Source organism: Rhodococcus oxybenzonivorans (assembly GCF_003130705.1).
Lineage (GTDB): Bacteria > Actinomycetota > Actinomycetes > Mycobacteriales > Mycobacteriaceae > Rhodococcus_F > Rhodococcus_F oxybenzonivorans.
This window is the reverse complement of record NZ_CP021354.1, coordinates 1,254,695-1,712,582: the sequence shown is the minus strand read 5'-3', so window position 1 is coordinate 1,712,582 and position 457,888 is coordinate 1,254,695. Positions and strand designations below refer to the sequence as shown.

The window sequence follows — 457,888 nt, the reverse complement described above, 5'->3', positions numbered from 1 at the left end:
GAGCCGTCTTCGCGAATCCGGCGAACGTGCAGCCGAAGCTCGGCGAATACCGGCCGAGAATCTGCAGCGCCTCACGGGAATCGGCCGCGATGTTCACGATCGACTCGGCGTTGGTCTCCAGGAGGTCCGCCGTGCTCGCACCCGTCCCGGTCAGGGACACCAGCAGGGTGGAGAGCTCGTTCTGCTTCTCCACCACGGTGTTCCCTGTGGTCCGCAGGTTGTCGAGCGCGTTGACCAGGTCCGGTGCCGCCTCCGAATACGTCTGCGAGAAGTCCGCGATGCCCCGCAGGTCTTCCTGAATCGCGGGAAGTTCCGTGTTGAGTCCGGCGAAGATCTCCTCGAGCCGATCGAGCGTCAGACCGAGTTCGGCGCCGCGTCCACTGAGTCCCTGCGACAGGGCACCGAGCGTGTTCGCCAGGTCCTGCGGCGGGATCGCCTGCAGCAGCGGCAGCAAGCCGTCGAGGACCTCGCCGATCTCGACGGCGTTCCCGCTCTTGTCCTGCTCGAGAACGTCACCGGCCTGGATGTGCGGAGCCGTGTCCCCCTCCGGCACGATCAGCGACACGTACCGTTCGCCGAACAGGGTTTTGGGTAACAGTCGCGCCGTGGCGTTGGACGGAATGAGTTCGGCCTTGTCCGGCTGTATGGCCAGTTCCAAGGTGACCTCACCCTCTGTGGTGGAAGCCGAGCGCACCTCACCGACGATCAGGCCACGCACCTTGACGTCCGCGTTGGGCGGCAGCGCGTTTCCGACCGTGTCGGTAACCAACCCAATCTTGACCACCTTGGTGAACGTCTTGTTGAACATGCCGATCGTGACTGCGAGGAACAGGGCCAGGACAAGGAAGAACACCAGCCCCAACACCCGTCGACCCACAACAGACGATGTGTTGCTCATCCGGCAACCCTCACTGTGGTCGTCGTGCCCCAGATGGCGAGGCTCAGGAAGAAGTCGAGTACGGCGATCGTCACGATCGCCGTGCGGACCGCCCGGCCTACGGCCACACCCACACCGGCGGGGCCACCAGAGGCGTGGTAGCCGTAGTAGCAGTGAATCAGAATCAGCACGAAAGCGAAGATCAAGACCTTCGCGAACGAGTAGAGAACGTCTTGCGGTGGCAAGAACAAGTTGAAGTAGTGATCGTACGAACCGGTCGATTGGCCATTGAACGTCGTGCTGATGAGCCGGGACGCAAGGTACGCCGCAAGAAGACCCACGATGTAGAGCGGAATGACGGCAACGAATCCGGCAATCATGCGTGTGGTCACAAGGAACGGAACACTCGGCACCGCCATGACTTCCAGTGCGTCGATCTCCTCGGAAATACGCATGGCCCCCAGCTGCGCAGTGAAACCACAACCGACTGTTGCCGAAAGTGCGAGAGCTGCAACGATTGGCGCAATCTCACGGGTGTTGACGTAGGCGGACAGGAAGCCGGTGAGCACGGAGCTGCCCAGCTGCTCCAAGGCTGCGAAACCTTGCAATCCGACGACTACCCCGGTGAACCCGGACATCATCGCGATGACGCCGATGGTTCCGCCGATTACTGCGAGCGCCCCACTGCCGAAGGTCACTTCGGCGAGCAACCGCAGAACTTCCTTGCGGTAGTGCACGAGCGTGTGCGGCGACCACGCGATCGCCCTGGCGTAGAACGACATCTGCTCGCCGGCCCGGTCGAGCACGTTGAGTGGCGCACGCCCGACACGGCGCGCAGCCATGAGCGTCCGGTCACCGCGTCCCTTTGCGATTGTCATCGGGTCACGATCCCTTCGCCGGAACGATCTGGAGGTACACCATGGTCAAGATCAGGTTGGCAAAGAACAGCAGCAGGAACGTGATGACCACCGACTGGTTCACGGCGTCACCGACACCCTTGGGACCGCCCTTCGGATGCAAACCCTTGTACGCCGCAATGACACCGGCGATGACACCGAAGACGGCCGCCTTGAGTTCACCCACCCAGATGTCGGGGAGCTGCGCGAAGGCCGAGAACGATGCCAGGTACGCACCGGGATTGCCCCCTTGGAGAATCACATTGAAGAAGTAGCCGCCGGCGATACCGACCACGGACACCAATCCGTTGAGGAGAATCGCGACGAGAACCATCGCGAGGACCCTGGGCACCACGAGGCGCTGCACGGGGTTGATACCCAGAACCTCCATGGCATCGATCTCTTCGCGAATCGTTCGCGCACCGAGATCCGCCGTGACAGCCGAGCCCGCAGCCCCGGCCACCAGGAGTGCTGTCACCAGCGGGGAACCCTGCTGAATGACGGCGAGCACGCTGGCCGCTCCCGTGAACGACTCGGCGCCGAGCTGCTTGATCAGCGACCCCGTCTGCAGTGACACCACTGCGCCGAACGGAATCGCCACCATAGCGGTGGGCAGGATCGTCACGCTCGCGATGAACCAGGCCTGTTCGATGAACTCGCGGAACTGGAACGGTCGTTTGAACGTGTTTCGTGCGACGTCGACGAAAAGCTCGACGATGTTTCCGGCCTGCGTCAGCGCACCGTTGACCGGCCGCAAGACGGAGCTGCGGGTAACCCCCATCCGTTATGCCTACCCTTGCCCGTGAGTGGTGTTCTCGTATCCTTCGCCCCGGTATGCCGGGAGGACCTGCGTATCTTCCTGGCTGTAGGCGTAGTCGTAGTCGCCGCCGTTGCCGGATGTTTCGTCGAGGCTTTCCTGAATTGCGGCCTGCGCGCTCGGCGGCAGGGTGTGCATGATGTGGCGGACGCGTTCCTGCCGGCGGGCCACGGCCTGCCGGAACGGCATCCCCGGCGTCGCCTTCATCTGCGGGACGATGCCCTCGACGTCGTCGACACCACCGGCATGGTGACCGGCGTCGACCATCGCCTGCTCCTGCGCCATCTGCGCCTCGTCCTTCTCCTCCGACATCCCGATCGGACCGATCATCGTGCCGTTCAGGAACTGCTTGACCACCGGCTCCTCACTGGTGAGCAGCACCTCCCGCGGCCCGAACATCACCAAATGCCGACGGAACAGCATGCCGATGTTGTCCGGCACCGTCCGCGCGAGGTTGATGTTGTGCGAGACGATCAGAATGGTCGCGTCGATCTCGGCGTTGATGTCGATCAACGTCTGCGAGATGTAGGTGGTGCGCACCGGGTCCAGACCCGAGTCCGGCTCGTCCACGAGGATGATCTGCGGATCCAGCACCAGGGCGCGGGCCAAACCGGCACGTTTGCGCATACCACCGGAGATCTCACCCGGCAGCTTCTCCTCGGCCCCGAGCAGGCCGACGAGTTCCATCTTCTCCATCACGATCTTGCGGATGTCGGACTCGGACTTCTTCGTGTGCTCGCGCAGCGGGAACGCCACATTGTCGAAGAGGTTCATCGACCCGAACAGGGCACCGTCCTGGAACAGCACACCGAACAGCTTCCGGATCTCGTAGAGCTCCTTGGACGAGCACTCGAGAATGTTGGTGCCGTCGATCACGATCGAGCCCTGCTCCGGGCGGAGCAGACCGATCAACGACTTCAAGAACACCGACTTACCCGTACCCGACGGGCCCAGCAGCGCACTGACCTCACCTGCCGGAAGGGTCAACGTGACGTCCTGCCAGATCCTCTGCGAGCCGAACGACTTGGTCAGTCCCTCGACGGCTACCTCGACACCCACCATTACCTCCGCGACCGTTCGATGCATACACCCCGTGTGGGTTGGGTCACTCTATCGCATCGAAGTGTTACCTGTGACAGAGTATGCTACTCACCGGTAAGAACGCATGCCAACACGGGGTCCCACAATGCAAAACATACCCGCTGAGCTGCGATGACGAGGGCGTTTTGAGCTGGTCGCACGTTCAGTTTCTCGCTCTGAATTTCGACACTCCGGACTCGTCCGGACATGAAAAGGGCCACTCCCCACAAGTGGGAAGTGGCCCTCGTTCGTCCGCTCGGGTAGAGCAGTGCGAAACCGTCTTACTTGACGGTGATCTTCGCGCCTGCAGCCTCGAGCTTCTCCTTGGCGGCGTCGGCCGCGTCCTTGGCAACCTTCTCCAGGATGGCCTTCGGAGCACCCTCGACGAGGTCCTTGGCTTCCTTCAGGCCGAGGCCGGAGACGACCTCACGAACGACCTTGATGACCTGGATCTTCTTGTCGCCGGCCGACTCGAGGACGACGTCGAACTCGTCCTGCTCCTCGGCAGCGTCGGCGCCGGCAGCAGCCGGGGCGCCCGCAGCGGCAACGGCAACCGGAGCAGCCGCGGTGACCTCGAAGGTCTCCTCGAATGCCTTCACGAACTCCGACAGCTCGAGAAGGGTGAGCTCCTTGAACTGGTCCAACAACTCTTCGGTGCTGAGCTTCGCCATGATGGCGGTCCTTCCTGTAAGTCCCATGTCGCTGATCCGCGACCGGGCGGGGTTATAGCTGTGATGCGCGGGTGCGGATCAGCTTTCGGCGGGAGCCTCGGCCGGAGCTTCTGCTCCACCCTCGGCGGCCCTCTTCTCCTGCAGTGCGGCAGCCAGACGGGCCACCTGCGAGGCAGGAGCATTGAACAGGCCTGCGGCCTTTGCCAAGTTGCCCTTCATCGCGCCGGCAAGCTTGGCCAACAGGACCTCGCGGGACTCGAGGTCCGCAATCCGGTTGACCTGATCCACGGACAGCGCAGCGCCGTCCATGTAGCCGCCCTTGATGACGAGAGCCTTGTTGTCCTTCGCGAAGTTCTTAATAGCCTTCGCTGCATCGACCGGCTCGCCCTTGATGAATGCAATGGCGGTCGGACCGACGAAAAGGTCGTCAAGGCCTTCGACGCCCGCTTCAGCAGCGGCACGCTTGACCAGGGTGTTCTTGGCGACGGAGTAGGTGGCACCCTCTCCGAGAGCGCGTCGCAGTGTCGTGATGTTGCCCACCGTCAGACCACGGTATTCCGTGATCACAGCAGCGGTCGAACCCTTGAACTGCTCGGTGATCTCCGCAACTGCGGAAACCTTCTCAGGCTTTGCCATACTTCGCCTCCTCTCATGACAGTCGTTATCCCACTTCGGAGCCGCTGCGCACGTCCGAGAATCCGGACGGTGCACAGTCCACGACATGCAAAACGCCCCGGTGCAGGGCACACGGGGCGGAAAAGGAGGCATTCAGCCGGGTACGAAACCGCGACCGAGACGCATCCCCCTACCTCGTCCTCCTGCGTGGGCCGCCGGACATTCCCGGACTTTCAATCGCACCCTCGCGGGGACGATCACCAACGGTCTTGGGTAGAACATGATTTGGGGTGGAGTTCGAATCCTGCATGAACTCCGCAGCACAGACTACGGCATCACCGGCCGCGCCACCAAATCGGCGTCTTCACGACCAGGGTCGACGCCGCGCAAAAGCAGCTCGGCCGGTACGGAGATCTCCGTACCGGCCGAGCTGCTCACAGGTGACGAACTTACGCGTCGGCATCCTCGAGAAGGTTGCGGGTGCGGTTCGGGTCCACCGGGATGCCCGGGCCGGTGGTGGTCGAAACGGTGACCTTCTTGACGTAGCGGCCCTTCGCGGAGGACGGCTTCGCACGCAGGATCTCATCCAGCGCGGCGCCGTAGTTCTCCACCAGCTTGGCGTCGTCGAACGACGCCTTGCCGATCACGAAGTGCAGGTTGGCCTGCTTGTCGACGCGGAAGTTGATCTTTCCGCCCTTGATGTCCGCGACAGCCTTCGTGACATCTGCGGTCACGGTGCCAGTCTTGGGGTTCGGCATCAAACCACGCGGTCCGAGGACGCGGGCGATGCGGCCGACCTTGGCCATCTGGTCGGGAGTTGCGATGGCGGCGTCGAAGTCGAGCCAGCCACCCTGAATCCGCTCGATGAGGTCCTCGGCGCCGACGGCGTCGGCTCCAGCTGCCTCGGCCTCAGCGGCCTTTTCTCCGACTGCGAACACGATGACGCGGGCGGTCTTACCGGTGCCGTGCGGCAGGTTGACCGTTCCGCGGACCATCTGGTCCGCCTTGCGGGGGTCGACGCCCAGACGAACGGCAACCTCGACGGTCGCGTCCATCTTGCTCGACGACGTTTCCTTCGCCAGCTTCGCAGCCTGCAGCGGGCTGTACAGCTTGTCGAAGTCGATCTTCTCAGCGGCGGCGAGGTACGCCTTGCTGCGCTTTGCCATGTTTTCTGTCCTAACTTCTCACCACAGTGTGTGACCAACTGCAGTGGTGAATGGTTCAGTAGTGGTCGGGGCCTGGCCGGCCCTCCCACGCGTTCTCTCGACGGCCGTAGCCGTCATACGGAAACGGCTCAGCCGTCGACCGTGATGCCCATCGACCGGGCGGTGCCGGCGATGATCTTCGCGGCCTGCTCGATGTCGTTGGCGTTGAGGTCTTCCTGCTTGGTCTTCGCGATCTCGCGCACCTGGTCCATGGTCACCGAGGCAACCTTGGTCTTGTGCGGCTCGCCGGAGCCCTTCTGGACGCCTGCAGCCTTGAGCAGCAGCTTGGCAGCCGGAGGGGTCTTCAGCTTGAAATCGAAGCTGCGGTCTTCGTAGACCGAGATTTCGACCGGCACAACATTGCCGCGCTGAGACTCAGTCGCCGCGTTGTAGGCCTTGCAGAATTCCATGATGTTCACGCCGTGCTGACCAAGCGCGGGACCCACGGGCGGTGCAGGGTTAGCCTGACCGGCCTGGATCTGAAGCTTGATGAGCCCTGCGAGCTTCTTCTTCTTGGGGGGCATCTCGATTTCCTATTTGTTGCTGGGTGTGTTTCTTGCTACTGCAGTGCAAGTGTGTGTGGCGCTAGATCTTCGCGACCTGCGTGAAGGACAGCTCGACGGGCGTCTCGCGACCGAAGATCGAGACGAGAACCTTGAGCTTCTGCTGCTCCGCGTTGACCTCGCTGATACTGGCGGGAAGCGTCGCAAACGGGCCGTCCATGACGGTGACCGACTCGCCGACCTCGAAATCGACCTCGATGAGCGGCTTCGCGAAGCTCTCTCCCCCGGTGTCACCGGCGGACACTGCCGCGGCGGCAGCCTGCTTCTTCTGCTCCTGCTGCGGCAGCAGGAACTTGACGACCTCGTTCAGCGTCAGCGGCGACGGCCTGGAGGTGGCACCGACGAATCCGGTGACACCGGGCGTATTGCGCACGGCTCCCCAGGACTCGTCGTTGAGCTCCATCCGGACGAGGATGTAACCGGGCAGAACCTTCCGGTTGACCTGCTTGCGCTGGCCGTTCTTGATCTCGGTGACCTCTTCGGTAGGTACTTCCACCTGGAAGATGTAGTCACCGACATCGAGGTTCTGGACACGAGTTTCGAGGTTGGCCTTCACCTTGTTCTCGTAGCCCGCGTAGGAGTGGATGACGTACCAGTCACCAGGCGCACGGCGCAGGGCGGCCTTCAGCTCGGCGACCGGATCCTCGGGCTCCTCGGCGACGACTGCGTCGTCAGCGGGCGCCTCTTCGGCGACGGCAGCGTCGTCGTTCGACGGCTCGGCTACCTCGTCACCGGCAGTGTCCGGAGCATCGGTGCCCTCGTCGGCAGCCTCGACATCCACTTCGGCTGCCGCCTCGGCAGAAACACGCTCTTCGGCCAAGGCCTCATTCGTGTCGTTCTCGGGGGTGCTCACTGGGGCACTCGCTTCCTCTCGTCACTCACATACTTCGGATCCACCGGGGCGGACTCCGTCAACCGAACAACCAGGTGACGCCTTTGATGACCGCAAGATCGAGCACACCGATGAACGCCACCATGAACACCACGAACACGAGCACAACGCTGGTGTAGGTGATCATCTGCTTGCGGTTGGGCCAGATGACCTTGCGCAGCTCCGCGATGACCTCGCGCAGGAACCGGCGCAACCGCTTGAAGATGTTCTCCTTGTGCGGCTTGTCGGCACGGTCCTTCGTCGCGGGACGGGCCTTGGTGATCGTCTCGGCTCTCGCGCGTTCCGGCGTCTTCACGGAACTGGCTGCGACGCCGGTGCCTGCCTGCGAACGACGGCTCTGACGTTTGCCGCTCGGCCTTGCCGAGGGACTCTCGGAACGCGTGGTGGCGTCGGCCGCGGTGTCGTCGACACCGTCCGGGCGCGTCGACCCTGAAGTGTCGCCGTCGCGCTTGGCGCGCTCCTCGCTCACGTCGTTCCTCTCAGTCGCTGGCAATCCGGGGGCAGGGGCGACAGGACTTGAACCTGCAACCTGCGGTTTTGGAGACCGCTGCTCTGCCAGTTGAGCTACGCCCCTTTGGTCGGGTGACCTGGTCCCGAGTTACCTCTGGACCAATTCTTGCCCGACCTCTCTGTGATTACATGACACGCGCGCCACCCTGTGTCGGCCGAACAGCACCGTAGGGCAGCGCGCAGCGCTGAGTAATCCCAGAAATCTCAGTGTACTTCAAAGCCCCGGAACAAACCCAATCCACCCGGCGGTCAGGCCAGACGGACCGTTGCCGTGGCACGACCGAAGATCTTCTTTCCTTCGGAGCGCGCCACGATAGCGACTACTGCAGTCTTGCTTTCTTCGTCCACCGACTTGACCTTGCCGGTGTATTCGACCTCGGCGGCCTCGTCCTCGCGGACGTACACCGAGCTCGTGAAGCGTACATTGTATTCGGTGACCGCGCCGGGGTCACCGAGCCATGAGGTCACGAATCCACCGCCGAGACCCATGGTGAGCATCCCGTGGGCAATCACATTGTCGAGGCCGGCGAGCTTGACGACTTCGTCGCTCCAGTGGATCGGATTGGGGTCACCCGAGACGCCCGCGTAGTTGACCAGGTCGCCACGCGTGAGGCGCACAATGCGCTCGGGGAGTTCGTCACCCACCGAGACGTCCTCGAACTTACGAAGCGCCATGCATGATCACGTCCTTGACTGCGTGAGCGATGTTCTCGTCGACCTCGCCGCCGGTCCGCGCGACAAGCGTGGTCCAGGTGGTCTGCACGAGTTCGTCGTTCTGGTCGGTGACGATGTTCTTGGTGGTGATGATGTCGCTGCCACCCATTTGACGGAAGCCGTCCAGATAGACGTCGCAGAACAAGCGGTCCCCGACCTTGATCGGCTTGTGGAACACGAGACGCTGATCCGTCTGGAGGATCTGACTCGGGTCGTAACCGGTGACGATCTCCTTGAAGAGGCGGCTCTGAGCGATGATTCCGACAAGCGAGATGAACGTGAGCGGAGCGAGCAGGCCGTCGTAGCCGAGGCCGCGGGCGGCGTCCTCATCGTGGTGAGCGGGGTGCCAGTCCTGCACGGCCCGCGCGTACTCCCGCACCTTCTCGCGACCGACCTCGTAGAAGTCGTCGACGCGGTAGTGGTGCCCCACCATCGCCAGCGCGTGCGCAGCGGGATCCTCGGGAACGTCCGGAGACACGCTCGTCTCGATCTCTGTCACAGTGTCAGTCACGCGAAAGAACCTCTTCTACCCTGGGCGTGGGAACGCGAGGGCAGCCTCGAAGCTTCCCTCGCGAACTCAACTCCCGGCCGGAACCGTGCTACTTCGACTCGCGATGCGACTGGTGGGTTCCGCAGTTGGGGCAGAACTTCTTGATCTCCAGGCGATCGGGGTCGTTACGCCGGTTCTTCTTGGTGATGTAGTTACGGTGCTTGCATACCTCGCAGGCCAAAGTGATCTTGGGCCGAACGTCAGTCGAGGAGGCCACGGGATGCCTTCTTTCGGGTGTATCTGATTACGAGCAATCAGGGTGGATCATGCATATTGTGTAGCGGTGACCGGACTTGAACCGGCGACGCAACGATTATGAGTCGTTTGCTCTACCAACTGAGCTACACCGCCTCGGTGTCGAGTGTCGCGCACGAAGCGCTTCACCACAATCCAGCGAGCCCCCTAACGGAATCGAACCGTTGACCTTTTCCTTACCATGGAAACGCTCTGCCGACTGAGCTAAGGGGGCGTGCTTCACTCGCACATCGCTGTGCGCTGAAGCCTTGACGAGATTACACAGAGTTCACGCCGAGAACCAAATTGCCTGGTCACGGTTCTCCGAAACTCCACCCACCGGACGTTACGCGCTCCCGGGAACGATCGCGGAAAGCCCGAACCACAGGTACCCCAACGACAGAACCCCGGTGAGCTGGTGCTCACCGGGGTTCTTTGTGTGGCAGATGTAGGATTCGAACCTACGTAGGCATAAGCCGACGGATTTACAGTCCGCTCCCATTGGCCGCTCGGGCAATCTGCCGGGTTGCACGAGGAGCGCGAAATCTCTGCGAGATCGCTCTCCGCTGCGGAAAGAAGAATACAACGAACGGCCCCCCGTTTTGCAAACCGGGTGGATACGGGCGGTTGCGAACCGATAGCGTCGAATCTGCTCACTAGCATTCAGGTGAGCGCCCGTCCGGATCGCGGCGGGGGAAACAGACGGAAACCGGGAGTGTGCAGTGGCTGATTCGTCCTTCGATGTGGTGAGCAAGGTGGAGCGTCAAGAGGTGGACAACGCCCTGCATCAAGCCGGCAAGGAGCTGTCGACCCGTTTCGACTTCCGTAACACGGGCGCGTCCATCGAGTGGTCCGGTGAGGAATCCATCACGCTGACGGCCGACACCGAGGAGCGACTGCTTGCCGCCCTCGAAGTTTTCAAGGAGAAGTTGATCCGCCGGGACATCTCGCTGAAGGCCTTCGACGCCGGCGAGCCCGCGCAGTCGGGGAAGATCTACAAACTCACCGGCACGCTCGTCCAGGGCATCACCACCGAGAACGCCAAGAAGATCACGAAGAAGATCCGCGACGAGGGACCCAAGGGCGTCAAGGCGCAGATTCAGGGCGACGAGCTGCGCGTGAGCAGTAAGAAGCGCGACGACCTACAGGCAGTCATCTCCCTGCTCAAGGGAGAGGACTTCGGCATCGCGCTGCAGTTCGTGAACTACCGGTAGGCGCTCCGCGCTCGTGCGCTTTTCTGGTAGCTGGAGCAACCAGAAAGGCGCACGGGCGGCCATCCGCCTACCGGCCGGCCATCCGCTCGAGACGCTCGATGCGCTCGGCCATCGGCGGGTGGGTGGAGAACATGCGGGTCATCTTCTCGCCGGTGCGGAACGGGTTGGCGATCATCAGGTGCGACTGCGCCGCGAGCTGAGGTTCCGGGGGGAGCGGGGCCGCCTGGGTGCCCCGCTCGAGCTTGCGTAGCGCGGACGCCAGGGCGAGAGGGTCACCGGTCAGTTCTGCGCCCGACTGGTCCGCTTGGTATTCGCGGGACCTCGACACCGCCAACTTGACGATGGTGGCCGCGATGGGGCCGAGCAACGACACCAGCAGCAGCGCGAGCGGGTTGGCGCCCTGTCCCCCACCCCGTCCGCCGAACATGTTCGCGAACATCGCGAAGTTCGCCAGCCCGGACACGACAGCGGCCATCGTCCCGGCCACCGAAGAGATCAGGATGTCGCGGTTGTAGACGTGCGACAACTCGTGTCCCAGGACCGCCCGCAGTTCGCGTTCGTTGAGAATCTGCAGGATGCCGCTGGTGCAGCAGACCGCGGCATGCCGAGGGCTGCGGCCCGTGGCGAACGCGTTGGGGGCACTGGTGGGGCTGATGTAGAGCCGGGGCATCGGCTGATGAGCCGTGGTGGCCAGCTCCCGCACGATGCGGTAGATGGCAGGCGCTTCCACCTCGGTGATCGGCTGCGCATGCATGGCTTTGAGGGCCAGCTTGTCGCTGTTGAAGTAGGCGTACGCATTCATGCCGACCGCGAACACGATGGCCAGCAGAAGGATGGTCGTGTTGCGGAACAACGCGCCGATGAACACGATCAGCGCCGACATGCCGACCAGCAGAACCAGGGTCTTGGCCCCGTTTGCGTACCCGCGCACGGCTCGCCTTCCTTGTCGTCGTCACCCGATCACGATCGCCCGAATACCGGATCTTGATCATTCAACGAAGCAGGGTGGTGAGACGGTTCCCGGTGTGTACAGCGCGGAAATCGCGCGAGCAATCAAGTTCGACGATACGGCTCAGCCGACGCGTTCGACCGTGTAATCGACCAGCTTGACGAGCGCGTCGTTGGCGGGACCTTGGGGTAGCTGGGTGAGCTGCGCACGCGCCTCCACTGCGAACTCCTCCAGCTTCGCCTTGGCCTGCGCCATCCCAGGCGACCGCGCGAGGAGCTCGAGCGCCTCGGCGACGTCGTCATCGTCGGTGACGGGGCCGTCGAGAAGCACACGCAGCCGGTCGGCCTCGGGTCCCTCGTCGCGCAGCGCATACAACACCGGAAGGGTGTGCACGCCCTCACGCAGGTCGGTCCCTGGTGTCTTGCCGGACTGAGCCGACACCGAGGAGATGTCGATGATGTCGTCGGAGATCTGGAAGGCCGTGCCGACAGCGTCGCCGAGTCGTTCGAGCCGCTCCACGTCGGCGGCGTCCGCGCCGGAGAAGGTGCCGCCGAAACGTCCGCACGCAGCGATCAGTGAACCCGTCTTCTCCCACACCACCTTGAGATAGTGCTGGATCGGGTCCTGCTCGCCGCGGAGGCCGATCGTCTCGCGCATCTGCCCGGTCACCAGTTCGGCAAACGTCTCGGCGATGATCTGGACAGCAGAGGGACCCAACGTGGACACGAGGCGGGAGGCGTGCGCGAACAGGTAGTCGCCCGCCAGGATCGCGACACTGTTGCCCCACCGCGAGTTGGCACTGGGCGCGCCTCGGCGCATCGACGCCTCGTCCATCACGTCGTCGTGGTAGAGCGTGGCCAGATGGACCAGTTCGACGACGGTGGCGGCGGTGACCACCGACGGATCGGACGCTTTCGGACCCAGCTGAGCGGTGAGCACCGTGAACAGCGGGCGGAAGCGCTTGCCTCCGGCCTTCGCGAGGTGCAGCGCGGCCTCGGTGAGAAAGTCCTCACCGTCGGAGAGCTCGCTGACCAGCAGTTCCTCGACCTGTTTCAGCCTGTCGCGGACCGTGGCAGCGAGCTGAGTGTCGCCGAGATCGATCCCGGCGACCGTAGTGCCCTCTACAGCGTCGGCAGCGGTGTGTGCTGCGCCCTCGGTGCTCACGTTCTCAGTACCCATTCCTGTCGTCAGTGACGGCTCGGTTCCCGCGCCGTCGGTGACGGCTGGTACCTACGGTAGAGAACCTAGCGGTTGCAGCGGCCATCGGCCTCGCCACGGGCCCCGGGCGCGGCCTGACAGGATGTAGGTGTGGTCGTAGCAGAACAGTCGCCCGCGGGGTCCCCGCTTCCCGTCGCCGCCGATGTCTTGGTCATCGGCGCTGGTCCCGCCGGTTCCTCCGCGGCCACCTGGGCCGCGCGTGCCGGCCGCGACGTGGTACTCGTCGACGCCGCCGTGTTTCCCCGGGACAAGACGTGTGGTGACGGCCTCACCCCGCGTGCCGTCGCCGAACTCGATCACCTCGGCCTCGGTGAGTGGGTGCGGTCGAGGGGCACCAACCGCGGGCTCCGGCTCAGTGGATTCGGGCAGGAACTCGAACTCGAATGGCCCGGACGGTCGTTCCCCGCCGTGGGGAGCGCGGTGGCCAGGACCGAATTCGACGACAAGCTTCGGACGACTGCGGTCGAGGCGGGCGCCGTGATGGTACAGGGGGCCAAGGCGGTCGGCGTCGAGCGGAACGGCGACCGGGTGAGCGCGGTGACGGTGCAGACCGGCGACGGCACGCACACCATCAAGTGCCGCACCCTGATCGTGGCCGACGGGGTCCGGTCGACGTTGGGCAAGAAGCTGGGCCGGGAATGGCACCGCGCCACCGCGTACGGCGTCGCCGCGCGCGCCTACATCGCCACGGCGCGCAGTGACGATCCGTGGATCACCTCCCACTTGGAGTTGCGTGACAGCGCCGGCACTCTGCAGTCGGGGTACGGGTGGGTGTTTCCCCTCGGCACCGGCGAGGTGAACATCGGGGTCGGCACGCTCGCCACCGCCAAACGGCCGGCGCCGGGCGCGCTCCGCCCACTGCTCGACCTGTACACGGCACAGCGGCGCGCGGAGTGGGCCTGGGGCGGCGAACTGCGGGCGGTGGCGTCCGCGTTGCTACCGATGGGCGGCGCGGTGTCGCACGTCGCCGGTCGCAACTGGGCCATCATCGGCGACGCCGCGGCCTGTGTGAACCCGCTCAACGGCGAGGGGATCGACTACGGGCTCGAGGGTGGACGTCTCGTGGCCGAAGTCCTCGATGCGGACGATCTGACGGAGCTGTGGCCCACCATCCTCCGCGAGCGCTATGGGCGGGCGTTCTCGGTGGCGCGTCGGCTCGCCGGACTGCTGACCGTGCCCCGGGTTCTCCCGGCGTCGGGTCCGGTGGCGATGCGCTCGCGCGCGCTCATGACCATCGCCGTGCGCGTGATGGGCAACCTCGTCACCGAGGAGGACAACGACCTCACCGCCCGGGCATGGCGTGCGTCCGGCCTGGCGTCGCAGAAGGCGGACACCCGGCCACTGTTCGGTTGAGGCCGGTCAGCGGCTGGCGCGGTGCAGGGCGACGACCCCGCCGGTGAGGTTGCGCCACTGGACGTGCCGCCACCCTGCCGCCTCGATGCGCTGGGCGAGTTCGGACTGTGTCGGCCAGGCGCGGATGGACTCCGCGAGATACACGTACGCATCAGGGTTGCTGCTGACCGCGCGGGCGACCCGGGGCAGCGCCTTCATCAGGTACTCCATGTAGATCGTTCGGAACGGCCCGAACACCGGCGTGGAGAACTCGCTGACGACAAGGCGGCCGCCCGGCTTGGTGACACGGGCGATCTCCCGCAGCCCGGCATCGAAGTCCGAGACGTTGCGGAGGCCGAACGAGATGGTGGCCGCGTCGAACACCGCGTCGGCGTACGGCAGGTGCATCGCATCCCCCGCCACCATGGGAACCTGCCGGCCGATGCCCGCCTGCAGCATTCCCTTGGAGAAGTCGGTGGCCACGCACCACGCCCCCGATCGCCCGAGTTCGACGGTCGACACACCGGTGCCCGCGGCGAGGTCGAGAACCCGCTCCCCCGGCTTCAGATCGAGGGCCGACCGAGTCGCCTTGCGCCAACTGCGGTCCTGCCCGAAGGACAGGATGGTGTTGGTGAGGTCGTAACGCTTTGCGACGCCGTCGAACATCGACGCGACTTCGTGCGGATCTTTTTCGAGCGATGCCCGCGAACCGTGTGTAGTTGCCACACCCGGAACGCTACCAACCTCGTCGGGTGCCGGGATCGGCGCTAGTCGACGCCTGCCCGGCCGATGTCTGGGTTGGCCGCGCATGCTCGGGGAACGGTCCCCGTGCCGTCGTCAGGCAGCCCGGGACGCGCGGAAGCCCGCATTCCCGGTGACCTCGGCGTAGTGGTCGAGCAGCTCGCTGCAGATGGCAGGCCACGTGCGGTGGAGCACCGATCGCCGCGCCGCCTCACCGAAGCGCGCCCGCATCCGCCGGTCACTCAGCGCCTCGACGGCACTGGGTAACAGCTCGGCGAACCGCTCGACCGGCAACAGGTACCCGTTGCGGCAGTGCGTGACGAGGTCGCGTGGCCCTCCGGCGTCCGGGCCGATCACCGGAATGCCGCTGGCCAGCGCTTCCTGGACGGCCTGGCAGAACGTCTCGTGCTCACCCGGATGCACGAACACGTCCAGGCTCGCGTAGGCCTCCGCGAGTTCGGTGCCGCCGAGTTGGCCGGTGAAGACGGCATCAGGCATCAGCTTCTGCAAACGGCCCCGCTCCGGCCCGTCGCCGATCACCACGAGCTGGATTCCGGGGTGTCCGGCCAGCGCGGCAAGTCGCTCCACATGCTTTTCCGGAGCGAGCCTGCCCACGAACCCCACGATCAGACGGTCCGGCTCCGCCGACCAGGAGTCGCGCAGGTCCGTACTGCGGCGAGACGGCGCGAATCGGCTGGTCTCGACTCCGCGGGCCCAGCGGTGCACGCGGGGAATGCGCTGCTCGGCAAGGGCCTCGACCGCAGACGTCGACGGCGCCAGGGTGCGCGTGCATCCCTTGTGGATGCGGCGGGTCCAGGCCCACGCCGCGCGGCTGGTAATTCCCAGGCCGTAGCTTTCGGCGAAACCCGCGACGTCGGTCTGATAGATCGCCACCGTCGGCACGTCCAGGCGGTGCGCCGCGCCGAGCCCGCCCGCGCCGAGCAGGAACGGCGACGCCAGGTGAATCACGTCGGGCTCGAACGCACGCAGTTCCGCCGTGAGTCCCGGTTGCGGCAGTCCGACGGGGAGGGAGCTGACTTTCGGAACCATGACCGCGGGCACCCGATAGACGGGCACACCGTCGTGTTCCGTCGAGGCAGGGGGCTGTGAACCGACGGTGCCCGGGGCGACGACCATCGCCTGGTGTCCGTCCCGCTGCAAATGCTCGAGAACCCGGAGCACCGAATTGGTCACACCATTCATGTTGGGCAGGAACGACTCCGCGACGATCGCTACTCTCACGACGCACAGCGTGGCAGTGCCCGTGGTCAGGGCGGCGAGAACGATGTGACCGACGCGCGAAGTTCCGGCGAACTCACGATGACATTGCCGGAGAAACCGCCGCGTCCTCTCGTCTGCGTAGATACCAGATCAGCGGTCCCGCGATGAGCCAGGTGACGACGATGAGCGACCCGGCAGGGATCACGGCGACACTCGCATCCCGGCCGGACACCCGGACGAGGTCCGGGTCGGCCCGTGCGTACTCGACGTCGATCCGTTGTCCGGCCGTCAACCGCGTCGGGTACAGCACACCCAATTCCGGATTGTGCGTCACGCCGTCGGGCGTCACGAAGCTGATCGCCGACCGCAAGGAGCCGGCCGACAGCACCTCGGCCGTCGCGACACCCATGTCCGACTGGATCGTGCGGTCGTTCCGCCACGCTGCCACCACCAACAGCACGGCGAGGATCGAGATGCCGGCGGCCGTGACGACGATGCCGCGCCGCACCCGGCCCGTCACCCGTGGATTCACAGTTGCGCCCGGACCGCTGCATGCAGTTCGCGCAGGCCGGAACGCTCGGTGGTCACCTCGAGCACCCGGATTCCGCGTTCACCGGGCGTCCCGGGGTTGTGCAGTTCGGCGGACAATTCTTCGAGCCCGACGAGGTGGTGCTCCACGCGGTAGGCGGCGCACAAGGCGGCGAGGTCCATGCCGTGTGGTGTGCCGAAGACCCGTTCGAACACGCCCGCGTACTGGGGGTCGCCCTGTTCGAGCAGTTCGAAGATGCCGCCGCCGTCGTCGTTGGCCACCACGATGGTGAGATCACGGGGACGCGGTTCTCCCGGTCCGATGAGCAGCCCGGAGGCGTCGTGCAAGAACGTCAGATCGCCGAGCAGAGCCACCGTGCGGCCCTCCTCGTAGGCGAGGGCCGCCCCCACCGCGGCCGACACCGTGCCGTCGATCCCGGCGACTCCACGATTGGACAGAACCCGGATCCGCGGCGACGGGTAACTGACGAGCGCGGCATCTCGCACCGGATTGGACGCCCCGAGGAGCAGTTGGTCACCGTCGGACAATGCGTCCATCACAGTGGCGGCGACGTGCAGGCCGGTTGCCTTCGGATGGGACGCCAGCTGGGCCCGCACCGCTTTGTCCGTGTGCTCGGTGAGGGTCCGGCAACGGGCGATCCAGGCCGGGTCCGGTTCACCCGAGACCACGGCGCGGGTGCCCGTGGCGAGAACGTTGCCGGAGACGTCGGGCCAGCGCGGGCCGGTGGTGAGCGCGTACACGGCCACGACCGGATCGGCGAGAAGTTTCGACACCGGCCGGTGCAGGGTCGGGCGGCCGGTGATGATTGCCTGCCGCGGTTTGAGCTGGGGCAGCGCCATCGGATGCACCGGAATGCCGTGGAGCGGCGCTGTCGGCTCGGCGACCGTCGGGAGTCCAGCGAGCTCGGGCCGTAGAGCCGACCCGTGACCGGAGATGACGATGGTGTCGGGGGTGAGGTCGAGCTCGACCGGCACGTCGAGCGTCGCGTGCTGCGTGGTGGTCCACGCCGCCCCACCCGGCCGTCCCTGCGGGATCGGCCCCTGCGCGTGGACGTCAGGAACGAGCGGTTCCCGGAGCGGAATGTCGAAGTGCACGGGACCGGCGTTGCCCGACCTCGTGCCGCGCGCGGCGGCGAGGACCCGGCACACGGCCGAACGCCACTGGCTGTTCTGACCGGCGTCGTCCTCGGCCAGCCCCAGGCTGATGGTGGCGCGGACCTGGCTCCCGAACAGGCCGAGTTGCTCGATGGTCTGGTTGGCGCCGGTACCGAGCATTTCGTAGGGGCGGTTGGCACTGAGCACCACGAGCGGGACCCGGGCGTAGTTGGCCTCGAGAACGGCCGGGCCGAGGTTGGCCACGGCGGTACCCGAGGTCATCACGATGGGCACCGGCCGACGACCGGCGACGGCCAATCCCAGCGCGAGGAATCCCGCGGTCCGCTCGTCGATGCGCATGTGCAGGCGCAGTCGACCCTCGAGGTCGGCCTTCTGCAGCGCGAAGGCCAACGGTGCGTTGCGCGAACCCGGGCAGAGCACAACCTCGCGTACTCCCCCGCGGACCAGTTCGTCGACGACCGCGGTGGCTTGTGCAGTGGACGGATTCACACCATCCAGAGTGTCAGATCCACCGGCCGGTTCTGTCGGCGACCTCGTCAGGTGAGTTCGCGGCCACACCCCCTCCGCTGACACGATGAACAGATGCGCACAGTCTTCGACCCCGCCGAACTTCCGCCCCGCCGCATGTACCAGGTACTGACCGCGTCCGTGGTGCCGCGACCGATCGCCTGGGTGTCCACCCTCTCGGAGGACGGGATAGCCAATCTGGCCCCGTACAGCTTCTTCTCGGTGTCGAGCACCAATCCACCGGTGGTGCAGTTCACGTCCGTCACCCGCAAGGACAGCCTGCGCAACATCGAAGCCACCGGGGAGTTCGTGATCAACGTGGCGACCGAACCTCTCATGAAGGTGGTGAACGCCAGTTCGGCCACCTACGACCATGACGTCGACGAGTTCGCGGCGCTGGGGATCGAGACCGAGCCGAGCGAGCACGTGCGTCCCGTGCGGGTGGCCGCCTCGCCGGTGGCGATCGAATGCCGCCTCGCGCGAATCGTTCCGGTCGGTGATTCGTTCGTGGTGATGGGCGACGTGCTGGCGGTTGCGGTGCGGGACGAGGCGGTCGCGGAGGACGGTCTGCCCGACTTCGCGTCCCTCGCCCCGCTCAGCCGCCTGGGCCGCAACGAGTGGGGGTTGCCGCCCGAAGTCGTGTTGCTGGACCGACCGCAACGACCCGAATAGTCGATCGATTGGTTAGGCTTACCTGACAAAATCGATTCCCTAGCCGGAAAGTAACCATCCATGGCCCAACGCAGCAAGTTCGTCAAACCCGAGACTCGCCGAATTGCGTCCGCCCGGGTGGTGGCAGGCAAGCAGATCAGCCCCAACTTCATCCGCGTCACCGTGGCGGGACCCGAACTGGACTCCGTGACGCCGATGGGCTTCGACCAGTGGTTCCGGATGTTCATCCCCCAACCCGGACAGACCACTCTGCGGCTGCCGACCAGCGCGAGCAACCTCTGGTACGCGCAGTACAAGCTGATGTCGAAGGACACCCGGCCCGTCGTGCGCAACTACACGATCCGCGACTACCGCGCCGCCGGCACCGGACTGTTCGGCGAAGAGACCGAGATCGACATCGACTTCGCCTCGCACGGCGACCTGGGTCCGGCTTCGGCCTGGGCCGCGTCCGCGTCGGCGGGCGACGAGATCGCGATCCTCGACGAGGGCCGGATCTACAACCCGGCGCCCGGCGCCGAGTGGCAACTCCTGGTCGGTGACGAGAGCGCGTTGCCGGCGATCGTCGGGATTCTGCGATCGGCGCCGCGGAACCTTCGAGCCGAGGTGTTCGTCGAGATCGCGGAAGCCGCAGATGCACAAGACGTTTCGGTGGGCGACGGAGTGAACGTGCACTGGCTGGTCCGCGAAAACGCAGGTGCCCGTCCGGGGCTGCTTGCGTTGGAGACGGTGCGGCAGGCAGATCTTCCGACCGGGCCGTCGTACACGTTCGTCGCCGGGGAAAGTGACTTACCGACGGCTCTTCGACGCCATCTCGTGAACGACCGGCACGTTCCCAAGACACACATTTCGTTCACCGGCTACTGGCGCCACGGCCACGCCGCCTACTGACCACAGGAAGCGGCGAAGTACGCGGACGCGCACTTCGCCACTTCCAGAGGTTCGTTCAGTTGGCGTGCTTCTGGACGAGTGCGCCCAGACGCGGAAGTGCTTCGATCACATTCTTCTTCGCGGACGGGCGCAGCGAGTTGTACACCTTCTTGACCGCGCCACGGTCACTGTTCTCGATGCGCTCGTCGGTGACACCGAGGAGCGAGTCCGACACGTCGTCGCCGCGGGCGACGAGGTAATCGGCGAACGAATCCTGGCCGCTGGCGGTGAAATCCTGCCAGTACGGCTCGAGCTTGGTGACGAACTCGGGCAGCAAGCCCTCGATAGCATCCGGCACGATGGACGGTCCCACCTTCTTGACCGCGGCGTAACCACCCTTCAATGCCAGCCCCGAGGCCCCCGACTTGTCCGAAACCTCCGCGTCGATCAGAGCCTGCACATCGGCGATGACCGCCGGCACACGTGCCTCGTCGAGCAGGGTTTCGTTCAGAGCTGCAACCACTTTCAATGCCTCCGTATTGACTGAGCGATCAGGTCCGGCCAGACACTATACGAAAAGCTGCGGGTCGCGTTGTTCGAGCAGGCCATGACACCGGCGCACCCGCTCGATCCACCAGCGGGCACGCTCGGGCGTTGCCGCGAGGTCGGCGACCCGGGCGGGGTCGGGAGTCACGGATGCGACGCCCAGCGCACCGTCCACGGGCTCTCTGGGCTCGGCCACATCCGACTCGAAGAGTCCACCGGTTCCCAGTCCACACGCGAAATGCAGGTCGGGCAGTGCGGCCGCGGCCGCGACACCGGCGGCAATTCCCACGGCGGTGTCCAACGCACTCGACACGACCACCGGGACCCCGTACTCGGACAACTCGTCCGCAAGCGCGAGGAGGCGGCGCATTCCACCGAGGGGGGCGACCTTCACGACGGCGATGTCGGCGCCGCCTGCGCGAACCACCTTCAGCGGGTCGTCCGCACGCCGAATGCTCTCGTCGGCGGCCACGCGGACAGCGGGCACACGTCGGCGTACCTCCACCAGCTCCGGCACACTCGCGCACGGTTGTTCCGCGTACTCGAGCGGCCCGTCTGCCGTGAGTGCGTGCAGCGCCGTCACCGCCTCGTCGACCGTCCATCCACCGTTCGCGTCGACGCGCACGCAGGGAATGTGGGCGCGGACGGCGTTCACCCGTGCGACGTCGTCGGCGAGATTCTGACCGCGCTCGGCTACTTTCACTTTCGCGGTTCGGGCTCCCGGGTATCGCCCGAGGAGGGCGGGGACCTGTGCGGCGTCCACCGCGGGAACGGTCGCGTTGACAGCCACCCGGTCGCGGAGTGTGGGCGGCGGACCGATCCAGGCGGCCTCGATCGCCGACTGCAGCCAGTGCGAGGCTTCGTCGTCCGCGTATTCCGGGAAGGGAGCGAACTCGCCCCATCCCGCGGGACCACGCACGAGCATGGCTTCTCGGGTGGTGATGCCGCGGAAGCGCACCCGCATGGGCAGACTTACCACGACCGCGTCGGCCAGGACCTCGTCGAGGGTAGGCAGAGAGGACACGAGGTCAGGGCTGTCCGGGCAGAAGCTCGAGCATGAGGGCCTCGCAGTCGGCGAGCAACGTGTCGCCCTTCTTCAGCTGCGCAGTGATGAACGTCTTGCGCCCCTCTACCCGGTCGACGCTGCCCTCGACGGTGAGCGGTGTGTTGAGCGGTGTGATCGCCCGATAGTTCACATGCAGGTACGCCGTGCGACTGATGGGCCGCCCGTACGCGTGGACGATCATTCCCATCAGGTCGTCGAACAGCAGCGGCAGCGTGCCGCCGTGCGCGGCGCCGTTGCCACCGAGGTGGTAGCGACGGAACTCGCCCGCGCTGCGCACCCCGTCGGGTCCGAACTTCTCGATGTGCCACGGCGGCATCAGCAGGCTCCCCCGGCCCGGCAGCTCGATCGTCCGTCCGGCCGGCGACCGCCCCTCGGGAACCACGTACGGTGTGAGCACTGCGGCCAGCTTCTCCACCTGGTCAGCCGCCTGCGCGACAACGTCGTCGGGGGCGTCCACCGACACCGCCAGATCCTGCAGGGTGCGCATTCCTTCCACGAACCGCGCCCAATCCGGGCCGGGGGTGACCGCCTCGTACTTGGGGAACCCGCCGTGGTGCTCGTAGTCGTCGTCGCGCTTCCCGTCGACACCGGTGACGTCCGCAGCCTGCTCGCTCATACCTGCACGGTAAACCCGGGCCGAACTCCCGCGCGCGGACACCCACCGGCGGCACCCGATAATCTCGGAGCCGTGACCTTCAACCCACAGCACTGGCGACCCGTACCCGGCTTCGAGAACCTCACGGACATCACCTATCACCGGCATGTCAGCGAGGGCATCGTCCGGGTGGCGTTCGACCGTCCCGAGGTGCGCAATGCCTTCCGTCCACACACCGTCGACGAGCTCTACCAGGCACTCGACCATGCGCGGATGACGTCCGACGTGGGCGCCGTCCTCCTCACCGGCAACGGGCCGAGCCCGAAGGATCAGGGCTGGGCGTTCTGCTCGGGCGGAGATCAGCGCATCCGCGGCCGCAGCGGATACCAGTATGCGGAAGGGGAAACCGCGGACACCGTCGATCGGGCCCGCGCCGGGCGCCTGCACATCCTCGAGGTTCAGCGATTGATCCGGTTCATGCCGAAGGTCGTCATCTGTCTCGTCAACGGCTGGGCCGCAGGCGGCGGGCACAGCCTGCACGTGGTGTGCGATCTGACACTCGCCAGCCGCGAACACGCCCGGTTCAAGCAGACCGACGCCGACGTCGGCAGCTTCGACGGCGGCTACGGCAGCGCCTACCTCGCCAAGATGGTCGGGCAGAAGTTCGCCCGCGAGATCTTCTTCCTCGGCGAGACGTACACCGCCGAGGAGATGCACCGGATGGGCGCCGTCAACAAGGTCGTCGACCATGCCGAACTCGAGGACGTCGGAATCGAGTGGGGCGCCAGGATCAACGGAAAGTCCCCGCAGGCGCAGCGCATGCTGAAATACGCGTTCAACCTGCAGGACGACGGCCTGGTCGGACAGCAGTTGTTCGCGGGAGAGGCAACCCGCATGGCGTACATGACGGACGAGGCCGTCGAAGGTCGCGACTCGTTCCTCGATAAGCGCGAACCCGACTGGAAGCCGTATCCCTGGTACTTCTGAGCCGCTCCCCTTCCCGGGCATCGTGGAAATGGCCACGCGCCAGCGCGGATTCACCGATTCCGGCACACTGACCACATGAGCACCGACCGCGAGCTCCCGGCCCCGGAACACCGCCGTCCGCCCGGAACCGGCGACGACACCGTCGCCGCGCTCGGGAAGTTGTCCGAATCCCTCGAAACCGTCGAGCGGGCCCGCGGACTGCTGTACTCGTTCCACCAGCTGATCGGGCACGCCGACCTCCAGCTAGGTGACGCCGTCGACGCGTTGCGGTCGGCGGGTCACGGCGCGACGGCGGACCGCCTGGAGACCGAGTTGGTCGGCCTCAACGTGCTCGACGGACGGTGGACCTTCCAGGTCGTGGAAGAGTTCGACGACGGGTATTGGTCCACCTTCCGTGAACTCGAGCGCGCCGCCCGTGACGAACTGCTGGACGGTCGTCGCCACCTGTTCGAGGCGGAGATGAAGGAAGCGCGACGCACACACGGCCGGGCAGGTCACGAAGCCCGCCCGAGCAAAGGAGAGTGACGGGTGGAAATCCTCAGCAGCAGGACGATCCTGCGGCCACGGGACTACGCGACGACGCTGAGTTTTTACCGCGACATCCTCGGACTCGCCACCGCCCGCGAATATCCCGGGGGCACGGTGTTCTTCGCGGGGCAGGGACTCATCGAGGTGGCCGCCCACGGCGCCGCGGACACTCCGTCGACGTTCGACGGTGCCCTGTGGCTGCAGGTCCGCGACCTCACCGCAGCACAGACCGAACTGGTCCTCGCCGGGGTCAAGATCAACCGCGAGGCCCGGCAGGAACCGTGGGGACTGCACGAAATGTGGATCGCGGACCCCGACGGAGTACCGATCGTGCTGGTGCAGATTCCGGAGGATCACCCCCTTCGGCGCGACACCCGGCCGGTGAACGACCGGTGACGCGGGGCCAAACGCCGGGCCACCTCGAGGTGTCCGACCTCAGCTGTACTTTTCGAACTTCGATCCGCACAATCTGGGTGTGACCGCAGAGCTCGTAGTTCTTCTGGTGGTGGTCGTCACCGCCCTCGCTTTCGACTTCACCAACGGCTTCCACGACACCGGAAACGCAATGGCCACCTCGATCGCAACGGGAGCTCTGCGACCCAAGACCGCGGTCGTGCTCTCCGCGTCGCTGAATCTGGTCGGCGCATTCCTGTCGGTCGAGGTCGCCGCGACCGTGGCCAAAGGTGTCGTGAACCTGGGAACGGTGGGCGGTGAAGATCTCCTGCTCATCGTGTTCGCGGGACTTGTCGGCGGCATCATCTGGAACCTCGCGACCTGGCTGCTCGGTCTGCCGTCGAGCTCCTCGCACGCGCTGTTCGGTGGCTTGATCGGTGCGGCCATCGCGTCCATCGGCATGAGTGGTGTCGAGTGGGGCGGGGTCCTCGGCAAGGTCGTCATTCCGGCACTTCTCGCCCCTGTCGTCGCAGCGCTGGTCGCCACGGCAGGTACTAAACTCGTCTACCGCATCACCTCCACCGTGCCGGAGGGAACGAAGCAGCACGGGTTCCGCGTCGGCCAGATCGGTTCCGCCTCGCTGGTGTCGCTGGCGCACGGAACCAACGACGCCCAGAAGACGATGGGCGTGATCTTCCTCGCACTGGTCGCGCACGGCAGCATCACCGCCGACGACGAGATGCCGTTCTGGGTCAAGCTCAGCTGCGCCGTCGCCATTGCCCTCGGCACCTATCTCGGCGGTTGGCGGATCATCCGCACCCTCGGCAAGGGCCTCGTCGAAATCGCCGCCCCGCAAGGCATGGCCGCCGAATCCTCGTCGGCCGCGATCATCCTGACGTCGAGCCACCTCGGACTTCCGTTGTCCACCACACACGTCGCCACCGGTTCCATCCTCGGCACCGGGCTCGGCCGCAAGGGCGCCGAGGTTCGCTGGGGCATCGCCGGACGTATGGCGGTCGCGTGGCTCATCACTCTCCCCTCGGCCGCGTTCGTGGGCGCCGTGTGCTGGTTCCTCGCGCACATCATCGGCGGCCTCGCCGGCGTGCTGGTCGTGTTCGCGGCACTCATCCTCCTCGCCGGGTTCATGTACCTACGGTCCCGCAAGCAGCCGGTGCACTCCGGCAATGTCAACGCCGAGTGGGAGCCGGGCGCAGAGCATCCCGCGACCACGGCTGTACCATCCCCAGCCGGCTCGGAGATCTCCGAGTTGCCCAGACCCACCACCACCAACCACTGACGGGAGCTGCTCATGACCCTCTTGACCACCACCGTCAACTCGCTCTGGCAAGTGATCCTCGTCGGACTGCTGTTCGGTGCGGGACTCCCCGCCATCTTCGCTCTCGGACTGAAGTCGCTCAGCGCAGGAGCCGGAGGTGACACCCCGGCACCGCAGCCTTCCGTCGCAGGCCGGATTGGTGCCGTGGCCTGCTTCGCCGTCGTGCTGATCGCGATCATTACTGGGATACTGCTGTTGATGAGCGACTTCCTGGCCAGCACGTTCGGTATCCACATCTTCTGAGCGGCGACCGCGAGGTCCCCACTCCATCGACGAAAGAGGCCGAACGCGTGCCCAAATATTCACTTCGTTCCGTACTCGATTGGCTCCGCGCCGGATACCCCGAAGGGATTCCGGCGAAGGACCATTTCGCGTTGCTGGCCGTGTTGCGTCGTCGACTCACCGATGAGGAAATCGAGCAAGTGGTGGCGCTGTCGATCGAAACGGCCCACGAACACCCGAATCGCCATGTCGATTACGACAGCATCCGGCGCCTCATCAGCGAGATCACCCACGAAGAGCCGTCGGAGGAGGACATTGCGCGGGTCACCGCGAACCTCACCGCGGGAGGGTGGCCGGTCGCTGGTGACACTGCGGGCGGGTGGCCGGTCGCCGGCGACACCGACGAGGGTGCGGGTGATCCGAAAGAAACACGCGACGCGGGATAGCCGATGAGCCTTCCACCGTTCCTCACTTCCATCGTCGGGTGGCTGCGAGCCGGCTATCCCAATGGTGTGCCCGAGCAGGACTACATCCCGCTGTTCGCGTTGCTCACTCGCCGCCTGTCCGAGGACGAGGTGGATGCCGTCGCCGACGCTCTCGTCGAGGAAGGTGATCTCCCCATCGAGAAGACGGACATCCAGGTCCTGATCACCAAGGTCACCGACGAGTTGCCACTCGAATCGGATGTCGACCGGGTTCGCAGCAATCTCGCCGCGGGCGGATGGCCGTTGGCCGGGCCCGCCCAGTGAGCGAACTCCAGGTCCTTCCCGTCCCGTCGGGCGTCGGGGTTGTCGGCATTCTGCCGCTGCTGTCGGAGTTGCTCGACGGAACCGCCCCCGCTGCGCTGCCCGTCCCGGCCGCGGACGAGCGGGAGACCCGGCGACTGACCGACGCCTTGCGTCCTGGGGAGCCGATCGACGACGGTGTCGCACTCGTCGTGGCGACTTCGGGTACGACGGGCGTGCCCAAAGGTGCGATGCTCACGGCGGCTGCGCTGCGCGCGAGCGGTGAGGCGACACACGCGAGACTCGGCGGGCCTGGCTCCTGGCTCCTGGCGCTGCCCGCCCACCACATCGCGGGGATGCAGGTGCTCCTGCGCAGTGTGCTGGCGGGCACCGAACCGGTCGTGGTCGATGTGACGGAAGGTTTCGATCCCGCAGTGCTGCCCGCCGCGGTCGAGACCATGACCTCACGTCGCCGCTACACGTCACTGGTTCCGACGCAGTTCGTCAAGGCCCTCGACCACCCCGGCGCGGTGGCGGCACTGGCCTCCCTCGACGCCGTCCTGCTCGGCGGCGCAGCGACACCGGCCCCGGTGCTGCAACGCGCCCAGGAGGCTGGGATCACCGTCGTCCGCACCTACGGCATGAGCGAAACGTGCGGGGGATGCGTGTACGACGGGATCCCTCTCGACGGCGCTCGGGTCCGGATCGACGACGGCCGCGTCCTGCTCGGGGGACCCATGCTGGCGACCGGTTACCGCGGCATTCCCGACCACCCCGCGTTCGCCGAACCCGGCTGGTTCCGCACTGACGACTCCGGGTCGCTCACCGACGGAATCCTCAGCATCACCGGCCGACTGGACGAGGCCATCTCCACCGGCGGCCTCACCGTCGTACCGCAAGTAGTCGAGCGCGCACTCAACGAGCATCCGGCCGTGCGTGAATGCGCCGTCTTCGGCCTCCCCGACGAACGACTCGGCCGGCGTGTCACCGCCGCCGTCGTCGCCGAATCCGGAACCCTCCCCACGCTCGACGAACTGCGGCAGTTCGTCGAACGCACCCTCGACCCCACCGCTGCGCCCCGCGAACTGCACCTCGTCGACGCCCTCCCCCTCCGCGGTCCCGGCAAGGTCGACCGCCGCGCCCTGGAGTCCAGGTTCGGGTAGGGCGCACCTGTTTGCGCTGATTTTCGCCAGCCGCGGTCGCAATGGTCGCGCGCCTGGCCAATGTCTCCGCGGATGGAGTTGTCCACAGGCTGCGCTCTATCCCCAGGGTCGCGCTGAAGTCCTGGTGAGCACGCCAGCCCTGTCTGCCGCGTGCTGCACGATGTCCGCCATGACCGACGATCTTATCTTTCGACGCCGAGCCTTGGCTGACGGCATCACCGACGCCGAGGATCCGACGCGCGCGACGGTCCGGACAACTTGTGCGGATCGCCACGGACACGTACGTCTCGGACGCGCACTTCGCCGGACTCGACGCGTGTGCACTGCACCGAATACGCATCGCTGCGGCCCTGACGTCGGGTTCGAAGTGATCCGGTGGACGTGGAAGGACCTTTTCGACTTCGCTGTCGTCAAGGCGCGGTACGACAGGGCCTGCGCACGTGCGCGGCACCGACGGTGAAGGACACTTGCAGAGACATTGGCTACCTTCCGACGCAATTCGGAATTACCTGCGCATCCGACCACTGTCTCTGCAAGTGCAGGCGTCGCCTCCCGCCCGGGCTCCTACTTCTCCAGTTCGGGGGCGTCCGCCTGCAACTCCCCCACCTCGGTTTTGAGGATTCGCATGGATCGGCCGAGACCGCGCGCAGCGTCGGGCAATTTCTTCGACCCGAAGAGCACCACCAGAACCACCGCGACAATCGCCCAGTGTGACGGGCTCATCGCTCCCATTACTGCGGCTCCTCACCGTCGGGGTACACGGCGTCCACCTCGACCTCGACGAGCCATCCCGCTGCCGGCAAGCTCGCCACCTCGAGGGCGAATCGGCTGGGACGCGCGGAGTTCCGTTCCATCGGCGCGGCCGGTTCCGCGATGCCGAGGGGAACCAGTTCGGTGTCGCCGGTGTCGAGGTTGGTGTTCGCGAAGAACTGCCGGTAGGCGCGATTCCAGCCGGCGTAATCGGCGCGGTCCGTTCCAGGGGCGTTGTCGAGGAACACCCGCATGGTCACGACGTCCTCGAGCGTCAGCCCCTGCGCCTCGAGATTGTCGCGAATCCGCTTCAGGGCATTGATGCCCTGCGCTTCGGTGATCGTGACCCCGGCCGGGAGTGCGCCGCCCGTGAACACGTCGGTGTCGATGTACGACTCCGGGGTTCCCTCGGGCGCGGCTTTGTTGGACGCACCCGGTCCGATCCCGCTCGACTTGTAGACCGCGGTGCCACCGCCGATCGCCACCCCCTGCGCGATCATCGGATTCGCCGCGCCCGCTTCGAGAACGGATTTCGAGACGAAGGTGCTGCCGGGCGCCTCGGCTGCGGCCTCGTCGGAGGAGCACGATGTCGCCCCGGCGATCAGAGCGGATGCTGCGAGCGCGGCGGTCACGGCCTTGGTACGAAAAGACTTCACAGTTCAGAACTCCTTGTCAGAGAGGAAGGTCAGGCTTCTTGGGCCACGCGCTCGTGGATGTGGGTGACGACGTCGCGGGCGGACGTCAGAGCGCCGTGCTGCCAGGCGATCGCATTGGACAGGTGGTCGCCTGCGAAGTAGATCTTCTCGACCGGTTCGAGCAACTTCTCGTACTCGGGGGTGGCCGCCCCGCCGTGGGAGCCACCGCTTCCCGCCCAGTTGACCCACGCGCTCTCGGAGTACTTGGTGCGACGCCAGCTGCCGGAGAACGACGAGGAGATGTCGCGGGTGTACTTCTCACCGTGGATTTCGGAGCCCTCCGCGATCGCCTTGGCGAGCCGCTGCCGGTGGGTGAGCGACTCGAACGCCTCCTGCCTCTTGCCGCTGCTGTAGTAGGCGACGACCACGCCTCGATCGGAGTTGTAGTGGTCGTACGGGAACATGATCTGCGAGATGTCCTTGTCGGTGTTGGATGCGCCGCCGTAGATCCGGTCCTCCGTCTCCCACCACCGGCGCGAGTACTCGATGCCGAGCTTGCCGGACGACGACGGCTTGGCCGCCTTCAGCGCGGTGAGCACGTCGGCGGGCAGGTTGTTCTGCAGACGTCCGATCAGGTGTGGCGGGATCGTGCAGATCGCGTAGTCGGCGGTGATCGACTTCTTCGAGCCGCCGGCGGTGTATTCGACGGTGACGCCCTCGGACACGTTCTTCATCGACGTCACCTCGGCGCCGAAGACGATGTTGTCGGTGCCGATCCTGTCCTGAAAGGCGTAATAGATGCGGTCCATGCCGCCGACCGGGGTGAACATCATCATCGCCTGGTCGTAGCCGAAGTCGAAGCTGAAGTTTCGGCCGATGCCGCTGCGGATCACTTCCTGCATCGCGAACGGCTTCTTCGCGCTGCCGAAGTCCAACCCGGCGCCGGGCTCGGAATCGTAACCGCGACGCGAGGATCCGAGATATCGGCCGTCGTCGGACAGGTCACCGAAGTCACTGAGGAACTCCGACAACGCGTCTTTGTCCTCTTGGGTCAGCACCTGGTCCAACGCGCCCTGATCGGTTGCCTTCTTCAACAGTTCCGACATGTAGCCGAACGTGTCGGCCTTCGCGGCCCGGTACGTGACGGACTGGCCCGACAACGACGTGTCGCTCTGGTAGTTCACATACGTATTGGCGTTCTGGTTCCCGAAGCCCTGGATCTCGACGCCGAGTTCCCGGCAGTAGTCGAGGGTGATGTGGCTCTGCGGGATGCGGGTGGCGCCGACGTTGTAGAAGTGGCCCTCGGAGAAGGTGCACTTCTGCGTCTCACCGCCCAGGTCCGTTTCCTCGGTGCCGGCCCGCGCTGTCCAGACACGTCCACCGGGGCGGGTGCGCGCCTCGAGGACGGTCACCGTGTACCCCGCCTTCTGCAGTTCGTACGCAGAACACAGGCCGGCGGGACCGCCACCGAGTACGACCACCGAATGGCTGCCCTTCACCTTGCCGATGAGGTCACCGGCGGCGAGTGGCGTGAAGGTGCGGGCGGGCGCGGCGGTCGACGGCGCCAGCCCGAGCGTCGACATCGCGCCGTACGCAAGGCCTGCGCCTCCGGTGGCCCCCAGGCCCTTCATGAAAGATCTACGTGTGAATGCCAATTCGCGCTCCCATTCGTGCGCCCGGTGACCCGGGTATCTGTCGGGACTCATCCTGGGAGCACTACGAGTCGGGAACTTGTCGGCCGCGAAACAGTTCTGGGCATTCGAGCGAGAAGGGGCACACCGCTTTCTCACTCCCGGGGCGCAATTCGACCCTGAACCGAAACTTTCCGGCAACACGGGCGGACTAGTTTTCGGCGAATGTCAGCCCTTTCCGACGCAATCGTGCGCTCGTTCGCCACCGGCGAGCCCGAGCGTCAGGCTCTCTCTCCGTTGCGAGCCCTCGGGCGACGGCAACTGTCGGGGCTGGAGGTCCTCGCGCAGTCGGTGGCCACCACCGCCCCCGCGGTCTCGATGGTCGTCCTGCCCGTCACCATGTTCACCCATCAGATGCTTCTGAGCGGTGTGGTCACCCTCGTCGTCGCTACGGTCGTGATCACGCTGATTGCGGTGTGCGTCTCCCAGTTCACGCGGCGGATGGCAGCGGCAGGCGGCATCTACAGCTTCGTATTCCAGGGACTCGGTACCCGGGCCGCCCTCACCGCCGGCGTGGCCATGCTCACCAAGTACCTCGGTAGCGCCGTCATGACCCTGTACCACGGCGGTCAGGCCGTGATCACGACACTCGGTTTCCTCGGACTGGAGATGCGTGGTCCCGCCGACCGGGTACTGATTTATGCCGGCATCGCACTCGTCATTCTCGGATGTCTGGTGCGGGGCGTGCGGTTCGCGGCCCTCGCCATTCTCGCCATCGAAACATGTTCGCTGCTCTTCATCATCGGCCTGATGGTGGTGACGGGCGCGGGCGGGCAACACGCCGTGGTGCCGCCCCAAGACTCGTCGCACGGTCTCCTGACCATGGCGCTCGTTGCCGTGTTCGCTCTCGCCGGTTTCGAGAGCGCCACCTTCTTCGGACCCGAGGCCAAGCGCCCCCTCGCGACAGTGACCCGGACCGTCGTCCTCACCCCGATGATCTGCGGTGCCTTGTTCATCTTCGCCGGCTGGGCCGCGTGGTCCGGCCGCGCCGACACCCTCGTCAACGCCTACCTCCACGGCACGTCGACCGGTGTCGCCCCAGCGGTCGTCATCGCGCTGAATCTCGGGCTCGGGACGTCGTGGCTGGCCTCGGCGATGGCGTCGTCCAACGCCGCCTCACGCCTCGTGTATTCGATGGGCGTCGAATCAGTGGTTCCGCGGCTGTTCGCGCGCGTGCAGCGCGGCTACCGCACTCCGTATCCCGCTCTGGCCCTGATTGTCTGCACCGTATGCGTGGGCGCAGCGACCTTCGGAATAGTCGGCAGGTCGACCGCATTCGGTCACGTTCAACTGGCAGCACGCACGGCGGTGATCGCCGCCTATGTGCTGGTCGCGGTGGCGTCGGTTCGATTCCTCCTCCGAATTCAGGAGCACACCGCATTGACCTTGTGCGCCGGGGTCGCGGGCAGCGCAGCCGGTGGAACCGTCCTCACCTACCTATTGTTCACCACTGCCTCACACGGCCTCGTCATGGTGCCCGCGGTGATGCTCACGCTGCTGCTGTCCGGTTCTGCCTGGCAATTGTTCCTCCAGTGGCACCATCCCGCGGGTCTGATGTCGATCGGCGTGTTCGACAGCGCCGAAACGGAGGACGTACTGCCGGGTGCGGGCGTGTTCGTCACCGATGCGACGGGCAACCTGGCATTGACCGCGAGTGCGCGAACCCACGAGATGCGCTGATGGCGAGGAGGACCGGGGAGCTCGCGGGACACGAACCCCGCGCCGTGCAGAAAGCACTCGCACTACTCGAGGCTGTCGCCCAACTGGGCTCGGGAGCTACCGCCAAGGACGTCGCCGCCCATGCGGGTATCCCCCAGGCGACGGCCTATCGGCTTCTGAATCTGCTCACCGCAGACGGCTATCTGGTGCGAATCTCCGACCTCTCCGGATTCGCACTCGGTCGCCGCACCCGGCAACTCGCGGGCGCCGACACGCCGGACGCAGTCGATCAGCACGCGATCGTCGAGGGACTGCGGTCTCAGGTGCGGTTCGGTGTCTACCTCGCATCGTTCACGGGGGGCGCGGTCCGGCTCGTCGACAAAGACCCCGACCACGAACTCAGCGGTGAAGGCACCATCACGGCGCATCCGCATGCGTCCGCCATCGGGAAGATCCTCCTCGCGGCGCGCCCCGAACTCGTACAGCAGCAACTGCGCCGGGTCACGTCCCGCACGATCACCGACATCTCGATGCTGAACGCCGAGTTGGAGACCATTCGGCACACCGGTTCGGCCCGGGAAGTGGACGAGATTCGTATCGGCCGCAGTTCCGTCGCCGTCCCCGTGCGCGACTCCCGACACGGAGTGGTCGGCTGCCTCGCCGCGATCGGGAAGACCGGACGGCTGGCCGTCGGCGATCCGGAGTTGACCGACCTCCTGCACGCCTGCGCCCACCGCCTCGGCGCCGGTGTGTCGGCCTGAACAGATCGCAGCCGTTACCGGTTCGCCCCGCCCGGTAACACTCAGGTACTGGTCCACCGCATTCGGCGGTGGTGCGGAGTGCAAAGATCGACACATGGCAACGGCTGCTCAATGGATCGAAGGCGCTCGTCCGCGCACCCTCCCGAACGCGATCGCCCCGGTGCTGGCGGGCACAGGCGCAGCGGCGTCGCTCGGCGGCGCAGTGTGGTGGAAGGCGTTACTGGCGCTCGTCGTCTCTCTCGCGTTGATCGTCGGGGTCAATTTCGCCAACGACTACTCCGACGGCATTCGCGGCACCGACGACGAACGGGTCGGACCGCTGCGGCTCGTCGGTTCCAAGTTGGCGAAGCCGTCGGCGGTGAAAGCTGCTGCCATCGCCTGCTTCGCCGTCGCCGCTGCCGCCGGACTCGTACTCGCCGTCACCACCGCATGGTGGTTGGTTCTGATCGGCGCGCTGTGCATCGTAGGCGCCTGGTTCTACACAGGCGGCAAAAAACCTTACGGGTACAGCGGTTTCGGCGAGGTTGCCGTCTTCGTATTCTTCGGTCTCGTCGCCGTCCTCGGCACCCAATACGTGCAGGCGGAGAGGGTGGACTGGGCGGGAGTCGTGACGGCCGTTGCCGTCGGATCGTTCTCGAGCGCGGTGCTCGTGGCGAACAACCTCCGGGACATCCCCACGGACACCGAATCGGGCAAACGCACACTCGCTGTCCGTCTCGGCGATGCCCGCACCCGCATCCTGCACCTCGTCACCTTGACCGTCCCGTTCATCGCGACTCTCGTCCTCCTTGCGCGCACCCCCTGGGCGCTTCTCGGACTATTGGCCGTGCCCCTTGCGATCCGGGCGAACTCGCCGGTTCGTTCCGGTGCCACAGGCCTGGCCTTGATACCGGCGTTGCGGGATTCGGGCCTGGCCATGCTCATCTGGGGCGCAGCGACGGCCGTGGCGTTGTCGCTGGCCTGACCGAGCTCAGTCGCGGTCCGGAACGACGATGTTGACCAGGAAATTGACGACCGAGATGATCAGGCCGCCCCAGAGAGCCGTCCAGAAGCCGTCGACCGTCATGCCGTAGTCGGTCTGTGAACTCAGCCAAGCGGTGAGCATCAACATCAGCGCGTTGATCACCAGGGTGAAAAGTCCGAGCGTGAGAATCAGCAGTGGCAACGACAACAGCTTCACCAGCGGTTTGACGAAGATGTTGACCACCGTGAATACCAGCGCGATACCGAGCAGCACCACAATGTCCCACGCAGTGCCGTTGCCCGAACTCGAGATGTCTATGCCCGATACCCAGGCGGCCGCGAGCCAGATCGCGAACGCGTTGACGACGAGACGTACCAAGAAGGTCATCTGTGCATGCTGGCACATCACTGCGACACACGGGCACCGCCCCCATTCGCGGAGAGCCCGGTTCAGGCCGCCCGGTCGAGCGCGGCGTGCATCCGGCGCCGGAGTTCGTCCACAGTCACCGAAACCTCGAGTATCTCGCGGGCCGTGCCGTCCGCGGCTCGGAGCACGCCCAGCAGCACATGCTCGGGTCCGATGTGATTGTCCTTGCGGGCCAGAGCTTCCCGTAGGGACAGTTCGAGCGCTTTCTTGGCGTCCTTCGTGAACGGTATGTGGCCCGACTTGCGCCCGAACCAGCCACGCTGCCCCTTGGGCGGCTCGGGATCGAGGACGCCCTTCCCGAAGGTTCGTTCGAGACTGCGGCGGACGGCGTCGAGATCGATGCCGATCGATCCGAGTGCGTCCGCGTCCGCATCGCTGAGCGCTATACCCCGTTCTGCGACAGTGCGTCTCGCGGCCGCGAGAACGATGCCGGAATCGGCGAGGATGCCCTGGACGGGTTCGGTCGGCACGGACAGAAGTCCGAGAACGAGGTGTTCGGGACCGATCCGCGGCGATTTCAGAGCGCGAGCCTCCTTCTGGGCATCGATCACCACGGCACGGGCATCCGTCGAAAATCGTTCGAACATGGGGAGTTACCTCCCTTTCCGATTGTGCTTCTGATGGACCGCTTGCCTGCTCACCTCGAGCGAGTCGGCAATCGCCTGCCAGGACCAGCCCTGAGCGCGAGCGTTGTCGACCTGAATAGCTTCGAGCCGCTCCAGAAGACGTCGCAGGGCACGCACGGCCCGTAACCCCTCGGCGGGGTCCGGGCTTCCCGCTGCAGCTGCGAGTGTCGTTGCCTCCGTCATATATGTCAATCTAGGTTGACACCGACTCGGATGTCAACCTTCCTTGACGCTTGTCGACGGCTCAGTACGCGGCGACGGCCCCGTCGACCGCCTTCTGCAACTCGTACTGCGCGATGTGGGCGATGTCCATCGGCTTGCCGGGGAGAGCAGTGAGCGGTTGAGCGACATACACACTCGCACCCTTCACCAGCTCGGTATCGGCGCCGTGCGCGTCCGGGCCGTAGCTGATGCCGATCGAGAGCAGCGCGGGAGTGGCACCTCGATCGACAGCGCGCTTGGCGATGTGACCGATGCCGCTGTTGATGTGCTGGAGCCGGGTCGGGTCGCCCTCATTGCAGGTGCCCTCCGGGAAGATCGCGAGGTTGTCTCCGCGGCACAACCTTTCGGCCGCCACGTCCATCATGAGACGCCCCGCATCCGCCACGGCGCGCAAGCCGTAGTTCTTACTGCGGAACACCGGGATGCCGCCCATCATGTCGACCTTCTTGCGGAGATCGGAGTCGGTGAACAACTCGTCCTTGGCCAGTACGCGGGTCCTGCCGATCACTCGGCGCAGAGGCGTCTTCCATGCGGTCGCGGCAAGCGTGTACTGATCGCTGTGCGTCACATGATTGGCGGCCACGAGCAGTACCGCTCCGGACTTGACGAGCTCGGTCAGCTGCTCCTCGGCGCCGTCGGCATACCGGACCCGCGGCCGGTACTTCATGCTCAACATCGCGTACGCCAGCTTGGCCAGCACCCGGTTCTGCTGATGATCGCGGTAATAGTCGTACACCGCACGGTAGTTTTCGAGGGTTACCTCGGGCCTGTCCATACCTAGTCCCCGATCGCATCGTCCTGACCTCAGGCTACCAACCTACGGTTGCGTAGCCTACGGAGGCGTAGGTACTGGGATCGTGCTGCAAAGGTGTGTGAATTGACTCGTTTCGGGTAAAACAGACCTGTGATCCGCTCGGCCATCGTCACCGACCTGCCCACTCTCCAACAGATCGAAGTTGCCGCAGGAGCTCCGTTCCGCGACATCGGAATGGACGCGATCGCGGAGGATCCGCCGCCCTCACTCGACGAGTTGAGGGAGTTTCTGGATGCGGGGAGGATTTGGGTCGCCGCGGACGCAGACGGCGACCCGGTCGCATATGCCCTGGTTGCGCTCGTGGACGGCGCCGCGCACATCGAACAGGTCTCGGTCCATCCCAGCGCCGCCCGGCAGGGACTCGGCGCGCTCCTTCTCGACGAGATCTCGTCCTGGGCGGCGGACCGCGGCCTTCCGGCCCTCACACTGACCACCTTCGTCGACGTTCCCTGGAATGCGCCGTACTACGAGCGGCTGGGCTTTCGGCCCCTGCAGGATTGCGAACTCACCCCTGGGCTGTCGCAGATCCGCGCGGACGAGGCACGCAACGGACTGGCAGCGTGGCCGCGCGTCACCATGACGCGACCGGTGGCCACGCCCGCACGCCGGGCGCAGCCGACGAGTCAGCCGGCCTGACTCGGGCACTCCCGGCCGGACGCAGCCACTCTCAGGCGGTATGACCTGGCCAGACTCGGGTATGCGCGAACTCGTCCAGCAACGCAGTCGGCCCGGTGAGGTCGATGCCCTCCGCGCTGACCCACCGGTCGTCGTAATAGGTGTCCGCGTAGCGCTCACCGCCGTCGCAGAGGATGGTCACGACACTGCCGGAGCGGCCGGCCGCGATCATCTCCGCCACCACCGAGAACGCGCCCCACAGGTTCGTGCCGGTGGAACCGCCCACACGCCGGCCCAGTGCCGAACTGGCATGGCGCATGGTGGCGATGGAAGCGGCATCGGGTACGCGCATCATCCGGTCGATGACCTGTCCGACGAACGAAGGTTCCACGCGAGGCCTGCCGATGCCCTCGATACGGGACGGCAGCCCGGTCGCGTAGTCACAGGAATTGGTGTCGTACCCACCGAAGAACGCCGAGTTCTCGGGGTCGACCACGAGGAGTCGGGTGGCGTGCCTGCGGTACCGGATATAACGCCCCAGCGTCGCGCTGGTGCCGCCGGTACCGGCACTCATCACGATCCATTCCGGCACCGGGTGCTCCTCACGCGCCATCTGCTGGTAGATCGACTCGGCGATGTTGTTGTTGCCCCGCCAGTCGGTGGCCCGCTCGGCGTGGGTGAACTGATCCATGAAGTGGCCGTTCGTCTCCACCGCGAGCCTGCGGGCCTCGCTGTAGATCTCGGGCGGGCGGTCGATGAAGTGACAGCGCCCACCTTGCGCCTCGATCAGCGCGACCTTGGCGCCGCTCGTGCTGCGCGGCATCACCGCCACGAAGTCGAGGCCCAGCATCTTGGCGAAGTAGGCCTCACTGACCGCTGTCGAACCGGACGACGCCTCGATGACCGTGGTTCCCTCGGTGATCCACCCGTTGCAGATCGCGTACAGAAAAAGTGAACGGGCCAACCGGTGCTTCAGGCTTCCCGTGATATGCGTCGACTCGTCCTTCAGGTACAGCTGCACGCCCCACGCCGGGGGAAGCGGGTAACGGAGGAGGTGGGTGTCGGCGCTGCGCTGCGCATCGGCCTCGATCAGACGAACCGCGTTGTCCACCCAGTCTCGGGACCGGCTCCGATCGATGACGACGCAGTCGGCGTCCGTCACCGGTCCTCGCCGCGGAGTTTCGCGCGCAGGTCAGCCTGGTCTGCGCGGCGCTGCGCGTCGAACGCAGCGATCCCCTCGTTCACCCTGCGCCGAAGTGTCGCGAACAGCAGCAGAGACAGCGGAAGGGCGATCAGGACCCCGAAGATGGCGGCGACGAGCAGCGGGATCGTCACCCCGACCAGCGCCGCGACTCCGAGGATGATGCCCGCGATGACGACGACGAGGAGCAGTCGAGCGAAGGAGTAGAGCGCGACGTCGCGAGCCAGACGACCCTTGGTGACCCGTTCGGCCGGCTGCGGGGCCGCCGACCCTGCGGTCACGGGGGGCTCGGCCTGATCGGCTGGATTCGGGTTCTTCGGCTTCTCACTGGGCTCGCTCACGACCCCCAGATTACCCACCCACCGGGGCGCGCTCGAACGTCCGACTTATCCGATTTGTCTATTACCTCCCCTTTACCAACATTAGATCGTTCGAGTACCTGAGGGTTGTGATGCCACGATGACCGTATTCAGTCGCGATTGCGACCAGCTGCAGCACTGACAGAACGAAAACAGCGGAGGACCGTCGATGAGCGCACCCACCTACAACGGATCCGGTTTCAGCGGACCGAACGAAGCCCTCATGACCCCGGGCCAGGTGGCCGCCCTGTTCCACGTCGACCCCAAAACCGTCACCCGGTGGGCGCACGCGGGCAGGCTCGGCTCGCTCCGGACACCCGGTGGCCACCGCCGGTTCCGCGAGGCCGAAGTGATGCAACTGCTCCGCTCGCTCACCACGGAGGCTGCCCGACCCTGAACACACCTTGGCTGCCCGACCCTGAACACGGAGGCTGCGCGACCCTGAACATGTGGACGGGCTCGCCCCTGAGGGGGTAGGTGCCGTCGGCTTCTTACACGGCTACGCTCGAGGGATACCGGCTACCCGAGCGGTGTAAGGAGGTGCGCGGTGCTGTATTTGTTGGCGCTCATCGGGCTCGTGGTCGTGGCGTTTCTACTGTGGAAAGCGTTCGGCCCGAATACGAAGCCAGTTCTCGGCGACAGGGTTCTCGGACCCGACGACGATCCAGATTTTCTGTGGCGCATGAGTCGGGACGCCCGACGGAAGAAGTCGGACGAGCCCGACACGGGTTCGCCGGATACCACAGGGTGATTTCCCCCGCGGTTCGGTTACTGCGTCAGCGATGATCCTGGAGCGCGAACGTGGAGGCGGGAAAGTCGGACGCCACCGCTGCAGCGAGTTCGAGTAGGGCATTTCGCGTCTTGGGCCGCAGGCGATCGAGTTCGATCTCGGCGCCCTCTTCGAGGTGTGGATCGAACGGGATGAGCCGAACCAGCCGGCACCGCTGTTCGAAGTGTTCGACCACTTTCGGCAGATCAACTTTGCCGGAGCGCGGGCGGACGGCGTTGACGACGGCCACGGACCTCGCGACGAGTTCGCGGTAGCCGTGCGCATCGAGCCAGTCGAGCGTCGCCGAGGCGCTGCGGGCACCGTCGACCGACCCCGAGCTGACCACCACGAGTGCGTCGGCCTCTTCGAGAATCGTCTGCATCGCGGAATGCATCAGCCCGGTGCCGCAGTCGGTGAGGACGATGCTGTAGAACTTCTCGAGCATTGCGACCGTGCGCGCGTAGTCGTCCGCGCTGAACGCCTCCGACACCGCCGGGTCGCTGTCCGATGCGAGTACCTCGAGCCGATGCCGACTTTGTGACGTGTAACTGCGGACGTCACTGTACTTTTCGATACTGTGTTCGTCGCGGAGCAGGTTCCGCACGGTGGCGGGGGTTTCCAGGGGGATCTTCTGGCTGAGCGTGCCGCGGTCCGGGTTGGCGTCGACCGCGATCACTCGATCACCGCGCAACGATGCGAACGTCGATCCCAGTGTGGCCGTGGTGGTGGTCTTGCCGACTCCACCCTTGAGGCTCAGCAGAGCAATCTTGTAGCAGCCCTGCAACGGCTGGTTGACCTGCTTGGTGAGCTCGATGCGGCGCTGTTCCTTGGCGCTGTTCCCGAGGTTGATGTAGCGACCGGACACCTGGTACAGCATTCTGCGCCACCCCGTGGTGGGGGCAGGCTTGACCTGCTTGAGCAGAAGTGACGTGGACAGGTCTCGCGCGGATACCGCGTACTGCTGCTGCTCGGGACGCACGGTCTGCGGACGGCTCGCCGGATGCTGCTCGGGAGCCGACGTGTACGCGGCGGGCGCAGGTTGCTGCGTGTGCGACGGCAGTTGCTGCGCGGGGGCTGTGAACGTCGGAGCCGGGGCGGGCTGCGGAGATGCGGGAGCCAGTGTGGGCGGCGGTGCCTGAATCGGACCCGCGGCCGGGGCCTGCGTCTGAGGACGCGCCGGCGTCGCGGCGGGGGCCTGGTGCCCGGGCTGCGCGAAGGGGTTGGGACCCTGCGGCTGAACGTACGGCGCCTGCCGCGCGGCGTTGTGCGGTGTGGATCCCACGGTGGTGTCGGCGGGCGGGTTCGATGCCGGCCGCACCGGCTCCCACACGCCAGCGTTGTTTTCGGACATGGCCGAACATCCCCCCTAGATGAAGTCTCCGTAGTCCCCACCGCTTCACACCGCTGGGAGACGTCGCGGCGGAAGAATATCAGTCGGTGGTGACCGTCAGGTCAGGCCCGCGTACGAATGCAGTCCCGACACCACCATGTTGATGATGAACAGATTGAACAGCATCGCAACGAAGCCGGCGATGTTGATCCACGCGGCTTTGGTATCGCGCCATCCGGAGGTCGCTCGGGCGTGGAGATATGCCGCATAGATCACCCAGGCGATGAACGACATCGTCTCCTTGGGATCCCATCCCCAGAACCGCCCCCAGGCGGCTTCGGCCCAGATCGCCCCCAGGATGACACCGGCGCCGAACAGCGGGAACCCGATGATCGTGGTCTTGTACGCCAATCGGTCCAAGGTCTGCGCGTCGGGCAGGCGCTCCGCCACCCGTGCGAAGACGCCCGTTCCTTCCTCGCCACGCGGGTAGCGCATCCGCAGCAGGAACAAGAGGCTGGCGATGCCCGACACCAGGAAGACGCCCGAACCCACGCTGACGATGGTGACGTGGATGGGAAGCCAGTACGACCGCAGCGCCGGCACCACCGGTGCCGCATCCGCGTAGAGCACCGTGGCGGCGAGGAACATCAGGATGAGAATGGGGACGAGCAGGAAAACCCACATCGGCCGGTATGCGGGCTTCGACAGGAGCGCCAGCCCCACGACGAGCGCCGCCCCGCAGGCCATGGTGACGAACTCGTACATATTGCCGAGCGGGAAACGGTCGGTGGCAAATCCGCGGAGCACGATCGACGCGAAGATGAGAACAGTGCCGACCACGAGCACCGCAGACCCCATGCCGCCGAAGCGCTCGGCCATCGGCTTCTTCGGCTGCTCGACCACGCGTCCGGGAACCGCCGCGGAGCCGGCGGGCCTGGCACCCGCCGCCACGAGCTCCTTGTCCTGCACGGCGCGCGCCCTCGTCGACGCGTACTGCACGATCAGCAGCACGAGCGCGAGCGCGAGCACCGTGAACGCGGATCGGAAGGCCCAGTCGCTGTACTGCGCCAGTGTCTCGTTGGTCGTCATCGTCGCTTCTCCTGCGCGTCAGGCTTCGTGTCGTCCGTCAGCAGACGGGCGCAGAGCCGGTCGAACTCGTCACCCCAGCCGGCCTGATCGGTCCGGGCGAGTCCGCCAAGCTCTACTACAGTACGTCGTGGGTCAAGGTCGGCGGGGTCCGCGGGATAGATGCGGGCCCAGATGCGGCGGCGCTTGATCAGCAGCGACACCAGCAGTCCCGCCATCATCGTCAGAGCCGACACCAGCACCCACTGTTGCGCCGGATCGTGCGACACCTGCACATTGACGAAGTCCACGGCTCCGTCGAACCGCACCTGCGTGCCGTCGGCGAGCGTCGCGCTCTCCCCCGGCATGAGGTTGACCCGGTCCTGCTTCACCAGCCGACCCTGGTTGATCAGTTCGGTATTGAGGGAGAACAGCGACTGCGGGTTGCCGGTGTCGAGGCCGGTGTCGCCCTTGTAGATGTCGATGGCCACCGCCGGGTCCTTCATCGCCGGATGACTCGACGCGAGCAGGTTGCCGTGGAACAGCGCGGTGGGGGCGAACAAGCCCTCGATCGCGATCTGATTCTTGCGGCGTTCGTCCGTGTCGGGGTACATGCCACCAGGCGGATCGAATCGCATGGCCCCGCTGCTGAGGAAGGTCGTCGCATCGTCAGGTCGCCATTGCAGCGTTTCGGTCCGCGTCTCACCGCCAGGGAACGTGACGGTGAATGTCGGCGCGTATCCGTGTCCCTGCAGGTAGACACGGTCCCCCTCGACACGGAGAGGATGATTGACCTGCAACTGATCGTCGCGCCAGATACCGGTTTCGAGGTCGTCACCGGCCTGGTACGAAATGTTCGACGTGAACATCTCGGCCTGACCGTTGTCGAGGTAGTCGGCGGTGAAGTCCTTGACCTTGAGACACAGCGGGGTCATTCCCGTGCCGTCCTGCGTGTTTCCTGCCTTGAACGAATCGAACACGGCAGGGGACGTGGTGCAGAAGCCGGGACCGTTGTTGGCGACCACGATCACGTTGCCCTCGTACCCGAACAGTTTGCCGACGGCGATGGCCACCAGCAGACCGACGAGCGAGAGGTGGAAGACGAGGTTGCCGAGTTCGCGCGTGTAACCCTTCTCCGCAGAGAGGGTGATCTCACCGTCGCGGACCGGGCGTGCGCCGCCCGTGCGGGTCTCCACCCGCCACTTTTTCAGCGAAGTACGGATGCGGGCGGCGAGTTCCTCGGGCGTCTCCTCGACCCGGCGCTCGACGTGGTGGGGCAGACGCGCGAGGTTCCGGGGCGCTGCCACCGGACGCGTGCGCAGTGCTTTCGCGTGGTCGACGCAACGCGGAAGGATGCAGCCGACCAGCGAGATGAAGAGCAGGACGTAGACCGCGGTAAACCAGAAACTGCCGAATACATCGAAGAGTTCGAGCCGGTCCATCCAGGGACCGAGGGTCGGCCGATTCGCGATGTACTCGTCGACCTTGCCCGCATTGAGGCTGCGCTGCGGCAGCAAGGCCCCGGGTATCGCCGCGAGCGCCAGCAGGAACAGCAACACCAGCGCCGTCCGCATCGACGTGAGCCCACGCCAGGTGTTGCGGACCAGTGCGAAAGCCCGGCCCGGCAACGATTGGCGGGGTACCGGTGCGGCTTCCGGGGCCTCGGGGGTCTGGGTGTCGCTCATCGAGCAGCACCCGAGAAATCACCGGTTTCGTCCGGCCGGACGTCGCGGCGGCATGGCTGCCGATACATGTCGGTGCCTCTCGTTACGATCTGGAAATGGGGGAAGTAGTGCGCTACTCCTACCGGTTGCGCCCGGGCGCGACGGCGGAGCGTGCGCTTATCGCGGAGTGGCATCGGTGTCGGTTCCTGTGGAACGAGGCCGTCCACCAGCAGAGATCGGGGCGTAGGCCGACTTTCGGCGCGCTTTCGAGATTGCTCACCGAGGCACGCGCGCGCTGCGCGTGGCTGCGTGCTGGTTCGCAGGTGGCGCAGCAGCAAATGTTGCGCACGTACGGGCAGGCGCTGAGTTCCTCGTTTGGGGTGAGGGATCGTGGACGACCGAGGTACAAGGCACGAAACAGGAGCCTCCCGTCCCTCGAGTACACGACTCGCGGCTTCTCGATTCTCGAAGGTCAGCTGGTGCTGCCAAAAGGGGTAAGGATTCCTGTGGTGTGGTCCCGGGAGTTGCCGTCGAAGCCGACTTCTGTGCGCGTCTACCGAGATTCCTTGGGACATTGGTACGCGTCTTTTGTGGTCCGCCGCTCGGCTCCATCCGCCACGGATGCCAGGGGTGGCATCGGTATCGACTGGGGCGTGTCGACCACCGCGACGACGACGGACGAACGGTATGACTTGGTGTACCTCGGGCATCGGAAGCGCTGTTCCGCCGAACTCGCAAAGGCACAAAGAAGGATGGCAAGGCGTTGTCGAAAGAAGGGTATCGCTCCGTCGAACGGATATAAGGAAGCCCGGCGTGAGGCCGCCCGCCTGCAGAAGAAGGCGGCCCGACAGACCCAGCACGACTCCCGAATGTGGGCACGCGATGTCGTTGCAAGCCATCAACTCATAGCCGTGGAGGATTTCAGGCCGAAGTTCCTCGCTGGATCGACGATGGCCCGAAAGTCTGCAGATGCGACGATCGGCACGGTCAAACGGGAATTGATTTACCGTGCGAAGCGGGCAGGACGTCAGGTGGTCATCGTCGCGCCCGCCTACACCACAATGACGTGCTCCAGTTGCTGCGCGAGAGCCAAGCAGCAGCTGGGGCTCTCGGAACGCATCTTCCGGTGTCACACCTGCGGGAATACCGACCATAGGGACAGGAATGCTGCCAGGGTAGTCCTGGCTGTGGCAGAGCGGGGCCACACCAGCGTTGACGACGTAAGACACCTGCAGCCTCCTCCGGGTTGATTGTCGGTGCGGTCCGAGTTGAGGATCCCGTCGATTCGTCGATGGGAACCGTTAAATTGGCAAGGTCACTTCCGAGATGAAGGCGTCGCGAATCCAGCCGACGAATTGATCCCACGCGCCGGTGACGAGGGCGATGCCCACCGCCACGAGCATGATGCCGCCGAAGATTTGGATGGTTCGCGCGTTGCGGCGCAGCCAGCCCACACCCCGCAGCGCGCGGGAGGAGCCGAGGGCAAGGATGACGAAGGGCAGGCCCAGGCCGAGGCAGTAGGCGACGATCAGGGCGACGCCGCGGGCCGCGGTGGCGCCGTCGGTGCCGGCGGCAAGGGAGATGACGCCGGCCAGTGTCGGACCGAGGCACGGCGTCCACCCCAGCGCGAACACTGCACCCAGCAGCGGGGCTCCCGCCAGGCTGGAGATACGCCGCGGCTCGAGCCGGGTGTCACGCTGCAACGCCGGGATCAGGCCGATGAACACCAATCCCATGGCGATCGTCACGACACCTCCGACCCGCATCAGTACTTCGCGGTTGACGGAAAGGACCGAGATCGCGCCGAAGAACGACGCCGTGGCCAGGACGAACACGACCGTGAAACCGGCCACGAAGAGAGTTGCGGCCCCCGCGACGCGCAGGCGTCCGTCTGTCACCGTCTTCGTGCGCGTCGCGGCTTCTTCGGCGGTGACAGCCGGAGCGTCGGCTCCCACGACACCGGCCAGGTAGGACAGGTAACCGGGGACGAGGGGAACGACGCACGGCGAGGCGAACGAGACCAGACCAGCGAGAACGCAGGCTCCGAGCGCGAGGAACAGCGGTCCCGACGAGGCGGTGGACTGGAAGGCGTCGCCGACGCCGGCGGCGAGAAGGGTGGTACCGGTAGTCACGATTCCTGCGCCACCCGTTCGACTACCGGCTGCAGGTCGTCCGCCAGCAATTCCTTCAGGAACACCGCGGCGACACGGTGTTCACGATCGAGCACGACCGTGGTGGGAATGACGCTCGTCGGGTAGTTCGCTCCCAAAGCGATCATCGTCCGCATGGCGGGGTCGTAGATCGACGGATACGACACGTTGTTGTTGATCACGAAGTCCTGCGCCTTGTCTTGCTGATTGTCCCGGACGTTGATCCCGAGAAACGCGACACCTTGGTCTTTGGTCGCCTCGTAGACCTGCTCGAGGTCGTTCGCCTCGCCGCGGCACGGCCCGCACCACTGCCCCCAGACGTTGAGGACCACTACCTGGCCCTCGTAGTCGTCGAGGGAGGTGGTCTTGCCCTCCGTCATGAGGTCGGGTCCGGACACGGTGCCGATGGTGCCGCGACCGGCCGGCGGATCGTAGAAGATTTCCGTCTGACCGCCCGGGGACACGAAGTCGAACGTGCCTCCCTGGGCCACGGCGTCGTCGCCGGACGCACACGCCGACAGCGACACCGCGGCCATGCAGATCACCGCGAGAAGCCCGGCGAAGCGCCCCCGAATCATGCCCCGCTCACCCTCGGATCCGATGCGCCCGCGGGCTCCGAGTACACGATGTCGATGAGTGTGTCGCCCTCGTAGACGAGCGACGTCAGCGACGCCAGAGAGCACTGGCGGTGACGCGGGTCGTGCCACAACCGCTCCCCCTGCAGGAATCGGCGCAGCGTCCAGACGGGAAGTTGGTGGCTGACGACCACGGCCTCGTGACCGACGGCGGCCACGCGCGCGCTGTTGACGGCGGCAAGCATTCGGTGCGCGATCTGCAGGTACGGCTCACCCCAGGACGGAGTGAACGGATCTCGCAGCTTCCACCAGTGTCGGGGGCGTGCGAGCGCGCCGTCGCCCACCGAGACCTTGAGTCCCTCGAACTCGTTACCCGCCTCGATGAGGTTCTCGTCGGTTGCGATCTCGAGTCCGTGCTTCTCTGCGATCGGCGCCGCCGTTTCCTGCGCCCGTTGCAGCGGCGATGCGACGACGTGGGTGATGTCGTGGGTCGCCAGGACCGAAGCGACGGCGCGGGCCTGTGCCTCGCCCGTCACCGACAGGCGGAAACCGGGAAGCCTGCCGTAGAGAATTCCTCGCGGGTTGTGCACTTCGCCGTGCCGGAGCACGTGCACGATCGTGCGGGTCTGGGTGTGGTCGGGGTGAGCGGCATCGGTCACGGTGCGGTTCCTCGGGTCGGGGCGGGGAGTCGGGTGGCTGAATCGACGCGGCGCGTCAGGACTGGACAGACGGTCAGGGCTGGGTGGCCGCCGCGGCGGCCTTCGCTGCATGCGGCAGGGCGTCGGCGATGATGGAGAAGGCTTTGTCGTCCATGGCCGCCGAGACGAACCAGGCCTCGAACGCGCTGGGCGGTGGGTACACCCCGCGCGAGAGCAGTCCATGGAAGAAGGCCGGGAACCGCCACGTCTGCGCCGTTTTCGCCTCGGCGTAGTTGGTGACCGGATCTTCGGTGAAGAAGACGCTGAGCATCGTTCCGGCGGTCTGCACTCGATGGGGCACGCCTGCCGCGGTCAGCGATTCGGACAGCAGGTTCTGCAGGGTGACGCTGTTGCGCTCGAGGGCGTCGTAGACACTCGCATCGGCCGCGCGCAGGCTCGCGAGACCGGCGGCGACGGCGACGGGGTTTCCCGACAGCGTGCCCGCCTGGTAGACGGGACCGGCGGGCGCCAGGTGAGCCATGACGTCGGCGCGGCCACCGAAGGCGGCAGCGGGCAGGCCGCCGCTCATCACCTTGCCGAACGTGTAGAGGTCGCCTGCGACACCCTCGAGTCCGTACCAGCCGGCCGAGCTGACGCGGAATCCCGTCATCACCTCGTCCATGATCAGCAACGCGCCGTGCTCGCGCGTGAGTGTGCGCAGTCCCTCGTTGAATCCGGGCTGGGGTGCGATCGCACCCATGTTGCCTGCAGCGGCCTCGGTGATGACGCACGCGATCTGGCCCTCGTTGGCTGCGAACGCCTGCGCGACGGCCTCGAGATCGTTGTAGGGCACGACAATGGTGTCCTCCGCCTGGGCGCCGGTCACGCCGGGCGACGTCGGCAGGCCGAACGTGGCCAGGCCGGAACCGGCGTCGGCGAGCAACGCGTCGACGTGGCCGTGGTAGCAACCCGAGAACTTCACGATCTTGGTCCGGCCGGTGAATCCCCTCGCAAGTCGGACCGCGCTCATGGTGGCCTCGGTGCCGGAATTGACCAGCCGCACCTTGTCCACCGGCGCGACGCGGGCGACGATCTCCTCGGCCAGTTCGATCTCACCCTCGGTGGGTGCTCCGAAGGACAGGCCCGTGGCGGCCGCCTTCTGGACTGCCTCGACGACAGCGGGATGGGCGTGGCCGAGAATCATCGGACCCCAAGAACAGATGAGATCGACGTAGTCGTTGCCGTCGACGTCGGTGAGCGTGTAACCGGCAGCCTTCTCGATGAAGCGCGGGGTTCCGCCGACCGAACCGAAGGCCCGCACCGGCGAGTTGACGCCGCCGGGAATCACCACGTCGGCCCGGTCGAAGAGCTGAGCGGAACGGGATGCATGCACGTCGGGGCCACCGGAGGAAACAGTCACGGCCTCCAGTGTCCCAGTTCTGTCGAATTTGCCAACGACAGGGTGTAGTGGGTGGCCAGTATCACTTCGTGCGGTCACTCGGGGACGAGGGAGTCGAACATCGCCCGCATCTCCTCTGACAGCTTCATCAGCTCGACGTAGCCGCCGAGGCGGCCGCCTTCGAGGTAGGCGAATTCCATCCCGACTCCCTCGAACCGCCCCTGCTGGACGACGGGCAGCCCGCGGCGCGCCGCCTCCGCCAGCGTGGCCTCGAAGTCGTCGGGAACCCACGCCACGTGGTGCACTCCGGGACCGCTCCTCTCCAACTGCTCGACATAGAGGTTGCGGCCCGACACCGGTTCGATGAGTTCGAGCTGCTGCCCTCCGGCGTACCCGAGCGACACGTGGACGACGTAGTCGGCGGGCTCCCCGCGGTACGTGCAGTGATCGGGACCGGAATGCACATTCGGCAGTCGCAGCCATTTCGCGACTCCGAACTGGTCGGCGAAATGGCGCTCCGCCGTGGCGAGGTCCTCGACCACCCAGCAGACCTGAAATATCGGTCCGGTGACGAGACTCATGCCCCGGGCTCCATCAGGCCGCGCTTCGTGTCCATTCCTGGATGATGCCCTGTTCGCCGTTCGGGTACTCACAGATTGCCGCGCGCCGCCTGCTCCCGCTCGATGGACTCGAACAGCGCCCGGAAGTTTCCCGCTCCGAAACCGAGGGATCCGTGCCGCTCGATCAGTTCGAAGAACATGGTGGGCCGGTCGCCCAGCGGCCTTGTGAAGATCTGGAGCAGATAGCCGTCCTCGTCTCGGTCGACGAGGATTCCGCGTTTGTGCAATTCCTCCACCGGCACTCGGACCTTGCCGATCCGGGAGCGAAGCTCTGGATCGTCGTAGTACGCATCGGGGGTACTCAGAAATTCGACACCCTCCGCTCGCAGAGCGTCGACGGCCGCGAGGATGTCGCCGGTCGCCAGTGCGAGGTGCTGGCATCCCGGCCCACCGTAGAACTCGAGATACTCGTCGATCTGCGACTTCTTCTTGCCGACGGCGGGCTCGTTGAGCGGGAATTTCACGCGGTGGTTGCCGTTGGCGACCACTTTCGACATGAGCGCCGAGTACTCCGTGGCGATGTCGTCACCGACGAATTCGGCCATGTTCGTGAATCCCATGACCCGGTTGTAGAAGCGGACCCACTGGTCCATTCGGCCCATCTCGACGTTGCCGACCGCATGATCGAGCGCCTCGAACAACCGCCTCGGCCTTCCCGGCCTCGGTACGAAAGTGCTACTGCGCGAGACGTATCCCGGCAGGTACGGGCCGTCGTACCGGCTGCGGTCGACGATGGTGTGCCGAGTGTCGCCGTAGGTGGCGATCGCCGCCAGCCGGACGGTACCGAACCCGTCGGTGACGTCGTGCGGCTCTTCCAGGATCGTGGCGCCCTGCGAGCGCGCGTGGGCGATGCACCGGTCGACGTCCAGCACCTCCATCGCGAGATCGGTGACGCCGTCGCCGTGCGTCCGGTGATGATCAGCGAGAGGGCTTTTCGGGTCCACCGCACCGTGGAGCACGAATCGCGCCGATCCCGACTCGAGCACGAACGACTTGTGCGTGCGCTGACCGGTCTCGGGGCCGGCGTAGGCGACGAGCGTCATCCCCCAGGTCGACACGTAGTACTGCATGCTCTGCGTCGCATTGCCGCACACGAACACCACGGCGTCCAAGGCGACCACGGGAAAGGGATCCGCGGCGTCGTCGTGTTCGACGAGGCCGACCAGTTGCCGGAGCCCGGCGGTGTCGAGCCGGGCGGCCACTTCACGCGGAGTCAGTCGAATGTCGGCAGTAGTCATGCAAAGACTGTGATTCAGATCACTGCCATGCGCAACTGTGCGATTTTAGGATGGTCAATGTGTACACAATGCTGGACAGTATCCACATTTCATCGTACAAGGTGACCAGGGGATGACGATGGCTCTCGACCGGCTCGACGCCGCACTCCTCGATCTTCTCCATGACGAACCGAAGGTCGGGGTCCTCGAGGCCTCACGCCGACTCGGGGTGGCGCGTGGCACAGTCCAGGCGCGGCTCGACCGCCTCGAACGCTCCGGGGTGATTACCGGCTCGGCGCCGACCCTCGATCCCGAGGCCCTGGGTTTTCCGGTCATCGCATTCGCCACCCTCGAGATCGCCCAGGGCACCGGACACGCCGCCGTGGTCGAGCACCTGACCGCCATCCCCGAAGTGTTGGAAGCGCATACGATCACGGGCGCCGGTGACGTCCTGGTGCGGGTGGTGGCGCGCACGAATGCCGATCTGCAACGTGTCATCAATTCGATCGTCGACGGCCGCAACGTCTTACGCTCGTCCACCGTGATCGCCACGCAGACCCAGATCGCACTGCGCCATCAGCAACTCGTCCGGGCGGCGGCCAACGGTTCCGCCACGCGGTAGAACTCGGCCGCGTTCCCGTAGAACACCGCCTCGACGTGCTCACCCCCCACGGCGTCGGCGACGATCTCGAGGTCGGAGTCGGCGAACGGTCGCGGCGCCCGGGTGGACGGGAGGTCGGTCCCGAACATCACGGCGCGCGGGTTCACTGCCACCAGAGCCGTCAGCGCGGCGGCGACATCGAGATTTCCCCGGCCGAGGCCTGTCGCTTTGACCCGGATCCCCTTCTCGACAAGGGTCAGGAGGTGCGGCAGGCCCTCTGCGGACAGACCGAGATGATCGATGCTCGCGGCCGGAAGTGCCGCCACGAGATCACCGAGGTCGTCGAGATCGCGGGAATCGATGTACAGCTCGGCGTGCCATCCGGCGAGTTCGTGCACTCGCCGGGCGAGAGTGTCGAGGTGCGACAACGACTCGGACCCACCCCGGCGGACGTTGAACCGCAGGGCTCGTACTCCGCACGCGTCCAGATGCAAGACCTCCTCGTCCGTCACCGAGGCGGGCAGCTGCGTCACGCCGACGAAGTCGTCACCGAGCGCTCCCAGCGCGTCCAGCAAATATGTCTGATCGAATGCCTGGAACGATCCGGACACCACGGCGCCCCCGATGACACCGAGTCCGGCCACCCGTCTCGTGTAGTCGGACACGGTGAACTCCGGCGGCAGATAGCCGTCGTTCGGGACGAGTGGGAAGCGGGGATCCACGACGTGCAGATGTGCGTCGAAAACCTGTCGTCCGCCCGTGCCGTCGTTGCCGGTACTCACACCCGCAACTGTAGGGCTCCCGCTAGGGTCGACTCATGGCCACCACAGCTGACCACCTGAGAAGCACACTCGACGGGCGCTGGAGGGAAGTACGCGAGCGCGTGCGGGCGGAATTGTCCGCGACGCCGGATTTCGCTCCGCACTACACCCCCGATCTGGAAGAAGCGCGAGCCAAGACGCTCGAGCAGATGCGTCTGCTCGCGGGCAACGGCTACGCAGCCGACGGGTTCAAGAAGGACCACGGCGGAACCGGGGACGCAGGGGCCGCGGTGACGAGCATCGAGATGCTGGCGATGTCCGACCTGTCGCTGATGGTCAAGGCGGGCGTGCAGTGGGGACTTTTCGGCGGAGCCATCGAAAATCTGGGCACCGCTCGCCACCACGAGGCATACGTCAAGCCTCTGATCGACCTGGACCTGCTCGGTTGCTTCGCGATGACGGAGACCGGCCACGGCAGCGATGTCCAGGCACTCGAGACCACCGCCACCTACGACGCGGCCACCGGTGAATTCGTCGTCCACTCCCCCACCCCGTCGTCCCGCAAGGACTACATCGGCGGGGCCGCACAACACGCGACGATGGCGGCCGTCTTCGCGCAATTGGTGACGCAGGGTGAACGCCACGGCGTGCACTGTTTCCTCGTCCCGATTCGCGACGACAACGGCAACGACCTTCCGGGCGTTCACACCTCCGACTGCGGCTACAAAGGTGGGCTCCCCGGAGTTGACAACGGCCGCATCACCTTTGATCAGGTGCGCATTCCGCGAGTGAACCTGCTCAACAAGTACGCCGACGTCGCGGAGGACGGCACCTATTCCTCCCCGATCGACAACGCCAATCGCCGCTTCTTCACGATGGTGGGAACCCTCGTGCGGGGACGCGTCACCGTCGGTGGATCAGCCGGCGCCGCGGCCCGCGTCGCACTGTCGATCGCGACCCGATACGCGTTGCAGCGCCGCCAGTTCAGTGCGCCGCAGAGCGAAGACGAAGTGCTGCTCATGGACTACCTCGTGCACCAGCGAAGGCTCTTCCCGTTGATCGCACGGTCCTACGCGCTGCAGTTCGCGCAGAACGAGCTGGTATCGAAGATGCATGACATCCAGAGCATCGAGGATGCCGATCCGCAGGAGCAGCGCGAACTCGAAGGTCGGGCGGCCGGCCTCAAGGCAGCGAACACCTGGCACGCCACCCGCGCCATCCAGGAAGCCCGGGAAGCGTGCGGCGGCGCCGGATACATGGCGGAGAACCGGCTGACGGCTCTCAAGGCGGACACCGACGTGTTCACCACTTTCGAGGGCGACAACCACGTACTGACCCAGCTGGTTGCCAAGGAACTGCTCACGTCCTACGCCGACGAGGTCCGCGGGATGAGTCCCGTCGAGTGGATGCGTTTCGCCGCCACGACCGTGTCGGACGTCGTCAAGACCCGCACAGCGGCGCAGCAGATCATTCAGACCATCCTCGACACGCGTCAGGACAACGAAGAGGACGGCAGCCTCTTCAACCGCGGGACACAGCTCACCATGTTCGAGGACCGCGAGCAGTACCTGCTCTCGACCGCGGCTCGCCGGCTCCAGGGTGCGCAGAAGCGTGAGGAAAACCCGTTCGACGCGTTCAACTTCGTCCAGGATCACGTAATGCACGCCGCGCAGGCGCACATCGACCGGGTGGTGCTCGAAGCATTCATCGCCGGAATCGACGAGTGTCAGGACGAGGAAGCACGCAACCTTCTGAGCGACGTCTGCGACCTTTACGCGCTCAGCATCATCGAGGAAGACAAGGCGTGGTTCATGGAACACCGCCACCTGTCGGTCGAGCGGTCCAAAGCGGTGCAGCGGGGAATCAACGACCGTTGCCGCAAGCTGCGCCCCCACGCGGCGACGCTCGTCGAGGGACTGGGAGTGCCGGAGGCGCTACTCGGCTCCGCGATGATCGACGGGCCGGGAACCGACACGATCCGCAAGACTCAGATCTTCCGGTGATGTCGACGGCTCGGCGGGGTGACCCGCCGGGCCGGCAACCCGCCTGCGGACCGCGTCGATCACGAGCAGGCCCGCAACGGTGACGAGGGCGGCGGCGCCGGCGATCCACGAACCCGAGTACTCGGTTCCCTGGTAGGACGGCGCGCCCGGTGCGACCGGACCGAAATCGGAGGTAACTCGCGCCGAGGTCCAGCACCACACGGCCAGAATTGACAGGACGACGGCCGAGGCGATCTCCGCCGCCGACCCCATGGCGCGTCGATTCACTGTTCCGCCCCTCCGTCGGCCTTTGCGAGCAGCGACTCGAGCTGCGCCCGCAACCCCTCGTCGTCCTTCGCCCATGCCTGCACCAGTGCGCCGCCCCGCAGTCGAAGCCCGATACCCGATCGTCGCCGGGGCACCGCGGACAGCTCACCGAGCGTCCGGGCCGTCTCCCAGGGCTGGGGTGTGTACGACTCGGTGTCCGGCGGAGGCAGGATCTTCACGATCTCGCTGATCGGTAGTTCCTCGGTGCCCTGCCGCAGCACGGTAGGTGTGAGTTCCACGCTCGCGTGCCGGCGGGCGGCAACTACCTGCACGTAGAGGAACCCGCTGAGGAGGGCGGCGAACAACGGCAGGGCGAACCAGTGCACCACCGGGCCCGTTAGAAGTTCGATTACCAGCGCGACAGTGCAGAACACCGGGCCGAATGCCACCAACCGCCAGCGCGCGCCGGGCTCACTGAACAAAATCTCCTCAGCCACGGACCGCCCGGATTCTTGCGGTCGCACGGTGGTCCACGCCCGGCGGGATCACCTCAGGAAACGGCACCGGGAATGACGACGAGCAGCAGGGTCAGCAGTACGAAGGCCACGATAATGGCGAACATCAGTGCTTCCCTGCGTGACCCGTGTGCCCGATCTTCAGCGCGCATGTAGAAATGCCCTTCGGTAGAAGAAGTCTGCCGTGTGCTGTTGTGACGTACTTCACGGTACATCTTTATGTTTCACGATCAAACTCGAGCTACGACGCGGGCAGCTTCGAGAAGTAACCGTTCGAGTCTTTCCGGTGCATCAGCACGACGGCACCCACCGCCACCACAGCCTGCAGGATCTGCACACCTCCGACGGCGAGCGCGATACTACTACCGTCCGATCCGATTCCGAACAGCACCGGCACCGTCCAGACCACCATCGTGACGCTCACGACCGTCAGCAAGGTTCTCGCCCAGTTCCTGCCCTTCCGCATGAAATGGACGAAAAGGACGAACAGGCCCGTCAGGAGCAAAATGACGACTCCAGTGACGGCTATACCTACGTAGAAGAGCATCTCCACGTTCTCCCGCGTCATCGCGACCTCGCCGGATTTCACGCTGGGATTGGTCATCAGTTCGTCGACGAAGGTCGACTTCTCACGAACCACCAGGACCATCGCCGCCACCGCCTGGATCACACCGAGCACGGCCACCACCCACAGCAGTTGCGCCGCCGTGCCCACATCGACCGGCGCGGGGCGCTCGGGCTTCGGCTGCGGCACGGGCGGCGGATAGGCGCCGTACGGGTCCGGACCCTGCGGCGGTGCCTGTTGTGGCGGAATCTGGTGTTGCGGTGTCTGGTGTGGCGGGGTGTGCGGCCACTGCGAAGTCATGGCACCACCGTATCCGTCACCGGACGCCGCGCCGCATTCATCCCAGCCAGCCCGCCGCTTCGGTGGCCCAGTAGGTGAGAACGATGTCGGCGCCCGCCCGCCGGATGCTCGTCAGCGATTCGAGGATGGCGGCGTCCCGATCGATCCAGCCGTTCTGCGCAGCCGCCGTGATCATCGAGTACTCACCCGAAATCTGGTATGCCGCAACGGGAACCGGTGACCTGTCCGCCACGTCGCGGAGAATGTCCAGATACGACATCGCCGGCTTGACCATGACGAGGTCGGCGCCTTCCTCGATATCGAGATCCACTTCGCGCAGCGACTCCCGCCGATTGGCCGAGTCCTGCTGATAGGTTCTCCGGTCACCCTGCAGGGACGAGCCCACAGCCTCACGGAACGGCCCGTAGAAAGCGGAGGCGTATTTCGCGGAGTACGCCAGCTGACCGACTTCGGTGTGACCCGCGGCGTCCAGCGCCTTCCGGATGGCGGCAACCTGACCGTCCATCATCCCGCTCGGACCGAGCAGGTGGGCACCGGCATCGGCCTGCGAGACGGCCATGTCCACGTACCTGAGCAGCGTCCGGTCGTTGTCGACCGCGCCGTTGTCGTCCAGCACCCCACAGTGACCGTGCGCCGTGAACTCGTCCAGGCACGTGTCCGCCATGATGACGGTCGCGTCACCGAGTTCCTCTGCAAGGGAGCGCAACCCACGGTTCAAGATGCCTTCCGGATCGCTGGCGCCGGAACCCTCGGCGTCCTTGTCGTCGGGACGCGGCACACCGAACAACATCAGCCCACCGACACCCGCCTCCACAGCCTCGATGGCAGCCGACCTCAGCGATGCGAGCGTGTGCTGGAAGACACCGGGCATCGACGAAATCTCGCGCGGCTCGTCGATGCCGTCCGCCACGAACATCGGCAGAACCAGATGTCGTGGCTCGAGCGAAGTCTCGGCGACGAGTCTGCGCAACGCCGATGTGCGGCGCAATCGCCGCGGCCGGTGGGTCGGGAACACGGAAGGGCCCTCCTTCGTCGGGCCTGTGAGTGGTTGACGAGTGCCTGGACTCCTCAACCACTCACAGGCGCGTAGCGCCTATCGCCGGGCGCGGGACTTCTTGCGCGGCGGGGGCAGTGCACCCTCGGCGCGCAGTCGCGCGGCGTGCTCGGCAAGAGCCTCCACCAGCGGGCCGACCTGAGCGGTCTCCGGCTGTACGTCCACGCGAAGTCCGAACTCCACTGCGGTTTCCGCGGTCTTGGGACCGATGCAGGCCACGAGGGTCCGTGCATGCGGCTTTCCCGCGATACCGACGAGATTGCGGACCGTCGACGACGAGGTGAAGCAGACCGCGTCGAACCCACCGGTCTTGATCATCTCGCGGGTCTCGGCCGGCGGCGGCGCGGCCCGGACGGTGCGGTAGGCGGTGACATCGTCGATTTCCCAGCCGCGTTCACGCAAACCCTCGGCGAGTGTTTCGGTGGCAATGTCGGCGCGGGGCAACAGAACCCGGTTGACGGGGTCGAACACGTCGTCGTACGGAGCGAACTCGGCCAGCAGGCCCTCGCTCGACTGCTCACCGGACGGCACGAGTTCGGGGTTGATCCCGAATGACCGGACCTTGGCGGCCGTGGCCTCGCCGATGCAGGCGATCTTGACACCGGAGAACGCGCGGGCGTCGAGCCCGAACTCCTCGAACTTCTCCCACACCGCACGCACCGCGTTGGTGGAGGTGAACACCACCCACTGGTAGCGGCCGTCGACCAGGCCCTTGACGGAACGTTCCATCTGGGCGGGACTGCGGGGCGGCTCCACGGCGATGGTCGGCACCTCGATCGGGATGGCGCCGTGGGTGACCAGGCGGTCGCTCATCTCCCCGGCCTGATCCTTCGTGCGGGGCACGAGGACCTTCCAGCCGTACAGGGCACGCGATTCCCACCACGACATCTTGCTGCGCTGGGCCACGACCTTGCCGACCGTCACCACGAGGGAGCCGACCAGTTCGGAACCGGCCTCGTTGAGGGTGGCGAGGGTGGCCTCGACCGTGCGCTGCTGCCGGGTGGTGCCGCGAACGGTGATCGCGGCCGGGGTCTGCGGAGCAAGACCGTGTTCGACGAGCGCGCTCGCCGTCTCGGCCAGGTGCCCCGACGTGGCGTGCAGCACCAGCGGTCCGGGCGCCGCGGCCAGCGCCGCCCAGTCGACCTCACCGCGGACGTCGGCCTCGGTGTGTCCCGAGCCCAGCGCCATGCCGGCGTACGACGGCACAGCGGACGCGGCAGGGAGTCCGGGCAGGACCTCGAACTGCACCTGAGTGCGCGCCACTGCCGCGACCTCGGCGATCACCGAATCGGTAGTCAGCGGGTCACCGGACACGAGGCGGACGACGTCGTGGCCGTTGCGGGCCTCGTGCACGAGGGTCTTCGCGACCTCGGCCGGTTCACCGAGAGCCGGGCGGACCTCGGCGAGCGGCTCACCGGTTTCCGCGTCGACGCCCAGGTCGGTGCCGACCAGGACGGTGACGCCCTTGTCGACGTCGGGGTCGGTGAAGGCCAGCGTCGCTGCGGCAAGGACGTCCCGTGCGTGCACAGTGAGCAGGGCCGGATCGCCCGGTCCGGATCCCACGAACAGGATCCGTCCGGGGGTGTTCTTTCGGACTCGGCTCATCGGTAATTCTCCAGTGCGATCATGTGTCGAGATGGGTACAGGGGGCGGGCCGGCCGATCGGTCGGCCTTCGCACATCAAACATCGGCATCACCGGCCTCGGTGACGTTCATCAGCTCACGGGCCCCGAGTTCGAGGAGTTCCCGTGCGACCGAGCGGCCGAGTTCTTCGGCGTTGTCCGGGGAGCCCACTGCCCCCGTGCGTATGACGTCCGAACCGTCGATGGCTGCTGCGCAACCCCGGACGGAGAGTTCGTCGAAGCTGCGGCCGTCGTCGTCGAGTGATTCGACGACTTCCGCGATTGCTCCCACAGGTGCGGTGCATCCGGCCTCGAGTTCGGCGAGGAGGGCACGTTCCGCGGTGACGGCGGCGCGGCTGTTCGGGTCGTCGAGCTCGGCCAGGATCGACACGAGCGCGGTGTTGCCGGACAGGCATTCCACAGCCAACGCACCCTGGGCAGGTGCAGGCAGCATCTGGACGGGTTCGAGGGACTCGGTGATCAGGTCAAGTCGGCCGATACGCGCCAACCCCGCCCGCGCCAGGATGACGGCATCGAGCTCGCCCGACTCCACCTTGCCGAGCCGACGCTGCAGGTTGCCGCGCAGAGGGCGGATGTCGAGACCGAGGCCGAGTGCCCGCAGTTGCGAGGTGCGGCGCGGCGCCGACGTACCGACCTTCGACCCGACCGGAAGTTCACCGAGAACGAGTCCGTCGCGGGCGACCAGCGCATCACGCGGGTCCTCGCGCGGCGGAATCGCGGCAATGGTGAACCGTTCGTCCCGGGCGGTCGGCAGATCTTTGTACGAGTGAACAGCCACGTCGACGCGGCCGTCGACCAGCGCTTCCCGAAGTTCCGCGGTGAAGACACCGACCCCGATCTTCTCCACCGACTCCATGGACTGATCGCCCTTGGTCTTGATGATGACGAGTTCGGCTTCGTGTCCGGCGGAGATCAGTGCGTCACGCACGGTGCCGGCCTGGGTGGTGGCGAGTTCGCTTCCACGGGTACCGATCCGCAGGGTGCGGGTGCCGACGGCGCTCATGCCTGCGATTCCTTCCCTTGGTTGTCGCCCGCGACGAAACGGCGCAGACGGGGGTCCTGGCCCGCGATGAATCCGTCGGTGATGTCGATGGCACCGAGGTCGGTCGGCTTTGCCACCGCCTCGACGGATCCGGGGCTCAGCTCGAACAGTTCGCGTAGCGCGGCGGCGTACGAGTCGCCACCCGGCGCCGACGCGAGCTGTTTCACCCGCACTGTCGGAGCGTGCAGCAGCTTGTCGACCACTCGGCGGACGGTGCGTGCCACCTCGTCGCGCTCGGGGTCGTCGAGCCCGGGGAGCCGGGAATCGAGCCTCAGCAACTCGGCTTCGACGACGTCCGCGGCGCGCTGACGCAGGGCGGTGACGGTCGGCGTCACCTCTGCCAGCCGCTGGCCGGCGAGATACTGGGCGAGCTCACTCGCCACGATCGCCCGGGCGGCGTCGGCATCCGATGCGGCCGCCCCTGCGGCGGGGTCGCGCTGCAGCGACTCCATGTCAAGCACGGTGACCCCGGGCAGTCCCGAGACCGCGTGCTCGACGTCGCGGGGCAGACCGAGGTCGCAGATGACGAGTGGACGTTCGGGGTCGCGGTCGGGCTGAGCCAGCGCACGGTGCGTATCCGCGAGTGTGACGACGGCACCGACCGCGCCGGTACAGGTCACGAGCACATCCGCCTGCGCCATCGCCGTGGGCAGGTGACCGAGCTCGAACGCCTCCGCTTCGACACCGCCCGACCGGGCCGTGTCGGCCAGGTGCTCGGCCCGCTCCGCGGTGCGGTTGACGACGAGAATTCGGCCGATGCCCGCACGGGTGAGGTATGCGACCGAGAGCCCGCCCATCGAGCCGGCACCGACGACCACTGCGGTACGGCCGCTGAGCCCACCGGCGCCGATGACGCCGGCGGCGCGGTCGAGCGCCACCGAGACGACCGACGCGCCGGCCGAGTCGATTCCCGTCTCCGCGTGAACCCGCTTGCCCACGCGTAACGCCTGCTGGGCGAGCTCGTGCAACGTGCGTCCGGCGGCCTGCTGGGCGTCCGAGGACGCGTAGGCGGTCCGGATCTGACCGAGAATCTGCTGTTCGCCGATCACCATTGAATCGAGTCCGCTCGCCACCGCGAACAGGTGCTCCGCAGCCGCCTCGCTGTACCGCACATAGGCGTGACGGTGCAGGTCGGTGAGGTCGAGCCCGGAATGATCCGCCAGAAGTTCACCGACCTCGGTGAGCGCACCGTGGAACGCGTCGACGACGGCGTAGATCTCCACCCGGTTGCAGGTCGAGACGATCATCGCTTCCGAGATGTGCGTCGACGCCAGAAGCTTGTCCGTCAGCTTCGGTCGATCGGTGTCGGTGACAGCAACCCGCTCGAGAACCGGCACGGGAGCCGTCCGGTGCGAGACCCCGACAAGCAGAACACTCACGGCGCGATCACTGATCCGTTTCTTGGTGCGGTGGACGGGACAGCCGAATGTCCGATGCGCACGCGCGGAGCCGTGGGTACGACGTCCGCGGCCCGAGCGCCAGGAGCCGACTCGGTGTTGCGTGCGCTGTTGAACGAGAGGACCTGCATCTCGACCGCAAGGTCGACGCGGCGCATCTCGACGTGGTCCGGGACGTCGAGTGCGGTCGGCGAAAAGCTGAGGATGCACCGCAGCCCGGCGCCGACGAGGCGGTCGCACACGTCCTGCGCGGCCTCGTCCGGAGTCGAGATGACGCCGATGGTGGCTTCGAGTTCGGCGCAGGCCTGTTCGAGTTCGTCGACGTGGCGCACCACGAGGTCGCCTACCGGGGTGCCGACACGGTCCGGATCGCTGTCGAACAGACCCACCATCGAAAATCCGCGGCGTCCGAAACCGCCGTAACCGGCGAGGGCCTGGCCGAGGTTTCCGACACCGACGAGGACGACCTTGTGCCCGCGGTCCAGACCGAGTGCTCGTTCGATGCGTGCCCGCAGCCGCGTCACGTCGTAGCCGACCCCCCGCACCCCGTTGGGGCCGAGGAAAGACAGGTCCTTGCGGAGCTTGGCCGAACCCACACCGGAAGCGGCGGCGAGTTCCTCACTCGAGACGATGATCGTGCCGCGGTCCGCCAGCATTCCGAGGACCCGCAGGTACGTCGCCAGCCGCGTGACCGTAGCCTGGGGGATGTCCCGCGATTCGGGGAGCGGCGATCCGGGGGCTGGTGACTCGACGGCGGACGGACCGACTGCGCCCGTGACGCCATGGGCCACAGACCCATGCGTCTGGTGCGTTTCGGTCACGTCGTTGGCTCCTCGTCCGACCGGCATTCGCTGCCGTTCTCCACGATGCTCCGGGGAATTGTTCACACCACGGTAACTGCTTGTGAACCCATGCACAAAGTCGCTGCGACTACGCGACATGCACTCCTACCTGCACAGCATCCGGAGTTCGCAGTTTTAGGGTCGCCTTACTTGCGCAAATCCGATCGGAGGCGCTCTTCATCGACCTCCCAGTAACTGTGCTCACGTCCGTCGAGCAGGACGACCGGCAATCGATCACCGAATTCCGCCCGCAGTTCCGGGTCCGTGGAAGCCGCCTCGTCGACGTCTATGCACGTCAGTTCCAGCCCGAACTCCTCGCACAGAATCAGCAACTGCTCGCGCGCCGGCGTGCACGCCCCGCAGCCCGCCCGCGTGAGAAGCGTCACCACGTGTTCGCTGGTACTCATGTCGGATACTTTCCTTTCGCCACCTCTGCGGGACTCACTGTGCCGTTTCCGGGGCCGGTAACGCCACCCGGCTCGGAGATGAACGTCACACGATTCGGTGCACGCAGCCATCCGCCCGCCCAGGGTCGGAACCGAGGGATAGGCTGCGTCCAGAGGCTTCAGCGATAGGGGAGGTGCGAGTGCCTGCGCGATCACTACCGAACGGCTCGGGTTTCGGTTCAGGACTGGCGGGGATGATCCTTCCGGGCCGTCGGCAGTTCAGGAATCCGCTGGGCCCGAGCGAGGCCGAGGTACGTGCAAACGTTGCGGGCGAGGCCAGTGCCGACGCCGCGCTGGCCCTCCACGAAGCCGGCCCAGAGACCGAAGAGCCACAGGTCCCCCTGGATCTGACCGCCGCGGCCTTCTTCGACGTCGACAATACGATGGTCCAGGGTGCGTCGATCATCCACTTCGCCCGCGGACTAGCCGCCAGGAAGTACTTGAAGTCCGCCGACCTCCTGGACTTCGCGTGGAAGCAGATCAAGTTCCGCGTGACCGGCAAGGAGAGCAGCGTCGACGTCGCCTCCGGCCGGGAGAAGGCCCTCTCATTCGTGGCCGGTCGGTCCACCGCCGAACTCGCCCGGCTCGGCGAGGAGATCTACGACGAGGTAATCGCCGACAAGATCTGGGCCGGTACCCGGGCACTCGCGCAGATGCATCTCGACGCCGGACAACAGGTGTGGCTGGTGACGGCCACTCCCGTGGAACTGGCCCAGGTGATCGCGAAGCGGCTGGGCCTGACCGGGGCCCTCGGCACCGTCGCCGAAAGCGAGGACGGCGTGTTCACCGGACGTCTGGTCGGCGACATCCTGCACGGCCTCGGCAAGGCCCACGCGGTGCGTGCGCTGGCCGTCCGCGAGGGCCTCAACCTCAAACGCTGCACCGCCTACTCGGACAGCCACAACGACGTGCCCATGCTCTCGCTCGTCGGCACGGCCGTCGCCATCAACCCGGACACCGACCTGCGCGAGCTGGCCAAGAACCGGGGCTGGGAGATCCGGGACTTCCGCACCGGCCGCAAGGCCGCCAAGATCGGCGTTCCCACCGCATTGCTGCTCGGCGCGGCCGGCGGCGCGCTGGCGGCCGCGGTCGCCCGCCGCCGCGAGCACGCGGTCTGAACCCTTCACTGCGCCGCGTATCGACCCCGGCTACGACGTGTCGGTGTCAGCCCAGGAAGACGTTGCGCCTCTTCGCGAGGAGCCGATAGAGCGTCTGCTGGATGGTCTCGCGAACGTGGTCGGTGACCTCGAACAGCTCCATGGGGTCGTCGGCGGCCGACGCGTCGTAGGTATCGGTGACGATGGGCTTGCCGAACTCGATGTACCACTTGGACGGCAGCGGAACCAGCCCGAGCGGCCCGAAATGCGGAAAGAGTGGTGTCACCGGGAAATAGGGCATGCCAAGTAAGCGGGCGAGCGTTCCGAGGTCACCGATCTTCGGATAAATTTCCTCGGAACCGACGATCGAGCACGGGATGATCGGTGCCCCGGTCCGCATGGCGGCGGACACGAAACCACCGCGACCGAATCTCTGCAGCTTGTAGCGCTCACTGAACGGTTTGCCGATCCCTTTGAAGCCTTCGGGGAACACGGCCGCGACCTGACCGGTTTGCAGCAGGCGAACAGCGTCGGGGTTGCACGCCAGGGTGTGCCCGGCCTTACGGGCGAGGTCACCGACCACGGGCATCTCGAACGCAATATCGGCCGCCAACATGCGCAGCGGCCGATGAGCGGGGTGGTGGTCGTGCACGGCGACCGAGGTCATCAGGCCGTCCAGGGGAAGGACACCGGCATGATTGGCTACCACCAGGGCACCACCGGTCGACGGAATGTTCTCCAGACCACTGACCTCGACGCGGAACCACTTGTCGAACAGGGGCCGCAGTACCGGCAGCCACACATTCTCGGCGAAGTGCGGGTCGTAGCCGAAGTCGTCGACGTGATAGTCGCCCGACAGGCGGCGGCGCACGAACTCCGCGGTGTTGACGATCTGATCGGCAAGGACCCGTCGGACGGCGTCGACCGCCGACGATCCGGTGTCGGGCTGGGGCTCCGGCGGGCTGATCACGGCCGGTGGGGGCATTGCGGACGGATGTCGGCTCTCGCTCTGCTCGCGCCTCGAACGTCCCAGTGCAGCCCCGCGCGCGGTTGATGCACCGTGCAACGGAATGACCTTCGCCACTTCGTTCACCTCTCCCCTTTCGCCGTACCGGTCAGAGCGAGTAGTGCGTTCTCTGCTGCGTCGATCCATTCGTTCTTGATGATGGCGGTGACCCCCGCGGCGCGTGCGAAGTCGTCGAGCGCCTGCATCGTGGTCCACCGTGGCTCGAAGGATAGTTCGGTTCGCATGCGCGTGGTGTCCAGTCCGCAACCGAAGTGGAAGTACTCGAGCTGCTCGTTGGAATACGACCGCATGACCGGCCCCATCAGCGCACGGCCGACGTTGCGAAACAGACTGAACGGCATCGGCACCTCGACACGTCCGGCCCGGCGGATCGCCTGCGACAACATGACGACACCGTCGCCTGCCACATTGAACGTTCCGGCCGGACCCGACACGGTTGCGCGTTCCAGAGCCGCGAGGGCGTCCTCTTCGTGCAGTACCTGCAGGCGTGCGTCGCGACCCAGGATGGTCGGTACCAGCGGCGACGTCAGGTACCGCGCGACCGTCGCGTTGAGGCGGGGACCGACCAGCGGAGCGAGGCGCAGGATGGACACCGCGATGTCGGGACGCCGGCGTCCCATGCCGCGCAGGTAGCCCTCGATCTCGATGCAGTCCCGTGCGTAGGCGCCGCCGGGGCGGCGGCGCGCGCTCATCTCCTCGGTGAACTTCGCCGGGTCCTGGGCGGTGCTGCCGTAGACGACGGACGCCGAGCGCAGTACCACCTTCCGCACCGTGGGCGCCTTCTGGCAGACCGCGAACAATTGCATGGCGCCGATGACGTTCATGTCCTTCATCGCCGCCCGGCTGCCCGCTTTCGGCGGTCGGGCCAGAGTGGAGGCATGCACTACCGTGTCGACCCCGGCGTTGCGGATCACTTTGCCGATCAGCGGATTGCGGATGTCGGCGCGCACGAACTCGGCGCGGCCCATTCGCCGCAGCATGTCTTTGCTCGGCGACACCGCGTCTACCGCGATGACCCGCTCGATATCCGGGTTCTGTGCCAGCCTGGTGACGAGGTATCCCCCGAGGAACCGGCTCGCGCCGGTGACCAGCGCGACGCGCGGCGGCGCCGTACGCTCAGAGCTGCCATCGTCACTCACAACCACTAGAACCCCCGATCACGTAGCGAGTGAGGTCAACGATACGTGCAGCGGGCGGATAGCGCTTCGCACAACGACATTTGGTCGGTCGCCCAGAAGTCGACCCGTCCGAAACGACGAAATGCCCGCCACTCGAGGTGGCGGGCATCGCGTCGTGTCTCTTTACTTACCGAGTTTCCTGCGCTGCACTCGGGTGCGGCGAAGCAGCTTACGGTGCTTCTTCTTCGACATGCGCTTACGTCGCTTCTTGATCACTGAACCCATAGCGGGTGTCCCTCACGTTCTTCTCTAGCGTTCCTGCGCACGCCGGTCACGTACGCCTGCGCCTCTCTGGCGCCTGGGCCTCGTTTTAACTAGCTCAGCGCCTTACGACACCAGCTGGCTGGTACGACAGTCGCTAATCGTACCGGTGAGGTTCGCCCGGGAGAAACCGAGGTCACCCTCTTCGTGCCGATCGGTCAACCGGCATCGAAGTACGAGGTTTCGAGGTAGTCGTGCACAGCTTTCGCATGCACTCTGAACGAACGGCCCACCCGGACGGCAGGCAGTTCGCCGCTGTGCACCAACCGATACACAGTCATCTTGGACACTCTCATCAGCGTCGCTACCTCGGCGACTGTGAGAAATTGCGTTCCGGCCAGGGCCGGTTGTCCGTCTTGGGCTGAACCCTTCGACGGCTTTTTTCCAGACGTCATCAAACACTTACCTCCGGCACGTCTCGCGCCGCCGGCTTCCCCTCCGGCGGAACAGACACGCACGTGCTACTTCGAGCTTAGCGGGACGGATGGGGTTACTGCGACGGGTGTGGGCAATCGAATATCATTCGCTAGAAGTGCCGAGCTCGGCCGATCTCGATTTCGCCGCCTCCAGCGCGTCGTAGAACGCCGATCGGAGACCGTTCTTTTCCAGCTGACGGATCGCGGCAGCAGTGGTTCCACCGGGCGAGGTGACCGCCGCGCGGAGTTCCGTCGTGCTTTCCCCCGACTGGTCGAGCATGGCTGCGGCACCGACCATCGTCTGCACGACCAGCTCGGACGCCGTCGCGCGGGTCAGCCCGAGACCCACACCGGCGTCGATCATCGCCTCGGCGACGAGGAAGAAGTAGGCGGGCCCGGACCCGGAGACGGCAGTGACCGCGTCGATCTGCGACTCCGGCACCGTCACGACCTTGCCCACGGCAGACAACACCCCACGCACCAGGTCGAGGTGGTCCTTCTTCACATGGCGGCCGGGAGCGAGCACGCTGACGCCCTCCCCTACCAGCATCGGCGTGTTCGGCATGACCCGGACGACGGGGAACCCGGCAGGCAGGCGCTTCTCGTAGTACGAGGTGGGAATGCCCGCCGCCAGGGACACGAGAATCTGTTCACGCTCACCGTCGAGGTCGGCCTTCGACACCGCCGTAAGCGCGGACTCGACGTCACCGGGCTTGACGGCCACCACGATGACGTCGGCTCCCTCGGCGGCGTCCTGCGGACTGCTCACACACACGGAGTACTCGGCTGCCAGTTCGGCAGCCCGCGGTGGATGCTGCTCGGCCACCACGAGATCCTTCACCGCGTGTCCTGATTGCAGGAGGCCCGAGATGAGCGCCTCACCGATCCGGCCGCCTCCGATAACCGCAATTCTCGTCATGCCGGACAGCCTGCCACGACCCGTGGCGGCGTGTTTCTAGCGGGGGATCATGGCCAGCTGACGGCTTTGCACGACGATTGCACCGGTCGAGTCGAGGACCGTGTGGTCCTCTTCGAACCACGCACTGCCGAGCACCGTGCTGCTGGCCATCACGCGGAGCCACCCCGGTGCGGGCTGCCTGCGCAGATAGGTGGTGAGCTGCACAGTGGGTGCCCACCCGAACATTCCGCGGTTCATCGTCACGGGTGCACTGATGTCGCCCGTCATGATGGCGAACAGTGCGGCGGTGTCTGGGTCGTTCTCGTCGTCGGCACGCGGTCGGACCCACATGCGCACCTCCGGCTCGCCCTGGTTGCCGGCGAGGAAGTGGGCGGACGTGCCGTCGACGCGCATGTCGCATCCCTGAGCCACGTGCACGATTTGGCCCATCGGGTGGTCGGGCGTGAGTATTACTGCGTCGGCGGGCGGCTCCACTGGAAGCTGGGCCAACGCATGATCGACGCTGTAGTGAGGCTCACCCGCGTCGGGAACACCCAGCGTGACCGACGCATGGACGGCGACCCGGTCGCCCTGCCGGAGCTCGACGTCGACGAACGACACCTGCTTGCCCCGCTTGCGCACCGTGGTCGAGAGGGTGACCTCGCCGGGGTCGGGAGCGGCCAGGTAGTTGGCCCCCACTGCGAGTGGCTGAACCCGGGCGAGATCGCCTGCACCGCCGTCGTCGACCAGGCGGGCGCGTGCGGCCGCCGCGCACAGCGACATCATGGAGCCGCCATGCACCTTCGGGCCGATGGTCCAGATGGGGTCGATGTGCGCCTGGAACGTGCCGTCACCGCCGGGGGTGAGGGCGTTGAGGTCGCGGAAGGGTGCAGAGCTCACGAAGCGTCCTGTTCATCGGTTTTCTGAAAGAAATTCTGGGCAATGTCCTGATGGGCGAGTCGGCGCATCGCGGCGATCACCGGTTCGTAGATCGCAGTCCCGAGTACCGCACAGCGCACAGCGTCCTCTGCCGAGCCGGTGGGCATGAGCCCGATGTCCACCTCGGCGATACCGCGAATGTGCCGCCCGTAGGCGTCGAGGCGCTCCTCGGTCATCGGGATACCCGCATCTTCCAAGGCCTCGAGCGCGCGTTCGAGTTGCGCGACCGCCACGTACCTGGGGTCGTAGATTTGCCCGAGTTTCTCGAGCACGGCGCGCGCTCGCGGATAGTCACCGGGATCGGCCGGAATGTCGAGGTAGGGCGGAAGTTGACCGATCGCCTGGCCGAGCACCTCGAACAGCGAGCCGTCGGGGTGGTCGATGAGCTGGAGGACCTTCCGGATCCGAGGGATCGGGAGTCCGGCCCCGGCGAGTGCCTTCACCAGCCCGAGGCGCCGAACGTGTTCTTCGCCGTACCTGGCCTGAGTCGCACTCGTCGCCTCGCCCGGCATCAGCAGACCCTCGCGCAGGTAGTACTTCACGGTCGCCAGGGGAACGCCGGTACAGGCAACCAGTTCCGACACGCGCACGGTGCCTCCTACCGCGACTCGATCAGGGACTCCATCGTTGGATACTCCAGCTATCCAATGGTGGTGTCAGCTTACCGCAGCAGGAATGGCCTCATCGCCCGCGGTTCAGGTCAGGTGTCGTCGTGATCGCCGCCGGGGCGGCTACGTGCCGAACCGGACGTGGCACGGCCCGTCCCGAGGTGTTCCCTGGCGAAGGCCAGCGCCTGACCGAGCATCGACGCCCGCTCGCGCCGGGTCCGCGCGTTCTGAGTGTTGATCTCGATCACAGCCTGTCCCTCGAAGCCGGAGTCGACGAGGTGACGGCATACCTCTGCGCACGGCTGTCCGCCGTGCCCGGGAATGAGGTGTTCGTCCATCGAGGCTCCCCGGCCGTCGGCGAGGTGCAGATGCGCCAGCCCCGACCCCATCCGCTCCGCCAGCTTCATCGCGTCCATACCCGCAGTGGCGGTGTGCGAGAGATCGAGCGTGTAGTGGGCATGGCCGGAATCGGTGGGGTCGTAGGAAGGACTGAACGCCGACAACGCGGCACCTGGGCCGCCGCGACGACGAAGCCGCTCGGCCGAACGTTCCTTGCTTCCGAAGAAGCCGTCCGCCCGCATCGGGAACATGTTCTCCACTGCGACGATCACGTCGCTGCGCTCCTCCAGCGCGGCGACCTGGTCGCTGAACCCCTCCGCATACCGGCGTTGCCAGCGGAACGGTGGATGCACCACGACGCTCGTCGCGCCCAACGCCTCCGCGGTGCGCACCGAACGGTCGAGCTTCGCCACCGGGTCGGCGCCCCACACTCGCTGCGAGATCAGCAGACAGGGGGTGTGAATCGCCTGAACCGGCATCGCATACTTGCGAACCAGTGCGGCCACGGCACCGATGTCCTGGCTCACCGACTCCGCCCACACCATCAACTCGACGCCGTCGTACCCCAGTTCCGCCGCGTATCGGAAGGCCGCCTCAGCGTTTTCCGGATATACCGACGCCGTCGACAGCCCGACCAGAACCTTGCGCCCGCGCGGTGTCTGCCGCGCCTGTACGTACCCACTGTCCCCGACCATGAGCAACTCAGCCCGACGCAAGCATGAAGGCGAGCGGCCCCAGAGTGACGATCATTCCGACCACGACGGCGATCACGAAGCTGGTGATGTCGTCGGTGCGGCGCAGGATGCGCACCATAGCCACCAATCCGACGATGACGAGCAAGGCGAGGATCAACGCGACCCACGGGAATACGTCCCACAGCTTCTCGAAGCCCTTGAACAACAGAGCGCCGGCGATCACCGCGATCACACCCTGACCCGCCAGAACCGCCCACTCGCGGGCGGCACTACTCTCCTGCTCGGCGCCGTCGACGTCCTTCGCGGCCTTGGCAGCTCTGGCGGCTTCCGCTTTCGCCTCTTTACGCGAGCGACGGGGAGCGTCGGCCTGCTCGGTTTCCGCCTCCGGCGCCTCGTCGGTGGCGGCGGCGATCAACTCGGTGTCCTCACTGGCCTTCGCGGCATCCGCGTCGCGCGACTGCCGCATCAGGTCGCCGGCAAGCGTCGAGCCGGACAGCAGCCCGGGCTCCCGCTGTGTTCCCGACTGCTTGACCCCCGACTGCTCGGTCCCCTTGTCCTGGGGTGTGGTCTCGGGTTTCTTCGGTGTCTTGACGAGCATGCCGGCGGCGGCTGGCGCCGGCGTGCCGTTCGGGACGGCCTTGGTCTCCACCTCCGGTGCCGGCTTGGCGGTAGAAGCCTGATTCGCGGCGGGGCCAGGCTTGGCGGCGGGGGCAGGTTTAGCGGCGGGAGCCGGCTGCACGCGGGGTGCGGCGACGGTGGGTGCCGGTTCCGGCGTTTTCGTCACCGAAGCGGGTTCGGCGGCCGCCGGCGCGACAGGTGGGGCGGCCGGCTTCGGGCGCTCCTGCGTGACGGACCGACTCACCCAGGCGCCCTGATGATCACGTGATGTTCCCGTGGCGGAGGCGCCATTGCGACCGGCGGCGGGGCGACGGGCGGCAGGGCGACTGGCGATGGGCTCGTCATCGTCGTCATCGTCGAACGGCGCCTTGAATGCGGCAGTGCGCTCATCTGCCGTCACCGACCGCGGGGTGGCCCGCGTGGGCGTCGCCGCAGGTTTGGGCTCGGGCTTACGTTCGGGCTCGGGCTTACGTTCGGGCTCGGACGCAGATTCGGGCTCCGGCTCGGAATCGAGTGCCCGCGACTCGGATGAATCCCGGACGACCGGGATCTCACCGGTCAGCTCGGCAACGGAGATTCCGCCCTTGACGCCGCGACGACGTCTTCCCCCGCGGGACTCCACTTGCTGCCCATTGCGTTTGAGCAGTTCTGAAACAGAGATCTGCTGACTGTCCTCGGTCATCGAGCACCCACCATCAATTCACCGCCCATTTCCGTGTCGAGCTTTCGGAGGATCAGACCCTCCCGCAGAGCCCAGGGGCAGATTTCCAATTCTTCTACCCCGAGAGCTCTCATGCTGGCCTCCGCGACGAGTGCTCCGGCGACGATCTGCTGCGACCGGTCGGAGCTCACTCCCTCTAATTCTGCACGGTCCGACGCCGTCATCCGCGAAATGAAAGCTATGAGTTGCCTGAGACCGCTCGAGGTGAGCGTGCGCTTCACACGGGGACCGGCACCGGACGGCGCGGCGCCCGTGAGACGGGCCAGGGACCGGAAGGTTTTCGACGTGCCGACGGCACGATCCCATTCCCCTGCCGCCCGCAGCTCCTTCGACGGGACCGTGAGTTCGGCGTCGAGCCAGTCGCGCAGCACCGCGACCCTGCGCTTCCCCGGCGGATCGGCCTCGAGCCAATCACGAGTGAGGCGGCCCGCCCCGAGCTGTAACGACAGCGCGACGTCCGGGTCCTCGTCGCCCCCGCTCGTCAGTTCGAGGGATCCGCCACCGATGTCGATGTTGAGGATGCGCCCCGCGCTCCATCCGTACCAGCGGCGCACGGCGAGGAAAGTCAGCCGCGCTTCGTCGACGCCGGACAGCACTTCGAGTCTCACCCCGGTCTCGACATGTACGCGGCCGAGAACGGCATCCGAGTTTTTCGCGTCACGCACGGCCGAGGTAGCGAAAGCCATCAGCTCGCCGCAGCCCGAGGTCTTCGCGATCGCTGCGAAGTCGGCGACCGTCGCCACCAGGCGGTCTGCGCCCGCGGCTGTGATGTCACCGAGTTCGTCCGTGTTCTCCGCCAGCCGCAATGTCGACTTGGTGGAGCTCATCGGTGTGGGGTGGCCGCCCCTGTGGGCGTCCACTACGAGCAGATGGACGGTGTTGCTTCCGACGTCGAGTACCCCTAGTCGCACATTGACACGGTACTGGGTCTACCGTCGGGCTTTGTGACAGCAGGTAAAGCAGGGCGTTCCCACAAGATGACGCCCAGCCCCGAAGTTCCCCTCGATTTCGCTCGCGAGTGGGTCGAATTTCCCGATCCGGACAACGCCGAGCACATCATCGCTGCCGACATGACGTGGCTGCTCTCCCACTGGACCTGCGTGTTCGGCACGCCGGCGTGTCAGGGAATCCTCGAGGACCGGCCCGATGACGGTTGCTGTTCGCACGGGGCCTTCCTGTCCGACGATGAGGATCTCGAGAAGCTGAACGAGTCGGTGAAGCTGCTCACACCCGAGGATTGGCAGTTCATGGACAAGGGTCTCGGCAAGAAGGGCTACGTCGAAGAAGACGACCTCGAGGACGAGCCCGCACTGCGCACCCGCCGATACAAAGGCGCGTGCATCTTCCTCAACCGCCCCGGATTCGCGGGCGGCGTCGGGTGTGCCTTGCACTCGATGGCGTTGAAGCGAGGGATCGAGCCCCTCGAAGTGAAGCCGGACGTGTGCTGGCAGCTCCCGATCCGCCGCACCCAGGAATGGGTCGAACGCCCGGACGGCGAGCAGATACTCAAGACGACGATCACCGAGTACGACCGGCGCGGCTGGGGCGAGGGCGGCGAGGACCTCGCCTGGTACTGCTCCGGCTCACCCGACGCCCATGTCGGCGCCAAGGCGGTGTGGCAGTCGTATGCGCCCGAACTGGCGGAACTCCTCGGTAAGGCCGCTTACGCCGAATTGGCGAAGTTGTGTGCTCGCCGGGCAGGCCTGGGTCTCATCGCCGTCCATCCCGCCACCTCTATCGCGCAACGGAACCCGGCCCGGTAACGGATCGGACCCAGCGGTCGATTTCCCAGGCACGGCCCGCTTGCGGGCACAGCCACGGCACGGCCCGTTCGCGGGCACAGCCACGATGGGAGAGAACATGCTTGCTCGAATTCTGTCCGCTGCCCTGTTGACCGCCGCCGCCGCACTGACCCTCGCCCCGGTCGCCGCCGCGAACCCTGCCGACGATCCGTACGGCTGGAACACCTATCACGACAAGACCGCGAACTTCGTCGCACCGCTCGACCCCGGCGCATTCGGCGACAGGGGCGACAAGGCCATCGTGTTGAGCCCCTTCGGCACGTCCCGCGTCATCGAGTGCAAGGGCGACGGACATTATGTCGCCGTGTCGTGCCGTCAGTTCGACGACCAGGCGCGCGAGCACGCCATCACGCAGGTGATGTTCGCCCCGTTCCGGCCCGTCTACGTCTACAACCCGTTCTGAGGTCGGCTCAGGCCTCGAGCTTGTAGCCGAGGCCCCGCACGGTCACCAGGTGCTCAGGCTTGGCCGGGTCTGTTTCGATCTTCGAGCGGAGACGCTTGACGTGGACGTCCAGGGTTTTGGTGTCGCCGACGTAGTCGGCACCCCACACGCGGTCGATCAGCTGACCCCGCGTGAGCACCCGGCCCGAGTTCCGCAACAGGTATTCGAGCAGGTCGAATTCCTTGAGCGGCAGGGTGACCGCCTCGCCGTTGACCTGCACCACGTGACGTTCGACGTCCATGCGGACCGGGCCGGCCTCGAGGACCGCCGAGTCCTGCGCCACGTCGAGGTCGTTGTCGACGCCGCGGCGCAGGACCGCGCGGATCCGGGCGATCAGTTCCCGCGCGGAGTACGGCTTGGTCACGTAGTCGTCGGCGCCGAGTTCGAGTCCGACCACCTTGTCGATTTCGCTGTCGCGCGCCGTCACCATGATGACGGGAACACCGGATCGGCTGCGTAACTGCTTGCACACGTCCGTGCCACTCATACCCGGGAGCATGAGGTCGAGGAGGACGATGTCCGCGCCGGAACGATCGAACTCGGCCAGGGCCGAGGGTCCGTCGCCGACGACGGTCGTCTCGAACCCCTCCTTGCGTAACAGGAACGCCAACGGGTCGGCCAGGGATTCCTCGTCTTCCACGATCAGCACACTTGTCATCGCTTGGCCTCCATACCGATTTCTCTCTTTCCGACGTTTCCGCCGTCGGCGTCCCCGCCGTTCGGATCTACTGTCTCGATGTGTGCAGGTATTTGCAGGGTAAACGTCGAACCCGTTCCGGGCTTGCTCCACAATTCGATGGATCCGTTGTGGTTGGCGGCGACGTGCTTGACGATGGCGAGTCCGAGTCCCGTGCCGCCGGTCGCCCGTGCCCGGGCCTTGTCGACGCGGAAGAAGCGCTCGAACACCCGTTCCTGGTCGGCTTTGGCGATCCCTTCGCCGCGGTCGGTGACCGAGATCGCGACGTTGGCGCCCCGCATCGAGCGGCTCACCGACACCGGTGTCCGCTTCGGTGAGTAGGCAATGGCGTTCTGCACCAGGTTGGTAAGGGCGGTGACCAGCAGTGCGCGGTCACCGAGCACTTCGAAACCGCTGGGATGGTCGGTGGTGACGGAGATGCCGGCCGCCTCCGCAGAGATCTTGCACCGTTGCAGGGCCTCGTCCACAACCTCGTCGACCGACACTGCCTCGAGGTCGGGGAGCTTCTCGGCGCCCTGCAGCCGGGACAGCGCGATCAGTTCGGTGACCATTTTGCCGAGGCGGACCGATTCGTGGAGCACCCGCTCCCCGAAATGTCGCACCGACTCCGGGTCGTCCGCCGACTCCAGAAGTGCCTCGGCGAGCAGTCCCATGGCCCCGACCGGGGTTTTCAGTTCGTGGCTGACGTTGGCGACGAAGTCGCGGCGGGTCGCCTCCATCCGCACCTGTTCGGAATCGTCGTCGGCGAACAGGACCACGAATTTGTGGTCTTCCTTGCTGAGCAGCCGTGCGGTACCCCGCACAGCGATCCGGTCACGTCCCCGCTGGGGGGCCTTCGCGCTGAGATCGACTTCTACGGGCTCACCGGTCTCGAGGACGCGCAGAGCCGCCACCCAGGCGCGGTCGTCGACGAGCCGATTGCGGACCAGGCCGAGTTCCTCGGCGCGAGGGTTGAACAGGACCACGTCGTGGAACTGGTCCACCACGGCGATGCCGCTTTCCGACGCCAGAACAATGAGGTCGAGCACTTGCGACATGGTCAGCCCGGATTGCTCCGCCATCCGCTGCGAGTGCCGTGTCGACAGCATGGGAATCAGCACACCACCGATCAGGTAACCGACGAAGCCGCCCATGACGGCAAGCAGTACGCCTTGAACAACGCTCACGCCTGAATCGTACGTTCGCGGGAACCGCTGGTGATGCAGGGTTCAGCCATTTCCGTGCACGTCACACGTCGGAACCGCACTCTTCGCCCGTCGTTCACCCGTTGTTGGCCGAGTGCCCCGCGCACGGGGCACCCGGCCGGCCCACACGGACTACTTACCGCCCTGATTCGCCACCGCGGCAGCGCCCGCGGCCGCCGCTTCGGGATCGAGGTAGGTACCACCCGGGTTGAGGGGTGTCAGGTTCTCGTCCAGGTCGTAACGCAGCGGGATCCCTGTCGGAATGTTGAGCCCGGCGATGGCGTCGTCGGAGATGCCGTCGAGGTGCTTGACCAGGGCTCGGAGCGAGTTGCCGTGGGCGGTGACGAGGACGGTCTTGCCCGCCAGCAGGTCGGCGGAGATCGTGTCTTCCCAGTACGGGATGAGGCGCTTGACGACGTCGAGGAGGCACTCGGTGAGGGGTACCTCGTCGAGTCCCGCGTACCGGGCGTCGGCGTCCTGGCTGTATTCGCTACCCGCGTCGATCGGCGGCGGCGGGGTGTCGTAGCTGCGGCGCCACAGCATGAACTGCTCGTCGCCGTACTTGTCCTTCACCTGAGCCTTGTTACGCCCTTGAAGGGCGCCGTAGTGGCGTTCGTTGAGACGCCAGTCGCGCACCACCGGAATCCAGTGCCGATCGGCTGCGTCGAGCGCGATGTTGGCCGTGCTGATCGCCCGGCGCAGCAGCGACGTGTACGACACGTCGGGAAGCAGGTCGTGCTCGCGGAGCAGTTCGCCGGCGCGCTTGCCCTCGGCGATGCCCTTATCGGTCAGGTGAACGTCCACCCAGCCGGTGAACAAGTTGAGTGCATTCCATTCGCTCTCGCCGTGACGGAGCAGCACAAGGGTTCCGGTACTCATGCCGTTCATCCTGGCATGCGTCCCGGAACCCTTGCGTCCTGAACCCCTCTACCGCCCGCCCACAGGCCGGCCGGGAGTGCCTACTTCGCAGCCTCGGCGGCGCGTAGGTCCTTGCGGAGGATCTTGCCGGCGGCGGATTTCGGCACCAGGTCGATGAACTCGACCCTGCGTACCTTCTTGTGCGGGGAGACCTTCTCGGCGACGAACGCGATCACCGCGTCCTCGTCCAATTCGGCACCGGGCTGGCGGACCACGAACGCCTTGGGCACTTCCTCACCCTCCTCGTCGAGCACCCCGATCACGGCGGCGTCGGCGATCTGCGGATGCGTCAACAGCAACGCCTCCAACTCGGCGGGCGGCACCTGATAACCCTTGTACTTGATCAACTCCTTCATCCGGTCCACGATCGTCACCACCCCCTCCGAATCGACCGTCGCGATGTCCCCGGTATGCAGATACCCATCCGCATCCAGGGTTTCCGCGGTCGCCTCGTCGTTCCCGAGATACCCGGCCATGATGTTCGGGCCCTTGCACCACAATTCCCCCGCCGCGCTGACCCCCTCGGCCGGCTGCTCGATCTCCGCACCGGTCCCGGGATCGACCAGCTTGCATTCCATGTTCGCGATGGTCGGACCCACCGAGTCCAGCGCAATATCGTCCCGGTCGAACGGAATCGCATGCGAGACCGGGCTCATCTCCGACATCCCGTACCCCTGCCGCACACGGCACCCGAGCCGGTTCGCCACCGCCTTACCCAGTTCCTGATCCAGTGGGGCGGCCCCGGAGAAGATCGAATGCACACTCGACAGGTCGTACTGATCGATCAGCGGATGCTTGGCCAACGCCACCGCCACCGGCGGGGCGATGAACACATACGTGCACCTCTGCTCCGCGACGATCGTCAAGAACTCGACCAGGTCGAACTTCGGCATCGTCACCAGCGCGGCCCGCTTACGCAGGGCCGCGTTGAGCAGCACCGTCATCCCGTAAATGTGGAAGAACGGCAACACCGCGAGGAGCTTGTCCTCGGCACCGATCCCGATCGGCCGGTCGATCTGGCACACATTCGCCACCAGGTTGCGGTGGGTGAGCATCACGCCCTTCGGCCGGCCGGTGGTGCCCGACGAATACGGCAACACCGCCAACTGGGTCGCCGGGTCGAACGACACCTCCGGCGCCGGCGCCCCTTCGGCCAGCAGATCCTGCAGTGACGGGTGCCCGTCCGCGCCGTCCAACACGATCACGTGCGCGGCCGGGATCCCGACCTGTGCGGCCGCGGCCTTGGCCTGCGGCAGCAGCGGGGAGACGGTGAACAGGAACTTCGCCTTCGAGTCGGTGAGCTGCTTGGCGATGTCCTCGGCGGTGTACAACGCGTTGATCGTGGTCGCGACCCCACCGGCCCGCAGGATCCCGTGGAACACCGACGCGAACGCCGGCACATTCGGCGAATGCAACGCCGCCACCTCACCGACGGCCAGCCCGCGGGCGGCGAGCGCCCCCGCAACCGAGTTGATCTGGGCGATCAACCCCTGATAGGTGGTGACCGCACCGGAAGCGCCGTCGATCAGCGCCGGCCGATCCCCCTCGGCCGCATCGACCTGGCCGAAGAGGAAGTCGTAGACGCTGAGGTTCGGAATCTCGACGTCCGGAAACGGGCTCTTGAAGCTCACTGGGGCCTCTCCCTCGAAATGTTGCAGCAGCAGTTGTCGACACAAGTTTCTGTGAAAGTCAGAAACATGTACCTATCCTGTGATGACAGTCACAGGCTGCAGCAACTCTACCCGCGCGTAATTCGGTGCCGCGGGCAGTTGTCGGGACCTCATTCCTCCGTGTCGTCGATCAGATGCTCGAACGGTTTGAGGTTGGCGAGCGACTCCCCACGGGAGACCCGCCAGTCCCATTCCCGCTTGATCGAGCTGGCGAATCCCAGCTCCAGGAGGGTGTTGAAATCGCCGTCCGCTGCCTCGAGGACCTGCCCGAGCACGCGGTCCAGTTCGTCCTCGTTCACGGCATGGCCGGCAAGCTGCCCGACCAGATAGATGTCGCCGATCTTGTCCAGCGTGTACGCCACCGAGTACAGCCGCCGATTGCGGCGCAACAGAAACTTGTACACGCCCTCGAAGTTCTCGTCGGGTTTGCGGCACACGAACGCCTCCACCCGAACACCATGCGTGCCGACGGTCAGCAGGGTGGTGGTCTTCAACTTGCGCTCACCCGGCAACTCGACGATGAAATGCGTCGAGTCCTTCCTGGTGAACTCCATTTCACGCTCGGTAAGGGCAGACTCGATGACTTCGGCAAGATCGCTCATGCGCGCACTCCCCCGACCCGGCGCAGTTTCCACAATCCGCGTCCGCGGCGCGGGGAGAACTCGTTCGGCCCGATTCCGTAGTTGTAGTTGACTGTCGCTTTCCGGTAACTCTCGAGAAGCCCGTCCGCGGTGTGCTCCCACGAAAAATTCTCGGCATGTCGCGGTGCCTCGGCGGCCAGTGCAGCCAGCCGCCGGGGATCGGACACCAGCGAGTGCAACGCCGTCGCCCAGTCCCCGGTGCGGTGCCCGTCCACGAGCAGTCCGGTCTCGCCGTTGCGTACCGCGACACCGAGGCCGCCTACGTTCGCGGCGATCACCGGGGTGCCGCAGGCCTGCGCCTCGATGGCGACCAGACCGAATGATTCCGAATAACTGGGTACCGCAACGAGATCGGATGCGCGGTACACGTCGGCGAGTCTGTCGGGTGCCTGCGGGGGAAGGAAGGTGACGTGGGCAGCGATACCGAGAGAGGAGGCGAGTTCGATCAGTGCGTGGGGTCGGGCCAGCCCGGTACCGGACGGACCACCGACGACGAGGACCCGCAGGCTCGACTCGGGATCGCGGGCGATGAGTTCTGCGGCGGCACTCAGCAGCACATCGGGGGCCTTGAGTGGCTGGATGCGGCCGACGAAGGTCACCACGGTCTCGCTTGGGTCGATGCCGAGCGCGCGCCGTGCCGCACCCTTGTCGCCGGGCCGGTACCGCGTGAGGTCGGCGCCGGGGGCCACGACATCGATCCGGCTCGGGTCGGCGCCGTAATGCCGGACCAGTTGCTCGGATTCTTCGGCGGTATTGGCGACGAGACGGTCCGATTCGGCAACGACCTGCTGTTCGCCGATCTGGCGAGCGGCAGGCTCGGGGGTGTCGCCCTCGGCGAGCGACGCGTTCTTCACCGCGGCAAGCGTGTGCGCGGTGTGGACGAGCGGCACGCCCCACCGGTCGCGGGCGAGCCAGCCGACCTGACCGGACAGCCAGTAATGCGAGTGCACGACGTCGTAGTAGCCCGGTTCGTGGCGCGCCTCCTCGCGGAGAACACCCGCAACGAACGCGCAGAGCTGCGTGGGCAGATCCTGCTTGTCCAGTCCCTCGAACGGGCCGGCCACCACGTTGCGGACCAGCACGCCGGGTGCCGCCTCCTGCACCGCCTGATCAGCGGACGACGTGGCCCTGGTGAAAATCTCCACCTCGACCCCGCGCCGGGCCATCTGCATGGCGGTCTGCAGGACGTACACGTTCATTCCGCCCGCATCGCCGGTACCCGGCTGCGCCAACGGTGAGGTGTGGACCGAAAGCACGGCCACCCTGCGGGGGCGCGCACCCCGGCCGAGCCCGCCGAGGTCGTTGTACATGGGCGTCACGAACTCCATACTGCCCCCTCGCTCGGCGGGGCTTCTAATCGAGGTTGCCGACGAACTCGCCGATCTCTTTGACGAACCGGGCCGGATCCTCGACGAACGGTCCGTGGTCGCAGCCGTCCCAGAACGACGCCTGCGCGTTCGGCACGAGGTCGGCGGCGTGCCTGCCTGCCGCGACGTCCACGACGGAGTCCTCGGTGCCGTGGATCACCAGAACAGGGACGTCGAGCCGCCGCAGCAGGTCGTCGTGGCTCGCAGCGCGGTCGAAGAGGGCCGCACGTACCCGTGGCGGGGTGCTGAGGCTCGCGCCGAACAGCGCCTGCGACTGCGCACCCTTTCCTTCGGGCGGGCCGGTGAGGGCGGTCCCGAACGCGCCGAGCGCGCGAATGGCGACGCGCGGCTCTTCCGACATCGCGCCGGGAACCGCTTCCCGCATCGCTGGGCCGACTTTGCCGCCCTTCTCCCCCCGGCCGATGCTGGTGATCGCACCGACGAGCACCACCCCGTCGACCGCGGCGCTCCCGTGCGTGGCGAGATAATCGCAGATGACGAGCCCACCGTACGACCATCCGAGGAGGACGGCCCCGGACGTGACGTCTTCGGCGGCAAGGACCGCGCGCACGTCTCCGGCCCAGACCGCGGAGTCGTCGTAGCCGGTGGTGGGCACGCCCGAATACCCGTGCCCGCGTAGATCGGGAGCGATCACCCGGTACCGGGCCGCCAGTTCGTCCAGCACCTCGGTGCCCCAGCACTTCGAGGACTGCGCCCAGCCGTGCAGCAGGACGAGGGGGCGCGCGTCCTCGGCGCCGGTGACCGAGTAGACGAGCGGCGTTCCGTCGACGCCCAAGGTTTCACGAATAGCCATGCGGCCACCCTAGGGGGCCGCCGCCGCTGTCGGGCGCGTGCAAGTATTGCCCTCATGAGTGTCCTGGTGTGTTTCCACGCCCATCCCGACGACGAAGTGTTCACGACCGGCGGTGTGATGCGGCAGGCCGCGGACGCCGGTCATCGCGTGGTCGTCGTCACGGCCACGGACGGGGCGCTCGGCGAGGTTCCCGACGGGATCCTGAGCGAAGGCGAATCGCTCGCCGAACGGCGCAGGCGCGAGCTCGAGCACTCGACCACCCTCCTCGGCGCCGCGCGGGTCGTGATGCTCCACTACGCGGACTCGGGGATGGCCGGCACGCCGGAGAACGACAACCCGGCTGCGTTCTGCAACGCCGACGTCGAGGAGGCGGCCGCCCGGCTGGCCGCCGTACTCGTCGAGGAAGCCGCCGACGTCGTCACCATCTACGACCCCAACGGCGGGTACGGGCACCCCGACCACGTCCAGGTGCACCACGTGGGAGTCCGCGCCGCGGAGATGTCCGGTGTGCCGCACGTGTACGAGGCTGCCGTGAGCCGCGACCACATCCGGGGTCTGCTGGCCGCCAACCCCCAATGGTCCGAGGACGCGCAGCCGCCGGACCTCGACAGCTTCGGCCTACCAGAGTCGGAGATCACCACGGTCGTCGATGTCAGCGGGGTTCTCGAGGTCAAGCGGGCGGCGATGCATGCGCACGCCACCCAGATCGGCGATTTCGGGCCCTTCCTCGCCATGCCGGACGAGCAGCTCCGTGCGGTGTTCGGCCAGGAGTGGTTCCGCCGCCGCGGGGCGCCGGACGGTCTCGCGGAATCGTCGCTTCCGCTCTGAGGAACTCGAGGCCCGTGAACTGCCTGCGGGGACCGGACTACGCGCCTAGCATCCACGGGTATGGGACCCGCTGATCTCCTCACCAGCCTCAGACGGTCCTGCGACCGGCGCGCTGATCCGATGTCTTGGTTGCTGCGCGCCTACCGCGCCACGGGAGCCGACCTGCCGTTCGGCAACCTCCTCGCAACGCACGGCGTCGCAATGGAGGGTTACTTCTGGCGGTTCACCCAGCCGGCCACGGGCCAGGTGGTCATCGCGCTGGCCGGCATCAACCGCGCTACGGACGGTCAGTGGTCGACGCTCGGCCTGGCCGCCCATCCCAATCGGTTCCTGCGCACCGACGCCTACCCGGAGGGACACGCGGAGTCCGCTGGGCTGGGAGCGTTCGCAGGCAGGGCGTTCCGCGGCACCGCCGACCGCGTCCAGGTAGATCTCGGACCGGATGCGCGACTCGACGTCCGGGTGACCGATCGCGTCGGATGGCCGCATCGCCGCTTCGGCGGATCCAGCGTCTTCCAGAGCGTTCCGGCGCTCAACCAGTACTGGCATCCGTGGTTGCTCGGCGGCAGAGCCGAGGGCACCGCGGTGCTCGGCGACACCGAAATCGATCTCAGCGGCGCACAGGTGTACGCCGAGAAGAACTGGGGGAAGGGCGGTTTCCCCGACTCCTGGTGGTGGGGGCAGGCTCAGGGATTCGCCGATCGCCAGGCGTGCGTGGCGTTCGCGGGCGGCGAGATCTCCGCAGGCCCGCTGCGGACCGAGGTGACCGCCGTGGTCGCCGCCCTGCCCGACGGCACCGTGTTCCGCCTCGGCAACCCCGTCACCTCCCCGGTACGAGCACACGTGACCGAGGATCGCTGGTCGCTGCGGGGACGAAGCCGCACCTGGAGTGTCGAGATCGAGGGCACTTCCCCGCTCGGCTCCGCACACGTGCTGCCGGTACCGCTGCCCGAGGAACGTCGCAACATCGCGGGCGCCCTCGAACATCTCGCCGGGTCGATGAGTGTCACCGTCCGTCGCCGTGGTCGTCTCGTGTGGGCAGACGAATCTCCTCTGGCAGCGCTCGAACACGGGGGCATCGAGCGCGCCCGCGAGGAACTGCGGCGACGGGGAGCCGCACCGGACGCCACGTCGGCGCCACCCCTCAGCTGACCGCTGTCCGACCGCCCCGTTGCCGACGGAAAGTTCAGCAGCGCAGCCTAGTACGCACGCGGCTGACCGATCCATCCGCACCTACTGGAGAGACACACGCCGCATCGCACCGACCGGGTCCGAGTACAGAGCGCTCAATGACACCACCGTCGACGCATACTCCTGCACCCGGTTTCCGAAGCCCGTGATGCGAATGTCCTTGCGCTCCAACGACGACGATCGAGCGAACGCCTCGGCCACGTGCGGAATTCCGGCCGGATACTCGGTGAAGGCCTGACCACCGAGGATCACCCGATCCGGATTGAACAGGTCCCGCAGCATGGCCACCGCCTTGCCCAGCACCAGAGCGCGCTCGACCAGAAGATCGTGCGCAACAACCGATCCGGCCGCCGCCGCCTTGTACAGCGCACTCATCGACGGCAGCCGTGCCGACTCCGGCAGGATGCCCGCCGACACTGCGGCACCGAGAATTGCACGATCGCTGATCGTCGCTTCGAGGCATCCGCTCGAGCCGCAGGAGCACTGCGCCGAGGAACCGGTGGGGAGGTGCGCGATGGAACCCGGCCCACTCGACGGCGTGTGCACCCGGCCGTCGATGGTGATGGCAATTCCCGCGGTTTCGCGCGCGTAGAAGTACAGCCCCGTTTCACCCTGCGCCACGAAATCCTCACTGTCCGACCTCAGTAACAGTTCCGACGCGGCCATCGCTTCGACGTGGGCGGCGACGGACACCGGCAATCCGAGCCCGGCGGCGATGATGGCTCCGACCTGCGCCGATTTCCACCCCAACCGGGGATGATCGACCACACCTGTCTGCGCATCGACGCGTCCACCGAGAGCGACGCCCGCCCACAGCGGACTGCGCCGGTGCCAGCGGGACGCGAAAGCCCGTGCGCTGCGGGCGATACCGGTCAGAGCCTCGGCGGACGGACCGCGCGGCGTCGGAACTTCCACAGCCCCGAGCACCTTTCCGCGCAGATCGCTCGCGAGGATGCTGGTAACCACGGCGCCGATGTGGATTCCCACGGTGAGATACGGCTCGTGGTTCACCTCGAACGGGACGCGGGGACGACCGATCGCACCGGAGGGCGTGAGATCGCCGCGCTCGCGGAGCAACCCGAGATCGAGAAGCGTCGATACCTGACGATTGACGGTCGCAATACTGAGGCCGGTCGCCTTGGCGGCCACATCCCGCGACAGGGGGCCGCGAGCACGGGCCACGCGAAGGACACCGGCGGCGGGACCGTCGCTGATCCGCAGTTCGGGAGGAACGATGGTCAGGCGCGGACGAGACAAGGGACGCTGGAACCGGGGAGAGGCGCTCAGGTTCGAACTGGAAAGAGTGGGTGTAGACACGAAGTAGTCCTTGCGTACGGAGGCGGTGCGCACCTTCGTCCGAACACGGCGTCGTCCCTGCGGGGACGCGGACGGCTGATCAGGAGAAGACTGCGCGGGTCAGCTGGAGACGCTGAAACAGCGACAACACAGTTCCCGCGCCAACGGCAGCCGCGATCCCAGCGCGGAAGTCACATAGGTGACCCGCGGAGCGGTCGGCTGGCCTGAGGACATGCCAAGAAAAATAGCACCTTCGGTCGCTTCCACCAATCTCTGCCGATTCGACGGTCCCCGCGACTCTTGCGATCAGAGTGACGCCAAACCTTCCGGCGGTGGCGCGCCGATGGTTCGGTTGCAGGACTGCACATCGCTTCCGATACCCGAAAGGCCCATCATGTCTATCGATTTCGCGCCCGATCAGGTTGCCGACTCCCCTGCCGTTCCGGGCGCCGCCGGCGTCGTACAACTGGGCGAACACATCGGAGCCCGGATCGACGGTGTTCGGCTCGGCGGCGACCTCGACCCCGCCACGGTGTCGCTGATCCATCGGGCGCTGCTCACCCACAAAGTGATCTTCTTCCGCGGACAGCAGCACCTGACGGACGATTCCCAGTACGAGTTCGCACAGCTGCTCGGCTCCCCCACCACCGCGCACCCCACCGTCACCTCGCGGGGAACCACGGTGCTGCCCATCGACTCCGACTACGGCAAGGCCAACAGCTGGCACACGGACGTGACCTTCGTCGACCGCATCCCGAAGGCGTCGATTCTGCGTGCCGTGCAACTTCCGACCTACGGAGGCTCCACCACCTGGGCGTCCGGGGTCGCGGCTTACAACGCGCTTCCGGAGCCGCTCAAGATTCTCGCCGAGAACCTGTGGGCCACCCACACCAACGTCTACGACTACGCCGCGACGAGCGCGGAGCGGGCGCAGAACGAGAAGACGCAGGAGTACCGCGCCGAGTTCCAGTCCACCTACTTCGAGACGGTGCACCCGGTGGTGCGGGTGCACCCGGAGACCGGCGAACGCACCCTGCTGCTCGGCCATTTCGTGAAGAATCTCGTCGGCCTGAGTTCTGCACAATCACAGGCGCTGTTCCGGATTCTGCAGGATCACGCCATCTCCCTCGAGTACACGACCCGGTGGAACTGGCAGCCGGGCGATGTCGCCATCTGGGACAACCGCGCAACGCAGCACTACGCCGTCGCCGATTACGGGGATCAGTACCGCCGGCTCAATCGCATCACCCTGGCCGGGGACGTGCCCGTCGACATCCACGGCGAACGCAGCCGCAGCATCGCAGGCGACGCGAGCAGCTACTCGGTCATCGACGAGCCCGCGCCCGTTCGCGGGTAAGGCTCGAGCCCTACCATGGCCGCATGATCATCTCACCCGACACCCGCGTCGCCGTTGTCACCGGAGCGAGCTCCGGAATCGGCGAAGCCACCGCCCGCACACTGGCTGACCAGGGCTTTCATGTGGTCATCGGAGCGAGGCGGGTGGATCGACTGGAAAAGATCGCCGGGGACATCGGGGGTACGGCGCTCGAGCTCGACGTCACCGACGACGACTCGGTGGACGCCTTCACGGCAGTCCTGCCCCGGGTGGATGTGCTGGTGAACAACGCGGGTGGGGCCAAGGGGCTGGCGCCGGTCCTCGACGCCGACCTCGACGACTGGCGCTGGATGTGGGAGACGAACGTCCTGGGAACCCTGCGGGTGACCAGGGCGCTCCTGCCCAAACTCGTCGACTCGGGCAACGGACTGATCGTCACCATCACGTCGGTGGCGGCGCTCGAGGCCTACGACAACGGCGCGGGCTACACCTCGGCCAAACACGCACAGGCCGTGCTGCATCGGACGCTGCGTGGAGAGTTGCTGGGCAAGCCTGTTCGCCTCACCGAGGTTGCGCCGGGCGCCGTGGAGACGGAGTTCTCGCTGGTGCGGTTCGAGGGCGACAAGGAACGCGCCGACAAGGTGTACGAGGGGATCACTCCGCTGGTAGCCGCCGACGTCGCCGACATCATCGGTTTCGTGGCGTCGCGCCCCTCGCACGTCAACATCGACCAGATCGTCGTCAAGCCCCGAGATCAGGCTTCCTCGGGACGTTTCCACCGCACGACGTGACCTGAGACGTCGGTGACCGACAGGCCTCACTGCGGCTCGTCACCGGTCCCGTCCGTCGGCGCGGCGATCCTGATATTCGAGCAGTAGGACCACGGCCCACACCGCGGCAACGATCAACGCCACCGATCCCAACAGCATCCATCCCGCCACCGCAGCCCCCTACCCGTCGACCTGTCCCGAAAATCGGGACTCGTTCAGGTAGACGCAGCGGGGGTCGCTTCGGTTCCCCTACGCGAGCGCGGACATCGACTGCCAGGTCGGCCAATCGACGGCCCAGTCGTAGATGTCCCCGTCGGCCGCCGACAATTCGATGGAGGTGCCGGTGACCTCCACAGGATCGCCGTACATGGCCGTGCCGAAAAACTGTTGGGCGTCGCCCAGCGACAGATTGATGCAGCCGTTGGTGACGTTCGACGACCCCTGCACTCCGAGCGTCTCGGGATTCGCGTGGATGAATTCGCCGTTGTTCGAGATGCGCACCGCCCACCGCTCGCGGACGTTCTCGTAGAACGGCGGGTTGGACATGAGGAAGTCCTCGTGCTTCTCCGTCACCATGTGGATGCCGCTTCGCGTGACGTTGCGCGGTTCGTTGCCCTCGCCGTAGCTGACCGGGATGTCCATGATGGTCTGGCCGTCCCGCACCACCTGCATACGGTGGCTGGGCGCGTGGGCGATCACGATCTGACTGCGGCCGATGGTGAAGTCGAGCGACAGGTCCTCTGCTCCGTAGGCTCCGTCACCGAAGTCGAGCCCGTACAGCCTGGCGTCCAGATTCACGGTGGTGCCCGGTGCCCAGTAGTTCTGCGGTCGCCAGTGCGCACGCGACCCGTTGTCGTCCGGCAGCCAGGCCCACGACCCCGGAGTGGGCGGCGTCGTCGTCACCGTCATCGCCTTCTCCACCGCGGCCTTGTCTTCGACGGTGTCGTGAAACTGCACGATGATGGGCGCGGCGATACCGACCTCTTGACCGTCACCGATGTTCAGGTTGGCCGAGATCGTCTGCTCGGGTTGCACGGTGGTGAAGCTGCCGTCGACGGTGACCGTCTGGCCGTCGGTACCGACGGCAGTGCCCTGCCACGTGTAGGTGGATCCGTAGCCGAGAGCCTCACCGACAGTGAACGTGGTTCGGTCGGGCGACAGGACGCCCTGTACGGCACGGCCGTCCGCATTGACGAGAGCGATATCGGTGAAAGTGCCCTCGGCGGCGGTGGCCGAGACCGGCGATACCGGGTTCACGTCCTGCGAACCCGACTCCGGATTCTGGGTGACGTGAACCACCGGTTCGGGAGGGGCGACGGGCGTTCCGGACTGCGAGCCCACCGTGCAACCGGCGAGCAAGGCGACGAGAGAGATCAGCGCCGCCGCGACATTCGCGACCCGCTTCCGGCTTGTCCGAGAACCCAGTTCATGCACGACTGACACGTTACCTGCGCTACGGACCGACCTTTCAGATCGCGCAGCCCACCGTGACGGGTTCCGGTTCGAGGCGGACACCGAACGCCGACTGGACACCGTCCCGCACGTCCCGCGCAAGGGCCAGGAGATCCTCGGTCTTCGCCGCGCCGCGATTGGTGAGTGCCAGGGTGTGCTTGGTGGACAAGCGGGCTGCGGCGCCTTCGGCGGGATACCCCTTCGAGAACCCCGCCCGCTCGATCAGCCATCCGGCGGAGAGCTTGGTGCCCGTGGCGGCCGGATACTGCGGCACCGAGACGTCACCGAGTCGAGCTTCGACGGCAGCAAGAACGGCGGTCAGTTCGCTGTCGGGTACGACGGGATTGGTGAAGAAGGACCCCGCACTCCAGGTGTCGTAATCGTCGGGGTCGAGCACCATGCCCTTGCTTCTGCGCAGGTCGAGGACTGCGTCGCGGACCTCGACCGACGGTCGCCGGTCCCCTTCCTCCGCCTCCAGGGCAGAGAACAGTTCCCGGTAGCGCAACGGCTCGCTCGAGCCGTCCCGGTGCACCGTCAGTTCCACCGCGAGCACGAGGGCCGCGTCGGTGTGTTTCAGGACGCTCGTGCGGTACCCGAGTCCCAGCGCGTCGGGCTGCACCCATCGGACCTCGCCGGTGCGGCGGTCGAGGAGCCGCACGCGCCGCAACATGGTGCCGATCTCGACGCCGTACGCCCCGACGTTCTGCACCGGAGTGGCACCCGTCGAGCCGGGAATTCCGGACAGACATTCGAGCCCGCCGAGTTCGGCGGCGACCGTCTGCGCCACGACCTGATCCCACTCGGCACCGGCCTCGGCAGTGACGAATCCCTCGTCGAATTCCACGGTGGTGTTCGACACACGGACCACCACGCCGTCGAAACCGTCGTCACCGACCACCAGATTCGAGCCGCCCGCGAGGATCAGCGTCGGTATGCCACTCGCGTCGAGCAGGCGGACCACATCGACCAGCACCTCGGTGGTCGGGCACTCGGCCACGATGCGCGCCGGCCCGCCCACCCGCAGGGTGGTCATTTCCGAGAAGTCGAGATTCTCGGACACGAAGGCGCCGGAATCGACGAGTTGACTGACAATGCTCACATCCCACACATCCGCAAACGGTAGCCTGCGGACCGTGAGCCGCCGCATCGAGCATTCCTCGACCTACTCCTTCCCCGTCGAACAGGTCCACGCCGGCCTGACCACCGAGCAGTACTGGCGCGACCGGATCGCCGAGGTCGGCGGCCCGGGAGCCACGCTCGACGAGGTCACGACCGGGCCCGGGACCATCTCGGTGTCCATGTCGCAGTCGATTCCCGCCGAGCATCTGCCGAGCATCGTCGCGAAGGTCCGATCGGGGGACCTCGTGATCGCGCGCACCGAAACGTGGAACGCGCTCGACGGCGGTCGCGCGTCCGGCACCTTCACTGCTCGGGTCACCGGCGCACCCGCTGAGATCTCGGGATCGCAAACCCTCACCAGCGAGGGCTCCGGCACGAAAGTCCAGGTCACCGGCAAGGCCGAGGTCAAAATACCGTTGATCGGCGGCAAGATCGAAGGCGCCATCGGAGACGAGGTGCTGCGCCTGATCGACAAGGAGCAGGAGTTCACGCAGCGGTGGCTCGGCGCCTGACGCCCGCCGAGCGGCGTCTCGACGGTCCCCGACCTGGGGCGGGCGTCGATTGTGTTCGGTCACAGTCCGGTAACCTTGACGATCATGGCTCGCCGCATCGACTACTCAGCCCGTTACAAGTACACCCCGAAAGAGGTGTACGGCGCGTTCACCAACCGCGACTACTGGGACGCGCGCATCGAGGAGATGCGGAAGTACTCCGAGAATCACATCGAGCACTTCGAGGTCAGCGACGACGGAATCGACATCGTCCTTCACCACATCCTGCCGCGCTCCGAACTCCCGGAGATCGCGCAGACCGTGATGAAGAAGGACATGGTCATCACCCGTAAGGAGTCGTACACCCCGTTCGGTGACCCGACCACCGGAACGTACGAGGCATCGATCCCCGCCGGACCCGGCAGCCTGACGGGCACCATGAAACTGTTCGCCACCGACACCGGATGCACGTTCCGCACGTCGTCCGAGGCAAAGGTGTACCTGCCGTTCATCGGCGGGAAGCTCGAGCAGCTGATGCTCGTCAACCTCATCGACCTCTTCCGCGCCGAGGCCGAGATCACCGAGAACTGGTTGTCTCAGCAGTAGCTTCCACAGCACACAGCTCCCATGACTTCAGCGACGCTGAGGCGGCCCCGTGGTGCCCAGGCCGGCCTCACCCCCCGGGGTGTCATCACTCGGGGCACTACCGGCATCAACCGTCTGCGGCGCAGCGATCGCTGGCTCGTGAACGACGCGTTGGTGCGTCGCACGCTCGGGGACAGCGCCGACCCACTCGTCGTCGACCTGGGTTACGGCAATCGCCCGCACACCACCTTCGAACTCGCCGACCGACTCCTCTCGGTGCGGCGGGATCGACGGGTGGTGGGTCTCGAGATCGACCCCGAACGGGTGGTCGAGGGCGGCAACGGAGTGAGTTTCGCGCGGGGCGGTTTCGAATTGTCCGGCCTGCGTCCGGTCTTCGTCCGGGCATTCAATGTGCTGCGGCAGTATCCGGAGGAGTCGGTCGGGCCGGCTTGGGCGCTCATGCAGGCCGGCCTTGCGCCGGGCGGGCTGATTCTCGAGGGCACGTGTGACGAACTCGGCCGACGCTGCGCCTGGGTGTTGCTCGACGCCACCCGCCCCCTGTCGCTGACCCTGGCCTGGGATCCTTTCGACGTCGAGACTCCATCGGACATCGCCGAACGCCTGCCGAAGGCGCTGATCCACCGCAACGTTCCCGGCGAACCGATCCACGCGCTGCTCGCCGCCGTCGACCGAGCCTGGGCGATCGCCGCACCGCACGGCTCGTTCGGTCCCCGGGTGCGGTGGCGAGCGTCCCTGCAACTGCTGCGTGCGCAGGGTGTCCCGGTGCAACCGCAGCGCAGACGTATTCGCGACAACGTGCTCACCGTTCCGTGGGACCTGGTGGCGCCGGCGCAGTCGCCGAGGTAATCCCCCACTCCCCCACAGAGCCGCCCCGTCACGTTCCTCGGCGAAAGACGTTGCGCGTCGGGATTCTTCGGCGGGGCTTTCGTCAGGTGCAGGTGGCCAGCGCATGCTCGACGCGCTGAGCGACCTGCGCGGGCAGCGACCCACACTCGCCGTGCAGGGTGCGCACATCCAGGCGACCGATCGCGACCCCGTCGGAGACCACCTCGTCGAGCAGTTCCTGTGAGATGCCGCTGGCGGCGAGGTCGAGTGCGGTACACGTCGGTGTGGTGATCCGCAGTGGTCCCACCTGCTCGCAGTCCTCCGCGCGAAGCGAACGGCGGTGCAGCGCCAGTTGCTGCGTGGGCGAGGGTGGCGACAGCACGGTCGAGAGGTGGATGAACCGCGGGTACAGGTGCCCGAGACCGTGCAGTTCGGCCGCGCTCTGGTGCGAGACGGCCGCGGCGGCACCGAACCACGTGCACCACTTCGCGAACTCGTCGAGGTCGGAGTGGGGACTGCTGTTCAGTCGGAACAGATCTCGCTCGATCTTGTCCCAAGACCCTGCGCTGACGTGCGCACCGATCTCATCGGCCGTGAAACCGAGGCGCAGCACTTGCGCCGTGGTGAAATATCCGGCTTGCGCCGTAGCGAGACGTGTCAGTTCTTCGCCGACACCGTCACGCCCGGGGCCGCCGGGACGTGGAGCCAACCATCCGGACATTCCCTCACATTACGGTCTCTTGTGTCGTGAATCACACTTTCTCGCGAACTTCGCGTGCGCCCCGCGGCGGTATTCACAGAAATTGTTCAGAGTTGTCGGGAAGAATCCGTGCAATGGCAGCCCGAACGAACTCCGCATCCCGAAGTAACCGTGTGCTCGTCATCTCGCTGATCGTCATCGCCGCGCTCGTCGCCGTGCTGGTCGGCGGTGAACTCTATGTCCGCCACAGCGTGAAAAGCTGCATGGCAGATCAGTTCGAGAGCCAACTCGGGTCCAAGGTGGACGTGGGCCTGAGCTGGAAACCCGTGTTGCTGCAATCGCTGGACAAGAACGTCCCCTACATCACCATCGATAGTGACGACACGAAGTTCGGTCCCGCAGTGGGAATGCAGGTCAACGCCCAGATCAACGACATCCGCATCGAGGACACCCCCGAGAGCAGCGGCACCATCGGCAGCTCGGACGCCCACATTCACTGGTCGACCGAGGGAATCCTGGCGACGCTGCAGCAGCAGGCGTTCGGCTCCCTCGTCAGCGCCGTCAAGGCCGATGCGGACGCCGGGACCCTGACCTTCTCGGTCGGTCCTGCCGGACTCGCCGAGCTGACCGTCCGGCCCGAGGCCGGCGGCGGAACGGTTCAGGTGAAGACGGTGAACGCCGAGATCCTCGGGTTCGGTCTTCCCACCGACCTGGTCGACGGAATTGTGCAGACCCTCACCTCGAGCCTGCAGACCTACCCGCTCGGAATGCAGCCGACCTCGCTGGAGGTCACCGACGACGCCATCGAGATCACCCTCGAGGGCGGCGCGTACACGATGCCGGCAGCCGGTACCCAGCAGCAGCAGGAACAGCAGCAGAGCAGCTGCGGGCTCCTCGTCTGATCGAGCGGACGGGTCAGTCGGGCAGCCCGTCGAGCACGGCGCGGGTTCCCGACAGGCCGAGTCGCGTCGCTCCGGCGTCGATCATGTCGATCGCTGCCTGGGCGGTGCGGATGCCCCCGCTCGCCTTCACGCCGATCCGTCCCCCGACGGTCTGGGCCATCAGCCGTACGGCGGCGACCGACGCTCCGCCTGCAGGATGAAATCCGGTGGAGGTCTTGACGAAGTTGGCACCTGCGCGTTCGGCGGCGCGGCACGACTCCACGATGGCATGGTCGGTGAGGGCCGCTGTTTCGAGGATCACCTTCAGCACCGGGCCGTCGCCGATAGCCTCGCGCACGGTGAGCACGTCGGCGAGGACGGCGTTGAAGTCACCCGCCACCGCGGCGCCGATGTCGATCACCATGTCGATTTCCTGCGCCCCCTGATCGACCGCGAGCCGGGCTTCGGCACCCTTGACGAGTGAGTGGTGTTTTCCCGACGGGAACCCGACCACTGCCGCCGTGACCAGACCCGCGGCCCGGACGGGCAGCATCGACGGTGACACGCAGATCGCGAGAACGCCGAGCGAGCGAGCCTCGGTGATGAGCGCGTCGACGTCGGCCGTGGTCGCTTCGGGTTTGAGGAGTGTGTGGTCGACGAGGGCGGCCACTTGGGAACGGGTCAGTGCAACGTCCGGCATGCTCCGAGCTTCGCACAACGCCGCCGGCGACCCGCGTCCACGGCCTAGCATCGCGGTATGACCAATCCCGGAGCGATCTTCGACGAGGCCCGCCAGGAGTTCGATCGACTCACCACGGCAGTGTGGTCCCCGGCCGGGCAGTCCCTCGTCTTCCAGCTCGGACTGCACCCCGGCGATGCCGTACTCGACGTGTGTTGTGGTGCAGGAGCTTCGGCCATCCCCGCCGCTACCGCCGTAGGGCCCACCGGGCTGGTCCATGCCGTCGACCTCGCCGACGAACTGCTCGAACAGGGCCGGGTGAAAAGCGCGGAACGCGGCTTGAAGAACATCGAGTTCGTGTGTGCGGACGCCACCACCTGGGAGCCGCCGAGCACGGTGCCTTCGGCCGGTTACGACGCGCTCGCATGCTCGTACGGCGTCTTCTTCCTGCCACACATGGATGCGGCGTTCACCCGGCTCGCCGGTTTGGTCAGACCCGGTGGGAAGGTGGGGATCACCGTGTGGCGACGCGGAGCGCTGCGCGAATTCGCCGACGCGTTCCTGGCCGCAGTCGCCCGGCAGCAGGAACCCGCACCGGAGCAGAGCGCATCTCGGTTCGACGTTCTCGATCGCATCGACACCCCGGACGGTCTCCATCAGTGGCTGGCCGACCTCGGTGCGGAGTCCACGGAGGTCCGTGAGTTGTCCAATCTGATACCCGCGACACCGGAGTTCGCCTGGGATCTCGTGCTGGGTGGGGCACTGCGCGGAGCCCTCTCGCCCTTCGACGACAACACCGTCGAAGTGATTCGCCGGGACTTCCTGCAGCTCCTCACCGAGCGGGCGATCCATGACGTCGACGCCGGAACTCTGGTGGGTACCGCAGTCGTGACCGACCGGCGGGCCACCTGAAAGACTGTTGCCCATGAGCACTGCTTCTTCCGACGATCACCGGTACGTTCTGTCCCTCGGCTGCCCCGACCGCACCGGCATTGTCGCCAGGATCTCGACGTTTCTCGCCGAGGTGGGCGGGTGGATCGTGGAGGCCGCCTATCACGCCGACGCCGACACCGACTGGTTCTTCACCCGGCAGGCCGTGCGGGCGTCGTCGGTGAACATGTCGATCGACGAGCTGCGCGAACGATTCGCTGCCGTCGCGGCCGAGCTGGGCCCGGACACGGAATGGACGGTGTCCGACACGGGTGAACGCAAGCGTGTGGTGCTGCTCGTGAGCAAGGAAGCACACTGCCTGCACGACCTGTTGGGTCGGGCGGCGGGCGGGGAGCTGCCGGCAGACATTTGCGCGGTGATCGGCAACCACCGCAACCTCGAGAGCGTCACCCGACGCCACGGCATCGACTTCCACCATGTGCCCTTCCCCAAGGATCCGGCCGAACGTGGTCCGGCCTTCGAACAGGTCCGGGAACTCGTCGACGCGCACGATCCGCACGCTGTGGTCCTCGCCCGGTTCATGCAGGTGCTGCCCTCGGAACTGTGCGAGCACTGGGCGGGACGCGCCGTCAACATCCACCACAGCTTCTTGCCCTCGTTCGTCGGCGCCCGCCCGTATCACCAGGCCTTCGCACGAGGAGTGAAACTGATCGGCGCCACCTGCCACTACGTGACGGCAGAGCTGGACGCAGGCCCCATCATCGAACAGGACGTGATTCGCGTCGATCACGCCGACGAGGTCGCGGACATGGTGCGGCAGGGCCGCGACATCGAGAAGCTCGTGCTGTCCCGCGGCCTGCGCTGGCACCTCGAGGACCGCGTCCTTGTACACGGCCGGAAGACCGTGATCTTCAGTTGAAAACCGCTGCGGCTACAGGTTGCGCAGCCGGACGATCTCCTTGTCGAACTCGTCGATGTTCTCGACGGAACTCATGTGCCCGACACCGGGCAGCACGATGAGCCGGTCGAGATGTCCCGCTTCGTCCAGCACGCGAGCGAGCTTGCGCGCGTGGACCGGTGGTGTGAGCCGGTCCATGGACCCGACGAGCACGGTGGTCGGCACAGTGAGGTGGTCGAGAGCTTCGTGGATGTCGAGCCCGCTCAGCGCGGCACCCCAGCCCCCGCGGATGCGGGGCTTGCACTCCCGCACGATGTTCTCGCAGAAGCTGACCTCGGCGGGACTGGCGTTCGGCGACATCGACACGTACTGGATCGCCCGGGTCATCACCGGTGAAGACACCAGCGGCATCGGTGCGCTCAGCACCGCACGGCCGACCGGGACCGGCACTCGCGGGAAGCGATTCGGGAGGGGAATCACCGTGGTCTCGGCGATGAGCCGGTCACAGGCGGTGCTGGCGAGCAGGACCGCGGACGCATACTTCTGTACCTCGTCGGGATGACGGCCGGCCCAGGCCATGATGCTCATGCCGCCCATGCTGTGGCCGACCAGGACGGCCTTCTTGTCCTCGCGGACAGTCGCCCTCAGCACCTCCGACAGGTCGTCGGCGAGGACGTCGGGGCCGAGAGCGAGGGAGCCGACGGTGCTCCGACCGTGCCCACGCTGGTCGTAGGTGATCACGCGGTATTCGCCTGAGAGGGCGTTCACCTGCGGGTACCAGTACTCGGTCGAGCAGGTCCAGCCGTGGCTGAACACGATGGGGTCGCCGTCCACCGGACCATAGGCGCGCACATACAGGGTGGCGCCGTCGTCGGTGACGATCTCGCTGACGTCGGGTCGCAGGCTCGGGGTACGCAGCAGTTCGTTCGGTGCGACCTCGGTCGTCAGCGTCAAACCGCGAGTGGAACGCTTGTGCCGAATCGCCGCTGCTGCGACGAAGGCAGCGCCCACTCCGGCGACGCCGGCGAGTGCCCGTAGGGCGGTGCTGCGCGAACTGCTCGTCATTCTTACCCCTGTCATCTGGGTGACACCGCCGTGCGGCGACGTCCGTGAGTTGTCAACTTGCGCGGCCGTTGTCGGCCGTCCGCGCGGAACTCGGCGGATCTCCGAGTTGCTGTGCGGCTTTCTCGAGGGCGCGGGAAATCTGCTCTTCCATCGCCTGCGTGAAGAGTGTCTGGACGGCGTCGTGTGCGAGTGGCCGCATCTGCTCGACGAGCCGCACGATGTCCGAGATCTTCGCCTCGTCGAGCTCGAGTTGCTCGCCCTCGGGTGCGAGGTACCGGTCGGCGACGACCGCGACGAATCGAGCGGCGACGTCGGAAAGGTCTTTGCGCACGGCGGCGGTCTGTTCGAGCACGTCCTCGAGTGGGATACCCGCGTCGACGAGAACCTGGGCCGCCTCCACGAGTCGAGGATTGTTCACCGCGTAGTCGTCACCGGAGGGGACGAGCACGCCGAGCTCGGTTCCCCGCGCAATATTCTCGTCGGTGGTCTGCGCACCGAACATCCGCCGGAGTTCCGCCAGGGTGAGTCGCGCGGCGCGCTTGCGTTTCCTCCACCGGCTGCCGGGATCGTCGGTCTCGAGCACATCGGTGACGTGCAGTCCGTACTGGGCGGCCGTGAGCAGCTCGCTGATGGTGGCGAAGGTGTATCCGCGGTCGAGCATCCGGCCGATGAGGTGCAGCCGGGCCAGATGCGACTCGTTGTACCACCCGGTCCGCCCCTGTTTCCGCGGTGGCGGGAGGAGTCCGCGGTCCTGGTAGACGCGCACGTTGCGCACGCTCACCCGCGCCTCGCGTGCGAGGTCGTCGATCCGATATTCCTTCATCAGACGATGTGCGCCCGTTCGAGCAGAAGCCTCGACGGGCCACCGATGAGTCCCACCTCGTCGAGGAATTCGACGGTCTTGGCGCAGCCCTCGCGGATCTTGTCGTGATAGTGGCGATTCGCTTTGGCTGCCCTCTTCGCCGCGTCCACGTCGAGACCCGCCGCCGAGTAGACCTGCGGGTTCACCAGACTGGTGACGATGAAATAGGCGATGACGCCGAGCGCCAACCGCACCCGGGCCCTCGCGAACCAGGACGCCGATCGGATTCGCCGGATTGTTTCCTCGCGTGCGTACTTGATGTGCCGCGACTCCTCGAGGACGTGGATTTTGCTGACCGTGCGTGTCACCGGCTGAACTCGCTCGTCCCGCATGAAGTCGCGCTGCATCATGTCGAGGATCTCCTCGGCGAACAGCGTCCCGCCGTACGCCAGGGATCCGGTGGCGGTCGCCTTGAAGGCGCGAGCCGCCTGACGGATCCACCACTTGGGCCGGTACGACGGAATCCCGAAGCGCTGCGCCGACCTCGCGAACATCGTGGAGTGACGGCACTCGTCGGCAATCTCGGTGAGCGCGAACTGGACGTGCGGGGTGGCCGGGTCGTGGAAGTAGATGTCTCGGACGAGCATCTGCATGAGGATCAGCTCGAACCAGATTCCGGTACCGGCGATGCTCGCCGCCTCGTGCTTGGTGAGGGTGACGCGTTGTTCCTCCGTCATGGTGTCCCAGAGTTCAGTGCCATAGAGGCTGCACCACTCGGGTGTCATGCCGTACCGGTCCGCGGGAATCGGCGCATCCCAGTCGACCTCGATCAGCGGGTCGTAGGACTTGCGTGCCGCGGAGGCGAGTAGCCGCTCAGCCGTGTCCTGACGGTCACTGACGTGCATTCTCCGGGACGTCGCAGGGGCATCACTGAGGAAGTCCCGTGCACTCTCGACGGACATCACCACTCCTCGGTCGCCTTCTTCACCACAATAGCATTGTCACAATGCTCATTGTCATCGTCGGGGCGAGAATTGCCTGCGGAACGCATGATGTCGAAAATCCAGACCCGGCTCCGTCCCATCGTCGAATCGGCAAGACAGCCGATTCGGCGAGACAACACTGGAGGATGGATCCCATGGCACACGTACAACGTTTCGACCACGTCGGCATCACCGTCGCGGACCTCGACTCGGTCACGGCGTTCTTCGTCGGACTGGGTCTCGAGGTAGAGGGCACCGGATCCGTGGAGGGTGAGTTCGTGGAGACAGTCTGCGGCATCCCCGGCGCGCGCTGTGAGATTGCGATGCTGCGGCCGCCCGGCGACGGGTCCCGGCTGGAACTCGCGACCTTCGTCACGCCCGACCACGTGCCCGGATCGCCGAAGGCGATGGCCAACGAGCTCGGACTGCGCAACGTGTCCTTCGAGGTCGGCGACCTCCAGGCGGCTGTCGACGCGGTGGCTGCGGACGGGTACGGGCTCATCGGCGGCATCGGCGAGTACGAGAACAGCGTGCGGATGGCCTACGTGCGTGGACCCGAAGGGATCATCGTGTCCCTGTTCGAGCAGCTCGGCTGACGCGCCAGGCTTGACGCATTTGCGACCGCCGGACACTAGTGTGCAGATATGGACGCGCTGGAGCCTGACAACGGCGCGGTCGCCTTACGCGGCATCGCCGCGTCTCTACTGGCGAATGTGTCCAGCCTGGCTGACGACATGCTGAAGTATTTGGTCGAGCGAATTCCGGAGGTCGGCGGGGATGACGAGCTTCGCGGCCTGACCCTGGGGTCGTGCTCGTCGAATCTCGAAGCGGCACTGTCGATGGTTCGTCACGGGATCGACGTGGCGGCTGCGGAGGCGCCGGTGACGGCGCTCGAACACGCGCGCGCAATGGCATCACGAGGGCACAGCGTCGATGTGATGCTGCGGTTCTATCGGTTGGGTCATGAGTACTTCACCGAGAAGCTTTCCGACTCACTCACCGACTGGATCGAGGACCCTGCGGTCGCGCTGAGGACGTTCATCGACCTGGAGCGCTTCGGATTTCGATACATCGACCGCATCTCCAGTCTGGTGGCTGCCGAGTACGTCGCCGAGCTCGACCGACGCCAGAACCAGGCACGAGCCGAACGCGCCGATGTCGTGCGGGCACTGCTCGCCGGAGAACGAGTCGACATCGCGCGCGCCGAACGTGTGCTCAGCCACCGGCTCACCGGCCGGCAGATCGGTTTCGTGTGCTGGGTCGACGAACGCGGTGTCGACCTCGAGGGATTCGCCAGGCGGGTCGGTAGGTTCCTCGGGGCAGGTCACTCACTCGTGGTGGCGGACGGCCCACTTGCGGTGTGGGGATGGGCATCGATCACGGGGGACGCGCGGACTTCACCCAGCGGCATGGCGACGGAGTTTCCCGGCGAACGCGAGAACGTTCACATCGCGGTCGGCTCATCCCATCCGGGGGCAGCAGGCTTCCGGACCTCCCATCTCGAGGCTCTACGCACACGCCGAATCATCGAACTGTCCGGGCGTGCGGCGCCATCGATCACAGAGTTCAGCGATGTTGCCTTGGTAGACGCTATCTCGCGTGACCTGGATGCGGCGAGGGCCTTCGTTTCCGCTCAGCTCGGCGAGCTCGCACGGGACGACGCGAAAGAGCGCGGCGAGCGCGCCGCGCTCCTGGCTGTTCTCGACGCGCAAGGGAGCCTGGCGACCGCCGCGAGCACGTTGGGAATCCATCGGAACACGGTCCTGCAGAGGATGCGTCGTGCCGAGGAGCGCAGAGGCAGGCCGGTAACGAGCAACCTCGCCGAACTGCACGCGGCGCTGATCGTCTGCAATGTGCTGGCGGCCGCGGTGTTGCCCGAGCCGAAGCCTCACTGACCGGAGCCCGAGCGCGCCGGATGTGCTGACAGCACACCGGGAAGGGCTGGGATGGCCTTGTCGGCCGACACCGCCCGTATATAGGTTGTGAGCAATCTCATCCCGAAGCGCGCAGAGGAGTCCGATGTCGACCACGACTCGACACCCCCAACCCCCGGCAGCGGCCTCGCAGCACGCCCTGCCCGATCCCGGCGAGCAGGTTCCCACACTGTCCTGGCCGATCGTCGGCATCGGCATCTTCGCGCTCGCACTCTTCGGCGCATCGACCTGGGCTGCCCTCACCGACACGCTGCCTGCGATCGCTACCATCGCCGCGAGCTCGACAGCAATTTTCGTCCTGTTCACCGTGCTGCACGACGCCTCGCACTACTCGATCAGCTCACATCGCTGGGTCAACGTCGCCTTCGGTCGGGTGGCCATGTTCTTCGTCTCGCCGCTGATCTCCTTCCGATCTTTCGCGTTCATCCATATCGAGCACCACCGCCACACCAACGACGGTGAGTCCGATCCCGATCACTTCGTCAGCGCCTCACCCTGGTGGCAGCTGCCCCTCCGCTTCCCGGCAATGGACCTGCCCTACATCAGTTTCCTGGTGCGCAACCTGCGTCGCCGCCCACGCGCCGAAATTGCCGAGACGGCGGCCCTGATGACCCTGTCGGTGACGGTCATCGCCTCCGCCGCCTTCGCCGGACATCTGTGGACGCTCGCGCTGATCTATCTGATTCCCGAACGGGTCGCGATGTTCGTCCTCGCCTGGTGGTTCGACTGGCTACCCCACCACGACCTGAAAGACACCCAACGCGAGAACCGCTACCGCGCGACCCGTAACCGCGTCGGCTCGGAATGGATCCTCACTCCCCTGCTCTTGTCGCAGAACTATCACCTGGTTCACCACCTACACCCCTCCATCCCCTTCTACCGCTACGTCGCGGCCTGGCGACGCAACGAGGCCGCCTACCTCGAGCGCGACCCGGAAATCAGCACCGTCTTCGGGCAACACCTCGACGCCACCCAGTACCAGGAGTGGAAACGCCTCAACGGCACCCTCGCCGCCCTGCTCCCGGTCCGCATGCCGCGTTCCTCCGCGGCACGCCCCACCAGCACCTACCCGATCCCGGTCAGTAGCGTCGACCCCCTCACTCCCGACAGCGTCAAAGTCACCTTCGACGTTCCCGATCACCTCAGCGACCAGTTCGCCTTCCAGGCCGGCCAACACCTGACCGTGCACCACCGCATCGGCGGACAGCAGGTACGACGCAACTACTCGATCTGCACCTGCGCCACCTCGGGAGAACTGGCTATCGGCATCCGCCACATCCCCGGCGGGACGTTCTCGAGCTTCGCGGTCGACACCCTGCGAGCCGGCGACGTCCTGGAACTGATGACCCCCACGGGCAGCTTCGGCGCACCCCTCGATCCACTCGCCCGGCACCACCATGTCGCGGTAGCCGCCGGCAGCGGCATCACCCCCATCCTGTCGATTCTGCGCACCACCATGGAGATCGAGACCGAGAGCCGCTTCACCCTCTTCTACGGCAACCGCACCGCAGAGTCGACCATGTTCGCCGCCGAACTCGACGAACTCGAATCCCGGTACTCAGACCGGCTACGCATCTTCCACATCCGCTCCGCCGAGGCACACCACCCCGCAGCCCTGCGCGGCCGTATCGACCTGGCGACAATTCAACGCCTGATCGCCACCGACCTCACCACGATCGACCGGTGGTACCTGTGCGGCCCGAGCGAACTCACCACCACAATCCGCGATGACCTCGCAACCGAAAAAGTGCCGACCGACCGGATACACCTCGAACTGTTCCGCGGCACGAACCGACCCACACACCTCGACAACTTTCCCGCCTCCGAAGTGACCATCACCCTCTCCGGCGCACAGCACACCGTGGAACTCGCCCCCGGTGAGACCGTCCTCGAATCCGCGCTGAAAAACAACATCGACGCCCCCTACGCCTGCCTCGGCGGCGCATGCGGCACCTGCAAAGCCCGAGTCACCACAGGAAAAGTATCAATGGAGCAAAACTTCGCACTTCAGAAGAACGAAACCGAGGCCGGCTTCATCCTCACCTGCCAATCCCACCCCACCACCCCCACAGTCGCAGTCGACTACGACAGCTGAGCCAACACAGATTCGAGGGTGGAACGATGAGTAACGCATTACGTCGGAACAGGACCGAAGAGGACTTCGCTGGGCCGTTCGTGACGGGTGAGCATTTCCGACACGGTCTGCCGATGCGTCGACAGGCACAACAGGCTTTGGCCGACTTGGAACCGGCACAGATGCCGCTGCTGCTGGACGCTCTCGACGACGCTGCCACACCTGTCGTCGAACACCTCGAGCCATTCGCCTGGGTAGTGCCTGAGTTCGAAGAGTTCCGCGCCACCCGAACGATCGGCCCCACTCTTGCGTGGTGGTGCGAATTTCACGGTCAATCAGCTGAATCACTGCTGGTCAATACCGAGCGCTACTTCTGCTTCGGACCTGAAGGGTCCGCCATCGGCGCCATGGAAGAGCACACGATGCTGGCAATGTACGACGCATATCGGTGCACCAGCGCAGCTACCGCCGGCCGGAACGCGTACTACGCCTCCGAGGAAATGACAGCCCACATCCTCGCGGACAGGGAGACTTCTGCCGAAGTGAGCGTCACGCCCGAGAACCTGCCCTCACCTTCCGGAGTGGCGTACCTCGCCCGACCCGAAGGCGGGCTCGTCCTCCTGTGGAAAATCCAGCACGACACCCTTCTCTCCGTCCAACTCGTATCGGCATCCGAACTTGCAGAATTCCTCGGCAACGACGGTGAGCCACGTCCAGGTGGGGCATACCGATACATCAAACACGTCTACCTGCCGCTCCCCACCGCGGAAGCTGAACTCAGCCCACCCGGAAGCGACACTCCACCGAACCTGCACAACATCGACGGCCTCACCCCCGCCGGCATGGATACCGATGTCCCGCATGTCCCGCACGAAGCCCTCACGAACAACCGCGGATGGACATCCGCCGAGATACTCGAGGTGTTCGTCGCCTTCACTCACATGTGCCGGCAGAAGACCACCCAGACCGAATCCACCACTGTGTCCGCCGCGAACTCGGCGACCATCCCGCGACGCAAAAAGCCAACAGAGATCACGAACTTGGGTTCACCTTCGAGGAGGTGAACGACCCAGCGGAGCAATTCTCGGAACCGTCCGGGGTCGCTAGCATTGAAGAGTCCCCAGGAGGTTGCGGTGACATACAGTGCTGCGTCGGCTGAGACGTCCGTGCGGGTAGAGCGCTGCGACGTCTGCATCGTCGGTGCCGGCATCGCCGGAGTCAATGCCCTGTTCGTCGCCAGTCGATACTTGTCTCCCTCGCAGAAGATCGTCCTGGTCGACCGCCGCGATCGCCCCGGCGGCATGTGGGTCGACACCTATGCATATGTGCGACTGCACCAACCGCATGGCCTGTTCACCGCCGGCAACATCAAGTGGACGCTCGGCCAGGATCGCTCCTATCTGGCAACAAAGGAGGAGGTGCTTACCCACTTCGAACACTGCCTCGACGTTGTCAAGCAACGAGTGCACGTGGACGAGTACTTCGGCTGGACGCTCGAGTCGCATGACGAGTCAGGTGGGATCGTGCGCGTCATCTGCACATCGTCGGACGGCCAGGTCATGGTCGTCGAGGCGAAGCGCCTGATCAAAGCCGGCGGTTTTGGAGTCGTGCCCAACGACCCGCTCGAGATCTCCAGCGCGCGCGTCCTGTCGGTATCACCCGATTTCTGCGACATGCGAGGGGACGACATGCGGGCGAGCAACGCCCCCGTGTGGGTCGTGGGCGGCGGAAAAACCGCGATGGACACCGCTCACACGCTGGTCACGGAATACCCCGGTCGGGAAGTGAACCTAGTGGCAGGTTCGGGCACCTTCTTTTCGAACCGCGACCGGTTGTTCCCTACCGGCGGCCGACGATGGTGGGGCGGCACGCCCGTGACCCGCATCTTCACGGAACTGGGTCGGCGCTTCGACGGGACCAACGAGACCGATGTCGCGACCTGGTTCCGCACTACCTACGGCACCTGGTTGACCCCCACCGCAGGCAACTACCTGCTGGGCTTGCTGTCCGAATCGGAGAACAGGACGATTGCCGCCGGTCTGAACGAGGTGATCATGGATCACGTCGTGGATGCCGTCGACCGCAACGGCGACACCGACTTAATATTCCGCAGCGGCTCAGCGAAGACAATTCAACCGGGCAGCTGGATAGTGAACTGCACCGGATATATGCTGCGCAACGAGAACCCCTACGAGCCATACGTTTCCGACAGCGGTGCGGTCCTGTCGATTCAACCGCGTTCTGCCACATTACATCTGACGTCGTACGTGGGATACTTCCTGACCCACCTACTGTTCTTGGACAAGATCCAGGACCTCCCGCTGTATGAACTCGACGCGCCGGATCTACGGAAGAAGTCGAAGGCGGCATTTCCCTATACGCTCGGATCGCTCACCATGCACAACCTCAGTCTCATCGTCGACAGTGTGCCCAACAAGGTATTCCTCGATTGCGGACTCGATCTCGATCGCTGGTACCCGCGGCCACGCCGCATGATCGGAACAACGCGGTTCCTGCTCACCCACCGCCGCGGACGCGATCACCTCCGCCACACCCTGGACACTGTGCGTAAGCGATTCGATGTTCGCTGCGGCCCACTGAGGTAGTCGTAACCATCAGTTCCACATGCGAATTCACCGATCGAACCTCTGCAACCGACGTAGTGTCCGGCCGGGGCCGGCTGAAGTTCAGGCGCACACTGCCCGCCAGTGATGACGGAAACGAAGCGTCAGTCCGGCGTGCGCTCGGTGGACTCCGGCATGAGCAGTTGCTCGGACAGCACCTCCAGTGCCTGTCGTGCGTAGCCACGCCACATCGAGGCGATCAGCGGCATGACGAGTGTCCCAGGGCCCCTCGGGTGCAGGACCCATCGCCAGGTGATTCTGGTCCCGGTCCCGCATGGGACGAACTCCCAGGTTCCGTCGATGCTGTCAACCAGCGGCCGCAGTGGGCCGGTGATGTCGCTGAGCAGGTAACTGAACGAGTGTGGGGCATCGACATTTGTCAGCACCTCGCGCATCGTTCCGCCGTCCGTGGTGACCACTGTGCGCGACTGTCCGACCCGGCCCCAGATTCCGTCCTGTCCGCGAACCTGCTTGATGGGCGGCAGCAGGGCGTAGCGGCGGGAGAAGATCGCATCCAGTGGGATCGACAGGGTCCCGTCGAATGCTTGCGCGCATGTGATCGGGATAGCCCGCGACTGCTCGACCGTGGTGGGCGTGGCCATCACGCGAGCCTAACGCAGGCGAGCAGTTTGCCAAACTACCAGCGGGGTCCGCGTTGGACGTCGTCCACCCGCGGCCGGACATCCACGAGATAGACGCAGACTGCCACCACCGCGACGATGCCGAACAGCTGCACCGCGGGGAACAGCAGCAGCACGAGGAATGCCACGGCGAGAATGCTCAGCCAGATGGGTTTGCTCAGCTTGTCGACGGCCGTGAAGGCGTCTTTGCGCTGGCGAGCAGCGTGAAACAGGGCGAACGCCGCGCCGCCGAGGGCGACGATGCGAATCACCAACAAGATCACCGAGACGATGCCGTCAACTTGAATCACACGCTCATACTACGAGCTGAAGACGCAAACGGCCCCCGCACCGCAAAGTGCGGGGGCCGAGAGCGCGAAAAGGTCAGACCTTCTTGGCCGGAGCCGTCTTCTTGGCCGGAGCCGTCTTCTTGGTGGGCGCGGGCGGAGTTGCAGCAGCCTTGGCCGGAGCAGCCTTGGCCGGGGCCGGGGCTGGGGTCGCCTTCTTCGCCGGGGCAGCGTGCTTGGCCGGCGCTGCCTTGTCGGCGCGGGCCTGGACGTCGGCAGCCGTAGCGTTCACACGATCGGCAGCCTCCTTCGAGACCTCTTCGGCCTGGTCGCCCAGGTCGAGAACGCGAATCGCGGCCTCGTCGCCGGCGTCGGCAATCGCTTCGCCGACGCCCTCGGCGGTGTCGGAGATCCGGACGGACGCGCGGCCGGCGAGCTTCGCGGCCTGCTCGCCCACAGCGCGGGTCTGGCGTGCCACAGTGCCGAGAGCTTCCTCGGTCAGCTCGACGGCGTCACCGAAGGCCGATTCGGCGCGACCGAGACCCTCCTCGACGACCGGCTGCTTGCGGATGCGCTCGACTGCATCCTCGCCGCGCTCCGCGAGGGAGGTGTAGAGGTCGGACGCAACCTTCAGGTAAGCCTCGGCGACCTTGCGCAGTTCGTCGGCGGTGAACTTCTCGCGGAGCTCGGCGAGCTCCTCGGGCAGCTCGGACGGCAGGCCCGCGAGGCGCTCGCGGAGGTGCTCGACACCCTCGGTGACCTCTTCCTGCAGACCGGCGATGCGTTCGCGGGCGCCACCGACGCGCTCCTCGACATCATCCTGGGTGGTCTCGGCGCGCGACCGGACCTGGGCGACGACGTCGGCCACGGCCTGCACCACGACGTCACCGGCACCTACGGCTGCGTACAGCGAGGTCTTGACGCTGTCGATGGTTTTCTGGTCAGTCATCGGCTATCTCCTGTTCAACGTTGGGGGGGTCGGGTTCCGGCGTCTCGGGTCCGGACCGATGTGGTTCGTGGGTCCGAACCTCGGACATCCTGGATTCGGCGGATTCTGCCGAGTCGTTCTCACGACAGAAGGACTCGTAGATCTCGAGCAGCACTTGCTTCTGCCGCTCGGTGATGGCCGTATCCGCAAGCAGGGCGTCGCGAACAGGACCGTGGGGTCGTTGCTCGAGGTACCCCGCCTGGACGTACAGGACCTCCGAGGACACCCGGAGACCCTTCGCTATCTGCGCCAGCACTTCGGCCGAAGGCTTGCGCAACCCGCGCTCGATCTGACTCAGGTACGGATTACTGACGCCTGCGAGTTGCGCCAGTTGTCGCATCGAGACCTGCGCGGCTTCACGTTGTGCGCGAATGAAGCCACCGATGTCGTGTGCGGCGTTACTGACTACGCGAGCGGCCACATCTCCTGCACCGGCTGCCTCGCGGTCATCGCTGGCCATCAGTCCTCCCGAATTGCTGGGCAATTTCGAGTGTAAGAGACGGTGCTAGCAATTGCAAGCGCTCTGCTAGCAGTGAGCACGTAGCCCTCGCCACAGGGTGCCGGGCGGTCAGCGGAACATCAACCCGGCGGTCAGCCGAACATCAATGAGGAGACCGTGTAGATCAGTAACCCGGCGATCGAACCGACCACCGTGCCGTTGATCCTGATGAACTGGAGGTCCCGTCCCACCTGCAGTTCGATCTTCTTGCTCGCTTCCTCGGCATCCCAGCGTTCGACGGTGTCGGAGATGATCCCGGTGATCTCGTCGGTGTAGTTGTCGACGACGTATCGCGTGCCCGCCATGACCCACCCGTCGACCTTGAGTCTCAGCTCGTCGTCGTCGCGCAGTCGTTCGCCGATCTGGACGACGTTCTCGGCGACCTTGGTCCGCAGCGTGCTGCCCGGATCGTCGACGGACTCCATGATGAGGCGCTTGGCGACCTTCCAGGTGGCGGCGGCGAGCCCGGTCACCTCCTCGCGACCCATGATTTCGGCCTTGATTTTTTCGGCCTTCTCCATCGTGACGGGGTCGTTCTGCAGGTCGTCGGCGAAGTCGACGAGGAAGCGGTTGGCCGCCTGACGGACCTCGTGCTCGGGGTTCGAGCGCACCTTCCACGTGAATTCGACCAGCTCACGGTGGATCTTCTCGCCGAGCATCAGGTCGACGAACTTGGGCGACCAGGACGGCGAGTCGCGGGTGACGATCCGGTCGATCGTTTCCTGGCTTCCCAGGGCCCACTGGTGGGCGCGCTCGGCAAGCAGGTCCAGGATCGGCAGCTGACGGTTTTCGCGGATTAGTTCACCGAGTACCCGTCCGATCGGCGGCCCCCATTCCGGCTCGGCCAGCCTGCGCACGATGGTGCTGTCGATGATCTGCTGCACGTCCTCGTCGCGGAGCACCTCGACGAGTCCGCGCAGGACGGTCGCTGTCTCGGCGGCGACTCGCGCGGCATGTTTCGGCTGCGCCATCCAGGTGCCGAGCCGTAGCGGGATCTGGGCGGCCTGGACCTTGGCCGCCACCACTTCGGGAGCCAGGAAGTTCTGCCCCACGAAACTGCTCAGGCTGGCACCGAGCTGATCCTTCTTCCGTTTGATGATCGCCGTGTGCGGAATGGGCAGGCCGAGGGGATGGCGGAACAGTGCCGTGACGGCGAACCAGTCGGCGAGCGCGCCCACCATTCCGGCCTCCGACGCGGCTCGCACGTAGCCGACCCACTCCCCCGCACCGCGCGATTCCTGCCACCGGCACACGAGGTAGACCACGGTGGCGAACACGAGGAAACCCGTCGCCACGGTCTTCATCTTGCGGAGATCGCGCCGCTTCTCCCCGTCGTCGAAAGCAGAAAGACTCAATTGGTGCACAGTTGCCATTGTGCCGAAGGTCGATGACGCGGCGCTTCGCAAAGGAGTGACGAGCGAGCTGCACAGACGGCATTGTGCGAGCCGACAACACACGAGCACTAAGCTGGGAGAAGAATTGCGACACGAAACGGATGTGAACAAGCTCAGTGGCGAATGACGACCTGAAGGATGCCGAGCAGGTGACGGAGTCGATGACGAAGCTGGAAAAGGCGACCAAGCCTGACGGGCGCAAGCGCCGCTGGCGTGAGCACAAGATCGCGCGCCGGGAAGAGCTCGTCGACGGAACGATCGCCGCCATCCGCCTGCGTGGACGCGACATCGGCATGGATGAGATCGCCTCGGAAATCGGCGTCTCCAAGACCGTGCTGTACCGGTACTTCGCCGACAAGAGCGATCTCACCAATGCCACCATGGCCCGCTACGTGGAAACCACGCTGGCACCCCGGATCTACGAGGCCATCGGCGAAGATCTCGACGACTTCGAACTCACCCGCGCCACGATCACCGCCTACGTGGAGACGGTCGCATCCGATCCCGAAGTGTATCTGTACATCATGTCGAACGGTTCGGGGCCGGGCCGGGACACGGTGGCCGATTCCGAACGGATGATCGCGGAGGTCCTCTCGACGGTGCTCGGCGAGCGACTGCGTCAGATGGAGATGGATTCCGGAGGCTCGGTGCCGTGGGCGTACGGCATCGTCGGCGGTGTCCAGTTGGCTACCCACTGGTGGATCTCGAACCGATCGATGTCAGTGGAGGATCTGATCAACTACCTGACGATGATGACCTGGGGAGGCATCGCCGGCATCGCTGCCTTCAACGGTTCCCCTGCGCGATTCAACGCGGCACCGCACCCGCTGCTTCCCACGGCCGACGAGTAGACACCCACTCAATATTGTGTAACCAGAAGTAACAGGTAAACTCGGGGTCATGAACGACTCCGAGGAAGAAGAGGGTTACCGCGGGCCGGCCGAGGTCGCGGTGGGTGCACTACCCGCCGTGACGGTCCAGGTCCAGCTCGCAGGGAACTTCGAACCCATCAGCGGTCGCTACGTCTGGCACGGGCGGGTACGCACGCTGACGGACGCCCTGGGCGAGGACGCCGACCTCTCCCCCGGCACGGAGTTACGGATCACGGGACCGCAAGGTACCGCCACCGCCAGGATCACGGGTGTGGACCTGTGGGGTAGCCACCTCATCGACGGGGTCACCCCGCCACCCTTCAGCCGAGTGTGAAGCCGAGTTCGCCTGTCCGAAGCCCCCGACTGTGGCACTGTTCGTAGATGGCAGACAACGCAGCAGGGTTGTGGGAGACACCGGCCGCCGAAGCGCTGCGTTTCCGTCCCGGCATGCAGATCGCTGATCTCGACAGTCGGAGCACACCAGGATTCGTCAGCAGCAAGATCGACGGGAAGCGCGCCCTCCACGAACGGGGAACGGTCCTCTCCTCGTTGCAAGAGAAGCTCTACGCCAACGGCCGATCCGGCGACAACCGCTCGGTGCTGCTCGTCCTTCAGGGCATGGACACCGCGGGCAAGGGCGGAATGGTTCGTCACGTCATCGGGCACGTCGATCCACAGGGTGTCGATCACGTGGCATTCGGGGTGCCCACCGACGAGGAGAAGCGGCACCACTACCTGTGGCGGGTCACGAAGGCGCTGCCCCGGGGTGGGCAACTGGGCGTCTTCGACCGCTCCCATTACGAGGACGTCCTGGTGGTGCGCGTACACGGCTTCGTTCCCGAGACCGTGTGGCGCGGCCGCTACGACGAGATCAATCAGTTCGAGAAGGAACTCCTCGGCACCGGCACCACCCTGGTGAAGGTGGCCATGTTCGTCTCCCTCGACGAACAGAAGTCGCGGCTGCAGAAGAGACTGGAGCGCCCGGACAAGTACTGGAAGTACAACCCGGGCGATGTGACCGAGCGCAAGTTGTGGCCGGCGTATCAAGACGCCTACCAGGCGATGCTCGACAAGACGTCCACCGAGGACGCGCCCTGGTATGTGGTTCCGTGTGACCGGAAGTGGTATAGCAGAATTGCGGTCACCGAGCTACTGATCGACGCGTTCGAACGCCTCCGCCTCGAATGGCCGGAACCTGATTTCGACGTCGACACGGAGAAGCGCCGACTCGCGGAGTCGTAGGCGAACGCGGTCGCTTCAGAAAAGGTGCGGCGTGTCGTGATGCACCCGGTGATCGTGGCGCACTGTGCCGCCGTACAGCGCCATTGCTGCTGCGAGGGCGACGACGCACAACGAACCGGCGATCACCGCCCAGCCGCCCTCACCGGATCCGGCAGCGACGAGGAACCCGGCGATGCAGACCACCGCGAACAGGACGAGCGCGAAGCTTGTCCACGCGGCAAAGAGATTGAGTTTCATCAGTACTCACCTCACCTGGTGGAATCTGTTCCCGACGCTACGCCGCACCGCAATCGGCGACAAGATGTCTCGGTGGCATCAACGGGGGTTTCGCGCCGTCCGGCCGGGGTAATCGAGCCGAATGAACGTACCCGGTCTGTTACGCAAGACGGAGTCCGCCGACTTCCTCGACAACGTCAGCGCACTGTTGCAGCGCAGGATCGCCGGCACGCTCAGCGGCACCGGAGCCCGTGAAGTTCTGCGGGGTTCCTGGTTGGGCCACCCGCTGCATCCCGTGCTCGTCACCGTCCCGATCGGCGCCTGGTCCGGGTCCCTGGTCCTGGACACCGTGCTGCGCGACCACGTCGCCGCCAGACGGTTGATCGGATTCGGTCTCCTCTCGGCAGTACCCACCCTCACGACCGGCTGGGTGGATTGGGCCGAACGCGATGCGACGCAACGCCGCGTCGGCCTCATTCACGCGGGGGCGAATGCGCTGGGAATCGCCGCCTTCACCGCGTCGTTCCTGCGCCGCCGCCGCGGTACCGACGCGCAAGCTGTCGCGCTGAGCGTCGCCGGGTTCCTCGCGGTCGGTGTCGGTGGAACGCTGGGCGGACATCTGACCTACGCAATGGGCGCAGGAGTCGGCGACGTGGAGCGCAGTCCATCAGCGGACACGCTTCCCGCGTCGAGAGGATGAGGAAGAAACGAGGAACGTCATGATCGTGCTCGGGTTGATCTTGCTCCTGATCGGATGGCTGGCCAATCTCAACTGGCTCTGGGTTCTCGGCATCATTCTCCTGGTGATCGGCGCGGTGCTGTGGATCCTCGGTTCCACCGGACGCGCTGTCGGCGGCAGGCGCCACTGGTACTAGATCGCGACACCGACCGGTCCCGTGAACCCTGTCTTGTGACAGAGTGCGAGCCGGTCGGTTTACAAACCCACAGTTCGGGAATCCCCTGGCATGACCGCCACTCATCGCCAGCCGAGACCCGACTCCTGCGTCGGTCAGCCGATCAGAACCGCGCCTCTCGTGACCGCCCGGCGGTTACGAATATCGATGGTCTCCGGCAACGCGGGTCCGCTGACCGATTCGGACGGCGACGGAGGCGGTCAAAGCATCCATCTGGCGGAATTGTCCGCTGCCCTCACCCGCGAGGGCCACGACGTCACCGTGTACACGCGCCGCGCCGACGAGACCCTCCCGGACCGCTTCACCATGCCGGGCGGATACACGGTCGTGCAGGTGCCCCTCGGCCCGCCCCGGCCGATGCCGGAAGCCGAAATACTGCCCCTGATGGGTGGTTTCGGCAATTTCCTGAAGAACGAATGGGAGGCCGAAAGGCCCGACATCGTTCACGCCCACTATTGGATGTCGGGTATTGCGACGCAGCTCGCGGCGCGCCTCCTCGGCATCCCCACCGTGCAGACCTTCCACGCCCTCGGCGTCGTCGAGGAGCGGTTCCAGCGTCCGATGACGAGCCAGTCCAACCGAGTTCACCTCGAGCAGTTGATCGCCCGCGGAGCCACCCGGGTGGTGGCAACGTGTACCGACGAGGTTTTCGAACTCGCCCACCTCGGTCTGCCGCGGTCCCGAACATCGGTGGTTCCTTCCGGTGTCGACGTCGCGGAATTCACTCCGGACGGTCGCGCCGACGACAAGGGGATGCGTCATCGCATCGTGATGGTCGGCAGGCTGGCGCCGAGCAAGGGCTACGACACCGCCATCGCCGCGCTCACCCATCTTCCCGATACCGAACTGGTCATTGCGGGCGGACCGGCCGCCGAGCGGGTCGCCGACGATCCGGAGGCGATGCGACTGCTGGCTCTCGCGCGTGAGAGCAAGGTGAGCAACAGGGTACGGATCGTCGGCCACGTTCGGCACGACGTCGTGCCCTCCCTGCTGCGCTCCGCGGACGCTGTGGTGTGTACCCCGTGGTACGAGCCATTCGGCATGGTCCCCCTGGAGGCGATGGCCTGCGGCACACCGGTGGTGGCTTCCGCGGTCGGCGGCATGCGGGACACGGTGGTCGACGGAATCACCGGGCGGCTGATCTCACCCCGAAATCCGGTACGACTGGCCGAGGCACTACGGCAAATCTTCGACGATGATGCGCTGCGTGCGGGTTTCGGCATGGCTGGCTGCGACCGTGCCCGCGCACGGTATTCCTGGGATCGAGTCGCCACCGACACACTTCGTGCGTACGGACGTTGCGTTTCCGCTCCCCCGCGCACGAGTCGAACAGGTGCGCACTGATCTCCGCACCGGTTCTGGCCGAGGATCTGCCGTCAGGCGGTTCTTCCGTCAGGCGGTTCTTCCATGCCACGCCCCGAGCGCGCTGTCGACCGACGGGAAGCACGGGTAACTCGATTCCTGACCCGCAGCCCGTAACAACCGATAGAGCGGGCGCCCGCAGACCATTGCCCAATGGCGCCCGTCCCGAAGGTTCGATGCGTGGACGCTGTCGAGGACCGACAGTCCTGCCGTCCCGATGAAGTCGACCTTCGACATGTCGAGGATGAATTGCCCCTCAGGCGAGATCTGGGTGCAAACGTATTCGTGGAACACGGGCGCACTGAACAGATCGATGTCACCGCGCACTCCGAGAACCATCACTCCTGAACCTATTCGCTCGGAAGAGAATTTTGCACTCGCACAGCGTGTCGGAACGGTATCGACCGCTGCGAGGACTACTTTCGGTGTGTAGTCGACGCCGGTACCCGCGCCCGAACAGGCCAGTTCAGGTTCTGGGACCCCTGGAACAACAGACATGGCTCACCCCATCTCGAACTATTGCGAGGGGAAGCGGAGCACCTGCAGACAGACCCGACCTCGGACACCTCTCACCGTCTGCTACGGCAGCGCTTCCCGACATCGGCTGTGTGTTCAACCTCGGTTCGAGACTACTCCCGGCAGTGATGTGTCACAAGGAAATAACAGATCCCCCTGCCGACATCTGCGCAGGTGAGCTATTACAAAGCGTTACCTACGGGCGCGCGTCTCGCGACGGCGCGCACCACTTGCTCGGCGACCACACGCAGCTTCACGTTCTCCTGTTGCGAGCGCGCGACAAGGACGCCGAACGCGGCCCCGGCATCTACTCCCCGCAACGCCATGACGATGCCCTTGGCCTGATCGATGACAGCCCGCGAATCATTTGCTATCCGCAATTGTTCGATCAGGCTTCTCGCTTCCTCGCATCGTCGTACCTGACGCAGTGCGGCTGTCGCCGCGTCGACGTGCAACCCGAGCACCGACTGATCGAGGTCGTCGAAGGCGCGCGGGCGGCTGCCGTACAGGTTCAAGGCACCCAGCGTCTCGATATCCCCCGACCGGGAGTCTGCCCGTGTTGTCGCGTCGGTCAACGGCACCGATAGGGAGCTACCGCCAGTACCGAACACCGGGGCCTCGCGCAAGTGGAGAACCTCGTCCGAGGTTGCGGCCACGAATGCCGGGCCGGCTGCGCCCAGTAGCGTGATCCCGGCCATTTCCGCTCCGGGAAATGCCTGAACCGCCTGCCTGCACAAGTTGTTCAGGAGGGCAATGACACTGTCTTCGGTCTCGAGGAGCCGGAGTACCGCTTCGAGCGACACGGTGACGGGATCGACGTCCGTGGGGGCGTCGACGCTCGTCGCAGTCTGCCGTCGGAGATCCTTCCGCATCCCACCCGTCTCCTCTGACCACATGCCCCATCGAGAGCCTGAGGAACGCTCATCGCTTGGCGCCAACCCTACCTGCGCATACGTACCGCGCGGACTGGTTTGATCGGGGTTGTTCTGCGGTATCCCACCTGCGGTGTCCCTGGATCGCTACCCTGACTTGTCACCACCCGCGAGCCGGCACACTCCCGCCGTCAACCCGGTACGCCCGACCCGGAGGTCTCATGGCCATCGCCAAGACAATCGAACCCGACCAGGATCACACTCATCCCGTCGTCGAACTGCGCGTGCGAGCAACGCCCGATCAGCTGTCCGTACTACGCGCCCTGGCAGCCACCGTTGCCATTCACGAAGACTTCGACCTCGACTCCATCGCCGACATCAAACTGGCCATGGACGAGATCTGCACCCAATTGATCGTCCGCGCGACGCCCGATGCAGTCCTGGTGTGCCGGCTGCAGTACCTCGACGGCACACTGCGAGTGGCCGTGTCGAGCACCACCACAACCATTGATTCGCTCGGGCCGCGCTCGTTCGGCTGGCACGTACTCCATGCCCTGACCGATTCGGTCGATATGCGCCACGAGCTGGACCCGCCCTCGTCGGGATTCGTCACCACCATGGAATTCACCAGGGTGAAGAACGGCTCGATTCTGTGACGTCCGGTACTCGCGGTGGGGGGCAGACGGCACGCTGGCCGGACGAGTATCAGGATGTGGCAGCACTGTTCGAGCGGAAGGCCGCGCTCGACGACGACGATCCCGAAAGACGCATTCTCCGCGACGCGCTGGTGACGCGTTGTCTCCCCCTCGCAGAGCACATTGCCCGTCGTTTCGACGGGCGAGGCGAGGCGCACGACGACCTGGTACAGGTGGCGCGCCTCGGCCTCGTCAATTCGGTGGATCGGTTCGACGTGACCCGTGGTTCCGACTTCGTGTCCTTCGCGGTGCCCACGATCATGGGCGAGGTACGCCGGCATTTTCGAGATACCGGGTGGGCCGTGCGCGTACCGCGCCGCATGAAGGAACTGCATCTCGCGCTGAGCCTCGCGGTGGGCGAGTTGTCGCAGACCCTCGGCCACGCCCCCACGGTCAGCGAGCTGGCCGAACATCTCCACATCGACCAGGAGGACGTGGCACAGGGCCTCCTCGCAGGTAACGCCTACCAGACGGTGTCCGTGGACAACACGTCGTCCGAGCGGTCCGGCGAACTGTCCATGGTCGAGACGATCGGTGACTACGACGCCGCGATGGACGAAGTCGAGAATCACGAGACCCTGCGCCCGCTGCTCGAGTCGCTGCCCGAACGGGAGCGGACCGTCCTGATGCTCCGGTTCTTCGGCAACATGACGCAGACCCAGATCGCCGACCGCGTCGGCATCTCGCAGATGCACGTCTCGCGGCTGCTGGCGAAAACACTGGCGTCGCTGCGGGATCAGCTCGGCGAGGCGTGAGTCAGATCGTTGCCGCGTCGATCACGAACCGGTACCGCACATCGCTGGCGACGACGCGGTCGTAGGCGGTATCGATGTCGCTCGCCGGAATCACCTCGATCGCCGCGCCGATGCCGTGCTCCGCGCAGAAGTCCAACATCTCCTGAGTCTGGGCGACACCGCCCACCATCGAACCGGCGAGACTGCGCCGATTGGCGGCGAGACTGAACGCGCGTACCTCGATCGGCTTTTCGGGCAGGCCGAGTTCTACGAGGGTGCCGTTGATCGCGAGCATCGACAGGTACGCGTCGATGTCCAGGTTCACCGACACCGTGTTGACGATCAGGTCGAACCGGCTCCGCAACGATCTGAACGTCTCCGGATCGGAGGTGGCGTAGTAGTGATCGGCCCCGAACTTCAGCCCGTCCTCCTTCTTGCCGAGGGACTGGCTCAGAACCGTGACCTCCGCGCCCATCGCATGAGCGATCTTCACCCCGACGTGTCCCAGCCCGCCCATGCCGATGACGGCTACCTTCTTGCCCGGGCCCGCGCCCCAGTGCGCGAGTGGTGAGTACAACGTGATTCCGGCGCACAGCAGCGGCGCCGCGACGTCGAGTTCCAGCCCGTCCGGAATGGAGACGACGAAACGTTCCGTCACGACGATGTGCGTCGAATATCCGCCCTGCGTCCACTCGCCGTCGCGGCCGCGAGCGTTGTAGGTACCGGTGACGCGATTCGCGCAGTACTGCTCCTCACCGGCGCGGCAGGCGTCGCATTCACCGCAGGAGTCGACGAAGCACCCGACTCCGACGCGGTCACCCACGTGGTGGCGGGTCACCTCGGAACCGACGGCGGTCACCACACCGGCGATCTCGTGGCCGGGGACGACGGGATAGTGGGTTCCGCCCCACTCGTTGCGGGCGGTGTGGATGTCCGAGTGGCAGATGCCCGCGAACTTGATCTCGATGAGAATGTCGAGCGGTCCGAGTTCCCGACGTTCGATGGTGGTCTTTTCGAAGGCGCCCTCAGCGGACGTGACTGCATATGCGGCGGCGGTAACCATGCACACATGCCTACATGTTCGCGTCGCTCGGCGTCCAGGCGGGCCGTGTCCGAGGACAACGGCCCGCCCGGACGAATCGACTCAGTCCTCGAGTTCTTCTTTCTCGGCCCGGCGGCGGAGCCGCCGCGCTGCCGCCACCAGATTGCGTAGCGAGGGTTCCAACTGCCAGTAGTGACGGGTCTTGAGACCCCCGTCGGGGTTGGCCCACAGCCGCTCTAGGGAGACGGATTCGCTGGCCTCGGTGAGCAGTTCGTCCAGCTCGTCGATATCGGGGATCCGCGCCGACCTGCTCTCGTACACACCGGGGCCGACCCCGTGAGTCAGCGCCCGTTCCTTGAGAGCATCGAGCACCCAGGTAATGGACCGGGTGGCCACGATGGCAGTGACGTCCGCGTCGAGGCGCTCGATGGCATCGACGACCGACGCGCGGCTCGTGTAGGTGAGGTGGGTGTGGATCTGTGTCTCCGCTTTCGCGCCACCGGTGGCGAGGCGGAACGCATCGACAGCCCACTCGAGATACGCCTCACGACCGTCCTCGCGCAGAGGCAGCAGCTCACGGATGGCCGGCTCGTCCACCTGAATGATCGCTATACCCGCGGCCTCCAGATCGGCGATCTCGTCGCGGATCACCAACGCCAGCTGGTCCGCCGTTTCGTACAACGGCTGATCCTGGCGGACGAACGACCGCGCGATCATCGTCACCGGACCGGTGAGCATGCCTTTGACCGGCTTGTCCGTCAAGGACTGTGCGTACGAGATCCACTCGACCGTCATCGGCTTCGGCCGTGACACGTCCCCATAGAGGATCGGCGGACGCGTGCACCGCGAACCGTAGGCCTGCACCCAGCCGTTGTGGGTGTACGCGTAGCCCTCGAGCAGCTCCGCGAAATACTGGATCATGTCGTTGCGCTCGTGCTCGCCGTGCACCAGCACGTCCAGACCGATGTCTTCCTGCAACCGGATGGTGTTCTCGATTTCGGCCTGGATCCGCTTGTAGTACTCGTCCCACTCCAGGCGTCCCTCCCCCAGCTCGTAGCGAGCCTGACGGATCTCGGTCGTCTGAGGGAACGAGCCGAGCGTCGTCGCGGGAACCAGGGGCAGATTCAGCCGCTCCTGCTGCGCGACGCGCCTCTCCTCGTACGGGACCCGGACACGGTCGGACGGCGTGATGGCATTGACCCGCGCACGCACGGCGTGCTTGAGCTTGAAGTGCACCGAGGTGGGGCGCTTGCGCCACTTCTCCGACGGCCCCTCGGTGAGAGCCTTCGCGAGCGACACGACCTCGCCGACCTTCTGCTTGGCGAACGCCAGCCTGTCCGCCACGTCGCCCTGGATGTCGTACTCGGACAGCACGTCGTAGGGCACGTGCAGCAACGACGTGGACGTCGAGACCACGAGATCCGGCACGACGTCCTTGATCGTGTTCAGGTACGTCAGGGTGTTGTACCGGTCGACCCTCCACACGTTGCGGCCGTCGACCACACCGGCGTAGATGCGCTTGCGCCGAATGCCGGGGATCTTCGCCAGGTCATCGGCGCTCATCCGGTGGCTGACCAGGTCGAGACCGAGAGCCTCGACCTTGGTCGCGGCGAGGAGGGCGAGTGCTTCACCCAGGTGTCCGTACGGCCCGGTGACGAGGATGCGGGGACGCAGCGGTGCGTGCGACAGCTTCTCGTAGGCACGCGCGAGCGCGGCCAGCTCCTCGGGGGTGCGGTCTTCGGTGAACGACGGTTCGTCGAGCTGGACGCACGTGGCGCCGGCCTTCGCGAGCTGCTCGAACAACAGCTCGTACTCCGGCAGGATCTTGTCCAGCAGGTCGAGCGTCGAGAAGCCGTGCCGCCGGGACGCCGGCCCCACCTTCGACAGGAGCAACAGCGACACCGGACCGAGCACGACGGGACGCAGTTCGATTCCGCGCGCCTTCGCCCGTGCGAACTCGTCCATCAGCGTGTCCGAACGCAGGGAGAAGGTGGTGTTCTCGTCCAGCTCGGGCTGGCGGTAGTGGTAGTTGGTGCCGAAGAAGCGCACCAGCTCGAGTGGTGGGAAGTCGGGCCGGCCGCGACACATCGTGAAGTAGAAGTCCAGCGGATCCAGCTCGCTTTCGAGCGCGGCGAACCGCTCGGGCACCGCACCGAACAGCAGCGCGTTGTCGAGTACGTGGTCGTAGTACGAGAACGTGTTGCCCGGGACCTGGGTCAAACCGGTCGCGGCGAGCTCACTCCACGTCTCTTCCTGCAGGTCCCGCCCGACGGCGACGAGTTCTGCCTTCGTGCTGGTGCCATGCCAGTAGGACTCGAGGGCGCGCTTGAGTTCGCGGTGCGCTCCGATGCGGGGATACCCCAGGATGCTGGATCCGTATGTTGCGGTGCTGGACATGCGGTCGACCTTTCTGGGCTCAGTCCGGAGGCGGAAAGCGTCTCGGACTCGATGCACCTGTGCGCCTCTCACAACCGGGGTCGTGAAAGGCGCACAGGGTAGTCGCCTACCTACCTACTAGCTTGCTTTCTTGCTGGCCCGGCCGTTCTCGGCGTACTCGTAGAAGCCGGCGCCCGCCTTCTTGCCGACAAGTCCCGCCTCGACCATGCGCAGCAACAGCGGCGGTGCCGAGTACAGGGGCTCCTTGAACTCCTCGTACATGGAGTCGGCAATGGACTTGACCGTGTCCAGACCCACCAGGTCGGTCAGCGCGAGCGGACCCATCGGGTGTGCGAGGCCGAGCACCGTTGCCTTGTCGATGTCTTCCTTGGTGGCGAACCCCGACTCCACCATGCGAATGGCGGAGAGCAGATACGGCACCAGCAGGGCGTTGACGACGAAGCCGGAACGGTCCGCGGAGCGGACGACCTGCTTGCCCAGCACATCGCTCGCGAAGGCCTCGGCCCGCTCGGCCACCGCCTTGCTCGTCTTGAGCGTGGTCACGAGCTCGACGAGGGGAAGCACCGGAACGGGATTGAAGAAGTGCATCCCGATGACCCGTTCCGGGGACTTCGTGGCAATGCCCAGCTTCATGATCGGGATCGACGACGTGTTGGATGCCAGCACGGCATTCGGATCCGTCACGACCGAGTCGAGCTCGGCGAAGATGTCACTCTTCACCTTCTCGTCCTCGACGACGGCCTCCACGACGAGCTGGCGATCCGCGAAATCACCGAGATCGGAGGTGAACCGCAGCCGCCAGGCCGCCTGTTCACGTTCACGTTCGGTGATCTTGCCGCTGCTCACGCCGCGGTCGAGCGAACGCAGGATGCGTGAGCGCCCTGCAGCCGCAAGCTCACGGGTCTGCTCGAACACCAGAACATCGACGTGCGCGCGAGCGCACACCTCTGCGATTCCGGCGCCCATGATCCCGGCGCCGATAACGCCGACGCGCTGAATTTTGTCGCTGGTCACGTCGTCAGCTCCTTTTCGTCTAGTGGAGTCGTCGCCCCGGGAGTGGCCCTGGAACAGGCCCCTCCCGGGGGTCGGGATTGATCAGGTCACACCGTGATCGGTCGAATCCTTGTTGTGGACAAGGCTCAGTGGAACTGACCTTCTTCGGTGGAACCCTTCAGAGCAGCCGTCGACGTGTTGGGGTCGACCGTGGTGGCGATACTGTCGAAGTAGCCGGCACCCACCTCACGCTGGTGCTTGATGGCGGTGAAGCCACGCTCCTCGGCGGCCTTGAACTCGCGCTCCTGCAGGTCGACGAAGGCGGTCATGCCCTCGCGGGCGTAGCCGTGGGCCAGGTCGAACATGCCGTAGTTGAGCGAGTGGAAGCCGGCGAGGGTGATGAACTGGAACTTGAAGCCCATCGCGCCGAGCTCCTTCTGGAACTTCGCGATGGTCGAGTCGTCCAGGTGCGCCTTCCAGTTGAAGGAAGGCGAGCAGTTGTAGGCGAGGAGCTGGTCCGGGAACTCGCTGCGCACGGACTCGGCGAACCGCTTGGCGACCTCGAGGTCCGGCACGCCGGTCTCCATCCAGATGAGGTCGGCGTAGGGCGCGTAAGCCTTGGCGCGAGCGATGCAGGGCTCGATGCCGTTCTTGACACCGAAGAAGCCCTCGGCGGTGCGGGTGCCGTCCAGGAACGGCTGGTCGCGCTCGTCGACGTCCGACGTGATGAGGGTTGCGGCCTCGGCGTCGGTGCGTGCGATGACCACGGTGGGAACGTCCGCGACGTCGGCCGCGAGGCGAGCCGAGGTCAGGGTGCGGATGTGCTGCTGCGTGGGGATGAGCACCTTGCCACCGAGGTGGCCGCACTTCTTCTCCGACGCGAGCTGGTCCTCCCAGTGCGAACCGGCAACACCGGCCGCGATCATGGCCTTCTGCAGCTCGTAGACGTTGAGTGCACCACCGAAGCCGGCTTCACCGTCGGCGACGATCGGGGCGAGCCAGTTGTCGACGGACGTGTCGCCCTCGACCTTGGCGATCTCGTCGGCGCGCAGCAGGGCATTGTTGATGCGACGCACGACCTGCGGAACCGAGTTGGCCGGGTAGAGGCTCTGGTCCGGGTAGGTGTGTCCGGAAAGGTTCGCGTCACCGGCGACCTGCCAGCCGGAGAGGTAGATGGCCTTGAGGCCTGCACGAACCTGCTGAACTGCCTGGTTGCCGGTCAGCGCGCCCAGCGAGTTGATGTAGTCCTCGTTGTTCACGAGGTCCCAGAGGATCTCGGAACCACGGCGTGCGAGGGTCTGCTCTTCGACAACGGTGCCCTGGAGCTTGGTGACCTGCTCCGCCGTGTAGTTGCGGGTTACTCCCTTCCAGCGCGGGTTGGTGTCCCAATCCTGCTGAATCTCAGCTGCGGTCTTCGGGGTGCCGGTGGTCGACATCAAGACTCCATCTCTTCGATCTGCTGGTCCGGTACGGATGTACTGCTTCACATCCTTGCCAGGCCCTTCCTAGTTACTCATCGAGAATGACACACACAAAAAGTGCCGTCTACCTGTTGCTACTGCCAATCTTCGCTAGCTTTTCATCGAGCCTTGCAAACTTTGCGAAGAAGGAATGGGTCACGACCTACCCTGTCGGCGAGGAAAGATACCCGCCAGTAGTAAGAACGCGCAGGTCGCGAACACAATGCACGCAACCCCTCGTACACAGGTAATTGCGCCCCTGCGGCCCGCACCTCCCCGCCGCCGCGCACCCCTCGACGCGCCGGTTGTGATGGCAATCACCGATCGGGGCGGATACCGCGCTCGCGGCTGTCACCGCGCTCGCGTCGATGGCCGGCCCCGCGCGTCGAGGGGGGCGAATGTACCTTTCGGCGCGTCCACAGCGCTGGAAGGTACGTTCATCCCGGACCGCAGCACCCGCGAAGGCTGCGAAGCCCCTCTTGCGAACCCCGCGAACCGTTCGTAGGCTGGGGAAATGTCGAAGACCTTCGTCGGTACCCGGTTGCGTCAGCTCCGCACCGAACGAGGCATGAGCCAGGCAGCACTGGCCAAGACGCTGGAAATCTCCGCCAGTTACCTCAACCAGATCGAGCACGACGTCCGGCCGCTCACCGTGCCGGTCCTGCTGCGCATCAGCGAGGTGTTCGGCGTCGACACCACCTTCTTCGCCTCCCAGGACGACACTCGCCTGATCGCCGAGATGCGGGAGGTTGCCCTCGATCAGGAGATGGGAATCGACGCCGACGCTCAGGAGATCGCGGATATGGTGGCGTCGCATCCAGGCCTGGCTAAGGCCATGGTCAACATGCATCGCCGGTTTCGCAACACCACCGCGCAGCTGGCGGCCGCCACGGAGGACCGGTTCAGCGACGGCAGCGGCAGCGGTTCCATCACGATGCCGCACGAAGAGGTCCGGGACTACTTCTACCAGCGCCAGAACTACCTGCATGAGCTCGACACTGCTGCAGAAGAGCTCACCGCGCGCCTGCGTTTCCACCGCGGTGACGTGGGTGGTGAAATCGCCCGCAGACTGGAAACGGTGCACGACGTACAGATCGTTCGCCGCATCGACCTGGGCGAGAACGTGCTGCACCGGTACGACCCCGAGTCGCGGGTGCTGGAGATCTCGCCGCACCTTTCGGGCGGGCAGCAGGTGTTCAAGTTCGCCACCGAACTGGCCTACCTGGAGTACGGCGACCTCCTCGACAAGATGGTGGCGGAGGGCGGCTTCACCAGCGACGAGTCGGTGGCGCTGGCCCGGCTCGGACTCGCCAACTACTTCGCCGCCGCGACCGTGCTGCCCTATGGACAGTTCCACGACGTCGCCGAGGACTTCCGTTACGACATCGAGCGTCTGTCGGCGTTCTACTCGGTCAGCTACGAGACGGTCTGCCACCGCCTCTCCACCCTGCAGCGGCCGAAGCTGCGCGGGGTCCCGTTCATGTTTGTGCGCGTCGACCGCGCCGGGAACATGTCGAAGCGCCAATCCGCCACAGGCTTCCACTTCTCCACGAGCGGCGGCACCTGCCCACTGTGGAACGTCTACGAAACGTTCGCGTACCCGGGCAAGATCATGAACCAGATCGCGCAGATGCCCGATGGCCGCCGGTACCTCTGGGTGGCCCGCACCGTCGAGCGGCGCGCCGCCCGCTACGGGCAGCCGGCCAAGATCTTCGCGATCGGGCTCGGCTGCGAGATCAGACACGCGCACCGCCTGGTCTACGGCGACGGACTGGACCTCGACGAGTCGAATCCCGGGACGCCGATCGGAGCCGGCTGCCGGGTGTGCGAGCGGGTCAACTGCCCACAACGGGCGTTCCCGCCCCTGGGTAAGCAACTCGACATCAGCGAACACCGCAGTTCGGTGTCCCCCTACCTCATTCGGTGACGCATTGCACTTTCCGCCGCGCACCGCTGGGCCCTGTGAGCGCTTGTTCACACGTCTGTAATTCGCGACACGAACACGTCACCGACAGACATTCAGGCGCAACAACCGCGGCTTAATGTTCGCCCCACGAATACACCTCTGTATACGTGGGGCGGATACATCCGTTCCGGAATACGGGGTTCCCCACCTCCTCCGACGGAAAGGCCCGTACATGCGCACCTTCTCCAAGCGCGCCCTCGCTGCACCGACCGCGCTCGCCGCGATCGGGCTCGTGCTGACCGGTTGCGGCAGCAAGGCATCCGACACGGCCACGGAGTCCACCGCGGCATCCTGCGTGGACACCTCCGGGGACACGATCAAGGTCGGGTCGTTGAATTCGCTGTCCGGCACCATGGCCATCAGTGAGGTGACCGTCCGGGATTCGATCGCGCTCGCGGTCGACGAAATCAACAGCGCGGGCGGCGTGCTCGGCAAGAAGATTCAGATCGTGGCCGAGGACGGCGCTTCGGAACCCACCGTGTTCGCCGAGAAGGCCGAGAAGCTGATCAGCAGCGACTGTGTCGCAGCGGTTTTCGGCGGCTGGACCTCGTCGAGCCGCAAGGCGATGCTTCCGGTGTTCGAGGACAACAATTCCCTGCTCTACTACCCCGTCCAGTACGAGGGTCTCGAAGATTCGAAGAACATCTTCTACACGGGTGCCACCACCAACCAGCAGATCGTTCCTGCCCTCGACTACTTGAAGGAGAAGGGCGTCACGTCGCTGTACCTGGTGGGCAGCGACTACGTGTTCCCGCAGACCGCGAACCGCATCATCAAGGCCTACGCCGAGGCAAACGGCATCGAGATCAAGGGCGAGGACTACACGCCGCTCGGTTCCACCGACTTCTCCACAATCATCAACAAGGTTCGCTCCGCCGACGCAGATGCCGTGTTCAACACGCTCAACGGAGACTCGAACGTCGCGTTCTTCCGGGAGTACAAGAACGTGGGGCTGACCGCCCAGGACATGCCCGTCGTGTCGGTGTCGATCGCCGAGGAGGAAGTCGGCGGTATCGGGGTCCAGAACATCGAAGGCCAGCTCACGGCCTGGGACTACTACCAGACCATCGATTCGCCGGAGAACAAGACGTTCGTCGACGCGTACAAGGCGCGGTACGGCGCCGCCAAGCCGACGTCGGACCCGATGGAAGCCGCCTACACCTCCGTCTATCTGTGGAAGAACACCGTCGAGAAGGCGAATTCGTTTGCTACGGCCGACATTCAGGCCAACGCGGACGGAGTGGCGTTCGACGCCCCCGAGGGAAAGGTCACGATCGACGGTTCCAACCACCACATCAGCAAGACGGCCCGGATCGGTGAGATCCGGGGAGACGGCCTGATCTACACGGTGTGGGATTCCGGCACCCCGATCGAGCCGGACCCGTACCTGACGTCCTACCCCTGGGCCGAGTCGCTCGGTAGCTAGCACCACGTCCGACGAGTAGAGGGAGAGAGGACATGCATCCATGGATGTAGTGATCGGGCAGTTGTTCACCGGGCTGAGTATCGGATCCATCCTGTTGCTCGCAGCGCTGGGACTGTCATTGACGTTCGGTCAGATGGGCGTCATCAACATGGCCCACGGCGAGTTCATCATGGCGGGCTCGTACACCGCTTACGTGGTGCAGCAGGTGATCTCGAGCGCCACCGGATCCCTGTTCGTCTCTCTACTCGTCGGCTTCGTGGTGGGTGGTGCCATGGGCGTCCTCCTCGAGGTCACTCTGGTCAAACGCATGTACCACCGGCCGCTCGACACCCTGCTGGTGACGTTCGGTGTGGGCTTGATCCTGCAGCAGCTCGCGCGGGACATCTTCGGTGCGCCGGCAGTCAACGTCGTCGCACCGGGGTGGCTCTCGGGCGGTGTGGAGATTCTGGGAGCGGTGGTCCCCAAGACACGTCTGTTCATCCTCGTGCTCGCCGTCGCCTCGGTGGTGGCGCTGTCGCTGGCACTGAAGAGATCGTCGATGGGACGTCGTATTCGGGCGGTCGTGCAGAACCGCGATCTGGCCGAAACGAGTGGAATCTCCAGTCGCCGTACCGATGTGACGACGTTCTTCATCGGATCCGGTCTCGCCGGTGTCGCGGGTGTGGCGCTCACCCTGATCGGTTCGACCAGCCCGACCATCGGTCAGAGCTACCTCATCGACGCCTTCCTGGTGGTCGTGGTCGGCGGTCTGGGGCAGATGAAGGGTGCGGTGATCGCCGCGTTCGCGCTCGGCCTGCTGAACTCGTTCATCGAGTACTCGACCACGGCGTCGATCGCCAAGGTCATCGTGTTCGTGGTCATCGTGGTGTTCCTCCAGGTTCGGCCACAGGGCCTGTTCGCCGTCAAGACGAGGAGTCTCGTATGAGCATCCTGACGAGTGGCCGTTACCGTGCGTGGGCGGGCTTCGCGCTCGCCGCCCTTCTCCTGTTCGTTGTCGCCCCTGCCGTTCTCAGTGATTTCCGGTTGAGTCTGCTCGGGAAGTTCCTGTGCTTCGCGATCGTCGCGGTCGGTATCGGCCTCGCGTGGGGCCGCGGCGGGATGCTCACCCTCGGCCAGGGCGTGTTCTTCGGGCTCGGCGCCTACATGATGGCCATGCATCTGAAGATTTCCGACGCCGAACTCCGCGGCGACACCGTGCCGGACTTCATGCAGATTGCCGGTATCCGCGCCCTGCCCGGTTACTGGGTGCCGTTCACGTCGCCGGTCGTGACGGTGCTGGGCATTCTGCTGATCCCCGGACTCGTCGCGTTCGCGCTGGGTCTCGGGGTGTTCAAACGCCGGGTGAAGGGCGCGTATTTCGCGATCCTCAGTCAAGCACTCGCTGCCGCGTTCGCGATCCTGCTCGTCGGGCAACAGACCACCGGCGGCAGCAACGGCCTCAACCGGTTCCGCACCTTCTTCGGTTTCAACCTGAACGATCCCGCCAACAAGCAGATGCTGTTCTTCATCGCCGCCGGTGTTCTCCTCACCGTGGTGGCGATCGTGCGGCAACTGATGAACAGCCGCTACGGTGAACTGCTCGTCGCCGTCCGTGACCAGGAGGAGCGTGTCCGCTTCCTCGGGTACGACCCGGCGAACATCAAGCTCGTCGCCTACGTGACCGCCGCCTTCTTCGCCGGGATCGCGGGTGCGCTGTTCGTGCCGATCGTCGGCATCATCTCCCCCGCCGACGTCGGAATCGTTCCCTCGATCGCCTTCCTGATCGGGGTCGCCATCGGTGGCCGCGCCACCCTGCTCGGTCCGGTTCTGGGTGCGATCGGGGTCGCGTGGGCGCAGAGTGCCTTCTCCGAGTCCTTCCCCTCCGGATGGATTTACGCCCAGGGCCTGCTGTTCATCGTGGTGGTCGGATTCTTCCCGGCCGGTGTCGCCGGCCTGTTCGCACTGCTGAAACGCAGGCAGAAGGCGTCCCCAGACGAACCTTCCTCGCCCGGACCGGAGGACGACACGGAGTCGACGGAACGAATGGAGATGGCGCGATGACCACGTCCACCACGTCCAAGGAACCTGTGCTCGGCGGCAACGCCGGGATGTCCAGCGAGTACCTCGAGGTGCGCGATCTACGCGTCAGCTTCGACGGGTTCAAGGCTGTCGACGGCGTCGATCTCACTCTGTTGCAGGGTGATCTGCGGTTCCTCATCGGACCTAACGGTGCGGGCAAGACCACGCTCGTCGACGCCATCACCGGGCTCGTCCCTGCGACCGGATCGGTCACCAAGTCCGGTGTCGAGCTGATCGGTAAGAAGGTGCACCGCATCGCCCGGCTCGGGGTGGGACGCACGTTCCAGACTGCGAGTGTGTTCGAGGAGTTGACGGTTCTCCAGAACCTCGACATCGCGGCGGGTGCGGGCCGCTCGGCACTCACCCTGCTGCGCCGCCGCAAGACGGTGCTCCCCGCCATCGAGGAGGCTTTCGAGGTCACGGGTCTCGGCAGCCTCCGCGACACCCCGGCCGGGATTCTCGCGCACGGCCAGAAGCAGTGGCTCGAGATCGGCATGCTGCTGGTGCAGAATTGCTCGGTTCTCCTGCTCGACGAACCTGTTGCCGGGATGAGTTCCGAGGAGCGGGAAGAGACGGGAAACCTGTTGCGCCGCATCGGAGGTGAGCGGACCGTCGTCGTGGTCGAGCACGACATGGATTTCATGCGCGCGTTCGCCACGTCGGTGACCGTGCTGCACGCGGGGAAGGTGCTGAGCGAGGGCACCGTCGAACAGGTGCAGGCAGACCCGCGTGTGCAGGAGGTGTACCTCGGGACGGCCGCCGCCGGCGCCGCTCCCGAGTTGCAGCCCGAGGTTTCGAAGGAGGACAGCGATGCTCGAGCTTGACGACATCCGCGCCGGGTATGGCCGGACCGAAGTAATCCACGGGGTCTCGCTGACGGTGCCGTCGGACGGCGTGGCAGCGGTGATGGGTCACAACGGCGCGGGCAAGACGACGCTTCTGCGGGCTGCGGTCGGACTGATCAAGGTCGATTCCGGGCGGGTGCTGTTCGACGGCGAGGACGTCACGGCGCTGCGCCCGAGCGCCCGCGTGGCGCGCGGCCTCGCGTACGTCCCGCAGGGCCAGCAGTCGTTCGGGCAGCTGACCACCGCCGAAAACCTCCAAGCGGTTGCCGACGGCCGCAAGCGCGGAAAGGAACTCATCGGGGAGGCACTCGATCTCTTTCCCGCATTGCGTGGCCTTCTCGAACGACGTGCCGGCCTTCTCTCGGGTGGTCAGCGTCAGCAGCTGGCCATTGCCCGGGCGCTCATCACCGAGCCGAAGATGTTGATTCTCGACGAACCGACCGAGGGCATTCAGCCGTCCGTGGTCGCGGAGATCGAACGCACGATCATGGAGCTCACGCGTCGGGGCGGGCTCGGCGTCCTGCTCGTCGAGCAGCACATCGGCTTCGCGCTCGAATCGGCGGAGCGCTACTACGTGCTCGAGTCGGGGCAGGTCACGTCGTCGGGTGCCGGTGGCGCCGCACCCGAGTCCGACGTCCGTATCGCGGTGTCCGACGTCCGCGCGGCAATGGCCATCTGATGGCTCGCCGAGAATCAGCCGGTCCACTCAGCGACCAGGTGTACCTCGCGCTGCGGACCGACCTCATGAGCGGACGAATTCCGCCCGGACAGCGCCTCGGCGAGGAACGCCTCGCCGAGACGTACGGCGTGTCCCGGACGCCGGTACGGGAGGCTCTGGCTCGTCTGCTGGCGGACGGGCTCGTGCAACGCGATGTGGGTGGGCTCTTTCCGTACCGTCCGCGCATCGACGAACTCGCCGGGCTCTACGAACTCCGCATCACACTCGAACTGCAGGGCATCGCACGGGTCAGAGACGACGAGTCGAGGCAGCACGACCCCGACGTCCTGGGACCCGAACTCGACAAGTGGTACGCCCTGCGCAAGGACACTCCGGAGCCCGACGCCGGGTTCGTGGCACTCGACGAGCAGTTCCACATCGTTCTTCTGCGGGCCGCGGGCAACACAGCGTTGTCGGACGCCCTCGTCAACGTGAATGCGAAGGTACGACCGGTGCGGATGTTCGACTACCTCACCCCCGACCGCATGACTGCGACCATCGACGAGCACATCTCGGTGGCAGAACTGACGCTGGATCGCAAACTCGATGCCGCCTACGACACCCTGCTGGCGCACATTAGCGAGTCGCGAGAAGTGGTGATCGAACGTGCCGAACAGGCGCTTTCGCTGGCGCGGATGGCGTGGGCCGTCCGGGATTGAGACCGCGTTTCCCTCGCGTGGGCTCCCTTTTCTCGACCGAGAAGCCGAGCTAGTGCTAGCGTCTTGCTACCGCTCGGTAACACAGTCCCGACGGAAGGGAGTCGCATGAGCGCACGCATTCCACCAGGACGTCTGAAGGAGCTCGGACCGGTCAACTGGGTGTTGTGGCGGATCCTTTCGACCGTCGCCGGTGTCCCCGACGCGCATCTGTTCAGCACGGTCGGCCGCGCGAGGGGCCTGTTCCGGGCGTGGCTGCGCTACTCCAGCAAGTTGATGCCCGGTGGAAAGATCTCCCGGCACGAGACCGAACTGATCATTCTCCGCGTAGCTCATCTGCGGAAGTGCGGGTACGAGATGGATCACCACGTCCGTCTCGGACGCCGCGCCGGCGTCACCCCGGCCCTTCTCCAGCAGGTGCTCGACGGTCCGGACGCCGAGGGCTGGGATGTGCGCCGCCGCGCCATCCTCACGGCCGTCGACCAACTCGTCACCACCGACAATCTCGACGATGCCGCGTGGTCGGCGCTCAGCGCCCACTTCGACGACCGCCAGCTGATCGAGTTCTGTTTTCTGGTCACGCAATACGACGCGCTGGCCACGACCATCGGCACATTGCGGATCGAGCGGGACTACACGTAGACGCCAAGGTCCGGTTCACACCCCTTCGCTACGCCGGGCGGACGGGCTGCCGGAGAACCGTCCGGAGTTTCGCCGGTGCCGTCCGCCGGGGGTCGCTGAGGTAGATCTCGTGATGATCGCCGTTGAAGACCAGTCCGTGCTCGGGCATGAACTCGTCGTGTAGTCGGGCGAGGGTAGGCGCCTCGTCGTCGTAGGAGCCGAGGTGCAGGATCTGCACGCTTACGCCTTCGATGAACGTGAGCGGGCGCAGCAGATCGAGAGCGGGAAGCTCCTTTTTGGCGGCGACCGCCGACCGTGCATCCTCGATGTCGGCCGTGGTGATCCAGTCGGGTTGCACGATCATCATGGTCCAGTCCCAGCTGTCCTTGTCGCGGGTGATGAAGCTGCGTGGGTCGGCGGCACGCCACAGAGCGGACCGACGACGAAATCGCGACCGTGGGCGATTTTGCTGGCGAATTTGATCGTGTAAGCGGTGGCATACAGCGCCTCGACGGCCGCGGCGTACTCGGGTGAGGTGTTCGGGTCACCATGTCCGTCCACTGCGATATAGGTCAACTCCGGGACGTCGACCAGAGCGAACCCTCCGGTGCTCGGCGCGTAGAGCCGCTTCCGCTCCTTCTTGCAGTCGTACTTGTCCACGGTGACGCCTTTCCTGTTTCTGCATTTCTGCATTTCTGCAGTCGGTGTCTGCGTATGTCTGCCTTGTCTGCGCTGAAGTCTGCATCGATACTTCACCGATTGAGCGTGACGCACCGCGTCACAGTTGGAACGAGTGGACATCGCACAGATGGGAATCGACGAATGACGGACACCGCCCAGGAAACCAGCTCCGAAAGAGGACTGGCACGGGTCGCCCAGTCACTCGCCGCCTGGACCGAGAAGTGGTTTCCGGACGCCTACGTTTTCGCGCTGGCCGGTGTCGTCCTCGTGGCCGTCGCCGCTCTGGCCAACGGTTCCTCCCCTCACGCGGTCGTCGATGCTTTCGGTGACGGCTTCTGGGATCTCACTGCTTTCACCCTGCAGATGGCCATGGTGGTACTCACCGGATATGTCGTGGCCACCTCTCCACCGGTCGCCAGGCTGATCGACCGGCTGGCCACCGTGCCGCGCACCGCAAGCAGTGCAGTGAGTGTCGTTGCATTCCTGTCGATGTCGGTGTCCTTCCTGAACTGGGGACTCAGTCTCGTCTTCGGTGGTCTCCTGGCCCGTGCGATCGCCCGCCGGACCGATCTACGTGTGGACTATCGCGCGCTCGGCGCAGCGGCCTTCATGGGACTGGGCGCCGTGTGGGCGCTCGGCATGTCCTCTTCGGCCGCGCAACTGCAGGCCACTGCCACCTCGCTGCCTCCGGCACTGCTGAAGATCACCGGCGTCCTCGACTTCGGTGACACGATTTTCACGTGGCAGTCGCTGCTCATGTGCGCCATTATCACCGCGCTGACCGTGGCGATCGCGCATTTCTCCGCGCCGAGGGGTTCCGCCATCAAGACTGCCGAAGAACTGGATGTCGATATAGACGACCAGCCGGCCGAGGTGGCGCCGCGCTCGCGGCCGGGAGAGTGGCTCGAGTACAGCCGTATCCTGCCGGTCCTCGCCGCCCTGATGACGCTGGGATGGTTGGTCTCTCAGCTCGTCACGAAGCCGGTGCTCACCGTTGTCAGCAGTTTGAATGGATATCTGCTGGTATTCCTCATGCTGGGACTGGTGCTGCACGGGACACCCCGCAAGTTCCTGCAAGCTGTGAATCTCGCCGTGCCGGCCACGGCCGGTATTCTCGTCCAGTTTCCCCTCTATGCCGCGATGGCAGCGATTCTCACCGAGGCCGAAGGCAACGGGGGTCTCACCATCTCGGAACACCTTGCGGAGTTCTTCACGAACATCGGGGGCGGCGGGAGTTTCGCGGTCGTCATCGCCCTCTATACCGTGGTGCTGGGGGTCTTCGTCCCCTCCGGTGGCGGAAAATGGCTGGTCGAGGCCCCGTATGTCATGCAGGCGGCCACCGACGTCCAGATGAACCTGGGCTGGACGGTTCAGATCTACAACGTGGCCGAGGCACTGCCCAACCTCGTCAACCCGTTCTTCATGCTGCCGCTCCTGGCGGTGCTGAAGCTGCGCGCCCGCGACCTCGTGGGATTCACCTTCCTGCAGTTCATGTTCCACCTGCCGGTGGTTCTGCTCCTGGTGTGGCTACTCGGGATGACCTTCGACTACGTGCCGCCGGTAATACCCACGCCATGACGGCGCGCGAGAGATTCTACTAACCCACGCTTTACCGCGAGAAATCTCCGCGCAACACGACGTCCTTAGCGTATACAAGCATGTCCACAGGGATGAATACGCCGCCGGTCGAGTACTCGTTCGACACGCTCCTCGTAGCGAACCGGGGCGAGATCGCTTGTCGCATCATGCGCTCGGCGCACATTCTGGGACTCAAGACGGTGGCGGTGTATTCCGACGCCGATGCGGCGGCTGCGCACGTCGAGATGGCCGACATGGCGGTGCGACTCGGACCCGCCCCCGCAGCCGAGTCGTATCTACGCGCCGATGCCGTCGTCGAGGCTGCGCTGGCCACCGGCGCGGGCGCAATCCATCCCGGGTACGGGTTCCTCTCCGAGAACGACGCCTTCGCCACCGCAGCCGAGTCGGCGGGCATTGCCTTCGTGGGTCCCACACCGGAACAGCTCCGAATTTTCGGAAACAAGCACACCGCCCGGGAAAAGGCTCTAGCCGTGGGGGTTCCGCTCGTACCGGGCAGCGGCCTCCTCGACTCGGTGGATGCAGCGCTGTCCGCAGCCTCGGATATCGGATACCCGGTAATCATCAAGGCAGTCGGTGGTGGCGGCGGAATCGGTATGCAGGCCTGCTTCGACGCCGGCGACCTCGCGGAAGCGTACGACCGCGTCCAGCGGCTGGCCGAGGCGAACTTCTCGTCTTCGGGTGTGTTCCTCGAACGCTTCGTCGCCCGGGCGCGGCACATCGAAGTGCAGGTTTTCGGTGACGGCCTCGGACGTACCCTCAGCCTCGGCACACGCGACTGCTCGCTTCAGCGGCGCCATCAGAAAGTGGTGGAGGAGGCTCCCGCACCCGGACTGCCCGATGACGTCGTCGAGCGATTGCTGAGTTCGTCTCGCATGCTGGCGTCGTCCGTCGACTACCGATCCGCAGGGACGGTCGAGTTCGTCTACGACGTGGATCGCGGTGAGGCGTCGTTCCTCGAGATGAATACCCGCTTGCAGGTGGAACATCCGGTCACCGAGGAAGTCACCGGTATCGATCTGGTCGAGTGGATGCTGCGGCTCGCACGAGGAGATTCGTCGATGCTCGAGGGCCTCCCCGACACCGGACCGGACATCGTCGGTACCGCGGTGGAAGCCCGGATCTACGCCGAGGACCCTGGCCACGACTACCTCCCCAGCGCGGGGCGGCTCACCGGAGTCGAGTTTCCTGCCCACACGCGGGTGGAGACGTGGGTCGACACCGGCACGGAGGTGAGCCCGTACTACGACCCGATGCTCGCCAAGGTGATCACTCGCGGGCATCGGCGCACGGGTGCGTTCGCCGCGTTGGCCGAGGCCCTGTCCGACACGCACATCTACGGAATTCAGACGAACCTGCCGCAGCTGCGGCGAATCTGTTCTGCCGCAGAAGTTCTCGATGCCGTCCATACCACCGGCTTTCTCACCGACTTCCGTTCGACGGGCCGTCGTATCGACGTCCTCCGGGCAGGGACGATGACCACCGTGCAGGACTATCCAGGCCGCACCGGGCTGTGGAGCGTCGGCATTCCGCCGTCCGGACCGATGGACGACCTTTCGTTCCAGCTCGTGAACTCCGCCGTCGGCAACCCCGCCGGGGCGCCGGGCCTCGAATGCACCCTGCAGGGTCCGCGACTCGAGTTCTCCGATGCCACCCTGATCTGTGTCGGCGGCGCGGATGCACCGGTCACGATCGATGGCGACGCCGTCCCGTTGTGGGAGCCGGTCGAGGTGCCCGCCGGTTCCGTTCTCGACATCGGCAGTCCCACCGACACCGGTCTGCGCACGTACCTCGCCGTCCACGGCGGCATCGACGCACCGCTCTTTCACGGCAGCGCTTCCACTTTCCCGCTCGGTGGTTTCGGCGGCATCACCGGTAAGGCAGTTGCCACCGGGGACGTACTCGGACTCGTCGACGACACCAGCAACCTGGGCACTCCACACCCCGTTCCGAAGGAGTCGCGTCCCCACTGCACTCACCTGTGGCATCTGGCGGTCACCGAGGGTCCGCAGTCTGCGCCGTCGTACTTCACCGAATCCGATATGGCGCAGTTCTACGACACCACCTGGAAAGTGCAGGCGCACGCCAATCGCACCGGTCTCCGCCTCGACGGACCCAAACCCACCTGGTCGCGGACCGATGGCGGCGAGGCGGGACTCCACCCGTCGAACCTGCACGACAACCCGTACAGCGTGGGTGCCCTCAACGTCTCCGGTGACACGCCGATCCTCCTCGGTCCCGACGGCCCGAGTCTCGGTGGCTTCGCCTGCCCGCTCACCGTCGTCAGCGCCCACCGGTGGAAGCTGGGGCAGATCCGGCCGGGTGACCGGGTGCGCTTCGTGGCGGTGTCCGAATCCGATGCGCACGAACTTCGGCGATCCGATTCCTCTCGCGCTCTGGATGTTCCGCGAAATGTCCGGACTCCCGCCAAGGCCGACGGAGGCGTTCTGGGGCGAACCGGGCCCGTACTGGACCGCCCCGCGGTGGCATACCTTCGCGGCGGGGACGACAACATCCTCGTCGAATACGGTGAACAGCAACTCGACCTCGGACTCCGGATGCGGGTGCACGCGCTGTCGGAAGAGTTGATCCGACGCGGGGTGCGCGGCATCATCGACATCACCCCGGGGGTGCGGTCGCTGCACCTGCATTTCGACCCGGACGTCCTCCCCGGTGGCCGCCTACTCGACATCCTGCAGGACATCGAGGAACTGCTGCCCGCCACGCACGACCTGGTCGTCCCGAGCCGAACTGTCCGGTTACCGTTGTCCTTCGACGACCCCTCCATCGCGGAGGCGATCGACCGCTACCGCAGCGGCGTCCGGGACGAGGCTCCCTGGCTGCCCTCCAACACCGAATTCATCCGGCGCATGAATGGGTTGGGCAGTGTCGACGACGTGCGCGACACCGTGTTCGACGCCGAGTACCTGGTACTCGGGCTCGGTGACGTCTACCTCGGTGCGCCGCTGGCCGTGCCACTCGACCCCCGGCACCGCCTGGTCACCACCAAGTACAACCCGGCACGCACCTGGACGCCGTCCGACGCCGTCGGCATCGGCGGAAAGTACCTGTGCGTCTACGGCATGGAGTCGCCGGGCGGCTACCAGTTGATCGGCCGCACGGTACCCATCTGGTCCGGTTACCGGCAGCACCGCCCCTTCGACGAGGGCACACCCTGGATGTTCCGGTTCTTCGACCGCATCGTCTGGGAACCGGTGACCCCGGAGGAACTGCGGAAGTACCGCGAGCAGGCTGTGGCGGGGCGGTTCGATACGGAGATCTCCGAGGGCACCTTCGCACTCGCCGATCACCTGAAGTTCCTTACCGACAACGCCGAGTCGATCGCAGCGTTCAACAGCAGGCAGTCGGCGGCTTTCGACGCCGAGAAGTCTGCGTGGCGTGTGTCCGGTGAATACGACCGTGTCGAACCGCCACCTCTCCCCGAACAGCCGCCCGTCGACCTGCCGCCCGGTGCGGTCGTCGTCGAAGCTCCGCTGGTGGGCAGCGTGTGGCGAGTCGAGGTCGAGGTCGGGCAGCGGGTCCGGCTCGGCGACAACTCCGTGGTGCTCGAAGCCATGAAACTGGAGATGCCGGTTCCTGCAACCGCCTCCGGAAGGGTTCTGCAAGTGCTTGTTTCACCGGGATCGATCGTCGAGCCCGGCGCCCCCCTCTTCGTGATCGGAGCAGAGAACTGATGAGCGTGAGTGTCGATGCCAGCAAGCTGGGGCCCACCAAAATTACCCTCTCGCCCACCGAACGCGTCGACGACGCCTTCCGGCGGATCGCCGCGGTGGACCGCCCGGAAATCTGGATCACACTTCGGCCCGCCGAGGACGTCTATGCCGACGCGGCCGCCATCGAATCGAGAATCACTGCAGGCGAGGACCTCCCGCTGGCCGGGCAGATCCTGGCAGTCAAGGACAACATCGATGTCGCGGGAATGACCACCACCGCGGGGTGTCCCGAGTTCGCCTACGTGCCCGACCGCACCGCGACCGCCGTCCGCCGACTGGTCGATCAGGGTGCCATCGTCCTCGGGAAGACGAACCTCGACCAATTCGCCACCGGCCTGGTGGGCACGCGCAGTCCCTATGGGGCGGTGCGCTGCTCGTGGGACCCCGAGCGGGTGTCCGGTGGTTCGAGCTCCGGCTCGGCCGTCGCCGTGGCCCTCGGCATCGCCGACATCGGGATAGGCACGGACACCGCCGGATCAGGTCGGGTGCCTGCGGCCTTCAACGGTCTCGTCGGTATCAAGGCCACGCTGGGTGTGATCCCCGCGGACGGCGTCGTCCCCGCCTGTGTCGACTACGACTGCGTCACCGTGTTCGCCACCGAACTCGACACCGCCGCCGCCGCAGCCCGGATCATGGCCGGGCCGGCGTCGAGGGACCCGCGCAGCCGGGCTTGGCCGGCCGACGTCAGGTTGGCGGCACCCGCGCAGCCACGGGTCGCCATCCCGCGCGACGAGGACCTCACCGCGCTCGCCCCCGACTACCGGCGAGCATTCGACGACACGGTTCAGCTGCTGACGGACAAAGGCTTTCGCGTCGACACGGTAGACATCTCCCCACTGCTCGACGCTGCCCGGCTGCTCTACGACGGTGCGGTCGTCGCGGAACGGTACACCGCCGTCGGGCGGTTCCTCGACACGGCGCCCGCCGGGGCGGATCCGGTGGTGACCGCCATTGTCGGGTCCGCGAGGCGGCCGGCAGGGCACGAGTTGGCGGCCGACCTCGACACCCTCGTTCGCGTCAAGGCACAGACCCGGGATCTCCTCGCCGGATTCGACGGGCTGCTCCTGCCGACCACCACCGAGCACCCGACGATCGCCGCGGTCCAGGCCGACCCGATCGACATCAACCGGCGAATGGGTACATACACGAACTTCTGCAATTTGCTCGACATGTCGGCCGTCGCGGTACCCGGCTTGCCCACGGCGGCGGGTGAGCCGTTCGGGGTGATGTTCGTGGTGCCCGGGTTCGCCGATCAGGTGGCCGTCGACCTCGCTGCCCGACTCACCGGTGTTCCCGCGCCGGCGTTGGTCGAGGACGGTGTCGAGCTCGCCGTATTCGGCGCCCACCTGCGCGGGCAGCCTCTCCATTTCCAACTCGAGGACCTCAGTGCCCGTTTCGTGGACACCGTCACCACCACCGACGCATACCGGCTCACCGCACTTGCCACCACACCCCCCAAGCCCGGGCTGGTGCGCCGGGGCCCCGGCGCGGGCGCACCCATCGTCGGAGAGTTGTTCCGAGTCTCCCCCGCCGGATTGGGACGATTCCTGGCGACACTTCCGGCGCCGATGGCACTGACGAGTGTCGAACTTTCTGACGGCCGCGCCGTGGTCGGCTTCAGCTGCACCCACGACGCGGTCGACGGGGCCACGGACATCACCGAATTCGGTAGTTGGGTGGCCTACCTTGCCGCTTCGCGTCCCGTGAGTACTTCTTAACAGCGGGCGGTTAAGAAGTACTCACAGCGAGGACGGTGGCCACCGGGGTCGACGGGCGGCCGATCAGCTTCTGCAGATCGCCGCTCTGCGTGTCGAGGGCGCCGGTGGCTACTCCCGCATCGGAATCGGCGAGCATCTGCGCCACCGGTGCCGGCAAGCCGGCGCCTTCGAGCAGGGCGGCGTACTCGTCCTGCGGGAGGTCCTTGTACGACACCGGGCTACCGACCACCGCGGAGAAGGCCTCGGCCAGCTGTTCGTACGTCAGCCGCTCGTCGCCACCGAGCTCGTACACCGCTCCCGCCTGCCCGTCGGCGACCAGGACGGCGGCGGCCGCCTCGGCGTAGTCCTTGCGCGCGGCACCGGCGATGATGCCGTTTCCTGCGCTGCCGAACAAGGAACCCGCCTCCCGGGCCGTTGCCACAGCGCCCAGGTAGTTTTCCCAGTACCAGCCGTTCCGCAGCAAGGCGAAGTCGATCCCGGACCCGTCGAGCAGATCCTCGGTGGCGCGGTGCTCGGCAGCCAGTCCGAGCGGGCTCTTCTGCGCATCGAGGACGCTGGTGTAGGCAATGAACCCGACACCGGCTGCCTTCGCCGCGTCGATGACGTTGCCGTGCTGAATTACTCGTTGCCCGACGTCGGAACCCGACACGAGGAGCAGCTTGTCGACACCACCGAGCGCCTTGTCGAGCGCGGCGCGGTCGCTGTAGTCGGCTTGCCGGACGTCGACGCCCTTGTCGGTCAGGTCGGCGGCCTTGGCCGGTGTGCGAACGAGCGCCACGATCTCCCTGGCGGGGGTGCCCTTGTCGAGAAGAGCCTCGACAGCGAGGCGGCCGAGATGTCCTGTTGCACCGGTGACGGCGATGGTCATGGGAACTCCTAGCGTGAGGGTTGTTGTTTCAAGCGCGCATGTTCCATTATGCACTGACTATTTGTAAGTGCAAGCGCAGTGGTAAGCACTTCTCAGATGAGGGGTAGAGTGGTGAGCATGTCCGAGCTCGAACAGACACCGCGCGCCGGCGCAGACGCCACCCTGGAAGCCGACGTCTTCGCCCGCGGGTGCACCTCTCGCGAAACCCTGCAGACCGTCACCGGCCGATGGGGTGTGCTCGCGCTCGCGGCGTTGGCCGAGGGCAACTACCGCTTCAGCGCACTACGCCGACGTGTCGACGGAGTCAGTGAACGCATGCTGTCGCAGACCCTCCAGGCGCTCGAACGAGACGGACTCGTGGTCCGCGACGTACTCGAGGCGATACCCCCGAAGGTGGAATACAGCCTGACACCACTCGGTGCCGAGATCGCCGGGCGTCTCGTCGGCCTGATCGAACTGGTCGAGTCGCGAATGCCCGAAGTCTGGGCGGCGCAGCAGAAGTACGCCGAACGCCGGACCGACCAGAACTAGGCCCGCATACACGAAACGAGGCCCGCACAGTTTCTGTGCGGGCCTCGTTTCCTGTCGTGGATCAGAAGTTGATCATGTGTCCGGCGAGGCCGTGGATGGCCTCCTGCAGGGCTTCGCTCAGGGTGGGGTGGGTGTGCACGTTGCGGGCCAGCTCGTTGACGGTGAGATCCCACTTCTGCGCGAGGGTCAGCTCGGGCAGCAACTCGGAGACGTCGGGGCCGATGAGGTGGCCGCCGAGCAGCTCGCCGTACTTGGTGTCGGAGATGAGCTTGACGAAGCCGGTGGAGTCACCGAGGCCGTGCGCCTTGCCGTTGGCGGCGAACGGGAAGTTCGCCACCTTGATGTCGTAGCCCTCGTCCTTCGCCTGCTGCTCGGTGAGACCGAAGCTGGCCACCTGCGGCTGGCAGAACGTGGCGCGCGGCATCATCCGGTAGTCGTCGATCGGCAGCGTCTCGGCGCCGGCGATGGTCTCGGCCGCCACGACACCCTGCGCCTCGGCCACGTGGGCGAGCTGCAGCTTCATCGTCACGTCACCGATCGCGTAGATGTGCGGCACCGACGTCTGCATCGTGTCGGTGATCCCGATGGCACCGCGATCGGTGAGCTGGACACCGGTCTTCTCGAGGCCGAAGCCCTCCACGCGGGGGGCGAAGCCGACCGACTGCATCACCTTGTCGACCACGACGGTCTCGATCTCGCCGCTCTTGTTGTCCTTGATCGAGACGGTGACCTTGCTGCCGTCGTCGTCGATGCTCTGCACCGCCGCGCCGGTCTTGACCTTGACGCCGAGCTTTTTGTACTGCTTCTCGATTTCCTTGGAGATGTCCGCGTCTTCGTTGGGCAGCGCCCGGTCGAGGAACTCGACGATGGTGACGTCCACGCCGTAGTTCTTCAGGACGTACCCGAACTCCATGCCGATCGCCCCGGCCCCGACGATGAGGATCGATCCCGGCAGATCCCGGGTCATGATCTGCTCTTCGTAGGTGACGACGTTCTCGCTCAGCGAGGTACCCGGCAGCAACTTGGTGGTCGAACCGGTCGCGATGATGGCGTTGTCGAACGTCACCGTCTCGGTGCCACCCTTGGTCAGTGCGACCTCGATGGTGTTGGCGTCGGTGAAGGTGCCCTTGCCGTCGTACTCGGGAATCTTGTTCTTCTTCATCAAGAAGTGGATGCCCTTGACGCGCCCCTCCGCGACCTTGCGGCTGCGGTCGTAGGCGGCGCCGAAGTCGAAGGAGGCTTCACCGGTGATGCCGAACAGCTTGGCCTCTTTCGTGAAGAGATGCGCAAGCTCGGCGTTACGGAGAAGAGCCTTCGAGGGGATGCAGCCCACGTTCAGGCACACACCACCCCAATACTTCTGCTCGATGATGGCGGTACTCAATCCCAGCTGTGCCGCGCGGATAGCAGCGACGTACCCACCGGGACCGGCTCCGAGGACAACGACGTCATAGTGTGAGGTCACGGTTGTTCAGGGTAGTCCCGTCCGGATTCGGTGTCTCACCTCGGTCGTGTTACCCGCCAGTAGCCCAGACTGCCGCCGCGACACGGGCAAAATTTCCCCCGTATACGGCCTCGATGGACGTTTCGTCGAACCCCCGATTGCGCAGGACGCGATCGAGAGTCAGGACATCCTCCGGCGGTACCCACTGCAGCGGACCCCACGCCGTATACGCGTCCGAGAACGAGCCCGCATTGTTCGTGACCTCGGCGACGAAGTCTGCGGCGTCGAACGAGTAGTCCGAGCCGATGCCGACGTGCGCGGGACCCACCAGATCGACCGCCTCTTCGATGTGGTCGGCCATCGCCGACAACCGGCGAGCATGGTCGTCCGGCCCATTGACCCCCAGAAAGATGCCGACCCCGTTGATCCCGATCACGCCACCCGTGTCCGCGCAGGCGCGGGCCTGATCGTCGGTGATGTTGCGAGGGTGATTCCACAATCGCCGCAGGTTGGAGTGGCTGTAGATCATGGGGCGCTCGGTAACTGCGGCAAGGTCGAGTCCGGTACGTGTCGAACAGTGGGAGCCGTCCACGGTCATCCCCACCCGATTCATCTCCCGCACTAGGTCGCGGCCGTAGCCGGTCAGCTCGGTGTCGTCGGCGTCGAGGCAACCGCACCCGGCGGCATTCGCATAGTTATACGTGGGCAGCAACGATCGTGTGCCCAGTCGGTGGAAGTGGGCCACATTGGCGAGGTCGCCGTTGAGCGGGGCCGAATCTTCGAGGTCGAATGCGAGCGCGATACCACCGGCGCCGCGTACCGCGTCGACGTCATCCAGCCGCGTCACCAACTCGATGTCACCGCCGGCCTGGGCACGAAAGTTCTCGGCGATCGCCGTCGACGCCGCCTTGTCCTGCGGGGAGTAACCGATGTTCACCGACACGTAGCTGCCGGCCGGACGACGGTAACGGCGGAGCTCGTCGATAGTTGCCGACGGTGTCAGCGGCAGGCAGCAGTGCTGCTCCCACAACGGATAGGGCCCAGGTGTACTCACGCCGCCGAGGCTATCCGAGGTCTTCCTGCAACAATGGCCGTCATGACGGATCCCTATCTCTGGCTCGAAGATGTCACCGCTGACCGGTCTCTCGACTGGGTGCGGGAACGCAACGCGCGGACCGTCGGCGAGTACACCGAGAACTCGGAGTTCTCCACGCTCGAGGGCCGGATCCTGGACTTGCTGGATACCGACGCGCGCATTCCCTACGTCGCCCTGCGCGGTGACTATCTGTACAACTTCTGGCGCGACGGCGAGCACAAGCGCGGAATCTGGCGGCGCACATCCCTGGCGGAATACCGCTCCGAGGACCCGCAGTGGGACGTGTTGCTCGACGTCGACGAACTCGCCGAGCGCGAGGGTGAGAATTGGGTGTGGGCGGGGGCGAGCGTCCTGCGCCCAGCACAGACCCGCGCGTTGCTGTCGTTCTCGCGGGGCGGTGCCGACGCGTCCGTGGTTCGCGAATTCGACCTGGACACACGGCAATTCGTCACAGACAATCCTTTCGACGTCCCGGAAGCAAAGACCAGCATCAGCTGGATCGACGAGGACAGCGTCTACGTGGGCACCGACTTCGGTGACGGCTCGATGACCGATTCCGGCTATCCGAGGATCGCGAAGCGCTGGCATCGCGGTACCCCCTTGTCCGAGGCGGTCACCGTGTTCGAGGGCGAGAGCACCGACGTGTCGGTGGGCGCCTCCTACGACGACACTCCCGGATACGAGCGGCACTTCGTCGGCCGATCGATCGACTTCTACAACTCCGAACGGTACGAGTTATTGCCGGACGGTTCGCTGTTGCGCATCGACACGCCCGACGACGCCGGAACGTCCGTCTACCGCGACTGGCTGACCGTCCGCCCGCGCACCGACTGGGAAGTGGACGGCACCATCTATCCCGCGGGTTCGCTGCTCGTCACCGACTACGCCGACTATCTCGCCGGCTCGCGGGAATTGACGCCGCTGTTCACACCCGACGAGCACACATCCCTGGAACAGGGCACGTGGACTCGCAACCACCTGCTTCTGGTCACCCTCTCGGACGTGCAGACCAGATTGTCGGTACTCACGCCCACCGAAACCGGCTGGGACGAGAAACCGCTCGACGGCGTGCCCGAACTCACGGCCAGCGGTGTCATCAGCACGGATGCGCGCAGCGGGGACAATTTCTTCGTCAACAGCAGTGGATTCACCACTCCCGCAACTCTTTTCTACGGCACCGTCGGCGGACCGCTGGAACCTGTCAAGCAGGCGCCCTCCTTCTTCGACGCCGACGGTATCTCGGTGTCCCAGTACTTCGTCGCCTCGGACGACGGAACGGAGATCCCGTACTTCGTCGTACGCCGCGACGACGCCGACGGTCCCTGCCCCACACTCCTGTACGGATACGGCGGGTTCGAGAACTCGATGGTGCCGGGATACAGCGGGTCGGTCGGCTTCGCCTGGCTCGAACGCGGGGGTGCGTACGTCGTCGCCAACATTCGCGGTGGCGGTGAATACGGCCCGTCGTGGCACACCCAGGCCGTCCGCGAAGGCCGTCACAAAGTGTTCGAGGACTTCGCCGCAGTCGCGCGCGACCTGGTCGCGCGCGGCATCACCACCACGAAGCAACTCGCGGCTCAAGGTGGAAGCAACGGCGGTCTCCTGATGGGCGTCATGCTGACCCGCTACCCCGAACTCTTCGGGGCGATCGTGTGTCAGGTACCGCTCCTCGACATGAAGCGGTACCACCTGCTGCTGGCCGGGGCGTCGTGGATGGCCGAGTACGGCGACCCCGACGATCCCGAGGACTGGAAGTTCATCAGCGAGTACTCGCCGTACCAGAAAACCAGTGCCACCGCCGAGTACCCACCGATTCTGGTGACCACCTCCACGCGGGACGACCGGGTCCATCCGGGCCATGCCCGCAAGATGACCGCCCTCCTCGAGGAGCAGGGCCACGAAGTCTGGTACTACGAGAACATCGAAGGTGGACACGGCGGGGCCGCGGACAACGCCCAGGCCGCGTTCAAGTCGGCGCTGACGTTCATGTTCCTGTGGCGCACACTCACCCGCCCGTGAGTACTTCTTAACCACCGCTTGTTAATAAGTACTCACGGCTAGGTGTGGTCATGGATCCAGTCGACGACCCGATCGACCGTGTCGACTGGCTCCCGGATCCACCCGTTGTGACCCTGCGGTCGCGGGTTGTGCCAGATGGTGACGTCGGCATGTGGGAGTTTGGCGACGAGATTCTTCGCCGAAGGGCCCGGCGCGAGGTCGTCGCCCTCGATAGTCACCGACAGGACCGGCAGCTTCAATCTGCCGATCCGTTCCTCGTAGTCGATGTCGGCGCCGTCGGGTTCGATCTTCCCGGTGCGCGCGAATCGGGACCAGTCGGAGATCAGTACCTTCGACTGCCTGCCGAACCCGCCGATGTCGAGCCTGCCGCCCGGCCAGAAACCGGCGAGATTGGCCGTCATCGACATTGCGGCCGCGCCGACGAGCATTCGCGGCGAGTGCATTCCGGGAAATCCCCGGTGATATGGCGACCCCGACGCGACGAGCACGATTCCGCCGAGCCGGCCGCGAATCCGCGCCGCGTACATCACCCCCAGCTGACCACCCATACTGTGCCCCAACAGGAACGGCGTCGCAGCCGGGAAATGTTCGCGCACCACCTCGAAGATGGCGGGAAAGTCGACCGACACCAGCTCGTGGTAGCCGTACCTGCTGGCACTGCTCGGACGGGGGCGGCTGTCACCCTGTCCGCGTAGTTCGCCGATGGCAGCATTGAATCCGCGGGACATCAGCTCCTCGGCGAACGGCTCGTAGTAGCCGGCAGGAATTCCCAGGCCGGGAAACACCACGACCACGGGTGCCTCGTCCCGCCCGGCGAACAGGCGAACCGGAGTGGTCGTTCCGTCGGGCATCTGGATCGGTACTGTCTCCACTCCGCCAGACTAGACGGCTCGACCCCCGCGGATTCGCGATCCGCAGGGGTCGAGGCGAAGTCAGTGCGCGAGGACGGTGGTGTCCGGGCCGGTGGCTACAGGCCGATCGACGACGCCAGGAGCGGCCACGACTTGTGGAGGTCCTCCTGCCAGTACGGCCACGAGTGGGTGCCGACGGGACGGAAGTCGAAGGTGGCGGGAATCTGCAGCTCGTTCAGCTTGTCCGCCAGCGCGCGGGTGCACTGGTTGGTCGCCGCCTCGATGGCACCGCCGAGGATGATCTGGTTGGCGAACGTCTCGACGTTCCCGTTGATCCCCGGACCGTCGAGGCGATCGTTCGGACCCGGAATGCCGGAACCGTTGCTGACGTAGATGTCGAGGCCGCGCAGCTTTTCCGCATTGAGGTACGGATCGTTGGCCGTCCAGGCCGGGTCGTCCACGGGGCCCCACATGTTGCTGGTGTCGCCGCCGCCGCGGGATTCGACGACCATCCGGACATACGTGCGACCAGGGTCGGTGCTGGTCATCGCACAACCGCTGTAGGCGCCGACACTCTCGTACAGCTCGGGTGCCGACTGCGCGAGGCTCAGGACGGAACTGCCGGCCATGGAGATGCCGGCGATCGAGTTGACACCGTTGGTGCCCAGCTCGGCGTCGACGATGGGAGGGAGTTCCTGGGTGAGGAACGTCGTCCACTTGTTGTTGCCCAGTTCGGGATCTTCCTGCCGCCAGTCCGTGTAGTAACTGAAGGCGCCCTGCATCGGCGTGACGACGTTGACGTTCTTGTCGGCGAAGAAGTCGACCACGTCGGTCTTCGCCTGCCAGGTCGCGGAGTCTTCACCGCCGCCCGCGCCGTTGAGCAGGTACAGCGTGGGCCTCGGAGCGCTGGTGTCCGCGGGCGTGATCACCCGAAGCGGAATGTCGCGGTCCATCGACGCCGAGTAGACGTGCATCGTCAACTGCCGGTCGTCGATCTTCTCGGTGCGCAGGAGTCTCGAGCTGCCGTCGACGACGGTCGCGTCATCCACCGGGTCTGCGGACACGGCCTGCGCCCCCGCCCACGGAAGAGCCGCTGCGAGAGCGAGCGCGAGTGCCAGCCGAACCCCGTACCTACCCGCTGCCGTGCGGTTGCCCATTATTCTCCTTTGCTGCGAAGCCGCCTGCCCGACTCCGAAGAGACGAGAACTGGAGCCCACAGTGTGTCATGTGGGCTCCAGTTCTCAACTGGATGTTGGTGGAGACGCGCTGTCTACGCCTCGGATGACCCCGTCAGCAAGTCGAGAAGTCCGGTGAGTATATCGAGCAGGCCAAGGATTTGAGTGGACATATTTTTCTCTCCCGATCGACTGTGTTGGTTTTCGATCTGCGCCATGGGTCGGCGCTTCACTCTTTGTACCCGACCGAAGGCGAAGACCAAAGAAATTTCGCGGACATATCTCGAATAGTTACCTGGCGTTCGGAAGAAAGATCATCCGGTTATTCGCCAATTACCTGGCTGGCACGGCCCACGACCAGCGGATCTACCGTCCCCACCACTTCGAAGTCCTTGTTCCCGTAATCGAACAGCGACAGAACATACTTCATCGCATTGATGCGCGCTCTTTTCTTGTCATTGCTCTTGACTACCGTCCACGGAGCAATATCGGTGTCCGTGAAGCGAAACATATCTTCCTTGGCCGCGGTATAGGCGCCCCATTTATCCAGTGAGGCAATGTCCATCGAGGACAATTTCCACTGGCGAACCGGATCGACCTGACGGATGGCAAACCGGGTCCGCTGCTCGAGTGGCGAGACAGAAAACCACAGCTTGGTGAGGCTGACACCGTCGTCGACGAGCATGCGTTCGAAGAGCGGCGTCTGATGCAGGAACCTGTCGTATTCGTCTGCGCTGCAGAAGCCCATGACGCGTTCGACGCCGGCGCGGTTGTACCACGACCGGTCGAACAACACGATCTCACCGGCCGCAGGGAGATGCTGGACGTAACGCTGGAAGTACCACTGGGTCGACTCACGCACCGACGGCTTCTCGAGTGCCACGACACGCGCACCGCGCGGATTGAGGTGTTCCATGAACCGTTTGATGGTGCCACCCTTGCCGGCGGCGTCGCGTCCCTCGAACACGATGACGTGACGGCGTCCGCTTTCCTTCACCCAGTTCTGGAACTTCAGCAGTTCGATCTGGAGCAACCGCTTGGCAACTTCGTATTCGTCGCGGGGCATCCGCTCCTCGTACGGATAGCCCTCCCGCCAGGTATCGACGATCAGACCGTCGGTGAGCGTGACGAGCACGGGATCATCGTCGTCCTCGTCGTCGACCCTGAACGCGGAGGTGTCGCGGAGGTCGACGGCAGTAGCCAGATCCGCGTACGCGCTGAGGAAGCCGGGGCGTTCGTCGATGTCGGTCATGGGGCGGAATCTAGCGGCGTGAGGCGTCCTCGAAGTGACCCGGGCGTGAACGGGAAACGCGCTCTCAGCACGATGTCGGGGTGAAAGACCAGGGTGGAGATCGGGGTACATCCCGATGTGCACTACCAGCGGACTGAGCAGACTGGACGCATGACATTCGACAGCAATACTCCTCGCCAGTTCACCCGCTCCGACAACCAGAAAATGCTCGCCGGCGTCTGCGGCGGCATCGCCGAATACTTCGGTGCCGACGTCAACCTCGTCCGACTCCTGGCCGTCGTCGCCACACTCGTCACCGGCGGCACCGCGGCTCTCGTCTACCTGGCAGCGTGGATGCTGATGCCCGCCAAGTAGTAGCACGGGGCCGAAGGCCGAAGGCCCGGAACTCCCTTGCGGGAGTCCCGGGCCTTCGGGGTGTTCGGGTGGAACGGGGTGGTACGGACTCAGAAGTCCATGCCGCCCATGCCGCCGGTCGGGTCGCCCGCGGGCGCTCCGGCCTTCTCCGGCTTGTCGGCGACGACGGCCTCGGTGGTGAGGAACAGAGCCGCGATCGACGCTGCGTTCTGCAGCGCGGAGCGGGTGACCTTGACCGGGTCGTTGATGCCTGCTTCGAGCAGGTCGCCGTACTCGTTGTTCGCAGCGTTGAGGCCGTGACCTGCGGGCAGGTTGCGGACCTTCTCGGCGACGACGCCGGGCTCGAGGCCGGCGTTGAAGGCGATCTGCTTCAGCGGAGCTTCGAGGGCGACGCGAACGATGTTCGCACCGGTGGCCTCGTCACCTTCGAGCTTGAGGTCGTCGAGCGCGGGGGCCGACTGCAGCAGGGCCACGCCACCACCGGCAACGATGCCCTCTTCGACGGCAGCCTTGGCGTTACGCACGGCATCTTCGATGCGGTGCTTGCGCTCCTTGAGCTCGACCTCGGTGGCGGCACCGGCCTTGATGACTGCAACGCCACCGGCCAGCTTGGCCAGGCGCTCCTGCAGCTTCTCGCGGTCGTAGTCGCTGTCGCTGTTCTCGATCTCGGCGCGGATCTGGCTCACGCGACCGGCGATGGCGTCGGAATCGCCGGCACCCTCGACGATGGTGGTCTCGTCCTTGGTGATGACGACCTTGCGGGCCTGACCGAGGAGCTCGAGTCCGGCGGTCTCCAGGGAGAGGCCGACCTCTTCGCTGATGACCTCGCCACCGGTGAGGATGGCGATGTCGGCGAGCTGCGCCTTGCGGCGGTCACCGAATCCGGGGGCCTTGACGGCCACGGACTTGAAGGTGCCACGAATCTTGTTGACCACCAGGGTGGACAGGGCTTCGCCCTCGACGTCCTCCGCGATGATGACCAGCGGCTTGCCCGACTGGATGACCTTCTCCAGCAGCGGCAGCAGGTCCTTGACGGTGGAGATCTTGGAGCTCACGAGCAGGATGTACGCGTCCTCGAGGACGGCTTCCTGACGCTCTGCATCGGTGGCGAAGTACGCCGAGATGTAGCCCTTGTCGAAACGCATGCCCTCGGTGAGCTCGAGCTGCAGGCCGAAGGTGTTGGACTCCTCGACCGTGATGACGCCTTCCTTGCCGACCTTGTCCATGGCCTCGGCGATGAGCTCACCGATGGACGGGTCGCCGGCGGAGATACCAGCGGTAGCAGCGATCTGCTCCTTGGTGTCGATCTCCTTGGCGGTCTCGAGCAGACGCGCGGTGACGGCCTCGACGGCCTTCTCGATGCCGCGCTTGAGGCCGAGCGGGTTGGCGCCGGCAGCAACGTTGCGGAGGCCCTCACGCACGAGAGCCTGAGCGAGCACGGTTGCGGTGGTGGTTCCGTCGCCGGCGACGTCGTCCGTCTTCTTGGCGACCTCCTTGACCAGCTCGGCACCGATCTTCTCGTAGGGGTCCTCGAGCTCGATCTCCTTGGCGATGGAAACGCCGTCGTTGGTGATCGTGGGAGCTCCCCACTTCTTCTCGAGCACGACGTTGCGACCCTTGGGGCCCAACGTCACCTTGACTGCGTCGGCGAGGGCGTTGAGTCCTCGCTCGAGGCCGCGACGGGCCTCTTCGTCGAACGCGATGATCTTGGCCATTGCGAAGTGATCCTCCGGATTGGGGGGTGACACACAGGACGGCCGCTTGCCGGGTCGCCCCATTTACGCCTTGGGCCGGGGTCAGTGCCCGCGACGGACGACCAGGGGTGTCTAGGTTCCCGGTCTCACCATCCCGACCTGGCACTCACGTGTCGCGAGTGCCAAGTGCATTTCTAGCACTCGACCAGGGTGAGTGCAAGGTCGGGACGAGACCGCCGGGTCAGAGGATCAGCGCATGGCGCAGACCTGGCCCGTGTTGAGGTTGAACGCGAGCGACAGGGCACCGACGCAGTCGACGCCGTTCGCGTCGGAGGTCGCGCCCGACCCCCAACCGGCGATCGCCACGGTGGTGGTGCCGTCAGCCGCCCCGGACCGCGCGATGCCGCCGCCCAGCGACACGGCATACGCCTGACCCGAACCCGTCGACGCGCCCAGAGACGTTCCGAACCCGTTGGCATAGGTGGTGGTGGAGCCGTGCCCGTTGGCGACGCTCACCGCGGTCCCGCTCTCCATCGCCGTCGCCCGTGCGACACCGGCCTCGGTCGCCTTGGCACCACAGCTCGCCGTGTCCGACACCTGGATGTCGTTGACGGACGGCGGGGAGACACAGGTGACGGGGGCGGCACCGGCGACACCGGCACCGGCCACCGAGAGTCCCGCCGCGACACCCAGACCGACGACCATCGCCGCTCCCGCACGCGCCAGCCGGCGGCCGAACAAAGAGGAGATGCGGGTACTAGTGGCCGAGGCGGTGGAGGTGGCGGGCATGGAGACAGCGAGCATGGAAGCTCCTTCTGGGAACGTCTAATTGGAGGATTCGCCGCGAGACTACCCGCTCCGAGCCGGTTAGTCCCGGACCGTGTTTCAGGCGAGTCCGTCGAGCAGCTCAGGGAGCTGAGCGACCGAATCGATGACGTGGTCGGGGCGCTGCACAGCGAGGTCGAGAATCGACTGCCGGAACTTGCCGGTGCGCACCAACGCACCGGTCAGGCCTACCCGTTGTGCGGCGAGGACGTCCCCCGTCAGATCGTCACCGACCATGACGGCCGCTTCGGGGTCGGTTCCCATGAGCTCGGTTGCGGTGAGGAAGGCGGCCAGCGAGGGCTTGCCGACCGAGACGACGTTCGTTCCGGCAATTTCTTCCAGGCCCGGAAGGTAGGCGCCGGTGTCGATGCACAGTCCGTGGCGGGTTGCCCACGTCGTCCCCCGATGCATGGCCACCACGGGAACCTCGTCGAGCATCAACTCCACCACCCGGCTGAGCGCACGATGGGTGAACTCGGGGCCCGCGCCACCGAGCACGACGACCTGCGGATCGTCCTCGTCGAGTTCGATGCCGGCGAGGTCGGGCGTGATGTCACCATTGTTGAGCACCCAGGCCCGCGCACCCGGGTAGGTGGTGCGGAGGTACTCGGCGGTGAGGCGCGCGGCGGTGACGATCTCGCCGGGCTCGGTGTCGATACCCGCGTTCCGCAGCGCGCCCGCTATCTCGTCACACGTCCTCGACGTTGTATTCGTGAGATACGCACACGCGAGTCCCCGATCCCGCACCTCGCGCACGGCGTCGGCCGCGCCGTCGATGGGATGCCAAGAAGTAACCAGAACTCCGTCTATATCGAACAGGATTCCTTCGACCGCAGTCATGGGGTCGAGCCTATCCGGGCGACCGCTGAGCGTGACAGACCACAACGGGGCAGGGAGCATGGTGCACGACATTCTGGCTGACCGATCCGAGCAGGGCACCGAGCACCTTGCCCCGGCCGTGGCTGCCGACCACGAGCAATTGCGCGGCAGAGGCGTGCCGGATCAGGACATCGGCGGGTGCGCCCTCGGTGGTTGTCCCAGTCGCCTGCACGTCGGGGTAGTCCTCGGCCCAGGTGGCGAGGCAGTCGGAAACGACGGCCCGCTCCGCTTCTTCGTACGCCGCCCAGTCCACGTATTTCGACGCGTGTGCGAGCCCGTGCCGCCGCTCGCTGCTCCAGGCGTGCACGACCTCGAGTCCGACGCCGAACGCCGAGGCGAGGGCGAACGCTTGGCGGACGGCGAGTTCGCTGACGCCACTGCCGTCCACACCGACGACGATCGGGCGCAGGTCCGGTGACGGGGCTTCGCGGGCACCCCGGAACACGGCGACCGGGCACTGTGCGGAGTTGATCGTGCGCAGCACCGTCGAACCGAGCAGGTAATCCGTGATGGCACCCGCACCCTGCGCGCCGAGAACCACCATCCGGGCGGCGCGTGACAACTCGATCAGGTGGGCGGCTGCGGTCCCGGTCCGCAGGTCTGTCTCGACAGGAAATCCGGGGTGCTCGTCCAGCACGGCCGTGCGGGCGGTGTCCAGCATCGCGTTTCCGTCTTCACGAAGTTCCTGGATGAACTGCGCGTCGATCATCATTGCGGTGCCGTTGTAGAACGTCGCCCCGTCCGGGTAGGTATGCGCGAGCAGCAGCGGGGCACCGAGCCGGACTGCCGTCGCCGCGGCCCAGCGTGCCGCATCGAGAGCAGGCCGTGATCCGTCGACACCGACCACCACCGGTGGGCCCGCGTATTCGCTCATATCCCTCTCCTCTATGGTTCGAGAACTGCTGCACCGCTGAACTTTCCGTCGGCCAGATCGCGCAGCGCCCGATCTGCGTGGTCGAGCGGATAGGGATGGGTGTCGACCCTCAATCGATGGTCCGCCGCGAATCGGAGGAACGCGACTGAATCTGCCCGGGTGTTGGCGGTGACGCTGCGGACCTGCCGCTCCCGGAACAGATGCTTCTGGTAGTCGAGCCGCGGAATGTCTGTCAGATGGATGCCCGCGACGGCGAGCGTGCCACCGTCGGCGAGCGCCTCCAACGCCGTGGGCACCAAGTCTCCGGCGGGTGCGAACAGGATCGCCGAGTCGAGCGGTTCCGGTGGGGTGTCGCGCACCCCTTGCACCGACGCCGCGCCGAGTTCCTCGGCAAGTGCCCGTGCCTGCGCGCCTCGCGTCATGACGTGCACGCGGACACCGCGGGCGAGCGCAACCTGGGCGGTGAGGTGGGCGCTGCCCCCGAAGCCGTAGATGCCCAAGGCGCCGCCGTCCGGCACCTCGGCCCGTATCAGGGCCCGGTAACCGATGATCCCGGCGCACAGGAGTGGCGCGAGCTCGTCGTCCGGATACCCGTCCGGGAGTTGCAGCGCGTAGTCGGCGGGCACCGTCGTGAATTCCGCGTATCCACCGTCCGCGTCCCACCCCGTGTAGCGCGACTGCCGGCAGAGATTCTCGAGGCCGCGACCGCACGCCGGGCACCGACCACAGGTGTGGCGCAGCCAGGCGACACCGACGCGATCTCCGGCGGCACAGGCCGCGGAGACGGAGTCGCCCACTGCGACAACCTCGCCCACCACTTCGTGACCGGGAACGACCCGCGGTCGGTGCACGGGAAGATCACCCTCGGCGATATGTAGGTCGGTTCGGCACACCCCACAGGCCAGTACCTTGACCAGCAATTCACCCGGCTCGGGCTCGGGGAGCGCTTCGATGTCCCACTGCAGCGGAGTGCCCGCAATCGGTCCGGGGCTGACGGCGCGCCACGCACCCATCGTCCGGATTCCGCGTCGCGTCGCCGCCATACTCACAGGATGCCCGCGGCGCGGCGCCGACGCCACGACATCCGCAGTGTCGCGACCGCACGCCGCGCCGGGATGGTTACCTACTGCCGCATCCGACCCGGTCAGCCGGGGCTCTGCGTATGCCTGCCCCCCGCCGGCGGAGAAACGGGCGAGTCCGTGGGCGCCGGCGTGGGAGTGGGAGCCGGCGTGGGAGTGGTAGCCGTGGCTTCGACGGGCGGCGCACCGGTGGTGGGCGCGGTGGCCGTGCTGGTGTCGGTGTCGCGGTGGGTGGCCTTCTTCGCCAGCTCACCGACCTTGTGCTGCACGTGCGGGGCCTTCTCCTTCACCACCTCGGTCGCGCCGCTCACCTTCTCCTGCACAGTGGGGTTGTGCCAGACTTCGAGGGATTGATCCCTCATCTTCTCGTAGGTTTGCCTGCCGGACCGGGTGCCCAGGACGAAACCCACGGCCGCCCCCGCTGCAAAAATTAACGCTCTCTCCATGACCTCTCCTGACTGTTGTGCGACAAACGTGTACGAATCACCGTCGGAATGCCCTGCTACACAGCTATGCCCTCAGCGCCCGAGCCCAAACTTCCTCCACGACGGACGGCCTTCGGCGAGCCGGATGAAACACCTCCCGTCGGAAGCATTCGAGTCGGTCCCGGCCAACTAGGCTCCGAGCATGGACCTGCGCGGTGAAGACCTGTTCACGGTTGCGGGGTCTCTGGCCGAGCTGATCGGCGCCCCGATCACGATCGAGGACGAGAACTCGACGGTGCTCGCGTATTCGAGTGGTGAGCAGGCGGTGGACGAAGCGCGGATCGGGACCATCCTGGGCCGGCAGGTGCCGGGACGGTACCGGCAGTTGCTCACCGAGGCCGGTGTGTTCGAACGCCTACACCACGACACCGACGTCATCTATGTCGATCTACACGTTCCCGACATGCGACCGCGGGCGGCGATCGCGGTACGTGACGGCGGTCGCCCGGTGGGGTCCATCTGGGCGGCCGTCACCGCTTCTCCGACGCCGGAACAGGAAGCGATCCTCCGGTCCGCCGTACCGGTCGTGGCCGAACATATCGCCGCGCAACGCGAACGGGTCGATGTCACACGACGATTGCAGGTCGACCGGGTCCGTGCCCTCCTGACCGGCGGCGAGCCCGCCTTCCGGGCCGCCGACGACCTGCGGTGGAGCGGTCCGCTGACGGTTGCCGCGGCGGCCCCGGTCACGCTCGGGTCGTCGCTGCCGTCCGGACTCCTGGCCTCCCTCGGTCTCTACCTGGACACGCTGGCCGTCGAATCCGTCGCAGCCCAACTCGACGACACCATTTATGTGGTGATCGCCGCCGGGGAGAAGGAGGTTCGCCGTCTCGCCGAGAACTTCCTCGGACGTGCGCGCAGTGGACATGCCTTCGTCGTCGCGGTCGGGCGGGGGGTCGACACGGCAGGACAGGCGCATCTGTCGCGCGGTGACGCCGACCGGATACTCGCGGCGCTGCAACACGCCTCCCGTGGCGGTGTGGTCGGAACCATGCGCGACACGCTGGCGTCGGTCCTCGCGCTGCGCGTGGCCGACATCTTCGACGGGTTGGGCACGCTCACGCCGCTGGCCGCCCTCCTTGCGCACGACGAGCAGCACGGAACCGACCTCGTGGCCACGGCACGCGCGTTCCTGGACCATGGCGGCGACGTGGCCGACGCCGCCGCAGCCCTCCACGTCCACCCCAACACCCTGCGCAACCGGCTCCGGCGCTGCGTCGAATCGTGCGGCGTGGACCTCTCCGACGCGGACACCCGCCTCGTCCTGATGCTGCATTTGAAACTGCGCGGACTGCGCGAGCACTGAGCGGTGGACCCACCCTGGCCGATTGCACAACGTGGACGGTCCGGCACTGGCCGAACGGCTACTCCCCCCGCGTGATCGTCGATCGATGATGGACACATGAGCACAACTGCGCGCCCGGAGCATGTCGCGATCGTCGGAGCCGGCGTCGTCGGCCTGTCCACAGCCTGGTTCCTACAGGAGCGTGGGGTTCACGTCACCGTCGTCGACCGGGAAGGTGTTGCGGCCGATGCCTCCTGGGGAAATGCGGGGTGGCTCGCTCCTGCCCTCACCCTGCCGCTCCCGGAGCCCGCCGTCCTGAAGTACGGCCTCCGCGCGATGCTGAATCCCTCCTCCCCCGTGTATGTTCCGTTCACCACCGACCTCCGCCTCCTCCGTTTCCTCGTCGGTTTCGCCCGGCACTGCACTCCCGCAAGATGGGAGGAGGCGATGAAGGTCTACGCCGAAGTGAACCGGATTTCCCTGGGCGCCTACGACCAACTCGCCGAGGGCGGCGTCGCCGAACACACCCACCTCGCCGACCCCTTCCTCACTGCGTTCACCTCGGACGCGGACCGGGAAGTGCTCGTCGACGAGTTCCGCCACGTGGAGGCGATCGGCGGCGAGGTCGAGCACGACCGGCTCGATACCGGCGAGATTCACTCCCTCGAACCGAGTCTCGGGGAGGGCGTGCACTGCGGTCTCCGCCTGCGGAACCAGCGCTTCATCGATCCGCCGCGGTTTGTGCATTCTCTCGCCGACGCCGTCCGCGCGCGGGGTGGCGACATCGTCTCCGGATTCGACGTCACGGCGGTCCAGGACCGTGGCGCGTCCGACGTTCGGCTCGCCTCTGCCCGCGGAGATTCGGTGTCGGCCGATGCGGTCGTGATCGCGAACGGTGCCCGGCTGGGCACACTGGCACGCCCCTTCGGCGTCCGGGCACTGGTCCAGGCCGGCCGTGGCTACAGTTTCAGCGTCCAGCCACAGCAGATGCCCAAGAATCCCGTGTACTTCCCCACTCAGCGGGTGGCGTGCACCCCGTTGCACGACCGCTTCCGTGTCGCCGGAATGATGGAATTCCGGAGTCCCGACGCACCGCTCGATCCCCGACGGGTCCAGGCCATCATCGATGCCGCGACACCCCTGTTCACCGGTATCGACTGGAATGCCCGCCAGGAGGAATGGGTGGGTTCACGGCCGTGCACCACGGACGGGCTGCCCCTCGTCGGGGCCACCCGCTCGCCTCGCGTGCACGTTGCCGGCGGCCACGGAATGTGGGGTATCGCGCTCGGCCCCCTCACGGGCCGCCTGGTGGCCCAGTCGATGACGGGGGGCGAACCGTCCGCGGTGCTGCGTCATTTCGACCCTCTGCGCTGAGCCCGTCTTTCGTCTCAGGCCAATGCGCCGACCACCGCCTCGGCGCGGGCCAGGAGGGTGCCCGACGACGCGAGCGCCACCACTGCATCGATCTCGGGGGCCAGGTACCGGTCGGTTCCGGGTCCGGCGACGTGCTCCCGGATCGCGTCGCGTACGGCACCCGTTGCAGGCGAAGGCTCGAGCGGCGCACGGAGGTCGAGTCCCCGTGCGGCAGTCAGCGCCTCGACTGCGAGGACCCTGGTGAGCCCGTCGAGGGCGCGGCGAAGTTTGCGGGCCGCTGACCACCCCATCGACACGTGATCCTCCTGCATCGCCGACGACGGAATCGAGTCGACACTCGCAGGCGCGGCCAGGCGCTTGAGTTCGGACACGATCGCGGCTTGCGTGTACTGGGCGATCATGTGGCCGCTGTCGACGCCGGGGTCGTCGGCGAGGAACGGGGGCAGCCCGTGGTTGCGGGCGACGTCGAGAAATCGGTCGGTGCGGCGCTCGCTCATGCTCGCCACGTCCGCGACCACGATCGCCAGGAAATCCAGGACGTAGCCGAGCGGGGCTCCGTGGAAGTTGCCGTTCGACTCGACGCGGCCGTCCGCAGTCACCACGGGGTTGTCGACGGCGCTCGCGAGTTCGCGCGCCGCGACCTGCTGGGCGTGGGCGAGGGTGTCGCGCGCGGCGCCGGCGACCTGGGGGGCGCAGCGCAACGAGTAGGCGTCCTGGACCACCGTGCACCCGGGCCCCGCGTGGCTGCGCACGATGTCGGAGCCGGCCAGCAGCCGGGTCATGTTCTCGGCCGCCGCGGCCTGCCCGGGATGCGGCCGCAGCGACTGCAGGTCGGCGGCGAAGACCCTGTCCGTGCCGAGCAGGCCCTCGACGCTCATCGCTGCCGTGATGTCGGCCAGACGCAGCAGGTGACGCAGGTCTTCGCAGGCCAGCACCAGCATGCCCAGCATGCCGTCGGTGCCGTTGACGAGGGCAAGGCCCTCCTTCTCCTCCAGCGACACCGGTGCGATTCCGGCGGCCCGCAGCGCGTCGGCGGCGGGGGTAGGACAGCCCTCGGCGTTTCGCACGGTGCCCTCACCGATCACGGCGAGGGCAACATGTGCCAGCGGCGCCAGATCGCCCGAACAACCCAGGCTCCCGTACTCGTACACCACCGGAGTCAGACCCGCCGACAGCAGGTTCGCGTACACCTGCGCGACCTCCGGCCGAACGCCGGTGTGGCCCGTGGCGAGAGTCGAGAGCCGCAACAACATCAGCGCACGCACCACCTCGCGTTCCACCTCCGGCCCGTTGCCGGCGGCGTGGGAACGGATCAGGCTGCGCTGCAGCTGTGCGCGCTTGTCGACCGGAATATGACGGATCGCGAGGGCACCGAACCCCGTCGAGACGCCGTACACCGGTTTCGGATCCTCGGCGAGAGCCTCGATCCACCGACGACTTTTCGCCATGGTGGACAGAGCCTCTTCGGAGATCCGCACCGGGGCGCCGAGCCTGGCCACCCGAACCACTTCTTCGGCAGACACCGGGCCGACACCGACGACGACAGGCTCTTCGGTACCCACAGACCCAGTGTCCACCCCGGCGCGGGGTGTAGGTCGGGAATTGCGGGGTGCCAACGGCGATTACACGTCGCCGCGCAGAACTTCTTCGATTTCGCGTGGGGTCATGAGACGTTCGAGTTTTTCACTCGGCCACGAGGACGGCCGTCCTTGCAACCGGGCAGATTCGAGTAGAGGGAGAGGGCTGCGGTCCCGCCGCAGGATCGAATGAACATTCACGACGATCACTTCCGAACACCGACTCGACGACGTGCCAATGCGCTGGCACCGAACCATTGCAGTGATTTTTCTATCGCTCATCGTGCCTCGTGAGTTACACAGTTTCGGTGAGGCGCGCGGAGCGAAGCGACAAACCTGCCACGGTGAAACGACAAACACTTCCGAGCGGACGCGACGAGCCCTCGGGGTACAAAGAAGTGACCTGCCGCACATCCTCGTTCTCCGAACGCCTACGATGACGGCAAAGTAGTTGTAACTACCCGTACCACCTTCCCTGACTGGAGACAGCCGATGGCAAACACCCTCGAAGCAAGCATCGAAATCGACGCCACCCCGCAGGATGTGTGGGCGGTGGTGTCTGATCTGAAGCGGATGGGCGAGTGGAGCCCGCAGTGCCGCACGATGCGCGTCCTGGGCGGTGTGGTCGAAGAAGGGACGAAGACGATCAACATCAACCGCAAGGGCATGCTCGTGTGGCCGACCACCTCGAAGGTCGTCAAGTTCCAGCCGAACAAGTCGATCGCCTTCCGCGTCGTTGAGAACCGCACCATCTGGTCGTACGAACTCCAGTCCACCGCCGGCGGAACCAAGGTCATCGAACGCCGGGAGGCGCCGACCGGAACGACCAAGGTGTCGCAATTCCTGATCAAGACCGTGCTGGGCGGCAACGACGACTTCGAGGTCGAACTGATCGAGGGTATGAACACCACCCTGGCCCGCATCAAGGCAGCTGCCGAAGCGAAGTAACCCGCTTGACTCTCGACCTGGTCGACCCTTCACCGTGAACCGCATGGAGAATTCGGATGACGTGATGGCGCAGATCGGTCGAGGTCAAGAACTCGCGATAGCAGGCGACGCCGAGGGCGCCCGACATCTCTTCGCCGAGGTGTGGGGCGCCCTCGAGGCGTCCCCCGAGGGCACTCGCGATCCGCTTCACATCGTGACCCTCGCCCACTACATGGCCGACGTTCAGACCGACCCCGCCGAAGAACTGCGCTGGGATCTGCGTGCGCTCGAGGCCGCGGACGCGCTGACGGACGATCGCGCGCAACGGCACGACGCGTCACTGCAGGTGGCGGCGTTTTACCCTTCGCTGCACCTCAATGTCGCAGCGGCTCATCTCGCGCTCGGGCATGTCCCGGAAGCGCGCTTTCACCTCGATCGGGCCGCCGAGGAATCTCACCACCTCGCCGAAGACGGCTACGGCAACACGATCCGCGGTGCCATCGCGCGGTTGCATCACCGCATCGACGAGATCGCACCTGTCATACCCCTCGGGAACAGTGAACGCTGTGCTGAGCATCGGTGAGCTGTCGCGGGCGTCCGGCCTGTCGGTCAGTGCGCTGCGGTTCTTCGACAAGGCAGGCGTGTTGGCGCCGCACACTGTCGACCCACACACCGGCTACCGCCGGTACACCGACCAGCAGGTCGACGCGGCCGTTCTCCTCGCTGCGATGCGGCGTGTCGGGATGCCGGTGAAGGAAATGACGGCGGTGCTGTCCGGTACCGATCCGCACGCTCTGCTCGACCAGCACCTGTGCAGACTCGAGCAGGGCCTTGCCGATGCACGACGCGAGCTGACCCGGATACACCGTCTCGTGGACTGGCGCGCGGAGCGAAGAGGCACCGTCGTTGTCGATGCCGATGACCTCGCCGATGCTGTTGCATCGGTCCGGTTCGCCCTCGACCCGCAGTCCGAGTTTCCGGCGTTGCGCGGAATCCACCTCGAGACTGGTTCCCGGAACCGAAGCGACGATCTCGGCGACCGAACTGCGGGCAGTCCTTGCCGGGGCGGGCGAGCGGGTGGACCTCGGTGTCCTCGACTCCGGTTCCACGGTGGTCGGCGCGCAGCAACGTGGTTTTGCCGATCCCGGCCGAGACCGGCCGGTGCTCTTCCACGTACAGGTGAACGCGGGTTTTCTCCTCGATGCGGTCGCCGCCCTCCCCGGCGATCAGCTGACGTTCCGCTTCGGCGGCCCCATCGCACCGCTCGCCATCCGTCCGCGGTCCGTTTCCTCCTCCGCCTCGGTGAGTGCGTACTCTCTCCTGATGCCGTTACAGCCGGCCGCGCTCACGTAACCTGTGAGGGCGCCGCAACGGCAGGTAGCCGTCCCGCCCGACACAGTTAGAGGAGCCCGTGGCCCGTAAGCCCAGACCACCCGGAACCGCGCAGACCTCAGGGATCGGCCACTTCGTCGATCTCGCCCGGGGAGCCATCCCACCGCTTCATCCGGCCGGACTGCCCTTCGTTCTCGCACCGCTCGGTGTGGCCCTACTCGGCCGCAACCGCAAGTGGGTCCGGCGTGGTGCGCTGACCTCTGCCGCGGCCTGCGCCGCGTTCTTCCGGCATCCGCACCGTGTGCCCCCCAACCGGGTGGGCGTAGCGGTCGCGCCTGCCGACGGTGAAGTCGCACTCGTCGATACCGCCGTGCCGCCGGCCGAACTCGACATGGGTTCCGAGCCCCTGCCCCGGATCAGCATCTTCCTGTCCGTGCTCGACGTCCACGTCCAGCGCAGCCCCGTCGGCGGAGTCGTGCAGAAAGTCGTGCACCGGTCGGGCCAATTCCTGTCCGCCGACCTTGCCGATGCCAGCGAGGTGAACGAACGCAACAGCATGCTGCTGCACACCTCGGACGGCCATGACGTCGCAGTGGTGCAGATCGCCGGCCTACTGGCCCGGCGAATCGTGTGCGACGCCGCGGTCGGCGACACCCTCCCCATCGGTGACACCTACGGTCTGATCCGGTTCGGCTCCCGCGTCGACACCTACTTCCCTGCGGGCACCACCTTGCTGGTGGAGCGTGGCCAGCGGACGATCGGCGCCGAAACCGTCATCGCTCAACTGCCGTGATCGCCAGTACGAAGCAGCGGAGAGGGAGACCACGGCAAGCGGTGCGCTTGCTGCCGAGTGTCGTCACGATTCTCGCGTTGTGTGGTGGGCTGTCCGCGGTGAAGTTCGCGCTCGACGGCGATCTCGGGACCGCGCTGGCAATGATCGGTGCCGCCGCGGTGCTCGACTCCCTCGATGGGCGGATCGCCCGGCTCCTCGACGCCACCAGCAAAATGGGTGCGGAGCTCGATTCGCTGGCCGACTCCATCTCGTTCGGTGTCGCTCCGGCCCTCGTGCTGTACGTCACCCTGCTGGACGGGCAGAGTTTCGGTTGGATCATCGCGCTCATCTATGCAGTGAGCATCGTGCTGCGGCTCGCCCGCTTCAACACTCTGCTCGACGACGACGATATGCCCGGTTACGCCAGCGAGTACTTCGTCGGCGTCCCGGCACCCGCGGGAGCCTTGGTAGCGCTGACGCCCTTGGCGGCAGCAGCGCAGTGGGGCGACGGCTGGTGGTCGTCGTATCCGGTCGTCGTGGCGTGGACGGTGTTCTCCGCCGCCCTCATCGTCAGCCGCATTCCCACTCTGGCGCTCAAGACCGTGTCCGTTCCGCCTCGCATGGCAGCAGGTCTGCTGGTGCTGGTGGCGCTCGCAGCCGCAGCGTTGGTCACCTATCCGTTCATTCTGTTGATGGCCCTCGTCGCCGTATACCTGGCTCACATTCCGTTCGCCGTCCGCTCGCAGCGGTGGGTGGCGGCGAGGCCGGAGACCTGGGAGATCAAACCGGCCGAACGGCGAGCCATCCGGCGACAGCCCGACACCCGCGGACGGCGCTCCGCCGCGCGGCTCGGGTTGCGCCGTCCACGAGCCCGATAGTCCACTCGCGCACGTAGGCTCGACGCGTGACCTCACCGGAACTCGCGCTCACAGTCCGACTGAACACTTCGGCCGCGGACACGCGACGCGGCGTCGTACGGCTCCATCCGGAAGCGCTCGCCGCGCTCGGTCTCCGCGAGTGGGACGCGATCGCGTTGGTGGGGGCGCGCCGGACGGCAGCGGTGGCGGGCATCGCGCCGGCCGGAACGCCCACAGGCACCGCGCTGCTCGACGACGTGACGATGTCGAATGCCGGCCTCACCGAGAACGCCACCGTCGTCGTGACGCCGGTGACCGTGTACGGCGGAAGAGCGGTCACGGTCAGCGGCTCCAACCTGGCGGTCACCTCGATCTCCGATGTCACCCTGCGGCAGGCCCTCCTCGGGAAGGTCCTCAGCGTGGGTGACGCGGTGTCCCTGCTCCCCCGCGACCTCGGCCCCGGGACCAGCACAGCACCCGCCACGCAGGCACTGTCCCGGACCTTCGGCGTCGCATGGACGTCGGAACTGCTCACCGTCACCGGGGTGGACCCGGCAGGCGGCCCGGTGAGTGTGCAACCCAACACCGCGGTCGGGTGGGGTGCGGGAACGCGCACCGCGGTCTCGTCCGCACCGGCGCGCCTGTCGGCGACGGTGACCGAAACGGCGGCCGTCCCACCCCTGCCCGTCGAGGACCTCGTCGGGGCGCAGACCCAGGCCGCCAAACTGACCGAGTGGCTGGGACTCGCGCTCGACGAACCCGAACTGCTCCGCAAGCTCGGGGCGTCGCCTCACCTGGGTGTCCTCGTGACCGGGCCGGGTGGCGTCGGTAAAGCCACCTTGGCCCGCTCCGTGCTGGCGTCGCGGCGCGTCGTCGAACTCGACGGTCCCAGCGTCGGCGCTCTCGAAGCCGGTGCACGACTGCAACGGGTCACAGCAGCAGTCGACGCGATCAGCGGCGGCGGGGTGCTACTCATCACCGACATCGACACCCTGCTGCCCGCGACTCCGGAACCCGTCTCCGCCCTGATCCTCGACCAACTCCGCCGTGCCGTCGACACTGCCGGTGTCGCATTCGTGGCGACCACCGCGCATCCGGAATCGACCGACACCCGGCTGCGCGGCCAGGAACTGTGCGACCGCGAACTCGCCCTGACGTTGCCCGACGGCGCCACCCGAAGAGCCCTGCTCGAACTGCTGCTGCGGAAGGTGCCCACCGACGGGATCGCCCTCGATGCCATCGCGGCCAGGTCGCCGGGATTCGTGGTGGCCGATCTCGCAGCGCTGTGCCGGGAAGCAGCGTTGCGGGCCGCCTACCGCGCCACCAGGTCACCGGCCGACCCAGCTCTGACCCAGGAGGATCTGCTCGGGGCCCTCGACGTGATCCGCCCATTGTCGAGGTCGGGAAGCGAGGAGCTGGCCATCGGCAGCCTCACCCTCGACGACGTCGGTGACATGGTCGAAACCAAGCAGGCCCTCACCGAGGCGGTGCTGTGGCCGTTGCAGCATCCGGATTCGTTTGCACGCCTCGGTGTCGACCCTCCGCGCGGAGTCCTGCTGTACGGACCTCCGGGCTGCGGGAAGACCTATCTTGTTCGGGCCCTTGCCAGTACGGGACAGCTCAGCGTGCATGCCGTCAAGGGCGCCGAGCTGATGGACAAGTGGGTGGGCGCGTCCGAGAAGGCGGTGCGCGAGTTGTTCCAGCGGGCCCGCGACTCTGCGCCGTCCCTCATCTTCCTCGACGAGATCGATGCGCTGGCCCCGCGCCGCGGTCAGAGTTCCGACTCCGGTGTCTCCGACCGCGTGGTGGCCTCGCTGCTGACCGAACTCGACGGCGTCGAGCCTCTGCGCGATGTGGTGGTGCTCGGCGCCACGAACCGACCCGACCTGATCGACCCCGCGTTACTGCGGCCCGGACGCCTCGAACGACTGGTGTTCGTGCCGCCGCCCGACGCGGAGGCGCGCAAGGCGATCCTGCGGACCGCCGGTAGTTCGGTCCCGCTCGCCGACGACGTCGACCTCGACGACCTGGCCGACAACCTCGACGGCTACTCGGCCGCCGACTGCTCGGCGCTCCTCCGCGAAGCCGCGCTTGCCGCGATGCGCCGGAGCATCGACGCCGCCGACGTCACCGCCGCCGACGTGGCCGCAGCACGCGAGAAGGTGCGCCCCTCGCTCGACCCCGAGCAAGTGGCGCACCTCGAGGCGTATGCGCTGTCGCGCCCGTGAGTACTTCTTAACCGCCCGCGGTTAACAAGTACTCACAGGTCAGGACCAGCGGCCGAGCAACGTCGCGGCGTGCGACGCGAGGGCAGCTTGGAAGAACGGACCGAAGCTCACGCGTGCGACGCCGAGCGGTCCGAAGGATGCCGGGTCGTCCTGGTCGGGCAGGCCGATCGCGTTGACGGGCAGCGGCAGCTCCGATGTGAGACGTTTCTGGGTGGCGTCGTCGTGGCGGCCCACCGGGTACAGGACGTCGGCGCCGGCGTCGGCTGCGAGCTTCAGCCGGGAGATGGCACGGTCGACGCGATCGGCATCTTCTCCGACCTTCTTGACGAACAGGTCGGTCCGCGCATTGACGACGACGTGCACGCCTGCGGCGTCGGCGGCCTGGCGTAGTTTCCCCACGAAGTCGGCGTGCTCCTGCGGCTCACGCAGCCGGCCGCCTTCACTGTGGACGGTGTCCTCGATATTCAGCCCCACGGCGCCGGCGCCGATCAAGCCGTCGATGAGGCGAGCAGGTTCCTCCCCATAGCCGGATTCGATGTCGACCGAGATGGGCAGGTCGACGGCGGAGGTGATCTGGGCGATCCGATGCAGCAGCTCGTCGAAGGTGATTCCCTCGTTGTCGGGCTTGCCGATCGAGTCCGACACCGGATGGCTACCGACCGTGAGTGCTCGGAAACCCGCGGAGACAGCCAGATTCGCGGACCACGCATCCCATACCGTCGGCAGGATGACCGGGTTACCGGGCTGATGCAGCTGCAGCAGCGTTGTGGCCTTCTCGTGGATCGACGTCATGGGTGGGCTCCTCGCCTCGGAAAGTGTTGGACGGAGTCGTTCTCGGTACGCCTTCGTTGGCAACGCGAGGTGGGTGCCGTCCATTCCTCGCTGCTCGAGTACCGTGAGTGGATGGACTTCCGCGAACCCCTGTCGGCGGCGGCGGCCCTCGCCTCCGGCGCACTGGCCGGGTTCGTTCTCACCAATCCCCGCAATCGCGCGTGGGCAATCTATGCGTCGGATCGCGAGATCGACCGGTGGCTCAGCAGCCAGCCGACCGGTGTCGTGGTTGCCCTCGTCCTCGCCGTGATCGCTGTGGCCGGACTGCAGCGGTCGGGCTCACGCCGCGCCTCGTGGATCGTCGCCGCGGCGTGTGCACTCGTCCTGATCGCAACCCGCTCGGCGGTGGCCGGGGCAAGTGGTGTCGACACGCTGATCGCGTTGCACTTCGCGAAGACCGCAACCGCGGGGATTCTTCTCGGAGCCGCGGTCGCCGCAGTGTGGGGACGGTGGGGTCCGCAGCTGACGCTGACGCTCGGCGTGGCGGGAGCGTTCGTTCTCGCGAGCGTCGCGCGACTACCACGCGGTGACACCGAGTATCTCGAACCGGCAAGCCGGAGTACGTCCGCGATCGGGGAACCACCGATGTGGTTGCTGATCGGGACGCTGGTACTGGCGCTCGTTTGCACTGCCCTCGCCCAGAAGCAGTTCCGGGTGCAGCGTCCCGAACGTCGAACCCTTCAGACGGCACTGGCCGCGGCACTGGCTCTCGCTCTCCTCAACCGGCTACTCGGTGCGTGGATCGACGATCACGAATTCGGTGAACCGCTGACGGTGTGGCTGATCATCGGCTTCTGCCTCGTGGTGGTGCTGGTGTGCACCGAGGTGTCGGCACGCTTGCTGCCCCGTACCGACGGGCATTTCCTGTTGGCCGCCACGGCAGTCACCGCCGCGGCCATGCCCGTCCTCGACGACCTCCGGACCCCGCGCGTGACAACCCCCGCCTCCGCCGTCCTGATCGTCGGTGTCACAGCGTTGGCACTGGGCATCGCGGTCGCGGTCCGGGTTCCTCCGACGTTGCGACAACCGTACTGGGGGCTCGGGCTCGCCGCCCTCGTTCCTCTGAGCACCGCCATACAACCCGACTTCGGCAGTGACGGCGTCCTCCTTCTCGCCCGGCTCCTCGTCCTGTGCACCGGGATGGGTTTTGCGCTGGCCGCCGCGCTCCCCGCGTCGGCCCCGGTCGCCGTTCTGGGCCTGGCGTTGCCGTTCGCCTCGCTCGTCTTCGTGGCGGCAACCACCATCCCGGGCAGCCGGGTCGTGTACGCCGGCGCGTATGAACCGCTCAGCGCTGTGGCGGCGTTCACCCCCGACGGTCCCTCGCCCGCCTCGGCGGCATCGGACCATCTCGCCGGGATCGCGATGCTGGCCGTCGTGGCGTACTGCGCCTACTCGATACGGTCGCGTCGCCTACCGCTGGAAACGACCGCACCGCTCACCTAGTCGAGCAGACCCAGCGACTGCAGCCGGCGAAACACCAGCATCGAACCGGGCGCGACGTCGGGCATCGCCGCGTACTCGTCGACCGTGAAGTACCGCAGTTCCGCGATCTCGCTTGTGGGCCGCGGCTCAGCGCTCAGTTCTGCAAGAAAGCACGTCATGTGCAGGGCGGTGCCTTCGGGATGCCCGTACGCCGGCGCTTCGAAGACTCCCAGTTGCTCGAGGGTGCCGTCCACGATCGCGGCGTCGAGTTCTTCCCGAATTTCCCGGTGCAACGCCTCTTCGACGTTCTCGCCGGGATCAATCTTGCCGCCGGCCATGTAGAACGCCGACTTTCCGACCGATCTCGTCTGCAGAAGCCGCCTCTGGCGGATGTGAGCGAGGGCTGCGGTTCGGATCTCGGCGGGCACGCCTCACAAGATAGAACAGCCCGCCGCGGCCATGAAATGACGCAGTGTGACAGGCCCGCCGTTTCGTCCGGTTTGCCGGCACTCGAGGCGGAAACCTGGAACCAGTAAGATGTACGTCGTAGACCAACTCGCTAGCTTCGCGAACGGTCTACACCGACTCGGTTCGTTGCGTTCCGACACCCCGCCGCCCGCTGACCAACGACGGAGTGCCTTTTGCTCGCTGTTCTGCTCGCCCATGCTGTCGCCGCCGTTCTGGCTCCGCTGGTGGTGCGCATGTTCGGCCGCAACGCTTTCTATCCGCTCGCGCTCGTCCCGCTGGTATCACTCGGTTGGGTGATCGCGCACTGGGGAACGGTACAGACCGTCTCACTCGAGTGGATCCCCGGCCTGTCGATGAACATCGACTTCTGGTTCGATCCCCTGGCCGCCATCATGTCGCTGCTCGTCCTCGGGATCGGCGCCCTGATCTTGATGTACTGCGCGCGGTATTTCACCGACGACGAGCCTCGGCTGGGTATTTTCGCCGCGCAGATGGTGGCGTTCGCCGGCGCCATGTTCGGGCTTGTCGCCAGCGACAACATGTTGTTGCTGTACACCTTCTGGGAGCTGACGACGGTCCTGTCGTTCCTGCTGGTCGGCCATTATGCCGAGCGCGCCTCGAGTCGCCGGGCCGCGACGCAGGCGCTGCTCGTCACCACCGCGGGTGGACTGGCCATGCTCGTCGGGATCATCATCCTCGGCCAGGTCGGTGGCACGTACAACCTGTCGGAACTGATCGAGGTCGCACCTCGCGGCTGGCTCGCCGGTGTCGGCGTTGTGCTGGTCCTCATCGGTGCGCTGTCGAAATCCGCGATCGTCCCGTTGCATTTCTGGCTGCCCGGAGCGATGGCCGCCCCCACTCCGGTCAGCGGCTATCTGCACGCCGCCGCCATGGTGAAGGCCGGCATCTATCTCGTGGCCCGGCTGTCCCCCGGCTTCGCCGACGCCGCCCCGTGGCGATTCACCATCGTCACGCTGGGGCTGCTGACGATGGTGCTGGCGGGGTGGCGTGCGCTGCGGGCCTTCGACCTCAAACTCGTCCTCGCGTTCGGCACCGTCAGTCAGCTCGGCTTTCTCATGGTGCTCGTGGGTCTGGGTACGCGGGACGCCATGTTGGCGGGGCTGACCATGGTGGTCGCCCACGCGATGTTCAAGGCGGCGCTGTTCATGGTGGTCGGCATCATCGACCACTCCACCGGCACCCGGGACATCCGGAAATTGGGCCACCTGGGCGCCCGCGCACCGGCGCTGACGGTGTTTGCGGCCCTTGCCGCGGCCAGCATGGCCGGACTGCCGCCGTTCCTGGGTTTCGTCGGCAAGGAAGCAGCCTTCGACTCGTTGCTGAGCACCACGGCGCTCGCGGACCCCGCTCGCCTCGTGGCCGTGGCCGTGGTGGTGGTCGGATCGATCCTGACCTTCGCCTACAGCGTGCGGTTCATGTGGGGCGCATTCGGGCGCAAGCGGCTCGAGAATCCCACCGTTGCCGTGCAGAAGATGCACGCCCCCGGCCCGATGTTCCTGGCCGCGCCCGCGGTGCTCTCGATGCTCGGTCTGGCCGCGGGTGTGGCGTCACCCCAACTCGAGAAGTTGCTGGTTCCGTACTCGCAGACTCTGCCTGCCGAGGGCGCTTCCGACTACCACCTCGCGCTCTGGCACGGCGTCAACACCGCACTGCTGTTGACGGTGCTCGTGTTCGCCGTCGGCACCGCCCTGTTCGTGGCGCAGCGGTGGGTCATCCGGTTGCGGTTCGAACATCCACCGCTCGGCAACGCCGACCGCATCTACGACGCGACACTCCGCTTCATGGACGCCCTGTCGATGCGGCTGACCGGTGCCACTCAGCGCGGTTCGCTCCCCCGGACCCAGGCGATCATTCTCGCCACGCTCGTCGTGCTGCCGCTCGTTCTGCTGTTCACCGGCAGCCGCACCGACGCCGATCTCCGACTGTGGGACTCGCCGGTGCAGTTCGTGATCGGGCTGATGATGGTGGCCGCCGCGCTCGCGGCGACGGTGATGCGCAACCGGCTGGCCAGCGTCATCCTCGTCGGCCTCAGTGGATATGGCTGCGGTGTCCTGTTCGCGCTGCACGGCGCCCCGGACCTGGCGCTCACCCAGTTCCTCGTCGAAACGCTGACTCTGGTGATCTTCGTGCTGGTGTTCCGCAAGCTTCCCGCAGAGGTCGACGAGAGCAGGGCGATCGGTTTCAAGCTGCCCAGGGCACTGCTCGCCGTCGCGGTCGGCGCCACCATCACCACGATCGGTGCCTACGCGATCAACGCCCGCAACACGGTGCCCATTCATGGGTTGCTTCCCGACGCCGCGTACTACATCGGAAACGGCAAGAATGTCGTGAACGTCCTACTCGTCGACATCCGCGCCTGGGACACGCTCGGCGAAATCTCGGTTCTACTCGTCGCCGCGACGGGTGTCGCGAGTCTGGTGTTCCGCAATCGCCGCTTCGGTAGCGCGCCCCGCGTGTCGGACGCCCCTGCAGTCACCGTCGAACAGGCGTCCGCGCAGTCGGAGACGACCTGGCTGCTCGGTGGAGATCTCATCGATCCCCGACACCGTTCGCTGGTTCTCGAGGTGACCACCCGGCTGATCTTCCCGACGATCATGGTGCTGTCGGTCTACTTCTTCTTCTCCGGGCACAACACACCCGGTGGCGGATTCGCCGGCGGTCTCACCGCGGGGCTCGCCCTTGTGTTGCGCTATCTCGCGGGCGGCCGGTACGAGCTGGGAGAAACGGTCCCCATCGACGCCGGAAAAATTCTCGGTCTGGGCCTCACACTCGCCGCCGGAACGGCCCTGGTGTCGCTGTTCCTCGGCGCACCCGTGCTGTCGTCCGCAGTGTTCGAGGTGACGGTCCCGCTGCTGGGACACATCAAGCTGGTCACCGCACTGTTCTTCGATCTGGGTGTGTACCTCATCGTGGTCGGTCTCGTCCTCGACGTGCTCCGCAGTCTCGGCGCACGTCTCGATGCACAGATCGAGGTGAACCAGAAATGAGCGCAAACATCGGATTCCTCGTCATCATCGGCGTCCTGGTGTCGGCAGGCGTCTACCTGCTCATCGAGCGCAGCATCACGCGCATGCTCCTGGGACTGCTGCTGTTCGGGAACGGGATCAATCTTCTGATCCTCACGTCGGGTGGCTCGGACGGCAATCCACCGATCGTGGGCCGTGACTCCATCCACGAGTCGATGGCCGATCCCCTCGCGCAGGCCATGGTGCTCACCGCGATCGTCATCACCATGGGCATTGCGGCCTTCGTCCTGGCTCTCGCGTACCGGTCGTTCAAGATCACCACCGCCGACCTCGTCGAGAACGATCCCGAGGACACCCGGGTCCTGCTGCGGCGATCGCCCTCGGAAGCTCCCGACCGCGACCGCTCCGACGACCCCGTCACCGGCGAGCCCAGTTTCACCGGTGACGCCTTCGACCGGAACGGTAATCCCATCCCCTTGGAAGAACTACGGAACCTCGAAGACCTCGAGGGTTACGAAGAGCTGCACACCGGCGATTTCGATGACGACGAAGACGATAAGGCCACGATCGGAAAGAAGCCGTGACCCTGTCCCCGCACCTCGTCACCACACTCGCGCCGCTGCCGGTTCTCGTGCCCATGCTCGCCGCCGCCGCGACCCTGGTACTCGGCCGGCGTCCCCGGGCCCAGCGGGTGATCACCCTGACCGCACTGATCGCCGTGCTGGTCGTGTCCGCACTGCTCCTGTACCTCGCGGACCGCGACGGCACGACGGCAATTCAAGTGGGCGGCTGGGACTCCCCCATCGGCATCACCCTCGTCGTCGACCGTTTGTCCGCGATGATGCTCGTCGTCTCTTCGATCGTGCTGCTGGCCGTCATGGCATACGCGGTCGGTCAGGGCATCCGCGACGGAAGTGAAGACCAGCCCGTCTCGATCTTCCTGCCCACGTACCTAGCCCTCACCGCAGGAATATCCAACGCCTTCCTCGCCGGCGACCTGTTCAACCTGTATGTCGGTTTCGAGGTGTTGCTCGCGGCCAGCTTCGTCCTACTGACTTTGGGAGCGAGCGCCGAGCGGGTCCGCGCCGGCGTGTCCTACGTGATGGTGTCGATGGTGTCGTCGCTGATCTTCCTGGCCGGCATTTCCTTCGCCTACGCGGCCACCGGCACCCTCAACCTCGCCGACATGGCCACCCGGCTCGACGGCATCCCGTCGGGCACGCGCACCGCCATCTTCGGTGTCCTGCTCGTGGCGTTCGGGATCAAGGCCGCGGTCTTCCCTCTATCGACGTGGCTCCCCGACTCCTACCCGACGGCGCCGGCACCGGTCACAGCCGTCTTCGCGGGTCTGCTCACCAAGGTGGGCGTGTACGCGATCATCCGCGCGCACACGCTGCTGTTCCCGGAGGGCGAACTCGACAACGTTCTGATGGTGTGCGGCCTGCTGACGATGCTCGTCGGCATCTTCGGTGCGATCGCGCAGAGCGACATCAAACGCCTGCTGTCCTTCACCCTGGTCAGTCACATCGGCTACATGGTGTTCGGTATCGCGCTGTCCACGCAGTCGGGGCTTTCGGGTGCCATCTACTACGTGGCGCACCACATTCTCGTGCAGACCACGCTGTTCCTCGTCGTCGGTCTCATCGAACGACAGGCCGGGTCGTCGTCGCTGCGCCGGCTCGGCGGGCTCGCCGCCGCCAGCCCCGTCCTGGCCATCGTCTTCCTCGTCCCTGCGTTGAACCTCGGGGGCATCCCGCCGTTCTCCGGGTTCATCGGCAAAGTAGCCCTGCTGCAAGCGGGTTCCGCAGACGCCGGGGTGCTGGCCTGGGTCCTCGTCGGCGGCGGTACCCTCACCAGCCTGCTCACCCTGTACGTGGTGGCCCGCGTCTGGACCAAGGCGTTCTGGCGGGCCCGCGCCGACGCCCCGGAAGGTGACCTCGCCGACGTCAGCCCGTCGGCACTGATCGACGAGTCCGAGGCCGACATCCCGTTCGACGATCGCGCCGACGTGGGGCGCATACCCGCGATGATGTTGCTACCCACGGTCGCGCTCGTCGGGGTCGGCCTGGCCATGACGGTCTTCGCCGGGCAGATCATCTCGATCAGCGACCGTGCTGCCACCGACCTGCAGGACCGCTCGATCTACATCACCGCCGTCCTGGGCGATCGCAGCGGGGCCGAAGCGCAGGAGGCGCCGCGATGAAACGCGAGAGATTTCTCCAACTCAGCGCACTGGTCTGGTTGACGGCCGTATGGATTCTCCTGTGGGGAAACCTCAGCATCGCCAATGTGGTCGGAGGAGTCGCGGTCGGTGTGCTGATCATGGTCCTCATGCCCCTGCCGGGGGTGCCGGTCCAGGGGCGCGTGCACGTCCTGTCGCTCCTCCGGCTGGCATGGAAATTCGTGTACTACTCGCTCGAATCGAGCCTGCAGATCGCCTGGCTGGCGGTACGCCCCGGTCCACCACCGGTCACCGGCGTTCTGCGGTACCAACTCGGAATCAAATCGGATCTGGTCCTCACCCTGTTCATCGACGTCCTGAATCTCATCCCGGGAACCATGGTGCTCGAGATCGATCAGGTTCGACGAATCGTGTACGTCCATGTACTCGACATGGGTTCGGCGAAGGCGGTCGGCCAGTTCTACCGCACGGTCGCGCAACTGGAACGCTTGTTCATCGCCGCCTTCGAGCGCGACTCCGAATGGAAGCCGAGTGCCTGGCACTTCGGCGACGAGCAGTACGAGGACCCCACTCAGAAGGGCACCACATGACAGTCGTCTCCGTCATATCCGGGATCGTTCTGGTGATCGCCGGCGTGCTGACCACCTTTCGGCTCCTCGACGGGCCCAACTCACTGGACCGCCTCGTCGCCCTCGACACCCTGATCGCCCTCGCCATGTGTGGTCTCGCGGTGTGGGCCGCCTACACCGGCGACACCACGATCGTCCCTGCCATCGTCGCCCTGTCGCTGGTCGGCTTCATCGGTTCCGTGTCGGTGGCCCGCTTCCGAGTGAGTGACAAGTAATGACCAGTGTCCTGAACTACATCGGCGCTGGTCTCATGCTGGCGGGCTCACTCCTCGCGCTCACCGCGGCCATCGCCATCGTGCGTTTCCCCGACACTCTGCGGCGCATGCACGCCGCCACCAAACCGCAGGTGGTCGGACTGAACATGGTGCTGGTGGGCGCCGTGATCGAACTGCGGGGCAACGTCGACATCTGGATGTTGATCCTCGTCGGCGTCTTCACTCTCTTCACCGCTCCCGTCATCGCGCACAGCGTCGGCCGCGTCGCGTACCGGGAGCAACGCGATCAGGACGGGCTGATGATGATCAACGAGCTGGAGCCTCCAGAGCGGCCGTGACCGCAGGCCGGGAACCGACGGTGCCCCAGCGGTGCAGCGCGCTGTCCTCCCGGGCGAAGAAGGTCGCGTAGAACCCGAGAATCACAGCGGCGAGGACACCGATCACGATCGGTCCCGAGACCTCGGGGAAGCGGCCCATCGGCACGGCGAGATAGCGGTAACTGAGCAGCAGTACGACGAGTGCGATCGTCCCGCCGCCGACGAGCCGAATCCGGAACCAGCCCCACCCGCGTTCGGGGTCCCGCAAGGCCGACTCGATGGTCAGGCAGAGCACGGCTCCCGCCACCAGGTCGACTCCGTAGTGATAGCCGAAGCCGAGCGTCGCGGTGAGAGTGCATACCAGCCAGAACGTGCCGCCGAGCCGAAGCCACCAGGTGCCGCCGCGCGAGTGGATGAACAGCGCGAGCGCCCACGCGGTGTGCAGACTGGGCATGCAGTTGCGGGGTGTCACCTCATCGAACGCCATCGGCGCAGGGGTGAAGTCGGGCGTCGGAACAAGATTCGGCCAGTAATTGCCTGCTTGGAAGCCCTCCCCGTCGGTGCCGAATGCGAAGATCGGCCCCACCACGGGGAAGAGAAGGTAGAAGATGGGCCCGACGAGGCCGATCATCAGGAACGTGCGGACGAGATAGTGCGTGGGCCAGCCGTGTCGCAGCTGATAGATCGCCACCGCGATCGCGGCGACCGGTAGTTCGATGTAGACCCAGTGCAGAACCCCGTATCCGACCGAACCGAGAGCATCGACCAGCTGTCCCATGTGCCACGACGGATTTCCCAGGGCATGGTCGGCGAGCTGCGCGTATTCGTCGAGAACCATCGGGCCGGCCATGATCGTGATCTGCAACCACGCATCGCCGAACTTGGTCGCAAGAATGAGCAGGGCACCGAGGGCCACCCCCTTCAGCGCGCTGCGCCGCTGCTCGCCGGTCCACCGGACTGCGGCGTAGACACCGACCGCGGTGAGAACCCACGTCGCACCGTTTCCCACGGTGAGAGGGCCCCCCGCCGCGTACCGCACGGCGGCAACGGACACATCGATGCCGGCCGCGGCCGACAGGGCCACGATCCGCTGTCGTGAAGTGAGCCCGACCATCGCGAGCGCGAGCCCCGCCCAGGGGACGGACGCCGACTTCGGTGTCAGAACATAATCACGGACAAGGCTTTCGAGCGGCCCCTGGAATCCCTGCGCCGACGCGAGCAACTGCACCGTCACCAGCGCAGCCACGACCCCCAGCACGCCACCGGCAACGAGTGTGGGCGACCGGTCGACCGACCTCCCCGGCCGTGCAACGGCTACTTCGTCGATCGACACCCGCCAAGTGTAAACAACACATGAACGGCAGGTGGACAAGCGTCCGATCTGGTACCGCGGTGTCAGGTGCCCAGTTCCTTCACGAGAGCATCGACCACCGCCACCAGATCGCCCCCGGTGGCCTCCGCGACTTGGCGTTGGCGCTGATAGGAGGCCCCGCGGCGCGGAATATCGGCCACAGCCGCCAGCTCGTTCGCACACCCGAGACGCGCAGCGGTGGGTGCGAGCTTCTCGAGCAGATCGTTCAGGTCGTCGGTGACGAGCCTCTCGTTGCTGTCCGAATCGAGGATGATCTCGGCGTCGAGCCCGTACCTCGCCGCCCGCCACTTGTTTTCCTTGACATGCCAGGGCTGCAGGTTCGGCAGGTTCTCGCCGGCCTCGAAACGCCGGTCCAGATCGACGATCAGGCAATGCACGAGTGCCACGAGCGCCCCGAGTTCGGCCCGGGTCGAAATGCCGTCGAAAACCCGCACCTCGATGGTGCCCCAGCGCGGAGCCGGGCGGATGTCCCAGTGCATGCCGCCGATCTTGGTGATCACCCCGGTTTTCATCTGATCACTGATGAAGTCTTCGTACTGCGCCCAATTCGCGAACTGGTAGGGCAACCCGGCCGTGGGCAGCTGCTGAAACATCAGCGCACGGTTACTGGCGTACCCGGTGTTGACGCCCGCCCACATCGGTGACGACGCCGACAACGCCAGTAGATGCGGATACCGCTGCAGCAGAGCATTGAGAATCGGGAACACCTTCTGCGGTGACGACACACCGACGTGAACGTGCACACCCCAGATCAGCATCTGCCGCCCCCACCACTGCGTGCGTTCGATCAGCTCGTCGTAGTCGGGTGTGCGGGTGACCAACTGGGTGGACCACTGCGCGAACGGGTGGGTGCCGGCGCAGATCAAGTCGACACCCAGCGGGTTGGCAGCCCGCCGCAGCAGATCGAGCGACTCATCGAGATCGCTCATCGCCTCGCCGACGGTGGAGTGGATGCCGGTCACCAGTTCGACGGTGTTGCGCAGCAACTCCTTGGTGATGCGCGGATCCTCGGGGCCCGCCAGATTCGCCACCGCATCGAATACCTCGGCGGCCGTGTTGGAGAGATCCCGCGTGACCCTGTCGACCAGCGCGATCTCCCACTCGACACCCAGTGTCGGCCGCGGCGAACCGGGAAAGGGAACTACCACGATTCCGATCCAACCACAGGCCGCACAGCGCGGCAGTACACCGACATCCCGGCGTCAACCGGGATGTCGGACATCTCAGCTTTCGCCCAGGACACCGCAGGCCACACGTGAGCCTGCGTCCCCGGTGCTCAGGGTTTCCTGATCGGGAGCGGGTGCGTACCGGGTGGGGATGTTCGCGAAGTTGTCGGCGCCGGAGTGGATCATGACCGCGGTCCCGGCATCGCTGTTCTTCAACTCCTCCACCGTGAACGCGTCAGTGGTGGTAACCAATTCACCGGTACCGTCTTCGAGGATCTGCAGCGAGGTGAGGTCGCCGCTGGCCGGATGGCCGGAGTGCCCCTCGACCTGGAAGTGCCCACCCGCGGAGAGGAAGTTGCCGGGTGCACCACCGGTGGGGGCGACGGAGTTCGTCTCACATTTGCCTACCGAATGCACGTGGAAGCCGTGGAACCCGGGAGTCTGGTCCTTGACCGACACGGTGACCTCGACGTGCTCGCCGGACTGCGTGAAGGTAGCGGTCCCGACGTCGTTACCTTCGGCATTCTTGAACGTCGCAGTGAGGGTTTCGCTTCCGCTCGCGCTGTGCCCGCCGGCCGAACCGTGGCCTGCGTCGCCGGGAACGTCTGCGGCACTGGGATCGGCGGCTCCGGTCCACACGGGGGGCGTGGTGCCCGAGACGTCGGACGGCTCCTCGTTGTTACTGCAGGCGGTCAGCCCCAACGCAGCGATGGCCACCACGGGGGTGACAATGCGCCAGGACATCCGACGGGTAGTACTCGAGGCCATCAAAACCGCTCCTTTGAGGTGGCGAAGAAGTGCAACTGATCATAACCACGACGCCCCTGGACCGGCCTTCCGGTCCAGCCTGCCCCGGCGCTCGCGCTACCCGGCGGCGGTGACGATGACGATGACGCCTGCGGAAGAGTTCGCGATACCGGCGAATCGGGGTTTGGCCGTAGCCCCCAGTTCGGCGGCGATCTGCGTCGCCGCTTCCTTCTCGGCAGGCGAATTGCCGTAGTAGACGGTGGTTTCGGAGATCGTGCCGTCGCTGTAGTTTCCCGTTTCGGCCACCGTCCAGCCGGCCTCGGTGAGCTCGGTGGCCGTCTGTCCGGCGAGTCCGGTGACGTTGCTGTTGTTGAACACCCGCACGGGCACCGACGACGCGTCGGCGGACGCGGATGTACCCGAGGCGCCGGACGTGGTGCTCGCCGACGCGGACGTCGAGGTGGCACCCGACGCCGACGCCGACGCGGTCGCAGTCGTCGTGCGCGCCGCGGCCGAAGCCGGCGGGGCCGCGGAGGCGATCGTGACGGTGGCCGCAGTGTTCTCCGAGTCCGAATCGCCGAGTGAGGCGAACCCGAGACCTGCGAAGAGGATCGCGAGAGAAATCAGCACCATGGCGAGGGCACGTAACGGCGGGCCGGACGATTGCGGATTCTGATTGCTCACGGTGTCGACCTTAGCGACCGGGCTACTAGGTGACGTCGAACCCGAGGCGACGAGCGGCGCGAGCCTTCTGCCTGCTGGCGCGCAGACGCCGCAGCCGCTTTACGAGCATCGGATCTGCCGCGAGTGCCTCCTGGCGGTCGACCAGGGCGTTGAGCACCTGGTAGTACCGGGTGGCCGACATGTCGAAGAGCTCCTTGATTGCCTCTTCCTTGGCCCCGGCATACTTCCACCACTGGCGCTCGAAGGACAGAATGTCGTGTTCCCGACGGCTCAGTCCGTCGGTCCCGACCTCGTCGACCCCTGCGGAGTTGTCGTTGTCGGTGCGCTCGGACTGGTTCCGACTACGCGCTGTTGCGCCGTCCATGTCACTCCTCGACTACTAGCTCTCGCTCGAATTCAGCGAAACCACGTTCCCCCGGCTCCTCGATCGCGTGGGCCGACCGAGCAACGAATTACACAGCTGTACTTCAGCGACTATTCAACCATGAGGAAGGCCGCAGGCAGTGCCGGCGACGCGGGCGCGCCGCACTATCCTTGACAACCATGGCCATCCTCCCCATCCGGATCGTGGGCGACCCGGTACTGCACAAGCCGACCGAGCCGGTGTCCCAGTCACCCGCAGAGCTCGCCGAACTCATCGCGGACATGTACGACACGATGGACGCCGCCAACGGTGTCGGGCTCGCCGCCAACCAGGTCGGCGAGTCGCTGCGCGTGTTCGTCTACGACTGCCCCGACGTCGACGACAGCGGCAAAGCCTTCCGCCGTCGCGGCTGCGTCGTCAATCCGGTGCTCGAAACGTCCGAGGTTCCCGAGACCATGCCCGACCCGGACGACGACGTCGAAGGCTGCCTCTCCGTGCCGGGCGAGCAGTTCCCCACCGGCCGCGCCGACTGGGCCAGAGTCACCGGCACGGACGCCGACGGCAATCCCGTCGACATCGAGGGGCGCGGATTCTTCGCCCGGATGCTGCAGCACGAGGTGGGGCACCTCGACGGCTTTCTGTACGTCGACATGCTCATCGGCCGCAACGCGCGGGCCGCGAAGAAGACGATCAAACGCGCCGGCTGGGGCGTCCCGGGCCTGAGCTGGGTGCCGGGAACGGTCGAAGACCCCTTCGGGCATGACGACTGACATCCCTGTCGGTAGCCGGGTGGTGCTGCGTTACGCATTGCCTCCCGGCCGCAGCCACCCGATGACCGACGTCGTCGGGATTCTGGAGGGCGTCGCGCCGTTCGTCACCGTGCGTGCGGCGGACGGTACGGTCGTCGAGGTGGAACCGGACCGGGTGATCGCCCTCAAGGCCGTCCCCGCGCGGCCGGTCCGCACCAGCGAGATCCGGGCGCTCGAACTCGCTTCCGCCGACGGTTGGCCGGGAGTCGAACACGCCTGGATCGACGGGTGGCTGGCCCGGTACGGTCACGGATTCACCGGGCGCGCGAACTCGGCGGCCCCCCTCGGTGACCCGGGCACGGTCGGCGACCTGGCAGACAGCTCCCCCGGCAGCACGCTCGATCGGCTGCGCGACTGGTACGCCGAGCGCGAGCGTCCGTTGCGGCTTCTGCTTCCCGATCGGCTGGGCGCGGTTCCACCAGGATGGAATCTCAGCGACGAGGTCGTCGTAATGGGCGCCGATATCGCGAATCTCACTCTTCCCCGGGGCCCTCGCACGACCACGATCACCGATCGTCCCGATTCTGACTGGCTCGCGCTCTACCGGTACCGCGGGTCCGCGCTCCCCGACTTCGCGGTCGACGTGCTCGACGCCGTCCGCGGCGGCACGCTCGGCTTCGGCCGGATCGGCGCCGCCGACTCCACCCTCCTCGCAGTCGCACGCGGTTCGGTGACCTCGGCCCCGGACGGCCGCCTGTGGGTGGGACTCACCGCGGTCGAGGTGGCGCAGGCCCACCGCAGGCGCGGTATCGGCAGCCTGATCTGCGGCGAGATGATCGCGTGGGGTCGCGAGCAGGGAGCGACCCATGCCTGCCTGCAGGTGGCCGCGGAGAACGAGGGTGCTCAGGCGATGTATCGCGGCCTCGGCTTCGTTGCGCACCATCGCTACCGGTACGCGACGGAACCTGTCGGCGGCGGGCACTAGGCTGGCGGCGTGCGCATCGCTACCTGGAACGTGAATTCTGTTCGTGCCCGTACCGACCGGATCCTCGACTGGCTTCAGCGGACCGACACCGACGTGTTGGCCATGCAGGAGACCAAGTGCAAGGACGAGCAGTTTCCGTACGAGCGTTTCCGCGAGTTCGGTTACGAGGTGGCGCACGTCGGTATCAGTCAGTGGAACGGGGTGGCCATCGCGTCCCGCGTGGGGCTGACGGACGTTCGGATCGGTTTCGACGATCAGCCCGGGTTCCACAAGGATCCAGAGGTTGCCCCCGTCGAGGAAGCCCGCGCGATCGGTGCCACGTGCAACGGTGTCCGCGTGTGGAGCCTGTACGTTCCGAACGGACGCGAGCTGGCGGATCCGCACTACACCTACAAGCTCGAGTGGCTGTCGAAGCTGCGTGCGGATGCGGTCCGGTGGCTGGAGAAGAATCCCGAGGAGCAGATCGCCTTGGTCGGCGACTGGAACATCGCGCCCACCGACGACGACGTGTGGGATCCTGCCCTCTTCGAAGGCAAGACGCACACATCCGCACCCGAGCGGGAGGCCTTCCAGTCGTTTCTCGAGTCAGGTTTCACCGATGTTGTGCGGCCGCACACACCGGGTCCGGGCGTGTACACCTACTGGGACTACACGCAGCTGCGATTCCCGAAGAAACAGGGAATGCGGATCGACTTCATCCTCGGCTCGCCCGCTTTCGCCGGCCGGGTCGACAAGGCGGAGATCGACCGCAACGAACGTAAGGGAAAGGGCGCGAGCGATCACGCGCCGGTCATCGTCGACCTCGGAGACTGACGCAACTGCACGAACGCGGAGGCGTAGAGACATTCAGTCCTCGACGAGGATGTCGAGGGACTCCGGGTGCCGCGAGAGATAGCGCTGGACGTAGGTGCAGATCGGGCGTACTTTCCACCCGCGAGCGCGTGCCTCGTCGAAGGCTGCGCGGACTAGTGTTTCGGCCAATCCTCGTCCGCCGAATTCCTCTTTCACCACCGTGTGCATGAACGCCACCACCTCACCCGGTTTCGCCGTGAAGCCGGGAATGTCGTCCTCGTCGCGATAGCCGAGAATCCCGACGAGTTCGTCACCGAGCCACAAGTCGAAGCGTTCGTGAGCCGGATCGTCGAGTACGCGAACATCGGCGGCCGAGACATTGCCCGACGCCGAGGCACTGCCCGCCGGGGAAGACTTCGAAATGTGATCCATGCCACCATGGAACCAGTAAGTCGCAGACGGGGGGAGCACAAACGCCGTAACCGGGATCGATTCGTTGCCGGGTTTTTCGCGCAGCGGTCAGCGTTCGATCGGTACCACAAGATCGCGGTACTCCGGATGGGCCGACAGGAAGCGCTGGACGTAGGTACACACCGGTCGCACCTTCCAGCCGTATTCCCTGGCCAGGTCGAGGGAGCGCCCCACCATCATCGACGCGAGTCCGCGATGCCCGAAGTCCTCGACGATCACCGTGTGCATGAACGAGACGATCGGAGCCGGGACGCCGGGCGGGCGCCGACCGGCCGTCACCCCGACCCCGGCGCCGGCGCCGGTCGGCGGCCCCGAGAGGTCGTAGTATCCGAGGATTCCGACCAGGTCCCCACTCAGTCGCAGCTCGAAGCGGTTCTGACCGGCATTGTCGATCACGTCCACAACCTGCGAGTCCGTCAGCATTGCGACCTCCTGGTGTTTGCTCCGTGATCAAAACGTGATGTACGTCACCATTTATACCGACTCTCCGGGCCGCTGTCCAAGGTTCCCCGGAATGATTTCTCACAGACATGTCGGTTACAGTCTGTGCGACAACTACACATCCACGGGGGCTCGCACCAGCGGGCTGAGAGGACGGCTAGGGCCGTCGACCGTCGAACCTGTCCGGGTAATGCCGGCGTAGGGAGCATCTCGATGAGCAGAACTGTATCTACGGCCACGTCCGTCACGACGGGGCCTATCGCGGGCAGCACCAAGGAATACGTGCAGTGGAGCGACGACATTCGCGTACCGGTCCGGCGCGTCCACCTGACCAACGGTGAGCATCTCGACCTGTACGACACGTCCGGCCCGTACACCGATTCCAACGCCCAGATCGACGTTTCCGCCGGGCTGCCCCGCATCCGCGAGCAGTGGTCCGGGGATCGCGGGCAGACCCAACTGGACGCCGCCCGGGCGGGCGTCCTCACCCCGGAAATGCGTTACTGCGCTGCGCGCGAGGGTGTCTCACCGGACACCGTGCTCGCCGAGGTCGCTGCGGGACGGGCCGTGATCCCGGCCAACCGCAAGCATGCAGAACTCGAGCCGATGATCATCGGCAAGGCGTTTGCGGTGAAGATCAATGCGAACATCGGCAACAGCGCGGTCACGTCCTCGATCGCCGAAGAAGTGGAGAAGATGGTGTGGGCCACCCGTTGGGGCGCCGACACCATCATGGACCTCTCGACCGGCAAGAACATTCACGAGACACGCGAGTGGATCCTGCGTAACTCACCGGTCCCGGTGGGTACCGTGCCGATCTATCAGGCACTCGAGAAGGTGAACGGCGATCCGACCGCCCTCACCTGGGAGATCTACCGGGACACCGTGCTCGAACAATGCGAGCAGGGCGTCGACTACATGACGGTCCATGCCGGAGTGCTGCTCCGATACATTCCGCTGACCGCGCGTCGCGTCACCGGCATCGTCTCGCGCGGCGGCTCCATCATGGCGGCCTGGTGCCTGGCACATCACCGGGAGTCGTTCCTGTACACGCACTTCGAGGAGTTGTGCGAGATCCTGCACCGCTACGACGTCACGTTTTCGCTCGGCGACGGGCTCCGGCCGGGGTCGATCGCGGATGCCAACGACGAGGCGCAGTTCGCGGAGCTTCGCACCCTGGGTGAGCTCACGAAGATCGCGAAATCCCATGGCGTGCAGGTGATGATCGAAGGCCCCGGACACGTGCCGATGCACAAGATCGTCGAGAACGTACGCCTGGAGGAGGAACTGTGCGAAGAGGCGCCGTTCTATACCCTGGGCCCATTGGCCACCGATATCGCCCCAGCCTACGACCACATCACGTCTGCCATCGGTGCGGCGATGATCGCGCAGGCGGGCACCGCCATGCTCTGCTACGTGACGCCCAAGGAGCACCTCGGGCTGCCGAACCGCGACGACGTCAAAACCGGCGTGATCACGTACAAGATCGCCGCGCACGCCGCCGACCTCGCCAAGCAGCACCCTCGGGCGCAGGAACGAGACGATGCCTTGTCCAAGGCGCGCTTCGAATTCCGCTGGCACGACCAGTTCGCGTTGTCCCTCGACCCGGACACCGCCCGTGAGTTCCACGACGAGACCCTGCCTGCGGAGCCCGCGAAGACGGCCCACTTCTGCTCGATGTGTGGCCCGAAGTTCTGCTCGATGCGGATCTCCGCCGATGTCCGGGAGTACGCCGAGAAGAACGGCCTCGATTCGGTGGAGGCCATCGAGGCGGGCATGGCCGAGAAGTCGGACGAGTTCGTCGGCGCAGGTGGCCGCGTATATCTGCCCGTCGAATCCGTCACCTCAGAGAATCGGTAAGGTCCCCTCCGTGAAGCTGCTGCCCCTGGCCCCCGACGGCCAGACCCCCGTCCGAGTCCTCACCATCGCCGGCACCGATTCCGGCGGTGGCGCCGGAATTCAGGCCGACTCACGGACGATGGCTCTGTGCGGTGTCCACGCATGCGTCGCGGTGGCCGCCGTGACCGTGCAGAACTCCGTCGGTGTGAGCGGGTTCCACGAAATTCCACCCGAGACGGTGGCGGCGCAGGTGCGCTCCGTCGTCGGCGACATCGGCGTGGGAGCGGCGAAAACGGGCATGCTGGCGTCCACCGCCATCATCGAGGCGGTCGCGGGTGTCTGCACAGAAGTGGGGATCGGGCGCGAGCATCCGGTCCCGCTCGTCGTCGACCCGGTCTGCGCGTCGATGCACGGCGATCCGCTGCTCCACGCCGAAGCGCTCGATGCCGTACGGAATACGTTGATCCCGATCGCGACGGTGGTGACACCGAACCTCGACGAGGTCCGGCTCATCACGGGGATCGAGGTGGTGGACGACGCCACCGCGCGCCGCGCAGCCGAGGCTCTGCACGCGCTCGGGGCCCAGTGGTCGATCGTCAAGGGTGGGCACCTGCGTACGTCGGAGATCAGTACCGACCTGCTCTTCGACGGGGACACCTTCCGGGAGTTCAGCAGCCCCCGGATCGACACCGGCAACGACCACGGAGGCGGCGACACCCTCGCGGCGGCCATCGCCAGCGCCCTCGCCCACGGGTGGTCTGTGCCCGACGCCGTCGCGTTCGGCAAGGAATGGGTCACCAAGTGCCTCGAGTCGTCGTACGACCTGGGAGCCGGTCATGGCCCCGTCTCCCCGCTCTGGCGACTTCGTCACCCGTGAGTACTTATTAACCTGCGGCGGTTAAGAAGTACTCACGGGCGGCGGAGCCGCAGCCGCCAGATGCCGAGGTCGGACGGCACCCCGCTGGGGGCGGGGGCGAAGAAGGCGCGGCGCCACGGTTTGACGCTGATACCGAGTTCCTCCAGTGTTCCCGGCTGGAGCGCTGAGAGGGTGGCGGACGACGCCATGACGTTGCCGTCCCCGCCGAGTTCCATCATGCGGGCCGCGATGGTGACGTCGACGCCGAGCCAATCGCTGCCGATCTGCCGGGGAACCCCCGTGTGGATTCCGACCCGCATCCGCGGACGGTAGCCGTCGACCTCGACATCCCGGAGCGCGTCCTGCGCGGCGAAGACGGCGTCGACGGCGCGATCGGGGCTGGGGAAGACGGCCATCACGCCGTCGCCCATCCGCTTCACGACGTGCCCGCCGCGGTCGACCATGGGTGTCTCGATTGCTTTGGCGACGTCTCGTAGCAGCGCGAGGGTGGCGGTATCGCCGGCGGGGAGGGACCAGCTCGAGAAGCCGACGAGGTCGGTGAACACGATGGTCACTTCCCGGGTTCCCCGGCCGCGGCCGGTGCGCTCGAGCAGCGCCTGCCACACCTGCAGGGCGCCGAGGCTCATCTCCCGGGACGCTCCCGGCTCATGGTCGAGGAAGCGGTCGGCCACGCGTGCCACGGCGCGTGCGGTGCCGGGGCCTGCAGTGGACAGCGGGTCGCCGAATGCCGGATCTCCCGGCAACGCGCGGCGGACCCTGCGCAGTCCATCGATCAGCTGGGGCCGACGGTTCAGTGCCCCCACCCAGCCCAGAACCTTGTCCTGTCTACTCTGCTCGGACGCAGCGTCGAGTTCGGCAGCGCTGTCGTCGGCCGGGTCTTCGCTCACGAGCGCAAGGGTAACCCAGCGTCACAGGCAGAAGCCCGTGACGAATCGGACATCACTGCGCTGCCCGAGCCTTCTCGCGATCGGCACCGGTGGGGACACCGTTGGGACCGGCCAGTGACTCCGCGTAGACCCCGACGGCGTAGGCCACCGCGGACGCGTTCTTCGCAAGAGCTGCCCGGTCGATGTTCGCGAGGGTGTCGGTCGGGCTGTGGTAATGCTTGTCGAACACGGCGTCGGGTGTGCCACCCCATTTCTGGGCCTCCTCGGCGGTCTTCTTGTCGTCGGCACCACTGAACACCCCGCCCGACGGAATCTTCTGCTCGATGAACGGACCGTAGTCGGAGCGGCCGTCGAAATCGGTGCCGTTCGCGGCAATGCCGTTCTTACCGAGGTACTCGACGAAGGTGCGCTCGATTCCCGCCGAACCTTCGGGGCCGGGCCCTTCGCCGACGTTGTCGGAGTTGTCGCCGTCGTAGGTCAGGTAGCCGGCGTTCTCCGAGCCGAGCATGTCGAAGTTCAGGTAGAGCGCAATGTCGTTGCGTTCATCCTCGCTCAGGCCCGTGACGTAGGCCTCGGAGCCGAGAAGACCCAGTTCCTCGGCGCCCCAGAAGGCGAACCGCACCGCGTTGTCGGCGTCCGGGGAACCGCCGAGCTGGACCGCCGTTTCGAGGATCGCGGCCACGCCTGTGCCGTTGTCGTTGATGCCGGGACCCTCGGGAACGCTGTCGAGATGAGCGCCGACCATGACGACATCGTCGGTGGAGCCCGTCGTGGTCTGGGCGATGACGTTACGGGACGTGCTGGTCTCGGTGCTGGTGTCGAGCGTCAGCGTGACGTCTCCGTCGCCCTGCCGGAGCGCGTCGCCGTCGGCCCTGCTCACCCCACCGGTGGGAATTTTGCCAACCGACGGATCGCCGAGAGTGCCGCCGCTCATCGGCCCGTCCTCGTTGTTGACCACGATCACGGCCGAAGCGCCGCGCTCGGCCGCTATCTGCTGTTTGGCCGAGAACGGGCAGATACCCCGGTCGACCAGCACGATCGCTCCGTTGACGTCGAGACCGTCGTAATCCGTTGCCTCACACCCCGGGGTCTCGTCCTGGCGAGCCGGCACCAATCGCGCCGTCAGTCCCTCGGGTCCGGTGGACGGGCTGTAGGACAGAGCTCGCACCTCGACGTCACGATCTCGCGACATCAGTTTTTCGGCGGCGACATCGAAATTGTGGAACTCGAATTCCGGGGTCTGGACGTCGAAGCCGTTGTCTGTCAGAACTTGTGCCACGTAGTCGACGCTGGCTTCGTATCCGGGGGTGCCTGCGGCCCGGTTGCCGTCGTTGTCGTCGGCGATGGTTTGCAGTTCCTCGAGATGCGCCACAACAGCGTTCTCGGTGACCGATCCGGCGAGTGCGCTCGCGTCGACCGGTGGCGACTCCGGTTCGCTCGTGGACGAGCATCCGGCCAGCACCAGCGCACCGGTCACTCCGACGGTGAAAAGTCCCCGTAGTCGCATGTCGGGAGCCTAACGCAGAACCACCTGTGGGCCGGTGCGAATGGATGTCGCACCGGCCCACAGGCTCCCCGCCCTGCCTACGATCCCAGCCAGGTCTCCCGACGTTCACCTGGCGGAGGGGCAGGGCGAAAGTACTCTATCGGTTTCACGCGTCGCGCTTGTTCACCACCACCAGGCTGGCCCCGAAGATCACCAGGACGAACACCGCGAAGTACACGAGACTGCCCCACGGTCCCCAGTGGAAGTCCACGCCCTGCGGTGCCCCGAGGAAGTGATTGGCATTGAGGAACGGCAGGAACGGCATGATTTTCTCACCGAATGATCCGAACAGGTTGAACAGGCTTTCGATCAGTAGCGGCCAGAGCAGCAGCAGCGCGATCGCTCCCGCCGACTGGCGCAGCAACGCACCGATCCCGACGGCGAGCACGACACAGAGGAACGCGTAGATCGGCACTCCGTAGATCGACCGCCACGCATCCCCACCGGAGAGTGTGAGGGCAGCACCTGCCTCGTTGCCCGCGGTCGCCTTCGCGATGGCGTACGCCCCGAAGGTGAGGACGAACGTCAGCACGGCACCGAACGCGCCGATCAGGCCGGCCTTGGCGACGAGGACGGAAGCGCGGTTCGGAATTGCCTGGAACGTGGTGCGAATGACCCCGAAGCGGTATTCACTGGTCACGGCCAGGGTCGCGAGGATCATCAGGACCAGGACACCGAATCCGGAGACGCCGCCGACGGCATCGGCCATCTGCGGCAGGAAGGGTTCGAAATCGGGTTCCTTCCCGTCCGCCAACTGGTCGTTGAAAGAGTTGATGCTGGCCTTCGCGCTCAACCCGATGACCGCGGCCAGGCCGAGACCCAGCACGACGATGATGACGGTGCACCACCACGGCGACCGGGTGGAGGTGATCTTGATGCGTTCCGCATTGAGAACAGCCATTACAGTGCACCCTTCATCACGTCGTCGACGCTTTCTGCGTGGTACTGCACGTCGTCTCCTGTCAGTTTCATGAAGGCGTCCTCGAGCGAACCGCGCTGAGAGGCCAACTCGTGGAGGGTGATTCCCTGCGATCCGGCGATCGCGCCGATCACGTCGGTGGACGAATCGACCACGACGAGCGCCTGCTGCCCGTCGGATCCGTCCTCGCGGACCGTGAGCCCATTCGACGTCAGCGCGCTCCGCAGCGCATCCAGTTGCGGACTGCGCACCCGCACCGTCGATTCCGAGGACTTGCTCACGAATTCCGACACCGTCGTGTCTGCGATCAGGCGCCCACGGCCGATGACCACCAGATGCTCTGCGGTGAGTGCCATCTCGGAGAGCAGGTGGCTCGACACCAGCACGGTGCGTCCCTCGGCCGCGAGGCGCTGCATGAATTTGCGGATCCACACGATGCCCTCGGGGTCGAGACCGTTCACCGGCTCGTCGAACAGCAGCACCTTCGGGTCACCGAGAAGGGTGGCGGCCAGGCCGAGTCGCTGGGACATGCCGAGCGAGAACCCACCGGCCTTCTTGCCTGCCACCTCCGTGAGGCCCACGAGGTGCAGCACCTCGTCCACCCGGCTCTTCGGCAGCGAGTTCGAGGCCGCCATCCACTGCAGGTGGGCGCGGGCGGAGCGGTTGGGATGCACCCACTTGGCGTCCAGGAGTGCGCCCACGGTCCGGAGCGGCTGCACCAGCTCACGGTACGGTTTGCCGTCGATCAGCGCCGTGCCCGCGGTGGGACGGTCCAGCCCGAGGATCATCCGCATCGTCGTCGATTTGCCTGCACCGTTCGGCCCGAGGAAGCCGGTGACCATACCCGGCTGGACGGTGAACGTCAGGTTGTCCACCGCCTTCGTCGCACCGAAGGTCTTTGTCAGTCCCCTCACTTCAATCATGGTGACGAGGATGCCCGAACCTGCGGCCGGCGCGCATCGGCCGCAGGTCTACACCTGACTCGTCCCCTGGTACCGGTCGGACCCTGAGCGAGACCCCGACGCGACCCCGAGAACTACGACGACGCCTGCGCCCAGAATCGTTTGGGTATCCGGCCCGCGTGACGTGCCTCGTATCCCGCCACGACAGCGCCACGCATCGCCGACGCCATCAGCGCCGGGTCCTTGGCCCGGGTGACGGCGGTGGCGAGGAGGACGGCGTCACAGCCCAACTCCATCGCCAGGGTGGCGTCGCTCGCGGTTCCGATGCCGGCGTCGAGGATCACCGGCACCCCAGCCCCGTCGACGATCATTTCGATGTTGTGCGGGTTGGCGATGCCCAATCCGGTTCCGATCGGTGACCCCAAGGGCATCACGGCAACACACCCGATGTCCTCGAGCCGGCGGGCCAGCACCGGGTCATCCGTGGTGTACGGCAGGACGACGAAGCCGTCGTCGACCAATTGCTCTGCCGCACTGACGAGCTCGATCGCGTCGGGCATCAGGGTGCGTTCGTCGGCGATCACCTCGAGCTTCACCCAGTCGGTTTCCAGCGCCTCTCGGGCGAGCTGCGCGGTGAGCACCGCCTCGGCCGCGCCCCGGCAACCCGCGGTGTTCGGGAGCGGCGCGATGTCGAGCCGCCGCAGCAGGTCGAGCACGCCGGTGCCGCCGGCCGCGTCGACCCGGCGCATCGCGACGGTCGTCAACTCGGTGCCGGATGCCACCAGCGCCTCTTCCAGCACGGTGAGGTTGGCGGCGCCGCCGGTGCCCATGATCAACCGCGAGTCGAAGGTGCGGCCGGCGATCGTCAGGCCCTTCTGCGCCACCGGTGTCACGTCAGCCACCCTGCACCGCCGTGAGGATTTCGATGTCCCAGCCGCGGTCCACGACTTCGTCCCAGCGGGCCTTCGGGAACACGGCACCATTGACCGCTACCGCAATGCCTTTCGTGGGCAGGTTCAGCGTCTCCAGCAGGTGGGCGACGGTGGGCGCTACCGCGAACTCGTGGTCCTCGCCGTTGACGGTGATGCCGACGGGCACCACCACTTGCTGCTCACTCATCTCTACCTCGCTACTTTCTCGAAACGTCCGGGGTCGGCAGCCTTCGCCTCGGCGAGAGCCGATCCCTCCAACAGTGCCACCGTCGCGTCGGCGGTGACGGGGGTGAGCAGGACGCCGTTGCGACCGTGTCCCGTCGCCACCACGACCCGATCCGACACTCGCCCGATCAGGGGCAGATTGTCGGGAGTCATCGGCCGCAGACCGGCCGAGGCCTCGCGCAGTTCGTACTCGCCGATCGCAGGCATCAGGGCTTCGGCGTCGGCGATGAGGTCGCGCACCCCGGCGACGGTGACCTGGGTGTCGTGGCCGGATTCGTGCTGGGTGGCGCCCACGACGATTCCGTCGGCCCGCGGCACGATGTACGCGGGCCGGCCGTGCACACTGCCGCGAATGGTCCGCCCCGGCGCCGGCGTCACCCCGGGACGGGCTCGCAGTCGCAGGATCTCCCCCTTCACCGGGCGAACCGGAAGCCCCGGCCACAGCGACGGAGACGCCACGCCTGCGGTGAGGACGATCTGGTCGGTGTCGAGCAGGCCGAGGTCGGACACACTCTCCTCGATCAACTCCACTCCGGTGTCGACTGCGCACGTTCGCAGTGCCGCCAGCAGCAACCGGTTGTCGACGGCGAGTTCCGCGACCGCGAGCAGTCCGAGCCGAACCCCACGCCCGAGCATCGGCTCGAGTTCGCGTACCTCGCTTCGGCTCAGGATCTGCAGATCGCGTCCCTGCGCACCGACCCATTCGGCGATGGTGCGCAGATCTTCGGCATCGGCGGCGTCGAGCGCGACGGTGAGTGAACTGGCCGACGTGAACAGCTCGACACCGGCGGCGGCCTCGAGCTCCTTGCCGAAGTCGGGCCACCGGTCCAGTGACGCACTGCCCAGCTCGAGGACACTCTCCTCGCCGGGCCAGCCCTCGGACAGCGGTGCCAGCATTCCCCCCGCCACCCACGAAGCACCCGAGCCGATCGCCGGGTCGTACAGGCGGACCGACCATCCGGCGTGGGCGGCGCGCCACGCAATCGAAAGCCCGATCACACCGCCGCCGACAACGGACACCGACCGTGGTCTCAGAACCGTTGACATCGAACACCACCTCACTTCCTGCGCCGGCATGATCCGGGTCAGGTATGACGGTCGGGCTCGGCGTGAGCCCCTCTCAGCCCCACGATCCCGGGACTCCCGTGTTGCACTTTCACCGTAGAGGCTACCGTCATGCCGTGACCACCTCGCATCACACCAGCCATGCAGAACGTCGGCGTCGCCTCGGAGCTGCGCGTTTGTACCTGTGTACCGACGCTCGACGCGAGAAAGGTGACCTGGCACAGTTCGCGGAAGCCGCGCTGTCCGGTGGTGTCGACATCATCCAGCTCCGCGACAAGGGCTCGGCCGGCGAGCGCGAGCTGGGTCCGATGGACGCACGCGACGAACTTGCGGCACTGTCCGTGCTCGCCGCCGTCGCACGGAGGCACGGCGCCCTGCTCGCCGTCAACGACCGCGCGGACATGGCGCTCGCAGCCGGAGCCGATGTCCTTCACCTCGGCCAGGGCGACCTTCCGGTGCCGTACGCCCGGAACGTCGTAGGGCCGGATGTCCTGATCGGCCGGTCCACCCACAGCCGGGCGCAGGCCAGTCTCGCGGCGATCGAGGACGACGTCGACTACTTCTGCACCGGGCCCGTGTGGGCCACCCCCACCAAGCCGGGACGCACGGCGGCGGGTATTGAACTGGTGCGGTCCACCGCCGATGCACAGCCCACCCGACCCTGGTTTGCGATCGGTGGCATCGACGAGTCGCGGGTACCGGAAATTCTGGCTGCGGGAGCCACCCGCATCGTCGTGGTGCGGGCGATCACGGAGGCCCGGGACCCTCAGGCGGCGGCGCGCTCACTTGCCGGAATGCTCCGCGTCAACAGCTGAGTCAGGGCTGATCCAGCCAGCCCAGGACGGTCGACGGCTCCAGGGTGAGGACGGTGCCCGCGAGTTGGTCGACGAGTTCGGGGTCCGCGGTCACCACGGCGGTCACCGTTCCGACGGTGGTGCCATGGCCTGCCGGCTCTGCGGTGCCACCGATCACCTCGAGCGAGTCGAGCACCTCGACGCGCGGGAGCCAGCCGTAGGTTCCGTCGGGCATGTGGATCGTGCGGGGCAACGCCTTCGACAAGTGTGTCAGCGAGGCGTGCTCCCCCAGAACGTCGTGCCCGGCGAGGACCAGCCGAACCTCCGTGGTGCGCAGCATCTGCCAGCCCGCCTGGAACCCCGGATGGAGCGGCAGCCCTGCGACGTCGGATTCACGAACCCAGCGCAGCTCCGTGCTCTCACCGTTGGCAACGGTGGGGAGCGGGCGCTCGGCGTCGGCGATCACTGTGGTGTAGCTCCAGCCGCTGGCGGCTTCCATCGTCACGACCTCGGTGCGCACCCGGATGGCCGCGCTCTCGATGCCGGTCTCCTCTCTGGCTTCCCGGACCGCAGCATGGGTCGTCGTCTCGTGGCTGTCCCGGGCGCCGCCGGGCAACGCCCACGTCCCACCTTGATGGCTCCAGACCGCACGATGTTGGAGCAGCACCGCCGGCGTCTCGTCCGCGAGCGGAGCACGCAACAACAATCCGGCCGCACCGTGCTTGCCCCAATGACGACTGCCGTCCGGACCGGTTGCCCAGCCGTCCCCGTCACCACGCATCGACTACCCCTGTCCGACCTGATGGGTCACCTGCAGTTCCCTCACACTAACGGTTTCTCCCGGCCTCGCCAGCTCACGGCCCCGTTCGGTCTCCGTTCGGCCGGGGCACGATCCCGCACTCCGTCCGGTTGACCGCCTCCCGGCGCGGCAGCTTATATGCTCCCCACACAGTGCGGCCGGTTTCAGAAGGGGTGCGACGTGGTTCTGCGTGAGGCACCGTCGATCGAACCCCACGGTAGCCGAGCTTTGTCGGCCCTCGCGGACGACGAGGTCGATCCGGCGGTGGCTCGCCGCAGGGAGTTGCGCGCCTTCCTCCACTCGACCCCGGCCAGACTGACCGGTCTCGGCATTCTGCTCATGCTCCTGTGCGTGGCCGCCGGCCTGGTGGCCACCTCCACGGTGAACGGCAGGGCGGCCACGCTCGACGCCGTCCTCGTGGATGCCGAACCGTTGTCGTACTCGGCGCAGAATCTGTATATCGCGTTGTCGGTGGCCGACGCCGCAGCCACGACGGCGTTCATCTCGGGGGGCCTCGAGCCGGGCGACCTTCGGGACAGGTACGCGCAGGCGATCGGCACGGCGTCGGCGGATCTCGTTCACGCCTCCGGCGGGCTGGCAGCGAGCGAAGAGGACAGCCGCCGGCTCCTCGCCTCCATCTCCACCGACCTCACGGTGTACACCGGGCTCGTGGAGACCGCGCGGGCGAACAACCGGGTGGGCAACCCCGTCGGGGCGGCCTACCTCGGCGAGGCCTCGACGCTGATGCAGACGAGCCTGCTTCCGATGGCGCAGCAGTTGCACGCCGGGCACGAGACCCGCGTCGCGTCGACGCAGAGTAACTACTCACGGCCTCCGTGGTTCGCTCTCGCGCTCCTGCTGACGGCCGCGGTGGGACTTGTCCTCACCCAGGTAGTGCTGGCCCGGCTCACCAGGCGCACGTTCAATCTCGGTTTGATCCTGGCATCGTCGGCGACCGCCATTCTGCTGGCATGGATGCTGATAGCAGGGCTGATCTCGGCTCTCGACACCCATCGCGCACTCACCGAGGGTGCCCGGCCGCTGCACGAATTGACCACCGGTCGCATCCTCGCCCAGCAGGCGCGCACCGAGGAGACACTCAGGTTGGTGCGACGCGATTCGAACGGCGACTACGACGCGGTGTTCGACGACAAGTCCGCTCAACTCGGTGCGGTGCTGTCGAACTATCCGCGCGAGGACGACAACCCGGTCGGTGACGCCGAGGTGACCCGGGCCGAGGAAGCATGGAACCGCTGGTCGACGGCGCACGAACGGATGAACACCGTTCTCGCCGAAGGCGATTTCCTCACCGGCGCGGCCATCGCCATCGGTCCCGGTGACGAGAATTCGGCCGCCCAGTTCACCGCTCTCGACGAAGCGCTCACCGAAGGCATCGACTCTGCCCGCGATCATCTGCGCTCCCATGTGGCGTCCGCATCCGGGGTGCTGACGGCGTTGGGCCCGGGGGCCTTCGCCCTGACGCTGATCGCCGTGATCGGAATTATCATCGGACTGTGGCCGCGGTTGAGGGAGTATCAGTGAGGCGGCACCGGATCGCACCCGTGGTGCTAGCGCTGGCGATGCTCCTCTGCGGTTGCACCCAGTCGACGTCGGGGCACGTCGGTTCGCCGAGCATCTCGTACACCGAACCGCCGTTACCGGCCGGCGTCGCCCCGGCACCGACGGACCGTTCGACACCGGCTCCCGCGCCGGGCGGCGACTGCGGCGATCCCACAGCCAGTCTGCGCCCCGTTTCCGACGCAGGCACACCACCGAGTCCGACCGTTGACGCCATCCGCGCGCGGGGCCGGCTGATCGTCGGGTTGGACACCGGCAGTAACCTCATGAGTTTCCGCGACCCGGCCACCGGCATGATCGAGGGCTTCGATGTCGACATCGCCCGTGAGATTGCACGGGATCTGTTCGGTGACCCGGAGCGCCTGGAGTACCGAATTCTCACGTCCGCCGATCGTGAACGGGCGCTGCAGGAGTCGCTGGTCGATGTCGTCGCCAAGACGATGACGATCACCTGCGACCGGCGAGAGAGGGTGGCGTTCTCGAGCCAGTACTTCGAGGCGCGACAACGGGTCCTCGTCGTCAAGGGCTCGCCCATCCGCGGTCCGGCGGAGCTGGCCGGACAACGGGTATGTGTGGTGCGCGGCACCACCTCCTTGGAGCGGCTGCAGCAGGTGGCGCCGACGGCCGAGATCCTCACCGTGCCGATGTGGTCCGACTGCCTGGTGGTGTTGCAGCAACGGCAGGTCGATGCGGTGACGTCCGACGACACGATTCTGGCCGGACTGGCATCTCAGGACCCGTACCTCGAGATCGTCGGGGACAGCATGGGCGCCGAACCGTACGGGATCGGCATCACCAAATCGAACGAGGACCTCGTGCGGTTCGTCAACGCAACCCTCGAGCGGATCCGCCGCGACGGAACCTGGACCGACTCCTACAACCGCTGGTTGTCGATGCTGGGACCGTCGCCCGTCCCTCCGGCCGCCGTGTACCAGGACTGAGGCCGATGTCCCAGGAGAATTCGGGGTCGCCGGATCCCGACGTCGCCACTCAGGCTGCGTCCCGCGAACCGGAACAGGCCACGCAGGCTGCACCCCGCGAACCGGAACAGGCCACGCAGGCTTCGCGTCCATCGGGAGCCTCGACGACAGGTCGCTCGACGCGGTCACCGCGCAGTCGCTCCGGCGGCCGCCTGCGCCTGGGTGGTGGGCTCGTCGAAGTGCCGGTGGTGAAGACGGTCGACCCGGCTTCGGCCGTCATGTCGGACCCGACGGTTCCCGAGAACAAGCGGTTCTGCTGGAAGTGCGGCAATCCGGTCGGCCGGAAGTGCGCCACTGCGGAAGAGTGCGAGTTCGGCACATGTCCCTCGTGCGCCGCCACCTTCGACTTCCGGCCGCTTCTGCGGCCTGGCGAGCTGGTGAGCGGCCAGTACGAGGTGCAGGGATGCATCGCGCACGGCGGTCTCGGGTGGATTTATCTCGCAATCGACCGCAACGTGAGCGATCGATGGGTGGTTCTCAAGGGTCTGTTGCATTTCGGTGATGCCGAGGCGCAGGCGGTCGCCGTGGCCGAACGCCAGTTTCTCGCCGAGGTGGCGCACCCGAGCATCGTGAAGATCTACAACTTCGTCGAGCAACCCCGATCCGACGGGACTCCGATGGGGTACATCGTCATGGAGTACGTAGGCGGGCACTCACTGAGGGACGTTCTCTCGACGCACCACCGCCCTGAGCGGATGCCCATCGAGCAAGCCATCGCCTATGTGCTGGAGATACTTCCGGCACTCGACTATTTGCACTCCACGGGCCTGGTCTACAACGACCTCAAGCCCGACAACGTGATGGTGACCGAGGATTCGCTCAAGCTGATCGACCTCGGCGCGGTCGCGGGCATCGAGGACTACGGCTATCTCTACGGCACACCGGGTTTCCAGGCACCGGAGATCGTGAAGACGGGCCCGACCGTCGCCTCCGACATCTACACGGTGGGCCGCACGCTGGCGGTGCTGACGCTCGACATGCCCTCCGACAAGGGCCGGTACCTCGACGGGATACCGACGCCGGACAACGCGCCGCTGCTGGCCGAATACGAGTTCTTCCATCGACTCCTGCTGCGTGCCACCGATCCCGACCCCGCGAAGCGTTTCCGCTCGGCGCACGAGATGGCCGGTCAGCTCACCGGCGTGCTCCGTGAGGTACTCGCGCAGCAGACCGGCGAGGAGCACCCCGGACTCTCCACGGTGTTCAGCAGGCAGCGAACAACTTTCGGCACCAACGAGGCCGTCGAACAGACCGACGTCTACGTCGACGGTGTGCAACGAGACCAGAAACTCGATGCGCGCTCGGTGGCGCAGGCCCTGGCGGTGCCGCTGATCGATCCCACCGACCCCAACGCTCCCCTGCTGGCCGCCGCCGTTCACAGCGAACCGCAGCAGACGCTCGACTCCCTGCGACATGCCCGGGACAACGGCATCGAACGCCTCGCCGGAAATCCCGATGTGTCGTTTTCCCGCGAACTCACGCTCGCCGAGATCAAGGCCCACCTCGATCTCGGCGACGCGGCCACGGCACTCACCCTGCTCGGGGAAGTGGAGGGAGACGTCGGCGACAACTGGCGGATCGACTGGTATGCAGGAATCGCCGCACTGCTCTCCGGCGACTACGAGGCGGCCTTCTCCCACTTCGAAGGCGTGCTGCAAGCGATGCCCGGTGAGACGGCACCCAAGCTCGCCCTGGCCGCGACCGCCGAGTTGATCCTGCAGCACTGGGATACCTCGGACCCGGCCCCGTGGCGGTCGTTCGCGGAGAAGTACTACCGGTCGGTGTGGCGCACCGACCACAACGCTGTGAGTGCGGCATTCGGGCTGGCACGGCAACTCACCGAGCGCGGAGATCTTTCCGGTGCCCTCGCGGCGCTCGACGAGGTTCCCCCCACCTCCCGGCACTTCACCGTGGCCCGGATGACCGGTGTGCTGGTGCTGCTGTCCGGGCGGCCGATCGACAAGATCGAGGAGTCCGAGCTGCGCGAGGCGGCGCTTCGTGTCGCCGCGCTGCCGCACGAAGAGAGCCGGGCACTCCAGATGCGCACCCTCGTGCTGGGTACCGCACTCGACTGGATACGCAGCGGCCACACGTCGACCACCGAACAAAGACCTTTCCTCGATGTGCCGTTCACCGAACACGGGTTACGCACGGGCACCGAGGCGGCGCTGCGCGCACTGGCCCGCAAAGCCCCCGAACGCACCCACCGCTATGCACTGGTCGACCGGGCCAACACCATTCGCCCGAAAAGCCTGTTCTAGCAGTCGGTCACCGGCTCAGCTACCCACCAAGTCGACTGCCGCCCGGGCAATCGCCAACTCCTCGTTGGTGGGGACGACAAGAATTTTGACCTCGGAGTCGTCCGAGGAGATGCGCCGGGGCGACCGGGATTCCGAGCTGTTGCGCGTGTCGTCGACAATGATGCCGAGACGTTCGAGCCCCGCCAGGCTGTCGCGCCGGACATCGACGTTGTTCTCGCCCACTCCCCCGGTGAACGTGATGACATCGGCACCGCCCAGCTCCACGAGGTAGGCGCCGATGTACTTCCGGAGCCGGTGCACATACACGTCATAGGCGAGCGCGGCGTCCGCGTTTCCCTCACCGACGAGGGTCCGGAGCGAGCGGAAGTCGTTGACGCCGGACAGCCCTCGCAGACCCGACTGCCGGTTGAGCAGGTCGTCGATCCGGTCGACCGTCAGTCCCTGCCGATACAGATGAAGGAGGACTCCCGGGTCGATGTCACCACTGCGCGTACCCATGACGAGGCCCTCGAGTGGCGTGAATCCCATGCTGGTGTCGACGGCTCGGCCGCCGTGTATGGCGGACGCCGAGGCGCCGTTGCCCAGATGCAGAACTATCTGGTCGAGCTCGGAGGTATCCCTGCCGAGGAACTGGGCGGCACAGGACGACACGTACTGGTGCGACGTCCCGTGGAAGCCGTACCGCCGAATGTCGTACTGCTGCGCGATGCTCCGATCGATGGCATAGGTGGACGCCGCCGCGGGCAGGGTGTGGAAGAACGCAGTGTCGAATACTCCGACGTGCGGGACGTCGGGAAGCACTTCCCGGGCCACCTCGATGCCGATCACGTTCGCCGGATTGTGCAGCGGCGCCAGGCTCGACAGATCGGAGATGGCCCGCACTACGTCGTCGTCGATGATCGTGGGCTCGTAGAACACCTTGCCACCATGAACGAGGCGGTGCCCCACGGCGACGATCCCCGCCTCACCGAGCGGCCGGCCGACCTCGGCGACCACCTCGAGGACCGTCTTCAAACCCGCGCGATGGTCGGCGATGACACCGTGTCGTTCCTCCACGCCGGTGCGGTGCCGATACACGATGTGCCCGTCCGGTTCGCCGATCCGCTCGATGAGCCCGGAGGCGATCGACTCGCCGGTGTCCGGCTGGATGAGCTGGAACTTGATCGACGAAGAACCGGAGTTGAGTACCAGTACCGATCCTGCGGTGTCGTCGCTCACGTGTCTGCCCCCCGAGGTTCGAGCGCCGCGGCCTGTATGGCCGTGATGGCCACCGTATTGACGATATCCTCGACCAGCGCGCCCCGGGAAAGGTCGTTGACCGGCTTGTTCAGACCCTGCAACACCGGGCCGACGGCGATGGCACCAGCACTGCGCTGCACCGCCTTGTAGGTGTTGTTGCCGGTGTTGAGATCGGGGAAGATGAACACCGTTGCCTTACCCGCAACCTGCGAGTCGGGCATCTTCTTGTCGGCCACACTCTGCTCGATGGCGGCGTCATACTGAATCGGTCCTTCCACCAACAGATCCGGTCGTCGCTCGCGGACGACGGCGGTGGCGGAGCGCACCTTGTCGACATCTGCGCCGGTCCCCGAATCGCCGGTGGAGTACGACAGCATCGCGATGCGCGGGGCGATGCCGAACTGCGCGGCCGTCTCAGCGGACGAGATCGCGATGTCGGCCAGTTGCTCGGCGGTGGGATCGGGCACGACCGCGCAGTCGCCGTAGGCGAGGACGCGGTCGGACAGACACATCAGGAACACGCTCGACACCGTGTTCACACCCGGCCGAGTCTTGATGATCTCGAACGACGGCCGAATCGTGTGCGCGGTGGTGTGCGCGGCGCCGGACACCATTCCGTCCGCTATTCCCCTGTGCACCATCATGGTTCCGAAGTACGAGATGTCGCCCATCACCTCCCGTGCACGCTCGAGGGTCATACCCTTGTGCGCGCGCAGCCGGGCGTACTCCTCGGCGAACGAAGTGGTGTACTCCGAGGTTCGCGGATCGAGAACCTGCGCCTCGGACAGGTCCACACCGAGTTCGGCGGCACGCCTGCGCACCTGCCCCTCGTCTCCGAGGAGTGTCAGCTCCGCCACCTGGCGTTGGAGCAATCGGCCCGCGGCCCGGAGGATACGGTCGTCGTCACCCTCCGGAAGGACGATGTGCCTGCGACCGCGCCGGGCCCGGTCGATCAGCTGGTACTCGAACATCTGCGGTGTGACCACCGAGGGAATCGGAAGTTTCAGCCGTTCGACGAGAACAGCGGGATCGACGTGCTGCTCCATGACGCTCAACGCGGTGTCGACCTTGCGTTGCGAGCCGACGGCCACCCGGCCCCGCGTCTGAGCGGCAACACTTGCCGTGTCGAACGTACCCAGCGAGGTGGTGAGGATCGGAAGACGCGGTTTCAAACCTGCCATCAGGTCGGCGATCGCGGGATGCGGGAGCAGACCACCGTTCATGATGATTCCGGCGAGCGACGGAAACCCTTCCGCGTCGTGGGCGTTCACCATCGCCAGCAGTACGTCGGAACGGTCGGCGGGCGCGATCACCACCACCCCGTCACTCAGACGCTCGAGGATGTGCTCGGCCGTCATGCCGCCGACCATCACCCGCAACGCTTCACGATGCAGAAGCTCTGGATCACCACTGAACAACGTGCCGTCGACGGCGTCGAGCAGTTCTGCCATGGTCGGCGCCGTCAACAGCGGAATCTCCGGCAAGCTCCACGCAGGCACGCCGGTGGCGGACAGCGCGGACGTGACGGCGCCGAGTTCGTCCGGGTCGCACCGATTGGCGATCACCGCGATCAGATGAGCGTGATGTGCCTTCAACTCACCGATGCACAGCGCAGCGAGCTGGGCCACCTCGTCAGGACTGCGGCGCGCTCCCCGCAATGCGAGGAGCACCGGCGCACCCAGGTTGACGGCGATCCTCGCGTTGTACCCGAGCTCACTTGGGCTGGCCACGTCGGTGTAGTCGCTACCGATGACCACGACGGCATCACACTGCTCGGCCATCGTGTGATACCGCGCGACGATCTCACCGAGCGCGCCGTCGGGGTCGGCGTGGACGTGCTCATAGGTGACACCCAGGGACTGCTCGTAACCGACGTCGGCGGTCGTGTGCTCGAGCAGCAACTCCAGGATGTAGTCGGTCTCCTCCGTCGATCGCGCTATCGGCCGGAAAACACCCACCCGTGCCGCCGAGGCACACAGCATCTGCAAGACACCCAAGGCGATGGTGGACTTACCGGTGTCCCCCTCCGGCGAGGCGATATAGATGCTCGACGGGGCCGAAGGGCCCGGCGGACTCACTGGTGCGGAGGTTCCAGGTGCAGCCATGGCCACAGCGTATCCGGCGGTCCGCGCCGGCGCCGTCGCCGTCGGCACCTCCGGCCACCACGATTGACAGGGGTCCTGCGAAGCGGTCAGATGACATATGGCCGAATCACCCTTCCCCGACGTGCGGTGGGGCAGCGAAAACAGCTTCCTCCGTGAGCCTGCCGCGGCCTTCGCCGCTACCCGGCCGGGGTCGTGGGTGATTCGGAAGCTCGCCGGAGTGGACCGGCGTCTACTCCAGAAGAGCGGTGGACGTTTCACTGTTCTCGGCCCGATCGCCGCGCCGGTGGTGCTTCTCACCACGACGGGCCGCAAGTCCGGGAAGCCGAGGACCAGTCCACTGCTGCACCACCGCGAGGGTGACCGAATCTACGTGGTGGGCAGCAACTTCGGACAAGAGAAACACCCCGCCTGGTCCGCGAACCTCATCGCGGAGCCGCACGCGACGGTGACCATCGGGGGAAAGGCGATCCCGGTGACCGCCACTCTCCTCACCGAACCGGAACGAACCCGCATCTATCGCGAATTCGATGCGATGGTCCGGGTCTACGGCGTCTACGAGACCCGCACCGATCGCAACATGCGGGTGTTCGCACTGACTGCCACCTGACCAACGTCATTGCGTCATCAGCGCGACCCGCTCACCAGCGCTACCCGGGATATCTGTTCCCGACCGTACCATCTACGTGGGGACAATCACAGCGCCGCAAGTTGCCAGACGTTTGCTCGTGGTGTGTGGTGGAACCAGGAGATGGGGCGGACAGCCGCCGGGAAAGGGGGAAACATGCTTGCAGCCAGACAATTACGCCCGTATGTGGTGGCGCCTGTGCCGCTGAAGCCGAACCCGCCCGACCCTGATCAGTGCCCCCCGCGTCGACTCGAGGACAGGTAGACATATGAACCAGAAGTCCCGACCAGGCCACGAGCCTGCAGATACGGACCCCGAATCAGGAGCCTTGTCCGCCGACGATCTGGCCGCGGCCATCGAGGGGTTGACCGGCATCCGCACCATCGCGCGGTCTCCAGATGCCAGGCCGACCCCCCGCACCGTTCGCCGCGAACCGCCTCGATAGGGCCCCGATCAGCACACTCCATCAGTGGACCAGAACTGGCCCCGCATCGGCGTCCTGCTGCGGAATCTCGTTGCGATACAGTGTCATCGACACCAACGCGCCTACAGCGAAAAATGCTGCGGCCACCCAGAACGCGGAGTGATAGCTGGCCAGCGCCGCACCCTCGGCGAGCTGCTGCGCCACGACGGCCGGATCCCCGGACACGGCGTGCTCGGCGCTGGAGTTGTCTGCTGCCGAGGAGATGAGTCCCCAGACAACCGTGCTCTCCGCAGCGACGTGCGGGCAAACCTCGAACGCATCCTGCAGTCGCCCCGCGCGAGGTGTTCACATCCCGGGGTCTCGATGGCCAGGCTCGCCGAGGTCGCGGAGGATGCCGGTGTCGGAGTCGGGACCGTCTACCGCCGATTTGCGAGCAAGGATCAACTAATCGAGCACCTGTTCGCTGCGCGCCTCCAGGACGTCGTCGAGATCTCGACCGCAGCCGAAGCGATGCCGGATCCGCGGAAAGGTCTCGTCTACTTCTTCACCGAGAGCACCCGCACAAGGCGTTACGGGTAGCCGTGAAGTACTTACATCTCCGACATCGGCCATGTCAGTGGCAGGTAGTAAGAGATTCAAGTAGACGCTGTCGCCGACTTCGCCAGCGCAGAATCACCCGAGTTATGGATGCGCGTCCTCGGCTTCGCGCTCGATGGTCTCCGCGCAAACGGGACGGCCACAGCACCTTGGGCGGACCGGCGCTCAGCGAAGACCAACTGCACCGGACGATGAACCGCCTCGACGGCGTCGACTGACGACGGTCACTGTCCGCTCGACGCGGTGTCGACGTCGAGTTCGCCGTCGTGGGCGAACACGAGACGTCCGTCGTCGAGAGCGACCGCCCACCGGTGCACCGGAGCCCAGTCGCGGCCGAGCGACTGCCCCGACGTGGTCAGTTCCGCGAAATCCTCGATCACCACACCCTGCGCCGTCGTTTCCGTCTCGCGCCGAACACGGACACGGGCTCCGACGACGATGTCGGGTTTCACAGGGTTCTGCTCGGGCATTGCTCATCCAACTTTCTTCGAAGGAGGGCCGCAGGCGGCCTGGTTGTTCCCACACCCGCTGGGGTGAGCGGGTGTGGGAACAGCCGACGACCCCGAGTCGGGGGAGGGACCGCCGGCCGATCCCGAACCCTGCGCGTTGCGGTTCGGGAGCTTGTTGCCGACTGCAGGCACACCCACTACAGACCATCAGCAAACATTCAGCAAGCTAACTCCGGACGTGTGTGGGAATCATCACCCACCGGTTCGAAGGGCGACGTATCCGTCAGGGAGTCCAGCATTTGTACACGAGACGCCTTGACGTAAAGCAATCTAAGGTCCATATTACATGTTACGTCTCGTCACACTGATATGGAGGACGCTCATGACCCGTTCTACGCTCGAGCTTCGCAACCCGAGGATCACCGACCGCCAGGACACGGGTACACGGCTCCTCGAATCCTCCGCGAGGATGTCGTACGACCCCATGGTCGAGGTCGACTGGGATGCACCGGTCCCTGACGACCTCTACGGCCTGACGCCGGAATGGTCCACGCTGTACGGAACCCCCCTGTGGAACGAAATGACGTTCGAGCAGCAGATCACGCTGACCAAGCACGAAGTGTCCTCGATCATGGGCACCGGCATCTGGTTCGAGATGATCCTGCAGCAGATGGTCATCCGGGACATGTATGCCAAGGATGCCTCGCAGGCGCACTTCCAGTTCGCGCTCACCGAGGTCGCCGACGAATGCCGGCACTCCGTGATGTTCGCTCGTACCGCCGAGAAGTTCGGCTGCCCGTCGTACGTGCCGCGCCGTGCCGTCGTCAACCTGGGTCGCGGATTCAAAGCTCTCGCGTCGGGAGAGGTCGCCTACGCCGGCATTCTGGTCGCCGAAGAAATCCTCGACGTCATGCAGCGCGACTGGATGAAGGACACCCGTGTTCAGCCGATCGTTCGGGTGACCAGCAAGATTCACGTGGTCGAGGAAGCCCGGCACATGCGTTTCGCTCGTGAGGAGACACTGCGCCGTGCGGCGGGTACCAGCAAGGCTCGCCGGGCGGCCAGCCGCGGCGCCATCGCGATTGCGGCGAACCTCATCGTGTCGAGCATGATCAATCCCGCGGTCTACGCCGCCGCCGGACTCGACACCGAGCGAGCGCTACGCGAGGCGAAGAACAACTCGTTCCGCGCCGCGAAAGTACGCGAAAGCTCGCAGCCACTGATGCGCTTCCTCGCCGACGCGGACCTGCTGGGCGGGCCGTCCAAGCGCCTGTACAAGCGGGTGCACATGCTCTGAGGCGCTCCGCGCCTGTGAGTGGTTAAGGAGTCTCTGCACTCGTTAACCACTCACAGGCGGCGAAGCCGCCTAGCCGCGGAGCCGGGGTGCGAGGTCGCGCTCGAAGAGCTCCAGGAACCGCTTCTGGTCGTGTCCGGGCGCGTGGAACACCAGATGATTCAACCCGGCGTCGAGGTACGGCTTGATCTGCGCCACCGCCTCATCCGGATCCGACGCCACGATCCACCGCTTCGCGACCTGCTCGATCGGCAACGCATCCGCCGCCCTCTCCATCTCGATCGGATCATCGATCGAATGCTTCTGCTCCGCCGTCAACGACAACGGCGCCCAGAACCGGGTGTTCTCCAACGCCAACTCCGGATCGGTGTCATACGAAATCTTGATCTCGATCATCTTGTCGATCTCCGCGACATCGCGCTCCGCCTTCGCCGCCCCCTCCGCCACCGCCGGCAGCAACTTCTCCGTATACAACTCCATACCCTTACCCGACGTACAAATGAACCCGTCCCCACTGCGCCCGGCATACCGGGCCACCACCGGACCACCCGCCGCGATATACACCGGGATCCCGTCCTCGGGCACGTCGTAAATCGACGCCCCCTTCGTGGAGAAAAACTCGCCCTCGAAATCGACCCGATCCCCGAGCCACAGCTCCCGCATCAACCGCACCGACTCCCGCAAGCGCGCGAACCGCTCCTTGAACTCGGGCCACTGCCCCGCAAAACCCGTCGCGATCTCGTTGAGCGCCTCACCGGTACCCACCCCGAGCATCACCCGACCCGGATACAGACACCCCATCGTCGCGAACGCCTGCGCCACCACCGCCGGGTTGTACCGAAACGTCGGCGTCATCACCGACGTCCCCAACTGCAACCGCTCCGTCCGCTCCCCCACCGCCGTCATCCACGCAATCGAGAACGGAGCATGCCCACCCTCGTGCCGCCACGGCTGGAAATGATCCGACACCGTCGCCGAATCCATCCCGTGCGCCTCCGCCAGCACACCCAGCTCCACCAACTCCCGCGGACCGAACTGCTCCGCCGACGCCTTGTATCCCAGCTTGAGCTCGTGGGCCACCGTGTACTCCTTAGTCGTCACGTCCGGTTCGCGTTATGCAAACCTCTTCTGCAGGTTAGAGAACGGCGACGACGCTGGCGAGCCCCGCTCCCAGCGCCACCACCGTCAGAGTTACGGCAAACAGCCTCAACTCGTGGGGCGGGGGCATCGGCGCGCCGTCGCGCAGGGCCTTCTCGACCTGAGACCACCGTCGCAGTCCGACGAGGGCCGCTGCCGCGGCGAGACCGATCAGAATCAGGCCGAGGGTCGTCCGCACCCATCCGGTGCTGAATTCGGGGACCAGGTGGATCATCGCGAGACCACCCGCGAGCAAGGCCAGCGAACTCCGCATCCATGCCAGAAACGTCCGCTCACTGGCGAGTGTGAATCGCTCGTCGGGCCGGTCGTTGTCCGTCATCGATCCATCTATACACCGGTTCCGTGGAACCGCGACAAGCAGGTAGCCCGGCGTCTTAGATTGGACGAGCAGGCCAGGCAGGGGGCAATATGCGACCGTTCGACGATCTGCGACGCTCGGCCCCTCTGCGTGGACTGTTGGTGACGGTCCTGCTGTTGTCGGCGTGGCTGGCGCTCGGACCGCCGCCCGCCTCGGCGGAGCCGCGGATCACCCGGGTCGACGTCTACTCGGAGGCGATGGGCCGCTGGGTTTCCAACGACGTCATCTCCCCCGCTTCCGGTGCGCCCGCGCCCACCTTCTACCTGCTCACCGGGATCGGCGGCGGGTCGGACGGCATCTCGTGGTTCAACAACACGCGGGTCCGGGACTTCTTCGCCGACAAGCATGTGAACGTCGTGATGCCGATCGGCGGCCAGTACAGCATGTACACCGACTGGGCCGCGGACGATCCGGTGCTCGGGCGTAACAAGTGGCAGACGTACCTCACCCAAGAGCTTCCCGCCGCAATCGACAGCCGGTTTTCGACAACAGGCTCGAAAGCCATCGGCGGAGTCTCGATGGCGGGCAGCGCGGTGCTCGACCTGGCGGCGCAGGTACCGGGGTTCTACCGTGCGGTGGGCTCGTACAGCGGGTGCGCACAGACCAGTGGCGTGCTCGGGCAGGCGATGGTGCGGTCGATGGTCGAACTGCGGGGCGGCGGTAACGCCGCCAACATGTGGGGTTCGCCCGGGGATCCCGCGTGGGCGCGGCACGATCCGATGCTGAGCGCCGAGCGCCTGCGCGGCACAACGTTGTTCGTGTCGACCGGCAACGGGATGCCGGGGCCCGTCGACAACCACGACCCACTACTGGCTGTGCCGCAGACGATCGGCGGCAGTGTCGTCGAGATGGTCACCCATGTGTGCGCCGGGGCCTTCGAATCACGGCTTCGACAGCTCGGAATCCCGGCCACGTTCGCCTACCTACCGCAGGGCACCCACTCCTGGGGCCTGTTCGAAACCGAGCTACGCGACTCCTGGCCCGTCATCGGCAGCGCTATCGGGGCATGAGCGGCGACCATCACCGCGTACGCCCCAGTTCGCGTTCCAGGATCGGCCCGATCACCGCGAAAGCCTCCGGTGTGGTCATCCGCACGTGATCGCACTCCACCTCGTTCGCGGTGATCACGCCGGTCACTACGGGCTGCCACACGCTCGGCGAGGGTCGTTCACCCTCGTCGTCGGTGCTCTGCGCGGCGGTGAAGAACAGCAAGTCGCCGTCGAACACGCGGGGCCGATGTTCGGCCGAGATCCGCTTCGAGTTCTCGAGGCCCGCGCTGATGCGGCCCAGGAGGGTCGACGCGAACGCCGGGTCGCGGCCGAACGATCGGCCGAGCATCTCGACCAACTGCTCTCGGTACGACTTGTCGTCGTCACCGCTGCCCTCGAAGTCGACGCCCAGTCCGTGCAGCCATTGCTCGGCGTCGACCTCGAGGTCACCGAAGTCGCCCTCCTCTGCGAGGTAGCTGTCCATCATCGCCAGCGTGCCGACGTCCGCCCCGGACTCCCGCAATTCGACGGCGATCGCGTGTGCGATCACGCCACCGAGTGACCATCCCAGCAGGTGGTACGGGCCTCGGGGCTGCACCGCCCGCATCTCGACGACGTAGCGGTGTGCCAGTTCTTCCATCGACTCGAACGTCGCGCCTCCACTCACGATGGGCAGCTGCAGCCCGTACACCGGCCTGTCCGGCGCGAGGTGCTGGATCAGTCCGGCGTATCCGAGGGCGAGTCCGCCCGCGGGGTGCACGCAGAACACCGCGGGACGTGTTCCCCTGGACCGGAGCGGGACCACGACACTCAACACGTCGTCGGTCACCGCGGCGCCGGGTGTGGACGGGTCGACGATGCGGCGCGCCAGCCCTTCGGGAGTGGGGTTGCGGAAGATCCACTGCAGTGCGACGTCCGTGCCGAGCCGGTCCCGCAGCGCGGACGCCACCCTGGTCGCGACCAGGGAGTTCCCACCCAGTGCGAAGAAGTCGTCGTCGACTCCGACGCGTTCTACCCCGAGTACGTCGGCGAACACCTCCGCGACCGCGTGCTCGAGCGGAGTGGCGGGTGCCTTGAACGGCCTGGGCGAAACCATCGGCGCGGGAAGTGCCCGCCGGTCCAGTTTGCCTGTGCGCCCGACCGGCAGCTCGTCGAGCACCACCAACTGAGCGGGCACCATGTACGGTGCGAGATGAGAGGCGGCGTAGCGCAGCACTTCCGCCGGATCGATGCTCGCATTACCCTCCGGGACAACGTAACCCACCAGTCGATCGATCGCACCGGCGTGTGTGGTCACCGCCGCCCGACCCACCCCGTCGCAGCGGGCCAGGACCGACTCGATCTCGCCGAGCTCCACCCGCTGTCCTCGAATCTTCACCTGGAAGTCGTTGCGGCCTATGTATTCCAGTCGGCCCATCTCGGTCCAACGCACGAGGTCACCGGTGCGGTACATGCGGGAGCCCGGACCTCCGAAGGGGTGCGCCACGAACGACGCTGCTGTCATACCTGGGCGCCGATGGTATCCGCGGGCCAGTCCCGGTCCCGCCGCATACAATTCGCCCACCACACCCACCGGGACCGGCTGCAACCACGGATCGAGGACTACTACCTCGACGCCGCGGCCGGGACCCCCGACGGTGACCGGCTCGTCCGGCGACAGCGCCTCGCTGGCGGTGGTCTGAATCGTCGCCTCAGTGGGACCGTATCCGTTGAAGACAAACCGGCCCGGTGTCCAGCGGTTCGCAAGCTCGGGGGCGAACCGTTCACCTGCCACCGCCAGAACTCGCACGGACGGGAGCTCTTGGGGGCTCACCGTTTCCAGGATGGTGGGGGTGAAGAACGCGTGTGTGACCTGTTCGGCCTCGAGGAGTTCGGCCAGCTCACGGCCACCGAGCACGGTCGGGGGCACGATGACCAGCGTCGCCCCGACCGTGAACGCCATCAGCAGCTCGAAGACGGACGCGTCGAAACTCGGGGACGCCAGGTGTGACACCCGTGCCCCGTGCGTCGCTGCGAAGCGTTCTCGCTCCTCGACTACCAGGTTTGCCAGACCGCTGTGCGAGACGACGACACCCTTCGGTGTGCCGGTCGAGCCGGAGGTGTAGAGCAGGAAGGCGGCGTGCTCGGTATGCAGCGGTCGCACGCGGTCGTCGTCGGTGACCCGGTCCCCGGGGTACGCGCTGTCGACCTCCGGGTCGTCGACCAGCAGCCACTGCACCGCGCCGGGCAGATGCTCGCGGTGCGCCGATACGGTCAGTCCGAGGATTGCACCGGAATCCTCGAGCATCGCCGTGATGCGGGCGGCCGGGAGCGCGGGATCGATCGGCACGTACGCCGCACCCGACTTCGCGACCGCCCACACCGACAGCACCGATTCGATCGACCGCGGCACCCCGACGGCGACGAAGGAGTCGGGACCGGCGCCCCGGTCGACGAGCGCTCTGGCCAACCGGTTGGACCGTTCGTCGAGCAACCGGTACGAAACGTCGATGCCATTGCTCGACAGTGCGATTGCCTCCGGATCCACGGCGGCGCCGGCGACGAGCACGTCCGACAGCGTCCGTTCCGGAACCGCGGGCGCACCCCGGACCGGCGCGAGTTCGTCCCGTTCGAAGGCGTCCAGTATGTCGAGGTTCCCCAGCCGCACCGAGGGGTCGTCCACCACGGCGTCGAGCATGCGAACGAAACGGTCGGCCAGCTCGGCCACGGTGTCGGCATCGAAAAGGTCGGTGGCGTAACTGAATGCGGCCCTGATACCCGACGGTGACCCCTCGTCGTCGTACTCTTCGGACACGGTGAGCTGCAAGTCGAATCGTGCGATCGTCGCACCGAGGTCGATCCCGGTCACCTCGACGCCCGGCAGCGACAGGTCGGATTGCTTCACATTCTGGAATTCGAGTAGTACCTGGAACAGCGGTGAATGCGCCGTCGAGCGAGGTGGGTCGAGCGCTTCGACGACCTTCTCGAACGGCACCTCGGCGTGGGCGTATGCCCCGAGGTCGACGACGCGCACCTGCTCGAGCAGTTCGGCGAATGTGCTCGCGGACCGGATGACGGTGCGTAGCACCACGGTATTGACGAACATTCCGACCATGTCGTCGAGTGCGGCCTCACCCCGTCCGGCGACGGGGGTTCCGATGGCGATGTCCTCGGAACCGGACATCCGGGCCAGGAAAGTGACCAGGGCGGCATGCGCGACCATGAACAGCGTCGACTGGTGCGCCGACGCCAGCGCCGTCAGCCGACGATGCAGATCGGCGTCGATTTCGAATCCCACTCGGCTCCCACCCGGTGACCGTTGCATCGGACGCGGACGGTCCGCCGGTAGATCCAGTGCGGCAGGAAGACCGGCCAGCGCGTTCCGCCAGTAGTCCAGCTGCGCCGAAACCAGCGACTGCGGATCCTGGTCCGAACCGAGGAGTTGCCGCTGCCAGAGCGCGAAGTCGGCGTACTGCACAGCCAGGGGTTCCCATTCCGGGGCGCCCCCGTGGGTGCGGGCCGTGTAGGCCACCAGCACGTCCCGGGCGAGCGGGACCATCGATGCTCCGTCCGCGACGATGTGGTGCACCACCACCAGGAGCACTCGCTCGGCATCGGAGGTCTCGAACAACGCGGCTCGTACCGGCACCTGCTTCGTGACCTCGAAGCCTTCCGACACCGACGCCGAGAGCCGCTCGCGCAACTCCATTTCGCTGGTCACCCTCACCTCTGGCAGGTCCGGTGCCGCGTCCGGGAGGATCACCTGCACCGGCGCACCGTCGCGCATCGGAAAGCGGGTCCGGAGCGATTCGTGCCGCGCCACCACATCGGCCACCGCAGCGCGCAACGCGTCGGCATCGAGTGCGCCGGTGAGCCGGAACGCCATCGCGATGTTGTAGGCGGGCGAGGAGGTGTCGAACTGGTTGAGGAACCACATGCGAGTCTGCGCCAGCGACAACGGGATTCGTTCCGGGCGCGGCCCGGCGTGCAACACCGGCCGGTCGATACGCACGGTGGCTTTCGCGGCACGGGCCGCAAACGCTGTGACGGTCGGCGCCTCGAAGAGGGCGTGCAGTCCGACATCGACGTCGAGTGCCGCGTCGACCCGGGCAACCACGCGGGTGGCGGACAGTGAGTCGCCGCCCAAGCGGAAGAAGTCGTCGTCGGCGCCGACCTGTTCGATTCCGAGGACGTCGCCGAACACACCGGCCACGACGGCTTCGAGGGGGGTGGCGGGAGCCCGGAAACGACGCGTCCCGGCGCCGGGTTCGGGTAGTGCTGTGCGGTCGAGCTTCCCACTCACCGTCACCGGCAACTCCCCCACAACCACCACCACCGACGGCACCACCCACCCCGGCACCACCCCCGCCACCCACTCCACCACTACATCCGGATCCACCCGCACCCCCACCTCCGGCACCACATACCCCACCAACCGACCCCCCTCCCGCACCACCGCCGCCGCCCGAGCCACCCCCGGACACCGCACCAACACCGCCTCCACCTCCCCCAACTCCACCCGCTGACCCCGCACCTTCACCTGCCCATCACCCCGCCCACAAACTCCAACACCCCCACCTCAACCCACCGCACCACATCCCCGTCCGATACACCCGCGACCCCACACCCGAAAACGGATTCGCCACAAACGACACCGCCGTCAAACCCGCCCGACCCCGATACCCCGCGCCACACCCGACCCCGCCACATACAACTCACCCACCACCCCACCGGCACCGGACGCAACCACCCGTCCAACACCACCACCTCCACCCCCACCCCGGACCACCCACCGACACCACACCCCCGCCACCAACGGCCCACCCACCGTCGCCTGCACCGTCACCTCCGTCGGCCCATACGCATTGAAAAACTCCCGACCCGGCGCCCACCGCGCCACCAACTCCGGCGCACACACCTCCCCCGCCACCACCAACACCCGCACCGACCCCAACCCCACACCCGACCCCAACGTCGCCAACACCGACGGCGTCACAAAACAATGCGACACCCCCTCCCGTCCAACAACTCCACCAACCCACACCCCGAACACCCCCGGCGGCGCCACCACCAACCGCGCCCCCACCGAAAACGCCATCAACCACTCGTACACCACCGCATCAAAACTCGGCGACGACACCTGCGACACCCGCGAACCCGACGACACCCCGAACCGAACCCGCTCCTCCACAGCCAAATTCGCCAAACCCTCATGCGTCACCACCACCCCCTTCGGCCGCCCCGTCGACCCCGACGTATACATCACATACGCCGCACACCCCGCCCTCAACGGCCGCACCCGATCCCCATCCGACACCACACCCCCGACACCCCCTCCACCACACCCACATCATCGAGCCACAACCACTCCACCCCCTCCGGCACCACACACCCCGACACCGACAACCCCACCACCACACCCGAATCCACCAACATCTCCCGCACCCGCACCAACGGCAACACCGGATCCACCGGCAAAAACGCCCCACCCGCCTTCGCCACCGCCCACACCCCACCACCAACTCCACCGAACGCCCACCACCACCGCCACCACCGACTCCGGCCCACACCCCGACCGATCAACACCCGCGCCCACCGCGACGACAACTCATCCAACTCCCCATACGACACCTCCACCCCACCACACGACACCGCCACCGCCCCCGATCCACCCCACCCACCAGCCAAAATCTCCGGCAACACCCGAACACCCACACCCCGCCCACCCCGCACCGGAACCAACACCCCACGCTCCTCCGGTCCCAACACCTCCACCCCCGCCAACAACCCATCCGGCGACGTGGCCATCACCTCGAATATCCGGGTGACCCGTGCCGCGATCGTCTCGACCGTGGCCGCCTCGATCAGGTCCGGTAGGTAGTGAAAGGTCATACGCAGCTGCGTGTCCATCGAGAAGGCCACGCTGAGTGGGTAATGCGTGGCATCGACACCGCTGACGTCCACCACCCGGATTCCGGCCAGGTCGGTGTCCTCGGTCAGCCCACCTCGATCGATCGGGTACGACTCGAAGACGGTTGCCGTGTCGAATCCGAGCTGTGGGCCGGCCGCGCGCGCAATGTCGGCGAGACCCAGGTGGTGGTGGTCGAACAACGCCGCCTGCTCCGACTGCGTTCGTTCGAGCAACTCGCCCACCGTTTCCCGCGGATCGAGCGTGATACGGACGGGGACGGTGTTGACGAGCAATCCGATCATTGACTCTGCGCCGGCGAGTTGCGGTGATCGCCCGGACACCGTGCCGCCGAACGTGACATCGGACGAGGACGTCGCCCCGTTCAACAGGAGTGCCCACGCCACCTGGGTCACCGTATTCACAGTGACGTTGCGCTCGCGTGCCAGAGTCGCGAGTTCCGCGGTAAGGCTTTCGGAGAGCGAAAACTGTACCTGGGTGGGTGGGACCGACGACTGTTTACCCCACGCATCCGGCAGCAGCAGCGTCGGCCCCTCGATACCGGCGAGCGCGTTCGCCCACACCCCCCGCGACTCCTCCGGATCTCGGTGGTGCAGCCAGATCAGAAAGTCGCGGTAGGGCCGGGGACTCGGCAGCATCCCCACCCCATCTGCTACATACAGAGCGAGGAGATCCCGGATCGCGAGTGGCATCGACCACCCGTCGAGGAGGGTGTGGTGGTTGGTCCACACCAGACGGAATTCGTCGTGTCCGATGGACAGCAGAAGGAATCGCATCAGCGGTGCGTGGGAGGTGTCGAATGCCGCAGAGCGATCGGCGGCCAGAATCCGCTCTAGTTCGGCGCCGCGCGCCTCCTCGGGAATACCCGTCAGGTCAACCTGGCGGAACGGCACGCCTACGGTCGCCGGCACCACCTGGACGAACGTGCCGTCGGCGGACGGCACGAACGCCACCCGCAGGTTCGCATGCCGATCCAGCAGTGCCTGAGCCGCGCGGCGCATCCGCGCCGGATCGACGACGCCCTTCAAATGCAGCGACACCTGGACCGTGTAGGCGTCGATCGCGGGTTTCGCCATGAGGGCGTGAAACAGCAACCCGGCCTGCAGAGGTGCGAGTGGCCACACATCGGTGAGCGGCCCGAAGCGCTCCTCCCACGCGTCGAGGTCGCTCTGAGTCACGGTGACGAGCGGAACATCGGAAGGGGTGAGCCCCCCGGCCTCAGAGTCGTGAGAGTGAGTTGTCAATGCGGACAACGCCTCCCGTAGCCGAATCGCGAACCGCTCGGCATCGTCGCGGGCCACCAGGGTGTCCGGGTAGCCCACGCTCACCCGGAGTTTTCCGCCGACCACGATGGAGTTGACCTCGAGCGCGGCCGAAGCAGGCATGTCGGGATCCGGAACGTACTGCAGGTCGCCGAATCCGTCGGCGGGTGCCCATGCCACCGCGCTGCCGGCGGGTGCGTCGGGGACCTGGCCGAGATAGTTGTAACTGATGTGCCCCGGTTCGGTCTTCGGCAGCGTGTCGGCAGTGTCGGGGTTCAGGTAGCGGAGGAGGCCGTAGCCGATGCCCATGTCGGGTACAGCGCGCAGCTGCTCCTTCACCACCTTGATCGCCCGGCCCATCGCGGGGCCGCCGGCGAGCGCGTCGTCGAGGTCGACGCCGGCGAGGTCGAGGCGGACGGGAAAGATTGTGGTGAACCAGCCGACGGTGCGGGACAGGTCGGCGCCCGGCACCACATACTGCTCGCGTCCGTGCCCCTCCATGCGGATCAGCGTGGACGACACCGAGATTCCCCGATCGCGTCGCCATCTGGACGATGCCACTGCCAGGGCGGTGACGAGCACGTCGTGGGCACCCCCGTGGTAAAGCCTCGGGAGGGTTGTCAGCAGTACGGAGGTGTCTTCGGTCGACATCTCGACGCCGACGTCACGAATTGCCGTCGCCACGTCCACCGCGGGATCCAGAGGGCGGTCGGTGATCGGGGGGTCCGGCCCGTCCACGACGCTCCGCCACCACGCCAGCTCGGCGACCCGCTCGCCGCGCTGTGCATCCTCCGCCAGTGCATGCGCCCACCGGCGCATGGACGTTCCCGGCGCCGGCAGCTCCGCCGCGTGTCCGGCGGAGATCTGAGACCAGGCGGTCGCGAAGTCGGGCAACAGAATCCGCCACGACACTCCGTCGACGGCAAGGTGGTGAGCCACGACGATCAATCGGCCCGAGGTTGCGGGGACGCTCGACGTTCCCGGATCGAGCCACACGAACTGGACGACGACACCATCGGAGGGACGCAGTCTCTCGACGGCCGCCTGGTGCTCGGCCGCGACGAGTGTCGCCGGCGGGTCGACCGCGATGGTGGGGTCGAACCTGACGCGACGGATCAGTGACGCGGCATCCACGTCGGTATCCGGGCGGGTCTCCATCTGCCACTGTCCGCTCGCATCCCGGCAGAGCCGGGACCGCAGCATGTCGTGCCGTGCGATCACAGCGGCGACGACAGCGACAAGTCCTTGTTCGTCGATCCCGGCGGGGAGCGTGAGCAGCAGGCTCTGACTGAACCGCTCGAAGTGGCCGCCGCGCTCCAGCAGGTACCGCACCACAGGTGTGGGCGGGAAGGTGCCGATACCGCCGCCGGCGAGTTCGGTGAGAGGGCCGGGCGTCGTGCGGTCCGGGATGTCCGATTGTGCTGCCAGCGCAGCCACCGTTCGGTGCTCGAACACCTGTTGCGGGGTGAACACCAGTCCTCGGGCCTTGGCCCGCGACACCAGCCGGATCGACAGGATGCTGTCGCCGCCCAACGCGAAGAACGAGTCGTCGTACCCCACCCGTTCGATTCCGAGTACTTCCGCGAAGACCGATGCCAACGTCTCTTCGGCTGCGGTGCGCGCGGGCCGCTGGGGTCGGTGCACAAGTTCCGGTTCGGGTAGTGCTGTGCGGTCGAGCTTCCCACTCACCGTCACCGGCAACTCCCCCACAACCACCACCACCGACGGCACCACCCACCCCGGCACCACCCCCGCCACCCACTCCACCACCACATCCGGATCCACCCGCACCCCCACCTCCGGCACCACATACCCCACCAACCGACCCCCCTCCCGCACCACCGCCGCCGCCCGAGCCACCCCCGGACACCGCACCAACACCGCCTCCACCTCCCCAACTCCACCCGCTGACCCCGCACCTTCACCTGCCCATCACCCGCCCACAAACTCCAACACCCCACCTCAACCCACCGCACCACATCCCCGTCCGATACACCCGCGACCCCACACCCGAAAACGGATTCGCCACAAACGACACCGCCGTCAAACCCGCCCGACCCGATACCCCGCGCCACACCCGACCCCGCACATACAACTCACCCCCACCCCCACCGGCACCGGACGCAACCACCCGTCCAACACCACCACCTCCACCCCACCCCCGGACCACCCACCGACACCACACCCCCGCCACCAACGGCCCACCCACCGTCGCCTGCACCGTCACCTCCGTCGGCCCATACGCATTGAAAAACTCCCGACCCGGCGCCCACCGCGCCACCAACTCCGGCGCACACACCTCCCCGCCACCACCAACACCCGCACCGACCCCAACCCACACCCGACCCCAACGTCGCCAACACCGACGGCGTCACAAAACAATGCGACACCCCCTCCCCGTCCAACAACTCCACCAACCCACACCCCGAACACCCCGGCGGCGCCACCACCAACCGCGCCCCACCGAAAACGCCATCAACCACTCGTACACCACCGCATCAAAACTCGGCGACGACACCTGCGACACCCGCGAACCCGACGACACCCCGAACCGAACCCGCTCCTCCACAGCCAAATTCGCCAAACCCTCATGCGTCACCACCACCCCCTTCGGCCGCCCCGTCGACCCCGACGTATACATCACATACGCCGCACACCCCGCCCTCAACGGCCGCACCCGATCCCATCCGACACCACACCCCCGACACCCCTCCACCACACCCACATCATCGAGCCACAACCACTCCACCCCTCCGGCACCACACACCCGACACCGACAACCCACCACCACACCCGAATCCACCAACATCTCCCGCACCCGCACCAACGGCAACACCGGATCCACCGGCAAAAACGCCCACCCGCCTTCGCCACCGCCCACACCCCACCACCAACTCCACCGAACGCCCCACCACCACCGCCACCACCGACTCCGGCCCCACACCCCGACCGATCAACACCCGCGCCCACCGCGACGACAACTCATCCAACTCCCCATACGACACCTCCACCCCACCACACGACACCGCCACCGCCCCCGATCCACCCCCACCCCACCAGCCAAAATCTCCGGCAACACCCGAACACCCACACCCCGCCCACCCCGCACCGGAACCAACACCCCACGCTCCTCCGGTCCCAACACCTCCACCCCCGCCAACAACCCATCCGGCGATTCCAGTGCGGCCGTAAGCATTCGGACGAAGTGCTGCAGATCGGCCGGACCGTGTGCTTCGACGGACCACGTCCCGTCCCGGTCGTCCACGGCGAAAGATGCACGCTCGCCCATTGCGCCCCAACGTTTCACCACTGTGACGGCGGAGTTCCCGATCCGCTCGACGCCGAGCGGTTCCCGCACTTCACCCGCCAGCGGGCACCACTCCTGCCCGAATACCGCAGCATCGGTTGTGGAGAGGAAGCGCCGTCGACGGGATCTCCGCAGTTGCAGGCCCACCTGCCGCGTCACCGCGTCGAACGTGAAATGAGGGGCGAGGGCGACCCTGACCGGGATGGTCGTCCCGTGTTCCCGGTACCCGAGCAGTACGTCGTCGACGCCCGTAAGGCTCTGCCGGTACAGGGCGAGAGCCGCGAGTAGGACGGCTGCCGTACCGCCGCCGCTGCGGCGTGCGAGTCGCGCCGCTACACCGCCGACCGATACATTTTCGTAGCGTGAATCCTTCTGTTCGGGAACCTGATCGAACAGTTCTTCCGCATTCGGGACCCCGGCGAGGAGTTCCTCCCAGTAGCGGCGGTCGTCGAGCCACGCGGCGCTCTCCCGGTAGCGGGCATCGGAGGTGAGCAGTGCCGACGGGGACGTGAACGGCCAGTTCGCTCTCCGAGGCGGCGCGGTGCGGGCGGCCTCGTAGGTTTCGGCGGTGGCCCGGACGATCGCCGCCATGCCCGGTTCGTCGTTGACCAGGCGGTGGTAGCGCTGGAACCAGCCGAACCGTCCGTGCGGCAACCGGAAAAGGATGTGGACGTACAGCGGGCCGGTGGTGACGTCCATGGTTCGGTCCAGTTCGCGGCCGATCCACGCCGCGACGAGGGTGTCGGCGTCGGCCGAGGTGCTCGCGTCGATCACCTCCGGTCCGGACACGTGCCCGGTCCCGGTGCTCTGGCGTAGTTCTTGCCCGTTGCCGCCGAAGGCGACACGTAGACAACCACATTCGGTCAGCGTCTGCCGCAGTGCGGTAGAAAATGCGTCCTCGACGAGTGGGCCGTCGAGTTCGAGATACAACGCGAAAGTGGGGTTGTCGTGTCCGGTCTCGAGCAGGGCGAGTTGGTCGTACGTCAGGGGCAATTCCACACTGCCGGTGAGCTCTTCATCGGTAGGCGGTCGTTCATCGGTAGTCATGGAAGCCCCGCCCGGTCTTACGCCCCAGGTGGCCGGCGTCGACCAATGCGGTGAGCGACTCGGGCGGGCGGTAATGGTCGTCGCCTGTCAGCGCGCGGAGGGTGGTCATCGTGTCGTGGACGTTGTCGAGGCCGATCAGGTCCGCGGTGCGCAGCGGCCCCATGGGATGGCCGAGGCAGCCCTCGAACAGTGCGTCGACGGTTTCCGGGTCGGCGATACCGGCGTCGACGGAGGCGGCCGCCTCCGCGATGCACAGCATGAGCACGCGATTCAACACGAAGCCGGGTCCGTCACCCACGATGATGCCGGTTTTGTTCAGGGAGGTGAGGAACTCCTGCGCGCGGTCCAGGGTGCGCTGGGACGTTCGCGGTCCGGCCACTACCTCTACGGTGTCCTTGAGCGGCGCCGGGTTCATGAAGTGCAGCCCGACAACCTGTTCCGGCCTCGAGGTGCACGCGGCGATGAGATGGACCGGAATCCCAGAGGTGCACGATGCGAGGACGGCATCGGCGGCGCAGCAGCGGTCCAGTTCCGCGAAGATCTTCTCTTTGAGGTCGATCCGTTCGGGAACACACTCGACGACGACGGTGGCGTCGTGCAGCTCGGACATCTGATCGGTCCATCGCACACGCGCCGCCACCTCGGCGGGTTTCGGGCCCGCGCTGCGCCCGAGGAGTATCGCGAGCCGCAGCGAGTCGCTCATGCGCTTGCGCGCGACTTCGACGGCCTGCGGATCCGACTCGACGACGATCACGTCGTGGCCCGAGTGCGCACAGCACTCGGCGACTCCGGCCCCCATGGTGCCGGCGCCCACCACACCGATGCTCATCGCGCCGCCTCCGAGGAGAAATCGGTGTCGTCTTGATGCACGTACTCCATCGCCACCTCCTGAGCCGGCAGGTCGGGATGCGTCACCAGCGCCCGGATGAGCTGACGGAGGTCGGCGAGCATCGCGGTTGCCGTGCTTCGGTCGAACAGTTCCACCGCGTAGTCGAGTTCGAGGGTGAGATTCGGGCCCTGCCCTCGGGACCACGCCAGCGCCAGTTCGGCGGACGATACCTCGGCACGGTCGTCGCTCGGGGCGCGTTCTCCGTCGCACCGAACCGCGAAGTGAACTGCTGCGAAATCCCGCACGCTGCTGTCGGAGGACAGTTCCCGGCGGACCGTCGACACCAGTTCGGAGAACGAGGGTTCACCCGACAGGTCGACACCGACGAGCCGCGGCGAACCCCCGGGGACCGTGGCGGTGCCGACGACCACCTCGTCCTGAGCGGTGTACCACGCGAGGAGGGCGATCCACGCGGCGAGCATCTCGGCGAAACCCGGCGCGTCGTCGAGCATCGCGGTCACCCGAGCGACCGAGTACCGAAGCGGTTCCGCGCCGTTCGATGTCGGCCGCGGCCGGTCGGCCGGTACCACCGGAGGTGCGATCGGCAGTTCGCGCGACGCGATCTCGTCGGACGAGTCGGCAAGGAACGCTGAGATCGGCTGCACCGCCGCAGAATCGACGATGTCTGCCAGGATGGCAACGTACTCCCCGCACAGCGCGGCGGCGGTCTGCTCGGTGAAGAGTTCCGTGCTGAACTCGAGCCCCGCGGCCATGTCGTCTTCGCCGCCGCGCTCCGTGGTGACGAGGGTGAGGTCGAACTTCGCTGTACCGGAGGGCACCCCGCCGAAGGCGATGGCCGAGGGATCCTCCTGGTCGAACAGCGTCTCGGTGAGCCCCTGTTGCGACTGCAACGCGGGCAGTTCCTGGTGCACATGGCAGACGTCGAAGAGCGGGGTACGGCTCGTGTCTCGGTCACCGGTGAGTGCAGTCACGACCCGGTCGAACGGAATCTCCTGATGTTCGAGGGCCCCCAGCACGACGTCGCGCACCCGGCCGAACAGTTCCGTGAGGCTCGGTTCGCCGGACAGGTCGGCGCGCAACGCCACAGTGCTGTTGAAGTACCCGATCATGCCGGCGAGTTCCGGCCGGTTGCGCCCCGTCGTCGGGGTCCCGACGACGATGTCCCGCTGGCGACTACGGCTTGCCATGAGTAGGAAGAACGCGGAGAGGAGTACCACGAACAGTGACACCGACTCACGCCGGGCCACGGCGCGTAGGCGTGCTGTCTGTTCGGCCGAAATGGTGAAGGTGTGGAATGCGCCGGTGAAGTTCTTCCGTTCCGGTCGAGGAAAGTCGGTGGGAAGCCGTAGCAGCGGGACATCGGCGAGTACCTGTCGCCAGTAGTCGAGTTCCGGCTCGAGTGCGGCGCTCTCAATGAGTTCCCGCTGCCACAGCGCGTAGTCCCAGTACTGGATGGGCAGTGGCGGGAGATCCGCAGGGCGTCCGGTCCGGCGTGCGGCGTACAGGGCGGGGAGTTCGCGTTCGAATATTCGCGGCGAACCACCGTCGTTGACGGAATGGTGGGTGGTCACCTGCAGGACGTGTTCGTCCGGGCCGATCCGGACGAGGAGAGCACGCACCAGCGGGTCGTTGGCCAAGTCGAACGGTGCAACCGCCGCTTCGTGCACGAGTGCCCGCGCCGCAGCCACAGGGTCCGGCTCGTTCGACACGTCGGCGGTCCGGAAGAAGTCGCCCAGCGATGGGCGAATGCGCAGTTGCGGCTCGCCGTCGACGTTGACGTAGTTGGACAGCAGTACCTGGTGCCGTGCGGCGAGGTCGTCCCACATTCCGCGGACCGCCGATTCATCGATCGGTCCGTGCAGGTCGCTGACCATCGGCAGGTTGTAGATCGTCGTGGTGGCGTCGAGTTGGTGGTGGAACCACATGCGCACCTGGCCGAACGACATCACATGCCGTCCGCGTGGTGTGATCGGAGGGAGCCCACCGGCTGCGGACGTGCCCGCCGCGAGCAGCTCCGCGAAATCTGCGACCTTCGGCCGCTCGTAGAGGTCGATCAACTTGGGTCGGACCCCGTACTGCTCGGCCACCTTGTCGACGAGCTGCATCGCGATCAGCGAGTTGCCGCCGAGTTCGAAGTAGTCGTCGTCAGCGGCAACCGCCGTCTCGCTGTGCAGCAGACCACGCAGTGTCGTCTGCAGCCAGTCGAGGCTGTCCGCCGGGACGACGCGCGCCGGTTCCGGCTTCGGTTCCGGCGCGACGACTTCGGGGGTTCGACCCCACTCCGGCCGGCCGGGCAGGTCGTACCAGCACCGGGATCCCAGCATGGGGTGCCCGGGCAACCGCACCCGCCGAGCGGTCTCGTCAGCCGCACCGACGGCAACCCAGTCGAGGTCGACTCCGCGCTCGTACAATCCCGCGAGCAGATGGGTGACGGCCCCGGGCGTGTCCGGTACGCGCAGGATCTCTGCATCCGCTCGGTCACCGAGCGCGTCCGCGAGCAACCGTCCGAGCCGCCCGTCCGGGCTCGGCTCGACGAACACGACGGGTCCGTCGGCGAGCATTCCTTTCGCGACGGCGACGAACCGTCCCGTGTCGATCGCAGGGTCGGCGGCGGCTGCCGCGATCTCGGCGGCGGTGACCTCCGACAACGTGCCGAGCAGATACCTCGCCGCATAGCGCGACACACCACCGCTGAGGACGGCGTCCACGGATATCCCAGCGTTCCGCAATTCCCGGTGAACGGCGATCTGGCCGGCGAGAAGGTCCGCCTCGTCACCCGTGGCCGGCAGTGCCGGCGGTAGGGAACGGCCACGGAGTGCGGCGGGCATCGGGTCCGGTGACAGCAGCAGTGCCACGGACGGTGCCCGCCGGGTTGGAGCACTCTCGTTCCGACCCTCGGGGTCGGCGGCCCGCGCCGCGAGTGCCTTTGCCAGTTCGTCGACAGTGCGCGCCTGCACCGCCACCCGATACTCGTGATGCGGCCTCCCCTGGTTGAGGGTGAAGACGATGTCGGCGAGGTAATACCCGCGCACCGCCGACGCCAGATCGTCACACAGAGCGGCGAGCGCCGCTGCGCTTTTCGCCGACACACCCACGAGCCGAATGGTGTCCTCGGCGTGCGGCGCGGTGTGCTGCAGGGGTGGCTGCTCCACCACGCAGTGCGCGTTGATACCGCCCAGACTGAACGAGCTGACTCCGGCCCGTCGAGGACTGCCCTCCTCGCTCCAGGTCCTGGCCTCGGTGACCACCTCGATCCCGCTGCCGGCGAAATCTACTCCGCCGGTGGGCCTGTCGAAATGCAGCGACGGGTACAGCTCACCGTGCTCGACGGCAAGGATCGCCTTCACCAGGCCCGACACTCCCGCGGCGTGGTCGAGATGGCCGATGTTGGTCTTCACCGAACCGATCGGCAGAACACCCGACCTGCCCTCGAATGCGGTGGCGATTCCTTCCAGTTCCACGGCATCGCCCAGCGGTGTTCCCGAACCGTGCGCTTCGAGATACCCGGCATCGCTCGGTGCGAGCCCCGCGTTGCGCCAGGCCCGCTCGATCACGGCCACCTGCGCCCGAGCGCTCGGTGAACTGATGGTCGCGGACGAATGGCCGCTCGACACCGTTGCGGTGCCGCGTATCACCGCGTGCACTGGCACACGGTCGGCACGCGCGCGCCCCATCGTGGTGAGGAGCAGCGCCGCACCACCCTCGCCGACGGCAGTACCGTCCGCGCTCGCATCGAATGCCCGGCATCGTCCGCCGGGCGACATCAGCTCGGCCGAGCCCTCGGCCAGATCGGCGCGAATACCGTTCACCCGCAGACTGACACCACCCGCGAGCACGAATTCGGCGTCTCCCGAGCGCAGCTCCCGGCAGGCGTGGTGCACCGCGATCAGCGAACCGTTGCAGCCCGAGTCGACGGCGTAACAGGGCCCGGTGAGCCCGAGTTGGTACGCAATGCGGGCGGGCACCGCGAACGGAACGTTGCCCAGGGTGCTCAGGACGCCCGGTTCCGCCCACATCGCCGGGTACGTGGACGTCGCGGCGCTGAAGATCACCGCTGTCGCACTGTCCCGGAAGTCGGTCGCCGAGTAGCCGGCCTCCTCGATCGCTCGATACGCCAGGACCAGCGCCAGACGTTGCTGCGGGTCGATCAGCGACGCCTCCCGCTTCGACAGCGTGAAGAACGAGTAGTCGAACGTGGCGATGTCCTCGACGAACCCCATCGGCTGGTAGTCCGAGGGCGGACCCAGTCCGGTGGCCTCGGCCCGCGACCGGGACAGCGGGCGCACCGAATCCCGGCCGGCCGCGAGGTTCGCGCGGAACTCTGCCAGGTCGTCGGCCTCGGGGTAGCGCGCGGCGATGCCCACCACGACGACGGCGTCGTCGCCCGGTTGTCGCTGGGTCACTGTTGCCTCCCGGAGTTGGTCAGAAGTTCGGTCAGAATTCGTGGGTAGCGGGCGCGCGGACCTGCGTTGCCTCGGCAGAGTGCGAGATCACCTCGGCCTGCGCGGCGACCGTGACGACGTCGAAAAGCCGGCCCACCCGGAGAGCGCCCGGCCACCGGTCCTCGAACCGCCGCGCAAGTTCCACGACACGGACAGAGTTGCCGCCGACGTCGAAGAACCCGTCCTCGCGCGAGAAGTCGTCATGCCCTAGCACGGCCGCCCACTCCTCGGCGACGGCGCGTTGCACCTCGGTCCACCGTTGTCGTGACGTGCGGTCGGGTGCCTGCGCCTCCGGAATCAGTGCACGCAGTGCATCCTCGTCGACCTTGCCGTCGGGGGTGCGCGGCACCGCACCGAGCGCGAAGAACTGCGCGGGCACGAGTCGGGATTCGAGTCGCTGGGCACCGAATGCGCGCAGATCCTCGGGCATCGGCAGGACGGCCGCAGTTGCCGCCGGAACCCAGAACAGCGTGATACCCGCCGCCGTCGTCAGCGCGACCGCCTCGCGGATTGCGGGGTGAGTCATCATGGTGTCCGGAATCGAGTGAAGCGGGGAGCCGTCGACGCCGACGAGGCATCCCGACCGTGTCCACCGAGCGAGCCGGCCGGTGCAGACCATGCGGGATCCGGGGGCACCGAACGGATTGGCGACGACAGTGGTGGCCGCCGCCCGCGGTGACAGGTCGTCCGCCGCGGACTCGGCCACGTATACCGCTCCCGTCGCCCCCTCGGGCACCAGATTCAGCCGGGAATCGAGAACGAAAGTGCCTGCGGCCAAGCTGTGTTCGCGGAGCTGCCGCCGGTCGGCGGGAGCGAGGAGATCGATCTCGTCGACGGCGATATTCGGCTCCGCGACTGCGGCCGAGAGGATTCTGGTGAATCGGTCGGCGAGGGTGTGGATGGTCTGCTCGTCGAAGAGGTCGGTGGCGTAGGTGAAGGCAGCGGTCATCCCGGTCGGCGACCCGGACTCGTCGTGGCGCTCACGAAGGGTCAGTTGCAGGTCGAACAGGGACACCGTGACTTCGGGTTCGAGCACCTCGACATCGAGGTGTGGGAGCGCAAGCGCGGGGTACTCGGTGTTCCGGAATTCGAGCAGCACCTGGAACAGCGGCGAATGCGACTGCGAGCGCGGCGGATTCAATGCCTCCACCACTCTCTCGAACGGCACATCGGCGTGGGTGTATGCAGCGAGGTCGGTGTCGCGGACCCGCCCCAGGAGATCGGCGAACGTTCCCGAGACCTCGGTCCGGAGGACGAGGGTGTTGACGAACATCCCGACGACGTCGTCGAGGTCCGCCTCTCCGCGTCCGGCGACGGGCGATCCGATCACGATGTCGCGGGTGCCCCCCGACCTGGACAGAAGTAGCGCGAACGCCGCGTGCACCACCATGAAAACGGTGCAGTGCCGCGACCGTGCAAGCGCTACGACATCCCTGTGCATGTCCTCGTCGATGGTGAACGTCCACCGGTCGCCGGCACCGGATCGATGCGGCGGCCGTTCCCGATCCGCAGGTAGCTCGGTTACCACCGGCGCATCGGCGAGGACGGCTCGCCAGTAGACCAGTTGCCGGGACATCAGGGAGTCGGCGTCGTCCTCCGAACCCAGCAGTTGCCGCTGCCACACGGTGTAGTCGGCGTACTGGACCGGCAGCGGGTCCCACCCCGGCGCGCGGCCCGCGGCTCGGGCGGTGTACGCCGTGAGAACATCCCGCGCCAACGGGACCATCGAGAATCCGTCCGCAGCAATGTGGTGCACCACGACGACGAGCAGGTGGTCGCGCTCGCTGTACTCGAACAGTCGCGCTCGCATCGGGACTTCGGCGGCCACGTCGAACCCTGTCGACACCAACTCCGACAGGGGTGCCTCTCCCGTGGTCACCACCGTGAGCCCCGCGACGTCGTGCGCGTCGGTGATCACCTGGATGGGCCCCGCGACCCCGTGGGGATACCGCGTGCGCAGCGTCTCGTGCCGGACCACCACATCCGAGAGTGCGGCGGCGAGCGCGTCCACGTCGAGTGTTCCCGAGAGCCGCACCATCATCGCGATGTTGTAGGCGGGCGAGGAGGTGTCGATTTGGTTGAGTAGCCACATCCGGTGTTGCGCCCACGACAGCGGGAGCGGGTCCGGCCGTTGCACCGCCGTCAATCTGGGCCGGTCGTCAGCGCCTCTGCCCTCGATCCGCGCAGCCAGGGCCCGCACTGTGGGGGCCTCGAACACGTCGCGCACCCCGATGCTTGCGCCCAGTGCGGCGTTGATCCGCGCGACGACCTGTGTGGCTGTCAGGGAGTTGCCACCCGACGCGAAGAAGTCGTCGTCGGCGCCCACGGCACCGCTTCGAAGCACTTCCGCGAAGATGCCGGCAACCATCGACTCGAACGGCGTGGTGGGCGCCCGGAATACACGCGGTGCGAGCTCGGGATCCGGGAGTGCCCGCCTGTCGACCTTTCCGTTGGGGCCGAGCGGCATTCGATCCAGGACGGTCACCGTGGCCGGCACCATGAATGGCGCAAGGACGGATCCGGCGAAGAGCAGGACTTCTGCGCTGTCGAGATCCGCATGCTCGTTCGCCGTGACGTAGCCGGCGAGCACAGCCTGGCCGGCCGGGGTGCGGCGAACCGTGACCACCGCCTGCGCGACCCCGGGGCAGCGGGTGAGCACCGCCTCGACTTCTCCCGGCTCCACCCGCTGTCCACGCAACTTCACCTGAAAGTCGTTGCGGCCCAAGTACTCGAGTAGTCCCTCGGGTGTCCACCGCATGAGGTCGCCGGTGCGGTACATTCGCGAGCCCGCGCGGTCGAACGGGTTGGCCACGAACGACGCGGCGGTCGAACCGGGCTTCCGGTGATAACCGCGGGCCAACCCGTCCCCCAGCATGTACAGCTCACCGACCACTCCGACGGGAACCGGGCGCAGCCACCCGTCGAGGAGGAGTTCGCGGATACCGCGGATCGGGCGCCCGATCCGCACGGGGTCGCCGGGCGCCATCGGGGCCCCGATGTTGGACACCACCGTCGTCTCCGTGGGCCCGTAGGCGACGAGCAGGGTGCGCCCGGATGCCCAGCGGTCGAGCAACTCCGGTGGACAGCGTTCCCCGCCGACGACAAGGGTGCGGAGGAGGTGGAGGCCGCGCGGATCGACCGTGGCGAGCACGGCGGGGGTCACGAAGGCATGCGTGATGCGCTCGGAGGCGAGCAGATCCGTCAGCGCGTCGCCGCCGTACACGTGGGGTGCCGCGATCACCAGTCGGGCGCCCGCACCGAAGGCCATGAGGTACTCCAACATCGACGCATCGAATCCGGGCGCCGCAAGATTGAGAACCCGGGAGGCGGCGGTCGTGGCATACCGGATGTGCTGCTCGACGGTGAGATTCTGCAGCCCCGTGTGGGTGATCACCACACCTTTCGGCGTTCCGGTCGACCCGGACGTGTACATCAGATAGGCGGGATGTTCCGGTCGCAGCGCGGCGACCCGGTCGCCGTCCGTGATGGGATGGGACCGCCACCGCCGCGACGGACCCGGGTAGTCGAGGTGTAGCCACTCCACACCGTCGGGCATCCGGTCGCGCTGTTCGGCGACCGTCAAACCGACGACCGCGCCGGAATCGGCGAGGATGTCGGCGATCCTCGCCTGCGGCAGACTCGGATCGACCGGTACGAAGGATGCCCCCGACTTCGCCACCGCCCACACCGACACCACCAACTCCACCGACCGGACGAGGCCGATCGCCACCTGGTCTTCCGGGCCGATTCCGCGATCGATCAGCACCCAGGCCAGCCGGTTCGACCAGTCGTCGAGTTCGCGATACGACATCACCGCGTTGCCGTAGGACAACGCGATGGCATGCGGATCGCGTTGCGCCGCGGCAGAGAGAATGTCCGGCAGCAACCGGGGCGCTTCGGCAGGGTGTCCGCCGACCGGAACCAGTGCCCCCCGCTCGTCGGGCGTGAGCACATCGATGCGCGCCAGTGGAACGTCGGGCGATGCCACGATCGTGTCGAGCAGACGCACGAACCGTTCGGCGAACGCGTGTACGGTCCCAGCGTCGAAGATATCCGTGGCGTAGGTGAAGCCACCACTCATTCCCGCCGGGGAGCGGTCCTCGGCGAACTGTTCGATCAACGTCAGTTGCAGGTCGAAGGTCGACACGGACACGCCGAGATCGACCTCTTCCACCGTGAGACCCGGCAGGGCCGGCGTCGGCCGTTCGACGTCCTGGAACTCGAACAACACTTGGAACAACGGCGCGTGTGACGTGGTACGCGGGAGGTCGAGCGCCTCCACCACCCGCTCGAAGGGCGCGTCGGCGTGCGCGAACGCCTCCAGATCACGGTCCCGGACGGTGTGGAGCAGGTCCGCGAAGGAGGCGGAGCCGGGAACCGGGGTCCGCAGCGCGAGAGTGTTGACGAACATCCCGACCAGGTCGTCGAGGACTGTTTCGCTGCGACCGGCGACCGGCGACCCGATCACCACGTCACTCGTGCCGGTCAGGTTCCCGAGTAGTACTGCGAACACCGCGTGCGACACCATGAACACTGTCACCTCGTGTTCTCGCGCGAGGTCCCGCAGCCGCTCGTGCAGGCGTGCGTCGACGGTGAACGACACGCCCGCCCCGGCGAGTGACCGCACTTCCGGACGAGGACGATCGAGCGGTAGATCCGCCACGATCGGCGCATCGGCGAGCGTGGAACGCCAGTATGCGAGTTGCCGGGACATCATGGAGTCGGGGTCGTCCTCCGATCCGAGCAGCGCCCGCTGCCACCTGCTGTAGTCGCCGTAATGCACGGGCAGCGGTTCCCACCGCGGCGCGTGGCCGGCCACCCGAGCCGCGTAGGCGGCTGTCACATCCCGGGCGAGTGGGCCCAGGGACAGCGCGTCCGCCGCGATGTGGTGCATTACGAGAGCGAAGACGTGCTCGCTCGGCCCGACTTCGAACAGTTCCGCCCGCAAGGGCACCTGCGTCGTGAGATCGAAGCCTGTCGCCAAGGCCGACGAGATTCGTTGGCGCAGTTCGCTTTCTCCTGTCACCGCCACCGCGCGGAGGCCCGGCATGGCGTCCCTCACCGGGAGTACCGACTGCACGGGGGTGTCTCCGGCCAGCGGGACACGGTCCGCAGAATCTCGTGACGGTCCACCACATCGGTCAATGCGGCCTCCAGCGCGGCGGCGTCGAGAGGCCCGCGCAATCGGAAGGCCGCTGCAATGTTGTAGGCGGGCGACGTCGTGTCGAACTGGTCGAGAAACCACATCCGCGTTTGCGCGAGGGACACCGGCACCGGTGAGGAGCGATCCGTCGGGACCAGCGGTGGCCGCGTCGTCGTCGCAGCCCTACCCACGCGAGTCGCCAGCAACCGGATCGTCGGGGCCTCGAAGAGGTCGCGCACGCCCACACCCGCGCCGAGTTCGGTCTGGATTCGGGCCGCGGCCCTGGCGGCGACCAGCGAGTTGCCGCCCAGTCCGAAGAAGTCGTCGTCGATACCGACGGACGGCACGTTCAGCAACTCCGCGAAGACAGCCGCCAGCACCTCCTCGACGGCAGAGCCGGGTGCGACGAAGTCGGCACGGGCCTGCACTACCGGAGACGGGAGCGCCGCCCGGTCGATCTTGCCGTTGACGGTGAGCGGCAGCTGGTTGAGAACGGTCACCGACCCGGGAACCATGTACGAGGGAAGAGCGGATTCCGCTGCCTCGAGGACGGCCCCCGGGTCGATGAGCGCCCCCGGTTCGGGTACCACGTAGGCGGCAAGGGCCGGGCCGGTCACCTCGTTCCGGTGCAGCGTCACCACCGCCCGCGCCACCCCGTCGCAGCGGCCCAGCACCGATTCCACCTCGCCGAGCTCCACGCGGAATCCGCGGATCTCGACCTGCTGGTCATCGCGCCCCAGGTACTCGAGATGTCCGTCCCGGCGCCACCGCACCACGTCACCGGTCCGGTACATGCGCGACCCGGACATGTCCGCGACGAAACGGGATGCCGTGAGCCCGGCGCGGCCCAGATAGCCGCGCGCCACTTGCGGTCCCGAAACGTACAGTTCACCGGCCACGCCCACCGGCACAGGATGGAGTCGCGGGTCGAGCACCGATACGCGGAAACCCGGAATGGCCCGCCCGATCACACTCGTCCATGCGGCGGCTGCGAACTCCGGGTCGAGGGGAAGGTGACTGACGTGCACCGTCGTCTCCGTGATGCCGTACATGTTGACGAGTACGGGCGCGTTGTCGTCGTGCCGCGAGTACCAGCGTGCGAGCTGCCCGAGGTCGAGCGCCTCACCGCCGAGCACGACGTATCGCAGCGGGAGTGGTTCGGCGCCTTCATTCGTGGCTTCCGCCTCGATCAGCTGGGCGAACGCCGTGGGCGTCTGGCTCAGCACCGTCACCCGTTCGCGGCGCAGCACTTCGAGGAACTGTGCCGGCGAACGGGTGGTGTCGAAGTCGGCGACCACGAGCGTCGCCCCGTGGAGCAGAGCGCCCCACAGCTCCCAGACGGAGAAGTCGAACGCCGGTGAGTGGAACATCGTCCAGACGTCGGTGCCGTCGAACCGGAACAGCTGCTCGGCGCTCGCGAAGAGGGCCACCACGTTGCCATGCGACACTGCCACGCCCTTCGGCCTGCCCGTCGATCCCGACGTGTAGACCACGTACGCCAGCGAATCCGGGTTGATCGGCGCCCGCTCGGCGTCCGTCACCGGCAGCGCTGAAACGGTATCGAGCTCGGCTTCCCCCGAATCGAGCAGGACGACAGGGATATTCGACGGTGCCAGTGCCGCTGCGGTGTCCTGCGTGGCGAGAAGACACACCGGTCGGGCGTCGTCGAGCACGAGCGCCGACCGCTCACCGGGGTGATCGACGTCGATCGGGAGATACGCCGCACCGGCCTTGACGACGGCGACCAGCGCGACCACCAGCGCGGCCGACCGCGGTGCCGCGACCGCGACCAGGGATTGCGGACCCACCCCCGTCGACAGAAGCTGCCGGGCAAGGCGATTGGACCGGGCGTCCAACCGGCCGTACGAGAGCCGTTCGCCGCCCGCCACGACCGCGGTGGCATCAGGTGTGCCCGCCGCCCGCACTGCGAACAGCTCGGTCAACGTCCGACGTGGGGGCGACGTGGGGAGCGTCGACCACTCGAGGAGAAGCGTGTACTCGGCCGGCGCGAGCAGATCGATGTCGCCGACCGGGACGGACGGGTCATCGAGGGCGGCATCCGCGAGTCGGAGCAGCCGATGACCGAAGCCCGAGACTGTATCGGCGTCGAACAGGTCTGCGGCATAGGTGAATCGGACCTGATCATGACGCTCGTCCACGGTCACCAGCAGGTCGAGATCGCCGAGGTCCCAGCCTCGGTCTCGGTAGTCGAGCAGCACTTGGAACAGTGGCGCATGTGATCGGGACCGCGGCGGGTCGAGCGCGTCCACGATCTGCTCCCATGACACGCCGCGGTGAGCGGCCGCCTCTCGTGCCGAGTCCCGCACCCTCTCGACCAACTCGGTGAACGGTTCGCTGCCGCGCACCCGGGTCCGCGACACCTGCACCTCCGTGCCCACCGCGGTTCCGACGACCACGTCCGCGGTACGCGCTACCCGCGACAGCAGCAGAGCGAGTGCAGCGTGGACCACCGTGAACACGTCGGTGCGGTACTCGGCCGCGAACGTCGTCAGCCCATGCCGCAGAGCTGCGCCGATCGCCACCTCCACGGCGGCGCTGCGCCCGGACGGCCGGGGTGGCCGGGGCCGGTCGGCAGGCAGCTCGATCAGCGGCGGCGCGTCCGCCAGCGTCCGTGTCCAGAAATCCAATCTGGCGGTGTCGTGGTGGACGGTGCTGATCGCGGCGTCCGCGTCCGCCCGGAGGAACTCGTCGAGCAGTTCCACGAACCGGCAGTGGTGGGCACCGACCTCCTCGGCGTCGTACCGGTTCGGATTCGCCAGGAAGTGGACAAAGGTCTTCACCGGCGCACCGCTCTGGTACACGTCGATGAGCAGATCTTCCACCGGCCCGGACGTGACGATGTGGTACTCGCCCACGAGGGTGCCGAGCCTCAGCTCTTGATGGAAGAGCATCACGTTGACCATCGGCCCGGACAGCGTGTCGGCGGCGCCCGCCCCTGCGTCGCGGCGAATGTCCCCGAGCCCGAAACGCTGGTGTCGCAGGGCACCCAGGAGGTCGAGCCGGACTCGTTCGACCAACTCGCCCACCGTGTCTTCGGGCCGGATTTCCACCGGCAGCGGCACGATACCGGCCACCATGCCGCCCGAACGTCGCAGAACCGCCGTCGTTCGCGCCGACACCGGGATAGTGACCAGCACGTTCCGGCGTCCCGTCATGCGTGCGAGGTAGCAGGCGAACCCGGCGATGACTGTCGCCGTGCCGTGCTGCCCGGCCTCGCGCAGCGCACGCTCGGCCGCCTCGGGCAGCGGTCCCGCGATGTCGGTGCTGTCGGCCACCGCGGGTGCGGCCCTGCGAGCCAGGCTCGGTGCAGGACCGAGTCCGGCGATCCGCTCGGCCCAGAACTGGCGGTCCGCGGCGAAGCGGCTCGACGATCGGTACTGCTCGTCCACGTCGAGGAGGTACCGGGGATCGACAGCCCCATTCGGTGGCGGCTCCCGGTCCGCAATCGCGGCACTGTATCGGGCCGCGATCCGGTTGAGCATCGTCATTGCGCCGTAGCCGTCCAGCGCCACGTGATGAATCTTGCTGTACCACAGGTAGTGCTCGTCATCGACCCGCAGAATCGAGGATTCGACGAGGCGGTCGTGGGTCAGGTCGATCGGCGTGGCGCAGTCCGCCCGCATCCACCGGCGAGCCGCGTCTTCCGGGTCGACCTCTCCGCGGAAGTCGACCAGCCCGATGGATCGGTCCGTCGAAGGGTCGACCAGCTGGAACGGGCGGCCCTCGATTTCGATCAGACGCAAGAACGGCGACCCGAACTCGTCGGCGGCGGCCACCGTGGCAGACCTGAGGAGATCGACGTCCAGGTTTCCGTGCAACTCCACATACTGCGCGATACACAACGGCACGTCCGGTGCGAGCTGCTGCGCCAACCAGGCCTCGTACTGCGCGGCGGACAGTGGAAACGGTGAGGCTGGTGAAGCGGGGAAACGGGCGGGAGTGTCGGCGACACAGGCGGGTTCGCCGACCGACCCCCTCGCTGCTCGTCGCTCCATCGCAATCGCATCCCAGCCAAGGCCCCCATCGCCTTCGCATCCGGGAGCAATCAACCACGGTGACGGACTACCTGCCCTCACCCTGACCACGCAACGAAATCCCCGAGAAGATCGAGACTGCCTCCAATCCAGCACACTGTCAACCGCCGCCACCGCCGTTCATCTCGGACTTTTCCAGCAATGTCCGCAGCGCCGCTTCGTCGACCTTGCTGCTCGCCGCTAGGGGAAGGGCGCCGAGCGCCATGAAATGGGCGGGCACCGCCTGCGCGACCAGACGCTCGGCGCAATGCGCGATCAGGTCGCGGGTGGTGGGCAGGAGGGTCGCCGCCTGGGCGGGAACCCAGAACGCGGTGAGGGCGGTGTCGCCGTACTCGTCCACGGTCGCGAGCACCACCGCCTGACGGATCGCCGGGTGACTCTCGAGCACCGACTCCACCGCGTGCCGCTCCACCCTCGCTCCCCGCACCTTCACCTGACCGTCGACCCGTCCGCAGAACTCGATGTCGCCGCGGACATCGACGCGTGCGAGGTCACCCGCGTGGTACATCCGGGCACCGGGATCGGTGGCGAACGGGTCGGCCACGAAGCGGGCTGCGGTGCCCGCGGGGCGATGGGCGTATCCCGCCGCGATCTGGGGACCACCGAGGTAAAGATCCCCCACCGTTCCCGGCGGCACGGGAACCAGCTTCGCGTCGAGGATGTGCGCCGTCGTCGCACCCAGCGGCCTGCCGATCGGGGCGATCGACGCGGGCAGTTCACGCACCCGGTGCGCAACGCAGCTGACGGTGGTCTCGGTGGGCCCGTACTCGTTGCCCAGCGGCACGCCCGGCAGCACGGCGCGGTGCCGTTCGACGAGCGTCGCGGGAAGCGCCTCGCCGGCCAGGGTCACCCACTGCAGGTGCGAGCGGAGCGGAGCGAGGTGCGGCAGCAGCAGGCGGTAGAACGACGGTGTCGCGGCCAGATGGGTTGCCCGCCACTTCCCTGCGAGCGCTGCGACGGCCTCGGCATTGCGCATACCGCCCGCATCGGGGAGCACGCTGGTGCCGCCGGTGCAGAGCGCCCAGATCGTCTTCAGGAGGGCGCCGTCCCACGTCAGACGAAACGCGGAGAAGGTGACTAGATCGGACTCCTCGTAGTCGTAGTTCCGCCCCGCGACCATGCTCGCCAGATTGGCGCGGGTGACCACGACGGCTTTGGGAACTCCGGTCGTTCCCGAGGTGGTGATCACATAGGCGGGAGCGCCTGCGGGGACGCGTTCGGGAAGGCCGATCGCACGTGACCGCGGCGGTGATTCCCGGTGCCGGTCGATCAATGCAGGCACGCCGGCACCGGCTTCACCGGCGAGGGCACCGACACCCTCCGTGGAGGTGGCCGGATCCGAGGAATCGAACACGATGGCCCCGCAGTCGACGTCCGACAGCAGGGCGCGTAGTTGCATCGCCGGGTGGCCAGGTTCTATGACGCACCAGGCGGCGCCCGCCCGCAGGGCGGCGATCATCGCCACCATCGTGTCGGTGCTCTGCTTCCGATAGATCAGAACCACCAGGCCCGGCCGCACGCCGGTCGACACCAGCTCGGCGGCGAGTTCCGCACTCGCCGAATCGAGCTCGGCATAGGTCAGGGCTCGATCCCCCACCGCTATCGCGATCCGCCCGGGAACCCGTGAGCATTGCTCGAGAATCCCCGCGATCACCTCGTCACCCGGACACCAGGCGCTCATGGCACCGCGCTCACGATGCGGACGTGATCGGTGTTCGGTCCACCGTGAGCAATGCCATTGTGCCGCAGCAGTAACCGATCGTGGTCCGTCGCGGCGACCTCGAACCCACCGAAACGCAGGGTCACGAGCATCACGCGGTTGACCTCGGTGGCCACGAATTCCGCACAGGGCTGCTGTCCCCGCGCCCGCGCCCGGTCGACGACATGCTGGATCAGGGCCGCGCCCACTCCGCGGGACATCACTCGGCACGACATCAACAGCAACTGGAGCACCGAGTCGTCTCCACGGAACTCCGACACGGCGAGTCCTATGGTTCCGTATCCACCGAAACGGTCCTCCAGGGCAGCCACGAGCACCTCGTGGCGATCCGAACGGCACAGTCTGCGGAGTTCGTCGATGCCGAAGGTGCGACCGGTGGTGTTGAGTTGATGTGAACGCACGGTGAGTTCGTGTGCCCGCGCCAGGTCCTCGTCCTCTGCCCTGCGCACGGTCATCACCAAGCCCAGCGAGGCGAGGAACTCGGCGCTCGATCCCGCGAACACCTCCTCACTGCTCTGCCGGATCCGCTCGGCGCGGTACAGCGCGCGGCGCCCCGCTGCCTCGGCCGTGATCGACTCCGGAGTCAGCTCGGGCAGATCGGGGAAGGAAGCGATACTCTCGGCCGGATAACACCGCACCGACGGCAACGCCCCGGCGACCTCGGCGCGCTCGACCGGATCGTTGTCGACGAAGGCCACCGTGTCGAGACCGATGTGCAGCGTCTCCGCTATCCGCCGCACTGCACCGGATTTGGGCCCCCATCCGACGTCGACGGCGCAGAACAGTTCCTCGAGGCCATGGGCGCGCAGATGAGCGACAGCGGGTTCGAACTCTCCGCGGCTCGCGATGGCGTGCAGAATGCCGCGGCGGTCGAGCACGTCGAGCGTGCGCAGCACTTCGACCTTCGGCACCGGGACATCCTGCTCGAGCACCACCCCGTCCCAGATGGTGTCGTCGAGGTCCCAGACCACGCACTTGACGGTCTGCTCCATCGCAATTACTTCCCGTTGCCGGTCGGATCCGGCAGTCGCCGCAGGAGTGCGCTACTCCACGCCGCGACAGGACTGCTGTTCATGAGTACGGCATAGTCCCCCGGCCGCTGCGACGCAGCCGCGGCTTCCAGGTTGAGCGCGACGTCGACGGATCCGAGGTGGCCGAACCGGGCCAGGTTCGCGCGGCACACCGGGTCGATGGGCACATCGAGGGCTTCCTGCCAGAACGCGAACGCACCGGCCGAAAGGTTCTGCATCAGGAAGGTCCCCACCCTGTCGTGTTCCACACCGTTGCGTCCGAGAAGCGCAGCATTGATGTCGGTGAAGCGTTTCCGGCTCTCGACGGCCAGCCGGAACGAGTACGTCGGCTCGTCCGTGCATTCCTCGGTCCAGTCGACCTCGCGCACGTCCCGGTAGTCGATTCGGAACAGGTCGGAGTACTTTCCGTCGCTGCGGACGATCTGGTCGACGAGTTCGTATCGCCCGGTCCCCGACGTCGTCAGCAGCACCGCGGCCGCACCGTCCCCGAGCAGTGTCATCGGTGAGCGGTAGCGGGCTCGCGTGGGCGTCTTCGCCGCAGCGACGACCAGAACATTGTGGCAGTGGGGGTCTCCCCGAAGTAGCGCGGACGCCAGTGCGAATCCCGCGGAGATGGAAACGCAGCCCAGGTCACCGACGCCGGTAGTGAAGGCCTGAGTCGCGCCGAGCCGGTGTTGCAGCCGGGTGGCCTCGGAGGCGAGCAGATACTGCGGGACCCTCCCTTGCACGAGCAGGAGGGCATCGAGCTGGGTCGGGTCGATGTCCGCTGCGCGCAGCAACGCGGTGGCGGCGGCGTGAGCCATGTCCGACTCGTACTGACCGATGCCGATCCGAACGGTGTCGATGCCGAGGGACAGGGCGTGCTCGCGCTGCGCCACAGGAAGCTGATCGAGTTCCGGCAGACCCGCCACGGTGACCTCGTCGTCCGGGAACCACAGCGCGATCGAGTGCAGGGCGACGGGGGCAATCATCGAACACCGCCGGCCAGCACGTACTCACCGATCTGCAATTCGGCGACCTCGGTGGCGCCCTCGATGATCTGCATGACCTTCGCGTCCCGGAAGAATCGGCCGACCCTGCTGTCTCCGGCGCATCCGGTGGCGCCGAGGATCTGGACTCCCTGCTGGCTCAGCGTCACGGCTGCGCGCGCAGCGGCGTACTTGGCGGCAACGGTGGTGAAGAGGGCGGTGTGCTCGCGTGCGTCGCGTTCCTGCGCGGCGCGTTCACAGAGGGCGCGCGCACCGGCGACCTCGACCCAACCGCGGCCGATCATCGACCGCACCGCGTCCTGCTCGGACAACACGGCAGTGCCCTGCACCCGGGTCGCGGCATGAGCCACCGCATCGGCGAGGCACGCCCGGGCCATCCCCGCGCACCCCCACGCGATGGTGTACCGGCCGTGGTCGAGGGCTGTGCCGGTGACGTGGGACAGACCGAATCCCGGCGGCGCTATGACGTGGGTCGCGGGTATGGACACGTTGTCGAGTTCGATGTGCGCCACCCGTGTACCGCGCATGCCGAGCTGCCCGTGTACCGGTTCCACGGTGACCCCCGGCGAACTCGTTTCGACGAGTGCGGTCGTGAGGCCGCCGGACGTCTGTCCGAGGACCAGGAGTACGTCCGCGACCTGGCCGTAGGTGACCCACAGCTTCCTGCCCGACACCCGGTAATCGGAACCGGCGGGGTCGAAGGTGGTGGCCACGCAGGAGAGTTCGGTTCCGGCGCCGGCCTCGGTCGCCGCGAACCCGGCGAGGAGCTCACCGGTGGTCAGCACCGGCAGCCACTGCTCCCGTTGTTCGGCGCTTCCCCATCGGTCGAGCGCGGCATTCACCATTCCCTGCACCGTGAGGAGCGACCGCAGCGACGTGCAGACAGCTCCGAGTCGTTCTGCCACCGAGCCCAGTTCGGCTGCGCTCAGGCCGAGGCCTTTGCAGGCGGGGGCCCGGTCCAGACCCAGGACACCGGCCCGGGCGGCAGCGTCGATCACCTCGGTGGGAAGCCCCGACTCGTCCCATGCGACCGCATCCGTCTCCGCTGCCGCGACGAGAGTGTCGATCCCGATCACGGCGACGCCCCGTCCGTGGCCCGAACCTGCTCGCCCCGCTTCCTTCGGATGAACTCGGCGACACGGGCAGCGGTGCGGAAGTTGTCGAGGTCGAGGTCCTCCACCTCGACCACGACGTCGTGGGAGCCCTCGATGTAGGTGACGATCTCCAGGGCCCGCAGAGAACTCACCAGGCCCAGCGTGAAGTAGTCGTCGTCGGGTCCGAGATCCGTCGACGTGATCGAACTGAGGTACTGCCGTAGCTGCTCGACCAACCCGTCAGAAGGCTCGGGCACAGAGGCGTGTGCTGTGTCCATGAGCGGGGGATGCCCACTTGGACCAGCGTTCAACCATCGCGGTGTCAGGCAGAGAGTAGTCGGGGTAAGTCCCATTCCCGGCCCGCCGCGTCGTCGTCCGTCCGCGCGGGCTCATCCACGACCACGACCGCGCGGCCGCATAGGTGCGCACACGGCTGGCCTCGGCGATGCAAAGCACGTAGATTCCCCTGCCACACAGGAAAACCCGAAAACCCACGCAATCGGATCAGGCTGCGTGCAAATGCTGACACCGGCCGCGCCATGAGGTTGGATGGGGTGGGCACCTCTCCACGGCGCGCGTCTCCGGAACCCGGGCGCAGGGTGCCAGGCGTCCCTTGTAACGTCGCCCCGGTGACTCCACTCGAAGCCATTGCGATCCTCGTTGCCGGCATCGGCGCAGGTGCGATCAACGCGGTCGTCGGCAGCGGCACGCTCATCACCTTCCCGACCCTGGTGGCGTTCGGGTTTCCACCCGTGACCGCCACGATGTCGAATGCGGTGGGATTGGTCGCCGGCGGCGTCTCCGGCACCTGGGGTTACCGGCGAGAGCTGGCCGGGCAGGGGTCCCGGCTGCGCTGGCAGATCCCGGCGTCACTGTGCGGTGCGATTCTCGGCGCATGGTTGTTGCTGCACCTGCCCGAATCGGTGTTCGAGTTGATCGTCCCTGTGTTGTTGGTCCTCGCGCTCGTGCTGGTGGTGTTGCAGCCGCGGATCCAGGCGTGGGCGAAGGAGCGCGGTAGTCACGAAGCCGGCCTCAGCCGGCCGCGTCTGCTGTTGCTGACGGCCGGCACGTTCGCGGTCGGGGTGTACGGCGGGTACTTCACCGCAGCGCAGGGCATCCTTCTGATGGGTGTGATGGGGGCGATCCTCCCCGAGAGCCTGCAGCGGATGAACGGCGCGAAGAACCTGCTCTCCCTGCTCGTCAACATCGTCGCCGCGCTCGCGTACACGCTCGTCGCCTTCGACCGGATCAGCTGGGCCGCCGCGGGCCTCATCGCGGTCGGTTCGCTCCTCGGCGGAGTGCTCGGGGCCCGCTATGGCCGTCGCCTGTCCCCCGCCGCACTCCGGGTGACCATCGTGGTGGTCGGCCTGATCGGGCTGGGCCGGCTCCTGGCGTAGTCGCGCATGCCGCCTGGTGCTGCCTCATACTGGGTCGGTGAGCACAACAGATGTAGAGAACCCCGGCTGGACGTACCTGATGGACATGGACGGAGTTCTCGTCCACGAAGAACACCTGGTCCCGGGGGCAGACCTCTTCCTGGCCGAGCTCCGCGAAGCCGAAATCCCGTTCATCGTGCTCACCAACAACTCCATCAGGACACCCCGCGACCTCCGCGCCCGGCTTCTCCGCACGGGACTCGACATTCCCGAGGAATCCATCTGGACGTCTGCTTTGGCGACCGCCACGTTCCTGGCGAGCCAGCGGCCGAACGGCAGCGCCTATGTGGTGGGCGAGTCCGGTCTCACCACCGCACTGCACGACATCGGTTACGTCCTCACCGAGAACGATCCCGACTACGTGGTGCTCGGTGAGACCCGCACGTACTCCTTCGAGGCGATCACCACCGCAATCCGCTTGGTGGAGAGAGGTGCTCGCTTCATCGCCACCAACCCCGATCCCACCGGACCGTCCCGGGAGGGATCGTTACCTGCCACCGGATCCGTTGCCGCATTGATCAGCAAGGCCACCGGCCGCGACCCCTACTACGTGGGCAAGCCGAACGCCCTGATGATGCGCTCCGCGCTCCGTGCCATCGGGGCGCACTCCGCGAACACCCTGATGATCGGCGATCGCATGGACACCGACATCGTGTGCGGGCTCGAAGCCGGGCTGCAGACCATTCTGGTGCTGACCGGTATCTCGACGCGCGATTCGGTCGAGCTCTTCCCGTACCGCCCCACGGCAGTCCTCAAGTCCGTGGCCGATCTCGTCGGGCGCACCTCGGATCCGTTCGATCGGGCCGAAACCTCGGTCTGACTTCGGGCCGGGTGCGAGGTGTAGTCAGCTCAGCGCGTGCTCGAGATCGGACAGTAGGTCCTCGGTGTCTTCGAGTCCGACGGAGAGCCGGACGACGCCGTCCGTAATTCCCACTGCCGCACGCCCTTCGGGTCCCATTGCCCGGTGGGTCGTGGTGGCGGGGTGGGTGATGAGCGACTTGGAGTCACCGAGATTGTTCGAAATGTTGACCAGCCGCAGCGCGTCGAGCACTTCGAACGCACGCTTCTTGGCCTCGTTCTCGGCGGCAGCGAGCGCGAAGGTGACCACCGTGCCGCCGCCGCTCATCTGGCGCTTGGCGAGCTCGTGCTGGGGATGGGACTCGAGGTACGGGTACTTGACCCATTCGACCGCGGCATTCGATTCGAGGAACCGCGCGATCTGCAAAGCGGAACCGACCGAGTGCCGCACGCGGATCGGCATCGTCTCCAGGCCCTTGAGTAGCGTCCAGGCGTTGAACGGACTGAGTGCCGGACCTGTGTGACGCATCAAGTTCTGGACCGGACCGTCGATGTACTCCTGTGATCCGAGGATCGCACCGCCGAGCACGCGCCCCTGACCGTCGATGTGCTTGGTCCCGGAGTAGACGACGACGTCAGCTCCCAGATCGAGGCTGCGTTGCAGCAGCGGTGTAGCAAACACGTTGTCCAGCACGACCTTGGCACCTGCTGCATGCGCCAGCTCCACCACGCGCGGCACGTCCACGAGCGTTTGCATCGGATTGGAAGGCGTCTCGAAGAACACTGCCGTGGTCGGCGTCGAGAGGGCCTCCTCCCACTGGTCGAGGTCTTCGCCGTCGACGAACACCGTCTCGACACCCCAGCGCGGCAGGATCTCGTTGCACACCACGAAGCAGGACCCGAACAGGCTGCGCGCCGCCACCAGGCGGTCGCCGGCCTTCAGCAGGGCGCCCAGGGCGGTGAACACCGCAGACATCCCGCTCGCGGTGGCGAAGCACGCTTCCGCACCCTCGATGAGACGGAGCCGCTCCTCGAACATCTTCACGGTCGGGTTGCCGTAACGCGAGTAGACAAAGTGGTCGATATCGCCGGTGAACGACGCCTCGGCCGCTCCCGCGCTCTCGAACACGAAGCCCGAATTCAGGAAGATCGCTTCGGACGTTTCCTCGAAGCCTGATCGGAGGGTTCCGCCGCGCACACTGATCGTGCCCTGACCGATGCCGTCCGGCAGCGCCTTCTGAAACGCGCCGCCCTGGGGAATTGCACTCACCACTGCCTCCACGGCAGGCCCAGCGCCCGCCAGCCGACCGCCCCACGATGACCGTCGGCGTCCAAGGCGCCTTCGAAACCGTCGAGCACGTTGTACGACGGGCCGATGCCCGCCGCTGTCGCGGCCTCCGCCGCACCGATGGAACGCTGACCGGATCGACACAGGAAGATGACGGGTGCGTCCTCGCCCCCGGTGATCCCGGCTTCCTTCAACTGATCCACAAAATTGTCGTTGCGCGCACCGTGGGGATAGCTCACCCACTCGATCAGCACCGGCTGCTTGCCCAGTGAGGACGTATCGGGAACACCGACGTATTTCCATTCGGCATCTGTTCGTACGTCGACCAGCACAGCGTCGGGATTGTCGCGAAGCAGCTCCCAGGCATGCTCCGGCGTTATGTCGCCTGCGTAACTCACCATGTCAGCTTTTCACAACCCTCTTTTCGATGCCCTGCCGGGCAAGCGGCCCTCTTCTGGGCACGCATCAATTGCACACGACCCACTTGTCGCCGGAGCGGGTCAGCTGCCAGGTATCCGTCGCCTCACCACGACCGTCCTCGGCCGTGATCCGCACCTCCGCCCGGGCGCGGTCGCCGTTCACCTCGGAGGAGTCGACACCCTGCAGGGTGATCTCCCCTTCGCGCCCTGCGAGCGGTGACCGGTCGTCCGACCAGGTAGAACACACCAACGACTTCTGCAGGTCGGCGTCGTCATGATTGCGGGCCTGGATGTAATCGGCCACCGAGCGGTTGATGCGGTCAGCCTCGGTGACGTTCTCGTCGGCGGGCGAGAGAATACTGCCGACGACGATCGCGACCAGGATGATTACGACGAGGGCGACGGCGGCGATGAACGGTGTGGCAGTGGTACGCCGGGGATCCTCCGGGTCGTCCCCCGCGGCGTTGTGCGGCGATTCGCTCGGATCGGACATGACTTCCCTTCGTTTCGGCGTGGTCAGCAGTGTATAGAGCAGCTGGTACAAATCTGGTTTGTGACCCCCCAAGCGGGAGACGACTACCCACGACATTCGCAAGCCCAGACAATGGGAGCCGCCCAGCTCTCTCGGCGCCACCGAGTGCGGGCCCCGCCGGGCAGGGGCGTGACGCCACACCTCGGCCACCCGATTAGGCTGGGCTTAACTTAAGCTGAAAATCCGTTGTCCGCCCATCAGAAGGTAGTTCGCTCCAGATGACTGATCAGACACGTCCGTTGCGCGTAGCGATCGTCGGTGCCGGCCCCGCCGGTATCTACGCTGCCGATGCACTCATGAAATCTGATGCCGCCTCGGACGGCGGGATCAGCATCGACCTGTTCGAGCGGATGCCGGCACCGTTCGGTCTGATCCGCTACGGCGTCGCCCCCGACCACCCGCGCATCAAGGGCATCATCACCGCCCTGCACAAGGTGCTCGACAAGCCGTCGGTGCGCCTGCTCGGCAACATCGACTACGGCACCGACATCACCCTCGAAGACCTGCACAACTTCTACGACGCGGTGATCTTCTCCACCGGCGCCAACGCCGACCGCGACCTGAACATCCCGGGCATCGACCTCGACGGCAGCTACGGCGCCGCCGACTTCGTCTCCTGGTACGACGGTCACCCCGATGTGCCGCGCACCTGGCCGCTCGACGCGGAGAAGGTCGCCGTCCTCGGCGTCGGCAACGTCGCCCTCGACATCGCCCGTGTCCTCGCGAAGACCGGCGACGAGCTGCTCCCGACCGAAATCCCCGCCAACGTCTATGAGGGGCTCAAGGCCAACAAGGCCGTCGAGGTCCACGTCTTCGGCCGCCGCGGACCGGCGCAGGCCAAGTTCACGCCCCTCGAGCTGCGCGAACTCGATCACTCCCCGACCATCGAGGTCATCGTCGACCCCGAGGACATCGACTACGACGAGGGCTCGGAGCAGGCGCGCCGCAACTCCAAGCAGGTCGACATGGTGGCCAACACCCTGCAGGACTGGGCCATCCGCGACGTCGGTAACCGGCCGCACCGGCTGTACCTGCACTTCTTCGAATCACCCACCGAGGTCCTCGGCGAGGACGGCAAGGTCGTCGGTCTGCGCACCGAGCGCACCCAGCTCGACGGCACCGGCAACGTCAAGGGCACCGGCAAGTTCAACGACTGGGACGTCCAAGCCGTGTACCGCGCGGTGGGCTACCTGTCGCAGAACATCGCGAAGCTGCCGTTCGACGAGCAGGCCGGCACCGTCCCCAACGAGGCCGGACGCGTCATCGCCGACGACTCGGCCGAGGGTGCCGCCCGGTTCATGCCGGCCACCTATGTCACCGGCTGGATCAAGCGCGGCCCCGTCGGCCTGATCGGGCACACCAAGGGTGACGCCAACGAGACCGTGGCAAACCTGCTCGAGGACCGGCCCACCTTCGCCGAACCGGCCAACCCGTCCGAGGACGCGATCATCGAGTACCTCGAGGGCAAGCAGATTCCGTACACCACCTGGCAGGGCTGGTACCGCCTCGACGCGCACGAGCGCAGCCTCGGTGAGCCCGAGGGCCGCGAGCGCATCAAGGTCGTCGAACGCGAAGACATGCTCAAGGCCAGCGAGCCCGACAAGGCCTGATCGTCAAGCATCAGCGAAGGGAGCCTCCCACGGGAGGCTCCCTTCGCACTCCCTCCACGCGTGGTAGACCGGCGACAAGGCAAGATTGAACCGTGTTTGATGCCCACGTGCATATCATCGATCCCCGGTTCCCGGTGTTCGAGAATCACGGCTACCTGCCTGACCCCTTCACCATTGCCGATTACCGTGCACGGACCGAAGGTTTCGGCGTGGACGGTGGCGCCGTGGTCACTGCGTCGTACCAGGGCACCGACCAGAGCTATCTGATTGCCGCGCTGGAAGAACTCGGCCCCAGCTGGGTCGGCGTCACACACCTCGAGCCCGACGCCACCGATGATGACATTCTGCGACTCGACTCTGCCGGCGTGCGGGCAGTCCGGTTCAACCTCCGCCGCAGCGCGACCGATCTGAAGCTCCTCACCAAGCAGGCACTGCGCGCGTACGAACTCGCCGGCTGGCACGCCGAGTTCTACGTTGACGCCACCCTCCTGTTGTCGCTCGAGCCGGTGTTCGCCAAGCTGCCCGCCGTCAGTATCGATCACCTCGGCATGTCGACCCGCGGGCTGCCCTACCTACTGGATCTCGTCGACCGCGGCGCACGCGTGAAAGCAACCGGGTTCGGTAGAACCACCATCGACGACGTGTGTGAAGTCCTCCGCAAAATTCACGCCGTCAACCCCCGGGCACTGATGTTCGGCACCGACCTCCCCGGCAGCCGTTCACGAAGAGTGTTCCAGGACAGCGACATCGACATAGTCGCGGAGGCGGTGGGAGACGATTTCGATGCCGTCATGGGCGACAACGCACGCGAGTGGTACCGCTGCAGCTCCGAACAGGGCCCCTGCTAGAACACGGACCCTGCTAGCAGCCTTCCATCTGCATGCTGTTCATCGACATCATCTCGCTGACCGGCGGTGTCTGCGGTTGTGAGGCCAGCCAGTCGTTGTATCCGCCCATCTGCTCGCATGCGGTCTGATCGTTGTCCCTGCGCTCCTGCCGCCGCTCCCGATTGCGTTCGTCCATGTCGTCGTCGTTCCGGTCGACGGCGATGCCACCCGTGGTCGATCCGCCGGCCTGCCGTTCGAGCCCCCGAACCCCGTCACTGCGCATGATCCAACCGAGGGTGTAGTCGGCACCGTCGCGGTTGGTGGTGGCGCGGTAGAGGCCTTCATCGGCCGCCGCGGGTGCGGCCTCGAACGCCTTGTCGGTCATGCCCGCACCGGTGACCGTCCCCGACACCTTTCCGTCGCTCATCGTGCCGGTGAGCGACGACCCGTCCGGCGCGGTCAATGCCAACCGGTCACCGTCCATCGTTCCGGACATCCACATCCACATGTCGTCGCCGTCGCACAGGAATGCGACAGCGTCGCTACCCGACGTGACGACAGCAACATAGGCGTCCGAATCGTCCACCGCGCCGAGGAAGGTTCTCTCGAGCTGGGGTTCTTCTACGAACGGGGAGGGGATCTGCTCCATCAGGGCGGCCGCTGCCGCGGTGGTGCTCGCGGTGGTGGTCGCCGAGGCGGCGGCGCTGGTGTCGCTCGCCGCCGAAGAGCCTGACGAGTCGTCCCCACAGCCGCTCATGGCCAGGACGATGACCGTGAGGGGACCGAGTATCCAGGTCGTCTTGGTATGCACGGGCGTTCCTCCGCTAGATGGGAGATCTCGTTCCGCATTCCATACTTGCAGGTGACGACTGCGTCTGGATACCCCTAAGTCGCGACCACTGCCGCCAGCCAGACACCGGAGGCGATCAGGGCGCCGAGCAGTTCGATCAGCATCGACAGCCCGACCGCCTTGCACGCGTGCCAGGTCGACGCCCACGCGCGGTTGTGCGCCCGCAGCCGGTAGAGCTCGGCCACATACGTTCCCGCGATGAAGCCGAGGAACAGGCCCACCACCGGGATGACGAAGAACCCGACGATCCCCGTCAGTCCACCGGCGACGAGCGACATGTTGGGCACGCCGGCACTGCGCATCCGTCTACCGGGCCAGGTGTACTTCACGACGCCGCTCACCACGAGAAACAGCGTGGCAGCGGCGAACACGGCCCACCCGGTAGCGGTGCCGGACATGATGGCCCACACCAGGATTGCGGCGAAGATCAGTATCGTTCCGGGAAGTACCGGAATGACGATACCGATCAACCCGATCACGATAACGAGGCCGACGAGCGCCTCTGCTCCCGTGCTCATTCGACCGGACGAACGCGGGACGCGGCCTCGCGCGCCCTGCTGCGCGCCGTCTCGACGTCGGGTCCCGTGGACACGGCCACTCCCATGCGCCGACGGACGTAGCTTTCGGGTTTCCCGAACAGCCGTAGGTCGGTTTCCGGTACGGCCAACGCCTCGGCGACACCCTCGAAACCGATGCCGACTGCGTCCCTGCCGCCGTAGATCACCGCGGACGCGCCGGGCGCGGTGAGCGTGGTGTCGACGGGAAGCCCGAGTACTGCGCGGGCGTGGAGCTCGAACTCCGAGAAGCGTTGGGTGCGTAGAGTTACCAAGCCGGTGTCGTGCGGACGGGGACTGACCTCCGAGAAATAGACGTCGTCACCCTTGACGAACAGTTCGACCCCGAACACTCCCCTGCCGCCCAGCGCCGTGGTCACCGTTCCCGCTATCTCCCGCGCACGGGCGAGCGCTACCGGGCTCATCGCCTGCGGCTGCCACGACTCCACGTAATCACCGGCGTCCTGCAGATGACCGATGGGCTCGCAGTAGGCGGTGTGCACCTCACCGTCCACGCCGACGGCCCGAACGGTGAGTTGGGTAATCTCGTAGTCGAAGTCGACGAACCCCTCGACGATGACGCGTCCGTGATTGATCCGGCCGCCGGAAAGTGCATATTCCCAGGCTTTGTCAACGTCCGCGAGATCGCGGACGGTCGACTGCCCCTTCCCTGACGAGGACATCACCGGCTTGATCACACACGGCACACCGATGCGTTCGACAGCGGAACGCACTGCGTCCAGCGAGTCGGCGAATTCGTACGGCGACGTCGGGAGTCCCAGTTCCTCGGCTGCGAGACGGCGTATCCCCTCCCGGTTCATGGTGAGCGCGGTGGCGCGCGCCGTCGGGATCACCACGGCGGCACCGGACTCCTCTACGGTGGCCAGCGCGTCGGTGGCAATGGCCTCGATCTCGGGAACAACGAAGTGCGGCTTTTCGGCGTCGACGAGACGCAACAGCGCATCCGGATCGCTCATGTCGACGGTGTGCGCGCGGTGCGCGACCTGATGCCCGGGCGCATTGTCGTACCGGTCGACCGCGATCACCTCGACACCGAGTCTCTGCAGGGCGATGATGACTTCTTTGCCCAGCTCACCCGACCCGAGCAGCATCACGCGTATCGCGCCCGCCGTCAGAGGTGTACCGAACCGCTCGGGTGCCTGTTTCCGCATGGCGACAACTATATGCGTGCGTGGAGCTACTTCAGCAGCCTGGACATCCGCCGATCCGCGAGCACCTTGCCGCCGGTCTGACAGGTGGCACAGTACTGAAAAGACTTCTCCGCGAACGACACTTCCCGGACCGTGTCGCCGCACACCGGGCAGGGCAGACCTGTGCGCGCGTGCACCCGCATACCGGATCTCTTCTCCCCCTTGAGCCGCGCGGCATCCTGACCGAGTGACCGTTCGACGGCATCGGTCAGCACCGTGCGCATCGTGTCGTACAGAATGTGGACGGAATCCTCCGGCAGTGTCTTCGCCGTCGCGAACGGTGAGATCTTCGCCGTGTGGAGTATTTCGTCCGAGTACGCATTGCCCACGCCGGCCAGCAGAGACTGATCGACCAGGGCGTTCTTTATCCGCGCTGAGGAGGTCTCGAGCAGCGCGGCGAACTCCGGTTCGGTAACCTCCAGGGCGTCGGGGCCGAGTCGCGCGATCCCCTCCACTTCCTGCGGGTCGTGCACCACCCACACCGCGAGCCGCTTCTTCGTTCCCGCCTCGGTGAGGTCGAACGCCGGTGTCGCCCCCTCCGGAGTGAAGAAGTGGAGCCGCAACGCGAGCGGACCCTTCCCCGGCTTCGGCGGGGCGGCCGACGGGTTGTCGGTCCAGCGCAACCATCCTCCGCGGGAGAGATGCGTGACCAACCACACCCCGTCGCCGTCGAGGGCCAGGTGCTTACCGAAACGCGCAGCACCCGTCACATCCCGGCCCTGCAACGCCGTGATCGGCGGGTCGAACGTCTTCAGAACACTCAGCGCGGCCACGTCCACCCGTCCGACGACCGCTCCCACGGCGTGTTTCCGCAGGAACTCGGCTAACGCCTCCACCTCCGGCAGCTCGGGCATGGCACCAGGCTAGCTGACCTACCGCCGCAGCAGGTACGTGTCCATGATCCAGCCCTTGCGCTCGCGAAGTTCGGTCCGCACCCGCTGGATCTCGCTTTCGACGTCGCGGAGGCGACCGGAGATGAGGACCTCGTCGGGGGTGCCCAGGTAGGCGCCCCACCAGATCTGCACGTCCTCGCCGGGCACTTGGGTGAACGTCGTGTTCGCGTCGAGCATCACCACCGCGTTGTCGACGCCCTCGGGGAGTCCCTCGGCAAGCCGGCGACCGGTGGTGATGTGAATGGGTTCACCGATCCGGTTGAGCACCATCCGGTGTCCCGCCGCCAGCGACTGCACACTGGTCACGCCAGGGATCACCGAGTAGTCGAACGACACATTTCCGCGGGCGAGTACTCGCTCGACGATCCGCAACGTGCTGTCGTAGAGCGACGGGTCACCCCACACGAGGATCGCCCCGACTCCCGGTTCGGCCGCAAACTTCTCCTCGAACACTGCCGCGCGACGCTCATGCCAGTCGTCTACAACGCCCTCGTAGTCGTCGGGCGTGCGGTTCCGCGGCGGGTCGGCGATGTCGACCACCCGATACGGACCAGTGACGTGTTCCTCGAGAATGGTGGTGCGGAGGTCGACGAGGTCCTGCTTCTCGTCTCCCTTGCCGATGACGAAGAAGGCATCAGCCTTGTTCATCGCCTTGATCGCCTGGATGGTCACCTGGTCGGGGTCGCCGGCGCCGATGCCGATCACGAGAAGTTCACGCATGGGCGAAGGCTATCGCTCGTGAGTGGTCGAGGAGTCCAGGGACCCGCAGACCACTCACGGGCGGCGGAGCCGCCTAAACTGAACGCCGTGACTGTGCCGACCCCGTACGAAGACCTCCTCCGACTCGTGCTGGACACCGGCACGCCGAAGGCCGACCGCACCGGAACCGGCACGAGAAGTGTCTTCGGTCATCAGATGCGGTGGAATCTGGCGGACGGGTTTCCGCTGGTCACGACCAAAAAGGTGCATCTCAAGTCGATCGTCTACGAGCTGCTGTGGTTCCTGCGCGGCGACTCGAACGTGAAATGGCTTCAGGACAACGGCGTGACCATCTGGGACGAGTGGGCCGACGCGGACGGTGAACTCGGCCCGGTCTACGGCGTGCAGTGGCGCAGCTGGCCCACCCCCTCGGGTGAGAACATCGATCAGATCACCCAGACCATCGAGACGCTGAAGTCCAATCCGGATTCGCGGCGCATCATCGTGTCGGCGTGGAACGTCGGCGACATCCCGCAGATGGCGTTGGCGCCGTGCCATGCGTTCTTCCAGTTCTACGTGGCGGACGGCCGGTTGTCGTGCCAGCTGTATCAGCGCAGCGCCGACATGTTCCTGGGTGTTCCGTTCAACATCGCCAGCTACGCGCTGCTCACCCATATGGTGGCGCAGCAAGCCGGACTCCAACCGGGTGACTTCATCTGGACGGGCGGCGACTGCCACATCTACGACAATCACGTGGACCAGGTCACGGAGCAGCTGAGCCGGGAAGCGTTTCCGTATCCGACGTTGAAGCTGAACAAGCGGGATTCGATCTTCGACTACACCTTCGAGGACGTGGAGATCGTCGACTACCGCCATCACCCGGCCATCAAGGCTCCGGTGGCCGTCTAGTGCGCGCACGGCAGGTCAGCCTGGTCTGGGCGCAGGCGAACGGTGGCGTCATCGGCCGCGACAACACCATTCCGTGGCATGTGCCCGAGGACATGGCGTACTTCAAGAAGGTCACGCAGGGACACCCCGTGGTGATGGGCCGCAAGACCTGGGACTCGTTGCCGGCAAAGTTCCGGCCACTACCGGGGCGGCGCAACATCGTGGTCACCAGGCAGCCGGGCTGGATGGCGGGGGGCGCGGAGACCGCGTCCGGGCTCGCATCGGCGCTGGCACTGGCGAACGAGGACGTCTGCATCATGGGTGGCGGCGAGATCTACAGGGCAGCAATGCCTTTCGCCACACGGTTGTTCGTCACCGAAGTCGACGTCACGGTCGACGGCGATGCCTGGGCGCCGCCGATCGACGACTCCTGGTACGCCGAGGACACCGGTGAGTGGCTCGAATCGGCGAAGAACGGCACCCGGTATCGGTGGATTACCTACACCCGGGCATTACCTGCGAGGTAATTGAGACCATTCGGTTTCGGCGCGAGTCTGAGTGACGTACCCGTTCACTCGTCTCACGTGAGGATCGCCGACATGATCGCCGCACTCGAAGCCCGAACCGCCCTCTCCCCGCTGCGCCTAGTATTGCGCCTCGACGCCGTCGTCACGGGCGCCAACGGGCTTGCCTATCTCGTTGCCGCCGGCCTACTCGACGGCCTTCTCGGTCCGACGACGGGTTTTCTGCGGGTCATCGGGGTGTTCCTCCTCGCCTTCGCCGTGGGCGTGTGGTCGGTGAGTGCGCCCGACCGCCCGCGAACCGCGGCCGTCGAGGCCGTCATCGTCGCGAATGCCGCGTGGGTGGTCGCCAGCCTGGCACTCGTACTCGCGGGATGGCAGCATCTCACCACTGCCGGAGCTGCCTGGGCTGTATTGCAGGCCGCTGTGGTCGGGGCCTTCGCGGCGCTGCAGGGGTGGACACTCGCCCGTCGCTGACACAGCACCACGACCGCACCGTTACCCCATTCACCGGGTGACGGTGCGCGCGTTGGGTCATACTCGACTCATGGACAAGAAGTCACTGACCGCCCTTGCCCGTCAGCAACTGAAGTTGGCAGGCGGGACGTCCAGCGGTCGCAGTTCGCAGACCGTGTACGGCGGCCACCGGCGCAGTCTCCGTCAGACCGTCGTCGCGCTCACCGCAGGTCAGAAGATGGCGGAGCACGAGAGCCCGGGTGAAGGCACTCTGTTCATTCTCAGCGGCAAGCTGAACCTGGTGTCGGGCGAGGATTCGTGGAAAGGCTCCTCGGGCGATTTCCTGGTTCTCCCGAGTGACCGGCACAGCGTCGAAGCGCTGGAGGACGTGGCTTTCCTGCTCACCGTCGCCATGTGACATGACCGACACGCAACCGGTGATCGAGGTGTCCGTGGCTGCGGCGCCGTCCGTGGTGTGGCCCGCGCTGCGGGATCCGGAACTGATCCGGCGCTGGCACGGATGGGATTATGACGGCCTCGACGCGGAGATCCAGGAAATCTATTTCCGCGACGTGACCGAGAACCCTGCCGAGTACAGCCTGGCCTTGGCCGGGGGTGACCTCTTCACACTCCACGAACACGAGGGCACTACCCTCGTGCGGATCACCCGGCCGTCCCGCGACAGCAGCCCGGACGCGGCCGAGTGGTATGACGACGTCACCGAGGGCTGGACCACGTTTCTGCAGTTCCTGAAATTCGGCATCGAGCGGCACGGATTGGCGGAGCGGCGCACGCTGTTTCTCGAAGGCCCGGTCGCGCAGGGAGATTCGGCGCAGCATCTGCTGGGCCTCGACAAGATCACCGGGTCGAGGCCGGGCGCTCACTTCAGCGCCGTCTCTGCGACGGGCGACCTGCTGTCCGGCGTGGTGTGCTTCGTCGGCGAGCACCAGACCGCGGTCAGCGTCGACGATCTCGGCCCCGGACTGCTGCAGTTCGGCGAGCAGCCGGTCAACTCTGCGCGCCCGCACGGTGGTGCTCAGATACTGCTGGCCGTGTACGGCCTGGACGAGGAAGAGTTCCGCGAGCTCGAGCAGCGCTGGACGGAGTGGTGGCGGGTCCGGCCGCCGGCCGGACCCGCCACCTAGTTGCTCGACTGTCAGGCGAGCACCGACCCCAGACTGGGCCACCAGATTGTGCTCTTGACGATGTTCGGACCGACCTGATGATTCAGCGACCCGTACACGGCCGCCACGACCAGGCCGCCCCCGAGACCCGCGACCGGCGGGGTGGAGATGACGGTGGGAACGGCTACGTTGTTCTGGTCCAGCTTGACGACGCCACTGGCACCGGTGGCGAAGCTGTAATACACGACTTCGAGCTGGGCACCGGCCTGGTCGGCAGCGATGGTCCCAGGTCCCCCGAAGAACCCGAAGCGGAACTGGTTGCTCATGTTGGTTGCCACTCCGGCGCCGTACAGCTGGCCGAGGACGGGTCCGCCCTGACCGGTGTCGGAGTACGCGGGAACCTGGAAGATCTGGCCCGGCAGGGCGATGTCCATCGCGGCCGCATCGGTCGGTGAGAGTGCCAGCCGTTCGATGGCGGCCTCGGCGTCCGGATTACCTGCTGCAGCGGTCCGCAGCTTGGCGATCGCCGTGGTGGGGTCGACAGCCGGAACTGAATCTGTGGGCTGCGCCGAAGCCGCCCCGGTAAACATCATCGTCGCTGCCACTGCAGCGGTCAGGCCTGCCGCGATCCGTCGTCCGAAGTACCGTCGATTCATTCTTCTTCTCCTCGTCCTTCATGGATAAGCGTTACTTCGAATGAGTAAACACTCTCGCGCCTCTATCGACACCCCAGTTCCCGGCGTTACCTCCCTCTCGCACCTATGCTGCTGACATGGGACGGGACGACCAGCACGGGATGAGGATGAGACTGCCTCGCGGAGGCCTCAGCGAGGTCGTACCCACCCGTCAGAGTTTGCAGCGTCTGTTCGAGGCGGTGCTCGTGGTGGGGTCAGGTCTCGAACTCGATTCGACCCTGCAGCGCATCGTCGATTCGGCCACCTCGCTGCTCGACGCCCGCTACGGCGCATTGGGTGTGCGTGCCCCCGATGGCGGTCTGGCCGAGTTCGTGTTTCGGGGCATCACCCCGGACGAGCGCGCCGGGATGGGTCATTTCCCGGAAGGTCGCGGGCTGCTCGGCCTACTGATCAACGACCCGCGCCCGGTCCGTCTGCCGAACCTCTCCCGCCATCCCGCATCTGTAGGCCTTCCGCCCGGCCACCCACCGATGAGTAGCTTCCTCGGCGCGCCCATCATGATGCGCGGGACCGTGTTCGGCAGCATTTACCTCACCGAGAAACGCAGCGGTCCCGAGTTCACGGAAGAGGACGAGGTGATCCTGCTCGCTCTCGCCACGTCGGCCGGGGTGGCCGTGGACAACGCCCGGTTGTTCGAGGAGTCGCGAACGCGCGAGCGATGGCTGACGGCGGTCGCCTCCATCACGTCGCGCTTGATGGTCGGTGGCTCACTCGACGAGACCCTACGCACCCTCGCCGGGCAGGTACGCGAATTGTCGAGCGGCGAGGAGGTATTCATCGTCGTCACGCAGGGCGACGGCGCCGTGGTGGGAGCGGATACCGCCGCACGTCCCCTTCCCGACGCCTATCGGATCGCTGCGCAAGCCGAGCCGCTGGCCGAGGTCCAGCATTCCCGGACTCCCGCTCTGCTGACGGGATTGGCCGGTCTGGCACCGTTCTCGCCGGATGCCGGTCGCGCCGCCGTTCTTCCGTTGTCGACGGCATCTGGGGTCGGCGGCGTCCTGGTGGTCACCGCCCGCGGGAACATACCCTGGGACCCCGACGAGGTTTCTCGCCTCGAGTCGGTGGCCGACCTCGCCGCTGTGGCAGTCGAGTTCGCGGACCAGCAACGCAAACAGCGACTGTTGTCGGTACTCGCCGATCGCGACCGGATAGCCCGAGACCTGCACGACAACGTGATTCAGCGTCTCTTCGCCACGGGCATGAGCCTGCAGAGCACCGACGCCGACGAAAATATGCCGGATGCGGTGCGTTCCATCGTGGCCACCGCAGTCGAGCAACTCGATCGGACAGTGCGCGAAATCCGAACCACCATCTTCGATCTTCAGGCCACCGATGCCGCGTCCGCGACGAGCCTGCGCAGACGTCTCCTCGACGTTGTCAGTGATCTCACGGCGCAGTCACCGATCGCTCCCAACGTTCAATTCGCCGGCGCCATCGACACACTCGTACCGAACCGGATCCACCAGCACGCCGAGGCAGTCCTGCGTGAAGCCCTGAGTAATGCACTACGGCATGCACGCGCGACCACGATCGACATCTGCATCGCGGCCGAAGACGAACTCACCATCACGGTAGAGGACGACGGGATCGGCATCACGCCAGGAGACCGTAGCGGCCTGGCCAATCTCGATCACCGGGCAGAGTTGTGCGGCGGCACCTGCACCGTCGAGACGGGCCCCTCGGGGACACTCGTCACATGGCGAGTACCCATCTCCTAGGTCCGGCGCCGCAGCTCGGTCGCCAATACCGCTGCCTGAGTGCGCCTTTGCATTCCCAGCTTGGCCAACAGCCGCGAGACGTAGTTCTTGATCGTCTTCTCGGCGAGGAACAGTCGCTCGGCGATCTCCCGGTTGGTGAGCCCCTCCCCGATCAGCTCGAACACCGCCCGTTCCTGTTCCGACAGTTGCGCGAGCGGATCCTCCCTCCGCTCGGACCGTATGCGCTGCATCAGCGCCGACGTGGCACGGCTGTCGAGTAGCGAACCCCCCTGTCCCACCGTACGGACCGCGGATACCAGGTCGGTGCCGAGAATCTGCTTGAGGACGAAACCGGACGCACCCGCCATGATCGCGTCGAACAACGCCTCGTCGTCCGAATACGATGTGAGCATGAGGCAGCGGAGCGCAGGCAGGGCGGCTCGAAGGTCCCGGCACAGCTCCACCCCATTGCCGTCCGGCAGCCGGACGTCCAGGACGGCGACATCCGCACCACTTGCGGGCAACCGGGCCAACGCCTCCGCTACCGAACCCGCCTCCCCGACCACTTCCAGATCCGGCACGCTGCCGAAGAGGTCGAGAAGGCCCCGGCGAACGATCTCGTGGTCGTCGACGAGAAACACTCGCGTGGTCATGCTTGCTACTGTTCCCGCACGATCATCACCGGACAGTCGGCGGTATGCATCAGGGCATTACTGGTGGAACCGAGCAGCATGCCCGTGAAGCCGCCGCGCCCACGGCTGCCGACCACGACGAGCTGCGCCTTCTCGGCGAATTCACTGAGGACACGCACCGGACGATCCCGCGCGACGACGCGTTCGACCGTGACGTCGGGATACCGCTCCTGGAAGCCGGCGAGCCGCTCGGAAAGTACTACCTCTTCCCCGGTTTGGATACCCCCCCACAAGGGGTCGTCCGGGCTTGCACCGAGCGAAGGCTGAACGCTGACGTCACTCCACACGTTGACCGCGACCAACGTCGACGACGTCGCCGACGCCTGCGCGAAGGCGACGTCCACTGCCGCCTTGCTACTTTCCGAACCGTCGACGCCGACCACGATCGGACCTTCGGTGGGCGGCCGCCCGTCGAGTGTGCGGCCACGCACCACCACCAGCGGGCACTGCGCGTGGGCCGCCACCGAGGATGTGGTGGAACCGACGAGCAACCCGGTGAACTCACCGTGCCCGCGCGAGCCGAGAACCACCATGTGCGCGTCGGCAGACAGGGCGATCAGCGTCTGACTCACCTTGCCCTCGTGCTGCTCGGTGGTGATGTCGAGGCTGCCGTCCACTGTCTGCTTGGCCAGTACGCGGGCACTGCCGAGGCGGGCCTTGGCCGTGTCGGCCAGCTCTTCCTTGAAGCTCTCGGCCAGATAGGGCTCGGTGTAGTAGAAGGCGGGGATATGCACCACCGTCACGATGTGCAATGGCAGGGACAGCGCAGCTGCAGTCCTGGCCGCCCACACGACGGCAGCGGACGCCGACTCGGATCCGTCGACACCCACGATGATCGGCTTATGTCCGGTCATGATCGCCTTCCCCTCCTTCACACCTGCTTCCAGGCACGGCAATTCGGTGGTTCGGTTACCCGCAGATCTTGCGCAGCTTCTCGACCAACTCGACGCGGCCGGCTCGGTCGGCGGCCAGCGGCGACACGGTGAGGGTGGTGACGCCGGACTCGGCGAACGCCGCGACGCGCTCCGCCACGTAACTCTCCGGTCCGATCAGCGAGACGGCCCGGACGAGTTCGTCGGGCACCGCCGCGGTGGCCTCGTCCTTCTTGCCTGCAAGATAGAGATCCTGGATCGTCTCGGCTTCTTTCTCGTAGCCGTACCGGACCGCGAGGTCGTTATAGAAGTTCTTGCCCTTGGCACCCATGCCGCCGATGTACAGCGCGAGACTCGGGCGAACCCAGTCGAGCATGTGCTCCACGTCTTCACCGATAGCGAGCGCCGGCGACGCATAAACCTGCAGCTCACCGAGGCTGGGGTCGCGCTTTGCCTTGCCCTTGGCCAGTGGCTCGCCCCACACACTTGCCGCCTTCTCCGGGTAGTAGAAGATCGGCTCCCAGCCCTCCGCGATCTCGGCCGTCAGCTCGACGTTCTTGGGGCCGAGCGAGGCGATGATGATCGGAATGCGCTCACGCACAGGGTGGTTGATGATCTTGAGTGGCTTCCCGAGGCCTGTGCCCTTATCCGCAGGAAGCGGCACCTGGTAGTACTTGCCCTGGAACTGAACCTTCTCACGACGCCACACCTGACGACAGATCTCGACGACCTCGCGAGTGCGGCCGAGCGGCGCGTCGTACTTGACGCCGTGGAAGCCCTCGATCACCTGTGGGCCCGACGCGCCTAGACCCATCACGAAGCGTCCGTTGGACACGAAGTCGAGACCGGCGGCCGTCATGGCGGTCAGGCTCGGCGTACGGGTGTAGATCTGGAAAATTCCCGAGGCCAGTTCGAGCGTGGACGTCTTGGCGGCCAAATAGCCGAGCTGGCTCACCGCGTCGAACGAGTAGGCCTCGGGCACGAACGCGATGTCGAGGCCCGCCCTCTCCAGGTCTGCGACCTCTTCCACCGTTTCGGCGAATCCGCCGCTGTAGTTCAAGCCCATACCGATGCGCACGTCGCTCCCCAATCCTGGCGTTCTTCTCTAACTCAGCACACTACTGCCGCCGATGGCGTCAGGGGCGTTCAGGCCTCACGACGACGACGGGACAATGGGCGCCGCACACCAGACTGTTACTGGTCGAGCCGAGCAGCATCCCGGTGAACCCGCCCCGGCCGCGGCTGCCGACCACCACGAGCTGCGCCTTCTTCGACCATCCCAGCAGACGGGCACGCGGGTTGTCGACGTAGACCTTTCGGGAAACCTGCACGTCAGGATACTTTTCCTGCCAGCCGGCGAGTCGCTCGGCGAGCACTGCCCGCTCGTCCTCCTCGAGGCCGGCGGGCACCAGCGCGGCGTTGCGGGGGTCGTCGAAGGTCATCGGGCCGAGGTCGCTCCAGACGTGGACGGCCACCAGCGCCGCGTTCCGCAACGAGGCCTCGTGAAAGCCCACGGCGATGGCGCGTTCGCTGGTGCGACTCCCGTCGACCCCGACCACGACCGGGCCGCCGGAGTGCGCGTCACCGCGTACCACCACGACCGGGCAATGCGCGTGACTGGTGACGTTGATCGCGGTATTGCCGAGCAGGGCCGTCGCCGCCGCTCCCGACCCCGATGCTCCGACCACCACCATCCGCGCGGTCTCGGATAGGTCGACGAGCCACTGAGCGCTGCTGCCGATGGACAGCTCGGTGCAGACATCGATGATGGGGTTGACCACGTACGCCTGTTCCTGGGCTTCGGCGAGGATCGTTTTCCCGCTCGCCTCGACCCACTCGTACACACCGCCCGAGTCCATGTAGGGCCCACCGAAACCGTACGGGGCGAAATCGAGCGCGTGGATGATTTTCAGATTCAGTCCGCGTTCGGTGGCCAGTTCAGCCGCCATTCGCACCGCAGCCTTGGAACTGTCCGACCCGTCGACCCCGACGACGACGCTGTTGCGGTCCCGTGCGCTCATGCCTCCACACTATCCCCGGTCGCCAATTCGGGTCTGCCGCCCTTCATCTTTCAGCAACGGGCCGGCATCACCACGCACCAGAGACTCCAGCCCTTTCGCGGGTCGGGCGCTCTGCGGATAGTCCCGTGTGTATATTCCAAAGGGGTTGTTGGACAAATGCATTGGTCGAGTACATCACGACTGCGCGACCCGCCACCGACGGACGGTTGATCGACACCGCTGTCACCGACATCACATCTCTGTTCGACGGCGGGGTGGTGCACCTTTTCCGAGTTCAGCTTTCGGTGATGAGCAGGTCGGCGAGGTTGTCCAGACTCGCACGCACCGTGCGGGAGTACGCCTTGTTGACGATGGGGTCCGCCAACTTGCCGAAGATGCCTCCGAGATCACTTTCGCTGTCGACGCGATAGGTGAACAGGGTGCCGCCGTCGACCTCTTCGAGTCTCGTTGACGCTGTGAACCCGATCTGGCCCTCCACCGACTTGGATACACCGGCCTTCGCCGGCTGATATTCGACGAACTCGCTGACCCGCTCGAATCGCTTACCCAGGATCCGCGTTGCTCCGCGCCACCGGGTGCCTACCCCGGGGTCCCCATCGGTGAGCTGCTCGCATTCGACGATCGACGCTTCCCACGAGGGCCAGTTCTCCGCGACGGTCAGATAATTCCAGACTTCCGAGGGAGGGCGGGCGATGACGACGGACTGCTCGGTAACCGGCATGGCAATCATTCCTTGTACGGATGGCAGATGAATGGACCCGATGAAATAAGACCGGTCCGTTTTTATCGTCCTCCCGAGCCGCGCGTCCGGGGTTCACACTCGCCACGTGTGGACAGGGCTCCCGTCACGCATGTTCTCGACGTACTGACGCATCATGGCGGCGAGCGCGTCCCGCCGGTTCATCCCGGCGTCCTCGTGACGAACTACCTGCGCGCGCTGCCACGCCGCCCCTGTCTGCCGGGTGAGGCATCGGCCCTCGATGACGCTGAGGTAGCGGTCCCGCGCTTTCTGCGACAGGCCGAAGGCCGTCAGTCCCTGGTCGGCGATCGGCAATAACCTCCGCAGAACCAACTCGTCCGCTCCCAGCGTGCCGACACCCGGCCAGTACATCTCGGCATCCATGCCGTGCTGGGCCCCGGCGCGTAGGTTTTCCTCCGCCGCGTTGAACGACATCCGCGTCCATACGGGTTGATCGGCTTCGACCAGTCCTCGTAATGCGCCGTAGTAGAAGGCCGCGTTGGCCATGATGTCGAGCACGGTGGGGCCGGCGGGCAACACCCGGTTCTCGATCCGCAGGTGCGGTTTGCCGTCGGCACAGTCGTAGACGGGACGATTCCAGCGATAGATGGTGCCGTTGTGCATTTGCAGTTCACTCAGGTCGGGAATGCGGCCGGCGTCCAGTTCGGCCGCGGGGTCGACATCAGTCACCTCCGGCAGAAGCGCCGGAAAGTACCGGGAGTTCTCCTCGAACAGGTCGAAGACCGACGAGATCCACCGTTCCCCGAACCACACCCGTGGCCGGACGCCCTGATTCTCGAGCTCGAGGGGTCGGGTATCGGTGGCCTGCTCGAAGATCGGTATGCGCGATTCGTGCCACAGCGCCTTCCCCGCGAGAAACGGCGAGTTGGCTGCCAGCGCGACCTGTGCACCCGCGAGGCACTGCGCAGCATTCCAGTGTGCAGCGAACTCTTCGGGTGCCACTCGCAGATGCAGTTGCAGTGACGTGCATGCTGCCTCGGGGACCACGGAATTGCTGTCGGCACGTAGTTGCTCCTGCGGACGGCCTTCGAGAGCGACGCCCTCGAGGTCGAGTTCGATGTCCTCCCCGCGTGCCGCGAAGATCTGCTCGTTGAGCAGTTCGTACCGAGGGTTGGCCGAGATCCACTCGCGATCCAGGTGCTCGAGCTCGAGGGTCGGCAGCATCCCGATCATGACCAGTTGTGCGTCGTGGCGGTGGATCCGGGCATCGACGACGGACAGTGATGCCCGCAGCGTGCGCTCGAGGTCGAACGTCCCGTCACCGACAAGCGGCCCCGGTTTGACGTTCATCTCCACGTTGAACTGACCCAGCTCGGTCTGGAACACCGCGTCGTCGCCGATCGACTCGAGCACGGCATTGTTGGACATGGCCGGCATCATGTCTGCGTGCACGAGATTGAACTCGATCTCCATGCCCAGCATCGGTCGTGGGGGGTCGATGTCGTCCCGGAAAGCGCCTTCCTTCAGCATGCGTTCGAGCGCGTCGGCGCACATCAGTACCTTCTGGCGGAACAAACGTCGATCTGCTCGGCTGAATGTCCGAGAGGTGACCTCGCGGCCCATGCCACTCCTCTGCTCTGCGACTTCGGTTCCGCGAGCATATCCGTTCGGTCGGCACGAGACCGGGGTGGCGGGATAACCTCGAACCAGACGCTGGTGAGCGGAAGGATCCAAGATGACACCTCACACCGACTCGAGGAATAAACCAGAGTTCAGCGTGGGAACGCGGGTGAAGACCCGCCATTCGGTCGATCCCGAGCTTCCCGAGAAGGAGTGGCCACTCGAGACGGGCGTCATCGTCGACGAGTTCGGCGGCGTCCAGGACATCACCGACGAGTCCTACGGCCGCAACTGGGCCGTGTCGCGCCGATGGGCGATAGCCCTCGACGGTGGGCCCCTCGTCTTCCGTAACGACCCGGATCTCGAGCCGGAATGAGACTCAGGCGTTGGCGCCGGCGTCGCCCCACGTGACAGCCACGCCGTTTTTCTTCAACCAGTGGGCGGGATCGACCTTGTTTCCGGCGGCGTCATGGACCTCGAAATGCAGGTGCGGGCCGGTGGACTGACCACGGTTGCCCACGTGAGCGATCTGCTGTCCGGCGGAGACACGCTGCCCGACGGCGACGGTGTAGTCGTTGACGTGCCCGTACACCGTCACGGTGCCGTCGTCATGAAGCAACCGCACCCACAGGCCGAAACCGGACGCAGCGCCGGCGTCGATGACCTGACCATCGGCGGCCGCAAGGACGGGCGTACCGATGGGAGCGGCGATGTCGATGCCGCCGTGGTGCGCCCCCCAGCGCGAGCCGAAGTTGGAGGTCAGGGTGCCCGAGACCGGCTGTACCGCGTGCGGCTTGACGGGGTTGACCGAGCTCAGCCACTGCTGTGCCTGTGCCCCCAGGTCGGGTCCGCCGAAGTTCTGGACGGCGGCCCCCAAATCTGTGGGCAATTCGAAGCCGGCAGGGAGGACGCCCGCCGGAATCTCGAAGGGAAGGCCGGGAGCGGTGTGCGGGGCTGCCGGCTCGACAGCGTGCGAGTCGGCCGGGGCAGCGGCCGCGCTGCCCGCTCCGAGCTGGGCTGCACCGACGACGAGGGCGCCGGTGGCCGCCGCAACCGTGGCTGCCTTCATGCCCACTCCCGCTCCGGTCTGCGCAGTGCGATGGCGCCCGCGCGCCGCGTCCGGATCGATCTCGAATCGGAGCGAATTGCCGTTCGAGCGGTGGTGGGAACCCACAGTTGATACCTCGTCAGTCGTCGGATTGCAGCACGCCCCGTGTGGGGTGGGCTCCTCTGTCTGGCGACGAATGTAACAAAACGATATAGGTCAGCGCCACCGTGACCGAATCTTTATGCTTTGCGCCGCCCGAGTTCGGCGCGGAATTCGGCATAGCGTGCCTTGTGTGGGGCGCGCGTCCGCACCACCGCCCAGGCGATACCCAGCACGACGAACCAGATGGGCGTGACGAGCAGCGCCTCGAGCGTGTCCTCTTCCTGCGTCAGAGCCCAGAGCAGGAACACAAAGAAGGCCAGCACCACCCAGCACATCACCACACCGCCGGGCATCTTGAAGGCCGACGCCTCGTGCAATTCCGGCCGACGTTTCCGGTAGACCAGGTAACTGGCCAGAATCATCGTCCACACGAACATGAAGAGCACGGACGAGATCGTCGTCACCGTCGTGAAGGCTTCGATCACGGAATCGCCGGAGAAGAGAAGCGCGATGGCCGACAGCAGGAACGTGCACGAGAACATCAAGGCGTTGGCCGGCACCCGGCGCGAGCTGAGCGTGCCCAATCGGGCGGGTGCGTCACCCTCGCGGGCGAGACCGTAAACCATCCGTGACGTCGAGTAGATACCCGAATTGGCCGACGACGCGGCAGAGGTCAACACCACGAACTGAATCACTCCCGCCGCGATCGCGAGACCGGCGAGCGAGAACATCGCCGTGAAGGGACTCTCACCGGGAACCACCCCACGCCACGGCGTGACCGAGATGATCACTGTCAGCGACACCACGTAGAACAGCAGAATTCGGATGGGGATGGAGTTGATCGCCTTCGGAAGGTTCTTCTCCGGATCTTTCGCTTCGGCCGCGGTGGTGCCGACCAGTTCTATGCCCACGAACGCGAACACTGCGATCTGGAATCCGGCGACGAAACCCATTGCGCCAGTGGGGAACATGCCACCGTCGTTCCACAGATTGTCGAAGCCGGCCTGAGCACCGTTCGGAGCCGTGAAGTGGGCGAACACCATGACGAGACCCACCACAATCAGACTGACGATCGCGATGATCTTGACCAGAGCGAACCAGAACTCGGTCTCGCCGAACGCCCGCACGGTGGGGAGGTTCAGCAGAAGCAACGCTGCAATGGCGACGACCGCTGGAATCCACAATTGCAGGTCCGGCCACCAGTACTGCACGTAGCCCGAGATAGCGATGATGTCGGCGATTCCGGTGACGATCCAGCAGAACCAGTACGTCCAGCCGGTGAAGAATCCGGCCCACGGGCCGAGAAGGTCTGCCGCGAAGTCGGAGAAGGACTTGTACTGCAGATTCGAGAGCAGAAGTTCACCCATCGCCCGCATGACGAAGAACAGCATGAAGCCGACGATCATGTACACGAAGATCACCGACGGCCCTGCCAGCGAGATCGTCTTGCCGGAGCCCATGAAGAGGCCCGTGCCGATGGCTCCACCGATCGCAATCAGCTGGATATGACGGTTGGCCAGCTGCCGCGACAGATGCGGTGCTTCCGCTGATCCGGTGGACGGAGTTTCGCCCGATTCCGATCCGATCGCGCCCGTCGAGGAAGTTCGGTCAGCCATGGAAACCCGCAACCCTTTCGTCGTACGTGCCGCGCCCTCGGGGTCTGGCGCCCGAGAAGCGCACCCCACAAAAGCGTGGGTCACGTTACGCGCGATTTCCCCGAGGCCCGCGTTCGAGGGCAGTGTCTTCCGACGCAGGGGTTGACAGGCCACACCCAGCTAAGGCTAACCTTCCTAAATCTTACCGAGGCAGGAGCTGAGTTCATGATCGACGACCTCATCGAGATCGCGTACGCACAGGGCGCCGTGCGGACCGCCGCCCGTGCGAGCAACGGTGTGGACGAGTACGAACTCGCCCGCATCGACTGCGACCGCTCCACCGTGACCGTCGCCGTGCGCGCGGACGGCAAGTTCGCGAAGGCCACGACCATGGACGGGTACCTCACGCTCGGTCAGGTCATGCGGGTCTGCGGCCTCGACTACCGGAACGCCACCTCCTGCGCTCGGCACGCCGTCTCCTGACTGCCAGGCATGGCTTCACCAGGACATCTGTTGCCGACTCTGCACTCCGGATCGCGAGCTCACCACAATTCCCGCTACACTCACCACGGCGTACGCCACGGGTGTACACGCGCCCTCGTAGCTCAGGGGATAGAGCAACCCTCTCCTAAAGGGTAGGTCGCAGGTTCGAATCCTGCCGAGGGCACTGTCAGCCCAGTCTCAGCTCGCAATGGACGCGTGATGCCGTCTCGGTTGTGACTCGATCTGTCGCGACTCCTCGGTTGTGCCGCAGTGCGGCGTCGACCAGCGAGCGGAGGTCCTCCCCGCCCTGCTCGGAGCTGGTGCCGACCAGAATGCAGGACGTCACTTCGTGCAGCAGCGGGCGGGGAATGGTGAACATTCCGGCAACTGCAGCACGCAGGATGATCTCGACAGCGATGCGTCCTTCACCCATGTCCAGGAATTCATCGACCCGACTTCGGGCACCGGCGTCGAGGAAGGGCTCGGCGATCTGCGACAAGTCGTGGGCAACGTCGATCGCATTTCTCATCCGCTGAGTGTAGTGCGACGGCCGTCACCGGGGACCGAAGCGCGAAATCCGACCCCCAACGAGCGGTGAGTGAAACTAGTTGTGACGCACAGTTACTCACATCTCAGAGTGCCGCGCATGCGATGCCGATGACCGCCAACCCGAGCACCGCGTCGAGGACACCGCAGAACTCCGCGAGGGAGCGGTCGACCACCGTATTCGCTCGGTAGTGGTGAAGGTCCCACGCCGCATGAGCGAGCAAACCGGAGCCGACGACGACGGCCCCCACCGTGGGCGCGACCACGACGGCCGTGGCCGCCACTGCACCGTAGGCGGCCATCGCCAGGACCGCAGGCTGCACCCGAAACGTGTGCCCCACGACCGCTCGGCCCACCGCGTAGCCGATTCCGATGACGCCGAACCCCAACAGCACCCATGTGACGTCGACGCCGACGTCCGTGGCGCGCTCCGCCAGTTTTCCCGCGGTGATCACTACGACCGTCCCGAAGAACAGCGGCCACGCGGAGCTTCTGCGCCCCAGCAGTGCGGCACCGAGATACACGAGAGCGGCGGCGGCGAGGACTGGCTCGAGATCGGTGCCACCATCGAACATGACGAACATCGCGAATACGACGGCAGCCAGGGTCGGCCAGCGTTGCAGGACCGAATGGGCCGGGTGGTGAGCGTGCCGTGTGACTGTGGTGCTCATATCGACTTCCCCTCGTGTCAGCGACCGGGTCCTCAAGTCGAACATGCGTGTTCAACTTACTGGCAGCGTAACCTGTACACAACTGTTCGACAAGAGGAAGAGGAGCCACGAGCACCAGCGAGGTACCCAGGAAGTCCGGCCGACGCCGCGCGGACGCGGAACGCAACATCGAAGCGATCCTCGACGCAGCTCACGCATGCCTGAGCTCCGACCCGGACGCCAGCATCGGCGACATCGCGAAAGCCGCCGGAGTCGGGCGGGTCACGCTCTACGGACACTTCCCGACTCGCGCGGAGCTCGTCGACGCAGTCGTCACGCGCGCACTCACCGCCGCCGAACACGCCCTTGCTGTCATCGACCTCTCCGGTGATCCACGGGAGGCCATACACCGGCTCGTCGCCGGTTCCTGGTCACTCACTGCCGATGCCGGTGCACTGGTGGCCGCCGCCGAACGCAGCCTGCCCGCCGCCCAGATACGTGCCGCCCACGACGGGATGCTGGTTCCCGTCGGGAACTTCCTCGAGCGCGGGCGGAGCGAAGGCGTGTTCCGAACCGACCTGCCCACGTCGTGGTTGGCCGCCGTTCTCCACAGTGTCGTGCACTGCGCCGCAACCGAAGTCGATGCCGGACGGCTCGATCCGGGCGACGCCGCGTCCTACATCACCAAGACAGTGCTGGCGTCCTTCGCCCCAAGCTGACAGGACCTGTCGGAGGGTGGAGGTAGTATCGACGTACATTCAACCGGGGGGTGAGTGATGTTGATACAGAACGAGTTAGATGCGACGCCACCAGGCATCGTGGCGCTCGACGCCTTACGAGGGCAGAAGGCCGAACTCGCGCAGGCGCAGTACGCACAGGTTTACGCCATCACCGACTACTACTACCTGTGCTCGAACGAAGACGAGCGACGTGGGATCAATCCCGCGCATTCCGGCATGCACGCCGCAGTCGAACTGTCCGCTGCACTGGGGATGAATGAAGGAACGGTCACCGCGTCGATCGAGTTGGGACTGGAATTACGACACCGTCTCCACCGAACGCGCGAGGCTTTCGCGACCGGCCGGATCGACCTCGCCCAGGCCCGCGTCATCTCCGCCATGCTGACCGGAGTGAGCGATGCCGCCCTCGACATTCTCGAATCCGCAGTGCTGGAGGGCGGTAACGTGCCACCCACCACGCTCCGAGTCCGCTGCCGCCGGCTGATCGCCAAGCACGATCCCGGCAGTCTCCGTCGCCGGGCGAAGCTTGCCGCCGCCGACCGCGATGTCCGGGTGCGGCCCGCCGAGAACGGCATGTCCTTCGTCGACGGACATCTCCCCGCGGCCGACGCCCACGCCATTGGGATGCGGCTACGGGAGATGGCCATTCACGACGTCTGCACCGGCGACCCCCGAACCCTCGCCCAACGCCGTGCCGACGCCCTGACCGCACTCGCAGACGGCAGCGGCAGACTCCTCTGCCGCTGCCTGGACGTCGGCTGCCACACCCGCACCAGGCCCGCTCCTACCCGTCGGGCACCGCTGATCCAGGTGGTAATCAACGCCGAAACACTGCTCGGGTTGGACGAAACCCCGGCCCACCTCGACGGGTACGGTCCCATCGACGCCGACACCGCCCGCCTTCTCGCCGCAGACGGAGTCTTCCAACGCGTCCACGCCCTCACCGAGAACGACGTATCCGGCGACGGCAGCCACATCCTCGGCATCAGTGCCATCGTGAAACACCCTGGCGTACCGAAGGATCTGATCCGTAACGACACCTGCGCCACCACCTACACACCCGGCACCGCGCAGTCCCGCCGCATCCGTACCCGCGACGGACAGTGCCGCTTCCCGAACTGCCAGGTGCCCGCCCGACACTGCGACCTCGACCATACGACTCCGTTCGACCACGACGATCCCAAAAATGGTGATCTCACCGTCGACTCGAATCTCGCCTGCCTTTGCCGACGACACCACCGCCTCAAAACTCGAGGATTGTGGACCGTGAAACAGAGCAGCGCCGGACATCTCGAATGGACGACACCACACGGCGAAACCATGTACACCGAACCCGAAGGTGCCGCAGTCCATCTCGCCCGTACCGCTCACACATCGCGGCACGACCGGACGCTGGCGTTGATGACCCGACGCTCCCACGCCGAGCATGACCTCGACTACCTCATAGAACTTCACCGAACACGACGATCCGCACCAATTGTCCCCGGCATCACCCAGATTCCGGTGTCAGATCCGGCACGCGACGATCCGCCGTTCTAGCGATCTACGACGCGACCCGATCACAGCGCCCGACAGGGTGAGCGGCCAACAGATCGCGGGCCCTGTTCCGCGCCGCGTTGTACTCGTACCACTCGGCTCCTTCATCAACCTCGTGTTGGAGCCGATACAGGGCACACGAGCGTTCCGGCTCCGGCAGTCGATCCAGAGCGGGAACCGCATCGACCGACAACGACCTCAGGTAGCTCACATCGATGCGTCCGGTCTCCTCGAAGCGTTCCACGTTCTTCTGCGCGATATAGGCGTCCGGATCGACCACAGCGAGGAGGAGCACCCCACACACTGCCGAGCCCAGAACTGCACACGGCAGCCACCGCCCCGACAACCGCAGCCCCGCAATGAGCAACAGTACGAACACCAATCCCAGCCATACTTCGGTCACCAGAACGAGCAGGCGCAGCTGCGTGTACCCGTAGTGACTCTCGTACAGCGACATCCGGGCGACCGCCGATGCGACGATGACGAGCGTCAGAACACAGAGCAGGCCGAGCAGCACTCGCACCAGCGTGCGGTCGATCGCCTCCCTCCGCGCCGCCTTGCGGAGAGCAACAGCGATCACCAGCAGCGTCAGCCCCGTCACGGCCAGCAACTGCCAGAAGCCCTGCCGGGCGTACTCGGCGTACGTGAGATCGTCCGTCGTCAACACGTGCCGGTCCCCACCGAACAGCACTCTCAGCTGCACGGCGACGAAACCGAGGAACAGCAAGTTCAGCAGCGCGAGCGGAAAGGCCCACTCCCAGCGGGCAACGGGTCGACCAGGACCGGGGGCGAGTGCGTCCACCCGAGGGGTGCGTCTCAGCAGATAGGCAGCACCCAGCGTCCCACCGCACACGAGCATGCCGAGCACCAGCCTGCCGACCGAATTGGACACCTCCACCGAGGGTGTCGCCTGTTCGAGGAGCTCGGCGAACTTCGCATCGGCACTGGCGAACAGCGATCCGAAGACCAGCAGGAGGACCGCGCTGACGGCGGCCACGCCGAAAACACGAAGCAGCGAGACTCTTTCGGCGGAACTCCAGCGGGAGGCTCCGCGTCGTGTCCAGCGGATCACCCGCAGTGGGGTGAACCACAGCGCGAACGAACCGGCGGCCAGACCCGTCCAGGTTCTGCCTCCGACCACGGCGAAGGACCCGACCACCCAGCTGAGGGCTACACACACGGTGGCCAGCCAGCCGGCGCCCCGAACACTGAGCACAGCGAGCAGGGCGAGTGCAGTGACTACTGCAACTGCCTGCGCAGCTGTGGGTCTCACCGTGCGCGTCGCGAAGACCGCCAGTGCGATCGCGGTACCAGTCAGCAGGTAACCCATCCCGACCACCGTGATGTGGAGAGTGAGAGCAGCGACCACGCCGGCTCCGACGGCGGCGAGGACGATCGCGCGGGGAGCGATCGACGTGCGGTCGCGCCGCCACACTCCCCCCGGCCACGATCGTGTCCGCCGTGTCCGAACTGGTTGGGCAGGTGCGATTGTCATGTGTCCTCCCTGGTTGCATCACCCGGATTCGGGCAGGCGTCATCGCGGGACCGGTGGGTCCCGTGTCTGGTGTGTTCGTGTCAACCGGCGGGCAGGGTCACCCGGATGCAGCAGCCGCGCACCGTGTCGACGACCTCGATGCTGCCGTCGTGCAATTCGACCGCCCAGCGTGCGATCGCGAGTCCGAGCCCGGTTCCCCCATCCGTCGAACCCCCGCGTGTGAAACGCTCGAATACCCGCGAGCGCTCGCCGGGGCTGATGCCGGGGCCGTCGTCCTCCACCTCGATGATCACACCACCCTTTTCCGGAGCGGGGCGGCCGCGCACTACGACCTGGGTGCGGGCGGAGCCGTGCCGAAGAGCGTTGTCGACGAGGTTCGTCACCGCCTGGTGGAGTCGCGCGACGTCGGCATCGACGCAGAGGCCGGACGGCTGCACGTTCACTTGTACCCGCCGTGGTCCTGCCGGTCCCACCGCCTGACGAACCACATCCTCGAGGAAGTCCCGGACCGGGAACCGCTCGCGGTCGAGTTGCACCGCACCCTCTTCCAGGCGCGACAGGTCGAGAAGTTCGGCGACCAACCGGCCCAGCCGCTCGGTCTGATCGAGTGCCACCTGCATCCGGGCCGGATCGGGTTCTTCTACACCGTCGACCACGTTCTCGAGCAGTGCCGACAGTGCGGAAATCGGTGTGCGGAGCTCGTGCGAGACGTTGCCGATCAGTTCGCGGCGATAGCGGTCGGCTGCCTCGAGATCCTCGGCCATGGAGTTGAATGCGCGGGCCAGTTCACCGATTTCGTCTCTCGACGTCGACCGCACCCGGCGGGAGTAGTCGCCCGTCGCCATCGCGCGGGCCGCAGCCGTCATCTCTCGCAGGGGCGAGGTCATCCCGTGCGCGAGGATCTGGGTCACTGCTAACGACACCAGCATCGCCAGGGCGAGCGCGTATCGGAAGGGCCAGCGCGCCGTCACCCAGAACATGAGGGAGGCGAGGAACAGTGCCGCGACCACGAGTAACCCGGTCTTGACCTTGAACGACCTGAAGGGATCGAGCGGTCGGGGCAACCTGTCGACGATCCGTCCGCCACCGACCCGGTCACCGGCGCTCACTTCTGCACGTCCAGCGCGTAGCCGACGCCATGGACCGTGCGGATGAGGTCGCCGCCGAGTTTGCGGCGCAGGGCCTTGACGTGGCTGTCGACGGTCCTGCTGCCGGCCACGTCACCCCATCCCCAGACCTCCGCGAGCAGCGACTCCCGGGAGATGGCTGCCCGTGGGCGAGATGCGAAATGCGCGAGAAGGTCGAACTCCGTTCTCGTGAGGTGTATTTCATCGTCACCGCGCCGGACCCGTCGCTCGACGAGATCCACCTCGAGATCACCCACCGACATCCCCGCCTGTCCGCTGGAGGCGGCCTCGGTTGCCCGTTCGGCGCGGCGCACGAGCGCGTGCACCCTGGCCACGAGCACCCGCATGCTGAATGGCTTGCTCAGGTAGTCGTCCGCACCCACCCCGAGCCCGATGAGCATGTCTGTTTCGTCCGCTCGGGCGGTGAGCATCAACACCGGTACCGGCCGTGCGGCCTGCACCCTCCTGCAGACCTCGAGCCCGTCGAATCCGGGCAGCATCACATCCAGGACGAGCAGGTCTGGTTCGGAGGCCTCGCATTCCGCAACGGCACCCGGACCGTCGGACGCCGTGACGACATCGAAGCCCTCGGCCCGCAACCTGGCGGCGACCGACTCGCAGATCGTCGCCTCGTCGTCGACGACGAGCACTCTTCGCTGGCTCATGCCCCGACTGTATTGCCCGCGCGTGCGGATCCCCGTCAGAGCCTGTGAAGATTCTGTGCAGGTTTGCCCGCGCACGGGGTGGTGGATCGTCACCCTGGGGTCGCTGTCGCGGCGTTCGTCTTCAGCGCACGCTTGAGTCATCAGCCCGGCACACCCCCTACCCCACCGGAGGCCTACACCGTGACCACCACCGCAACCCGCATCGCACTCGGCACCACCGCCGCCATTGCCTTCTCGTTCGTGGGGACGGCAGTCGTCCTCCTCGCCGGCGGGCACATCGACGGCGCACCCTCACCGACGTCCGACAGGAGCAACTCGCAGCAGCGAGTTCTTCCCGGTATCGCTGCTGTGCCCGGTGCCGTCGCGGTGGATCCGGGTACTGCGGCGGCCGATATCGAGGTCGCGGCTCCCGGACCGGAGGTCGTCCCACCGATCGTCTTCGCGCCCGCACCCCAGGTCGCAGCACCCCAGGTCGTTGCGCCGCCGGTCGGGGTACCCCAGGTCGCAGCGCCCCCAGTCGTGATTCCCCCGATCGCACAGCCGCCCGTCGCCAAACCGCCGGTCGTCGAACCGCCGGTCGTCGAACCGCCAGTCGTCGAACCGCCAGTCGTCGAACCGCCGGTCGTGGTGGATCCGGTCAAGCCGCCGAAGCGCCCGTTCCCCTTCCCCGGGAAGATCGACGACGAAGTCCTCTCGCCCGCGACCGATCCCTTCCCGGCCGGTGGCGGACCGAAGCCCCGGCCGCCGAGCGTTCCGCAGGCCCCCGGTGGAGTGGGCGGGTCCGTGGGAGGAACGACTGTCGGCGAGTAAGTGGATCGGAGCGCTACGATTCGTCCACCACATCCGCCGGCCGCTTGTCTTCCCGCAACCCACGCCAGCTCGGGTGTCGTAGTCGTCCGGCGCCGGTCCATTCCATGAATCGCACCTCCCCCACCAGAGTGGGTTCCACCCACACCGCACCTTTACGGTCGGCGGTCGGGAGGTCGTCGACGAAGGGGCTGGTTTCGGTCTCGAGCGGGCCGAGGGTGGATGCGAGTTCCTCCAGGTCGCGCTGGGTGAATCCGGTACCTACCCGGCCCACGTAGCGCAGTCCGCCGTCCTGGGGGATTCCGAGAAGAATAGAACCGATCCCCCGGGAACGGCCGCCCTGCCCGCGCCGCCAACCTCCTATCACCGCTTCCTGAGTCCGCCAGTTCTTCACCTTGATCCAGCTCGACCCACGCTTTCCCGGCAAGTACACGGACTCACGACGTTTGGCCACCACACCTTCCCAACCGCGGCGGCCACTCTCCTCCAGCGCCTCCTCCGCCGTACCGTGTAGCTGCGGCGGCACCACGAGGTCGTCGACCTTCGCGGCGAGGGCTTCGAGCACCCGACGGCGGTCGGTGTACTTCTTCCGCAGCAACGACACACCGTCCAGGTACAGCACGTCGAACGCCAGGAAGTGGGGGTCGTTTCCTTGTTGGAGCAGGCCGAAACTGGTGATTCCGTGCCGATCGAAGGCGACCACCTCACCGTCGAGGACGACGTCGTGGTCGGCGAGAGCGTCTGCAAGCCAGCCCAATCCAAGATAGTCGCGGGTCTTGTCGTTACCTGCCCGGCTGCGCAGACGCAGTTCTCCCCCACCGATCTCGGCGATCACTCTGATGCCGTCCCATTTTCCTTCGAAAGCCCACTCGTCGGGATCGAGCCCGTCGAGGGTGCCCGGCGTCGCCAGCATCGGTGAAAGATCCCGTGGCAGTTCGGCGGATGTCGATTCCCCGGTCGACTGGTCTTTCATCAGATGCATCAACCACTGGTCACCTTTGGTGCGGATCAGCGCGAAACGACCCTCCACCTGCTCGCCGTGCAACTGCACGATCACTTCGTCGTCGCGCCACTTCTCGACGTCGTACGTGCCGGTGTCCCAGATCGTCATGGTTCCGCCGCCGTACTCCCCCTTGGGGATGGTGCCCGAGAAGGTCAGGTATTCGAGCGGGTGGTCCTCGGTGTGGACGGCCAACCGGTTCTCACCGGTGGAGGTGGGCACATTCTTCGGCACCGCCCACGACACCAGCACTCCTTCGCGCTCCAGCCGGAGGTCGTAGTGCAGGCGCCGGGCATGATGTTCCTGAATGACGAAACTGTTGCCCGCACCGGGTTTGACCTTGTCCGGCATCGGTTCCGGGGTTCGGCTCGGGTCGCGTTTGCGGCGATAGTCAGCCAGCGTCGCGTCGTTCTCCCACGGCGGGTCGAGATCGGCCAGCAGGTCACCGTCGGTCTCCCACCGCTCGAGCACTTCCGTGAAGCTCAACTGCCGTAACTCCGGATCGTCGAGTTCGTCCCAGCTGCGCGGCGCCGCGACCAACGGCTGCGGTCGTCCCCGCAACGAGTACGGCGCGATGGTCGTCTTCGACGGATTGTTCTGACTCCAGTCGACGAACACCTTCCCGGCGCGAACCGCTTTGGCCATCGTGGCGGTGACCAGGTCGGGCATCAGCTTCTCCAGGCCCGTCGCCACCTGCTTCGCGACGGTCGACGCCCCCGACCCCTCCAACTTCCGGTCGAGGGGCACATAGAGGTGAATGCCCTTGCTGCCGCTCGTCACCGGGAAGGCGGTCCAGCCGAGCTCGGCTACGAGGTCCCGGACGGCGCGGGCAACCTCGGCGCATTCCGGCAGACCCACGCCCGGTCCCGGGTCGAGGTCGAAGACGATCCGGGTGGCCGGTCCGCGCCGCGACCCGTCGAATCGCCACTGCGGCACGTGGATTTCGAGCGCGGCCTGCTGACCCGCCCAGGCGAGCGCCGCCACAGAGTTGAGAATCGGATAGTGCACGGAACGGTCGGAGTGTTCCAGGGCCCGTCGTTCCAGCCAGGCAGGGGCCGAAGCGGCCAGGTTCTTCTCGAAGAACGGGTCGCTCTCCACGCCGTTCGGCCAACGTTTACGGGTGGCGGCCCGATCGAGGATGTGGGGAATCATCGCGGGCGCGATGTGCGTGTAGTACTCGATCACCTCACGCTTGGTGGTGCCCGACTCGGGGTAGAGGACCTTGTCCAGGTTGGTCAGCGACAGCCGATGTCCGTCGACCGTCACCTGCCGGGTTCCCGTGCTCGCCATCGACACCCTTCCGCCGTCAATACATACATATTGTGCGCTGCGGAAGGATTTTCCTCGCTCCGATTCCGGGTCCGGCAGGTGTGTCGATCAGCCGTACAGCTCCACGAACGTCTGCAGCGACTTCTCGATGTCGCCCTTCAATGCCTTCGCGACACCGGAGCCGATGGGCCCGAACAGCGGCGCGCCGCCCAGCTCGATGGTGAACACGACCTCGGAGCCGCCACCCTTCGCCTTCACTTCCAGCGTGAGGCCGAGCTTCACGCCACCCTTGCCGTCACCCTTCAGTACAAGTCGCCGCGGAGCGTCGTACTCCTTGATGGTCCACTTCACCCGGTTCCGCAGCCCCTTGACAGTGACGACGGAGCTGAGAACCGTACCAGTGGTGAGCGTTTCGGGAAGCTCGCTGCGCCAGCCGTCGTGCACCACGAACCACTTGTCGAACTCCTGCAGATTCGATGCCTTGTCCCAGGTGTCCTGGGGAGTCAGCGGGACGTCCGTCTCGACCGTAAGTTTCGCCATCGCTGCAGCCTAGCCGCCTGTGAGTACTTATTAACCGCGGGCGGTTAATAAGTACTCACAGGGGGATCAGTGCGAGACCGCCTTCTCCACTCCGACACCGGTGAGTGAACGGACCTCCATCTCCGCCTGCTTGGCGTGATCCTCCGCCTTGCTGCGACCGATGTAGGTGCCGACGGCGCCCAGCAGGAACGCGAGCGGGATGGACACGATGCCGGGGTTGGCCAGCGGGAAGAAGTCGAAGTCGGCGGACGGGAACATCGACGACTTCTTGCCGGACACCGCCGGGGAGAAGATGATCAACACGAGGCAGCTGACGAGGCCGCCGTAGATGCTGAACAGCGCACCGGTGGTGTTGAACTTCTTCCAGAACAGGGAGTACAGCAGCGTCGGCAGGTTGGCCGAAGCGGCGACGGCGAATGCGAGCGCCACCAGGAACGCGATGTTCTGCCCCATCGCGAGTATGCCCAGGATGATCGACACGACGCCGATCACGACGACGGTGATGCGCGATACCCGTACCTGCGACTCCTCGGAGGCGTTACCGCGCTTGATGACACTGGCGTAGATGTCGTGGGCGAACGATGCCGAGGCTGTGATCGCCAGGCCCGCGACCACTGCGAGGATGGTCGCGAACGCGACCGCGGAGATGATTGCGAGGAAGATGGTGCCGCCCAGTTCGAATGCGAGCAGCGGCGCGGCCGCGTTCTCACCGCCGGGTGCGGCGAGGATGGCGTCCGGTCCGACCATTTTGGCGGCGCCGTAACCAAGGACCAGCGTGAACAGGTAGAACGCGCCGATCAGTCCGATTGCCCAGGTGACCGAGCGGCGAGCTTCCTTGGCGGTGGGGACCGTGTAGAACCGCATCAAGACGTGCGGAAGGCCGGCGGTTCCCAGAACCAGCGCGATACCGAGCGAGATGAAGTCGAGCTTGCTCATCGAGCTGATGCCGTACTTGGCACCGGGACTGAGCATGTCACGGCCCGCGATTGCCTCGTTCGTGGAACCGGCGGCCGTGGCCTGCGCGTCGGCGAGCAGCTGCGAGAAGTTGCCGCGCACCGCGAACAGGACGAGGAAGAACATGACACCGGCACCGAGGACGAGCAGCACCGCCTTGACCATCTGCACGTAGGTGGTGCCCTTCATGCCACCGACGAGCACGTAGACGATCATCAGCGCACCGACCACGGCGACAACGATGGCCTGGCCTACCTTGCCGTCGATGTTGAGCAGTAGCGCGACGAGTCCGCCGGCGCCCGCCATCTGCGCGAGCAGGTAGAACAGCGACACGACGAGCGTGGAGAGCGCCGCGGCCATGCGCACCGGGCGCTGTTTCAGCCGGAAGCTCAGCACATCCGCCATCGTGAACCGGCCGGTGTTGCGGAGGAGTTCGGCAACCAGGAGCAGAGCCACCAGCCAGGCGACGAGGAAGCCCACCGAGTACAGGAATCCGTCGTACCCGTACACCGCGATGGCTCCGGCGATACCGAGGAACGACGCCGCTGACAGGTAGTCGCCGGCGATGGCGAAACCGTTCTGCGGCCCGGAGAACTGACCGCCACCGGTGTAGAAGTCCGAGGCCTTCTTGGTGGTGCGGCTCGCACGGATCACGATGGTCATCGTGATCACGACGAAGGCCGCGAAGATCGCGATGTTGAGGAGCGGGTTGCCGACGTCGGTACCGGCCGCGAGGGTGGTGATCACTTGACGGGTCCTTCCAGCTCTTCACGGATGGCGGCGGATCGGGGATCGAGTTCCCGGTTGGCGAACCGCACGTACAGGGCGGTGATCGCGAAGGTGGTCACGAACTGCCCGAGACCGAGGATGATGCCGAGGTTGATGTTGCCGAGCACCTTGGTAGCCATGAAGTCGGACGCGTAGGTGGCCAGGAGCACATACGCCGCATACCAGGCGAGGAAGAACGCCGTCATGGGGAAGACGAACCTACGGAGGCGGCGCCGCAACTCCTGGAACTCGGGACTCGCCTGCATATCGAGGAAAGCTTGCGCATCAGGGGTGCGCCGCTTTTGCGACGCTCCCTCGCTGATATCGGCTGTGGTCACTGCTGGCTCCTTGGTCGCACGCATGAAGTGAACTGAAGATTGACGGTACTGAGAGGTGAGTCACAACAACACAGTGTGGCGGCAGTCACACGCCGAACTGTCGGAGTGTGCGCCGAACGGTTACCCGACCGCGACGAGCGGCCTCACCCTCGTGCGTGCCCGAGGGGCGCAGAGACTCGTCAACCACTCACGGGGAGCGGAGCTCCCTCTCGCGGTCGGAGCCGACACCGAGGCGCTCGGGGGCGTGCATGCGGGTGAAGATCCGGCTGAGGTCGGCGGGGATCTGACGCTTCGTCATCTTGCTCACCAGCACCATCGTGGCGAAGGCCAGCGGCACACTGACCGCAGCAGGGTAGGCGACCATCGCGGCGGGCCAGCCGGCGGCGATGTCGTCGGGGACGCCGCCCACCACGACGACAGCTGCGGCAGTACCGGCGACGAGTCCCCCGGCCGTCATCCCGGCGCCCGCCCCGGCCGCAGTGAGTCCGCGCCACCAGATGCCGAGGACCAGCAAGGGGCACAGCGTCGACGCTGCGACCGCGAAGACCAGGCCGACAGTTCGGGACAGGTCGAGCGACGTCACCGCCAACGACAGCGCCAGTGGCACCACCCCGGCGAGGGTCGCGGCAATCCGGAAGTCGCGGACCCGTCCGCGCAGCACATCGGTGCTGAGGACCCCCGCGATGCTCACGAGCAGTCCGGACGACGTGGACAGGAAGGCGGCGATCGCACCGGCGGCGACGAGCGCGGCCAGCAGCTGACCCCCCCAACCGGAGAACACCGAGCCGGGCAGCAGGAGCACCGCGGCGTCGGAGGTGCCGGTGATCAGCAGTTGTGGCACGTACAACCGCGCGAACACGCCGAGCAGCGTCGGGAACAGGTAGAACACCCCGAGCAGTCCGACGACGGCGAGGGACGTCAACCGCGCCGCCCGTCCGTCGGGATTGGTGTAGAACCGGACCAGGACGTGCGGAAGCCCGAGCGTGCCGAGGAATGTGGCAATGATCAGCGAATACACCTGATATGTCGGGTGCCCGCCCCCGAAACCCCATCCGGGCGTGATCCAGTCGGAGTTGTCGGCCGGTGCGCCCGCGACGACGGGTACGGGCGACCCCGCTTCGAGGATCATCGACGTGCCCTCGCCGAGATGGTGTTCACCGGGTGCGAGCGTGACATCTTCCGAGTTCTCCACTCCGTCGATCGTTCCCGACCCCCCGACCGTGACGGGAGCCGAAACCTGCACGACGACGTCGGTGGTGATGTCGACGGTGGTCTGCTCGTCGACGGTGGGCGGTGCGAGTGCACCCAACTCGTGGGAGTCGGCCAAGAAGTACACCGACAACACCAGCCCCGGTATCGCGACCGCGGTCAGTTTGAGCCAGTACTGGAACGCCTGCACGAAGGTGACGGACCGCATGCCGCCGCCCACCACGTTGGCGATGACGATGACCCCGACCACCGCCGCTCCGACCCAGCTCGGGACGCCGAGGAGGATGTTCAGGGTGAGGCCGGCCCCCTGGAACTGCGGGACGAGGTACAGCGCGCAGACGACGGCGACGACGATCATGGCGAGGGTACGAACCCGAGCCGAGCCGAGCCGGAACTCGGCGAAGTCGGGCACCGTGTAGGCCCCCGACCTCCTCAGCGGCGCCGCGACGAACAGCAGCAGGCCCAGGTATCCGGCCGTGAACCCGATCGGGTACCACAGGGCGTCGGCACCGTACTTGGCGATGAGCCCGGCGACTCCGAGAAAGGATGCGGCCGAGAGGTATTCACCGGAGATCGCGGCGGCGTTCCAGCGCGGGCCGACGCTACGCGAGGCGACCAGGAAGTCGGAGGTGGTGCGGGCCAACCGCACGCCGTAGATGCCGATGGCCACGGTGGCGACGGCCGCCGCCGCCAGACCGGCCAACGTGAGCCAGGGAATCGGCTGGTCGGTGGTCACGGCGTGCTCAGTCGTCCACGAGTTCGGTGAATTCCTGCTCGTTGCGCTCGGCCTGCCGAATGTAGACCCACCCGGTCGTCAGGAGCACCGGATACACCAGGGCGCCGAGCACCACCCACGGCAGGCGAATTCCCAGCACGGTGGCCTCCGACACCGCAGGGAACGACAGCAGGACAACCGGTACCGCGCACAGGAGACCCGCGGCGAAGACGGCGAGCCGGACAGCGAGCCACAGCTGGGCGCGGACGAGCCCGCGGATCATGGCGTCCCCGACCTCGGTCTGTTCCTGGACCTCGACACGGGTACGCACGATGCGGGCCCCACGCCGCTGCGCCAGCACCACTCGAACCCGTTCGGGCGAGCTCATCGCGCGGTCCATGACTGTTTCGGTGCCCGGACCAGGCGATCCTTGAGAATTCGCGTGTGCCGTCGACTGACCGGCAATTCGACGGGCGGCAGATCACCGTGCGGGCGTAGACAGACGACGAGGCCGTTGCCGACGGTGCGAATTCCCGTGACCAGCGGCAGGGACACCAGGTAGGAACGGTGCACGCGGAGGAAACCGGCATCGGCCCAGCGTGCCTCCAGCGCGGAGATCGGGATGCGCACGAGATGTGAACGGTCGGCGGTGTGCAGTCGCGCGTAGTCACCGTCGGCTTCCACCCACTCCACCGACGAACGGTGTACCAGAGTGGTGACGCCGCCGAGCTCGACCGGGATCACCTCGTCGGACACCGCCCCCGGTGCGGCGGGTTCCTGTCGCCGCCGCCGACCTTCGACGATCCGCCGCACGGACTCGGCGAGACGTTCCTCGCGCAACGGTTTGAGCAAATAGTCGACGGCACCGAGGTCGAACGCGTCCACAGCCCGGTCGTCGTGTGCGGTGACGAACACGACCGGTGGGGGCGACGCGAAGTTCGACAGGATGCCGGCCAGTTCGAGGCCGTCGAGTCCCGGCATGTTGATGTCGAGGAACACGGCGTCGATGTTCCCGTCCCGGAGGATGCGCAACGCCGTCGTGGCCTCCCCTGCAGTGCGGATTTCCCCGACGGCATCCTGCGCGCGCAGCAGGAACGCCAACTCGTCGAGGGCGGGTTTCTCGTCGTCGACGGCCAGCACGGTGAGCGGCGCATCGCTTCCGGACGCTCGGGGGGCCATGTCGTCAGTGTCATTCACAACGGAATCGATTTTCGCACGGACCCCGCCGGGTCACGGGCGGATCCCCTGCCGGAACTTGGGAACGCGCATGCTCACCTTGGTGCCCGCCCCGGGCGCGGTCTCCACGACCAGCCCGTAGTCGTTGCCGAAGGCGGCGCGCAGCCGGTCGTCGACGTTGGCGAGCCCGACGTGCGCCGCCTCCTTCATGCCGGACGACTCGGCGACCGCGTCGAGCGACCCCGACCGCAGCAGTTCCGGGTCCATCCCGATTCCGTCGTCCTCCACGCTGATCACGCAGTCCGTACCCTCGTCGGCTGCGACAATGGTGACGGTGCCGCCCTCGGGTTTGCCGGAGATGCCGTGCCGCACCGCGTTCTCCACCAGCGGTTGCAGCGCGAGAAACGGCAGCACCACATTGAGCACCTCGGGGGCCACTTGCAGGGTGACGGCCAGGGTGTCACCGAATCGGGCGCGTTCGAGGGTGAGGTAACGGTCGATGTTGCGGAGTTCGTCCGCCAGCAGGGTGTACTCCCCCGCCGACCGGAACGAATACCGGGTGAAATCGGCGAACTCGAGGATCAGTTCCCTGGCCCGGTCGGGATCGGTGCGCACGAACGACGCCACCGTGTTCAACGCGTTGTAGATGAAGTGCGGGCTGATCTGTGCGCGCAGCGCCCGCACCTCGGCGCGGTCGAGTCGCGCGCGAGACGCATCCAGGTCGGCCAGTTCGATCTGACTGCACGCGTATCGGGCCACCTCCGTGACGGCGCCCAGCATGCCGGGCCCCGGGTCCTCCGTGGTGACCACCCCGAGCACTCCCACCACGCCGGTGGCCTCGATGAGCAGGGGCTGGGCGATCAGCGCCCGCACCCCGTGGTCACCGGCGCTGCGAACCAGTCCGCCGTAGGCAACGAGCACCCGGCGCTCACCGTCGACCGCCCGGCTCGCCGCGTCGTGGAGTTGTTCCGCCAACGCCTCATGGGGGCCGTTCCAGGCGAGGAGGTGTCCGGCGGCATCGAAGATCGCGAGGGCCTGGGCGCCCGTAAGCAGGCGCAGATGCGGCGCCGCCTCCTGGGCCGAAGTCTCGTCGAGTCCCCGCCGCAACGATCCGGCCGCCAGCGACGCCGTGTGCAGGGTGGTGTGGACCGCTCGTTCGGTGGGTGTGGTCAGCTCCTGCCTCGCCCGCAACCACTGCAGCAGCCCGCGACGGCTCATTCTCCGGCGTCCAGTCGAGCGATCAGCGTTTTCGGGGCCACGGTGCGGTAGGCCTCCTCCACGATGTCGGCGAGGTCGCGCCAATCCTGCGGCACGTCGAGGTACACGCCTACCCACCCGCGCCCGCCGACGTACGGCGGTACGAAGAAGCGTTCCTCGTCGCGCCGAACCCAGTCCTGCTGCGCGCCTGCGGGAGCGGCGGCCCAGAAGGACAAGCGGTCGTCGTGGTGATGGTCTGCGAGAGTTGCGAATTGGGGTGCCCGGCGGACGAACCACGCGGGTTCGCCGTGACTGACGCGTTCGGTCGCCTCGGGCAACGCCAGGCACAACGCCCGCAGTCGGTCGATCACCGATTCGCTCACCGTGCGCCGCCGTCACAGGTGTTCGGCGCCTGCTCACCGGCGAAGCGGTCGGCAATCCATTGCACGGCACCGGGCACGGCCCGTCCGTCGGCGTGACCCTCCCCGGGTCGGGATTCGAACTCGATGACGTCGCCCTGCGCACACGCCTTGTCTACGGCTTCCGAAGTCCACTGCGGCAGAATGAGATTGTCTCGCTCACCGACCACGACGAGCATCGGGCCTTCGGCACGCTCCCGTGGCAGCGCGATCTCCTCGAGCCAGCCATTCATCCGTTCGGCGGCGGCCTCCGTACGCGGTCCGGTGTCCTCCGGAGTGAGCTGGGTTGCCACAGTCCACTTCTCGGAGAGTCTCGCCGTGACGCACGACAGTGTGATCTCCTGATTGTCGGCGAGCGCGCCGCGCATGTAGTCCGCCGGATCGAGGTCCGGATGGAGCACCGAAAGTCCCTCGAGCAGATACGGCAGGATCATCTTCTGAGGCAACGACAACGGGGCTGCGGTTCCCTCCGCCATGATGCCCGACAGATCAGCTGCGGGCGACAGGTTGGCCGAACCCACGAATTCGAGCCCGTCCCCGTAGTCGTCCGCGTGTTCGGCCGCCGCCCACGACGCCTGACCGCCCTGGGAAACCCCGAGGGCCGCCCAGCGCGTCGATGCCTCGGGCACCACATTGCGGGCCGCGCGGACGGCGTCGATGAGGTTGTATGCCGCGGTGACGGGTTCGAGGTAGGGGTGCGGGCCGTCGGTACCGAGGCCCTGGTAATCACTGACGGTCACCACATACCCCCTCTGCAGGAGCGGCACGACGAGTCCGGTGGTGCCCGACAGCGTCGGTGAGGCCGACGGCGCGCAGTCGTCGGTGACTCCGGTGGTGCCGTGCCCCACCGTGACCACCGGCCAACCGCCCTCGGGAGCGGGTCCTGCCGGTGTGAACACGGTGCCCACCACTTCGGTACCGGCCCCGTCGACCCCCGACGTCGACCGATAGACGACGCGGGTTGCCGTAGCGCCGAGATTCGTGATCGCCGGGTCGATGTCGGCCACGGGGGTCTGCGCGGTCAGCGCGCCGCGGTCGTCCCCGGTGGGGGCCGGCGGCAACGCGGGGGTGGAGGTCGCTGCGGGAGCGGAGGGCGGCGGGACGGTCGCCCCGTCTGCGCCGCACGCTGCGAGCACCACGACCGCGGTGAGGGCGAAGATCACGGGCCATCCCGCACGCCGCCTCGACAGACCTGTCATCGCGCACCCCATTCTCGACGCCGTCGGACCCGCTCTTCTGCTGCAGCCTCTTCCACGTCGAGGCTTTCCAATACGGTACGCATCACCTCGTCGTCGAGACTGCCCGCATCACGGGCATCGATCAACGCCTGCCGCTGCGCACGCAGCGCTGCCCGGCGGATGTCGTCGAACACCACGCCGGCCCGAACCTTTTCGCCGGGCTCTTCCGCTTCTTCGGCCCGCAGTCGCGCCCGCATCGACCGGCGTACCCGCGACAGAATGTCGGTCACCTCTGCGGAGTCGATTCCCGAGGGCGGATGCTCGGCGCAGTCGTCGAGAAACCGTTCGCCCGCCTCGCGTGAAATGGTGCGCGCGTGCTTCACCTGTTCCTCTTCCCGTTGACGTTCGAGGGGATCTGCCAGATCTAGCATTCGAATCAGCAACGGCATGGTGGCGCCCTGGATGAGCAGTGTTCCCACCGCGACGACGAAGGCGATGGCCTGGATGACTTCCCGGCCCGGGAAAGGCGCTCCGCTCGCAACCGTCATCGGAATCCCCGACGCTGCCGCGATCGTGACGACTCCGCGCATGCCGGCCCACGACACGACAAGGCTTTCGCGCCAGCCGAGTTCCACCGTGTCGCCCGGTGTACGCACCACCAGACCGATGTGGCGGCGAAACCGGTGCAGCAGTATCCACGCCGGCCGCACCGCCATCACCACGACGAGGACCGCGAACCCGTAGAAGAAGATGTGGTGCACCGGCAATCCGTTGTCGCGGACGTCGACGATGACGAACTTGAGTTGCAACCCCATGTAGGCGAACACGAACATCTCGAGCACGAGATCGACGCTCTCCCAGAGGGACCGCTCCTGGATACGGGTGGAGACCGAGGCGTCGGTTGCCTTGTGGCCCATCAAGAAGCCGGCCGTGACCACCGCAAGAACGCCGGAGGCGTGCAACTGCCCGGCGGCGAGGTACGCCGCGAAGGGAAGCATCAGCCCCAGGACCGTTTCCAGTGGCGAGTCGTACATGCGGCGTCGCACCCACTCGACGATCTTGGCGAGAACCAGCCCGACGAGCACTCCACCGATCACCTCGTAGGCGAAGAACAACACCGGGTGAACCGGTACATCCGTTCCGACCACGGCCGAGACGGCCACGGCGAACAGTGTCAGAGCGGTGGCATCGTTCACCAAGCCCTCACCGGTGAGAATGGCGATCACCCGATTCGGCAGCCCCAGCCGGCGGCCGACGGCGACAGCGCTGACCGCGTCCGTCGGCGCCACCACCGCCCCGAGTACCAGTGCGGCGCCCAACGTCAGCTCGGGCGACAACCACGAGGCGAAGAACGCGACGGCAAATGCCGTGGCCAGCACGGTGAAGATGCCGAGCCGCAGAATCGGCCCGAGGTGGCGACGGAAGGTGGCCACCGAGAATTTGAGGGCCGCCGAGTACAACAGCGGCGGCAGCACTACTCCGAGGATGGCCTCGGGGTCGAGTTCGAGGCGCGGAAGGCCGGGAATGAAGGAGGCGATCGCGCCGATCGTGACCAGAACGAGGGGCGGCTGCAGATCGCGGCGCTTGGCGAGACTCGTCACCGCGATGGCCGCGATGATGACGAGAAGTACGAGGACGCCGTTCACAGTTCGATTGTGCCGTGCCCGCCCCGAGATCGCGGCTCATCACCGCGGACGCGTCCGGGCCCCGGTTCGAGAACCGGGGCCCGGACAGTTCTGGCGGGAAGGGCGGTCACTCCTTCGGAGGAACTGCCTTCTTCGCCGCGTCGGCAGCCTTGTCGATCTTGTCGCTGTACTTGCGACCGGTCTTGCTGTTCGCGATGTCGGCAGCCTTGTCGATGGCGCCGTGAACCTTGTCCGCGTTCTGCGAGGCCGCAGCCTTCCCCTTGCCCAGCAGGCCCTTCAGTGTGTCGGCAAAACTCATCGTTCTTCCTCCTCTGTGCTTGCGCACATAGCGTCTGCGCGAGATCGAACACTCGCAGCGCACCCAGTCTCACAGCATCGAGCCGGGGACGCCAACGGTCCCGTTATCAGGGCGCGAGCCACCGCCCTCAGCGGCGGCCCGGCAGATCCGCCGGTGGCGCGAAGAGTCGTCGATGCTCTCCGTGGAGGCGGCCGGTCACCCACCACGCCAACTCCACGAGAACCACCCCGACGAGACCGCAGGTGAGCGCCGACGTGGTGGCAGCCACGTTGGTCGGGTCGAGCTCGAAGAACGTCCGCGTGAACGGGAGGGCGAACAGGACGAGGTACGCCGCGACGGACCCGAAGATCAGGACCAGCTTCCACCACACGTACGGGCGCGCGACGACGGCGAGCACCCACAGCGCGATCATGATGAGTGTGATCAGTGCCGACGTACCCGCCTGCACTTTCTGTGTCTGGGTCTGCTCGGGCCCGGCGTAGACCAGGAGGTACGAAATGAACGTGGTGACACCGATGATGACGCCCGACGGCACCGCCAGCCGCATCACCCGTGGGACGAAGCCGGAGCGCGCACGTTCGTTGTTGGGAGCCAGCGAGAGGATGAATGCGGGGATACCGATGGTGAACCAAGCCGCGATGGTCACATGCCTCGGCAGGAAGGGGTATGGGACCGGTTCGAAATCGAAAATCTGCGACAGCGCACCCGTCAGGCCGATCAGGAACGCCAGCAACACCGAGTAGACGGTCTTGGTGAGGAAGAGGTTGGAGACGCGTTCGATGTTGCCGATCACCCGGCGACCCTCACCGACCACGTACGGCAAGGTGGCGAACTTGTTGTCCAGCAACACGATCTGCGCCACCGCCCGCGTCGCGGGGCTTCCCGATCCCATCGACACGCCGATGTCGGCGTCCTTGAGCGCGAGAACATCGTTGACACCGTCACCCGTCATCGCCACCGTGTGGCCGCGAGATTGCAAAGCTGCCACCATTTCCCGCTTCTGATCCGGCCGCACCCGGCCGAACGTGGTGGATTCCTCGAGAGCATCGGCGAGGGCCTCGGATTCCGACGGCAGCGTGCGGGCGTCCACGGGCCGGTTCCCACCCGGAAGGCCGAGCGATCCGGCCACCGCACCGACCGACACGGCGTTGTCCCCGGAAATCACCTTCACAGTGACGTTCTGACCCGCGAAGTACTCGAGGGTGCCGCGCGCATCGGGTCGCACCCGCTGCTCGAGGATCACGAGGGCGCGAGGCGTGACAACTCCCGGTGCCGCCGGATGGTCGACCGGAACGTCTCCGCTGCCGAGTAGCAGCACCCGGAGTCCCGACGCACCCGCACGCTCCGCCTCCCGTGCCATGGCACTGCCCGGGTCCAGGAGAACGTCCGGTGCGCCGAGCACCCAGTTCCCGTGGGAACCGTACGACTGTCCGCTCCATTTCTTCGCCGAGGAGAACGGCGCCTCCGCCGTGGCGTCGCCCCAGCCGGGAACGTCCGGAAACGCCTCCTTGATCGCCTGGACACTGGCGTTGGGGCGTGGATCGTCGGCGGCCAGGGCGGCGAGTGCGGCCCCGGCCGGCCCGGCATCTTCGGCCAGGGCGCAACGCAATTCGGACAGGCGCATCCCGTTCTCGGTGAGCGTGCCCGTCTTGTCGGCGCACACCACGTCGACCCGGGCGAGCCCTTCGATGGCGGGCAACTCCTGCACCAGACACTGACGCCGGCCGAGCCGGACCACGCCGACGGCGAACGCGATCGACGTCATCAGCACGAGCCCCTCGGGCACCATCGGCACCAGCGCGGCCACCATGCCGTTCAACGCCGGTCGCAACGACTGTCCGCTCGAGAACAGTTGGTTGTAGATGATGAGCAGCCCCGCCGGAATCATCAGGTACGTGATGAACTTCAGAATCGTGTCGATGCCGCTGCGTAACTCCGAATGTACGAGTGTGAACTTGCTGGCCTCCTCCGCCAGTTTCGCGGCATAGGCGTCACTGCCGACCTTCGTCGCCCGGTAGCAGCCGCTGCCGGCGGCAACGAAACTCCCCGACAGAACCGGATCACCCACCGCCTTGTGCACCGGGTCGGCCTCGCCGGTGAGCAGCGATTCGTCGATGTCGAGCGCGCTCGCCTCCACCACGACACCGTCGACGACGATCTGGTCGCCCGACCCCAGCTCGATGAGGTCGTCGAGCACCACTTCCCTAGGCGCCATCGCGACGGCCGATCCGTTACGGCGCACCACCGGTTTGGTCTGGCTGACGATGGCAAGTTCGTCCAGAGTCCGCTTGGCGCGGATCTCCTGAATGATGCCGATGCCACTGTTCGCGATGATGAGCAGGCCGAACATCCCGTCGATGATCGAACCCGTCGCCAGAACTATGGCGAACAGTATGCCGAGGATCGCGTTGATCCGGGTGAAGACGTTGGCGCGCACGATGTCGCGGATCGACCGGCTGGCGCGGTCCGGCACGTCGTTGGTTTTGCCTGCGGCCACCCGCTCGGCGACCTGGTCGGCGGTCAAGCCGTGCGCAGCGAGGACGGCAACGCCGTCCGTACCGGTCTCGTCGTACGCCATGGTCCACAGGCTACGCAACGGGGCGACGACAGGCGGTCATCCCGCCTCGAGAACCATCCCGGCCCGCTCCGGCAGCGTGAACGCCGCACCGGCGGCCACGAGGAATGCTGCCGCGAACACGGCGAACACCAGTGCGTTTCCCCCGCCGATCAGCAGCCAGGGAACCATCAACGGCGCAAGGATCGACGCTATCCGGCCGAAGGCCGCCGCCGCACCCGTCCCTGCCGCTCGCACCGACGTTGGATACAGCTCCGGACCGATCGCATACAGCGCACCCCACGCGCCGAGGTTGAAGAACGACAACATCATTCCGGCGGCCACGATGGTGGCGGGCGTATCCGCGAGCCCGAACAGCCCTGCTGCCACCGCAGAGCCGAGGAGGAACGTCGCGAGTGTGCTGCGGCGGCCCCACACCTCGATCAGCCAGGCGGCGACCGCATAGCCGGGCAGTTGGGCGAGCGTGATGAACAGCGTGTACTGAAACGACTTCACAAGGTCGAATCCCTGGTTGACGAGCAGGCTCGGCAGCCAGATGAAGGCGCCGTAGTAGGAGAGGTTGATACAGAACCACACCGTCCACAGCGCGGCCGTCCGGGACTGCAGCCGCGGCGACCAGATCGACTCTGCCGGTGGCTGCGGGGTGGCGCTGTCGGGACAGGCGGCGTTGTCGGCGTTGCCACCATCGACCGCGGCCGTCATGCCCGCCGATTCCTCGAACGAGCGGACCGCGGCTTCCGCTTCCTCGTATCGGCCCTGTCGTTCGAGGAACCGCACCGACTCGGGCAGTCCGATCCGGACCACCACCGCGTACAGGGTGGGGACGAGTCCCACGGCCAGGGCCCATCGCCATCCGTTGTCACCGAGTGGGATGACGAAGTATCCGATGAGCGCGGCCAGAATCCAGCCGAGTGCCCAGAACGCCTCGAGCGCCACCACGGCGCGCCCCCGTACCTTGCGCGGCGCGTACTCGCTGACCAGCGTCGACGCCACCGGAAGTTCCGCGCCCAGACCGAGGCCGACGACGAATCGCAGGACAAGCAGCAGAGCTACCGAACCGACGAGCGCGGTAGCGCCGGTCGCGAGGCCGTAGACGAGCAGCGTGACCGCGAATACCTGACGTCGTCCGATCCGGTCGGCGAGTAGCCCGCCGAGGGCGGCACCCACGGCCATGCCCACGAAGCCGATCGACCCGATCCACGACAGCTCCGTCGAACTCAGTTTCCACTGCACGGCCAGCGCCGCCATCACGAAGGAGATGAGCCCCACGTCCATCGCGTCGAGCGCCCACCCCACGCCGGAGCCGAGCAGCAGCTTTCCGTGCTTCCGGGTGAAGGGAAGTTCGTCCAGCCGCTGGGTTCGTGTGTTCATGGACCGGAAGTTAGCACCCGGCACTGCGTTCCACAGATCAGCCGAGGGCGGTCCACCACGGCGTCTGCGCCGTCGGCTTCGTCACGTCGACGCGCTGGCCCGGCATCGGCACGGCCACCGTCGTGCCGCTGTCTTCCGCGGCCTCGACGAGCCGGACGATCGGTTCGGACCATGCATGGAAGGCGAGATTGAAGGTTGCCCAGTGCACGGGAACCAGGAGTCCGTGGGTGGCGTCCCCCTGTTGGAGGTCGGTGTGTGTCTGCACCGCCTCTTCCGGGTTCATGTGAATATCGGCCCACCGGGGGTCGTAGGCACCGACCGGCAGCAGAGTGAGATCGAACGGCCCGTAGCGGCGGCCGAGATCCGCGAACCTCGGGGTGTATCCGCTGTCACCACCGAAGAACACGGTGCGTTCGGGGCCGGCGAGAACCCACGACGCCCACTGCGTGGTGTTGCGGACGAACCCGCGACCGGAGAAGTGCCGCGCCTCCGTGCAGGTCAGCGTGAGCGCACCGACGGTGGTCGACTCGTCCCAGTCGAGTTCCACGATCCGCTCCTCCGGCACCCGCCACCGGCGCAGGTGCGCGCCGAGCCCGACCGGGACGACGAACGGCGCCTTCTGGCTGGAGACGAGTTGCCGCACCGTCGCCATGTCGAGGTGGTCGTAGTGATCGTGGGAGATGACGATGGCGTCGACGGCAGGCAGGTCCGAGAGTGGCACCGGTGTGGGATGCATGCGGGACGGACCGAGGAACGTCGACGGAGACACCCGGCGACTCCACACCGGATCGGCCAGGACCCGGTACCCCTCGACCTCGACGAGCACACTCGAATGGCCGTACCAGGTGACCGCGACGTCGGCTGCCTCGACCGGTGCGAGGGGCGTGGCCAGGGGAATCGGCCTGCGCGGTCGTCCCGCGGTACCCCGGGTGACGAGCGCCTTCAGGATTCCGGTTTCCGATCCCGGCAACATCGTGCTGCCGGGGTCGGAGTTGTGGAACTGCTGGTTGCGGTATCTCGGCGACGCCGCGGCGTAGGGACGCACCTGCGCGCGGGACGCACCGATCTGCGCGGGCAGTCCCCACGCAGCCCTCGTCAGCCACCCGAGTGTGGCAGTTGCCAGGACTGTGGTCACAGCGCGTTTCGCGTTCATCCCGACAACTGTAACCACGAGTGCGCCGTACGTGGCGCGGCCGGCTAGCGGCCCCGGAACACCGGGGGCCGCTTCTCCGCGCGTGCCACCCGCGCTTCGTGGGCGTCGTAACTCTTCCACGCGGCATGGAGTGCGGCGAGCTGCTCGGGCGGCGGCGGGCTCTGGGTTCCGTCGTCGTTGAGAACCATCTTCAGGTGCTGCAACGACAGCGGGGCGAGCCGGGCGATGGAGTGCGCCCAGCGCTGTGCGACTGCGAGGTCGCCACGCTTGTTGGCGAGACCGTGGGCGAGGGCCTCGTCGGCACCGACCTCCTCGGCTCCGAGAAGGATGGTGCGGGCCGGTCCGCCGCCGATCAGCGACGCCAGCCGGTGCACGGTCCACCTGTCGACGGAGATACCGAGCTTGGCAGCGGGGATGGCGAAACGCGCCTCGGGGGCGACCACCCGCAGGTCCGCGGCGAGGGCCAGTTGGCTTCCTGCGCCGATGGCGGGACCGTTGATCGCGGCGATCACCGGGACGGGAACCGAGTCGATGGTGTGCAGCATCTCGAGCAGGGTGTCGGTGAACCCGTCCGCGTACACGTCGCCCGACAGATCGGCTCCCGCGCAGAAGGCGGTACCCTGTCCGGTGAGCACGATCACTCGTCCGCCGTCGGTGACGGACGTCTCCATCTCCTCGCGCAGGCGCTCGCAGAGTTCGGTGTTCAGGGCGTTCCGGCGGTCGGGGCGTTGTAATTCGAGGGTGATGACGTCGCCGTCACGACTCGTCCCGATCATGTCCACTCGCTTTCTCCGTGTTTGCTGTCCGTTGCGTTGCTGACGTGCCCACCCGACTGGACCGCTGCCAGCCAACCACACGCCGGAACGGCCGGAACACGGGAGCCGGTCGGATAGTTGTCTAGGGGGAGGTAAGGACGAACATGAGTCGGAATGTGAACGTGGTGGTGATCGGGGCCGGTCAGGCGGGGTTGTCCGCCGCCTACTTCCTGCGCAGGTTGGGGGTGGAGCCGGAGACGGAGTTCGTGGTTCTCGACCATGCGGCCGGGCCCGGGGGCGCCTGGCAGTTCCGCTGGCCGTCACTGACCCTGAGCACTGTCAACGGGGTGCACGATCTTCCCGGCCTGTCCTTCGCCGATGCGGTCGGCGTCGACGTCGATGACGTGGCGGCGGCCCGGGTGCAGGCGTCGACCGCCGTCCCTCAGTATTTCGCGACGTACGAGAAACAGTTCGAACTTCCCGTGCACCGGCCCGTCCACACGCGCGTGGTGTGTGCCCGCGAGCAGCGGCTGCGGATCGAGACCGACGCGGGCACCTTCACCGCTCGCGGACTGATCAATGCCACCGGCACCTGGGAGCGCCCGTTCATCCCCCGATATCCGGGCGCGGAGTTGTTCACCGGACAGCAGCTGCACACCAAGGATTATTCGTCGGCGGATCAGTTCGCGGGACGCCACGTGCTGGTGGTCGGCGGTGGTATCTCGGCGGTGCAACTGCTCGACGAGATCTCCCGGGTCACCACCACCACGTGGGTTACCCGGCGTCCGCCCGAGTTCCGGGACGAGCCTTTCACCCCCGAGATCGGGCGGGCCGCGGTCGCTCTCGTCGAGGATCGGGTCCGGCGCGGGCTCCCGCCGGGTTCGGTGGTGTCGGTGACCGGCCTCCCTGTCACTCCCGCTATTCGCGCCGCCCGCGAGCGCGGGGTGCTGGACCGGTTGCCCATGTTCAGCGAGATCACGGCGACCGGTGTCCGTTGGGCTGACGGGCGTGAGCAGAACGTCGATGTGATTCTGTGGTGCACGGGCTTTCGCAGTTCGCTCGACCACCTGGCGCCGCTGCGACTCCGCGGCCCGGGCGGCGGCATCGAGATGACCGGGCGGCTGGCCACCCAGGTAGCTGCCGATCCGCGGATCCATCTGGTCGGTTACGGGCCGTCGTCGTCGACCATCGGCGCCAACCGTGCGGGGCAAGCCGCCGCACGCGAACTCACCCGGTACCTCGCGTCGACTGCCTGAACAGTGCCGCCACAAACACGGCCTGCTCCGGCGCGGACTGGTACATGCTGCCGAAGTGGCCGCCCGAGTACATGCGGTAGTCGAGCGGGGTTCCCGCTCGGCGCATGTCGGCGGCAAGTTTGTCCGTCAGGGGGAACGGCACCGACGGGTCCGTGACACCTTGAACGATCAGTAGCGGGCGGTCGTAGCCGGTGACGGGTACTTCCAGATACTCGCGCAGCGCCGACTGCAGGTCTGGCGCGTCCAGTCCGCGCGACAGCATCTGCGCCACCGAGACGTTGCGCGTCAGCCTCGCGAACTCGCGGAACGGCAACTCCGGCGCCGCATCGACCAATCGCCTGCCCACCTCGGTGAGGTAACTGTCGAGGTCGAGTTCCGGATACGCGTCGCGGAACCCGGCGATCAGATAGGACATGTACACCGTCAGGCCTGCGAGCCCCTGCGGCGGAAACCAGGGACCACTCCACGGCGCCACCAGCTCGATGTTCGAGGGCACACCGCCCGCGACGGCGCCGCGGTAGTCGAGCTCCGGCGCGTAGGCGGTGGCATTGTGGGCGGCGAACACGGAAGCCTGCCCACCCTGTGACAGTCCGACCGTGACCCAGGACGAGCTCAGGGTGTCGTCGACCTCCCTCGAAGCCCGGACCGAATCGACGACACTGCGTCCGGCGACCTTGCCGTCGAGGTAGGGCGGCACCCCCGGAGTGCCCAGCCCCACGTAGTCCGTCGCCGCGACGGCGTAGCCCCTCTGCAGCCAGCTGCTGACATAGTCTCGCGACTCCGTGTCGACGCCGGTCACCGACGGAGCGTCGTAATCGGAGTTCCCCACCGTGCCGTGCGCCCAGGCGATCACCGGCCAGCCCCCGTCGGGCGGTGGGCCCGCCGGCACGAACAGCATTCCGGTACAGGGCGTGACGCCGTGCCGGTCGGTGGTGCGGTAGGTCATCCGGTACGCAGCGCCAGCACCCGGAAGTCGGAGCTCCGCCGGGAGTTCGGAGGATGCGATGACCGTTCCGGGACGCTCGTCGGAGCGCACGGGTACCGCACCGACAGTGGGTGCCCAGAGCACGCTGACCAGTGCGAGTAACGCCACGATGCGCCACGAACGCCGCACCTCTCCACGGTAGTCCGCGCAGGGATGGCAGTAGTGTGAATCGTCCGCCTTCGGGGGTAGGGCGGTCCCACCGGACGGGGAGAGCGGAAACATGAGCGACGAGAGCCCGATACTCGCACCGGGCGACACGTGCTGGCAGGTCACGCACGCCGATCGGCTGGCGTGCATCGTCGACGCCGCCGACTACTTCCGCCACGCGAAATCTGCAATGCTCCAGGCCCGGCACCGCATCATCCTGATCGGCTGGGACTTCGACACGCGGATCAAATTCGAGCCGGATGAGAAGACGCTCGAGGGCCCGAATCGGCTGGGACGATTCCTCGTCTGGCTGACCCGGAAGCGTCCCGATCTGGAGATTTATCTGCTGAAGTGGAACATCGGGGCCTTTGCGGCGATCGGGCGCGGTATGACCCCGGTGTTCATGGTGAACTGTGTGACGGATCGCCGGTTGCATTTCGAGATCGACGGAGCTCACCCGGTCGGGTCCGCTCATCACCAGAAGATTGTCGTGATCGACGACACGCTCGCGTTCTGCGGCGGTATCGACATGACCGTCGACCGCTGGGACACCTCCGATCACCGGGACGACAACCACTACCGCACGCAGCCGAACGGCAACCGCTACGGACCGTGGCACGACGCGACCACCGCGGTGGACGGTGACGCCGCCAAAGCTGTCAGCGAACAGGCCCGCGCCCGATGGAAGACCGCCACCGGTAAGGAACTTCCGGCGCTCGACGACACCGCGCACACGACACCCTGGCCGGACGGGCTGGAGCCGACGATGCATTCCGTCGACGTCGGCATCGCCCGTACTCTGCCCGAACTCGCCGATCGGGGGGAGGTTCGCGAAATCGAGGCTCTCTACCTGGCGGCGATCGCGGGCGCGGCACGGTCGCTGTACATCGAAAGTCAGTACCTGGCGTCCCGCACCATCGCGGAGGCGATCGCCACGCGACTGCGTGAACCGGACGGCCCGGAGATCATGCTGGTGCTGCCCCGCAACGCCGACGGGTGGCTCGAGCGCCTGGCCATGGACGGGGCCCGCCGACGACTGCTGCACCTGTTGTGGGACGCCGACGCCGGCGGCAAGCTCGGGGTGTACTACCCGGTCACCGCAGGCGGAAACCCCATTTACGTGCACGCCAAGATTCTGGTGATGGACGACCGCCTTCTGCGGGTCGGCTCGTCGAACCTCAACAACCGGTCGATGGGTTTCGACTCGGAGTGCGACCTGGCGGTCGAGGTGAGGGCAGACACAGCGAACGGCGACCGACTCCGCGACACCATCGTCGGAATACGGCGTCAGCTGTTGTGCGAGCACCTCGACGTCGCGTCGGACACCTTCGACGACCTTCTCACCGAGAAGGGTTCTTTGTTGGCCACCGTCGAGGCACTGCGCGGCGACGGCCGGACGCTGATGCCGTTCGAACCGGACACCGTCGAGGGTGAGGACAGCCCGCTGGCCGAGAGCGAATTGATGGACCCGGAACGGACACCGCCGAGCATCTGGGAGAGGACCAACTGGACCCGGTTCCGGCGCAGACTGGTCCGACGCAGGAAAGCGGCCGGATCGCTACAGTCGTGAGCTACAGGCTGCGCCCCGCAACCGAGTGACGCGTCTCCTGATGTCGTTGCTGAGTACCGGGATCGAGTTCCCGGTTTCCGAACATATGATGAACGGACAGGGCACAGCCGAGGAGGCCGTGATGACGGACAGCCCGCGATCGATCGCCCAACGCGACACGCCGCTTCCCGCCGGTCTGAACGAGGAGCGTTTCGCGGGGTACGGGGTGATGGGCCTGCCGTTCGCCAGCGGGCACTACCTCGCGTTCCGGCACTTCCCGGCGAGCTCGGTCGGGGAAGGTTACGACTCGGTGTGGCATCGCGACCCGGCCGGGAACTGGGTGATCTACAGCAGCGTCCCACCCAGCTCGAGTTGCGCGCGCTACTTCGGCTCGGAACTCGAAGACGCACGGGTGGAGAACATTTCAGTCCAGTGGACCGGTCCGCGCGCTTTCACCGTGGAGATACGGCACAAGATCGTGTGGGAACTCGAACTCGGTCGCTCGGTTGCCACCGCGGCGATGACCGGGATCGGCCGCCTCATGCCTGCGGCCTGGTGGCGGAGCGACAAGGTGCTGTCCGCGATGTCGAAGGTGGCGGGACCAGTGCTGCGCGCCGGAAAGGTCGGCCTTACCGGGACGGTGTCGAACGGCCAATGGTTCCGCGCCAATCCACGGATGCTGTGGACCGTCGACGACAGCCGGGCCATGGTCGACGGCGTCGACATCGGTCCGCCTGGACCGCTCGATCATCAAGCGAGACTGGGAGACTTCTGGTTGCCACAGCGCGGCATGTTCGTGGTCGGCGAGTCGTTCTTCGAGCCGTACGATCCCGAGCGCCATCGGCAGAACACAATGGGTTCATGACAGATCTTCCGGACTGGGCGCGCACGCTCGATCTCACTCCTCATCCGGAGGGCGGGTGGTATCGCGAGACGTGGCGCAGCGACATCACCGTCCCCGCCGAAAGTCTGCCCGCCGACTATCCGGGACCGCGGTCGGCGGGCACCGCGATCCTGTTCCTCCTCCTGCCCGGTCAGCAGTCGGCGTGGCACACGGTGCGCAGTGCCGAGATCTGGTTCCACCACCGGGGCAGCCCACTGCGCCTCGACCTCGGTGGTGACGGCGGCGAACCCGATGCTCCGCAACCGCACATCCTCGGACCCGACGTCGCGGCGGGCCAGCAGCCACAGCTACTGGTCCCGCCCCGACACTGGCAGCGCGCCACTCCGGCGGGCGACGAACCGACTCTCGTCAGCTGCGTCGTCGCGCCGGGTTTCGACTTCGAGGATTTTCGGCTGGTCTAGCCGGCGAACGTGTCCGGGTCGCCGCCGAGACGGCCGTCCGGGCGGCTGAGGGAGCCGATCGTGTTGATCTCGTCGGGGGTCAATTCGAAGTCGAAAACGTCGATGTTGGCGGCGATGCGCTCAGGGGTCACCGACTTCGGGATCACTACGTTCCCGATCTGAATATGCCAGCGGAGAATCACCTGCGCTGTCGACTTACCGTGTGCCGCCGCGATTGTGGTGATCGACTCGTCCTCGAGGATCGTTCCCTGTCCGAGAGGGCTCCACGCTTCGGTCGCGATTCCCTTCCCGGTGTGGAAAGCCCGCAACTCGGCTTGGTTGAATCGAGGGTGAAGTTCCACCTGGTTGAGAACCGGCACCTCACCGGTTTCGGCGATCAGGCGCTCGAGGGTGGCCGGGGTGAAGTTGGAGACGCCGATCGAACGGGCGCGCCCTTCGGCCTTGATCTTCTGGAAAGCCTTGAAGGTCTCGACGTATCGATCCGCCGACGGCACCGGCCAGTGGATGAGGTAGAGGTCCACATAGTCGAGGCCCAGCCGGCCGAGGCTCGCGTCGAAAGCGCGGAGCGTGGAGTCGTAGCCCTGATCGTCGTTCCACAGCTTGGTGGTGACGAACAGTTCGTCCCGAGCAATGCCCGAGTCGGCCAGCGCACGGCCCACCCCGGCCTCATTCTCGTAGATGCGCGCCGTGTCGATGCTGCGGTATCCCGCCTTCAGCGCCTCGGTGACCGCGCCGTAGCTCTCGTCGTCGGGCACCTGCCAGACACCGAAGCCCAGCGCAGGAATGCTGTTCCCGTCGCTCAGCGTGACCGTAGGTACAGGTACAGGACTCTGTGCAGTGTTGAAACCCATAGGTGAATCCAACCGGACACCCGACGAGGATGTTCCTCAGTCTCAGGATGTGGACGTTGCGTGTCGTCCGGTGGCGAGCGGGTAATCGGTCGCAAGTGGTGTGTTCAGGTGGGGACGCACCCATCGGAAGGGGCGAGCATGGGCCTCGGGTACGAACTGGCCTATCGGTTCAAGATCACGCCCTGGGTAAAAGCGGGCCGAATCTTCGGCGATCAGATCGAAGGACTGCTCGATCCGTGCGACACCCCACCGGGCAAAGTCCTCGACGTCGGCTGCGGGACGGGCGACCATGCCATCGAAATGGCCAGACGAGGCTGGGACGTGACCGGAATCGACACCGTCCAGCTGGCGCTGGACAAGGCACGCTCCAAAGCACGGAAGGCGGGCGTCGACGCGCGATTTCTCCGTGCGGACGCCACCGATCTCGAGCACACCGTCGGCCGCGGCTACCACCTCGTCCTCGACGTCGGGTGCTACCACGGCATGAGCGACGCCGACCGCATCGCGTACGCAGAAAACGTCACCACCGTCACCGAGCCGGGAGCCACTCTCCTGATGTTCGCGTTCGGCCCGGGTCACCGGGGACCCCTCCCCCGCGGTGCCTCCCGTTCCAACGTCGAGCGCACCTTCGAGGCGTGGAAGCTGACTTCCGACGTGGACGCCGACACCACGGGCATGCCCGGGCCCCTGAAGAAGGCCGACCCCCGCTGGTTCCGCCTCGTCAAGCGCTGACCCCTGTGCGCACTTGTCCACCGCCCGCGGTGCACAAGTGCGCACAGGGGATAATGCCCAGGTGACTGCAACACTGCGCATCAGCGGACTGTCGGCTTCGCGGGGTGAGCGGACACTGTTCTCCGACCTCGACCTGACCGTCGCCCCCGGCGACGTCACCGGCCTGGTCGGCGCCAACGGCGCAGGCAAATCCACCCTCCTCACCGCTCTTGCCGGCGTCGGATCTGCCGACGTCGAGGGCAGCATCATCCTCAGCCCACCCGACGCCGCGGTCGGCTACCTCGCTCAGGAGCCCGAGCGTGTGCCGGGTGAGACCGTTCTCGATTTCCTGGGACGGCGCACCGGCGTCACCGTGGCCGAGGACGCGATGAACGCCGCAGCCGAAACCCTGGGTGAGTCGGAGGAGGATCTCTACTCCCCCGCTCTCGAACGGTGGCTGGCGCTGGGCGGAGCCGATCTCGCCGAACGTGCCGAGAAGGTGATCGCCGAGCTGGGGCTCGGGGTGCCGCTGACCGCCCCGATGACGGCCCTGTCGGGTGGGCAGGCCGCGAGGGCAGGGCTGGCGTCCCTGCTGCTGTCCCGCTACGACGTCCTTCTCCTGGACGAGCCGACCAACGACCTCGATCTCCTCGGGCTCGAACAGCTCGAGCGTTTCGTCGCGGACAGCAGGGCAGCGATGGTGGTGGTCAGCCACGATCGCGAGTTCCTTGCACGCACGGTGACCGGCATCGTCGAGCTCGACCTGGTTCAGCAGCAGATCGCCGTGTACGACGGCGGCTACGAGTCGTATCTCGCGGAGCGCGAGATCGCCAGACGGCATGCCCGCGAGGCCTACGAAGAGTACGCGGGCACCCGTTCGGAGCTGGAAGACCGCGCGCAGATGCAGCGCAATTGGATGGAGCACGGCGTCCGCAACGCGCGGCGGAAAGCGAAGGACAACGACAAGATCGGAAAGGGCCTGCGTACCGAGTCGACCGAGAAGCAGGCCGCGAAGGCCCGACAGACCCAGCGCCGAATCGAGCGACTCGACGTGGTCGAGGAACCTCGCAAGGAGTGGGAACTGCGCATGGAGATCGCCGCTGCCCCGCGCAGCGGGTCCGTGGTCGCGACGGCGAACGGTGCAACGATCACCCAGGGCGTCGGCGACTTCGAGTTCGGGCCCGTGACCACCCAGGTCGACTGGGGCGACCGCATCCTCATCACCGGCGCCAACGGTTCCGGCAAGACGACCCTATTGAAGGTACTGCTGGGCAAACTCGTTCCGGATGCGGGTAGCGCCTCGCTCGGCTCGGGTGTGGCGATCGGCGAGATCGACCAGGCGCGCGGCCTGTTCGAGGGCGCGGAGAAGGTGTCCGACGCCTTCGCCGCCCAGGTGCCGGACTGGGCGGACGCCGACGTGCGAACACTGCTCGCGAAATTCGGATTGAAGGGCCACCACGTATTGCGTCCCGCATCGTCGCTGTCCCCCGGCGAGCGCACCCGGGCGGCGCTCGCGTTGTTGCAGGCCCGCGGAGTCAATCTCCTGGTGCTCGACGAGCCGACCAACCACCTCGACCTTCCGGCGATCGAGCAACTCGAGCAGGCGATGGAGAACTTCGACGGCACCCTGCTGCTCGTCACCCACGACCGCCGGATGCTGGAGACGACCCGCAGCACCCGCCGGTGGCGGATGGATGCGGGCCGGCTGTTCGAGGAGTAGGTCAGTCGCCTTCGGCCATGGGCGGCAGGGCTTTGACGAACGGCGGGTCGTAGTCGACCTTGCCGAGTTTCGCCGCACCTCCCGGCGACCCCAGGTCGTCGAAGAAGTCGGCGTTCGCCTTCGTGTATTCCACCCACTGATCGGGGACATCGTCCTCGTAGAAGATGGCTTCGACGGGGCACACGGGCTCACAGGCTCCGCAGTCGACGCATTCGTCGGGGTGGATGTAGAGCATCCGACCACCCTCGTAGATGCAGTCGACCGGGCACTCTTCGATGCATGCCTTGTCCAGAACGTCGACACAGGGCTCGGCGATGGTATACGTCACGTCACTAATCCTGGCCTTTCCTGCCGTCCGGCGCGAATCGCCTCCACTCTGCCACTCAATTGCCCGTGGTCAACCGAAGTCGACTTCGGCGCGCGGATCGTTGCCCCCAATTGACAAATCGTTGGGTTTTCACAACACTTCTTTGCGTGAGTCCAGTTCGCCGGGGGGAGTCTCTTCCCATCTACAACCGCATCGGGGTGCTTCGCGCCGAGCGAGGGATGAGCCGGGCACAGCTGGCGGGCCTCATCGACGTCAATCCGCAAACCGTCGGCGCGCTGGAACGGGGCGACCACTACCCCAGCCTGGACCTCGCCTTCCGCATCGCGTGGGTGTTCGAGCTACCCGTGGAGGCGATCTTCTCCCGGACCGAATTCGGTCCACTGTCCACCGAGCTCTACCGCAACACCCGTCCGGCGCGCGAAACAGGAAGCGAGAGGAGTTCCGATGCCTGACACGACTCTGCCTGACACGACTCTGCTGGAGCGGTACCAGGGTTTCCGCACCCGAAGATTTCTGCAGAACGAAGCCCGTTATCGGACGTGGCTGCCGGGGTGGCGGACACAGCGCCGCCGGCGGCTACTCGTCGTGCTCCTTGCGCTCACATTCGTGTTCATGGTCGCCGTGGGGGTCGTGTGCCACTTCGACATGGTGGTGGGACCACTGCTGTGGCTTCCCGCCTGCCTCTTCTTCTTCCCACTGTGGACGACGTTGCAGATAGTCTCCGGACGGCGGGGTGACGCACCCCGTGATGCACTCGACGAGTGGGAGATCCAGCAGCGGAACAGCGCCCGGTCGATCGGACTCACGGTGACGCAACTGCTGACGCTCGTTCCCGGGTTGTATTTGATCTTCGTCGGCGCGCAGGACGGCGATCACAGCAACGTGCCGTACGCCGCCGGCCTCCTCGTGGTCACCGCGCTGATGGTCGGCGGATGCACCCCGGCCATGATTCTGGGCTGGACACAACCCGATCCGGAACCGGAAGACCTGACGCCATGACAACTTCTCGCCCTCCGAAATGGGAAGGACCCATGTCTCACACCCTCACGATCGACGGCATCTCCAAACGGTACGGCGACGTCGTCGCACTCGACGACCTCTCGTTCGACGTGCGGCCCGGCGAGATCTTCGGGTTCGTCGGCAGCAACGGCGCCGGAAAGACCACCACGATGCGTATCGCCCTCGGCGTTCTGTCCGCCGACTCGGGTGAGGTGCGGCTCGGGAACAAGCCCGTGGACCTCGAGGTGCGACGGACCATCGGCTACATGCCCGAGGAGCGCGGGCTGTACCCGAAGATGAAAGTGGGCGCGCAACTCGCGTATCTCGCGGAGCTGCACGGTCTCACCCGCGCGGCTGCCCGCGAGTCGGTAGGCCGGTGGACCGAACGCCTCGGCATCTCGGACCGCACCGGTGACACCGTGGATGCACTCTCGCTGGGTAATCAGCAACGGGTCCAGCTCGCGGCAGCGCTGGTCCACGATCCGGCGGTCCTGGTGCTCGACGAACCGTTCTCCGGGCTCGATCCCGTCGCCGTGGACGTCATGAGCGAGGTGTTGTTGGAGAAGGCGAGAACCGGTGTGCCGGTAATCTTCTCGAGCCATCAGCTCGAACTGGTTCAGCGCCTGTGCCACCGGGTGGGCATCATCGCGTCCGGGAAAATGCGTGCGGTCGGGACCGTCGAGGAGTTACGCGGCACCGGCAACGTCCAACTCGACGTCTCTGCACCGGAAGCTCCCGTCGGGTGGGCACATCACCTCGACGGTGTGACCACGATCAGCCACGTCGACGGCCGGACGCTGCTGTCGCTCGAACCACATGTGGACGATCAGCTGATACTCCACACCGCGTTGAAAACCGGCCCGGTGCACGAATTCTCGTTACACCGGCCGTCCCTCACCGAAATGTTCCGAGAGGTCGTGACGGCATGAGCGCCCCACTGAGTCCTGTCCGTGCCATCGGCTTGGTAGCCCGCCGCGAGTTCCTGACACAGGTCGGCAAGAAGAGTTTCGTCATCAGCAACGTGATCATTCTCCTCGCGATCGTCGGCGGTATCGTCGCCTACTCGCTGTTTTCGGGCGGCGGCGACGACCGGGCGAAGATCGGCGTCGTCGGCGACCAGGCGCTCGCACCGGTTCTCGTCGCGGCCGGGGACGCCGTGGGCACCCCGGTGGAGGTGACGGCGATCGACAGCGAACAGGCCGGCCGCGAACGCGTCGAGAACGGTGATCTGGACGTGGTCCTCATCCCGGGCGCCGACGGCTCTGCCACCGCGGTCACCGAATCGGAGATCGGCTCCGGCCTACGTGCCGTGATCGACGGCGCCGTGATGCAACGAGCACAGACCGAAGCACTGACGGCGCAAGGTGTCGATCCCGCACGACTCGCAGAGGAAGCCGGCAAGGCCGTGGTGACGGTCGACGCCCTGGATCCGCCCGACCCGGAGAAGGGTCAGCGGGTGGCATTGTCGGTTGCCGTGGTGGTGCTGCTCTACATGCAAATCATGATGTTCGGGATGTACGTCGCGATGGGCGTCGTCGAGGAGAAGTCGAGCCGCGTCGTGGAACTGCTGCTGTCGACGCTGCGGCCACTGCAGTTGTTGTGGGGCAAGGTCATCGGTATCGGCGCCGTCGGTCTGCTGCAACTGGCCGCGTACGGGGTGGCCGGCGTGGGCGCAGGCCTCGCCACCGGCACCCTCACCGTGACCGGTACCGCACTCGGGGTCCTGGTGGGCACACTCGGCTGGTTCGTCCTCGGTTTCGCGTTCTTCGCCGTGCTCTACGCCGCCGCAGGCTCGATGGTGTCTCGGCAGGAGGACGTCAACGCCACGGCGTCACCGCTGATGGTCTTGATCGTCATCATGTTCTTCAGCGCGTTCTCCTCGGTGAGCGACCCCGACGGCACGGTGAGCAACGTACTCAGCTGGATCCCGCCCTTCTCCGCGATCCTGATGCCGTTGCGGATCGCGGCCGGCGTGGCATCACCCACGCAGGTCGTGGGAACCGTGGCACTGATGCTCGCCGTGACGGCAGCGCTGAGTGTGCTGGCCGCCAAGATCTACCAGCGCTCGATCCTGCGTATCGGCAAGGTCGTGTCGTGGAAGGAGGCACTGGGCCGTTAGCCCAGCCCTGCACTCCGCTGCCGGCCTCGGCTTCGACGAACACCGGACCGGTGTCAGTGTCAGATTGCGCCCGTCGTGTGCGGGCCCCCTGTCCCGGTCAGGCGTTCGAGCTCAGGTTCGGATGGACGGCGCCGAGGTCCGGGTCCGCCGTCGACCCGGCACCCCGAAAGCCGTGCCGGCGAATTGTCAGCAGTGGACCTGCGCTGTGGGACAGGATGGAGAAAGCGCACCGCTGTGTGAGCAGGGGCCGGCCGCGACGCACCAGACCGCCACGGGAGATGACACTGCGGAGTTGATGGACTTGTTCACCGCACAACGAGAGTTCGCGGCCTACGGCCCGTCGTACTGGGTCGTGATCGCGGTATTCGCCACGGTCGCCGTCCTGCTGGTCTGGCTCGGACGCCGGCAGAGCGAAGCGCAGGCGCGACGCCTCGGCCGCGCTCTGGCGGTGCTGACCGCCGTGATCTACGGTGCGGCGCTGATCTATTCGCTGTTCCCGCCCAGCATCGGCGGGTCGGTGCCGCTGCGCCTGACCGATCTCGCGACGGTGGCGGCGGCCTACGCGCTGTGGTCGCAGGCACATTGGGCGTTCGCGCTCACCTACTACTGGGGTCTGGTGCTGAGCACACAGGCGTTGATCTCACCGGTGCTGGCCAGCCCGGACTTTCCCCATCACGAGTTCCTCGCGTTCTGGGGAATCCACCTGCTCGTCGTCTGGGCGGCGATCTACCTCACCTGGGGCCGGCAGATGCGGCCGCGGTGGCGCAGCTACCGGATCGCAGTCCTGGTCACGGCGCTGTGGGCGGCGGCCACCGTCACCTTCAACACCATCGCCGGCACCAACTACGGGTTCCTCAACCGAAAACCCACCACCGCGACCCTGCTGGACGTGCTGGGCCCGTGGCCGCTGTATCTGCTGACCGCGACCACACTGATCCTCATCGTATGGGCGATGATGACGTGGCCGTGGGAGCGGACCCGTCACCACCCCGAAGGCGGACAACGGGTCTGAATCCCGGCACCGGATCCACACTACGACCAGCGCCCACCTCGGTTCAGTGTGCCGGTGATGTGAAATTCAGGTCGACAGGCAAACCGCCGGTTTCCTCCGGCCCGGCACGCACGATCTCAGCCGGTCGGTAGCACGCGGCGAATCCTCCGACCGACCCACCAACACAATCCATGACGGGCAACCTCAGGGGTCGAGAAATTCCCTGTCGCACGCCTTGGTCAGGACCTGTACCGAGTGGCCCGGGTCCGCTCTCAACGGCCGCACCCACATCCTCGATGTAGTGGGCCATGGCGAAGCTGTGCGCGCTGTCTGTTGGTGCGGGCCCGGAGCCGCATTGTTACCGATCGGATCCTGAAGCCGGGTCGAGGAACTGGTCGAGCACGCGGAAGAACAATTCCGGTTCGTCGAGTTGAGGGAAGTGGCCTGCGCGGGGAAAAATCTCGACGCGACTGTGGGGGACGACGCGGCGCAGGTTCTCGGCGTGTGAGGCGGGAATCATTCTGTCTCTGCCACCCCACACCAGCAGCGACGGAAGCGATTCGAACTTCGAGAAGTGTTGCTTGGCGCTGACGGTCTGTCCACGCAGTCCCACGACGGCACGGGTGGAGGCGAGGAACGCGGCTCGCGAGGAGCGGTCGGACACGGTCTCGAGGGATCGCCAGGTTTCCGCGGCGCTGCGGCTGGGCTGCACGGGCAGCCCGAGCCGGCCCAGTTGTTTGAGGATGTTCTCGGTAGTGCGCCGAAGCCGGTCGGAGGCCAGAACGGGCAGGACCAGTTCGCTGCCAGGCAGGGTGGCGGCCTTGAGGAACAGGCTCACCTCGGGCCCGAGGCCGCCGCTGCTCACCAGGCACAGACGGTCGACTCGCTCAGGAAAGAGGTACGACAGCTGCATGACGATGCCGCCGCCGAGGGAATGCCCCACGAACGCGGCGGAGGAAATCCCGAGATTGTCCATCAGGTCGCGGAGGGTGGCGGCATGGGCACTCAAGGAGTAGTCACCGGAGGGTTTGTCGGACTGCCCGTGCCCGAAGAGGTCGGGTGCCACCACTCGATGCTTTTTTGCCAGTCTTCTGAGCTGCGGCGCCCAGGACTGGTGCGAGCCGAGCAGCCCGTGCACAAGCACCACCGGCGGTCCCTCGCCGACGTCGACGAACTTGAGGACGTCATTGTGCAGGACCAGGGATTCGAGCTTGCGTGGCGACACTGTGCCCTTCCGTCTCGTGGTTCAACCAGCAGAGCGCCCTGACCGCCGACCGCTCGGGGTCGGACTCGGGCACCTGGAATATGGGCCGGCTCCACTGCCGGCTTCGGCTGTGAAGTGGAGAAACGATGTCGGGGCGCCCGCGTCTGTCCGCGGACGCCTGCCTGATCTTGCCACGTGCGGCCGGAGCCGGCGCGGCGTAAGTCCGCCGCGTCGGTAGATGCTGCAGTTTGGCAGGTTGGAGAGTGCCGGCACGACGGTTCGTCCGTTGGATTCAGCTCACCGCAGGGGCTGGGCTGTCGGGATGGGGCAGTGTGGCGGTGAGTCCCGTGATCAGGATGTCGAGGCCGCGTTCGAGTTCGGCGGCGCCGTCGTACGACGCCAGCACGGGTGCGAGACCGCGCAGCAGCGGGAATTCGCCGATCGGTAACCGGTGCAGTCCCAGGCGCAGCAGATCGTCGTGCTCGTCGGGGCGTTCGACGATTTCCTGGAGTTCGTTGAGGACGTGACCGTGGAGGAAGCCGAACAATGCCCGGTAGATGTGCAGGGCATCAGTCCCGGTGAAGCCGGCCCGGGTGAGCAAGCTCAGGATCTTCTCGAGCGGGCGCAGAGTTCCCAGGGGTCGCAGCCCCAGGGGCGTCGACAGGGGCCGGGTGACCAGCAGCGGGACCACGTGGGGATGATCGAGCGCCAACCGGCGGAAGCCCCGGGCGACCTCCCGGAGTTGGGTTGCCCAATCGCCGTCGTCGGTGTCGACTTCGAGTTGGTCGAGGACGCTCTCGGCGACGGCGTCGAGGAGCGCGGCCTTGTTCGGAGCGTGACGATAGAGGGTCATCGGGTCGCGGCCCAGGGCCTTGCCGAGGCGTCGCATGGACAGTGCGTCGATTCCGTCGCCGTCGATGATCGCGAGTGCTGCCGTCAGGATTCGCTCTCGGGTGATCGGGCCGCCGTCCGGAACGGAACCGTTACCGGAGCGGATCGGGCGATCAGCGGGGACCTTGACCATCACAAACACTTCCTTCAATGCGTCCACTGTAGGCCTTTACCGTAGGTCTCGACAGTAGACCTACAGTGTTGACACACCGTGTAATGCGGCGTTGACTGGGTACTACAACGTAGGCCCGGGAGGCCGCCATGATCATCATCTTCGGACTCGTCATTCTGCTCGCCGCCGTGATCATCGGGCTCGCGGGCGTGTTGACCAACAGCGGCGACGGGCACGCCCTCACCGATGATTTCGCCGTATTCGGTTATCACGTCACCGGCTCCACCGGCACGCTGTTTCTGTACGGCATCGTCGTCGGCGCGGTCGGCCTGCTCGGGCTGAGCCTGCTACTGGCCGGTGCCCGGCGGACTTCCCGTCGCGGCCGCCTTGCCCGCCACGACCTGAAGGATTCTCGCCAGCAGACAGCGGACGCGTACCAGGACCGGGATCGCCTCGCCGGGCAGCGCGACATGGTCGCCGCGGACCCGAACACCGTCGACAGGACCGCGCACGGGACAACTCCCCGTGACCAGCGAGACGGGCGACGTGACTGGCGGCACCCGTTCGGCCACCGAACAACCAGGGCCGCCACCACCCACGACGTCGCGCGCTGAGGAAACCCGCGCTGAGGAAATCCACCGACATCGGGCCCGCAGCCACGCCGTCCGATCACCAAAGAGAGAAGTACCGCCATGAGCATCGGGAAGAGGCTTCGACACAAGGCCGAAACCGCGGAGGGCGCCACCAAGAAGACGGTCGGCAAGGCCCTTGGAAACGAACGTATGGAAGCGGAGGGGAGTGTAGGCCAGGCCAAGGGCAACACCAAGCAAACCGGAGACAAGCTCAAGCAGGCAGGGCAGAAGATCAAGCACACCTTCAAACACTGACCCGCTCACACCGTTCGATACCCAATCCCACTCTCTGTCCCGAAATCAGGTCGCTCTCATGATCATTCTCGGAATCATCCTCGCCATCCTCGGCGTGGTCATCAGCCTGCCCATCCTGTTGTACGTGGGGGTCGCGCTCATCGTCATTGGAGTGGTCCTGGTGATCATGGGGTCGATGGGCCACGCGGTGGCAGGGCGCCGCCACTACTACTGACCCGGCCCTGAGGCCGCACCGGACGGGGCAGCACCCAGGTTCCGGAGGGGGCTCGTCCGGAACCTGGAGCACACCATGGCCATCTCCGATATCAAGGAATACGCACACCTCACCGACGCGGACGTCGAGGCACTCAGCGACGAACTCACCAGCATTCGCCGGGAGGTCACCGAGTCCCTCGGGGAGGCCGACGCCGCCTACATCCGCCGCACCATCGGCCTCCAGCGGCTACTCGATGCCGCTGCACGACTGGTGATCTACGACAGCAGGAAACCGGCGGGCTGGGCCCTCGGGACGACAGCGCTCGCGGTGGCCAAAAGCGTGGAAAACATGGAGATCGGCCACAACGTCTCCCATGGCCAATGGGACTGGATGAACGACCCTGAAATCCATTCCAGCAACTGGGAATGGGACATGGCCGGCCTGTCATCGCAGTGGCGGTATTCCCACAACTACCGCCACCACGTGTTCAGCAATGTCGTCGGGATGGACGAGGACCTCGGCTACGGTGTTCTCCGGGTTACCCGCGACCAGCCGTGGAAGCCTGAACATCTACTGCAACCACTGCGAAACCTGCTGTTGGCGGCGATGTTCGAATGGGGGATCGCCCTCCACGACCTGTACTCCGAGCAGGTTCGGGCCCGCACTGCCACCGAGAAGTCCGCCCACACCCGAGCACTGATCGGGAAGATCGCCCGCCAGACGGGCAAGGACTACCTGCTCTTTCCCGCCCTCAGCGGACGCCGCTGGCGGCGAACGCTGACGGCGAACCTGACCGCGAACCTGCTGCGGAACGTATGGGCGTACGTGGTGATCTTCTGCGGGCACTTCCCGGACGGCGCCGAGAAGTTCACCCTCACCGAACTCGAGAACGAGACACAGCCGGAGTGGTATCTGCGGCAGATGCTCGGCGCAGCCAACTTCCGGGCCGGCCCCGTGATGGCGTTCCTCAGCGGCAACCTGTGCTACCAGATTGAGCACCACCTGTTCCCCGACCTCCCCAGCAACCGCTACGCGGACATCGCCACCAAGGTGCACGCACTGTGCGAGAAATACGACCTGCCCTACACCACCGGCTCCCTCGCCCGGCAGTACCTGCTGACGCTGCGCACCATCCACAAACTCGCACTCCCCGACCGGTTTCTGCGCGCGACCGCCGACGATGCCCCAGAAACGGCCTCGGAGATGAAATTCCGCACACCGTTGCCTCAGTCTGGCGGGACGGCCCCAGGTCGTCGAGTAGGACTCCGGACGGCGCTGACGGCTCGAGCCAACCCTCGCACCCGCCGGCGAAGGACTTCACCACCGATAAGGGGCGATCACCATGCCTGACACCAACCGTTCCCAGGCGTCCTCCGCCAATTCTTCGTCGGCGTCGCAGGACAACTCGTCCTCCACCGCAGGACGGGTGGCGCAGAACAGCTTCTTCGAACACTTTGCCCGCGCAGGGTTCGTGGTGAGCGGGATCGTGCACCTGATCATCGGCTACATCGCCATCCGGCTCGCCCTCGGCGGCGCAGCCGGCACCGCTGACCAATCCGGTGCCATGACGGAACTGGCCGCCAAACCGGGCGGCATCGCCGCACTATGGGTGGGCGTGGTCGCGTTCGCCATCATGGGACTGTGGCGACTCGCCGAAGCGGCACTCGGCAGTTCATCCCGACCTGGCGCCGACAGCAAGAAATCGGAAATCGTCGACCGGCTCAAGGCCTTCGCCCTGGCGGTCGTCTACTTCGCTTTCGCCTTCTCCGCATTCGGATTCGCCCGCGGCAGCGGAAAGTCCAGCAGCGGCCAGAGTGCGGGCATCACCGCCCGCCTGATGCAGACCACCGCCGGCACGATCGCCCTCATCGCCGCGGCGCTGGTCATCATCGCGGTCGGCGGATACCACGTCTACAAGGGGATCAGTCGCAAATTCCTCGACGACCTCGAAGGAACCACCAGCCCACTCGTGCGGCGACTGGGCATGGTCGGCTACATCGCGAAAGGTCTGGCCATCGCCGCCATCGGGTTGCTGGTGATCCTCGCCGTCAATCAATCCGAGCCCGACAAGGCCTCAGGACTCGACGGCGCCTTCAAAACCGTCGGCGCCCAACCCTACGGAGTAGCCCTCCTCATCGCCGCCGGTGCCGGCATCATCGCCTACGGCCTCTACAGCTTCGCCATGGCCCGCTACGCCAAGATGTAGTCGGCGGGTCGTAGCCGTACGCCAGCGGCTCCGTCCGAGCAACGAAGTTCGTGGCGTGAGCGGCGGGATGTTTGTAGTCCCAGCGCGGGGGAAAGTGGAGGAAATGAGTGACGAACTGAACCCAGCTCGTCCCGACGACGATCAGACGGTGTCCCTGCTCACCCGCACTCGTACCCTGTGCGGGCAATGCTCGAACGACGTCGGTGTCGACGGCGCGGCCATCGCGGTATTCGCCTCCGACACCAGCCGGGACCTGGTGTACGCCACCGACATCACCGCCAAACGGATCGACGAACTCGAATTCACCCTAGGTGAGGGCCGCGGCCGGCTACGTCGCTGCCCTCGGCTCGATCGTGGTCGAGGCACTCGATCCCTCGCGCCACCCGACAGTGATCGACCCCGCCCTGTCTCCGCGCGGCACAGTGCACGTGGCCGCCGGAATGGCGGCCGTCCAGCTTCGGGTCTCCGCTCTTTCCTGAACCGACCTGGCCTGGACACGACCGGTACTCCGGAATATCGGGCACGCCTGAGAACGTGATACCCCAGCGGGCGCGTCCGGCACTGCCCGGGAGGAACCGATCCACGTTGAGGGTAGGTGCGATCAATCATGGACTCGATCCCGAGGGCGAACCGAGTCCTCGAGGTCCACGACGCGAGAACGTGGCGCAGCAAGCGCAGGACGAGCACAGTGACAGCGAAGGCAGCGACAAGACCGGGCTGTGGGGGCTCCTGGGCCTCGCGGGCCTGCTGGGTCTCGCCGGACTCGAGCGTCGAAACGACCCGACCGTGCGAACCAACGTCGGCACCGACCCCACACGCCGCCCCTGAAATTGGGACTGTGACGGATGCCCCGGCCTCACGGCCGGGGCATCGCGTCAGCCAAGTGAATACCCCGCGAGAAGGGTTGTGACACTCGCGTCACAAGTACCGCTTCCGATTAGTTGATGCCGACGACTTCTTGGGCGAGGGCGGCGAGGCGGGTCTGCGCGGCCGATATCACTCCGTGGCGGTTCTTATTCGCTTCTTCGTGGGCGATGATGGTGCGAAGGTCGGCGGGTGCGGTGATTTCTTTCACCGCGGCAACCGCGCCGGAGACATTGAGTTCGGTGTAGTCGGAGATCGGGAGTTCCTCGTCATCGAGAGAACCGTTGGCGGTTCGGGCGTTGCGGATGGCATCGGCGACGCCGGATGCGCCCTCTCGGCGGGTCACCGCTTCGGCCGATTCGAGTGCCGCGTCGCGGCTGGCGACCAGCGTCTTCGTGGCCACGTCACCGGCGTAGGCGCCGCGGCGCACGAGCGCACCGATCCGGTCCGGGGTGGCCTGGACGGTGTCGATGGCGCGGTCGAGTCCGCGCGCCGACCACGTTGCCGGGACAGTGATCAACCGGATCGCGGTCCCGGTCGCGGCCTGCATCGGGGTGCGCCGCAAAGCCGCGGGGCCGCCGAGTGCGTCCTCGGCCAGCACCGTCGTCAACCATTCGACCGTGGCGGTGTGGGCGGCGATCAGGCGTCCGGCCAGGGCAACGATGCCGGTGCGGCGCGACGTGGTCGCCAATGCCCGCAGGTAACGAGCCCGGTCGAGCAGTTGATGTTCGAGGACCAGATCGCCGAGCAGGGCCTCGTCGAACGGCTGGGCTTGTTCGGCCATGGCCTTGACCATCGCAACCGCGCGGCCGAGCAGCGGGCCTACGACGTCGGGAAGTCCACCGAGGTCACGGATCGCTTCCTCGATCGCGGCCGCGCGGTCACGGGCGTTGTCGGCGTTCTGTGACAGTTCCCGGCGGACGGCTTCTGTTCGCGCTTGCCCGATCCGGGTCTCGGCGACCTGAATTTCGGTGTGCGTCAGTTCCAAGACCACGCGCAGCTGGGTGATCAGTGTAGCGGTGTTGTCGGTCATACGTTGCTCCTGAAGTCGGATGGTCGGTGTGCGCGGGCAGGACGGTGGGCGGTGTCCTCGGTACCGGCCCGGCGCCGGGCGAAACGCGAGATTCCGAGGAGTCCGCGTGATGCGGTGGTCGGCTTGCCGGCGCGGCGTTCGAGGTGGCTACCGAGCCTGGACAGTACGGCCGCCACGACGGGGAGAGCGAGAACGAGCATCTTCCATCGGCGTAGCAGACGGCTGACGAGAATCCACATGAATCGACCTTTCTTATCGGTCAGTCAAGTTGCGGCACAGCGTAACCCGGGAACTCATCACGGTGAGTAGCGCGATGGTCGCAACAGAGAGCGAGGTCGCCGCGGGTTCGAGGAACAACCGGACGCTTGCAGTTCGACCAGGGACGGGTGCACCGTGCGGTCGGCGAGCGGGGTATCGAGATGCGGTGATGCTTCACCGTCAAAGATCAAGGGAGAAAACACTTCCGACAATACTTCGAACCAATTGGCTTGGGGGAACGATCTTCCTGAGACCGGGAAGCGGTGTCACGGGAACGATCGACAACACCCGGAGCGCGGGGCCCGGCGAGACGAGCCGCCGGAACCCCCGCTACGAAGATAGCGAATCAGACGCCGGAATGCCGATCGGTGTCCGTGTAGTGCTCGCGGCTGCCGGACTTGGCAATGCCCCGGCTGACGATGTAGGCGATCGTCAGAATGACGACGTAGAACCATGCGCGGTCCGCCCGGAAATAGTCTTCGTGGGCGTCGGTGGTTTGCACCAGATACGAGGCGAGCAGGACGCCGATGACAGCGGCGATGTAGACGAAAAACTCGGTGGTCTTGTACGCGGCCTTCGTCTCGGTGCTGCGGCGCGCTTCGAGGTGAGTCCGCGGGCCGGCCGCTACGGCACTGGTGTGGGCGACGGGATTAGTGGAGGTCATGAATGACTCCTTCAATGGGGTGCCCGGCATTGCAGTGCAGATCCGGGTCACCGCGAACGTCTCCTCGACTGAGGTGGACGTGGTGGTGAGCGCGACCCTCTGCTGGAGCGAACCCATACCCCACAAGTATACGCACAAGTAACTACAGTGCAAGCGTACGGTGTAAGGAAGGGCTGGATAAGACGTGATCCGTCGGGGACGCGTTCTTCTGCTCGTCTCAGATCAAGGAGGCAGCGATGGTTGCGCGCACGGACCCGGCCGAGTCCGGGTCGACCACTCCCCGGGGCCGTTCCCGGGTTCGGACCCGTCTGACCCGGCTGAGCACCGAGCAGGTGCTGGCCGCCGCCCTCGAGATCGTCGACCACGAGGGCGTCGATGCCCTCTCGATGCGTCGATTGGCGCAGGCTCTCGACCGGGACGCGATGAGCCTGTACCGCTACGCACAGAACAAGGCGGCTCTCCTCGACGGTGTCGTCGAGCTGGTGCTCCGCGAGCTCGTCCTCGATCCCGGCGCGCAGGACTGGACACAGGAACTGCGACTATTTGCCCACCGCTACCGAGACCTCGCACTCGAGCACCCCCATGTCGTTCCGCTGCTGGTGACGCGCCCCCTCGCGACACCTCTAGGATTACGGCCCCCGGGCACACTGCGCCCACTCGAGGACTTCCTCGAACTCCTCGTCCGGGCCGGCTTCTCCCCGCCGAATGCGTTGCACTCCTACCGACTCTTCTTCGGATTCCTGCAAGGGCACATTCTCGACGAACTCCAGGAACTGGTCGAGGATCCCGAAGAGTCGGAGGATGTCCTCCGCCTCGGACTGCATCGCCTGCCGCGCAGCAAGTTCCCCCCGGTTACGGTCCCTCGCTTCCGATCTCGCCGACTACGACGGTGCACACCGTCTCGACACAGGACTCGACATCATCATCGACGGCCTCGAATCCCACTTCCGCGACACGGCCGCCGCCACCGGTGAATGATCGCAACGACGCAGGGCTTCGGCGCTCGCCCGTTGGCTCCTGCGCCGGTCGGTGACCGCATGCCGCGCGGTCTTCGTACGAGATGAACACTGCGACCTCACCATGCGGGCGGGAGAACTTCGCCGATGCCTTCGGCTCGTCACGTCGGGGTGCCGGTCAACCCCGTTCCCCCGGCTGGGTATCGGGATGCTGGTGTGCAGTCAGGAGTAGGTGGTCGAACCGGGCGCGAAATGACTCGGGGAAAGCCGTCTCGGTGAGAGCGGCGACAAAGCGTTCGGCAAGGGTGCGGAGTTTGGTGTTGGTCTGCTGTGAGCGCCAGGTAAGAATGCCGAACGCGCGTTCGGAAGAGATGCCGTACACGAGCATGAGTGCACCCTTGGCCTGCTCGATCACCGCCCGCGATTTCCCGAATTCGGCGACTGCCTCGGTGAGCGCCTCGTTGAATTCGCGGGGGTCGGTCTCCAACGATTCGGTGACGTCGATGTAATACCCATACGTGCCGATGACCTTGTCGTTCTCGTCGAGCAGGCGATCGCCGACCACGATAACGTGGTGGATTCGGCGGTCGGTGTCGATGATGCGGTGCTTGCTGCTGAACGGCTCACCGGCGTGGATCATCTTGTCGAAGAGCGCAGCGATCTGCGCTTTGTCGTCTGGATGTTTGTGGGAAAGCAGGAGTTCGGTGGTGGGAGTGATCTCGCCCGGCTGGTAGCCGTGCATCCGGGCGACGGGGTCGGACCATTCCCAGCGTTCGCCGTCGAGGTAAAACCGGAAACTCCCGCCCTGTGGGGGTGCATTCGAGACAAGGAGCTCGTCACTGTCCACAGCTACCCCACTGCCCTCCGCGTTCAAACCACCCTCACCTCGGAATGCCACCGCCACAGTATGCCGAACACAGCGGCGTGCGCGGAAATTACGTCCACCGTTGCACGAAGTGCAGGTTTTCTTCCTCGCTCGGCGGACTGGGCACGAAGCGCGGCGCGTGGGTTCGTGATGACCCCCGCAACCGATCCTCTTGAAGAATGGAACCTCAGGGGTCCTGGCATCGGGCACGGACCGTGAACGCGACCGGAGTCTCGCGTCGGAGGTTCGTGGCGTGAGCGGCGGGATGTTTGCAGTCGCCCAGTTTGGGCAAGTGGGGGAAATGAGCGCCGAACAAAACCCAACTCGTCCCGACGACGATCACACGGTGTCCGTGCTCACCCGGACTCGTACCCTGTGCGGGCAATGCTCGGACGTCGTCGGTGTCGACGGCGCGGCCGTCGCGGTGTTCGCCAGCGACACCAGTCGGGACCTGGTGTACGCAACCGACATCACCGCCGAACGGATCGACGAACTCGAATTCACCCTTGGCGAGGGCCCCGGCCTCGCCGCGTATCGCTCATCGGTGCGCGAACTACACCCTGATCTCACGGACCCCGCCACAACGACACGGTGGCCGATGTTCGCCCCCGAGATACTCGACCTCGGCGTTCGCGCCGTCTTCGCCTTCCCTCTCCGTATGTTCAACGGCGCCCGCATCGGTGTCCTCGAGCTCTACCACACCCAGCCCGGCCGGCTCGATGCCCAGCACTATCGGGCCGCGGCCAACTACGCCGCTGCCCTCGGCCCGATCGTGGTCGAGGAACTCGATCCCTCGCGCCACCCGACGGTGATCGACCCCACCCTGTCTCCGCGCGGCAAGGTGCACGTGGCCGCCGGAATGGCGGCCGTCCAGCTTCGGGTCTCTCCTACCGATGCCCTCGCCCGGCTACGAGCGATGGCGTTCGCGCAACACCGCAGGATCACGGTGATCGCCCAGGACATCATCACCGCCCGACTCAGGTTCCGCCCCGAGGAGCCCGGCGGCAACTGATCTGCGCCGACGGCAGTGCAGTTCCATGCACCCTTGTCGGGACTGATCGGAACAACCCCTTTATGTGGACGCATCCAGCGTTGTCCCGAGTGACTCGAGATTAAGAAGTGACATAGGTTCGCGGAACCTACAAACGAACGACTCGCGGACCCTTCTCCCCGGTACCGCACCGTGTCACTCATGGTTTGTGAGTACCGGGCTGCGATGACTACAGTTCTGCAGCTATCGCCCGAAATTGCGAACCTTGCCGGCATCCGATGGTGTTGGCGGAGTACCTGATTGACGCCTCGACACGTACACCGAGGCCGGCAACCGCGCCTGCGCGCCGGCCACGCTCTCGCGCTGGGTTGCGGGGATTGAGCATAACCACCGTCGCGGCGGGCTACCCCGCACCCCGGTGGCAGCGAGGTCGTCGCGACCACGCCGTCCGGATCCGCCGCGACGATCGGGCTCAGCGTTGGGCGGCAGCCAGCGTGGTGTTCAAAGTCTTGCTCGGACGCATCACGGCGACGGTCTTCTCGCTGTCCGGCTTGTAGTAGCCGCCGATGTCAACCGGCGCGCCCTGCACCTCGATCAGCTCCCGCACGATCGTGTCCTCGTCCCTGGCCAGCGCCTCGGCAAGCGGGGCGAACTGCTCCGCGAGTTCCTGGTCCTCGGTCTGCGCGGCAAGTTCCTGCGCCCAGTACATCGCAAGGTAGAACTGACTGCCCCGGTTGTCGAGCTCGCCGGTCTTGCGCGACGGGCTCTTGTTCGTCTCCAGCAGCTTGCCGGTCGCTGCATCGAGCGTCTTTGCCAGTATCTTGGCGCGTTCGTTGCCGGCCTTGATGCCGAGGTCCTCCAGGCTGACGGCCAACGCCAGGAACTCACCGAGCGAATCCCAGCGCAGGTGGTTCTCCTCCACCAACTGCTTGACGTGCTTGGGCGCAGACCCGCCTGCGCCCGTCTCGTACAGGCCACCGCCCGCCATCAGCGGCACGATCGACAGCATCTTGGCGCTCGTGCCGAGTTCGAGGATCGGGAACAGATCGGTGAGATAGTCGCGCAAGATGTTGCCGGTCGCGGCGATGGTGTCCATCCCGCGGATCAGTCGCTCCAGCGTGTACCGCATCGAGCGCACCTGCGACATGATGTGAATGTCGAGGCCCTCGGTGTCATGATCCTGCAAGTACAACTCGACCTTCTTGATCAGCTCGTTCTCGTGAGGACGGTACGGGTCGAGCCAGAACAGGACCGGCATGCCGGAGTTGCGTGCCCGGGTGACCGCTAGCTTGACCCAGTCGCGGATCGGCGCGTCCTTGACGGTGCACATGCGCCAGATGTCGCCCGCCTCGACGTGCTGGGTGAGCAGCACCTCACCGGTGTCGACATCGACGAAGTTGGCGTCGCCCTCCTCCGGAATCTCGAAAGTCTTGTCGTGCGAGCCGTACTCCTCCGCCTTCTGCGCCATGAGCCCGACATTGGGGACGGTACCCATGGTCGTCGGGTCGAACGCGCCGTTGGTCTTACAGAAGTTGATGATTTCCTGGTAGATGCGCGCGAAAGTGGACTCCGGCATCACCGCTTTGACGTCCTTGGGTCTTCCGTCGGCGCCGTACATCTTCCCGCCCGAGCGGATCATCGCGGGCATCGAGGCGTCCACGATGACGTCGCTGGGTGAATGGAAGTTCGAGATGCCGCGGGCGGAATCGACCATGGCCAACTCGGGACGGTGCTCATGGCAGTTGTGTAGGTCCTGATTGATTTCGTCGCGCTGCGTGCTGGGCAGCGTCTCGATCTTGTCGTACAGGTCGCCGAGACCATTGTTGACGTTCACGCCCAGCTCGTCGAACAGCTTCTGGTGCTTCGCGAAGGCGTCCTTGTAGAACGTCTTCACCGCGTGACCGAAGACGATGGGGTGCGAGACCTTCATCATCGTCGCCTTGACGTGGAGGGAGAACATCACGCCCGTCTTGCGCGCATCCTCCATCTGTTCCTCGTAGAAGTCGAGCAACGCCGTCTTGCTCATGAACATGCTGTCCATGATGTCGCCCTCGCCCAGGTCCACCTCGGGCTTGAGGACGATCGTCTCGCCGCCTTTGGTCACCAGCTCCATCCGGACCTTGCGCGGCCGGTCCAGCGTCATCGACTTTTCGCCGTGGTAGAAGTCGCCGTGCCGCATGTGCGCGACGTGGCTGCGCGAGGCCATCGACCACTCACCCATGCTGTGCGGGTGCTTGCGGACGTACTCCTTCACCGCCTTGGGTGCGCGGCGATCGGAGTTGCCCTCACGCAGGACCGGGTTGACCGCGCTGCCGAGGATCCTGCCGTAGCGCTGCCGGATCTCACGTTCCTCGTCGGTCTTCGGGGGGTCCGGGAAGTCCGGAATCTGGTAGCCCTTGCCCTGGAGCTCCTTGATGGCGGCCAGGAGCTGCGGCACAGACGCGCTGATGTTGGGCAGCTTGATGATGTTGGTCTCGGGCAGTTGTGTCAGACGACCCAGCTCGGCGAGGTTGTCCGGGACACGCTGCTCTTCGGTCAGACAGTCGGGGAACTCGGCCAGGATGCGGGCGGGCAGCGAGATATCGCTGGACTCGACCTCGATGCCCGCGGCGCCGGCGAAGGTGCGCACGATTGGCAAGAAGGCGTAGGTCGCGAGCAACGGCGCCTCGTCGGTCAGCGTGTAGAGGATGGTCGACTGTTTGTCGGCGCTCATGGTTGATCTCCCGCGTTAGTTCGGTCCGCTTACGAAGAGCTATGCGTGCGGCTACGGTATCGCGTCGGGTAACAGGCTACGTGCGACACCACCACGACCATATACAAGCGCCGGTACTCGAACTCCACTTGTCCACGGCTGGTTTCGTCGACCGCTCGAACACTCCAGTGGGCAGTCGCGTCGAGCAACTGGGCAAGTCTCCGAGGGCCCGCCGAATCTCTACCTTGAACGTCGGGCGCTCGACGACCGCCCCGCGCTGGGCCGCGAGTGGGTGAAGGCGCGAATCCCCTGATTGCGGCCGTGCGTGCCGTGTACCGTTCGATATGTCGATCGGCGCTGCTCACGTGCGGTCGTGGAACGGGGAACGTCATGGTCGTCCGTCGCAGAAGGCCGGTCGTCCTGGTCGCTGTCACGATGGTCATGTCGCTCACTCTGATGTTCGCCGGCTGCGCATCCGACACGACCACCGCGGGTGGTGGCAATTCCGGGCCGGACGGCACACCCGTCGCGTACCAGGAGCCGGTGAAGCTGACGAGCGACGGCGGGGTCCTCGAAGTGCGGCTCTCGGCCCATCAGGGCACCGTCGACCTCGACACCGCCTCGGCGCCGGTATCGAATTTTCTGCTCTTCGGGTACGAGGTTCTCCGAGGCACGGCCTCCGACGGTTCGACGGAGGCCGACGGCGTCTACCCGGCCCCGACGCTGCGGGTCGATCCGGGTGAGCGTCTGATCATCCATTACGACAACGACCTGCAGAACCTGACGATCGAGGATTTCTACGATCCCGCCTTCACACCCGCAGGTGGGGACGTACCGATCTACCCGCCGCCTCTGACGTCGTCACCGCTCAATCTCCACACCCACGGACTGCATGTCAGTCCGGACGGCAACGCCGACAACGTCCTACTCGACATCCCGGCGGGCAAAGGCAACGTCTACGACTACGCGGTGCCGAAGGACATGCCGAACGGCCTGTACTGGTATCACAGCCACCGCCACACGGTCACGGCGCAGCAGACGTATCTCGGACTCGCGGGACTCCTCGAGATCGGGCGTCCCGACGGCAACCTGCCGCTGGTGACCGAGCACGACATCCCGATCCGGGACATGGCGTTGCAGTACAACTTCGTGTTCGACCGCAAGGGCGGCGGGCATCAGCTGAACGACCCGAACTGGCCGCAGTACGTGAGCACGCTGACGCCCCCCGAAGGCGACCAGCTCGCCGACGGCACGTACTCGCCGAGCCTGGCCCCGGTGAACTTCTCGGAAACGTCGGAGGGCGCCCAGTACTTCACCAACTGGTACAGCGGACCGCTGTCGCCCGCCAACCACCGGGGACAGAACCAGTTCGTGCCCGGCAACCTGCAGAGTTTCAGCAGCGACACGACAAACATCCCCGCGGATCCGTCCCTGCCGGACAATCAGCGCGATGTGCAGTACACGGTGAACGGCCAGTTCCAGCCGGAACTGAAGCTGAAGCCGGGACAGACCGAAATCTGGGTGCTCGCGAACATCAGCGACTTCGCCTACATGCCGCTGCGCCTCACCGAGACGGCGACGGGCAACCACCCGAAATTCGCGGTAGTCGGCCAGGACGGAAATCCCTTCCCCCAGGTCGAGAGGCCCGTCGGCGGTGACGGGACCCGGCTCGTCATCCCGCCGGCGTCGCGGTACGCGATTGCGGTAACGATGCCGCAGACCGGCGACCTGGTGCTGGACATGCCGCCCTTGGACAACGCGCAGCCGGTCAGCAATCCCGGTGTGCTGTACACGAACGACGGCACCGAGAACCCGCCCGCTGTTCTGGGCACCGTCACCGTCGACCCGTCGGTCATCAGCTACGCCGACGGCTTCTTCACCTTTCCCACGCAGAAACTCGTCCACGCTACCCCGGACGACGGGCAGGGACGGACCACACCGTTCGAACCCGGGCAGAAACTCGACGCCTACACGTCTTTCGTCGACACGTCGGCGATGACGCCCGACGTCAAACGCACCCTCACCGTCTCGGGCGGTTTCGGCAACGAGAAAGCCAGCAACAGCGACCCCAAGGCATTCACCTACGAGTTCGACGACAACACCTTCCCCAATATTCCCTTGATCCAGCCGCGGCTGAACTCCGTCGAGGAGTGGCTGATCACCAATCTCAACAATGACGAACACCCGATGCACATCCACGTCAACGACTTTCAGGTTACCGAGATCGTGGACCCGGTCGCCGGCACGAGGACAGGGGTGCAGATGTGGGGTGAGGACAACGTCAACGTGCCGGCGCCGGTGACCGACGCGAACGAGAACCCGCTCGTACCGGCCTCGGTGACGCTGCGCACGAAGTTCACCGAGTACATCGGCACCTTCGTCATCCACTGCCATCGACTCAACCACGAGGACAACGGGCTGATGGCCACCGTCAACGTGATCCCCGAGGTGTCGACGTACGCGGTCGCGGTACCTGGATCACCGGGAGGGGCGGCGACCGTGCAGGTCTACGACGGCAACGGTGACAGGCTCGTCTCGACCGCCACGCCCTTTCCCTCGTTCGAGGGAACGCCGACCGTCGCCATGGCCGACGTCGACGGCGACATGGTGCTCGACCTCGTGGCCGGCACGGGTGCGGGGGTGGCACCCGAGGTGGTGGCCTACGACGGAGCAGACGGGTTCCTCTCCGAGCTCACCCGTTTCGCGCCCTTCGACGCGGAATTCCGCGGTGGTGTCACTGTCGCAGGCGCGGACATCGACGGCAACGCCCTGGCCGACAACATCATCGTCGGCTCCGGTCCCGGAATCGAGTCGGAAGTGAAGATTTTCGGTCTTCCCGGCAAGAAGGGCACGGCCCCCGGGTTGTTCGGGAGCTTCACGCCGTACCCAGGTTCGACGTCGGGTGTCACGGTTGCCACCGGCATGGTCGACGCCGTCTCGGGCCGGGACAGCATCGTTACCGCGCCCGGTCCGGGTGAAGCACCCCGCGTGAAGACATTTCGCTACGACCTGTACACCCAGACCGCTGCGGCCGAGGCGAGCGGTTCGACGGACGAGCATGCCGGCCACGCTGCCGGGCCCGTGACCACCACGGACTTCCTGGCCTTCGACGAGAGCTATACCGGTGGCGTCTCCCTGTCGACCGGGTGGGTCGCGGGCGCCGAGGGCGGCGCTCAGAGCATCGTCGCCGGCCAGCTCGGCGGCGACGGCACGGTTCGCGTCTGGTCGAGCGGTTCACGACTCGACGGCGAACCGGCGATGTATCTCGAGAGCCCCAACCATCATTCAGGGCCCGTCACCTTCACGCAGATCGCCGCCTTCGTGCCGTTCCCGGGCAGTGGCGTGCAGGTGGCCACGACGAGCACCACCACGGGCGCAGATCTACTCGTCAGTGGTGCCGGACCGGGCGGCGCCGAGATCCGCAAGTTCGAACTCGGCAGGGCCGACCCGCAGGCCGGCACCCTGGTGCCGTCCCCGCTGGGCGTTCTCCCCCCGCTGCCTGCACCGAGCGGACCGGTGCCGCTCGGTGGGCGGTAGATCGTCCGTCAGTTGTCGGGTACCACCACGCCGGTGGCGGCATCGACGTTCACGTCGTAGTCCCAGCCCCTGCCGTCGCGAATATGCACGTGCCACACCGTTTTACCGTCCCGCTGCTGTTCCTCCGAGGAGACCACCGTGCCCCCGGGCACCGTCGCCAGGGCAGTCTGCTCGGCCTGCTGCTGGGTAACCGCCTGCGACGCGGCCGGCACGGAGGGGGTGGTCGCAGCCTCGTCGTCGTCCCGGTCCTGGTCCTCGGATACGACTGTGCCGTTGGCAGCGTCGACGTTCACGTCGTAGTCCCAGCCCCTGCCGTCGCGAATATGCACGTGCCAGACGGTCTTACCGTCCCGCTTCACCTCTTCGGACGAGACGACCGTGCCTCCGGGCACCGTCGCCAGAGCGATCTGTTCGGCCTGTTGCTTGCCCACCGCCGTCGAGGCCGCCGTCCCACTGGGCGAGGTGCCGGCGCCAGTCGTGGTTGTCGAATCCGTCGTGGTTGCCGAATCCGTCGTGTTGACGGCTGCCGTGGCACTGGTCTGCGAACCGGAGTCGTCGGCGCTGTCCGAGCCACAACCTCCCAGGAGCAGTGCCGATGCCATGGCAAGGGCGGTCAGGCTCGTACCTCGCACGGTTTTCGCGGTCATCATCGATCCTTCCGTTGACGGTGTCGGGGGCGCTGCTGTCAGGGCAGCGTCCAGAACTGGGTGGTCACCAGAAAGAAGACGAGCACCCAGAACACATTGGCGGCTGCGACGAGCGCGATCCCTCTGACGTTGGACTTCACCTTCGACGCACCCGCTGGGGGCCGCAGCCACCGCCCCAGGAGCGGGTTCACGTAGTGGGGCATCGTCAGGAAACTCATGGTGAAGCTGGACAGCAGATTGCCGACGAGCATTCCGAGCCACAGCGGCATCCGCAACGGCGACAGCGCAAGTGTGAGCAGCACGACGGTGGGATACAGGCCGACCCAGACAGCGATGGAGGTTTTGGTCTCCGACGGCGGCGGGGCCTCCTTGCCGTTCTCGTCGAACGCGAACCAACTGCCGAAGGAGTTGTCGACGGTGCGTAACTCGAAGTCGGAGAACTCTTCACCCTCCGCCAGCAGCTCCTGCCGCTTCTTCGAGGTGAGCCAGGTGTCGAGGTGCGCCGCGGTGTCGTAGCGGTACAGCGCGGTCCACTCGTCCTGCACGCCCTCGACGGGACGGAAGAGTTCACTGCCCCGGAACCCCTCGAACCTGCTCTCTTCCAGGCGCAGTCGCTCCTGCCAGTCGAGGAAGGCGGTGACGTTGCCGGACGCGACGCGATGTGACACGACGACGGTGACGAGCGGGTCGTGGGGTCGGGTGTCCCCGCCGAGGACCTGCTGGGTGGCGGGACCGTCGACGTACCGCTGCCCCACGTCGAGGTGCTCCTGCCGGGTGGCGCTGTTGATCCAGGCCTGCACGTGAGCGATGGAATCGAAGCGGTAGACCACCACCCAGTCGGGCTGCACGTCGGTCGGTGCGGTGATCTCCGCGCCCATGAACCCGGCGTAATCCGAGGCGGCGGCATTCATGTCCTCTTGCCACGTCTCGAAGGCCTGCTCGCAACCGGCGCGGACCTTCTGGCCGATGATCACCGTCGCGGCGCCGCTGTCGATCCGTTCCGCGCGCATCGCCGCCGCCCTACGCCTGCGCCGTCACAACGCTCGTCGACTCCCCGAGCCGTCGGTAGATGCGCTCGGGTGTCAGCGGCAACTCCCGGTAGCGCACACCGGTCGCGTCGTGCAGGGCATTGGCCAACGCCGGCGCCACCGGGTTGATACAGCACTCCGCCATGCCTTTGGACCGCATCGGGCCGACAGAATCCGACGAGTCGACCAGCAACACCTCCGTGCGCGGGACGTCGGCGTACGTGGGGATACAATAGTTCCGCAGGCTCGGGTTGATCATCGTGCCGGTGTGGTCGACGTGGTAGTTCTCGGTCAGCGCGAACCCGATGCCCTGGGCCACGCCGCCCTCGATCTGGCCGCGCACCTGAGCCGGGTTGATGACAACGCCGGCGTCGGTGGCATGAACGCTGTAGAGGATGCGGACCTCGCCCGTGATCCGGTGAACGGCGATACGGAAGCCGTGGGTATTCGACACCACGCTGCGCGGCGAGCCGTACGCCTTGCGCGCCGCGGTGAACCGGATACCGCGTCGGTGTGCCGCATCGAGGAGTTCGCCGAGCGAGACGCGGACGCCACCACAGACAACGCCGTCGTCGTCCATCGAGCAGTCGGACAAATCGGACCGGGTGTGTGCGGCAGCGAAGGCCAGGATGCGGTCGCGGAGGGCGTCGGATGCCCGCAGCACGGCGTTGCCGGCGACGAACAGGCCCGCGCTCGCGAACGCTCCTGTGTCGAAACCGGTCCGGTCGGTGTCGGACTGCACGAGCCGCACCCGCGCGGGTGTGGTGCCGAGCTGGTTGGCGGCGATCTGCACATGCGCGGTGGACGTTCCCTCCCCGAATTCGACCGTGCCGACTGCTAATTCGTAGACACAGTCGTCACCGAGTGTCAGCCACGCCTCCGAGATGTGCTCCGTGGGCGGGGCGGTCTCGTGCACAGAACTGGCGGTACCCGTGCCGATCAGCCAGTGGCCACCGAGCGCCTTCCCGTCCGCACTGCGCGAGAGGGCAGCGTCGACGAGGTCGATGCACTGGCCGAGGCCGTCCTCGTTGAAGGCGACGTCGTCCGGCCGGTCGTCGATTGCCACGAGGGAATCCCCGGGGCGCACGATGTTGCGTCTGCGCAGTTCCAGCGGATCGATGTCGAGGGCGACCGCGAGTTCGTGCATCGCGGACTCCACCGCGAACGCCGGCTGAGTCATGCCGTACCCGCGCAGCGCACCACTCGGCACCGTGTTCGTGTAGACGGAGTACGCGTCGAACTTCTTGTTGCGGCACCGGTACATCGAGATGGCGGCTCCGGCCGCGAACAGGGTCTCGCCCCCGTGATTGCCGTAGGCGCCCGTGTTCGACACGTTGCGCACCCCGAACGCGGTGAGCGTGCCGTCGGCCCGCGCTCCCAAGGTGATCGTCAACGTCATCGGGTGCCGCGGCGATGCCGTCGTGAACTCCTCCTCCCGGGTGTACTCGAAGCAGACCGGACGCCCGGTGTCGAGGGCGGCGAGCGCCACCAGATCCTCGGTGATCACCTCCTGCTTGCCACCGAAACCGCCACCGACACGCTTGCAGAACACACGCAGCTGATCGGGACGCAGGTCGAAGAGATGGGCCAGCTTGACCTTGGCGATGGAAGGCGACTGCGAGCTGGTGCGCACGTGCAGCCTGCCGTCCTCCATCCACGCGATCGACCCGTGCGTCTCGAGATGCGCGTGCTGTACGCGCGGGGAGAAGTAGGTGCCCTCGTGGATCACGTCGGCCTCGGCCAGCCCCGCCTCGAGGTCACCGATGTTCCCGTGGAGTTCGAGGAGGATGTTGTGGTCGGGGTCCCGTACGAAGGGGTCGTCCGAGCCGTGCAGCCGAGGCGCCCCGTCCGCCATCGCTTCCTCCGGGTCGAACACCGCAGGCAGCATGTCGTATTCGACCACCACCTTCCGGCATCCCTCCTCGGCGGCGGCGACGGTGTCGGCGAGTACCGCGACCACCCGCTGCCCGGCGAACCGCACGGTGTCGTCGAGGATGTAGGTGTCGTCGGGGTCGACGAGGTGATCGGTGTGGATTGCCGTGGTGAACCTCTTGCGGGGCACGTCCTGCCACGTGTACACCCGCAGCACCCCGGGAACGGCGAGCGCCGCGGTCTTGTCGATGGAGACGATGCGCGCATGGGCGTGCGGGGAGTGCAGCACCTTCAGCTGCAGCATGCCCTCGATCTCGGTGTCCATGGTGAACTCGGCGCGGCCCGTGACCACTTCGGTGGCTGCGGGCGCTCCCACACTGGTGCCGACGGCCTTGCCCGGCAGCGCTTCCTCGATCTCGGTGACACCGTTGATCGCGTCTTCGATCGCCCGGTACCCGGTGCAACGGCACAAGTTACCCTTCAGCGCGCGAGGCAGATCCGCCTTCTGCGCGTCCGTGAACGTCGCCGAAGTCATGATCATGCCGGCAGTGCAGAAACCGCACTGAAAGCCCGGCGCATCGCGGAAGCAGCGCTGCACCGGGTGCAGATTTTCGGGTGAGCCCAGCCCCTCGATGGTCGTCACCTCGTGGCCGTCGGCCCGGAAAGCAGGGGTGATGCAGCTGTGCACAGGGACGCCGTCGAGCCACACCGTGCACGCGCCGCAATCGCCCGCGTCGCATCCCTTCTTCACACCGTGATGGCCCAGTGCGCGCACGAAGGTGCGCAGGCACTGGCCCGGCTCGGGTTGTTCGTCGAACGTCTTGCCGTTCACGGTGTACGTCATGACAGTTCTCCCGGTGCCAGTTCACTGCGAATCTCTTCGGCGAAGTGTTTCGCCAGGTGACGGCGGTGGTCGGGAGTGCCGTTCGGATCGTCGAACCACACGTCGGCGGGTAGGTCGTCGATGCTGTGGCGCAACGCGTCGGCATCGGGCATGGAGTCGAACGACAGGCGCACCGGACGGGTGGTGCCCGCAGTCAGGGTGAGCAGAAAGTCGTCGGTTCCGGGCGACTGCGTGGCGATCAGGAAGATCGTGGAACGACCCAACTGCGTAAGCGTGAAACGACGGTGGGTGTGACGCTTACGCAAGGCACTCACCGGAATGTCGATGCGCCGCAGGATGTCACCCGGCGCGAGGATGTTGCGGTGATCTCCCGTCACGAAGTCGACGGCATCGACGGTGCGTTCGGATCCGTCGGCATTCCAGAGCGTGTACGTCGCCTCCAGCGCGACGGTCAGCGTGATCATCGGGCCGGCAGGCAGTGACATGCAGATGTTGCCGCCGACTGTCGCCGAATTCCATACCTTGAACGACGCCAGAAACGCCTCGCAACTCGTGGCCAGCAACGGGCCGGCGAGCCAGTCGCCCGGCGGCTCCAGCGCATACAGCTCCCGGATCGTGCACGTGGCACCGATCTCCAGGCCGGCGTCACCGGCCACCAGCGCATCCCAGCCGAGGGTGGTGATGTCGACGAGGCGGCGGACGTCGGGCTGCGGGACGGAGAACAACCACGTGCCCCCGGCCAGCCAGGCGTCGCCGTCACACCACGCCTCCCCCGGCCTGTCGGATGGTCGTCGAACGACGTCCGTGACAGTGTGGAGATCCATGGGACTGCTCCCCTCGGGGGAAGGTGTCGTTCTCATGCCCAACCTGCATCGACGTCTTCGACTCTAGACACCGGCGACGGTGTGTCGGCGCCGTTTGCGCTGTTCCCGCCGAATGGACTGCCGTCACCCGCCGTAGCAGGCATCGCTCCCTGCGGACGTACCGCTACTCTCAGGGCCATGGCCGCCAAGATCTCCGCCCACGACGTCCTCGAATTGGTGTTGGATCAGGGCAGTTACGTCTCCTGGGACACCACCCCGGTGGACGTGCGGCCCGACGACAAGTACGGAACGGACCTGATGAAGGCCGCCGAGAAGTCGGGCGTCGACGAATCGGTGCTCACCGGAGTCGGCACGGTTCGTGGTCGCCGGGTAGCTGTGATCGCCTGCGAGTTCGCGTTCCTCGCGGGTTCGATCGGGGTGGCGGCGGCCGAACGCATCGTCAGCGCCATCGAGCGGGCAACCCGCGAGGGGCTGCCCCTGCTCGCCTCCCCCACGTCCGGGGGCACGCGGATGCAGGAGGGCACCGTCGCCTTCGTGCAGATGGTCAAGATCGCCGCGGCCGTGGCGACCCACAAGGCGGCGCACCTGCCGTATCTGGTGTATTTGCGCAATCCCACCACCGGCGGAGTTTTCGCGTCCTGGGGTTCACTCGGGCACATCACCGTGGCCGAACCCGGTGCGCTGGTCGGGTTCCTCGGTCCCCGCGTCTACGCGGCGCTCTACGGCGAGAAGTTCCCCGACGGCGTGCAGACGTCGGAAAACCTGTACCGCAACGGTGTCATCGACGGCGTGGTCCCTGCCAGTCGGCTACGGCTCCTAGTGCATCGCGCCCTGCGCGTGCTGATCGACCCTCCTGCCACACCGACGGTCACCGCCGAGATCCCGGACGTCGAAATTCCCGACGTCCCTGCCTGGCAATCGGTGATGCTCTCGCGGCGCGCCGACCGTCCCGGTATCCGTCACCTCCTCCGGCACGCGGCCACGGAGCAGGTCCCGCTCAGCGGAACGGGGCAGGGGGAAACCGAGGGCACCGTGTTGTTGTCGCTGGCGCGGTTCCGCGGTGCCCCCTGTGTTCTCCTGGGCCAGGACCGCGCCGGACAGTCGGCGCTCAATACCATGGGACCGGCCGCCCTGCGCGAGGCCCGTCGGGGCATGCGTCTCGCGGAGGAGTTGCAGATACCACTGGTCCTCGTCATCGACACCCTCGGCGCGGCGCTGTCGAAGGAGGCGGAGGAACGCGGACTGGCCCCGGAAATCGCACGCTGCATCTCCGATCTGGTGACGCTGAAGACTCCGACCGTGTCGGTTCTGCTGGGACAAGGCACCGGCGGCGGGGCGCTGGCCTTCCTTCCCGCGGACCGCGTCCTCGCCGCACAGAACGGCTGGCTGGCGCCGCTGCCGCCGGAAGGTGCCAGTGCCATCGTCCACCGCGACACCACGCACGCCCCGGAGATGGCGGCCGCACAGGGCATCCGTTCCCTCGACCTGCTGCGCGACGGCGTCATCGACGCGATCATTCCCGAGCGACCCGACGCCGCCGACGAACCCGTCGACTTCTCGAAGCGAGTCGGCGAGGCCATTTCCCGCGAACTGCGCACGCTCATCGCTGCGCCCGACGCCGAGCGATTCGCCGCGCGGCTGGCCCGCTACCGGAACCTCGGCCTGCCGAACGGCTAGGTTTCGTCGCCGGCGAACATCGGGTCTTCCGTTTCAGCCGCCGAGAGGAATGTTTCCCCGTTACCGTGAGAGGGAATCAGGATCCAACGGTAGTCGGGCAGTGCAGTCGAGCACGAGGAGCGGCCATGAGCGCGATCGGACACCGTCGGGCGCACCCGATCATCGGACGCTGTCGGGCGCTCCTGATTGTCGCTGTCGTCGCCTCGTCGAGCCTGTTCGGTCAGGTGGCCGTAGCGTCGGCCGACGAGTGGCGAACTCTTCCCACCGACACGCCGGCCTCGGCGGACGGATCGGTTCTCGACCGCATCGAGGAGATCGACGGCCGTCAATTGAACATGTACGTCTACTCGGCGGCGATGGAGAAAGTGATTCTTCTCGAGGTGATTCGTCCGGCAGACGCCAGCGTGCCTCGCCCTACCTTGTACCTACTCAACGGTGCCGGTGGCGGGCAGGACTCGGCAACCTGGAAGGCCAAGACTGACGTGGTCAGCTTCTTCGCCGACAAGAACGTCAATGTGGTCACCCCTGTCGGCGGCGCGTTCAGTTACTACACCGACTGGCAGAAGCCCGATCCCACTCTCGGCCTCAACAAATGGACCACCTTCCTCACCGAGGAACTTCCCCCGATCGTCGACGCCACACTGGGAACGACCGGCGAGAATGCCATTGCGGGACTGTCGATGTCGGGCACTTCGGTGCTGAGTCTCGCCCAGTCCGCCCCCTCGCTGTATCGGGCGGTCGGCTCCTACAGCGGGTGCGCCGAGACGAGCACCCAGCCCGGCCGAGATTACGTCACCTTCGTGGTCAGCGCCCGCGGCGGAGACGTCGAGAACATGTGGGGACCCCCGGGCGATCCGGACTGGGTGGCCAACGACCCCGTCGTCAACGCCGAAAAATTGCGGGGCATCGACCTCTACATCAGCAACGGTACCGGCCTGCCCGGCCACCACGACACGCTGAACGGTCCGGACGTCAACGGGGACGTAGGCGTCCTGGCCAACCAGGTGATCGTAGGCGGAATCATCGAAGCGGGGACGAACCAGTGCACCTACCGGCTGGCCGACCGGCTGAACTCACTGGGAATCCCCGCCACGTTCGACTTCCATCCCACCGGCACCCACTCGTGGGGCTACTGGCAGGACGACCTGCACAACTCCTGGCCGATGATCGCGTCGTCGCTCGGCATCTAGCGCCGGATCCGGCGGAACTCCCGTTTCGCCTCTCGCCCCGTCGGGTATCCGGCGCGGACCGAGAGGAAGGACGAGCACATGGAACGCGCGAGCGCCAAACACGGACCTCGGCAGGACGACGAAATGAAGCACGAGACAGAAGGAATGATCCGCGGCAACAAACCCACGCGCGCGGAAGAATGGCGCGATCCCGAACCTCCAGCCGACGACGACCCCGATGTCGTGGGTTGGCGCGGTATGGACTGACCCCGCGCCGCGCCGTCCACCGACGTCCACCCGCCATCGCATAGGGTGTTTCAGGTCACAAGGTGAACGGCGAGAGGACGAACATCGATGAGCTCCCCGACAGCGAGCGCCGGACGTACGTACGCAGACGTCTACCGCGAGAGCGTCGAACGTCCCGAGGAGTTCTGGCTGGCGGCCGCAACGGCAGTCGAGTGGGTCGAGCAACCGACGCGCGCCCTCGACGATTCGTCCGCCCCGATGTATCGCTGGTTCCCGGACGCACGGCTGAACACCTGCTTCAACGCTCTCGACCGGCACGTGCGGGACGGGCGAGGTGATCAGGACGCCCTGATCTACGACTCGGCAATGGCACCCGAGGCTTCCCGCACATACACGTACGCACAGCTGCTCGACGAAGTGTCCCGGTTCGCCGGCGTCCTCGCCGCACAGGGCGTGGTGGCCGGCGACCGGGTGATCGTCTACATGCCGATGATTCCCGAGGCCGCCGTCGCAATGCTCGCCTGCGCCCGCATCGGCGCCGTCCACTCGGTGGTGTTCGGGGGTTTCGCGGCGAAGGAGCTGGCGACACGGATCGACGACGCCGGACCGGTTGTGCTGGTCACGGCATCGGGCGGGCTCGAGCCGGGGCGCACCGTCGAGTACCTGCCGATGGTGGCGAAGGCGCTCGAATTGTCGAGCACTCCACCGCATACGGTGATCGTCAAGAATCGCGAGCAGGTACCGGGATCGGCCGCCGACTACCGCAACGACGGAGCCTCCTGGTTCGACTGGGACGCCCTCGCCGCCGATGCCTCGCCCGTTCAGCCGGTTCCCGTCGCTGCCACGGATCCGCTGTACATCCTCTATACGTCCGGAACCACGGGTAAGCCGAAGGGCGTGGTCCGGGACAACGGCGGGCATGCGGTGGCCCTGACCTGGTCGATGACCAACGTCTACGACATCGGCCCGGGTGATGTGTGGTGGACCGCCTCCGACGTGGGCTGGGTGGTCGGTCATTCGTACATCGTCTACGGCCCGTTGCTGGCCGGTGCCACTTCAGTGCTGTACGAGGGCAAACCGGTGGGCACTCCCGACGCCGGGGCGTTCTGGCGGGTGATCTCCGACCACGGGGTAGCCGCACTGTTCACCGCCCCGACCGCGATCCGGGCAGTCCGCAAGGCCGACCCCGAAGCGAAAGAGATTGCCAAATACGATATCTCGTCGTTGAAGACGCTGTTCGCCGCCGGCGAGCGCCTCGACCCCGACACCTATGCGTGGGCCACCCGGGTTCTCGGCCTCCCGGTGGTCGACCACTGGTGGCAGACGGAAACGGGCTGGGCCATCTGCGCCAATCTGCGCGGGCTCGAACCCATGCCCGTCAAAGCCGGCTCCCCCACCGTGCCCGTGCCTGGTTATCGCGTCGAGGTGGTCGACGGTGAGGGTCACGTCGTTCCGGCAGGCACCGAAGGCAATATCGTGATCGGGCTTCCCCTCCCGCCCGGAACCTTGACCGGACTGTGGCGCGACCCGGACCGGTTCGTGAAGTCCTACCTCGCCACCTTCGACGGCTACTACCTCACCGGCGACTCCGGGTACATCGACGAGGACGGGTACGTGTTCGTCCTCGGCCGCAGCGACGACGTCATCAACGTGGCCGGCCATCGGCTCTCGACCGGCAGCATGGAAGCCGTGGTCGCGGGACATCCGGCCGTGGCCGAGTGCGCGGTGGTCGGGATCCGCGACGAGCTGAAGGGACAGCGGCCCAGCGGCTACGTGGTCCTCAAGGCCGGTGTCGACATCGACCCGGAAACGTTGCGCGCCGAATTGGTTGCGATGGTGCGCGAGCAGATCGGCGCGGTCGCAACGTTCCGGGACGTCACCGTCGTGGGAGCCCTGCCGAAGACGCGCTCGGGCAAGATACTGCGTAAGACGATGCGTCAGATCGCCGACCACGAGCCGTATACCGTGCCCTCCACCATCGAGGATGTCGCCGTGCTCGAGGCGCTCGAGAAGCAGCTCCGGGACTGACGTCTCCAGGTAAGGCGCGCGTCAGGCGTGAACGACCGTATCGAGGGCGGAATCGACCAGCGCCCCGATGCGGTCCTCCGCGAGCGGATCCTGATCGAACAGAATGCGATAGACGATCGGCGCGACGACGTGGTCGATCACGCCCTCGACGGCACCCGGCGCCCCTGAAAACTGTGCGTCCCGTTCCAGGATGGTGTTGATCTGACTCCGGCAGAACGCCGCGCACTTGTACTGATTGGTGCCGTTGTCGGGGCGGCCCATGTCACCACTCATCACGATGTCGCGCAGCGCGGCCCGGCACACCGGCGAGGACATCTCCTCCAGATACTCCTGAGCCCACGCCACGAGGTCACCGCGCACACTGCCGGTCTCCCGCGGGGGCGTCTCGGGCCGCAGTCTCTCGATCGCCACGTCGGCGAATACCTCGGTGATGTCGCCCCAGCGCCGGTAGATGGTGGACGGGGTGACGCCGGCGTCAGCCGCGATCATCGGGACGGTGATGTCCGCTCGCTCGCGCTCGGCGAGCAGCTTGCGCGTGGACGCATGCACCGCTTGCTGGATGCGGGCGCTGCGTCCACCGGGGCGTGGACCTGTGACCGGGCTCATGAATCCATACTAACGCGAAATCTTTGCATTAAGAATGACGGCGGCGTACGTTCATAAATGCAAACGCTTTGCTTTAAAGCTGGGAGTACCGCATGACGACCCTTGCCGCACCCGTTGCTCCACCGAAGTCGCGACCCACACTCGGCCGCGGCGCAGCGTTCACGCTCGTCGCCGTGGTGATCGCCACCCTGCTCGGAGCGTCTGCGGCACCGACACCCCTCTACGAGCTCTACCAGAGCCACTGGGGCTTCTCGTCCCTGCAATCCACCCTGGTCTTCGGGATCTATGCCGTAAGTCTGCTCTTGGCCCTGCTCACCGTCGGTTCTCTCTCGGACTACATCGGCCGACGCCCCGTCCTCGTCACCGCGCTGGCCTTCGAGGCGGTCGCGATGGCCATGTTCGCCTCAGCCGAGAGCCTCGGGCTTCTCCTGGCAGCCCGGGTCGTGCAGGGTTTTGCGACCGGCGCCGCGATCAGCGCGCTCGGATCGACCCTCATCGACCTCGAGCGCAGACCCGGCCGCGGTTCCACCGTCAACAGCATCGCGCCCACGGTGGGTCTCGCGGTCGGCGCCATCGGATCGAGTCTGATCAGCGAGCACCTTCCGCGTCCGACCAGCACCGTGTTCCTCGTCTTCCTCGCGCTCTTCGTCCTCGAGCTCCTGGGTATCTGGGCAGCACCGGAAACGGCCGTGCGGCAGCAGGGCGCGCTGGCCTCGATACGCCCGAGGCTCGCGGTACCGTCCCCCGCTCTCGGCATGCTCATGCTCACCGGGCCGTGCCTGATCGCCGTATGGGCACTCGGCGGTTTCTACCTGTCGCTCGGCCCCTCACTCGCCCGCAGCGCCTTGGACGTCCACACCTCGTTGATCGGCGCCATCATGGTGGCGACCCTGACGGGAACCGGGGCGATCGCCGTCTTCGTACTACGCAACGTGGCGGCGCGGCGAGTGCTGCTCGTCGGCACCTCTGCCCTGATCGCCGGTGTGGCCGTCACACTCGTCGGCGCCGAAACATCCTCGGCAGCAATAGTCCTGGCAGGAACAGCCATCGCGGGAGTCGGCTTCGGCGCCGGCTTCCAGGGCACAATCCATACCGTGATGCCTCTGGCCGCGCCCCACGAGCGGGCGGGTCTGCTCTCGACCATCTACGTGATCGCCTACCTGGCCAACAGTGTCCCGGCGCTCCTCGCCGGCTACCTGGTCGGCGAGGTCGGATTGGTCGACACCACCCGCCTCTACGGCGGACTCGTCATCCTGCTCGCCGGGGCCGCCTTCCTCGGCCTCCTTGTGCGCCCAGCGCCTGTGAGTACTTCTTAACCGCCCGCTGTTAACAAGTACTCACGGGGCCTTGATTTCGCCGTAGCGGGCGAGGGACTCCTGCCGCTCGAGGCCGTGGTCGACGATGGGCTCCGGGTACCCCTCGGGCCGAAGGGCTTTCAGCGAATGGACGGCGCGGCCCGGGATGCCGCGAAGCTCCGGCACCCACTTGCGCACGTAGGAGCCGTCGGGATCGAACTTCTCGCCCTGGGTGATCGGGTTGAACACCCGGAAGTACGGGGAGGGATCGGTGCCTGTTCCCGCCGTCCACTGCCAGCCGTGCTGATTGTTGGCCAGATCGCCGTCGACCAGGCGGTCCATGAAGTAGCGCGCTCCACGCCACCACGGCAGGTGCAGGTCTTTCACCAGGAACGACGCGACGATCATGCGCACCCGGTTGTGCATCCACGCCTCGGCTCGGAGCTGACGCATTCCCGCATCGACGATCGGGAACCCGGTTCTTCCCTCGCACCACGCGGCGAACGCCTCGTCGGCGTCGGGGCCGGAATCGAGTCGGATCGCGTCGAACTTGCGGTCGTAATTGCCGCGCGCACTGTCTGGGCGTTGAAAAAGGATGTCGGCGTAGAAGTCTCGCCAAGCCAACTGACGCCGGTACGCTTCGACCCCCTTACCGGGGCGGCGTGAAAGATCGCGGAGCATGGTGCGGGGATGGATGTTGCCGTACTTCAGGTACACCGACATCCGGCTCGTCGCGTCGAGGTCGGGACGGTTGCGGGCATCGTCGTAGGAGTCGAGTTCGTCCTCCAGGAACTCTGCCCACCTTCGCAAAGCCTCCGACTCCCCCGCGGCCACGCCCTCGGACTCCGGCTGGGGAATTGCTGCCCGTCGGACGGGGACGTCGTCCGGTTCGATCCAGTCGACCGTCGCGGCACCGGTGTCGATCGGCGCACGCCACCCGTGGTCGAGCCATTGCCTGAAGTACGGAGTGAACACGCGATACGGTTCGCCGTCGGCCTTGCTGACCCTCCCCGGTGCCACGGCATAGGGCGATCCGGTGGCCACCAGTTCGGTGCGCTCGGCAACCGCTGCATCACGCTCGCGGCCGTAGGGACCGAAGTCGGCGCTCACGTGAACCTCACCCGCCGACACCGCCTCGGCAACCGCTGGGACCACGTCGGCAGGAGCGCCGTGCACTACCAGCAGCCGCCCCCCGAGTTGGTCGTCGAGCGCAGTCAGGCTGCGGTAGAGAAAATCCCGGCGCGGGCCGCCCGCGGGGTGGAGCAGCTTCTCGTCGAGCACGAACAGGCCGAGCGCGCGAGCCCCCGCCTCGGCGACGGTGTGCAAGGTCGGAAGATCGCCGAGCCTGAGGTCGCGCCGGAACCAGACCAGTGCCGTGTCCATGCCTGCCACGGTACTGAAACGCAACGCCGTCAGGCGTCCATGCGGGCCGCCGACACGATCGACAGGTACGGCGCATCGATGTCGTACTTCTCGAACGCCGCGAGAGCCGCCCGCGCGAACGTGCGCTGCACCGCCCACTGCCGTCCCGGCTTGGTGCGGGCGGTGATGCGGAGCGTCACCGATTCGGCGGTCACGGCATTGACACCCAGCATCTCGGGCGTTTCCAGCACGTCCGCCTCGATCGCGTCACTTCGCGACGCCTCCAGGATGGCGTCGAGGGCCACCTCACATGCCCGCTGAACGTTGGCCGCATGCGCGATCGGCAGATCCACCACCGCCACCGCGTATCCCTGACTCATGTTGCCGACCCGGACGATTTCACCGTTGCGGCAGTACCACAGGGTGCCGTTGACGTCGCGGATCGTGGTGACCCGCAAGCCCACCGTCTCCACGGTTCCCACGGCCTCACCGAGATCGACCACGTCGCCCACGCCGTACTGATCCTCGAGCAGCATGAACATGCCCGACAGAAAGTCGCGGACGAGGTTCTGCGCACCGAATCCCAGTGCGAGACCGATCACACCGGCGGACGCGATGAACGGGGCGACATTCACCCCCAGAATGCCCAGGATCTGCAACACGCCCCAGATGAGAACGACGATCGACACCGCGGATTTGAGTACCGACCCGATCGTCGTGGCACGCTGCGCTCGGCGTTCGTTCGCCATCACTTCCTTGATGCCTCTCGGCGCTCGCTCACGCAGAGGGCGAAGCATCGCCGGTTTGTCGGTGGCAGTCCGCTGCCGGGTCATCCGGTCGATGAGCCGGTGCAGGGTGAACCGCAGGGCCAGCGCGAGAACGACGTAGATCGCGATCTCGGCCGGGCGGTGAATCAGCCAGTCACGGTTGGTTTCGGTCAGTTCGAATGCCAGTAGCGAAGAAAACATCGCACCCGAGTGTACGGACGGACACGACCGGACCACCGCCATCCACCTCCTCCTCACGGCACAATGCAGGAGTGACCGCCACCGACTCAGCCAGTGTTCTCGTCGTCGACGACGACGAGGACGTGCGGACTTCGCTCGAACGTGGTCTGCGCCTGTCCGGATTCACCGTTCTCACCGCAGTCGACGGAGCCGACGCCCTCCGAGTGGTCAGCGAGCGACGCCCCGACGCGATGGTCCTCGACATGAACATGCCCGTCATCGACGGAACCGGTGTCGTGACCGCGCTCCGCGCAATGAACAACGACATCCCGATCTGTGTACTCAGTGCCCGCGACACCGTCGACGACCGCATCTCCGGGCTGGAGTCGGGAGCGGACGACTACCTGGTCAAACCGTTCGTCCTGGCGGAGTTGATCGCCCGGATCCGGGCAATGCTCCGGCGGCGCGGTGCGACCACGCCCCCCGCAGCCGATACCCCCGCGGCTCCGCCGATCCGCGTCGGTGCCCTCGAGATCTTCGTCTCGGCGCGCCGAGTCTTCCTCGCGGGCCACGAAATAACCCTGACCAAGCGGGAGTTCGAACTGCTCGAGGTCCTCGCCCGCAACGTCGGCATCGTCCTGAGCCGCGAACGACTACTGGAACTGGTGTGGGGATACGACTTCGTGGCCGACACCAATGTCGTGGACGTCTTCGTCGGGTATCTGCGGCGCAAGTTCGAAACCGAGGGCCAACCGCGCATCCTGCACACCGTGCGTGGCGTCGGGTTCGTGTTGCGGGAACCGTCGTGAAGCGCTCGTTCTCGCTCCGGACCCGTGTCGCGGCGGCCACGGCGCTCGGGGCGACCATAATCGTCGTGGCGTTGGGCATCCTGGTGGCGCTCGCGATCAACAGGAACAACTTGTCCCAACTCGACCGACGGCTCGAAACGGCGTCCGACGTGCTGGTTCCCAACGCGGCGACAGCAGGACTGTTCCTCGGCGCGCTGGGCGACAAGGGCGCCTTCGCGATCACCATCCGGTCCGCGGGCGGCGACACCGTTCTGGTGAGCACCCCCACCCGGCTGCCACCGCTCGAACCGGGGTGGGAGTCCGTCGACGTCAACGGCACGAAGTATCGGGCGTTCACGGCGACGACACCCTTCCTGGGGACCCGGATCTCACTCGCCGTCCCGTACTCGGAGGCCCAGGACGTCACCACCGAACAGCAACGCCAGGTGGCCCTCGTCGGTGTCCTGGCCGTGGCCGCAGCCAGTGGCCTCGGCTGGTTGTTCGGTGGCCGGGCGGTTCGTCCCCTGGTCGACCTCACCGGCCGCATCGTTCGCCGCGACCCCGAGTTGACGCCCGCGTCCTCAGGGGTGCGCGAGGCAGACGAACTGGCCTCCGCGGCGGAGTCGATGTTGCGCGATGTCGCCGAGGCACAGGACGCCACCACCGCCGCCCTGGCCACCGCGCGTGACTTCGCCGCCGTATCCGCCCACGAACTGCGCACGCCGCTCACCGCGATGCGCACCGACCTCGAGGTGCTCACCACGCATCAGCTGACGGCCGCGCAGCAGCACGAAATTTTTCGCGATCTGATTCGCGCCCAGGGCCGGGTGGAATCGACCCTGTCGGACCTGGAGCGGCTGGCCCGCGGAGAATTGTCCACCGACCAGGACTTCGTGGACTGCGACCTCGTCGACATCTGCGATCTGGCGGCCGACGATGCGATGCGACACCATCCCGGACTGCAGGTCACCGTCGACGCAGTTCCGCTGACCGTCCGCGGGATGCCCGGCGGACTGCGGCTGACACTGGACAATGCGATCACCAACGCCGTCCGGCACGGGGGTGCGACTGCGGTCCGGATCACACTGAGAGCCGTGGACGACGCCACCGTCATCACGGTCGACGACAACGGTTCCGGCGTACCGGACGCGGAGCGGACTCAGGTGTTCGAGCGGTTCCACCGCGGCACCAATGCCACCAGCAGCGGATCGGGACTCGGCCTCGCGCTCGTTGCTCAACAGGCAGCGCTGCACGGCGGGCGGGCGCACTTCGAGGACAGCCCGCTCGGTGGTGCCCGGTTGGTCGTGGAGCTGCACTCGGCCGACGCACATCCGATGCCGCACCTTCCGGCGCAGAATGCGACAAGTCCCGCCTCACCGAGGTGAAGCGGGACTTGTGCCGTTAAGCGGAAAACTATTCCTTGGCGTCCAGCAGATCGATCACGAACACCAGGGTCTTGCCGGACAGCTGGTGTCCGGCGCCGGCCGGGCCGTAGGCCAGCTCCGGCGGGATGGTGAGCTGACGACGTCCGCCGACCTTCATGCCGGGGATGCCGTCCTGCCAGCCTTTGATGAGACCGCGCAGCGGGAACTGGATGGACTCCCCGCGACTCCACGAAGAGTCGAACTCCTCGCCGGACTCGAACTCGACGCCGACATAGTGCACGTCGACGGTGCCCCCCGGAACGGCCTCGGCGCCTTCGCCGACCACCAGATCCTTGATGACCAGGTCGGTCGGGGCGGGTCCCTCCTGGAACTCGATCTCGGGCTTAGTCATGTGTCCTCCTCGGTGAGGGCTGTCTGTTCGGCACAGGTCGCAGATCAGCGGCTTGTGACGTCCTTGTAGTCGCGCTCGGTGTAGCCGGTGTAGATCTGGCGCGGACGGCCGATCTTCGTAGCGGGATCCTCGTGCATCTCCCGCCAGTGTGCAATCCACCCGGGCAACCGGCCCATGGCGAACAAGACGGTGAACATGCGCGTGGGGAAGCCCATGGCGCGGTAGATGAGGCCGGTGTAGAAGTCGACGTTGGGGTACAGCTTGCGCTCGACGAAGTAGTCGTCGGTGAGCGCCGCCTCTTCCAGTGCCATCGCGATGTCGAGCAGTTCGTCGTCGCCACCGAGTTTGTCGAGAATGGTGTGCGCGGTCTGCTTCACGATGGCCGCACGCGGATCGTAATTGCGGTAGACGCGGTGCCCGAAGCCCATGAGCTTCACGCCGTCTTCCTTGTTCTTGACCTTGCGGACGAAATCGCCTGCGTTGCTGCCGCTGGCCTTGATCTCGTCGAGCATCTCGAGGACCGCCTGGTTTGCGCCGCCGTGCAGCGGGCCCCAGAGTGCGTTGATGCCGCCGGAGATGGAGGTGAAGAGGTTCGCGTCCGACGATCCGACGAGGCGCACCGTCGACGTCGAGCAGTTTTGCTCGTGGTCGGCGTGCAGGATCAGCAGCATGTCGAGTGCCTTGGCGATCTCCGGGTCGATCTCGTACGGCTCCGCGGGGAATCCGAACGTCATCCGAAGGAAGTTCTCGACAAGGTTCAGCGAGTTGTCCGGGTACAGGAACGGCTGTCCGACGGACTTCTTGTACGCATATGCCGCGATGGTGGGCAGCTTCGCCAGAAGGCGGATGGTCGACAGTTCGACCTGCTCGGGATCGGCCGGATCCAGGGAGTCCTGGTAGTAGGCCGAGAGCGCGTTCACAGCACTGGAGAGAACAGGCATCGGGTGCGCGTTGCGGGGGAACCCGTCGAAGAACCTCTTGAGGTCTTCGTGCAGCAACGTGTGCCGGCGAATCCGGTCGGTGAACGACTCGAGCTGCGTTGCGGTCGGCAGCTCACCGTAGATCAGCAGGTAGCTGACCTCGATGAACGTGGACTTTCCGGCCAGCTGCTCGATCGGGTAACCGCGGTAGCGGAGAATCCCGTGCTCACCGTCGATGTAGGTGATCGCGGAGCTGGTGGAGGCGGTATTGACGAAACCCGGGTCCAGGGTGGTGTACCCGGTGCTGGCCAGCAGCTTGCCCAGTTCGATACCGTCATTGCCCTCGGTTGCCCTGGCAATGGACATCGTGTGCTCACCACCAGGGTAGGTAAGCGTGGGCTTTGTGTCATTGTCAGGCACGAAGCATCCCTCTCAAGCTCAAACCAATGAGTAACAACTTCATTCAGGTAGAAACTAGTCCCACTCCAGCCCGCATGCTGCAGGAGGGTCCACGGAAAGGCCGCAACCCGCCCCCGCCGCCGAATGCGGCGAGACGATGGTGGCGACGAGCGGAGTACCGCCGCGAGGATGAGACATTTCGTGCGGTGCGAGCTGCCGAGATGAACGGCCGGTGGCCGCCGGAGGAAGAAGAGGCTGCGTTACCTGCATCGATGGCGTCGACAATGAGCAAACGCACAATCATGCCGGGAAAGCGGTGAGGAGACCTGCCGTAGTAATACGGCCCTCGACCGGACCCGGACACGGCAACAGAAGAACCCCCGCGGAACTTATCGAGCGATGCGCTGCCGGTGTTACACCGTCTCACTCTGTGGACGCTTGTCGTCGCGGACCGGACCGTCAGGAACCCACTGCGGTCATGCCCCACCGGCCGGACCAACGCTGCCCGGGGGCGAGCACCAATTGGTCGATGCCGGAGTTGAACGAATCCGGTGGACAGGTCATCGGTTCGAGAGCCAGCGCCCGTCCGCGGCCCGGATAGGGCTTGCCGTCCGCCGGATCGGCGATGAAGGCCTGCAGCCAACCGAACTCGCGGCTAGCCCACAGCATGGTTCCGGTGCCGTCCGGGGCACGCAGTTCGTGCCGGGACCTACCGTCCGGGTCGACGTCCAGCGCGCTGAACGGCGTGTCGAGCGACACCCCGGCGAGGGGCCGGGGACTGGTGAAGTCGTAGTCGCTGCCCGCAACAGCCTGCGAACCACCGTTCGGCAACCGGCGGTCGTCGAGCGGCAACCGGGTGCCTGCGGACAGGCGGAGCGTGCAGTCGTCGAGCGGAACGTCACCGACGCGGACGTACGAGTGCATTCCCAAGCCGAACGGCGCCGGAATCGCCCCGGTATTGGTGGCGGTGTGTGTGACCGTCAGGCCCGAAGCCTCGAGAGCATATTCGACGGTCACCCGCAGCGGATACGGCCAGCCCTTGTGAAGTCCCACATCGATCGACATCTCCACACGGTTCTCGGCGCGGCTGACGACACGCCAGTCCCGGCGACGGACGAAGCCGTGACTGGCGTTGCCGAACTCCGTGTCCGTAATCTCGAGTTGATGTTCGATACCGTCGAAGACGAAATGACCGTCACGGATCCGGTTGGGCCACGGGGCGAGGATCAACCCCGCAGACAACGGCGGTCTGGACCCGAGTTCCCAGGTTTCGGTCAGCGCCCGCGGACCGTCCGGGCCGTGCCATTCGAGGCGTCGCAGCCCAGCCCCCGTGACTGCGATCTCGGCCCGGTAGCCGCCTCCTCGGATCTCCACTCCGCCCGCTGTGGACCTCTTCGATTCCGACGACTGCGGTTCACCCATGCACCACAGTGTGCCCGAAATCTGTGACAGGGCACAGGAACCTAACGAGCGACCTTGTATCGCACCAGCGCCGGGAATGCCACTGCGGCGATTACCACACCGACGACGACGAGGACGCCACCACCGGCCGCGGCGACGCTCGTTCCGACTGCAGCGGCGGCAGCGCCGTGCAGGACGTCACCGATGCGGGGTCCGCCGGCGACGACGACGATGAACACACCCTGCAACCGTCCGCGCATCTCGTCGGTGGCCACCTGCTGGAGCATCGTGCTGCGGAACGCCGCGGACACCATGTCGACGGCACCACCGAACGCGAGGAAGGCGAGAGCCGCCCACAACAGGACCGGACTCGAGCCCGGGGACGCAACCCCCACCACGAGACCGAAGCCCAGCATCGCCAGCCCCCACAGCGCGATGCACACGATCACGGCGAGTCCCTGTCGGCGCACCCGCGGCAACCAGCCGGAGAACACACCACCGGCGACCGCCCCCACGGACATCGCCGCGAACAGCAGACCGAGGGCGACACCGCCGGTTGCAGGGTCACCGAAGGTGTCGTGGGCGATCTGCGGGAACAGCGCCCTGGGCATCCCGAAGACCATGGCAATGATGTCGACCACGAACGACGCGAGCAGCACCTTCTGGGTGGCCAGGTAGGCGAAGCCGTCGAACACTTCCCGGAATCCCGCGCGCCGCGACTCCCCCACCGGCGGGATGGCGGGCAGCCGGAGTACCGCCCACAGGGTGGCTAGCAGTGCGATCGAATCGACGAGATACAGCGTCGACAGGCCGACGGCAGGAATCATGACCCCGGCGAGCAGGGGTCCGGCGATCGCGCCGAACTGCATCACCGTCATGTTCAGCGAGTTGGCCGCCGCCAGCTGCCCCATCGGTATCAGCCGCGGGATGATCGCGCTGCGGGTGGGCTGATTAACCGCGAAGAACGCCTGTTGCAGAGCCAGGAGTCCGAGTACCAGCCACACGTTGTTCAGGCCGAGCGCCGCCTGTACCCAGAAGAGGACCGAGGTCACCCCGAGTCCCACCGTGGTGATCGTCAGCAGGGTGCGCCGATCCATGACGTCGGCGAGGGCCCGCCCCACAAGCCGAAGACGATCAGCGGTACCAGGGCGAACGCTCCGGTCAGGCCCACGTACGCGGAGCTGCGCGTGATCTCGTAGACCTGCTGGGGAACCGCGACCACGCTGAGCTGTCCCCCGATGACGGTGACAATTCCGGCAGTCCACAGGCGCCGGTAGTCCTTGTTCTCGAGTGGCGTCGTATCTGCGAGGAACCTTCGGGGCCGACGATCCCGGGTCACCTGTCCGGTCATGGCTGCAGCCGTTCGACGGTCCACCGGTCCCCGTGCCTCGAAGTCCGGATTCGGTTGTGCATCCGGTTGGCCCGGCCCTGCCAGAATTCGACCACCTCGGGGCGGATGAGGATCCCACCCCAGTTCGGCCGCACCGGGATGTCGACGTCGACGCCGAAGCGTTCGGCGACGTGCAAGAGCGCTGCATCGAGTTCGGCCCGCGAGCGGATCGGCCGCGACTGCTCCGACGCCCACGCACCGAGCCGCGACCCCCGCGGCCTGCTGTGCCAGTACTCGTCGGTGACCTCGGCGCTGACCCGTTCGGCGGGACCGCGAACGGTGATCTGCTTGGCGATCGGCACCCAGGTGAAGGTCACCGACGCGTACGGAACGGCGGCGAGCTGCCTCCCCTTGTCCGACTCGTAGTTGGTGAAGAACAGCACTCCGGCCGGGCTCAGGCCCTTGCAGAGAACGGTGCGCGTGCAGGGATGGCCGTGTTCGTCGACGGTGCCCAGCGTCATCGCATTGGGCTCGGGAATTCCCGCCTCCACGGCGTCCTCGAGCCAGCGACGCATCAACGGCAGCCAGCCGTCTTTCAGCTGCTCGGCGTCCAGATCGGACTCTTCGGACGGTCCGGCGATGCCCTGATGTCCGTAACCGACGCGCATCGTCGCGAGGTCGGGGTTCGCCGGACCCGGCTGTTCTGCATCTGATGACACAGCGGAGAACGCTACTCCCGGGTATGCACTGACTGCCCTTCCGGTGACACCGGCTAAAGTTTTGGGGACCGAACCCGCCTTTGCTGAACCGTCGCCTCCACCGCGCGACACCAGGAGGGTGGGAGGCCGATTGCGCGGACGAACGAGTGCCTGCCCATCCCGCACGCACGATCAGCGCAGTTGTCGAAACGCCGAGGCAGTGCCGCTCTGACCGGGGGCACTCGAACGAGGAGAGTCCACGAGCTATGTCAGCGAGCGCGGCAATACCGGAGGATTTCGTCAGCGGACTGGAGGGCGTGGTCGCCTTCACCAGCGACATCGCTGAACCCGACAAGGACGGCGGCGCCCTGCGCTACCGCGGCGTCGACATCGAAGACCTCGTCGGCAAGCACGTCACCTTCGGCAACGTGTGGGCCCTGCTCGTCGACGGCCGCTTCGGCCCCGGCCTGCCCCCGGCCGAACCCTTCCCCCTGCCCGTGCACACCGGCGACGTCCGCGTCGACGTCCAGGCCGGCCTCGCGATGCTCGCCCCCATCTGGGGATACCAGCCCCTCCTCGACATCGACGACGACACCGCCCGCGAACAACTCGCCCGCGCCTCCGTGATGGCCCTGTCCTACGTCGCCCAGTCCGCCCGCGGCATCTACCAGCCCGCCGTCCCGCAGAAACGGATCGACGAAGCCAAGACCGTCACCGAACGGTTCATGGTCCGCTGGAAGGGCGAACCCGACCCCGCCCACGTCGAAGCGATCGACGCCTACTGGGTCTCCGCCGCCGAACACGGCATGAACGCCTCCACCTTCACCGCCCGCGTCATCGCCTCCACCGGCGCCGACGTCGCCGCCTCCCTCTCCGGGGCAATCGGCGCCATGTCCGGCCCCCTGCACGGCGGCGCCCCCGCCCGCGTCCTGCCGATGATCGAGGACACCGAGAAGTCCGGCGACGCCCGCGCCCTGGTCAAGGGCATCCTCGACCGCAAAGACAAGCTGATGGGCTTCGGTCACCGCGTCTACCGCGCCGAAGACCCCCGCGCCCGCGTGCTGCGCGCCACCGCGAAACGCCTGAACGCCCCTCGCTACGAAGCGGCCGCCGCTCTCGAGCAGGCCGCCCTCGCCGAACTCCGCGAGCGCCGCCCCGACCGGGCCATCGAAACCAACGTCGAATTCTGGGCCGCGGTCATCCTCGACTTCGCCGAGGTTCCCGCACACATGATGCCCGCGATGTTCACCTGCGGCCGCACCGCCGGCTGGTGCGCCCACATCCTCGAGCAGAAACGTCTCGGCAAGCTCGTCCGCCCCGCCGCCATCTACACCGGCCCCGCACCCCGCACCCCCGAGTCCGTCGAGGGCTGGGACCAGATCGCCCACACCAGCTGAACACCCTCACCGGAAACATCAGTAAGGAACAGAAAGTAGCGATGACCTCCACACCGATCATCCCCGCAGACCTCCTGCCCGCCGACGGACGTTTCGGCTGCGGACCCTCCAAGGTTCGCCCCGAACAACTTCAGTCGCTGGTGGAGGTGGGCTCCTCGGTGTTCGGCACCAGCCACCGACAGAAGCCCGTCAAGGACGTCGTCGCCAGCGTGCGCTCCGGGCTCGCCGACCTGTTCTCCCTGCCCGAGGGATACGAGGTGGTTCTCGGCAACGGCGGCACCACCGCGTTCTGGGATGCCGCGGCGTTCGGCCTCATCCGGGAGAAGTCGCTGCACCTGACGAACGGCGAGTTCAGCTCCAAGTTCGCGTCGGTCGCGAAGAACAACCCGTTCATCGGTGATCCGATCGTCGTGTCGGCCGAGCCGGGCAGCGCCCCCGAGCCGGTGTCCGACCCGTCCGTCGACCTCATCGGCTGGGCACACAACGAAACGTCCACCGGTGTCGCGATCCCCGTGTCCCGTCCCGCCGGATCGGAGAACGCCCTCATCGCCATCGACGCCACCTCCGGTGCCGGCGGACTGCCGGTCGATGTCTCCGATGCCGACGTCTACTACTTCGCGCCGCAGAAGAACTTCGCGGCCGACGGTGGTTTGTGGATCGCGCTGATGAGCCCGAAGGCCCTCGAACGGGTGGCGGAGATCAAGGACTCGGGTCGCTGGACCCCCGACTTCCTCTCGCTGCCCATCGCCGTGGACAACAGCTCGAAGGATCAGACGTACAACACACCGGCCGTGGCGACACTCCTGCTGCTGGCCAACCAGATCGAGTGGCTGAACAAGCAGGGCGGTCTCGACTGGGCCACCTCGCGCACCGCGGATTCGTCCTCGCGTCTGTACCAGTGGGCCGAGGCGACCGAGTACACCACCCCGTTCGTCAGCGATCCCGCGCACCGCTCGCAGGTGGTCGGCACCATCGACTTCGACGACAAGATCGACGCCGCCCAGGTGGCGAAGATCCTGCGCGCCAACGGTGTGGTCGACACCGAGCCCTACCGCAAGCTCGGCCGTAACCAGCTCCGCGTCGGCATGTTCCCGGCCGTCGACCCCGAGGACGTCACGCAGCTCACCAAGTGCGTCGACTGGGTCGTCTCTCAGCTCGGCTAGTGAACTGAATCGACGTAGCCCCCGGCATGTGCTGCCGGGGGCTGACGTCGTTTTCAGTCGGTGGCGTTCAGTCGGTGCGGTTCAGTCGGTGGCGAGGAAACGGTGGAACGGAGCCAGAGCCTCGTCCCCGAGGTGAGGGCCGCTGACCTCGATCGCGACGTCGGCAGAGTCCACTATGTCGGAGCAGCGCAGGCCGAAACGCGGCCCGTCCGGGAGGATTCGGCCGAAGTCGTCGGACGACGCGGCGAAGACGACCCGTCTGATCCCTGCCAATATCATCGCGGCGCTGCACATCGGGCAAGGCTCACCGCTGGCGTACATGGTGGCGCCGACGAGCTGCTCTGTCCGTCCCTCGGCGCAGGCCGTGGTGATCGCGTCGAGTTCGGCGTGCTCGGTGACGTCGCCGGACGTGGCGACGGAATTGGCGCCCTCGCTGATGACGTGTCCATCGGAGCCGACGGCCACCGCACCGAAGGGTCTGTTGCCCGCGTCTCCGGTCTCGTCGGCCAGTTCGATTGTGCGCCGCAGATGGGCGAGGTCGGTGTCGTCGACATCGGTATGGCTCATCGTCGGGGATCCACTTCTGTTCCGACTTCCCGGTTCCCGGGCTCTGCCGATCAGTATGCGCGCCACGACCACGTCCAGGGAGCCGATCCCGACGGATGGTGGACGGTGTCCGGGATGAATCGCGACTCCGAAACGTCGAAGCGTAACGCGGACATGATCCTCTGTGCCGCCACCACGGCCGCGCGTGTCCTCCCGCATCGGCTGTCACGAATGAATTACAGTTGGCGCGGTACATCGTCGCGAGCCGGCGCGATAAGGAGGTCAACGTGCGAGAGCTTCGAGTGATCGGTCTCGAGCCAGATGGTTCGCACGTCGTGTGCGCTGATGCTGCTACCGGCGAAAAATTCCGGCTTCCCGCCGATGACAAGCTCCGCGCAGCATCCCGCGGGGACATCGCTCGACTCGGCCAGATTGAGATCGAAATGGACAGTCAGCTCAGACCCCGTGAGATCCAGGCCCGCATTCGCGCCGGCGCTTCCGTAGAGCAGGTGGCTGACGAGGCCGGCATTCCGCTGTCGAAGGTGGAACGCTTCGCCTACCCGGTTCTACTCGAACGCTCCCGTGCCGCCGAGATGGCGCAGGGTGGACATCCGGTCCGCGACAACGGCCCTGCCGTTCCGACGCTGGCCGAGATCGTCACCCAGGCTTTCCGGGCGCGCGGACACAACATCGACGACGCCACGTGGGACGCCTGGCGTGACGAGGACAACCACTGGGTCGCCCAGCTGCAGTGGCAGGCGGGCCGCACCACCAACGCCGCGCACTGGCGGTACCAGCCGGATGCCCACGGCGGCACCATCGTCGCGCTCGACGACACCGCGTTCGACCTGATAGATCCCGACTTCGGCCGTCCTCTGCGCGGATTGGCTCCCGTGGCGTCCGACGAGCCCGAGCAACTCGAATTCGTCGACTACCCGGCGGAATCCCCATCGCCTGCGGCGGAGCCGGAGCGCATCGTCGAAGCCGAAACCGACGTGCCCGAGCCGGTCGACGAAGACACCGAGCCCGAGCCCTCCGCACCGAAGGTCGCTCCGCACCAGACCTCCAACAGGGACAAGCGCGGGAAGCCGTCGCTTCCGTCGTGGGACGACGTTTTGCTCGGCGTTCGCAGCAGCGGACGCTGATTACCGGCGCGGTGAACGGGCCGGGAACACGGTCGTGGTCGTACTCTTTCAGGTAAGCACCGAAAGAGAGGGATGACCGTGGGGGCGAAGGTATCAACGATCTGGTACGTCGACACCCCCGATCCGGTCACCGTCCTACGTGGACACCCACAATCCGATCCTGATGCCGCCCAGGCACTCGCCAGCCGGCTCTATCCCGATCTGGTGGCCACGCCGACCGGTTCGGCGTCGCTGTCCGAGGCGTCCGCCGTCGACCAGGACGGCACCGTGTATATCGGTTGCTACCCCGGTGTCACCGTAGTGTGCAGTGCCGATCTCGCGATTCCCCGCCCGTCGACACTGCCCGAAAGCCGGTTGCCGGTCTCGGAATTCGAGCGAATCTATTATGTGGCGTCCAAGCCCGACCTCGCGTGGGGTTCGTTCGCGACGTGGGAGAACGGCAAAATGGCCCGATCCTTCAGTGCGACACCAGTGCACATCCATGAAGACCTCGGCCTGCCCCTGGTGTGGGAAAGACCTTACTGGGCGGGCGAGTTCCCGCTGCGCTATCCGGCGGGGGTTCTTCCCGATCCACAGTCGCTGCCGTTCCACCCACAACAGTTCGCCGAAGGCGCCAACCGGAACTGGCTGGGATTCCGCTACACCGGACCCCGCGAGGACTCCGAGCTCGACCCGAAGTCCCTCCCGGTAGTCGCCTTCACCGTGCATCGCCCGGGCGAAGGGCCCGCCGCGGACGTGGAGGAGCCGGAAACGCCGAAACCTGAACCGGTATCAGCACCGGCACTGGAACCGGTGCCGGTTGCCGTCGAACCACCCTCCGCCACCCGCAGGCCCGGACGCCTGCGCAGGTATTTCGGTTTCTGAACGGTCAGCCGGCGCCCGCGATAGCCGCGATCCATCCCACGAGAACTCCCACGCCCATTCCGTATACCACCCAGCGCCACACCGGTGTCCGGCGGAACCGCCACGCAGTCGGCGCGACACCCGCCACCACCACCAGCTCCAGGAAGACCGCGAGCACCGCGTTGATGCGGGCCAATTGGGTGCCGAAGGCGATGACCGCGGTCGCCACGACGACCGCCGTGAATCCGGTGACGAGTAGCCCGGTGAACCACGGGACCCCGGCGCCGGACACCGGTCGTGGTGCAGGCGGCACCGTCACCGACCCGTCCGGACGCGTTCGTAGAACGCCATCGCGGCGGCGGTGGCCACATTCAGCGAATCCGTCCCCGGGGCCATCGGGATGCGGGCACGGACGTCCGTGGCGCGCATGGCATGTTCGGTGAGGCCTGGGCCTTCCGCGCCGAGCAGGACGGCGACCTTCTCCCCCGTCATGGCCTCGGCCAAGGTGATCGCTTCGGGGTTCGGCGTCAGCGAGATCAATTGGAACCCGCGCTCGCGCAACACGTCGAGGTCGCGGGGCCAGGCCGACACGTGTGCGAACGGAACGCGCAGAACGTGGCCCATGGACACTCGCACCGCCCGGCGGTAGAGCGGGTCCGCACAACCCTTGCCGAAGACGACGGCGTCCACTCCCAGCCCGGCAGCGTTGCGGAACATGGAACCGAGGTTCTCGTGATCGTTCACTCCCTCGAGGACAGCGACCGTTCGCGCGCTGTCGAGCACCTCCGGCAAGTCGAGCGGCACCGGCCGACGTGCCGCGGCCAGTACGCCGCGATTGAGGTGGAATCCCACGACCTCGGCCATGACATCCGCCGTCGTTCGGTAGAACGGGACGTCCACCCGGGCCAGGTCGTCCGCGAGTTCCCCGAGCCGGCGATCGACGCCCAGCAGCGCGATCGGGTCGAAACGAGAGGCGAGCAGGCGCTGAGCCACCAGCACGCCTTCCGCAATCACCAGGCCCTTACCTTCGGGAAGATCCGGGCGGCGATCCGAGGAGTTGAGATCGCGGAAGTTGTCCAGCCGCGAATCGGCCGGATCTGCTATGTCGATGACGGAAACCACCGGTCCATCGTGCCGTATGTGCGGAGTCACCCCGTTGACTCCCCACCACCGAACGCGAAAGCTCGAAGGGATGAAGCAACTGCACGGGCGCACGGCTCTTGTGACGGGTGCCTCCGGCGGCCTCGGCCGCGTCATCGCACGGGCGCTGGCGCGTGAAGGCGTCACCGTCGCGGTGTCCGGCCGACGCGAGGATCGACTCGCGGAAGTCGTCGGTGAACTGCGTGCTCTCGGTGTGCGCGCCGAGGCCGTGCCCGGGGACCTGAACCGACTGGAACAGCTCGATTCGCTCATCGAACGCACCGAGGCGGCAGTCGGTCCCCTCGACCTACTCGTGAACAACGCCGGTGTGGAGAACGTCTCGGCCTTCACCCGACTCGACCCCGGCGAGCTCACCGCAATGGTCGACGTCAATCTCACCGCACCACTGCTTCTCACACGCCGAGTGGTTCCCGGGATGCTCGACCGCGGTTGGGGACACGTGGTGTTCATCTCGTCGCTGGCAGCGAAGATCGGTCCGGCATACTGCGCGCCGTACGCCACGACGAAGGCGGGCCTGATCGGTCTCACCCAGTCGCTGCGGGCGGAGTACGCGGGCTCGCCCGTCGGCTTTTCCGTCGTGTGCCCCGGATTCATCGCCGGCGACGGCATGTACCAGCGCATGACGGAACGCGGCATCAGGGCCGGCCGGATCACGGGCGAGACCACCACCGACAAGGTCGCCGCCGCCGTGATCCGGGCAATCCGGCGTGACCGGCCCGAGATCGTCGAGAGCGGAGCCCCGATCCGCCCGCTGCTCGCTCTGGGGCAGATCGCGCCGGGACTGGTCGAACGGGTGGCCGCGCGGTTCGGCGCCACCGCGATGTTCCGGCGGTTGAGCGAGGACCGCGGCAGGGTGGAGCCGGACGCTTGACGGCAGCAAGCTCCTCCGAGTCGCGTGTCCGGGGGCGGGCACTCACCTAGGCTCGCGTGGGTGAGGGATTCCACACCGACGGTCGGTTCGCCTGCGGAACTGGCGCGGGCGCTCGACGCCACGGGCTACCTCGCCGACGACGGCGTCGCGATGGCCGCGTTCCTCGCCATACGTATGGGACGGCCGCTGTTCTGCGAGGGTGAACCCGGCACCGGCAAGACGTCGCTCGCGACCGCGTTGTCGGAGGCGTTCGACCTGCCGCTGATCCGCCTGCAGTGTCATGAGGGCATTGACGCCGCGCAGGCGCTCTACGACTGGGACTTCCCGCGGCAGCTGCTGCACCTGCGGACGCTCGAGGCGGCGAGCACCGGCCTGCTCGAGGCCGACACCGTCGAACGCTCGCTGTACACCGAGCGGTTCCTTCTGGCCCGACCCTTGCTGCGGGCGCTCACCGAAGCCCCCTGCGTGCTGCTCGTCGACGAGATCGACCGCGCCGACGACGAATTCGAGGCGTTCCTGCTGCAGGTATTGGACGAGAACGCGGTCACCATCCCAGAACTCGGCGAGGTGCGGGCGGCGACACCGCCGCTGGTGGTGCTCACCTCCAACCGCACCCGCGAAGTGCACGACGCACTCAAACGCCGCTGCCTGTACCACTGGCTCGAGCACCCCGACCTGGCCCGGGAGGTCGCGATCCTGCGACGCCGCATCCCCGGCATCGGCCCCGACCTCGCCGCGCAGGTCGCCCACGCCGTCCACTCCCTGCGGGAGATGGAACTGCTCAAGCCGCCGGGGGTGGCCGAGGCGCTGGACTGGGCACGCGCACTGCGCGAACTCGACCGGGACGTGCTGGACGCGGAGACAGCCGCCGCGACGCTCGGTGCCGTCCTCAAGTACCGCGAGGACCTCGAACGGGTCGCCCGTGCCGGACTGGACCGGCTCCTGGCCGGGTGAGAAGCATGCCCGCAGCACAGGGCGCCGGCGATCCTCTGGTGGGGTTGGCCGGGTTCGCCCACGCCCTCGCAGCCGCGGGACTGCCGGTCGCGTCGGACGCCGTCGCCGCCTTCACCCGGGCACTCCGCGAGGTGGAAGTGGGCAATCCCGAACAGGTGTACTGGGCAGGTCGCGCGACACTGTGCCGCGGTCCCGACGACATCCCCCGGTACGACTCGGCGTTCGCAGCCTGGTTCGGCGGTACCGTCCCGGCGCGCACGCCGCGGTCCGGGGAACTGCCTCGCCGGGCCCGAACCGCCGCCATGACCACGACGAACGGCGGCGACATCGGTGGCGACGCGCCGCAACTGCGGGTCGCCGCGGACGACACCGAGGTATTGCGCCACCGCAACATCGCCGACCTCACCGCGGCCGAACGCGCGCACCTCGCCGAGTTGATCGCCGCCCTGCGTCCGCGGCCCCCAGCCCGCCCGGCCATCCGGATGCGCCCGGCCCGCCGGGGGACGGTGGACCCGCGGCGCACCGTACGGGGCATGCTCGCGGCGGGCGGCGAACCGGTGCGGCCGAGCCTCCACCGCAAGGCCACCCGGCCACGCCGGATGGTGCTGCTCATCGACGTGTCCGGATCGATGAGCCCGTACGCCGACGCACTTCTGCGTTTTGCGCACGTCGTCGCCCGCGGCAACCCGGGCGGCACCGAGGTGTTCTCTCTGGGCACCCGCCTGACGCGGCTCTCCCGGGCGCTGCGGGTCCGCGACCCGGAAGTGGCGCTCGCCGCGGCAGGCCGGGCCGTGCCCGACTGGGCGGGCGGCACCCGTCTCGGTGAGACGCTGCGCGCGTTCCTGGACCGCTGGGGCAGGCGGGGCGTTGCCCGCGGCGCCGTCGTAGTGATTTTCTCCGACGGCTGGGAGCGCGGTGACCCCACGCTGCTCGCAGAGCAGATGGCACAGTTGCGCCGACTCGCCCGAACCGTGCTGTGGGTGAATCCGCACGCAGGCGCGGACGGTTACGAGCCGGTGCAGTCGGGGATCGCGGCCGCCCTGCCGTTCGTCGATCGTCTGCTCGCCGGCCACAGTCTCGCGACACTGCAGGAACTGCTCGAGGTCGCACGTCGAACGTGACCGATCCTGAACCGGTTCCACGATTTCGGGTGTTGTTCGCGCTCCGTCGGCGCAAAGTAGGACGTATCACCTGACGCTCCCGGCTTTGGAGGCGCAATGCGCATCACTGTCACCGTCGACGGAACGGCATACACGGACGAGGTGGAACCGCGACTGCTCCTCGTCCACTATCTTCGGGACCGGCTCGGCAAGGTCGGCACCGTCATCGGCTGCGACACCGGAAACTGCGGGGCGTGCACCGTTCACCTGAACGGTCACAGCGTCAAGTCCTGCTCGGTGCTCGCCGTGCAGGCCGACGGCGGCGACGTCCTCACCGTCGAGGGCCTGTCCCGGAACGGGACGTTGCACCCCGTGCAGCAGGCGTTCCGCGACAACCACGCCCTGCAGTGCGGCTACTGCACCCCCGGCATGATCATGCAGACCCTCGACCTGCTCGCCGAGGAACCCGACCCGGACGAGCGGACGGTGCGGCTGGGGTTGGAAGGCAATCTGTGCCGCTGTACCGGGTACCAGAACATCGTCAGCGCGGTGCAGGATGCGGCGCAGCGGTTGCGCGGCGGCAGCACCACCGAAACACCGACGACGGCGGATGCACCGACGACCGACACCGCGCAGGGAGGTGTGCGATGACCGCCACCGCCGAACCGGAAATCGGAAAGGCCCGCAAGCGCAAGGAAGACGAGCATCTGGTCACCGGACGCACCCGCTGGACCGACAACCTCGTGCTGCCGGGTATGCAGCACCTGGCGATTCTGCGCAGCCCGTTCGCGCACGCCCGCATCACCGGTGTCGACGCCACCGCCGCCCACGAGATGCCCGGTGTCGTCGCGGTCCTGACCGGCGCCGACCTCGCCGCCGAGCAGGGCAGCCTGCCGTGCGCATGGCCGATCACACCGGACATGAAGTCACCGCCCGCCCCGTCCCTCGCGGTCGACAGGGTGAACTTCGCCGGCGAGGCCGTCGCGGTTGTGGTGGCACGCAGCGCGTACGAGGCTCACGACGCACTCGAGGCGATCGACGTCGAGTACGACGAACTGCCGGTCGTGCTCGATCTCGCGGCCGCGGCCGCCGACGGCGCCGAACTCGTGCACCCGGATCTCGGGACGAACGTCAGCGCCACCTGGACCTTCGACTCTGCGGAGGCAGGCACGGGCGGCGACGTCGAGCAGACCATCCGCGACGCCGAGGTCCTCGTCGAGCGCACGTTCAAGCAGCAGCGGCTGATCCCGGCGTTCATGGAGCCCCGCTCGGTGGTGGTCGACCCGACCGGCGCTCAGATCACCATGTGGTCGGCCACACAGATCCCCCACATCCTGCGGCTGATGCTGGCGATGACGCTCGACATACCGGAACACAAACTGCGCGTCGTCGCCCCGGATGTCGGCGGCGGTTTCGGCGGCAAACTTCAGGTGACGCCGGAGGAAGTCATCGCTCTGCTCGTCGCGCGGCGACTCGGCAAGCCCGTCAAGTACACCGAGTCGCGTAGCGAATCGATGGTCGCGGCGCATCACGGGCGCGACCAGATCCAGAAATTGACACTGGCCGCCCGCCGCGACGGCACCGTCACCGGGATGAAGGTCGAACTTCTCGCCGACATGGGCGCGTACCTGCGCCTGGTCACCTCGGGGGTGCCGATCCTGGGCGCGTTCATGTTCAACGGCATCTACAAGTTCCCGGCGTATCACTTCACGTGCACCAACGTGTTCACCAACAAGGTGCCCACCGACGCCTATCGCGGCGCGGGGCGGCCGGAGGCGACGTTCGCGATCGAGCGGATGATGGACGAGCTCGCGACCGAGTTGTCGATGGATCCGCTGGAACTGCGGGCGAAGAACTGGATCACCCACGAGGAGTTCCCGTTCGACACCGTCGCGGGCCTGACCTACGACTCCGGCAACTACGAGGCCGCCACCGAGCGCGCGCGGGAGTTGTTCGACTACGACGGTCTCCGACGCGAACAGGCGGAGCGACGCGAGCGAAAGGACCCGGTGCAACTCGGCATCGGGGTGTCCACGTTCACCGAGATGTGCGGTCTGGCGCCGTCGCGCACCCTCGGCGCGCTGGCCTACGGGGCCGGCGGGTGGGAACACGCGGCGATCCGAATGCTGCCCACCGGCAAGGTCGAGGTGGTCACCGGTTCGTCAGCGCACGGCCAGGGACACGAGACCGCGTGGAGCCAGGTGGTCGCGGATCAGCTCGGGGTTCCGTTCGAGGACGTCGAGGTGTTACACGGCGACACCCAGACGTCGCCGCGTGGCATGGACACGTACGGTTCACGGTCGCTGGCCGTCGGGGCGATCGCGGTGGTGAAGGCCGCCGAGAAGGTGATCGCGAAGGCCCGGCCCATCGCCGCGCACCTGATGGAGTGTGCCGAGGACGATCTCGAGTTCACCGAGGGACGATTCCGGGTGAAGGGCACCGAGAAGGCGGTCGGCATCGCCGACGTCGCGCTCGCCGTGTTCGCCGCGCACGATCTGCCCGACGGGGTGGAGCCGAACCTGGACTCCGAGGCCACCTACGATCCGGAGAACTTCTCGTTCCCGCACGGCACGCATCTGTGCGCGGTGGAGGTGGACACCGAGACCGGGAAGGTCGGCATTCGGTCCTACGTGTGCGTCGACGACATCGGGCACGTGGTCAACCCGCTGATCGTCGAGGGTCAGGTGCACGGCGGGCTTGTCCAAGGCATCGCGCAGGCCCTGTACGAGGAGGCGGTGTACGACGAGTCCGGCACTCTGCTGTCGGGTTCCTTCGCCGAGTACCACGTACCGTCCGCGGCGGATCTGCCGAAGTTCACCACGGGCCGCACCGAGACCCCCGCCACCGGTAATCCACTCGGCGTCAAGGGGGTCGGTGAGGCGGGAACGATCGCATCCACACCGGCCGTCGTCAATGCCGTCCTCGACGCCGTCCGACAGTTCGGGGTGCGTGACATCGCGATGCCCTGTACACCGATGCGGGTCTGGAACGCCATCCGGTCCGCTCAGGGAGGTGCCCGATGATTCCGTCGACCTTCGACTACGTAGCCCCGACCACTGTCGAAGAGGCGGTGGCCGCACTCGCCGAGGCCGGGGACGACGCCAAGATACTCGCGGGCGGCCAGAGCCTGCTACCGGTGCTGCGGCTGCGCCTGTCCTCGCCGAGCACTCTCGTCGATCTCGGCCGGATCGGCGAGTTGCGCGGTGTGCGCGAAGACGGCGACAGCATCGTGATCGGCGCGATGACCACGTATTACGACATGATCCGCGACCCGCTCGTCCAGGAGCATGCGCTGCTGCTCGTCGAAGCGACCCGCACGGTCGCCGATCCGCAGATCCGGCACCGCGGCACGCTGGGTGGCGCTCTGGCGCATGCCGATCCGGCGGGTGACCTGTGCGCACCGGCACTGGCACTCGACGCCACCCTCACCGCGGTCGGGACCGCGGGCAGGCGGAGCATTCCGGTCGCCGACTTCTTCGAGGGCTACTACACGACGGCACTGCACCCGGACGAAATACTTGCGGATGTGCGGATCCCGAAGCACACCGGCTGGGAGGCGCGGTACGAGAAGTTCAACACCGTCGCGGAGGCGTGGTCGATCGTGGCGGTGGCCGCGACGATTCAGGTCGACGGCGGCACGATCCGGCAGGCCCGGGTGGCGCTGACCAACATGGGGGCCGTGCCGGTGCGCGCTCGCGGCGTCGAGGACGCGCTCGTCGGCAAGGCCGCCGATCCGGAGTTGATCCGGGCGGCCGCCGAGCACGCGGCCGAGGGCACCGACCCGGTCACCGACGGTAACGCCGACGCCGACTACCGCAGCCACCTCGCGAGAGTGCTGACCCGGCGGGCCGTGGCGACGGCGGTCGGCGTCTGAACGGTCGCGGCAGCCGTCAAGGCCGCGAGTCGCGGCCGGCTTCCACCGCCTGCTCGGTGGCGTCGCACACCACGACCGGGTGCGGGTCGACGACGTTGTGCAGCTCGAACACCGGAAGGTAGCGGCCCGCATCCGGTCTGCGTACTTTCAGTCGCACCTTCGCGTGCCGCATCAGGTACAGGGCAGCGCCGAGGCCGCTGACCAATGAGATGGCACCGCCGATCACGAGGGGTGCACGCGGGTCGAGGACGTCGGCGAGCCAGCCGAGGACCGGACTGCCCAGCGGAGTGCCACCGAGGAAGCAGAGCATATAGATACCCATCACCCGGCCCCGCATCTCCGACGGCACCGACATCTGGAGAATGTTCATTGCCGCCGTGGTGAACGTGAGGGTGAGCGCGCCGGTGGGCACCAGCATGACGGCCACGAGGAGGTAGGTGGGCATGAGCCCGACGAGAATCTCGAACGCGCCGAACGCTGCCGCGGCACCGAGGAACGTACGCAACCGCGGCGGTGTCCGGCGCTTCGCGGCGATCGTGGCGCCCGCGAGCGTGCCGACGGCCAGGGTGGTGGACAGCAGCCCGTAGGCGTCCGCGCCTTGCCCGAAGGTGTTGCGGGCGAGCACAGCCAGGCTGAGGGCAAAGTTCAGCCCGAACGTCGACACCAGGAACACCGCGATCATGAGCACGCGTAGATCGGCGCGGCCCCACACATAACGAAAGCCCGCCCGCACCTGCCCTTTACCGCGTTCCGCGGGCGGGGCGGTGAACAGTTCCCGCGTATTCATCATCGCCAGCGCGACCAACACCCCGGTGAACGTGGCGGCATTGAGGAGGAACACCCAGCCCGTGCCGATGAGAGTGATGAGCACCCCGGACACCGCCGGGCCGATGATGCGTGCGGTGTTGAAGGTCATCGAGTTCAGCGCGATGGCATTGGGAAGAAAATCCCTGCCGACCATTTCGATGGTGAACGATTGACGGACCGGTGCGTCGATCGCGGAGGCGCAACCCAGCACGAAGGCGATGAGGTACACGTGCCACAGCACGACCACCCCACCCACGTCGAGCAGGCCGAGCACCAGGCCGCACAACGCCATCGCCACCTGAGTGGTGATCAGTATTCGCCGCTTGTCGTAGCGGTCGGCGAGCACGCCACCCCACACGGACAGGAACAGGGTCGGCCCGAACTGCAGTGCCATCACGATGCCCACCGCGAGGGCGTTGCCGTCCGACAGGGTCAGGACGAGCCAGTCCTGCGCCACCCGTTGCATCCACGTCCCGACGAGGGACACGATCTGCCCCGAGGCCCACAGCCGGTAGTTGCGGGTATGCAGGGCGGCGAACATTCCGGTCTTCTGCCGGGCGGGTGAGGCGGCGTCAGGTTCGGGTGGCACCGTTCCATCTTGCTCCCGGCGGCCGAAGCGCCTGCGCTTCGGTGCGGCTACTCGGAGTCGGCGACGATGGCCGTGATGATGCCGACCGCGTCGCGGAGCGTTTTCAACTGGTCCTCGTCGAGTCCGGACAGCCGCTCGTTCATCCAGGCTTCACGGGCGTGCGTCTCGTCGGCGATCAGCGCGTGACCGGCATCGGAGAGGGTGACAATGATCTGGCGGCCGTCGGTGGGATGCGCTGCGCGCTCGACCAGTCCCAGATCGACGAGCGAGGCGATGACCCGGGTCATCGACGGCGGCTGCACCTTCTCACGGGCGGCGAGATTGCCCGGCGTCATGGCTCCGTCACGGGCAAGGGTTGCCAGCGCAGACAGCTGGGTGAGCGACACCTGGGCGTCGACGCGACGCCCACGCAGATGACGCGTCAGGCGCACGACGGCCAAAGAAAGGTCGCTGGCGAGTGCGCGCGTATCCGTGGTCACGGGAATGACAATACGGGACCGATGGGCCGTCGTTTACGTTACTGCGTCGGTGATCGGGTCCACTGCGAAGTACGCCACGAACAGCAGTGCCACCACCCACATCAACGGGTGAATCTTCTTGACACCGCCACTCGCAGCGTTCAGGACCACCCAGGATATGAAGCCGACACCGATGCCGTTGGCGATCGAGTAGGTGAACGGCATCACGACGATGGTGAGGAACGCGGGCAACGCGATCGAGAACTTCGAGAAGTCGATGTCGCGAACCTGGCCGATCATCATGGCGCCCACCACGACCAGGGCTGGCGCGGCCGCCTCGATCGGCACCACCGAGTACAGCGGGGTGAGGAACATCGCGGCCAGGAAGAGCAGTCCCGTCACGACATTCGCCAGGCCGGTGCGCGCGCCCTCGGCGATACCGGATGCGGACTCCACGAAGACCGTGTTGGACGAAGCGGATGCGCCACCTCCGACGATGGCGCCGGTTCCCTCCACGACGAGCGCCCGCCCGATGTTGGGTAGGTTGCCCTCCTGGTCGGTGAGACCGGCTTCCTTGCCGAGTCCGGTCATGGTGCCCATGGCGTCGAAGAAGTTGGCGAGCACGAGTGTGAACACGAGGAGGCTCGCGGCCAGCACGCCGATGCGGACGAAGGCGCCGAAGAGGCTGACGTCGCCGACGAGGCTCAGGTCCGGGAGTTCCGCGACGACATCGGGAGCCGCGGGCACACTGAGGTTCCAACCGTTCGGGTTCACTCCGAGCGACGGACCCACTCCGGCGACCGCCTCGATGATCGCCGCCAGCACGGTGGTGACGACGATGCCGATCAGCAATCCACCGCGCACCCTACGGACTACCAGTACGCCCATCAGCAGGACACCGAATACGAAGGTCACTGTGGGCCAGGAAGAGATAGATCCGTTGATGCCGAGGCCCACGGGGACCGTCGTTCCGGCGGCATCGGGAATGCGTCGCACGAATCCGGCGTCCACGAGGCCGATGAACGCGATGAACATTCCGATGCCGGCGGCGATCGCGGACTTCAGTTCGGGCGGAATGGCGTTGAACACCGCGGTCCGGAAACCGGTGAGCGCCAAGACGACGATGATGATTCCGTCGATCACCACCAGGCCCATCGCCTCCGGCCAGGTGACCTGCGGCGCGATGGTAACGGCGAGGAGACTGTTGATACCGAGGCCCGCCGCGATCGCGAAGGGATAGTTGGCCACGATGCCGAAGACGATGCTCATCAGACCCGCCACGAGGGCGGTGACCGCGGCAACTTGGTTGACGGGGAGGATGTTGCCGAGGACGTCCGTCTTGGCGACGGCGTCGTCCGCGGAGAAACTGCCGAGAATCAATGGGTTGAGGACCACGATGTACGCCATCGCGACGAAGCTGACCACACCGCCGCGGATTTCCGTGCCCACTGTCGAACCACGTTCGGTGATTTTGAAGTAGTTGTCGAGCAGTTTCGGAGCTGCACCCATGTTCTCAATCCCCATCGCCAGAAGTCGCGCGTCGCTACTGGAGATTAGGGCACGGCGACGAGGGTAGCGTTCTTCCGGTGAACGAGACCGCAGACCGACAACCCCTCACGCGGCGCCTCGCCGACCCGCGACCTGCACTGATCCTGGGCACGCTTGCGTGGGTTGTGGCGATGGTCGTGGTGATCGTCACGGGCGACCGGTGGGCGGATGCGTTGCCGACGTGTATCGCGGGCGTCGTCGTCGGGTTCCTCGGCTACGGATTGTTCGCGCTGCAGCGGCGGGCGGCGAGGCGCGGCAGTCGGGGGGCACAGCAGGGTCTGCTCTAGTGGCGCAGCAGGGTCTGCTCTAGGGGCGGGTGCTGGTGCCGGCGGGTGAGCGGGTCAGCAAAATCCAGAAGGCCGCCCACAGTGCCCCGAAGACCCAGCCGGCGAGGACGTCGGTGATCCAGTGCGCCGCGAGGTAGACCCGCGACAGCCCGACCATCAGCGTGTAGAGCCCGAGCAGGGTCAGCGCTGCCGCGCGGACACGAGGAAGCACGACGAGGCGAACGACCACGGTGCCGACGACACAAGCCAGGGTGGCGGTCATCATGGCGTGGCCGGACGGGAACGAGTAGGTCGAGATGTCGACCAGCCGTTCGGGGAGCGGTGGTCGGTCGCGCCGGAACAGTTGTTTCAAGCCGCTCATCACCGCCCAGCCGGACAGCATCGCGCCGCCGACGAGCAGGGCGTCCCGTCGGCGGTCCTGCCGGAGCAGTGTGACGGTGAGTACGACCGAGATGATCCACGCGGCGACGGTTCCCCCGCTGTTCGTGATCGCCGTGACGACGTCGACCAGCCACAGAGGCCGGTCCTCGATCGCCCCCTTCAGGACACTGCTGTCAACGGGCATCTGGCACACCCCAGGTGGCTGCCGCCCAGGACGCGGAGACGTGTGTGGTGCCGTCTTCGTCCACCCACCACGGAACGGTCACTTCGACATCGAGGGCACCGGTGAGCGATACGGTGAGCTGCGGATGAACCACGACCTTGCCGTGGGGCAGGGGTCGGCCGATGCTGACGTGGGCGAGCACTGCCGTCGGTTCGAGCTCCCACGACACCGGGCGGCCGGTGCTGGTCACGACGCTCCGCACCGCCGCGGAGGCTGTGGCGACATCGAGCAGGTCGGCCAGTGCCTCACCGGTGTCGAGGGCCCCGGCGACCAGGCGGTCGTGCGGGACTGCGGCGGACAACCACGGCTTGTCGAGCACCAGCGCCGCGCCGGCGTCGATCACAGCGCCGGTGACGGCGCGCACATGGTCCGGCAGGTGTAGTTCGTCGAGGTCGAGGACCCCCGCAGCAGCGGCCGCGCCCAGCAGGGTGTGCGTGCGCACGATCACCGCCGGGGATGGCTGCCGCCTGGAGTCGGCGAGACGATCGAGGAGTAGCTGCGCCAGTTCGGGAGAATCGACGGCGGGTGAGGCGAGCGCCGCGGCGAACACGACCGACTCCGGATGATCGACGGCGTCCAGTAGCCCGGTGAACGTGTCATCGCCCGGTTCGCGGAGCAATCCCAGGGCCTGGCCGTCCAGTTCGGCGTTGTGCCGTAGCCACCACGCCGTGTAGCCGCGGCGGTCCGCGAGCAGTGGGCGGGTCGACGGATCCGTCGCGAGCATGGTCAGAGCCGTCGCCCAGCGGTCCTCGTCCACGAGGTCGAGGTCACGTACGGCGTCGATCGTCTCGGGATCGTCGTCGAGTGTGTCCCACCAGCGGTTCTCGTCGTCGAGGTCGTGATCGGGCCCGGTGGGCAGTTCTGCGCGCAGCACGGTGAAGCCCCAGCCCACACCGACGGCACGCAATGCTGTCTCGCCCACCCGCTCGGCGAAAGCCGGGTCCACCGACGCGAACGGCGAGTCGTCCACCAGAACCGCCGCGAGAGGTGCACCGGGTAGGAGCAATTCGTCGGCGCCGCGCAATTCGCCGTCGATGTCGGGCAGAAGGAGTTCGCCCACCCACGACGGCAGGGCGCCGGGCTCGGCGTGTGTGGCAAGCGCGAGCACCACGGTGGACAATTCCGCCGCCGCCGCCACGTCGTCGTGATCGAGGTCCTCGATCTCGGCCCGCAGTGCCGGATCGGACAGCAGGTCGACGGCGGTCGCGGTCTTGGCGCCGAGCCTCGACAGCAGCGGGTGCGCCGCCTCGGGGTGGACCAGCCGCGTCCAGTCCACACCGAGAACGTCTCCGATGTCGTGTCCCAGCAATACTGTTCGCGGTCCGGTCACCGTGCGGCCGTCCGACAGCGGCACGGGAATGGACGCCAGTTCCTCGGCCGCGAGTGCGTCGACGGCCAGAGGTTCGAGCGCCGCGTACAGGCGAGCCCACCACGTCGGCTCCCGGTCGATCCCGCTGAGCAGTTCGGCGATGCGGGCGAGTCCGATCCTGTGGGTGTCGACGGCGGCCAGAGCGGGGGCCCAGCGCGGTCCGGACAGTTCCGGCACCACCAGGCCGTCCACGATGTCGGCGAGGAGTTCGGCGAGTTCGTCACTGAGTCCGGGAACGACCGATGCCCGGTTGGGCGCCCTGTCCTTCCCGCCGACTGTGGGAAGCCACGGTTTCTCCCGCAGTTCGGTGAGCAGCCGTTCCCGCAGAGCCGAATCGACCTCGCTGCGAGCGAAACCCGGCAAGGGGACCAGCGCCGGTCGTTGTTTCGGGGGCAATGCCGCCACGAAGTCGGCGTAACCGACCGTCACCTCGGCAAGCGATGCGCCGGGCAGCACGCGGCGGCGATCGGGTTGCATCGCAACGTCCGCTATCAACATTGCCGGGATCGACAGTTCCTCGTCCGAGCGAGTGGGGGCACGCAGAACGTCGTCGGCAGAGGGGCGCACGACGCCGTCGACGACGCGGACCAGCCACCGGGCCCGCCCGGATTCGAATTGCCACCAGTGGTCGTCGCCGATGGCAATGTCGGTCAGCCCGGATGCCAGTGAGTGCTCTCGTCTTCGAAACTCCCTGCCCCCCACGGTGATCGAGGCCAGGGAGGGAAGCTCGAGCAGCAGGTCCGGCGCCTCACGGGCCATGTGGGCCAGCAACGCGGTCGCGTCGACGGTGTCGCGCAGGGTCAAGACGACCTCGGACGTCGCCCCCGCGGCGGGACGGTGGTCGGTGGGCCACGCGAGGCGCAGCGCCGGAACATCGGCACCCGGATCGGCGCCGTCGAACTCCGCGAGCGCAGATCGCGTGCGCCGCGAGGAGAAGGCGACCGAACCGGACGTCGATCGCAACTCCACCTCGTCGCTCACCGACAACACCGCGGTGAACCCGACCCCGTAACGGCCGACCGTGCCCGCCGACTTGTTCGACGCACGGAGGGCGACGAGAGCCTGCACCCCGGACTCGTCCAGCGGCGCACCCGTATTGGCGACGCTCAGCACGCACCCGTCGAGACGCACCCAGAGCTCACCGGGCACGCCCGCGCGCGCGGCCGCGTCGGCGGCGTTCTGCGCCAGCTCGGTCAGCAACCGGTCGCGGTAGCCGGCGTGGACGAGATCGGACTCCGCGGCGGCGTCTTCCCTCAACCGGGTGGGTGAGGTGCGCCACGCGTGCAGCGTCGAGTCCCGAAGGGCACCCGTGCCGAAAGGATCGGCTAGCTGGTCGATGCGGAATCCTCCACGTCGGAGTTGCCGGCCGCGGTCGCCTCGGCCGTCACTGTCTCCGTGTCGGGGTCGGCGTTCCCGGCCTCGGTTCCGGTCGGACCCTCGACCATCTCGACGGCGCCGTCGTCGTAGGCGTCGAACTGCGGCGAACCGGCACCCGACGGCAGCGAGGTGTCCGAATGGGCCCCGCATCCGTATTCGGCGTCGACGACGTGCCCGTCCGCCGCCAACTCGTTGCCGCACACGCCGAACGCTCGATGCAGCGACCCGGCGAGCGGCAGATAGAACCCGCACAGGGAGCACGTGGACGGGGCCGCCCTGGCCATCTCCGAATCCGGACCGTACTCGCCGTCGTGCCAGCGTTGCGCGGCGTCGAGACGGCCCTCGAGGCTCATCACCTGTTTGCGGCCGAGCCCGATTTCGAGGGCGACGTCGTCGACCTCGGGGTCGCCGTTGGCGACGTAGCCGGGAACGAGCCGGGGGTCGCCGGCCGGGGGTGCCAGCAGGTCACCGGCCGACAGATCACCCGGCCGAATGCGCTGATCCCAGGGAATCCAGTCGGGGGCGACGAGGGCATCGGGTCCGGGGAGGAGGGCGATTTCGCTGACGGTGGCGTGATCCGCCGCGGGATCAGCGGCCACCACCACCGCCCACTGCCAGCCCCGGTAGCCCGGAAGGTCGGCGACGAAACGGTGAGTCGCGGCGCACTCGTCCTCGGTGGTGACACCCAGGTACTCGCCGATTCCCCCGTCCTGCAGTTCGGCCAGCGCGGTTCGGGCGAGCTCGACGGCGTCGGTCAGTACGGGGCGCGACACTGCGCGCTCGTCGGAAGAAGCAACACTCACACCACCAGTTTGCCGCACCACCGCAAGTGGATGCCCACCTGGGCTGTCATGCTGGTCCGATGACCGGCGGAAGGCACCTCGTCCCCGCACTCGCGGCGCCCCTCCTCGGGGTCGCGATGATGGTGACCTCCTGCTCCGCGCAGGCCCCCACAGCGGCCGACGCCCCCGACGCCGAGCTGCGTGTGGAGATACTGCGCACCCTCGATCACGACCCGAATGCCTTCACTCAGGGGCTCGAGATCGCCGGCGACGATCTCTTCGAGGGGACAGGTCGAAGCGGCGAGTCGTGGGTTCGTGCGACGAACCTGGGCAGCGGGACCGTCCGCGCTCGGGCCGAGCTCCCTCCCCCTCTGTTCGGTGAGGGCATCACCGTCGTCGACGACACGGTGTGGCAGCTGACCTGGCGTGACGGTGTGGCCATCGCTCGGGACCGGGAGACCCTGAGCGAGCAGCGTCGGGTCGCACTGGACGCCGAGGGCTGGGGCATCTGCGCGCTTGCCGGCAGTCTCGTGACCAGTGACGGCTCGTCGACCCTCACCTTCCGCGACTCCCGAACGTTCGAAGCGCAGCGCACCGTCCAGGCGCGCCGGGACGGGGTTGCCGTCGCTCACCTCAACGAACTCGAGTGCGCGGACGACGGCACCGTCTACGCCAATGTGTGGACCACCGACACCCTCGTCCGTATCGACCCCGCCGACGGCGGCGTGATCGCGGCGATAGACGCGAGCGCACTACGCGACGCGTTGCCGCCCGGGCCGCGGGACGTCGACGTCCTCAACGGCGTCGCCCAGATTCCCGGAACCGACCGTTTCCTCCTCACCGGAAAATACTGGCCGCGAATGTTCGAGGTCCGATTCGTTCCCTGACAGGCCGGTCCCACCAGCTTGCCCGGGGTTGCTGTGGTCGGATGTCCGCCGACTAGGACAGAATTGGGGAGTGACCGGACCGCGCGAACCCTTCGACTCCGACAGCAGTCGGGCGCCCCACGGCAATTCCGGGCCAACCGCTCATCCCGGCTACGACAATTATCCTCCGGCTGCCCGCTCCGGAGGACGACGTACGCCGTTGCCGCCCCTGCATCCAGTGGGCGGTGGGCAGCGATCCCGGTCGGAGGAGGACCGGGCGAATGCACCCAAGGCGCCGCCGATGCCGCGCAAGCTCACGGTCACCCGGGTAGCCGCCATGCGCAGTCGCGAGCTGACCAACAGGACGATCGCCACTTTCCACCGGGCAGCGAAGGCAGATGGTGCGGACAAATCGGGACTCACCGCGCTCACCTATGCGGTGATGACCAACAACGCGACCGATGCGGCCATCGCCGTCGCGCTCGCGAACACCTTGTTCTTTTCCGCGGCGACGGGCGAGGACAAGACCAAGGTCGCGCTGTACCTTCTGATCACCATCGCCCCGTTCGCGGTCATCGCCCCACTGATCGGCCCGATGCTCGACCGTCTTCAGCACGGTCGGCGCATCGCCCTCGCGTCGTCGTTCGGACTGCGTACCGCGCTCGCGATCATCCTGGTCTTCAACTTCGACAGCTGGGTGCTCTATCCCGCCGCACTCGGGATGATGGTGCTCAGTAAGTCGTTCTCGGTCCTCAAGAGCGCTGTCACACCACGAGTACTACCGCCGGAGATCGACCTCGTCCGGGTCAACTCCCGGCTCACCGTCTTCGGTCTCCTCGGCGGAACCATCGGCGCGGGCGCTCTCGCCGGCGCTCTCGCGCTGGTCACCGGATCGTCCATGGCGACGTTGTGGCTGGCAGCGGTGATCACCGTCCTCGGCGCCTACCTGAGCATGCGTATCCCGTCGTGGGTGGAGGTAACCGAAGGCGAGGTCCCGGCCACCCTCACCTATCACGGTGACGACCGACACACCGAGGTCATCGACCGCACCCGCGTGATGCCGGAGGCGGACGCCGGGCCCAAGTCGGGTAAGCGCAGGCAGCCGCTGGGACGGGCGGTCATCACCGGGCTGTGGGGCAACAGCACGATCCGCGTGCTCACCGGGTTCCTCACCCTGTACATCGCGTTCGTGGCGAAGTCCCGGACCGACCACGAACCACTGATCCAGGCCGCGATGCTGGGCTTGGTCGGGGCAGCTGCCGGCATCGGGAACTTCACCGGCAACGCCGCCGGCGCCCGCCTCAAACTCGGCCGTCCCGCTCTGATCGTCCTGCGCTGCACGGGCGCCGTCTGGGTGGTGGCGGTGATCGCTGCCGTCACCGACAACCTGTTGACCGCAGCCGTTGCCACCCTCGTCGGGTCGGCGGCGAGCGCTCTGGCCAAGGTGTCGCTGGACGCATCCTTGCAACACGATCTGCCGGAAGAATCGATCGCCTCGGGATTCGGTCGTTCCGAGACGGTGCTGCAGCTCAGCTGGGTGGTGGGCGGTGCGCTGGGCGTCCTGCTCCCCACCGAGTACTGGATCGGATTCACCGTGGTGTCGGCGGTTATGACCGTCGGGCTGGTGCAGACGGTCCTCACCTACCGGGGCAGCACGCTGCTGCCAGGGCTCGGCGGAAAGCGGCCCGACCTCGCCGAACAGGAAGTAACTCAGCCAATCTCGACCCACAGGGCCGACCGATCGACGGGAAATGTGACGTAAGTGAGTATGCAGGCGCGAACCAAGAAGACCCTGGCACTGATCACCGTGGGACTGGTGGTGACGGCCGTGGCCTTCGTCGGGGTTCTATACGCGCTCATTCGGGACTCCGATCCCCGCCTGCCCGAGATCACCGCCTTCGCGCACGGCCACGCGGAGCAGGTGGCGCCACTGGCGTTCTGCAATCTGTACCTCGAGAACTGCGAGACGGGCCGGCTTGCCGAACTGGACGTCCCCCCCGGATCCGCGCTGCAGTTGTCGCTGCCGCAGGAGATCGTCGACGCACCGTGGCGCATGGTCGTCGTCTATCAGGACCCGTCGGGGCAGGTCGTCGTGCAGGAGAGGGCGCACCGCGCGGGTGAGACCCGTGCAGTGACCGTGCCGTCGACGGAAGAATTACAGCTGGCCGGAGTCGAGATCCAGCTGCCCTCCGCCGTCATCGACGAGCAGGGGCTGACGCAGGCGCGGGCCGCCTGGTCGATCAAGACGGCCTGATTCGACAGCAAGCGAAAAAGGAACCCCGCACCGTGTCGTGGTGCGGGGTTCCTTTTTCGGAAAAGCGTTCTGTCAGCTGTCGAGTTCCCGGGCGACGGCGCGGACAACCTCGGAGATGCGCTGAGCCGTCTTGCGGTCGGGGTATTTGCCCCGGCGCAGGTCGGGCTGCACCTTCGCCTCGAGAAGCGTAATCATGTCCTCGACCATGCCGTGCAATTCGTCGGGGGTGTGCTTCTTTGCGGAAGGTTCCTTGCGTGCGGCGTTCTGGCGCAGCGACGGCGCCGGGTCGAGCACTTTCAAGCTCAACGCCTGCGGACCGCGCCGCCCGGCGGCCATGCCGAACTCGACGCGCTGACCGGCCTTGAGGCCCTCGACGCCTTCGGGCAGAGCGGACGAACGAACATAGACGTCCTCCCCCTCTTCCTGCGACAGAAAGCCGAAGCCCTTTTCGACGTCGTACCACTTCACCTTGCCGGTCGGCACCGCGTTCACCCGCTCATCACTTGAAGTGCAATTGGTATGCAAAACAACGCGCCCCACCTTTGGTGCGGGACGCGCAGTATCCACAGTCTACCTTGCACACACTGCCTCCGGCATTCGGGTTTCCAGGCATTATCGTTGCTGGTGTGCCCTCAGAATCGACTCCCCCGAGCACGCCCGGGACCCCCCGCACCCACGATGGTCTGCTGCGGGTGGCGCTTGCCTTGTTCGCGGTCGGATTCCTCGCGATCGTGGCGATCTTTCTCACCCCGGTGGTCTCGGACAGCGATCCCGGCCTCGTCCTGTATCTCATCGCGCTCGCGTGCCCGATCGGGTTCCTCCTCGGGATCGTGGCGGCGCTGAGACAGGGCCGACGAACACGCTGATCGTGCACACGCTCGGCGACGACATCCAGACCCTCACTACGACGGGACGATCATGAGACTTCTGCTCAACATCATCTGGCTGATCTTCGGTGGGCTCTGGCTCGCCCTGGGCTACTTCGTCGCCGGAATTCTTTGCTGCATTCTGATCATCACCATTCCTTTCGGGATCGCCTCCTTCCGCGTCGGCGTCTACGCGCTGTGGCCGTTCGGGAAGACGGTCGTCGACAAACCGACGGCCGGGGTGGCGTCGCTGATCGGCAACGTCATCTGGTTCATCATCGCCGGTCTGTGGCTGGCGATCGCCCACGTCGTCACCGCGGTTGCCATGGCGATCACCATCATCGGTATCCCCCTCGCCGTGGCGAACATCAAGATGGTTCCGATCTCGCTCATGCCTCTCGGCAAGGACATAGTCGACGCTCCAACACTGATGTGACGTTACTCACATAACGGCTCGGTAACGGAAGAGCAACGGGTCGGCGATAGGCATGTCTCGCCGCTACTAGCTGGGAAGAGTCCGCGAGGCCCCGAATAGTGGGCTGCATCAGGCACGGACACGCGGCGTTATCAAATGGTGACACTGAGGCCTCGGACCGTTACCGTCGTCAGCGGTCGAGCAAACATCGGCCACATCCGGCCCGCCGCGCCAAGCCTCGTCCCGCGGGTACCGGAGTCCCGACGAAGCATTCCAGGGACGAGGACGGGGGACCCAAAGTCCTCCAGGGAACTCCAGTTCCCAGGCGGACACCGGTCCGAATGTGCCACGCACAGTCGGACCTTGGGGTGAAGCCAGACCCTCTCCAAGCCAGGAGGGGTGAGGCCGGGCGACCTCTCAGCCCGAACCCGACAGCTGACCTCGCAGGCGCGTGTGGAGAGGATCTCGACCCACTATGAGCGGACGTCATCGCAAGCCCACCACCACCGGCCGTACCGTCGCCAAGGTCGCCGTCACCGGCGCCATCATGGGCGTCGCCGGAGCAGCCTTCTCGGGCACCGCGAACGCAGCCCCTGATTCCGACTGGGACCGCCTCGCGCAGTGTGAGTCCGGCGGAAACTGGGGCATCAACACCGGAAACGGCTACCAGGGCGGCCTGCAGTTCTCGCCCAGCACGTGGAACGCACACGGCGGCAGCCAGTACGCCGCCACCGCAAACCAGGCTTCACGCGAAGAGCAGATCGTTGTTGCCGAGCGTGTTCTCGACTCGCAGGGATGGGGCGCATGGCCGTCCTGCTCCTCGAGCCTCGGCCTGAGCAGCGCCCCCACCCAGCGCAACGCGCCGGCCACCGTGCCCGACGTCCCGGAGGCCCCGGCGCTCCCCGACCTCACGAGCGGCGTTCCGAGCACCAATGCGGCCCCGCAGGCTGCGGACGCCATCGACTCGGCCATCGAGGCCGTCAAGGCTCAGGGTATCCAGATCGATCCCCAGATCCTGCAGCTCATCGACGCCAACCGGGCCCTGCTTCCGCAGTAAGTCCTTCGGCACAGCGAAGAGGGGCCCTGCACCATTGCGGTGCAGGGCCCCTCTTCTGCCGTTGTACTAGCGGTTGATCACCGTGTGCGGATGCGCGTACGGCAACGACTCCGCCGGCAGCGGGAACTCGGTGTCCTCGCCGAACGGGGACAGACCGCCCGCCCGGCTCGACGACAGTTCGGTCACGGCGTGATCTCCATCGGCGGTTTCGGGCCACCCTGGATCCACATACTGCTTCTTAGAATTGTTAGCCACGGGGACATTTTGACAGGAGCGGTCGGCGACGTACAGCCCAGGTCTCTAATCTGATAGTCGATGACCGACACCGACGACACCGTCACGACCCCCGGCGCCGCTACGAGCAGCGCCGGCGGCGCAAGTCTCGCCGACTGGCTGGCAGCGCGCAGCGACGCCCACCTGATCGCGCTGCTTCGTGCGCGCCCCGACTTGGCGGTCCCCCCGCCTGCCACGATCGTCGTTCTCGCCGGACGTGCCGAACAGCGGGCGTCGGTGGCCCGTGCCGCCGACAATCTCACCTCGCTCGAGTTCGGCATCCTCGAATTACTCGCCCTCGACAAGGCGGACGAGATGCCTGTCTCCCGCGCCGCACTTCTGGGCGCAGTGGGGACGAGGGTGACCAAGAAGACGGTCGACGCCACCCTCGACACCCTGCGGTCGCTGGCACTGGTGTGGGGCGACGCCGACAATCTCCGCATCGTTCCCGCCGTCGTCGCGACCATCCCGTGGCGTGTCGGACGTATCGCCGAGCCCACGGAGACGCTCGACGAGGCCGGCATCACCGCTGCTCTGGCACAGCTGGTGACGGTTGAACGCGACATCCTCGAGACGCTCGCCCGCTCCACGTCAGTCGGTCGGACGCGGGACGCGGCCCCGGGAACGCCTGCCGATCGGCCCGTGCAGCGCCTTCTCGCCGCCGGACTCTTGCGCTGGGTCGACGAAGAGACGGTGGAACTGCCGTTCCAGGTGCGTCAGGTTCTGCGCGGTGAAGCCGCTTTCGACCCCACCTCCCTGACGCCGCCCGCCGTGACCGGCCGTAAGTACAAACCAGCCGACATCAATGCCGCAGCGGCGGGTGAGGCCCTCGAGCTGGTCCGCCACTGCGAGGACGTCGTCAAGGTTCTCGGAGAGGCGCCCGCGCCCGCCCTGCGGGCCGGCGGTCTGGGTGTCCGGGAGCTACGGCGCATCGCGAAGGTGTCCGGGATCGACGAGAACCGGCTGAGTCTGCTGGTCGAGCTTCTCTCGGCGGCCGGGTTGATCGCGAGCGGCGCGCCTGATCCGGCTCCGCCCTCGGACAGTGGGGACAGCTACTGGGCGCCGACGGCCGCCGTCGACAACTGGCTGAACGCGCCGATCGCCCGGCGATGGCACGCATTGGCCGCCGGATGGCTCGAGCTGCCGCGCATGGCGTGGTTCATCGGTATGCGCGATTCCAACGACAAACCGGTTGCCGCCTTGTCGGAGGAGGTGCGGGCGCCGTCCGCACCCCGCGACCGGCGGACGATCCTCGGGCTTCTCGCCGAACTCGGGAGCGGTCAGTCCGCAGCGCCCGCGGAATTGAGCCGACTGCTCGCGTGGCGTCGCCCGAGGTGGGGTGCCCGACTGCGCGTGCATGCGGTGGAGCGGACCCTCGACGAGGCCGCGACTCTCGGTCTGGTCGCGCGCGGTGCCCTCAGCTCTGCCGGTCGTGCGCTCATTCACGGCGGTGACGCCGAGGCGGAGATGCATGCCTCACTCCCCGAGCCCGTCGACCACGTTCTCGTGCAGGCCGACCTCACCGTCGTCGCTCCGGGACCGCTCACGCCCGACCTGCTCGAGCAGATCGCCCTGGTCGCGGACATCGAGTCGGCCGGTGCGGCGTCCATGTACCGGATCAGCGAAGACAGCGTGCGTAGGGCACTCGACGCCGGAATGACTGCCGCCGAGCTGCACAGCCTCTTCACGACCCGGTCGCGCACCCCCGTGCCGCAGTCGTTGTCGTACCTGATCGACGACGTTGCCCGGCGGCACGGACGGCTGCGGGCCGGAGTCGCCTCGTCCTTCGTCCGCTGTGAAGATCCCGCCCTGCTCGCCGAGGTGCTGGCGTCGCCCGTGGCCACTACATTGGCGCTCCGCGCGCTGGCGCCGACGGTGGCGGTGTCGCAGGCCCCGCTGCGGGAGGTACTGAACGAACTGCGCGCCGCCGGGTTCGCGCCCGCGGGTGAGGATTCCTCGGGAGCGCTGGTCGACCTCCGTCCGCGGGGCGCGCGGGTGCTGACCCGTCGCAAGGCCCCCGGGACTCGAGCACCGGCCGTCGCCACCGAAGCGCAGCTCGACGCAGTGGTCCGCACCCTGCGTGCGGGTGATCTGGCCGCCTCGGCCCAAGGCCGCGGCAGCATCCGCGCCGACGGGTCGCGAGCCAGCAGTGCCGCCACCGTCGCACTGCTCAGCACTGCCGCCCGCGAGAAGAGCAGCGTGTCCATCGGCTACGTCGACGCGCAGGGCGTCGCGACGCACCGCATCGTCGACCCCGTGAGCGTCGGCGGTGGTCAACTCGACGCTTTCGACCCGGCGAGCGGCAGTGTCCGTCGCTTCACCCTGCACCGAATCACCTCCGTCGCACGAGTCGACTGAACGGCGCCTCGGATAACGATTGTGCGCAAACACCTGGACTCAGGGTTTCCGGGCAATAACGTGTTACGAGTATGTACCTGGCCGGGGACGACAACCAGGAGGCTGGAACATGAGTGTTACCGGAACGCGGCGGCGGACTATGCTGCGCGCAGTCGTACGTCTGATGGTCGCCGTGGTCATTCTGCCGTTGGCATTCGTACTGGCCGGAGGCGGAACTGCTGCGGCGAATCCGTATGACCGGCTGCGTGAACACTGGGTTGCCGCCCCGGGAGGTGTCGGGCAGATCAAGGTACGGATATGGCTGGCGAACAACGGCAGCAACAAGGCCCTGTACCTGCTCGACGGCCTCCGCGCACCCAACGACGTCAGCGGCTGGGAGCACGAGACCAACGCCGCGTGGCTGTCGGATCACGGAATCAACGTGGTCGAGCCCGTCGGCGGGATGTCCAGCTTCTACTCGGACTGGTACGCCCCGAGCAATACCAACGGACAGCCCTACACCTACAAGTGGGAGTCGTTCCTGACCCAGAACCTGCCCGACTTCCTCGCGAACGTGTACGGCATCAGTCGGACGAGTAACGCCGTGGCCGGCCTGTCGATGGGCGGCAACGCAGCCCTCATCCTCGCCGCATATCACCGCGACCAGTTCACGTTCGCCGGTTCGATGTCCGGATACCTCAACCTGTCGGCACCGGGCATGCGCGAAGCCATTCGGGTGTCGATGCTCGACTCCGGCGGTTACAACTCCGACTCCATGTGGGGGCCGCCGTGGGATCCGGCCTGGCTCCGCAACGACCCCTTCGTCGTCGCCCCCCCTGCTCCGCGGGCTGCCGATGTGGATCTCCGCGGGGAGCGGGCTGCCGGGTGCGTACGACCGGCCGGACTCCGCTATCGGCGCGTTCAACACCAGCACCGCGATGGGCCTCGAAGCGATCGCCCTTGCCCAGAACCGCGCCTTCCAGGTACGGCTCGACACTCTGGGAATTGGCGCGCACTACGACTTCCCCGCGTCCGGAACCCACACCTGGGGCTACTGGCAAGATCAGCTCTGGGCCATGCTCCCGATGATGAAGGCCTCGATCGGCGCCTGACCCCCTGTGAGTACTTGTTAACCGCCCGCGGTTAACAAGTACTCACAGGGCTGAAAGCGCCATTCGCGAACCGGCATTCAGGGTGGTTGAAATTTGTGCCATGGCGTGGATCACAGTCTCTGGACTTCCATGCCCGTGCTCGCCAAAATCTCTCATGCGCCGCTCGTCATCACGTAGCAGGTTGTCCGTGTAGCGCCCCTGCCAGCTGATATAGATCGTTGGCAGGGGCTGCGCTTGGCTGCGCCGCACGACTCGCGCAGTGTCGGCCCACCCATCAATCGCGGTGAGCCGACAGCAGCCACGCAGGCAGCATGGCCCGCCCCTTGTCGTCGCGCTCCCAGTTCGCGGCCTCCTCCGGTCCGAGCAGTGCGTGGATGAATGCGGGGCGAACGTCGTCGATGTTCCAGTACTCCGCGACGGCCTCGCGCAACTCTTCCTCGGTCACCGGATTCGGTCCTTGCCCCTCGGGGGAAGGCACCCCTCGCGAACACCAGGATGTAGTACTGCGCACCGGGTGCCGCCGCTCGGGCGACGGCGTGCAGGTAGTCGCGGCGACGGTCCACGGGCAGCGAATGGAACAGGGTGCTGTCGACGATCGTGGCAAACCGTCCGTCGAAGCCTGTGAAAGAACTGATGTCCGCCACCTGAAAGGTGGCCGTCGTCAGTCCACGGTCCGCCGCGGCTGCCCGAGCCACGCCAACGGCCGTCGGCGACAGGTCCAGACCGACCACCGTGTACCCCTGCGCCGCCAAGTGGAGGGAAGTCTCGGCATGTCCGCAGCCCGCGTCCAATACGTCGCTGCGGAATTTGCCCTCGGCGATCAGTCCGGCGATCTCGGGTTGCGGCTCACCGATGTTCCACGGCACCGGTCCCGAAAAATTCTCCGCATCGCCTCGATAGATGTCATCCCACGGCGCAACCTGGTCGTCGGTCATGACGTCGACGGTACGCCCGCGCTTTCCCCGCCACAGCGCATCGGCACGGCCCTGTTGCGACGGGAACAGCACTCCCGACTGCGAAGTCGCTAACCTGTCAAGTTGACCTCGATGCAGTAGGTGCGTTGCGGTTCCGAGAAGGCGATGGGAAATGCGGCGTCGAACTGGTTGCACAGGGATTCGTCGTCCTGGCCGTCGACCCGTTCGACCACTGTGACGGTGTCGGGTTGGGAACAGACACCCGGAACGATTCTGCCGTCGTCCTCGAGGAGGTAGCACGAATCCTTCACCATGTTCGGGATGAGGCACAGCGTGCTCTCGACGGTGTCGTTCTCCCCCACCAGCGTGTAGGAGAAGTAGTCGTCACCGCACTGGACGTCACCGTCCTGCTTGGTGGCCACCTCGTACGTGGCGTCGTCGTCGGAGCAGTCCCGCTTTTCGTGCTCGGTCTCGGCGGCCGTGGTCGATGCGGATTCGAAGAAGACGCAATCTCCGACGTCGAGGCTGTTCTGATCGGCACTACGCACGGCGAACAGGCCGACTGCGGCGACAGCAGCGAGGAGCACCACTGCGACCACAGCGAGGGTGATGAACAGGCCCTTGCGCGTCTTCTTCGGAGGCGGATACTGACCGCCGGGCGGGTACTGCCCGTACTGTCCCGGCGGCGGACCGTACTGACCCTGCTGTCCCGGCGGCGGACCGTACTGACCCTGCTGTCCCGGCGGCGGACCGTACTGACCCTGCTGCCCGGGCGGCGGACCGTACTGGCCCTGCTGGTAAGGCTGCTGCGGGTACTGGCCCTGCTGGTAGGGCTGATTCTGCTGGTACGGCTGCTGCGGGTTGTTCGGCGGCTGGCCGGGGGTGTTCGGATCGGGACGTGGGGGGTCGGGGGGCTGGGTCATCTCAGGCCTCGTCTCTGGGGGAACCACCGGCTCACCTCTCAATTTAGGCGGCTACCGCCCGGAATGTGCTGGTATCGAGCCAGGTGAGAGGTGGCGACGTGGCGCGCCGACGCCCATACCAGGACAATGGACAGGCTGGCCAGAATCCGGCGTGACAAGGAGGCTTCCGTGACCGACGGACCGTTGATCGTCCAATCCGACAAGACGTTGCTGTTGGAGGTCGATCACGAACGCGCGAACGACGCCCGGCAGGCGATCGCGCCGTTCGCCGAACTCGAGCGTGCGCCGGAACACGTCCACACCTACCGCATCACTCCGCTGGCCCTGTGGAATGCGCGAGCGGCCGGCCACGACGCAGAACAGGTGGTCGACGCCCTCGTCAACTTCTCCCGCTATGCCGTGCCGCAGCCTCTGCTGGTCGACATCGTCGACACCATGGCCAGGTACGGCCGACTGCAGCTGGTGAAGAATCCCGCGCACGGGTTGACCCTCGTCAGTCTGGACCGCGCCGTGCTCACCGAGGTGACCCGGCACAAGAAGATTGCCCCGATGCTCGGCGCCCGTGTCGACGACGACACCGTGGTAGTTCACCCGAGTGAGCGCGGACGACTCAAGCAGCTCCTCCTCAAGGTGGGCTGGCCGGCCGAAGACCTTGCCGGATATGTCGACGGTGAAGCCCACCAGATCGACCTCGACTACGACGGCACGTCGCCCGGATCGGCGGACGGCCATTGGCATTTGCGCGACTATCAGGAAATGGCAGCCGATTCCTTCTGGGCGGGTGGTTCCGGGGTCGTCGTCCTTCCCTGTGGCGCAGGCAAGACCATGGTCGGTGCCGCGGCCATGGCCAAGGCGAAAGCCACCACGTTGATCCTCGTCACGAACACCGTCGCGGGACGCCAGTGGAAGCGAGAGCTCATCGCCCGCACCTCTCTCACGGAGGAGGAAATCGGCGAATATTCCGGTGAGCGCAAGGAGATTCGGCCCGTCACGATTGCCACGTATCAGGTGATCACGCGCCGGACCAAGGGTGAGTACAAGCACCTCGAACTGTTCGACTCCCGCGACTGGGGCCTCGTGATCTACGACGAGGTCCACCTACTTCCGGCCCCGGTGTTCCGGATGACCGCCGACCTGCAGTCCCGTCGCCGCCTCGGCCTCACCGCCACGTTGGTGCGTGAGGACGGTCGCGAGGGCGACGTCTTCTCGCTGATCGGCCCCAAGCGGTACGACGCACCGTGGAAGGACATCGAGGCCCAGGGCTGGATCGCTCCCGCCGACTGCGTCGAGGTGCGGGTCACGTTGACCGATGCCGAGCGCATGGCCTACGCAGTCGCCGAACCCGACGAGCGGTACAAGCTGTGTTCCACAGCACACACGAAAATCGCAGTGGTCAAATCGATCCTCGAGCGGCATACCGATGCACCCACGCTCATCATCGGCGCCTACCTCGACCAACTCGACGAGCTGGGCGAGGCGTTGAACGCACCGGTCATCAAGGGCTCCACCAAGAACAAGGAACGCGAGGAACTCTTCGACAGCTTCCGGGCAGGGGACATCCAGACGTTGGTGGTGAGCAAGGTTGCCAACTTCTCGATCGACCTTCCGGAAGCGTCCGTCGCGGTACAGGTTTCGGGCACGTTCGGGTCGCGGCAGGAGGAAGCCCAGCGGCTCGGACGGCTGCTGCGCCCCAAGCAGGACGGCGGCCAAGCGCACTTCTACTCCGTCGTCGCCCGCGACACCCTCGACGCCGAGTACGCCGCACACCGGCAGCGCTTCCTGGCGGAGCAGGGCTATGCGTACCGGATCACCGACGCCGACGACCTCCTCGGGCCCGCCATCGGGTGACTCCGCCGCCGCGGAGCCTGGGACTCTAAGCTGGTGCCGTGCGACATTTCGAGTTCACCGTCGATCGGGCCTACGCGAAGTCTGTGAATCAGACGTTCGCCGATATGCGACGCCTCCAGGTGTCCGCGGTCATCGTTGCCCTGCTGTTCGCGGCTGCGGCTGTGGGGCTGATCCTGCTCGGACATCCGTGGTCGATCATCCTCGGCGTCGTGGTGGCGCTCGTCGCTCTCACGTCGGTGTGGGTGGCGTTCTGGGTGCCGAAGAAGGTGGGCAGCATCGAAGACATGTATGCGAAGAGCCCACTGGTTCCGGCCGTCATCTCGGAGGTGCACCCGCGTGCTCTCACGCTGCTGTCACTGATCGACGCAGCGAAGCCTGCGGCAGGGCGGCCGTCGTACGTGCTGGTCACCCGGAACGTTCCGATCCGTGCACATCAGAAGCAGAACGTCGGCGACAGGGTGCCGTCCGTCGCGCTCTTGAGCGACCGCAACACGCACAGCGCCGCCGACACCTGGGAGATGGTCAGTCCGATGCCCATCGCCTGGGGGACGCGGGACTCCTCGGTGCGCGCCCGCGCAGCCGAAGCCATCGATCAGGCGGAGTGGGAATTTCTGGAGAGCAAGATCCCCGAGTCGGAGCACGTGCGCACGAGTCCCGATCAGCGAGTGGCCGTGTCCGAGCACGAGCTTCCCGAGAGCCTGCGCTGAACTAGTCGGGCCAGCCGTCTGCCGGCGTGCGCGGGTCGTCCGCGAGCAGCGCTGCCATCCACGAATCCCGCCGGACTCCACGTTGGAGCAGCCCACGGCGCTGCACTCCCTCGAACCGGAATCCCAGTTTGCGGGCCACCGCCGCGGAGTCGTGGTTGCCGACGAAGGCACGCCACTCGATGCGTTCGAGACCCATCCCACCCGGCCGAAACGCAAAGTCGCACACTACCTCCACCGCGGCTGCCATGAGACCTCGAGAGCGGGCACCGGCGGCGAGCCAGTATCCGATTTCGGCCGACGAGCTGTCGCGCGCGAGTAGTCCGATCATCCCCACCGCCGGTCCGTCGGCGCGCTCGCGAATTGCCCAGACCGGGCTGCGATCCGCCCATCCGGAGGGGACGGTCCGCCGCACGAAGTGCTCGGCGTCCGATCGCGCATAGGGCGAGGGCATGGTGGTCCACTCGGCGATCGCGGAGTCGCTACAGGCGGCACAGATCGCGTCGCTGTCGCTGACGACCGGCGGGCTCAGCCACACGGTGCCGGTGTTCAGAGTGACGACGAACATGCCGCCACTGTAGGCCTGCGAGCCGTCGATCAACGCAGCGCCGGGAGCACTTCCTTCTCGAACAGCTCGATACCGGACGTGTCGTACGCGGCTTCGGGAAAGTAGAAGATGCCGTAGGTCATGCCCTGCGCCTTCAGAGCGGACAGCTTCTCGATGATCTGATCCGGGGTACCCACGCCCGGCATTCCGCGGAAGGCGCCGAGAGTTCCCTCCGCCGCCTCGGCGCCGACATAGGGGGTGACGCGCTCGACCAGCGTGGCCAGTCGTTGCTCGACCTCGGCCTCGGTGGTTCCGATTGCGACGTTGTAGTTGGCCGACCGGACGATGGCATCGAAGTCGGTTCCGACGTCCTCGCAGTGCCTGCGGAGGATCTCGGACTTGTGGGCGAATCCTTCGGGAGTGCCGTCGAAGTTGGTGTACTGCGCGTACTTCGCCGCGATCTTCAGGGTCACCTTTTCGCCGCCACCGGCAATCCACAGGGGAATGCCGCCCTCTTGGAGGGGAAGTGGCCGCACGATCGCCCCGTCCACCTGGTAGTGCGTGCCTGCGAGGGTGGCGCTGCCGTTGATCCAGGCCTGGCGCAGAATCTGAACGCCTTCCTCGAGGCGACCGAGACGTTCACCGGGCGAGGGGAATCCGTATCCGTAGGCCCTCCACTCGTGCTCGTACCAGCCGCCTCCGATGCCCATCTCCACTCGCCCGCCGGAGATGAGATCGGTGGTGGCGGCCACCTTGGCCAGATACGCGGGATTGCGGTAGCTGACCGCGGTGCACATCTGGCCGAGCCGCACCCGTGAGGTGACGGCAGCGAGGGCGGACATCAGGGTCCACGCCTCGTGGGTTGCCTCCTCGGTGGGCGCCGGAACGGTGTGGAAGTGGTCGTACACCCAGAGCGAATCCCAGGAGCCGCGGTCGGCACGCAACGAGAAGTCGCGCATCACCGCCCACTGCTCGGAAGGATCGATACCGACGAGATCGAGGCGCCAGCCTTGAGGAACGAACAATCCGAAGCGCATGAGAAGAATGTACCCACAGTCCGGGTAGTCCTGCAGGGTGCGGCGCCACCCGCGGCCCGATCGTCTGAACAGGCGCTACCGTCACAGCATGGCCCGCTTTCCTTCGACCGAACAGTGGTACCGATGGAGCGCGAAACACAGCCGCGGAATCGACGTGTGCGTTGCCGGCGTCGTCACCGTCCTCAGTCTCCTGACCGCGGCGGAGGCGAGCGTGGCCGCGGTGGTCGTCTCCCTGGGGATGACGGTGCCGCTGGCGTGGCGTCGTTCGCACACGGTGGTGTCGGGTTTCGTCATCGCCGCGTTCTCCGTGCTGCATCTTGTCGTGATCGCACACACCCTCTTGCTGTCCGTAGTCGCGGTCCCCATCGCGCTCTACGCTTTCGCCGCCTACGGTCCGCGTTGGAGCAGTTTCACTGCGCTCGGTCTCGCCATGGTCGGGGCTGTGGGCGCGACGGTGAAGTACTTCTCCGACAGCAAGTCGTCCGAGATACTCGTGTACAACTCCCTCGCCTTCATCGTCTTCGTCCTCGCGGTGTGGGCGTTCGGTGACCTGCGCCGGGTTCGGATGAAGGAACTCGAGGGGCTGGCGGAGCGAGCTCGGCTCCTCGAACTCGAACGGGAACAGGAAGCCGAGATCGCCACCATCACCGAGCGCACGCGGATTGCCCGGGAGATGCACGATATCGTCGCCCACTCGCTGACCGTGGTCATCGCTCAGGCCGACGGTGGGCGGTACGGGGCCGCCCAGGATCCCGCAGCGGCTGTCGCTGCGCTGGAGACGATCGCCGCCACAGGCAGGCAAGCGCTGACGGATATGCGGGCCCTGCTGTCTGTGTTGCGGGAGGACCGACCCCGGGACTTCGCCATGATCCCCGGTGCGTCGGATATCGAGTCGCTCGTCGCAGACCTTCGCAGAAGTGGGGTGGACGTGCACCTGCAGATCGAAGGTAACCCGCGGGAACTGCCACCGGGAACGAGTCTGACCGCGTACCGGATCGTGCAGGAGTCGCTGACCAACGTGCTCAAGCACGCCGGACCGGGGGCGCACGCCGACGTCGAAATGAGCTGGACCGAGCACGAACTGGTTGTCACTGTCGTGGACGACGGCCGGGGCGTTTCGGCGGCACTCATCGAACCCTCCGCAGGAGGGCAGGGCTTGATCGGGATGACGGAGCGCGCACGACTTCACGGCGGCCGGGTGACGGCTGGTCCCAAACCTGGTGGCGGCTTTCGGGTCCGCGCCGTCCTCCCTCACGGAAACACCTAGGGTGAGTGCATGGACGAACACGGCGGCCGCATCGATGTTGCGCTGATCGACGACCAGCAACTGGTCCGCGCGGGATTCCGGTTGGTCATCGATTCGCAGCCGGACCTGTCGGTGGTAGTCGAGGCGTCGGACGGGCGTCAGGCGCTCACCGAACTCGCGGCACGTCGCGTCGATGTCGTCCTGATGGATGTGCAGATGCCGCGCATGGACGGCATCGAAACCACCCGCCAGCTGCTGGCCGCAGAAGATGCGCCGAAAGTGGTGGTACTCACCACGTTCGACAACGACGAATATGTCTTGTCCGCAATCCGGGCGGGGGCGAGCGGCTTTCTCCTCAAAGACGTTCCACCGGAACAGTTGCTCGACGGTATCCGGACGGTGCACCGGGGTGACGCCGTGATCGAGGCACGGGCCACTCGCCGCCTACTACAGCACGTGGGGCCGTTACTCGAGGATTCGATGGACCGCGCACAGCTTCCGGAGGAACTCACACGCCGTGAGGTGGAGGTTCTCGAGGCCATGGCGTATGGGCTGTCCAATACGGAAATTGCGGCGCAGCTCCACATATCGGAGACCACCGTGAAGACGCATGTGGGACGCGTTCTGTCGAAAACGCACTCACGAGACAGGGTGCAAGCGGTGGTGTTCGCATTCCAGGTCGGCTTGGTGCGCCGCTCGGACCTTCTCGGTACCGAGGACTGACGCTGGGGGCCCACGTCGTCCTACCGGAGGATGACGGCCGCGGCCGGAAGATGGCTCCGCGCTCCGACGCGCACACCGCTTCACCTGCAATAACGTCGATTCCGTGATGACAAGGACCAACACGGAGGTGGGGACGACGATGCAGGCTGCGGTCCGCGCGAGCGGGGTAACGAAGGTATACGGCACGGGTGAGACAGCGGTGCGGGCGCTGGGCGGGGTGGACGTCGACTTCGAGCGAGGCGCATTCACCGCCATCATGGGTCCGTCGGGTTCCGGCAAGTCGACGCTGATGCACTGCCTGGCCGGACTGGACACGGTGTCGGCCGGCCGCGTGTTTCTCGGCGACACCGAGGTGACCGGGTTGGGGGATGGGGAGCTGACCGAACTGCGGCGTGAGCGGATCGGATTCGTGTTCCAGGCATTCAATCTCCTGCCGGTTCTGAGCGCGCGAGCCAACATGATGTTGCCGATGCGCCTGGCGGGCAGCACCCCGTCGCCGCAGTGGATGGCGGAAGTGGTCGCCAAGCTCGGGCTCACGCACCGGCTCGATCATCTCCCCCACGAGTTGTCGGGCGGGCAACAGCAGCGGGTGGCTGTGGCGCGCGCTCTGCTTCCGCAGCCCGACGTCGTCTTCGCCGACGAGCCGACCGGAAACCTCGATTCACACTCCGGCACAGAGGTTCTCGGGCTCCTGCGAACGTGCGTGCGGGAGACGTCGCAGACGGTGGTGATGGTGACGCACGACCCGGTTGCCGCGTCGTATGCGGACCGGGTGGTTCTCATCGCAGACGGTCTGATCGCCGGTGACATTCTCCGGCCGACCGTAGATTCCGTGATCGCGTCGATGCGTGCACTCGGCGCGAACGACCTCGCGGCGGTGCGACGATGAGGGAGCTGGCTTTGGCGCAGGCCCGGGCGCACGCGGGCCGGTATGTGGCCTCGATTCTCGCGGTGGTCATCGCCGTCGGGTACATCGTGGCGACGCTGACCTTGAACTCCACCGTCGGCACCGGAATCGACAACTCGCTCGCCGTGCAGTATCAGGGCACCGACGCGGTCGCTTCCGGGCCGGGCGCCAGGGCGGCCGACCTCGCCCGGATCCCCGGCGTCGCCGCGACAACCGATGACGTGAGCGCCTCTGTCCGTGTCGATTCCGCGATCGACGGAAAGTCCTACGGTGACGCCGTGTCGATCGCGGACGACAGTGTGTTGCGGTGGCAGCAGGTCTCCGACGGAGAACTGCCCAGGGGACTCGGCGAGGCGCTGGTGAGTAAGGACGCCGGAATCCCTGTCGGCTCGGAGATCACGGTGACCGCACTCGACGCGAGCGACGGTGTGACCACCAGTGTGCGCGTCGTCGGGCTGGTCGACCTCTCCGGAACAGCGCAGCGAATGCGCGGCACCACGGTCTTCGCGACACCTGCCCAGCTGATTCAGTGGGCCGGTGAGGCCGCCACCCACGAGGTACGCATCGCCGGTGACGGGTCCCTGTCACAGCGGGAGCTGGCCACCCGTATCCGCGAGGCCCTGCCCGCCGACTCGACCGTGACTACCGGAGCCGCAGCTACGAAAGACGCTGCAGGACAGTATCTCGGCCAGGCCGAGGTACTGAGTACCATCCTCCTGTCCTTCGGCGCCATCGCGGTCGTTGTCGCGGCGCTCGTGATCGCCAATACCTTCGCAGTGCTGCTCGCGGCGCGGACCCAGGAGCTTGCGCTCCTGCGCTGTGTCGGTGCAACCGCATCACAGGTGCGCCGCAGTATCCGGACGGAGGCGGCCGCAGTAGGGATCATCGCGTCCGTTCTCGGCGCCGGCGTCGGGATCGCGTTGGCCTGGGTGGTCGGACGGGTAGCCACGGCGGCGGATGCACCGATCCCGCTGTCGATGTTGCATGTCGATCCTCTGTCGGTCGCGCTCGGTGTAGCAGTGGGGATCGTGATGACCATGGTGGCAGCGTCTGCCCCCGGACGGGCGGCGACCAGACTGTCGCCACTCGCAGCGCTGCAACCGATGGACGCAAAGCCGGAGAGTGCGCGAATGTCACTCGGCCGCAGGGTTCTCGGCCTCGTGATGCTGGCCGCCGGAATTGCGATGACCGTGGTAGGCGTACTCGTACAGCAAGTTCCGGCAGCCACTGTGGGCGGATTACTCTCGTTCCTCGGCATCGCGGCACTGAGCACTACGATGGTGCCGGCGCTGATCAGCCGGACGGGCATCGTTCTGGCACGGCTGGCAGGTCCGGTCGGCGAGCTCGCCGCGGGCAACGCAGGCCGGAATCCGCGCCGGACCGCCGCCACAGTCACCGCTCTGTTGATCGGTGTGGCGCTGACCAGCACCTTGGTGGTGGGGATCGCGACAGTGAAATCGTCGGCCCCCGCCGCGATGGACGAGCAGTTTCCGGTGGACGTGATGGTCAGCAGCGCAGGGAACCGAGGACTTCCACCGGCGTTGGGCCCGCGGATCACGGCAACAACGGGTGTGTCGGGGGTTTCGGCGCTCGAGCGTGCCGACCTGGTCATCGATGGCCGTGGCGAACTGGAGGCCTTCGGGGTGTCGGGCAGTGCCGCGCAGTCCGTGCTGCGTACCCCGATCACCCTTCCCTCACCGGGACGGCTGGTGCTTTCTCCCGCCGGACTGCGGGACAACGGTCTGAGCCCTGGAGACACGGCGACGGTCCGAGGTGATCGCGGCGACGTCACAGTCACGGTGGTAGAGGGCCGGGACGGTCAGCCGGCTCTCCTCGATCACACCGATATGGCGGTGTCGGCATCGTCCCCGGTGATCGACGCGTACTGGATTCGTCTGTCGGAGGGCAACTCCGACGATCAGTCGCTGGCGGCGACCGACCAGGTGACGGAACTTGCCCGTGAGCTGGCGCCCGGAAGCGAAGTCCAAGGCATGATCGCGATGCGCGGGGCTATCGATTCGGTGTTCGACACCATGCTCATGGTGGTCGCGGGCCTGCTGTCGGTAGCTGTGCTGATCGCTCTCATCGGCGTCGGTAACACGATGGCACTGTCCGTCCTCGAACGGCGTCGTGAATCGGGACTGCTTCGAGCACTCGGCCTGACGAGAAAGGGAGTACGCGCAATGTTGATCTGGGAAGCTCTCCTGGTGGCCGGTGTGGCGTCCGGAATGGGCGTCGTGTTCGGTCTGGTCTTCGGAACCGCCGGAACTGCATCGGTTTTCGGTTACGACGATGTGGTGCTCAGCGGAATCCCGTGGGTGCAGCTCTTCGCCATCGTGTTGATCGGCGGGGTCTGCGGGATGATTGCGGCACTGCTTCCCGCCAGGCGTGCCGGGGCGATCTCGCCGGTATCGGCCATGGCCGGTTAACTCCCCGGAGCCGCCTCACCGAGCCCGGCCGAGTCCTAGGTCCCTTGTTTCTCGAGGGCGACGGAGCCCGGATCGCGGCTCGGTCGAGGCGGCCACGGCGAGTACACGGGAATGAAGCGAAACAGCAGGCTCGCACCGACCAGCGCAGCCCCGCCGATCGCACCGACGGCGAACCCGAGCGGGACCACCGCGGCCAGCGCACCCACCCCCAACGGCCCGGCGAACATACCGGTGTCGTGGGTCAGTCGCCAGGCGGCGAGGAATTCGGCGCGGATCGCGGGTGGGGCGATGTCGGCCCCGAGCGTCATGATGACGCCGTTGCCGAGTCCGTTGCCGATCCCCATGAGGACGGCGACCGCACCGATCGACACCAGATCGTGTGAGAACGGCAACGCCAGGTACGACACCCCGATCACCAGCAGGGAGGGTACGGCGATGAATCTCCGGCCGTACCGGTCCATGAAGTGGCCGGCCGGATACGAACACAGCAGGTCGACGGCCGCTCCGGCACCGAACACCAGGCTCACCTGGGCGGCGTCGAGTCCCAGGTGGGCGGCCCACAGCGGCAGCACCGCTTCCCGAGACGCTCGCCCCGCACCCATCAGCAGCGAGCCGGCGCCAAGGGTGGACAACAGCTTTCGGTGCCCCCGCAGAATCGAGGGCAGCGTGGCATGCGACTTCAACGGGCCATCCGTGCGACTCGGTGGATCGGGGACGCGGGACATCAGCCACCCCGACAACACGACACCGACAAGTTGGACGACGAACCCGCCGCGCGTGCCGACGACGAGGATCACGGCGGCACCGAGAAGCGGGCCGACGAAGAAGCCGAGCCGCCACATCGCCGCAAACGACGACATGGCACGTGCCCTCAGCCCGAGCGGCACGGCCTCGGCCAGATAGCTCTGCCGGGCCAGGCCCCATACTGCGTTGGCGAGCCCGGTCAGCAGGGCGCCGAGACCCAGAACTCCCGGCGTCGGCGCAAACAAGCAGATCAGGACGCCGAGGGCGACGGCCGAGCTGCCCCCGATGATCGACCGCCGCTCGCCGAACCTGGCTACGATCCGCCCGGCCGGCAGATCACCGAGCACGGCGCCGAGCCCGACGACCGCCACGATCAGCCCCGCCACCGCCACCGACGCACCTAGATCGCGTGCAGTGAGGGCCATGACCGGCGCCGCGGCGCCCTGGCCGATCCCGAAGATTGCGGCCGGGACGAAGACCGTGGTGACAAAGGGTTTGAGGCCGGTCGGACCGCTCATGCGCTCGCTTCGCCGATGGCACCGCCCAGCGCGTCACCGGGTGCGAACCGGTTGCCGACCTCGCCCAGTCCATAGTGACCGCGCAACGTCGTCGAGGTGTACTCGGTGCGAAACAGTCCGCGGTCCTGGAGAATGGGAACCACCTGATCGACGAAGTCGTCGAGACCTCCCGGCAAGTACGGCGGCATGATGTTGAAGCCGTCCGCCGCACCCTGTTCGAACCAGATCTGCAACTCGTCCGCCACCTGCTCGGGGGTTCCGGCGAATGTGCGGTGTCCACGCCCGCCGCCGAGGAGTCCGATCAGTTGCCGCACGGTGAGCGAGCCGTCTTCGGCAAGATCCTTGACCAGCTGGTACCGGCTCTTGTTCCCCTGAATCTCGTTGAGCGGTGGCAAGGGTGGGAGCGGGGCGTCGAGGGAATGCTCGGTGAGGTCGACGCCGAGCATCGTGGACAGCTGACGCAGCGAGTACGCGGGTGAAATCAGGTCGGTGAAGGACCGTTCGAGCGCCTCCGCCTCCTCCTGGGTGTCTGCGATGAACGGGACGATACCCGGCAGCACCTTCAGATCGCCGGCATTGCGGCCGTACTTCACCACCCCCGCCTTCAGGTCCCGGTAGAACTCCTGCCCTTGCGCGAGGGTGCGTTGCGCAGTGAAGACCGCCTCTGCGTGCCGGGCGGCGAACTCTTTACCGCTCTCCGAAGAACCGGCCTGTACCAGCAGTGGTCGCCCCTGCGCCGATCGTGGGGAGTTCAGCGGCCCCTTGACCTGGAAGCGGGGTCCATCGTGGTCGATCGTGTGGACCTTTGCCGGGTCGGCGAACAGGCCGGTGTCCGGGTCGAGCACCACGGCGTCGTCTTCCCAGCTGTCCCACAGCGCAAGTGCCACGTCGACGAATTCCGCTGCGCGTTCGTATCTTCCGCTGTGCGCCGGGATCCCGTCGACGCCGAAGTTCGCCGCCTCGTCCGCGCCCGCCGAGGTCACGATGTTCCACCCCGCCCGGCCACCGCTGATGTGGTCGAGAGAGGTGAACTTCCGCGCCAAGCTGTAGGGGTCGCCGTAACTCGTCGACGCCGTGGCGATCAGTCCCACGTGTTCGGTGGCGACGGCGATGGCCGACAGCAGCGTGACGGGTTCGAAGATCGCCTGCGTGTTGTGCTCGAGCCGCGGACCGATTGCCAGGGTGTCGGCGAAGAACACGGAGTCGAGTTTGCCGCGTTCCGCGATCCGCCCGAGTTCCTGGAAGTGCTTCACGTCCAGAACCCGGTGGGCCTCCGTGCGTGGATGCCGCCACGCCGCCTCGTGGTGACCCACGCCCATGAGAAAGGCATTGAGATGGAAGTGCTGGGAACCTTGTGACATCGAGTTTCTTTTCTACGAGATGAGCAGCAGGCCGATCAGACCCGCCAGCGCGACAACCTGCGTTCGATCAACACGAGAATCGCGTTGAGGGACAGCCCGAGAACAGAGATCGCGACGATGCCCGCGTACATGTTGGGGATCTGGAAGTTGAACTGGGAGGCGGTGATCAGATAGCCGAGCCCGGCCTTGGCGCCCACCATTTCAGCCGCGATCAGCACGAGAATGGAGGATGCCGCCGCCATGCGGATACCGGTGAAGATGGTGGGAACAGCGGCGGGCAGCACCACCTTCTGGAACAGGCGCACCGGCGACAATCCCAGCGACGAAGCCGATTTGATCAACAGCGGATCGACGGTGCGCACACCGGAAATCGTGTTGAGGAGAATGGGGAAGGTGCAGGCGTAGATCACCAGCGCGATCTTCGACTCCTCACCGATGCCGAGGATCAGGATGAAGACGGGTAGCAGGGCCAGCGCGGCCGTGTTGCGGAAGAGTTCGAGAATGGGGTTCAGGAAGTCCGACACCGGCCGGTACCAGGCGATCGCGATACCCAGCGGGATCGCGATCGCGACTGCCACGAAGAAGCCGATCAGAGCCCGCGAGAGACTCGCCGACACGTGCTGCCACAGTTCACCGCTGGCGGCCAGGTCGAGAAAGGCTTCGACCACCGTACTGAACGGTGGCAGAAACACCTCGTCCACCAACCCGATTCGGGGCGCCAACTCCCACAGCGCGAGAAACGCGACGATCGCGATGGAAGGCTTGAGGATTCGCCAGGCGACCGGTCCCACGACCGCGCCGGCGCGCTTCGCGGCGTTGGGTGCCGCCGGCCGGACCTCCGGTGCGGGCGACGTTGCGCGGGTCTGCAGTGGATCGGCGACGACAGGTGCCTCGTCGAGATCTGTCGGTGTGGCAAGTGCGCTAGACATGAGCCTCCTCCTTCTCGATTACCTGTGCTCGCTCCACTTCACCGTGCAACAGCGTCCAGATCTTGTGCCGGTACTGCCGGAACTGCTCGTTGGATCGGACGTCCTCACCGCTGCGGTCGATGTCGATGTCGACGAACGTCTTCACCCGTCCGGGTCGCGAGGTCAACACCGCAACCCGCTGCCCGAGGTAGATGGCCTCGTCGATGCCGTGGGTGATGAACAGGATGGTTTTTCCCGTTGCCTTCCAGATGCGCAGCAGTTCGTCCTGGAGTGATTCGCGGGTCTGCGCGTCGAGGGCGGCGAACGGCTCGTCCATCAGTAGCACTTCGGGATCGAAGGCCAGGCTGCGGGCAATTGCGACACGCTGCTTCATCCCACCGGACAGTTCGTGCGGATACCGGTCACCGAAGCCGTGCAAGCCCACCAACTCGAGGTAGTGCTCGGCGAGGCTTCGGCGCTCCTTCTTGGGCAGCCCCTTGGCTTCCAACCCGAACTCGATGTTGTGCCGCGCGGTGCGCCATGGGAGAAGCGCGTACTGCTGGAAGACGATGCCTCTGTCGAGTCCCGGCCCCGTCACCGGCTTTCCGTCGAGGAGAATGCGGCCCGAGGTCGGTGTGCTCAAACCTCCGAGAAGGTCCAGCAGCGTCGACTTTCCGCAACCGCTGGGTCCGACGAGGACGAGGAACTCACCGGCGGCGAGGTCGATGGCGATGTCTGCGATCGCGGTGAACTTGTCCTTCGTCCCACGCACGTCGAATTGTTTGGTGACGTGTTCGAGGCGGAGTTTGGGGGGTGTGACCTGACCTCGGTCCGAAGCGGTCGTGCTCATGTCTGTCCTTCCGATACTTCTCCGTCAGTTCTGCTCGGTACTGTCATTTCGTGGCCAGGGCCTGCCCGTCCGGACCGCTGTCCGCCGGATACGTGCCGTTGGCGTAGGGGTTGTACTCGTTCGTGTACACATCGGCCGGCGTGAGCTTGCCGTCCTCGAGTTCTCCATTACGCACGAGCCAGTCGATCCAGGTCTGGATTTCCTTGTCGGTGATCACTCCACCGGGGCCGGCGACACCGGGCGACCTCCAGTAGTCGACGAGGTCGGTGTTCTCGTTGCGTCCGCGCTCGGTGATGATCTCCTTGTACTTCGCGATCACCTGATCGCGGGGCGTGGTCTGCGTCCAGCGGATCGCCCGGGCCGTGCCCTGCACGAAGTCGGCCACTGCCTCCTGGTTCTTTGCGATGAAGTCGTTGCGGAACAGCAGCGAGCCGTACGTGAACGAACCGAAGATCGACTCGTCGGTGAACAGCGCGCGGATGCCGCCCTTCTCCACGGCCTTGTCGCGGAACACGCTCCCGAGTGTGCCGACATCGATCTGTCCCTGTCGCAGTGCCTGTTCGGTGTTCACCGGGGGTACGACAGTGAGCTCCACCTGCTTGATCTCGTCCGGAGTGAGCCCTTCTCGCGCCAGCCATTCACGGACCAGAAATTCGTGGTGCGCGCCGAGGGTATTCATCCCGACTTTCTTGCCGATGAGATCTCGGGCGGTGCGAATCGGGCTGTCCTCGAGCACGTAGTATCCGTTGAACGTCTCTTTGTCGGAGCCGTAGTAACCGACGACCGAGGTGACGGGTGAATCCGCGGCGGCCAGCTTCAGTACCGCCCCGTTGAACGCCCCACCGAAATCGGTCTGTCCCGTTGCGGCGTTCTGGATGCTCTGGGGCCCACTGGTGCTGTCGCCGATCCAGTTCAGCTCGACCTTCTGGTAGTAACCCAGGTCGGCCGCCAATTCCGAGAAGGAGACCTGGCCGGTGGTTCCCTCGTAGCGCAGGACGGTCTTACCGTCGGCGGTCGTGACGGTCTTGTCGCTCGAGCAGGCGACGGTGAGGCCGGCGAAGGTGAGCAGGGCGGCCGCGGCGGCCAGAGTCCGCGCCAGACGTGGATGAAGCATCGGGATCTTCCTCAGGGTGATGCCCGCACACGGAAAGGGTGGCGGGTCGGGTGATGCGCACCGTTCGACCGGAGACCGGGACGGTCCCGCTGGATCGAGTAGTGCCTGCGAAGAGAAGGGGTGCAGAAAAGCCAGGTCAGCTGCGACAGCTACAACACTGGAACATGGCGGAACTCCCTGACGTCGTGTGGTTGTCCCACAGTACGTCCGGTGCCCCCACCAGGGTCAACGGTTACGCGCACCACGGATTTTATGTCTGGATCGGACGTACGATGTCGGCATGCCGTCAGCGACGCTGGTAGACGAATTCGAGGGCCATCGTCGGCATCTGTTGTCGGTGGCTTATCGGCTGACCGGCAGTGTCAGCGACGCCGAGGATGCCGTGCAGGAGTCGTGGCTGCGACTCGACGAAGAGAATGCCACCGGCATACGGGACCTCCGGAGCTGGCTGACCACCGTGGTCGGCAGAATCTGCCTCGATCGGCTGCGATCGGCCGCCGTGCGGCGGGAACAGTATGTCGGGCAGTGGCTTCCAGAACCCATAGTCACCGGGCTGGGACCGTCTGCGGAGCCGGATCCGCTCGAAGCGGTCGTACAGGAGGAAGACAACCGGCTGGCGGCGTTGATCGTGCTCGACACGCTCACTCCGCAGCAACGCGTCGCCTTCGTGCTCCACGACGGGTTCGGGGTGCCATTCGATGAGGTGGCAGACCTGCTGGGGATCGCGGTCCCGGCGGCGCGGCAGCTCGCGTCCCGCGCCCGTAAGGCCGCGGCAGCAACCACTCCCGCGGTCCCGGACGAGGAGCATTCCCGCGCGGTGCAGCGACTTCTCGGAGCCCTCGCCTCCGGCGACATCGATGCGGTGGTGTCGGCACTGCACCCCGACGCCCTCGTCATCGGCGACGCCAACGGCACAACCAGTACCGCCGTCAACGTCATCCGGGGAGCGGACAAGTTCGCTCGCTTCTATCTCGGCCTCATCCGAAAGTACGGCGCCGCCGCCTTCACCACCATGCAGCCGGTCATGGTCAACGGTCAGCTCGGCTTCTTCAGCGCCGGGATCGCCGGCGGCGGGACCCACCGCAGCTCGCCTCCGCGAGTGGGTGGGTTCACCGTCCGGGACGGACTCGTCTACGCCGCCTACGACATCGCGAATCCGGAGAAGCTCCTCGGGATCAGGCTTCCCGACCACCCTTCGTGACCTGGGCGTCGTTCGAGGCCCACGGCACCCGACACGAATCGGTGCTGAAACCCTGTTCGGTGATGCCCAGTGCCGAATACATCCGGGCCCGCATGTTTTCGATTCCGATCTGATACGACAGTTCGACGACACCGTCCCTGCCGAAACGGCGTTCGAGGTCGGCCACCTGTTCGTCCGTGACCGTCGTGGGCGTCGCAGTCATCGCGTCGGCATAGGCGATGGCCGCACGTTCGTCCTCGCTGTACGCCGGGGAGTCGGCGTAGTTGCCGATGTCTTCGAGCCTCGCCGTGTCCAGCCCGTCGAGGCGTTGCAGCATCGTCCCGAAGTCCACGCACCATGAGCAGCCGATCGTCCAGGCGACGCGGTACACGGCCAGCTCCCGAACACTGGCCGGAAGCACGGTCGACGCCTTCTGCACCGCCAGCTCGTGCCGGGCCGAGGCGACGAAGAGTTTGCGGTGGTGGGCGAGCACGGTGAACGGCTCCGGGACCTCGTCGAACTTGTGGGCAGCGAATTTGTACGCGACCTTGACCAACGGGCTCGCGTCAGCCGGGGCCACTGCGGGAATGCGGGGCATTGTGTCCTCCATCGTCACCGGGCGCCCTTCGCGCGCCGTCTACAGAGAAGACGAGACAGCCCTGCAGAACGTGACACGGCCGTGTGCGAGGTTCGGTGGCACACCGACTACGCTGCAGTAATGCCCGAAACGCCGCGCAATCGCCTGTCGGCTACGCCGCGTAATCGAACCGTCTCGCGACTGCAGCCGTTCGCGTCGACCATCTTCGCCGAGATGACCGCCCTCGCGGTGGAACACGGCGCCATCAACCTCGGCCAGGGTTTCCCCGATACCGACGGGCCGTCGTCGATGCTCGACACCGCGCGAGCGGCCATCGCCGACGGCCTCAACCAGTACCCACCCGGGCCCGGAATGCCCGTGTTGCGGCGTGCGGTGGCCGCCGACCGGCTGGCTCGCTATGGCCTCGACCACGACCCGGACTCGGAGGTGCTGATCACCGTTGGCGCGACGGAAGCGATCAGCGCGGCAATTCTCGGTCTCGTGGAGCCCGGCGAGGAGGTGGTGTTGATCGAGCCGTACTACGACTCCTATGCGGCCTCCGTCGCACTGGCGGGCGCGGTGCGCCGCACCGTGCCCCTCGTCCCCGCGGGCGAAAGCTTTGCCGTCGACCTCGACGGACTCCGCGATACAGTCACGAGCAAGACCCGGATGCTGGTGCTCAACACACCGCACAATCCCACCGGCACGGTGTTCACCCGCGAGGAACTCGAGGCTATCGCTCGCCTGGCCTGCGAGCACGACCTGCTGGTCCTCAGTGACGAGGTCTACGAACACCTGGTCTTCGACGGCCGGACCCATACCGCCGTCGCCACCCTCCCCGGGATGTACGAACGCACGGTCAGCGTGTCGAGTGCCGCCAAGACGTTCAACGTCACCGGTTGGAAGATCGGCTGGGCATGCGGACCCGCCGAACTCATCGACGCCGTGCGCACCGCGAAGCAGTACATGTCGTTCGTGGGCGGCGGCCCGTTCCAGCCGGCGGTGGCTCACGCGCTGACGCACGAACAACAGTGGGTGACACAACTACGCGACAGCTTGCAAACGAAGCGGGACGTTCTTTACGACGCTCTCGTGGCGGCCGGCCTCGAAGTCCGTTCCGGCGGGGGCACGTACTACCTCTGCGCCGACATCACGGGGATCGGCGAGCACGACGGTATCGAGTTCTGTCGCGATCTTCCGGCGCGGATCGGTGTCGCCGGTGTTCCGGTCAGCGTGTTCACCGACCACCCCGAGCAGTGGAAGCCTTTGGTTCGCTTCGCCTTCTGCAAACAGGACCACGTGCTCGCCGAGGCCGCACGGCGATTGCGGGCTCTCGGAAAGCCTGGCTCGTGACTGCTCGCACCATCCCCGCCGACTTCGTCCGGCGATCGCTGGAACTGTCGGCTCGCAGTGGCGTCGACCTCTCCCCCGCATTATCCGTCGCAGGGATCAAGACGACATCGCTGCAGGACCCATTGGCCAGGCTCACACCGACCCAGGTCACCGCGTTCACGCAAGCGGTCTGGCAGATCACGGGCGACGAACTGTTCGGTCTCGGACCGGCTCCGGTGCCGCGCGGCACCTTTCGGCTGGTGTGTCTGGCGTTGATCCACACCGCCGACCTCTCTGCCGCGCTCGAGCGGATGGCAGACATTCTCCGGGCGCTGCCCTCACTTCCCGCTCTCCACATCGTCCCCGGCAACCACGGCGGAACGCGCATGACGCTCGATATCCGTCCCGGCGCGAAGGTCCAGTCGGCCGAGGACGCACAGTTGTCGCTCGAGGCGGAGCGTGTCACCACCGACTTCCTCCTCATTCTCCTGCACCGGTTCGCAGCGTGGCTGGTGGGTAAGCGCGTCCGGTTGCTCGCCGTCGACATGCCGTACCCCGCACCGCTTCCACGCCTCGCCGAAAACTACGACCACATCTTCGGTGTCCCCGTCACGTTCGACTGCGCCATTCCCGCAATCGAATTCGACAATGCAGTGCTGCGGCTGCCGATCATCCAGACCGAGGACACGCTCGAGGAGTACCTCCGCGAATCGCCGACGTTGCTGATGTCCGAGCGCGACTACGACAGCACGGCGTCATCCCAGGTGCGGCGGGTGCTGGAATTGGGCATGAAGGGCCGCACGTCCACCGCCGAGGAGATCGCGGAGATGCTGTCGATCAGCGTGCCCCACCTACGGCGACTACTGCGGCAGGAGGGCACCTCGCTCAACCAGCTCCGCGAGGAGATTCTGCGCGACGCCGCAGTCGCGGGTCTGCGACGCGGTGAGACGGTCGACGATTTATCCGCACGCCTGGGATTCTCCGAGCCCAGCGCATTCCGCCGCGCCTTCAAGCGGTGGACCGGCACCACTCCCAGCGCGTACCGCTGACCTCGGCTACTGCATTTTCGGCCCACTGCGTTTTCGGCCCATTGCGTCCCCGGCCTGCTCGGTCAGGCGAGGCAGAACTCGTTGCCCTCCGGATCGGCCATGGTGATCCACTCGTTCGGACCCTGCCGTCCCCGGTGGAGCACCTTCGCGCCGGATTCCTCGAGTTCCCTGGCGAGGTCTTCTCGCCCGTCTCCCACCCGCAGGTCGAGATGCAGGCGGTTCTTCACCGTCTTCGACTCGGGAACGAGTTGGAACAGCACCCGTGGCCGCTCCGAATGTGCCGGATCCCGAATGGCGGCACCCTCCCGCCAGACGAGAACACCTTCGAAGATCATGGTGTCGGATTCTTTCGCGTGACCGGCCTGCACCAGTCCGCGGATGAATTCCTCATTGCTCGGCTCCACCTCCCAACCGAGCGTCTGCGCCCACCACTTCGCGAGGCTGTGAGGGTTCTCCGAATCGACGGTGACCTGAAATTCGTATCCCATGTTCCGACGGTATAGCGAGGTACCGACAGGTTGAAGCGAGTACGACGCCGCGGGAGTTGTACGACGGACGTCAGACCACCGTGGGGCGACCCCGATCGAACGCAAGATGTACCGCGAGCCCACCCAGCACACTGCCCATCATGAGTTTCTGAGCGCGGATCCACCGTGGCCGTCCCTGAAGGAAGCCGGCGACAGACGCTGCAAGGCAGACGATTGCGGCATTGACGACCACAGCGACGACAATCTGGACACTTCCCAGCAGCAGACTTTGCGACCACACCGGTCCGGAGTCGGAGTCGACGAACTGCGGAATCAACGCCAGGTACATCACCGCGATTTTGGGATTGAGCAAGTTCGTAGTGAGTCCCATCGTGAACAGACGGGCCGGCGAATCGCGCGGCAGAGTCTGCCTCGGGGCGAACGGTGTACCCGAGCCCGGCCGGAGCGCCTGCCACGCCAGCCAGCCGAGGTAACACGCACCTGCCAGTTTCAATGCCGTGTATGCCTGCGGAACCGCAGAGAATACCGCCGAAATCCCGAGCGTCGTCGCTGCCAGATACACCAAGAATCCGATCGCGACTCCGCCCAGCGATATCAAACCTGCTCCTCGGCCCTGAGTGATGCTGCGCGAGACCAAGTACAGCATGTTGGGTCCCGGCGTCAGTACCAATCCGAGCGCGATCGCCGCCACCCCGAGTATTGCCGTCGAATCGATCATGGTCGTGACGATCCCACCAACGTCACTCGCCGTCACCGTCCAGTCCGGCCTCGGTGGACCGGTGCCGCGCTCTTGTACACAGACGCACCGCTTCTTCGCAGCCGCACTTCTTTTAGGGCCCGAAAAGTAGTGCAGCTACAGAAATCGGGTGCGTCTGAGCGGTGATCACTACGCCCGAGAATGAGGGGAACATACGTTCGAATCTCGAGGTAGTATGACCGCATGACTTCCGCGGATGCGCGGTACGCGCTCCAGGCTTCGCTGTTCGACGACGCGTCGGGAGGTGTCGAACTGGGCGAACTCGGATCGACGGTCACTCGCCGGACCCTCACTGCCGGCGCGTGGGTCGACGTGCGCCCCGGCTGGATGACGGGCTCCGACGAGCTGTTCACCGAGCTCGTCGACACCGTTCCGTGGCGGGCAGAGCGCAGACAGATGTACGACCGCGTGGTCGACGTTCCGCGTCTCGTCCGCTTCTACGGGGAGAACGAGCCGCTTCCCGATCCGCTCCTGGTCGCGGCGCGCGAGGCGTTGAGCACGCATTACCTGCCTGAACTGGGAGAAAAGTTCGTGACCTCGGGCCTCTGCTTCTACAGGGGCGGCTCCGACAGCGTGGCCTGGCACGGCGACGACACCGGCCGTAGCCGCACCGAGGACACGTTGGTGGCCATCCTCTCCCTCGGCACCGCGCGACCGCTGTTGCTGCGGCCGCGCGGTGGAGGGCAGTCGATCCGGTACTCGCTCGGGCACGGCGACCTACTGGTGATGGGTGGATCTTGCCAACGCACCTGGGAGCATTGCGTACCGAAGAGCAGCCGCCCGGTGGGGCCACGCATCAGCGTCCAGTTCCGCACGCGAGGAGTCCGATGATCGCTCACCCCCGCCGGGCCGCGACCGCCTGCGCCAACCGGTCGAGCTGCGCGGCGGTGGTGTCCCAGTCGATGCAGGCGTCGGTGATGGACAGCCCGTAGGTGAGGTCCTCGGCGCGGCCCAGGGTGAGGTCCTGACGGCCGGCCTCGATGAAGCTCTCGATCATGACGCCGACGACGCCGCGCTCGCCCGCCTCGAGCCGCGCCGCGATGTCGCCGACCACCTCCACCTGCTTTTCGTGATTCTTGCTGCTGTTGCCGTGGCTCGCATCGATCACGACCCGCTCGGACAGTCCCGACTTCCGCAGCCGGGCGAGTGTGTCGGACACCGTCTCCGAGTCGTAGTTGGGTCCGTCGGTTCCGCCGCGCAAGATCACATGGCAGTCGGGGTTGCCCATCGTCCGGATCAGAGCGGCCTGACCGCCCAGATCCGTCCCGGGGAACACATGACTCGCCGCCGCGGCCCTCGTTCCGTCGACCGCCACCTGCACGTCACCCTCCGTGGAGTTCTTGATACCTACCGGCATCGACAGCGCGCTGCAGAGCTGTCGATGCACCTGGCTGGCGGCGGTGCGCGCACCGATTGCGCCGTAGGTGACCAGGTCGGCAATGTACTGGGGCATGATCGGGTCGAGGAATTCGCAACCGACGGGAAGCCCGAGCGAGGACACGTCGAGCAGCAGTTTCCGCCCCATCCTCAGACCGGTGTCGATGTCGAAGGTGCCGTCCAGATGCGGGTCGTTGAGCAGGCCCTTCCATCCCAGGGTCGTGCGCGGCTTCTCGAAGTAGACACGCATGACGATGTGCAGATCGTCCCGGAGTTCCTCCGCCTTCGCGGCGAGTCGGCGCGCGTAGTCCATCGCAGCCGCCGGATCGTGCACCGAGCACGGGCCGACCACGACGAGAAGACGGTCGTCGTCGCCGTTCAGCACGTTGACCGTGTCGGCGCGGCCGCTACGCACAGTCGCAGCCGCGACATCGTCGGGCGCGAATTCACGGCGCACGACAGAGGGGGCCACCAGGGGGCTGATGCTCACTGTGCGCTGGTCGTCGAGGCGATCAGCGTGGGACGCGGTGTCGAGAGTGACAGTCATGGGGTGGGGTTCCTGTTCTCAGGCCGACCCTCGAAGACTGTGAAGAATCCCGCGAGCCGGTCTGTAATCCGGCTCTGGGGTGGAAGTGATCAGCGCGTGGTTACGCCGACCGACCCACCCGGGGCCGGCCTGCTAAACCAGAAATACACGCGCTGCATGGCGCCCACAGTAGCGGCCGACCCCGATCGGCGCCACACCCACCCCTAGGCGCCTCCGGCCTCGTTGCTTATATCGTGAGTCTGTGTTCATAATATGGGTGACCTTGTGACTGTAGTCACTATCCGCCTCCTCGTTAGGACGCGTCAATGTCAGACCTCGCAATCCTGATCAACACTGCGATCGCCGTGTCGGCCGTGGTGCTGATGATCGTGCGTTTCAAGTTCAACCCGGTGGTGTCGCTGGTCGTGGGATCCGCCTATCTCGGCCTTACTTCCGGGCTCGGAACGGCGAAGACGGTGGAGACGATCGCCACCGGTTTCGGCGACATCATGGCCGAAGTGGGCTTGCTGATTTCCTTCGGCGTCCTGATGGGCGCCATGCTGCGGGAAATGGGTGCGATCCAACGTCTGGTGGGAACGCTGCTGCGGGTATTCGGCCCCAAACGGATGCCCTACGCGCTGTCGCTGACCATCGCGACGTTGCTTCAGTCAATTTTCCTCGACGTACTGCTGGTCATATCCGCACCGCTCGCACGTAACCTCGCCCCGAAGATCGGCCGGATGGGCACCGCGCGGATGGCCACTGCGCTGGCGATCGGGCTCGAGTGCGGCATCGTGCTCATGGTCCCGGGTGTGGGCGCGCTGGCGCTCGCCGGACTTCTCGGTGTGCCGCTCGGCAAGATGCTGATCTTCGGGTTGATCCTGGTGATCCCGACAGTGGCGATCTCGGTGGCGATCATGTCGTTCCTGTTCACCCACGGTTGGTGGAACCCGGAGAAGGACGAGGAGCACTTCCATCAGACAGTGGTGGACGACGAGGACGAGGACGCGACTCCCGATGGCGGCGTAGGTGCCTCGAGCCCGCGGCCCGTGCCCGGTCGCAGCGTCGCCCAGGCCGAGCGCACCAGCACCAGCCTGCGCCCGACCACGGACAATGATGTCGTGACCCGGCACGAGGGCCGGCTCATCGTCCTGCTCGCTCCGCTGCTCGTGTCACTTCTTCTCATCGCTACCGGCGCCATTCTGGATATCGCCGACGTCAGCAATCCGGTTATCGACTTCGTGTCCGAACCGCTCATCGCTTTGTTGATCGGTCTGATCGGCACCAGTTTCATCGGACGGCTCACCATCGGCCAGCATCGCGTGCAGAAGGCAATCGCCAGCGGTTTCAGCGAAAGCGGCCAGATCCTGATTCTCACCGGAGTCGGTGGCTCGCTTGCCGCCACTATCGCGGCCGTCGGACTTGGGGACATCCTCGGTCAGTACTTCGCCGCCAACCACGCCGCCCCGCTGCTCATGGTGTGGGTGATGGCCGCCGCCCTGCATATTGCGGTCGGCTCGGTGACGATCTCCGCGATTACCGCCGCCGGCGTCCTCGCCCCCGTCGCACCGATCATCGGCCTCGATCCCGTCCTGATCGCGCTGGCGGCCGGTGCCGGTTCACTGTTCGCCGTGCACGTCACCAGCAACACCTTCTGGCTCCTGCAATCCCTCATGGGACAGACCACACGTGGCACGCTGAAGACGTGCTCCGTAGGAGTATCGGTGGCGTCGGTGGTCGCCATCCTGCTCATTCTTCCGATGAGCCTGTTCTTCTGACCGCCCCTCGCACCCCTGAAGGAACATCATGTCTGAAAACACGATCCGCCCCCTCGACGGCGTACGGGTACTCGAGCTGGGTAACTACATCGCCGCCCCGACCGCGGGACGCATGCTCGCCGACTTCGGGGCCGAGGTGATCAAGGTTGAGCGTCCGAAAACTGGTGACGAACTGCGCAACTGGCGCCTCTACTCCGGCGACACGTCGATGCTGTACCGCACGATCAACCGCAACAAGAAGTCGATCGTGCTGGACCTGCGGAGCGAGGAAGGTAGGCAGCTCGTCCTCGACCTCGCCGCCAAGTGCGACATCCTGCTCGAGAACTTCCGGCCCGGCACCCTCGAGAAGTGGGGCATCGGACCGGATGCGTTGAACGCGGCCAACCCGGACCTGGTGATCACCCGCATCTCGGCGTTCGGGCAGACCGGGCCGATGTCACAGCGGCCGGGGTTCGCCGCGGTCGCGGAGGCCGCGGGCGGATTCCGTGAACTCGTCGGCGACCCGGACCGGCCACCGGTACGGGTCGGGGTGTCGATTGGCGACTCGATCGCCGGCCTTTACGCGGCGTTCGGGGCGGTGATGGCCCTGTTCCAGCGGGAGACTGCGAAAGTCGCCGGAACGCAGGGCCCGTCCCTGCCGCATCGGATCATCGACGTCGCGCTCAACGAATCGATCCTGTCGATGATGGAGTCGCTGATCCCCGACTACCTCGCGTACGGCGTCAAACGTGAACGTGTCGGCGGACGGATGGAAGGCATCGCCCCGTCGAACGCGTACCTCTGCAACGACGGCAACAGCATCATCATCGCGGGCAACGGCGACGCCATCTTCCAGCGCTACATGGACACGATCGGCCGACCCGACCTCGGCGCCGACCCGGGTCTGCAGACCAACGCGGGCCGCTGGGAGCGACGCGACGAACTCGACGCAGCGATCGGCGAATGGACCGCGCAGTATTCCCGCGAGGAGGCGCTGAAGATCCTCGACACCGCCGGGGTGCCGTCGGGTCCGATCAACACCGCCGCCGACATCTGCAGCGACGAGCAGTATGCCGCCCGCAACATGATTCAGCAGTTCACCGTCGACACCGGTGAGGCCGAGCCGAAGCAGGTCGGTTTCCCCGGCATCGTCCCGGTGATCGGCGGCACGTCGCTGCCCATCCGCACCGTCGGACCGGACCTCGGCGAGCACACCCGGGAGGTCCTGGAAACATTGCTCGGCAAGACCCCCGAACAGATCGACTCCATCGTCAACGACACAGTAGGTGGCCTCTCATGACGCAGTCCTTCGAATCACGCACCCTGCTCCGCGACGTCACCCTGCGCGACGGGTTGCAGTTGACGGGCAAGATGCTGCCCACCGCCCGGAAGCTCGAGATCGCCCGCCGGCTCCTCGAACTCGGCGTGCCCGCGCTCGAGATCGGGTCGATGGCCCGTCCCGACCTCGTCCCGCCGATGGCGAATACCGTCGAGGTGATCTCGGAACTGACTCCGGAGGAACTGGACCACTGCTGGGTGTGGGTGGCGACGCCCCGGCACGTGGAGAAGGCCGCCGCGGCCGGTGCACGCCATTTCCAGTACTGCTTCTCCGCCTCCGATTCCCACAACCAGGCGAACATCGGACGTTCGACCGACGACAGCCTCGCCGCGATGCCGGCGGCGATCGAACTCGCCCAGCAGGTCGGCGGCAGCATCCAACTGTGCATTGCGACGTCGTTCACCTGCCCGTTCGAGGGCCGGGTGCCCGAGCAGCGGGTGATCGACATCGCCAACGACCCGCGCGCCCACGGCGCCGTCGACGTCGTCGTCTGCGACACCCTCGGCCAGGCCGTCCCCGCCGAGGTGTACTCGCTCGTCTCCCGGGTCCGGCTGGAAACCCCGCAGCGCGGAATCGTCTTCCACGGCCACGACACCTGGGGTCTGGGGGTCGCGAACAGCCTTGCCGCGGTCGCGGCCGGCGCGATGACCGTCGACGGCGCCCTCGGCGGACTCGGCGGCTGCCCGTTCGCGCCCGGTGCCAGCGGCAACACCGCCAGCGAGGACCTGCTGTTCGCCACCCGCCCAAACTGGCTGAATCCCACCGTTTTCGGTTCGCTGGTGGAACTGTCCGAGAAGACGCTCGCGGAACTCGGTGAGGCCAATCGATCCAAGGCCGTCCAGGGCGCACGCTCCAACGCCACCGCATTCGAGTGGGTCGTCGGCGGCGGCCGATGAGCGGCGCCCGCTTCTACGTCACCACCCCGATTCCCGAACCCGGTCTCACGCTGCTGCGCGCCGCGGGCAGCGTCCACGTCCCCGACGCGTTACCCGGCGCCGCGCAACTACGGGACGCGTGCGTGTCCGGGGACTACGACGTGGTGGTGTCCCAGCTGCGCGACTCCTTCGACGCCGACCTCCTGGCCGCCGCGAAGATCCGCGGTATCTCCAACTACGCGGTCGGGTTCAACAACGTCGACATCGGGGCGGCCACCGCGAACTCGATCCTCGTCGGCAACACACCCGGTGTGCTCACCGACGCCACCGCCGACGTCGCGATGCTGCTGATTATGGCCACCGCCCGCCGCGCCGTGGAGGCCGACACGTTCGTCCGCGCCGGAAAGTTCACCGGATGGGAGCCGAACCTGCTTCTCGGTCAAGATGTTTCGGGGCGCACGCTCGGTCTCGCCGGGTTCGGGCGGATCGCGCGGGCGACCGCGAAAAGGGCACTGGCCTTCGGGATGCAGGTGCAGTTCTGCCCCCGGCCTCCCGGCGACCGGCCGGTGACGGACGAGGAACTCGGGGAGTTCGCCGGACTCGTCACCCACACCGACTGGGACACCCTCATCGCCACCAGCGACTACCTGTCGCTGCACGTGCCCCTCACCGCGCAAACCCGCCACCTGGTCGATACGGGCGTGCTGACGGCGATGAAACCCTCCGCGATCCTGATCAACACGGCCCGCGGTCCCGTCGTCGACGAAGCCGCCCTCGTCGCCGCCCTGAAATCCGGGGAGATCGCCGGCGCCGGGCTCGACGTGTACGAGGACGAACCCACGCTCGCCCCGGGACTCGCGGAACAGTCGAACACGGTGCTGCTCCCCCACCTCGGCAGTGCCACGGTGTCGGTGCGCGCCGAGATGGCGAGGCTGTGCGCGGAGAACGCTGTGGCCATGGCGCAGAACCGGATTCCCCCACATCCGGTCAACCCGGAAGCGTGGAACCCATGACGGTTTTGATTGCCCCCGACAGTTTCAAGGGCACCTATACCGCAGGCGAGGTCGCCGACGCCGTCGCCGGCGGGGTCGAGTCATTCGGCGGTACCGCGATCCGGCTGCCGGTCGCCGACGGCGGCGAGGGCACCCTCGACGTTCTCGCGGTCCCCCTCGGACTGCGCCCGGTCGTCGCCCGCGCCCGCAACCCCTGGGGTAGTCCGTGCCGGCCGACGTACGGACTGTCCGAAAACGGGACGGCGGTCATCGAGATCGCCGCAGCCTCCGGGATCACCACACCGCACGACGGTCCCCGCGACCCGATCACCGCCACCACCTACGGCACCGGGATGCTCGTCGCCGACGCAGCCCGGCGCGGTGCCCGGCACATCGTCATCGCGGCCGGCGGTTCCGCCACCACGGACGGGGGCACCGGCGCCATCGCCGCCATCGAGGCAGGCGGCGGGTTCCGGGGCGCTTCCGTCACCGTGCTGACCGACGTCACCACCCGGTACATCGACGCCGCCAGGGTGTTCGGACCGCAGAAGGGTGCCGACGCGGAAGCTGTGCAACTGCTCACGCGGCGACTCGAGGCGAAGGCGCGGGCTCTGCCCCGCGACCCGTCCGAAGTCGACGGCACCGGCGCGGCAGGCGGGTTCTCCGGCGGCATGTGGGCACGGTACGGCGCCGAACTCCGCTCCGGCGCCGAGTACGTCCTCGATGTGACCGGTTTCGACGCCCTCGCCGCGGACGCGTCGGCGATCGTGGTGGGCGAGGGCAGGCTCGACGGACAGACGAAAGCGGGCAAGATCATCTCCGCGATCCTCGCCCGCGCGGGCACCACCCCGGTGTACGCCGTCGTCGGCTCCGTGGGCGACGATCTCGGCGATTACGGGTCCAGGTTCGCCGGCGTTTTCGTCGCCACGGACACCGTGGCCATGCACGAAGCCGGCCGCACGATCGCGGCGCAACTCATGACGGGTAGCGACCACCCAGCGTCCGGGTGACCTTCTCGGCGCTGCCGACGAGCAGATCCACCCACTTCTCGCACTGCTCGCGCGGCATGCGGAGTGTTGGCCCGCTGATCGCGAGGGCACCGATCACGTCGGCGGACGAATCGAACACGGGCGCAGCCAATCCCGACGCGCTGTCTTCCCGCTCCCCGGCGGTGATGGCGTACCCGTCGGCCCGGGCCTGGTGGATCAGTTCACGCAGCACCGCGGTGTCGGTGACGGTGCCCTCGGTCATCGGCTCGATGGGGCCGGCGAGGACCTGTTCGGTGAGTTCCGGGTTCCAGGCGAGCAACACCCGGCCCGCCGAGCCCGCGGGCAAGGGGACGATCTTTCCGACGTACATGTTCCGGCGCAGCGCGTGCTCGGTCTCCGCGATGGCCACGCACACGCGGTAACCCTGCTCGACCCGGAAGAAGCTGGCGGTCTCGCCGGTGGCGTCGCGGATCTCCTTCAGCACCGGCGTGACGACAGCCAGCACGTCGAGTCCCTTGGTGGCCGTCGCAGCCCAGAACGCCATCTTCACGCCGATCCGGATCTGATCGCCGGACCGGTCGAGAAATTCCTGCGCCACCAGGTTGCTGACCAGCCGTTGGACCGTCGACGTCGGCAGACCCGTCGCCTGCTGGATCTCGCCCAGCGTCATCGACGGACGCGACAGGCTGAACGCATCGAGAATCTCCGTGATCTTGCTCAAGACCAGCAACGGTTGGTGCTTGGAGGTCAATTCGCCGTCTTCCGCTCGCATACCTCAACGATAGTCGCCACCGCCCACCGTGGACATTGATGCTCGCGCCGAGCGCCGGGATGTGGTAGTTGTTGAGGATGCTGAATCGCGACTCGACGAAAGGCGCATGAGCGCCCACCGAGATCCGCTCCCCACCCTTCGATCGGCACCCCTCCGATGTCGTGACCCCTCCGCCCTGCGTGTCCGTCGACGCTCGAAATCGTTGGCGCACACTCGCGTCGGCGGGGGGAACATCCAATCGAACAGGGTGGGGAGGTAGAGATGAAACTTGCAGCGGCACTGGCCGAACGCGGCGATCTGACGCGTCGGGTGGAGCACCTGAAATCGCGCATCCTCACGAATGCGCGACATCAAGAGGGCGAGTCGCCGGCGGAGGACGCGGCGGCGCTACTCGCCGAACTCGAGGAGGTCCTGGACCGCCTGGAGGTCCTCGTCCGAAGAATCAATCGAACCAATACGTCTGCGCCCCTGGGTGATGCGAGCATTACGGACGCCCTGGCTCGCCGGGACATGCTGCGCATCCGGCACCGGGTGGTGTCCGCCGCCGCGGATGCCGCCTCCGGTCGTGAGCAGGACCGGTACGGCCGACAATTACGCTCGGAACTTGTCTTCGTCGCGGCGTTGCCGGTCCGGGATCTGCGGCGTACTGCCGACGATCTGGCACGGCAGATCCGGGAAGTCGATCTTCGAGTGCAGCAATCGAACTGGGAGGTCGACCTGCTCGACTGAATTCTGCTGGGCAGTAGGTAACCGTTTCGGAGGCGGGCACACACCGCGGTCGGCGGCAATCCGGCCACATCTCCTGCGTGGTAGGCAGCGCACCCCGGGCATATACCCGGATCACAGTGCAGCCCAGCACATCGCACAGGTGACTGTGCACGACGCACAGCTCATCACCAGGTGCCGATCCGAGACGGCTAGGGCGGGTTAGGGGCTCCCAGCACACACGTGAGTGGCACAGTAGGCCGAAGCATACTGTGCCACTCACACGGGCTCAGCCGACGACCAGATCCAGCTCGTCGTCGTTGACACCGACCGTCACGCTGCCACCCTCGACGAGAATGTCGTCGAGCAGCAGGTCCGCGATCCGGTCGTCGACCGCACGCTGGATCGACCGGCGCAGGGGGCGTGCCCCGAACTCGGGCTGGTGTCCGTGTTCGGCAATCCAGTCCACCGCGGCGTCGCTGAACGAGATCTCGATGCCCTTGGCCTCGAGCCGCTTCCGGCTGTCGTCCAACAGTAGGTCGGTGATCCGGTGCAGCTGTTCGGTGTCCAGCTTGCGGAAGATCACGATCTCGTCGATCCGGTTGAGGAATTCCGGCCGCATCGACTCGCGCAGCCGGCCCATCACCCGGTCTCGCAGCGGCTTCTCCGACGCCTCGGCGTCACCGGTGGCGAAGCCCAGTCCGCCCGACTTGCTGGAGATGATGTCGGACCCCAGGTTGCTGGTCATGATCAGAACGGTGTTCTTGAAATCCACCGTCCGGCCCTGACCGTCGGTCAACCGTCCGTCGTCGAGCACCTGCAGCAGCGTGTTGAACACGTCGGGGTGCGCCTTCTCGATCTCGTCGAGCAGGATCACCGAGTACGGGTTGCGCCGGACCTGCTCGGTGAGCTGTCCCGCCTCGCCGTAGCCGACGTATCCGGGAGGGGCACCCACCAGGCGACTGACCGTGTGCCGTTCACCGAACTCGCTCATGTCGAGTCGCAGCATCTTGTTCTCGTCACCGAACAGGGTGGCGGCCAGAGCCTTCGCCAGTTCGGTCTTGCCGACACCGGTCGGGCCGAGGAACAGGAAGCTGCCCACGGGGCGGTCGGGATCGTTCATACCGGTCCGGCTGCGACGCACCGCCCGGGCGATGGCCCGCACGGCATCGTCTTGCCCGATGACCCGCCGGTGCAGTTCGTCTTCGAGCCGGCGGAGGCGTTCCTTCTCCTCCTGGGTCATCTGGCTCGCGGGAATTCCCGTCGACCGCGACACGACCTCGGCGATCTGCTCGGCGGTCACGTCCGGTGTGATGTCCGACGCGTCGGCCTTGCCACCGATGCGGGCCTGCAGCTTCGTGATCTGGTCACGCAGTCCCGACGCCTTCTCGTACTGCTCGTCGGCGACGGCCTGATTCTTGGCCTGTTCCAACTCCTCCACCTGCTTCCGCAGAGCCTCCACGTCGACGCTCGGCATGCGCAGCCGCAGCCGGGCCCCGGCCTGGTCGATCAGGTCGATCGCCTTGTCGGGCAGGAAGCGGTCACCGATGTACCGGGCAGAGAGCTCGACGGCGGCGGTGATGGCGCCGTCGGTGTAGCGCACGCCGTGGTGCTCTTCGTACCGGTCGCGGAGACCCGACAGAATGGCCACTGCGTCCTCGATGCTCGGCTCCGCCACCGTGACCGGCTGGAATCGGCGTTCGAGAGCCGGATCCTTCTCGATGTGCTTGCGGTACTCGTCGAGGGTGGTGGCACCGACGATGTGCAGTTCACCGCGGGCGAGCTTCGGCTTGAGGATGTTTCCGGCATCCATCGCACCCTCGGCTCCGCCACCGGCGCCGGCAATGGTGTGGACCTCGTCGATGAAGACGATCAACTCGTCCTTGTGGGCGGCGATCTCGTCGATCACCTTGGTGAGGCGTTCCTCGAAGTCGCCGCGGTATCGCGTTCCCGACACCATGCTCGACAGGTCGAGTTGCACGATGCGCTTACCGGTCAGACGGTCGGGTACGTCGCCGTCGACGATCCGCTGAGCCAGGCCCTCGACGATCGCCGTCTTGCCGACGCCCGCCTCACCGACGAGGACGGGGTTGTTCTTGGTCCGCCGCGACAGGATCTCGATGGTCTGTTCGATCTCGTCGGCCCGGCCGATCACCGGGTCGACGCCGCCGCTGCGGGCACGTTCGGTGAGATCGAAACCGTACTTGTCGAGGGTGGGAGTGTCGGAGTCCGGCGCCTGCTCGGCCGACCCGCCTTGGATGGCGGTCTGTAGACGCTCCGGGGTGACGCCTTCCGAGGCGAGCAGGCGGCCTGCGGCATGGTCCTGATCTGCGGCGAGCGCGAGGAACAGGTGCTCGGGATCGATGTACGTCGACCCGAGAGCGCGGGCGAGCTGATGCGCCTCGAGCAGCGCGGTCTTGAGCGCACCGCTCAGCGAGGGCACGGCGAATCCGGACGAGTTCCGGCCCTGCGGAAGACGCAGTTCCACGGCGTCCGACACGGCTGACACGTCGGCACCCGCTCGCTGCATCAGTGTCTTGGCCGGGTCTTGTTCGGCCATGACGCGCAGAACGTGCAGTGCATCGAGGTCGGAGTCACCGCGACCGGCGGCGAACCGCGCGGCCGCTGCCATGAGTTCCTGGGTGGAGCGGCTCATGAGACGGCTGATGTCGATGCGACCAGGGCCCTCCGGCCCGAAGAATGCTGGCATTCCGAAGCCTCCTAAGAAGTTGAGCGTTACTCACTCAACTAACGTGCCAGTGCTCCGATCAATTCCCGCAGCCGGGGGCGTTTCATTGTGATGGCCGTCATATGCAGGGAAAGCCGCCCGGCGAGCGGAACTTCCTACAACACCGGACAGCGACCCTCTCTTCCCGGCGGGGTCAGCGGAAAGTCGACTTCAGGTGTTCGGCGAGACCCTCGATCGAGACGGGCGCCATCCTGAAGCCCAGATAGCCGTCCGGACGGACGACGTACGCCGCACAACCCTCGGCGCTATAGGCCGCGGCGAATTCGCCGGCGTCGTCCCGCACGAGCGGAAGAATCGTTTCACCGACCTCGGCACCCGGAGTTGCAATCAGATAGGTGTCGAGCAGGCCGTGGGCCGCGGTTCCGGCCGACGCCGCTGCAGCCTCCAGCACGGCCAGACCCCGCGCGTCGACCGAGTCGTCGGCGTACAGCAGTAATGTGTGCCGGTCGCGTCCCAGTAACCCGAACAGCCGGATCGGGAATGCGACGGCGGCGCGGGTCAACCCACGCGCGTCGGGCGCTCGCTGACCGGGCCGCAGCGTGGTCGCGTCCTCGGTCCGGGTCACGATAGGGCTGTCGCCGTAGTCGATGAGCAGCTGCGCTTCGCGGCGCATGACCAGTTCGGGGTCCGAAGCACCCGCGCCGATCCCTTCCCGGGCGCTGCGGATGGTGCGACCCACGACCTCCTCGCCGATCGGCCGCCGCTCGAGGTCGTAGCTGTCCATCAAGTCGGGGGCCGCGACTCCGGACACGGCGAGCGCAAGCTTCCATGCCAGGTTGTGGGCGTCTTGGATCCCCGTGTTCATGCCCTGCGCCCCGGTGGGCGGGTGGATATGGGCGGCGTCGCCGGCAACGAACACGCGTCCACGTCCGTAGGAGTCGACGATGCGGTGGCTGATGCGGAACACGGAGGACCACCGAAGGTTCGATGCCCGGGCCGGTTCGGGAGCCAGCCTGTCGAGTACGGCCTGAATGTGCCCGAGTTGCGGCGTGGGCCCCGACTCGAATCCGTGCCGAATGTTGTCGCCGGCCGAGGCGCCGGTGTTCGACAGTTCCGCGGGCACCAGCATCGACATCCGGTACCGACGACGACCGGGCAAGGGAATGCACACGAGGACATCGTCGGGTCCGTCCTCCGTGCGGCGGACCGAACGAATGTTGTAGCCGCGCGGCAACGACCAGTCCACTTCGACGTCACCGAGCATGTACTGCTCGGCGAAGGCGCCGCCCTCGAACGTGAGACCGAGACCTTTGCGCACCACACTGTGCGCGCCGTCGCATCCGGCGAGGTACTGCGATCGGATGGTCCCTCCGCCGTCCCCGCTCACTGTGGCGACCACTCCGCCTTCGTCCTGTTCGAACGAGACGAGGCCGATTCCGCGCTCGACCCTGGTGCCCAGGGAGGCCAGGTGTTCGGTGAGTATGCGTTCGGTCTCGTACTGAGGCAGCCCGATGAACCCGAACGGCACATCCGCGGGCAAGGCCAACTCCATTCGCCCGACCTCGACGCCGTCGACGTAGAGGATCTGCCCACGGAATGGAACCCCCGCGTCGAGTACTCGCCCGAGCACGCCCATACCTTCGAACACTTCGAGGGTCCGGGGTTGGATGCCCACCGCCTTGGCGTACTGCGGCGGCTCGTGGAGCGGATCGATGATGCGGCAGGAGATGCCGCGCCTGCGCAGTTCGATCGCCGCAGTCAGTCCTACCGGACCCGCTCCGACCACCAATACCTCGGGATCCACCACGAAGACACCGCCTCACCAGGAGGGATCGAGTTTCGATCAGTATGCCTGGCCGCCGCGGAAATCGGAGGCAGACGAGCTCCCGATTTTTGAACATGCGGCCGTGTGGGTAACCGTCGGACATGACGCACAAGGACACCGAGCAGCACGAGAACACACCCGGCCCGGCGACAACGAGTACGGAGAGTGGCAAGTCGGGTGCCCACAAAGACGTGGTGTCCGATCCCGCGGAGGACGACAAGGGTTCGGGTGCGGACTGGAGCGGCGAAGGTGGCGCGACCCCGGAGGGGCCCGCCACCGACACGGACGACTGAGACTGACGACTACCAGGGAATCTGACCGGCGAGAACACCGACCACCAGCATGGTCAGCGACACCAGCGCGGCGCGCCACAGCACCTTCTTGTGGTGGTCGGCCAGCGACACCCCCGCGAGGGTGACGAGCAGCAGGATGGCCGGGACCAACGGGCTCTGCATGTGGAAGGTTTGTCCGGTGATCGAAGCGCGGGCCATCTCGACGGGCTCGATGCCGTAGGTGGACGCGGTTTCGGCGAGCACCGGCATCACACCGAAGTAGAAGGCGTCATTGCTCATGAAGAACGTGAAGGGCAGGCTCAGGACACCCGTGATGACGGCGAGGTGCGGTCCGAGCGATGCCGGGATGATTTCGAGCAACCACTGCGCCATTGCCTCGACCATGCCCGTGCCCTGGAAGACTCCCGTGAGCACGGCTGCGGCGAACACCATCGCCACCACCGAGACGATGCTCGACGAGTGCCGGGTGATGGCTTCCTGCTGCTCCTTGACGCGGGGGAAGTTCGCCATCAAGGCGATCGATGCCGCCACCATGAAGAGCACCGGGATGGGCAGGACGTCCATCACGAGCACGGCCAGCAGACCCACGCTCAGAGCAGCGTTGAACCACAACAGCTTCGGTCGCAGCGTCGGCCGCTCGGGGTCCAGTCCGTCGACGAAGCCGTCGAGCCCGTCGTCCGACCCGGAATCTCCGGAACCGCCGGTTGCGTTGCCGCTGCCACCGTCTGCGCCGCCGGAACCCACCCGAGTTCGCGAGGATCCCGCGCCGACGAGCAGACGCTCGGATGTGAGAACCAGGGTGCCGATGCGTCGTCGTTCGGAGTAGCCGAGCTGCACGGCGAAGAGCAGCACGATGACCAGTCCGGCAACGAGCGAAGGAATCATCGGCACGAAGACGTCGGACGGGGAGATCCCGAGTGCCGCAGCAGCTCGGACGGTCGGCCCACCCCACGGGATGATGTTCATCGCACCGTTCGATAGACCGGCGACGACGGTGAGAACGACGGGGCTCACCTTCAGTTTCAGGTAGAGCGGGAGCAGTGCCGAGGTGACGATGATGAAGGTCGTCGACCCGTCACCGTCCAGCGACACCACCATGGCCAGGACTGCCGTGCCGACGACGAGCCGCATGGGATCGTTGCGGACGAGCTTGAGAATCACCTTCACCAGTGGGTCGAAGAGCCCGACGTCGATCATGATCCCGAAGAAGATGATCGCGAAGAACAGCAGTGCCGCAGTGGGCGCCAGCGCTTTGATCCCGTCGGTGATCATGTCGCCGATACCCAAACCGGCCCCGGCCGCGATACCGAACGCGACCGGGACGGCAATCAGCCCGACCACTGGGGTGGCCCGTTTGGACATGATCAAGAACATGAACACGGCCACCATCAGAAAGCCGAGTGCTACCAGCATTGCCACTCCTCGTCCGCACCTCGAAAGTCGCAATGTGATCGCGACAACAGCAAGTGTTGATCGAGCGGGCGCTCACAGTCACTGTTACGGACGTAGAGAAGGTTGTGTTCATTGTGGTGGCGAAGACAGATGTTCCCTCAACGTCGCCGTCTCGTACTCGGTCCGGAACAGTCCGCGCTTCTGCAGTACGGGAACGACCTCGTCGACGAAGTCGGTGAGGGCGTCCGGATAGATCGGCGGCATCAGATTGAAGCCGTCGGCGCCACCTCCGTGGAACCACCGTTCGATGTCGTCGGCGATCGACTCCGGCGTGCCGATCATCGTGCAGTGCCCACCACCGGCGGCCAGTGTTCCCAGCAGCGCGCGGACCGTGGGCCGATCCTTCTCGATGATGCGCAGGATGGTGTCGTAGCGGCCCTGCGGTCCGGTGAACTCGGAGAGCGGTGGCAGGTCGGGGACGGGCGCGTCCAGTTCCCACTCACTGCAGTCTTGGTGCGTGAACAGGGACAGTTGCGCGATCGACTGTTCGACCGGCAGCAGGGCGTCGAGTTCGGCCTTCTTCCTGTGTGCCTCCTCGGTGGTCGATCCGACGTAGGTGACGAGACCGGGCATCACGGTCACGGCGTCGGCATCGCGGCCCGCACCACGGATGCGCCGCTTGACGTCTCGGTAGTAATTCTGAGCGGATTCGAGGTCGTACGCCACGGCATAGATTCCCTCGGCGCAGCGGGCCGCCAGGTCGCGGCCCTGCTCGGAGGCACCGGCCTGGAAGAGGACGGGACGCCCCTGCGGCGACCTCGGCACGTTCAGCGGGCCGTCCACCAGAAAATGCTTGCCGCGGTGATGAATCGGGGCGACCTTCGCCGGGTCGGCGAACACCCCGCCCCGGTCGAGTTCCAACGCGTCCGCGTCCCATGAATCCCAGAGCGCGAGTGCCACGTCGACGAACTCGGCGGCGCGCGAGTACCGCTCGTCGTGCGGCGGCATTTCCTCGAGTCCGTGGTTACGGGCCTCCGCGTCGAACATGGAGGTCACGACGTTCCACCCGGCCCGGCCACCACTGATGTGGTCGAGCGACGCAAGCATCCGGGCGGCGTGGAAGGGCGTGTAGAAGGTGCTGGACACGGTGGTGACCAGCCCGATTCGCTCCGTCGCCCGGGCCATCGCCGACAACGCCGTCAGCGGTTCGAGAAACCACAGTCCGCCGGCGGCGGGGTCTCGCACCGAGTGTCCGTCGGCGAAGAAGACGGCGTCGAAGCAGCCACGTTCTGCGGTCTGCGCCAACTCTTCGTAGTAGGCGATGTCGGTGAGCCGTTCCACCTGCGACGCCGGGTGCCGCCAGGCGGCGCCGTGGTGTCCGCAGGCGAAAAGAAATGCGTTGAGGTGCAGTTGTTTACGTGCTGCCATCAGTCTTTGACCAATCCCCCGTCGACGACGAGATTCTGGCCGGTCACCGAACGCGACCACGGAGAGGCGAAGAACAGCACCGCGTCGGCGAATTCTTCCGGAGTGGTGACGCGTTGCAGGGGCGTACTCGCCGCAATGAGGTCGAACACCTCGTCCGGAGTGGCGGCGCTGGCGTCCGTGGTGCGCAGCAGCCCGCCCGACACCATGTTCACCGTGATGCCGTCGGGACCGAGATCGGCGGCGAGCGTGCGGGTCAGTGACAGTGCTGCAGCCTTGGCCGCCGTGTAATCGTGGTAGGGAACCACGGGGTTCTGGAACAAGTTGGTTCCGATGGTGACGATGCGACCGAAGCCGATGGAGCGCATGCCCGGTAGCGCGGCTTGCGTAGTGTTCAGAGTCGCCTTGACACTTCCTTGCAGCTGCGCGTCGAAGGCGTCCCACGAGATGGTGTCGGCCTTGTCGCGGGCGTCGCCGTTGAAGGAGAAATCGGCGAGCGCGTTGTTGATCACGGTGGTGATCGGTGAGCCGAAGTGGTCTGCCGCCGCGCCGAACAGGGCGTCCACTTGTTCGCGGTTCGTGACATCGGCCTGTAGCGCGATGGCCTGCCCGTCGCCCACCTCCGCTGCGAGCTCCTCGGCCGCGTCTCGGCTACGACGGTAGTTCACCACCACCCGTGCGCCCTGCTCGGCGAACGAGCGCACGATGGCGGAACCGAGGCCGCGTCCACCCCCGGTCACGAGAACGATCTGCTTGTCGATCTGCATTGCGCACCTTTCGTCCGGCCGCGAGGAACGCCGGACGACCGCACGCATCAGCGGTCGGCGCGACATCCCTTCGCTAGCACTACCTAGTTCAGGTTCGACGGGTGTGTTCTCAGCCGCCCAGCTTTCGCCGGGCAGCACCCCGTGTCACTGGCGACAGTCTAAGCGCAGTCGCCAAGAGAAAAAGCCGCACCCATCTTTGTTGCGCACAATTAAGTTGTGTGCAATCATTCTGGGGTGACCGACCCTCTCACCCTCGACCGCCAGTTGTGCTTTGCCCTTTACTCGGCATCGCGGGCCATGACGGCCACCTACCGGTCGCTGCTCGAGAAGTTGGGCGTGACGTACCCGCAGTACCTGGTTCTGCTGGTGCTGTGGGAACGGGACGGCCGCGGCGTGCGCGACATCTGCGACGCCCTGAATCTCGATACCGGCACCCTCTCGCCGCTACTCAAGAGACTCGAATCTCTCGGGTTGGTCGAGCGTCGTCGCGACTCGGCCGACGAGCGGCGGGTCGGTATCCACCTCACCGAGGCCGGGAACCAGCTGCGGCATTCCGCCGTGGGCATTCCGGCCGCACTGGCCGGCTCGACGGGTATGGACGTCGACGAGCTCGTCGCCCTCCGCGACACCTTGAGTCGTCTCACCGAATCGCTACACCAGTACACCGCAACCGATCCCCTGAAAAGGAAGTAATCCCGTGCAGATTCTCTACACCGCCGAAGCCCTCGCCACCGGAGAGGGCCGCAACGGCCGCGCCCGCACCTCGGACGGCCGACTCGATCTCGACCTTGCCATCCCCGTCGAGATGGGCGGTTCGGGCAACGGCACCAACCCGGAGCAGTTGTTCGCCGCCGGCTACGCCGCGTGCTTCCACTCGGCACTGCAGATGGTGGCCCGCCAGGCCAAGGCAGATGTCACCGACTCGGCGGTCGGTGCGCGCGTCGGAATCGGCTCGGCGAATGGCGGCGGTTTCGGTCTCGCCGTGACCCTCGAAGTGTCCCTGCCCCACCTCTCGCGGGACGAGGCTCTCGAATTGACCGAGAAGGCGCACCAGGTCTGCCCGTATTCCAACGCAACTCGGGGAAATGTCGAGGTCACCCTCGACGTCACCGAGGACTGAACCTACCGGCGGGCGTCGGTCACGCGAAGGTGTATTCGACGCCCGTCAGGTTCTCGGACAGCGACCACAAGGCACCCGCGGTCTTCTCGTCCCGCGACTTCTCATTGGAACCGACCACCTTCGGGTGGCCACGCTGCTCGAACAGCCCGTCCGGCCCGAGATAACTACCGCCCGCCACATCGGGAACGGCGGCCGCGTACAGCATGGGCAGAGCACCCATCTCCGCTGACTGCGCGAAGATTCGGTTACCGACGGCCATCAGCTTGTCCTGTACCGACTCGGTGTGGGCCTGCAGATTGGTCGATGCGTAACCGGGATGCGCGGCCACAGCCTTGACCGATGACCCCGCCGCGGCGAGTCTGCGCTGTAGCTCGTAGGTGAACAGAAGATTCGCGAGTTTCGACTGTCCGTACGCGCTCCACCGGTTGTACTTGCGGTTTTCCCAGTTGAGATCGTCGAGGTCGATGGATCCCATCTTGTGTGCGGTGCTCGACATCGTGACAATTCGGTCGGTGATCTTGGCGAGTAGCAGTCCGGTGAGCGCGAAATGGCCTAGATGGTTTGTGCCGATCTGCATTTCGAAGCCGTCGACAGTCTTACGCCGGGGAACCGCCATCACTCCGGCGTTGTTCACCAGCACGTCGACCGAACCGATGCCCGCGGCGAAGTCCCGCACCGAAGCCAGATCGGCGAGGTCGAGTCGGCGGACCTCGGCGTTGTCACCGATGGTGCGCGCGACCGCGTCGCCTTTCGTGGTGTCGCGGCAGGCGAGGACGACGTGGGCGCCCGCCTTGGCGAGTGCGCGCGCAGCCACCTCCCCCAATCCACTGTTGGCACCCGTGACGACGAACGTCCGGCCCTGCTGATCCGCGATGTCCGCTGCTGTCCACTTGGTCATGAGAGCAACCCTACGGAAGTCGGGACGCGGCCAACACCCGTCACCACGCCGTTGCTCCGACCAGCGGGAGGTTGACGAAACTCGGCCTGTCCGGCGACAACCGGACATGCTGCTGCTTCAACTGGCTGTCCGCGAGCATCGGTCCGAGCGGCAGATAACGCGGAAAGCTGCTCGCGTACACGTCGACACGCAACCGGTGTCCGGGCGCCAGGACAGCGTCCGTGGGCACGAAGTTGATGTCCACGGGTGTGACCTCCCCGGGAACGAGGGGCTGGCGCGCCGCCACCGTCAGGTAGTGATGCGGTTCGGTGTAGTCGCCGTTGGGAGACTTCGTGCTCTGCGCATCGTCCACCGCACGCATCGACGCAGTGAGCGCCCCATTGGTCAAGGTCGTCGACGTACCGTCGGGCGCGACGTCGTTGAGTGTGACCGCCCAGAAGCCGTCGGTGGCGTCGAGCACCGTCTCGAGATGCAGGTTGACGGGTCCCGACAACTCGGTGGGCCGGGTGACGGGAGCGCTGGTGAATGTGAGGCCTTCAGCCTCGTTGAAACGGGAGTCCTTGGTGCATGCCGATCCGAAGATCACGGCCGCCCCGGCCGTGCCCTGGGCACCGTCACGCGAACACAGTGCCCGCAGGCCCGGCGCCACCGTGAGATTCGCGGAATCGGCGGGCTGCGCCGGGACGAGGCTGCCGTCGTGCGCAGCGTGCCCCGCCGTGCCGCTCGGCGCGTTCGACAGATACATCCGCTGGTAGTCGACGCCGGCCCGGGGGAACGAATCGGTAGTGGTCCATCCGTTGCCCTGCTGATACAGCGTGACCGGGCCGTAGGCGTCGATTCCGTTGTCAACACCCTTCAACCATTTGTCGTACCAAGCGCGTTCGAGAACGTCGAGGCGTGGCGGGGCGCCCGGCTCCCCGAACCCACCACCGAAGTTGATGTGGTAGGCGTCGCTCATGATCAGCTGCTTCTCGCCCGGCGGCAGGGGGATGTCGTTGTAGACCCGGGGCTCGCTGTTGGCGAAGATGTCGTGCCACGCGCCGTAGAGCATCGTCGGCACCTCGATGTTGTCCACCCGGGCTTTGCGCTCCTCGTAGAACTCCCCATCCTGCGCTACCCGCAGCGTGCCGGGATCCAGGTCGTTCACGGTGGGCGCTGTCATGGCCTCGAGGAGAGCCGGGAACAGCGTCAGGGGATCACGAAGCCGATCCTGAAGCCAGGTCTGGTCGAAGCGGCCCTGCGCGAGCGCTTGCACGTCCGGAACGAACTTGAGACCGTTCACCAGCGAGAGCCAGAGAGGCATGAAACCCACACCCAGTCCGGCGCCGGTCCCGACGATGTCGCGGAGCAGATCGTTTCCGGGTTCGGTGGGGAAGATCGCCTTCAGGGCAGGCGGCTGATGACCCGCGGCCTGTAGGGAGTTGATGCCCGAGTAGGACACGCCGCCCATCCCGACTCGGCCGTCAGACCAGCTCTGCTTGCTGATCCAATCGATCACCTCGACGGAATCGCGCTGCTCGACCGGGCCGAGTGCCTGCCATTCGCCTTGCGAGAAGCCGGTGCCCCGCGCATCCACGACCACCTGCGTGTATCCGTTCTGCACGAGGTCGCGGTTGACACCGAAAACGCGCATGCCGCCGCCTGACAGAACCTTCGCGGCCTCGGTGATGCCGTCGAACGGCGTCCCGGCGAGGTTGTAGGAATTCACCAGGTCGACAACGGTGTCTTCGAGCCCCGGGACCGCGAGCACGGAGTCGACGACGTTGCCGATCAACTTGGTATACGGCGTGACATTGAGAACCGAGGGCATCTTGGTGTCGACCGGAATGCCTGCCGCGTCGGCGGGCCGATAGACGTTCGCCTTCAGCACGGTCCCGTCGCTCATCGTGATGGGCACGTCCCAGTCGATGGCGACGACCGGGTAGGCCGGCGGTGCATCGACGGCAGCCAGCCACTGTGCGGCTGCGGGTCCTCCGGTCGGGTCAGCGGACGCCGTGGGCGCTACAGCGAGTCCTATGGACATTGCTACCGAGACTGCCAATACACCTGGTCGAAACGCCCAGCGACGCACGATCACCTAAGAACCCCCGTGAACTTCCCGATGACGCGCCTCAGCGGCCAGGGTGGCCCGCGTCACAAACTTACCGGATAGTAGCCATGGGTTCGCGCCAGGTCAACGCCGAGTTACAGACAAGCTGCACTACCGTCGACGGTGTGCCCGACGCCCCGCTTCCCATTCGTGACGGCCTCAACCCGACGCGGCTGAGGACGCCCGACGACGGACCGTGGCCCACCGTCCTCGAGTACCTCGTCGGCCGCTTTCCTCACGACGAAACACGGCTCCGCGAGAAGGTGGCCGCGCGGGAGGTGGTCGACGAGCGGGGGCACCCCGTCACCGAGTCGACGGTGTTCGTCCCGCGCAGAGATGTCTATCTTTACCGGGATCCTCCGGTGGAATCGCGGGTGCCGTTCGAGATCGAGATCCTTCATCGCGACGAGAATCTGCTCGTCGCCGACAAGCCCCATTTCCTGGCCAGCACACCGCGAGGCGCGTACATCGTCGAGTCCGCACTCGTACGGTTGCGCAGGAGTCTCGGACTTCCCGACCTGACGCCCGTGCACCGGCTGGATCGTCTCACTGCAGGAGTTCTGATTTTCACCGTGCGACGCGAGGTCCGGCGGGACTACCAGTCGCTGTTCGATCGACGGGAAGTGCGCAAGGAGTACGAGGCGCTTGCCCGCCACGACCCCGAGTTGACCCTTCCCGCAACGGTCCGCAGCCGCATCGTCAAGCAACGCGGCGTCTTGAAGGCTTTCGAGACGGAGGGGCCCGCGAACAGCGAGAGTCGCATCGAACTGCTCGAAATCCGCGATAGTGCCGCGCGCTATCGACTGCTCCCGCACACCGGCAAGACGCACCAGCTGCGGTTGCACATGAGTGCACTCGGCATCCCAATTTTCGGTGACAATTTCTACCCTGACTTCTATGATGTTGCCGGGGACGACTATTCGACTCCACTGCGCCTACTCGCACGCTCGGTGGAATTCACCGATCCCTTGTCGGGTGCACACCGCCGGTTCGTCAGTGAGCGGACCCTGATGTGGCCGGCGTCTACCCCGCCGGCGCAATGACACTCAGCGCAGGGACGTCGAACTACTCCTGCGAGGCCGCCACCCTCTGCTCCAGAACCTGACCGGATCCGTTCTGCTCGGCGAGGCGGCGGGCACTGTCCAGAGCCTCCTGGGCAGCCGCCTTCACCGCGGCCGCTTTCTCGGAGGGAGTGAGATCCTCGGGCGACGACGGAGCCACTTCGGGCACAGGGGACGTCGGAGCCACTTCGGGCACCTCGCTCACTTCCGGCACCTCGCCCACATCCGGCGTTTCCGGCAGCTCGTTGGTTTCCGGCACCTCGACGGGGTCTGTCAGGTACTGGCCGCAGTCCGGCCACGCGCCGACCCCCTGGCTCTGGAGCACCTTTTCGGCGATACGGATTTGTTCCGCTCGACTCGCTTCGGACGGGTCTCCCTTTCCGCCATGGGATTTCCAGGTCTCGGGCAGAAATTGCAGGCCCCCGTAGTAGCCGTTTCCGGTATCGATCGTCCAGTCGCCGCCGCTTTCGCATTCGGCGACGGCGTCCCAGTTGTGCGGTGCGGCAGACGCAACACCGGCGCTCAGGCCCAGTGGAACCGTCACGGCTGCGCCGATCGTGGCAATCCAGCCCAGGGTGCGCCTCTCGATGTGGCACGTGGTCATGCTGAGTCCTTCCTCTCCGCGCTCGCGGACATGGGTCGGCTTCTCCCCTTTGTGACCTCCTCCCGATACCTCTGAGGCAGAAGTAAAGTACAGGTGTACGACTATTGTGTTGTGACAGGTGAATCTTCGGAATTCCGAAGTTTCGACGCCGATCCGTCGCCGTGTCGTGACGAGTCCGTTACTTGCCGGAGGTGGGTCCGCAAAGTACACACATAAGGCACTGTGGAGACCGGACGAGTACAGCCCGACGAAGGGAACCAGACGTGAGCACCTCTTCAAGCCATTCCGTCGTCGTCGGCCTCGACGGATCCGACGCGTCCACGGCCGCCGCCACGTGGGGCGCCGCAGTAGCAGCGAAATGGCGCGCCACACTGTCACTCGTCCACGCGCTGCCGCAGGACGGCCCGCTGTACAGCCCGGCGTCGATCATGCTGGAATCACAGTTTCTCAGCCAATTGAGAGAAGACGGCGAGGCCATCGTCGACACCGCGAAGAACCTACTGGGGCAGCACTATGAGGATCTCACCATCGAGACGACGATCAGTCCCGGGCCGGCGGGCACGGCGCTGCTGGAAGCCGCCGACTGGGCGCGGCTGATCGTGCTGGGTTCGACCGGAGCAGGCGCGTTCCGCTCAGTTCTCCTCGGGTCGACCGCGCTGCACGTGGCCAATCGTGCGGAGTGCCCGGTCGTCGTTCTGCGCGGCGACGTGACGGCGCCGGACGGGCGTCCCGTCGTGGTCGGAGTCGATGGGAGCGAACTCAGCCGCGAAGCGGTGTCGCATGCATTCGAGTTCGCCTCCTTTTTCGGCGCGCCCCTGGTTGCGGTCCACACCTGGCAGGGCTCCCCGACATTCGGAGCGGGCGGCACCGGCATGCTCGTCGACTGGGACGCAGTGAAACAGGAAGAAGCCGCCGTCCTGTCGGAGGGCTTGGCCGGAGAGTCGGAGCGGTACCCGGACGTCTCCGTGACGAAGGTGGCTCAGCAGGGCGCCGCCGCGGACGTCATTCTGCAGCACGCCGCCGACGCCCAGTTGATCGTCGTGGGCAGCCATGGCCGTGGCCCACTGCTGGGCGCGCTGATGGGATCGACGAGCCAGAACCTGCTCCACCACGCCACCACTCCGGTCATGATCTGTCGAAGCTGAGACTCGTCCGGCGCTACGTGATGCCGGTCCCCACCCACTGACCGATGCCATAGGTCACCCCCATGGCGAGTGCGCCGCCGAGCGCCACCCGCAGGACGGCGCGGGTCCGCCGAGCACCGCCGAGAGTCGCACTCACCGACCCGGTCAGGGCCAGCGCAAACAGTACGGCCAGAAAAGTCACCGGGACGCGCAGGTGCACCGGCGTGAGAAGAATCGCCAGTAAGGGAATGGCGGCACCGAGAGTGAAGGACAGCGCCGAAGACCCGGCGGCCTGCCACGGATTGGTCAGTTCGTCCGGATCGAGACCCAACTCGACGTCGACGTGCGCGGCAAACGCATCGTGTTCGGTGAGTTCGCGGGCCACCGTGCGGGCAGTGTCTTCCTGCAACCCCTTTCGCTGATAGATTTCCACGAGCTCTTCGAATTCGGCAGTCGGGGTTTCGGAAAGTTCCTGTTGTTCCTTCGACAGCAACGCCCGTTCCGTGTCGCGCTGCGTGCTCACCGACACATACTCGCCGAGAGCCATGGACACCGCGCCGGCCGCCAGACCGGCGAACCCTGCAGTGAAGATCGCCGACCGCTCGGTGGTGGCCGCCGCGACACCGACCACAAGACCGGCGGTGGACACGATGCCGTCGTTCGCTCCCAGAACCCCGGCACGCAACCAGTTGAGGCGACCGGCCAGTGTGGGGCCGTGCGGTTCCACGGCGGCATGCGAGGACTCAGCGCGTTCTGCGGACATGGATTCAGGCTAGGTCCGCAGAGAGTTGCCCGATAGCGAGGCAAGGCTGCGCTGTCGCTCAGTTCGCTGCGCGGTCGCTCGGTTCGCTGCGCGGTCGCTCGGTTCGCAGCGCGACCAAGCAGTTGCTAGGTTGGTGTGGCTCGTACCCGATCATTGGAGTCCCTATGGCGGCACCCGGCAACAGCGCTCCCCCGCGGCGACGGTCCGCTCTGGTCACCGGCGGCACGGGTGGCATCGGTTCCGCCGTGGCGCGGCGGCTCGCGGACCTCGGGCACCACGTGGCCATCACCTACCGATCCCACGCCGATGTCGCGGCCGACCTGGTGACCGAACTCGAGCAGACCGGTGTCACCTGTGCCGCCTTCTCCACGGATCTCGTCGACGAACTTCGCGTCGCCGAGGTTGTTCGGCAGACGGTTGAGCACTTCGGCGGGCTCGACGTCCTGATTCACGCAGCGGGACCGCACATTCCGATGGTCCACCTGTCGCAGATCACGCCGAAGGATTACGCCGTCCATCTCGAACAAGAGGCTGTCGCGTTCTTCACCGTCGTCCGCGCCGCCCTCCCTGCCCTACGGGAATCCGCAGGTTCCGTGGTCGCGGTCACGACCGCTGCCACCAGCCGCTACCCCGTCCGCGACGGCCTCTCGGCAGGCACCAAAGGTGCTGTCGAGCAACTGGTCAAGGGGTTCGCGGCCGAGGAGGGCCGCTTCGGGGTCCGTTTCAACTCGGTCGGCCCGGGCATGCTCACCGACGGAATGGCGCAGCGCCTGATCCAGTCAGCCGATCTCGACCAACGCGCCCTCGACGTGGCCATGAGCCGCATCCCGCTTCGCCGTTTCGGCACGGCCACGGACATCGCCGAGGCCGTGTGTTTCCTGGCGAGTGACCGTGCGGGGTTCATCACCGGACAGAAACTCGACGTCGACGGTGGATACACGGCGTAAGGAGCCGCTATGTGTAATGGAGGCAGAGGACCGACGCCGAGGACACCCGGACGACGCCGCGCAGGCGGTGCAGCGTGTAACCGGTACCCCTCCATACGCGTCGAACACGCGACAACCGCCACCACCACCCGGGCCGATCGGCTTCCCTCCGCGTTGTCAGCCGATAACAGTCGCCAGGATGACGGAGCCAGTTCCCATTGACCCGGAACCTTCCAGTGAGAGGTCGCACGGCCACCGTGGGCTGAGCATGACCACCTCGCCGCTGTTGGGGGCGAGAGCTATTCGGTACTTCATCGAAATTGAGTGTTCGTCCGTGCGGCCGGTGTACCTTGCCAGATTTGGATCCACCAAAGATTCCAGCGTTGACAGTCCCAGCTCAAACATTGTCCCGATATTCCCCGCGAGTATGTCGGTTCGAGTTTGTGGGCCTCGAGCGACTCAGCGATAGAACCGGAATACCGGTTCGGCCACACACACTGGCTTGTCCACTGCGCTGCAGTGCACTGTTGCTCGGAGGACGATCTGGATGCCGCCGGCGATGTCTTCGACGGTAATCAGCTCCGCGCTCAGTCGGACCTTGGACCCGACCGGAACCGGAGCAGGGAATCGGACCTTGTTCAGACCGTAATTCACCGCCATCGACGCTTGCCGAACCTCGAAGACCTGCGAGAACATGGCACTGAGTAACGACAGCGTGAGGTAACCGTGGGCGATGGGCCCGCCATAGGCGCTTTCGCTATTGGCGCGCTCGACATCCACGTGGATCCATTGGTGGTCGTCGGTGGCGTCGGCGAAGGTATTCACCCGGTCTTGGGTGATGTCGAACCAGTCGCTACTTGCGAGTTGCTGTCCGAGCAGTCCGTGGAGGGCGTCGACGTCGTCGATTGTGGTGGGCATGGTTACCTTCTCGCGGAGAGTGAGGAGATCAGCGGGTGGTGTGCATGTCGAAAGCGCGCCGTTCGGTCAGGTGATGGTCATGCCGCCGTCGACCGCAAGAGTCTGTCCGGTGACGTACCCGGCTGCGTCGGAGGCGAGCCAGACAAGGGTGGCGGCGAGTTCGGCAGCATCGCCGGTGCGCCCGAGCACCATCCGAGGCGCGAGGCTGTCGAGGTAGCCGTCGTGATATTGGTCGGTCATCTCGGAGGCGAAGAAGCCCGGGGCGAGCGCGTTGACGCGAATTCCCTTGCGGGTGCCCCACTGTTGGGCGAGATCTCGGGTCAGACCGATGATTGCGGCTTTGCTGGCGCTGTAGGCGGCCTGGGGCAGACCGGCGGTGGTGAGCCCGAGGACGCTGGAAATGTTGACGATGGAACTGCCGGGTTGCATGACCGTCCCACACGCCTGGGCGGTCCAGTAGGAGCCGCCCAGGTTGATGTCGATCACCGAGCAGAACTGGTCCGGGGTTTCGCGGGTGGCGGGGTGGGCGGTAGCGACGCCGGCGTTGTTGACGAGAACGTCGACGCGGCCGAACTCGGTCATTGCCGCGTCGACCAGAGCCGCGCACTGATCCGGATCAGCGATGTCGGTAGCCACCGGCAGTGCCCGCTGGCCGGTGGCACGGACAAGTGCGGCTGTGTCGTCTAGTTTGTCGACACGGCGCGCCGCGAGGACGATGTCCGCGCCGGCCTCGGCGAGGGCCTGAGCGAAGGCCACACCGAGGCCGGACGAGGCGCCGGTGACGATGGCGACGCGGCCGTCGAGGCGGAACTTCTCGAGCACACTCATGTGATGCCTCCTGGGTCAGAACCAGCTGTTTTTCATGTCGAGAGTGGTCCGGTCTCCGCTGGCCAACAGATTGAGCTGGGGGCCGACCTTGGGTAGCTCGTGGGTGTAGAAGTAGCGGGCTGCCATGCGCTTTCCGTCGTAGAAGTCACCACTCTTACCCTCGGTGGCGATGAGCTGTTCGAGCCACATCCACGCGATGACCGTGTGCCCGAAGGCTTCCAGATAGACCGACGAGTTCGCCAGCGCAGCCGCCGCATCACCGGCCGCCCACAAGGCGGCGGTGATGTCGACGACCCGGTTCCAGACGGTGTCGAGGGCGTCGGCGTAACCGGTGGCATCGCCACCGAGAGACCGCGCCCGCGCGACGGTGGCGGCGATCTTCGATCCGAGTAACCGCAGCCCGGCACCGTCTTGCATGATCACCTTGCGGCCCAGCAGATCCAGCCCCTGGATCCCGTGCGTGCCCTCGTGGATCGGATTCAATCGGTTGTCGCGGTAGTACTGTTCGACGTCGTAGTCGCGGGTGTAGCCGTAACCGCCGTGCACCTGGATCGCGAGGCTGTTCGCCTCGAGGCACCACTGCGATGGCCAGCTCTTCGCGATCGGGGTCAGCACGTCGAGGAGCAACGTCGCCTGGTCTCCGGTGGCCGCATCGTCGGCCGTGTCGTGTTCGTCCACCAACCGCGAGCAGTAGAGGCCGAGCGCGAGCGCGCCCTCGACGTAGGACTTTTGGGCCAGCAGCATGCGGCGGACATCGGCGTGTTCGATGATCGGCACCGGCGGCGAGGAGGGGTCCTTGGCTCCGAGAGAGCGGCCCTGGGTCCGCACCGTCGCGTATTCGAGCGACTTGCAGTATCCCACGTAGCCGAGGGCGATCGCGAGGAACCCGACACCGATCCGGGCTTCGTTCATCATGTGGAACATGTAGGACAGGCCGCGGTGTTCCTCGCCGACCAGGAAACCGACCGCACCCGATTTCCCACCGGGGGTGTGGGTGCCGTCGCCGAAAGCGAGCAGGGTGTTGGTGGTGCCGCGGTTGCCCATCTTGTGGTTGAGGCCCACCAAAGTGACGTCGTTGCGTTCGCCGGCGGCACCGTCGGCGCCGGGAAGGTATTTCGGGACGATGAACAGCGAGATGCCCTTGACACCGGGGCCGCCACCCGGTGTCTTCGCCAGCACCAGGTGCACAATGTTCTCGGTGAGTTCGTGGTCGCCTCCGGAGATCCACATCTTGGTTCCGGTGACCCGGTAGCTGCCGTCTTCCTGCAGTACCGCGCGGGTGGTGATGTCCGCCAGCGAGGATCCGGCCTGCGGCTCGGACAGGCACATGGTGCCGAACCAGCGGCCCTCGAGCATCGGACGGACGTAGTCGTCGATCTGCTGCTCGGTGCCGTACTCGGCGAGCAAATTCGCGTTGGCGATCGTCAGGAACGGATAGGACGAGGTGCTGGCGTTAGCCGCCTGAAACCAGGCCATCGCCGCCCGCGCCACCGTGGTAGGCAGCTGCATCCCGCCGACCCTCTCGTCGAATGCCCCGGCGATCAAACCGGCCGCCGCGTAAGCGTCGAGCGCCGTCTTGACCTCCGAAATCATCTCGACGGTGCCGTCCGGGCGCATGGTCGGCTCGTGCGCGTCGGCCTTCTTGTTGTGGGTGGCGAAATGCTTGTGTGCAAGGTCCGCACTGAGGTCGAGCACCGCGTCGAAGGTGTCCTTCGAATGTTCGGCGAAGCGTTTACGCGAGGTCAGTGCGACCACGTCGAGCCACTCGTACAGCAGGAAATCGAGATCGCGGCGAGAAAGTACATCAGTCATGAGAATCAGTTCCGTTCAAGGTGGGCTCGCTCAGATGGAGATGCCGCCGTCGACCGGAAGGACGACGCCGGTGACGTAGCCGGCTTCCTCCGACGCGAGGAAGCAGATGGCGTCGGCCATCTCGGCGGGATCAGCGAACCGCGAGATCGGACCGGTGACCTCGGCGATCTTCTCCTTCGGAATGGAGGCGGTCATCCGGGTCGCAGCATTCGGGGAGATCGCATTTACTGTGACCCCGAAAGCAGCGAGCTCTTTCGCGGCGGTCTTGGTGAACCCGATGATCCCGGCCTTGGCGGTGGCGTAGTTGGCCTGCCCGCGGTTACCGTGCAGCCCGGTGTAGGAGGTGATGTTGACGACCCGCCCGAATTCCTGGCTCCGGAAATGCGGAACACAGGCGCGGGTGAACCGAAACGTGCCGCCCGCGTGGACATCGAGGACCTGGTCCCAGTCCTCGTCGGTCAGCTTCCACAGCACCTTGTCGCGCAGGATCCCGGCATTGTTGATCAGAATGTCCACCCGCCCGGTCTCGGCGATCACGGTAGAGACAACGTTCTCGACGTCACCGGTGTCGCTGACGTCGGCGGGGATGCCGATGGCTCCGATTTCGCGCGCGGCCTTGTCGAGTTCGTCCTTGTCGAAGTCCACCATGAACACTGTCGCCTTTGCCTCGGCGAAGTGGCGGGCCAGGGCCTGCCCGATGCCGCGGGCGGCGCCGGTGACGATGACCGATTTGCCGGTGAAGTCGTACGTGATGTTGCCCATCGTGTTTCCTGTCTTTCTACTCAGCTGAGGCGTTCGAGGACCATGGCCATGCCCATACCGCCGCCGACGCACATGGTTTCGACGCCGAACTGCTTGTCCTGGGTGGTCAGGTTGTTGAGCAGAGTCGCGGTGATCCGGGCACCGGTCATGCCGAACGGGTGACCGAGAGCGATCGCACCGCCGGAGACGTTCAGCTTGTCCTCGTCGATGCCGAGTTCCCGCGCCGACCCGAGGACCTGCACCGCGAACGCCTCGTTGATCTCGAACAGGTCGATATCGGAGATACCCATCCCGGCGATGGCCAGGGCCCGCTTGGTGGCCTCGATCGGACCCAACCCCATGATTTCCGGCGACAAACCGGACACCCCGGTCGACACGATCCGGGCGAGCGGGGTCAACCCCAGCTCCTTGGCCTTGGTGTCGGACATGATCACCAGGGCGGCGGCGCCGTCGTTGAGCGGGCACGCGTTACCGGCGGTCACGGTGCCGTCCGGCCGGAACACCGGCTTGAGCTGCGACACGGCCTCGTAGGTGGTGCCGGCGCGGGGGCCGTCGTCCTTCGACACGACGGTGCCGTCGGGCAACGTGACCGGGGTGATCTCCCGCTCGAAGAAGCCGCTGTTGATGGCCTCCTCGGCGCGGTTCTGCGAGCGCACCGCCCACCGGTCCTGCTCCTCGCGGGTGATGCCGGTGATCTGGGCGACGTTCTCGGCGGTCTGGCCCATCGCGATGTAGGTGTCCGGGACGAGCCCTTCCTCGCGGGGGTCGACCCACTGCTGGCCGCCCTGGGCGAGCTTCTCGGTGCGGGCCTGGGCGTCGGCGTAGAGCGGGTTCTGGGTGTCGGGCAGCGAGTCGGAGCTGCCCTTGATGAACCGGGACACCGTCTCCACACCGGCGGAGATGAACACATCACCCTCACCGGCCTTGATCGCGTGCAATGCCATGCGGGTGGTCTGCAGCGACGAGGAACAGTAGCGGGTGATGGTGGTGCCGGGAATGAAGTCGTAGCCCAACTGGACGGCGACGTTGCGGCCCATGTTGAAGCCCTGCTCGCCGCCGGGCAGCCCGCACCCCAGAATCAGGTCGTTGATGTCGGTGGGATCGAGGGCGGGCACCTTCTCCAGGGCCGCCTGCACCATCTGCGCGGCCAGGTCGTCCGGGCGCATGCCCTTGAGCGACCCCTTCATGGCACGACCGATCGGAGAACGGGCGATGGAAACGATGACAGCCTCGGGCATGCGGAACTCCTGGGTGCGGGTCGTCTGGCGACGGTGATGGGAAAGCTATGCAGCCAAAAATATGCAACCGCATATTTACTATGCGTCTGCATATACTGAGGTGTCGCAGGAGACCTGTCAACCCCTGCCAACCGAGAGGCAACAGTGTGACGGACGCACCACTAACCGGAGCGATCAGCGAACTGGGGACCTCGAAAGCCGCTGCGCGGATACGCGCCGCGGCCATCGAGGTGTTCGCCGCCAAGGGGTACGGCGCCGCCACTACCCGGGAGATCGCCGCCAGCCTCGACATGAGCCCAGGAGCCGTATACCCGCACTACAAAACCAAGGAATCCCTTCTCTACGCCATCAGCCTCGAGGGCCACCATTCGGTACTGGCGGCCATCACCGCCGCTGATAGTCCCGACGTCGCGGCGCCCGACCGGCTGACGTCGACCGTGACGGCCTACGTGATCTGGCACGCCGACAACCGCGCGAGCGCCCGGGTCGCGCAGTACGAACTACGTTCGCTCTCGCCTGTGCACTTTGCAATCATTGCGGACATCCGCCGGTCCACCACGAAGGTGTTCAAGCGGATCATCGAAGCCGGCGCAACGGCAGGCGACTTTCACCCATTCGACATCGAGGCCGCCGCGCTGGCAATCACGTCCCTCGGTGTCGATGTCAGCAGGTGGTTCCCCTCCCGCGCCTACTCCGACCCACGCATTATCGCGGCTCGCTACGTCGAACTTGCCCTTCGAATGGTCGGGTGTGCCGACCGGCAACCCCTCGACGAGCCTTCTTGACACGTGCTGCTGGACTGCAGGATTCGAGAACGGCTGTCACCGAAGCTGGCGAGACCTGCGCCGGAGAGCAGCCCGGCGGTGGCGTCCGCCTGGATCTCGCGGTGCTCGCCGTAGTCGGTGTCGTCGACCGGTCCAGCCGCAATGTCGAACCCGCCGGTGATAACCGAAATGAAGGAGCGGTTCATCCCCCTTGCACATGATGTAGGACAGGTAGGCAACGGAGGAGCCGACCAGTGCGCCGCCGATGATCAGCAGGTTGTTGTTGCCTCGAGTTGCCCGCCGACACCGAACCCGTCGAGCTTGGCCGGGTGGCCGGAAGTCGCTGGGCGATCGAGGAGTGTTTTCAAACCACCAAGAACGAGACCGGACTCGACCGACCACTACCAGGTGCGCGGGTGCCCGGCCTGGTACCGGCACATCACCCTGTCGATGGCCGCGGCCGCCTTCCTGACCATCCTGCGCCGCGGCGCTCAAAGAGGGGAGTTCCAGCCGGTACCCGAGATCTAATACCTCTGACAATCAACGAGATACGGCGATTGTTTGGGGCCGCGTCTCCTGTCCGGTCGAACACGCCCTCGTACATGTCTGGCACTGGTCGAGCTGGCGCCGCGCCAGCCAGGCCAGAGCGCGCGCCAGCCACTCCAGGTCTCCGCCGGCGCGTTTTCGACGTGGAATTCCCATTCGTATCCGCGGCCTCGATGTCGTTCGGGGGAATTAATCGATTGACGAATGGAGTCTGTCCGTGTTGAACAGTGGACCGACTCCATTCGGCGGTCTCCCGCTCAACCTCGACGGCTAGCATCCGAGTGTTGCCTCAAACCTGTTGAGGTGAAGCGGAAATATGTTCTGCTACAGGTGAAACCGCGCGTGTCCGAGAACGCCGCTGACCAACTGTGTGGTCTTGGTAATCATCACTCGCCAGCCCAGAACCCGAGTCAGATTTCGGCTCGGGAGGCGATGTCGCACGCCTTTTCCACGAGCGCGTCGATACGCTCCACCGTCGGCGTTCCTGCTGCTGCTTTGTTCTGCGGTTCATCTCGCGCCCGGCGCATGACACCCTCGGCGATGACCGCGACCTTCCACAGACCCAGAACATGCCAGAATCCGAGCGCCTCCGGGTCGCGCCCCGTCTCGTCGAAATACACCTGGGCGATCTCGGCTCGGTCGGGAAAGCCGTCGAGGGTCGAAGCCGGGAATTCACCACCGAACGTCTCGCCGGGCTCCGGCCAGTAGGCGAGCAGACTGCCGAGATCGGCGAGTGGATCGCCCAGGGTGCACAATTCCCAGTCAAGTGCCGCGGTGACTTCGCCGGTGTCAGTGGACGTGATGACGTTGCGGAGATGAAAATCCCCGTGCACCAATGTCAGCTCGTGTTGTTCGGGCACCGACTCGACGAGCCGACGCGTCAGATCGTCGAGGGCGGGCAACTCGCGGGTCTTCGACTGCTCCCACTGCCCCGCCCACCGTTTGAGTTGACGCTGCGCATACGGCTTGTGGCTGGCCAGATCGATCAGCCCGGTCTGCTCGAGGTCGACCGCATGAATCTTTGCGAGCGTGCGGGGTAGGGACAGGCCGATCGCCCGCCGTCGCTCGGGTGTCAGCGCCTGCGCCACCGACATCCGGTCGACCACCTGCCCCTCGACGAACTCCATCAGCAGCAGCGGCACGTCGGTGACCGCCGGGTCTTCGGTGAAGCCGAACACCCGCGGGGTCGGCACCGCGGTGTCCTGCAGTGCGGAGAGTATTCGGGCCTCACGGGCCACGTCGTGTGCCGACGCGAGAAGGTGCCCCAGCGGTGGGCGCCGCAGCACCCACCGCCCACCGACGCTGTCGCGAACAAGGTAGGTGAGGTTCGACTGACCGAGACCGATCCGGTCGAAAGTCAGTGTGCCCGTGTAATCGACGCCGATGGTGTGCAACCATCGGGCCACGGCGACGGTGTCGATTCCGACGATACCCACGCTAGACACCGAGCTGGACCCCCTGCCGGAAGGGAAGAACGTCACCGAGCACCTGCCCGCCGTCGATGACCAGAGTTTCGCCGGTGATCCAGCTGGCGGCGTCGGAGACGAGGAACGCGACCGCCGAGGCGACGTCTTCGGGTTCACCGATGCGTCCGAGGGCTGTGGACGCGGACACCGTCTGCTCGTGTTCCTTCCACAACGCTTCGGCGAGCTTGGTCCGCACCACACCGGGAGCGACGGCATTGACCCGCACCTTCGGTGAAAGTTCCAGTGCCAGTTGTTTCGTGAGGTGAATGAGCGCCGCCTTCGACGCGTTGTACACGCCGATGTTCGCCTCGAACGCCATCCCGCCGACGGAGGCGGTGTTGACGACGGCGCCGCCGTGCTCACCCATCCATGCCTTCGTGGCCAGCCCCGTCCACAGCACGGGCGCCCACAGATTCACGTCGAAGGTTTTCGCGAAGCGGGCATGGTCCTGATCGATCACCGGCCCGAACGCGGGGTTGGTGCCCGCGTTGTTGACCAGGATGTCCACGCTGCCGAATCGCTCGAGCGTCAGATCGATACACCGCCGGGCCGCGTCCTCGTCGACGGCATGGGCAGCGACGCCGATCGCGGTTCCTCCGACCTGTGCTGCGGCGGCGTCCGCCGAGTCCTGGGACCGGGAGGTGAGCACCACGTTGCCGCCGGCGGCCGCGATGGCCTCAGCCACCGCGAGGCCGATTCCGCGGGACGCGCCGGTGACGATGGCGGTGCGCCCGGTGAGGTCGAGTCCGGTCATCTCAGCTCACCGCAACCTTGTGGCCGTTGGTCGAGGGCGCGGGCGCGCCATCCCGGTACCGGCGCAGTTCCTGCTTGGCGATGGACCGCTTGTGCACCTCGTCGGGACCGTCCGCCAGGCGCAGCGTGCGCAAGTGCGCCCAGGCCATGGCAAGCGGGAAGTCGTCGGTCACCCCGGCGCCGCCGTGCACCTGGATAGCCCGATCTACGATCTTCAGCGCAATATTCGGGGCCGCCACCTTGATCGCCGCGATTTCAATGCGCGCCTCCTTGTTCCCGACGGTGTCCATCAGGTAGGCCGCCTTCAGCGTGAGCAACCGAATCATCTCGATCTCGATCCGGGCCTCGGCGATCCAGTCCTGGATATTGGCGTTCTCGCTGACCGGTTTCCCGAACGTCACCCGCGACGACGCCCGCCGGCACATCAGCTCGAGCGCCCGCTCGGCCATCCCGATCGCCCGCATGCAGTGGTGAATGCGTCCCGGGCCCAACCGGGCCTGAGAGATCGCGAAACCCTCGCCCTCACCTTTCAGCACATCCTTGGCCGGAACCCGCACGTCGGCAAAGTCGATTTCCGCGTGCCCCTCGCGGTCCTGATATCCGAACACCGGCAGACCCCGCATCACCGTGACACCGGGCGCATCGATCGGAACCACCATCATCGACTGCTGACGATGCGGCGCCGCCGACGGATCGGTCTTCCCCATCACGATCATTACCTTGCAGTTGCGATGCAACGCATTGGACGCGAACCACTTCCGACCGTTGAGCACATACTCGTCGCCGTCGCGGACCATCGACAGCTCGACATTGGTAGCATCGGAACTCGCCACCGCCGGCTCCGTCATCGCGAACGCGGACGCCATCGTCCCGTCGAGAAGCGGCTTCAGATACTTCTCCTTGTGCTCCTCGGTACCGAAGAGCTCGAGCACCTCCATGTTCCCGGTGTCCGGGGCGTTGCAGTTGCACGCCTCCGAGGCGATGTGGCTGCGGCCCATGATCTCCGCCAACGGCGCGTACTCGAGATTCGTCAACCCGGGTCCGGAGTCGGGGTGTGGGTGGAAGAGGTTCCACAACCCGCGGCTACGGGCTTCAACCTTCAGCTCTTCGAGGATCGGTGGCTGGAAGTGCGGATCACCCGATTCGCGCATCTGCTCTTCGTACACCGCCTCCGCGGGATACACGTGGGAGTCCATGAACTCCAGCAGATCGGCCTGGTACTTCTTCGCGCGGTCAGAGATGTCGAACAGGGACACGGGAACTCCTCGTAGGTAGGGAGGGAAAGGTGGGTGTGCGCTTGTCGAGGTGGCTCTGCACGCCCTCGACGAGGTCTTCACCTCGGAAGGCGTCGAACATCAGACCTTCCGCGCGGGACACGGAGTCGGCGTAGGTGCCGTCCGCATCGGTCTGTAGTTGTTGTTTGATCACGGCCATCGAGGTCGGTGAGCACTGCGTGGCCAGCTGCTGGGCGTACGCCACCGCCGCGGCGAGCACGTTTCCGTCGACGATCAGGTGATCGATCAGTCCGATACGCAACGCTTCCTCTGCGTCGACCATCCGACTCGACAGCAGCAGATCCGCGGCGCGGCTTCGTCCGACCAACCGTGGCAGCATCCACGAGATGCCGTATTCGGCGATCAGCCCACGCTGAGCGAAGGCGGTGGTGAAACGCGCAGCCGGTGAAGCGAACCGGACATCGCAATAGAGCGCCTCGACCATGCCGAGCCCTGCCGCGACGCCGTTGACCGCACCGATGAGCGGCTTGCGGAGCTGCAGCGGCACGTCACGCGGCCGACGATCCAGCAGCTCGGTGACATCACCCACCGCCTGCAGGTCCGTCAGGTCGGCACCGGCACAGAACCCGCGGCCGGCACCCGTCACGACGACAGCACGCACGTGCGGGTCGTCTTCGGCGGCGTCGAGCAGGTCGAAATAGCGGTCCTCGAGTTCGTTCGTCCAGGCGTTGAGTTTCGACGGCCGGTTGAACGTCAGAACCAGCACAGGTCCGCGGCGCTCGGCGAGCACGAAATCCTGTTGCGCACCCGTCATGCGTGTTCCAGCAGCGAGCTCTGGTAGCGGCGCATCCCGCGCAGCCAGCGGTCGTAGTCGGAACTCTTCTGCCGGTACATGGTGAGGACGCTCTCGTGGGGCAAAATCAGGAACTTTTCGCGGTCGACGGCGTCCAGCACAATGTCGGCGACCTCCGCCGGCTGCAGCACGTCCCCCGCAGAGATCACGGCCCGGGTGGCCGCAACGCCGAGCGGATCCCCCGAGCCCTCACCCGAGCGCATCAACTTCGTCTCCACGCCCATCGGGCACAGGCAGCTCACCCGGACTCCTCGGTCTCCGTACGTCACCGACAGCCATTCGGCGAACGCGACAGCCGCATGCTTGGTGACCGAGTAGGTGGCGGAGCCGATCTGGGTAAGCAAGCCCGCCGCAGACGCCGTCGTAACGAAGTAGCCCTCACCGCGCTCGACCCATCCGGGCACCAACTGCTGGGCGGCGCGGATGTGGGCGCGGACGTTGACGTCGAAGGCTCGATCCCAGCTGGCGTCGTCGGCGTCGAGGCCCGGCGCTCCCCCGATGCCGGCGTTGGCGAAGTAGAGGTCGACCGGACCCAATTCGGTCTCTGCCCGCTCGATGACGCGCCGAATCTGCTCGGAATCTGCTATATCCGCACCTTCCGCGAGAGCCGATCCGGAGTGCCGTTCATTGATGCGGTCCGCAACCGCGGTGGCTGCTTTCGGGTCGAGATCGGCCACGAGTACCCGCGCACCCTGTTCGGCGAGACGTTCGGCGATCGCTCCGCCGATCCCGTTTCCACCGCCGGTCACGATGGCGACCTTCCGTGCAACCTTCACGAGGCTCCCTCTCCTTCGCCGTGCATTGTGACTCGCGTCGCTTTTTGTATAGTCGAATCTGGCGTCAAGTTCAAGTGCAATGCTCACAATTTTGACGCAATAGTTGTCGTTCTCTACCGCAGCGGTGAATGGCTACGACGGAAGGGACGGCGGTCTCGTACAGTCAGCCATCACCGCCAAGGCTCCTGTGCATTCGAAGTCGCGCTGCGAGCGCGGACGCTGCGAGGCTGTCTACATCGCCGGTCGCCCGGGCCGAGCAGGTCGTTCCGGGATTTGGTACGCGAGTTCGTCAACTGTCATCTGGTGCCCAACGAGGAGAAGTTCATCGAGCAGCGCTACATCGACGCGAGATCTGGCTCGAGGCCGACGCCAACGGCCACCTAGGCTTGGAGGTTCCAGAACAGTACGGCGGCAGCGCCGCTCATGACTACCGGTTCAATGCCCGAGCTTCGCGCGTCTGCAGCGGTGCCTGCAGGGCGTCGCCGACGTGCACATCCGTCAGCGACAGTCGTTGTCGGGAGTAGTCCGACCTTCAGCCGCCCAGTCGCCGGAACACGAGGCGGACAGCAAGAGTGAGGTGCGACATGACCTCGTCCACCGAGATGCGGCCGGCCACCCACGACACCAGGCTCGACATCCAGACGTCACCGATCACGCGTATCGCGTTCAACTGGTCGTCCGAGATCTTCTCGACACCGATGGTTTTGGCGAACATCTCCGTCATCAGCGCGCCGAAGGCATCGAGTTCAGCCGATGCCGACGCGTCGGCGAACATGAACGCCCGAACCAGCGCCTCGTACCGCGGTCGGTCCTTCTCCAGCACTTCCGTGTTCTTGCGGAGAACGAACAGAATCCGTTCGGACGGCGTGTCGCCGGGAATCACGACGTCCTCGAAGCGGGCGCGCATTCCCTCGAACACCATGAGGAGTCCCATGACGAGCATGTGATTCTTCGAGGGAAAATACCGATATACCGTGCCGAGGGCGACCCCGGCCCGATCTGCGATCGCCCGCATCTGCACGGCGTCGTAGCCACCCTCGGACGCGAGTTCCATGGCCGCCGCGACGATGCGCTGATAACGCTCCCGTTGCGGTGCCTTCGCTGCCCGTGAGGGGAGTTGTCCGTGACGCAGCAACGACAACAGCCCGTCGCGGCCCGCGGTCAACGGCTCTTCAGCAGTGCTCATGGGGTCAGCCTAGCGAGTCGCCAGGGCCTCCCCGGTGGCGGTTGCCCGGCAACCCGGACAGCACGGAACACTTCCTCGCCGCGGCGTACAGAGCCACCGGTCCTACCGAAGATCGTCGAAAGTAGCGTCGTCGTGCGGCGCCGGAATGAAAAAACTCCGCTGTCGATGATCCGACAACGGAGTGTGCTTGGTGGCCAGGGCCGGGATCGAACCGGCGACCTTCCGCTTTTCAGGCGGACGCTCGTACCAACTGAGCTACCTGGCCGGACGGCACCCGAACCGAATGCCTATCGCATTGCGTATCCGATACCGGGTATCGGATACGCATCTGCGACCCTGACGGGACTCGAACCCGCGACCTCCGCCGTGACAGGGCGGCGCGCTAACCAACTGCGCCACAGGGCCTTGCTTGTCCTGCTGCGCTTCACAAGTGAAGCGATACTGCATGTCACTTTTACTGCTGTCCTACTTTTACTGCTGCCGAACCATACCGCATGCTCGACACCGGTCAAACGTACCCCCTACGGGATTCGAACCCGCGCTACCGCCTTGAAAGGGCGGCGTCCTAGGCCGCTAGACGAAGGGGGCCCGTCGGATTTCTCCGAACCAGTACCTCAACGGCGTTCCGTTGGGAGCTTGGATAGCTTAGGACACAGATCGAGAAAATCCCAAATCGCCAGGTCAAACTATAATTCGGGCAGTTCTGACCGACATTCGGGCCATCCCTGCCTGGCAAACTTCTCGTGCCATTGCTCGGATGCCATCGCAGCAAGGACCACCTCGAGCGATTCCTCGAAGAGGTCGGCCAGGTCGCCCCTCAGTTCCGTCAGATCCGCCATGTACCTCTGACCGGCCAACGAGGCCGCCAGCACCCGGGTGAACTTCTCCGTGTCGACACCCTCCCGCAGCAGCCCTTCTTTCTGCGCGCGCAGGGCGAACTGGCGAGCGGTGGCGCCCCACACCTGCGAACCACCGGATTGCACGTCCGCGTAGAACTCGGGCTCGATGATGAGCCGGAATTCGGCCTGCACGATCACATTGGTGCGGAACAGCTCGGCCAGATCGACGACGAGGCAGTGCAGCGCCTCGAAGGGGTCCAGGTCGTTGCGACGCGTCCAGCGTTCCGTCAGGGCGGTGAACTGCTCGACCCCAGCCTGCAGAACAGCTCGGGCGAGTTCTTCCTTGGATTGGAAGTGGAAGTACATCGCCCCCTTGGTGGCGTTCGAGCCCTCGAGAATCGTGTTCACCGACGCAGCGGCGTAACCGCGCTTGGCGAATTCGATCGCGGCCGACTCCACCAGTGCAGCGCGAGTACGTCGCGCACGCTCCTGTTGACGTGCCATGGCGGTAGATCCCTCTCCGGCTGTTCCGGGCTCCGACGTCCAGGACGCGAAGTCTCACATAACAGTATGCCCGTTTCGAAAAAACCGACACAACAGTCTGTCCGCCATGAAAAGTACCGCCTGAGCCGACCCCAGGATTTTTATGGGGCAGTAAACAGACCTCTGCCAAAAACACACCGAGTGGTATAATTTGGGTCGGCTCGGGTGCGCTGCAGGGGGTGCGCACCCGAGCCCACCCGTCGGTTCGAGACAGGTGACGGCGTGTCGGGGGGTCCAGTTCTCACCCCGGCCGTCCGCGCACTAGACTCTGGCTCCGCGCCCCTATAGCTCAGTTGGTAGAGCTACGGACTTTTAATCCGCAGGTCGTAGGTTCGAGCCCTACTGGGGGCACCACCACTCCCCTTACTCGGCGCCTTCGCCGGGTAAGGGGTCAGCGGCCCGTTCAGGGCTCGGAGCCCGGCACCGCGATCAGTCGCCGCACGGCCTCGACAGCTGTCTGTCTTCGTTCGCAAGCGCCGCGCTGGCCCGATCTTCCGCCGTGAAACGCGAGACGTGTCGTCGCGAGCGTGCGCGCGATGTCGGTGATCACCAGCAGCAACTCAGCGGGGTTCCACGACGGGTCGATGAACCCCGCCTCCTGGCCGCGACGAATCTCGGCGATCTTGGGCCGCAATGCGCGGATCCGCATGTCGTTCTCGTCGTCCAGCTCGCCCATCTCCAGATCGGCCCATTCCTGCAGTCTCGCGTTCTCGGGATGAGCCAGATAGTTGTCGAACAGTCGGCCGACGTACCCGGGCAGGTCGTCTCCGCGCAGCGCGGTCTCTCCGGTCGTTTCGACAATCCACTGGTGCGAGACCGCGTCGAAGAGCGCTTCCTTGCTGTCGAAGTAGGCGTACAACCGATCCTTGCTCGCCCGGGCTGCCGCCGCGATGCGATTGATCCGGGCCCCGGCCACTCCGTAGCGAGCGAACTCCTCCTTCGCCGCAGCGAGAATCCGTTCCCTCGTGGCTTCACCGGCTGAACGCATACGGATCATCCTAAGTTGACCGTTGCCGAACCGTTTGGTTCGGCGTAGGGTTCCGTTTCGGCGAACCAGATGGTTCGCGAACATCATTCCGAGCGCAGCATCCAGCGCTCTCTCCGGAGGACTGTCCATGGACATCGATGAGGCACGCAGCACCTTCAGCACACTCCGCCGGCTCGAGAGCGGCGTATCCCCCGACAACCTCGACGCAGTGTGGGCAGCGCTCGACCCGGTCCGCGCCGAAGAGATCCTCGGGCAGTGGAAAGGTGACGACTTCGCCACCGGACATCGCCTCCACGAGAAACTCGCCGCGAGCCGTTGGCACGGAAAGACGTTCAATTCGCTCGACGACGCGAAACCCCTGATCTGCCGCGACGCGGACGGAAACCTCTTCTCCGACATCGCGAGCGGAAACGGGGAGGCAAGCCTGTGGAACATCGAGTTCCGGGGTGAGGTGACCGCGACCATGGTCTACGACGGCGCGCCCATCTTCGATCACTTCAAACGGGTCGACGACACCACCTTGATGGGCATCATGAACGGCAAGTCCGCACTCGTCCTCGATGGTGGCAGGCATTACTACTTCGTTCTCGAAAGAGACTGACCCGGTGACGAATCGACGAATCGCCCCCTCGACACCGAGGACGCTCCCATGCAGATGAAGGCCGCACTTTCCCGTGACCCTCGGTCGTCTTTCTCGCTCGAAACGGTCGAGCTCGATCGTGCGCGTCCCGACGAGGTGGTCGTGCGCATCGTTGCCACCGGGCTGTGCCACACCGACCTCATCGCCAAGTCGACGCTTCCCGCCGCGATGGGGCCGGCCGTCTTCGGGCACGAAGGCGCCGGAGTCGTCGAGGAGGTGGGCGCACTGGTGAAGGACATTTCACCGGGTGACCACGTGGTGCTCAGCTATCGGCACTGCGGCGCCTGCCGGCAGTGCCGCGGCGGGCATCCCGCCTATTGCGAACGCGCCCAACAGCTCAACAGTTCGGGACGCCGACCGGACGGATCGACGACGATCACCCAGAACGGTGGAGACGTGCGGGCCACCTTCTTCGGCCAGTCCAGCTTCGCCGAGTACGTGGTGGCGACGGCGGACAACGTGGTCGTGGTGGACAAGTCCGTGGATCTCACCCTTGCGGCGCCCTTCGGATGCGGTTTCCAGACGGGAGCGGGTGCAGTTCTGAATGTGCTTGCTCCGAATGACGATTCGACCGTGGTGGTCTTCGGCGCCGGAAGCGTCGGATCCGCAGCCCTTCTCGCTGCCCGCGCGAGCGGGGGTTGCGACGCTGTGCGCGGTAGACACCGTTCCTGCACGACGCGCCCTCGCGGAGGATTTCGGTGCCGTGGCCCTCGATCCGGCCACCCAGGACGTCGTCGCCGAGATTCGGGCACTGACCGGCGGCGGCGCCACCCATACGCTCGATACGACGGGAATTCCGGCGGTGATCGGCCAGGCCGTCTCGTCACTGCGGGAAAGGGGCACGGCCGTCGTGGTGGCACTAGGCGCACCCGACGTCACAGTGAACATCCAGGACGTGATGCGCAAGGGCAAAACTCTGCGAGGGTGCATCGAAGGTGACTCGTCGGTGCAGACCTTCATTCCGCGGCTCCTCGCCCTGCACGCGGAAGGGAAGTTCCCGGTCGACCGGCTCGTCACCCGATACCCGTTCACAGACATCAATCGCGCCGTGGCCGATCAGACCTCCGGCAGCGTCGTCAAACCGGTACTGGTGTGGTGATCGGCAACCCTCAGCGTGCGGACGGCGCCTCACCGGGTCCCGTCGCCGGGCCCTTCGAATCGGCATCACGGAGCTCGGCGAGATCCTCGCCGCGCTTGCGATAGGTGTAGGTGAGCCCGATGACGCCGAGGAAGGCGACGACGCCGATGATCGCGCCCGCCAGAGACGCCCCCCGGAACCCGGGCGCGTCCACATCCATGATGCGTTCGCCCGCATGCGCCGCACTGTTCCCGCCGAGCACCACGCTGAGTGTCAGGAGATTGGGCAGCGCGACGATCACGGCGACAATCAGCATGATTACCTGCATCGGTCTGAATCGGCGCCGGCGGAACAATCGCCAGGCTCCGCGGAACAGCAGGAGTGGAATGAGAGTGCACAGGAGGCCGAACAACAAGCCCCAGAGAATTCCGGCACCGAAGCTGCCGTCGGCCAGCCCACCGACGTTCTGCGCCCACGCCCGCGGAAGGTAGGCCGCCAGAATGAAATAGGCGATGACCAGGACTACCAGGACCGCAGCGACAGCAATAGCCTTCTTCGCCCAGGCGGGCAAGCCCGGCTTCGCTGGTGTGGTCGAACCGTTGATGTCGGCCGTCATCGTTCGTCCCCCTGCGTCGGCACAGTTGCCATGACCCGATTGTTGGCCGTGCCGGGGTCCAGCGCAACCACGTGCACTGCCGTCGTGAAGAAGCCTGTTATTCGTGGAGAAGCTCCACGGCGTGTCGGGATTCACATCACGGTACGACACACCGAAGAAATCGGACACGAAACGGTCAGCGACTGCAAGGCCCAGGACTCGGGCACGTAACGACGACCTCGGCAAACGCCGCAATCTGTGACCGCCCACAGTGCCCGGCCAGCCGACGTGATGATCTTTCCCGCATAACCGCGCAGGTCACTGCCCATCGGCGTCTCCCAGTACACTGTGTGTAACGGTCGGCCGTGTCGCGGCGACAGACCCCGGAGATTCGATTACGGATCGGTAACTTCCACGGTCTCCGGCGCACCGAAGGCGTTTACCGACGTACTTACGGTGCCGTAGGCTGAACGACAGTCACAGTGAGCTATATGGAGGCTAAACACATGGCGAGGGATCTGACCCAACTCGAGCTGCTGCAGGAGCTGCTGCCGGTCGCAGAAGAGAACGTCAACCGCCACATCTCCATGGCCAAGGAATGGCATCCACACGACTACGTTCCGTGGGACGAAGGCCGCAACTTCGCTGCGATGGGCGGAATCGACTGGGATCCGGAGCAGTCACAGCTCGACGAGGTCGCCAAGGCCGCCATGATCACCAACCTGCTCACCGAGGACAACCTTCCCTCGTATCACCGTGAGATCGCCGAAAACTTCTCCCAGGACGGCGCGTGGGGCACGTGGGTCGGCCGCTGGACCGCCGAGGAGAACCGTCACGGCATCGTGATGCGTGACTACCTTGTCGTGACCCGCGCCGTCGACCCCGTCCAGCTCGAGCGCTTCCGCATGGAGCACATGACGAACGGCTTCGCCTCCCCCGCCGACGTCGATGCCGGCTTCCTCCACTCGGTGGCATATGTCACCTTCCAGGAGCTGGCCACCCGGGTGAGCCACCGCAACACCGGTAAAGCCTGCAAAGACCCCGTCGCCGACAAGATGCTGCAGCGCATCGCGGCCGACGAGAACCTGCACATGATCTTCTACCGCAACATGTGCGGTGCAGCCCTCGATCTCGCGCCCGACCAGGCACTCGAGGCCATCAACATGATCGTCCAGAACTTCCAGATGCCGGGCGCGGGAATGCCGAACTTCCGCCGCAACGGCGTGCTCATGGCCAAGCACGGCATCTACGATCTCCGGCAGCACCTCGAAGAGGTCGTCATGCCGGTCCTGCGCAAGTGGAACATCTTCGAGCGGTCCGACTTCACGGCCCGTGGCGAAGAAATCCGCGAGTCGCTCGGCGCCTTCCTCGAGAACCTCGAGGGCCAGGCCACCAAGTTCGAGGAGCAGCGCGACCGCATGCTTGCTCGCGAGGCCAAGAAGCGTGAGCAGAAGGCTTCGTAGCCGAAACAGCTATCCTGTGCCCGGTACCGGATTCGGTGCCGGGCACGCTTTTTGTCAGTACTTTCCCAGAGGTCGTCAATGTCTACCCTTCGTATCGGTTCGCTCGAGCTGCGCAGCCCGGTGGTGCTCGCTCCCATGGCAGGCATCACCAATGTCGCATTTCGCACGCTGTGCCGGGAACTCGAGACGGAGCGGGCGGGGAGCACGTCCGGCCTCTACGTCTGCGAGATGGTGACCGCCCGGGCACTCGTCGAACGGCAACCCGCAACTCTCCACATGACCACGTTCGGGCCGACGGAGACGCCGAGGTCGCTGCAGCTGTACACGGTCGATCCCGACACGACATACGCGGCGGCCAAGATGATCGTGGACGAGAACATGGCCGACCACATCGACATGAACTTCGGCTGCCCGGTACCCAAGGTGACACGCAAAGGTGGCGGCGCGGCCTTGCCGTACAAGCGCAACCTGTTCGGCCGGATCGTCGCCGCCGCCGTCAAGGCCACCGAGGGCACCGACATCCCGGTGACGGTGAAATTCCGTGTCGGCATCGACGCAGAACACCACACGCATCTCGACGCCGGCCGCATCGCCGCGGCCGAGGGCGCCGCCGCTGTCGCCTTGCACGCGCGCACCGCGTCCCAGCGGTACTCGGGTACGGCCGACTGGAACGAGATCGCGCGGCTCAAGGAACACGTCACGGACGTTCCGGTGCTCGGAAACGGTGACATCTTCGACGCCGGGGACGCGGCCCGCATGATGGACCAGACCGGGTGCGACGGCGTCGTCGTCGGCCGCGGATGCCTCGGCAGGCCGTGGCTGTTCGCCGAGCTGAGCGCCGCATTGAACGGACTACCACTGCCGACGCCGCCCACCCTCGGTGAGGTCGCGACCATCATCCGGAGGCACGCCGAACTCCTCGCCGCTCACCACGGCGAAGACAAAGGCCTCCGGGAACTGCGCAAACACGTCTCCTGGTATCTGCGCGGATTCCCGGCCGGCTCCGATCTGCGCGTGGCCATGGCCCTCGTCAGCACCCTCACCGAACTCGACGGGCTCCTCGCCCAGCTCGATCCGTCGATCCCCTTCCCCAAGGACGCCGAGGGACCCCGGGGACGCCAGGGCTCGCCGGGAACCGTGGCCCTCCCCGAGGGCTGGCTCGACGATCCCGAGGACTGCCTGGTTCCGGCTGGAGCGGACATGATGCACTCGGGCGGTTAGGAGCAGGGGGCGAGTCGCATCGCTTCCCGAGTGGAGCGCCGACGTTCGATAAGTACTATGACTGGAATCCGTCGGCCCCGACGGAGGTCCGGGTCGGCGGAAAGGGCAGGTTGTATCGGTGGGTGATGATCACAGTTCGGACGCCCCGGCGCCCGAATCGCGCGCCCCCTGGGAACGCCCTCTCGCCGATCAACGCTATCGGGAAGCGCAGTCGGGACGACAACGTCGGCTGCCTCCACGCCAGCCATCTCCGGAACAGCGGCCTCCCGAACGTCCGGCTCCGTCGGACCGTCGTCCCCCGATCGAGCGCACGGACGCCATCCGCCAGGACAGCGGGCGCATCGGCCGGCGCGCGGCCGGCGGACCCACCGAAGGCCTCTCCGTTGCAGACCTCGTCAAGAAGGTCGCCGGAGACGAACCACAGCGACCGGATGATCCGGACAAGACCGAGACGATCGCCCCCGTCGACGAGCGACATCCCCCACCCGGTGCCGTCGCCCCACCGGAGCCGACGTTCACACCTCCGCCCTCACAACTCGCCACCGACGACGCAGAGACCGGCTGGTATGCGGACGCCGAAACCACCGCGACTCCTCAGGTCGTCGGTAATCCGGGATTGACTCGTCTGGCGTTGAGCAAGAGCCGTCGACGCCGCCGCCTGCGGGCGGTGGGACGAGCGTTCGTCGCGTTGGTGGCGGTGATCGCGCTCGCCGGAACAGGAATCGTGTGGGGCTACCTGCGTTCCACCGAAGGCAAGTTCGACCAGATCGCCGCCCTCGACACCGAGTCGACGGATATCGTCGACGCAGGTGGGCAGACCGGTGACGAGACCTATCTCATCGTCGGCACCGACACGCGAGCCGGTGCCAGCGGCACGATCGGCGCCGGAACGGTCGAGGACGCCGAGGGTTCGCGCGCCGACACCGTGATGCTCGTCAACATTCCTGCTGATCGCAGCCGCGTCGTGGCGGTCTCCTTTCCCCGCGACCTCGACGTCGAGCGCCCGGTCTGCCAGGGCTGGGACAACGCCACCGGGACGTACACCGAGGAAACGTTCCCCTCCGCCGAGGGCGACAAGCTGAATGCCACCTACGCCCTGGGCGGGCCGAAGTGTCTGGTGAAGGTGATCCAGAAGATGTCGGGCCTGAAGATCGGCCACTTCGTCGGCATGGACTTCGCCGGTTTCGAGTCGATGGTCAACGAGATCGGTGGCGTCAAGATCTGCACCACACAGCCGCTCGAGGATTTCGTCCTCGGCACCGTGCTTCCCGAGGCCGGCACCCAGGTGCTCGACGGAAAGACAGCGCTGAACTTCGTACGTGCCCGCCACGTGGAGGCGGAGGGCAACGGTGACTACGGCCGCATCAATCGTCAGCAGCGGTTCCTGTCTGCGCTTCTCCGAGGAGCTCTGTCCAGTCAGGTACTCCTCAACCCCGGCAAGCTCAACGGGTTCATCAACGCCTTCACCCGAGACACGTTCGTGGAGAACATCGACACCAAGTCCCTGGTCACACTCGGCCGTTCGCTGCAGAACGTCGACGCCGGCGCGGTCACCTTCCTGACGGTCCCAACCGCAGGAACGACCGACTGGGGAAACGAGATTCCCCGCACCGATGACATCAAGGCCATCTTCCGCGCCATCATCGACGACGCTCCGCTTCCCGGGGAGAAGCGGGCCGAACCAATCGAGGCTGCAGCCTCCGCCCCCACTCCGACGCCGAGCGCACCACTCTCCGTTTTCGCGGTAGACCCGACCAGCGTGTCGGTGCAGGTTTCGAACGCTTCCGGCGAATCGGGGCTGGCCGCGACCACCGCGGACGCGCTGGCCGCACAGGGTTTTCAGATCTACAACGTCGGCAACTACACCGCCACCAGTGCCGAGACGGTCGTCCGGTTCTCCCCCGGGCACGAAGCCGAGGCCGCCACCCTCGCGTCGGCCTTCCCCGGCGCGATCCTCGAGTCGACCTCCGGGTTGGGCACGGTGACCGAGGTTGCCGTCGGGTCGAACTTCTCCGGGACCGTGCAGGCACCGAGCGCGATCGACACCCCGCTGGACATGTCCGGGGTGCGTGTCGGCCAGCCGGAGGACGTCGAGATCCCCGCCGATCTTGCGGTGGTCAATGCCGGCGACGCGTCCTGTGATTGAGCGCTGATCAGGCACGTCGTTCACCCCGCGTTCACCCTGCGATCGTGACTTGGACTCCCGTGCACCGTAGGCTGTGACCTCATGCGCGTGGCTTACAACGAACAAATGACCGAGCTTGCCGACCTGCTCGGTGAGATGGCGGGGCTTGCGGGGGCCGCCATGGAGCGGGCCACCCAGTCACTGCTCCAGGCCGACCTCTCCCTTGCCGAGCAGGTGATCGGAGAGCACGACAAGATCACCGATCTCAGCACCATCTGCGAGGAGCGTGCGTTCGCCCTCCTCGCCCTTCAGGCACCCGTTGCCGGCGACCTCCGCTCCGTCGTCAGCGGAATCCAGATCGTCGCCGATATCGACCGCATGGGAGCCCTCGCACTCCATGTCGCCAAGATCGCGCGCCGCCGACATCCCAATCACGTTCTGCCCGAAGAGGTCAACGGATACTTCGCCGAGATGGGGCGCATTGCCGTCTCCATCGGTGCAGCCGCCCGTGAGGTTCTCGAGACCCGGGACCCCGAGCGGGCCGCACGCCTCCGCGAGGAGGACGAGGCGATGGACGACCTGCACCGCCACCTGTTCACCGTCCTGATGGATCGTGAATGGAAGCACGGCGTAGCCGCGGCCGTCGATGTCACGCTGCTGGGCCGTTTCTACGAGCGTTTCGCCGACCATGCCGTCGAGGTGGGCCGCCGCGTCATCTTCCTGGTCACCGGCAAGCTGCCCGACGAGACCGGCCCTGTGGCCGATGCCGACAACCTGACCACCTACCCCGATCTGTAAGAGCCTTTCCAACACGAACGCCCCGACCGAATTACGGTCGGGGCGTTCGTCGTCGAGCTCTATCCGAAGCGGCCGGAGATGTAATCCTCGGTGGCCTTCTGCGTCGGGTTCGAGAAGATCTTCTCGGTGTCGTCGATCTCCACGAGACGGCCCGGCTTGCCGGTCGCCTCGAGGTTGAAGAACGCCGTCTGGTCACTCACCCGCGCTGCCTGCTGCATGTTGTGGGTGACGATGACGATGGTGAAGTCCTTCTTCAACTCGGTGATGAGGTCTTCGATCGCGAGCGTCGAGATGGGGTCGAGAGCGGAGCAGGGCTCGTCCATCAACAGCACGTCGGGCGATACCGCGATGGCACGGGCAATGCACAGACGCTGTTGCTGGCCACCGGAGAGGCCGCCGCCGGGCTTGTCGAGACGGTCCTTCACCTCGTTCCACAGGTTTGCGCCGCGCAGTGAGCGCTCCGCCACCTCGTCGAGCCGCTTCTTGTTGCGCTCGCCCTGCAGTTTGAGACCGGCCACCACGTTGTCCTTGATGGACATCGTCGGGAACGGGTTGGGACGCTGGAACACCATGCCGATGGTCTTGCGGACACCGACCGGGTCGGTGCCGGAACCGTAGATGTCCTCACCGTCGAGGAGGATCGAACCCTCAACGCGCGCACCGGGAGTCACCTCGTGCATACGGTTGAGGGTGCGCAGGACGGTCGACTTGCCGCAGCCGGACGGTCCGATGAAGGCAGTCACGTTCCGCGGGGGAACCGACAGCCCGACATCGGCGACGGCATGAAACTTGCCGTAGTAGATGTTGACGTCCTTGAGATCCAGACGCTTGGCCATTACCGGCTCCCTACTGATGTATGTGTATGTGTCACTTGCTACGAACCTGTGAGAAGTGGCCGATGACCTTGGCCAGAACGTTGAGGATGGCGATGAGCAGGATCAGCGTCAGCGCCGCGCCCCAGATGCGGTTTGTGCCCGCATCGGTGGGGTTGTTCATCTCGGACACCATGACCCCGGGCAGCGTCCCCATCTCACCACCGAACAGATCGAAGTTGATGAACGGTGCGTAGCCGACGAGGATCAGCAGCGGAGCCGTTTCTCCCATCACGCGGGCGAGGGCCAGCATGACACCCGTGATGATGCCGGGAAGCGCAGTGGGAAGCACGATCCTGGCGATCGTCTTCCACTTGGGAACACCGAGTGCGTAGGACGCTTCCCGCAGGTCCTGGGGGACGATGCGGAGCATTTCCTCGGTACTGCGGATGACGACGGGAACCATCAGCAACACCAGCGCGAGCGACACCGCGAATCCCGACTTCGGGAAGCCGAAGGTCGCGATCCACAGTGCATAGATGAACAGGGCCGCCACGATCGACGGGACACCGCTCAGGATGTCGACCATGAAGGTGGTGAGCTTGGCCAGCCGCGACTGCCGGTCGGCGTACTCGACGAGGTAGATCGCCACGAAAAGGCCGAGCGGGATGGACAGCAGCGCGCAGACGAGTCCTTGCAGGATCGTGCCGATCAGCGCGTGGTAAACGCCACCGCCGGCCGCCGAGGACGTCAGGCCACTGAGCGAGTGGGTGAACCAGGTAGCCGAGGTCAGGGCGGGAATTCCCTTGGCGATCGCGGTGAACAGCACCCACACCAGCGGAATCAACGCTATGAGCACCGCCAGCGTGACGAGCACGGTAGCGGTGACGTCCGTGATACGGCGCCGGGTACCGACACCCCGGAATGTGGGCGCCTTGACCGGCTTGTCGAGGGTCGCGGTCATGGGATCAGTCCTTCTTTCCTGCGATCACGGCGCGGGCAGCGGCGTTCACGACGAAGGTGAGCACGAAGAGCACGAGACCGGCGGCGATGTAGGCGCCGGCCTGGATGTCGTTGTTGAACTCCGCGTAGCCGAGAGCGATCTTGGAGGCGATGGTGGCGCCGCCGTCGAACAGCGACCAGGAGAACGACTGCGAGGTGGTCCGCAAGATCAGATACAGCGCCATGGTCTCACCGAGAGCGCGGCCGAGGCCGAGCATGGAACCACTGATGTAACCGGACTTGCCGAACGGGATGACCGTGGTTCGGACGACCTCCCACCGGGTGGCACCGAGCGCGAGCGCCGCCTCGATGTGCGCGGTGGGCGTCTGGACGAACACTTCCCGGGTGACCGCGGTGATCACCGGCAGGATCATCACACCGAGAACGATGCCCGCGGTGAAGATGGTGCCGCCGCCGAGGATGGATCCGCTGCCGGTCGCGAACAGCGGAAACCAGCCGAGATTTTCGTTCAGCCAGATGGCGAACGGCTTGATTGCCGGGGCGAAGACGAGGAGACCCCACAACCCGTACACGATCGACGGCACTGCGGCGAGCAGGTCGATGACGTATGCCAGCGGGCGCTTGAGCCAACTCGGTGAGTACGCAGTGAGGAAGATCGCGATTCCGAGAGCAACAGGCATTGCGAGCACCAGCGCGAACACCGACACCAGCAGGGTCACCTGGAAGAGGTCGAGCACACCGAACGCCATCGCATTGATGTCGACGGTGACCCACTCACGGCTGGTGAGGAAGTTCACTTCGTTCCGGCTCAGAGCAGGAACCGCGCGCCACACGAGGAAGATGCCGATCGCCGCGATGAGAACGGAGACAAAGATCGCCGAACTGGTCGCGAGCGAGCGGAAGACCCGGTCTCCGGGCCTGGTGACCGCCTTGCCGGGGGTCCCTCCCGCCGAAGTCGGGGTCGGGGTCTCGGCCTGGGTAGAACTCAACTCGGCCTCCGGGGTGCCGTTCGGACCGCCCACCCCGGCCCCGCCTGAAGCGGAGCCGGAGGTGCGAGGTGCTGATTCGGTGGGCGCTTCACTCATCTGCGCTCGCATTCTTTCTCGTCAGGATATAGAGACATGAGCGGTCCGAACGAACTGCGTGCTATCAGCCGATGGCGGCGATCGACGCGTTCAGCTTCTCCTTGAACGTGTCGGGCAGCGGCACGTAGCCCTGCTCGGCCAGGTCGGCCTGACCCTCGTTCGCGGCACTGGTCAGGAACGACTTGATCGCAGCCGAGGTGTCGGCGTCGTATCCCTTGGAGCACACGATCTCGTAGGTGGCGAGCACCAACGGGTATGCGCCGGACTCCTGGGTACCGAAGATCGAAGCGAGGTCGAGGGTCAGGTCGCCCGTGCCCTCACCCTTGAACTGCGCACCCTCGATCGCCTTCGCCGCGGACTCGTCGGACAGCGTGATGGGGCCGGAGCCGTTGTCGATCTGCGCGGCCGACAGCTTGTTCTGGTCGGCGAAGGACTTCTCGACGTAGGTGATCGAGCCGGGGGCGGAGGCCACTGCCTGCGCGACACCGGCCGAACCCTTGGCGCCCTCACCGATACCACCGGTGAAGTCGGAGCCGGCGCCGGTGGTCCAGGCGCCGTTCGAGGCGGCGGTGAGGTACTGCTGGAAGTTGTCGGTGGTGCCCGAAGAATCCGAGCGGATGATCGCGGTGATGTCCTGATCCGGCAGGGTGGCGCCCTCGTTGAGCGCGGCGATGGCCGGATCGTTCCACTTCTTGATGGTGCCGTTGAAGATCTTGGCCGTCACCTCGCCGTTCAGCACGAGGTCCTCGACACCGTCCAGGTTGTAGGCGACGGCGACGGGCCCGAAGACGAGCGGAAGGTTCCAGGCCTCGCCGCCGACACAGCGGGCCTTCGCCTGCTCGGCCTGCTCCGCCTTGATTGCCGAGTCGGAACCTGCGAAGTCGATCTGGCCGGCGATGAACTGCGTACGGCCGTCACCGGATCCGCTGGGGTTGTACGCGAGGTTGACGGTCTTGCCCTTTTCCTGGCAGACGGAGATGTAGGTGGACACGAACTGGTCCATCGCGTTCTTCTGCGCCGAGGAACCAGCGGCAGAGAGGTTGGCCTTGCCCTCGCACGTGGCGTTGGAAGCCGACACGTCGACTCCGCTCGTTGCGGCGTTGTTGTCGCTGCCACACGCGGCCAAGGTCATGGCACCCAGGGCCACTGCACCGAGCAGGGCACCATTGCGCTTGAAATTCACCTAGTCCTCCGGAAATATCGTCTCGCCCACGATCGGGCGGCGACATGAGGCGCGGATCGCTGGTTGAATCCTGCACCAGGCAACACGGCGCTGCCCATGGAGAAACCTAGGGGTAGTGAATGTCCAGTAGGACCATGATCGGTGAACGGAAAGTGAACAGACCACGCATTCGTCCAGATTTCCCGGACGTACGGCCGACCGGAACGTAGTGGAGACCGTCAGCGGCGCGCGTAGGCCACGTCGACGTGGAACGGCGCGAAGCCCAGCCGCTCATAGGTATGGAGGGCGGCAGCGTTGTCGCCTTCCACATAGAGCAGTACTGCCCCGATTCCCCGGTCGCGCAGATAATGCAGTCCGGCGAGCGTGAGGAATCGGCCGAGTCCACGCCCCTGCGCCGACGGGTCGATCGCCACGACGTAGACCTCACCGATCGCCGGATCCTCGCCCTGTGCGGGATGCACCTTCGTCCAGTGGAATCCGAGCAAGGTGCGCTCGTCCGACGCCTCGAAGGCCATGAACAGCCCCGCGGGATCGAACCAGTCCTCGGCGCGACGCTCCGCGATCTCGCGCGCGGTCCACGAACCCTGCTCGGGATGCCAGGCGAATGCGGCGGCGTTGACCCGCAGCACCTCGGAGTCGTCCTCGACTCCACGGTAGGCGCGCAGCGTAATACCCTGCGGCGCAACGAGTTCCGGCAGATCAGTGCCCGCGAGCGGACGCCTCAACTGCAGCAATTCACGTGCACCGGCCAGTTCGAGACGCCGCGCTACCGCCTGCGCGGCCGGCAGATTGCCGTGCGCCCAGACCCGCGAGTCAGGGCCACCCTCGTCCAGCGCCTCGGCGACCAGGCGGCCACCGATTCCGCGGCCACGGGCCTGCGGGTCGACCGCGAGTTCCGCCATTGCAGGGTGCTCGCCGTGACCCGGCTGCAACTGCGCGTACCCGACCACGCGATGTTCGTCGGTCCATACGAGATGTCGCGCCTCGCCGACGCCGGCCAACGCGTGGATTCCCTGCTCCGACACCGCGGCGGTCCCATCCGCCTCCGCTGCCCGCTCCAACAGCGCGGACACTTCGACGGCCTGCGTCGCGTCGAGTCGATCCTGCCAAGACTGCACCGAAGCACTCATCAGATCGCCGGCCCCTCGGCCGACTCGAAGTCGATGTCGTCGGCATCCATGTCGTCGACGGGCACGACCGGTGTACCCGACTTGGTCCTGGCGGGTCGAACAGCCTTGTAGCCCACGTTGCGGACTGTACCGATCAAGGATTCGTACTCGCTGCCCAGCTTCGCCCGGAGGCGCCGCACGTGGACATCGACGGTGCGGGTGCCGCCGAAGAAGTCGTAGCCCCACACTTCCTGCAGCAACTGCGCGCGGGTGAAAACGCGTCCCGCGTGCTGCGCCAGGTACTTGAGGAGCTCGAATTCCTTGTAGGTGAGGTCGAGGGGACGGCCACGAAGCCGGGCCGTGTAGGTGCCCTCGTCGATGACGAGTTCGCCCAGCGTGATCTTGCCCGAGGCCTCCGGGCTGGCAACTCCACCGCTGCGCCCGACGAGCAGACGCAAACGTGCGTCGACCTCGGCAGGTCCGGTGCCGGGCAGAAGGATGTCGTCCAATCCCCAGTCGGAATTGACGGCCACCAGGCCACCCTCGGTCAGCACGGCGACCACCGGTACGGCAGAACCGGTACTTCCCAGCAGCCTGCACAGGCCACGGGCGGCCGCAAGATCAGTCCGCGCGTCCACCAGGGCGATATCAGCAGAGCTCGCTTCCAGAAGCGAAGACACCTCCGTCGGAGCAGGCCGCACCGAATGCGCCAACAGGGAGAGGGCCGGTAGGACCGCCTCCGGGTTGGGGTCGGAGGTAAGAAGCAGTAGCTCCACACAGCCTCCCATCTCGTCACCGTCGTACCCGACCGGCCGACTGGTGAGACAGCCGGTGCAGGTAGATCGACCCTGAAGGTATCGACACTTTTGTCGGTGACAGAGTAGCGCGCCACCAGACCTGTTCGTTGCACCGAACCCCCGAGGCCCGGCGCCGATGGTTGCACCGGCGCCCACGGTCACCGTGTCGGTCACAATGGGGCCGTGCGGAAACTCATCATGGGAATCGTCTTCCTCGTCGCCCTCGGTCTCGTCGTCGACTTCGGGGCGGCGGCCTACGCGGAGTACCGGGTGTCGAGGGAACTGCGGGCGGGCGCCTCGCTCACGGCGGATCCGGAGGTCACGGTTCACGGGTTCCCGTTCCTCACCCAGGCCTGGGAGGGCGAGTACGACAACATCGAAATCCGGGCACAGGGGGTACAGAGTGATGTGGTGGGCGAGGTGACGATCGAGTCCACCCTCCAGGGCGTCTCGGCCCCGCTGTCCGATCTGGTGGACGGCTCGGTCCAGGCGCTTCCCGTCGATCACCTGACAGGCCGGATGCTGATCGACGCCACCGACCTGGGCAGATTCCTCGGCATACCTGACCTGCAGGTGTCGGCACCGCCGGCGAGCAAATCGGACGGCACCGGCGGATCGGGTGGCTCGGGCATGCCCACGGCGGGGGGCGTCGTCCTCACGGGCACGGTTCCGGTCGGGCCGATCGAGACGACGGTCAGCGTGCAGGCCGACCTCGTTCTCGAGGGCGGCCAGGTGAAGATCGTGGCCAGCGACTTCTACTTCGGTCCGGAGGGTCACGCCGACTTCAGCATCCCCGATCCCCTGGCTCCCGCCATCCTCGGACTCTTCACCCGGACGATCGACCCCAGGGAACTGCCCTTCGGGGTCCAGCCCACGGAGGTCTACGCCGAGGGTTCACAGATAGTCATCGAAGGTGTGGGCAACGACGTGACGATCGACCTCGACGAACTGCAGAACAGATGACCGAGATCACATTGCTGATCGTCACACTGCTCGTCGCCATTGCGTTCGGGCTTTGGTGGCAACGCAGGCAAGGCAGGGTTCGTACCCCGAGCGGGTCGACTGACTCTTTCGTGACCGATGAACGGCGACGGCTCCTCGGGGCCGCCGGCGTGGGTTCCGAAGCGGCAGCGTCTCACCATTCGGCGACCGTGCTGCATTTCTCCGCAGACTGGTGCGGCCCGTGCGCCGCCGTGCGCAGGGTGGTGGGACAGGTCGTCCAGGACCTCTCCGACGAGCCGCACCCACCGGCCGAAGTGGAACTCGACATCGACGAATACCCCGCTCTCGCCAGGGAACTGGGCGTTCTGTCCCTGCCGACGACGTTCATTCTGGACAGCGACCTGCGCGAACGCTTTCGGGTGTCCGGTGTGCCTTCCGCAGCCGACCTCCGCGCCGCCTTGGAGCCGCTCTCCCGGCCCCCCGCTTCAAATTCCTGAAGAACCGGGTAAACTCACCGACGTGCAATCCAGCCACGAGCTCATGCTCACCCGACGCCGCACGGTTGACCTGTGCCGCCTCGGGGCTTGTTGCTGTACCTGCTGCTGATCACCAGGGCTGTCACTTTCTGCTGACACCGCGGACTCCGCTCACGTGATCGAAACCCGATGACGACGATGTTCGTCGCCCGTCGGAGCCAGCCAAGCATTCAGCACTCACCGCAGGAGCACTTCTCATGTCCACAACCCTCGAAGTCGAGCAGGTCGACGTCCGTGGCCCCCGGTTCGCCGCCTGGGTCACCACCGCCGTCCTGGTCGCCGTGTTCGTTCTCTCTGCGTTCTCGTTGCTCGCCGCGGGCGTCCTGCTCGCCCTGCAGGCCGTCGTCTTCGCAGTCGGTGCGGCCACCGGGCCGCGCCGCAGCCCTTACGGCCGCATCTTCGGCGCACTCGTTGCTCCCCGGCTCGCCCCGGTGACCGAGAAGGAACCCGTCGCACCGCTTCGATTCGCCCAGTTCGTCGGTTTCGTCTTCGCAGCAGTCGGAACCATCGGCTTCCTGGCCGGTTCCGGCATCGTCGGCGCCGTGGCCACCGGTTTCGCCCTGTTCGCGGCGTTCCTCAACGCGGCGTTCGGCTTCTGTCTGGGCTGCCAGATCTATCCGCTGGTCGCACGGGTGCGCGCCATCGCCTGACCGCCACACACCACTGCACCATCCACCCGAACCGAGTAAGTACACATCGAAAGGAACACCATGGCTCGCTCCGATGTCCTAGTCTCCGCCGACTGGGCTGAGCAGAACCTCAACGCCCCCAAGACCGTTTTCGTCGAGGTGGATGAGGACACCAGCGCATACGACGGCGGCCACATCGAGGGTGCCATCCGCCTCGACTGGCGGAAGGACCTGCAGGACGGCGTCCGTCGCGACTTCCTGAACCAGCAGCAGTTCTCCGACCTCCTGTCCGCCAAGGGCGTCGCCAACGACGACACCGTCGTCCTGTACGGCGGCAACAACAACTGGTTCGCCGCCTACGCGTACTGGTACTTCAAGCTGTACGGCCACCAGGACGTCAAGCTGATCGACGGCGGACGCAAGAAGTGGGAACTCGACGGACGCCCCCTGTCCAAGGAGACCGTCACCCGCCCGGCCACCCAGTACAAGGCCGAGGCCCCCGACCTGTCGATCCGCGCGTTCCGTGACGAGGTCATCGACTCGATCGGCAACAAGAACCTGATCGACGTCCGTTCCCCCGACGAGTTCTCCGGCAAGATCCTCGCCCCGGCGCACCTTCCCCAGGAGCAGGCGCAGCAGCGCGGACACGTCCCCGGCGCCCTGAACATCCCGTGGAGCACCACCGCCAACGAGGACGGCACCTTCAAGTCGGACGACGACCTCGAGAAGCTGTACTCGGAGAAGGGCTACGACGAGTCCAAGCCCACCATCGCGTACTGCCGCATCGGTGAGCGCTCCAGCCACACCTGGTTCGTGCTCAAGGAAATCCTCGGCAAGTCCGATGTCAAGAACTACGACGGCAGCTGGGTCGAATACGGCTCACTCGTCGGCGCCCCGATCGAGTTGGAGGTTCACTGATCATGTGTGGAGCACCCGTACAGACCCAGACCCTGCCCGCAGGCGTGGACGTGGAGAAGGAAACGGTCATCACCGGCCGGGTCCTCGCCACTGACGGCCAGCCGATCGGTGGAGCGTTCGTGCGCCTCCTCGACGGCAGCGGCGAGTTCACCGCCGAGGTCGTTGCCTCTGGCACCGGCGACTTCCGCTTCTTCGCCGCTCCCGGCGACTGGACCGTGCGTGCACTGTCCAGCTCCGGCAACGGCACCGCCACGGTGAGCCCGAGCGGCGCAGGCGTTCACAACGTCGACGTCACCGTCGGCGACTAGTTTCACCGCACCACGAAGGCCCCGCTCCGTATACGGAGCGGGGCCTTTCTCGGCTGCGAGGGTCTAGCTGCCCGGGGTTGCAGCGTCCGGCTGCGCCGCTGTATCGCTGCCTTTTTCGGCGTGGGCCAAGTCGGTGATCCAATCGACCAGTTTCTCGCTCTCCCAGTACCAGGGGTCGTTCGGATTGTTGTTCCAATAGAGCAAGTGCTGGATGAACGCCAGGAAAATGTACGGCTTGACCACCAGGTCGAAGATGTCCTTGTTGTCCTCGAGGAATCCGGCGCCTTCGTCGGCCAGCTTGGCCTGCACCACGTCTGCGCCAGGCCCCGTCGCCCAGTTCAGCGCCTCGACAACCTGCTCGTCGGTCAACTGAATGTCGCGGTCTGGCCCATCGGGGTCATAGCTGAGGTCGGCCACCTTCCGCAGCACATCGAGAAATGATTCCTCCGAACCGAACCAGTCCTCATGGGTGATGATGTGCACGATGGAGCGCGCAGCCATGCCCGACACCGCGGTCGCGAAGTCGGAGAACGTCTGGCCCGGGTTCAGCACCGTGAAGTGCATCTGACCGAGCACTCCCAACGCGAGCTCGAGAACCGCGATGTCCTGAGGCGCGTCGCACGCGATGTCGTACGGCCTGCAGGCGTAGGTGATCTTCCCGTCCAGCGCGCCGTAGTCGGCGGGCTCGGACGCCATGAAACCGCCACCCGCCGGGCCGGTATCACCGAGCGACGGAGTTCCCGCGGGCCGGTACGGGTCGCCGATCAAGGCCACGCCGGCGATGTCGTCCGCAGTCACCAGCGCGGTGGAGTCGCGGTGACCGAGTTCGCGGGCCACCCTTTCCACCACCTCGGCGCCGACGCTGTACCCGACGAGAACGTAGTCGGTGGCATCACCACACTTCTTCTTGTTCTCGTCGAGGATCCGATTGGTCGAGGCAACACCCGCCGCCATCGAATCCTGGTACGTGGGAACGGGTTCGAGGAGTCCAACACCGTAGGTGGAGGGATAGGGGACGTACATCCATCCCACCTTCCCCGGCTCACCGGCGTTGCGCGCCCCCGTCGGAACCGTCACGTTGCCCACCCAATTCGACCAGAGCTGTCGCTCCTCGTCCGCGAGCGGGTTGCGGTCCTCCGTCGAATCGGTGGCGCCCGACACCGCGACGATCAGGACGTCCGGGCACTGGGTGGCGTAGTTGTTCGGATCCACCCGGTTCGTGTCGGCACTCCCCGAGCCGACACTTCCGGTGTCCGGCGCCGCCACCGCGACCACAGGCATCGCCGACGCGAGAAGAGTTGCTGTGGCGATGATCACACCTTTCATCAGTAGTTCAGGGCATGGGCGCAGCATGAAACCTCCATGGATATCGCGGAACGACCTGGCCGGATAGAGAAAGGAGAATCCCGGCCCCGAAGGCCGGCGACGCGAGAACCGTACTAGCCGTCCGGGAACGCCGCTCCCGTTTCGACCGTTCGAATGCGTCGGTTTAAGATGGCAGCGTGGTTATCTTCTTCGAGGTACTTCTTGTCCTTGCCGCCGTGTTGATCACGTGGTTCTCGCTGTACACGATCTACCGCCTGGTCACCGACGAGTCGTGAGTTCTTCCCCGGACTCAGGCGCAGATCCGTCTCCCGACCGGCCGGCTTCCGACGAGCAGGCCGGCGATTCCGCGACCGTTCGTCGCGGAAGCGGAGACGCAGCCGTCGCGGCCGCCATCGAGCGATCCAAGTCGACGGCGTCACGCAACATTCCCCTGCTTCCGGACCTTCCGCTGCCCGAGGACACCGCGAACCTGCGGCTCGGGCCGGACCTCAACAACGAACTCCTGGCGGTACTGCCCCTCGTGGGTGTGTGGCGCGGTGAAGGCGAAGGCCACGACCCCGAAACCGGTGACTACCGATTCGGGCAGCAAATCATCGTCTCTCACAACGGCGGCAACTACCTGAGCTGGGAGTCCCAGTCCTGGGTTCTCGACAGCGAAGGTGAATACGTCCGTCCCGATCTCCGCGAATCCGGTTTCTGGCGCATCAGCGGCGACGGCATACCCGGCAGCACCAACGAAGAAGTCGTCGAGCTGCTCCTCACCCACAGCTCCGGCATCGTCGAATTGTTCTACGGTCGCGCCCTCACGCAGTCGTCGTGGGAACTCGCCACCGATGTCGTCATCCGCAGCACTTCCGGTGCCCTCGTCGGCGGCGCCAAGCGTCTGTACGGCATCGTCGAAGGCGGCGACCTGGCGTACGTCGAGGAACGCATCATCGCCGACGGAGAACTTCTTCCCCGCCTTTCGGCGCGTCTTACCCGCTACATCGGCTGACCCCACCCGTGAGTACTTGTTAACACTCCGCGGTTGATAAGTGCGCACAGTGCGGGCACGGGTTGGGGCGCTCCAGCCACCGCGTCCGAGCACCGTTCGAACCTCCGCGGCGACGACGCACGGGCGCCGAGTCACTTCTTCCCAGCCGTACACCAGCGTCGGTTTTCCTGCGATTTCCGCTGCGTTGCCGCGGCGCCGGTCGCGCAGAGCAACCACGCGTGACGAGTGGTACCGCAATCCATCGAGTCTCACGATCAGCGGAATCCCGGTGTCCGAGTAGTCCACGTCTTCGTACAGGGTGCGGTCGTCGACGAGAATGGGTGACTGTCGACGCGCTGCCGGTAGCCCGTGCGCCTTCTCCACGTCTGCGGCGTAACGGTGCTCGAGGAGCGATTGAACACCGCCATCCGACACCGACACGAGTGCTGCGGTCAAAGCACGACGATATCTGCGCGGTGGCCGCTCCTCGATCCGTCGGAGCAGATCGTGCACCGGAACACCGCCAGTCGTCGCTGCTGCCACCACTACCCGGGCTCCAGTTGCCGCCGATGGTTCGGAAACGGCGAGGTCCAGGATGGTGTCCGCTCGCGATGTCCGCGGTGGCACTGTCGGCACGGTGATGTGGGTGTGTGCTCGGGAGCGATGCACGACGACACCGGGATGGAGTAGATCGCCCTCTCTCGGGACGAGCCGTTCGGACCGGCTACCGGCCTGCCGGTACGTAGGCGCCTGCGACTCCGCCGACAGTCCGTAGGGCACGGTCACGTGGACGGGCGCAGTGGCGTCGACGGATTCGAGCGCCCACTCCTCGGCCGCCGTGCGATGGCTGAGGACAGCCCTCGGACCACCGAACAACAGGGCCGCCCACAGAGTCATGGAGCGGTCGAGTGGTCCGTTGGTCACCGCATACACGCCGTGGAGCACGGCCGGCCACTGCCCCGACTCGACGCGATGCTGGATCTGGCGGGTCGAAAGACCCAAGTAGTGCAATTGCTTGGTGGTGATGATCCCGTGCTGGTAGTCGAGAACGCGCTGGAATTCGGGTGTGTAGTCGGATGTCGCGGTGGTCATGGTCCGAACGGTGCGCAGCGTCACCGACAGACCTATGGGCGAAAGCCGACGATCGGAATTGGCCTGTGGATGGATGTGAGGTTGTGGATAACCGCCTGTGAGTACTTATTAACAATGGATTGTTAATAAGTACTCACAGGTGCGGAGCGCAGAACGGCCCCCGAGCCTTCCGGTGCGGGTGCACCGGTCCCGATCTGGACCAGACCGGGGGCTCGGGGGCCGGGTAGCTGCCTGGGATTCGCTCGCCGCTCGCGCGGTCAGTGAATTCCGTCAGCGGTAGCGGCTAGCTGGCAGCCACCTCACGTGTCCGTTTGTCATTCAACTTCAGACCACCTCCTTCCTCGTGTACTCAAGAAAGTACGCCGCCCTCACATCGTCGGCAACGTATTTTCGCTCTCCGCGTTCTCGACGCGAATCACCACGTCAGCGCTGGTATCCTCCGGCAGCTGATGAGTGACCACGACGACGGAGCGCTCCCCCGACACCAGCTTTGCGTCCCGCGCGAGGAGATCCCGCAGCAGCTGCGCTCCGCTGTCCGTGTCGAGATGTTCGGTGGGTTCGTCGAGCAACAGCACGTCGGCGGGTGAGAGGAGGGCGCGGGCGAGCAGCAGCCTGCGACGCTGCCCGCCCGACACCGCCCGGGCGCCGCCGGAGAGCGTGGTGGCCAGGCCCTGCGGCAACTGCGAAACCCACTCCCTCAGCCCCACGGACTCCAGGACGTCGAGCGCCTCATGCTCCTGTAGATCGCCGCGTGCGACGCGCAAATTCTCGAGGACGGATGTGTCGAAAAGGTGCGCGTCTTCGGCGAAGAATCCGATCCGGCGTCGCAGGGAGTCGGGCCGGATGTCGGCCGGTGCGGCGCCGTTGACGTCGATCGCCCCCGACACCGGAGGTAGCAGTCCGGCCAGTGTCATCAGCGCCGTGGTCTTGCCGGAGCCGCTGCCGCCCACGATCGCGACCCGGGCGCTGGGCGGAAGGTCCAGGTCGATCGGCGCTGTTGTCCTACCACCGGGCCATCCGCATCGGAGACCGGTCGTTCGCAGGTGCACGGGACCGTCCAGTTCCCGGTCTCCGGGATGTGGGTCCGGGGTGGCGGCATCGAACAGCGCGAGGATACGACGTGACGCGATCCTGGCCCGGGTCAGCGCGACAGCGGCCGCGGGAAGGGTGCTGGTCGCCTCGAACGCCGACAGCGGCATGAGGACGAGGATGCCCAGGGCCATCGGGCTCATCGTCCCCGACGAGTACAGGTTCATGCCGATCAGCAGTGCACCGATCACGCTGGCCCCGACCGCGAGCGGGGTCGCGGCGTCGGCGAAGGCGCCGGGCACGGCGGCGCGGTCGGTCGCTGCGACGGCGGCCCGCTCGGCAGCGATCGCACCGTCGACGGTGCGGTCGAGTCGACCGGCCACTGTCAGTTCAGCGACGTGATCGAGCGCCGTGACGGCCTCTTCGCTGAAGCGTGCCCGCGCTGCTGCGCTGTCTTTTTCGGACATCAGCGCGGCGCGGGCGGACAGCACCGGCGCCGCAATCCCGGACACGGCGAGCGAGACCGCCAGGATCAGCGCCGCGGCGGGCGAGATGACAGCGAGGATGCCCACGGCGGCCACCGAGAGGACGACCGCGACTGCGATCGGCACCAGCGCACGCACGACGACATCGCCGAGAGTGTCCACGTCGGCCCCGGTGCGAGCGAGGAGGTCGCCGCGGCGCAATCCTGCCGCAGCTGCGGGATTGCCGGCGGCCAGCCGCTGGTACAGCCGACTCCGGGCGGACGTCGTTCCCCTGAGGGCGGTGTCGTGGGTGGCCAGCCGCTCGAGGTACCGGAACACGCCGCGGGAGATTCCGAGGGCACGGACCGCCACCACAGCGACGCTCAGATCGAGGACGGGCGGCATCTGCCAGGCTCTGGTGATCAGCCACGCCGAGAGCGCGGCGAGTGCCAACGCGCTTCCCAGGGTGGCTACGCCGGCGGCGACGGCCCGCAGCACTCTCTTCGGCTCGAGTTCGAGGAGCGGGAGAGCTCGCAGGAGCGGGTCATTCGACATCGGCACGCACCTCGATCACAGAATCGGCGGCTGCCAGCACACTGGCCCGGTGCGCGATGACGACGACGGTCTTTCCCGCCGCCGCGAGTCTGCGCAGCGAGTAAAGCACGGTTTCTTCCGACCTGTCGTCGAGGTGCGCTGTCGGTTCGTCGAGGATCAGGACCGGACGGCGGGTGGCGAGCACACGGGTCAGCGCGAGCCGCTGACGCTGGCCCAGCGACAAGCCGGCTCCGCCTGCCCCGACGCGGGTGGACCACCCGTCCGGAAGCTCGGCGAGAACCGCATCGAAACCGGTTGCCGCGCAGGCTGCCCCAATATCCTCGACGTCGCCGATCAGCCGAAGGTTCTCCTCGAGGGTGCCGGGTACCAGGACGGGACGCTGCGGCAACCAGGCCACCTGCGCCCACCACGCGGTCCGGTCGAGTTGCGGGACAGGCGTTCCGGCCACCCGCACCTCACCTGCGTCCGGGTCCGTGAGAGCCAGAAGTACCTGCACGGCCGTCGACTTGCCGGAGCCGTTCGGTCCGGTCAGCGCGGTGACCCGAGCAGGCTCGAGCACTCCCGACAAGGCATGCGGCGCCATCCCGCGGCGCGACTGCACACTGACGCCGTCGAACTCGATGCTCGCCCCTCGTGCGTCGATACGGCCGATGCCGCCGCCGTTGCCGGGCAGTTCGGTATCGATCACCGCGAATGCCCGTTCTGCGGCGGCGATTCCGTCTTCCGCGGCATGAAAGCGTGTTCCGACCATCCTCAGTGGGAGATACACCTCGGGCGCGAGGATGAGCGCCACAATTCCTGCCTCCAGGCTCATCTCGCCGTATACCAGACGCAGACCGATACTGACGGCGACCAACGCGACGCACAGTGTCGCAAGCAGTTCGAGCACCATGGACGAGAGGAACGCCACCCGCAGGGCGGACATCGCGGTGCGGCGATGTGCGTCACCGAGTTCGCGCACGCGTGCGGCGGGTCCGTGCTCACGCCCCAGCGCGCGGAGCGTCGGCAGACCGGCGAGTAGGTCGAGCAGCTGCGACGACAGCGCCGTCATCGCGGTCAGCGTCTTAGCAGCCTTGCCTCGGGTCAGTAACCCGATGAGGATCATGAAGATCGGGATCAACGGCAACGTGACGAAGATGATCGCCGCGGACGTCAGGTCCTGAAAGACGATGACCGCCAGAGTCGCCGGGGTGAGCGTGGCGGCCAGAACCAGGGCGGGGAGATACCCCGTGAGGTAGGGCAGCAGACCGTCGATCCCGCGCGTCAGTACCGTTGCGATCTCGTCCCGACGCACGTCGAGGTCGCGGGGCCGAATCCGGGCGGCGACACCGAGTACTTCACCCTTCAGTTCTGCCACCACCCGACTGGCTGCGCGATGGGCGAACCTCGATTGCAACCAGGTGCCGAGGACCCGAACTCCCATCGCCAACAGAAGAACCGACAGTTCGGTGATCCATCGGCGAACGTCGGTGACGTCGTCGACGATGATTCCCGCGAGTATCCGCCCGAGGGCCAGGGCCGAGATGACGACCATCGCGACGTTGACGACCGACAGGCCGACGGTCAGGACGAGATAGCCGCGAGCCGCGGCGGAGTAGCGCCACAGCCGGGGGTCGATCGGCGGCCGTGAACCGGCCTTCCCGGTGGGACGCTCACCGGGGAGACGAAGTTCGCTTCCTGTGTCGACGCTCATCTGCGCCCGAGTGGGAGACCGATCGACGGCGGGATCTGCTTGGTCGAAATACGTTGCCGGAACACCCAGTACGTCCAGCCTTGGTAGAGGAGGACCACCGGAGTGAGGAAGGCAGCCGCCCAGGTCATCACTGTCAGCGTGTACGGACTCGAGGACGCGTTGTCGACAGTCAGGCTGTACGCAGCGTCGAGGGTGGACGGCATGACGTCGGGGAACAGCGAACCGAACAGCAGCACCACGCTCGCGATGACGGCGATCGACGTCAGTGCGAATGCCCAGCCCTCACGTCCGGCCCGGGTGAGCGCGACCACCCCGGCGAGAGCAGCGGCTGCCGCGGCCACCAGGATCCAGGTCCACGCCTTGCCGTGCGCCAACTGCGTCCACAGAACGAACGCCCCGGCTACCGGAACTGTGGGCAGTGCCAGCTTCGCTGCCAGTTCGACAGCGTCGACGCGGACCTCGTCGGCGGTCTTCAGCGCCAGGAAGACGGCACCGTGCAATGCGAACAGGAGCGCCGTGGTCAGACCACCGAGCAGCGCGTAGGGATTGAGCAGATCGAGAAGACTGGAGGTGACCACCTTCTCGGCATTGATGTCCACTCCCCGCACGATGTTCGCGAAGGCCACACCCCACAACACCGCGGGGACCCACGACCCGAAGACGATGCCCCAGTCGCAACGCCGGCGCCAGGTGTCGTCGTCGATCTTGCCGCGGTACTCGATGGCACAGATCCGCACGATGAGGGCCACCAGAATGAGCAGGAGCGGCAGGTAGAAACCGGAGAACAATGTGGCGTACCACTCGGGGAACGCTGCGAACAAGGCACCGCCCGCCGTGATGAGCCACACCTCGTTGCCGTCCCACACAGGACCGATGGTGTTGAGGACGACTCGCCGGCGAGTGTCGCCGTCGGCATCCTTGCGCCTGCCGAGCACCGGCATCAGCATCCCGACGCCGAAGTCGAACCCCTCCAGCACGAAGTAGCCGGTGAAGAGCACCGCGATCAGGATGAACCACACTTCTACGAGTCCCATGACCTCTCCTAGTAGGCGAACGAGAGTTGCTTCGGCGTGCCCGGCTCTTCGGGTTCCTCGTCGTCGTCACCCGGCGGATGGGCATCGTGCTCGAGTGGCCCCTCGACGGCGTAACGACGAATCAGCATGAACCACACCACACCCAGTGCGCCGTACAGGAGCGTGAAGGTGATCAGCGAGAACCACACCGTCCACACCGAGTGATGCGACACGCCCTGGTCGACCGTCAGCCGG

At 66.3% G+C, this 457,888-nt stretch carries 439 protein-coding genes, 9 tRNA genes, 11 pseudogenes and 3 riboswitches (2 of these 462 cut by a window edge); of the genes and pseudogenes, 192 read left to right on the top strand and 267 right to left on the bottom strand.

The genetic code is table 11. The annotated features are described in order from the left end of the window. The 17 genes from CBI38_RS08270 to CBI38_RS08190 all read right to left on the bottom strand — a co-directional run. Positions 1-898, bottom strand: partial view of an MCE family protein gene (locus CBI38_RS08270; RefSeq protein WP_109327973.1) — the 5' portion only. It extends 461 nt beyond the left edge of the window; only the first 898 of its 1,359 coding nucleotides appear in the window; its start codon is at positions 896-898; its stop codon lies beyond the left edge, outside the window. Then, positions 895-1,755 carry an MlaE family ABC transporter permease gene (locus tag CBI38_RS08265; RefSeq protein ID WP_109327971.1) on the bottom strand — a complete coding sequence of 287 codons (861 nt, stop codon included), beginning with the start codon at positions 1,753-1,755 and terminating at the stop codon, positions 895-897. The genes CBI38_RS08270 and CBI38_RS08265 overlap by 4 nt, the downstream gene beginning before the upstream one ends. Positions 1,756-1,759: 4 nt before the next feature. Beyond that, positions 1,760-2,554 carry an MlaE family ABC transporter permease gene (locus CBI38_RS08260; protein WP_109327969.1) on the bottom strand — a complete coding sequence of 265 codons (795 nt, stop codon included), beginning with the start codon at positions 2,552-2,554 and terminating at the stop codon, positions 1,760-1,762. A gap of 9 nt (positions 2,555-2,563) precedes the next feature. Then, positions 2,564-3,652, bottom strand: a complete 1,089-nt coding sequence (locus CBI38_RS08255) for an ABC transporter ATP-binding protein (RefSeq protein ID WP_109327967.1) — start codon at positions 3,650-3,652, stop codon at positions 2,564-2,566. A 299-nt stretch (positions 3,653-3,951) separates the two neighbouring features. Then, positions 3,952-4,341: a 50S ribosomal protein L7/L12 gene (gene rplL, locus CBI38_RS08250; protein ID WP_012688867.1), complete on the bottom strand. Its 390-nt coding sequence runs from the start codon at positions 4,339-4,341 to the stop codon at positions 3,952-3,954. 78 nt (positions 4,342-4,419) lie between these two features. Further along, positions 4,420-4,977, bottom strand: a complete 558-nt coding sequence (rplJ, locus tag CBI38_RS08245) for a 50S ribosomal protein L10 (protein ID WP_109327965.1) — start codon at positions 4,975-4,977, stop codon at positions 4,420-4,422. 428 nt (positions 4,978-5,405) lie between these two features. Further along, a complete protein-coding gene (rplA, locus tag CBI38_RS08240) occupies positions 5,406-6,122 on the bottom strand; it encodes a 50S ribosomal protein L1 (RefSeq protein ID WP_005252097.1) in 717 nt (238 codons plus the stop codon). A gap of 128 nt (positions 6,123-6,250) precedes the next feature. Further along, on the bottom strand, positions 6,251-6,685 hold the full coding sequence (rplK, locus tag CBI38_RS08235) for a 50S ribosomal protein L11 (RefSeq protein ID WP_109327963.1): 435 nt from the start codon (positions 6,683-6,685) through the stop codon (positions 6,251-6,253). 61 nt (positions 6,686-6,746) lie between these two features. After that, a complete protein-coding gene (gene nusG, locus CBI38_RS08230) occupies positions 6,747-7,577 on the bottom strand; it encodes a transcription termination/antitermination protein NusG (RefSeq protein WP_109327961.1) in 831 nt (276 codons plus the stop codon). Positions 7,578-7,635: 58 nt separating this feature from the next. Next, the gene (secE, locus tag CBI38_RS08225) at positions 7,636-8,085 is read right to left on the bottom strand and encodes a preprotein translocase subunit SecE (protein ID WP_162603194.1); all 450 of its coding nucleotides are present in this window, start codon (positions 8,083-8,085) and stop codon (positions 7,636-7,638) included. Positions 8,086-8,117: 32 nt separating this feature from the next. Next, positions 8,118-8,190, bottom strand: a tRNA-Trp gene (locus tag CBI38_RS08220). A 185-nt stretch (positions 8,191-8,375) separates the two neighbouring features. After that, a complete protein-coding gene (hadB, locus tag CBI38_RS08215; RefSeq protein WP_109327957.1) occupies positions 8,376-8,801 on the bottom strand; it encodes a (3R)-hydroxyacyl-ACP dehydratase subunit HadB in 426 nt (141 codons plus the stop codon). Further along, on the bottom strand, positions 8,788-9,351 hold the full coding sequence (gene hadA / locus CBI38_RS08210) for a (3R)-hydroxyacyl-ACP dehydratase subunit HadA (RefSeq protein WP_109327955.1): 564 nt from the start codon (positions 9,349-9,351) through the stop codon (positions 8,788-8,790). Before hadA ends, hadB begins: the two co-directional genes overlap by 14 nt. Before the next feature lie 88 nt (positions 9,352-9,439). Beyond that, positions 9,440-9,607, bottom strand: coding sequence for a 50S ribosomal protein L33 (gene rpmG / locus CBI38_RS08205; RefSeq protein WP_005252089.1), 168 nt, complete (start codon positions 9,605-9,607; stop codon positions 9,440-9,442). A gap of 61 nt (positions 9,608-9,668) precedes the next feature. Continuing rightward, a tRNA-Met gene (locus tag CBI38_RS08200) sits at positions 9,669-9,741 on the bottom strand. A gap of 45 nt (positions 9,742-9,786) precedes the next feature. After that, a tRNA-Thr gene (locus tag CBI38_RS08195) sits at positions 9,787-9,859 on the bottom strand. 205 nt (positions 9,860-10,064) lie between these two features. Then, positions 10,065-10,147, bottom strand: a tRNA-Tyr gene (locus tag CBI38_RS08190). Positions 10,148-10,346: 199 nt separating this feature from the next. Between CBI38_RS08190 and CBI38_RS08185 the strand changes: the two genes are divergently transcribed. After that, positions 10,347-10,838: a YajQ family cyclic di-GMP-binding protein gene (locus CBI38_RS08185; RefSeq protein WP_109327953.1), complete on the top strand. Its 492-nt coding sequence runs from the start codon at positions 10,347-10,349 to the stop codon at positions 10,836-10,838. A 67-nt stretch (positions 10,839-10,905) separates the two neighbouring features. On the opposite strand, the gene htpX is transcribed toward CBI38_RS08185, so the two are convergent. Together htpX and CBI38_RS08175 are read right to left on the bottom strand one after the other, a co-directional pair. Then, positions 10,906-11,769: a zinc metalloprotease HtpX gene (gene htpX / locus CBI38_RS08180; RefSeq protein WP_109327951.1), complete on the bottom strand. Its 864-nt coding sequence runs from the start codon at positions 11,767-11,769 to the stop codon at positions 10,906-10,908. Between the two features lie 141 nt (positions 11,770-11,910). After that, positions 11,911-12,966: a polyprenyl synthetase family protein gene (locus CBI38_RS08175; protein WP_109327949.1), complete on the bottom strand. Its 1,056-nt coding sequence runs from the start codon at positions 12,964-12,966 to the stop codon at positions 11,911-11,913. 129 nt (positions 12,967-13,095) lie between these two features. Between CBI38_RS08175 and CBI38_RS08170 the strand changes: the two genes are divergently transcribed. Next, positions 13,096-14,358, top strand: coding sequence for a geranylgeranyl reductase family protein (locus CBI38_RS08170; protein WP_109327947.1), 1,263 nt, complete (start codon positions 13,096-13,098; stop codon positions 14,356-14,358). Between the two features lie 6 nt (positions 14,359-14,364). On the opposite strand, the gene CBI38_RS08165 is transcribed toward CBI38_RS08170, so the two are convergent. The 4 genes from CBI38_RS08165 to menD all read right to left on the bottom strand — a co-directional run bounded on the left by CBI38_RS08165 (position 14,365) and on the right by menD (position 18,453). Beyond that, the gene (locus CBI38_RS08165) at positions 14,365-15,063 is read right to left on the bottom strand and encodes a demethylmenaquinone methyltransferase (protein WP_109327939.1); all 699 of its coding nucleotides are present in this window, start codon (positions 15,061-15,063) and stop codon (positions 14,365-14,367) included. 111 nt (positions 15,064-15,174) lie between these two features. Further along, a complete protein-coding gene (locus tag CBI38_RS08160; RefSeq protein ID WP_204164891.1) occupies positions 15,175-16,320 on the bottom strand; it encodes a glycosyltransferase family 4 protein in 1,146 nt (381 codons plus the stop codon). 73 nt (positions 16,321-16,393) lie between these two features. Next, positions 16,394-16,831: a DUF3592 domain-containing protein gene (locus CBI38_RS08155; RefSeq protein WP_109327935.1), complete on the bottom strand. Its 438-nt coding sequence runs from the start codon at positions 16,829-16,831 to the stop codon at positions 16,394-16,396. After that, positions 16,828-18,453, bottom strand: coding sequence for a 2-succinyl-5-enolpyruvyl-6-hydroxy-3-cyclohexene-1-carboxylic-acid synthase (menD, locus tag CBI38_RS08150; protein WP_109327934.1), 1,626 nt, complete (start codon positions 18,451-18,453; stop codon positions 16,828-16,830). The genes CBI38_RS08155 and menD overlap by 4 nt, the downstream gene beginning before the upstream one ends. Before the next feature lie 93 nt (positions 18,454-18,546). Between menD and CBI38_RS08145 the strand changes: the two genes are divergently transcribed. After that, positions 18,547-19,143, top strand: coding sequence for a flavin reductase family protein (locus CBI38_RS08145; RefSeq protein WP_109327932.1), 597 nt, complete (start codon positions 18,547-18,549; stop codon positions 19,141-19,143). A gap of 60 nt (positions 19,144-19,203) precedes the next feature. Next, entirely contained in the window at positions 19,204-20,031 is an 828-nt protein-coding gene (locus tag CBI38_RS08140; protein WP_109327930.1) for a siderophore-interacting protein, read from the top strand. Positions 20,032-20,086: 55 nt separating this feature from the next. Here the strand turns inward: CBI38_RS08140 and CBI38_RS08135 are convergent, their stop codons facing one another. The 3 genes from CBI38_RS08135 to CBI38_RS08125 are packed head-to-tail and all read right to left on the bottom strand — an operon-like array spanning position 20,087 to position 22,238. Next, a complete protein-coding gene (locus CBI38_RS08135; protein WP_109327928.1) occupies positions 20,087-20,533 on the bottom strand; it encodes a DUF6918 family protein in 447 nt (148 codons plus the stop codon). A gap of 45 nt (positions 20,534-20,578) precedes the next feature. Then, positions 20,579-21,580: an o-succinylbenzoate synthase gene (locus CBI38_RS08130; protein WP_109327926.1), complete on the bottom strand. Its 1,002-nt coding sequence runs from the start codon at positions 21,578-21,580 to the stop codon at positions 20,579-20,581. A 4-nt stretch (positions 21,581-21,584) separates the two neighbouring features. After that, complete coding sequence (locus tag CBI38_RS08125) at positions 21,585-22,238, bottom strand: PaaI family thioesterase (RefSeq protein WP_109327924.1); 654 nt, start codon at positions 22,236-22,238, stop codon at positions 21,585-21,587. Between the two features lie 72 nt (positions 22,239-22,310). On the opposite strand from CBI38_RS08125, the gene CBI38_RS08120 reads away from it, so the two are divergent. The 8 genes from CBI38_RS08120 (at position 22,311) to menE (ending at position 27,571) form a co-directional block, all read left to right on the top strand. Next, complete coding sequence (locus CBI38_RS08120; RefSeq protein ID WP_109327922.1) at positions 22,311-23,204, top strand: 1,4-dihydroxy-2-naphthoyl-CoA synthase; 894 nt, start codon at positions 22,311-22,313, stop codon at positions 23,202-23,204. 75 nt (positions 23,205-23,279) lie between these two features. After that, entirely contained in the window at positions 23,280-23,729 is a 450-nt protein-coding gene (locus tag CBI38_RS08115) for a hypothetical protein (RefSeq protein ID WP_109327920.1), read from the top strand. Between the two features lie 3 nt (positions 23,730-23,732). Then, positions 23,733-24,128: a VOC family protein gene (locus CBI38_RS08110; RefSeq protein ID WP_109327918.1), complete on the top strand. Its 396-nt coding sequence runs from the start codon at positions 23,733-23,735 to the stop codon at positions 24,126-24,128. Between the two features lie 79 nt (positions 24,129-24,207). Beyond that, on the top strand, positions 24,208-25,422 hold the full coding sequence (locus CBI38_RS08105; RefSeq protein ID WP_109327916.1) for an inorganic phosphate transporter: 1,215 nt from the start codon (positions 24,208-24,210) through the stop codon (positions 25,420-25,422). 12 nt (positions 25,423-25,434) lie between these two features. Beyond that, the gene (locus CBI38_RS08100; RefSeq protein ID WP_109327914.1) at positions 25,435-25,704 is read left to right on the top strand and encodes a hypothetical protein; all 270 of its coding nucleotides are present in this window, start codon (positions 25,435-25,437) and stop codon (positions 25,702-25,704) included. Between the two features lie 47 nt (positions 25,705-25,751). Then, positions 25,752-26,129: a DUF3349 domain-containing protein gene (locus CBI38_RS38880; RefSeq protein WP_208962345.1), complete on the top strand. Its 378-nt coding sequence runs from the start codon at positions 25,752-25,754 to the stop codon at positions 26,127-26,129. A gap of 3 nt (positions 26,130-26,132) precedes the next feature. Then, positions 26,133-26,432: a DUF3349 domain-containing protein gene (locus CBI38_RS38875; RefSeq protein ID WP_208962346.1), complete on the top strand. Its 300-nt coding sequence runs from the start codon at positions 26,133-26,135 to the stop codon at positions 26,430-26,432. Continuing rightward, on the top strand, positions 26,429-27,571 hold the full coding sequence (gene menE / locus CBI38_RS08090; RefSeq protein WP_109334936.1) for an o-succinylbenzoate--CoA ligase: 1,143 nt from the start codon (positions 26,429-26,431) through the stop codon (positions 27,569-27,571). The genes CBI38_RS38875 and menE overlap by 4 nt, the downstream gene beginning before the upstream one ends. Before the next feature lie 564 nt (positions 27,572-28,135). Here menE and tatA read toward each other — a convergent pair. The 3 genes from tatA to CBI38_RS08070 are packed head-to-tail and all read right to left on the bottom strand — an operon-like array spanning position 28,136 to position 30,611. Continuing rightward, on the bottom strand, positions 28,136-28,303 hold the full coding sequence (gene tatA, locus CBI38_RS08080; RefSeq protein WP_109327910.1) for a Sec-independent protein translocase subunit TatA: 168 nt from the start codon (positions 28,301-28,303) through the stop codon (positions 28,136-28,138). Next, positions 28,303-28,977 carry a Rid family hydrolase gene (locus tag CBI38_RS08075; RefSeq protein WP_109327908.1) on the bottom strand — a complete coding sequence of 225 codons (675 nt, stop codon included), beginning with the start codon at positions 28,975-28,977 and terminating at the stop codon, positions 28,303-28,305. The genes tatA and CBI38_RS08075 overlap by 1 nt, the downstream gene beginning before the upstream one ends. 29 nt (positions 28,978-29,006) lie before the next feature. After that, positions 29,007-30,611 carry a flavin monoamine oxidase family protein gene (locus CBI38_RS08070; protein ID WP_257792469.1) on the bottom strand — a complete coding sequence of 535 codons (1,605 nt, stop codon included), beginning with the start codon at positions 30,609-30,611 and terminating at the stop codon, positions 29,007-29,009. A gap of 201 nt (positions 30,612-30,812) precedes the next feature. Here CBI38_RS08070 and CBI38_RS08060 point away from each other — a divergent pair, with 201 nt between their 5' ends. From CBI38_RS08060 to CBI38_RS08050, 3 genes are all read left to right on the top strand, one after another. Then, complete coding sequence (locus CBI38_RS08060) at positions 30,813-32,327, top strand: APC family permease (RefSeq protein ID WP_109327902.1); 1,515 nt, start codon at positions 30,813-30,815, stop codon at positions 32,325-32,327. Beyond that, a complete protein-coding gene (locus CBI38_RS08055) occupies positions 32,327-33,067 on the top strand; it encodes an IclR family transcriptional regulator (RefSeq protein ID WP_109327900.1) in 741 nt (246 codons plus the stop codon). The genes CBI38_RS08060 and CBI38_RS08055 overlap by 1 nt, the downstream gene beginning before the upstream one ends. A 94-nt stretch (positions 33,068-33,161) precedes the next feature. After that, positions 33,162-34,031 (top strand): 1,4-dihydroxy-2-naphthoate polyprenyltransferase, encoded by an 870-nt coding sequence (locus CBI38_RS08050; RefSeq protein ID WP_109327898.1) that lies wholly within the window; start codon positions 33,162-33,164, stop codon positions 34,029-34,031. A 6-nt stretch (positions 34,032-34,037) separates the two neighbouring features. Here CBI38_RS08050 and CBI38_RS08045 read toward each other — a convergent pair whose 3' ends face one another. The 4 genes from CBI38_RS08045 to CBI38_RS08030 form a co-directional block, all read right to left on the bottom strand. Further along, complete coding sequence (locus tag CBI38_RS08045) at positions 34,038-34,418, bottom strand: phage holin family protein (RefSeq protein WP_109334935.1); 381 nt, start codon at positions 34,416-34,418, stop codon at positions 34,038-34,040. Positions 34,419-34,480: 62 nt separating this feature from the next. Beyond that, complete coding sequence (locus tag CBI38_RS08040; protein WP_109327897.1) at positions 34,481-35,044, bottom strand: Clp protease N-terminal domain-containing protein; 564 nt, start codon at positions 35,042-35,044, stop codon at positions 34,481-34,483. Between the two features lie 6 nt (positions 35,045-35,050). Continuing rightward, positions 35,051-35,266, bottom strand: a complete 216-nt coding sequence (locus tag CBI38_RS08035; protein ID WP_109327895.1) for a helix-turn-helix domain-containing protein — start codon at positions 35,264-35,266, stop codon at positions 35,051-35,053. Positions 35,267-35,327: 61 nt separating this feature from the next. Then, a complete protein-coding gene (locus CBI38_RS08030) occupies positions 35,328-36,080 on the bottom strand; it encodes a lysophospholipid acyltransferase family protein (RefSeq protein WP_109327893.1) in 753 nt (250 codons plus the stop codon). A gap of 129 nt (positions 36,081-36,209) precedes the next feature. Here CBI38_RS08030 and CBI38_RS08025 point away from each other — a divergent pair, with 129 nt between their 5' ends. Next, positions 36,210-36,755 (top strand): GNAT family N-acetyltransferase, encoded by a 546-nt coding sequence (locus CBI38_RS08025; RefSeq protein WP_109327892.1) that lies wholly within the window; start codon positions 36,210-36,212, stop codon positions 36,753-36,755. A gap of 31 nt (positions 36,756-36,786) precedes the next feature. Here the strand turns inward: CBI38_RS08025 and cds1 are convergent, their stop codons facing one another. Further along, a complete protein-coding gene (cds1, locus tag CBI38_RS08020; RefSeq protein ID WP_109327890.1) occupies positions 36,787-37,896 on the bottom strand; it encodes an L-cysteine desulfhydrase Cds1 in 1,110 nt (369 codons plus the stop codon). Continuing rightward, a complete protein-coding gene (locus CBI38_RS08015; protein WP_109334934.1) occupies positions 37,893-38,276 on the bottom strand; it encodes a DUF4229 domain-containing protein in 384 nt (127 codons plus the stop codon). Before CBI38_RS08015 ends, cds1 begins: the two co-directional genes overlap by 4 nt. 187 nt (positions 38,277-38,463) lie before the next feature. Here CBI38_RS08015 and CBI38_RS08010 point away from each other — a divergent pair, with 187 nt between their 5' ends. Then, a complete protein-coding gene (locus CBI38_RS08010) occupies positions 38,464-38,691 on the top strand; it encodes a BldC family transcriptional regulator (protein ID WP_109327888.1) in 228 nt (75 codons plus the stop codon). A gap of 150 nt (positions 38,692-38,841) precedes the next feature. Beyond that, positions 38,842-39,045: a hypothetical protein gene (locus tag CBI38_RS08005; RefSeq protein WP_109327886.1), complete on the top strand. Its 204-nt coding sequence runs from the start codon at positions 38,842-38,844 to the stop codon at positions 39,043-39,045. A 25-nt stretch (positions 39,046-39,070) separates the two neighbouring features. On the opposite strand, the gene CBI38_RS08000 is transcribed toward CBI38_RS08005, so the two are convergent. The 3 genes from CBI38_RS08000 to resB form a co-directional block, all read right to left on the bottom strand. After that, entirely contained in the window at positions 39,071-40,414 is a 1,344-nt protein-coding gene (locus tag CBI38_RS08000) for a MinD/ParA family ATP-binding protein (RefSeq protein WP_109327884.1), read from the bottom strand. Between the two features lie 96 nt (positions 40,415-40,510). Further along, a complete protein-coding gene (ccsB, locus tag CBI38_RS07995; RefSeq protein WP_109327882.1) occupies positions 40,511-41,482 on the bottom strand; it encodes a c-type cytochrome biogenesis protein CcsB in 972 nt (323 codons plus the stop codon). Next, positions 41,479-43,143 carry a cytochrome c biogenesis protein ResB gene (gene resB / locus CBI38_RS07990; RefSeq protein ID WP_109327880.1) on the bottom strand — a complete coding sequence of 555 codons (1,665 nt, stop codon included), beginning with the start codon at positions 43,141-43,143 and terminating at the stop codon, positions 41,479-41,481. The genes ccsB and resB overlap by 4 nt, the downstream gene beginning before the upstream one ends. Before the next feature lie 95 nt (positions 43,144-43,238). Here resB and CBI38_RS07985 point away from each other — a divergent pair, with 95 nt between their 5' ends. After that, positions 43,239-44,372: an RNA-guided endonuclease InsQ/TnpB family protein gene (locus tag CBI38_RS07985; protein ID WP_109327878.1), complete on the top strand. Its 1,134-nt coding sequence runs from the start codon at positions 43,239-43,241 to the stop codon at positions 44,370-44,372. Positions 44,373-44,423: 51 nt separating this feature from the next. Here CBI38_RS07985 and CBI38_RS07980 read toward each other — a convergent pair whose 3' ends face one another. The 6 genes from CBI38_RS07980 to hppD form a co-directional block, all read right to left on the bottom strand. Beyond that, positions 44,424-45,254 (bottom strand): cytochrome c biogenesis CcdA family protein, encoded by an 831-nt coding sequence (locus tag CBI38_RS07980; RefSeq protein WP_109327876.1) that lies wholly within the window; start codon positions 45,252-45,254, stop codon positions 44,424-44,426. Further along, on the bottom strand, positions 45,251-45,850 hold the full coding sequence (locus CBI38_RS07975) for a TlpA disulfide reductase family protein (RefSeq protein ID WP_109327874.1): 600 nt from the start codon (positions 45,848-45,850) through the stop codon (positions 45,251-45,253). The genes CBI38_RS07980 and CBI38_RS07975 overlap by 4 nt, the downstream gene beginning before the upstream one ends. Beyond that, positions 45,847-46,506 carry a histidine phosphatase family protein gene (locus CBI38_RS07970; protein ID WP_109327872.1) on the bottom strand — a complete coding sequence of 220 codons (660 nt, stop codon included), beginning with the start codon at positions 46,504-46,506 and terminating at the stop codon, positions 45,847-45,849. Before CBI38_RS07970 ends, CBI38_RS07975 begins: the two co-directional genes overlap by 4 nt. Positions 46,507-46,579: 73 nt before the next feature. Next, the gene (gene hemL / locus CBI38_RS07965; protein ID WP_109327870.1) at positions 46,580-47,905 is read right to left on the bottom strand and encodes a glutamate-1-semialdehyde 2,1-aminomutase; all 1,326 of its coding nucleotides are present in this window, start codon (positions 47,903-47,905) and stop codon (positions 46,580-46,582) included. Positions 47,906-47,979: 74 nt separating this feature from the next. Then, the gene (locus CBI38_RS07960; RefSeq protein WP_109327868.1) at positions 47,980-48,465 is read right to left on the bottom strand and encodes a VOC family protein; all 486 of its coding nucleotides are present in this window, start codon (positions 48,463-48,465) and stop codon (positions 47,980-47,982) included. A 68-nt stretch (positions 48,466-48,533) separates the two neighbouring features. Beyond that, positions 48,534-49,742: a 4-hydroxyphenylpyruvate dioxygenase gene (gene hppD / locus CBI38_RS07955; RefSeq protein ID WP_109327866.1), complete on the bottom strand. Its 1,209-nt coding sequence runs from the start codon at positions 49,740-49,742 to the stop codon at positions 48,534-48,536. A 118-nt stretch (positions 49,743-49,860) separates the two neighbouring features. On the opposite strand from hppD, the gene CBI38_RS07950 reads away from it, so the two are divergent. Further along, the gene (locus tag CBI38_RS07950) at positions 49,861-50,343 is read left to right on the top strand and encodes an Lrp/AsnC family transcriptional regulator (RefSeq protein WP_109334933.1); all 483 of its coding nucleotides are present in this window, start codon (positions 49,861-49,863) and stop codon (positions 50,341-50,343) included. Here the strand turns inward: CBI38_RS07950 and CBI38_RS07945 are convergent. Beyond that, entirely contained in the window at positions 50,298-51,104 is an 807-nt protein-coding gene (locus tag CBI38_RS07945) for an amidohydrolase family protein (RefSeq protein WP_109327864.1), read from the bottom strand. The two genes, CBI38_RS07950 and CBI38_RS07945, sit on opposite strands and share 46 nt — an antisense overlap. A gap of 35 nt (positions 51,105-51,139) precedes the next feature. On the opposite strand from CBI38_RS07945, the gene CBI38_RS07940 reads away from it, so the two are divergent. After that, the gene (locus CBI38_RS07940; protein WP_109327862.1) at positions 51,140-53,086 is read left to right on the top strand and encodes an acyl-CoA dehydrogenase family protein; all 1,947 of its coding nucleotides are present in this window, start codon (positions 51,140-51,142) and stop codon (positions 53,084-53,086) included. Here CBI38_RS07940 and CBI38_RS07935 read toward each other — a convergent pair. The 9 genes from CBI38_RS07935 to CBI38_RS07895 form a co-directional block, all read right to left on the bottom strand. Then, the gene (locus tag CBI38_RS07935) at positions 53,018-53,353 is read right to left on the bottom strand and encodes a hypothetical protein (RefSeq protein WP_204164890.1); all 336 of its coding nucleotides are present in this window, start codon (positions 53,351-53,353) and stop codon (positions 53,018-53,020) included. The genes CBI38_RS07940 and CBI38_RS07935 overlap by 69 nt on opposite strands. Next, complete coding sequence (locus CBI38_RS07930; protein WP_109327859.1) at positions 53,350-53,829, bottom strand: hypothetical protein; 480 nt, start codon at positions 53,827-53,829, stop codon at positions 53,350-53,352. The genes CBI38_RS07935 and CBI38_RS07930 overlap by 4 nt, the downstream gene beginning before the upstream one ends. Positions 53,830-54,088: 259 nt before the next feature. Continuing rightward, the gene (locus CBI38_RS07925; protein ID WP_109327857.1) at positions 54,089-54,712 is read right to left on the bottom strand and encodes a hypothetical protein; all 624 of its coding nucleotides are present in this window, start codon (positions 54,710-54,712) and stop codon (positions 54,089-54,091) included. A gap of 37 nt (positions 54,713-54,749) precedes the next feature. After that, positions 54,750-55,727 (bottom strand): porphobilinogen synthase, encoded by a 978-nt coding sequence (gene hemB / locus CBI38_RS07920; RefSeq protein ID WP_109327855.1) that lies wholly within the window; start codon positions 55,725-55,727, stop codon positions 54,750-54,752. A 78-nt stretch (positions 55,728-55,805) separates the two neighbouring features. Beyond that, positions 55,806-57,371, bottom strand: a complete 1,566-nt coding sequence (locus CBI38_RS07915; RefSeq protein WP_109327853.1) for a bifunctional uroporphyrinogen-III C-methyltransferase/uroporphyrinogen-III synthase — start codon at positions 57,369-57,371, stop codon at positions 55,806-55,808. Positions 57,372-57,446: 75 nt separating this feature from the next. Further along, a complete protein-coding gene (gene hemC / locus CBI38_RS07910) occupies positions 57,447-58,412 on the bottom strand; it encodes a hydroxymethylbilane synthase (protein WP_109327851.1) in 966 nt (321 codons plus the stop codon). After that, entirely contained in the window at positions 58,409-59,830 is a 1,422-nt protein-coding gene (locus CBI38_RS07905; RefSeq protein ID WP_109327849.1) for a glutamyl-tRNA reductase, read from the bottom strand. Before CBI38_RS07905 ends, hemC begins: the two co-directional genes overlap by 4 nt. Continuing rightward, positions 59,827-60,696: a redox-sensing transcriptional repressor Rex gene (locus CBI38_RS07900; protein WP_204164950.1), complete on the bottom strand. Its 870-nt coding sequence runs from the start codon at positions 60,694-60,696 to the stop codon at positions 59,827-59,829. Before CBI38_RS07900 ends, CBI38_RS07905 begins: the two co-directional genes overlap by 4 nt. Before the next feature lie 140 nt (positions 60,697-60,836). Continuing rightward, positions 60,837-61,097: a glutaredoxin family protein gene (locus CBI38_RS07895; RefSeq protein WP_109327845.1), complete on the bottom strand. Its 261-nt coding sequence runs from the start codon at positions 61,095-61,097 to the stop codon at positions 60,837-60,839. 179 nt (positions 61,098-61,276) lie between these two features. On the opposite strand from CBI38_RS07895, the gene CBI38_RS07890 reads away from it, so the two are divergent. Continuing rightward, positions 61,277-62,254, top strand: a complete 978-nt coding sequence (locus CBI38_RS07890; RefSeq protein WP_109327843.1) for an HAD family hydrolase — start codon at positions 61,277-61,279, stop codon at positions 62,252-62,254. A 46-nt stretch (positions 62,255-62,300) separates the two neighbouring features. On the opposite strand, the gene CBI38_RS07885 is transcribed toward CBI38_RS07890, so the two are convergent. From CBI38_RS07885 to CBI38_RS07840, 10 genes are all read right to left on the bottom strand, one after another. Further along, complete coding sequence (locus tag CBI38_RS07885) at positions 62,301-63,326, bottom strand: lysophospholipid acyltransferase family protein (RefSeq protein ID WP_109327841.1); 1,026 nt, start codon at positions 63,324-63,326, stop codon at positions 62,301-62,303. Beyond that, entirely contained in the window at positions 63,323-64,399 is a 1,077-nt protein-coding gene (locus CBI38_RS07880) for an NAD-dependent epimerase/dehydratase family protein (RefSeq protein WP_201453527.1), read from the bottom strand. The genes CBI38_RS07885 and CBI38_RS07880 overlap by 4 nt, the downstream gene beginning before the upstream one ends. A 162-nt stretch (positions 64,400-64,561) precedes the next feature. Further along, positions 64,562-64,663: a 30S ribosomal protein bS22 gene (locus tag CBI38_RS07875; RefSeq protein ID WP_003402602.1), complete on the bottom strand. Its 102-nt coding sequence runs from the start codon at positions 64,661-64,663 to the stop codon at positions 64,562-64,564. 194 nt (positions 64,664-64,857) lie between these two features. Then, the gene (locus tag CBI38_RS07870; RefSeq protein ID WP_109327837.1) at positions 64,858-65,094 is read right to left on the bottom strand and encodes a helix-turn-helix domain-containing protein; all 237 of its coding nucleotides are present in this window, start codon (positions 65,092-65,094) and stop codon (positions 64,858-64,860) included. Positions 65,095-65,218: 124 nt separating this feature from the next. After that, positions 65,219-66,034, bottom strand: a complete 816-nt coding sequence (proC, locus tag CBI38_RS07865) for a pyrroline-5-carboxylate reductase (protein ID WP_109327835.1) — start codon at positions 66,032-66,034, stop codon at positions 65,219-65,221. 36 nt (positions 66,035-66,070) lie between these two features. Beyond that, positions 66,071-66,913 (bottom strand): thioesterase family protein, encoded by an 843-nt coding sequence (locus tag CBI38_RS07860; protein ID WP_109327833.1) that lies wholly within the window; start codon positions 66,911-66,913, stop codon positions 66,071-66,073. Then, positions 66,910-67,542: a MerR family transcriptional regulator gene (locus CBI38_RS07855; protein ID WP_109327831.1), complete on the bottom strand. Its 633-nt coding sequence runs from the start codon at positions 67,540-67,542 to the stop codon at positions 66,910-66,912. Before CBI38_RS07855 ends, CBI38_RS07860 begins: the two co-directional genes overlap by 4 nt. Positions 67,543-67,652: 110 nt before the next feature. Beyond that, positions 67,653-68,594 (bottom strand): sugar phosphate isomerase/epimerase family protein, encoded by a 942-nt coding sequence (locus CBI38_RS07850; protein ID WP_109327829.1) that lies wholly within the window; start codon positions 68,592-68,594, stop codon positions 67,653-67,655. A gap of 7 nt (positions 68,595-68,601) precedes the next feature. Beyond that, positions 68,602-69,894 (bottom strand): hypothetical protein, encoded by a 1,293-nt coding sequence (locus tag CBI38_RS07845; protein ID WP_109327827.1) that lies wholly within the window; start codon positions 69,892-69,894, stop codon positions 68,602-68,604. Then, on the bottom strand, positions 69,891-70,844 hold the full coding sequence (locus CBI38_RS07840) for a Ppx/GppA family phosphatase (protein WP_109327825.1): 954 nt from the start codon (positions 70,842-70,844) through the stop codon (positions 69,891-69,893). Before CBI38_RS07840 ends, CBI38_RS07845 begins: the two co-directional genes overlap by 4 nt. 66 nt (positions 70,845-70,910) lie before the next feature. On the opposite strand from CBI38_RS07840, the gene CBI38_RS07835 reads away from it, so the two are divergent. Both CBI38_RS07835 and CBI38_RS07830 read left to right on the top strand, forming a co-directional pair. Further along, positions 70,911-71,696 carry a DUF3109 family protein gene (locus tag CBI38_RS07835; RefSeq protein WP_109327823.1) on the top strand — a complete coding sequence of 262 codons (786 nt, stop codon included), beginning with the start codon at positions 70,911-70,913 and terminating at the stop codon, positions 71,694-71,696. Positions 71,697-71,793: 97 nt separating this feature from the next. Next, on the top strand, positions 71,794-72,138 hold the full coding sequence (locus CBI38_RS07830) for a hypothetical protein (protein WP_109327821.1): 345 nt from the start codon (positions 71,794-71,796) through the stop codon (positions 72,136-72,138). 7 nt (positions 72,139-72,145) lie between these two features. Here CBI38_RS07830 and CBI38_RS07825 read toward each other — a convergent pair whose 3' ends face one another. The 7 genes from CBI38_RS07825 to CBI38_RS07795 form a co-directional block, all read right to left on the bottom strand. Next, a complete protein-coding gene (locus CBI38_RS07825) occupies positions 72,146-72,835 on the bottom strand; it encodes a response regulator transcription factor (protein WP_109327819.1) in 690 nt (229 codons plus the stop codon). Then, on the bottom strand, positions 72,832-74,040 hold the full coding sequence (locus CBI38_RS07820; RefSeq protein WP_109327817.1) for a sensor histidine kinase: 1,209 nt from the start codon (positions 74,038-74,040) through the stop codon (positions 72,832-72,834). Before CBI38_RS07820 ends, CBI38_RS07825 begins: the two co-directional genes overlap by 4 nt. 150 nt (positions 74,041-74,190) lie before the next feature. Continuing rightward, entirely contained in the window at positions 74,191-74,946 is a 756-nt protein-coding gene (locus tag CBI38_RS07815) for a phosphoglyceromutase (RefSeq protein WP_204164889.1), read from the bottom strand. 71 nt (positions 74,947-75,017) lie between these two features. Beyond that, a complete protein-coding gene (locus CBI38_RS07810) occupies positions 75,018-76,607 on the bottom strand; it encodes an AMP-binding protein (protein ID WP_109327813.1) in 1,590 nt (529 codons plus the stop codon). Between the two features lie 149 nt (positions 76,608-76,756). Beyond that, entirely contained in the window at positions 76,757-77,248 is a 492-nt protein-coding gene (locus tag CBI38_RS07805; RefSeq protein ID WP_109327811.1) for a type III secretion system chaperone family protein, read from the bottom strand. Then, positions 77,245-78,615, bottom strand: coding sequence for a D-inositol-3-phosphate glycosyltransferase (gene mshA, locus CBI38_RS07800; protein ID WP_418328320.1), 1,371 nt, complete (start codon positions 78,613-78,615; stop codon positions 77,245-77,247). Before mshA ends, CBI38_RS07805 begins: the two co-directional genes overlap by 4 nt. A 25-nt stretch (positions 78,616-78,640) precedes the next feature. Then, positions 78,641-79,468 carry an alpha/beta fold hydrolase gene (locus CBI38_RS07795; protein WP_109327809.1) on the bottom strand — a complete coding sequence of 276 codons (828 nt, stop codon included), beginning with the start codon at positions 79,466-79,468 and terminating at the stop codon, positions 78,641-78,643. 54 nt (positions 79,469-79,522) lie between these two features. Here CBI38_RS07795 and CBI38_RS07790 point away from each other — a divergent pair, with 54 nt between their 5' ends. Both CBI38_RS07790 and CBI38_RS07785 read left to right on the top strand, forming a co-directional pair. Then, positions 79,523-80,296: a PIG-L family deacetylase gene (locus tag CBI38_RS07790; protein WP_109327807.1), complete on the top strand. Its 774-nt coding sequence runs from the start codon at positions 79,523-79,525 to the stop codon at positions 80,294-80,296. A gap of 120 nt (positions 80,297-80,416) precedes the next feature. Beyond that, positions 80,417-81,448 carry a tocopherol cyclase family protein gene (locus CBI38_RS07785; protein WP_109334931.1) on the top strand — a complete coding sequence of 344 codons (1,032 nt, stop codon included), beginning with the start codon at positions 80,417-80,419 and terminating at the stop codon, positions 81,446-81,448. An 81-nt stretch (positions 81,449-81,529) separates the two neighbouring features. On the opposite strand, the gene CBI38_RS07780 is transcribed toward CBI38_RS07785, so the two are convergent. Beyond that, positions 81,530-82,804 (bottom strand): ROK family transcriptional regulator, encoded by a 1,275-nt coding sequence (locus tag CBI38_RS07780; protein WP_109334930.1) that lies wholly within the window; start codon positions 82,802-82,804, stop codon positions 81,530-81,532. 373 nt (positions 82,805-83,177) lie between these two features. On the opposite strand from CBI38_RS07780, the gene CBI38_RS07775 reads away from it, so the two are divergent. Both CBI38_RS07775 and CBI38_RS07770 read left to right on the top strand, forming a co-directional pair. Continuing rightward, complete coding sequence (locus tag CBI38_RS07775) at positions 83,178-84,140, top strand: TauD/TfdA dioxygenase family protein (RefSeq protein WP_109327805.1); 963 nt, start codon at positions 83,178-83,180, stop codon at positions 84,138-84,140. A gap of 23 nt (positions 84,141-84,163) precedes the next feature. Then, positions 84,164-84,910 carry an SDR family NAD(P)-dependent oxidoreductase gene (locus tag CBI38_RS07770; protein ID WP_109327803.1) on the top strand — a complete coding sequence of 249 codons (747 nt, stop codon included), beginning with the start codon at positions 84,164-84,166 and terminating at the stop codon, positions 84,908-84,910. Between the two features lie 228 nt (positions 84,911-85,138). Here CBI38_RS07770 and CBI38_RS07765 read toward each other — a convergent pair whose 3' ends face one another. Next, the gene (locus CBI38_RS07765) at positions 85,139-86,323 is read right to left on the bottom strand and encodes a L,D-transpeptidase (protein ID WP_109327801.1); all 1,185 of its coding nucleotides are present in this window, start codon (positions 86,321-86,323) and stop codon (positions 85,139-85,141) included. Positions 86,324-86,357: 34 nt separating this feature from the next. After that, positions 86,358-87,449: a UDP-N-acetylmuramate dehydrogenase gene (locus CBI38_RS07760; protein WP_418328330.1), complete on the bottom strand. Its 1,092-nt coding sequence runs from the start codon at positions 87,447-87,449 to the stop codon at positions 86,358-86,360. Between the two features lie 25 nt (positions 87,450-87,474). Here CBI38_RS07760 and CBI38_RS07755 point away from each other — a divergent pair, with 25 nt between their 5' ends. The 3 genes from CBI38_RS07755 (at position 87,475) to CBI38_RS07745 (ending at position 89,403) form a co-directional block, all read left to right on the top strand. Beyond that, positions 87,475-87,972 (top strand): DUF2505 domain-containing protein, encoded by a 498-nt coding sequence (locus CBI38_RS07755; protein ID WP_204164888.1) that lies wholly within the window; start codon positions 87,475-87,477, stop codon positions 87,970-87,972. 84 nt (positions 87,973-88,056) lie between these two features. Then, complete coding sequence (locus tag CBI38_RS07750) at positions 88,057-88,557, top strand: DUF2505 domain-containing protein (RefSeq protein ID WP_109327795.1); 501 nt, start codon at positions 88,057-88,059, stop codon at positions 88,555-88,557. 21 nt (positions 88,558-88,578) lie between these two features. Further along, positions 88,579-89,403, top strand: a complete 825-nt coding sequence (locus CBI38_RS07745; protein WP_109327793.1) for an SAM-dependent methyltransferase — start codon at positions 88,579-88,581, stop codon at positions 89,401-89,403. Between the two features lie 82 nt (positions 89,404-89,485). On the opposite strand, the gene CBI38_RS07740 is transcribed toward CBI38_RS07745, so the two are convergent. Beyond that, positions 89,486-90,103, bottom strand: a complete 618-nt coding sequence (locus CBI38_RS07740) for a type IV toxin-antitoxin system AbiEi family antitoxin domain-containing protein (protein ID WP_109327791.1) — start codon at positions 90,101-90,103, stop codon at positions 89,486-89,488. Between the two features lie 113 nt (positions 90,104-90,216). Between CBI38_RS07740 and CBI38_RS07735 the strand changes: the two genes are divergently transcribed. Further along, complete coding sequence (locus CBI38_RS07735) at positions 90,217-90,984, top strand: LmeA family phospholipid-binding protein (RefSeq protein ID WP_109327789.1); 768 nt, start codon at positions 90,217-90,219, stop codon at positions 90,982-90,984. A gap of 13 nt (positions 90,985-90,997) precedes the next feature. On the opposite strand, the gene deoC is transcribed toward CBI38_RS07735, so the two are convergent. Next, positions 90,998-91,663 (bottom strand): deoxyribose-phosphate aldolase, encoded by a 666-nt coding sequence (deoC, locus tag CBI38_RS07730; protein ID WP_109327787.1) that lies wholly within the window; start codon positions 91,661-91,663, stop codon positions 90,998-91,000. Between the two features lie 57 nt (positions 91,664-91,720). Here deoC and CBI38_RS07725 point away from each other — a divergent pair, with 57 nt between their 5' ends. Both CBI38_RS07725 and purU read left to right on the top strand, forming a co-directional pair. After that, complete coding sequence (locus tag CBI38_RS07725; RefSeq protein WP_109327785.1) at positions 91,721-92,554, top strand: class I SAM-dependent methyltransferase; 834 nt, start codon at positions 91,721-91,723, stop codon at positions 92,552-92,554. 13 nt (positions 92,555-92,567) lie between these two features. Beyond that, positions 92,568-93,452: a formyltetrahydrofolate deformylase gene (gene purU, locus CBI38_RS07720; RefSeq protein WP_109327783.1), complete on the top strand. Its 885-nt coding sequence runs from the start codon at positions 92,568-92,570 to the stop codon at positions 93,450-93,452. 12 nt (positions 93,453-93,464) lie between these two features. Here the strand turns inward: purU and CBI38_RS07715 are convergent, their stop codons facing one another. The 3 genes from CBI38_RS07715 to CBI38_RS07705 are packed head-to-tail and all read right to left on the bottom strand — an operon-like array spanning position 93,465 to position 96,203. After that, complete coding sequence (locus CBI38_RS07715) at positions 93,465-94,496, bottom strand: alpha/beta fold hydrolase (protein ID WP_109327781.1); 1,032 nt, start codon at positions 94,494-94,496, stop codon at positions 93,465-93,467. A 52-nt stretch (positions 94,497-94,548) separates the two neighbouring features. Further along, entirely contained in the window at positions 94,549-95,319 is a 771-nt protein-coding gene (locus CBI38_RS07710; RefSeq protein ID WP_109327779.1) for a MerR family transcriptional regulator, read from the bottom strand. Then, the gene (locus tag CBI38_RS07705) at positions 95,319-96,203 is read right to left on the bottom strand and encodes an AurF N-oxygenase family protein (protein WP_109334929.1); all 885 of its coding nucleotides are present in this window, start codon (positions 96,201-96,203) and stop codon (positions 95,319-95,321) included. Before CBI38_RS07705 ends, CBI38_RS07710 begins: the two co-directional genes overlap by 1 nt. Before the next feature lie 233 nt (positions 96,204-96,436). On the opposite strand from CBI38_RS07705, the gene CBI38_RS07700 reads away from it, so the two are divergent. From CBI38_RS07700 to CBI38_RS07680, 5 genes are all read left to right on the top strand, one after another. After that, positions 96,437-96,877, top strand: a complete 441-nt coding sequence (locus tag CBI38_RS07700) for a VOC family protein (protein ID WP_109334928.1) — start codon at positions 96,437-96,439, stop codon at positions 96,875-96,877. Positions 96,878-96,925: 48 nt separating this feature from the next. Next, on the top strand, positions 96,926-98,176 hold the full coding sequence (locus tag CBI38_RS07695) for a PucR family transcriptional regulator (RefSeq protein ID WP_109327778.1): 1,251 nt from the start codon (positions 96,926-96,928) through the stop codon (positions 98,174-98,176). 124 nt (positions 98,177-98,300) lie between these two features. Next, complete coding sequence (locus CBI38_RS07690) at positions 98,301-100,310, top strand: fatty acid desaturase (protein WP_109327776.1); 2,010 nt, start codon at positions 98,301-98,303, stop codon at positions 100,308-100,310. Between the two features lie 26 nt (positions 100,311-100,336). After that, positions 100,337-101,353, top strand: coding sequence for a hypothetical protein (locus CBI38_RS07685; protein WP_109327774.1), 1,017 nt, complete (start codon positions 100,337-100,339; stop codon positions 101,351-101,353). A 69-nt stretch (positions 101,354-101,422) separates the two neighbouring features. Continuing rightward, positions 101,423-102,895 (top strand): FAD-dependent oxidoreductase, encoded by a 1,473-nt coding sequence (locus tag CBI38_RS07680; protein ID WP_109327772.1) that lies wholly within the window; start codon positions 101,423-101,425, stop codon positions 102,893-102,895. Positions 102,896-103,017: 122 nt separating this feature from the next. Here CBI38_RS07680 and CBI38_RS07675 read toward each other — a convergent pair whose 3' ends face one another. The 5 genes from CBI38_RS07675 to CBI38_RS07655 form a co-directional block, all read right to left on the bottom strand. Then, positions 103,018-103,515 (bottom strand): SRPBCC family protein, encoded by a 498-nt coding sequence (locus CBI38_RS07675; protein WP_109334927.1) that lies wholly within the window; start codon positions 103,513-103,515, stop codon positions 103,018-103,020. Between the two features lie 35 nt (positions 103,516-103,550). Continuing rightward, positions 103,551-103,844, bottom strand: a complete 294-nt coding sequence (locus tag CBI38_RS07670; protein WP_109327770.1) for a DUF2516 family protein — start codon at positions 103,842-103,844, stop codon at positions 103,551-103,553. Between the two features lie 73 nt (positions 103,845-103,917). Then, a complete protein-coding gene (tadA, locus tag CBI38_RS07665) occupies positions 103,918-104,769 on the bottom strand; it encodes a major lipid droplet protein TadA (protein ID WP_109327768.1) in 852 nt (283 codons plus the stop codon). Beyond that, positions 104,762-105,268: a helix-turn-helix domain-containing protein gene (locus CBI38_RS07660; RefSeq protein ID WP_109327766.1), complete on the bottom strand. Its 507-nt coding sequence runs from the start codon at positions 105,266-105,268 to the stop codon at positions 104,762-104,764. The genes tadA and CBI38_RS07660 overlap by 8 nt, the downstream gene beginning before the upstream one ends. A gap of 131 nt (positions 105,269-105,399) precedes the next feature. Next, positions 105,400-106,671, bottom strand: a complete 1,272-nt coding sequence (locus CBI38_RS07655) for a DUF445 domain-containing protein (protein ID WP_109334926.1) — start codon at positions 106,669-106,671, stop codon at positions 105,400-105,402. Positions 106,672-106,862: 191 nt separating this feature from the next. On the opposite strand from CBI38_RS07655, the gene CBI38_RS07650 reads away from it, so the two are divergent. The 3 genes from CBI38_RS07650 to CBI38_RS07640 are packed head-to-tail and all read left to right on the top strand — an operon-like array spanning position 106,863 to position 108,815. Further along, positions 106,863-107,552 (top strand): TetR/AcrR family transcriptional regulator, encoded by a 690-nt coding sequence (locus CBI38_RS07650; protein ID WP_230990209.1) that lies wholly within the window; start codon positions 106,863-106,865, stop codon positions 107,550-107,552. 49 nt (positions 107,553-107,601) lie between these two features. After that, positions 107,602-107,907, top strand: a complete 306-nt coding sequence (locus tag CBI38_RS07645) for a DUF4873 domain-containing protein (RefSeq protein WP_109327762.1) — start codon at positions 107,602-107,604, stop codon at positions 107,905-107,907. Positions 107,908-107,954: 47 nt separating this feature from the next. Continuing rightward, on the top strand, positions 107,955-108,815 hold the full coding sequence (locus CBI38_RS07640; RefSeq protein WP_109327760.1) for a polyphosphate kinase 2 family protein: 861 nt from the start codon (positions 107,955-107,957) through the stop codon (positions 108,813-108,815). Positions 108,816-108,830: 15 nt separating this feature from the next. On the opposite strand, the gene CBI38_RS07635 is transcribed toward CBI38_RS07640, so the two are convergent. Continuing rightward, the gene (locus CBI38_RS07635) at positions 108,831-109,052 is read right to left on the bottom strand and encodes a hypothetical protein (protein WP_109327758.1); all 222 of its coding nucleotides are present in this window, start codon (positions 109,050-109,052) and stop codon (positions 108,831-108,833) included. 121 nt (positions 109,053-109,173) lie between these two features. Between CBI38_RS07635 and CBI38_RS07630 the strand changes: the two genes are divergently transcribed. From CBI38_RS07630 to CBI38_RS07625, 3 genes are all read left to right on the top strand, one after another. Continuing rightward, complete coding sequence (locus tag CBI38_RS07630) at positions 109,174-109,731, top strand: DUF2231 domain-containing protein (RefSeq protein ID WP_109327756.1); 558 nt, start codon at positions 109,174-109,176, stop codon at positions 109,729-109,731. A gap of 19 nt (positions 109,732-109,750) precedes the next feature. Further along, a complete protein-coding gene (locus CBI38_RS38355; protein ID WP_201453523.1) occupies positions 109,751-109,906 on the top strand; it encodes a DUF6131 family protein in 156 nt (51 codons plus the stop codon). 186 nt (positions 109,907-110,092) lie between these two features. Beyond that, positions 110,093-111,289, top strand: coding sequence for a glycosyltransferase (locus tag CBI38_RS07625; RefSeq protein ID WP_109327754.1), 1,197 nt, complete (start codon positions 110,093-110,095; stop codon positions 111,287-111,289). 48 nt (positions 111,290-111,337) lie between these two features. Here CBI38_RS07625 and CBI38_RS07620 read toward each other — a convergent pair whose 3' ends face one another. Together CBI38_RS07620 and CBI38_RS07615 are read right to left on the bottom strand one after the other, a co-directional pair. Then, positions 111,338-111,646 (bottom strand): STAS domain-containing protein, encoded by a 309-nt coding sequence (locus CBI38_RS07620; RefSeq protein ID WP_109327752.1) that lies wholly within the window; start codon positions 111,644-111,646, stop codon positions 111,338-111,340. Positions 111,647-112,005: 359 nt separating this feature from the next. Then, a complete protein-coding gene (locus CBI38_RS07615) occupies positions 112,006-112,695 on the bottom strand; it encodes an ANTAR domain-containing protein (RefSeq protein ID WP_109327750.1) in 690 nt (229 codons plus the stop codon). Positions 112,696-112,916: 221 nt separating this feature from the next. Between CBI38_RS07615 and CBI38_RS07610 the strand changes: the two genes are divergently transcribed. Beyond that, a complete protein-coding gene (locus CBI38_RS07610) occupies positions 112,917-113,351 on the top strand; it encodes an ATP-binding protein (protein WP_109327748.1) in 435 nt (144 codons plus the stop codon). Continuing rightward, positions 113,348-114,145: a SigB/SigF/SigG family RNA polymerase sigma factor gene (locus CBI38_RS07605; protein ID WP_109327746.1), complete on the top strand. Its 798-nt coding sequence runs from the start codon at positions 113,348-113,350 to the stop codon at positions 114,143-114,145. The genes CBI38_RS07610 and CBI38_RS07605 overlap by 4 nt, the downstream gene beginning before the upstream one ends. A gap of 1 nt (position 114,146) precedes the next feature. On the opposite strand, the gene CBI38_RS07600 is transcribed toward CBI38_RS07605, so the two are convergent. The 4 genes from CBI38_RS07600 to aceA all read right to left on the bottom strand — a co-directional run bounded on the left by CBI38_RS07600 (position 114,147) and on the right by aceA (position 119,992). Beyond that, entirely contained in the window at positions 114,147-115,187 is a 1,041-nt protein-coding gene (locus CBI38_RS07600) for an NAD(P)-dependent alcohol dehydrogenase (RefSeq protein ID WP_109327744.1), read from the bottom strand. An 81-nt stretch (positions 115,188-115,268) separates the two neighbouring features. After that, complete coding sequence (metE, locus tag CBI38_RS07595; protein WP_109327742.1) at positions 115,269-117,563, bottom strand: 5-methyltetrahydropteroyltriglutamate--homocysteine S-methyltransferase; 2,295 nt, start codon at positions 117,561-117,563, stop codon at positions 115,269-115,271. 117 nt (positions 117,564-117,680) lie between these two features. Continuing rightward, entirely contained in the window at positions 117,681-118,577 is an 897-nt protein-coding gene (locus CBI38_RS07590) for a 3-hydroxybutyryl-CoA dehydrogenase (protein ID WP_109327740.1), read from the bottom strand. Positions 118,578-118,702: 125 nt separating this feature from the next. Further along, complete coding sequence (gene aceA, locus CBI38_RS07585; RefSeq protein WP_109327738.1) at positions 118,703-119,992, bottom strand: isocitrate lyase; 1,290 nt, start codon at positions 119,990-119,992, stop codon at positions 118,703-118,705. A 538-nt stretch (positions 119,993-120,530) separates the two neighbouring features. On the opposite strand from aceA, the gene ramB reads away from it, so the two are divergent. From ramB to CBI38_RS07540, 8 genes are all read left to right on the top strand, one after another. Continuing rightward, a complete protein-coding gene (gene ramB, locus CBI38_RS07575; protein WP_109327734.1) occupies positions 120,531-121,943 on the top strand; it encodes an acetate metabolism transcriptional regulator RamB in 1,413 nt (470 codons plus the stop codon). 211 nt (positions 121,944-122,154) lie between these two features. Beyond that, complete coding sequence (gene urtA, locus CBI38_RS07570; protein WP_109327731.1) at positions 122,155-123,408, top strand: urea ABC transporter substrate-binding protein; 1,254 nt, start codon at positions 122,155-122,157, stop codon at positions 123,406-123,408. 40 nt (positions 123,409-123,448) lie between these two features. Beyond that, the gene (gene urtB / locus CBI38_RS07565; RefSeq protein ID WP_109327729.1) at positions 123,449-124,333 is read left to right on the top strand and encodes an urea ABC transporter permease subunit UrtB; all 885 of its coding nucleotides are present in this window, start codon (positions 123,449-123,451) and stop codon (positions 124,331-124,333) included. Then, entirely contained in the window at positions 124,330-125,448 is a 1,119-nt protein-coding gene (urtC, locus tag CBI38_RS07560) for an urea ABC transporter permease subunit UrtC (RefSeq protein WP_109327727.1), read from the top strand. Before urtB ends, urtC begins: the two co-directional genes overlap by 4 nt. Next, on the top strand, positions 125,445-126,290 hold the full coding sequence (gene urtD, locus CBI38_RS07555; protein WP_109327725.1) for an urea ABC transporter ATP-binding protein UrtD: 846 nt from the start codon (positions 125,445-125,447) through the stop codon (positions 126,288-126,290). The genes urtC and urtD overlap by 4 nt, the downstream gene beginning before the upstream one ends. Next, the gene (gene urtE / locus CBI38_RS07550) at positions 126,277-126,990 is read left to right on the top strand and encodes an urea ABC transporter ATP-binding subunit UrtE (RefSeq protein WP_109327723.1); all 714 of its coding nucleotides are present in this window, start codon (positions 126,277-126,279) and stop codon (positions 126,988-126,990) included. The genes urtD and urtE overlap by 14 nt, the downstream gene beginning before the upstream one ends. Continuing rightward, positions 126,990-127,688 (top strand): GntR family transcriptional regulator, encoded by a 699-nt coding sequence (locus CBI38_RS07545; protein WP_109327721.1) that lies wholly within the window; start codon positions 126,990-126,992, stop codon positions 127,686-127,688. The genes urtE and CBI38_RS07545 overlap by 1 nt, the downstream gene beginning before the upstream one ends. Positions 127,689-127,793: 105 nt before the next feature. Then, the gene (locus CBI38_RS07540) at positions 127,794-128,327 is read left to right on the top strand and encodes a carboxymuconolactone decarboxylase family protein (RefSeq protein ID WP_109327720.1); all 534 of its coding nucleotides are present in this window, start codon (positions 127,794-127,796) and stop codon (positions 128,325-128,327) included. Between the two features lie 28 nt (positions 128,328-128,355). On the opposite strand, the pseudogene CBI38_RS07535 reads toward CBI38_RS07540, so the two are convergent. Next, positions 128,356-128,966: pseudogene (locus CBI38_RS07535) on the bottom strand (GyrI-like domain-containing protein). A gap of 162 nt (positions 128,967-129,128) precedes the next feature. Here CBI38_RS07535 and CBI38_RS07530 point away from each other — a divergent pair. The 3 genes from CBI38_RS07530 to atzF all read left to right on the top strand — a co-directional run bounded on the left by CBI38_RS07530 (position 129,129) and on the right by atzF (position 136,035). Then, positions 129,129-130,565: a short-chain fatty acid transporter gene (locus tag CBI38_RS07530; RefSeq protein WP_109327718.1), complete on the top strand. Its 1,437-nt coding sequence runs from the start codon at positions 129,129-129,131 to the stop codon at positions 130,563-130,565. 92 nt (positions 130,566-130,657) lie between these two features. Continuing rightward, positions 130,658-134,278: an urea carboxylase gene (gene uca, locus CBI38_RS07525; protein WP_230990106.1), complete on the top strand. Its 3,621-nt coding sequence runs from the start codon at positions 130,658-130,660 to the stop codon at positions 134,276-134,278. Between the two features lie 5 nt (positions 134,279-134,283). Further along, entirely contained in the window at positions 134,284-136,035 is a 1,752-nt protein-coding gene (gene atzF, locus CBI38_RS07520) for an allophanate hydrolase (RefSeq protein ID WP_109334925.1), read from the top strand. 10 nt (positions 136,036-136,045) lie between these two features. Here the strand turns inward: atzF and CBI38_RS07515 are convergent, their stop codons facing one another. Continuing rightward, entirely contained in the window at positions 136,046-136,903 is an 858-nt protein-coding gene (locus CBI38_RS07515) for an SDR family oxidoreductase (protein ID WP_109327714.1), read from the bottom strand. 117 nt (positions 136,904-137,020) lie between these two features. On the opposite strand from CBI38_RS07515, the gene CBI38_RS07510 reads away from it, so the two are divergent. Beyond that, positions 137,021-137,434, top strand: coding sequence for a winged helix-turn-helix transcriptional regulator (locus CBI38_RS07510; RefSeq protein ID WP_109334924.1), 414 nt, complete (start codon positions 137,021-137,023; stop codon positions 137,432-137,434). Positions 137,435-137,495: 61 nt separating this feature from the next. On the opposite strand, the gene lpdA is transcribed toward CBI38_RS07510, so the two are convergent. Both lpdA and CBI38_RS07500 read right to left on the bottom strand, forming a co-directional pair. Next, on the bottom strand, positions 137,496-138,899 hold the full coding sequence (gene lpdA, locus CBI38_RS07505) for a dihydrolipoyl dehydrogenase (protein WP_109327712.1): 1,404 nt from the start codon (positions 138,897-138,899) through the stop codon (positions 137,496-137,498). A gap of 49 nt (positions 138,900-138,948) precedes the next feature. Next, positions 138,949-139,932 (bottom strand): dipeptidase, encoded by a 984-nt coding sequence (locus CBI38_RS07500; protein ID WP_204164886.1) that lies wholly within the window; start codon positions 139,930-139,932, stop codon positions 138,949-138,951. A 42-nt stretch (positions 139,933-139,974) separates the two neighbouring features. Here CBI38_RS07500 and CBI38_RS07495 point away from each other — a divergent pair, with 42 nt between their 5' ends. Then, positions 139,975-141,993: a prolyl oligopeptidase family serine peptidase gene (locus tag CBI38_RS07495; RefSeq protein WP_109334922.1), complete on the top strand. Its 2,019-nt coding sequence runs from the start codon at positions 139,975-139,977 to the stop codon at positions 141,991-141,993. A gap of 38 nt (positions 141,994-142,031) precedes the next feature. Here CBI38_RS07495 and CBI38_RS07490 read toward each other — a convergent pair whose 3' ends face one another. The 3 genes from CBI38_RS07490 to ppk2 all read right to left on the bottom strand — a co-directional run bounded on the left by CBI38_RS07490 (position 142,032) and on the right by ppk2 (position 145,271). Then, on the bottom strand, positions 142,032-142,865 hold the full coding sequence (locus tag CBI38_RS07490; RefSeq protein WP_230990105.1) for an alpha/beta hydrolase family protein: 834 nt from the start codon (positions 142,863-142,865) through the stop codon (positions 142,032-142,034). A gap of 95 nt (positions 142,866-142,960) precedes the next feature. Further along, positions 142,961-144,001, bottom strand: a complete 1,041-nt coding sequence (locus CBI38_RS07485) for an alpha/beta hydrolase (RefSeq protein WP_109327710.1) — start codon at positions 143,999-144,001, stop codon at positions 142,961-142,963. Between the two features lie 340 nt (positions 144,002-144,341). Next, entirely contained in the window at positions 144,342-145,271 is a 930-nt protein-coding gene (gene ppk2 / locus CBI38_RS07480) for a polyphosphate kinase 2 (RefSeq protein ID WP_109327708.1), read from the bottom strand. Between the two features lie 150 nt (positions 145,272-145,421). On the opposite strand from ppk2, the gene CBI38_RS07475 reads away from it, so the two are divergent. Then, positions 145,422-145,625: a PspC domain-containing protein gene (locus CBI38_RS07475; RefSeq protein ID WP_109334920.1), complete on the top strand. Its 204-nt coding sequence runs from the start codon at positions 145,422-145,424 to the stop codon at positions 145,623-145,625. Positions 145,626-145,714: 89 nt separating this feature from the next. On the opposite strand, the gene groL is transcribed toward CBI38_RS07475, so the two are convergent. From groL to CBI38_RS07445, 6 genes are all read right to left on the bottom strand, one after another. Beyond that, positions 145,715-147,340, bottom strand: a complete 1,626-nt coding sequence (gene groL / locus CBI38_RS07470) for a chaperonin GroEL (RefSeq protein WP_109327707.1) — start codon at positions 147,338-147,340, stop codon at positions 145,715-145,717. A gap of 228 nt (positions 147,341-147,568) precedes the next feature. Next, positions 147,569-148,123 carry a DUF6764 family protein gene (locus CBI38_RS07465; protein WP_109327705.1) on the bottom strand — a complete coding sequence of 185 codons (555 nt, stop codon included), beginning with the start codon at positions 148,121-148,123 and terminating at the stop codon, positions 147,569-147,571. An 81-nt stretch (positions 148,124-148,204) separates the two neighbouring features. Then, complete coding sequence (locus CBI38_RS07460) at positions 148,205-148,984, bottom strand: HAD-IIA family hydrolase (RefSeq protein ID WP_109327703.1); 780 nt, start codon at positions 148,982-148,984, stop codon at positions 148,205-148,207. 10 nt (positions 148,985-148,994) lie between these two features. After that, positions 148,995-149,897 (bottom strand): universal stress protein, encoded by a 903-nt coding sequence (locus CBI38_RS07455; protein ID WP_109327701.1) that lies wholly within the window; start codon positions 149,895-149,897, stop codon positions 148,995-148,997. An 11-nt stretch (positions 149,898-149,908) separates the two neighbouring features. Further along, positions 149,909-150,910: a zinc-binding alcohol dehydrogenase family protein gene (locus CBI38_RS07450; protein ID WP_204164885.1), complete on the bottom strand. Its 1,002-nt coding sequence runs from the start codon at positions 150,908-150,910 to the stop codon at positions 149,909-149,911. Between the two features lie 131 nt (positions 150,911-151,041). Continuing rightward, the gene (locus CBI38_RS07445; protein ID WP_109327697.1) at positions 151,042-151,422 is read right to left on the bottom strand and encodes a YtxH domain-containing protein; all 381 of its coding nucleotides are present in this window, start codon (positions 151,420-151,422) and stop codon (positions 151,042-151,044) included. A 181-nt stretch (positions 151,423-151,603) separates the two neighbouring features. On the opposite strand from CBI38_RS07445, the gene CBI38_RS07440 reads away from it, so the two are divergent. Continuing rightward, positions 151,604-152,767 (top strand): PucR family transcriptional regulator, encoded by a 1,164-nt coding sequence (locus CBI38_RS07440; RefSeq protein WP_109327695.1) that lies wholly within the window; start codon positions 151,604-151,606, stop codon positions 152,765-152,767. Between the two features lie 96 nt (positions 152,768-152,863). Continuing rightward, entirely contained in the window at positions 152,864-154,120 is a 1,257-nt protein-coding gene (locus CBI38_RS07435; protein ID WP_109327693.1) for an NAD(P)/FAD-dependent oxidoreductase, read from the top strand. 14 nt (positions 154,121-154,134) lie between these two features. On the opposite strand, the gene hutH is transcribed toward CBI38_RS07435, so the two are convergent. Beyond that, positions 154,135-155,682, bottom strand: a complete 1,548-nt coding sequence (hutH, locus tag CBI38_RS07430) for a histidine ammonia-lyase (protein ID WP_109327691.1) — start codon at positions 155,680-155,682, stop codon at positions 154,135-154,137. Between the two features lie 507 nt (positions 155,683-156,189). On the opposite strand from hutH, the gene CBI38_RS07425 reads away from it, so the two are divergent. The 6 genes and pseudogenes from CBI38_RS07425 (at position 156,190) to CBI38_RS07400 (ending at position 161,813) form a co-directional block, all read left to right on the top strand. Beyond that, positions 156,190-156,645, top strand: a complete 456-nt coding sequence (locus CBI38_RS07425; RefSeq protein WP_109327689.1) for an SRPBCC family protein — start codon at positions 156,190-156,192, stop codon at positions 156,643-156,645. 34 nt (positions 156,646-156,679) lie between these two features. Beyond that, complete coding sequence (locus tag CBI38_RS07420) at positions 156,680-157,207, top strand: hypothetical protein (RefSeq protein WP_109327687.1); 528 nt, start codon at positions 156,680-156,682, stop codon at positions 157,205-157,207. Then, positions 157,182-157,977: pseudogene (locus tag CBI38_RS40540) on the top strand (MerR family transcriptional regulator). The gene CBI38_RS07420 and the pseudogene CBI38_RS40540 overlap by 26 nt, the downstream one beginning before the upstream one ends. Before the next feature lie 58 nt (positions 157,978-158,035). After that, entirely contained in the window at positions 158,036-158,749 is a 714-nt protein-coding gene (locus tag CBI38_RS07410; RefSeq protein ID WP_109327685.1) for a phosphatidylserine decarboxylase, read from the top strand. Further along, entirely contained in the window at positions 158,746-159,606 is an 861-nt protein-coding gene (pssA, locus tag CBI38_RS07405; protein WP_109327683.1) for a CDP-diacylglycerol--serine O-phosphatidyltransferase, read from the top strand. The genes CBI38_RS07410 and pssA overlap by 4 nt, the downstream gene beginning before the upstream one ends. A 26-nt stretch (positions 159,607-159,632) precedes the next feature. Beyond that, on the top strand, positions 159,633-161,813 hold the full coding sequence (locus CBI38_RS07400) for an AAA family ATPase (RefSeq protein ID WP_109327681.1): 2,181 nt from the start codon (positions 159,633-159,635) through the stop codon (positions 161,811-161,813). 39 nt (positions 161,814-161,852) lie between these two features. On the opposite strand, the gene CBI38_RS07395 is transcribed toward CBI38_RS07400, so the two are convergent. Further along, positions 161,853-162,605 (bottom strand): isocitrate lyase/PEP mutase family protein, encoded by a 753-nt coding sequence (locus tag CBI38_RS07395; RefSeq protein WP_109327679.1) that lies wholly within the window; start codon positions 162,603-162,605, stop codon positions 161,853-161,855. 69 nt (positions 162,606-162,674) lie between these two features. Here CBI38_RS07395 and CBI38_RS07390 point away from each other — a divergent pair, with 69 nt between their 5' ends. Next, positions 162,675-164,087 carry a hypothetical protein gene (locus CBI38_RS07390; protein ID WP_230990104.1) on the top strand — a complete coding sequence of 471 codons (1,413 nt, stop codon included), beginning with the start codon at positions 162,675-162,677 and terminating at the stop codon, positions 164,085-164,087. On the opposite strand, the gene CBI38_RS07385 is transcribed toward CBI38_RS07390, so the two are convergent. Then, a complete protein-coding gene (locus tag CBI38_RS07385; protein ID WP_109327677.1) occupies positions 164,084-164,494 on the bottom strand; it encodes an NUDIX hydrolase in 411 nt (136 codons plus the stop codon). The two genes, CBI38_RS07390 and CBI38_RS07385, sit on opposite strands and share 4 nt — an antisense overlap. 213 nt (positions 164,495-164,707) lie before the next feature. Between CBI38_RS07385 and CBI38_RS07380 the strand changes: the two genes are divergently transcribed. From CBI38_RS07380 to mnhG, 6 genes are read left to right on the top strand one after another with little or no spacing between them, the layout of a single operon-like run. Next, complete coding sequence (locus CBI38_RS07380; protein ID WP_109327675.1) at positions 164,708-167,542, top strand: Na+/H+ antiporter subunit A; 2,835 nt, start codon at positions 164,708-164,710, stop codon at positions 167,540-167,542. Beyond that, positions 167,539-168,105 carry a Na(+)/H(+) antiporter subunit C gene (locus tag CBI38_RS07375; protein WP_109327673.1) on the top strand — a complete coding sequence of 189 codons (567 nt, stop codon included), beginning with the start codon at positions 167,539-167,541 and terminating at the stop codon, positions 168,103-168,105. Before CBI38_RS07380 ends, CBI38_RS07375 begins: the two co-directional genes overlap by 4 nt. After that, entirely contained in the window at positions 168,102-169,724 is a 1,623-nt protein-coding gene (locus CBI38_RS07370; RefSeq protein WP_109327671.1) for a Na+/H+ antiporter subunit D, read from the top strand. Before CBI38_RS07375 ends, CBI38_RS07370 begins: the two co-directional genes overlap by 4 nt. After that, positions 169,721-170,293 (top strand): Na+/H+ antiporter subunit E, encoded by a 573-nt coding sequence (locus CBI38_RS07365; protein WP_109327669.1) that lies wholly within the window; start codon positions 169,721-169,723, stop codon positions 170,291-170,293. The genes CBI38_RS07370 and CBI38_RS07365 overlap by 4 nt, the downstream gene beginning before the upstream one ends. Further along, positions 170,290-170,547 (top strand): monovalent cation/H+ antiporter complex subunit F, encoded by a 258-nt coding sequence (locus CBI38_RS07360; RefSeq protein WP_109327667.1) that lies wholly within the window; start codon positions 170,290-170,292, stop codon positions 170,545-170,547. Before CBI38_RS07365 ends, CBI38_RS07360 begins: the two co-directional genes overlap by 4 nt. Beyond that, complete coding sequence (gene mnhG / locus CBI38_RS07355; RefSeq protein ID WP_109327665.1) at positions 170,547-170,885, top strand: monovalent cation/H(+) antiporter subunit G; 339 nt, start codon at positions 170,547-170,549, stop codon at positions 170,883-170,885. Before CBI38_RS07360 ends, mnhG begins: the two co-directional genes overlap by 1 nt. Here the strand turns inward: mnhG and CBI38_RS07350 are convergent. The 5 genes from CBI38_RS07350 to CBI38_RS07330 all read right to left on the bottom strand — a co-directional run bounded on the left by CBI38_RS07350 (position 170,854) and on the right by CBI38_RS07330 (position 175,197). Further along, the gene (locus CBI38_RS07350) at positions 170,854-172,191 is read right to left on the bottom strand and encodes a phosphatase PAP2 family protein (protein WP_230990206.1); all 1,338 of its coding nucleotides are present in this window, start codon (positions 172,189-172,191) and stop codon (positions 170,854-170,856) included. The two genes, mnhG and CBI38_RS07350, sit on opposite strands and share 32 nt — an antisense overlap. Before the next feature lie 68 nt (positions 172,192-172,259). Next, positions 172,260-173,384: a glutamate--cysteine ligase gene (locus CBI38_RS07345; protein ID WP_109327661.1), complete on the bottom strand. Its 1,125-nt coding sequence runs from the start codon at positions 173,382-173,384 to the stop codon at positions 172,260-172,262. A 75-nt stretch (positions 173,385-173,459) separates the two neighbouring features. Continuing rightward, complete coding sequence (gene sodC / locus CBI38_RS07340) at positions 173,460-174,170, bottom strand: superoxide dismutase[Cu-Zn] (RefSeq protein ID WP_109327659.1); 711 nt, start codon at positions 174,168-174,170, stop codon at positions 173,460-173,462. Positions 174,171-174,266: 96 nt separating this feature from the next. Further along, positions 174,267-174,782, bottom strand: coding sequence for a LytR C-terminal domain-containing protein (locus CBI38_RS07335; protein WP_418328329.1), 516 nt, complete (start codon positions 174,780-174,782; stop codon positions 174,267-174,269). A 76-nt stretch (positions 174,783-174,858) separates the two neighbouring features. Next, positions 174,859-175,197 (bottom strand): DUF3263 domain-containing protein, encoded by a 339-nt coding sequence (locus CBI38_RS07330; RefSeq protein ID WP_109327656.1) that lies wholly within the window; start codon positions 175,195-175,197, stop codon positions 174,859-174,861. A gap of 179 nt (positions 175,198-175,376) precedes the next feature. Here CBI38_RS07330 and CBI38_RS07325 point away from each other — a divergent pair, with 179 nt between their 5' ends. The 3 genes from CBI38_RS07325 to CBI38_RS07315 are packed head-to-tail and all read left to right on the top strand — an operon-like array spanning position 175,377 to position 177,744. After that, complete coding sequence (locus tag CBI38_RS07325; RefSeq protein WP_109327654.1) at positions 175,377-175,967, top strand: peptide deformylase; 591 nt, start codon at positions 175,377-175,379, stop codon at positions 175,965-175,967. Further along, positions 175,957-176,931 carry an N-acetylglutamate synthase, CG3035 family gene (locus tag CBI38_RS07320; RefSeq protein ID WP_109327652.1) on the top strand — a complete coding sequence of 325 codons (975 nt, stop codon included), beginning with the start codon at positions 175,957-175,959 and terminating at the stop codon, positions 176,929-176,931. The genes CBI38_RS07325 and CBI38_RS07320 overlap by 11 nt, the downstream gene beginning before the upstream one ends. 9 nt (positions 176,932-176,940) lie before the next feature. Beyond that, a complete protein-coding gene (locus tag CBI38_RS07315; protein WP_109327650.1) occupies positions 176,941-177,744 on the top strand; it encodes an exodeoxyribonuclease III in 804 nt (267 codons plus the stop codon). 33 nt (positions 177,745-177,777) lie between these two features. Here CBI38_RS07315 and CBI38_RS07310 read toward each other — a convergent pair whose 3' ends face one another. Beyond that, a complete protein-coding gene (locus tag CBI38_RS07310; protein ID WP_109327648.1) occupies positions 177,778-178,155 on the bottom strand; it encodes a GNAT family N-acetyltransferase in 378 nt (125 codons plus the stop codon). Between the two features lie 87 nt (positions 178,156-178,242). Continuing rightward, a complete protein-coding gene (locus CBI38_RS07305) occupies positions 178,243-178,617 on the bottom strand; it encodes a GNAT family N-acetyltransferase (protein ID WP_109327646.1) in 375 nt (124 codons plus the stop codon). Positions 178,618-178,749: 132 nt separating this feature from the next. Beyond that, positions 178,750-178,857, top strand: a riboswitch (TPP riboswitch). Here CBI38_RS07305 and thiC point away from each other — a divergent pair. Both thiC and thiD read left to right on the top strand, forming a co-directional pair. Further along, positions 178,849-180,495, top strand: coding sequence for a phosphomethylpyrimidine synthase ThiC (gene thiC, locus CBI38_RS07300; RefSeq protein ID WP_109334918.1), 1,647 nt, complete (start codon positions 178,849-178,851; stop codon positions 180,493-180,495). It overlaps the preceding riboswitch by 9 nt. Positions 180,496-180,505: 10 nt before the next feature. After that, positions 180,506-181,351, top strand: coding sequence for a bifunctional hydroxymethylpyrimidine kinase/phosphomethylpyrimidine kinase (thiD, locus tag CBI38_RS07295; RefSeq protein ID WP_109327644.1), 846 nt, complete (start codon positions 180,506-180,508; stop codon positions 181,349-181,351). Positions 181,352-181,383: 32 nt separating this feature from the next. On the opposite strand, the gene CBI38_RS07290 is transcribed toward thiD, so the two are convergent. The 7 genes from CBI38_RS07290 to thiO form a co-directional block, all read right to left on the bottom strand. Further along, positions 181,384-182,238, bottom strand: a complete 855-nt coding sequence (locus CBI38_RS07290; protein ID WP_109327642.1) for an adenylate/guanylate cyclase domain-containing protein — start codon at positions 182,236-182,238, stop codon at positions 181,384-181,386. A 52-nt stretch (positions 182,239-182,290) separates the two neighbouring features. Then, positions 182,291-183,745 (bottom strand): M20/M25/M40 family metallo-hydrolase, encoded by a 1,455-nt coding sequence (locus CBI38_RS07285; RefSeq protein ID WP_204164883.1) that lies wholly within the window; start codon positions 183,743-183,745, stop codon positions 182,291-182,293. A gap of 145 nt (positions 183,746-183,890) precedes the next feature. After that, positions 183,891-184,685: an ABC transporter permease gene (locus tag CBI38_RS07280; protein ID WP_109327640.1), complete on the bottom strand. Its 795-nt coding sequence runs from the start codon at positions 184,683-184,685 to the stop codon at positions 183,891-183,893. Next, positions 184,685-185,626, bottom strand: coding sequence for an ABC transporter ATP-binding protein (locus CBI38_RS07275; RefSeq protein ID WP_109327639.1), 942 nt, complete (start codon positions 185,624-185,626; stop codon positions 184,685-184,687). The genes CBI38_RS07280 and CBI38_RS07275 overlap by 1 nt, the downstream gene beginning before the upstream one ends. 113 nt (positions 185,627-185,739) lie before the next feature. Then, the gene (thiG, locus tag CBI38_RS07270) at positions 185,740-186,507 is read right to left on the bottom strand and encodes a thiazole synthase (RefSeq protein ID WP_109327637.1); all 768 of its coding nucleotides are present in this window, start codon (positions 186,505-186,507) and stop codon (positions 185,740-185,742) included. Next, positions 186,500-186,724 carry a sulfur carrier protein ThiS gene (gene thiS / locus CBI38_RS07265; RefSeq protein ID WP_109327634.1) on the bottom strand — a complete coding sequence of 75 codons (225 nt, stop codon included), beginning with the start codon at positions 186,722-186,724 and terminating at the stop codon, positions 186,500-186,502. The genes thiG and thiS overlap by 8 nt, the downstream gene beginning before the upstream one ends. A 2-nt stretch (positions 186,725-186,726) precedes the next feature. Beyond that, positions 186,727-187,809 (bottom strand): glycine oxidase ThiO, encoded by a 1,083-nt coding sequence (gene thiO, locus CBI38_RS07260; protein ID WP_109327633.1) that lies wholly within the window; start codon positions 187,807-187,809, stop codon positions 186,727-186,729. Positions 187,810-187,943: 134 nt separating this feature from the next. Between thiO and thiE the strand changes: the two genes are divergently transcribed. Continuing rightward, positions 187,944-188,642 (top strand): thiamine phosphate synthase, encoded by a 699-nt coding sequence (gene thiE / locus CBI38_RS07255; RefSeq protein WP_109334916.1) that lies wholly within the window; start codon positions 187,944-187,946, stop codon positions 188,640-188,642. A 1-nt stretch (position 188,643) separates the two neighbouring features. Here the strand turns inward: thiE and CBI38_RS07250 are convergent, their stop codons facing one another. Then, positions 188,644-189,402, bottom strand: a complete 759-nt coding sequence (locus tag CBI38_RS07250) for an NUDIX hydrolase (RefSeq protein ID WP_109327631.1) — start codon at positions 189,400-189,402, stop codon at positions 188,644-188,646. Positions 189,403-189,600: 198 nt separating this feature from the next. On the opposite strand from CBI38_RS07250, the gene CBI38_RS07245 reads away from it, so the two are divergent. The 3 genes from CBI38_RS07245 to CBI38_RS07235 are packed head-to-tail and all read left to right on the top strand — an operon-like array spanning position 189,601 to position 194,239. Next, positions 189,601-190,962, top strand: coding sequence for a hypothetical protein (locus tag CBI38_RS07245; RefSeq protein WP_230990103.1), 1,362 nt, complete (start codon positions 189,601-189,603; stop codon positions 190,960-190,962). Continuing rightward, positions 190,959-191,939 (top strand): glutamate ABC transporter substrate-binding protein, encoded by a 981-nt coding sequence (locus CBI38_RS07240; protein WP_204164882.1) that lies wholly within the window; start codon positions 190,959-190,961, stop codon positions 191,937-191,939. The genes CBI38_RS07245 and CBI38_RS07240 overlap by 4 nt, the downstream gene beginning before the upstream one ends. Before the next feature lie 5 nt (positions 191,940-191,944). Continuing rightward, entirely contained in the window at positions 191,945-194,239 is a 2,295-nt protein-coding gene (locus CBI38_RS07235) for a serine/threonine-protein kinase (protein ID WP_109327628.1), read from the top strand. A gap of 15 nt (positions 194,240-194,254) precedes the next feature. Here CBI38_RS07235 and CBI38_RS07230 read toward each other — a convergent pair whose 3' ends face one another. Both CBI38_RS07230 and pta read right to left on the bottom strand, forming a co-directional pair. Next, positions 194,255-195,457 (bottom strand): acetate kinase, encoded by a 1,203-nt coding sequence (locus CBI38_RS07230; protein WP_109327626.1) that lies wholly within the window; start codon positions 195,455-195,457, stop codon positions 194,255-194,257. Next, complete coding sequence (gene pta, locus CBI38_RS07225; protein WP_109334914.1) at positions 195,454-197,583, bottom strand: phosphate acetyltransferase; 2,130 nt, start codon at positions 197,581-197,583, stop codon at positions 195,454-195,456. Before pta ends, CBI38_RS07230 begins: the two co-directional genes overlap by 4 nt. A gap of 97 nt (positions 197,584-197,680) precedes the next feature. Between pta and CBI38_RS07220 the strand changes: the two genes are divergently transcribed. Then, positions 197,681-198,190, top strand: a complete 510-nt coding sequence (locus tag CBI38_RS07220) for a nitroreductase/quinone reductase family protein (RefSeq protein WP_109327624.1) — start codon at positions 197,681-197,683, stop codon at positions 198,188-198,190. Between the two features lie 484 nt (positions 198,191-198,674). Here CBI38_RS07220 and CBI38_RS07215 read toward each other — a convergent pair whose 3' ends face one another. After that, positions 198,675-198,857, bottom strand: a complete 183-nt coding sequence (locus CBI38_RS07215) for a hypothetical protein (RefSeq protein ID WP_109327622.1) — start codon at positions 198,855-198,857, stop codon at positions 198,675-198,677. Positions 198,858-198,995: 138 nt separating this feature from the next. Between CBI38_RS07215 and CBI38_RS07210 the strand changes: the two genes are divergently transcribed. Beyond that, positions 198,996-199,211: a TetR/AcrR family transcriptional regulator gene (locus CBI38_RS07210; RefSeq protein ID WP_109327620.1), complete on the top strand. Its 216-nt coding sequence runs from the start codon at positions 198,996-198,998 to the stop codon at positions 199,209-199,211. A 242-nt stretch (positions 199,212-199,453) separates the two neighbouring features. Here CBI38_RS07210 and CBI38_RS07205 read toward each other — a convergent pair whose 3' ends face one another. After that, positions 199,454-199,699 carry a hypothetical protein gene (locus CBI38_RS07205; RefSeq protein ID WP_109327618.1) on the bottom strand — a complete coding sequence of 82 codons (246 nt, stop codon included), beginning with the start codon at positions 199,697-199,699 and terminating at the stop codon, positions 199,454-199,456. A gap of 361 nt (positions 199,700-200,060) precedes the next feature. Between CBI38_RS07205 and CBI38_RS07200 the strand changes: the two genes are divergently transcribed. Further along, entirely contained in the window at positions 200,061-200,975 is a 915-nt protein-coding gene (locus tag CBI38_RS07200) for an AurF N-oxygenase family protein (protein WP_109327616.1), read from the top strand. A gap of 69 nt (positions 200,976-201,044) precedes the next feature. Here the strand turns inward: CBI38_RS07200 and fgd are convergent, their stop codons facing one another. After that, positions 201,045-202,052, bottom strand: coding sequence for a glucose-6-phosphate dehydrogenase (coenzyme-F420) (fgd, locus tag CBI38_RS07195; RefSeq protein WP_109334913.1), 1,008 nt, complete (start codon positions 202,050-202,052; stop codon positions 201,045-201,047). Positions 202,053-202,107: 55 nt separating this feature from the next. Next, positions 202,108-202,449 (bottom strand): YidH family protein, encoded by a 342-nt coding sequence (locus CBI38_RS07190; RefSeq protein ID WP_109327614.1) that lies wholly within the window; start codon positions 202,447-202,449, stop codon positions 202,108-202,110. Positions 202,450-202,538: 89 nt separating this feature from the next. Between CBI38_RS07190 and CBI38_RS07185 the strand changes: the two genes are divergently transcribed. Beyond that, positions 202,539-203,498, top strand: a complete 960-nt coding sequence (locus CBI38_RS07185; protein WP_109327612.1) for an alpha/beta hydrolase — start codon at positions 202,539-202,541, stop codon at positions 203,496-203,498. A 10-nt stretch (positions 203,499-203,508) separates the two neighbouring features. Here CBI38_RS07185 and CBI38_RS07180 read toward each other — a convergent pair whose 3' ends face one another. The 15 genes from CBI38_RS07180 to CBI38_RS07115 form a co-directional block, all read right to left on the bottom strand. Then, positions 203,509-207,996 (bottom strand): amino acid adenylation domain-containing protein, encoded by a 4,488-nt coding sequence (locus tag CBI38_RS07180; RefSeq protein ID WP_230990102.1) that lies wholly within the window; start codon positions 207,994-207,996, stop codon positions 203,509-203,511. A 120-nt stretch (positions 207,997-208,116) separates the two neighbouring features. Continuing rightward, complete coding sequence (locus CBI38_RS07175; RefSeq protein WP_162603192.1) at positions 208,117-208,719, bottom strand: AMP-binding protein; 603 nt, start codon at positions 208,717-208,719, stop codon at positions 208,117-208,119. Between the two features lie 23 nt (positions 208,720-208,742). Further along, positions 208,743-212,528, bottom strand: a complete 3,786-nt coding sequence (locus CBI38_RS07170; protein ID WP_162603191.1) for a condensation domain-containing protein — start codon at positions 212,526-212,528, stop codon at positions 208,743-208,745. Positions 212,529-213,018: 490 nt separating this feature from the next. Further along, complete coding sequence (locus tag CBI38_RS40080; RefSeq protein WP_257792483.1) at positions 213,019-213,456, bottom strand: AMP-binding protein; 438 nt, start codon at positions 213,454-213,456, stop codon at positions 213,019-213,021. Then, entirely contained in the window at positions 213,374-213,652 is a 279-nt protein-coding gene (locus CBI38_RS40255; protein WP_335743614.1) for an AMP-binding protein, read from the bottom strand. Before CBI38_RS40255 ends, CBI38_RS40080 begins: the two co-directional genes overlap by 83 nt. Further along, the gene (locus CBI38_RS07155) at positions 213,601-215,001 is read right to left on the bottom strand and encodes a condensation domain-containing protein (protein ID WP_109327603.1); all 1,401 of its coding nucleotides are present in this window, start codon (positions 214,999-215,001) and stop codon (positions 213,601-213,603) included. Before CBI38_RS07155 ends, CBI38_RS40255 begins: the two co-directional genes overlap by 52 nt. Continuing rightward, positions 214,988-215,830, bottom strand: coding sequence for a 3-hydroxyacyl-CoA dehydrogenase family protein (locus tag CBI38_RS07150; protein ID WP_109327601.1), 843 nt, complete (start codon positions 215,828-215,830; stop codon positions 214,988-214,990). The genes CBI38_RS07155 and CBI38_RS07150 overlap by 14 nt, the downstream gene beginning before the upstream one ends. After that, entirely contained in the window at positions 215,827-220,254 is a 4,428-nt protein-coding gene (locus CBI38_RS07145) for a condensation domain-containing protein (protein WP_109327599.1), read from the bottom strand. Before CBI38_RS07145 ends, CBI38_RS07150 begins: the two co-directional genes overlap by 4 nt. A 31-nt stretch (positions 220,255-220,285) precedes the next feature. Beyond that, positions 220,286-225,343, bottom strand: a complete 5,058-nt coding sequence (locus CBI38_RS40920; RefSeq protein WP_250645715.1) for a non-ribosomal peptide synthetase — start codon at positions 225,341-225,343, stop codon at positions 220,286-220,288. Positions 225,344-225,351: 8 nt separating this feature from the next. After that, on the bottom strand, positions 225,352-229,452 hold the full coding sequence (locus tag CBI38_RS40915) for an amino acid adenylation domain-containing protein (RefSeq protein ID WP_250645714.1): 4,101 nt from the start codon (positions 229,450-229,452) through the stop codon (positions 225,352-225,354). 139 nt (positions 229,453-229,591) lie between these two features. Then, positions 229,592-231,172, bottom strand: a complete 1,581-nt coding sequence (locus CBI38_RS07135; RefSeq protein WP_109327597.1) for an amino acid adenylation domain-containing protein — start codon at positions 231,170-231,172, stop codon at positions 229,592-229,594. Continuing rightward, positions 231,169-232,203 carry an HAD-IIIC family phosphatase gene (locus CBI38_RS07130; protein WP_109327595.1) on the bottom strand — a complete coding sequence of 345 codons (1,035 nt, stop codon included), beginning with the start codon at positions 232,201-232,203 and terminating at the stop codon, positions 231,169-231,171. The genes CBI38_RS07135 and CBI38_RS07130 overlap by 4 nt, the downstream gene beginning before the upstream one ends. Positions 232,204-232,208: 5 nt before the next feature. Next, a complete protein-coding gene (locus CBI38_RS07125) occupies positions 232,209-233,213 on the bottom strand; it encodes a 3-oxoacyl-ACP synthase (RefSeq protein WP_109327593.1) in 1,005 nt (334 codons plus the stop codon). After that, a complete protein-coding gene (locus CBI38_RS07120; protein WP_109327591.1) occupies positions 233,210-234,307 on the bottom strand; it encodes an acyl-CoA dehydrogenase family protein in 1,098 nt (365 codons plus the stop codon). The genes CBI38_RS07125 and CBI38_RS07120 overlap by 4 nt, the downstream gene beginning before the upstream one ends. Further along, on the bottom strand, positions 234,304-234,603 hold the full coding sequence (locus tag CBI38_RS07115) for an acyl carrier protein (protein ID WP_109327589.1): 300 nt from the start codon (positions 234,601-234,603) through the stop codon (positions 234,304-234,306). Before CBI38_RS07115 ends, CBI38_RS07120 begins: the two co-directional genes overlap by 4 nt. A 351-nt stretch (positions 234,604-234,954) precedes the next feature. On the opposite strand from CBI38_RS07115, the gene CBI38_RS07110 reads away from it, so the two are divergent. After that, complete coding sequence (locus CBI38_RS07110; RefSeq protein WP_109327587.1) at positions 234,955-235,722, top strand: sulfite exporter TauE/SafE family protein; 768 nt, start codon at positions 234,955-234,957, stop codon at positions 235,720-235,722. Positions 235,723-235,801: 79 nt separating this feature from the next. After that, positions 235,802-236,581 carry an HAD-IIA family hydrolase gene (locus CBI38_RS07105; RefSeq protein ID WP_109327585.1) on the top strand — a complete coding sequence of 260 codons (780 nt, stop codon included), beginning with the start codon at positions 235,802-235,804 and terminating at the stop codon, positions 236,579-236,581. Between the two features lie 24 nt (positions 236,582-236,605). On the opposite strand, the gene CBI38_RS07100 is transcribed toward CBI38_RS07105, so the two are convergent. The 3 genes from CBI38_RS07100 to CBI38_RS07090 all read right to left on the bottom strand — a co-directional run bounded on the left by CBI38_RS07100 (position 236,606) and on the right by CBI38_RS07090 (position 238,759). Beyond that, entirely contained in the window at positions 236,606-237,829 is a 1,224-nt protein-coding gene (locus CBI38_RS07100; protein WP_109327583.1) for an O-succinylhomoserine sulfhydrylase, read from the bottom strand. Further along, on the bottom strand, positions 237,826-238,245 hold the full coding sequence (locus tag CBI38_RS07095) for a rhodanese-like domain-containing protein (protein WP_109334910.1): 420 nt from the start codon (positions 238,243-238,245) through the stop codon (positions 237,826-237,828). The genes CBI38_RS07100 and CBI38_RS07095 overlap by 4 nt, the downstream gene beginning before the upstream one ends. 67 nt (positions 238,246-238,312) lie before the next feature. Continuing rightward, entirely contained in the window at positions 238,313-238,759 is a 447-nt protein-coding gene (locus tag CBI38_RS07090; protein WP_109327581.1) for an Rv0361 family membrane protein, read from the bottom strand. A 257-nt stretch (positions 238,760-239,016) separates the two neighbouring features. Between CBI38_RS07090 and CBI38_RS07085 the strand changes: the two genes are divergently transcribed. Beyond that, on the top strand, positions 239,017-240,408 hold the full coding sequence (locus CBI38_RS07085; RefSeq protein ID WP_109327579.1) for an FAD-dependent oxidoreductase: 1,392 nt from the start codon (positions 239,017-239,019) through the stop codon (positions 240,406-240,408). Positions 240,409-240,500: 92 nt separating this feature from the next. Then, positions 240,501-241,256 (top strand): amidohydrolase family protein, encoded by a 756-nt coding sequence (locus CBI38_RS07080; protein WP_109327577.1) that lies wholly within the window; start codon positions 240,501-240,503, stop codon positions 241,254-241,256. A 13-nt stretch (positions 241,257-241,269) separates the two neighbouring features. Here the strand turns inward: CBI38_RS07080 and CBI38_RS07075 are convergent, their stop codons facing one another. From CBI38_RS07075 to cobF, 5 genes are all read right to left on the bottom strand, one after another. After that, positions 241,270-242,046, bottom strand: coding sequence for a hypothetical protein (locus CBI38_RS07075; protein ID WP_109327575.1), 777 nt, complete (start codon positions 242,044-242,046; stop codon positions 241,270-241,272). 74 nt (positions 242,047-242,120) lie between these two features. Next, on the bottom strand, positions 242,121-242,603 hold the full coding sequence (locus tag CBI38_RS07070) for a DUF456 domain-containing protein (protein ID WP_109327573.1): 483 nt from the start codon (positions 242,601-242,603) through the stop codon (positions 242,121-242,123). Beyond that, positions 242,600-243,811 carry a formate-dependent phosphoribosylglycinamide formyltransferase gene (purT, locus tag CBI38_RS07065; RefSeq protein ID WP_109327571.1) on the bottom strand — a complete coding sequence of 404 codons (1,212 nt, stop codon included), beginning with the start codon at positions 243,809-243,811 and terminating at the stop codon, positions 242,600-242,602. The genes CBI38_RS07070 and purT overlap by 4 nt, the downstream gene beginning before the upstream one ends. Before the next feature lie 26 nt (positions 243,812-243,837). Beyond that, positions 243,838-244,704, bottom strand: coding sequence for an Fpg/Nei family DNA glycosylase (locus tag CBI38_RS07060; RefSeq protein WP_109327569.1), 867 nt, complete (start codon positions 244,702-244,704; stop codon positions 243,838-243,840). Between the two features lie 18 nt (positions 244,705-244,722). Continuing rightward, complete coding sequence (gene cobF / locus CBI38_RS07055) at positions 244,723-245,463, bottom strand: precorrin-6A synthase (deacetylating) (protein WP_109327567.1); 741 nt, start codon at positions 245,461-245,463, stop codon at positions 244,723-244,725. An 87-nt stretch (positions 245,464-245,550) separates the two neighbouring features. Here cobF and CBI38_RS07050 point away from each other — a divergent pair, with 87 nt between their 5' ends. The 5 genes from CBI38_RS07050 (at position 245,551) to CBI38_RS07030 (ending at position 248,452) form a co-directional block, all read left to right on the top strand. Then, on the top strand, positions 245,551-246,351 hold the full coding sequence (locus tag CBI38_RS07050) for a thymidylate synthase (protein ID WP_109327565.1): 801 nt from the start codon (positions 245,551-245,553) through the stop codon (positions 246,349-246,351). Then, positions 246,351-246,857, top strand: coding sequence for a dihydrofolate reductase (locus CBI38_RS07045; RefSeq protein WP_109327563.1), 507 nt, complete (start codon positions 246,351-246,353; stop codon positions 246,855-246,857). Before CBI38_RS07050 ends, CBI38_RS07045 begins: the two co-directional genes overlap by 1 nt. A 72-nt stretch (positions 246,858-246,929) precedes the next feature. Further along, positions 246,930-247,328 (top strand): hypothetical protein, encoded by a 399-nt coding sequence (locus CBI38_RS07040; protein WP_109327561.1) that lies wholly within the window; start codon positions 246,930-246,932, stop codon positions 247,326-247,328. Between the two features lie 70 nt (positions 247,329-247,398). Further along, positions 247,399-247,725 (top strand): cupin domain-containing protein, encoded by a 327-nt coding sequence (locus CBI38_RS07035; RefSeq protein WP_109327559.1) that lies wholly within the window; start codon positions 247,399-247,401, stop codon positions 247,723-247,725. A 1-nt stretch (position 247,726) separates the two neighbouring features. Then, positions 247,727-248,452, top strand: coding sequence for an SRPBCC family protein (locus tag CBI38_RS07030; protein WP_109327557.1), 726 nt, complete (start codon positions 247,727-247,729; stop codon positions 248,450-248,452). Between the two features lie 11 nt (positions 248,453-248,463). Here CBI38_RS07030 and CBI38_RS07025 read toward each other — a convergent pair whose 3' ends face one another. Continuing rightward, positions 248,464-249,087: a Tat pathway signal protein gene (locus tag CBI38_RS07025; protein ID WP_109327555.1), complete on the bottom strand. Its 624-nt coding sequence runs from the start codon at positions 249,085-249,087 to the stop codon at positions 248,464-248,466. 146 nt (positions 249,088-249,233) lie between these two features. Between CBI38_RS07025 and CBI38_RS07020 the strand changes: the two genes are divergently transcribed. Further along, positions 249,234-250,847, top strand: a complete 1,614-nt coding sequence (locus tag CBI38_RS07020) for a sensor histidine kinase (protein ID WP_230990101.1) — start codon at positions 249,234-249,236, stop codon at positions 250,845-250,847. Here CBI38_RS07020 and CBI38_RS07015 read toward each other — a convergent pair. From CBI38_RS07015 to CBI38_RS06990, 6 genes are all read right to left on the bottom strand, one after another. Next, positions 250,844-251,479, bottom strand: a complete 636-nt coding sequence (locus tag CBI38_RS07015) for a response regulator (RefSeq protein ID WP_109327551.1) — start codon at positions 251,477-251,479, stop codon at positions 250,844-250,846. The genes CBI38_RS07020 and CBI38_RS07015 overlap by 4 nt on opposite strands. Positions 251,480-251,484: 5 nt before the next feature. Further along, positions 251,485-252,372, bottom strand: coding sequence for a universal stress protein (locus CBI38_RS07010; RefSeq protein ID WP_109334909.1), 888 nt, complete (start codon positions 252,370-252,372; stop codon positions 251,485-251,487). Positions 252,373-252,427: 55 nt separating this feature from the next. Next, positions 252,428-253,468: an LLM class F420-dependent oxidoreductase gene (locus CBI38_RS07005; RefSeq protein WP_109327549.1), complete on the bottom strand. Its 1,041-nt coding sequence runs from the start codon at positions 253,466-253,468 to the stop codon at positions 252,428-252,430. 58 nt (positions 253,469-253,526) lie between these two features. After that, entirely contained in the window at positions 253,527-254,411 is an 885-nt protein-coding gene (locus CBI38_RS07000) for a universal stress protein (protein ID WP_109327547.1), read from the bottom strand. A 274-nt stretch (positions 254,412-254,685) separates the two neighbouring features. Beyond that, positions 254,686-255,141, bottom strand: a complete 456-nt coding sequence (locus tag CBI38_RS06995) for an SRPBCC family protein (RefSeq protein ID WP_109327545.1) — start codon at positions 255,139-255,141, stop codon at positions 254,686-254,688. 84 nt (positions 255,142-255,225) lie between these two features. Further along, positions 255,226-256,734 carry a glutamate-cysteine ligase family protein gene (locus CBI38_RS06990; RefSeq protein ID WP_109327543.1) on the bottom strand — a complete coding sequence of 503 codons (1,509 nt, stop codon included), beginning with the start codon at positions 256,732-256,734 and terminating at the stop codon, positions 255,226-255,228. A gap of 112 nt (positions 256,735-256,846) precedes the next feature. Here CBI38_RS06990 and CBI38_RS06985 point away from each other — a divergent pair, with 112 nt between their 5' ends. Next, complete coding sequence (locus CBI38_RS06985; RefSeq protein ID WP_109327541.1) at positions 256,847-257,107, top strand: hypothetical protein; 261 nt, start codon at positions 256,847-256,849, stop codon at positions 257,105-257,107. Positions 257,108-257,110: 3 nt separating this feature from the next. Here CBI38_RS06985 and CBI38_RS06980 read toward each other — a convergent pair whose 3' ends face one another. Next, positions 257,111-257,905 (bottom strand): M23 family metallopeptidase, encoded by a 795-nt coding sequence (locus tag CBI38_RS06980; RefSeq protein WP_109327539.1) that lies wholly within the window; start codon positions 257,903-257,905, stop codon positions 257,111-257,113. Between the two features lie 113 nt (positions 257,906-258,018). After that, positions 258,019-259,497 (bottom strand): D-serine/D-alanine/glycine transporter, encoded by a 1,479-nt coding sequence (gene cycA / locus CBI38_RS06975; RefSeq protein ID WP_162603190.1) that lies wholly within the window; start codon positions 259,495-259,497, stop codon positions 258,019-258,021. Positions 259,498-259,701: 204 nt separating this feature from the next. On the opposite strand from cycA, the gene CBI38_RS06970 reads away from it, so the two are divergent. Beyond that, positions 259,702-259,959: a hypothetical protein gene (locus CBI38_RS06970; protein ID WP_109327537.1), complete on the top strand. Its 258-nt coding sequence runs from the start codon at positions 259,702-259,704 to the stop codon at positions 259,957-259,959. 111 nt (positions 259,960-260,070) lie between these two features. After that, positions 260,071-260,143 (top strand) — tRNA-Arg (locus CBI38_RS06965). Between the two features lie 3 nt (positions 260,144-260,146). Here the strand turns inward: CBI38_RS06965 and CBI38_RS06960 are convergent. Both CBI38_RS06960 and CBI38_RS06955 read right to left on the bottom strand, forming a co-directional pair. Then, positions 260,147-260,488 carry a hypothetical protein gene (locus CBI38_RS06960; RefSeq protein WP_109327535.1) on the bottom strand — a complete coding sequence of 114 codons (342 nt, stop codon included), beginning with the start codon at positions 260,486-260,488 and terminating at the stop codon, positions 260,147-260,149. A gap of 103 nt (positions 260,489-260,591) precedes the next feature. After that, positions 260,592-261,176 (bottom strand): hypothetical protein, encoded by a 585-nt coding sequence (locus CBI38_RS06955; protein ID WP_109327534.1) that lies wholly within the window; start codon positions 261,174-261,176, stop codon positions 260,592-260,594. A gap of 167 nt (positions 261,177-261,343) precedes the next feature. Here CBI38_RS06955 and CBI38_RS40075 point away from each other — a divergent pair. From CBI38_RS40075 to CBI38_RS06945, 3 genes and pseudogenes are all read left to right on the top strand, one after another. Further along, positions 261,344-261,475 (top strand): annotated as a pseudogene (locus CBI38_RS40075) (TetR/AcrR family transcriptional regulator); the annotation flags it as partial. 138 nt (positions 261,476-261,613) lie between these two features. Continuing rightward, positions 261,614-261,874 (top strand): hypothetical protein, encoded by a 261-nt coding sequence (locus tag CBI38_RS38845; RefSeq protein ID WP_230990100.1) that lies wholly within the window; start codon positions 261,614-261,616, stop codon positions 261,872-261,874. Positions 261,875-261,931: 57 nt separating this feature from the next. Next, positions 261,932-263,434: an HNH endonuclease signature motif containing protein gene (locus tag CBI38_RS06945; RefSeq protein WP_162603189.1), complete on the top strand. Its 1,503-nt coding sequence runs from the start codon at positions 261,932-261,934 to the stop codon at positions 263,432-263,434. A 4-nt stretch (positions 263,435-263,438) separates the two neighbouring features. Here the strand turns inward: CBI38_RS06945 and CBI38_RS06940 are convergent, their stop codons facing one another. The 3 genes from CBI38_RS06940 to CBI38_RS06930 all read right to left on the bottom strand — a co-directional run bounded on the left by CBI38_RS06940 (position 263,439) and on the right by CBI38_RS06930 (position 266,718). Further along, positions 263,439-264,926 carry a DUF4153 domain-containing protein gene (locus CBI38_RS06940; RefSeq protein ID WP_109327528.1) on the bottom strand — a complete coding sequence of 496 codons (1,488 nt, stop codon included), beginning with the start codon at positions 264,924-264,926 and terminating at the stop codon, positions 263,439-263,441. Positions 264,927-265,006: 80 nt separating this feature from the next. Continuing rightward, on the bottom strand, positions 265,007-266,035 hold the full coding sequence (locus CBI38_RS06935) for a HAMP domain-containing sensor histidine kinase (protein ID WP_162603188.1): 1,029 nt from the start codon (positions 266,033-266,035) through the stop codon (positions 265,007-265,009). After that, on the bottom strand, positions 266,032-266,718 hold the full coding sequence (locus tag CBI38_RS06930) for a response regulator transcription factor (protein ID WP_109327526.1): 687 nt from the start codon (positions 266,716-266,718) through the stop codon (positions 266,032-266,034). The genes CBI38_RS06935 and CBI38_RS06930 overlap by 4 nt, the downstream gene beginning before the upstream one ends. A 180-nt stretch (positions 266,719-266,898) precedes the next feature. On the opposite strand from CBI38_RS06930, the gene CBI38_RS06925 reads away from it, so the two are divergent. Then, positions 266,899-267,528, top strand: a complete 630-nt coding sequence (locus tag CBI38_RS06925; protein ID WP_230990099.1) for a hypothetical protein — start codon at positions 266,899-266,901, stop codon at positions 267,526-267,528. A 13-nt stretch (positions 267,529-267,541) separates the two neighbouring features. Here the strand turns inward: CBI38_RS06925 and CBI38_RS06920 are convergent, their stop codons facing one another. The 16 genes from CBI38_RS06920 to CBI38_RS06845 all read right to left on the bottom strand — a co-directional run bounded on the left by CBI38_RS06920 (position 267,542) and on the right by CBI38_RS06845 (position 286,107). Next, on the bottom strand, positions 267,542-269,815 hold the full coding sequence (locus tag CBI38_RS06920) for an ATP-dependent DNA ligase (protein WP_109327524.1): 2,274 nt from the start codon (positions 269,813-269,815) through the stop codon (positions 267,542-267,544). An 87-nt stretch (positions 269,816-269,902) separates the two neighbouring features. Beyond that, the gene (locus CBI38_RS06915) at positions 269,903-270,334 is read right to left on the bottom strand and encodes a type II toxin-antitoxin system Rv0910 family toxin (RefSeq protein ID WP_109327522.1); all 432 of its coding nucleotides are present in this window, start codon (positions 270,332-270,334) and stop codon (positions 269,903-269,905) included. Positions 270,335-270,400: 66 nt separating this feature from the next. Continuing rightward, positions 270,401-272,035: a solute symporter family protein gene (locus CBI38_RS06910; protein WP_109327520.1), complete on the bottom strand. Its 1,635-nt coding sequence runs from the start codon at positions 272,033-272,035 to the stop codon at positions 270,401-270,403. Next, positions 272,032-272,394 (bottom strand): DUF485 domain-containing protein, encoded by a 363-nt coding sequence (locus tag CBI38_RS06905; protein ID WP_109327518.1) that lies wholly within the window; start codon positions 272,392-272,394, stop codon positions 272,032-272,034. The genes CBI38_RS06910 and CBI38_RS06905 overlap by 4 nt, the downstream gene beginning before the upstream one ends. 187 nt (positions 272,395-272,581) lie before the next feature. Next, the gene (locus CBI38_RS06900; RefSeq protein ID WP_109327516.1) at positions 272,582-274,339 is read right to left on the bottom strand and encodes a sodium/solute symporter; all 1,758 of its coding nucleotides are present in this window, start codon (positions 274,337-274,339) and stop codon (positions 272,582-272,584) included. Between the two features lie 7 nt (positions 274,340-274,346). Further along, positions 274,347-274,718 carry a hypothetical protein gene (locus tag CBI38_RS06895; protein ID WP_109327514.1) on the bottom strand — a complete coding sequence of 124 codons (372 nt, stop codon included), beginning with the start codon at positions 274,716-274,718 and terminating at the stop codon, positions 274,347-274,349. After that, positions 274,703-275,515 carry a LytR/AlgR family response regulator transcription factor gene (locus CBI38_RS06890; RefSeq protein ID WP_109327512.1) on the bottom strand — a complete coding sequence of 271 codons (813 nt, stop codon included), beginning with the start codon at positions 275,513-275,515 and terminating at the stop codon, positions 274,703-274,705. Before CBI38_RS06890 ends, CBI38_RS06895 begins: the two co-directional genes overlap by 16 nt. Positions 275,516-275,548: 33 nt before the next feature. Continuing rightward, complete coding sequence (locus tag CBI38_RS06885; RefSeq protein ID WP_109327510.1) at positions 275,549-276,712, bottom strand: sensor histidine kinase; 1,164 nt, start codon at positions 276,710-276,712, stop codon at positions 275,549-275,551. Continuing rightward, a complete protein-coding gene (locus tag CBI38_RS06880) occupies positions 276,709-277,074 on the bottom strand; it encodes an MmcQ/YjbR family DNA-binding protein (protein ID WP_109327508.1) in 366 nt (121 codons plus the stop codon). The genes CBI38_RS06885 and CBI38_RS06880 overlap by 4 nt, the downstream gene beginning before the upstream one ends. After that, complete coding sequence (locus CBI38_RS06875) at positions 277,071-278,309, bottom strand: lipase family protein (protein ID WP_109327507.1); 1,239 nt, start codon at positions 278,307-278,309, stop codon at positions 277,071-277,073. The genes CBI38_RS06880 and CBI38_RS06875 overlap by 4 nt, the downstream gene beginning before the upstream one ends. Continuing rightward, positions 278,306-279,934: a Na+/H+ antiporter gene (locus CBI38_RS06870; protein ID WP_109327505.1), complete on the bottom strand. Its 1,629-nt coding sequence runs from the start codon at positions 279,932-279,934 to the stop codon at positions 278,306-278,308. The genes CBI38_RS06875 and CBI38_RS06870 overlap by 4 nt, the downstream gene beginning before the upstream one ends. Positions 279,935-280,040: 106 nt before the next feature. After that, a complete protein-coding gene (locus tag CBI38_RS06865; protein ID WP_109327503.1) occupies positions 280,041-280,232 on the bottom strand; it encodes an antitoxin in 192 nt (63 codons plus the stop codon). Between the two features lie 127 nt (positions 280,233-280,359). Beyond that, positions 280,360-282,810: an HAD-IC family P-type ATPase gene (locus tag CBI38_RS06860; RefSeq protein ID WP_109327501.1), complete on the bottom strand. Its 2,451-nt coding sequence runs from the start codon at positions 282,808-282,810 to the stop codon at positions 280,360-280,362. Between the two features lie 36 nt (positions 282,811-282,846). Then, a complete protein-coding gene (locus tag CBI38_RS06855) occupies positions 282,847-284,178 on the bottom strand; it encodes an MFS transporter (RefSeq protein ID WP_109327499.1) in 1,332 nt (443 codons plus the stop codon). Positions 284,179-284,215: 37 nt separating this feature from the next. Continuing rightward, positions 284,216-285,331 (bottom strand): MBL fold metallo-hydrolase, encoded by a 1,116-nt coding sequence (locus CBI38_RS06850; protein ID WP_109327497.1) that lies wholly within the window; start codon positions 285,329-285,331, stop codon positions 284,216-284,218. Between the two features lie 44 nt (positions 285,332-285,375). Next, positions 285,376-286,107 carry an enoyl-CoA hydratase gene (locus CBI38_RS06845; RefSeq protein WP_204164881.1) on the bottom strand — a complete coding sequence of 244 codons (732 nt, stop codon included), beginning with the start codon at positions 286,105-286,107 and terminating at the stop codon, positions 285,376-285,378. A gap of 143 nt (positions 286,108-286,250) precedes the next feature. Here CBI38_RS06845 and CBI38_RS06840 point away from each other — a divergent pair, with 143 nt between their 5' ends. After that, entirely contained in the window at positions 286,251-287,342 is a 1,092-nt protein-coding gene (locus CBI38_RS06840) for an NAD(P)-binding domain-containing protein (protein WP_109327493.1), read from the top strand. On the opposite strand, the gene CBI38_RS06835 is transcribed toward CBI38_RS06840, so the two are convergent. Continuing rightward, positions 287,314-288,456 carry a lipase family protein gene (locus tag CBI38_RS06835; protein WP_230990098.1) on the bottom strand — a complete coding sequence of 381 codons (1,143 nt, stop codon included), beginning with the start codon at positions 288,454-288,456 and terminating at the stop codon, positions 287,314-287,316. The two genes, CBI38_RS06840 and CBI38_RS06835, sit on opposite strands and share 29 nt — an antisense overlap. Before the next feature lie 91 nt (positions 288,457-288,547). Here CBI38_RS06835 and CBI38_RS06830 point away from each other — a divergent pair, with 91 nt between their 5' ends. The 3 genes from CBI38_RS06830 (at position 288,548) to CBI38_RS06820 (ending at position 291,328) form a co-directional block, all read left to right on the top strand. Continuing rightward, positions 288,548-290,044, top strand: coding sequence for a phospholipase D-like domain-containing protein (locus tag CBI38_RS06830; RefSeq protein ID WP_109327491.1), 1,497 nt, complete (start codon positions 288,548-288,550; stop codon positions 290,042-290,044). Between the two features lie 121 nt (positions 290,045-290,165). Continuing rightward, the gene (locus tag CBI38_RS06825; protein ID WP_109334904.1) at positions 290,166-290,888 is read left to right on the top strand and encodes a hypothetical protein; all 723 of its coding nucleotides are present in this window, start codon (positions 290,166-290,168) and stop codon (positions 290,886-290,888) included. Further along, positions 290,885-291,328, top strand: coding sequence for a cupin domain-containing protein (locus tag CBI38_RS06820; protein WP_109327489.1), 444 nt, complete (start codon positions 290,885-290,887; stop codon positions 291,326-291,328). Before CBI38_RS06825 ends, CBI38_RS06820 begins: the two co-directional genes overlap by 4 nt. Here the strand turns inward: CBI38_RS06820 and CBI38_RS06815 are convergent. Continuing rightward, entirely contained in the window at positions 291,325-292,179 is an 855-nt protein-coding gene (locus CBI38_RS06815; RefSeq protein WP_109327487.1) for an aldo/keto reductase, read from the bottom strand. The genes CBI38_RS06820 and CBI38_RS06815 overlap by 4 nt on opposite strands. Before the next feature lie 138 nt (positions 292,180-292,317). On the opposite strand from CBI38_RS06815, the gene CBI38_RS06810 reads away from it, so the two are divergent. Together CBI38_RS06810 and CBI38_RS06805 are read left to right on the top strand one after the other, a co-directional pair. After that, positions 292,318-292,911, top strand: coding sequence for a class I SAM-dependent methyltransferase (locus CBI38_RS06810; protein WP_109327485.1), 594 nt, complete (start codon positions 292,318-292,320; stop codon positions 292,909-292,911). Positions 292,912-292,972: 61 nt separating this feature from the next. After that, positions 292,973-294,610 (top strand): ABC-F family ATP-binding cassette domain-containing protein, encoded by a 1,638-nt coding sequence (locus tag CBI38_RS06805; protein WP_109327483.1) that lies wholly within the window; start codon positions 292,973-292,975, stop codon positions 294,608-294,610. A gap of 1 nt (position 294,611) precedes the next feature. On the opposite strand, the gene fdxA is transcribed toward CBI38_RS06805, so the two are convergent. Beyond that, positions 294,612-294,938 carry a ferredoxin gene (fdxA, locus tag CBI38_RS06800; RefSeq protein ID WP_005244047.1) on the bottom strand — a complete coding sequence of 109 codons (327 nt, stop codon included), beginning with the start codon at positions 294,936-294,938 and terminating at the stop codon, positions 294,612-294,614. Positions 294,939-295,084: 146 nt separating this feature from the next. Between fdxA and CBI38_RS06795 the strand changes: the two genes are divergently transcribed. The 5 genes from CBI38_RS06795 to CBI38_RS06775 all read left to right on the top strand — a co-directional run bounded on the left by CBI38_RS06795 (position 295,085) and on the right by CBI38_RS06775 (position 299,068). Beyond that, on the top strand, positions 295,085-295,390 hold the full coding sequence (locus CBI38_RS06795) for a helix-turn-helix transcriptional regulator (protein WP_109327481.1): 306 nt from the start codon (positions 295,085-295,087) through the stop codon (positions 295,388-295,390). Between the two features lie 7 nt (positions 295,391-295,397). Continuing rightward, the gene (locus CBI38_RS06790) at positions 295,398-295,937 is read left to right on the top strand and encodes a hypothetical protein (protein WP_109334903.1); all 540 of its coding nucleotides are present in this window, start codon (positions 295,398-295,400) and stop codon (positions 295,935-295,937) included. A 32-nt stretch (positions 295,938-295,969) separates the two neighbouring features. Continuing rightward, positions 295,970-296,866, top strand: a complete 897-nt coding sequence (locus tag CBI38_RS06785; RefSeq protein ID WP_109327479.1) for an ABC transporter ATP-binding protein — start codon at positions 295,970-295,972, stop codon at positions 296,864-296,866. Beyond that, positions 296,863-298,056 (top strand): ABC transporter permease, encoded by a 1,194-nt coding sequence (locus CBI38_RS06780; protein ID WP_109327477.1) that lies wholly within the window; start codon positions 296,863-296,865, stop codon positions 298,054-298,056. The genes CBI38_RS06785 and CBI38_RS06780 overlap by 4 nt, the downstream gene beginning before the upstream one ends. A gap of 301 nt (positions 298,057-298,357) precedes the next feature. Then, on the top strand, positions 298,358-299,068 hold the full coding sequence (locus CBI38_RS06775; protein WP_109334902.1) for a YwaF family protein: 711 nt from the start codon (positions 298,358-298,360) through the stop codon (positions 299,066-299,068). Positions 299,069-299,405: 337 nt separating this feature from the next. On the opposite strand, the gene CBI38_RS06770 is transcribed toward CBI38_RS06775, so the two are convergent. Together CBI38_RS06770 and CBI38_RS06765 are read right to left on the bottom strand one after the other, a co-directional pair. Beyond that, positions 299,406-300,272 (bottom strand): alpha/beta fold hydrolase, encoded by an 867-nt coding sequence (locus CBI38_RS06770; protein ID WP_109327475.1) that lies wholly within the window; start codon positions 300,270-300,272, stop codon positions 299,406-299,408. Positions 300,273-300,543: 271 nt separating this feature from the next. Beyond that, entirely contained in the window at positions 300,544-301,275 is a 732-nt protein-coding gene (locus CBI38_RS06765; RefSeq protein ID WP_109327473.1) for a TetR/AcrR family transcriptional regulator C-terminal domain-containing protein, read from the bottom strand. 128 nt (positions 301,276-301,403) lie between these two features. Between CBI38_RS06765 and CBI38_RS06760 the strand changes: the two genes are divergently transcribed. The 7 genes from CBI38_RS06760 to CBI38_RS37745 all read left to right on the top strand — a co-directional run bounded on the left by CBI38_RS06760 (position 301,404) and on the right by CBI38_RS37745 (position 305,371). Then, entirely contained in the window at positions 301,404-301,868 is a 465-nt protein-coding gene (locus CBI38_RS06760) for a hypothetical protein (protein WP_109327471.1), read from the top strand. 78 nt (positions 301,869-301,946) lie between these two features. After that, a complete protein-coding gene (locus CBI38_RS06755; RefSeq protein ID WP_109327470.1) occupies positions 301,947-302,141 on the top strand; it encodes a CsbD family protein in 195 nt (64 codons plus the stop codon). Between the two features lie 58 nt (positions 302,142-302,199). Beyond that, the gene (locus tag CBI38_RS38350) at positions 302,200-302,355 is read left to right on the top strand and encodes a DUF6131 family protein (RefSeq protein ID WP_204164880.1); all 156 of its coding nucleotides are present in this window, start codon (positions 302,200-302,202) and stop codon (positions 302,353-302,355) included. A gap of 75 nt (positions 302,356-302,430) precedes the next feature. Then, on the top strand, positions 302,431-303,687 hold the full coding sequence (locus CBI38_RS06750) for a fatty acid desaturase family protein (RefSeq protein ID WP_109327468.1): 1,257 nt from the start codon (positions 302,431-302,433) through the stop codon (positions 303,685-303,687). After that, positions 303,680-304,543 carry a DUF1206 domain-containing protein gene (locus tag CBI38_RS06745; RefSeq protein ID WP_230990097.1) on the top strand — a complete coding sequence of 288 codons (864 nt, stop codon included), beginning with the start codon at positions 303,680-303,682 and terminating at the stop codon, positions 304,541-304,543. Before CBI38_RS06750 ends, CBI38_RS06745 begins: the two co-directional genes overlap by 8 nt. Positions 304,544-304,854: 311 nt before the next feature. Continuing rightward, complete coding sequence (locus CBI38_RS37750) at positions 304,855-305,022, top strand: hypothetical protein (protein WP_162603187.1); 168 nt, start codon at positions 304,855-304,857, stop codon at positions 305,020-305,022. 181 nt (positions 305,023-305,203) lie between these two features. Then, positions 305,204-305,371 (top strand): hypothetical protein, encoded by a 168-nt coding sequence (locus CBI38_RS37745; protein WP_162603144.1) that lies wholly within the window; start codon positions 305,204-305,206, stop codon positions 305,369-305,371. A gap of 109 nt (positions 305,372-305,480) precedes the next feature. On the opposite strand, the gene CBI38_RS06735 is transcribed toward CBI38_RS37745, so the two are convergent. The 3 genes from CBI38_RS06735 to CBI38_RS06725 form a co-directional block, all read right to left on the bottom strand. Continuing rightward, complete coding sequence (locus CBI38_RS06735) at positions 305,481-306,440, bottom strand: hypothetical protein (RefSeq protein ID WP_109327464.1); 960 nt, start codon at positions 306,438-306,440, stop codon at positions 305,481-305,483. After that, complete coding sequence (locus CBI38_RS06730; RefSeq protein WP_109327462.1) at positions 306,437-306,679, bottom strand: hypothetical protein; 243 nt, start codon at positions 306,677-306,679, stop codon at positions 306,437-306,439. The genes CBI38_RS06735 and CBI38_RS06730 overlap by 4 nt, the downstream gene beginning before the upstream one ends. A gap of 365 nt (positions 306,680-307,044) precedes the next feature. Then, positions 307,045-307,362: a hypothetical protein gene (locus CBI38_RS06725; RefSeq protein ID WP_109334900.1), complete on the bottom strand. Its 318-nt coding sequence runs from the start codon at positions 307,360-307,362 to the stop codon at positions 307,045-307,047. Between the two features lie 236 nt (positions 307,363-307,598). Here CBI38_RS06725 and CBI38_RS06720 point away from each other — a divergent pair. Next, a pseudogene (locus tag CBI38_RS06720) lies at positions 307,599-308,340 on the top strand (TetR/AcrR family transcriptional regulator C-terminal domain-containing protein). Positions 308,341-308,496: 156 nt separating this feature from the next. On the opposite strand, the gene CBI38_RS06715 reads toward CBI38_RS06720, so the two are convergent. After that, the gene (locus CBI38_RS06715) at positions 308,497-309,165 is read right to left on the bottom strand and encodes a PAS and ANTAR domain-containing protein (RefSeq protein WP_109327460.1); all 669 of its coding nucleotides are present in this window, start codon (positions 309,163-309,165) and stop codon (positions 308,497-308,499) included. A gap of 319 nt (positions 309,166-309,484) precedes the next feature. Between CBI38_RS06715 and CBI38_RS06710 the strand changes: the two genes are divergently transcribed. Next, entirely contained in the window at positions 309,485-310,195 is a 711-nt protein-coding gene (locus CBI38_RS06710) for a GAF and ANTAR domain-containing protein (RefSeq protein WP_162603186.1), read from the top strand. Positions 310,196-310,646: 451 nt separating this feature from the next. Here the strand turns inward: CBI38_RS06710 and CBI38_RS06700 are convergent, their stop codons facing one another. Then, the gene (locus CBI38_RS06700) at positions 310,647-312,887 is read right to left on the bottom strand and encodes an NADP-dependent isocitrate dehydrogenase (RefSeq protein ID WP_109327456.1); all 2,241 of its coding nucleotides are present in this window, start codon (positions 312,885-312,887) and stop codon (positions 310,647-310,649) included. A gap of 369 nt (positions 312,888-313,256) precedes the next feature. Between CBI38_RS06700 and CBI38_RS06695 the strand changes: the two genes are divergently transcribed. Further along, positions 313,257-316,403, top strand: coding sequence for a multicopper oxidase family protein (locus CBI38_RS06695; RefSeq protein ID WP_109327455.1), 3,147 nt, complete (start codon positions 313,257-313,259; stop codon positions 316,401-316,403). 8 nt (positions 316,404-316,411) lie between these two features. Here the strand turns inward: CBI38_RS06695 and CBI38_RS06690 are convergent, their stop codons facing one another. From CBI38_RS06690 to CBI38_RS06675, 4 genes are read right to left on the bottom strand one after another with little or no spacing between them, the layout of a single operon-like run. Beyond that, positions 316,412-317,053 (bottom strand): PepSY domain-containing protein, encoded by a 642-nt coding sequence (locus tag CBI38_RS06690; RefSeq protein ID WP_230990096.1) that lies wholly within the window; start codon positions 317,051-317,053, stop codon positions 316,412-316,414. A gap of 35 nt (positions 317,054-317,088) precedes the next feature. Continuing rightward, positions 317,089-318,060: an antibiotic biosynthesis monooxygenase gene (locus CBI38_RS06685; RefSeq protein ID WP_109327453.1), complete on the bottom strand. Its 972-nt coding sequence runs from the start codon at positions 318,058-318,060 to the stop codon at positions 317,089-317,091. 10 nt (positions 318,061-318,070) lie between these two features. Then, a complete protein-coding gene (locus CBI38_RS06680) occupies positions 318,071-320,794 on the bottom strand; it encodes a molybdopterin-dependent oxidoreductase (protein ID WP_109327451.1) in 2,724 nt (907 codons plus the stop codon). Beyond that, positions 320,791-321,618 (bottom strand): FAD binding domain-containing protein, encoded by an 828-nt coding sequence (locus CBI38_RS06675; RefSeq protein WP_109327449.1) that lies wholly within the window; start codon positions 321,616-321,618, stop codon positions 320,791-320,793. The genes CBI38_RS06680 and CBI38_RS06675 overlap by 4 nt, the downstream gene beginning before the upstream one ends. A 177-nt stretch (positions 321,619-321,795) precedes the next feature. Between CBI38_RS06675 and CBI38_RS06670 the strand changes: the two genes are divergently transcribed. The 4 genes from CBI38_RS06670 (at position 321,796) to CBI38_RS06660 (ending at position 326,738) form a co-directional block, all read left to right on the top strand. Beyond that, complete coding sequence (locus CBI38_RS06670) at positions 321,796-323,295, top strand: acetyl-coenzyme A carboxylase carboxyl transferase subunits beta/alpha (RefSeq protein WP_109327447.1); 1,500 nt, start codon at positions 321,796-321,798, stop codon at positions 323,293-323,295. Between the two features lie 125 nt (positions 323,296-323,420). Further along, the gene (locus CBI38_RS06665; protein ID WP_109327445.1) at positions 323,421-324,485 is read left to right on the top strand and encodes an alpha/beta hydrolase; all 1,065 of its coding nucleotides are present in this window, start codon (positions 323,421-323,423) and stop codon (positions 324,483-324,485) included. Between the two features lie 78 nt (positions 324,486-324,563). Next, a complete protein-coding gene (locus CBI38_RS38345) occupies positions 324,564-324,731 on the top strand; it encodes a hypothetical protein (protein ID WP_201453514.1) in 168 nt (55 codons plus the stop codon). An 87-nt stretch (positions 324,732-324,818) separates the two neighbouring features. Beyond that, positions 324,819-326,738: a propionyl-CoA synthetase gene (locus CBI38_RS06660; protein WP_109327443.1), complete on the top strand. Its 1,920-nt coding sequence runs from the start codon at positions 324,819-324,821 to the stop codon at positions 326,736-326,738. A gap of 21 nt (positions 326,739-326,759) precedes the next feature. Here CBI38_RS06660 and CBI38_RS06655 read toward each other — a convergent pair whose 3' ends face one another. After that, positions 326,760-327,344, bottom strand: a complete 585-nt coding sequence (locus CBI38_RS06655) for a TetR/AcrR family transcriptional regulator (RefSeq protein ID WP_109327441.1) — start codon at positions 327,342-327,344, stop codon at positions 326,760-326,762. Positions 327,345-327,436: 92 nt separating this feature from the next. Here CBI38_RS06655 and CBI38_RS06650 point away from each other — a divergent pair, with 92 nt between their 5' ends. Then, positions 327,437-328,660 (top strand): MFS transporter, encoded by a 1,224-nt coding sequence (locus tag CBI38_RS06650; protein WP_109327439.1) that lies wholly within the window; start codon positions 327,437-327,439, stop codon positions 328,658-328,660. 21 nt (positions 328,661-328,681) lie between these two features. On the opposite strand, the gene CBI38_RS06645 is transcribed toward CBI38_RS06650, so the two are convergent. Both CBI38_RS06645 and CBI38_RS06640 read right to left on the bottom strand, forming a co-directional pair. Next, a complete protein-coding gene (locus CBI38_RS06645; protein WP_109327437.1) occupies positions 328,682-330,022 on the bottom strand; it encodes a cryptochrome/photolyase family protein in 1,341 nt (446 codons plus the stop codon). Between the two features lie 29 nt (positions 330,023-330,051). After that, a complete protein-coding gene (locus tag CBI38_RS06640; RefSeq protein WP_109334898.1) occupies positions 330,052-330,969 on the bottom strand; it encodes a mechanosensitive ion channel family protein in 918 nt (305 codons plus the stop codon). A 71-nt stretch (positions 330,970-331,040) separates the two neighbouring features. On the opposite strand from CBI38_RS06640, the gene CBI38_RS06635 reads away from it, so the two are divergent. After that, positions 331,041-331,757, top strand: coding sequence for a response regulator transcription factor (locus CBI38_RS06635; RefSeq protein WP_109327435.1), 717 nt, complete (start codon positions 331,041-331,043; stop codon positions 331,755-331,757). Continuing rightward, positions 331,754-333,121, top strand: coding sequence for a sensor histidine kinase (locus CBI38_RS06630; protein ID WP_109327433.1), 1,368 nt, complete (start codon positions 331,754-331,756; stop codon positions 333,119-333,121). The genes CBI38_RS06635 and CBI38_RS06630 overlap by 4 nt, the downstream gene beginning before the upstream one ends. A gap of 28 nt (positions 333,122-333,149) precedes the next feature. Here the strand turns inward: CBI38_RS06630 and CBI38_RS06625 are convergent, their stop codons facing one another. The 5 genes and pseudogenes from CBI38_RS06625 to pdxH form a co-directional block, all read right to left on the bottom strand. After that, positions 333,150-333,512, bottom strand: coding sequence for an FKBP-type peptidyl-prolyl cis-trans isomerase (locus CBI38_RS06625; protein ID WP_109327431.1), 363 nt, complete (start codon positions 333,510-333,512; stop codon positions 333,150-333,152). Positions 333,513-333,556: 44 nt separating this feature from the next. Continuing rightward, positions 333,557-334,852 carry a citrate synthase gene (locus CBI38_RS06620; protein ID WP_109327430.1) on the bottom strand — a complete coding sequence of 432 codons (1,296 nt, stop codon included), beginning with the start codon at positions 334,850-334,852 and terminating at the stop codon, positions 333,557-333,559. A gap of 438 nt (positions 334,853-335,290) precedes the next feature. Continuing rightward, on the bottom strand, positions 335,291-336,253 hold the full coding sequence (locus tag CBI38_RS06615) for an aldose 1-epimerase family protein (protein WP_109327428.1): 963 nt from the start codon (positions 336,251-336,253) through the stop codon (positions 335,291-335,293). A gap of 41 nt (positions 336,254-336,294) precedes the next feature. Next, positions 336,295-337,583: pseudogene (locus CBI38_RS06610) on the bottom strand (MFS transporter). Next, a complete protein-coding gene (pdxH, locus tag CBI38_RS06605) occupies positions 337,580-338,230 on the bottom strand; it encodes a pyridoxamine 5'-phosphate oxidase (protein ID WP_109327426.1) in 651 nt (216 codons plus the stop codon). The pseudogene CBI38_RS06610 and the gene pdxH overlap by 4 nt, the downstream one beginning before the upstream one ends. 296 nt (positions 338,231-338,526) lie before the next feature. Here pdxH and CBI38_RS06600 point away from each other — a divergent pair, with 296 nt between their 5' ends. Together CBI38_RS06600 and serC are read left to right on the top strand one after the other, a co-directional pair. Continuing rightward, on the top strand, positions 338,527-339,657 hold the full coding sequence (locus CBI38_RS06600) for a citrate synthase 2 (protein WP_109327424.1): 1,131 nt from the start codon (positions 338,527-338,529) through the stop codon (positions 339,655-339,657). A gap of 41 nt (positions 339,658-339,698) precedes the next feature. Then, positions 339,699-340,820, top strand: coding sequence for a phosphoserine transaminase (serC, locus tag CBI38_RS06595; protein ID WP_109327422.1), 1,122 nt, complete (start codon positions 339,699-339,701; stop codon positions 340,818-340,820). Between the two features lie 81 nt (positions 340,821-340,901). Here the strand turns inward: serC and CBI38_RS06590 are convergent, their stop codons facing one another. Further along, positions 340,902-341,387: a nucleoside deaminase gene (locus CBI38_RS06590; RefSeq protein ID WP_109327420.1), complete on the bottom strand. Its 486-nt coding sequence runs from the start codon at positions 341,385-341,387 to the stop codon at positions 340,902-340,904. A 266-nt stretch (positions 341,388-341,653) separates the two neighbouring features. Here CBI38_RS06590 and sepH point away from each other — a divergent pair, with 266 nt between their 5' ends. Together sepH and CBI38_RS06580 are read left to right on the top strand one after the other, a co-directional pair. Further along, on the top strand, positions 341,654-342,511 hold the full coding sequence (sepH, locus tag CBI38_RS06585) for a septation protein SepH (RefSeq protein ID WP_109334897.1): 858 nt from the start codon (positions 341,654-341,656) through the stop codon (positions 342,509-342,511). Positions 342,512-342,583: 72 nt separating this feature from the next. Then, positions 342,584-343,375: a DUF6928 family protein gene (locus CBI38_RS06580; protein WP_109327418.1), complete on the top strand. Its 792-nt coding sequence runs from the start codon at positions 342,584-342,586 to the stop codon at positions 343,373-343,375. Between the two features lie 4 nt (positions 343,376-343,379). Here CBI38_RS06580 and CBI38_RS06575 read toward each other — a convergent pair whose 3' ends face one another. Both CBI38_RS06575 and CBI38_RS06570 read right to left on the bottom strand, forming a co-directional pair. Then, positions 343,380-343,673, bottom strand: a complete 294-nt coding sequence (locus CBI38_RS06575; RefSeq protein WP_418328319.1) for a DUF2537 domain-containing protein — start codon at positions 343,671-343,673, stop codon at positions 343,380-343,382. Further along, positions 343,670-344,476: a TrmH family RNA methyltransferase gene (locus CBI38_RS06570; protein WP_109327416.1), complete on the bottom strand. Its 807-nt coding sequence runs from the start codon at positions 344,474-344,476 to the stop codon at positions 343,670-343,672. The genes CBI38_RS06575 and CBI38_RS06570 overlap by 4 nt, the downstream gene beginning before the upstream one ends. 70 nt (positions 344,477-344,546) lie before the next feature. Here CBI38_RS06570 and CBI38_RS06565 point away from each other — a divergent pair, with 70 nt between their 5' ends. The 6 genes from CBI38_RS06565 (at position 344,547) to CBI38_RS06540 (ending at position 351,314) form a co-directional block, all read left to right on the top strand. Continuing rightward, the gene (locus tag CBI38_RS06565; RefSeq protein WP_109327414.1) at positions 344,547-345,386 is read left to right on the top strand and encodes an SDR family NAD(P)-dependent oxidoreductase; all 840 of its coding nucleotides are present in this window, start codon (positions 344,547-344,549) and stop codon (positions 345,384-345,386) included. A 60-nt stretch (positions 345,387-345,446) separates the two neighbouring features. Further along, the gene (locus CBI38_RS06560; protein WP_109327412.1) at positions 345,447-346,340 is read left to right on the top strand and encodes an AAA family ATPase; all 894 of its coding nucleotides are present in this window, start codon (positions 345,447-345,449) and stop codon (positions 346,338-346,340) included. A 5-nt stretch (positions 346,341-346,345) separates the two neighbouring features. After that, positions 346,346-347,461 carry a vWA domain-containing protein gene (locus CBI38_RS06555; RefSeq protein ID WP_109327406.1) on the top strand — a complete coding sequence of 372 codons (1,116 nt, stop codon included), beginning with the start codon at positions 346,346-346,348 and terminating at the stop codon, positions 347,459-347,461. Positions 347,462-347,557: 96 nt separating this feature from the next. Further along, on the top strand, positions 347,558-348,091 hold the full coding sequence (locus CBI38_RS06550) for a (2Fe-2S)-binding protein (RefSeq protein WP_109327404.1): 534 nt from the start codon (positions 347,558-347,560) through the stop codon (positions 348,089-348,091). Further along, positions 348,088-350,463, top strand: coding sequence for a xanthine dehydrogenase family protein molybdopterin-binding subunit (locus CBI38_RS06545; protein WP_109327402.1), 2,376 nt, complete (start codon positions 348,088-348,090; stop codon positions 350,461-350,463). The genes CBI38_RS06550 and CBI38_RS06545 overlap by 4 nt, the downstream gene beginning before the upstream one ends. Further along, a complete protein-coding gene (locus CBI38_RS06540) occupies positions 350,460-351,314 on the top strand; it encodes an FAD binding domain-containing protein (RefSeq protein ID WP_109327400.1) in 855 nt (284 codons plus the stop codon). Before CBI38_RS06545 ends, CBI38_RS06540 begins: the two co-directional genes overlap by 4 nt. 16 nt (positions 351,315-351,330) lie before the next feature. On the opposite strand, the gene CBI38_RS06535 is transcribed toward CBI38_RS06540, so the two are convergent. From CBI38_RS06535 to CBI38_RS06525, 3 genes are all read right to left on the bottom strand, one after another. Further along, positions 351,331-352,662 (bottom strand): MFS transporter, encoded by a 1,332-nt coding sequence (locus tag CBI38_RS06535; protein ID WP_109334895.1) that lies wholly within the window; start codon positions 352,660-352,662, stop codon positions 351,331-351,333. Positions 352,663-352,757: 95 nt separating this feature from the next. After that, positions 352,758-353,189: an Rv0880 family HTH-type transcriptional regulator gene (locus CBI38_RS06530; RefSeq protein WP_109327398.1), complete on the bottom strand. Its 432-nt coding sequence runs from the start codon at positions 353,187-353,189 to the stop codon at positions 352,758-352,760. A gap of 33 nt (positions 353,190-353,222) precedes the next feature. Next, positions 353,223-354,677: an NCS2 family permease gene (locus CBI38_RS06525; protein ID WP_109327396.1), complete on the bottom strand. Its 1,455-nt coding sequence runs from the start codon at positions 354,675-354,677 to the stop codon at positions 353,223-353,225. Between the two features lie 77 nt (positions 354,678-354,754). Here CBI38_RS06525 and CBI38_RS06520 point away from each other — a divergent pair, with 77 nt between their 5' ends. Next, a complete protein-coding gene (locus CBI38_RS06520; RefSeq protein WP_109327394.1) occupies positions 354,755-355,003 on the top strand; it encodes a DUF2530 domain-containing protein in 249 nt (82 codons plus the stop codon). Between the two features lie 19 nt (positions 355,004-355,022). On the opposite strand, the gene CBI38_RS06515 is transcribed toward CBI38_RS06520, so the two are convergent. From CBI38_RS06515 to CBI38_RS06505, 3 genes are all read right to left on the bottom strand, one after another. Further along, the gene (locus tag CBI38_RS06515; RefSeq protein WP_109327392.1) at positions 355,023-355,568 is read right to left on the bottom strand and encodes a phosphatase PAP2 family protein; all 546 of its coding nucleotides are present in this window, start codon (positions 355,566-355,568) and stop codon (positions 355,023-355,025) included. Further along, positions 355,558-358,125 (bottom strand): ATP-binding protein, encoded by a 2,568-nt coding sequence (locus tag CBI38_RS06510; RefSeq protein WP_109334894.1) that lies wholly within the window; start codon positions 358,123-358,125, stop codon positions 355,558-355,560. Before CBI38_RS06510 ends, CBI38_RS06515 begins: the two co-directional genes overlap by 11 nt. A 176-nt stretch (positions 358,126-358,301) precedes the next feature. Beyond that, positions 358,302-359,177 carry a DUF3027 domain-containing protein gene (locus CBI38_RS06505; RefSeq protein ID WP_109327390.1) on the bottom strand — a complete coding sequence of 292 codons (876 nt, stop codon included), beginning with the start codon at positions 359,175-359,177 and terminating at the stop codon, positions 358,302-358,304. A 38-nt stretch (positions 359,178-359,215) separates the two neighbouring features. Between CBI38_RS06505 and CBI38_RS06500 the strand changes: the two genes are divergently transcribed. The 3 genes from CBI38_RS06500 (at position 359,216) to CBI38_RS06490 (ending at position 362,255) form a co-directional block, all read left to right on the top strand. Further along, positions 359,216-360,022 (top strand): glutaminyl-peptide cyclotransferase, encoded by an 807-nt coding sequence (locus tag CBI38_RS06500; RefSeq protein WP_109327388.1) that lies wholly within the window; start codon positions 359,216-359,218, stop codon positions 360,020-360,022. Between the two features lie 70 nt (positions 360,023-360,092). Next, positions 360,093-361,763, top strand: coding sequence for an MFS transporter (locus tag CBI38_RS06495; protein ID WP_109327386.1), 1,671 nt, complete (start codon positions 360,093-360,095; stop codon positions 361,761-361,763). Positions 361,764-361,769: 6 nt separating this feature from the next. Next, complete coding sequence (locus tag CBI38_RS06490) at positions 361,770-362,255, top strand: DUF2771 domain-containing protein (RefSeq protein WP_109327384.1); 486 nt, start codon at positions 361,770-361,772, stop codon at positions 362,253-362,255. A 72-nt stretch (positions 362,256-362,327) separates the two neighbouring features. Here CBI38_RS06490 and CBI38_RS06485 read toward each other — a convergent pair whose 3' ends face one another. Beyond that, on the bottom strand, positions 362,328-362,738 hold the full coding sequence (locus CBI38_RS06485) for a cold-shock protein (RefSeq protein WP_109334893.1): 411 nt from the start codon (positions 362,736-362,738) through the stop codon (positions 362,328-362,330). 143 nt (positions 362,739-362,881) lie between these two features. Between CBI38_RS06485 and CBI38_RS06480 the strand changes: the two genes are divergently transcribed. The 3 genes from CBI38_RS06480 to CBI38_RS06470 all read left to right on the top strand — a co-directional run bounded on the left by CBI38_RS06480 (position 362,882) and on the right by CBI38_RS06470 (position 364,593). Continuing rightward, a complete protein-coding gene (locus CBI38_RS06480; RefSeq protein WP_109327382.1) occupies positions 362,882-363,121 on the top strand; it encodes a hypothetical protein in 240 nt (79 codons plus the stop codon). Positions 363,122-363,173: 52 nt separating this feature from the next. Continuing rightward, on the top strand, positions 363,174-363,557 hold the full coding sequence (locus CBI38_RS06475; protein ID WP_109327380.1) for a YccF domain-containing protein: 384 nt from the start codon (positions 363,174-363,176) through the stop codon (positions 363,555-363,557). A gap of 230 nt (positions 363,558-363,787) precedes the next feature. Beyond that, positions 363,788-364,002: riboswitch (cyclic di-AMP (ydaO/yuaA leader) on the top strand. Positions 364,003-364,011: 9 nt separating this feature from the next. Further along, positions 364,012-364,593 carry a resuscitation-promoting factor Rpf1 domain-containing protein gene (locus CBI38_RS06470; protein WP_109327378.1) on the top strand — a complete coding sequence of 194 codons (582 nt, stop codon included), beginning with the start codon at positions 364,012-364,014 and terminating at the stop codon, positions 364,591-364,593. A gap of 66 nt (positions 364,594-364,659) precedes the next feature. On the opposite strand, the gene CBI38_RS06465 is transcribed toward CBI38_RS06470, so the two are convergent. After that, entirely contained in the window at positions 364,660-364,848 is a 189-nt protein-coding gene (locus tag CBI38_RS06465) for a hypothetical protein (RefSeq protein ID WP_109327376.1), read from the bottom strand. Positions 364,849-364,908: 60 nt separating this feature from the next. Between CBI38_RS06465 and CBI38_RS06460 the strand changes: the two genes are divergently transcribed. Together CBI38_RS06460 and CBI38_RS06455 are read left to right on the top strand one after the other, a co-directional pair. After that, complete coding sequence (locus tag CBI38_RS06460; RefSeq protein ID WP_109327374.1) at positions 364,909-367,224, top strand: helicase-associated domain-containing protein; 2,316 nt, start codon at positions 364,909-364,911, stop codon at positions 367,222-367,224. 109 nt (positions 367,225-367,333) lie between these two features. Then, a pseudogene (locus CBI38_RS06455) lies at positions 367,334-368,315 on the top strand (alpha/beta hydrolase). 274 nt (positions 368,316-368,589) lie between these two features. Here the strand turns inward: CBI38_RS06455 and CBI38_RS06450 are convergent. Then, positions 368,590-369,181: pseudogene (locus tag CBI38_RS06450) on the bottom strand (class I SAM-dependent methyltransferase). Between CBI38_RS06450 and CBI38_RS38840 the strand changes: the two are divergent. Beyond that, positions 369,086-369,343, top strand: a complete 258-nt coding sequence (locus CBI38_RS38840; RefSeq protein ID WP_230990307.1) for a hypothetical protein — start codon at positions 369,086-369,088, stop codon at positions 369,341-369,343. The pseudogene CBI38_RS06450 and the gene CBI38_RS38840 overlap by 96 nt on opposite strands. Here the strand turns inward: CBI38_RS38840 and CBI38_RS06445 are convergent. Next, the gene (locus tag CBI38_RS06445) at positions 369,340-370,152 is read right to left on the bottom strand and encodes an LppU/SCO3897 family protein (protein ID WP_109327373.1); all 813 of its coding nucleotides are present in this window, start codon (positions 370,150-370,152) and stop codon (positions 369,340-369,342) included. The genes CBI38_RS38840 and CBI38_RS06445 overlap by 4 nt on opposite strands. A 168-nt stretch (positions 370,153-370,320) precedes the next feature. On the opposite strand from CBI38_RS06445, the gene CBI38_RS06440 reads away from it, so the two are divergent. Further along, positions 370,321-372,000: a DNA repair helicase XPB gene (locus CBI38_RS06440; RefSeq protein WP_109327371.1), complete on the top strand. Its 1,680-nt coding sequence runs from the start codon at positions 370,321-370,323 to the stop codon at positions 371,998-372,000. A 38-nt stretch (positions 372,001-372,038) separates the two neighbouring features. Beyond that, positions 372,039-372,707, top strand: a complete 669-nt coding sequence (locus tag CBI38_RS06435) for a DUF3239 domain-containing protein (RefSeq protein WP_109327369.1) — start codon at positions 372,039-372,041, stop codon at positions 372,705-372,707. A 1-nt stretch (position 372,708) separates the two neighbouring features. Here the strand turns inward: CBI38_RS06435 and CBI38_RS06430 are convergent, their stop codons facing one another. Both CBI38_RS06430 and CBI38_RS06425 read right to left on the bottom strand, forming a co-directional pair. Further along, a complete protein-coding gene (locus CBI38_RS06430; protein ID WP_109334892.1) occupies positions 372,709-373,272 on the bottom strand; it encodes a GNAT family N-acetyltransferase in 564 nt (187 codons plus the stop codon). A 29-nt stretch (positions 373,273-373,301) separates the two neighbouring features. Further along, a complete protein-coding gene (locus CBI38_RS06425; protein ID WP_109327367.1) occupies positions 373,302-374,288 on the bottom strand; it encodes an LLM class F420-dependent oxidoreductase in 987 nt (328 codons plus the stop codon). Between the two features lie 88 nt (positions 374,289-374,376). Here CBI38_RS06425 and CBI38_RS06420 point away from each other — a divergent pair, with 88 nt between their 5' ends. From CBI38_RS06420 to CBI38_RS06405, 4 genes are all read left to right on the top strand, one after another. Further along, entirely contained in the window at positions 374,377-375,555 is a 1,179-nt protein-coding gene (locus CBI38_RS06420; RefSeq protein WP_109327365.1) for a sensor histidine kinase, read from the top strand. Between the two features lie 9 nt (positions 375,556-375,564). Then, positions 375,565-376,257: a response regulator gene (locus CBI38_RS06415; RefSeq protein ID WP_109327363.1), complete on the top strand. Its 693-nt coding sequence runs from the start codon at positions 375,565-375,567 to the stop codon at positions 376,255-376,257. A gap of 106 nt (positions 376,258-376,363) precedes the next feature. Next, positions 376,364-377,146, top strand: coding sequence for an ABC transporter ATP-binding protein (locus tag CBI38_RS06410; RefSeq protein ID WP_204164879.1), 783 nt, complete (start codon positions 376,364-376,366; stop codon positions 377,144-377,146). Next, a complete protein-coding gene (locus CBI38_RS06405) occupies positions 377,143-379,593 on the top strand; it encodes an ABC transporter permease (protein ID WP_109327359.1) in 2,451 nt (816 codons plus the stop codon). Before CBI38_RS06410 ends, CBI38_RS06405 begins: the two co-directional genes overlap by 4 nt. 35 nt (positions 379,594-379,628) lie before the next feature. On the opposite strand, the gene CBI38_RS06400 is transcribed toward CBI38_RS06405, so the two are convergent. The 5 genes from CBI38_RS06400 to CBI38_RS06380 are packed head-to-tail and all read right to left on the bottom strand — an operon-like array spanning position 379,629 to position 385,088. Then, positions 379,629-380,855 (bottom strand): MFS transporter, encoded by a 1,227-nt coding sequence (locus CBI38_RS06400; RefSeq protein ID WP_109327357.1) that lies wholly within the window; start codon positions 380,853-380,855, stop codon positions 379,629-379,631. Continuing rightward, positions 380,852-382,216, bottom strand: coding sequence for an LLM class flavin-dependent oxidoreductase (locus CBI38_RS06395; protein ID WP_109327355.1), 1,365 nt, complete (start codon positions 382,214-382,216; stop codon positions 380,852-380,854). The genes CBI38_RS06400 and CBI38_RS06395 overlap by 4 nt, the downstream gene beginning before the upstream one ends. A 35-nt stretch (positions 382,217-382,251) precedes the next feature. After that, positions 382,252-383,145, bottom strand: coding sequence for an ABC transporter permease (locus CBI38_RS06390; protein ID WP_109327353.1), 894 nt, complete (start codon positions 383,143-383,145; stop codon positions 382,252-382,254). Continuing rightward, positions 383,138-383,974, bottom strand: a complete 837-nt coding sequence (locus tag CBI38_RS06385; protein WP_109327352.1) for an ABC transporter ATP-binding protein — start codon at positions 383,972-383,974, stop codon at positions 383,138-383,140. Before CBI38_RS06385 ends, CBI38_RS06390 begins: the two co-directional genes overlap by 8 nt. A gap of 43 nt (positions 383,975-384,017) precedes the next feature. Continuing rightward, positions 384,018-385,088, bottom strand: a complete 1,071-nt coding sequence (locus tag CBI38_RS06380) for an ABC transporter substrate-binding protein (RefSeq protein ID WP_109327350.1) — start codon at positions 385,086-385,088, stop codon at positions 384,018-384,020. Positions 385,089-385,368: 280 nt separating this feature from the next. Here CBI38_RS06380 and CBI38_RS06375 point away from each other — a divergent pair, with 280 nt between their 5' ends. Continuing rightward, on the top strand, positions 385,369-386,289 hold the full coding sequence (locus CBI38_RS06375) for a sigma-70 family RNA polymerase sigma factor (RefSeq protein WP_109327348.1): 921 nt from the start codon (positions 385,369-385,371) through the stop codon (positions 386,287-386,289). On the opposite strand, the gene CBI38_RS06370 is transcribed toward CBI38_RS06375, so the two are convergent. Beyond that, positions 386,264-386,866, bottom strand: coding sequence for a carboxymuconolactone decarboxylase family protein (locus CBI38_RS06370; protein ID WP_109327346.1), 603 nt, complete (start codon positions 386,864-386,866; stop codon positions 386,264-386,266). The two genes, CBI38_RS06375 and CBI38_RS06370, sit on opposite strands and share 26 nt — an antisense overlap. A 144-nt stretch (positions 386,867-387,010) precedes the next feature. Here CBI38_RS06370 and CBI38_RS06365 point away from each other — a divergent pair, with 144 nt between their 5' ends. Together CBI38_RS06365 and CBI38_RS06360 are read left to right on the top strand one after the other, a co-directional pair. After that, positions 387,011-388,198 carry a pyridoxal phosphate-dependent aminotransferase gene (locus CBI38_RS06365; protein ID WP_109334891.1) on the top strand — a complete coding sequence of 396 codons (1,188 nt, stop codon included), beginning with the start codon at positions 387,011-387,013 and terminating at the stop codon, positions 388,196-388,198. Continuing rightward, positions 388,195-389,226, top strand: a complete 1,032-nt coding sequence (locus tag CBI38_RS06360) for an AraC family transcriptional regulator (protein ID WP_109327344.1) — start codon at positions 388,195-388,197, stop codon at positions 389,224-389,226. Before CBI38_RS06365 ends, CBI38_RS06360 begins: the two co-directional genes overlap by 4 nt. Positions 389,227-389,288: 62 nt before the next feature. On the opposite strand, the gene CBI38_RS06355 is transcribed toward CBI38_RS06360, so the two are convergent. Both CBI38_RS06355 and CBI38_RS06350 read right to left on the bottom strand, forming a co-directional pair. Then, complete coding sequence (locus CBI38_RS06355; protein WP_109327342.1) at positions 389,289-389,714, bottom strand: VOC family protein; 426 nt, start codon at positions 389,712-389,714, stop codon at positions 389,289-389,291. Between the two features lie 70 nt (positions 389,715-389,784). Beyond that, the gene (locus CBI38_RS06350) at positions 389,785-390,432 is read right to left on the bottom strand and encodes a LysE family translocator (RefSeq protein ID WP_109334890.1); all 648 of its coding nucleotides are present in this window, start codon (positions 390,430-390,432) and stop codon (positions 389,785-389,787) included. A 222-nt stretch (positions 390,433-390,654) separates the two neighbouring features. Here CBI38_RS06350 and CBI38_RS06345 point away from each other — a divergent pair, with 222 nt between their 5' ends. Continuing rightward, positions 390,655-391,302, top strand: a complete 648-nt coding sequence (locus CBI38_RS06345; RefSeq protein WP_109327340.1) for an alpha-ketoglutarate-dependent dioxygenase AlkB — start codon at positions 390,655-390,657, stop codon at positions 391,300-391,302. A gap of 4 nt (positions 391,303-391,306) precedes the next feature. Here CBI38_RS06345 and CBI38_RS06340 read toward each other — a convergent pair whose 3' ends face one another. Beyond that, complete coding sequence (locus tag CBI38_RS06340; protein ID WP_109327338.1) at positions 391,307-392,395, bottom strand: 3-deoxy-7-phosphoheptulonate synthase; 1,089 nt, start codon at positions 392,393-392,395, stop codon at positions 391,307-391,309. A 305-nt stretch (positions 392,396-392,700) separates the two neighbouring features. On the opposite strand from CBI38_RS06340, the gene CBI38_RS06335 reads away from it, so the two are divergent. Genes CBI38_RS06335 through CBI38_RS06315 form a run of 5 tightly spaced genes read left to right on the top strand, consistent with a single transcriptional unit; the run spans position 392,701 to position 398,347 of the window. Then, the gene (locus tag CBI38_RS06335; RefSeq protein ID WP_109327336.1) at positions 392,701-394,152 is read left to right on the top strand and encodes a GntP family permease; all 1,452 of its coding nucleotides are present in this window, start codon (positions 392,701-392,703) and stop codon (positions 394,150-394,152) included. Between the two features lie 25 nt (positions 394,153-394,177). Next, positions 394,178-395,431, top strand: a complete 1,254-nt coding sequence (locus tag CBI38_RS06330) for a CaiB/BaiF CoA transferase family protein (RefSeq protein ID WP_162603311.1) — start codon at positions 394,178-394,180, stop codon at positions 395,429-395,431. After that, a complete protein-coding gene (locus CBI38_RS06325) occupies positions 395,428-396,366 on the top strand; it encodes a hydroxymethylglutaryl-CoA lyase (RefSeq protein WP_109327332.1) in 939 nt (312 codons plus the stop codon). Before CBI38_RS06330 ends, CBI38_RS06325 begins: the two co-directional genes overlap by 4 nt. Continuing rightward, complete coding sequence (locus CBI38_RS06320; RefSeq protein WP_109327330.1) at positions 396,363-397,358, top strand: 2-hydroxyacid dehydrogenase; 996 nt, start codon at positions 396,363-396,365, stop codon at positions 397,356-397,358. Before CBI38_RS06325 ends, CBI38_RS06320 begins: the two co-directional genes overlap by 4 nt. Continuing rightward, complete coding sequence (locus tag CBI38_RS06315; protein ID WP_109327328.1) at positions 397,355-398,347, top strand: glycerate kinase; 993 nt, start codon at positions 397,355-397,357, stop codon at positions 398,345-398,347. Before CBI38_RS06320 ends, CBI38_RS06315 begins: the two co-directional genes overlap by 4 nt. Here the strand turns inward: CBI38_RS06315 and CBI38_RS06310 are convergent. Next, entirely contained in the window at positions 398,313-399,098 is a 786-nt protein-coding gene (locus CBI38_RS06310) for an IclR family transcriptional regulator (RefSeq protein WP_109327326.1), read from the bottom strand. The genes CBI38_RS06315 and CBI38_RS06310 overlap by 35 nt on opposite strands. Before the next feature lie 261 nt (positions 399,099-399,359). On the opposite strand from CBI38_RS06310, the gene CBI38_RS06300 reads away from it, so the two are divergent. After that, the gene (locus tag CBI38_RS06300; RefSeq protein ID WP_109327322.1) at positions 399,360-399,827 is read left to right on the top strand and encodes a DIP1984 family protein; all 468 of its coding nucleotides are present in this window, start codon (positions 399,360-399,362) and stop codon (positions 399,825-399,827) included. 265 nt (positions 399,828-400,092) lie between these two features. Here CBI38_RS06300 and CBI38_RS06295 read toward each other — a convergent pair whose 3' ends face one another. Both CBI38_RS06295 and CBI38_RS06290 read right to left on the bottom strand, forming a co-directional pair. Continuing rightward, on the bottom strand, positions 400,093-402,513 hold the full coding sequence (locus tag CBI38_RS06295) for an ATP-dependent Clp protease ATP-binding subunit (protein ID WP_109327320.1): 2,421 nt from the start codon (positions 402,511-402,513) through the stop codon (positions 400,093-400,095). A 172-nt stretch (positions 402,514-402,685) separates the two neighbouring features. After that, positions 402,686-404,299, bottom strand: a complete 1,614-nt coding sequence (locus tag CBI38_RS06290; protein ID WP_109327318.1) for an FAD-dependent monooxygenase — start codon at positions 404,297-404,299, stop codon at positions 402,686-402,688. A gap of 119 nt (positions 404,300-404,418) precedes the next feature. Between CBI38_RS06290 and CBI38_RS06285 the strand changes: the two genes are divergently transcribed. Further along, a complete protein-coding gene (locus CBI38_RS06285) occupies positions 404,419-404,610 on the top strand; it encodes a hypothetical protein (protein ID WP_109327316.1) in 192 nt (63 codons plus the stop codon). Between the two features lie 9 nt (positions 404,611-404,619). Here CBI38_RS06285 and CBI38_RS06280 read toward each other — a convergent pair whose 3' ends face one another. From CBI38_RS06280 to CBI38_RS06270, 3 genes are all read right to left on the bottom strand, one after another. Further along, positions 404,620-406,023, bottom strand: coding sequence for a CitMHS family transporter (locus CBI38_RS06280; protein ID WP_109327314.1), 1,404 nt, complete (start codon positions 406,021-406,023; stop codon positions 404,620-404,622). Positions 406,024-406,131: 108 nt separating this feature from the next. Continuing rightward, complete coding sequence (locus CBI38_RS06275) at positions 406,132-407,430, bottom strand: LLM class flavin-dependent oxidoreductase (protein WP_109327312.1); 1,299 nt, start codon at positions 407,428-407,430, stop codon at positions 406,132-406,134. Continuing rightward, complete coding sequence (locus tag CBI38_RS06270) at positions 407,430-408,194, bottom strand: 3-oxoacyl-ACP reductase (protein ID WP_109327311.1); 765 nt, start codon at positions 408,192-408,194, stop codon at positions 407,430-407,432. The genes CBI38_RS06275 and CBI38_RS06270 overlap by 1 nt, the downstream gene beginning before the upstream one ends. A gap of 48 nt (positions 408,195-408,242) precedes the next feature. Next, a riboswitch (TPP riboswitch) is annotated at positions 408,243-408,346 on the bottom strand. Between the two features lie 82 nt (positions 408,347-408,428). Here CBI38_RS06270 and CBI38_RS06265 point away from each other — a divergent pair. Next, a complete protein-coding gene (locus CBI38_RS06265; RefSeq protein WP_109327309.1) occupies positions 408,429-408,887 on the top strand; it encodes a MarR family winged helix-turn-helix transcriptional regulator in 459 nt (152 codons plus the stop codon). Positions 408,888-408,891: 4 nt separating this feature from the next. Then, positions 408,892-409,314: an organic hydroperoxide resistance protein gene (locus CBI38_RS06260; RefSeq protein WP_109327307.1), complete on the top strand. Its 423-nt coding sequence runs from the start codon at positions 408,892-408,894 to the stop codon at positions 409,312-409,314. Between the two features lie 19 nt (positions 409,315-409,333). Here CBI38_RS06260 and CBI38_RS06255 read toward each other — a convergent pair whose 3' ends face one another. Together CBI38_RS06255 and CBI38_RS06250 are read right to left on the bottom strand one after the other, a co-directional pair. Continuing rightward, positions 409,334-410,212, bottom strand: coding sequence for an oxidoreductase (locus tag CBI38_RS06255; RefSeq protein WP_109327305.1), 879 nt, complete (start codon positions 410,210-410,212; stop codon positions 409,334-409,336). A gap of 40 nt (positions 410,213-410,252) precedes the next feature. Beyond that, a complete protein-coding gene (locus CBI38_RS06250; RefSeq protein ID WP_109327303.1) occupies positions 410,253-412,235 on the bottom strand; it encodes a CocE/NonD family hydrolase in 1,983 nt (660 codons plus the stop codon). A gap of 134 nt (positions 412,236-412,369) precedes the next feature. Between CBI38_RS06250 and CBI38_RS06245 the strand changes: the two genes are divergently transcribed. After that, complete coding sequence (locus CBI38_RS06245; protein WP_418328318.1) at positions 412,370-413,344, top strand: pseudouridine synthase; 975 nt, start codon at positions 412,370-412,372, stop codon at positions 413,342-413,344. Positions 413,345-413,366: 22 nt separating this feature from the next. Here the strand turns inward: CBI38_RS06245 and CBI38_RS06240 are convergent, their stop codons facing one another. Next, on the bottom strand, positions 413,367-413,966 hold the full coding sequence (locus CBI38_RS06240; protein ID WP_109327301.1) for a transglycosylase family protein: 600 nt from the start codon (positions 413,964-413,966) through the stop codon (positions 413,367-413,369). A gap of 263 nt (positions 413,967-414,229) precedes the next feature. Between CBI38_RS06240 and CBI38_RS06235 the strand changes: the two genes are divergently transcribed. Further along, entirely contained in the window at positions 414,230-415,111 is an 882-nt protein-coding gene (locus tag CBI38_RS06235; RefSeq protein WP_109327299.1) for a universal stress protein, read from the top strand. Positions 415,112-415,124: 13 nt separating this feature from the next. On the opposite strand, the gene CBI38_RS06230 is transcribed toward CBI38_RS06235, so the two are convergent. Beyond that, positions 415,125-415,853 carry a VIT1/CCC1 transporter family protein gene (locus CBI38_RS06230; RefSeq protein WP_109327297.1) on the bottom strand — a complete coding sequence of 243 codons (729 nt, stop codon included), beginning with the start codon at positions 415,851-415,853 and terminating at the stop codon, positions 415,125-415,127. Positions 415,854-416,017: 164 nt separating this feature from the next. Here CBI38_RS06230 and CBI38_RS06225 point away from each other — a divergent pair, with 164 nt between their 5' ends. Next, a complete protein-coding gene (locus CBI38_RS06225; protein WP_109327295.1) occupies positions 416,018-416,800 on the top strand; it encodes an SDR family NAD(P)-dependent oxidoreductase in 783 nt (260 codons plus the stop codon). Positions 416,801-417,238: 438 nt separating this feature from the next. Here CBI38_RS06225 and CBI38_RS06220 read toward each other — a convergent pair whose 3' ends face one another. The 5 genes from CBI38_RS06220 to CBI38_RS06200 form a co-directional block, all read right to left on the bottom strand. Next, the gene (locus CBI38_RS06220) at positions 417,239-417,697 is read right to left on the bottom strand and encodes a MaoC family dehydratase (RefSeq protein WP_109327293.1); all 459 of its coding nucleotides are present in this window, start codon (positions 417,695-417,697) and stop codon (positions 417,239-417,241) included. A gap of 66 nt (positions 417,698-417,763) precedes the next feature. Further along, on the bottom strand, positions 417,764-418,525 hold the full coding sequence (locus CBI38_RS06215) for an SDR family NAD(P)-dependent oxidoreductase (RefSeq protein ID WP_109327291.1): 762 nt from the start codon (positions 418,523-418,525) through the stop codon (positions 417,764-417,766). Positions 418,526-418,540: 15 nt separating this feature from the next. Next, positions 418,541-420,337 (bottom strand): acyl-CoA dehydrogenase, encoded by a 1,797-nt coding sequence (locus CBI38_RS06210; protein WP_109327289.1) that lies wholly within the window; start codon positions 420,335-420,337, stop codon positions 418,541-418,543. 30 nt (positions 420,338-420,367) lie between these two features. Beyond that, positions 420,368-421,099, bottom strand: coding sequence for an SDR family NAD(P)-dependent oxidoreductase (locus CBI38_RS06205; RefSeq protein ID WP_109327287.1), 732 nt, complete (start codon positions 421,097-421,099; stop codon positions 420,368-420,370). A 20-nt stretch (positions 421,100-421,119) separates the two neighbouring features. Then, positions 421,120-422,337, bottom strand: a complete 1,218-nt coding sequence (locus CBI38_RS06200) for an acetyl-CoA C-acetyltransferase (RefSeq protein WP_109327285.1) — start codon at positions 422,335-422,337, stop codon at positions 421,120-421,122. A gap of 146 nt (positions 422,338-422,483) precedes the next feature. Here CBI38_RS06200 and CBI38_RS06195 point away from each other — a divergent pair, with 146 nt between their 5' ends. Continuing rightward, positions 422,484-423,122, top strand: coding sequence for a TetR/AcrR family transcriptional regulator (locus CBI38_RS06195; protein ID WP_109327283.1), 639 nt, complete (start codon positions 422,484-422,486; stop codon positions 423,120-423,122). Between the two features lie 56 nt (positions 423,123-423,178). Here the strand turns inward: CBI38_RS06195 and CBI38_RS06190 are convergent. Further along, positions 423,179-423,383: pseudogene (locus CBI38_RS06190) on the bottom strand (NAD(P)(+) transhydrogenase (Re/Si-specific) subunit beta); the annotation flags it as partial. 14 nt (positions 423,384-423,397) lie between these two features. Here CBI38_RS06190 and CBI38_RS06185 point away from each other — a divergent pair. After that, positions 423,398-423,629, top strand: a pseudogene (locus tag CBI38_RS06185) (IS701 family transposase); the annotation flags it as partial. Positions 423,630-424,057: 428 nt separating this feature from the next. Here the strand turns inward: CBI38_RS06185 and CBI38_RS06180 are convergent. The 5 genes from CBI38_RS06180 to CBI38_RS06160 are packed head-to-tail and all read right to left on the bottom strand — an operon-like array spanning position 424,058 to position 428,730. Continuing rightward, on the bottom strand, positions 424,058-425,092 hold the full coding sequence (locus CBI38_RS06180) for a phosphotransferase family protein (RefSeq protein ID WP_109327281.1): 1,035 nt from the start codon (positions 425,090-425,092) through the stop codon (positions 424,058-424,060). Continuing rightward, positions 425,085-425,867 carry an SDR family oxidoreductase gene (locus tag CBI38_RS06175; protein WP_109327279.1) on the bottom strand — a complete coding sequence of 261 codons (783 nt, stop codon included), beginning with the start codon at positions 425,865-425,867 and terminating at the stop codon, positions 425,085-425,087. Before CBI38_RS06175 ends, CBI38_RS06180 begins: the two co-directional genes overlap by 8 nt. Position 425,868: 1 nt before the next feature. Continuing rightward, a complete protein-coding gene (locus CBI38_RS06170) occupies positions 425,869-427,122 on the bottom strand; it encodes an acyl-CoA dehydrogenase family protein (protein ID WP_109327277.1) in 1,254 nt (417 codons plus the stop codon). Then, the gene (locus CBI38_RS06165; protein WP_109327275.1) at positions 427,100-427,915 is read right to left on the bottom strand and encodes an enoyl-CoA hydratase-related protein; all 816 of its coding nucleotides are present in this window, start codon (positions 427,913-427,915) and stop codon (positions 427,100-427,102) included. Before CBI38_RS06165 ends, CBI38_RS06170 begins: the two co-directional genes overlap by 23 nt. Beyond that, the gene (locus CBI38_RS06160; RefSeq protein WP_109327273.1) at positions 427,912-428,730 is read right to left on the bottom strand and encodes an SDR family oxidoreductase; all 819 of its coding nucleotides are present in this window, start codon (positions 428,728-428,730) and stop codon (positions 427,912-427,914) included. The genes CBI38_RS06165 and CBI38_RS06160 overlap by 4 nt, the downstream gene beginning before the upstream one ends. 128 nt (positions 428,731-428,858) lie before the next feature. Between CBI38_RS06160 and CBI38_RS40530 the strand changes: the two genes are divergently transcribed. Further along, positions 428,859-429,254, top strand: coding sequence for an acyl-CoA dehydrogenase family protein (locus CBI38_RS40530; RefSeq protein ID WP_418328317.1), 396 nt, complete (start codon positions 428,859-428,861; stop codon positions 429,252-429,254). A gap of 8 nt (positions 429,255-429,262) precedes the next feature. Here CBI38_RS40530 and CBI38_RS06150 read toward each other — a convergent pair whose 3' ends face one another. The 5 genes from CBI38_RS06150 to CBI38_RS06130 all read right to left on the bottom strand — a co-directional run bounded on the left by CBI38_RS06150 (position 429,263) and on the right by CBI38_RS06130 (position 431,259). Further along, entirely contained in the window at positions 429,263-429,916 is a 654-nt protein-coding gene (locus tag CBI38_RS06150; protein ID WP_159919768.1) for a TetR family transcriptional regulator, read from the bottom strand. Positions 429,917-430,104: 188 nt separating this feature from the next. Further along, positions 430,105-430,181: transfer RNA gene (locus CBI38_RS06145), tRNA-Phe, on the bottom strand. 66 nt (positions 430,182-430,247) lie between these two features. After that, positions 430,248-430,321: transfer RNA gene (locus CBI38_RS06140), tRNA-Asp, on the bottom strand. 110 nt (positions 430,322-430,431) lie between these two features. Next, a tRNA-Glu gene (locus CBI38_RS06135) sits at positions 430,432-430,504 on the bottom strand. 98 nt (positions 430,505-430,602) lie between these two features. Continuing rightward, complete coding sequence (locus CBI38_RS06130; RefSeq protein ID WP_109327271.1) at positions 430,603-431,259, bottom strand: TetR/AcrR family transcriptional regulator; 657 nt, start codon at positions 431,257-431,259, stop codon at positions 430,603-430,605. Positions 431,260-431,576: 317 nt separating this feature from the next. Here CBI38_RS06130 and CBI38_RS06125 point away from each other — a divergent pair. Next, positions 431,577-431,652: transfer RNA gene (locus CBI38_RS06125), tRNA-Lys, on the top strand. A gap of 49 nt (positions 431,653-431,701) precedes the next feature. On the opposite strand, the gene CBI38_RS06120 is transcribed toward CBI38_RS06125, so the two are convergent. Next, a complete protein-coding gene (locus CBI38_RS06120; protein WP_109334887.1) occupies positions 431,702-432,286 on the bottom strand; it encodes a TetR family transcriptional regulator in 585 nt (194 codons plus the stop codon). A gap of 127 nt (positions 432,287-432,413) precedes the next feature. Here CBI38_RS06120 and CBI38_RS06115 point away from each other — a divergent pair, with 127 nt between their 5' ends. Together CBI38_RS06115 and CBI38_RS06110 are read left to right on the top strand one after the other, a co-directional pair. Beyond that, complete coding sequence (locus CBI38_RS06115) at positions 432,414-432,887, top strand: DUF4334 domain-containing protein (protein WP_109327269.1); 474 nt, start codon at positions 432,414-432,416, stop codon at positions 432,885-432,887. Positions 432,888-432,935: 48 nt separating this feature from the next. Then, a pseudogene (locus CBI38_RS06110) lies at positions 432,936-434,025 on the top strand (NAD(P)-dependent alcohol dehydrogenase). A gap of 10 nt (positions 434,026-434,035) precedes the next feature. Here CBI38_RS06110 and CBI38_RS06105 read toward each other — a convergent pair. Continuing rightward, positions 434,036-434,620 (bottom strand): hypothetical protein, encoded by a 585-nt coding sequence (locus tag CBI38_RS06105; protein ID WP_109327267.1) that lies wholly within the window; start codon positions 434,618-434,620, stop codon positions 434,036-434,038. Between the two features lie 485 nt (positions 434,621-435,105). Between CBI38_RS06105 and CBI38_RS06100 the strand changes: the two genes are divergently transcribed. The 4 genes from CBI38_RS06100 to phoU all read left to right on the top strand — a co-directional run bounded on the left by CBI38_RS06100 (position 435,106) and on the right by phoU (position 440,206). After that, the gene (locus CBI38_RS06100) at positions 435,106-436,062 is read left to right on the top strand and encodes an acyl-ACP desaturase (protein ID WP_109327265.1); all 957 of its coding nucleotides are present in this window, start codon (positions 435,106-435,108) and stop codon (positions 436,060-436,062) included. 78 nt (positions 436,063-436,140) lie between these two features. Further along, positions 436,141-437,283, top strand: coding sequence for a tRNA dihydrouridine synthase DusB (gene dusB / locus CBI38_RS06095; protein WP_109327263.1), 1,143 nt, complete (start codon positions 436,141-436,143; stop codon positions 437,281-437,283). Between the two features lie 118 nt (positions 437,284-437,401). Next, positions 437,402-439,429 carry an LCP family protein gene (locus CBI38_RS06090; RefSeq protein ID WP_109327261.1) on the top strand — a complete coding sequence of 676 codons (2,028 nt, stop codon included), beginning with the start codon at positions 437,402-437,404 and terminating at the stop codon, positions 439,427-439,429. Between the two features lie 81 nt (positions 439,430-439,510). After that, a complete protein-coding gene (gene phoU, locus CBI38_RS06085) occupies positions 439,511-440,206 on the top strand; it encodes a phosphate signaling complex protein PhoU (protein ID WP_109327259.1) in 696 nt (231 codons plus the stop codon). Positions 440,207-440,265: 59 nt separating this feature from the next. Here the strand turns inward: phoU and pstB are convergent, their stop codons facing one another. The 6 genes from pstB to CBI38_RS06055 all read right to left on the bottom strand — a co-directional run bounded on the left by pstB (position 440,266) and on the right by CBI38_RS06055 (position 446,134). Further along, positions 440,266-441,042 (bottom strand): phosphate ABC transporter ATP-binding protein PstB, encoded by a 777-nt coding sequence (gene pstB / locus CBI38_RS06080; protein WP_109327254.1) that lies wholly within the window; start codon positions 441,040-441,042, stop codon positions 440,266-440,268. 31 nt (positions 441,043-441,073) lie between these two features. After that, entirely contained in the window at positions 441,074-441,982 is a 909-nt protein-coding gene (pstA, locus tag CBI38_RS06075) for a phosphate ABC transporter permease PstA (RefSeq protein WP_109327250.1), read from the bottom strand. A gap of 4 nt (positions 441,983-441,986) precedes the next feature. Beyond that, positions 441,987-443,066: a phosphate ABC transporter permease subunit PstC gene (pstC, locus tag CBI38_RS06070; protein WP_109334886.1), complete on the bottom strand. Its 1,080-nt coding sequence runs from the start codon at positions 443,064-443,066 to the stop codon at positions 441,987-441,989. A gap of 64 nt (positions 443,067-443,130) precedes the next feature. Continuing rightward, the gene (gene pstS, locus CBI38_RS06065) at positions 443,131-444,249 is read right to left on the bottom strand and encodes a phosphate ABC transporter substrate-binding protein PstS (protein WP_109327249.1); all 1,119 of its coding nucleotides are present in this window, start codon (positions 444,247-444,249) and stop codon (positions 443,131-443,133) included. Between the two features lie 218 nt (positions 444,250-444,467). Further along, positions 444,468-445,379, bottom strand: a complete 912-nt coding sequence (mshD, locus tag CBI38_RS06060; RefSeq protein ID WP_109327248.1) for a mycothiol synthase — start codon at positions 445,377-445,379, stop codon at positions 444,468-444,470. Then, positions 445,379-446,134, bottom strand: coding sequence for a winged helix-turn-helix transcriptional regulator (locus CBI38_RS06055; protein WP_109327247.1), 756 nt, complete (start codon positions 446,132-446,134; stop codon positions 445,379-445,381). Before CBI38_RS06055 ends, mshD begins: the two co-directional genes overlap by 1 nt. A gap of 204 nt (positions 446,135-446,338) precedes the next feature. On the opposite strand from CBI38_RS06055, the gene CBI38_RS06050 reads away from it, so the two are divergent. From CBI38_RS06050 to CBI38_RS06030, 5 genes are all read left to right on the top strand, one after another. Next, the gene (locus CBI38_RS06050) at positions 446,339-447,118 is read left to right on the top strand and encodes an LmeA family phospholipid-binding protein (RefSeq protein WP_109327246.1); all 780 of its coding nucleotides are present in this window, start codon (positions 446,339-446,341) and stop codon (positions 447,116-447,118) included. Continuing rightward, on the top strand, positions 447,115-447,594 hold the full coding sequence (locus CBI38_RS06045) for a thioredoxin family protein (protein WP_109327245.1): 480 nt from the start codon (positions 447,115-447,117) through the stop codon (positions 447,592-447,594). Before CBI38_RS06050 ends, CBI38_RS06045 begins: the two co-directional genes overlap by 4 nt. Positions 447,595-447,830: 236 nt before the next feature. After that, a complete protein-coding gene (locus tag CBI38_RS06040) occupies positions 447,831-448,283 on the top strand; it encodes a DUF4395 domain-containing protein (RefSeq protein ID WP_109327244.1) in 453 nt (150 codons plus the stop codon). A 60-nt stretch (positions 448,284-448,343) separates the two neighbouring features. Continuing rightward, a complete protein-coding gene (locus CBI38_RS06035) occupies positions 448,344-449,180 on the top strand; it encodes a sulfurtransferase (protein WP_109327243.1) in 837 nt (278 codons plus the stop codon). Between the two features lie 2 nt (positions 449,181-449,182). Further along, positions 449,183-449,488, top strand: a complete 306-nt coding sequence (locus CBI38_RS06030; protein WP_109327242.1) for a DUF1416 domain-containing protein — start codon at positions 449,183-449,185, stop codon at positions 449,486-449,488. A gap of 63 nt (positions 449,489-449,551) precedes the next feature. Here CBI38_RS06030 and CBI38_RS06025 read toward each other — a convergent pair whose 3' ends face one another. Next, positions 449,552-450,841, bottom strand: coding sequence for a cutinase family protein (locus tag CBI38_RS06025; protein ID WP_418328316.1), 1,290 nt, complete (start codon positions 450,839-450,841; stop codon positions 449,552-449,554). A gap of 364 nt (positions 450,842-451,205) precedes the next feature. Here CBI38_RS06025 and CBI38_RS06020 point away from each other — a divergent pair, with 364 nt between their 5' ends. Next, the gene (locus CBI38_RS06020) at positions 451,206-451,808 is read left to right on the top strand and encodes a heme-binding beta-barrel domain-containing protein (RefSeq protein WP_374433773.1); all 603 of its coding nucleotides are present in this window, start codon (positions 451,206-451,208) and stop codon (positions 451,806-451,808) included. Positions 451,809-451,827: 19 nt separating this feature from the next. On the opposite strand, the pseudogene CBI38_RS06015 reads toward CBI38_RS06020, so the two are convergent. The 5 genes and pseudogenes from CBI38_RS06015 to CBI38_RS05995 all read right to left on the bottom strand — a co-directional run. After that, a pseudogene (locus CBI38_RS06015) lies at positions 451,828-452,879 on the bottom strand (hypothetical protein). A gap of 368 nt (positions 452,880-453,247) precedes the next feature. Next, complete coding sequence (gene cydC, locus CBI38_RS06010; RefSeq protein WP_109327236.1) at positions 453,248-454,927, bottom strand: thiol reductant ABC exporter subunit CydC; 1,680 nt, start codon at positions 454,925-454,927, stop codon at positions 453,248-453,250. After that, positions 454,917-456,620 carry a thiol reductant ABC exporter subunit CydD gene (gene cydD, locus CBI38_RS06005; RefSeq protein ID WP_109327235.1) on the bottom strand — a complete coding sequence of 568 codons (1,704 nt, stop codon included), beginning with the start codon at positions 456,618-456,620 and terminating at the stop codon, positions 454,917-454,919. The genes cydC and cydD overlap by 11 nt, the downstream gene beginning before the upstream one ends. Then, the gene (gene cydB / locus CBI38_RS06000) at positions 456,617-457,654 is read right to left on the bottom strand and encodes a cytochrome d ubiquinol oxidase subunit II (protein WP_109327234.1); all 1,038 of its coding nucleotides are present in this window, start codon (positions 457,652-457,654) and stop codon (positions 456,617-456,619) included. The genes cydD and cydB overlap by 4 nt, the downstream gene beginning before the upstream one ends. Positions 457,655-457,662: 8 nt before the next feature. Then, positions 457,663-457,888, bottom strand: the 3' end of a protein-coding gene (locus tag CBI38_RS05995) for a cytochrome ubiquinol oxidase subunit I (protein ID WP_109327233.1). 1,271 nt of this gene lie beyond the right edge of the window; only the last 226 of its 1,497 coding nucleotides appear in the window; the start codon falls outside the window, past its right edge — the gene reads right to left on this strand; the stop codon is at positions 457,663-457,665.

Excerpts from the sequence above, each read along its gene's own strand:
- CBI38_RS06660 (WP_109327443.1), top strand. The coding sequence starts at position 324,819 with ATGAGCTCCCCGACAGCGAGCGCCGGACGTACGTACGCAGACGTCTAC.
- CBI38_RS06540 (WP_109327400.1), top strand. The coding sequence starts at position 350,460 with ATGATTCCGTCGACCTTCGACTACGTAGCCCCGACCACTGTCGAAGAG.
- CBI38_RS07545 (WP_109327721.1), top strand. The coding sequence starts at position 126,990 with ATGGCTCGCCGAGAATCAGCCGGTCCACTCAGCGACCAGGTGTACCTC.
- CBI38_RS07150 (WP_109327601.1), bottom strand. The coding sequence starts at position 215,830 with ATGAGCATCGGTGTGGTGGGCGCCGGCACCATGGGGGCCGGAGTCGCC.
- CBI38_RS07450 (WP_204164885.1), bottom strand. The coding sequence starts at position 150,910 with ATGGGTGCGTGGCGCGCCGTCAGCCCCGGACCGATTGCGGGCACTCCG.
- CBI38_RS06545 (WP_109327402.1), top strand. The coding sequence starts at position 348,088 with ATGACCGCCACCGCCGAACCGGAAATCGGAAAGGCCCGCAAGCGCAAG.
- CBI38_RS07960 (WP_109327868.1), bottom strand. The coding sequence starts at position 48,465 with ATGAGTCTCGTCACCGGACCGATATTTCAGGTCTGCTGGGTGGTCGAG.
- CBI38_RS06475 (WP_109327380.1), top strand. The coding sequence starts at position 363,174 with ATGAGACTTCTGCTCAACATCATCTGGCTGATCTTCGGTGGGCTCTGG.
- CBI38_RS06150 (WP_159919768.1), bottom strand. The coding sequence starts at position 429,916 with ATGAGCACTGCTGAAGAGCCGTTGACCGCGGGCCGCGACGGGCTGTTG.
- CBI38_RS08115 (WP_109327920.1), top strand. The coding sequence starts at position 23,280 with ATGAGCACCGACCGCGAGCTCCCGGCCCCGGAACACCGCCGTCCGCCC.
- tadA (WP_109327768.1), bottom strand. The coding sequence starts at position 104,769 with ATGACTGACCAGAAAACCATCGACAGCGTCAAGACCTCGCTGTACGCA.
- CBI38_RS07465 (WP_109327705.1), bottom strand. The coding sequence starts at position 148,123 with ATGCTCGCTGTCTCCATGCCCGCCACCTCCACCGCCTCGGCCACTAGT.
- CBI38_RS06615 (WP_109327428.1), bottom strand. The coding sequence starts at position 336,253 with ATGGGTGAACCGCAGTCGTCGGAATCGAAGAGGTCCACAGCGGGCGGA.
- mshD (WP_109327248.1), bottom strand. The coding sequence starts at position 445,379 with ATGAGTGCTTCGGTGCAGTCTTGGCAGGATCGACTCGACGCGACGCAG.
- CBI38_RS06335 (WP_109327336.1), top strand. The coding sequence starts at position 392,701 with ATGTCAGACCTCGCAATCCTGATCAACACTGCGATCGCCGTGTCGGCC.
- CBI38_RS07305 (WP_109327646.1), bottom strand. The coding sequence starts at position 178,617 with ATGCTGACGGACTCGCAGGTTGTGGACGTGATCGACAATGCCGGTCAG.
- CBI38_RS06550 (WP_109327404.1), top strand. The coding sequence starts at position 347,558 with ATGCGCATCACTGTCACCGTCGACGGAACGGCATACACGGACGAGGTG.
- CBI38_RS07155 (WP_109327603.1), bottom strand. The coding sequence starts at position 215,001 with ATGACTACCGATGAACGACCGCCTACCGATGAAGAGCTCACCGGCAGT.
- CBI38_RS06400 (WP_109327357.1), bottom strand. The coding sequence starts at position 380,855 with ATGAGCGGTCCGACCGGCCTCAAACCCTTTGTCACCACGGTCTTCGTC.
- phoU (WP_109327259.1), top strand. The coding sequence starts at position 439,511 with ATGCGCGTGGCTTACAACGAACAAATGACCGAGCTTGCCGACCTGCTC.
- cydB (WP_109327234.1), bottom strand. The coding sequence starts at position 457,654 with ATGGGACTCGTAGAAGTGTGGTTCATCCTGATCGCGGTGCTCTTCACC.
- CBI38_RS06105 (WP_109327267.1), bottom strand. The coding sequence starts at position 434,620 with ATGACGGCCGACATCAACGGTTCGACCACACCAGCGAAGCCGGGCTTG.
- CBI38_RS06370 (WP_109327346.1), bottom strand. The coding sequence starts at position 386,866 with ATGCCCCGCATTCCCGCAGTGGCCCCGGCTGACGCGAGCCCGTTGGTC.
- CBI38_RS06230 (WP_109327297.1), bottom strand. The coding sequence starts at position 415,853 with ATGTCCGCAGAACGCGCTGAGTCCTCGCATGCCGCCGTGGAACCGCAC.
- CBI38_RS06865 (WP_109327503.1), bottom strand. The coding sequence starts at position 280,232 with ATGAGTTTTGCCGACACACTGAAGGGCCTGCTGGGCAAGGGGAAGGCT.
- CBI38_RS06785 (WP_109327479.1), top strand. The coding sequence starts at position 295,970 with ATGTCTCACACCCTCACGATCGACGGCATCTCCAAACGGTACGGCGAC.
- CBI38_RS06765 (WP_109327473.1), bottom strand. The coding sequence starts at position 301,275 with ATGGTCAAGGTCCCCGCTGATCGCCCGATCCGCTCCGGTAACGGTTCC.
- CBI38_RS06985 (WP_109327541.1), top strand. The coding sequence starts at position 256,847 with ATGACACCTCACACCGACTCGAGGAATAAACCAGAGTTCAGCGTGGGA.
- CBI38_RS06700 (WP_109327456.1), bottom strand. The coding sequence starts at position 312,887 with ATGAGCGCCGACAAACAGTCGACCATCCTCTACACGCTGACCGACGAG.
- CBI38_RS06625 (WP_109327431.1), bottom strand. The coding sequence starts at position 333,512 with ATGACTAAGCCCGAGATCGAGTTCCAGGAGGGACCCGCCCCGACCGAC.
- urtB (WP_109327729.1), top strand. The coding sequence starts at position 123,449 with ATGGATGTAGTGATCGGGCAGTTGTTCACCGGGCTGAGTATCGGATCC.
- CBI38_RS06685 (WP_109327453.1), bottom strand. The coding sequence starts at position 318,060 with ATGCGCGCGGAACGGATCGACAGCGGCGCCGCGACGGTGATCATCGGC.
- CBI38_RS06035 (WP_109327243.1), top strand. The coding sequence starts at position 448,344 with ATGGCTCGCTCCGATGTCCTAGTCTCCGCCGACTGGGCTGAGCAGAAC.
- CBI38_RS08055 (WP_109327900.1), top strand. The coding sequence starts at position 32,327 with ATGGCGAGGAGGACCGGGGAGCTCGCGGGACACGAACCCCGCGCCGTG.
- CBI38_RS07010 (WP_109334909.1), bottom strand. The coding sequence starts at position 252,372 with ATGACCGGACATAAGCCGATCATCGTGGGTGTCGACGGATCCGAGTCG.
- CBI38_RS08010 (WP_109327888.1), top strand. The coding sequence starts at position 38,464 with ATGAGCGCACCCACCTACAACGGATCCGGTTTCAGCGGACCGAACGAA.
- CBI38_RS38840 (WP_230990307.1), top strand. The coding sequence starts at position 369,086 with ATGTCCGCAGCCCGCGTCCAATACGTCGCTGCGGAATTTGCCCTCGGC.
- CBI38_RS07615 (WP_109327750.1), bottom strand. The coding sequence starts at position 112,695 with ATGCGGAAGGATCTCCGACGGCAGACTGCGACGAGCGTCGACGCCCCC.
- CBI38_RS08140 (WP_109327930.1), top strand. The coding sequence starts at position 19,204 with ATGGCCCAACGCAGCAAGTTCGTCAAACCCGAGACTCGCCGAATTGCG.
- CBI38_RS07330 (WP_109327656.1), bottom strand. The coding sequence starts at position 175,197 with ATGGACGGCGCAACAGCGCGTAGTCGGAACCAGTCCGAGCGCACCGAC.
- CBI38_RS07690 (WP_109327776.1), top strand. The coding sequence starts at position 98,301 with ATGTCGACCACGACTCGACACCCCCAACCCCCGGCAGCGGCCTCGCAG.
- CBI38_RS07190 (WP_109327614.1), bottom strand. The coding sequence starts at position 202,449 with ATGACGGACAACGACCGGCCCGACGAGCGATTCACACTCGCCAGTGAG.
- CBI38_RS38875 (WP_208962346.1), top strand. The coding sequence starts at position 26,133 with ATGAGCCTTCCACCGTTCCTCACTTCCATCGTCGGGTGGCTGCGAGCC.
- CBI38_RS06990 (WP_109327543.1), bottom strand. The coding sequence starts at position 256,734 with ATGGGCCGCGAGGTCACCTCTCGGACATTCAGCCGAGCAGATCGACGT.
- CBI38_RS06030 (WP_109327242.1), top strand. The coding sequence starts at position 449,183 with ATGTGTGGAGCACCCGTACAGACCCAGACCCTGCCCGCAGGCGTGGAC.
- CBI38_RS06960 (WP_109327535.1), bottom strand. The coding sequence starts at position 260,488 with ATGAGAAATGCGATCGACGTTGCCCACGACTTGTCGCAGATCGCCGAG.
- CBI38_RS06315 (WP_109327328.1), top strand. The coding sequence starts at position 397,355 with ATGACGGTTTTGATTGCCCCCGACAGTTTCAAGGGCACCTATACCGCA.
- CBI38_RS40080 (WP_257792483.1), bottom strand. The coding sequence starts at position 213,456 with ATGTTGGTGGATTCGGGTGTGGTGGTGGGTTGTCGGTGTCGGGTGTGT.
- CBI38_RS07710 (WP_109327779.1), bottom strand. The coding sequence starts at position 95,319 with ATGAAGGAATATCGGATCGACGACCTCGCACGCGAGGCGCGGGTGAGC.
- CBI38_RS06295 (WP_109327320.1), bottom strand. The coding sequence starts at position 402,513 with ATGCCAGCATTCTTCGGGCCGGAGGGCCCTGGTCGCATCGACATCAGC.
- hppD (WP_109327866.1), bottom strand. The coding sequence starts at position 49,742 with ATGACTACTGCCGACATTCGACTGACTCCGCGTGAAGTGGCCGCCCGG.
- CBI38_RS07850 (WP_109327829.1), bottom strand. The coding sequence starts at position 68,594 with ATGGTCGGGGACAGTGGGTACGTACAGGCGCGGCAGACACCGCGCGGG.
- resB (WP_109327880.1), bottom strand. The coding sequence starts at position 43,143 with ATGAGCGACACCCAGACCCCCGAGGCCCCGGAAGCCGCACCGGTACCC.
- pstC (WP_109334886.1), bottom strand. The coding sequence starts at position 443,066 with ATGAGTGAAGCGCCCACCGAATCAGCACCTCGCACCTCCGGCTCCGCT.
- ccsB (WP_109327882.1), bottom strand. The coding sequence starts at position 41,482 with ATGACGACCAACGAGACACTGGCGCAGTACAGCGACTGGGCCTTCCGA.
- CBI38_RS06725 (WP_109334900.1), bottom strand. The coding sequence starts at position 307,362 with ATGACCTCCACTAATCCCGTCGCCCACACCAGTGCCGTAGCGGCCGGC.
- CBI38_RS06640 (WP_109334898.1), bottom strand. The coding sequence starts at position 330,969 with ATGTTTTCTTCGCTACTGGCATTCGAACTGACCGAAACCAACCGTGAC.
- CBI38_RS07695 (WP_109327778.1), top strand. The coding sequence starts at position 96,926 with ATGGACGCGCTGGAGCCTGACAACGGCGCGGTCGCCTTACGCGGCATC.
- CBI38_RS07125 (WP_109327593.1), bottom strand. The coding sequence starts at position 233,213 with ATGATTGCCCCCGTCGCCCTGCACTCGATCGCGCTGTGGTTCCCGGAC.
- CBI38_RS06445 (WP_109327373.1), bottom strand. The coding sequence starts at position 370,152 with ATGACCCAGCCCCCCGACCCCCCACGTCCCGATCCGAACACCCCCGGC.
- CBI38_RS06470 (WP_109327378.1), top strand. The coding sequence starts at position 364,012 with ATGAGCGGACGTCATCGCAAGCCCACCACCACCGGCCGTACCGTCGCC.
- CBI38_RS06515 (WP_109327392.1), bottom strand. The coding sequence starts at position 355,568 with ATGCCCGTTGACAGCAGTGTCCTGAAGGGGGCGATCGAGGACCGGCCT.
- CBI38_RS06320 (WP_109327330.1), top strand. The coding sequence starts at position 396,363 with ATGAGCGGCGCCCGCTTCTACGTCACCACCCCGATTCCCGAACCCGGT.
- CBI38_RS07130 (WP_109327595.1), bottom strand. The coding sequence starts at position 232,203 with ATGGAGCAGACCGTCAAGTGCGTGGTCTGGGACCTCGACGACACCATC.
- CBI38_RS07495 (WP_109334922.1), top strand. The coding sequence starts at position 139,975 with ATGACGGATCCCTATCTCTGGCTCGAAGATGTCACCGCTGACCGGTCT.
- CBI38_RS06555 (WP_109327406.1), top strand. The coding sequence starts at position 346,346 with ATGCCCGCAGCACAGGGCGCCGGCGATCCTCTGGTGGGGTTGGCCGGG.
- CBI38_RS07320 (WP_109327652.1), top strand. The coding sequence starts at position 175,957 with ATGACGACTGACATCCCTGTCGGTAGCCGGGTGGTGCTGCGTTACGCA.
- hadB (WP_109327957.1), bottom strand. The coding sequence starts at position 8,801 with ATGGCGCTTCGTAAGTTCGAGGACGTCTCGGTGGGTGACGAACTCCCC.
- CBI38_RS07845 (WP_109327827.1), bottom strand. The coding sequence starts at position 69,894 with ATGACCGAGGACAGTCAGCAGATCTCTGTTTCAGAACTGCTCAAACGC.
- CBI38_RS06385 (WP_109327352.1), bottom strand. The coding sequence starts at position 383,974 with ATGAGCACGACCGCTTCGGACCGAGGTCAGGTCACACCCCCCAAACTC.
- CBI38_RS07640 (WP_109327760.1), top strand. The coding sequence starts at position 107,955 with ATGGCAGACAACGCAGCAGGGTTGTGGGAGACACCGGCCGCCGAAGCG.
- thiC (WP_109334918.1), top strand. The coding sequence starts at position 178,849 with ATGAGCAGAACTGTATCTACGGCCACGTCCGTCACGACGGGGCCTATC.
- CBI38_RS06680 (WP_109327451.1), bottom strand. The coding sequence starts at position 320,794 with ATGACGTACACCGTGAACGGCAAGACGTTCGACGAACAACCCGAGCCG.
- CBI38_RS07325 (WP_109327654.1), top strand. The coding sequence starts at position 175,377 with ATGGCCATCCTCCCCATCCGGATCGTGGGCGACCCGGTACTGCACAAG.
- CBI38_RS08145 (WP_109327932.1), top strand. The coding sequence starts at position 18,547 with ATGCGCACAGTCTTCGACCCCGCCGAACTTCCGCCCCGCCGCATGTAC.
- urtD (WP_109327725.1), top strand. The coding sequence starts at position 125,445 with ATGACCACGTCCACCACGTCCAAGGAACCTGTGCTCGGCGGCAACGCC.
- CBI38_RS06580 (WP_109327418.1), top strand. The coding sequence starts at position 342,584 with ATGACCGTGGGGGCGAAGGTATCAACGATCTGGTACGTCGACACCCCC.
- CBI38_RS06115 (WP_109327269.1), top strand. The coding sequence starts at position 432,414 with ATGGACATCGATGAGGCACGCAGCACCTTCAGCACACTCCGCCGGCTC.
- CBI38_RS06210 (WP_109327289.1), bottom strand. The coding sequence starts at position 420,337 with ATGACTGATGTACTTTCTCGCCGCGATCTCGATTTCCTGCTGTACGAG.
- CBI38_RS07275 (WP_109327639.1), bottom strand. The coding sequence starts at position 185,626 with ATGATTGAAGTGAGGGGACTGACAAAGACCTTCGGTGCGACGAAGGCG.
- CBI38_RS07540 (WP_109327720.1), top strand. The coding sequence starts at position 127,794 with ATGAGCGCACGCATTCCACCAGGACGTCTGAAGGAGCTCGGACCGGTC.
- CBI38_RS07530 (WP_109327718.1), top strand. The coding sequence starts at position 129,129 with ATGACGGACACCGCCCAGGAAACCAGCTCCGAAAGAGGACTGGCACGG.
- CBI38_RS07375 (WP_109327673.1), top strand. The coding sequence starts at position 167,539 with ATGAGCGCAAACATCGGATTCCTCGTCATCATCGGCGTCCTGGTGTCG.
- CBI38_RS07015 (WP_109327551.1), bottom strand. The coding sequence starts at position 251,479 with ATGACCACGCGAGTGTTTCTCGTCGACGACCACGAGATCGTTCGCCGG.
- cydD (WP_109327235.1), bottom strand. The coding sequence starts at position 456,620 with ATGAGCGTCGACACAGGAAGCGAACTTCGTCTCCCCGGTGAGCGTCCC.
- CBI38_RS06215 (WP_109327291.1), bottom strand. The coding sequence starts at position 418,525 with ATGAGTGTGCTCGAGAAGTTCCGCCTCGACGGCCGCGTCGCCATCGTC.
- CBI38_RS40915 (WP_250645714.1), bottom strand. The coding sequence starts at position 229,452 with ATGGAGCGACGAGCAGCGAGGGGGTCGGTCGGCGAACCCGCCTGTGTC.
- CBI38_RS08100 (WP_109327914.1), top strand. The coding sequence starts at position 25,435 with ATGACCCTCTTGACCACCACCGTCAACTCGCTCTGGCAAGTGATCCTC.
- CBI38_RS07310 (WP_109327648.1), bottom strand. The coding sequence starts at position 178,155 with ATGGATCACATTTCGAAGTCTTCCCCGGCGGGCAGTGCCTCGGCGTCG.
- CBI38_RS07515 (WP_109327714.1), bottom strand. The coding sequence starts at position 136,903 with ATGACCATCGCCGTCACCGGTGCAACAGGACATCTCGGCCGCCTCGCT.
- CBI38_RS08260 (WP_109327969.1), bottom strand. The coding sequence starts at position 2,554 with ATGGGGGTTACCCGCAGCTCCGTCTTGCGGCCGGTCAACGGTGCGCTG.
- CBI38_RS06425 (WP_109327367.1), bottom strand. The coding sequence starts at position 374,288 with ATGCGCTTCGGATTGTTCGTTCCTCAAGGCTGGCGCCTCGATCTCGTC.
- CBI38_RS07950 (WP_109334933.1), top strand. The coding sequence starts at position 49,861 with ATGGCTCTCGACCGGCTCGACGCCGCACTCCTCGATCTTCTCCATGAC.
- CBI38_RS06995 (WP_109327545.1), bottom strand. The coding sequence starts at position 255,141 with ATGATTGCCATGCCGGTTACCGAGCAGTCCGTCGTCATCGCCCGCCCT.
- CBI38_RS07660 (WP_109327766.1), bottom strand. The coding sequence starts at position 105,268 with ATGGCCAGCGATGACCGCGAGGCAGCCGGTGCAGGAGATGTGGCCGCT.
- CBI38_RS07835 (WP_109327823.1), top strand. The coding sequence starts at position 70,911 with ATGACGCCCAGCCCCGAAGTTCCCCTCGATTTCGCTCGCGAGTGGGTC.
- CBI38_RS07360 (WP_109327667.1), top strand. The coding sequence starts at position 170,290 with ATGACAGTCGTCTCCGTCATATCCGGGATCGTTCTGGTGATCGCCGGC.
- cydC (WP_109327236.1), bottom strand. The coding sequence starts at position 454,927 with ATGTCGAATGACCCGCTCCTGCGAGCTCTCCCGCTCCTCGAACTCGAG.
- CBI38_RS06670 (WP_109327447.1), top strand. The coding sequence starts at position 321,796 with ATGGCCGCCAAGATCTCCGCCCACGACGTCCTCGAATTGGTGTTGGAT.
- CBI38_RS06165 (WP_109327275.1), bottom strand. The coding sequence starts at position 427,915 with ATGACGGGTGCGCAACAGGATTTCGTGCTCGCCGAGCGCCGCGGACCT.
- CBI38_RS06945 (WP_162603189.1), top strand. The coding sequence starts at position 261,932 with ATGTTGATACAGAACGAGTTAGATGCGACGCCACCAGGCATCGTGGCG.
- CBI38_RS06710 (WP_162603186.1), top strand. The coding sequence starts at position 309,485 with ATGAGCGCCGAACAAAACCCAACTCGTCCCGACGACGATCACACGGTG.
- CBI38_RS07925 (WP_109327857.1), bottom strand. The coding sequence starts at position 54,712 with ATGACTTCGCAGTGGCCGCACACCCCGCCACACCAGACACCGCAACAC.
- CBI38_RS06390 (WP_109327353.1), bottom strand. The coding sequence starts at position 383,145 with ATGTCTAGCGCACTTGCCACACCGACAGATCTCGACGAGGCACCTGTC.
- uca (WP_230990106.1), top strand. The coding sequence starts at position 130,658 with ATGAATACGCCGCCGGTCGAGTACTCGTTCGACACGCTCCTCGTAGCG.
- CBI38_RS07625 (WP_109327754.1), top strand. The coding sequence starts at position 110,093 with ATGGTCTCCGGCAACGCGGGTCCGCTGACCGATTCGGACGGCGACGGA.
- CBI38_RS07775 (WP_109327805.1), top strand. The coding sequence starts at position 83,178 with ATGTCTATCGATTTCGCGCCCGATCAGGTTGCCGACTCCCCTGCCGTT.
- CBI38_RS07220 (WP_109327624.1), top strand. The coding sequence starts at position 197,681 with ATGGCCGAATCACCCTTCCCCGACGTGCGGTGGGGCAGCGAAAACAGC.
- CBI38_RS06830 (WP_109327491.1), top strand. The coding sequence starts at position 288,548 with ATGAGCGACGAGAGCCCGATACTCGCACCGGGCGACACGTGCTGGCAG.
- CBI38_RS06855 (WP_109327499.1), bottom strand. The coding sequence starts at position 284,178 with ATGAACACACGAACCCAGCGGCTGGACGAACTTCCCTTCACCCGGAAG.
- CBI38_RS07335 (WP_418328329.1), bottom strand. The coding sequence starts at position 174,782 with ATGGTGCTGATTTCTCTCGCGATCCTCTTCGCAGGTCTCGGGTTCGCC.
- CBI38_RS06850 (WP_109327497.1), bottom strand. The coding sequence starts at position 285,331 with ATGAACGCGAAACGCGCTGTGACCACAGTCCTGGCAACTGCCACACTC.
- CBI38_RS07135 (WP_109327597.1), bottom strand. The coding sequence starts at position 231,172 with ATGAGCGCCTGGTGTCCGGGTGACGAGGTGATCGCGGGGATTCTCGAG.
- CBI38_RS06735 (WP_109327464.1), bottom strand. The coding sequence starts at position 306,440 with ATGACCGACAACACCGCTACACTGATCACCCAGCTGCGCGTGGTCTTG.
- CBI38_RS06755 (WP_109327470.1), top strand. The coding sequence starts at position 301,947 with ATGAGCATCGGGAAGAGGCTTCGACACAAGGCCGAAACCGCGGAGGGC.
- CBI38_RS06565 (WP_109327414.1), top strand. The coding sequence starts at position 344,547 with ATGAAGCAACTGCACGGGCGCACGGCTCTTGTGACGGGTGCCTCCGGC.
- cycA (WP_162603190.1), bottom strand. The coding sequence starts at position 259,497 with ATGGCTGACCGAACTTCCTCGACGGGCGCGATCGGATCGGAATCGGGC.
- CBI38_RS06955 (WP_109327534.1), bottom strand. The coding sequence starts at position 261,176 with ATGAGCACCACAGTCACACGGCACGCTCACCACCCGGCCCATTCGGTC.
- CBI38_RS07745 (WP_109327793.1), top strand. The coding sequence starts at position 88,579 with ATGACTTCAGCGACGCTGAGGCGGCCCCGTGGTGCCCAGGCCGGCCTC.
- serC (WP_109327422.1), top strand. The coding sequence starts at position 339,699 with ATGACCTCCACACCGATCATCCCCGCAGACCTCCTGCCCGCCGACGGA.
- CBI38_RS07280 (WP_109327640.1), bottom strand. The coding sequence starts at position 184,685 with ATGGCTGTTCTCAATGCGGAACGCATCAAGATCACCTCCACCCGGTCG.
- urtE (WP_109327723.1), top strand. The coding sequence starts at position 126,277 with ATGCTCGAGCTTGACGACATCCGCGCCGGGTATGGCCGGACCGAAGTA.
- CBI38_RS07635 (WP_109327758.1), bottom strand. The coding sequence starts at position 109,052 with ATGAAACTCAATCTCTTTGCCGCGTGGACAAGCTTCGCGCTCGTCCTG.
- CBI38_RS06690 (WP_230990096.1), bottom strand. The coding sequence starts at position 317,053 with ATGATGACCGCGAAAACCGTGCGAGGTACGAGCCTGACCGCCCTTGCC.
- thiO (WP_109327633.1), bottom strand. The coding sequence starts at position 187,809 with ATGTCAACGGTTCTGAGACCACGGTCGGTGTCCGTTGTCGGCGGCGGT.
- urtC (WP_109327727.1), top strand. The coding sequence starts at position 124,330 with ATGAGCATCCTGACGAGTGGCCGTTACCGTGCGTGGGCGGGCTTCGCG.
- CBI38_RS07630 (WP_109327756.1), top strand. The coding sequence starts at position 109,174 with ATGAACGTACCCGGTCTGTTACGCAAGACGGAGTCCGCCGACTTCCTC.
- CBI38_RS06815 (WP_109327487.1), bottom strand. The coding sequence starts at position 292,179 with ATGGGTTTCAACACTGCACAGAGTCCTGTACCTGTACCTACGGTCACG.
- CBI38_RS08045 (WP_109334935.1), bottom strand. The coding sequence starts at position 34,418 with ATGACCTTCTTGGTACGTCTCGTCGTCAACGCGTTCGCGATCTGGCTC.
- CBI38_RS07875 (WP_003402602.1), bottom strand. The coding sequence starts at position 64,663 with ATGGGTTCAGTGATCAAGAAGCGACGTAAGCGCATGTCGAAGAAGAAG.
- rplL (WP_012688867.1), bottom strand. The coding sequence starts at position 4,341 with ATGGCGAAGCTCAGCACCGAAGAGTTGTTGGACCAGTTCAAGGAGCTC.
- CBI38_RS07000 (WP_109327547.1), bottom strand. The coding sequence starts at position 254,411 with ATGAGCGCACGGGACCGCAACAGCGTCGTCGTCGGGGTCGACGGGTCG.
- CBI38_RS07940 (WP_109327862.1), top strand. The coding sequence starts at position 51,140 with ATGGCCACCACAGCTGACCACCTGAGAAGCACACTCGACGGGCGCTGG.
- CBI38_RS06860 (WP_109327501.1), bottom strand. The coding sequence starts at position 282,810 with ATGGCGTACGACGAGACCGGTACGGACGGCGTTGCCGTCCTCGCTGCG.
- CBI38_RS06395 (WP_109327355.1), bottom strand. The coding sequence starts at position 382,216 with ATGTCACAAGGTTCCCAGCACTTCCATCTCAATGCCTTTCTCATGGGC.
- CBI38_RS07445 (WP_109327697.1), bottom strand. The coding sequence starts at position 151,422 with ATGGAGAGAGCGTTAATTTTTGCAGCGGGGGCGGCCGTGGGTTTCGTC.
- CBI38_RS06280 (WP_109327314.1), bottom strand. The coding sequence starts at position 406,023 with ATGCTGGTAGCACTCGGCTTTCTGATGGTGGCCGTGTTCATGTTCTTG.
- CBI38_RS07460 (WP_109327703.1), bottom strand. The coding sequence starts at position 148,984 with ATGACTGCGGTCGAAGGAATCCTGTTCGATATAGACGGAGTTCTGGTT.
- CBI38_RS07785 (WP_109334931.1), top strand. The coding sequence starts at position 80,417 with ATGTCTTGGTTGCTGCGCGCCTACCGCGCCACGGGAGCCGACCTGCCG.
- CBI38_RS07705 (WP_109334929.1), bottom strand. The coding sequence starts at position 96,203 with ATGCACGTCAGTGACCGTCAGGACACGGCTGAGCGGCTACTCGCCTCC.
- pdxH (WP_109327426.1), bottom strand. The coding sequence starts at position 338,230 with ATGCGCGTCGGTTACGGACATCAGGGCATCGCCGGACCGTCCGAAGAG.
- CBI38_RS08000 (WP_109327884.1), bottom strand. The coding sequence starts at position 40,414 with ATGTCCGAAAACAACGCTGGCGTGTGGGAGCCGGTGCGGCCGGCATCG.
- CBI38_RS07620 (WP_109327752.1), bottom strand. The coding sequence starts at position 111,646 with ATGGTTCTCGGAGTGCGCGGTGACATCGATCTGTTCAGTGCGCCCGTG.
- pta (WP_109334914.1), bottom strand. The coding sequence starts at position 197,583 with ATGGCTGCACCTGGAACCTCCGCACCAGTGAGTCCGCCGGGCCCTTCG.
- CBI38_RS06225 (WP_109327295.1), top strand. The coding sequence starts at position 416,018 with ATGGCGGCACCCGGCAACAGCGCTCCCCCGCGGCGACGGTCCGCTCTG.
- CBI38_RS06760 (WP_109327471.1), top strand. The coding sequence starts at position 301,404 with ATGATCATCATCTTCGGACTCGTCATTCTGCTCGCCGCCGTGATCATC.
- CBI38_RS06875 (WP_109327507.1), bottom strand. The coding sequence starts at position 278,309 with ATGACAGGTCTGTCGAGGCGGCGTGCGGGATGGCCCGTGATCTTCGCC.
- CBI38_RS06420 (WP_109327365.1), top strand. The coding sequence starts at position 374,377 with ATGGCCCGCTTTCCTTCGACCGAACAGTGGTACCGATGGAGCGCGAAA.
- CBI38_RS07715 (WP_109327781.1), bottom strand. The coding sequence starts at position 94,496 with ATGACGAGCAGTTCGCGCAGCACCGCCCTACGGGCACTCGCCGGCGTC.
- CBI38_RS07825 (WP_109327819.1), bottom strand. The coding sequence starts at position 72,835 with ATGACAAGTGTGCTGATCGTGGAAGACGAGGAATCCCTGGCCGACCCG.
- CBI38_RS07210 (WP_109327620.1), top strand. The coding sequence starts at position 198,996 with ATGGCCAGGCTCGCCGAGGTCGCGGAGGATGCCGGTGTCGGAGTCGGG.
- CBI38_RS07395 (WP_109327679.1), bottom strand. The coding sequence starts at position 162,605 with ATGACGTCGATCCACGAGAAGGCCACAACGCTGCTGCAGCTGCATCAG.
- rplK (WP_109327963.1), bottom strand. The coding sequence starts at position 6,685 with ATGCCCCCCAAGAAGAAGAAGCTCGCAGGGCTCATCAAGCTTCAGATC.
- CBI38_RS07105 (WP_109327585.1), top strand. The coding sequence starts at position 235,802 with ATGGACATGGACGGAGTTCTCGTCCACGAAGAACACCTGGTCCCGGGG.
- CBI38_RS06250 (WP_109327303.1), bottom strand. The coding sequence starts at position 412,235 with ATGTCCATAGGACTCGCTGTAGCGCCCACGGCGTCCGCTGACCCGACC.
- CBI38_RS07250 (WP_109327631.1), bottom strand. The coding sequence starts at position 189,402 with ATGCGTGGTGACGGGGACGGCTGGGCAACCGGTCCGGACGGCAGTCGT.
- CBI38_RS06240 (WP_109327301.1), bottom strand. The coding sequence starts at position 413,966 with ATGACCACGTGCCACATCGAGAGGCGCACCCTGGGCTGGATTGCCACG.
- dusB (WP_109327263.1), top strand. The coding sequence starts at position 436,141 with ATGTCTACCCTTCGTATCGGTTCGCTCGAGCTGCGCAGCCCGGTGGTG.
- CBI38_RS06915 (WP_109327522.1), bottom strand. The coding sequence starts at position 270,334 with ATGGCGAAACTTACGGTCGAGACGGACGTCCCGCTGACTCCCCAGGAC.
- CBI38_RS06045 (WP_109327245.1), top strand. The coding sequence starts at position 447,115 with ATGACCGAGATCACATTGCTGATCGTCACACTGCTCGTCGCCATTGCG.
- deoC (WP_109327787.1), bottom strand. The coding sequence starts at position 91,663 with ATGCCGGACGTTGCACTGACCCGTTCCCAAGTGGCCGCCCTCGTCGAC.
- CBI38_RS07725 (WP_109327785.1), top strand. The coding sequence starts at position 91,721 with ATGACCAATCCCGGAGCGATCTTCGACGAGGCCCGCCAGGAGTTCGAT.
- CBI38_RS40920 (WP_250645715.1), bottom strand. The coding sequence starts at position 225,343 with ATGCCGGGCCTCCGCGCGGTGGCGGTGACAGGAGAAAGCGAACTGCGC.
- CBI38_RS06820 (WP_109327489.1), top strand. The coding sequence starts at position 290,885 with ATGACAGATCTTCCGGACTGGGCGCGCACGCTCGATCTCACTCCTCAT.
- CBI38_RS07915 (WP_109327853.1), bottom strand. The coding sequence starts at position 57,371 with ATGAGCCGAGTCCGAAAGAACACCCCCGGACGGATCCTGTTCGTGGGA.
- CBI38_RS07455 (WP_109327701.1), bottom strand. The coding sequence starts at position 149,897 with ATGAGCGAATACGCGGGCCCACCGGTGGTGGTCGGTGTCGACGGATCA.
- ppk2 (WP_109327708.1), bottom strand. The coding sequence starts at position 145,271 with ATGACCGACATCGACGAACGCCCCGGCTTCCTCAGCGCGTACGCGGAT.
- CBI38_RS06885 (WP_109327510.1), bottom strand. The coding sequence starts at position 276,712 with ATGAGCCGTCGCGGGCTGCTGCAGTGGTTGCGGGCGAGGCAGGAGCTG.
- CBI38_RS06665 (WP_109327445.1), top strand. The coding sequence starts at position 323,421 with ATGAGCGCGATCGGACACCGTCGGGCGCACCCGATCATCGGACGCTGT.
- CBI38_RS07285 (WP_204164883.1), bottom strand. The coding sequence starts at position 183,745 with ATGCGACTACGGGGACTTTTCACCGTCGGAGTGACCGGTGCGCTGGTG.
- CBI38_RS07425 (WP_109327689.1), top strand. The coding sequence starts at position 156,190 with ATGGCAAACACCCTCGAAGCAAGCATCGAAATCGACGCCACCCCGCAG.
- CBI38_RS08265 (WP_109327971.1), bottom strand. The coding sequence starts at position 1,755 with ATGACAATCGCAAAGGGACGCGGTGACCGGACGCTCATGGCTGCGCGC.
- CBI38_RS06650 (WP_109327439.1), top strand. The coding sequence starts at position 327,437 with ATGACGACCCTTGCCGCACCCGTTGCTCCACCGAAGTCGCGACCCACA.
- CBI38_RS06275 (WP_109327312.1), bottom strand. The coding sequence starts at position 407,430 with ATGGCAGCACGTAAACAACTGCACCTCAACGCATTTCTTTTCGCCTGC.
- CBI38_RS07790 (WP_109327807.1), top strand. The coding sequence starts at position 79,523 with ATGAGTGTCCTGGTGTGTTTCCACGCCCATCCCGACGACGAAGTGTTC.
- CBI38_RS06040 (WP_109327244.1), top strand. The coding sequence starts at position 447,831 with ATGTCCACAACCCTCGAAGTCGAGCAGGTCGACGTCCGTGGCCCCCGG.
- CBI38_RS08125 (WP_109327924.1), bottom strand. The coding sequence starts at position 22,238 with ATGAGCGAGCAGGCTGCGGACGTCACCGGTGTCGACGGGAAGCGCGAC.
- CBI38_RS06380 (WP_109327350.1), bottom strand. The coding sequence starts at position 385,088 with ATGCTTCATCCACGTCTGGCGCGGACTCTGGCCGCCGCGGCCGCCCTG.
- CBI38_RS38355 (WP_201453523.1), top strand. The coding sequence starts at position 109,751 with ATGATCGTGCTCGGGTTGATCTTGCTCCTGATCGGATGGCTGGCCAAT.
- CBI38_RS08050 (WP_109327898.1), top strand. The coding sequence starts at position 33,162 with ATGGCAACGGCTGCTCAATGGATCGAAGGCGCTCGTCCGCGCACCCTC.
- CBI38_RS07205 (WP_109327618.1), bottom strand. The coding sequence starts at position 199,699 with ATGCCCGAGCAGAACCCTGTGAAACCCGACATCGTCGTCGGAGCCCGT.
- CBI38_RS08030 (WP_109327893.1), bottom strand. The coding sequence starts at position 36,080 with ATGGACAGGCCCGAGGTAACCCTCGAAAACTACCGTGCGGTGTACGAC.
- CBI38_RS06130 (WP_109327271.1), bottom strand. The coding sequence starts at position 431,259 with ATGGCACGTCAACAGGAGCGTGCGCGACGTACTCGCGCTGCACTGGTG.
- CBI38_RS06500 (WP_109327388.1), top strand. The coding sequence starts at position 359,216 with ATGACCGGCGGAAGGCACCTCGTCCCCGCACTCGCGGCGCCCCTCCTC.
- CBI38_RS38350 (WP_204164880.1), top strand. The coding sequence starts at position 302,200 with ATGATCATTCTCGGAATCATCCTCGCCATCCTCGGCGTGGTCATCAGC.
- CBI38_RS07115 (WP_109327589.1), bottom strand. The coding sequence starts at position 234,603 with ATGGACACAGCACACGCCTCTGTGCCCGAGCCTTCTGACGGGTTGGTC.
- CBI38_RS07485 (WP_109327710.1), bottom strand. The coding sequence starts at position 144,001 with ATGGGCAACCGCACGGCAGCGGGTAGGTACGGGGTTCGGCTGGCACTC.
- CBI38_RS06300 (WP_109327322.1), top strand. The coding sequence starts at position 399,360 with ATGAAACTTGCAGCGGCACTGGCCGAACGCGGCGATCTGACGCGTCGG.
- CBI38_RS07795 (WP_109327809.1), bottom strand. The coding sequence starts at position 79,468 with ATGGCTATTCGTGAAACCTTGGGCGTCGACGGAACGCCGCTCGTCTAC.
- CBI38_RS06745 (WP_230990097.1), top strand. The coding sequence starts at position 303,680 with ATGCCTGACACCAACCGTTCCCAGGCGTCCTCCGCCAATTCTTCGTCG.
- CBI38_RS07805 (WP_109327811.1), bottom strand. The coding sequence starts at position 77,248 with ATGAGCGATCTTGCCGAAGTCATCGAGTCTGCCCTTACCGAGCGTGAA.
- CBI38_RS07510 (WP_109334924.1), top strand. The coding sequence starts at position 137,021 with ATGTCCGAGCTCGAACAGACACCGCGCGCCGGCGCAGACGCCACCCTG.
- CBI38_RS07185 (WP_109327612.1), top strand. The coding sequence starts at position 202,539 with ATGCGACCGTTCGACGATCTGCGACGCTCGGCCCCTCTGCGTGGACTG.
- CBI38_RS07365 (WP_109327669.1), top strand. The coding sequence starts at position 169,721 with ATGAAACGCGAGAGATTTCTCCAACTCAGCGCACTGGTCTGGTTGACG.
- proC (WP_109327835.1), bottom strand. The coding sequence starts at position 66,034 with ATGACGAGAATTGCGGTTATCGGAGGCGGCCGGATCGGTGAGGCGCTC.
- CBI38_RS07870 (WP_109327837.1), bottom strand. The coding sequence starts at position 65,094 with ATGACGTCTGGAAAAAAGCCGTCGAAGGGTTCAGCCCAAGACGGACAA.
- urtA (WP_109327731.1), top strand. The coding sequence starts at position 122,155 with ATGCGCACCTTCTCCAAGCGCGCCCTCGCTGCACCGACCGCGCTCGCC.
- CBI38_RS08175 (WP_109327949.1), bottom strand. The coding sequence starts at position 12,966 with ATGGGTACTGAGAACGTGAGCACCGAGGGCGCAGCACACACCGCTGCC.
- hemC (WP_109327851.1), bottom strand. The coding sequence starts at position 58,412 with ATGAGCGCCGTCGGCACCCGCACCCTGCGGATCGGTACCCGTGGAAGC.
- CBI38_RS06415 (WP_109327363.1), top strand. The coding sequence starts at position 375,565 with ATGGACGAACACGGCGGCCGCATCGATGTTGCGCTGATCGACGACCAG.
- CBI38_RS06100 (WP_109327265.1), top strand. The coding sequence starts at position 435,106 with ATGGCGAGGGATCTGACCCAACTCGAGCTGCTGCAGGAGCTGCTGCCG.
- purU (WP_109327783.1), top strand. The coding sequence starts at position 92,568 with ATGAGCACTGCTTCTTCCGACGATCACCGGTACGTTCTGTCCCTCGGC.
- CBI38_RS07830 (WP_109327821.1), top strand. The coding sequence starts at position 71,794 with ATGCTTGCTCGAATTCTGTCCGCTGCCCTGTTGACCGCCGCCGCCGCA.
- CBI38_RS08040 (WP_109327897.1), bottom strand. The coding sequence starts at position 35,044 with ATGTTCGAACGATTTTCGACGGATGCCCGTGCCGTGGTGATCGATGCC.
- pstA (WP_109327250.1), bottom strand. The coding sequence starts at position 441,982 with ATGACCGCGACCCTCGACAAGCCGGTCAAGGCGCCCACATTCCGGGGT.
- CBI38_RS07700 (WP_109334928.1), top strand. The coding sequence starts at position 96,437 with ATGGCACACGTACAACGTTTCGACCACGTCGGCATCACCGTCGCGGAC.
- CBI38_RS06780 (WP_109327477.1), top strand. The coding sequence starts at position 296,863 with ATGAGCGCCCCACTGAGTCCTGTCCGTGCCATCGGCTTGGTAGCCCGC.
- CBI38_RS06345 (WP_109327340.1), top strand. The coding sequence starts at position 390,655 with ATGACTTCCGCGGATGCGCGGTACGCGCTCCAGGCTTCGCTGTTCGAC.
- CBI38_RS08255 (WP_109327967.1), bottom strand. The coding sequence starts at position 3,652 with ATGGTGGGTGTCGAGGTAGCCGTCGAGGGACTGACCAAGTCGTTCGGC.
- mnhG (WP_109327665.1), top strand. The coding sequence starts at position 170,547 with ATGACCAGTGTCCTGAACTACATCGGCGCTGGTCTCATGCTGGCGGGC.
- CBI38_RS07650 (WP_230990209.1), top strand. The coding sequence starts at position 106,863 with ATGACGAAGCTGGAAAAGGCGACCAAGCCTGACGGGCGCAAGCGCCGC.
- CBI38_RS06405 (WP_109327359.1), top strand. The coding sequence starts at position 377,143 with ATGAGGGAGCTGGCTTTGGCGCAGGCCCGGGCGCACGCGGGCCGGTAT.
- CBI38_RS06375 (WP_109327348.1), top strand. The coding sequence starts at position 385,369 with ATGCCGTCAGCGACGCTGGTAGACGAATTCGAGGGCCATCGTCGGCAT.
- CBI38_RS07735 (WP_109327789.1), top strand. The coding sequence starts at position 90,217 with ATGGCAGCCCGAACGAACTCCGCATCCCGAAGTAACCGTGTGCTCGTC.
- CBI38_RS06205 (WP_109327287.1), bottom strand. The coding sequence starts at position 421,099 with ATGGGCAACATCACGTACGACTTCACCGGCAAATCGGTCATCGTCACC.
- CBI38_RS07750 (WP_109327795.1), top strand. The coding sequence starts at position 88,057 with ATGGCTCGCCGCATCGACTACTCAGCCCGTTACAAGTACACCCCGAAA.
- CBI38_RS07090 (WP_109327581.1), bottom strand. The coding sequence starts at position 238,759 with ATGTCCGATCCGAGCGAATCGCCGCACAACGCCGCGGGGGACGACCCG.
- aceA (WP_109327738.1), bottom strand. The coding sequence starts at position 119,992 with ATGTCGACCACCGGCACCCCGAAGACCGCAGCTGAGATTCAGCAGGAT.
- CBI38_RS07085 (WP_109327579.1), top strand. The coding sequence starts at position 239,017 with ATGACTGATCAGACACGTCCGTTGCGCGTAGCGATCGTCGGTGCCGGC.
- CBI38_RS07035 (WP_109327559.1), top strand. The coding sequence starts at position 247,399 with ATGGACAAGAAGTCACTGACCGCCCTTGCCCGTCAGCAACTGAAGTTG.
- CBI38_RS06695 (WP_109327455.1), top strand. The coding sequence starts at position 313,257 with ATGGTCGTCCGTCGCAGAAGGCCGGTCGTCCTGGTCGCTGTCACGATG.
- CBI38_RS07435 (WP_109327693.1), top strand. The coding sequence starts at position 152,864 with ATGAGCACAACTGCGCGCCCGGAGCATGTCGCGATCGTCGGAGCCGGC.
- CBI38_RS06895 (WP_109327514.1), bottom strand. The coding sequence starts at position 274,718 with ATGGACCGCGCGATGAGCTCGCCCGAACGGGTTCGAGTGGTGCTGGCG.
- CBI38_RS06655 (WP_109327441.1), bottom strand. The coding sequence starts at position 327,344 with ATGAGCCCGGTCACAGGTCCACGCCCCGGTGGACGCAGCGCCCGCATC.
- CBI38_RS06845 (WP_204164881.1), bottom strand. The coding sequence starts at position 286,107 with ATGATCGGGACGAGTCGTGACGGCGACGTCATCACCCTCGAATTACAA.
- CBI38_RS07900 (WP_204164950.1), bottom strand. The coding sequence starts at position 60,696 with ATGCCGGTCGGACGAGGAGCCAACGACGTGACCGAAACGCACCAGACG.
- CBI38_RS07645 (WP_109327762.1), top strand. The coding sequence starts at position 107,602 with ATGAACGACTCCGAGGAAGAAGAGGGTTACCGCGGGCCGGCCGAGGTC.
- CBI38_RS07685 (WP_109327774.1), top strand. The coding sequence starts at position 100,337 with ATGAGTAACGCATTACGTCGGAACAGGACCGAAGAGGACTTCGCTGGG.
- CBI38_RS06175 (WP_109327279.1), bottom strand. The coding sequence starts at position 425,867 with ATGACCGGACTCGACCTCACCGGGCGCACCGCCATCGTCACCGGCGCG.
- CBI38_RS07985 (WP_109327878.1), top strand. The coding sequence starts at position 43,239 with ATGGGGGAAGTAGTGCGCTACTCCTACCGGTTGCGCCCGGGCGCGACG.
- CBI38_RS06220 (WP_109327293.1), bottom strand. The coding sequence starts at position 417,697 with ATGCCCACCACAATCGACGACGTCGACGCCCTCCACGGACTGCTCGGA.
- CBI38_RS06325 (WP_109327332.1), top strand. The coding sequence starts at position 395,428 with ATGACGCAGTCCTTCGAATCACGCACCCTGCTCCGCGACGTCACCCTG.
- CBI38_RS06825 (WP_109334904.1), top strand. The coding sequence starts at position 290,166 with ATGACGGACAGCCCGCGATCGATCGCCCAACGCGACACGCCGCTTCCC.
- CBI38_RS06340 (WP_109327338.1), bottom strand. The coding sequence starts at position 392,395 with ATGACTGTCACTCTCGACACCGCGTCCCACGCTGATCGCCTCGACGAC.
- CBI38_RS07770 (WP_109327803.1), top strand. The coding sequence starts at position 84,164 with ATGATCATCTCACCCGACACCCGCGTCGCCGTTGTCACCGGAGCGAGC.
- CBI38_RS06970 (WP_109327537.1), top strand. The coding sequence starts at position 259,702 with ATGATCGACGACCTCATCGAGATCGCGTACGCACAGGGCGCCGTGCGG.
- CBI38_RS07600 (WP_109327744.1), bottom strand. The coding sequence starts at position 115,187 with ATGGTTACCGCCGCCGCATATGCAGTCACGTCCGCTGAGGGCGCCTTC.
- CBI38_RS07060 (WP_109327569.1), bottom strand. The coding sequence starts at position 244,704 with ATGCCCGAGCTGCCGGAGGTGGAGGCGTTAGCCGAGTTCCTGCGGAAA.
- CBI38_RS07025 (WP_109327555.1), bottom strand. The coding sequence starts at position 249,087 with ATGAATCGACGGTACTTCGGACGACGGATCGCGGCAGGCCTGACCGCT.
- CBI38_RS38345 (WP_201453514.1), top strand. The coding sequence starts at position 324,564 with ATGGAACGCGCGAGCGCCAAACACGGACCTCGGCAGGACGACGAAATG.
- CBI38_RS06430 (WP_109334892.1), bottom strand. The coding sequence starts at position 373,272 with ATGTTCGTCGTCACTCTGAACACCGGCACCGTGTGGCTGAGCCCGCCG.
- CBI38_RS06355 (WP_109327342.1), bottom strand. The coding sequence starts at position 389,714 with ATGGGATACGAATTTCAGGTCACCGTCGATTCGGAGAACCCTCACAGC.
- CBI38_RS07610 (WP_109327748.1), top strand. The coding sequence starts at position 112,917 with ATGGCCATCGCCAAGACAATCGAACCCGACCAGGATCACACTCATCCC.
- CBI38_RS06600 (WP_109327424.1), top strand. The coding sequence starts at position 338,527 with ATGTCAGCGAGCGCGGCAATACCGGAGGATTTCGTCAGCGGACTGGAG.
- CBI38_RS06750 (WP_109327468.1), top strand. The coding sequence starts at position 302,431 with ATGGCCATCTCCGATATCAAGGAATACGCACACCTCACCGACGCGGAC.
- CBI38_RS06490 (WP_109327384.1), top strand. The coding sequence starts at position 361,770 with ATGCAGGCGCGAACCAAGAAGACCCTGGCACTGATCACCGTGGGACTG.
- CBI38_RS07200 (WP_109327616.1), top strand. The coding sequence starts at position 200,061 with ATGACCCGTTCTACGCTCGAGCTTCGCAACCCGAGGATCACCGACCGC.
- CBI38_RS07030 (WP_109327557.1), top strand. The coding sequence starts at position 247,727 with ATGACCGACACGCAACCGGTGATCGAGGTGTCCGTGGCTGCGGCGCCG.
- purT (WP_109327571.1), bottom strand. The coding sequence starts at position 243,811 with ATGCGGAAACAGGCACCCGAGCGGTTCGGTACACCTCTGACGGCGGGC.
- CBI38_RS07175 (WP_162603192.1), bottom strand. The coding sequence starts at position 208,719 with ATGTATACGTCGGGGTCGACGGGGCGGCCGAAGGGGGTGGTGGTGACG.
- CBI38_RS07975 (WP_109327874.1), bottom strand. The coding sequence starts at position 45,850 with ATGATTCGGGGGCGCTTCGCCGGGCTTCTCGCGGTGATCTGCATGGCC.
- CBI38_RS07675 (WP_109334927.1), bottom strand. The coding sequence starts at position 103,515 with ATGGCCACGCCCACCACGGTCGAGCAGTCGCGGGCTATCCCGATCACA.
- CBI38_RS06840 (WP_109327493.1), top strand. The coding sequence starts at position 286,251 with ATGAGTCGGAATGTGAACGTGGTGGTGATCGGGGCCGGTCAGGCGGGG.
- thiS (WP_109327634.1), bottom strand. The coding sequence starts at position 186,724 with ATGAGTGAGCAGCAAGTGGTGGTGCCCGTCGGCATCACCGTCAACGGC.
- CBI38_RS06535 (WP_109334895.1), bottom strand. The coding sequence starts at position 352,662 with ATGTTCGCCGCCCTGCATACCCGCAACTACCGGCTGTGGGCCTCGGGG.
- tatA (WP_109327910.1), bottom strand. The coding sequence starts at position 28,303 with ATGGGAGCGATGAGCCCGTCACACTGGGCGATTGTCGCGGTGGTTCTG.
- CBI38_RS06410 (WP_204164879.1), top strand. The coding sequence starts at position 376,364 with ATGACAAGGACCAACACGGAGGTGGGGACGACGATGCAGGCTGCGGTC.
- CBI38_RS06590 (WP_109327420.1), bottom strand. The coding sequence starts at position 341,387 with ATGAGCCATACCGATGTCGACGACACCGACCTCGCCCATCTGCGGCGC.
- CBI38_RS06270 (WP_109327311.1), bottom strand. The coding sequence starts at position 408,194 with ATGCAGATCGACAAGCAGATCGTTCTCGTGACCGGGGGTGGACGCGGC.
- CBI38_RS06200 (WP_109327285.1), bottom strand. The coding sequence starts at position 422,337 with ATGCCCGAGGCTGTCATCGTTTCCATCGCCCGTTCTCCGATCGGTCGT.
- rplJ (WP_109327965.1), bottom strand. The coding sequence starts at position 4,977 with ATGGCAAAGCCTGAGAAGGTTTCCGCAGTTGCGGAGATCACCGAGCAG.
- rplA (WP_005252097.1), bottom strand. The coding sequence starts at position 6,122 with ATGGCAAAGCGCAGCAAGGCGTACCTCGCCGCCGCTGAGAAGATCGAC.
- CBI38_RS06285 (WP_109327316.1), top strand. The coding sequence starts at position 404,419 with ATGACGCACAAGGACACCGAGCAGCACGAGAACACACCCGGCCCGGCG.
- CBI38_RS08035 (WP_109327895.1), bottom strand. The coding sequence starts at position 35,266 with ATGACGGAGGCAACGACACTCGCAGCTGCAGCGGGAAGCCCGGACCCC.
- cobF (WP_109327567.1), bottom strand. The coding sequence starts at position 245,463 with ATGCGTGAACTTCTCGTGATCGGCATCGGCGCCGGCGACCCCGACCAG.
- CBI38_RS07895 (WP_109327845.1), bottom strand. The coding sequence starts at position 61,097 with ATGAGTACCAGCGAACACGTGGTGACGCTTCTCACGCGGGCGGGCTGC.
- CBI38_RS06350 (WP_109334890.1), bottom strand. The coding sequence starts at position 390,432 with ATGATCGATTCGACGGCAATACTCGGGGTGGCGGCGATCGCGCTCGGA.
- CBI38_RS08060 (WP_109327902.1), top strand. The coding sequence starts at position 30,813 with ATGTCAGCCCTTTCCGACGCAATCGTGCGCTCGTTCGCCACCGGCGAG.
- CBI38_RS06730 (WP_109327462.1), bottom strand. The coding sequence starts at position 306,679 with ATGTGGATTCTCGTCAGCCGTCTGCTACGCCGATGGAAGATGCTCGTT.
- CBI38_RS06645 (WP_109327437.1), bottom strand. The coding sequence starts at position 330,022 with ATGGACACGGCACTGGTCTGGTTCCGGCGCGACCTCAGGCTCGGCGAT.
- CBI38_RS06525 (WP_109327396.1), bottom strand. The coding sequence starts at position 354,677 with ATGGGTGCAGCTCCGAAACTGCTCGACAACTACTTCAAAATCACCGAA.
- metE (WP_109327742.1), bottom strand. The coding sequence starts at position 117,563 with ATGTCCAGCACCGCAACATACGGATCCAGCATCCTGGGGTATCCCCGC.
- CBI38_RS06025 (WP_418328316.1), bottom strand. The coding sequence starts at position 450,841 with ATGCTGCGCCCATGCCCTGAACTACTGATGAAAGGTGTGATCATCGCC.
- CBI38_RS07440 (WP_109327695.1), top strand. The coding sequence starts at position 151,604 with ATGGACCTGCGCGGTGAAGACCTGTTCACGGTTGCGGGGTCTCTGGCC.
- CBI38_RS06675 (WP_109327449.1), bottom strand. The coding sequence starts at position 321,618 with ATGGATCTCCACACTGTCACGGACGTCGTTCGACGACCATCCGACAGG.
- CBI38_RS06810 (WP_109327485.1), top strand. The coding sequence starts at position 292,318 with ATGGGCCTCGGGTACGAACTGGCCTATCGGTTCAAGATCACGCCCTGG.
- CBI38_RS06940 (WP_109327528.1), bottom strand. The coding sequence starts at position 264,926 with ATGACAATCGCACCTGCCCAACCAGTTCGGACACGGCGGACACGATCG.
- sodC (WP_109327659.1), bottom strand. The coding sequence starts at position 174,170 with ATGGCCTCGAGTACTACCCGTCGGATGTCCTGGCGCATTGTCACCCCC.
- CBI38_RS06930 (WP_109327526.1), bottom strand. The coding sequence starts at position 266,718 with ATGAGCCAGCGAAGAGTGCTCGTCGTCGACGACGAGGCGACGATCTGC.
- CBI38_RS06120 (WP_109334887.1), bottom strand. The coding sequence starts at position 432,286 with ATGCGTTCAGCCGGTGAAGCCACGAGGGAACGGATTCTCGCTGCGGCG.
- ramB (WP_109327734.1), top strand. The coding sequence starts at position 120,531 with ATGTCGAAGACCTTCGTCGGTACCCGGTTGCGTCAGCTCCGCACCGAA.
- CBI38_RS06310 (WP_109327326.1), bottom strand. The coding sequence starts at position 399,098 with ATGCGAGCGGAAGACGGCGAATTGACCTCCAAGCACCAACCGTTGCTG.
- CBI38_RS07235 (WP_109327628.1), top strand. The coding sequence starts at position 191,945 with ATGTCCCAGGAGAATTCGGGGTCGCCGGATCCCGACGTCGCCACTCAG.
- groL (WP_109327707.1), bottom strand. The coding sequence starts at position 147,340 with ATGGCCAAGATCATCGCGTTCGACGAAGAGGCCCGTCGCGGCCTCGAG.
- CBI38_RS06920 (WP_109327524.1), bottom strand. The coding sequence starts at position 269,815 with ATGGCGAGCACGGGAACCCGGCAGGTGACGGTCGACGGACATCGGCTG.
- CBI38_RS07040 (WP_109327561.1), top strand. The coding sequence starts at position 246,930 with ATGATCGCCGCACTCGAAGCCCGAACCGCCCTCTCCCCGCTGCGCCTA.
- CBI38_RS07070 (WP_109327573.1), bottom strand. The coding sequence starts at position 242,603 with ATGAGCACGGGAGCAGAGGCGCTCGTCGGCCTCGTTATCGTGATCGGG.
- CBI38_RS06460 (WP_109327374.1), top strand. The coding sequence starts at position 364,909 with ATGACCGACACCGACGACACCGTCACGACCCCCGGCGCCGCTACGAGC.
- CBI38_RS07475 (WP_109334920.1), top strand. The coding sequence starts at position 145,422 with ATGACATTCGACAGCAATACTCCTCGCCAGTTCACCCGCTCCGACAAC.
- pstB (WP_109327254.1), bottom strand. The coding sequence starts at position 441,042 with ATGGCCAAGCGTCTGGATCTCAAGGACGTCAACATCTACTACGGCAAG.
- mshA (WP_418328320.1), bottom strand. The coding sequence starts at position 78,615 with ATGGAGTTCGTGACGCCCATGTACAACGACCTCGGCGGGCTCGGCCGG.
- CBI38_RS40530 (WP_418328317.1), top strand. The coding sequence starts at position 428,859 with ATGGCTACGACGGAAGGGACGGCGGTCTCGTACAGTCAGCCATCACCG.
- CBI38_RS06245 (WP_418328318.1), top strand. The coding sequence starts at position 412,370 with ATGGGTTCGCGCCAGGTCAACGCCGAGTTACAGACAAGCTGCACTACC.
- CBI38_RS06255 (WP_109327305.1), bottom strand. The coding sequence starts at position 410,212 with ATGACCAAGTGGACAGCAGCGGACATCGCGGATCAGCAGGGCCGGACG.
- CBI38_RS07815 (WP_204164889.1), bottom strand. The coding sequence starts at position 74,946 with ATGAACGGCATGAGTACCGGAACCCTTGTGCTGCTCCGTCACGGCGAG.
- CBI38_RS07020 (WP_230990101.1), top strand. The coding sequence starts at position 249,234 with ATGAGACTGCCTCGCGGAGGCCTCAGCGAGGTCGTACCCACCCGTCAG.
- CBI38_RS07740 (WP_109327791.1), bottom strand. The coding sequence starts at position 90,103 with ATGTCCGGATGGTTGGCTCCACGTCCCGGCGGCCCCGGGCGTGACGGT.